428 protein-coding genes, 1 tRNA gene, 1 other RNA gene, 2 pseudogenes and 1 riboswitch (2 of these 433 only partly in view) are annotated in these 461,373 nt (G+C 53.8%); of the genes and pseudogenes, 212 read left to right on the top strand and 220 right to left on the bottom strand.

Features of this window, described 5'->3' with window-relative positions; genetic code table 11:
- From lepA to rpoE, 6 genes are all read right to left on the bottom strand, one after another.
- On the bottom strand, positions 1–1,707 hold the 5' portion of the coding sequence (gene lepA / locus HUF19_RS05365) for a translation elongation factor 4 (RefSeq protein ID WP_225691527.1). It extends 93 nt beyond the left edge of the window; 1,707 of the gene's 1,800 nt are visible here — the first part of the coding sequence; its start codon is at positions 1,705–1,707; its stop codon lies beyond the left edge, outside the window.
- Positions 1,708–1,860: 153 nt separating this feature from the next.
- Complete coding sequence (locus HUF19_RS05360) at positions 1,861–3,249, bottom strand: DegQ family serine endoprotease (RefSeq protein ID WP_260998825.1); 1,389 nt, start codon at positions 3,247–3,249, stop codon at positions 1,861–1,863.
- A gap of 13 nt (positions 3,250–3,262) precedes the next feature.
- Entirely contained in the window at positions 3,263–3,709 is a 447-nt protein-coding gene (locus HUF19_RS05355; RefSeq protein ID WP_260998824.1) for a SoxR reducing system RseC family protein, read from the bottom strand.
- Positions 3,710–3,716: 7 nt separating this feature from the next.
- Positions 3,717–4,799 carry a MucB/RseB C-terminal domain-containing protein gene (locus tag HUF19_RS05350; protein WP_260998823.1) on the bottom strand — a complete coding sequence of 361 codons (1,083 nt, stop codon included), beginning with the start codon at positions 4,797–4,799 and terminating at the stop codon, positions 3,717–3,719.
- The gene (locus HUF19_RS05345; protein ID WP_260998822.1) at positions 4,796–5,371 is read right to left on the bottom strand and encodes a sigma-E factor negative regulatory protein; all 576 of its coding nucleotides are present in this window, start codon (positions 5,369–5,371) and stop codon (positions 4,796–4,798) included. Before HUF19_RS05345 ends, HUF19_RS05350 begins: the two co-directional genes overlap by 4 nt.
- An 18-nt stretch (positions 5,372–5,389) precedes the next feature.
- Positions 5,390–5,989, bottom strand: coding sequence for an RNA polymerase sigma factor RpoE (gene rpoE / locus HUF19_RS05340; RefSeq protein WP_145469163.1), 600 nt, complete (start codon positions 5,987–5,989; stop codon positions 5,390–5,392).
- A gap of 271 nt (positions 5,990–6,260) precedes the next feature.
- Here rpoE and nadB point away from each other — a divergent pair, with 271 nt between their 5' ends.
- Positions 6,261–7,868: an L-aspartate oxidase gene (gene nadB, locus HUF19_RS05335; protein WP_260998821.1), complete on the top strand. Its 1,608-nt coding sequence runs from the start codon at positions 6,261–6,263 to the stop codon at positions 7,866–7,868.
- A gap of 41 nt (positions 7,869–7,909) precedes the next feature.
- Here nadB and HUF19_RS05330 read toward each other — a convergent pair whose 3' ends face one another.
- Together HUF19_RS05330 and HUF19_RS05325 are read right to left on the bottom strand one after the other, a co-directional pair.
- Positions 7,910–8,302: a hypothetical protein gene (locus HUF19_RS05330; RefSeq protein WP_260998820.1), complete on the bottom strand. Its 393-nt coding sequence runs from the start codon at positions 8,300–8,302 to the stop codon at positions 7,910–7,912.
- Complete coding sequence (locus tag HUF19_RS05325) at positions 8,286–8,540, bottom strand: FAD assembly factor SdhE (protein ID WP_145469160.1); 255 nt, start codon at positions 8,538–8,540, stop codon at positions 8,286–8,288. Before HUF19_RS05325 ends, HUF19_RS05330 begins: the two co-directional genes overlap by 17 nt.
- Positions 8,541–8,772: 232 nt before the next feature.
- Here HUF19_RS05325 and ygfZ point away from each other — a divergent pair, with 232 nt between their 5' ends.
- Positions 8,773–9,783, top strand: coding sequence for a CAF17-like 4Fe-4S cluster assembly/insertion protein YgfZ (gene ygfZ, locus HUF19_RS05320; protein ID WP_260998819.1), 1,011 nt, complete (start codon positions 8,773–8,775; stop codon positions 9,781–9,783).
- 37 nt (positions 9,784–9,820) lie between these two features.
- Complete coding sequence (locus HUF19_RS05315) at positions 9,821–10,657, top strand: HDOD domain-containing protein (protein ID WP_145469158.1); 837 nt, start codon at positions 9,821–9,823, stop codon at positions 10,655–10,657.
- Positions 10,658–10,664: 7 nt separating this feature from the next.
- On the opposite strand, the gene HUF19_RS05310 is transcribed toward HUF19_RS05315, so the two are convergent.
- Positions 10,665–11,789, bottom strand: a complete 1,125-nt coding sequence (locus HUF19_RS05310) for an enoyl-CoA hydratase/isomerase family protein (RefSeq protein WP_260998818.1) — start codon at positions 11,787–11,789, stop codon at positions 10,665–10,667.
- Positions 11,790–11,954: 165 nt separating this feature from the next.
- On the opposite strand from HUF19_RS05310, the gene HUF19_RS05305 reads away from it, so the two are divergent.
- Positions 11,955–12,629 carry a hypothetical protein gene (locus tag HUF19_RS05305; RefSeq protein ID WP_260998817.1) on the top strand — a complete coding sequence of 225 codons (675 nt, stop codon included), beginning with the start codon at positions 11,955–11,957 and terminating at the stop codon, positions 12,627–12,629.
- Between the two features lie 38 nt (positions 12,630–12,667).
- Positions 12,668–13,642, top strand: a complete 975-nt coding sequence (locus HUF19_RS05300) for an alpha/beta fold hydrolase (RefSeq protein ID WP_260998816.1) — start codon at positions 12,668–12,670, stop codon at positions 13,640–13,642.
- 247 nt (positions 13,643–13,889) lie between these two features.
- On the opposite strand, the gene HUF19_RS05295 is transcribed toward HUF19_RS05300, so the two are convergent.
- Both HUF19_RS05295 and HUF19_RS05290 read right to left on the bottom strand, forming a co-directional pair.
- Positions 13,890–14,642, bottom strand: a complete 753-nt coding sequence (locus HUF19_RS05295; protein WP_260998815.1) for an SDR family oxidoreductase — start codon at positions 14,640–14,642, stop codon at positions 13,890–13,892.
- A gap of 121 nt (positions 14,643–14,763) precedes the next feature.
- Entirely contained in the window at positions 14,764–15,798 is a 1,035-nt protein-coding gene (locus HUF19_RS05290; protein ID WP_260998814.1) for a metallophosphoesterase, read from the bottom strand.
- A gap of 266 nt (positions 15,799–16,064) precedes the next feature.
- On the opposite strand from HUF19_RS05290, the gene HUF19_RS05285 reads away from it, so the two are divergent.
- Complete coding sequence (locus tag HUF19_RS05285) at positions 16,065–16,574, top strand: DUF4442 domain-containing protein (protein ID WP_145469149.1); 510 nt, start codon at positions 16,065–16,067, stop codon at positions 16,572–16,574.
- Positions 16,575–16,644: 70 nt separating this feature from the next.
- Here HUF19_RS05285 and HUF19_RS05280 read toward each other — a convergent pair whose 3' ends face one another.
- The 10 genes from HUF19_RS05280 to HUF19_RS05230 form a co-directional block, all read right to left on the bottom strand.
- Positions 16,645–17,964, bottom strand: coding sequence for a tetratricopeptide repeat protein (locus HUF19_RS05280; protein WP_260998813.1), 1,320 nt, complete (start codon positions 17,962–17,964; stop codon positions 16,645–16,647).
- A 12-nt stretch (positions 17,965–17,976) separates the two neighbouring features.
- Complete coding sequence (locus HUF19_RS05275) at positions 17,977–18,603, bottom strand: energy transducer TonB (RefSeq protein WP_145469145.1); 627 nt, start codon at positions 18,601–18,603, stop codon at positions 17,977–17,979.
- 2 nt (positions 18,604–18,605) lie between these two features.
- Positions 18,606–19,016 carry an ExbD/TolR family protein gene (locus HUF19_RS05270; RefSeq protein WP_145469144.1) on the bottom strand — a complete coding sequence of 137 codons (411 nt, stop codon included), beginning with the start codon at positions 19,014–19,016 and terminating at the stop codon, positions 18,606–18,608.
- Positions 19,017–19,030: 14 nt separating this feature from the next.
- Positions 19,031–19,555 carry a MotA/TolQ/ExbB proton channel family protein gene (locus HUF19_RS05265; protein ID WP_225691511.1) on the bottom strand — a complete coding sequence of 175 codons (525 nt, stop codon included), beginning with the start codon at positions 19,553–19,555 and terminating at the stop codon, positions 19,031–19,033.
- 3 nt (positions 19,556–19,558) lie between these two features.
- Positions 19,559–20,941, bottom strand: coding sequence for a MotA/TolQ/ExbB proton channel family protein (locus HUF19_RS05260; RefSeq protein ID WP_260998812.1), 1,383 nt, complete (start codon positions 20,939–20,941; stop codon positions 19,559–19,561).
- A complete protein-coding gene (locus tag HUF19_RS05255) occupies positions 20,941–21,723 on the bottom strand; it encodes a DUF3450 domain-containing protein (protein ID WP_260998811.1) in 783 nt (260 codons plus the stop codon). Before HUF19_RS05255 ends, HUF19_RS05260 begins: the two co-directional genes overlap by 1 nt.
- Positions 21,724–21,986: 263 nt before the next feature.
- Positions 21,987–23,414, bottom strand: a complete 1,428-nt coding sequence (locus HUF19_RS05250; RefSeq protein WP_260998810.1) for a beta-helix domain-containing protein — start codon at positions 23,412–23,414, stop codon at positions 21,987–21,989.
- 83 nt (positions 23,415–23,497) lie between these two features.
- Positions 23,498–26,503, bottom strand: coding sequence for a TonB-dependent receptor (locus HUF19_RS05245; protein WP_260998809.1), 3,006 nt, complete (start codon positions 26,501–26,503; stop codon positions 23,498–23,500).
- Positions 26,504–26,702: 199 nt separating this feature from the next.
- Positions 26,703–28,604, bottom strand: coding sequence for a GAF and HD-GYP domain-containing protein (locus HUF19_RS18345; protein WP_270049438.1), 1,902 nt, complete (start codon positions 28,602–28,604; stop codon positions 26,703–26,705).
- Positions 28,605–28,687: 83 nt separating this feature from the next.
- Positions 28,688–29,665: a LysR family transcriptional regulator gene (locus HUF19_RS05230; RefSeq protein WP_260998808.1), complete on the bottom strand. Its 978-nt coding sequence runs from the start codon at positions 29,663–29,665 to the stop codon at positions 28,688–28,690.
- A gap of 173 nt (positions 29,666–29,838) precedes the next feature.
- Here HUF19_RS05230 and HUF19_RS05225 point away from each other — a divergent pair, with 173 nt between their 5' ends.
- Positions 29,839–30,471, top strand: a complete 633-nt coding sequence (locus HUF19_RS05225) for a leucine-rich repeat domain-containing protein (protein ID WP_260998807.1) — start codon at positions 29,839–29,841, stop codon at positions 30,469–30,471.
- A 60-nt stretch (positions 30,472–30,531) separates the two neighbouring features.
- Here the strand turns inward: HUF19_RS05225 and HUF19_RS05220 are convergent, their stop codons facing one another.
- From HUF19_RS05220 to HUF19_RS05185, 8 genes are all read right to left on the bottom strand, one after another.
- A complete protein-coding gene (locus HUF19_RS05220; protein ID WP_260998806.1) occupies positions 30,532–34,077 on the bottom strand; it encodes an FG-GAP-like repeat-containing protein in 3,546 nt (1,181 codons plus the stop codon).
- A gap of 1 nt (position 34,078) precedes the next feature.
- A complete protein-coding gene (locus HUF19_RS05215) occupies positions 34,079–35,170 on the bottom strand; it encodes a hypothetical protein (RefSeq protein ID WP_260998805.1) in 1,092 nt (363 codons plus the stop codon).
- Positions 35,171–35,247: 77 nt separating this feature from the next.
- A complete protein-coding gene (locus HUF19_RS05210; RefSeq protein ID WP_260998804.1) occupies positions 35,248–35,712 on the bottom strand; it encodes a DUF6160 family protein in 465 nt (154 codons plus the stop codon).
- Between the two features lies 1 nt (position 35,713).
- A complete protein-coding gene (locus HUF19_RS05205; RefSeq protein ID WP_260998803.1) occupies positions 35,714–37,054 on the bottom strand; it encodes a hypothetical protein in 1,341 nt (446 codons plus the stop codon).
- 68 nt (positions 37,055–37,122) lie between these two features.
- Positions 37,123–44,655, bottom strand: a complete 7,533-nt coding sequence (locus HUF19_RS05200; RefSeq protein ID WP_260998802.1) for a lectin-like protein — start codon at positions 44,653–44,655, stop codon at positions 37,123–37,125.
- Positions 44,656–44,680: 25 nt separating this feature from the next.
- Positions 44,681–46,138: a DUF6160 family protein gene (locus HUF19_RS05195; RefSeq protein WP_260998801.1), complete on the bottom strand. Its 1,458-nt coding sequence runs from the start codon at positions 46,136–46,138 to the stop codon at positions 44,681–44,683.
- 2 nt (positions 46,139–46,140) lie between these two features.
- Positions 46,141–47,271 carry a DUF6160 family protein gene (locus tag HUF19_RS05190; RefSeq protein WP_260998800.1) on the bottom strand — a complete coding sequence of 377 codons (1,131 nt, stop codon included), beginning with the start codon at positions 47,269–47,271 and terminating at the stop codon, positions 46,141–46,143.
- A gap of 363 nt (positions 47,272–47,634) precedes the next feature.
- Positions 47,635–48,687, bottom strand: a complete 1,053-nt coding sequence (locus HUF19_RS05185; protein WP_260998799.1) for a DUF2333 family protein — start codon at positions 48,685–48,687, stop codon at positions 47,635–47,637.
- 150 nt (positions 48,688–48,837) lie between these two features.
- Between HUF19_RS05185 and HUF19_RS18340 the strand changes: the two genes are divergently transcribed.
- Together HUF19_RS18340 and ccoG are read left to right on the top strand one after the other, a co-directional pair.
- Entirely contained in the window at positions 48,838–50,301 is a 1,464-nt protein-coding gene (locus HUF19_RS18340; RefSeq protein WP_270049437.1) for a sigma-54 interaction domain-containing protein, read from the top strand.
- 156 nt (positions 50,302–50,457) lie between these two features.
- On the top strand, positions 50,458–51,855 hold the full coding sequence (ccoG, locus tag HUF19_RS05165) for a cytochrome c oxidase accessory protein CcoG (protein ID WP_260998798.1): 1,398 nt from the start codon (positions 50,458–50,460) through the stop codon (positions 51,853–51,855).
- 93 nt (positions 51,856–51,948) lie between these two features.
- On the opposite strand, the gene HUF19_RS05160 is transcribed toward ccoG, so the two are convergent.
- Positions 51,949–53,382, bottom strand: coding sequence for an OmpP1/FadL family transporter (locus HUF19_RS05160; RefSeq protein ID WP_260998797.1), 1,434 nt, complete (start codon positions 53,380–53,382; stop codon positions 51,949–51,951).
- A 344-nt stretch (positions 53,383–53,726) separates the two neighbouring features.
- Between HUF19_RS05160 and tsaA the strand changes: the two genes are divergently transcribed.
- Positions 53,727–54,467 (top strand): tRNA (N6-threonylcarbamoyladenosine(37)-N6)-methyltransferase TrmO, encoded by a 741-nt coding sequence (gene tsaA / locus HUF19_RS05155; RefSeq protein ID WP_260998796.1) that lies wholly within the window; start codon positions 53,727–53,729, stop codon positions 54,465–54,467.
- A 26-nt stretch (positions 54,468–54,493) separates the two neighbouring features.
- On the opposite strand, the gene tmpT is transcribed toward tsaA, so the two are convergent.
- The 4 genes from tmpT to HUF19_RS05135 all read right to left on the bottom strand — a co-directional run bounded on the left by tmpT (position 54,494) and on the right by HUF19_RS05135 (position 57,400).
- Entirely contained in the window at positions 54,494–55,168 is a 675-nt protein-coding gene (gene tmpT / locus HUF19_RS05150; RefSeq protein ID WP_260998795.1) for a thiopurine S-methyltransferase, read from the bottom strand.
- A gap of 110 nt (positions 55,169–55,278) precedes the next feature.
- A complete protein-coding gene (locus HUF19_RS05145; RefSeq protein ID WP_260998794.1) occupies positions 55,279–55,635 on the bottom strand; it encodes a VOC family protein in 357 nt (118 codons plus the stop codon).
- 117 nt (positions 55,636–55,752) lie between these two features.
- Entirely contained in the window at positions 55,753–56,322 is a 570-nt protein-coding gene (locus HUF19_RS05140; protein WP_260998793.1) for a PhnA domain-containing protein, read from the bottom strand.
- A 232-nt stretch (positions 56,323–56,554) separates the two neighbouring features.
- Entirely contained in the window at positions 56,555–57,400 is an 846-nt protein-coding gene (locus HUF19_RS05135) for a metal-dependent hydrolase (protein WP_260998792.1), read from the bottom strand.
- Positions 57,401–57,697: 297 nt separating this feature from the next.
- On the opposite strand from HUF19_RS05135, the gene HUF19_RS05130 reads away from it, so the two are divergent.
- Both HUF19_RS05130 and HUF19_RS05125 read left to right on the top strand, forming a co-directional pair.
- Positions 57,698–58,714 carry a helix-turn-helix domain-containing protein gene (locus HUF19_RS05130; protein WP_260998791.1) on the top strand — a complete coding sequence of 339 codons (1,017 nt, stop codon included), beginning with the start codon at positions 57,698–57,700 and terminating at the stop codon, positions 58,712–58,714.
- Between the two features lie 132 nt (positions 58,715–58,846).
- A complete protein-coding gene (locus HUF19_RS05125) occupies positions 58,847–60,343 on the top strand; it encodes an RsmB/NOP family class I SAM-dependent RNA methyltransferase (protein ID WP_260998790.1) in 1,497 nt (498 codons plus the stop codon).
- Between the two features lie 148 nt (positions 60,344–60,491).
- On the opposite strand, the gene HUF19_RS05120 is transcribed toward HUF19_RS05125, so the two are convergent.
- The 3 genes from HUF19_RS05120 to HUF19_RS05110 all read right to left on the bottom strand — a co-directional run bounded on the left by HUF19_RS05120 (position 60,492) and on the right by HUF19_RS05110 (position 64,550).
- The gene (locus HUF19_RS05120) at positions 60,492–62,627 is read right to left on the bottom strand and encodes a helix-turn-helix transcriptional regulator (RefSeq protein ID WP_260998789.1); all 2,136 of its coding nucleotides are present in this window, start codon (positions 62,625–62,627) and stop codon (positions 60,492–60,494) included.
- Between the two features lie 694 nt (positions 62,628–63,321).
- Positions 63,322–63,759, bottom strand: coding sequence for a gamma-glutamylcyclotransferase family protein (locus HUF19_RS05115; RefSeq protein ID WP_260998788.1), 438 nt, complete (start codon positions 63,757–63,759; stop codon positions 63,322–63,324).
- 149 nt (positions 63,760–63,908) lie between these two features.
- The gene (locus HUF19_RS05110; protein WP_260998787.1) at positions 63,909–64,550 is read right to left on the bottom strand and encodes a chalcone isomerase family protein; all 642 of its coding nucleotides are present in this window, start codon (positions 64,548–64,550) and stop codon (positions 63,909–63,911) included.
- A gap of 337 nt (positions 64,551–64,887) precedes the next feature.
- On the opposite strand from HUF19_RS05110, the gene HUF19_RS05105 reads away from it, so the two are divergent.
- Positions 64,888–66,225 carry a metallophosphoesterase gene (locus HUF19_RS05105; RefSeq protein WP_260998786.1) on the top strand — a complete coding sequence of 446 codons (1,338 nt, stop codon included), beginning with the start codon at positions 64,888–64,890 and terminating at the stop codon, positions 66,223–66,225.
- A gap of 26 nt (positions 66,226–66,251) precedes the next feature.
- Here the strand turns inward: HUF19_RS05105 and HUF19_RS05100 are convergent, their stop codons facing one another.
- From HUF19_RS05100 to HUF19_RS05080, 5 genes are all read right to left on the bottom strand, one after another.
- A complete protein-coding gene (locus HUF19_RS05100) occupies positions 66,252–66,860 on the bottom strand; it encodes a hypothetical protein (RefSeq protein ID WP_260998785.1) in 609 nt (202 codons plus the stop codon).
- A 43-nt stretch (positions 66,861–66,903) separates the two neighbouring features.
- Positions 66,904–67,395: a hypothetical protein gene (locus HUF19_RS05095; RefSeq protein ID WP_260998784.1), complete on the bottom strand. Its 492-nt coding sequence runs from the start codon at positions 67,393–67,395 to the stop codon at positions 66,904–66,906.
- A gap of 2 nt (positions 67,396–67,397) precedes the next feature.
- Positions 67,398–67,961: a hypothetical protein gene (locus tag HUF19_RS05090; protein ID WP_260998783.1), complete on the bottom strand. Its 564-nt coding sequence runs from the start codon at positions 67,959–67,961 to the stop codon at positions 67,398–67,400.
- Positions 67,948–69,327, bottom strand: a complete 1,380-nt coding sequence (locus HUF19_RS05085) for a peptidoglycan recognition protein family protein (protein ID WP_260998782.1) — start codon at positions 69,325–69,327, stop codon at positions 67,948–67,950. The genes HUF19_RS05090 and HUF19_RS05085 overlap by 14 nt, the downstream gene beginning before the upstream one ends.
- A gap of 144 nt (positions 69,328–69,471) precedes the next feature.
- Positions 69,472–70,635: a type III PLP-dependent enzyme gene (locus HUF19_RS05080; RefSeq protein ID WP_260998781.1), complete on the bottom strand. Its 1,164-nt coding sequence runs from the start codon at positions 70,633–70,635 to the stop codon at positions 69,472–69,474.
- A 382-nt stretch (positions 70,636–71,017) separates the two neighbouring features.
- Between HUF19_RS05080 and HUF19_RS05075 the strand changes: the two genes are divergently transcribed.
- The 4 genes from HUF19_RS05075 to HUF19_RS05060 all read left to right on the top strand — a co-directional run bounded on the left by HUF19_RS05075 (position 71,018) and on the right by HUF19_RS05060 (position 76,263).
- Positions 71,018–72,862, top strand: coding sequence for an ABC transporter ATP-binding protein (locus HUF19_RS05075; protein ID WP_260999467.1), 1,845 nt, complete (start codon positions 71,018–71,020; stop codon positions 72,860–72,862).
- A 1,086-nt stretch (positions 72,863–73,948) separates the two neighbouring features.
- The gene (rnk, locus tag HUF19_RS05070; protein WP_260998780.1) at positions 73,949–74,362 is read left to right on the top strand and encodes a nucleoside diphosphate kinase regulator; all 414 of its coding nucleotides are present in this window, start codon (positions 73,949–73,951) and stop codon (positions 74,360–74,362) included.
- A 205-nt stretch (positions 74,363–74,567) separates the two neighbouring features.
- Positions 74,568–75,185 (top strand): hypothetical protein, encoded by a 618-nt coding sequence (locus HUF19_RS05065; RefSeq protein WP_260998779.1) that lies wholly within the window; start codon positions 74,568–74,570, stop codon positions 75,183–75,185.
- Positions 75,178–76,263 carry a rhomboid family intramembrane serine protease gene (locus tag HUF19_RS05060; RefSeq protein WP_260998778.1) on the top strand — a complete coding sequence of 362 codons (1,086 nt, stop codon included), beginning with the start codon at positions 75,178–75,180 and terminating at the stop codon, positions 76,261–76,263. The genes HUF19_RS05065 and HUF19_RS05060 overlap by 8 nt, the downstream gene beginning before the upstream one ends.
- Before the next feature lie 45 nt (positions 76,264–76,308).
- On the opposite strand, the gene HUF19_RS05055 is transcribed toward HUF19_RS05060, so the two are convergent.
- The 5 genes from HUF19_RS05055 to hemH all read right to left on the bottom strand — a co-directional run bounded on the left by HUF19_RS05055 (position 76,309) and on the right by hemH (position 81,539).
- Positions 76,309–78,057 (bottom strand): ATP-binding response regulator, encoded by a 1,749-nt coding sequence (locus HUF19_RS05055; protein ID WP_260998777.1) that lies wholly within the window; start codon positions 78,055–78,057, stop codon positions 76,309–76,311.
- A gap of 46 nt (positions 78,058–78,103) precedes the next feature.
- Positions 78,104–78,724, bottom strand: a complete 621-nt coding sequence (locus tag HUF19_RS05050; protein WP_260998776.1) for a response regulator — start codon at positions 78,722–78,724, stop codon at positions 78,104–78,106.
- Between the two features lie 197 nt (positions 78,725–78,921).
- The gene (locus HUF19_RS05045) at positions 78,922–79,740 is read right to left on the bottom strand and encodes a crotonase/enoyl-CoA hydratase family protein (RefSeq protein WP_260998775.1); all 819 of its coding nucleotides are present in this window, start codon (positions 79,738–79,740) and stop codon (positions 78,922–78,924) included.
- Positions 79,741–79,965: 225 nt separating this feature from the next.
- Positions 79,966–80,445 carry a LabA-like NYN domain-containing protein gene (locus tag HUF19_RS05040; protein ID WP_260998774.1) on the bottom strand — a complete coding sequence of 160 codons (480 nt, stop codon included), beginning with the start codon at positions 80,443–80,445 and terminating at the stop codon, positions 79,966–79,968.
- A gap of 98 nt (positions 80,446–80,543) precedes the next feature.
- Entirely contained in the window at positions 80,544–81,539 is a 996-nt protein-coding gene (gene hemH, locus HUF19_RS05035) for a ferrochelatase (RefSeq protein ID WP_260998773.1), read from the bottom strand.
- A gap of 195 nt (positions 81,540–81,734) precedes the next feature.
- On the opposite strand from hemH, the gene HUF19_RS05030 reads away from it, so the two are divergent.
- Positions 81,735–82,208 carry a methyltransferase family protein gene (locus HUF19_RS05030; RefSeq protein ID WP_260998772.1) on the top strand — a complete coding sequence of 158 codons (474 nt, stop codon included), beginning with the start codon at positions 81,735–81,737 and terminating at the stop codon, positions 82,206–82,208.
- A gap of 45 nt (positions 82,209–82,253) precedes the next feature.
- Here the strand turns inward: HUF19_RS05030 and HUF19_RS05025 are convergent, their stop codons facing one another.
- Positions 82,254–82,937 (bottom strand): NAD(P)-dependent oxidoreductase, encoded by a 684-nt coding sequence (locus HUF19_RS05025; protein ID WP_260998771.1) that lies wholly within the window; start codon positions 82,935–82,937, stop codon positions 82,254–82,256.
- A 122-nt stretch (positions 82,938–83,059) separates the two neighbouring features.
- On the opposite strand from HUF19_RS05025, the gene HUF19_RS05020 reads away from it, so the two are divergent.
- Complete coding sequence (locus HUF19_RS05020; RefSeq protein WP_260998770.1) at positions 83,060–83,974, top strand: LysR family transcriptional regulator; 915 nt, start codon at positions 83,060–83,062, stop codon at positions 83,972–83,974.
- A gap of 424 nt (positions 83,975–84,398) precedes the next feature.
- On the opposite strand, the gene sph is transcribed toward HUF19_RS05020, so the two are convergent.
- The 8 genes from sph to rsmI form a co-directional block, all read right to left on the bottom strand.
- Positions 84,399–85,979 (bottom strand): sphingomyelin phosphodiesterase, encoded by a 1,581-nt coding sequence (gene sph, locus HUF19_RS05015; protein ID WP_260998769.1) that lies wholly within the window; start codon positions 85,977–85,979, stop codon positions 84,399–84,401.
- A gap of 254 nt (positions 85,980–86,233) precedes the next feature.
- A complete protein-coding gene (locus HUF19_RS05010) occupies positions 86,234–86,638 on the bottom strand; it encodes a DUF1801 domain-containing protein (RefSeq protein WP_260998768.1) in 405 nt (134 codons plus the stop codon).
- A gap of 44 nt (positions 86,639–86,682) precedes the next feature.
- On the bottom strand, positions 86,683–87,462 hold the full coding sequence (locus tag HUF19_RS05005; protein WP_260998767.1) for a nucleotidyltransferase domain-containing protein: 780 nt from the start codon (positions 87,460–87,462) through the stop codon (positions 86,683–86,685).
- A gap of 78 nt (positions 87,463–87,540) precedes the next feature.
- A complete protein-coding gene (locus HUF19_RS05000; protein ID WP_260998766.1) occupies positions 87,541–88,125 on the bottom strand; it encodes a DUF6151 family protein in 585 nt (194 codons plus the stop codon).
- A 185-nt stretch (positions 88,126–88,310) separates the two neighbouring features.
- Positions 88,311–88,775 (bottom strand): GNAT family N-acetyltransferase, encoded by a 465-nt coding sequence (locus HUF19_RS04995; protein WP_260998765.1) that lies wholly within the window; start codon positions 88,773–88,775, stop codon positions 88,311–88,313.
- Between the two features lie 75 nt (positions 88,776–88,850).
- Positions 88,851–88,937: a zinc ribbon domain-containing protein gene (locus tag HUF19_RS18405; RefSeq protein ID WP_366516556.1), complete on the bottom strand. Its 87-nt coding sequence runs from the start codon at positions 88,935–88,937 to the stop codon at positions 88,851–88,853.
- A 563-nt stretch (positions 88,938–89,500) separates the two neighbouring features.
- An RNA gene (rnpB, locus tag HUF19_RS04990) (RNase P RNA component class A) lies at positions 89,501–89,865 on the bottom strand.
- A gap of 547 nt (positions 89,866–90,412) precedes the next feature.
- Positions 90,413–91,273, bottom strand: a complete 861-nt coding sequence (gene rsmI, locus HUF19_RS04985; protein ID WP_260998764.1) for a 16S rRNA (cytidine(1402)-2'-O)-methyltransferase — start codon at positions 91,271–91,273, stop codon at positions 90,413–90,415.
- Here rsmI and HUF19_RS04980 point away from each other — a divergent pair.
- The gene (locus tag HUF19_RS04980) at positions 91,272–93,071 is read left to right on the top strand and encodes a penicillin-binding protein activator (protein ID WP_260998763.1); all 1,800 of its coding nucleotides are present in this window, start codon (positions 91,272–91,274) and stop codon (positions 93,069–93,071) included. The two genes, rsmI and HUF19_RS04980, sit on opposite strands and share 2 nt — an antisense overlap.
- A gap of 36 nt (positions 93,072–93,107) precedes the next feature.
- Positions 93,108–93,563: a YraN family protein gene (locus HUF19_RS04975; protein WP_260998762.1), complete on the top strand. Its 456-nt coding sequence runs from the start codon at positions 93,108–93,110 to the stop codon at positions 93,561–93,563.
- Between the two features lie 27 nt (positions 93,564–93,590).
- Here the strand turns inward: HUF19_RS04975 and HUF19_RS04970 are convergent, their stop codons facing one another.
- Positions 93,591–95,714, bottom strand: coding sequence for a TonB-dependent receptor (locus tag HUF19_RS04970; RefSeq protein ID WP_260998761.1), 2,124 nt, complete (start codon positions 95,712–95,714; stop codon positions 93,591–93,593).
- 228 nt (positions 95,715–95,942) lie between these two features.
- Here HUF19_RS04970 and HUF19_RS04965 point away from each other — a divergent pair, with 228 nt between their 5' ends.
- The 3 genes from HUF19_RS04965 to HUF19_RS04955 all read left to right on the top strand — a co-directional run bounded on the left by HUF19_RS04965 (position 95,943) and on the right by HUF19_RS04955 (position 97,982).
- A complete protein-coding gene (locus HUF19_RS04965) occupies positions 95,943–96,386 on the top strand; it encodes a BlaI/MecI/CopY family transcriptional regulator (RefSeq protein WP_260998760.1) in 444 nt (147 codons plus the stop codon).
- Positions 96,376–97,326 (top strand): M56 family metallopeptidase, encoded by a 951-nt coding sequence (locus tag HUF19_RS04960; RefSeq protein ID WP_260998759.1) that lies wholly within the window; start codon positions 96,376–96,378, stop codon positions 97,324–97,326. The genes HUF19_RS04965 and HUF19_RS04960 overlap by 11 nt, the downstream gene beginning before the upstream one ends.
- Before the next feature lie 71 nt (positions 97,327–97,397).
- Positions 97,398–97,982, top strand: a complete 585-nt coding sequence (locus HUF19_RS04955) for a phosphoheptose isomerase (protein ID WP_436317750.1) — start codon at positions 97,398–97,400, stop codon at positions 97,980–97,982.
- Between the two features lie 102 nt (positions 97,983–98,084).
- Here the strand turns inward: HUF19_RS04955 and HUF19_RS04950 are convergent, their stop codons facing one another.
- From HUF19_RS04950 to hemA, 10 genes are all read right to left on the bottom strand, one after another.
- On the bottom strand, positions 98,085–102,122 hold the full coding sequence (locus HUF19_RS04950; protein WP_260998758.1) for an Ig-like domain-containing protein: 4,038 nt from the start codon (positions 102,120–102,122) through the stop codon (positions 98,085–98,087).
- Between the two features lie 73 nt (positions 102,123–102,195).
- On the bottom strand, positions 102,196–102,774 hold the full coding sequence (locus HUF19_RS04945) for a phage tail protein (protein WP_260998757.1): 579 nt from the start codon (positions 102,772–102,774) through the stop codon (positions 102,196–102,198).
- A 15-nt stretch (positions 102,775–102,789) separates the two neighbouring features.
- Entirely contained in the window at positions 102,790–103,368 is a 579-nt protein-coding gene (locus HUF19_RS04940) for a phage tail protein (RefSeq protein ID WP_260998756.1), read from the bottom strand.
- Complete coding sequence (locus HUF19_RS04935) at positions 103,328–104,317, bottom strand: methionyl-tRNA formyltransferase (protein ID WP_260998755.1); 990 nt, start codon at positions 104,315–104,317, stop codon at positions 103,328–103,330. Before HUF19_RS04935 ends, HUF19_RS04940 begins: the two co-directional genes overlap by 41 nt.
- Positions 104,314–105,207 carry an SAM-dependent methyltransferase gene (locus HUF19_RS04930; protein ID WP_260998754.1) on the bottom strand — a complete coding sequence of 298 codons (894 nt, stop codon included), beginning with the start codon at positions 105,205–105,207 and terminating at the stop codon, positions 104,314–104,316. Before HUF19_RS04930 ends, HUF19_RS04935 begins: the two co-directional genes overlap by 4 nt.
- Positions 105,208–105,808: 601 nt before the next feature.
- Positions 105,809–107,092: an NAD(P)/FAD-dependent oxidoreductase gene (locus HUF19_RS04925; RefSeq protein ID WP_260998753.1), complete on the bottom strand. Its 1,284-nt coding sequence runs from the start codon at positions 107,090–107,092 to the stop codon at positions 105,809–105,811.
- Positions 107,093–107,291: 199 nt separating this feature from the next.
- Entirely contained in the window at positions 107,292–108,038 is a 747-nt protein-coding gene (locus tag HUF19_RS04920) for a HesA/MoeB/ThiF family protein (RefSeq protein ID WP_260998752.1), read from the bottom strand.
- A complete protein-coding gene (prmC, locus tag HUF19_RS04915) occupies positions 108,039–108,908 on the bottom strand; it encodes a peptide chain release factor N(5)-glutamine methyltransferase (protein ID WP_260998751.1) in 870 nt (289 codons plus the stop codon).
- The gene (gene prfA / locus HUF19_RS04910) at positions 108,908–109,993 is read right to left on the bottom strand and encodes a peptide chain release factor 1 (RefSeq protein WP_260998750.1); all 1,086 of its coding nucleotides are present in this window, start codon (positions 109,991–109,993) and stop codon (positions 108,908–108,910) included. The genes prmC and prfA overlap by 1 nt, the downstream gene beginning before the upstream one ends.
- 3 nt (positions 109,994–109,996) lie before the next feature.
- On the bottom strand, positions 109,997–111,283 hold the full coding sequence (hemA, locus tag HUF19_RS04905; RefSeq protein ID WP_260998749.1) for a glutamyl-tRNA reductase: 1,287 nt from the start codon (positions 111,281–111,283) through the stop codon (positions 109,997–109,999).
- Between the two features lie 261 nt (positions 111,284–111,544).
- Between hemA and HUF19_RS04900 the strand changes: the two genes are divergently transcribed.
- The 11 genes from HUF19_RS04900 (at position 111,545) to HUF19_RS04850 (ending at position 120,767) form a co-directional block, all read left to right on the top strand.
- Positions 111,545–113,401 carry a tetratricopeptide repeat protein gene (locus tag HUF19_RS04900; RefSeq protein ID WP_260998748.1) on the top strand — a complete coding sequence of 619 codons (1,857 nt, stop codon included), beginning with the start codon at positions 111,545–111,547 and terminating at the stop codon, positions 113,399–113,401.
- Between the two features lie 8 nt (positions 113,402–113,409).
- Positions 113,410–114,003 carry a lipoprotein insertase outer membrane protein LolB gene (gene lolB / locus HUF19_RS04895; RefSeq protein ID WP_260998747.1) on the top strand — a complete coding sequence of 198 codons (594 nt, stop codon included), beginning with the start codon at positions 113,410–113,412 and terminating at the stop codon, positions 114,001–114,003.
- Positions 113,996–114,865: a 4-(cytidine 5'-diphospho)-2-C-methyl-D-erythritol kinase gene (ispE, locus tag HUF19_RS04890; protein WP_260998746.1), complete on the top strand. Its 870-nt coding sequence runs from the start codon at positions 113,996–113,998 to the stop codon at positions 114,863–114,865. The genes lolB and ispE overlap by 8 nt, the downstream gene beginning before the upstream one ends.
- Positions 114,866–114,871: 6 nt before the next feature.
- Positions 114,872–114,946 (top strand) — tRNA-Gln (locus tag HUF19_RS04885).
- Positions 114,947–114,993: 47 nt separating this feature from the next.
- On the top strand, positions 114,994–115,935 hold the full coding sequence (locus HUF19_RS04880; protein WP_145469550.1) for a ribose-phosphate pyrophosphokinase: 942 nt from the start codon (positions 114,994–114,996) through the stop codon (positions 115,933–115,935).
- 92 nt (positions 115,936–116,027) lie between these two features.
- On the top strand, positions 116,028–116,654 hold the full coding sequence (locus HUF19_RS04875) for a 50S ribosomal protein L25/general stress protein Ctc (protein ID WP_260998745.1): 627 nt from the start codon (positions 116,028–116,030) through the stop codon (positions 116,652–116,654).
- A 78-nt stretch (positions 116,655–116,732) separates the two neighbouring features.
- A complete protein-coding gene (pth, locus tag HUF19_RS04870) occupies positions 116,733–117,320 on the top strand; it encodes an aminoacyl-tRNA hydrolase (RefSeq protein ID WP_260998744.1) in 588 nt (195 codons plus the stop codon).
- 57 nt (positions 117,321–117,377) lie between these two features.
- A complete protein-coding gene (gene ychF, locus HUF19_RS04865; RefSeq protein WP_260998743.1) occupies positions 117,378–118,469 on the top strand; it encodes a redox-regulated ATPase YchF in 1,092 nt (363 codons plus the stop codon).
- A 170-nt stretch (positions 118,470–118,639) separates the two neighbouring features.
- Positions 118,640–119,836, top strand: coding sequence for a multidrug effflux MFS transporter (locus HUF19_RS04860; protein WP_260998742.1), 1,197 nt, complete (start codon positions 118,640–118,642; stop codon positions 119,834–119,836).
- A 70-nt stretch (positions 119,837–119,906) separates the two neighbouring features.
- Positions 119,907–120,500 carry a TetR/AcrR family transcriptional regulator gene (locus HUF19_RS04855; protein WP_260998741.1) on the top strand — a complete coding sequence of 198 codons (594 nt, stop codon included), beginning with the start codon at positions 119,907–119,909 and terminating at the stop codon, positions 120,498–120,500.
- Positions 120,501–120,602: 102 nt separating this feature from the next.
- Positions 120,603–120,767 carry a hypothetical protein gene (locus tag HUF19_RS04850; protein ID WP_186435952.1) on the top strand — a complete coding sequence of 55 codons (165 nt, stop codon included), beginning with the start codon at positions 120,603–120,605 and terminating at the stop codon, positions 120,765–120,767.
- Positions 120,768–120,793: 26 nt separating this feature from the next.
- Here the strand turns inward: HUF19_RS04850 and HUF19_RS04845 are convergent, their stop codons facing one another.
- Positions 120,794–121,390, bottom strand: a complete 597-nt coding sequence (locus HUF19_RS04845) for a hypothetical protein (RefSeq protein WP_145469557.1) — start codon at positions 121,388–121,390, stop codon at positions 120,794–120,796.
- Positions 121,391–121,655: 265 nt separating this feature from the next.
- On the opposite strand from HUF19_RS04845, the gene HUF19_RS04840 reads away from it, so the two are divergent.
- Positions 121,656–122,603 (top strand): hypothetical protein, encoded by a 948-nt coding sequence (locus HUF19_RS04840; RefSeq protein ID WP_225692330.1) that lies wholly within the window; start codon positions 121,656–121,658, stop codon positions 122,601–122,603.
- An 81-nt stretch (positions 122,604–122,684) separates the two neighbouring features.
- Here HUF19_RS04840 and HUF19_RS04835 read toward each other — a convergent pair whose 3' ends face one another.
- Positions 122,685–123,029 (bottom strand): DUF1820 family protein, encoded by a 345-nt coding sequence (locus HUF19_RS04835; RefSeq protein ID WP_260998740.1) that lies wholly within the window; start codon positions 123,027–123,029, stop codon positions 122,685–122,687.
- Positions 123,030–123,210: 181 nt separating this feature from the next.
- Between HUF19_RS04835 and miaB the strand changes: the two genes are divergently transcribed.
- From miaB to lnt, 5 genes are all read left to right on the top strand, one after another.
- Complete coding sequence (gene miaB, locus HUF19_RS04830) at positions 123,211–124,560, top strand: tRNA (N6-isopentenyl adenosine(37)-C2)-methylthiotransferase MiaB (RefSeq protein ID WP_145469560.1); 1,350 nt, start codon at positions 123,211–123,213, stop codon at positions 124,558–124,560.
- 71 nt (positions 124,561–124,631) lie between these two features.
- Positions 124,632–125,741: a PhoH family protein gene (locus HUF19_RS04825; RefSeq protein ID WP_436317749.1), complete on the top strand. Its 1,110-nt coding sequence runs from the start codon at positions 124,632–124,634 to the stop codon at positions 125,739–125,741.
- Positions 125,738–126,217: an rRNA maturation RNase YbeY gene (ybeY, locus tag HUF19_RS04820; protein ID WP_225692328.1), complete on the top strand. Its 480-nt coding sequence runs from the start codon at positions 125,738–125,740 to the stop codon at positions 126,215–126,217. The genes HUF19_RS04825 and ybeY overlap by 4 nt, the downstream gene beginning before the upstream one ends.
- A complete protein-coding gene (locus HUF19_RS04815) occupies positions 126,214–127,056 on the top strand; it encodes a CorC family transporter (protein WP_260998739.1) in 843 nt (280 codons plus the stop codon). The genes ybeY and HUF19_RS04815 overlap by 4 nt, the downstream gene beginning before the upstream one ends.
- Before the next feature lie 43 nt (positions 127,057–127,099).
- Positions 127,100–128,644, top strand: a complete 1,545-nt coding sequence (lnt, locus tag HUF19_RS04810) for an apolipoprotein N-acyltransferase (RefSeq protein ID WP_260998738.1) — start codon at positions 127,100–127,102, stop codon at positions 128,642–128,644.
- On the opposite strand, the gene HUF19_RS04805 is transcribed toward lnt, so the two are convergent.
- A complete protein-coding gene (locus HUF19_RS04805) occupies positions 128,585–129,388 on the bottom strand; it encodes a FadR/GntR family transcriptional regulator (protein ID WP_260998737.1) in 804 nt (267 codons plus the stop codon). The genes lnt and HUF19_RS04805 overlap by 60 nt on opposite strands.
- A gap of 315 nt (positions 129,389–129,703) precedes the next feature.
- Between HUF19_RS04805 and HUF19_RS04800 the strand changes: the two genes are divergently transcribed.
- Positions 129,704–130,069 carry a DUF6164 family protein gene (locus HUF19_RS04800; RefSeq protein WP_225692325.1) on the top strand — a complete coding sequence of 122 codons (366 nt, stop codon included), beginning with the start codon at positions 129,704–129,706 and terminating at the stop codon, positions 130,067–130,069.
- A gap of 10 nt (positions 130,070–130,079) precedes the next feature.
- On the opposite strand, the gene mutT is transcribed toward HUF19_RS04800, so the two are convergent.
- From mutT to mraZ, 20 genes are all read right to left on the bottom strand, one after another.
- Entirely contained in the window at positions 130,080–130,490 is a 411-nt protein-coding gene (mutT, locus tag HUF19_RS04795; protein WP_260998736.1) for an 8-oxo-dGTP diphosphatase MutT, read from the bottom strand.
- Entirely contained in the window at positions 130,490–131,707 is a 1,218-nt protein-coding gene (gene argJ / locus HUF19_RS04790) for a bifunctional glutamate N-acetyltransferase/amino-acid acetyltransferase ArgJ (RefSeq protein WP_260998735.1), read from the bottom strand. Before argJ ends, mutT begins: the two co-directional genes overlap by 1 nt.
- A 28-nt stretch (positions 131,708–131,735) precedes the next feature.
- Complete coding sequence (secA, locus tag HUF19_RS04785) at positions 131,736–134,471, bottom strand: preprotein translocase subunit SecA (protein ID WP_260998734.1); 2,736 nt, start codon at positions 134,469–134,471, stop codon at positions 131,736–131,738.
- Between the two features lie 99 nt (positions 134,472–134,570).
- On the bottom strand, positions 134,571–135,497 hold the full coding sequence (locus HUF19_RS04780) for a M23 family metallopeptidase (RefSeq protein ID WP_260998733.1): 927 nt from the start codon (positions 135,495–135,497) through the stop codon (positions 134,571–134,573).
- Between the two features lie 162 nt (positions 135,498–135,659).
- Positions 135,660–136,568, bottom strand: coding sequence for a UDP-3-O-acyl-N-acetylglucosamine deacetylase (gene lpxC / locus HUF19_RS04775; protein ID WP_145469571.1), 909 nt, complete (start codon positions 136,566–136,568; stop codon positions 135,660–135,662).
- Positions 136,569–136,660: 92 nt separating this feature from the next.
- Positions 136,661–137,824: a cell division protein FtsZ gene (ftsZ, locus tag HUF19_RS04770; protein ID WP_225692350.1), complete on the bottom strand. Its 1,164-nt coding sequence runs from the start codon at positions 137,822–137,824 to the stop codon at positions 136,661–136,663.
- A 61-nt stretch (positions 137,825–137,885) separates the two neighbouring features.
- Positions 137,886–139,121, bottom strand: a complete 1,236-nt coding sequence (gene ftsA / locus HUF19_RS04765; RefSeq protein ID WP_260999465.1) for a cell division protein FtsA — start codon at positions 139,119–139,121, stop codon at positions 137,886–137,888.
- The gene (locus HUF19_RS04760) at positions 139,121–139,807 is read right to left on the bottom strand and encodes a cell division protein FtsQ/DivIB (protein ID WP_260998732.1); all 687 of its coding nucleotides are present in this window, start codon (positions 139,805–139,807) and stop codon (positions 139,121–139,123) included. Before HUF19_RS04760 ends, ftsA begins: the two co-directional genes overlap by 1 nt.
- 64 nt (positions 139,808–139,871) lie before the next feature.
- A complete protein-coding gene (locus HUF19_RS04755; protein ID WP_260998731.1) occupies positions 139,872–140,798 on the bottom strand; it encodes a D-alanine--D-alanine ligase in 927 nt (308 codons plus the stop codon).
- Positions 140,795–142,204, bottom strand: a complete 1,410-nt coding sequence (gene murC / locus HUF19_RS04750; protein WP_260999464.1) for a UDP-N-acetylmuramate--L-alanine ligase — start codon at positions 142,202–142,204, stop codon at positions 140,795–140,797. The genes HUF19_RS04755 and murC overlap by 4 nt, the downstream gene beginning before the upstream one ends.
- A gap of 34 nt (positions 142,205–142,238) precedes the next feature.
- Complete coding sequence (gene murG, locus HUF19_RS04745) at positions 142,239–143,321, bottom strand: undecaprenyldiphospho-muramoylpentapeptide beta-N-acetylglucosaminyltransferase (RefSeq protein ID WP_260998730.1); 1,083 nt, start codon at positions 143,319–143,321, stop codon at positions 142,239–142,241.
- Complete coding sequence (gene ftsW, locus HUF19_RS04740; protein WP_260998729.1) at positions 143,318–144,478, bottom strand: putative lipid II flippase FtsW; 1,161 nt, start codon at positions 144,476–144,478, stop codon at positions 143,318–143,320. Before ftsW ends, murG begins: the two co-directional genes overlap by 4 nt.
- Positions 144,475–145,848, bottom strand: coding sequence for a UDP-N-acetylmuramoyl-L-alanine--D-glutamate ligase (murD, locus tag HUF19_RS04735; protein ID WP_260998728.1), 1,374 nt, complete (start codon positions 145,846–145,848; stop codon positions 144,475–144,477). Before murD ends, ftsW begins: the two co-directional genes overlap by 4 nt.
- 13 nt (positions 145,849–145,861) lie before the next feature.
- The gene (gene mraY, locus HUF19_RS04730; protein ID WP_145469578.1) at positions 145,862–146,944 is read right to left on the bottom strand and encodes a phospho-N-acetylmuramoyl-pentapeptide-transferase; all 1,083 of its coding nucleotides are present in this window, start codon (positions 146,942–146,944) and stop codon (positions 145,862–145,864) included.
- A gap of 2 nt (positions 146,945–146,946) precedes the next feature.
- Positions 146,947–148,332, bottom strand: a complete 1,386-nt coding sequence (locus HUF19_RS04725) for a UDP-N-acetylmuramoyl-tripeptide--D-alanyl-D-alanine ligase (RefSeq protein ID WP_260998727.1) — start codon at positions 148,330–148,332, stop codon at positions 146,947–146,949.
- Positions 148,322–149,818, bottom strand: a complete 1,497-nt coding sequence (locus tag HUF19_RS04720; RefSeq protein WP_260998726.1) for a UDP-N-acetylmuramoyl-L-alanyl-D-glutamate--2,6-diaminopimelate ligase — start codon at positions 149,816–149,818, stop codon at positions 148,322–148,324. The genes HUF19_RS04725 and HUF19_RS04720 overlap by 11 nt, the downstream gene beginning before the upstream one ends.
- Positions 149,815–151,539 (bottom strand): peptidoglycan D,D-transpeptidase FtsI family protein, encoded by a 1,725-nt coding sequence (locus tag HUF19_RS04715; RefSeq protein WP_260998725.1) that lies wholly within the window; start codon positions 151,537–151,539, stop codon positions 149,815–149,817. Before HUF19_RS04715 ends, HUF19_RS04720 begins: the two co-directional genes overlap by 4 nt.
- Positions 151,536–151,790, bottom strand: a complete 255-nt coding sequence (ftsL, locus tag HUF19_RS04710) for a cell division protein FtsL (RefSeq protein ID WP_260998724.1) — start codon at positions 151,788–151,790, stop codon at positions 151,536–151,538. Before ftsL ends, HUF19_RS04715 begins: the two co-directional genes overlap by 4 nt.
- Positions 151,787–152,722 (bottom strand): 16S rRNA (cytosine(1402)-N(4))-methyltransferase RsmH, encoded by a 936-nt coding sequence (rsmH, locus tag HUF19_RS04705; RefSeq protein WP_260998723.1) that lies wholly within the window; start codon positions 152,720–152,722, stop codon positions 151,787–151,789. The genes ftsL and rsmH overlap by 4 nt, the downstream gene beginning before the upstream one ends.
- Positions 152,719–153,174 carry a division/cell wall cluster transcriptional repressor MraZ gene (gene mraZ, locus HUF19_RS04700; RefSeq protein WP_260998722.1) on the bottom strand — a complete coding sequence of 152 codons (456 nt, stop codon included), beginning with the start codon at positions 153,172–153,174 and terminating at the stop codon, positions 152,719–152,721. The genes rsmH and mraZ overlap by 4 nt, the downstream gene beginning before the upstream one ends.
- 511 nt (positions 153,175–153,685) lie before the next feature.
- Between mraZ and efpL the strand changes: the two genes are divergently transcribed.
- The 3 genes from efpL (at position 153,686) to HUF19_RS04685 (ending at position 155,821) form a co-directional block, all read left to right on the top strand.
- Positions 153,686–154,252, top strand: coding sequence for an elongation factor P-like protein EfpL (efpL, locus tag HUF19_RS04695; protein ID WP_145469585.1), 567 nt, complete (start codon positions 153,686–153,688; stop codon positions 154,250–154,252).
- Between the two features lie 125 nt (positions 154,253–154,377).
- A complete protein-coding gene (locus HUF19_RS04690) occupies positions 154,378–155,190 on the top strand; it encodes an ion transporter (RefSeq protein ID WP_260998721.1) in 813 nt (270 codons plus the stop codon).
- A 10-nt stretch (positions 155,191–155,200) separates the two neighbouring features.
- A complete protein-coding gene (locus HUF19_RS04685; protein ID WP_260998720.1) occupies positions 155,201–155,821 on the top strand; it encodes a DUF502 domain-containing protein in 621 nt (206 codons plus the stop codon).
- Here HUF19_RS04685 and HUF19_RS04680 read toward each other — a convergent pair.
- Both HUF19_RS04680 and bioA read right to left on the bottom strand, forming a co-directional pair.
- Positions 155,818–156,318: a hypothetical protein gene (locus HUF19_RS04680; protein ID WP_260998719.1), complete on the bottom strand. Its 501-nt coding sequence runs from the start codon at positions 156,316–156,318 to the stop codon at positions 155,818–155,820. The genes HUF19_RS04685 and HUF19_RS04680 overlap by 4 nt on opposite strands.
- 76 nt (positions 156,319–156,394) lie before the next feature.
- Entirely contained in the window at positions 156,395–157,720 is a 1,326-nt protein-coding gene (bioA, locus tag HUF19_RS04675; protein WP_260998718.1) for an adenosylmethionine--8-amino-7-oxononanoate transaminase, read from the bottom strand.
- A 272-nt stretch (positions 157,721–157,992) separates the two neighbouring features.
- On the opposite strand from bioA, the gene bioF reads away from it, so the two are divergent.
- From bioF to HUF19_RS04650, 5 genes are all read left to right on the top strand, one after another.
- On the top strand, positions 157,993–159,183 hold the full coding sequence (gene bioF / locus HUF19_RS04670) for an 8-amino-7-oxononanoate synthase (RefSeq protein WP_260998717.1): 1,191 nt from the start codon (positions 157,993–157,995) through the stop codon (positions 159,181–159,183).
- Entirely contained in the window at positions 159,180–159,980 is an 801-nt protein-coding gene (locus tag HUF19_RS04665; protein ID WP_260998716.1) for an alpha/beta fold hydrolase, read from the top strand. Before bioF ends, HUF19_RS04665 begins: the two co-directional genes overlap by 4 nt.
- Complete coding sequence (bioC, locus tag HUF19_RS04660; protein WP_260998715.1) at positions 159,977–160,807, top strand: malonyl-ACP O-methyltransferase BioC; 831 nt, start codon at positions 159,977–159,979, stop codon at positions 160,805–160,807. The genes HUF19_RS04665 and bioC overlap by 4 nt, the downstream gene beginning before the upstream one ends.
- Positions 160,808–160,824: 17 nt before the next feature.
- Complete coding sequence (gene bioD / locus HUF19_RS04655; RefSeq protein WP_260998714.1) at positions 160,825–161,544, top strand: dethiobiotin synthase; 720 nt, start codon at positions 160,825–160,827, stop codon at positions 161,542–161,544.
- Positions 161,545–161,642: 98 nt separating this feature from the next.
- The gene (locus HUF19_RS04650) at positions 161,643–162,689 is read left to right on the top strand and encodes a cyclic nucleotide-binding domain-containing protein (protein WP_260998713.1); all 1,047 of its coding nucleotides are present in this window, start codon (positions 161,643–161,645) and stop codon (positions 162,687–162,689) included.
- 21 nt (positions 162,690–162,710) lie between these two features.
- On the opposite strand, the gene HUF19_RS04645 is transcribed toward HUF19_RS04650, so the two are convergent.
- On the bottom strand, positions 162,711–163,592 hold the full coding sequence (locus HUF19_RS04645) for a TIGR02285 family protein (RefSeq protein ID WP_260998712.1): 882 nt from the start codon (positions 163,590–163,592) through the stop codon (positions 162,711–162,713).
- 494 nt (positions 163,593–164,086) lie between these two features.
- On the bottom strand, positions 164,087–164,689 hold the full coding sequence (locus HUF19_RS04640; RefSeq protein ID WP_145469595.1) for a peroxiredoxin: 603 nt from the start codon (positions 164,687–164,689) through the stop codon (positions 164,087–164,089).
- A 194-nt stretch (positions 164,690–164,883) separates the two neighbouring features.
- Between HUF19_RS04640 and HUF19_RS04635 the strand changes: the two genes are divergently transcribed.
- The gene (locus tag HUF19_RS04635) at positions 164,884–165,672 is read left to right on the top strand and encodes an energy transducer TonB (protein WP_260998711.1); all 789 of its coding nucleotides are present in this window, start codon (positions 164,884–164,886) and stop codon (positions 165,670–165,672) included.
- A 91-nt stretch (positions 165,673–165,763) separates the two neighbouring features.
- On the opposite strand, the gene HUF19_RS04630 is transcribed toward HUF19_RS04635, so the two are convergent.
- Both HUF19_RS04630 and upp read right to left on the bottom strand, forming a co-directional pair.
- A complete protein-coding gene (locus HUF19_RS04630) occupies positions 165,764–167,062 on the bottom strand; it encodes a uracil-xanthine permease family protein (RefSeq protein ID WP_225692301.1) in 1,299 nt (432 codons plus the stop codon).
- 20 nt (positions 167,063–167,082) lie between these two features.
- Entirely contained in the window at positions 167,083–167,709 is a 627-nt protein-coding gene (upp, locus tag HUF19_RS04625) for a uracil phosphoribosyltransferase (protein ID WP_260977501.1), read from the bottom strand.
- 124 nt (positions 167,710–167,833) lie between these two features.
- Here upp and HUF19_RS04620 point away from each other — a divergent pair, with 124 nt between their 5' ends.
- From HUF19_RS04620 to HUF19_RS04550, 15 genes are all read left to right on the top strand, one after another.
- Positions 167,834–168,112 carry a peptidylprolyl isomerase gene (locus tag HUF19_RS04620; RefSeq protein WP_145469599.1) on the top strand — a complete coding sequence of 93 codons (279 nt, stop codon included), beginning with the start codon at positions 167,834–167,836 and terminating at the stop codon, positions 168,110–168,112.
- 121 nt (positions 168,113–168,233) lie between these two features.
- Positions 168,234–169,136: a 30S ribosomal protein S6--L-glutamate ligase gene (gene rimK / locus HUF19_RS04615; RefSeq protein WP_260998710.1), complete on the top strand. Its 903-nt coding sequence runs from the start codon at positions 168,234–168,236 to the stop codon at positions 169,134–169,136.
- A gap of 38 nt (positions 169,137–169,174) precedes the next feature.
- A complete protein-coding gene (locus tag HUF19_RS04610) occupies positions 169,175–170,200 on the top strand; it encodes a succinylglutamate desuccinylase/aspartoacylase family protein (RefSeq protein WP_260998709.1) in 1,026 nt (341 codons plus the stop codon).
- A 160-nt stretch (positions 170,201–170,360) separates the two neighbouring features.
- Positions 170,361–170,517, top strand: a riboswitch (FMN riboswitch).
- An 88-nt stretch (positions 170,518–170,605) separates the two neighbouring features.
- Positions 170,606–171,076 (top strand): 6,7-dimethyl-8-ribityllumazine synthase, encoded by a 471-nt coding sequence (locus HUF19_RS04605; RefSeq protein WP_260998708.1) that lies wholly within the window; start codon positions 170,606–170,608, stop codon positions 171,074–171,076.
- Positions 171,077–171,216: 140 nt separating this feature from the next.
- Positions 171,217–171,615: a VOC family protein gene (locus tag HUF19_RS04600; RefSeq protein ID WP_260998707.1), complete on the top strand. Its 399-nt coding sequence runs from the start codon at positions 171,217–171,219 to the stop codon at positions 171,613–171,615.
- Between the two features lie 168 nt (positions 171,616–171,783).
- A complete protein-coding gene (locus HUF19_RS04595) occupies positions 171,784–172,359 on the top strand; it encodes a lysophospholipid acyltransferase family protein (protein ID WP_260998706.1) in 576 nt (191 codons plus the stop codon).
- 315 nt (positions 172,360–172,674) lie between these two features.
- Positions 172,675–173,433, top strand: coding sequence for a hypothetical protein (locus HUF19_RS04590; protein WP_260998705.1), 759 nt, complete (start codon positions 172,675–172,677; stop codon positions 173,431–173,433).
- Between the two features lie 210 nt (positions 173,434–173,643).
- Positions 173,644–174,444: a TatD family hydrolase gene (locus HUF19_RS04585; protein WP_260998704.1), complete on the top strand. Its 801-nt coding sequence runs from the start codon at positions 173,644–173,646 to the stop codon at positions 174,442–174,444.
- A complete protein-coding gene (locus HUF19_RS04580; RefSeq protein ID WP_260998703.1) occupies positions 174,444–174,776 on the top strand; it encodes a hypothetical protein in 333 nt (110 codons plus the stop codon). Before HUF19_RS04585 ends, HUF19_RS04580 begins: the two co-directional genes overlap by 1 nt.
- A 183-nt stretch (positions 174,777–174,959) precedes the next feature.
- Complete coding sequence (locus HUF19_RS04575; protein WP_260998702.1) at positions 174,960–175,559, top strand: pentapeptide repeat-containing protein; 600 nt, start codon at positions 174,960–174,962, stop codon at positions 175,557–175,559.
- 315 nt (positions 175,560–175,874) lie between these two features.
- A complete protein-coding gene (locus HUF19_RS04570) occupies positions 175,875–176,498 on the top strand; it encodes a DUF998 domain-containing protein (RefSeq protein WP_260998701.1) in 624 nt (207 codons plus the stop codon).
- 770 nt (positions 176,499–177,268) lie between these two features.
- Positions 177,269–177,874 carry a hypothetical protein gene (locus HUF19_RS04565; RefSeq protein WP_260998700.1) on the top strand — a complete coding sequence of 202 codons (606 nt, stop codon included), beginning with the start codon at positions 177,269–177,271 and terminating at the stop codon, positions 177,872–177,874.
- A gap of 131 nt (positions 177,875–178,005) precedes the next feature.
- Positions 178,006–178,431, top strand: a complete 426-nt coding sequence (locus HUF19_RS04560; RefSeq protein WP_260998699.1) for a DUF1761 domain-containing protein — start codon at positions 178,006–178,008, stop codon at positions 178,429–178,431.
- Positions 178,432–178,493: 62 nt separating this feature from the next.
- A complete protein-coding gene (locus HUF19_RS04555; RefSeq protein WP_260998698.1) occupies positions 178,494–178,877 on the top strand; it encodes a hypothetical protein in 384 nt (127 codons plus the stop codon).
- A complete protein-coding gene (locus HUF19_RS04550; RefSeq protein ID WP_260998697.1) occupies positions 178,874–179,185 on the top strand; it encodes a DUF3601 domain-containing protein in 312 nt (103 codons plus the stop codon). Before HUF19_RS04555 ends, HUF19_RS04550 begins: the two co-directional genes overlap by 4 nt.
- Positions 179,186–179,250: 65 nt before the next feature.
- Here the strand turns inward: HUF19_RS04550 and HUF19_RS04545 are convergent, their stop codons facing one another.
- Together HUF19_RS04545 and HUF19_RS04540 are read right to left on the bottom strand one after the other, a co-directional pair.
- Positions 179,251–179,859 carry an NADPH-dependent FMN reductase gene (locus HUF19_RS04545; RefSeq protein ID WP_260998696.1) on the bottom strand — a complete coding sequence of 203 codons (609 nt, stop codon included), beginning with the start codon at positions 179,857–179,859 and terminating at the stop codon, positions 179,251–179,253.
- 58 nt (positions 179,860–179,917) lie between these two features.
- On the bottom strand, positions 179,918–180,529 hold the full coding sequence (locus HUF19_RS04540) for a glutathione S-transferase family protein (protein ID WP_260998695.1): 612 nt from the start codon (positions 180,527–180,529) through the stop codon (positions 179,918–179,920).
- 127 nt (positions 180,530–180,656) lie between these two features.
- Between HUF19_RS04540 and HUF19_RS04535 the strand changes: the two genes are divergently transcribed.
- On the top strand, positions 180,657–181,238 hold the full coding sequence (locus HUF19_RS04535) for a TetR/AcrR family transcriptional regulator (RefSeq protein ID WP_260998694.1): 582 nt from the start codon (positions 180,657–180,659) through the stop codon (positions 181,236–181,238).
- A gap of 140 nt (positions 181,239–181,378) precedes the next feature.
- On the opposite strand, the gene HUF19_RS04530 is transcribed toward HUF19_RS04535, so the two are convergent.
- Entirely contained in the window at positions 181,379–183,265 is a 1,887-nt protein-coding gene (locus tag HUF19_RS04530) for a DEAD/DEAH box helicase (protein WP_145465983.1), read from the bottom strand.
- Positions 183,266–183,626: 361 nt separating this feature from the next.
- Between HUF19_RS04530 and HUF19_RS04525 the strand changes: the two genes are divergently transcribed.
- Positions 183,627–185,711, top strand: coding sequence for a sensor histidine kinase (locus HUF19_RS04525; protein ID WP_260998693.1), 2,085 nt, complete (start codon positions 183,627–183,629; stop codon positions 185,709–185,711).
- Positions 185,712–185,806: 95 nt separating this feature from the next.
- Positions 185,807–186,088, top strand: a complete 282-nt coding sequence (gene ppnP, locus HUF19_RS04520; protein WP_145465985.1) for a pyrimidine/purine nucleoside phosphorylase — start codon at positions 185,807–185,809, stop codon at positions 186,086–186,088.
- Positions 186,089–186,139: 51 nt separating this feature from the next.
- Here the strand turns inward: ppnP and HUF19_RS04515 are convergent, their stop codons facing one another.
- Together HUF19_RS04515 and HUF19_RS04510 are read right to left on the bottom strand one after the other, a co-directional pair.
- Entirely contained in the window at positions 186,140–188,794 is a 2,655-nt protein-coding gene (locus HUF19_RS04515; protein ID WP_260998692.1) for a putative bifunctional diguanylate cyclase/phosphodiesterase, read from the bottom strand.
- A 26-nt stretch (positions 188,795–188,820) separates the two neighbouring features.
- Positions 188,821–189,474 (bottom strand): flagellar brake protein, encoded by a 654-nt coding sequence (locus HUF19_RS04510; RefSeq protein ID WP_260998691.1) that lies wholly within the window; start codon positions 189,472–189,474, stop codon positions 188,821–188,823.
- A gap of 178 nt (positions 189,475–189,652) precedes the next feature.
- Between HUF19_RS04510 and HUF19_RS04505 the strand changes: the two genes are divergently transcribed.
- Both HUF19_RS04505 and HUF19_RS04500 read left to right on the top strand, forming a co-directional pair.
- Positions 189,653–189,910: a DUF3820 family protein gene (locus tag HUF19_RS04505; protein WP_145465988.1), complete on the top strand. Its 258-nt coding sequence runs from the start codon at positions 189,653–189,655 to the stop codon at positions 189,908–189,910.
- 11 nt (positions 189,911–189,921) lie between these two features.
- On the top strand, positions 189,922–190,626 hold the full coding sequence (locus HUF19_RS04500) for a glutamine amidotransferase-related protein (protein WP_260998690.1): 705 nt from the start codon (positions 189,922–189,924) through the stop codon (positions 190,624–190,626).
- Between the two features lie 51 nt (positions 190,627–190,677).
- Here the strand turns inward: HUF19_RS04500 and HUF19_RS04495 are convergent, their stop codons facing one another.
- From HUF19_RS04495 to HUF19_RS04480, 4 genes are all read right to left on the bottom strand, one after another.
- Positions 190,678–190,911: a GNAT family N-acetyltransferase gene (locus tag HUF19_RS04495; RefSeq protein ID WP_260998689.1), complete on the bottom strand. Its 234-nt coding sequence runs from the start codon at positions 190,909–190,911 to the stop codon at positions 190,678–190,680.
- A gap of 48 nt (positions 190,912–190,959) precedes the next feature.
- Entirely contained in the window at positions 190,960–191,310 is a 351-nt protein-coding gene (locus HUF19_RS04490; protein ID WP_260998688.1) for a DUF3301 domain-containing protein, read from the bottom strand.
- A 158-nt stretch (positions 191,311–191,468) separates the two neighbouring features.
- Positions 191,469–194,516, bottom strand: coding sequence for an efflux RND transporter permease subunit (locus HUF19_RS04485; protein WP_260998687.1), 3,048 nt, complete (start codon positions 194,514–194,516; stop codon positions 191,469–191,471).
- 11 nt (positions 194,517–194,527) lie between these two features.
- Positions 194,528–195,658: an efflux RND transporter periplasmic adaptor subunit gene (locus HUF19_RS04480; protein ID WP_260998686.1), complete on the bottom strand. Its 1,131-nt coding sequence runs from the start codon at positions 195,656–195,658 to the stop codon at positions 194,528–194,530.
- Between the two features lie 259 nt (positions 195,659–195,917).
- Here HUF19_RS04480 and HUF19_RS04475 point away from each other — a divergent pair, with 259 nt between their 5' ends.
- The 7 genes from HUF19_RS04475 to HUF19_RS04445 all read left to right on the top strand — a co-directional run bounded on the left by HUF19_RS04475 (position 195,918) and on the right by HUF19_RS04445 (position 206,810).
- On the top strand, positions 195,918–196,934 hold the full coding sequence (locus tag HUF19_RS04475; RefSeq protein ID WP_260998685.1) for a helix-turn-helix transcriptional regulator: 1,017 nt from the start codon (positions 195,918–195,920) through the stop codon (positions 196,932–196,934).
- A gap of 32 nt (positions 196,935–196,966) precedes the next feature.
- A complete protein-coding gene (locus tag HUF19_RS04470; RefSeq protein WP_260998684.1) occupies positions 196,967–197,635 on the top strand; it encodes a TetR/AcrR family transcriptional regulator in 669 nt (222 codons plus the stop codon).
- A 285-nt stretch (positions 197,636–197,920) separates the two neighbouring features.
- Positions 197,921–199,015, top strand: a complete 1,095-nt coding sequence (gcvT, locus tag HUF19_RS04465) for a glycine cleavage system aminomethyltransferase GcvT (RefSeq protein WP_260998683.1) — start codon at positions 197,921–197,923, stop codon at positions 199,013–199,015.
- Between the two features lie 49 nt (positions 199,016–199,064).
- Positions 199,065–199,448 (top strand): glycine cleavage system protein GcvH, encoded by a 384-nt coding sequence (gcvH, locus tag HUF19_RS04460; RefSeq protein WP_260998682.1) that lies wholly within the window; start codon positions 199,065–199,067, stop codon positions 199,446–199,448.
- 105 nt (positions 199,449–199,553) lie between these two features.
- Positions 199,554–202,469 carry an aminomethyl-transferring glycine dehydrogenase gene (gcvP, locus tag HUF19_RS04455; protein ID WP_260998681.1) on the top strand — a complete coding sequence of 972 codons (2,916 nt, stop codon included), beginning with the start codon at positions 199,554–199,556 and terminating at the stop codon, positions 202,467–202,469.
- Between the two features lie 304 nt (positions 202,470–202,773).
- Entirely contained in the window at positions 202,774–203,571 is a 798-nt protein-coding gene (locus tag HUF19_RS04450; RefSeq protein ID WP_260998680.1) for a hypothetical protein, read from the top strand.
- Positions 203,568–206,810 carry a DEAD/DEAH box helicase gene (locus tag HUF19_RS04445; RefSeq protein ID WP_260998679.1) on the top strand — a complete coding sequence of 1,081 codons (3,243 nt, stop codon included), beginning with the start codon at positions 203,568–203,570 and terminating at the stop codon, positions 206,808–206,810. Before HUF19_RS04450 ends, HUF19_RS04445 begins: the two co-directional genes overlap by 4 nt.
- Positions 206,811–206,960: 150 nt before the next feature.
- Here HUF19_RS04445 and HUF19_RS04440 read toward each other — a convergent pair whose 3' ends face one another.
- On the bottom strand, positions 206,961–207,344 hold the full coding sequence (locus HUF19_RS04440) for a hypothetical protein (RefSeq protein ID WP_260998678.1): 384 nt from the start codon (positions 207,342–207,344) through the stop codon (positions 206,961–206,963).
- The gene (locus tag HUF19_RS04435) at positions 207,341–207,958 is read right to left on the bottom strand and encodes an HD domain-containing protein (protein ID WP_260998677.1); all 618 of its coding nucleotides are present in this window, start codon (positions 207,956–207,958) and stop codon (positions 207,341–207,343) included. The genes HUF19_RS04440 and HUF19_RS04435 overlap by 4 nt, the downstream gene beginning before the upstream one ends.
- Positions 207,959–208,127: 169 nt before the next feature.
- Here HUF19_RS04435 and HUF19_RS04430 point away from each other — a divergent pair, with 169 nt between their 5' ends.
- The 3 genes from HUF19_RS04430 (at position 208,128) to HUF19_RS04420 (ending at position 212,075) form a co-directional block, all read left to right on the top strand.
- Entirely contained in the window at positions 208,128–208,736 is a 609-nt protein-coding gene (locus HUF19_RS04430; RefSeq protein WP_260998676.1) for a TetR/AcrR family transcriptional regulator, read from the top strand.
- A gap of 391 nt (positions 208,737–209,127) precedes the next feature.
- Positions 209,128–211,086, top strand: a complete 1,959-nt coding sequence (locus HUF19_RS04425; RefSeq protein ID WP_260998675.1) for a metallophosphoesterase family protein — start codon at positions 209,128–209,130, stop codon at positions 211,084–211,086.
- A gap of 431 nt (positions 211,087–211,517) precedes the next feature.
- A complete protein-coding gene (locus tag HUF19_RS04420; protein ID WP_260998674.1) occupies positions 211,518–212,075 on the top strand; it encodes a GNAT family N-acetyltransferase in 558 nt (185 codons plus the stop codon).
- Between the two features lie 40 nt (positions 212,076–212,115).
- Here the strand turns inward: HUF19_RS04420 and HUF19_RS04415 are convergent, their stop codons facing one another.
- A complete protein-coding gene (locus HUF19_RS04415; protein ID WP_260998673.1) occupies positions 212,116–213,531 on the bottom strand; it encodes a DUF1566 domain-containing protein in 1,416 nt (471 codons plus the stop codon).
- A 128-nt stretch (positions 213,532–213,659) separates the two neighbouring features.
- Here HUF19_RS04415 and HUF19_RS04410 point away from each other — a divergent pair, with 128 nt between their 5' ends.
- Positions 213,660–214,091, top strand: coding sequence for a BLUF domain-containing protein (locus HUF19_RS04410; RefSeq protein ID WP_260998672.1), 432 nt, complete (start codon positions 213,660–213,662; stop codon positions 214,089–214,091).
- 44 nt (positions 214,092–214,135) lie between these two features.
- Here the strand turns inward: HUF19_RS04410 and HUF19_RS04405 are convergent.
- A pseudogene (locus HUF19_RS04405) lies at positions 214,136–216,757 on the bottom strand (cation-translocating P-type ATPase); the annotation flags it as partial.
- A gap of 272 nt (positions 216,758–217,029) precedes the next feature.
- Entirely contained in the window at positions 217,030–218,025 is a 996-nt protein-coding gene (gap, locus tag HUF19_RS04400) for a type I glyceraldehyde-3-phosphate dehydrogenase (protein WP_260998670.1), read from the bottom strand.
- 652 nt (positions 218,026–218,677) lie between these two features.
- On the opposite strand from gap, the gene mqo reads away from it, so the two are divergent.
- The gene (gene mqo / locus HUF19_RS04395; RefSeq protein WP_260998669.1) at positions 218,678–220,156 is read left to right on the top strand and encodes a malate dehydrogenase (quinone); all 1,479 of its coding nucleotides are present in this window, start codon (positions 218,678–218,680) and stop codon (positions 220,154–220,156) included.
- Positions 220,157–220,276: 120 nt separating this feature from the next.
- Here mqo and HUF19_RS04390 read toward each other — a convergent pair whose 3' ends face one another.
- Genes HUF19_RS04390 through HUF19_RS04380 form a run of 3 tightly spaced genes read right to left on the bottom strand, consistent with a single transcriptional unit; the run spans position 220,277 to position 223,666 of the window.
- Positions 220,277–221,578 (bottom strand): sodium ion-translocating decarboxylase subunit beta, encoded by a 1,302-nt coding sequence (locus HUF19_RS04390; protein WP_260998668.1) that lies wholly within the window; start codon positions 221,576–221,578, stop codon positions 220,277–220,279.
- A gap of 9 nt (positions 221,579–221,587) precedes the next feature.
- The gene (gene oadA, locus HUF19_RS04385) at positions 221,588–223,360 is read right to left on the bottom strand and encodes a sodium-extruding oxaloacetate decarboxylase subunit alpha (RefSeq protein ID WP_260998667.1); all 1,773 of its coding nucleotides are present in this window, start codon (positions 223,358–223,360) and stop codon (positions 221,588–221,590) included.
- Positions 223,361–223,420: 60 nt separating this feature from the next.
- The gene (locus tag HUF19_RS04380) at positions 223,421–223,666 is read right to left on the bottom strand and encodes an OadG family protein (protein ID WP_145466031.1); all 246 of its coding nucleotides are present in this window, start codon (positions 223,664–223,666) and stop codon (positions 223,421–223,423) included.
- Positions 223,667–223,976: 310 nt separating this feature from the next.
- Between HUF19_RS04380 and HUF19_RS04375 the strand changes: the two genes are divergently transcribed.
- Entirely contained in the window at positions 223,977–225,026 is a 1,050-nt protein-coding gene (locus HUF19_RS04375; protein ID WP_260998666.1) for a tRNA dihydrouridine synthase, read from the top strand.
- A gap of 33 nt (positions 225,027–225,059) precedes the next feature.
- The gene (locus HUF19_RS04370; RefSeq protein WP_260998665.1) at positions 225,060–225,467 is read left to right on the top strand and encodes a GFA family protein; all 408 of its coding nucleotides are present in this window, start codon (positions 225,060–225,062) and stop codon (positions 225,465–225,467) included.
- A 134-nt stretch (positions 225,468–225,601) separates the two neighbouring features.
- Here the strand turns inward: HUF19_RS04370 and HUF19_RS04365 are convergent, their stop codons facing one another.
- A complete protein-coding gene (locus tag HUF19_RS04365) occupies positions 225,602–226,315 on the bottom strand; it encodes a spondin domain-containing protein (protein ID WP_260998664.1) in 714 nt (237 codons plus the stop codon).
- A 650-nt stretch (positions 226,316–226,965) separates the two neighbouring features.
- Between HUF19_RS04365 and HUF19_RS04360 the strand changes: the two genes are divergently transcribed.
- The 3 genes from HUF19_RS04360 to HUF19_RS04350 all read left to right on the top strand — a co-directional run bounded on the left by HUF19_RS04360 (position 226,966) and on the right by HUF19_RS04350 (position 228,089).
- Positions 226,966–227,289: a hypothetical protein gene (locus tag HUF19_RS04360; protein ID WP_260998663.1), complete on the top strand. Its 324-nt coding sequence runs from the start codon at positions 226,966–226,968 to the stop codon at positions 227,287–227,289.
- A 74-nt stretch (positions 227,290–227,363) separates the two neighbouring features.
- Positions 227,364–227,792 (top strand): hypothetical protein, encoded by a 429-nt coding sequence (locus HUF19_RS04355; protein WP_260998662.1) that lies wholly within the window; start codon positions 227,364–227,366, stop codon positions 227,790–227,792.
- Positions 227,793–227,834: 42 nt separating this feature from the next.
- Positions 227,835–228,089 carry a hypothetical protein gene (locus HUF19_RS04350; protein WP_260998661.1) on the top strand — a complete coding sequence of 85 codons (255 nt, stop codon included), beginning with the start codon at positions 227,835–227,837 and terminating at the stop codon, positions 228,087–228,089.
- A gap of 122 nt (positions 228,090–228,211) precedes the next feature.
- Here HUF19_RS04350 and HUF19_RS04345 read toward each other — a convergent pair whose 3' ends face one another.
- The 4 genes from HUF19_RS04345 to HUF19_RS04330 form a co-directional block, all read right to left on the bottom strand.
- Positions 228,212–229,393: a thiolase family protein gene (locus tag HUF19_RS04345; protein ID WP_260998660.1), complete on the bottom strand. Its 1,182-nt coding sequence runs from the start codon at positions 229,391–229,393 to the stop codon at positions 228,212–228,214.
- A 137-nt stretch (positions 229,394–229,530) separates the two neighbouring features.
- Positions 229,531–230,679, bottom strand: coding sequence for an acyl-CoA dehydrogenase family protein (locus HUF19_RS04340; protein ID WP_260998659.1), 1,149 nt, complete (start codon positions 230,677–230,679; stop codon positions 229,531–229,533).
- A 7-nt stretch (positions 230,680–230,686) separates the two neighbouring features.
- Entirely contained in the window at positions 230,687–231,448 is a 762-nt protein-coding gene (locus HUF19_RS04335; RefSeq protein WP_260998658.1) for an SDR family NAD(P)-dependent oxidoreductase, read from the bottom strand.
- A 280-nt stretch (positions 231,449–231,728) separates the two neighbouring features.
- Positions 231,729–233,117, bottom strand: coding sequence for a DsbA family protein (locus HUF19_RS04330; RefSeq protein WP_260998657.1), 1,389 nt, complete (start codon positions 233,115–233,117; stop codon positions 231,729–231,731).
- A 106-nt stretch (positions 233,118–233,223) separates the two neighbouring features.
- Here HUF19_RS04330 and HUF19_RS04325 point away from each other — a divergent pair, with 106 nt between their 5' ends.
- From HUF19_RS04325 to HUF19_RS04305, 5 genes are all read left to right on the top strand, one after another.
- Positions 233,224–233,550, top strand: coding sequence for a hypothetical protein (locus HUF19_RS04325; protein ID WP_145469641.1), 327 nt, complete (start codon positions 233,224–233,226; stop codon positions 233,548–233,550).
- Positions 233,551–233,567: 17 nt separating this feature from the next.
- The gene (locus HUF19_RS04320; protein WP_260998656.1) at positions 233,568–234,782 is read left to right on the top strand and encodes a cation:proton antiporter; all 1,215 of its coding nucleotides are present in this window, start codon (positions 233,568–233,570) and stop codon (positions 234,780–234,782) included.
- 227 nt (positions 234,783–235,009) lie between these two features.
- Entirely contained in the window at positions 235,010–235,984 is a 975-nt protein-coding gene (locus HUF19_RS04315) for an HlyD family secretion protein (protein ID WP_260998655.1), read from the top strand.
- A gap of 81 nt (positions 235,985–236,065) precedes the next feature.
- Complete coding sequence (gene rbbA, locus HUF19_RS04310; RefSeq protein WP_260998654.1) at positions 236,066–238,831, top strand: ribosome-associated ATPase/putative transporter RbbA; 2,766 nt, start codon at positions 236,066–236,068, stop codon at positions 238,829–238,831.
- 2 nt (positions 238,832–238,833) lie between these two features.
- Positions 238,834–239,958: an ABC transporter permease gene (locus tag HUF19_RS04305; protein WP_366516537.1), complete on the top strand. Its 1,125-nt coding sequence runs from the start codon at positions 238,834–238,836 to the stop codon at positions 239,956–239,958.
- Between the two features lie 20 nt (positions 239,959–239,978).
- On the opposite strand, the gene HUF19_RS18445 is transcribed toward HUF19_RS04305, so the two are convergent.
- Positions 239,979–240,368: a VF530 family protein gene (locus tag HUF19_RS18445; protein WP_436317746.1), complete on the bottom strand. Its 390-nt coding sequence runs from the start codon at positions 240,366–240,368 to the stop codon at positions 239,979–239,981.
- Positions 240,369–240,496: 128 nt separating this feature from the next.
- Between HUF19_RS18445 and HUF19_RS04295 the strand changes: the two genes are divergently transcribed.
- Entirely contained in the window at positions 240,497–241,084 is a 588-nt protein-coding gene (locus HUF19_RS04295) for a class I SAM-dependent methyltransferase (RefSeq protein WP_260998653.1), read from the top strand.
- Between the two features lie 46 nt (positions 241,085–241,130).
- Here the strand turns inward: HUF19_RS04295 and HUF19_RS04290 are convergent, their stop codons facing one another.
- Positions 241,131–242,252: a putative solute-binding protein gene (locus tag HUF19_RS04290; protein WP_260998652.1), complete on the bottom strand. Its 1,122-nt coding sequence runs from the start codon at positions 242,250–242,252 to the stop codon at positions 241,131–241,133.
- Between the two features lie 301 nt (positions 242,253–242,553).
- Between HUF19_RS04290 and HUF19_RS04285 the strand changes: the two genes are divergently transcribed.
- Positions 242,554–244,371 carry a 5'-nucleotidase C-terminal domain-containing protein gene (locus tag HUF19_RS04285; RefSeq protein WP_260998651.1) on the top strand — a complete coding sequence of 606 codons (1,818 nt, stop codon included), beginning with the start codon at positions 242,554–242,556 and terminating at the stop codon, positions 244,369–244,371.
- Between the two features lie 739 nt (positions 244,372–245,110).
- Here HUF19_RS04285 and HUF19_RS04280 read toward each other — a convergent pair.
- Positions 245,111–246,394 (bottom strand): glycosyltransferase, encoded by a 1,284-nt coding sequence (locus HUF19_RS04280; protein ID WP_260998650.1) that lies wholly within the window; start codon positions 246,392–246,394, stop codon positions 245,111–245,113.
- Positions 246,395–246,445: 51 nt separating this feature from the next.
- Complete coding sequence (locus HUF19_RS04275; protein WP_260998649.1) at positions 246,446–246,934, bottom strand: HPP family protein; 489 nt, start codon at positions 246,932–246,934, stop codon at positions 246,446–246,448.
- Positions 246,935–247,059: 125 nt separating this feature from the next.
- On the opposite strand from HUF19_RS04275, the gene HUF19_RS04270 reads away from it, so the two are divergent.
- Positions 247,060–247,671 carry a TetR/AcrR family transcriptional regulator gene (locus tag HUF19_RS04270; protein WP_260998648.1) on the top strand — a complete coding sequence of 204 codons (612 nt, stop codon included), beginning with the start codon at positions 247,060–247,062 and terminating at the stop codon, positions 247,669–247,671.
- Positions 247,672–247,675: 4 nt separating this feature from the next.
- Here the strand turns inward: HUF19_RS04270 and HUF19_RS04265 are convergent, their stop codons facing one another.
- Positions 247,676–248,245: a hypothetical protein gene (locus HUF19_RS04265; protein ID WP_260998647.1), complete on the bottom strand. Its 570-nt coding sequence runs from the start codon at positions 248,243–248,245 to the stop codon at positions 247,676–247,678.
- Positions 248,242–248,724 carry a hypothetical protein gene (locus HUF19_RS04260; protein ID WP_260998646.1) on the bottom strand — a complete coding sequence of 161 codons (483 nt, stop codon included), beginning with the start codon at positions 248,722–248,724 and terminating at the stop codon, positions 248,242–248,244. Before HUF19_RS04260 ends, HUF19_RS04265 begins: the two co-directional genes overlap by 4 nt.
- A gap of 168 nt (positions 248,725–248,892) precedes the next feature.
- On the opposite strand from HUF19_RS04260, the gene HUF19_RS04255 reads away from it, so the two are divergent.
- The 5 genes from HUF19_RS04255 (at position 248,893) to HUF19_RS04235 (ending at position 251,899) form a co-directional block, all read left to right on the top strand.
- Positions 248,893–249,705, top strand: a complete 813-nt coding sequence (locus HUF19_RS04255; protein ID WP_260998645.1) for a hypothetical protein — start codon at positions 248,893–248,895, stop codon at positions 249,703–249,705.
- Between the two features lie 58 nt (positions 249,706–249,763).
- Complete coding sequence (locus HUF19_RS04250; RefSeq protein WP_225692256.1) at positions 249,764–250,162, top strand: GFA family protein; 399 nt, start codon at positions 249,764–249,766, stop codon at positions 250,160–250,162.
- Between the two features lie 138 nt (positions 250,163–250,300).
- On the top strand, positions 250,301–250,864 hold the full coding sequence (locus HUF19_RS04245) for a hypothetical protein (RefSeq protein ID WP_260998644.1): 564 nt from the start codon (positions 250,301–250,303) through the stop codon (positions 250,862–250,864).
- Between the two features lie 126 nt (positions 250,865–250,990).
- Positions 250,991–251,197, top strand: a complete 207-nt coding sequence (locus tag HUF19_RS04240) for a DUF2798 domain-containing protein (RefSeq protein WP_260998643.1) — start codon at positions 250,991–250,993, stop codon at positions 251,195–251,197.
- 126 nt (positions 251,198–251,323) lie between these two features.
- Positions 251,324–251,899 carry a nucleoside 2-deoxyribosyltransferase gene (locus HUF19_RS04235; RefSeq protein ID WP_260998642.1) on the top strand — a complete coding sequence of 192 codons (576 nt, stop codon included), beginning with the start codon at positions 251,324–251,326 and terminating at the stop codon, positions 251,897–251,899.
- 117 nt (positions 251,900–252,016) lie between these two features.
- On the opposite strand, the gene groL is transcribed toward HUF19_RS04235, so the two are convergent.
- The 3 genes from groL to HUF19_RS04220 all read right to left on the bottom strand — a co-directional run bounded on the left by groL (position 252,017) and on the right by HUF19_RS04220 (position 254,645).
- A complete protein-coding gene (gene groL, locus HUF19_RS04230; RefSeq protein WP_260998641.1) occupies positions 252,017–253,657 on the bottom strand; it encodes a chaperonin GroEL in 1,641 nt (546 codons plus the stop codon).
- A gap of 55 nt (positions 253,658–253,712) precedes the next feature.
- Positions 253,713–254,006, bottom strand: a complete 294-nt coding sequence (locus HUF19_RS04225) for a co-chaperone GroES (protein ID WP_145469665.1) — start codon at positions 254,004–254,006, stop codon at positions 253,713–253,715.
- 159 nt (positions 254,007–254,165) lie between these two features.
- On the bottom strand, positions 254,166–254,645 hold the full coding sequence (locus HUF19_RS04220; RefSeq protein ID WP_260998640.1) for an FxsA family protein: 480 nt from the start codon (positions 254,643–254,645) through the stop codon (positions 254,166–254,168).
- Positions 254,646–254,898: 253 nt separating this feature from the next.
- Between HUF19_RS04220 and HUF19_RS04215 the strand changes: the two genes are divergently transcribed.
- On the top strand, positions 254,899–255,390 hold the full coding sequence (locus HUF19_RS04215; protein WP_260998639.1) for a GNAT family N-acetyltransferase: 492 nt from the start codon (positions 254,899–254,901) through the stop codon (positions 255,388–255,390).
- Between the two features lie 347 nt (positions 255,391–255,737).
- On the opposite strand, the gene HUF19_RS04210 is transcribed toward HUF19_RS04215, so the two are convergent.
- Both HUF19_RS04210 and rpe read right to left on the bottom strand, forming a co-directional pair.
- On the bottom strand, positions 255,738–256,433 hold the full coding sequence (locus tag HUF19_RS04210; protein WP_260998638.1) for a phosphoglycolate phosphatase: 696 nt from the start codon (positions 256,431–256,433) through the stop codon (positions 255,738–255,740).
- A gap of 3 nt (positions 256,434–256,436) precedes the next feature.
- Positions 256,437–257,111, bottom strand: coding sequence for a ribulose-phosphate 3-epimerase (gene rpe, locus HUF19_RS04205; RefSeq protein WP_260998637.1), 675 nt, complete (start codon positions 257,109–257,111; stop codon positions 256,437–256,439).
- Positions 257,112–257,264: 153 nt separating this feature from the next.
- Here rpe and HUF19_RS04200 point away from each other — a divergent pair, with 153 nt between their 5' ends.
- From HUF19_RS04200 to HUF19_RS04190, 3 genes are all read left to right on the top strand, one after another.
- Entirely contained in the window at positions 257,265–258,626 is a 1,362-nt protein-coding gene (locus tag HUF19_RS04200; RefSeq protein ID WP_260998636.1) for an alpha/beta hydrolase family protein, read from the top strand.
- A gap of 80 nt (positions 258,627–258,706) precedes the next feature.
- On the top strand, positions 258,707–259,306 hold the full coding sequence (locus tag HUF19_RS04195; RefSeq protein WP_145469671.1) for a hypothetical protein: 600 nt from the start codon (positions 258,707–258,709) through the stop codon (positions 259,304–259,306).
- Between the two features lie 37 nt (positions 259,307–259,343).
- The gene (locus tag HUF19_RS04190; protein ID WP_260998635.1) at positions 259,344–260,081 is read left to right on the top strand and encodes an oxygen-binding di-iron domain-containing protein; all 738 of its coding nucleotides are present in this window, start codon (positions 259,344–259,346) and stop codon (positions 260,079–260,081) included.
- Positions 260,082–260,189: 108 nt separating this feature from the next.
- On the opposite strand, the gene ampE is transcribed toward HUF19_RS04190, so the two are convergent.
- Both ampE and ampD read right to left on the bottom strand, forming a co-directional pair.
- The gene (gene ampE, locus HUF19_RS04185; RefSeq protein WP_260998634.1) at positions 260,190–261,065 is read right to left on the bottom strand and encodes a regulatory signaling modulator protein AmpE; all 876 of its coding nucleotides are present in this window, start codon (positions 261,063–261,065) and stop codon (positions 260,190–260,192) included.
- Positions 261,066–261,084: 19 nt separating this feature from the next.
- The gene (gene ampD, locus HUF19_RS04180) at positions 261,085–261,642 is read right to left on the bottom strand and encodes a 1,6-anhydro-N-acetylmuramyl-L-alanine amidase AmpD (RefSeq protein ID WP_260998633.1); all 558 of its coding nucleotides are present in this window, start codon (positions 261,640–261,642) and stop codon (positions 261,085–261,087) included.
- Positions 261,643–261,823: 181 nt separating this feature from the next.
- On the opposite strand from ampD, the gene HUF19_RS04175 reads away from it, so the two are divergent.
- The 9 genes and pseudogenes from HUF19_RS04175 (at position 261,824) to yacG (ending at position 270,429) form a co-directional block, all read left to right on the top strand.
- On the top strand, positions 261,824–263,206 hold the full coding sequence (locus tag HUF19_RS04175) for an alanine/glycine:cation symporter family protein (protein WP_260998632.1): 1,383 nt from the start codon (positions 261,824–261,826) through the stop codon (positions 263,204–263,206).
- Entirely contained in the window at positions 263,181–264,044 is an 864-nt protein-coding gene (gene nadC, locus HUF19_RS04170; RefSeq protein WP_260998631.1) for a carboxylating nicotinate-nucleotide diphosphorylase, read from the top strand. Before HUF19_RS04175 ends, nadC begins: the two co-directional genes overlap by 26 nt.
- Positions 264,045–264,078: 34 nt before the next feature.
- Positions 264,079–264,723, top strand: coding sequence for a hypothetical protein (locus tag HUF19_RS04165; protein ID WP_260998630.1), 645 nt, complete (start codon positions 264,079–264,081; stop codon positions 264,721–264,723).
- 210 nt (positions 264,724–264,933) lie between these two features.
- Positions 264,934–265,039, top strand: a pseudogene (locus HUF19_RS04160) (pilin); the annotation flags it as partial.
- A gap of 668 nt (positions 265,040–265,707) precedes the next feature.
- Complete coding sequence (gene pilB, locus HUF19_RS04155; protein ID WP_260998629.1) at positions 265,708–267,405, top strand: type IV-A pilus assembly ATPase PilB; 1,698 nt, start codon at positions 265,708–265,710, stop codon at positions 267,403–267,405.
- Positions 267,406–267,452: 47 nt separating this feature from the next.
- Positions 267,453–268,679, top strand: a complete 1,227-nt coding sequence (locus HUF19_RS04150; protein ID WP_260998628.1) for a type II secretion system F family protein — start codon at positions 267,453–267,455, stop codon at positions 268,677–268,679.
- The gene (locus HUF19_RS04145; protein ID WP_260998627.1) at positions 268,679–269,557 is read left to right on the top strand and encodes a prepilin peptidase; all 879 of its coding nucleotides are present in this window, start codon (positions 268,679–268,681) and stop codon (positions 269,555–269,557) included. Before HUF19_RS04150 ends, HUF19_RS04145 begins: the two co-directional genes overlap by 1 nt.
- A gap of 16 nt (positions 269,558–269,573) precedes the next feature.
- Positions 269,574–270,170 carry a dephospho-CoA kinase gene (coaE, locus tag HUF19_RS04140; RefSeq protein ID WP_260998626.1) on the top strand — a complete coding sequence of 199 codons (597 nt, stop codon included), beginning with the start codon at positions 269,574–269,576 and terminating at the stop codon, positions 270,168–270,170.
- Positions 270,171–270,228: 58 nt separating this feature from the next.
- Entirely contained in the window at positions 270,229–270,429 is a 201-nt protein-coding gene (yacG, locus tag HUF19_RS04135; RefSeq protein ID WP_145469683.1) for a DNA gyrase inhibitor YacG, read from the top strand.
- Between the two features lie 56 nt (positions 270,430–270,485).
- Here yacG and HUF19_RS04130 read toward each other — a convergent pair whose 3' ends face one another.
- The gene (locus HUF19_RS04130; RefSeq protein WP_260998625.1) at positions 270,486–271,442 is read right to left on the bottom strand and encodes a DUF808 domain-containing protein; all 957 of its coding nucleotides are present in this window, start codon (positions 271,440–271,442) and stop codon (positions 270,486–270,488) included.
- 18 nt (positions 271,443–271,460) lie between these two features.
- Positions 271,461–271,997, bottom strand: a complete 537-nt coding sequence (locus HUF19_RS04125; RefSeq protein ID WP_260998624.1) for a PadR family transcriptional regulator — start codon at positions 271,995–271,997, stop codon at positions 271,461–271,463.
- Between the two features lie 150 nt (positions 271,998–272,147).
- Here HUF19_RS04125 and HUF19_RS04120 point away from each other — a divergent pair, with 150 nt between their 5' ends.
- Entirely contained in the window at positions 272,148–273,836 is a 1,689-nt protein-coding gene (locus tag HUF19_RS04120) for a phytoene desaturase family protein (RefSeq protein WP_260998623.1), read from the top strand.
- A gap of 152 nt (positions 273,837–273,988) precedes the next feature.
- Here HUF19_RS04120 and HUF19_RS04115 read toward each other — a convergent pair whose 3' ends face one another.
- The 3 genes from HUF19_RS04115 to HUF19_RS04105 all read right to left on the bottom strand — a co-directional run bounded on the left by HUF19_RS04115 (position 273,989) and on the right by HUF19_RS04105 (position 277,251).
- The gene (locus HUF19_RS04115; RefSeq protein ID WP_260998622.1) at positions 273,989–274,414 is read right to left on the bottom strand and encodes a copper chaperone PCu(A)C; all 426 of its coding nucleotides are present in this window, start codon (positions 274,412–274,414) and stop codon (positions 273,989–273,991) included.
- 84 nt (positions 274,415–274,498) lie between these two features.
- Positions 274,499–276,487 (bottom strand): bifunctional diguanylate cyclase/phosphodiesterase, encoded by a 1,989-nt coding sequence (locus HUF19_RS04110; RefSeq protein WP_260998621.1) that lies wholly within the window; start codon positions 276,485–276,487, stop codon positions 274,499–274,501.
- 2 nt (positions 276,488–276,489) lie between these two features.
- Complete coding sequence (locus tag HUF19_RS04105; RefSeq protein ID WP_260998620.1) at positions 276,490–277,251, bottom strand: transglutaminase-like cysteine peptidase; 762 nt, start codon at positions 277,249–277,251, stop codon at positions 276,490–276,492.
- A 70-nt stretch (positions 277,252–277,321) separates the two neighbouring features.
- Between HUF19_RS04105 and HUF19_RS04100 the strand changes: the two genes are divergently transcribed.
- The 9 genes from HUF19_RS04100 to HUF19_RS04060 all read left to right on the top strand — a co-directional run bounded on the left by HUF19_RS04100 (position 277,322) and on the right by HUF19_RS04060 (position 288,604).
- Positions 277,322–278,923: a diguanylate cyclase gene (locus HUF19_RS04100; RefSeq protein WP_260998619.1), complete on the top strand. Its 1,602-nt coding sequence runs from the start codon at positions 277,322–277,324 to the stop codon at positions 278,921–278,923.
- 135 nt (positions 278,924–279,058) lie between these two features.
- Entirely contained in the window at positions 279,059–279,508 is a 450-nt protein-coding gene (gene aroQ, locus HUF19_RS04095; protein ID WP_260998618.1) for a type II 3-dehydroquinate dehydratase, read from the top strand.
- Between the two features lies 1 nt (position 279,509).
- Positions 279,510–280,400 carry a 50S ribosomal protein L11 methyltransferase gene (gene prmA, locus HUF19_RS04090; RefSeq protein ID WP_260998617.1) on the top strand — a complete coding sequence of 297 codons (891 nt, stop codon included), beginning with the start codon at positions 279,510–279,512 and terminating at the stop codon, positions 280,398–280,400.
- Between the two features lie 9 nt (positions 280,401–280,409).
- On the top strand, positions 280,410–281,681 hold the full coding sequence (locus HUF19_RS04085; protein WP_260998616.1) for a DUF3426 domain-containing protein: 1,272 nt from the start codon (positions 280,410–280,412) through the stop codon (positions 281,679–281,681).
- Between the two features lie 147 nt (positions 281,682–281,828).
- Positions 281,829–282,818 (top strand): tRNA dihydrouridine synthase DusB, encoded by a 990-nt coding sequence (dusB, locus tag HUF19_RS04080; protein WP_260998615.1) that lies wholly within the window; start codon positions 281,829–281,831, stop codon positions 282,816–282,818.
- Positions 282,815–283,147, top strand: coding sequence for a DNA-binding transcriptional regulator Fis (gene fis, locus HUF19_RS04075; RefSeq protein ID WP_145469694.1), 333 nt, complete (start codon positions 282,815–282,817; stop codon positions 283,145–283,147). Before dusB ends, fis begins: the two co-directional genes overlap by 4 nt.
- Before the next feature lie 70 nt (positions 283,148–283,217).
- Positions 283,218–284,849, top strand: a complete 1,632-nt coding sequence (gene purH, locus HUF19_RS04070) for a bifunctional phosphoribosylaminoimidazolecarboxamide formyltransferase/IMP cyclohydrolase (RefSeq protein ID WP_260998614.1) — start codon at positions 283,218–283,220, stop codon at positions 284,847–284,849.
- 94 nt (positions 284,850–284,943) lie between these two features.
- Positions 284,944–286,236, top strand: coding sequence for a phosphoribosylamine--glycine ligase (purD, locus tag HUF19_RS04065; protein ID WP_260998613.1), 1,293 nt, complete (start codon positions 284,944–284,946; stop codon positions 286,234–286,236).
- Positions 286,237–286,261: 25 nt separating this feature from the next.
- Positions 286,262–288,604 (top strand): 7TM-DISM domain-containing protein, encoded by a 2,343-nt coding sequence (locus tag HUF19_RS04060; RefSeq protein WP_260998612.1) that lies wholly within the window; start codon positions 286,262–286,264, stop codon positions 288,602–288,604.
- Here HUF19_RS04060 and HUF19_RS04055 read toward each other — a convergent pair.
- Entirely contained in the window at positions 288,601–290,076 is a 1,476-nt protein-coding gene (locus HUF19_RS04055) for an AAA family ATPase (RefSeq protein WP_260998611.1), read from the bottom strand. The two genes, HUF19_RS04060 and HUF19_RS04055, sit on opposite strands and share 4 nt — an antisense overlap.
- 142 nt (positions 290,077–290,218) lie before the next feature.
- Between HUF19_RS04055 and coq7 the strand changes: the two genes are divergently transcribed.
- Positions 290,219–290,869: a 2-polyprenyl-3-methyl-6-methoxy-1,4-benzoquinone monooxygenase gene (gene coq7, locus HUF19_RS04050; RefSeq protein ID WP_145469699.1), complete on the top strand. Its 651-nt coding sequence runs from the start codon at positions 290,219–290,221 to the stop codon at positions 290,867–290,869.
- Positions 290,870–291,036: 167 nt separating this feature from the next.
- Entirely contained in the window at positions 291,037–291,279 is a 243-nt protein-coding gene (locus tag HUF19_RS04045) for a hypothetical protein (protein WP_145469700.1), read from the top strand.
- 78 nt (positions 291,280–291,357) lie between these two features.
- Here the strand turns inward: HUF19_RS04045 and ilvN are convergent, their stop codons facing one another.
- Together ilvN and HUF19_RS04035 are read right to left on the bottom strand one after the other, a co-directional pair.
- Positions 291,358–291,849: an acetolactate synthase small subunit gene (gene ilvN, locus HUF19_RS04040; protein WP_145469701.1), complete on the bottom strand. Its 492-nt coding sequence runs from the start codon at positions 291,847–291,849 to the stop codon at positions 291,358–291,360.
- Positions 291,850–291,851: 2 nt separating this feature from the next.
- The gene (locus HUF19_RS04035; RefSeq protein WP_260998610.1) at positions 291,852–293,576 is read right to left on the bottom strand and encodes an acetolactate synthase 3 large subunit; all 1,725 of its coding nucleotides are present in this window, start codon (positions 293,574–293,576) and stop codon (positions 291,852–291,854) included.
- A gap of 633 nt (positions 293,577–294,209) precedes the next feature.
- On the opposite strand from HUF19_RS04035, the gene HUF19_RS04030 reads away from it, so the two are divergent.
- On the top strand, positions 294,210–294,677 hold the full coding sequence (locus HUF19_RS04030) for a DUF4124 domain-containing protein (protein WP_260998609.1): 468 nt from the start codon (positions 294,210–294,212) through the stop codon (positions 294,675–294,677).
- Positions 294,678–294,684: 7 nt separating this feature from the next.
- Here HUF19_RS04030 and pgeF read toward each other — a convergent pair whose 3' ends face one another.
- The gene (gene pgeF, locus HUF19_RS04025; protein WP_260998608.1) at positions 294,685–295,416 is read right to left on the bottom strand and encodes a peptidoglycan editing factor PgeF; all 732 of its coding nucleotides are present in this window, start codon (positions 295,414–295,416) and stop codon (positions 294,685–294,687) included.
- Positions 295,403–296,356 (bottom strand): 23S rRNA pseudouridine(1911/1915/1917) synthase RluD, encoded by a 954-nt coding sequence (gene rluD, locus HUF19_RS04020; RefSeq protein WP_260998607.1) that lies wholly within the window; start codon positions 296,354–296,356, stop codon positions 295,403–295,405. The genes pgeF and rluD overlap by 14 nt, the downstream gene beginning before the upstream one ends.
- Before the next feature lie 159 nt (positions 296,357–296,515).
- On the opposite strand from rluD, the gene HUF19_RS04015 reads away from it, so the two are divergent.
- Complete coding sequence (locus tag HUF19_RS04015) at positions 296,516–297,337, top strand: outer membrane protein assembly factor BamD (protein ID WP_260998606.1); 822 nt, start codon at positions 296,516–296,518, stop codon at positions 297,335–297,337.
- A 59-nt stretch (positions 297,338–297,396) separates the two neighbouring features.
- Here the strand turns inward: HUF19_RS04015 and HUF19_RS04010 are convergent, their stop codons facing one another.
- A complete protein-coding gene (locus HUF19_RS04010) occupies positions 297,397–299,019 on the bottom strand; it encodes an NAD+ synthase (RefSeq protein ID WP_260998605.1) in 1,623 nt (540 codons plus the stop codon).
- 115 nt (positions 299,020–299,134) lie between these two features.
- Between HUF19_RS04010 and HUF19_RS04005 the strand changes: the two genes are divergently transcribed.
- The 10 genes from HUF19_RS04005 to HUF19_RS18335 all read left to right on the top strand — a co-directional run bounded on the left by HUF19_RS04005 (position 299,135) and on the right by HUF19_RS18335 (position 309,110).
- Positions 299,135–300,661 carry a sensor histidine kinase gene (locus HUF19_RS04005; RefSeq protein WP_260998604.1) on the top strand — a complete coding sequence of 509 codons (1,527 nt, stop codon included), beginning with the start codon at positions 299,135–299,137 and terminating at the stop codon, positions 300,659–300,661.
- A gap of 31 nt (positions 300,662–300,692) precedes the next feature.
- The gene (locus HUF19_RS04000) at positions 300,693–302,036 is read left to right on the top strand and encodes a sigma-54-dependent transcriptional regulator (protein WP_260998603.1); all 1,344 of its coding nucleotides are present in this window, start codon (positions 300,693–300,695) and stop codon (positions 302,034–302,036) included.
- A gap of 166 nt (positions 302,037–302,202) precedes the next feature.
- Positions 302,203–302,763, top strand: a complete 561-nt coding sequence (locus tag HUF19_RS03995) for a GspH/FimT family pseudopilin (protein ID WP_260998602.1) — start codon at positions 302,203–302,205, stop codon at positions 302,761–302,763.
- A 116-nt stretch (positions 302,764–302,879) separates the two neighbouring features.
- Positions 302,880–303,452, top strand: coding sequence for a pilus assembly PilX family protein (locus HUF19_RS03990; protein WP_260998601.1), 573 nt, complete (start codon positions 302,880–302,882; stop codon positions 303,450–303,452).
- Positions 303,453–303,462: 10 nt separating this feature from the next.
- Positions 303,463–303,849: a hypothetical protein gene (locus tag HUF19_RS03985; protein ID WP_260998600.1), complete on the top strand. Its 387-nt coding sequence runs from the start codon at positions 303,463–303,465 to the stop codon at positions 303,847–303,849.
- A gap of 1 nt (position 303,850) precedes the next feature.
- A complete protein-coding gene (locus tag HUF19_RS03980) occupies positions 303,851–306,835 on the top strand; it encodes a PilC/PilY family type IV pilus protein (protein WP_260998599.1) in 2,985 nt (994 codons plus the stop codon).
- Positions 306,832–307,308 (top strand): GspH/FimT family pseudopilin, encoded by a 477-nt coding sequence (locus HUF19_RS03975; protein WP_260998598.1) that lies wholly within the window; start codon positions 306,832–306,834, stop codon positions 307,306–307,308. The genes HUF19_RS03980 and HUF19_RS03975 overlap by 4 nt, the downstream gene beginning before the upstream one ends.
- Positions 307,302–307,877: a prepilin-type N-terminal cleavage/methylation domain-containing protein gene (locus tag HUF19_RS03970; protein ID WP_260998597.1), complete on the top strand. Its 576-nt coding sequence runs from the start codon at positions 307,302–307,304 to the stop codon at positions 307,875–307,877. The genes HUF19_RS03975 and HUF19_RS03970 overlap by 7 nt, the downstream gene beginning before the upstream one ends.
- Positions 307,874–308,677: a PilW family protein gene (locus HUF19_RS03965; protein ID WP_494546319.1), complete on the top strand. Its 804-nt coding sequence runs from the start codon at positions 307,874–307,876 to the stop codon at positions 308,675–308,677. Before HUF19_RS03970 ends, HUF19_RS03965 begins: the two co-directional genes overlap by 4 nt.
- Positions 308,670–309,110 carry a type IV pilin protein gene (locus HUF19_RS18335; RefSeq protein ID WP_436317745.1) on the top strand — a complete coding sequence of 147 codons (441 nt, stop codon included), beginning with the start codon at positions 308,670–308,672 and terminating at the stop codon, positions 309,108–309,110. The genes HUF19_RS03965 and HUF19_RS18335 overlap by 8 nt, the downstream gene beginning before the upstream one ends.
- On the opposite strand, the gene ispH is transcribed toward HUF19_RS18335, so the two are convergent.
- The 12 genes from ispH to rplU form a co-directional block, all read right to left on the bottom strand.
- Positions 309,107–310,051, bottom strand: coding sequence for a 4-hydroxy-3-methylbut-2-enyl diphosphate reductase (gene ispH / locus HUF19_RS03955; RefSeq protein WP_260998595.1), 945 nt, complete (start codon positions 310,049–310,051; stop codon positions 309,107–309,109). The two genes, HUF19_RS18335 and ispH, sit on opposite strands and share 4 nt — an antisense overlap.
- A complete protein-coding gene (gene fkpB / locus HUF19_RS03950; RefSeq protein ID WP_260998594.1) occupies positions 310,041–310,484 on the bottom strand; it encodes an FKBP-type peptidyl-prolyl cis-trans isomerase in 444 nt (147 codons plus the stop codon). Before fkpB ends, ispH begins: the two co-directional genes overlap by 11 nt.
- A 26-nt stretch (positions 310,485–310,510) precedes the next feature.
- Positions 310,511–311,017 (bottom strand): signal peptidase II, encoded by a 507-nt coding sequence (gene lspA / locus HUF19_RS03945; protein ID WP_260998593.1) that lies wholly within the window; start codon positions 311,015–311,017, stop codon positions 310,511–310,513.
- Positions 311,018–313,909, bottom strand: a complete 2,892-nt coding sequence (ileS, locus tag HUF19_RS03940) for an isoleucine--tRNA ligase (protein WP_260998592.1) — start codon at positions 313,907–313,909, stop codon at positions 311,018–311,020.
- 34 nt (positions 313,910–313,943) lie between these two features.
- Positions 313,944–314,897 carry a bifunctional riboflavin kinase/FAD synthetase gene (ribF, locus tag HUF19_RS03935; RefSeq protein ID WP_260998591.1) on the bottom strand — a complete coding sequence of 318 codons (954 nt, stop codon included), beginning with the start codon at positions 314,895–314,897 and terminating at the stop codon, positions 313,944–313,946.
- A gap of 86 nt (positions 314,898–314,983) precedes the next feature.
- A complete protein-coding gene (murJ, locus tag HUF19_RS03930) occupies positions 314,984–316,567 on the bottom strand; it encodes a murein biosynthesis integral membrane protein MurJ (RefSeq protein WP_260998590.1) in 1,584 nt (527 codons plus the stop codon).
- 168 nt (positions 316,568–316,735) lie between these two features.
- Positions 316,736–317,002 (bottom strand): 30S ribosomal protein S20, encoded by a 267-nt coding sequence (rpsT, locus tag HUF19_RS03925; protein WP_145469723.1) that lies wholly within the window; start codon positions 317,000–317,002, stop codon positions 316,736–316,738.
- Between the two features lie 116 nt (positions 317,003–317,118).
- Positions 317,119–317,958 carry a 3-deoxy-8-phosphooctulonate synthase gene (gene kdsA, locus HUF19_RS03920; RefSeq protein ID WP_145469724.1) on the bottom strand — a complete coding sequence of 280 codons (840 nt, stop codon included), beginning with the start codon at positions 317,956–317,958 and terminating at the stop codon, positions 317,119–317,121.
- 59 nt (positions 317,959–318,017) lie between these two features.
- Positions 318,018–319,157, bottom strand: a complete 1,140-nt coding sequence (gene proB / locus HUF19_RS03915; protein ID WP_260998589.1) for a glutamate 5-kinase — start codon at positions 319,155–319,157, stop codon at positions 318,018–318,020.
- A 57-nt stretch (positions 319,158–319,214) separates the two neighbouring features.
- Positions 319,215–320,408: an Obg family GTPase CgtA gene (gene cgtA / locus HUF19_RS03910; RefSeq protein ID WP_260998588.1), complete on the bottom strand. Its 1,194-nt coding sequence runs from the start codon at positions 320,406–320,408 to the stop codon at positions 319,215–319,217.
- Between the two features lie 87 nt (positions 320,409–320,495).
- Positions 320,496–320,756, bottom strand: coding sequence for a 50S ribosomal protein L27 (gene rpmA / locus HUF19_RS03905; RefSeq protein WP_145469726.1), 261 nt, complete (start codon positions 320,754–320,756; stop codon positions 320,496–320,498).
- Between the two features lie 87 nt (positions 320,757–320,843).
- On the bottom strand, positions 320,844–321,155 hold the full coding sequence (gene rplU, locus HUF19_RS03900; RefSeq protein ID WP_145469727.1) for a 50S ribosomal protein L21: 312 nt from the start codon (positions 321,153–321,155) through the stop codon (positions 320,844–320,846).
- A gap of 399 nt (positions 321,156–321,554) precedes the next feature.
- Between rplU and ispB the strand changes: the two genes are divergently transcribed.
- The 4 genes from ispB to trxC all read left to right on the top strand — a co-directional run bounded on the left by ispB (position 321,555) and on the right by trxC (position 325,699).
- Positions 321,555–322,523, top strand: coding sequence for an octaprenyl diphosphate synthase (gene ispB, locus HUF19_RS03895; protein ID WP_260998587.1), 969 nt, complete (start codon positions 321,555–321,557; stop codon positions 322,521–322,523).
- 27 nt (positions 322,524–322,550) lie between these two features.
- A complete protein-coding gene (gene dsbD, locus HUF19_RS03890) occupies positions 322,551–324,344 on the top strand; it encodes a protein-disulfide reductase DsbD (RefSeq protein ID WP_260998586.1) in 1,794 nt (597 codons plus the stop codon).
- A 195-nt stretch (positions 324,345–324,539) separates the two neighbouring features.
- On the top strand, positions 324,540–324,902 hold the full coding sequence (locus HUF19_RS03885) for a GreA/GreB family elongation factor (protein ID WP_260998585.1): 363 nt from the start codon (positions 324,540–324,542) through the stop codon (positions 324,900–324,902).
- 359 nt (positions 324,903–325,261) lie between these two features.
- Positions 325,262–325,699 carry a thioredoxin TrxC gene (gene trxC, locus HUF19_RS03880; RefSeq protein ID WP_260998584.1) on the top strand — a complete coding sequence of 146 codons (438 nt, stop codon included), beginning with the start codon at positions 325,262–325,264 and terminating at the stop codon, positions 325,697–325,699.
- Here the strand turns inward: trxC and HUF19_RS03875 are convergent.
- Positions 325,693–326,853 carry a response regulator gene (locus HUF19_RS03875; RefSeq protein WP_260998583.1) on the bottom strand — a complete coding sequence of 387 codons (1,161 nt, stop codon included), beginning with the start codon at positions 326,851–326,853 and terminating at the stop codon, positions 325,693–325,695. The genes trxC and HUF19_RS03875 overlap by 7 nt on opposite strands.
- Positions 326,854–326,997: 144 nt before the next feature.
- On the opposite strand from HUF19_RS03875, the gene HUF19_RS03870 reads away from it, so the two are divergent.
- Positions 326,998–327,237 carry an HP1242/YdcH family protein gene (locus tag HUF19_RS03870; RefSeq protein ID WP_260998582.1) on the top strand — a complete coding sequence of 80 codons (240 nt, stop codon included), beginning with the start codon at positions 326,998–327,000 and terminating at the stop codon, positions 327,235–327,237.
- Between the two features lie 64 nt (positions 327,238–327,301).
- On the opposite strand, the gene HUF19_RS03865 is transcribed toward HUF19_RS03870, so the two are convergent.
- The 6 genes from HUF19_RS03865 to HUF19_RS03840 form a co-directional block, all read right to left on the bottom strand.
- Positions 327,302–327,976 (bottom strand): TorF family putative porin, encoded by a 675-nt coding sequence (locus HUF19_RS03865; RefSeq protein ID WP_260998581.1) that lies wholly within the window; start codon positions 327,974–327,976, stop codon positions 327,302–327,304.
- A gap of 130 nt (positions 327,977–328,106) precedes the next feature.
- The gene (lipA, locus tag HUF19_RS03860) at positions 328,107–329,069 is read right to left on the bottom strand and encodes a lipoyl synthase (RefSeq protein ID WP_260998580.1); all 963 of its coding nucleotides are present in this window, start codon (positions 329,067–329,069) and stop codon (positions 328,107–328,109) included.
- Position 329,070: 1 nt separating this feature from the next.
- Complete coding sequence (gene lipB / locus HUF19_RS03855; RefSeq protein WP_260998579.1) at positions 329,071–329,706, bottom strand: lipoyl(octanoyl) transferase LipB; 636 nt, start codon at positions 329,704–329,706, stop codon at positions 329,071–329,073.
- A complete protein-coding gene (locus HUF19_RS03850; RefSeq protein ID WP_225692204.1) occupies positions 329,706–329,978 on the bottom strand; it encodes a YbeD family protein in 273 nt (90 codons plus the stop codon). Before HUF19_RS03850 ends, lipB begins: the two co-directional genes overlap by 1 nt.
- A gap of 161 nt (positions 329,979–330,139) precedes the next feature.
- Positions 330,140–331,291: a D-alanyl-D-alanine carboxypeptidase family protein gene (locus tag HUF19_RS03845; protein WP_260998578.1), complete on the bottom strand. Its 1,152-nt coding sequence runs from the start codon at positions 331,289–331,291 to the stop codon at positions 330,140–330,142.
- A gap of 272 nt (positions 331,292–331,563) precedes the next feature.
- Positions 331,564–332,655, bottom strand: coding sequence for a hypothetical protein (locus HUF19_RS03840; RefSeq protein ID WP_260998577.1), 1,092 nt, complete (start codon positions 332,653–332,655; stop codon positions 331,564–331,566).
- Positions 332,656–332,776: 121 nt separating this feature from the next.
- On the opposite strand from HUF19_RS03840, the gene HUF19_RS03835 reads away from it, so the two are divergent.
- Complete coding sequence (locus HUF19_RS03835; RefSeq protein ID WP_260998576.1) at positions 332,777–333,058, top strand: hypothetical protein; 282 nt, start codon at positions 332,777–332,779, stop codon at positions 333,056–333,058.
- Between the two features lie 31 nt (positions 333,059–333,089).
- On the opposite strand, the gene HUF19_RS03830 is transcribed toward HUF19_RS03835, so the two are convergent.
- Positions 333,090–333,551, bottom strand: a complete 462-nt coding sequence (locus HUF19_RS03830) for a YchJ family protein (RefSeq protein WP_260998575.1) — start codon at positions 333,549–333,551, stop codon at positions 333,090–333,092.
- The gene (locus HUF19_RS03825; protein WP_260998574.1) at positions 333,548–334,576 is read right to left on the bottom strand and encodes a DUF3549 family protein; all 1,029 of its coding nucleotides are present in this window, start codon (positions 334,574–334,576) and stop codon (positions 333,548–333,550) included. Before HUF19_RS03825 ends, HUF19_RS03830 begins: the two co-directional genes overlap by 4 nt.
- A 156-nt stretch (positions 334,577–334,732) precedes the next feature.
- Here HUF19_RS03825 and HUF19_RS03820 point away from each other — a divergent pair, with 156 nt between their 5' ends.
- Positions 334,733–334,972, top strand: a complete 240-nt coding sequence (locus tag HUF19_RS03820; RefSeq protein WP_260998573.1) for a hypothetical protein — start codon at positions 334,733–334,735, stop codon at positions 334,970–334,972.
- 7 nt (positions 334,973–334,979) lie between these two features.
- Here the strand turns inward: HUF19_RS03820 and HUF19_RS03815 are convergent, their stop codons facing one another.
- Complete coding sequence (locus HUF19_RS03815) at positions 334,980–335,600, bottom strand: DedA family protein (RefSeq protein WP_260998572.1); 621 nt, start codon at positions 335,598–335,600, stop codon at positions 334,980–334,982.
- 99 nt (positions 335,601–335,699) lie between these two features.
- On the opposite strand from HUF19_RS03815, the gene HUF19_RS03810 reads away from it, so the two are divergent.
- On the top strand, positions 335,700–336,554 hold the full coding sequence (locus HUF19_RS03810) for a class I SAM-dependent methyltransferase (protein ID WP_260998571.1): 855 nt from the start codon (positions 335,700–335,702) through the stop codon (positions 336,552–336,554).
- A 46-nt stretch (positions 336,555–336,600) separates the two neighbouring features.
- On the opposite strand, the gene HUF19_RS03805 is transcribed toward HUF19_RS03810, so the two are convergent.
- The gene (locus tag HUF19_RS03805; protein WP_260998570.1) at positions 336,601–337,587 is read right to left on the bottom strand and encodes a GGDEF domain-containing protein; all 987 of its coding nucleotides are present in this window, start codon (positions 337,585–337,587) and stop codon (positions 336,601–336,603) included.
- On the bottom strand, positions 337,577–338,509 hold the full coding sequence (locus tag HUF19_RS03800; RefSeq protein WP_260998569.1) for a GGDEF domain-containing protein: 933 nt from the start codon (positions 338,507–338,509) through the stop codon (positions 337,577–337,579). Before HUF19_RS03800 ends, HUF19_RS03805 begins: the two co-directional genes overlap by 11 nt.
- A gap of 117 nt (positions 338,510–338,626) precedes the next feature.
- Between HUF19_RS03800 and HUF19_RS03795 the strand changes: the two genes are divergently transcribed.
- From HUF19_RS03795 to HUF19_RS18330, 8 genes are read left to right on the top strand one after another with little or no spacing between them, the layout of a single operon-like run.
- Positions 338,627–339,883 (top strand): glutamate-5-semialdehyde dehydrogenase, encoded by a 1,257-nt coding sequence (locus HUF19_RS03795; protein WP_260998568.1) that lies wholly within the window; start codon positions 338,627–338,629, stop codon positions 339,881–339,883.
- Positions 339,864–340,553 carry a nicotinate-nucleotide adenylyltransferase gene (gene nadD, locus HUF19_RS03790; protein ID WP_260998567.1) on the top strand — a complete coding sequence of 230 codons (690 nt, stop codon included), beginning with the start codon at positions 339,864–339,866 and terminating at the stop codon, positions 340,551–340,553. The genes HUF19_RS03795 and nadD overlap by 20 nt, the downstream gene beginning before the upstream one ends.
- A gap of 6 nt (positions 340,554–340,559) precedes the next feature.
- The gene (rsfS, locus tag HUF19_RS03785; protein WP_260998566.1) at positions 340,560–340,910 is read left to right on the top strand and encodes a ribosome silencing factor; all 351 of its coding nucleotides are present in this window, start codon (positions 340,560–340,562) and stop codon (positions 340,908–340,910) included.
- Complete coding sequence (gene rlmH / locus HUF19_RS03780; protein ID WP_145469751.1) at positions 340,907–341,374, top strand: 23S rRNA (pseudouridine(1915)-N(3))-methyltransferase RlmH; 468 nt, start codon at positions 340,907–340,909, stop codon at positions 341,372–341,374. Before rsfS ends, rlmH begins: the two co-directional genes overlap by 4 nt.
- 7 nt (positions 341,375–341,381) lie before the next feature.
- Positions 341,382–343,235: a penicillin-binding protein 2 gene (gene mrdA / locus HUF19_RS03775; RefSeq protein ID WP_260998565.1), complete on the top strand. Its 1,854-nt coding sequence runs from the start codon at positions 341,382–341,384 to the stop codon at positions 343,233–343,235.
- Positions 343,235–344,377, top strand: coding sequence for a rod shape-determining protein RodA (rodA, locus tag HUF19_RS03770; RefSeq protein WP_436317743.1), 1,143 nt, complete (start codon positions 343,235–343,237; stop codon positions 344,375–344,377). The genes mrdA and rodA overlap by 1 nt, the downstream gene beginning before the upstream one ends.
- An 11-nt stretch (positions 344,378–344,388) precedes the next feature.
- Entirely contained in the window at positions 344,389–345,363 is a 975-nt protein-coding gene (gene mltB / locus HUF19_RS03765; RefSeq protein ID WP_260998564.1) for a lytic murein transglycosylase B, read from the top strand.
- The gene (locus tag HUF19_RS18330) at positions 345,360–346,133 is read left to right on the top strand and encodes a septal ring lytic transglycosylase RlpA family protein (RefSeq protein WP_270049436.1); all 774 of its coding nucleotides are present in this window, start codon (positions 345,360–345,362) and stop codon (positions 346,131–346,133) included. The genes mltB and HUF19_RS18330 overlap by 4 nt, the downstream gene beginning before the upstream one ends.
- 102 nt (positions 346,134–346,235) lie before the next feature.
- Here the strand turns inward: HUF19_RS18330 and ccoM are convergent, their stop codons facing one another.
- Positions 346,236–346,355: a cytochrome c oxidase subunit CcoM gene (gene ccoM / locus HUF19_RS18385; protein WP_286716578.1), complete on the bottom strand. Its 120-nt coding sequence runs from the start codon at positions 346,353–346,355 to the stop codon at positions 346,236–346,238.
- A gap of 361 nt (positions 346,356–346,716) precedes the next feature.
- Between ccoM and HUF19_RS03750 the strand changes: the two genes are divergently transcribed.
- Together HUF19_RS03750 and HUF19_RS03745 are read left to right on the top strand one after the other, a co-directional pair.
- Positions 346,717–348,120, top strand: a complete 1,404-nt coding sequence (locus tag HUF19_RS03750; protein WP_260998563.1) for a tetratricopeptide repeat protein — start codon at positions 346,717–346,719, stop codon at positions 348,118–348,120.
- Between the two features lie 11 nt (positions 348,121–348,131).
- Positions 348,132–349,754 (top strand): FecR family protein, encoded by a 1,623-nt coding sequence (locus HUF19_RS03745; RefSeq protein ID WP_260998562.1) that lies wholly within the window; start codon positions 348,132–348,134, stop codon positions 349,752–349,754.
- A 20-nt stretch (positions 349,755–349,774) separates the two neighbouring features.
- Here the strand turns inward: HUF19_RS03745 and HUF19_RS03740 are convergent, their stop codons facing one another.
- From HUF19_RS03740 to HUF19_RS03705, 8 genes are all read right to left on the bottom strand, one after another.
- On the bottom strand, positions 349,775–351,988 hold the full coding sequence (locus HUF19_RS03740; protein ID WP_260998561.1) for a CHASE2 domain-containing protein: 2,214 nt from the start codon (positions 351,986–351,988) through the stop codon (positions 349,775–349,777).
- Positions 351,989–352,062: 74 nt separating this feature from the next.
- On the bottom strand, positions 352,063–352,365 hold the full coding sequence (locus HUF19_RS03735; RefSeq protein ID WP_260998560.1) for a hypothetical protein: 303 nt from the start codon (positions 352,363–352,365) through the stop codon (positions 352,063–352,065).
- A gap of 61 nt (positions 352,366–352,426) precedes the next feature.
- Entirely contained in the window at positions 352,427–353,584 is a 1,158-nt protein-coding gene (locus tag HUF19_RS03730) for a glycosyltransferase family 4 protein (RefSeq protein ID WP_260998559.1), read from the bottom strand.
- Positions 353,585–353,661: 77 nt separating this feature from the next.
- Positions 353,662–354,360 carry a helix-turn-helix domain-containing protein gene (locus tag HUF19_RS03725; RefSeq protein WP_260998558.1) on the bottom strand — a complete coding sequence of 233 codons (699 nt, stop codon included), beginning with the start codon at positions 354,358–354,360 and terminating at the stop codon, positions 353,662–353,664.
- A 220-nt stretch (positions 354,361–354,580) separates the two neighbouring features.
- Positions 354,581–355,015 carry a CBS domain-containing protein gene (locus tag HUF19_RS03720; protein WP_260998557.1) on the bottom strand — a complete coding sequence of 145 codons (435 nt, stop codon included), beginning with the start codon at positions 355,013–355,015 and terminating at the stop codon, positions 354,581–354,583.
- 81 nt (positions 355,016–355,096) lie between these two features.
- Entirely contained in the window at positions 355,097–355,348 is a 252-nt protein-coding gene (locus HUF19_RS03715) for a DUF4404 family protein (RefSeq protein WP_260998556.1), read from the bottom strand.
- Positions 355,349–355,443: 95 nt separating this feature from the next.
- Positions 355,444–355,974, bottom strand: coding sequence for a hypothetical protein (locus HUF19_RS03710; protein WP_260998555.1), 531 nt, complete (start codon positions 355,972–355,974; stop codon positions 355,444–355,446).
- Positions 355,975–356,160: 186 nt separating this feature from the next.
- Positions 356,161–356,361 (bottom strand): DUF2788 domain-containing protein, encoded by a 201-nt coding sequence (locus HUF19_RS03705; protein WP_260977339.1) that lies wholly within the window; start codon positions 356,359–356,361, stop codon positions 356,161–356,163.
- 166 nt (positions 356,362–356,527) lie between these two features.
- Here HUF19_RS03705 and HUF19_RS03700 point away from each other — a divergent pair, with 166 nt between their 5' ends.
- Positions 356,528–357,544, top strand: a complete 1,017-nt coding sequence (locus HUF19_RS03700; RefSeq protein WP_260998554.1) for a putative solute-binding protein — start codon at positions 356,528–356,530, stop codon at positions 357,542–357,544.
- A 4-nt stretch (positions 357,545–357,548) separates the two neighbouring features.
- Here HUF19_RS03700 and HUF19_RS03695 read toward each other — a convergent pair whose 3' ends face one another.
- A complete protein-coding gene (locus HUF19_RS03695; protein ID WP_260998553.1) occupies positions 357,549–359,033 on the bottom strand; it encodes an AbgT family transporter in 1,485 nt (494 codons plus the stop codon).
- Positions 359,034–359,111: 78 nt separating this feature from the next.
- Here HUF19_RS03695 and HUF19_RS03690 point away from each other — a divergent pair, with 78 nt between their 5' ends.
- Both HUF19_RS03690 and HUF19_RS03685 read left to right on the top strand, forming a co-directional pair.
- Positions 359,112–360,242 carry an NAD(P)/FAD-dependent oxidoreductase gene (locus HUF19_RS03690; RefSeq protein WP_260998552.1) on the top strand — a complete coding sequence of 377 codons (1,131 nt, stop codon included), beginning with the start codon at positions 359,112–359,114 and terminating at the stop codon, positions 360,240–360,242.
- Positions 360,243–360,491: 249 nt separating this feature from the next.
- A complete protein-coding gene (locus tag HUF19_RS03685) occupies positions 360,492–360,743 on the top strand; it encodes a hypothetical protein (RefSeq protein WP_260998551.1) in 252 nt (83 codons plus the stop codon).
- Between the two features lie 36 nt (positions 360,744–360,779).
- Here HUF19_RS03685 and HUF19_RS03680 read toward each other — a convergent pair whose 3' ends face one another.
- Positions 360,780–361,490: a TetR/AcrR family transcriptional regulator gene (locus HUF19_RS03680; RefSeq protein WP_260998550.1), complete on the bottom strand. Its 711-nt coding sequence runs from the start codon at positions 361,488–361,490 to the stop codon at positions 360,780–360,782.
- 202 nt (positions 361,491–361,692) lie between these two features.
- On the opposite strand from HUF19_RS03680, the gene HUF19_RS03675 reads away from it, so the two are divergent.
- From HUF19_RS03675 to HUF19_RS03665, 3 genes are all read left to right on the top strand, one after another.
- On the top strand, positions 361,693–362,394 hold the full coding sequence (locus HUF19_RS03675; RefSeq protein WP_260998549.1) for a hypothetical protein: 702 nt from the start codon (positions 361,693–361,695) through the stop codon (positions 362,392–362,394).
- Between the two features lie 119 nt (positions 362,395–362,513).
- Positions 362,514–362,981, top strand: a complete 468-nt coding sequence (locus tag HUF19_RS03670; protein ID WP_260998548.1) for a hypothetical protein — start codon at positions 362,514–362,516, stop codon at positions 362,979–362,981.
- Positions 362,982–363,063: 82 nt separating this feature from the next.
- Positions 363,064–363,810 carry a DUF481 domain-containing protein gene (locus HUF19_RS03665; protein WP_260998547.1) on the top strand — a complete coding sequence of 249 codons (747 nt, stop codon included), beginning with the start codon at positions 363,064–363,066 and terminating at the stop codon, positions 363,808–363,810.
- A 30-nt stretch (positions 363,811–363,840) separates the two neighbouring features.
- On the opposite strand, the gene HUF19_RS03660 is transcribed toward HUF19_RS03665, so the two are convergent.
- Positions 363,841–364,293: a flavodoxin domain-containing protein gene (locus HUF19_RS03660; RefSeq protein ID WP_260998546.1), complete on the bottom strand. Its 453-nt coding sequence runs from the start codon at positions 364,291–364,293 to the stop codon at positions 363,841–363,843.
- Positions 364,294–364,375: 82 nt separating this feature from the next.
- Complete coding sequence (locus tag HUF19_RS03655) at positions 364,376–364,768, bottom strand: hypothetical protein (RefSeq protein ID WP_260998545.1); 393 nt, start codon at positions 364,766–364,768, stop codon at positions 364,376–364,378.
- Positions 364,769–364,861: 93 nt separating this feature from the next.
- Here HUF19_RS03655 and HUF19_RS03650 point away from each other — a divergent pair, with 93 nt between their 5' ends.
- The 4 genes from HUF19_RS03650 to HUF19_RS03635 all read left to right on the top strand — a co-directional run bounded on the left by HUF19_RS03650 (position 364,862) and on the right by HUF19_RS03635 (position 368,827).
- A complete protein-coding gene (locus HUF19_RS03650; protein ID WP_260998544.1) occupies positions 364,862–365,737 on the top strand; it encodes a DUF6685 family protein in 876 nt (291 codons plus the stop codon).
- 153 nt (positions 365,738–365,890) lie between these two features.
- On the top strand, positions 365,891–366,919 hold the full coding sequence (locus HUF19_RS03645) for an AraC family transcriptional regulator (RefSeq protein ID WP_260998543.1): 1,029 nt from the start codon (positions 365,891–365,893) through the stop codon (positions 366,917–366,919).
- 155 nt (positions 366,920–367,074) lie between these two features.
- Complete coding sequence (locus HUF19_RS03640) at positions 367,075–368,289, top strand: glycosyltransferase family 4 protein (protein WP_260998542.1); 1,215 nt, start codon at positions 367,075–367,077, stop codon at positions 368,287–368,289.
- The gene (locus HUF19_RS03635; protein ID WP_260998541.1) at positions 368,243–368,827 is read left to right on the top strand and encodes a phosphatase PAP2 family protein; all 585 of its coding nucleotides are present in this window, start codon (positions 368,243–368,245) and stop codon (positions 368,825–368,827) included. Before HUF19_RS03640 ends, HUF19_RS03635 begins: the two co-directional genes overlap by 47 nt.
- Positions 368,828–368,847: 20 nt before the next feature.
- On the opposite strand, the gene dinB is transcribed toward HUF19_RS03635, so the two are convergent.
- Positions 368,848–369,966, bottom strand: coding sequence for a DNA polymerase IV (gene dinB, locus HUF19_RS03630; RefSeq protein WP_260998540.1), 1,119 nt, complete (start codon positions 369,964–369,966; stop codon positions 368,848–368,850).
- Positions 369,967–370,175: 209 nt separating this feature from the next.
- On the opposite strand from dinB, the gene HUF19_RS03625 reads away from it, so the two are divergent.
- Genes HUF19_RS03625 through HUF19_RS03600 form a run of 6 tightly spaced genes read left to right on the top strand, consistent with a single transcriptional unit; the run spans position 370,176 to position 373,221 of the window.
- Positions 370,176–370,535, top strand: coding sequence for a HopJ type III effector protein (locus tag HUF19_RS03625; RefSeq protein ID WP_260998539.1), 360 nt, complete (start codon positions 370,176–370,178; stop codon positions 370,533–370,535).
- Between the two features lies 1 nt (position 370,536).
- Entirely contained in the window at positions 370,537–371,229 is a 693-nt protein-coding gene (gene minC, locus HUF19_RS03620; RefSeq protein WP_260998538.1) for a septum site-determining protein MinC, read from the top strand.
- A 42-nt stretch (positions 371,230–371,271) separates the two neighbouring features.
- Positions 371,272–372,078 carry a septum site-determining protein MinD gene (minD, locus tag HUF19_RS03615; RefSeq protein WP_260998537.1) on the top strand — a complete coding sequence of 269 codons (807 nt, stop codon included), beginning with the start codon at positions 371,272–371,274 and terminating at the stop codon, positions 372,076–372,078.
- A gap of 1 nt (position 372,079) precedes the next feature.
- The gene (gene minE, locus HUF19_RS03610) at positions 372,080–372,334 is read left to right on the top strand and encodes a cell division topological specificity factor MinE (protein ID WP_260998536.1); all 255 of its coding nucleotides are present in this window, start codon (positions 372,080–372,082) and stop codon (positions 372,332–372,334) included.
- The gene (locus HUF19_RS03605; protein ID WP_260998535.1) at positions 372,331–372,873 is read left to right on the top strand and encodes a paraquat-inducible protein A; all 543 of its coding nucleotides are present in this window, start codon (positions 372,331–372,333) and stop codon (positions 372,871–372,873) included. The genes minE and HUF19_RS03605 overlap by 4 nt, the downstream gene beginning before the upstream one ends.
- Positions 372,874–372,906: 33 nt before the next feature.
- Positions 372,907–373,221, top strand: coding sequence for a peptidylprolyl isomerase (locus HUF19_RS03600; RefSeq protein ID WP_260998534.1), 315 nt, complete (start codon positions 372,907–372,909; stop codon positions 373,219–373,221).
- Positions 373,222–373,971: 750 nt separating this feature from the next.
- Here HUF19_RS03600 and HUF19_RS03595 read toward each other — a convergent pair.
- The 4 genes from HUF19_RS03595 to HUF19_RS03580 form a co-directional block, all read right to left on the bottom strand.
- The gene (locus HUF19_RS03595; RefSeq protein WP_260998533.1) at positions 373,972–375,123 is read right to left on the bottom strand and encodes an ABC transporter substrate-binding protein; all 1,152 of its coding nucleotides are present in this window, start codon (positions 375,121–375,123) and stop codon (positions 373,972–373,974) included.
- Between the two features lie 262 nt (positions 375,124–375,385).
- Complete coding sequence (locus HUF19_RS03590) at positions 375,386–375,844, bottom strand: hypothetical protein (RefSeq protein WP_260998532.1); 459 nt, start codon at positions 375,842–375,844, stop codon at positions 375,386–375,388.
- A 23-nt stretch (positions 375,845–375,867) separates the two neighbouring features.
- Positions 375,868–376,953: a peptidase M42 gene (locus tag HUF19_RS03585; protein WP_260998531.1), complete on the bottom strand. Its 1,086-nt coding sequence runs from the start codon at positions 376,951–376,953 to the stop codon at positions 375,868–375,870.
- A 109-nt stretch (positions 376,954–377,062) separates the two neighbouring features.
- The gene (locus HUF19_RS03580) at positions 377,063–377,239 is read right to left on the bottom strand and encodes a PA3496 family putative envelope integrity protein (protein WP_186435965.1); all 177 of its coding nucleotides are present in this window, start codon (positions 377,237–377,239) and stop codon (positions 377,063–377,065) included.
- A gap of 392 nt (positions 377,240–377,631) precedes the next feature.
- Between HUF19_RS03580 and HUF19_RS03575 the strand changes: the two genes are divergently transcribed.
- The 4 genes from HUF19_RS03575 to HUF19_RS03560 all read left to right on the top strand — a co-directional run bounded on the left by HUF19_RS03575 (position 377,632) and on the right by HUF19_RS03560 (position 382,731).
- A complete protein-coding gene (locus tag HUF19_RS03575; RefSeq protein WP_145469787.1) occupies positions 377,632–378,246 on the top strand; it encodes a TMEM165/GDT1 family protein in 615 nt (204 codons plus the stop codon).
- 152 nt (positions 378,247–378,398) lie between these two features.
- Positions 378,399–379,049 (top strand): 2OG-Fe(II) oxygenase, encoded by a 651-nt coding sequence (locus tag HUF19_RS03570; protein ID WP_230332677.1) that lies wholly within the window; start codon positions 378,399–378,401, stop codon positions 379,047–379,049.
- A gap of 134 nt (positions 379,050–379,183) precedes the next feature.
- The gene (locus HUF19_RS03565; RefSeq protein WP_260998530.1) at positions 379,184–380,917 is read left to right on the top strand and encodes an ABC transporter substrate binding protein; all 1,734 of its coding nucleotides are present in this window, start codon (positions 379,184–379,186) and stop codon (positions 380,915–380,917) included.
- 185 nt (positions 380,918–381,102) lie between these two features.
- Positions 381,103–382,731 carry a methyl-accepting chemotaxis protein gene (locus tag HUF19_RS03560; protein WP_260998529.1) on the top strand — a complete coding sequence of 543 codons (1,629 nt, stop codon included), beginning with the start codon at positions 381,103–381,105 and terminating at the stop codon, positions 382,729–382,731.
- Between the two features lie 73 nt (positions 382,732–382,804).
- On the opposite strand, the gene HUF19_RS03555 is transcribed toward HUF19_RS03560, so the two are convergent.
- The 6 genes from HUF19_RS03555 to dtd form a co-directional block, all read right to left on the bottom strand.
- Positions 382,805–385,951, bottom strand: a complete 3,147-nt coding sequence (locus HUF19_RS03555; RefSeq protein ID WP_260998528.1) for an efflux RND transporter permease subunit — start codon at positions 385,949–385,951, stop codon at positions 382,805–382,807.
- The gene (locus HUF19_RS03550) at positions 385,932–387,563 is read right to left on the bottom strand and encodes an efflux RND transporter periplasmic adaptor subunit (RefSeq protein ID WP_260998527.1); all 1,632 of its coding nucleotides are present in this window, start codon (positions 387,561–387,563) and stop codon (positions 385,932–385,934) included. The genes HUF19_RS03555 and HUF19_RS03550 overlap by 20 nt, the downstream gene beginning before the upstream one ends.
- A gap of 5 nt (positions 387,564–387,568) precedes the next feature.
- Positions 387,569–388,975, bottom strand: a complete 1,407-nt coding sequence (locus HUF19_RS03545) for a TolC family protein (protein ID WP_260998526.1) — start codon at positions 388,973–388,975, stop codon at positions 387,569–387,571.
- A gap of 86 nt (positions 388,976–389,061) precedes the next feature.
- Positions 389,062–389,532, bottom strand: coding sequence for a hypothetical protein (locus HUF19_RS03540; RefSeq protein WP_260998525.1), 471 nt, complete (start codon positions 389,530–389,532; stop codon positions 389,062–389,064).
- A gap of 19 nt (positions 389,533–389,551) precedes the next feature.
- On the bottom strand, positions 389,552–389,926 hold the full coding sequence (locus tag HUF19_RS03535) for a SirB2 family protein (RefSeq protein WP_260998524.1): 375 nt from the start codon (positions 389,924–389,926) through the stop codon (positions 389,552–389,554).
- Between the two features lie 151 nt (positions 389,927–390,077).
- Positions 390,078–390,512, bottom strand: coding sequence for a D-aminoacyl-tRNA deacylase (gene dtd / locus HUF19_RS03530; RefSeq protein ID WP_260998523.1), 435 nt, complete (start codon positions 390,510–390,512; stop codon positions 390,078–390,080).
- A gap of 294 nt (positions 390,513–390,806) precedes the next feature.
- On the opposite strand from dtd, the gene HUF19_RS03525 reads away from it, so the two are divergent.
- The 3 genes from HUF19_RS03525 to ntrC all read left to right on the top strand — a co-directional run bounded on the left by HUF19_RS03525 (position 390,807) and on the right by ntrC (position 394,141).
- Positions 390,807–391,337 (top strand): DUF4124 domain-containing protein, encoded by a 531-nt coding sequence (locus tag HUF19_RS03525; RefSeq protein ID WP_260998522.1) that lies wholly within the window; start codon positions 390,807–390,809, stop codon positions 391,335–391,337.
- Between the two features lie 294 nt (positions 391,338–391,631).
- Positions 391,632–392,708, top strand: a complete 1,077-nt coding sequence (gene glnL / locus HUF19_RS03520; protein WP_270049435.1) for a nitrogen regulation protein NR(II) — start codon at positions 391,632–391,634, stop codon at positions 392,706–392,708.
- A 2-nt stretch (positions 392,709–392,710) separates the two neighbouring features.
- Entirely contained in the window at positions 392,711–394,141 is a 1,431-nt protein-coding gene (gene ntrC / locus HUF19_RS03515; RefSeq protein ID WP_260998521.1) for a nitrogen regulation protein NR(I), read from the top strand.
- A 20-nt stretch (positions 394,142–394,161) separates the two neighbouring features.
- Here the strand turns inward: ntrC and HUF19_RS03510 are convergent, their stop codons facing one another.
- The 16 genes from HUF19_RS03510 to HUF19_RS03435 form a co-directional block, all read right to left on the bottom strand.
- On the bottom strand, positions 394,162–397,779 hold the full coding sequence (locus HUF19_RS03510) for a DUF6701 domain-containing protein (protein WP_260998520.1): 3,618 nt from the start codon (positions 397,777–397,779) through the stop codon (positions 394,162–394,164).
- Positions 397,780–398,027: 248 nt separating this feature from the next.
- Positions 398,028–398,468, bottom strand: coding sequence for a hypothetical protein (locus HUF19_RS03505; protein WP_260998519.1), 441 nt, complete (start codon positions 398,466–398,468; stop codon positions 398,028–398,030).
- Positions 398,458–399,282 carry a PulJ/GspJ family protein gene (locus tag HUF19_RS03500; RefSeq protein WP_260998518.1) on the bottom strand — a complete coding sequence of 275 codons (825 nt, stop codon included), beginning with the start codon at positions 399,280–399,282 and terminating at the stop codon, positions 398,458–398,460. The genes HUF19_RS03505 and HUF19_RS03500 overlap by 11 nt, the downstream gene beginning before the upstream one ends.
- Positions 399,282–399,764, bottom strand: coding sequence for a type IV pilus modification PilV family protein (locus HUF19_RS03495; protein WP_260998517.1), 483 nt, complete (start codon positions 399,762–399,764; stop codon positions 399,282–399,284). The genes HUF19_RS03500 and HUF19_RS03495 overlap by 1 nt, the downstream gene beginning before the upstream one ends.
- A gap of 76 nt (positions 399,765–399,840) precedes the next feature.
- Complete coding sequence (locus HUF19_RS03490) at positions 399,841–400,305, bottom strand: prepilin-type N-terminal cleavage/methylation domain-containing protein (protein ID WP_260998516.1); 465 nt, start codon at positions 400,303–400,305, stop codon at positions 399,841–399,843.
- 12 nt (positions 400,306–400,317) lie between these two features.
- Positions 400,318–400,773, bottom strand: a complete 456-nt coding sequence (locus HUF19_RS03485; RefSeq protein ID WP_260998515.1) for a type II secretion system protein — start codon at positions 400,771–400,773, stop codon at positions 400,318–400,320.
- Positions 400,774–400,790: 17 nt separating this feature from the next.
- Positions 400,791–401,408 (bottom strand): hypothetical protein, encoded by a 618-nt coding sequence (locus tag HUF19_RS03480; protein WP_260998514.1) that lies wholly within the window; start codon positions 401,406–401,408, stop codon positions 400,791–400,793.
- Between the two features lie 96 nt (positions 401,409–401,504).
- Positions 401,505–402,731 (bottom strand): type II secretion system F family protein, encoded by a 1,227-nt coding sequence (locus tag HUF19_RS03475; RefSeq protein WP_260998513.1) that lies wholly within the window; start codon positions 402,729–402,731, stop codon positions 401,505–401,507.
- Positions 402,724–404,445, bottom strand: a complete 1,722-nt coding sequence (locus HUF19_RS03470) for a GspE/PulE family protein (RefSeq protein ID WP_260998512.1) — start codon at positions 404,443–404,445, stop codon at positions 402,724–402,726. Before HUF19_RS03470 ends, HUF19_RS03475 begins: the two co-directional genes overlap by 8 nt.
- 3 nt (positions 404,446–404,448) lie before the next feature.
- A complete protein-coding gene (locus HUF19_RS03465) occupies positions 404,449–405,435 on the bottom strand; it encodes a tetratricopeptide repeat protein (RefSeq protein WP_260998511.1) in 987 nt (328 codons plus the stop codon).
- Positions 405,432–406,343 (bottom strand): ExeA family protein, encoded by a 912-nt coding sequence (locus HUF19_RS03460; RefSeq protein ID WP_260998510.1) that lies wholly within the window; start codon positions 406,341–406,343, stop codon positions 405,432–405,434. Before HUF19_RS03460 ends, HUF19_RS03465 begins: the two co-directional genes overlap by 4 nt.
- Entirely contained in the window at positions 406,344–407,975 is a 1,632-nt protein-coding gene (gene mshL, locus HUF19_RS03455) for a pilus (MSHA type) biogenesis protein MshL (RefSeq protein WP_260998509.1), read from the bottom strand.
- 9 nt (positions 407,976–407,984) lie between these two features.
- The gene (locus HUF19_RS03450; protein WP_260998508.1) at positions 407,985–408,338 is read right to left on the bottom strand and encodes a hypothetical protein; all 354 of its coding nucleotides are present in this window, start codon (positions 408,336–408,338) and stop codon (positions 407,985–407,987) included.
- Positions 408,331–409,008, bottom strand: a complete 678-nt coding sequence (locus HUF19_RS03445) for a type II secretion system protein GspM (protein ID WP_260998507.1) — start codon at positions 409,006–409,008, stop codon at positions 408,331–408,333. Before HUF19_RS03445 ends, HUF19_RS03450 begins: the two co-directional genes overlap by 8 nt.
- On the bottom strand, positions 409,005–409,691 hold the full coding sequence (locus HUF19_RS03440) for a hypothetical protein (protein ID WP_260998506.1): 687 nt from the start codon (positions 409,689–409,691) through the stop codon (positions 409,005–409,007). Before HUF19_RS03440 ends, HUF19_RS03445 begins: the two co-directional genes overlap by 4 nt.
- Positions 409,691–410,653: a hypothetical protein gene (locus HUF19_RS03435; protein ID WP_260998505.1), complete on the bottom strand. Its 963-nt coding sequence runs from the start codon at positions 410,651–410,653 to the stop codon at positions 409,691–409,693. The genes HUF19_RS03440 and HUF19_RS03435 overlap by 1 nt, the downstream gene beginning before the upstream one ends.
- Positions 410,654–410,770: 117 nt before the next feature.
- Here HUF19_RS03435 and trmL point away from each other — a divergent pair, with 117 nt between their 5' ends.
- Together trmL and HUF19_RS03425 are read left to right on the top strand one after the other, a co-directional pair.
- Entirely contained in the window at positions 410,771–411,235 is a 465-nt protein-coding gene (gene trmL / locus HUF19_RS03430; RefSeq protein ID WP_260998504.1) for a tRNA (uridine(34)/cytosine(34)/5-carboxymethylaminomethyluridine(34)-2'-O)-methyltransferase TrmL, read from the top strand.
- 15 nt (positions 411,236–411,250) lie between these two features.
- Entirely contained in the window at positions 411,251–412,339 is a 1,089-nt protein-coding gene (locus HUF19_RS03425; RefSeq protein WP_260998503.1) for a PQQ-dependent sugar dehydrogenase, read from the top strand.
- Positions 412,340–412,436: 97 nt separating this feature from the next.
- Here the strand turns inward: HUF19_RS03425 and secB are convergent, their stop codons facing one another.
- Positions 412,437–412,910 carry a protein-export chaperone SecB gene (gene secB, locus HUF19_RS03420; protein ID WP_260998502.1) on the bottom strand — a complete coding sequence of 158 codons (474 nt, stop codon included), beginning with the start codon at positions 412,908–412,910 and terminating at the stop codon, positions 412,437–412,439.
- 39 nt (positions 412,911–412,949) lie between these two features.
- Positions 412,950–413,363: a rhodanese-like domain-containing protein gene (locus tag HUF19_RS03415; RefSeq protein WP_260998501.1), complete on the bottom strand. Its 414-nt coding sequence runs from the start codon at positions 413,361–413,363 to the stop codon at positions 412,950–412,952.
- A 535-nt stretch (positions 413,364–413,898) separates the two neighbouring features.
- On the opposite strand from HUF19_RS03415, the gene gpmI reads away from it, so the two are divergent.
- The 7 genes from gpmI to HUF19_RS03380 all read left to right on the top strand — a co-directional run bounded on the left by gpmI (position 413,899) and on the right by HUF19_RS03380 (position 421,811).
- Entirely contained in the window at positions 413,899–415,443 is a 1,545-nt protein-coding gene (gpmI, locus tag HUF19_RS03410) for a 2,3-bisphosphoglycerate-independent phosphoglycerate mutase (RefSeq protein WP_260998500.1), read from the top strand.
- A gap of 1 nt (position 415,444) precedes the next feature.
- Positions 415,445–416,569, top strand: a complete 1,125-nt coding sequence (locus HUF19_RS03405; protein WP_260998499.1) for a murein hydrolase activator EnvC family protein — start codon at positions 415,445–415,447, stop codon at positions 416,567–416,569.
- 81 nt (positions 416,570–416,650) lie between these two features.
- Positions 416,651–418,009 carry a S41 family peptidase gene (locus HUF19_RS03400; RefSeq protein ID WP_260998498.1) on the top strand — a complete coding sequence of 453 codons (1,359 nt, stop codon included), beginning with the start codon at positions 416,651–416,653 and terminating at the stop codon, positions 418,007–418,009.
- Positions 418,010–418,018: 9 nt separating this feature from the next.
- On the top strand, positions 418,019–418,888 hold the full coding sequence (locus tag HUF19_RS03395) for a divergent polysaccharide deacetylase family protein (RefSeq protein WP_260999459.1): 870 nt from the start codon (positions 418,019–418,021) through the stop codon (positions 418,886–418,888).
- Positions 418,889–419,055: 167 nt separating this feature from the next.
- Entirely contained in the window at positions 419,056–419,352 is a 297-nt protein-coding gene (locus HUF19_RS03390; RefSeq protein ID WP_260998497.1) for a c-type cytochrome, read from the top strand.
- 2 nt (positions 419,353–419,354) lie between these two features.
- Positions 419,355–420,776 carry a D-arabinono-1,4-lactone oxidase gene (locus HUF19_RS03385; RefSeq protein WP_260998496.1) on the top strand — a complete coding sequence of 474 codons (1,422 nt, stop codon included), beginning with the start codon at positions 419,355–419,357 and terminating at the stop codon, positions 420,774–420,776.
- 300 nt (positions 420,777–421,076) lie between these two features.
- On the top strand, positions 421,077–421,811 hold the full coding sequence (locus tag HUF19_RS03380; protein WP_260998495.1) for a substrate-binding periplasmic protein: 735 nt from the start codon (positions 421,077–421,079) through the stop codon (positions 421,809–421,811).
- 15 nt (positions 421,812–421,826) lie between these two features.
- On the opposite strand, the gene HUF19_RS03375 is transcribed toward HUF19_RS03380, so the two are convergent.
- From HUF19_RS03375 to HUF19_RS03365, 3 genes are all read right to left on the bottom strand, one after another.
- Positions 421,827–422,558: a tRNA-uridine aminocarboxypropyltransferase gene (locus HUF19_RS03375; RefSeq protein WP_260998494.1), complete on the bottom strand. Its 732-nt coding sequence runs from the start codon at positions 422,556–422,558 to the stop codon at positions 421,827–421,829.
- Positions 422,559–422,631: 73 nt separating this feature from the next.
- Complete coding sequence (locus HUF19_RS03370; RefSeq protein WP_260998493.1) at positions 422,632–423,411, bottom strand: TIGR01458 family HAD-type hydrolase; 780 nt, start codon at positions 423,409–423,411, stop codon at positions 422,632–422,634.
- A gap of 85 nt (positions 423,412–423,496) precedes the next feature.
- Positions 423,497–424,741, bottom strand: coding sequence for a cytochrome-c peroxidase (locus HUF19_RS03365; protein ID WP_260998492.1), 1,245 nt, complete (start codon positions 424,739–424,741; stop codon positions 423,497–423,499).
- Positions 424,742–424,968: 227 nt separating this feature from the next.
- Here HUF19_RS03365 and HUF19_RS03360 point away from each other — a divergent pair, with 227 nt between their 5' ends.
- Genes HUF19_RS03360 through HUF19_RS03340 form a run of 5 tightly spaced genes read left to right on the top strand, consistent with a single transcriptional unit; the run spans position 424,969 to position 431,517 of the window.
- On the top strand, positions 424,969–426,453 hold the full coding sequence (locus HUF19_RS03360; protein WP_260998491.1) for an imelysin family protein: 1,485 nt from the start codon (positions 424,969–424,971) through the stop codon (positions 426,451–426,453).
- Positions 426,443–427,984 (top strand): di-heme oxidoreductase family protein, encoded by a 1,542-nt coding sequence (locus HUF19_RS03355; protein WP_260998490.1) that lies wholly within the window; start codon positions 426,443–426,445, stop codon positions 427,982–427,984. Before HUF19_RS03360 ends, HUF19_RS03355 begins: the two co-directional genes overlap by 11 nt.
- Positions 427,985–427,995: 11 nt before the next feature.
- Positions 427,996–429,210: a DUF1513 domain-containing protein gene (locus HUF19_RS03350; protein ID WP_260998489.1), complete on the top strand. Its 1,215-nt coding sequence runs from the start codon at positions 427,996–427,998 to the stop codon at positions 429,208–429,210.
- 7 nt (positions 429,211–429,217) lie between these two features.
- Positions 429,218–430,300, top strand: coding sequence for an imelysin family protein (locus tag HUF19_RS03345; RefSeq protein ID WP_260998488.1), 1,083 nt, complete (start codon positions 429,218–429,220; stop codon positions 430,298–430,300).
- Positions 430,301–430,332: 32 nt separating this feature from the next.
- Positions 430,333–431,517, top strand: a complete 1,185-nt coding sequence (locus HUF19_RS03340; protein ID WP_260998487.1) for an OprO/OprP family phosphate-selective porin — start codon at positions 430,333–430,335, stop codon at positions 431,515–431,517.
- 109 nt (positions 431,518–431,626) lie between these two features.
- Here HUF19_RS03340 and HUF19_RS03335 read toward each other — a convergent pair whose 3' ends face one another.
- Together HUF19_RS03335 and HUF19_RS03330 are read right to left on the bottom strand one after the other, a co-directional pair.
- The gene (locus HUF19_RS03335) at positions 431,627–432,592 is read right to left on the bottom strand and encodes a magnesium transporter CorA family protein (protein WP_260998486.1); all 966 of its coding nucleotides are present in this window, start codon (positions 432,590–432,592) and stop codon (positions 431,627–431,629) included.
- A gap of 95 nt (positions 432,593–432,687) precedes the next feature.
- The gene (locus tag HUF19_RS03330; protein ID WP_260998485.1) at positions 432,688–435,144 is read right to left on the bottom strand and encodes a DNA polymerase II; all 2,457 of its coding nucleotides are present in this window, start codon (positions 435,142–435,144) and stop codon (positions 432,688–432,690) included.
- Between the two features lie 82 nt (positions 435,145–435,226).
- Between HUF19_RS03330 and HUF19_RS03325 the strand changes: the two genes are divergently transcribed.
- Complete coding sequence (locus HUF19_RS03325; protein ID WP_260998484.1) at positions 435,227–435,541, top strand: pentapeptide repeat-containing protein; 315 nt, start codon at positions 435,227–435,229, stop codon at positions 435,539–435,541.
- Positions 435,542–435,702: 161 nt separating this feature from the next.
- The gene (locus tag HUF19_RS03320) at positions 435,703–436,497 is read left to right on the top strand and encodes a Crp/Fnr family transcriptional regulator (RefSeq protein ID WP_260998483.1); all 795 of its coding nucleotides are present in this window, start codon (positions 435,703–435,705) and stop codon (positions 436,495–436,497) included.
- 288 nt (positions 436,498–436,785) lie between these two features.
- Here the strand turns inward: HUF19_RS03320 and HUF19_RS03315 are convergent, their stop codons facing one another.
- Positions 436,786–437,550 carry an ATP-binding cassette domain-containing protein gene (locus HUF19_RS03315; RefSeq protein WP_260998482.1) on the bottom strand — a complete coding sequence of 255 codons (765 nt, stop codon included), beginning with the start codon at positions 437,548–437,550 and terminating at the stop codon, positions 436,786–436,788.
- Positions 437,544–438,581, bottom strand: coding sequence for a FecCD family ABC transporter permease (locus tag HUF19_RS03310; RefSeq protein WP_260998481.1), 1,038 nt, complete (start codon positions 438,579–438,581; stop codon positions 437,544–437,546). The genes HUF19_RS03315 and HUF19_RS03310 overlap by 7 nt, the downstream gene beginning before the upstream one ends.
- On the opposite strand from HUF19_RS03310, the gene HUF19_RS03305 reads away from it, so the two are divergent.
- A complete protein-coding gene (locus tag HUF19_RS03305) occupies positions 438,572–438,889 on the top strand; it encodes a Rieske (2Fe-2S) protein (RefSeq protein WP_260998480.1) in 318 nt (105 codons plus the stop codon). The genes HUF19_RS03310 and HUF19_RS03305 overlap by 10 nt on opposite strands.
- A gap of 15 nt (positions 438,890–438,904) precedes the next feature.
- Here the strand turns inward: HUF19_RS03305 and HUF19_RS03300 are convergent, their stop codons facing one another.
- From HUF19_RS03300 to HUF19_RS03290, 3 genes are read right to left on the bottom strand one after another with little or no spacing between them, the layout of a single operon-like run.
- The gene (locus HUF19_RS03300) at positions 438,905–439,105 is read right to left on the bottom strand and encodes a hypothetical protein (protein ID WP_260998479.1); all 201 of its coding nucleotides are present in this window, start codon (positions 439,103–439,105) and stop codon (positions 438,905–438,907) included.
- Positions 439,106–439,151: 46 nt separating this feature from the next.
- Positions 439,152–439,922 carry a DNA/RNA nuclease SfsA gene (gene sfsA / locus HUF19_RS03295; RefSeq protein ID WP_260998478.1) on the bottom strand — a complete coding sequence of 257 codons (771 nt, stop codon included), beginning with the start codon at positions 439,920–439,922 and terminating at the stop codon, positions 439,152–439,154.
- Positions 439,922–441,121 carry a pyridoxal phosphate-dependent aminotransferase gene (locus HUF19_RS03290; RefSeq protein ID WP_260998477.1) on the bottom strand — a complete coding sequence of 400 codons (1,200 nt, stop codon included), beginning with the start codon at positions 441,119–441,121 and terminating at the stop codon, positions 439,922–439,924. The genes sfsA and HUF19_RS03290 overlap by 1 nt, the downstream gene beginning before the upstream one ends.
- A gap of 253 nt (positions 441,122–441,374) precedes the next feature.
- Here HUF19_RS03290 and dksA point away from each other — a divergent pair, with 253 nt between their 5' ends.
- The 16 genes from dksA (at position 441,375) to mtnC (ending at position 459,721) form a co-directional block, all read left to right on the top strand.
- The gene (gene dksA, locus HUF19_RS03285) at positions 441,375–441,809 is read left to right on the top strand and encodes an RNA polymerase-binding protein DksA (protein WP_260998476.1); all 435 of its coding nucleotides are present in this window, start codon (positions 441,375–441,377) and stop codon (positions 441,807–441,809) included.
- Between the two features lie 66 nt (positions 441,810–441,875).
- Positions 441,876–442,802 carry a tRNA glutamyl-Q(34) synthetase GluQRS gene (gene gluQRS, locus HUF19_RS03280; RefSeq protein WP_260998475.1) on the top strand — a complete coding sequence of 309 codons (927 nt, stop codon included), beginning with the start codon at positions 441,876–441,878 and terminating at the stop codon, positions 442,800–442,802.
- Positions 442,783–443,025, top strand: coding sequence for a hypothetical protein (locus HUF19_RS03275; RefSeq protein WP_260999528.1), 243 nt, complete (start codon positions 442,783–442,785; stop codon positions 443,023–443,025). The genes gluQRS and HUF19_RS03275 overlap by 20 nt, the downstream gene beginning before the upstream one ends.
- On the top strand, positions 443,015–445,945 hold the full coding sequence (locus HUF19_RS03270) for a sensor histidine kinase (protein WP_270049434.1): 2,931 nt from the start codon (positions 443,015–443,017) through the stop codon (positions 445,943–445,945). Before HUF19_RS03275 ends, HUF19_RS03270 begins: the two co-directional genes overlap by 11 nt.
- Complete coding sequence (locus tag HUF19_RS03265) at positions 445,942–447,339, top strand: sigma-54-dependent transcriptional regulator (protein ID WP_260998473.1); 1,398 nt, start codon at positions 445,942–445,944, stop codon at positions 447,337–447,339. The genes HUF19_RS03270 and HUF19_RS03265 overlap by 4 nt, the downstream gene beginning before the upstream one ends.
- 1,621 nt (positions 447,340–448,960) lie before the next feature.
- Entirely contained in the window at positions 448,961–450,334 is a 1,374-nt protein-coding gene (gene pcnB / locus HUF19_RS03260) for a polynucleotide adenylyltransferase PcnB (protein ID WP_225692344.1), read from the top strand.
- An 18-nt stretch (positions 450,335–450,352) separates the two neighbouring features.
- Positions 450,353–450,847, top strand: a complete 495-nt coding sequence (gene folK / locus HUF19_RS03255) for a 2-amino-4-hydroxy-6-hydroxymethyldihydropteridine diphosphokinase (RefSeq protein WP_230332638.1) — start codon at positions 450,353–450,355, stop codon at positions 450,845–450,847.
- Between the two features lie 88 nt (positions 450,848–450,935).
- On the top strand, positions 450,936–451,745 hold the full coding sequence (gene panB / locus HUF19_RS03250) for a 3-methyl-2-oxobutanoate hydroxymethyltransferase (RefSeq protein WP_230332637.1): 810 nt from the start codon (positions 450,936–450,938) through the stop codon (positions 451,743–451,745).
- Entirely contained in the window at positions 451,742–452,602 is an 861-nt protein-coding gene (gene panC, locus HUF19_RS03245; protein WP_260998472.1) for a pantoate--beta-alanine ligase, read from the top strand. The genes panB and panC overlap by 4 nt, the downstream gene beginning before the upstream one ends.
- Positions 452,603–452,712: 110 nt before the next feature.
- On the top strand, positions 452,713–453,093 hold the full coding sequence (gene panD, locus HUF19_RS03240; protein ID WP_145469848.1) for an aspartate 1-decarboxylase: 381 nt from the start codon (positions 452,713–452,715) through the stop codon (positions 453,091–453,093).
- A 157-nt stretch (positions 453,094–453,250) separates the two neighbouring features.
- The gene (pgi, locus tag HUF19_RS03235) at positions 453,251–454,909 is read left to right on the top strand and encodes a glucose-6-phosphate isomerase (RefSeq protein ID WP_260998471.1); all 1,659 of its coding nucleotides are present in this window, start codon (positions 453,251–453,253) and stop codon (positions 454,907–454,909) included.
- Positions 454,910–455,087: 178 nt separating this feature from the next.
- Entirely contained in the window at positions 455,088–456,704 is a 1,617-nt protein-coding gene (locus HUF19_RS03230; RefSeq protein WP_260998470.1) for a methyl-accepting chemotaxis protein, read from the top strand.
- Positions 456,705–456,796: 92 nt separating this feature from the next.
- On the top strand, positions 456,797–457,813 hold the full coding sequence (gene mtnA / locus HUF19_RS03225; RefSeq protein WP_145469851.1) for an S-methyl-5-thioribose-1-phosphate isomerase: 1,017 nt from the start codon (positions 456,797–456,799) through the stop codon (positions 457,811–457,813).
- Positions 457,814–457,822: 9 nt separating this feature from the next.
- A complete protein-coding gene (locus tag HUF19_RS03220; RefSeq protein ID WP_260998469.1) occupies positions 457,823–458,446 on the top strand; it encodes a methylthioribulose 1-phosphate dehydratase in 624 nt (207 codons plus the stop codon).
- Between the two features lie 9 nt (positions 458,447–458,455).
- The gene (locus HUF19_RS03215; RefSeq protein ID WP_260998468.1) at positions 458,456–459,001 is read left to right on the top strand and encodes a 1,2-dihydroxy-3-keto-5-methylthiopentene dioxygenase; all 546 of its coding nucleotides are present in this window, start codon (positions 458,456–458,458) and stop codon (positions 458,999–459,001) included.
- A gap of 12 nt (positions 459,002–459,013) precedes the next feature.
- Entirely contained in the window at positions 459,014–459,721 is a 708-nt protein-coding gene (mtnC, locus tag HUF19_RS03210) for an acireductone synthase (protein ID WP_260998467.1), read from the top strand.
- A 56-nt stretch (positions 459,722–459,777) separates the two neighbouring features.
- Here mtnC and HUF19_RS03205 read toward each other — a convergent pair whose 3' ends face one another.
- Entirely contained in the window at positions 459,778–460,224 is a 447-nt protein-coding gene (locus tag HUF19_RS03205; protein WP_260998466.1) for an acyl-CoA thioesterase, read from the bottom strand.
- 255 nt (positions 460,225–460,479) lie between these two features.
- Positions 460,480–461,373: the 3' portion of an adenylosuccinate synthase gene (locus HUF19_RS03200; RefSeq protein ID WP_260998465.1), read on the bottom strand. 399 nt of this gene lie beyond the right edge of the window; the window shows 894 of its 1,293 coding nt (coding positions 400–1,293); its start codon lies off the right edge, out of view; the stop codon is at positions 460,480–460,482.

The following is a 461,373-nucleotide window of genomic DNA, read 5'->3' as shown; positions in this document are numbered from 1 at the left end:
CTGCAGCAGTTTTTTCTTACGGCTGACGTCACCACCATAACATTTGGCGGTTACGTTCTTACGCAGCGCTTTTACCGTGGTCCGGGCAACCACCTGATTACCCATGGCCGCCTGAATCGCTACATCGAACATCTGCCGCGGAATCAGCTCTTTCATTTTTTCGGTCAGCGACGCACCACGACGACGAACGTTATCACGGTGCATAATCACCGCCAGCGCATCCACGCGTTCACCGTTAACCAGTACATCCAGACGCACCAGCGGCGCTTCCTGGAAACGGGTAAAGTTATAATCGAGTGAGGCAAAACCACGGCTGGCCGATTTCAGACGGTCAAAGAAATCCATCACCACTTCGGCCAGCGGAATTTCATATTTCAGCGCCACCTGCGTGCCGGTGTACTGCATATCCACCTGCACACCACGTTTTTCGATACACAGGGTAATCACGTTACCCAGATATTCCTGTGGCACCAGAATATTACATTCGGCAATCGGCTCGCGCATTTCATCAATAACGCCAGGATCAGGCAGCTTTGATGGGTTATCCACCATCAGCACTTCGCCTTTTTTATTCACCACCTCGTAAATTACCGTCGGTGCAGTGGTAATAAGGTCGAGGTCGTATTCGCGCTCCAGACGCTCCTGAATAATTTCCATATGCAGCATGCCAAGGAAACCACAGCGGAAACCAAAGCCCAGTGCATCGGAATTTTCCGGCTCATAAAACAGCGACGCATCGTTCAGCGACAGTTTTTCCAGCGCATCGCGGAAGGCTTCAAAATCGTCGGAAGATACCGGGAACAGACCGGCATACACCTGCGGCTTCACTTTCTGGAAACCCGGTAATGCATCGACATCAGGGAATTTCGCGCTGACGATGGTATCGCCCACCGGCGCACCGTGAATATCTTTGATGCTGCCGACCATATAACCCACTTCACCGGTACCCAGTTCACCGGTCGGAGTCATTTTCGGCGTAAAGATACCAATGCCGTCCACCAGGTGGTCACGGCCGGTGGACTTCATGCGGATTTTGTCGCCTTTCTTGATGCTGCCGTTTTTCACCCGGATCAGGGAGACAACGCCCAGATAAGAATCGAACCAGGAGTCGATGATCAGCGCCTGCAACGGGGCATCCGGGTCACCTTCCGGCGGCGGGATATTAGCCACCAGATCTTCCAGCACATCTTCGATGTTCAGGCCGCTTTTGGCGCTGCAACGCACGGCATCGGTCGCATCCAGGCCGATAATCTCTTCGATTTCCTGTGCGACTTTATCCGGATCGGCCTGCGGCAGATCCATCTTGTTCAGAACCGGGCGAACTTCCAGCCCCTGCTCAATGGCGGTATAGCAGTTGGCGACCGACTGGGCTTCAACACCCTGAGCAGCATCCACCACCAGCAGCGCCCCTTCACAGGCCGACAGCGAACGGCTGACTTCATAGCTGAAGTCCACGTGTCCCGGAGTATCAATAAAGTTCAGCTGGTAAACCTCACCATTGCGGGCTTTATAGTCCAGCGTCACGCTCTGGGCTTTGATGGTAATGCCACGCTCACGCTCAATATCCATCGAATCCAGTACCTGCGCCTGCATTTCCCGGTCGGAAAGGCCGCCACATACCTGAATAAAACGATCTGAAAGAGTGGATTTGCCGTGGTCGATATGGGCAATGATGGAAAAGTTACGAATGTGGTCCAGCTGGCTCACAGAATACAACCCGGTTGTTAATTGAAATGGTGGGCGATTTTACTTGAAAGGCGGGGCAAAGGCTATTTTGTACGCAATCTGACACAGCTTATGTTGGCCGACAGCCATAAACGACAAAGCCCGGCCAGTGCCGGGCTTTGTCTGTTGCTGCAATTACTCGGTAATCCGCAGCGGGATAAACATCGCCGCGCCGCGGCGCACAATGCGCATCGGCACACTGCGGTTGGCCGGCAACTTGGCAACGACCTTATTAAAGTCATCCATATTACGCACCGGTTCACCGGCAATCATGGTAATAACGTCACCGTTGACCAGGCCAGCAAAGGCCGCCGGACCACGTTTCACATCACGCACCACAACGCCATCACCGACGCTTTTACGCTGCGCATCAGACAACTCGCTGACCACCACACCCAGACGGTTACTGGTGCTTTCTTTCGGACTGGCATTATTCAGCGCCAGCTCGGCGCCATCACCATCCGGCAGTACACCAATGGTCACGTTGATTTTCTTACGCTTACCGTTGCGCACCACGTCCAGCTTCACGCTGCTGCCCGGCTTCACCCGGCCAACCTGATGCGGCAGATCGGACGACAGGTAAATCGACTTGCCGTTGAAGTGGGTAATGATGTCGCCATTTTTCAGGCCTGCCGCTTCCGCCGGACTGCCAGGCACAATCTGTGCGACCAGCGCACCGGCTGCTTTTTCCAGACCAAAGGATTCTGCCAGATCTTTGCTGACCTCCTGAATCACCACACCCAGCCAGCCGCGGCTGACTTTGCCTTTTTCTTTCAGCTGATCGGCAACATCCATGGCCACATTGATAGGAATGGCAAAGGACACGCCCATAAAACCACCGGAGCGGGTGTAGATCTGGGAGTTAATACCCACAACCTTGCCATCCAGATTAAACAGCGGACCGCCGGAGTTACCCGGGTTAATGGCCACGTCAGTCTGGATAAAAGGCACATAGTTTTCGTTCGGCAGGCTGCGGCCTTTGGCACTGACAATGCCGGCGGTCACCGAGTAATCAAAACCAAAAGGTGAACCAATAGCGACAACCCATTCGCCCACTTCCAGCGCATCGGAATCGCCCAGTTCTACGATTGGCAGATTCTTGGCTTCAACTTTCAGCAATGCCAGATCAGAGCTTTCATCGGCACCAATCAGTTTGGCTTCCAGCTCACGGCGATCATTAAGACGCACAACAATTTCGTCAGCATCCTTGATCACATGATTATTCGTCAGGATGTAGCCATCTTTGGAAACGATAAAACCGGAGCCGAGCGATGCGCGCTCCTGTTCACCGCCACGAGGGCCCTGCCCCGGCGCACCGAAGAAGTGGCGGAAAATTTCCGGCACATCTTCCGGCAGACCATAACGCTGCTGAAAGCCGTTATTCTGCATATGTTGCACAGTACTGATATTGACCACGGCCGGCGAAGTTTCCTTCACTAGGTCACGGAAATCGGGTAACTCCGCCCGGGCCACAGAGGCCAGTAACAGCAGAGGCAGCACTAACATACGGATCATCTGTGTCATGGTTTTTCCTTGCTCAAACGTGTTCTGAGTGGATCATAGGGATACGTTCACAACCAGGCTGCAAAGCCGGCTGCCATTGCGACTCGTAGCGTGCCGCCAGCCTGCGTGCCAGAGCAAAACCGCCCGCCAGCCCGGCGAGTGCAGCCACACCGGCCCAGCCATCACCGCCGCTCAGCTGGCCGATAACCGCGCCGCCAATCAGGCCCAGTAAGGGCAAGCCATACATAGCCAGTGCACTCAGTGCCAGACTACCGTCGGGCAGCGTCAGCACCACCTGCTGACCTGGTTTTAATTTCTGTTCAGTACTCACCCAGAGGCGCATCGGCCGACCGAGCTTACTCAGGCTGTGCTGGCCACAACCAGAACGGGCATTACAGCTGTTGCAGGCGCTGCGCTGTACGGCTTCAACCCAGATACCGCCATCGCCCTGCTCTATAACTTCAACGATTTCCTGACTCATCGTCTGCTTATTCCTCTGCCGCGGAAAGCGCGCTGTTTACGCTGTCGGTATTCTGTTCTGCCAGTGTTGCGGGAATGACCGATGTCGCGATACGGATCATAGTATCGGCCGGTAATTCACCGACTACCGTCACCCGTAAGCGCCCCGGACTGTCACCATCATCCGCGCTGGCGGAATGATCACGATAGCGCACAACCGCTGCTGTTGCGCCCCAGCGGCTGGTCATTTCCGGCAGATGCTCCTGGCTGACCGGATCAATAAACAGGGTAAACGCCGCCAGACCATCGCTGTACATCAGGCGTACCGGCAGTTTGCTCATGGCCTTAACTGACTCATTATTCTGTTCAGCCGCCATTTGCGGCTGCGGCGATCCGGCCTGAATCACTGCCGTAATATGAAAACCAGACGGAACCCAACCAGGTAACCAGCCAATACCGGCCGTACTGATCTGCTCATGGTCGGGGGAAACAGGGTAAAGAGTCAGTTTATGTCCCTGATCATCAGGCTCAAAGGCGCTTGCCGGGATGTCAGCCCCAATTTCAATCTGGGCAAACTGGAAACGCTCCAGCACCTGTTGCTGATGATTCAGCAGATCAGAGCGCAGCAGCAGACCGGTAACCTGATCAAGCCAGAGCTGATAACCATAGCGGTCGGCATCCACAGGCGTTACCTGCAGCCGCTGAGCAAAGCGGCCGGCAATGCGTTCAACGCCACCTAAAGTAAAGTGGTACTGGCCATCAACATCCATTACCCGGGAAAAACCGTGCAATGGATTGCTGAGTTCGCTGTTCAGGCGTGGAGAGTGATCGCCGGGATGAATGCAGACGATGTCATGGCCATGACGCACCATTTTGCGCGGCAGGCCGGTAAGGTGCTGCAGTTTTTCCTGCTCCACACCATCAATGACTGCGTGGGTGATGGCGAGGGTTTGCCATTGCTGGCCGTCGCCATACATAAGCACACCACGGTAATTCTGTTGCTGAAAGGCCTGGGTCATGCGTTCCAGCCAGCCCCGGGCGCCTTCCTCAGCCTGCGTGCTAAGCACGAGCAGACTGAAACTCAGGGTAAGCAGTAGTCTGCCTGCCCTCATTTGCTGCCCTCAGCAGGTTGCTGGAAATCCACCACACGGGCAAAAGGAATAGCCGCGCGGCTACCGGTCATGGTGGCCTGTTCGGTATGCTGCAGCACGTACTCCTGCAGTTTACGCTGGGCAGCTTCAAGCTGTGCCGCATCCGCTTCGGACAGTGCCTGTACCGGTGCGGAAGCCAGCTGCACCGGCGCTGGCGCCTGCGTTTGCTGTTCGGCGACCAGTGCCACAGGATCGGCCGTATTCATACGTACGCCAACCAGCACTGCCAGCGTCACCGATGCAGCAACGGCAGTGGAGGCCAGCCAGCGGAAGCGGTGGCTGCTGGCGGCGACCGGCTGTGGACGGCTCACTTCATCCATCGGCTCGCCATCCAGCGCCTGCATAATGCCACGTGACAGATCAACAGCCGCGGCAGGCTCACCGCGCATCAGTGAACCAATCATCTGATAACGCTGCCAGGTACCGCGCAGTTCATCGTCCTGCTCGAGCTGATTAAGTAAACGGCGGACTTCCAGTTCGTCGGTTTCACCGTCCATCAGGGCGGATAAGGATTCGTTCATGCGTTCATTCATCGGTTGCTATCCTCCCGGTCAGGCAATGGCGCTGGCGGTATCGGCCAGCAGTGGCTGCATTTTGCGGTCAATGGCTTCACGGGCGCGGAAGATACGCGACCGTACGGTGCCGATCGGACATTCCATCACCTCGGCAATTTCTTCATAGCTCATACCTTCAAGCTCACGCAGGGTTACCGCCATACGCAGCTCCTCCGGCAGGGCTTCGATGGCGTCAAACACCACTTTCTGCAACTGATCGCGCTGCAGCAGACCATCCGGAGTTTCGATATCTTTCATGTTAGCTTCGTCAGCAAAAAACTCGGCATCATCCAGATCAATATCGCGGGTCGGTGTTTTACGCCCACGGCTGACCAGATAATTTTTTGCCGTATTCACTGCGATGCGGTACATCCAGGTATAAAACTGACTTTCACCACGAAAGCCGGGCAGCGCCCGGTAGGCCTTGATAAAGGCTTCCTGAGTAACGTCCTGAGCTTCAGCAAAGTCGGGCACAAAGCGTCCGACCAGCGCCAGAATGCGGTGCTGATATTTGATGACCAGCAGATCGAACGCGCGCCGGTCGCCCTTCTGTACGCGGGCAACCAGTTGCCGATCTGTAGATTGTTGATCTGTCATGCTTTTTTCCGCTGTCGTGCGCTGTGTCTCTACAGCCATTGCTAAGCTCATCTACCCAGCCTCCTGTATGCCAGTGTGTCGACCTGGTTCTGGGAGGATAGAGGGGATTTGTTCGGATTAGTTCCGCCAGAGTGTATCATGGCTGGCAAATGTGGCCGATGACGGACGGAAAGTTCTTCCCCGTACAGCGTCCGTTATGGCCCGTCCGGCACTGGCATAAGCCACCGCGGCGGCATTATAGTGCCCACCACTTTGATACGTACAATAAAGCATGAGCCAATCTTTCTCTTTCGATGTTCTTATTATTGGCAGCGGTGCCGCCGGCCTGACGCTGGGTCTGTCGCTGCCTGATCACATCAATGCCGCCATCATCAGCAAAGACAGCCTGGATGCCGGCTCCACCCGCTGGGCCCAGGGCGGCGTGGCGGCGGTGCTGGATGAAGACGACAGTGTTGAAGCCCACGTGCAGGACACCCTGATCGCCGGTGCCGGTCTGTGTCATGAACCCAGCGTGCGTTTTACCGTGGAAAACTCCACCGCAGCCATCCAGTGGCTGATTGATATCGGCGTGCCTTTTACCCAGGACAGTCCGGATCATTTTCACCTGACCCGCGAAGGTGGCCACAGCGCACGGCGCATCATTCACGCCGCCGATGCGACCGGCCATGCCATCTCCGATACGCTGCTGGCACGGGCGAAAGAAAAGCCCAACCTCAAGCTGCTGCAGAACTACATCGCCATTGATCTGATCACCCGCGAAAAACTCGGCAGCGGCGGTCATGGCTGTATCGGTGCCTATTTCCTCAATAACGATACCGGCGATGTCGACGTCATTACCGCCCGCTCGGTGGTGCTTGCCACCGGTGGCGCCAGCAAGGTGTATCTGTACACCAGTAATCCGGACGGCGCTTCCGGCGATGGCATCGCCATGGCCTGGCGCGCCGGTTGCCGCGTCGCCAATATGGAATTCAATCAGTTCCACCCGACCTGCCTGTATCACCCGCAGGCCAAATCCTTCCTGATTACCGAAGCGGTGCGCGGTGAAGGTGGCAAGCTGTTGCTGCCCAACGGCCAGCGCTTTATGCAGCGCTTCGATAAACGCGCCGAACTGGCACCACGGGATATCGTCGCCCGCGCCATCGACCATGAGATGAAGCGCATCGGTGCTGACTGCCTGTTCCTCGATATCAGCCACAAACCGGCTGACTTTATCAAAGAGCACTTCCCTACTATTTATGAACGCTGTCTGGAACTGGGTATCGACATTACCCGCCAGCCGATTCCGGTGGTACCGGCGGCGCACTACACCTGTGGTGGCGTGGTAACCGATATCCATGGCCGCACCGATATCGAAAACCTGTATGCCATCGGCGAAACCGCCAGCACCGGTCTGCACGGGGCCAACCGCCTGGCCAGCAATTCGCTGCTTGAGTGCCTGGTGTTTGCCCGCTCCGCCGCGGCGCATATTGCCGCCAATATCGACCGTAACGAACCGGCCCCCAAGGCGCCGGCCTGGGATGCCAGCCAGGTGACTGATTCCGATGAAGACGTGGTAATTGCCCATAACTGGGACGAGTTACGACGCTTTATGTGGGACTACGTTGGCATTGTACGCACCACCAAACGTCTGGTGCGCGCCAAGCACCGGGTGCAGATGCTGCGGCAGGAGATTCAGGAGTTTTACAGCAACTACCGGGTAAGTAATGACTTACTTGAGCTGCGCAATCTGGTGGATGTGGCCGACGTGATCATCCGCTCGGCACTGCTGCGCAAAGAAAGCCGCGGCCTGCATTTCAGCCGTGACTATCCGCAACCGCTGCCACGCGCCTTCGATACCGTGCTGACGCCTAAATATCTGAAAGAACTGGGCGAACTCTGAGCTGGCTCTGCCCGGATCTGAACCCGCTCAAACCCGGAGCATCAGTGCAGATCGTTATATAACGCCGCCGTCAGGCGGCGGTAATCCTCCGCACTGCTCAGGCTGTCAGGCCGGATCATCAGCCGCTGCCAGGGCCAGAACGACCACTCCAGTATCAGCACATCCGCCCGCCTTACACTGCCACTGCGCCAGCGCACCGGCAGCCTGCGACCACGATACTCAAACCACCAGCCACGGCTGTCATAACCGAGTTTACGCACCACAGGTTGGCGCCAGCCCCAGGCTGTCAGAACCAACAGGAAAAATGCCGCACATAACCACCACAAAAACGGCAGCAGCCAGACAAGAATCAGCAGGGAAAACAACAGAAAGACGCCATCGAGCCAGCGTTGACGGCGCGATGACTGCAGTACCCACTCAGCGGTTGCGGGCATGCTCCCGCACCAGTTCAATAATGCGAGCCAGATCGGCATTATCCGGAACCTGATGCTCCATAAACCAGGTAAACAGGTCCGGATCTTCACATTCCAGCAGCTGACGGTAGCGGGCCTGATCGTCCGCGCTCAGGCCGGTAAAAGCTTCTTCGGCAAAAGGAACCAGTAATACGTCCAGCTCCAGCATGCCCCGGCGGCTATGCCAGCGGACGCGTTTTGCTTCAATTTCGTCAGACACTCGGAACTCCCAGATAAACAATAAAAGTAAACAACAGAAGGTAAACGGCAGCAGTCGCAGGGTGCGGCCACGCCGGTGATAAAACCGCAGTATATCAAAGCTGGCAGCGGATACCGCTATCCCGACGGTGGTATAAGCCCGATAGCCACACAATCTGCAACGTTAAGAGTATGACCAATTTGCAGTAAACTGCGGCCATATTGTTATCACCGACACAAGACCCGTATTCATTATGTCTGAAGCATCCATCGTACTTCCCGGCCAAATTGACCCGCAGGGGTTCATCCCGGAGCAACCTGCCACACAGGGGCTGACCTGGCTTTCCGCCTTTGCCCTGCTGGAAATCAGCGGCCCGGACAGTGAACGCTTTCTGCAGGGACAATTAACCTGCGATATGACCAGCCTTAAAGCAGACCGCTGGACTCTGGGCGCTTGCTGTACTGCCAAAGGCCGCATGGTGGCGAACTTTGTGATTGCCCGCCATGGCGACAGCGTCTGGCTGCGCCTGCCTCGGGCTCAGGTCAGCGCGCTACGCCAGCATCTGGCACGCTACGCGGTGTTTTTTAAGGTTGCCATGACAGAACATCTGGACGACTGGCTGGTTACTGCCGACGTACCTGCCGATGTGCCTGCCAAGCTGTCTGCGTACGACGACAACCCTGACAGCCTGAGCGATGGCCGCCTGCTGCAGCACGACAGCAGTGATAACAGCCTGACCCTGCACTGGCCGGATGGCCGCGTTGAATACTGGCTGCCAGCAGAAAAAGCCAACGCCCAACTCCAACAGGCCCCGGAACTTATTGCCGAGCAGCAATGGTGGCTGGGCGACATTGCCGAAGGCATTGTCTGGGTCGAAGAAGCCAGCCGCGAAGCCTGGGTGCCACAGTTTATCGACTGGCATATCCATGAGGGCATCAGCTTCCGCAAAGGTTGCTATACCGGTCAGGAGATCGTGGCGCGTCTGCAGTATCTGGGCAAAAGCAAAAAGAATCTGGTCGCCGTCAGCACAACGCAGGATGAAGTTATCGGCATCATGACACCGCTACAGGACAGTAACGGTAAGACGCTGGGCGACATTGCCGCCTGGTGCGGCCGCCTTGGCCTGGCGGTAATGAACAGTGACTGGCCGGAAAGCGGCATAAAAGCCGGGGAAATTCCCGTCACTCTCGCCCGTCTTTCCTATACTGAAGGCACAACTGAGCAGAATAACAGCGACGCTGATCCTGCCATCACAGACAACTGATCCGGCCACAGGGCCGGAGCGCTTAAGAGGCCGGCCCATGAGCAACCTGGCACAACAGGTAAAAGACGATATCGTAGCCCAGATCAAGAAGGACGAACTGGTGCTGCCCACCCTGCCCGAGATTGCTTTACGTGTACGCGAAGTGGCAGAAGATGCCAACGCCACCATTCCCCAGCTGAGTCAGATCATCGCTCAGGACCCGGCGCTCAGTGCGCGCATTATCAAGGTAACCAACAGCCCGTTAATTCGCGCCAACAGCCCGGTCACCGACCTTGGCACCGCTATTTCGCGCCTGGGTATCGATTTCACCAGTAATCTGGCCATCGGCCTGGCCATGGAGCAGATGTTTCAGGCCACCCACGACATTATTGATAAACGCATGCGCGAATGCTGGGCACGGGCCATGGAGATCGCCTCATCGGCTCAGGTGCTGGCACGGCATTTCACTAAATTGCAGCCCGATCAGGCCATGCTCGCCGGACTAGTACATCAGATCGGTATGCTGCCGATTCTGGCTTATGCCGAAAATCACAGCGACCTGCTCAACGACAGCTTCTCACTGGATCTGGTACTGGAAAAACTGCATCCGTCTCTGGGCAGCTATATTTTGCGCAGCTGGGAGTTTTCACCGGATCTGGTCAATGTACCGAAAGAATATCTGAATCTGCAGCATCAGGCCGACAGTGCGGATTACTGCGACCTGATCCAGGTTGCCACGCTGCAAAGCTACGACGGCAGCGATCACCCGCTGGCACGGATCAAGCGCAGTGAGCTGGGTTCCTATCAGCGCCTGGGACTGGATGCCGACGATGAAGTTACCCAATGGCAGGAACTGACTGAAGAAGCCGAAGCCACGCAAAACGCGCTGCGCTGAGTGCCAACTAAATACCGGCCAGCGGGTGCTTATCCTGCGGCCAGGGAGATTCCAGCAACGCCTCAATCCAGCTGGCCGGCACATCATCCACATGAGCGTGCTGCCAGCGCGGGCTGAAATCTTTATCCACCACCATGGCGCGAATGCCTTCGGCAAAGTCCGGATGCCGCACCGACTGATAGGCCAGCACCAGCTCCCACTGCACCACCTCTTTTAAACTCATCTGCTTGCCGCGGTGCAACTGCTCCATAATCAGATGTGCCGTTGCCGGACAACCAGCTTTAAAGTTATTCAGTCCCTGCTGCAGCCAGGCGTTGTCTGTGCTGTGCGCCGCAAAACGCGCGGCTATTTTGCTCAGATCGTCGCAGGCAAACAGCTCATTCAGTTCGGCCCGCACCGACTGCAGCTGGCTGGCCGGCATCTCCGCCGCTGCTGAGCCTTCAAGCTGCTGCAACAGAGAGCGCACGCAATAATGGTTTTCGGCCTGGTTATCGCTCCAGTTTTGCTGACGCAGCTGCGCCAGAACCTCATCCAGCTGGGCGTGCTGCAGGCAATAGTGAGTCAGTTTCAGGTCTTTGCAATCAACGGCATTCATATGGCTGCCGGACAGCCCCATCCAGTGACCCGCCGGATATGGCAAACGTGACAGATACCAGGTGGCAGCAACATCCGGGAACAGACCGATGCGGACTTCCGGCCAGGCCAGCTTCAGTGTCTCAGTACCAACGCGGTGATTAGCGCCGATAAACAGCCCTAAGCCACCGCCCATGACAAAGCCATTTCCCCAGGCAATCAGCGGCTTGGAAAACAGGTGAACACGGTAGTTTTTGCCATATTCGCCGCTGAAAAAATTGTCGGCATAACGGCAATGCTCATCGCCTTCGGCCTGCATGCTGTCATACAGCTGACGGATATCGCCACCGGCACAGAAGGCTTTATCACCGGCACCACGCATCAGTACCGCCACCAGCTTGTCGCTCTTTTCCCAGCGCTTCAGCTGCTTGTCGATCAGATTCACCATGGTCAGATCGACAGCATTCATGGCTTTTGGGGCATTCAGGGTCAGAACACCAATCTTATGGCCAGAACGGGTCGTCAGGGTGTCAAACAAAACCGGGGATTCAACAGTCAAAACAGTCTCCTTGAATGTTCCCAGGGCCTGCTCATCTTTATTAAACAGGCTCTGATAATGCTCAGTCAGCGCAGAACCGGCAGACAATCCGGCTGCCGTACGCGCATCATACAGGAGTGTTACACTCACACGGAAAGCAACCGTACGCCAGAGTGAACACCCAGCATGACGCCGTTACTGAGTCTGATCATAATTGCCGCCATTATCGGCCTGTTACTGCTGCTGATGCTAGTCGACCGAGGTAGCAGAGGCAGTGAATTATCGGCTCTGGCTGATCAGCTGAAACTGGCTTACCGGCCTTATGCCTCACTCAGCCAGCGTATCCGCGACGCGCACTTTCAGCTGCTGGATATTGGCCAGTTCCGCCATTTCCGTCATCTGCTTGAAGGGCAACTGGAGAACGATGACAGCCGCTACCTTAATCTGTTTGATTACAGCCTGATCGGGGCCGGAGGTGCGTCGACTCAGACCGTTATTCTGTTGCCCTGCCCGCTGCCCGAGGCCAGTGCCTTCAGCATCTGTCGCAAGCGCTGGTTGCAGGAAGATGTGTTTTCCGAAAGCCAGCACAAGAAGCTCGCCTCATTAACGGCACAGCAAAAACCCCTGCTGCTGCGCCAGTGGCAGCTGCACAGCCAGAATGGCGAACGCCTGTGGGCCTTACTGAAACCAGAGGTCTGCGACTGGCTTTTGGCGCATCCTCACCTTCACATTGAATGGGCAGATGGCATCCTGCTGCTTTGCCGGCCTCACCATGTTCTGCCGCCAGCCCAGATCGAAGACGCCCTGCAGCACGCCCTGCAACTGATCAAACGTCTGCAGGACAGTGCCAGAACGGTCTGAACCAGCGTCTTTCAATAATAAAATTACAGGTATTTTTTATGCGGCCTATCTCAGCCATGTTTCAGACGTCCACCCGCTTGCTTATCGGCGCCACGACCTTCGCAGCATTAATGTTGAGCGGCTGCTCGGCCAGTCAGCAGGAAGTGATTTATGACAAAGCCATTAACCTGGCCCGCAGCAGCGCCGACCTGACCCTGAAACAGGCCGATACCGGCGATGTGGAAATGCGTTATCTGGAACGTCAGGGCACAGGGCCAACCGTCTTATTGCTGCATGGTTTTTCTGCCAACAAAGATACCTGGCTGAAATTTGCCGCTGAAATGCCACAGGATTATCACCTGGTTATTCCCGACCTGGCCGGTCACGGTGACACCCCGGCACCATCAACTCAGGATTATAATTTAATCCGCCAGGCTGAACGCCTGCATAAGCTGATGGCTGCGACGGGCGCTGAACAATTCCATATTGCCGGTAACTCCATGGGCGGTGCCATCAGTGCCATTTATGCCACCCGCTATCCGCAACAGATTCTCAGCCTGACCTTAATTGATGCTGCCGGTGTTGATGCGCCAGAGCAAAGCGAATATATGCAGGCGCTGGCCGAAGGCAAAAATCCGTTAATCGCTACCGACGAAGAAAGTTTTGAATACCGCTGGAATTTCGTCATGAGTGAACCACCACTATTGCCATGGCCGCTGCGTCCGGTGGTTGTGCGTAAAACCATCGCCCGCGAAGGTATTAACCGCGAAATATTCAGCGATATGCTCGCTACCCGCGAAGAGCTGGCAGCCAGCCAGTTTGAACAACAGCTGAGCGAAAAAGTCACCATGCCAACGCTGATTATCTGGGGAGAGGAAGACCGCGTACTGGATGTATCAGCCGCACAGGTATTCAAAGAAAAGCTGCCACAGGCACAGGTAAAAATTTATCCGGGAATTGGTCATTTACCGATGGTCGAAATTCCGGCTGAAACGGCAGAGTTATACAGCCGTTTTATTGCCGTTACGGAGTAATCCGGGCAAGAATTTTTTGCGCTAAAAGAGGCCTGATTTAATCGGGCCTCTGCTTATCCTTAATGACATTCTTTCATCCGCAGCAATAACAATACAGCAGATCTCCGGAGTCGCTTTCCTGTTGTTTTAATCTGAAGAATGCCTGGGTATTTCCTGACGGAAAGCGGCGCTGTCAGAGCTTACTTACTGCGAAGAGCAAAGCCCTGACAATATACTGAGCAGCTCTGACAACATACGATAACGACGTTTATTCGTCCGCCCAGGACAGTACCTGCCCGGTTACGGCACCGCCATCAATAACGAATTCACTGCCGGTAGAATAGGTGGCTTCGGTCAACATAAAGCGTGCCATGCGTGCGACCTCAAGCGCCTCTCCAAAACGGGGAATGGGTTGCGCCTGAGCAATATTATCGGGCAAGCCATCGGTCATGGCAGTGCGTATTGGCCCCGGGTGCAATGACAGCACGCGGATATTATATGGCGCCAGGTCCAGCGCCGCGGCCTTGGTCAGTCCGCGTACGCCCCATTTACTGGCAACATAACCGGCAAGACCGCCATACCCCTGCAAACCCGCCGTGGATGAGGTATTGATAATGGCCCCGCCCCCCGCTTTTTTCAGCGCCGGTGTGACGCAATGAATGCCGAGAAACACACCGTACAAATTGATATCGGTTACGCGCTTAAACTCTTGTGGCGAACTGTTTTCTGCACCACTGAAACCCACGACTCCGGCATTATTGAATAGTGCGTTCAGGCCGCCGAATTCTGCTTCGGCAAAAGCGATTGCCTGCTCCCAGTCGGTAACGCTGACCACATCCAGATGGCGGTAACGCACCCGTGCACCCAGTTCCTCAGCCAGAGCATTTCCTGCATCGTCCTGCACATCGGCAATCAATACCTGAGCACCTTCACCTGCTAACAGTCTGGCGGTAGCGGCACCAATGCCACTGGCGCCACCTGTGATCAGTATTTTCAGATCCTGCGTTGCGATTACATCCATAATGATTCTCCATGTTAAATCTGCAGCCGGCATTTGCCGGATTATGATCAAAGCATAGGCAAAAAAAATCCGCTGCTATACCAATAGCAGCGGATTATGCGTTATTGCACTAACGCCCGGTTTATTGGCGGGTCAGGGTTTTATCAAAGGCACGGGTCACTTCACCGCTGACTTTATCAACGGTATAGGACGTAGCGCGGAACTCATCGCCGGCGATCTCGATATAAAAGAAGCCCAGAATATTATCCTGTTGCCAGTAAGCGGCGTTGCGCTCGGTATCTTTGAATTCACGACTCTTAGCACCGGCGCCGGATACCATATGCAGGGTTTTACCGCACTTATCAGCAGGTTTGAGGAATTGCAGCTCATGGTCGTGGCCAGCAATCATCACATCCACTTTGTTACAGACGTGATCTTTAAGCATGTCGTAATACACCACGCCGGCGCCCGGGAAGCCGTCATACATACCGGCATTACCGTGTTTACCGTTAGACAGGAATGGATGGTGGGCGAAAGCGATTTTCCACGGTGCGGAAGCGTTATTCAGCTCACGGTCAATCCATTCTGCCTGAGTCTTTTTGTACGGCAGCTGCCAGTATTCAGCATCAGCATCGCCCACGGCGGCCAGCGGGTTGGAATCGAGGGAGAAGAAGTTAATCAGAGGCTGCTCTTCGTTTAACGGCGCGGAGAAGGTGTAGTAACGCGCCGGCATCTGCCACTTATTGCTTGGGCGGTTCTGCTGGTAGTGATAATCCACCTGAATATCACCTTTATCGTTATCCAGACCGTCACCACCGAATAACCAGGAGTTATCGTGGTTGCCCAGCGTCATGTAGAACGGGAAGTCGAGGTTTTTATACGGATCTTCAAATTTGGTCTGAAACTGGATGTCCGATACCGAATCCACGCCGGCTTCATAAATGTTATCGCCCAGTCCGATGGCGAAATCACAACCACGCTCGGCACACACAGACTCCAGCGCCGCAGCCACTTTGTACTGACCATCAGCACCGGTACCCATATCGCCAATGGCGATAAAACGCACGGTCTTGTTGACGGTACCCACATCCGGCAGCGAATCCGGGGTTTCCGACATGGCCAGTGCCTGAGCGGCGACCACAGAGCCCAACAACGCGGGAAGCATTATTTTTTTCATAGGTATCTCCTTTATCAGCGATGAGAACAACATTGTGAGAACCGCCATAGCATAATGGCACCATGTTACAGCTTTGTTTTTGTTTTATGGCATCGCAGATAACAGCACAAAGGTACCAGTACAGAAAGGACAGTACCGGCCAGAGCCTCAGGAACAGGCCATAATACCGGAACCGGATAGCCGCACAGCGTCATTTCGGCCATATTCAACACAGGCCAGCCACTCTACACTGCGCGCCTTTATAACCAATACCGAAGAACCCAGCTATGGCAAACACAGATAAAGCAAACCGCCCTAACCGACTCAGCACTGTGGTCAGTAAAGTGAATAAACTGCCGGTCGCCTGGCGCGCCAAGGCACTGTCACTGGTGATGGGCCGGGTGATTCCTTTCGCTGGCACCGCCGGCACCCGCGTAGAAAAACTGACCCCGCAGGAATGCGTGATCGTTATGCGCAACAAGAAGAAGGTGCAGAACCATATCGGCAGTGTGCACGCCGCCGCCATGGGTCTGCTGGCCGAGTCGGCCACTGGCTTTATGACCGGCATGAGCGTACCCGATGACCGCATCATTGTTATCCGCTCCATGCAGCTGGAATACCTCAAACGTGCCAGCGGCGATATGAAAGCGGTGGCAAGCTTCAGCGATGAGCAGCTCGACTATGTGAAGAACACCGAAAAAGGCGATATCGAAGTGCCGGTTGTAATCACCGATGGCAGCGGTACCGAAACCGTTAAAGCCACCATGGTGTGGGCGTGGACGCCGAAGAAGAAGTAAGTTGTTGCCGATAAAACAACGTATATAAAAACAGGGGCATAAGCCCCTGTTTTTTTAACACCGTCTGATGTTAAGTATTGGCAGCCATATATTCACGGCGCTTTTGTTCGCCGTCGATATAACGTAACCACTGGTCAGCCATTTTTTCTGCTTCGGCAAACTTCTGCGCTTGTTCAAAGCTGTCGCGTGCGTACGCCAGATCATCCAGATTAAACAGAATCAGACCTTTCAGAATATAGGCCGAAGAAGGCTGCTGCAGCTTACCCAGCTTCAGCGCTTTATCGACGTTATTCAGTGCCAGCTTCCATTCCTGACGTTCGGTATGAATCTGCGCCAGCTTGTAGAAATCTTTACCGGCCTGCGAAGCTTCGGCTGCTTTGGCCATGACCACGATGGCTTTGTCGTATTCTTTCGCCAGCATCCAGGCATCACCCAGCAAAGACAGATTTTTAGCACTGGTTTCAATCTTTTTGTCTTTCATGCCATCTTCAAGAATGGCAGCGGCTTTATACGGAATTTCCTGCCCTAATAAAGCCTGCGCCAGATTCACCAGCTCGCTTTCTTTGCTCAGCAAACCCTGCTCGTGTGCGGTTTCCAGCGCCGCCAGTTCTTTCAGCGGCTGGCCAAGTTCGCTGTAAACAGCCGCCAGTTGCACCCAGTACTGGGCTTTAGGGTACAGGGTCGACAGATCCTGCAGACAGCGCGCCAGATTTTTGAAATCTTTGTTCTGGTAGTACACCGCACGCTCCAGCAGCAGCCAGTTTTCTTTTGGCTGGTTGCCTTGCTCTTTGGTCATGGCGATGGCTTTTTTCACATCCGGCAGCGCCTGCTGATATTTCTCCAGCTGGAACTGCATCTGTGCGCGCAGAATAAAAGCTTCAGCATTCGGTTTTTCAACCATTGCGAACCATTTATTCAGTTCAGCCAGTGCATTTTTATAATCTTCCTGAATCAGGTAGAGCTTAGCCAGACTGTACAGTGTGGTTTGCTCCAGACTTTCCGGAATATTTTTGGTGGCAACGACGTTTTTATAGGCACCAATAGCGTTCGTGTAATCTTCCTGATTAAAGTACACATAGGCGAACATATTGTGTGTCATCGCCTGTTCGTAACTGTTGCGTTTGATTTTCTCAACCGCATTCAGCGCCTCAATGGCTTCGGCATATTTCTTTTCATCAGACAACGCACGTGCAGCATCCAGCTTTTTATAGATATGCGGGCGTAAAGTCTGAGCACGGCGTACACGTTTCTTTTCTGCAGAAGAAGATTGCGCTTCTGCCTGCTGATCCTTGCTCTGCGACCAGGCAGCCGCTGGCGCAAGCATGCTTGCGCCATAGGCCAGTACCGCAGTCATCAGCACAGCAACGGGTTGTTTCATAGCATTCGTCATAAAGGACTCCTGTTATCTGCCACTCTTATCCAGTTCAAAACGGATAATGTTGCGTACGCCTTTTACCTCAACGGCTTTACCGTTTTCGATTTTCGGCTTGTATTTGAATTTGGTAACCGCCGCCATCGCTTCACGGTCAAAAATACCCGGCGGATCGGCTTCAATAACATGCGGCTCGGTCACCGTACCCAGCGTGGTTACGGTGAATTCCACCACCACATAACCTTCAATACCTTTCTGCGCGGCACGGCGCGGATAATTAGGTGCAACTTTTACGATCGGTAAAAATTCACCATCACCACTGCCGCCACCGAGTCCGGCATCAACGTTAAGATCGGCGCCAAGATCAAATCCACCGATATCAAAACCATCGGTATTTGCCTGTGCCATGTCCGGGCGCGGCATATCCGGTTTTGGTGGTTCGGCCGGCGGCGTTGGTGGCTTCTGTGGCTTGCGCTCTTTGGTGCGGACTTCGTCGTCTGGCTTATCCATCACGAAGCTCTGAATGCGGCCAAAGTCCTGTTCGTTCAGCACCGATCCTCCGGTGCTGATCAGGCTCTGCATCATCCAGAACACCGCAAAGGTAGCGACGGCTGCAACCGCCAGCGCAGCGCCGAAGCGTAGCAAGCTGGATTGCATGATCAGCGCTCCTCAGTCGCCAGTGATACATCATAAACACCGGCCTGACGGGCAGCGTCCATTACCGCTACCAGCTGACGGGTTTTGGCTTCCTCATCGGCCTGAATAACGACAGTACCCTGCGGATTCTCAGCGTGCATGCGTTCGATATTGGCGCGTACCTGGCTTTCATCAACTTTGCGTTTGTTAATCCAGATTTCACCCATGTCGTTAATGGCAATCAGGATATTGGCACGCGGTTTGGACTGCGCTGTGCTGGCATCCGGACGGTTGACTTCGATACCGGATTCTTTAACGAACGAGGCCGTTACGATAAAGAAAATCAGCATAATAAATACCACGTCCAGCATCGGCGTAATGTCGATTTCGCCTTCTTCTGCCTGCGGGGTTAAATTCGAAAAACCACGTCTCATACTATTAATTCCAATTAGTGGTCAAAAGTTAACTGGTCTTCAAGGCGAATTTTTTCGCGCTTGATAAAACGTTCGAGCAGTGACTGGGCAAATACCCCGGTCAGTGCGCCGACCATCCCGGCCATGGTTGGAATGGTGGCTTTGGAAATACCGGAGGCCATGGCTTTCGGACTGCCGTTCCCCAGAAATGCCATCACATCAAATACTTCAATCATGCCCGTTACCGTTCCCAGTAAGCCGAACAGTGGCGCCAGTCCAATCACCATTTTGATGGTGCTCATATTGGCGCTTAAATTAATGTTCAGCTGGCTGATCAGATCCTGACGGATCTGATGCGCATGCCAGGAGCGGCGCTCACTGCGCGCTTCCCATTCCTGTACCGCGGCGGCCAGAGCCGGGCGGTACGAGAACATAAAATAAGCGGCGCGTTCGAGTACCAGTAACCAGAGGATAAAAATCAGTCCGAAGATGGCGTAGAGGACGTCGCCTCCACGCTCCATAAACAGATATACCGGTTCGTACAATTCACCGAACATCATGGGTTACGCCGCTGTTGCCTGAGGTTTGGTCTGCTGTTCGGACTGACGCGCCAGAATACCGGTGGCGCGTTCTTCCAGAATCATCATCAGTTCACGTGAACGGTTGTTGGTTAAGGTATGCAGGAACACACAAGGAATTGCCGCTACCAGACCCAGAACCGTTGTTACCAGTGCCTGAGAAATACCACCTGCCATCAGTTTCGGATCACCGGTACCGAACAGCGACATGGTTTCGAATACATCGATCATACCGGTCACCGTACCCAGCAGACCCAGCAATGGCGCAACCACGGAAATAATTTTGATCCAGCCAATGGCACGGGTTAAACGTGGAATTTCCGCGGCGATTGCTTCACCCAGATGCAGTTCCAGGGTTTCGGTATCAGCATTTTTATTGGCATTAAATACAGCCATTACACGACCCAGAGCGTTATTTTCGTTTGGCGTGTCGTTATCCATCTGTGCACGGATTTTTCCGGCTTCGCTGTACAGTACAACCATGCGCCACAGAGCCAGGGCAATACCAATAGCACCCAGAACAATAATGATGTAACCAACCACACCACCCTGATCAACACGGTCACCCAGCTCTGGTGACTGACCCATGATTTTCAGCAGCTGACCACGGGAAGGATCGATCCAGAAACCGGTCAGTTCAGTGCCATTGGCAGAAGCCAGTTCGGCAGCAGGATCGGTATAACGGCTGCCAGGCTGCTTATCCAGCTCGACCAGACGACCGGCTTCCAGATCCCAGTTCAGGTATTTATCAGCAGAGACAACGTTAAAGCCGCCAACACGAATAACCTGCTCTTCCGTTGTATCACCGCTTGGCAGTACCACTTGCGCGTTGTAAGTGGATACACGGCCGCTGTAGGTCATTTCACGCTGCATTTCGAACCACAGACGTTCCAGTTCTTCAATGGATGGCAGCTTGGAAGAAGAACCTGCGGTTTTAATCAGATCGGTCAGGAACTGCTCTCGACCCGGTAATTCAGAACTGATAACAGAACCTTCAAATACCGCTTTGGTATCGCCGGCCACCTGCTGCAGTACACCGAATAATTCTTTCAGACTGCCCAGACGGTTATTCAGACGCTCCTGAGCTTCTGCCACTGCAGTTTCGTTCTGCTGAAATTCTTTTTCTTTCTGTGCGCTCAGCTGCTCGAGACGGGTGCGCTCATTCTGCGCATCGGCAACCATTTTTTCCTGCTCAGCTTTTGACTGATTAAAACGTGCCAGACGCTGTTTGAATTCTTTATCGTCACGGGCCTGACCCTGTTTAACCAGATTCAGCAGAGAATCAACACTGACCGGCTCCGCCGCCTGAACATGAGTATTCAGACCCAGCACCAGAGCGGCACTTAAAAACAAAGATTGCAGTTTCATTATTTAGTCTCCTGCTGTGCTGAAACGGGTGCGGCGACAGGCACTTTAATCAGATCCGGTGCAGCCTGTTCACGGGCGATACGGATACCGGCCATCAGCTTGCTTTTAAAGGATGCGTCCAGTGGCTCCCACTGATTAGCCGCGGTGTTCCATACACCCAGCTCCTGACCGTCCAGTGACTGATACATCAGGGAAATACGGCCCACGCGCAGGAAATCCACTTCACGGCTCTGGCCGTTGTTATCCAGCGTGCCACGGTACGATTCGATGGTGCGGCCATAATCGACTTCGGCCTGATAGGCTTCTGTTACTTTGCGGTATTTCTCGGCAACGGTTACGTCCGAACGGCCCATCATATTTTTCAGGTTGGCAACGCGCTTGCTGCGCTCTTCGGCCAGAAACGGTACATCGGCGGCCACAAACTGGTCGATGGCATCAATCATACGCAGCATAAGCGGCGTGATCTGACGCTCAACCAGCGTGACGTTTTTAATGCTGGCTTCAATACTGGCCAGCTCATCCTGCTGGGCTTTCAGCTGCTTATTCAGCTGTGCTACGTAAACATTGAGGCCGTCAATTTCTTTGACCAGACCACGGTATTCACGCTCCTGAGCGCGGATACTGTTATCAACAGAATCAATTTTCTGCTGCGATTGCTGTGCTTTGTTGGCGCGGTTAACGCCCTGATCCAGAGCACCGTCTACCGTGGCGGCAGAAGCACCCATTACCACGCCTGCGCTGAGCATGGCGGCCGCCAGAAGGTTGCGAGTTCGCAGTTGCATCGGCATATGTGTATTACCTGTTTTGTTCTCAATTCGTCTGCGTGACGCAGACTCCCCAAATTCAGAGCGCAAGATACTGCAGTTCTGTGACAGTTCTATTACATGACAGAAAGGCTGCATTTTTATGACAGGGTGTCATTTATTGCGGGAGCGACTGCATACAAGGAGCCGAGAAAAACAGGACGGAGAGTAAAGCAGGTACAGGAAATTAAATAAAAACGGCGCCCGAAGGCGCCGTCAGTTTTTAGCATGCGTTTTATTTATTACTCAGCAGCTACTGCAACCGCAGGGTTAGCCTGAGTGGCAACGCCATCCAGAGAGCCCGGAATAATCCAGCCAGCCCACCAGGCATTTGCAGCAGTGGTACCCGGAGCAACGGCACCTGCGTAGTTGGTGTTGTCGAAGGCAAAACCAGAACCGTTATCCGCAGGTTCCCACGCACTGACAGTAACAGAACTGGAAGTCAGTGCCACGGCGTCAGTCATAGTCAGCGACTGGTTACCAACGGTGCCAGCTTCTGTCGTGGTGCTACCGGTACGGTAGAAGTTTGTGCAGCTGCCAACCACGTTAGTGAAAGAAACATCGGATGGTACAGTACCAGCTTCAGTACCGGTCACAGCGCTGTCGATGCGTGCACAGGTGCCCCAGTTCATGGCAACGCTATTGTACAAACGTACATTAACGGCACCGCGCAGACGCATTGCAGGCTCGCCACCAACATTGGAAACAGGACCACCGATCAGGGTAATGTTAGCCAGAGCGCCTTCTGTCTGTGGAACGAATTCAGCATCAGAAGAGTTAGCTTCGATACCACGCGGATCATTGGTACCACTAGGGTTTGCTTTGGTTGCATCCTTACGCACGATCGCGTACTGCACATTACCCTTCCAGCCGGTATCAAAGTCGATATCGTCATCATCGTTACCGGTCAGAACCGCGTATTTAACGTTTACAGTACCACCGAACCATTCGATACCATCATCCAGGTTATTGTGAACCTGAATGTACTCAATGCTGGTGCCATGACCAACACCCATCAGGGTCAGACCGTTTACTTCGTTATTAGGACCTGCAACCTTTCCGGCTTCAGCAATACGAACGTACTTCAGTACACCGCTGTTATCCGCCGGCTCATTACCACCGTAGAAACCAACAGCAACACCACCTTCACCCTGTACGTTACAAACAGTACCTTCACCGTAACAGGCACCGGTATTACCAGCACCGTACTGAGGAGCAAAGCCCTGGATGATTACACCACCCCATTCGCCCAGACCATCAAAGTTTTCGTCAGCAGCAGAGCTGAAAGTGATCGGGTTAGCAGCTGTACCTTCAGCCATAATTTTGGAGCCACGGGTTACGATCAGAACACCATCATCCAGACCCTGTACATGGGTGCCCGGCTCAACAGTCAGAATAGCGCCATCAGCTTTGAGGCCGGCTACGTCAGCAGCCGTAATACCTACGTTACCACGACCTACTTTTACCAGACCGTCCAGCAGCCAGGTTTTGTCAGCGGTCAGGGTATAGTCCTCATCAATAGTACCTGTCAGAGTACAGACATCGCCTTCGCAGCTTACAAAGCTTTTTGCGACAGGATCAGAACCATTGCTTTTGTTGTCATCGCCACCACAACCAACAAGTGCAGCGGATACAATGGCTAATGCCAGGTAGTTCTTTTTAAGTTCCATTTCTTTTCCTCAATTGCTAATGCAGAGTCAATTATTCAACCGGGAATAAGTATTCCCGGGTTATATTTCAATAAGATTACAAATCAGAAAATATATTCGACAGAGGCGGAATATTTACGCCCTTCAAAATAGCTTTCGATTTCATCATCACCGCGTGAAAAGCTTACTTTCGAATCATTCAGATTACTGGCTTTGGCTTTTACCGAAAGCTGTTCGTTGACGTCATAGTTATAAGTGAGGTCAATAGTTACCCGCGCATCCTCAACTTCTTCGGACAACTGGCCCCGACTGGTTGCATATATGCGATCATCAAAATAATTCAGCAATAAAGTGACAGACTGACCTGTGGGTAAATGATCAAATCCAACCTGAAGATTTCCCAGATATTCTGATTGCCCCTGAAGCTTACGCTTTGTCGTTCCTTCCAGACGCTCGGCATCTGTTCCGCTCAGATCGACTTCAGAATCAACCCACGCAGCATTACCTCCCAGGAAAGAACTCCAGACATCGCCACTGAATGTATTCACACGAAAATCAATCTCTACCCCCTGAAGTGTGGCACCCGGAGCATTGGCAAAGGTGTAACCTTCAGCCGCATTACCATCACCGTCGACGACAGAACGCTCAATAGGGTCACTTACATCTTTATAGAAAAATGCCAGGGAAATACTTTCATCATCCGAAAAATAATATTCACCGCGTAAATCTGCATTCATAATTTCTGAAATAATCAGATTAGGGTTGCCTACCAAAAGATCATCGGTTTCCGGATCGTATTGCGCGGATTGAGAGCGCTCGGTAATACCCGGCTTAGAAATAGTCTGAGACAGACTGGCACGAATCTGAGCTTCATCATTCATACGCCAAACAGCAGACAAAGCGGGCAGAAACTTACTTTCGTCCAATTTACTGTTGCTTGAATCCTGGTTCGGATATTTTATTTCCTGAGAAAATGATTCAAGGCGACCACCAGCCAGTACCGATACAGATCCCAGATCAAGTTCCGCAGAAACATAATAGGCAAGTGTCTCATCGGTAGCTTCATAGTCATCGGTGTCCGTTGTACTACCGAGGAATACAACATAACGGTCAGCGATATTCTCAGCAGTCAGGATCTCTTCGAGTGTCAGGGATGTATCCACTGCCGGGTCCGTAATGGCACGGTTAGAATAACGCGCCAGATCCACTTCACGATCTTTTACGTTGTACATCAGACCGGTTTTAAGGCGGAAAAGAATATCATCCAGCATAATATCTGACTGATAATCCACACCGAGATCATAAACATTCTCTGTCAGATCAGAATACCGGCGTTCAACAGATCCCAGTAAGCGCAAAGGCTGATTGGTATTCAGACCACGACCATACTGATAACTGCGACGATCCGGCTCATAGCGTGAACTTTGAGCAAAACCGATGCGCCATGATAACTCGTCATCTCCCAGTAAACTGAAGTTGTGCAGACCCGAGAATTGCTGGCCAAGATACTGGCGCTCAACCCACTGCAGAGTGGTCGATGCAATCTCCTGGTTTTTTCCGTCATCTTCTACCGTTTGAGTACGGATCGTATTATCGGTTTTACGCAACAGAACAGACTTACTTTCATAGCTGCTGTTGCCGTATTCCAGGCCGTAAACAAAATAACCGGTTAAATCAACTTTACGCTTGGTACGTTCATAGCTCCCCACGGTGCCAAGATCATTAATTCTTGCGTCATGGCGTGCTTCAATTTCATCTTTATATTGCAGTGCAAAATAGCTGCCGTTTGCACCGTAATCAGTCTCATTAAAATCACTTACTGACAAAGAGAAGCCACGGTCTGGACGCGCTTCAACCTGATCAACATTGTAATTATTTTCAAATGACTGCCCCAGCTTAACCTGCTCACTTTCCGGAAGACAGTTGGACTGCGCACAACCAAAACGGGGATTATCCAGGCCGCCGTTGGTCAGGTTCTCGGCAAATGAGGGCTGCTCACGGGTACCATCGTCTATACCTAACCAGTCAGTACTGCCACCTTCATAGCCATTAATATCACTGAAGGTGGTACGATCATTAATAGCCAGAGACGCAGAAATTTTAACCGCTGAATCAGTCGGCATTTCTTTTGTCTTCATGCGGATGGCACCGCCGGTAGAATCTCCAGGAAGGTCTGGAGTGAAGGTTTTCTGAATTTCAATTCCACCCAGAACACTGGACGGGAAAAGATCCAGCGGAACATCGCGGCGCATAGGATCGGTACTTGGCATCAGGCTGCCATTCAGGGTGGAAGAAATGTACCGGCCCTGCATACCACGTACAACCGCAAACTGTCCGCCCACAACCGATACACCGGCAACACGCTTTAATGCAGAGGCGGCAGAGGAATCACCAAAGCGTGCCATCTGTTCTGTACCAATGGCATTCAGAACAGCCGACGAGTCACGCTGCTGTGCCGTTGCGGTAGACGGAATATAAGATCCAACCGCAACCACTTCTTCAATCATGCCGTCACCCGACATGCTCATAGTCATGTTGATGCCGGTATTAACGTTGGACATAACGCGTACAGAAGATACATCGCGCTTGCCATAATTCGGGTGTGCAATATTCAGCGCATATTCACCGCGCGGTAATTCAAAACTGAAAAAGCCATCGGCATCAGTCATCATGGCCATTTCGGTACCGGCAACAGAAATACGTGCTCCGCTGACCGGGCCACCGGTTTCATCAGATTGCAGATAACCGGAAATCTGGCCAACAGCAGGCGCTTCTTCCTGACCCGGTGTGTAGATATTAATTTCCGGCATCGGCTCGCCGCCGACCATGTCAACCTGAACTTCAGCATTCTGGTTACTGCCTGCGGTAGCAAAATCAAATTCGCCTAACCACTCACCGTATTTGGAAAGCTCAACTTTGTGATCGCCTTTTTTAATATCAAAAACGACAAAGCCCGATGCTCCGACCAGTTTTTTCTGGCCGTCTACGCTGACGGCAAGATCACGTACCGCGCTGCCATCTTCGGTGATATATAAAACAGCTTCACCAGCCATCAGCTGAGAAACGAATAAAGACGATGCCGCTGCAAGCAACACACGAGTTGGTTTCATTACGCCCCCTACGAGGAATACAGGAATTAACAGGCGGCGCCGTAAACGAGTGACAGAATGGCAGTCAATTAACTGTTGTCGTCCGTGATACTCTTCTGACTCAAGCTGGAATCAGCAGCCGCACCTTAAGTGCGGTGCAGTATGTTGCGGTTATATGACATTTCGATTACAAAGCGCCGAAAGCCGGCAGGGGCAGGAATCAGATGGATTTAAGGCCGGGTAATATCTGCAGCAGTGGCAGGCGGCTGAACAGGCGCACCAGAGACGCATCTATTTTCTGATTACCGGCATCGGCATGCAGAATATCGAGCGCCCGCTCAACCGGCATTGCGGCTTTGTAGGGACGGTCGGAAGCGGTTAAGGCATCAAAAATATCGCACACCGCCATCATTTTTGCGCCGACGGGTATATCGGCAGAACTCAGACCATGGGGATAGCCCGTGCCATCCAGTTTTTCGTGGTGTGCTCCGGCAATTTGCGGAATACGCTCAAGCTCCGGCGTCCAGGGAATGGTGGCGAGAAAGCGGATGGTATGGCTGACGTGGCTTTCGATTTCGCGCCGCTCTTCTTCCGTCAGACTGCCGCGGCGCACGGCAAGCGCGAGAAAATCCTGATCTTCCAGCAAGGGCCGCTCACAACCATCAATATCGGCGTAAACTTCACCGCGTAATAATTGCAGATGCCCGAAGGTACCTTCATCGAGAATACTGGGCTCGTTGGCAAGTTCAACGGCCTGCTGCATGGCATCCAGTTTTTGCAACGCCTGTTCTTCGGCCTGTTGCAGTTGCTGTTCATATTCAGTATTTAGCCGCCGCTCTCGTGCAGCGACTAATTTTTGCTGCAGAAAATGATTGCGCACCCGCTCTTTCTGCAGGGCTATACGGTAATGAAAACGCACCCAGGCTTCCGGGCTGAGTTTTTTGGCTTTTACCAGTACATGCTCACGCACACCGACTTTGCCAAAATCATGCAGCAGTGCGGCGTAACGTAATTCGCGCAGCTCTTCGCTGCGAAACCGGATGGCCTGATATTCGCGGCCGGTTTCACTGTGCGCCGCCTCGGCCAGAGCAATGGTGAGTTCGGCAACCCGGAAGGAATGACCCGAAGTGGTTGGGTCACGTTGTTCAATGGCATGTACAGATGCACTGACAAAACCTTCAAACAGGGTATTAATACGCTCAATCAGCAGGTTATTTTCAATCGCGATACCGGCCTGGCTGGCCATGGTCTCGAGCAGGGTTACCAGACGCTCATCGAACGGCAGGGTTTCACGCTCGGCAATTTCTGCATTATTCAAGCGTATCTTCGGACTGCGTTTACGGTTTATAAACTGGATAACGCCGACAATTTTTCCATCGTGGGTACGCATTGGAATCACCAGCATCGAACGGGTGCGGTAACCCAGTTTCTGGTCGTAGGCTTTATTAAAAGTAAAAGGCGAACCAGCCGGCAAATGGTAGACATCATCAAAATTCAGGATATCACCGGACAATGCCGCATAACCCGCCAGCGACGACCGGTTAAGCGTGAAGTGCTGTTCCTCTGAATGGAACTCAACCGAATCATTCTGGCTGAGTTTAAATACCAGCTGCCGCTCGCCGTGTTCTCCGGGTTCGATCAGAAAGATGGACGCAGCATCACAGTTAGCAAAACGCCTGGCTTCCTGCAGAATACGCACCAGCAGGCGCGCATGGTCCTGCTCGGCAGACAGTGCCAGACCGATATCCATCAGCCGTTCAAACTGATTTTCCTGATGTTCAAGCTGGCGGGTAAGAAGCTGCGACTGCTGTTGCTGCTGCACGATACGCAGCGCCTGTTGCAGGGCATTGCGCAGAAAAGGCAGAGGAAAATTAACCGGCAACAGTATATCAGCACCCAGCGTATGATAATCGATACCGCTGTGCTGATCATATTCCAGCAGGCGAATCTGGCCTTGCGGAGCCTGCAGGCAAAGCGCCTGCTGCGTTTTGGGATAAAGCCCGATATCGGCACTGGCCGCAGCGGCAGCTAACACACAGCCTGCATCCAGCAGCGCCTGCACGGCGGCTCTGGCCTCCTGTGGCAGGGAGTCCGGGAAAAACAGCGTTGGCGTCGTGTTCATTCGGGTATCCATCCGCACAGGTCACAACAGTCTCAGCTATCAGGATAGACCCGGACAGCTGAACCTGCGGATGACATAAGCATTCAGGGTTTGCGTTCTTCATTCCGCAGCAGTTTGGCAAACGCCGTGATCTGCTCTTCGGTGGTCGGCAAAGCATCCAGCACCCGTTCCAGCCGCTGGGCTTCTTCCACCATAAAATCAATAAACACCCGCACCTTGCGCGGCAAATACTGGCGCGACGGATAGGCCAGAGAAATCGGTCGTGGACGTAAATGCCAGTCAGTAAACAGAGGCACCAGCTGACCATTAAGAAACTGCTCACCGGCCAGCAGATAATGCACATCACCAATACCTGCCCCCTGAACCAGACTGCCCAGAGCAGCAACCACTGAGTTTGTTGAGATTGTCGGTTCAACTTTTACTTCAACAACCTCGCCACTCACTGCATGCGTAAGCTCGTAACTCTGCGGCTGGCTGCCCTCACCGATTTTGACACAGCGCATCTGTGTCAGATCGTTGGGGTGCAATGGCCGGCCTACACGGGCCAGATAAGAAGGCGCAGCACAGAGCACCGAATCGGACTCTGCCAGTGTACGGGCAATCAGAGAGGAGTCGGGCAGGTCGCCCAGATAAACGCCAAGATCAAAGCCTTCCTGAATCAGGTTGACCGGACGATCGGTATGAATAATTTCCAGCCGCACATCAGGATAGCGTGCCTGGTAGCGGGCAAAGTAATGCCCCATGACCCCACTGCCCGCCATCATTGGCACGGCAATGCGCAGCAAGCCCTGCGGGTTACCCTCACGATCAGAAATCATCTCATGCGCTTCGAGAATTTCATGCACCAGGTGCCGGCATCGACTGTAATAAGCACTGCCGACTTCGGTCATACTCAGCTGGCGCGTAGTACGCTGCAGTAAGCGTGCGCCAAGGCTTGCCTCAAGGTCAGCAACCATGCGGCTGACCCGCGATTTGGGCATTCCCAGCGCCTTCCCGGCGGCAGTAAAACTACCCTCATCCACTACCCGGATAAACACAGTCAGTTGATTCAGATCCAGCATGTGGATATTACGCTCCCTTTACATCAAACACAGGCTCAGAAACCGCCAGAGCGGATAATTTTACTTACAGATCAACAAGTTACAAAATCGGCTGTTTTTCATACGAATCTAGAGTGTCAGCAGTTGCTGTGGTACGATGGTATCCATTAAAAAAATAATAAAACAGGCTTACCATGAATACGTCCTGGACCCGATCAGCACTGGCTGTAACACTCAGCACCCTGCTCGCCGCATGTAACAGCGGTGGAGGCAGTAGCAGCAACGCTTCAAGCGAGGTCAGCAAGCCGGATAACAATACTCCCCAACCCTTAGTCCGTAGTGAGATCCGGCTGGACAACATCGCCGATCCTGCACTGCGTACCTGCGTTGAAAGGCTGAATATCAACTATACCGATCAGTTACAGCTGCTGAACTGTCCTTCTGAAGGCATTCAGTCTCTGGACGGCATTGAGCAGTTTGATCACACCATCGTTATCAACCTGATGGATAATCAGATCAGTGATTTATCGCCACTGGCTGCTCTGGACAGTATGCAGTCGCTGGAGATCAGCAACAATAGCCTGACAGACCTGTCTCCTCTGGGACAGCACAAGGCACTGCGTATTCTGAGTGCCAGTAATAATCGCCTCAGCAATATAGATACGCTGAAACAGGTGAACACTTTGCAGCGCTTATATGTGCAGAATAACGCGATCAGCGATCTTAACATCATCAGCGACCTGTCAGGTCTGGTCAGTCTGCGCGCCGACCAGAACCCTGCACCACTGCCACACTCAATTCCACCGGGCATTTCCTACCGGATCTGATAGTCAGCACCAAATAAAAAAGAGCGCCATGGCGCTCTTTTTTATTATCACCGGCGTCTCTCAGGGCGCCGCTATCTGTAAAAACTGATTAGCACTGACATCATTCAGAACCGTCTCCGTACCGCCGGGCCAGCGAATACGGATTTCATCGATGGATGACGCACCAGCCAGACCAAAATGTAACTCCGGCGCATTGGTAGAAATAAAGTTATTCTCCAGACGCATTTCACGATATTGAGTTTTCCCCGCCGCAGTCAGCCAGACCTTGCTGCCAATCGCGGCACTATTGCTTCCGGAAGACTGCAGAGACAACGAGATAAAGTTGTCGTTTGCATTTGTCTGACCACGAACACGGTTTTCATAATAATCCGGTTGTCCGACATTGTTCACAATCAAAATATCGATATCACCATCCCGGTCAAAGTCAGTACAGCTGATACCACGACCCTGTTTACGGTTCGCAACCAGAGATTCCAAAGCCTTCTCGGTAAAGGTACCGTCCTGATTGTTAATAAAAAGACGTGCCTTGGTATTAACAAATTCTTCCCACGACTTACCACCATGATTCAGTAATCCCGCGGCAACATAGAGCCGCTCAAGATCCGGCCGGATATCGTCAAAATTATTACGGCCATTTATATGCTGATTGATATCCAGAAAAAAGTCCGGCAGGGAGTCGACATAATCTTTTACCTGCGCACTGAAGTCGGCAAAGCTCGGATAATCCTCTTTGCTAATGGATGAAAATCCGGTGATTCCCATCGGCGCCAGCAGGGTAAAAAGATACTGTTCATCAGGATAAATCTCAGACTCCGCCATACCGTAGCCATTTACCTGATATATATCGAGCCAGCCGTCATTATTAAAGTCTTTCATACAGGTGCCCCATGCCCAACCGCCATCGCGGACACCTGCAGCATCAGTCACATCGCTGAATACAATAGCATCACCGGGAACAGAATCATTACGGTATAAACGATTGCCGGTACTTCCCCAATTGCCTTCGGTGGTTGGCTCTGCTCCGGACATAACTTCAGCATCGTAAATACTGCTGATAAACCAGTCCAGGTCGCCATCATTATCAAAGTCTCCCAGCGCAGCTCCCATACCATTTTCATCATTGATAACACCATCATTAGTTACATCTGTAAATGAATGGTCTGCTTTTCCCTGAAAAATACGGGTACGGAGAAAATCAGCGGTACTGGCTAAGTCCACAATATGATCGCCATTAAAATCGGCAAAGGCAGGTGTGAAGGTAAAGTCACGGTCACCGATTTTTCCGGAGAATCCCCAACTGGAAGGAGCTGCAGTAAAGTAGCCTGTACCGTCATTCAGCCAGAGATGCGTCTCTTCAACGGCTTCGGGAATATCCCAATGAGCCAGAAAAACATCCAGATCACCGTCACCATCTATATCGTAAAATGCTGAAGACAGGGTTTTTCTCAGCACATGAAAGCCGGAATCTTCCTGACGGATAAAACGCCCCTGCCCATTGTTAAACCATATTGATGGTGTTTCCGTCAGCATATTACCGACAAATAAATCCGGCCAGCCATCACCATTCAGATCCGCCATTGCCAGAGCCGGAGCATCATTAATACCATTCAGGCCGTAGTTATCTGCTGCTTCGGAAAAGTATCCATTATTGTTAATCAGTACCACTGGCCCATGCTCGTTACCGATATCAAGAATGACATCGGCATCACAGTCACCATCGATGTCAGCAGCAGCTACCGATCCGGTATTCACCAGAGAGTTAAAACTCGTCAGAAACTCTCCCCAGGCTGAAGAGGTAAAGCGTCGATGGTAACTCAACCCGGTTGCCAGTTCGGTCCGTTTAAAAAAGCTCTGCGTCCCTTCGAGTACCGGGTCTGCGATATTTGTCTGAGTACAGCTAACCGACTGATAAGCAGGCACATCACCTAAATCAGGCGTGTTACCACGCGGGTCTGTAACATCCCCCGGCTGAGGTTCCGGCAACATGAAGTCGTTATCAAACGCCAGACGAAGCTCTGGTATCAGCCTCATACCATCCGGCGAGGGTTCTGAGAAATCCGGTAACCATTTTGATACGCACAACACATCGGTAAGGCAGGGGTCGGTCAGGCTGTGAAGAAATGCACCAAGATCTGCAATGGCCTCATCGTTGAGCGGTGTGAAGTTAACCTTATGCTGGGTTGAACTATAGATAAACTGGTCAAAATAAGAGTCGATAGCTTCTTCGGTATTTTCTTCAGCATTAGCATAAGTTACGCCCAGCCCATCCAGCTGAGGCAAGCCGCTTAACGAGAAGTCATAGTCATTTAATGCCTGCTGCGGGCTGATATGCCAACGAATCGCGGTTTCCAGATCAGGCAAACTGCCTGCATGCATATACGGATGTGTCAGCCCGACATTCAATAAAGAAGGCGTGCGGAAACGATGAAGATCAGACCTGGTACGGGTCACGTTGTAACGCCCGAAATCTTTCTGTGCTACATTTTTACCACGTCCGACCTGCGGTGTTGCAAAGGCGTAATATTCTTCGTCGGAAAAGTGCTCACCTGTGTGGCAACGGTTACATCCACCACCACCTAAACCTACCGGTTTAAAAAAGGTCACTGCACCCCGTTTCTGCTCTGCTGTTAAAGCGGAATCATTACCTTCCAGGAAACGGAAAAAAGGATTATCCACTGCAATCTGTGAACGCTGATATTCGGCTAAAGCCAGTGCAATATTATCGTAGCTGACCAGTGTATCCGCCGAACTTACATAATCGTCAAAAACATCACGGAATTTCTGCTCCCACTGAGGGTATGAACGTACCTTATCGGCGACCGCACGACGAATGCCATAGCGTGACTCTGCGGCTTCTGACGAGAAGCCCTTCATTTCTTCTGTCGAAGTAACCGGAAAACGCGCCTGGGCTGCTGTCAGGTTACTTCCGGCATCCGGATCCGGTCCTTTAAACTGGCTGTCCGGTGTTCGTATCGGTGTACCCGCACCATTATCCGATGCGATAGCAACCCGTCTGTAGCCTGAACCATCAAATTCAACAGACTCAACCCGACCATCCCAGAACATCGCCACGTCATAAAAGGCAATATTAAATGTCGTTGGACTGTTGCGCCCAACATTTGGTCCACCGTTCGCTTTAGGATCGAGGTAGTAATTACCGTCATGGCGTCTGCCCGGGCCAATCACATCTTCCTCATGAGCACCAACACCCACCGGCAGCGATAACTGATCGGTACCAGCCAGACGTGGATCGTGACAGCTGGCACAGGCAACATCTCCATTGATACTCAGAGACTTGGAAAAGAAAAGCTCCCGGCCCAGCACAGCCAGAGGATCGTTATGCGCCGGTAATGAACGCTCACGCAGACGTGACGGCTCAAGATGGCTGACTAAAGCCCGCAGCTCGCGGGTTAAATCATCATCGGCATCACCGCCTGAATCACCGCCTGAATCACCGCCTGAATCACCGCCTGAATCACCGCCTGAATCACCGCCTGAATCACCGCCTGAATCACCGGCAGCAGTACTGCCTGAACCTCCCCCGCAAGCACTTATTAATAGCATAAACAACAGGCTGATTAATGTACGATACAGTGTTTTATTCATATCATTGATAAGTCTGAGACCAGGAAGGTTGTGGATTATTATAATTTTCCATACCACTGTACTGCCCATGCTTCGGATGACCAGGGAGATAGTTATTCGGGTGGTCACCTTTTTGCGTCTCCGCCAGAAGACCACCGTCCCCGCCCATATTCAGCCAGAAACCAGGCATGGTCGCTGCTGGTGTAAAACCACCATCCCTGACCGGCGTCCAGTTAATTGAACGGGTTCCCGCACTTAAAAAGAAAGCTTCAGAGTGGTTCAGATAATTGGATTGCACCGGAAAAAGCTGTGCATGGGGAGATTGCCCCATCAGGGATTCAGGACCATTTACCAGCAAGCCTGCTGCACCCGATACACTGATCACATTCGTTGTTTTGGCATCAATCCAGCCAATGGTACGGACACCACCCAGCTGTGTTTCCAGCTGAATTTCACCAGCATCAATAAAACCAAGCTTCGCATCTACGGTAATGGTAGGGCGGATAAAGCCCGAAATAACATCAATCGCATTGCCCTGGTAGCCATAAGAGTCTTCCGCCCCTAAACGGAAGCCAACAATTTTTCCGGTGTCCTGATCGAAAGCGAATTCAAAATAAGGGTTTTGCTGAACAAACGGAGTCAGCTCATAAATTCCGTCACCATCATCATCCCGAACCTGACCCATCGTCACATCACGTAATTTAATATCAACACCGGAGTCAGGTTTAAAACCCGAAGGGAAAACACTGGTATTGAAAAAGGATTCTTCACCCACGTTGTGAGTAAGGCCTGATGACAGATAATTATCAGCCCCCAAACCGACAGATCCACAAGGGTTCGCGGTACAGGCCCAGTTAATATTATCGTTATAAGAGACTGGTGGATTATTGTTATAACAAACCTTATCACCGCCGGCACCGCCGGTACAGTTAGTACCTTCCGGACGCCAGTAACGGCCAAGGGCAATCTCCTCAATATTGGCGTTAATTTCGATTTTTGCTCCCATCGTCAGACGCAGCATATCCAGTGCACTGCCGTCTGCCTGTGTCATCGCCTGCTCTTTAACCTCAAAAATTGCCTGACCATAGGTTGCTGAAAGGTCAGCCTCATTCATGGGGGCCATACCTGCGACTGCCGTCGACCCGAAAGCAAGAAAGCTCAATAACTGTGTGATTTTTATTATTTTCATAATCAGTTAACCGGGAAAATATTAATTTTAGTCTGTGCAGGCATCGACAGCTCACCATCCATTTCGATGCCCATAATAAACTGATGACTGGCGCCAACGGTTCTGCCCGGACCGACGTAAATGCCTTCCGTCTTCAGTTCATCGAAGATAACCTCTTCAGGCATAGTCCATTGCAACGCACTCTTATTCTGCGTTGGTCCGAAATCGTTAATCAAATCAAGCTTGAGACCCTTAATCTCAATCGCACCGGTCAGCTCATCAACCACCAGCCAGTATTCGGTAGGATCTACATAAGATGCATCAGTATTGTTATAACTGATGCGGGTGCCAGTGCCAAACTCAGCCCTGGCGCTTAACGTAATACCTGTCTGACCAGTCTGATCCGATAAGGCTTCATCATCCAGCAGAGCCATCTCAGAGTGAGCACACAGTGCGTAAAACAACATCAGAAAAGAGTATTTTTTCATATCATAGATCCTGAGTTGTAATAACCATGCGCTGAATTTCCAGACCGCGAATTTCAATAACATTCTGATTCGGGATATAAGGCAACGGATTATCAGGGTTATTCTGATTAAAGATCTCTACCTGTTCATTATAAATAACGGTTTTAGGAACAAAAGCACGATGAGCAACCCCGGAGGCAATATAAGCAACAGCACCGGATCGTTCTCTCAGATAAATATCTTCATAGCCGGTAATGATCTCTTCATCGTTTTCGTCCCCAAAGCCAAGTGACTGAATAAAAATATTCCCCTGAGCAGCCTGCCCTACATCCTGAGGCAGCTGAGCCACTTCAATACGCATCTGTGTTTTTGCCGGCTCAAAGTTGTTTTGTCCCCAGGTGTAGCGTGCTTCCTGCTGGAACTGAACCGTACTGATTGTCAGCGGCTGATCTACCGTACCGAGTGGCAGGTACATATCAACGCCCTTGAGCGATAAGGCACTGGCTGCAGCATTATTAAGGTTGGTATTCAGAATAATTTCATCCGCACGCAGCCCCGTCGTCATTGCCATCGCCAGACCCTTGGTGGCATGAATGGGCTCACCGTTGATATAACTGGTTACAGGTGCTTCATTCTGATTATCATGCGCCCAGATATGGGTTTCTGTGCCGTAAAGACGCACACCTTTCAGATCAACATAAGAAAGAAACTGCTCATCCGGGCTAAGCAGGCGGTTGCTGTCATTGACAGAATCCACCCGCATATGTAGGTCAAATTTGGACGTTGCCTGATCTAACTCTGCTTCGAAAAGCGCCAGCTCGGCGGCATGGGTATCGGCCAGGGTAAAATAGTTACCAACATTTACCGATCCGTTACTGAAGAACCCCTGTGGAGCATCACGATAGCTGCTGAACGCATTTCCTCCGGCAGAAAATGTATTCGCATAGGTTCTCTGACCTTCGGCAAAACGGAAGAAACTGCGTTCGTTCTGATCAAGATCGGCCGCCGGAAAACCGGTATATAAAGCAGTAAAGCTTTTATACCCGGTCGTCCCATCAGTAAAAGTTGCAAGATGGCTCTCAGTAATTTCGCGTAAATCCCCCAAAAACAGCGGATTTTCATAAGTACCAAAGAAACCACCGGTATCAGGACCACCCAGCTGATCTTTTGTTACCCCTGAGCGGTTAAAACGCAGCTCACTGAAAATCAGATAATCCGGGTCAACACCTTCAGTGAGCTGCAACTTCAGCTTAAAGTCATCCGGCATTCCGTAATTTCCGGAATAAATAGCAACATTTTCAAAGGTTGCACCGATACCCTCCCCGGTGACCTCACTCATTTGTGAGTCGTCAAGGGATTGCATGGCAGCTCCGGCTTCAGAAAAAAGAAGAGAAGACGCGACAAAAATTACTGGAATACTATTTTTTTCCATCATTGATTTCTCCAGTTCCATCGGCGGTCTGCTGCTGTACATGAGCCACCATTAGCATAAGAGTCCATACCAGATCCAAAGGCATAACTACAAACTGCACGGCCATTAATATTGAACTCTTGGAAATTAGAATTCACAGGGAACGTTGCATTCAGCGTCGCATTTGTTAGTGTGCACTGACGCATATATGGTTCATCATCATCACCGCCATTAAAGGCTTCATAAGCATCATCAACCAATTCAAAACAGTAACTCTGTGTTGGACTAGTTTCAGAGAGTTTCTTATTGATCAATCTATTGTTATCCGGATTCCAAGTCCACAGCGCTTCTGGCCCACCACAATTCGACAATGAGGCCTGACGTAAACATGAACCATCATTCTGACGAAGCTCACGCCATAAAGGCACAGCCGTAAAGGTCAATTGTTTCGTAAAGGTTTCCGGATACGTTGATCCATCTCCACCTTCAAGCTTCAGCTCCAATGTGAAGTTTGTATTGGTAATAACAAAGGGAACAACAAAGCTACCTGATACTGTCAGCGGAGCAGAAGGATCATGCGATGCGAATCCATAATCAACGTTACCGGTACGAGCCGTGAACAGGCTGTTTGTGTCTGTTTGGGTTACGACACCATCAAACCAACTGTTATCTGTAATACTCCAGGTGTACCGGATCTTTTTATGATCGATATCCAGTGTATTTTTTGCCGGAAGAGTAAAGCTGAAGTTTACTACACGACGAGTTGGAGAATGCTCGGTATTCGTCGTGAGGTAACTTGGTACCGCAGGAGTAACGCCTGGCTCATAAACAGTATCGCCACCATTCGACAACGTAATAGAGTAATTATTTTCAATACGGTCTTTGGTATTTAATACCGTCACCGAATCATCAGTGCGGTTAATCGCACTGTCTTTATTGGCATTATTTAATGCTCCCATACCGACGACGCGCGGGATATTCGGGTCCTGCAGAGTCACCTGAACATTCAGGCTGGCGGTCGGCTCCAGAGTATCAATGGTATTCAGTGTCAGTTGTGCAGTATTGCTGCCACCATCAGAGAAGCTGATGGTTCCGGTTTCGGCTGAGCCGGATGCAAAGTCGATGTAATCGGCATTGGTTTTACCTACTGCCTTGCCCTGAACGTCAACAACATAATCGAAGCTGAAAGCGGTATTGATATTATTTGAACGGGCGATATCAAATATTACAGACTGCCCCTCGTTCACACTGGTCTGAGTACTGGAGATAGTCACCAGCGCTGGGCGGGTTACATCCACAATTGTCAGATCAGTCAGTGCACGGGTGATATCCTCACCGCTAACCGCCGCCAACTGCAGCTGCAGTAACTCATCATTTTCCTGTACATCATCATTCGTAACGGCGACCTGAATAGTACGCAGCTCCGTTGCTGCGGTACCAGGCGATGCCAGCGAAAGAGCAGGCCAGTTAAGCGATGTTGTGAAGCTGGCGTCAGCAGCATCTGCCGTTGACGCCGGCGAAGCGGTTATCAGCAGATCGGCAGCCGGAGCATAAATGGCCGTATTATAGCGCCGTACCGTTACCTCACACACCAGATCTTCCGCTGTCGCACGCAGTTCTGATGGAACCTCTGTACTGGTGTTAGGTTCTTTACAGGTGAATGCATCGGCTGTGAACTCAAACTGTCCCGGAGCATAGTCACGGACAATTAATGCGCCATTATTATTTGCAGACAGCAAAGGATCTTTGCCAACCTCTCCAGAAACACTGGTCAGAGTAAATTCGATTTTACGGTCTGCAGTACCAATCGCGGCACGATTCAGCGCACGCACTTCGAAACACTGCTGTTCGTCACTGTAAGGAGAACCTGGATTGCTGGCAAAGATCACCGTTCCGGAAGAAGAAGCAGGGACAATATCAGCGGTATTTACAAATTCGTAATCGATACCCGGTTGGGCAGAGCCGCCAATGCTGTAGCCAACCGTCACCGCACCATCGCCTCCGGACTTCCGTACAATACAGACCGCACGTGCAACACTGTCGTTCTCGAGAATCAGAGGATCGGCCGGTAACTGCAGTTCAAAGTTACCGAACGGGTTAGGTGTAACGTCATTAAGGCGCAGATTGTAGCTGGCCGGAACACCGGCTTCGAGGCCAGTGGTAGCACTGACGTCCAGATCAAAGACTGCCAGTTCCGTACCTTCACGTTCGGCATCATCGTTACTGTCCAGCAACAGGGTCACGGTTTGTGTTCCGCGGGTATCAGCCGGCCAATTAACTGCAGCACGATCAACAGCAACGGCACCTGAACCGGCGAAAGCGATATCGGCAACGCCGCTCAGGGTATTTTCTGCGCCAAGAGTTACAAGGCTGGAGGCCGCGTTAAATACCACATCTGCCGTTATGGGATTGCGGCTGCCACGCACACGCTCAACCGTTAAAACAACGGAAGAACTGTCTTCATTTACTTCGCTGCCAGCAAGGGTAAATTGCAGCTTCCCGGCCGGAGGCGCCGGCAGAATCGCAGCGCGCTCCGCTGCCGACAGCAGGCGGTTAAAGATCTGTACGTCATCCATCAGGCCAGTAAAAGATACTGGCGCGCCAGGCACATAACCGATAAATAAATCGTCATTGTTGCCTACCGACGTTTCTCCGGCAGCAAAATTAACACTGGCCTCAGGGCGCAGAATATTATCAATATAAACATCGATACCGTCGCTGCGCTTGCTGTACACCACATTCAGCCACTGGCGGTCTTCCAGAACGGATGTATTACCATTTTGGTTGGCATTAACGGTTGTTGTATTGGTGATATGAAGCTGGTCAGCCCCCGGATGCAGAAACAGTGCAGGCTGACGTCCACTTGTACCCTTCTGCAGAATTCCTCGCCAGTCAGAACCATTGCCATTTGCTTCGATGCTGATACGGAAAGCAACGGTATATTCATTTACCGGAATATCCAGGCCATTAACGCCGTCTGAATCCAGGCCCGGAACAATCATGCGCTGAGTACCACTAAGCGACAGCGCACCGGCGATCACCGGGGGCATTGGGTTGAGGCTGTTATTCAGGGCATTGTGATTATTACCGCTGATATCTTTCTGCGGTACACCAAGATCATTGAAATCATAATGCGCCAGAATCGGTGCTTTTACCCGAACAGTAACAAAGGCTTCTGATGTTGCAGCCTGAGCAGTGCCTTGCGGAATATCTGTCGCATTTACGCGGAAAACAAGAATCGCATCCTGCTGCAGCAAGACTGGCGTGCTGTACTCCGCCGTCAGTTGTGCAGTGCCTGCCGCTCCGGTGGTCAGAACTTCATTACTGATAACAACATCGGAGTTGCTGACATCACTGAAACGGCTGTCAGAAATCAGAGTCCAGCTGGCCGAGGCAATACCCACACCTTCGTCATCCGCCAGTTGAGCAGAAAGAACTATGCCAGAGGTATTTTCTGCAACCACGGTCTGCGTCGCACTGGTATCGATAATGGCCGGGAAGTTGGTTTCTTCGCCATTAATAGTCCAGTTGCCTTCTTCAATCCGGTCCTGAGCATTGATCCAGATCTGATCAACACCGGCAATTTCCAGCGCCAGTTTCAGCTTGGCGTTTTCAACAGCATTGGTCGGCGCTGCATAATACCAATCCGCTCCGAGCGTATTACAGGCAGTAAAGCCATCGCTCCAGCGCAGGCTGGAAGAAGCCGTAGTTTCAACCAGGCGCCATTCATAACCATTGGTACAGGCATAACCACGACTTAGCGGCTGCGAATTAGTATAGGTACACTGATCAGCGTACCAGGTACCGCCCTGCTGGGCTTTACGGTCGTAATAAGCGCAGTCGCGGTCTTCGTCCAACAATGAAACAACACCCCAGTCACTGTACGACATAAATGAGCGCCAGTTGCCCTCTACGCCCTGATCACTGAGGTTAATCCACAGGTCTTCATTAGCCGCTGCGGCAATACCGGCAAGTACGGCCTGACTATCACTGGCAGAGACAGAACCATAGCCCTGCGGTGCCATAAATTCAGAGCCCGTCACTTCGCGCTGACAACGGCTGAAGCCACGGGACCAGATATCTTTACTGCTTGTCGCTGTCCAGATGATATTACCGCTGCTGTTAATAGTACGGCAGGCAAAACGGGCAGCTTCTGTTGAGCAGCGTGCAGCATACCATTCACCGGTCTGATGATTGATTTTGGCGCAATCACGGTTACCGATATTGGATGGCTCTGTAGCAGCCCACCAGGTGAAGCGCAGACGGTTAGCAATCCACTGAGATTCGAGAGCAGTATCAGACAAGTTGATCCAGACAGGTTGTCCGCTCATTTGCGCCTGCAGTTCAGCCAGCTCATTCGGTGTACGCGGTACTGCGTACAGGCTGTTTTCGTTGTCTTCACAAATCTGGAAGCCACGGTTCCAGCGGTCGTTACCGGAAATAACCCAGGCGCCATTAAAGCAGGCAACGCCATACTCCAGATTACAGTCAGCGTCGGTAATTGAGCCATCCGGGTGCAGCAGAGAACAATCGGCATTATTGAAGTTATTGAATGTCGCTTTCTGCCAGCTGCGTAATTCCAGACGGTTAGCAAACCAGTTCCCCTGTGCGGCACTCACACGGTTGCTGCGGTAATAATTGATCCAGGTATTCTTAACCTGAGCCTTAATGCTGCGAATCGCTGCATCGAGCGCCAGATCTTCCGCTGCGGTAACCGGCGCAGCAAAGAAATAGTTGTCACCATGCTGTTCTTTACACAGCTGATTACCACGATCATAAGACCAGTAGTCTTCACCAACCTGAGGCGTAATTTGCAGAGTACCGCCGACCAGCTCACCTTTAGCAGTCGCAACTTTCCAGCTGGCGCCATCAAAGCAGGCATAGTGTGCGGCTTCGCTGGTACAGTTAAATGTACGCCATGGATTATTCTGTCCGGCAGCAACAGAAGCCTTAAAAGCACAATCAGCAACAGGTTGCTGTCCCGGGTAAGCATTCAGCCAGTTACTGTAAGGCAGATTTTTCTCGAAGGTTTCACCTGAAGACGCAGCGCTGACTTCATCTTCTTCGGCACCGTCCGTCATGTTCAGCCAAACAAATGCAATCGCAGAACCGCGCTGCTTGGCAGCCAGCAAGCGGGCAAAGTCCAGCTGAATGGCATCGTTTTTATTCAGCGGTGCAGAAAAAACAAACCCAGAACCATATTCATAAAAACACTGGCGATGACCTTCATCAAAACGGGTAACTCTGCCCTGTGAACGGGTTACTTTCCAGGTACTTCCATCGGTACAGGCCCAGGGTGCTTCAGTGGCTGCGTTGCAATCAAGGTCTGCCCAGCGACCATCAGCATACTGGGCAACACAGTCTTCACCTTTAACCGCTGCGGTTTCAGCCGCAGCAAGAATACCGCCATTATCAGGCTGATTCGCCTGCCATTCTGGCCAGCTGGGATTTCCTGTGATATTCGCAGCATTGGTAATCCAGTCGTTTTCCGCGATGGAATCGGTAGCATTCAGCCAGGCAACCGTACCCGCCGGAATAACCGCCAAAGCCTGCAGGTTTTCGTTATAAGTTGTTGGTGCAGCAAATACCCAGCCACTGCCGAGTGATTTACAGGCTTGTGAAGCAACTGAGAAATCCTGCAGCGAACCGCTGTTGACCGACAACTGCCACTGATTACCATTGCGGCAAAGGTACTGATTCATCTGCGAACCACAGGCAACATCGGCCCATTGTCCACTGCTGTTCAGCGTCGCACAGTTTTCTGCTTTACCACCATTAGGCTCATTACTTCCCCAAGCAGGAATTAACAGATCCAGCTCATTCCAGACCCAGGTGTTATAGTCCTCAAGGCGGTTACCATTAATCCAGACATCACCGCTGACACCCTGTTTTTCAGCGAAATATTTAATTGCCTGCATCTGACGAAAATCTTTAGGTGCAGAAAATAAATACCCCGGATTCAGGGCCTGACAGGCACGCTGCCCTTCAAGCAAATCATTCAGTGCATAAGAAGTTTCAGTAAAGTACCAGCGGCCGCCGGAAAAACAGGCAACCGGGCGACTCTCACTGCAGTCACGGGCATTCCAAAGAGTGGTGTCGACAGAAGCTGAAACACAACGTAAATCCGTATTATTAACCGGTTCATTATCGGCCCAGTTATTCAGGTTACGGTTTATTTTCCAGACACCTTCTGCATCACGGTCTGTGGCATTAATCCATACCGTTCCGCTAGTGGTGACTGCGGTCAGTTCAGCACGCTGAGATAAACGCTCTGGCGCAAAAAACTTGTACTTACTGCCGAAGTCGTTCTGACAAATCAGATTATAAAATTCGATATCCTGATCAAACGCATAGGTTGATGTTGTAATCTGCCAGTTACCATCAACACCATCATAAGGATCATAACAGGCAACTCGGCGCTGCTGCGAACAGCTCACATCGTTCCAGAAGCCACCGGCGCCAGCATCCTGCTCTGCACAATCCTCACCACTACCAGCATTATTAGGCTCACCGGACTTCCAGAATGGAGCCACCACATCCAGATTTTTATTAAATTTCCAGACGTTTTCGTATTTTTTATCCTGCAGGTTAATCCAGATGGTTCCGACACCGGCCTGCGAGGCGATCGTCTGCAGTGTCAGGCTATCCTGCACCGATAAAGGTGCTGCAAACTGATAGTTACCGGCTTCGCCATTATCGGTAATTCCGGTACAGGCCTGCATCGGATTGGCCATACTTTCAACATCTGTACCGCCATTAAATGAAACTGCGGTTGCAGAAATCGCCCAGTTATAGCCGTTGAAACAGGCTACACGCTTAGTGTCACCACAGTTGGTATCATCCCAAAGGCCACCATCGTTTACATAAAGCTGAGCGCAATCACCGGTATTATTAGGTTCAGGCTTTGCACCCGGATCAAAGAAACCACCATCCGTTACCTTCCAGTAATTCGGTGCCCCGGTATTAATATCAACCGCCTGCTCAAAAGTTACGGTATTGGCGCCGGTTTCATAGTCAGGAAAGGGGCCGGAACGGACGTTATTGTCACCATCAACAACGGCGTACCAGATCGGTGAGCCGAGGTCCCCCCCACGATTATACGGACTTTCGCTGACGCGCTGGTTAAATACCCAACGTCCTTCCTGATCACGGTCCTGCAGATTAATCCATATCGGATAAGGATTACCGGTGGAATCTGCTGCAGCTTTCAGCGCGGCGTTCTGCGCAGCAGTTACCGGCGCAGCAAATTCATAGCCGTCAAAACAGTTGCGTCCCGCACGCTCAAACGGTTGCAGGGCAAGACCGCCAAACACCTTCCAGTCAGTACCGTTATAGCAGGCAGTACGGTTAGTAGATGAGCAGGCAGCATCGTTCCAGCGGCCATCACTGAGCATAACGGCGCAATCTTCATTGCCGCTGTTATTTGGTTCACCAGCGTTCCAGTTACTGTAAACAGAACTGCCGCTTTCCCACACCATTTCCGGAGGAATCGGTGTTTCTGCGTGAGCATACGCTGATAAAAATGCAGCAAACAGTATGATATTTTTTGTCATAATTATGTTCATACCCGGTAATGTCTTAAGGGGCCGGAATAGGCTCAATCCGGAAGTAACTGCCCGGTTGAATACTCAGATTATTCATTACAAGACGGCCGCTCTGGCCCTGATAATTCTCGCCTGTACCAACCCGGATCTGATTTATACTGGCGTCGAGACTGCTATCTATTACACCGATATGCAGGCCTTTGGTTGTCTGATCTATGGTTTGTGATACCGATACATTCTGCAGTACAACCTTGGCTGTCAGACTAGGCGCTGAAGGGTCAAAGGGGTTATCAATAGGTGAATCTTTAATGGTCAGATCAAATTCGGTCGTTCCCGACATAGCCAGATCCATGCGCAAACCCTGACTTCCCTGACCCGGCAAAGTATAAAGCCCCAGGTCAATGCTGCCGCCATTCAGGTTAAGGTTTTCAATGCCATAAGCGCCCATACTGACGGATTCTGATGAGCCATCACCACTGCTGAGTGTCAGACCACCAATGATAAAGTCGAGATCATTAACATCGGTGATACGGGCCTCAATACCGGTGGCAAAGCCGTTATCTACAAAGTCGAGGGTGTAGCTGAGTTCACCGTTGGTGCGGAATGCTGAATTACGGAAATTAACCCGCTCACCACCGGTACGGTAAAACGCAGTGCCGATTGCCAGATCACTGGCGATTTTACCCTTAATTCCATCAACACCAGCGGCATCGTTAGCCGCAATGGTTATATAGCCCTGGGTGACATTAATATCGCCATAACCGACATCACCGAAATTTGCGACACCAAACAGACTGTTACCCAGATCATCCAGCAGAGTAATATTATTCAGTTCAAAACTTCCTTCGGTCGTACCGAATTCAATTTTCAGATTATCGCTGTCTCCGGTCAGAAAAACTTCACTGATAAACTGTGTATTTCCCTGAGCAGGTGTAAAGCTGATATCAGAAGAAAACGTGACTGCATCTTCAGTAAAGGAATAAGTCAGCCCACTACCGGCTTCCATAATGGTGCGTAAACCAATTTTTGAACCAGCAGGATCATTGACCAGAATGGTTTCCAGATAACTGTTACCGACAAAATTCCAGTCCATCATTTTCACAGAGGAGAATACCGAACGACCACTGAGTGAGATTTCTCCCAAAGCCAGGCTCAGCGTATTGATATCCGTAGATTTAATTCTGACATCACCAGTATCAGTAACATCAATGGTGGTTTTGATCGTATCACTGACTACGCCGCCAAGCCCATCAGGACGGGTGGCATACAGAGCCAGCGAAGAAACTCCGAGATAATCGCTGCCCTGACCATCACGATCCGTCTCGGTATAGCGAATTTCACCGGTTGATAATACGAGTCCATCAGCAGAGCTGGGGGTTGTTTCAATAGTAATACCCGACTGACCGGATACCGCCGCCATACTCTCTTCCGTCATTGGCTGCATGGCAGAAACAACAGGGGCAAAACATAAAACCGGGAGTAAATAGCGCATAATTAATGCCCCTCAACCTGGAGATAGCTGTTCTGAGTCAGATTCACCTGCATATCCAGAGTCCCGATACTTGCAGGAACAGCACCAACGCCAACTTTATCGCTGCGCTGCAGGGTAATGTTTTCCACCAGCAGGTTACCGCTTACACCATCAGTTGCCGTTGCCGCGTCAAAGTCGAATACCAGTCCACGCTCACCATCTACATTCATACGCATGCCTTTAACATCAAAGTTGGTTGGCATGCTGACCTGAGCAGACATCTCAAATACATTCAGATTCGGATAATTGTCATCCACCTCACCAGCGATATACACCAGTTCAAAGGAAGAGCCAGCGGCGATACGGGAGTCAAATTCAATACCGATTTCTCCGGCCTGCTCAGCATTTTTAATTAACAGATAGCCACCACTGACCATCTGAATATTGCGGAATGCCAGACTGTTAAGAACATCGTCACCGATGCGGGCGTTATAAATATTGATATTGCCGCCATTGATGGTTGGCATGCCAATGCGTAAGCCGTCGGTCTCCAGATCGAAAGTAATATTTTCCAGAGTCAGTCCACCCAGATTCGGATCCCGTGGATCACTGAAATCAATCGTCGATGTAAAGCGCGCGCCCTCATCTTCGTAATAGGTATCCATACGCATAGACTTAGGGATTAATAAATCGAGGGTAAAGCCACTGCCGATACGACCTCCTGCATACATCCGTGTTACCAGAGCATCGCCATCCGCAATCTGAAAATTGCCCTGACCCAGACCACCTAAAGACTGGCCATTGATGGCCAGAGAGCCCACTTCCAGTTCAATTGGCAGATCACGGTTAGTAAACACCACAGCCTTACGGCCATTAATTTCTTTGATTTCAAGATCAATCTGCACCGGACGGTTAACCGGCGTATACATGCGGATCGGCGACATAGAGATAGTACCCACGGTGCCATCTGCACCCAGGCCGTCATCGTCGATATAAGAAATGGAATCAATACGCGCGTCGTATTCCGACGTATAACGCAACCCCTGAGCCTGACCTGTCACTTCCGACAGCGAGCTTTCATCCAGCGCTTCAAGCGCCAGAGCAGGTGTACCGGCCATCATGGTGGCCAGGATGAGACAGCATTTTGATGCCATCTGACTCTCCCTAATTTTTTATTGTTGTTATACGTACGGACTAGCGGTGATACGAACGTGCAAGATATCAGAATCAAAACTGGCGTGCTACTTAGGTGTCAAACGATCGTTCCACAACGAGGGTGAAAAACCTGAAAATGCATTGATTTTCAACGACTTAGAAATCAACTAAACATTATGTAAAGTTCACTGAAATGGACCGGATTACGTCACCCGGCGGGAGCTTGCCCAGCAGCGTCCGAACAGAAAATTAAGACAGGTCAGATACAGCCAGATAATGGCCTGAGAGAAGAACAGTAATGGGATAAAAGAAGGCGGAAAGAAGAGAAGCTCCGGACGGAATAATCCGTCCGGAAAAGATCATCAGCCCTGTGATAACAGCTCGCGCAGGTCGAGAATCGCCGCATTGGCGCGGGAAATGTAAGACGCCATCACCAATGAATGATTGGCAAACAAGCCAAAGCCACTGCCGTTAAGAATCATCGGCGCCCACAGCGGCTCCTGAGTAGCTTCCAGCTCACGGATAATCTGCCGCAGGCTGACCAGTGCATTTTTCTTATCCAGCACGTCACGGAAATCCACTTCAATCGCACGCAGGATATGAGACAGTGCCCAGGCCGTACCGCGCGCTTCATAAAACACATCATCCAGCTGCGTCCAGGGGGTTTTCACTTCCTGATCATAATCCGCCGGCGTTGACTGACTGGCAGCACTGTCACCGGCCAGATCGGTATTCAGACGACGTTTGCCCACAGAGGCACTCAGGCGCTGCGACAGGCTGCCCAGGCGGGTTTCCACATCAAACAGCCACTGGCGCAGGTTATCGGCACGGGCATAAAACTGTGCCGTCGGTTCTTTCGGATCAGCCAGACGGTGCAGGTAGTTATCCAGCGCTTTCAGGCCGCGCTCGTATTCCGCTTCAGAAGAAGGAACTGCCCAGCTGTTATTGTCAAAATGCAGCTGTGGCTCCGCCACCGACAGGTCTTTATCTTCAGTAGACTGGCTCTGCGAACGACTGAAATCTTTACGCAGCGCACGGGTAAAATCCCGCACCTGAATCAGCACGCCGTATTCCCAGTTAGGGATATTGTCAAGCCACAGGCCCGGCGGGAAAACATCATTGCTCAGATAGCCGCCCTGTTTGTTCAGCAGGGTCGCCGTCACTTCCATCAGCGTTGCGGTGGTCGTGAAACCAACCACCGGCTCAACACCCATCGCCTCGGCACGCTGCATAGCGCGTTCACGCACCGGGAACATATCCGGTTCAGAGCTCCACAGAAATCCCAGAACAATGCATACCAGCAGATACACCACCAGCCCCAACAGTACCGCGCTGCGCACTACACCACCATCAGTCCACCAGTCCTGCAGACGCTCACGCATATCCAGAATTTTGTTCTGCAACTGCCCCTTCATATCTTCCTTTCCTTTGTCTGTATCGCAAAAAACAGCAGCAAGCCTACCCGCCGCCGCCCGTTCGGACAAGCTGCACACAGCTGATATACTGCGGCAACTCAATAAGTCTGTACCGCGTTGGCGGTTCACCCTGTCAGCAGAGGCCCGGCTATGTCCGCCAGTCAGAATCCACCAGCCCAGAGCCACAGCGCTCTCAGCCACAGCGAGCTGAGTCACCGCTATCAGCGTATTCTTGAGGCGATGTCTGAAGGCGTCTATGGCCTCAATGCCGCCGGCCACGCGACTTTTGTAAACCCGGCGGCCGAGCGTCTGACCGGCTGGAGCCAGGCCGAAATCGAAGGCCAGAGTATCCACCGCTTTCATCATCACAGCCATGTGGATGGCCGCCATTATCCGCAGGAAGATTGCCCGATTTACCAGACCCTGCAGACCGGCGTCACCGCCTACAGCGATCAGGAAGTTTTCTGGCGCAAAGACGGCAGCTGGTTTCCGGTGGAATATTCCAGCACCGCCATCATCGACAATGGCGTTATTACCGGCGCGGTGGTGGTGTTCAAAGACATCAGTGAACGTCTGCAACATCAGCGCTCGCTGCAGGCTGCCCTCGATCAGGTTGGCCAGCTGCAACGCCAGCTGCAGGCCGAAAACCAGTATCTGCAGCAAGAGCTGCGTGATCAGCAGGGAGAATCGGAACTGCTCGGCCAGAGCGATGGCATGCTGCAGCTGCAGCACAGCATCCGTCAGGTGGCCCCGACCCCCAGCTGCGTGCTGATTCTGGGCGAAAGCGGCAGCGGTAAAGAGCTGGTCGCCCGCAGCCTGCATCAGCAAAGCCCGCGCGCGGCCAAACCCATGGTACGGGTGAACTGCGGTGCCATGGCCGAAAACCTGCTCGAGAGTGAGCTGTTCGGCCACGAACGTGGTGCCTTTACCGGTGCCCACCAGCGCCGCATCGGCCGTTTTGAACAGGCCGACGGCAGCACCCTGTTTCTCGATGAAATCGGTGAGCTGTCCGCTGCCGCCCAGGTCAAGCTCCTGCGCGTGCTGCAGGAGGGTGAAATCCAGCGCCTGGGCAGCCAGCACACCATTAAAGTCGATGTCCGCATCATTGCCGCCACTCACCGCGATCTGGCCGCCATGGTACAGAGTGGTCAGTTCCGCTCCGATCTGTATTTCCGCCTCAATGTTTTCCCCCTGCATGTTCCGCCGCTGCGTGAACGCCAGGCTGATATCCCGCTGCTGGCCACCCACCTGCTGCAGCGGCTGGCCAGCCGTCTTAACCGCAAGGCGCCGGCCCTGCAACCGGCACAACTGCGCCAGCTGATGAATCATCCCTGGCCGGGTAACGTGCGCGAGCTGGCCAACGTGCTTGAGCACGGCCTGATTCTCAGCAGCGATCAGCTGCAGCTGCCGTTATTGCAGGGCATGAGCAGCCTGCAGGACCACAATGGTCAGGAGACAAAACCACTCCCGCTGCAGGAAGCCGAGAAGCAGCATATCCTGCGCGCCCTGAACTATTGTGGCGGTATGATCGGCGGCGACAAGGGCGCCGCCAGGCTGCTTGGCCTGCCGGTTTCCACTCTGCGCTCACGCATGAAAAAGCTGGGCCTGCTGTAACAAGAAACGATATATCGCATAAAACCAAATACCAACGCGATATATCGCCCCTGCCTCTACAGGAAAGAGCAGAACCCCAGTATTTATGCGCCCTGAATAACTGGTACGCCGGTTGCCATAGGAGCCTGTCAAAGATTTTCACAGGTTCTGATGGTTATGATCCCCCGCATTTCCCTGCTCTCCGCTTTGTTCACCGCTGCCCGCCGCCGCCACGACAACCGCATCCCCCTGCATGTGATTGACGAGCCGCCGCACCGGGTACGTCTGGCCAACGGCCTGTTCCGCAACTGGCGCCGGGCTGTTGGCTGGCCTTTGCTGACGTTGTTTTTTCTCACGCCCTGGCTCAGCTGGCAGGGTAAACCCGCCGTGTTTTTTGACCTCAACGCCCAGCAGTTCCATATCGGTGGCTGGCTGTTGTGGTCAGAAGATCTGTTGCTGCTCAGCGGTCTGCTGATCGGCAGTGCCTTTGCCCTGTTTTTTGTTGCCATGTACGCCGGCCGCCTGTGGTGCGGCTTCAGCTGTCCGCAGACGGTGTGGACCTTTATGTTTATCTGGCTGGAAGAAAAAATCGAAGGCTCACGCCAGATGCGCCGCAAGCTCGATCAGGGTAAAGGGACCCGCCAGCAGAAAGTTCGCCGGGCACTGAAGTTTGTTGCCTGGGTACTGCTCAGCCTGGCCACCGCCATCACCATGATTGCCTATTTCTACCCGCTGGCGCAGTGGTGGAGTGATGTAATCCGCGGCGATATCAGCAGCGTTGCTATGTTCTGGCTGATCCTGATCAGCAGCCTCACCTTCCTGAATGCGGGATGGTTACGCGAATCGGTCTGCACCCATATGTGCCCCTACTCCCGCTTTCAGTCAGTGATGTTCGATAACCAGACCCGCACCGTGCGCTACGATACCGACCGGGGCGAGCCCCGCGGTAAACACAACCCGGAGAATAAAGCCGCCGGTGACTGTGTTGATTGCGGCCTCTGTGTGCAGGTTTGCCCGACCAATATTGATATCCGTGACGGTCTGCAGATTGCCTGTATCGACTGCGGTGCCTGCATCGACGCCTGCGATAAAGTGATGCTGCAGATTGGCCGCGCCACCGGCCTTATTACTTACCAGCCGGAGGAGCAGCTGAGTCCGCTGCAGCGCTGGCGTCTGTGGGGTTATGGAGCACTTGCAGTCAGCGCCTTTGCCGTCATTCTGGTCACCACACTGCTGCAACCACCGCTGAGTGCCAGTCTGGAGCGCGACCGCCTGACACTGTACCAGCTGACGCCGGACGACACCCTGATCAACCGCTACACCCTGAAGCTACATAACCGCAGCCAAGACGCTATGCAGCTGACGGTTTATGACCAGCAACAGGTGGTATTGCAAACGACCCTCAGCGCCGGTCAGCGCGCCGCTCACAGTCTGGATATCGAACGCACCACCGATACCCCAAGTCAGGCACTGGAGCTGCGCATTGAAGATCAGCGCAGCGGCTACCTGCAGGAGCTGCCGGCGCGCTTTACCAACCCCAGAGTGCGTACTGCCAGCCTTGCAGCAAACAATTAAGCGCCTGATCAACGCCCACAAAAAAGCCCGTATGGAGTTCCATACGGGCTTTTTCTTCAGGCATTTGTTAAGACAGCTTAACAGCCTCGTTTATTACATGCGGTAGTTCGCCTGGAACGACAGACCCAGTGCATTCACATCGAACTCACCTTTCAGGTTGTCTGCGCCTTTCTGATCATCGTCCAGATCGTAGTTGTACTCGTCGATCTTGGATTTATCGATAAACAGGTACGCCACGGCCGCATCAAAGCTCCAGCTGTCGTTCAGGTTGTAGGTGGTACCTGCAGTCAGCCACTGACGGTCGTTATCCGGTACACGCGCAGTACGGTGCTCGTCTTTAACCGGAGAAGCGTCAAAGGCGTAACCGGTACGCAGGGTCCAGTCCTGATTCAGGCTGTACTCAGCACCCACCGAGTAAGACCAGGTGTCATGCCATTTCTCAACGATATGACCGATGTAGTTTTCACCCAGACCACTCAGGTCATCGATGATGCCGGACTTGGTGGCAATCACGTCGAAGTATTTGAACGAAGACCAGTCAGTCCAGGTCGCACCCGCCAGCAGCTGCAGACGGTCATCAAACTGATGGGCAATGCTGAAAGTCGCAGAGCGCGGGCCGGTCAGAGGTACACGGGAGTCCTGCTTATCAACTTTACCGGTATTACCATCAACCGGGTAAGCACCCGGCGGAATAGGGCCAGTTGCACCATCGGGATCGGCATAACCCAAAACGCCCTCGGACTGCTTAAACTCAGACTTACCTTCCAGATCAAAGTCGATCTCAGAGCGGTAAGCAAAGCCCAGGGTGGTTGCCTGGCTGGCATCCCACATTACGCCGAAGTTCCAGCCATAACCGATATCATCGCCTTTTACTTCAAACTTGTTTTCGTAGCCTTTGTACTGAGGGTCGGTAGCACCAGGGGCGCCGAAAGGCACCAGGTCCAGTTCTTTGCTCAGCAGGCCCTGAGCGTAAACGATATCGATACCCACACCGAACGACAGGGTGTCGCTCAGCTGATAAGAGAAGGTTGGCTGAATATCGATGGCAGACAGCTGGGTCTCATCGGCAAAACCGCCGGCCAGAGAGCCGCTTTTGTAATCGGTTGCGGTACCGAATGGGGCGAAAATACCCAGACCAACCGCGGCTTTATCGTCCAGTTTGTGCACAATGTAGCCAAACGGAATGACTTTATCCGGCATAAAATCGCCACCGTCGTTATACACACCGGCTTCAGCAGTATCGCTGGTCACCATACCAGTCGGGTTGGTGCGCACACCGTCAAAGCTGCCTTCCAGCTGCAGATAGGTAAAACCAAAGCTGGCCTGGGAGCGCTCAAGACGACTCATACCGGCCGGGTTAAAGAACACCACAGAAGCATCGTTAGCAACCGCTGCGCTACCGGCAAAGGCACGGCCGGCGCCACTGGCGCTTTGCTCATTAATTTTAAAACCGGAAGCCTGAACACCGGCGCTGAACAGGGAAGCTGCCGCTACGGCAACCGCCAGAACGGATGGTTTATTGAACATCTGAACACCTTGCTGAAACGCTATGTGAACCGCCCGGTCAGGAGGACCCCACAGGCGGAATAACCGACGGATTTATTACTGTTCGTCGAATGCGGCGGCAGTATGCCAGCACAAAAACGGCCAATTTGTATCAGATGGTAATCATTAGGTAACTTATTGAAACAAATTAGGCTTCAAATGACTTTTTTGAACACCGGTGTTCAGTATTGAAAAGTCACCCACGGAACCTGTTCCTCGTTGCAGGGTCGGCGCAACGCCAGCACAAGCTCTGCACAAAACCAACACGGGGTCGTATGCGCGAACCGACCACAGGTATACTGCCGCTTTTGCCGGAATGATCCGCTATGACTCCCGCAGCCATAAATTCTGCAATCAGCCCTACCAGCGTGCAGCCAGTTGCTATTGCACGTACACCGTTTGCTGAAAAGTTTGCCATTCCACGCCAGCCACAACTGGCGCCTGCTGCACGGGCGGTAATTGAGCTGCTGCCACCTTACAATCAGCCGGAAGCACTGCTTGGTCTGGAACAGGTCAGTCATATCTGGCTGCTGTTCCAGTTTCATCAGGCACCGGCCGACGATCCTGCGGCACCGCGGCTGCGGGTACGGCCACCGCGTCTGGGTGGTAATGAAAAATTAGGTGTATTTGCCACGCGCAGTACCCACCGCCCTAATGGCATTGGCCAGTCGGTGGTCAGGCTGGAAAAAGTGGAAGGTACACGACTCTGGGTATCCGGTGTCGATCTGCTCGACGGCACGCCGATCATCGATATCAAACCCTATGTGCCCTACGCCGACAGCATTGAAGGCGCCCACAATGGCATCGCCAGTGAGGCACCGGCCACCGTCAGCGTCAGCTGGCAGCCAGACGCATTGGCGGCAGCACAGCAACAGGCACAAAGACTGGGGGAAGACGTGGCAGCACTGATTGAACAGTGCCTGGCTCAGGACCCCAAACCGGCCTATCAGCAGCCCGATCCGGAGCGTCGTTATGGTGTGCGGTTCTGGGATATTAATGTGATCTGGCACTACCCGCAAAGCGGCGGGATTTGTGTTCTGGCGGTTGAGACTGGCGGAGCCGTATAAGCTCCGCCACAGCCCGGCATCCGCACTCAGCGTAAAAAATACAGCCGCTGCTTAAAGGATGTCAGGCCACGGGCCTTAAAGCGTGGCTCCTGCTCAATCAGCTCCCTCTCTTCCGTCAATGTCAGCGTATACAACGCATCGTAGTGAGCATGTACTTCGGCGTCACTGAGCGCAAAGGGCGGGCCATCCATCAGATTCTGATCATAATCGAGGGTTACCAGCATCTGCGGTGCACCGTTACTGAGTGCATGCAGATGCTGACTGTATTGCCGGCGCATACTTTCCGGTAACGCCACCAGCGCCGCACGGTCATACACCGCATCAATATCGCCACCCAGTTCACGCTGCAGCAATTCCCGGCTGACGTTAAAGAAATCACCGGCAATCAGCAATACGCCCTCGCCACGATAAAACACCTGCTCGCCTTCACGGTTTTTTTCAATGGCTATATCCAGTTCTGCGGTCAACTGAGCGGCCAGTTCATCCAGCGCAATTTCACTCAGCTCAATACCAACAACGCAGTAGCCAGCTTCGCGCAACCAGAACAGATCCAGGGTTTTCCCACACAGAGGCAACAACACTTTGCTGCCTGCGGCCAGATGCATATCCGGCCAGTATTTCAGCAGCACTTTATTCACCTCATCGAGGTGAAAACCAATCTCTTTTTTTGACCATTTGTCGTGCCAGAATTCGCTGTGCATAAATACCCCATCTGCCAATCTCAACACGCCGGTAATACGGCGCAAAGGTTGTTTATAACCGATCAGACATGCTTATTCCAATCCGACTCTGGTCGCCTCTGCCGGTCTGCTTATTCCGCTGCTTTATCCGACCAGACCGCCAGCTCATTGCCACCGGGCTCAGAAAAATGGAAACGCCGGCCACCGGGAAAGCTGAATACCGCCTTTGTTATTTGCCCGCCAGCCGCTTCCACCCGCGCCAGACAGTTTTCCAGCTGCGCAGAATAAAGCACCAATAATGCACCGGCGGCCGGCGCTTTTTCAGAGTCCAGATAAAAACCACCATCCAGTCCGGCTTCGGCTGCAAAAAAAGCACAGTATTCCGGGCCGTAGTCCTGAAACGCCCAGCCAAAAACCTGCTGAAAAAAGGCTTTACTGGCCGCCAGATCGCGGCTGGAAAATTCGACGTAATTTAATTTTTCCTGCATACATACTCCCTGTATCAGATACTGTCTGACTGTGCGTAAAGTCCATCACCATAGCCTGAATAACGGCCACAAAAAAGCCGGAATAAATCCGGCTTTTGAGACGATCCATTTCGTAACTCAGGCTTTTTTGGTGTAAGCACTGATAATCACAATACGCGTACCGTTTACCCGGCCTTCAATATGCTCCGGGTTATCGGTCAGGCCGATACCACGCACCATGGTGCCGCGCTTGGCAGTAAAGTTAGCGCCTTTTACATCCAGGTCTTTGATCAGGGTGACGTTATCACCGGCCTGCAATACAGCACCGTTGCTGTCGCGGGTTGGTTCACGGTCATCATCGGCTGCTGCGGCACTGGTTTCTGCCCACTTGCGGGTGTCTTCTTCCATATACATCACATCCAGCAGATCCTGCGCCCACGGCTCGGCCGACAGACGCTTCAGCATACGGTAAGCCAGCACCTGTACCGCCGGCACCTGGCTCCACATGCTGTCATTCAGGCAACGCCAGTGGTTAGCATCCGGCTCACCGCCTTCAACCTGGGTTTTGCAGGTCGCGCAGAGAACAACACCGCTATCAACAGTCAGCTGGCTGTGCGGCGGCACCAGAAAAGGGGAAAGATCGTTGGCAGAAGTACACAGCTCACACTGATTAGCCGCGCGCTGCAGCAGACTTTGTTCGATGGACATAAGCATTACCCTTAAATTAAGGCGGGCTATTATGCACAAAAACACCCTTTTTGTCGCCTGTGTCAAAAACTGTAAAGCCGGTTCAGGCTCTTTGCTGAGCCTGTAGCCCTGCTCCGCTTTTCACAACAGCACGGCCCGTATACGAAAAAGCCTGAATATCCGCAGCGGATATTCAGGCTTTCGTTACCCTCTGCAGACTGAACGGCAAAGGCCAGGCCGCTCAGGATAAACGTCAGTTCATCTGCAGAGCAGCAATATCTGGGAAGCGTTCCTGCCAGCCGTCGATCAGGTCATGCTGGTCAATATCCCACGGATGGAAGCCATCCTGAAAGAACAGACGCATCGACTTCAGGTTGTCACGCAGAATGCCTTTTTTACCCCAGAAGAATTTTGTCGCGTCAATCCACTCACGCAGGCTGGGGAAATGACGGTCGGCTTTCAGCATCAGGAACTGGTAATACGCCAGACGAGAGAACAGGCCGATAATGGAAATAAACATCACGCGTTTGCGCAGTTTTTCGTTATTCACTTTCAGGCGGTAAATATCAAAGGCCACTGCCTTGTGCTCGATTTCTTCCACCGCGTGCCAGATCAGCATCTGGCGGATCGTCGGATCAACGTCATCAAGAATTTCCGGGTTTTTCAGCAGAAACTCGGCCATGGAGGCGGTGAAATGCTCCATCGCGACCGTGAGTGCCAGCTGGCGGCCACGGCCCAGTGTGCGCTTGAGCATGGCGATGCGTTTCTGCAACCGGCCGGTAATTTCGTGCATCGGAAAGCCCATCTGGTCGATGGTATTGTTCAGACCTTCATGGGAATGGCCATGATGCGCTTCCTGACCAATAAAACCGCGGATCTGTGCCAGCAATACCGGGTCTTTGATTTCGTTCTGATAATTACGCACCGAGTGAATAAAAAAGCGCTCACCATCCGGAAATAACGCCGACAGTGAGTAAAAGAACGTGCTGACCAGTGAGTTATCTTTAAAGGTATATTTACGCATCGGGGCGGCGGTATCGAACGCCATACGCCGTGGTTTAATCTCTACCGACTGCGATTTATTGTTGTGCTCAGTCATGGTGTTACTCCAGGGATAAACATATTACTGCCGGCAACCAGAGCCTGTAACGCGACGAATCGGGGGAGGCTGCCAACAGGTTCTTGCTGTAACCGGATACAGCGTCGTTGTCAGTTAAAACCGGTTAACAGTGGCCAGATAAGACATTCTGACATGCTCCGCACTATGACATACTCCGGCTGCTGCCCCCCGGTGATAAGCTTGCAGTCTCCAGTGCAAAAAGCGCAAAACGCAGTCCGGGTGTATTACGCAGCAACCGTAACAAGCCAATAACAACGAACAGGCATAACACCAGGTATGAAGACCATCGGCACCGGCGCCTACAGTATTTCCTCAGACTATCTGATTCTGCTGACCGAACTGGCCTTTGAGCGCGGTATTTCCGCTGCCGACCTGCTGATCGATTCAGGCCTGCCGGAACAGATTCTGTTTCAGCCCGGTGTGCCCGTTGGCCATGAATCCTGCCTGAAGGTTATTGAACGCTTCTGCCGCCTGACCAATGACCTCGGCATCGCGCTGGAATACGGCAAGCGCATGACCCTGTCCAAGCACGGCGCTCTGGGCTACGCCGCGCAGTACAGTGCCACCATGGGCGATGCGGCGTTAAAAGTGATGCGCTATGTTGAAACCCGCGCCCAGATTTTCGAAATCGCCCGCGCCAGCAGCGAACATCACCGCCACCTCACCATTACCCCGCGTTTTGATAATCCGGTTGCCGGCCCCTTTATCACCCTGGCCTTTCTCAGCAGCGTTGAAACCATCTGCCGCACCCTGGTCGGCAACTACGGACGCGACGCTGAAAGCTGCATTCATCTCACCTGCCCCGCCAGCCTCACCGGACAAAGCACCCTGCCGCATTGCAGCGTGATCGGAGAGCAACGCGATAACAGCCTGACCTGGCCGGCCGATGCGCTGGAGCACCCGCTGCCCTTTTTTAACCCGGAGCTGGAAACCCTGGCCGAGCAACAACTGCAGACTGCCCTCACCAGCCTGACCCAAAGCAGTTCAGTGACGGGCAAAGTACGGGAAATCCTTAACGACCGGCTGCAGGATATGCCCACCGTTGAGCATGTCGCCTCCATGCTCTGTATGTCAGCCGCCACTCTTAACCGCAAACTCAAGGCCGACAGCAGCAGTTTTCAGCAGCTGAAAGACGATGTCCGTTACCGCCACGCCCAGCGTCTGTTAAAGCAGGAAGACCTGGCCATCGACCTGATCGCCGAGCAACTGGGCTACAGCGACGCCAGTAACTTCGCCAAGGCCTTCAAAGCCTGGTCCGGCGTATCACCCTCGCAATACCGGCAAAGTGCCTGAATCCGGGGAGTTGCGGCAACCGATAGTCAAAAAGAATCAAAATCCTCTCGTCTATAAACTCTTTTAACTGGTCACACTCCCGGCTTTTCCGTATCTAAGGCCCCTTTCGCTCCGCAACGGCAGATACTCTCTATGCGCAAATCTCATGGCCCGGCCAAAAATTCCGGCTCCACCTTCGGAAAAAGCAAACAACGCCCGGCCAAAAGCCAGAGTTCGCGCCCGCCGCAAAAACAACGCCAGAGCCGCGCCGCTTCAGGTTCAGCTAACGGCCGCCGCGGCAGCGGTGACGAAGCCCGTATTATCCAGCTCTGGTCACAATGGCAGTCACAGGCGGTAAAACCGCCGCTTGACCGCTGGCTGCGTGGCCAGCTGCGCGCACCGCGCCAGGCCGACAGCGCCGACAACAGCCGCACCCTGAGCGAAGCCATGTTCAGCGCCCTGCGCTTTCAGCAACTGGCCTGTGCACTGGAAGATATGCTGAATGAACGCAACGGCGTCAGTGCCAGCCATGCCGCGGAGCACGACTGGCAAAGCTGGGATGAGCAATGGCAGCCGGCCGCCGCCGACACCATGCACCCCAGCGCGTTCTGGTACTGGATTCAGCTGCGCAGCCTGCAGCCCTGGAATTTCGTACGCATGGTGCGCCAGGACGAACAACGCGCCCACCTGTTCGCCAATATTGAACATCAGGTAAAAGCCAAACCGTTATCCCCGCTTGCCCTGCTCTGGCACGGCGTGCGTCCGTCCTTTCTGCCGCTGCTGCAACAGCGCGCCAAACGCAGCCAGTGGTCAGACAGCGACCTGCAGCGTTTCCTGCAGATGCAGAATGGCTTCCCGCCGCTGTGGTTACGCATCAACGACCTGCGCCTGAACGAATTAGCGGCCGATTCACGGGACCTGAAAGCCCTGCAGCTGCGCCTGCAGGAAGAAGGCGTCAGCGCCCAGCTGCGTGACGACCACCTCTGCGCCAGCGGTGGCCGCGGCGTCAACAGCAGCGAGCTGTACCGTAACGGCGTGATCGAAATTCAGGATCTGGCCAGCCAGCAGATTGCCGCCGCACTGGCTGCCCGCCCCGGCGATAAAATCTGGGATGCCTGTGCCGGTGCCGGCGGCAAAACCCTCGCTCTGGCAGCGAAGATGAACAACAAAGGCGCCGTCGTCGCCACCGACCTGCACCAGCACAAACTGGACGAATTAAAACGCCGCGCCAGCCGCGCCGGTGCGCGCAATGTGCGGACGTTTTTGTGGGATGCCGCAGCACCACTGCGTCTGCCACAGGAAATTGCCCGCCAGCAGGGTTTCGACAAAGTTCTGGTCGACGCCCCCTGCAGCTCCGCCGGCACCTGGCGCCGCAACCCCGATGCGCGCTGGCGTTTTAACAGCGCCGACAGCAACGAACTGCAACAGATTCAGCGCAATATTCTGACCCAGGCCGCCCCGGCCGTACGCCCCGACGGCATACTGGTATACGCCACCTGCAGCTGGCAGGTAAGCGAAAATGAAGACATCGTCAGCGCCTTCCTGCAGGCCAACCCGGCCTTCAGCCTGCAAAGCCAGCAAATGCTCGGCGCACCGGAAGATGACTGTGACTGTATGTTTGTAGCGGTAATGAAGAAGGCAGGCAGCTGAGCGGTTTTATAGCCGGAGTGACGGGGTGTCACTCCGGCTGAAGCTTAATTGGTTAGTGTTTTAATCTGTGATGTTGTAGCGATTGGGGTGGAGGGCTTAGCGCCTCATAACCGGAGCAGCTTTGCTGCATCCGGGTGCTTTGACTTGTTCAGTGCTTTTCTCCGAAGTAGGTTTCTTCGCACCTCACTGTAAGATTACTTTTCATATGCCCATCATGATCTTGTTCTTTTATGATCAGCCCCATGTCTCGGAGCTTGCTAGTTCGCCGACCTACAAGCTGATGCGTTTTATCGATGAGAGCAGATATTTCACCAGCTCTCATTCGTTTAGATTCGTCATGAAGAATACTTACGATTTCCAACTCAACTGGTTCAAGCATGATTTCTTTATCCAGTTTCTCAACTTCATCTTTGAAATCTTCCGCTAAATTAGTGATTCCACATATACCTTCAGCACACTCTGGACACTTCCATTTATAGAGCTCCAAGCTGGCCTTGATCTCCATGGGGTGGCAAGCTCCACAATAATTGCACTTAATTGTCTGATTTCTCGAAAGAAACTGATGAATTGCTCTCGTATATTCGAAACACCTTTGCTGAAAATAATGTCTAAACTCTCTACCCTCAGGGTACCCCCAAACCATTCTTTCACTTTCGCACAAACCTAAGAACAGAGCGTAAGCAATAACACCATTTCCATTTTTGTCTCTCATATTTTTATAGCGAGATACAAAAAAGTTTTGTTCCAAAGATGCAAGCACTTCTTCAAGACCAGGAATCACAGTAAAATGACTTGTAGGCGGCGTACCTTTAATATTAATAAAATATCCACCACCAACATCTCCACTAGATATTTTTCGCCTAACTTCCTTAGCCTCATTAATCAAGTACCTTAACAACTCATTTTGGTTGTGCCTATCAAGCTTATTCTCGAATGGTTCTAAGGCGTATCGATTCATTCGATCGAAGTATTTCTCTATAGTTCCTTCATAATATTTTTTGGAAGCAAGCCTAATCGAAGCGTTTGTAATTTTCTGAGATTTTGAAATTCTATCCAAATAGAGTGTATGGAGAAGATGGCCAATTATTCTAGGCACATTAAATGACGCCTGAAAAATCAGCCTCATCATTTCAATACGCTCAATCTCCGAGCTAAAATCAAAATAATCATTCATACTTACTTCAAAAGCATCAAAGCGGGCAACAAGAAGTCTTTCTGCATAACTTGCTGCCGATCTTTCCATTTCTTGAACCTCGGATGCTTCATACAAATCAGAAAAATCCAAACTAATTGTATCCGCTTTCCCAGGATCAATTTTACCGTAGTAGACTCGTCCAGGGTAGGCTGCAACCTTCAGCTTAATAGTCTCATTACTTGAATTGTTTAACGGTGACAGAACAACATCAACAAACAATCTCTGATCGACGAAGTTAAGCTCTGAAAAATCATCAAAAAAAACAACGAGCCTTAAAAGGCCAGCCTCTGATATTAGCGTTTGTATTTCTTCAATAATCTCCCCAAAAGGAAAAGATTTTAAAACTACATCAGAATATTCGTTATAAATCTCAGTATCATCCAAAGTCTTATCGAAGTCGACTGACGACTCATTCAACTCTGCGTTCATTTCTGCTTGAGTCAAGGATGCTTTACCCCCAACCCGAGCCGAATCAGATTTTTGATAAGAGTTCTCTTGTTGCTTTTTAACTCGAATCTGTTGACTAATCCTTTGAAGAATTGGAATCTCATGCTGCTCAAGCCTGGATGACCTGACACGTTCAGATATACTACTCAAACAGTGCATAAGCTCATCGTACTGTTTTTTCTTGCCCCTCCATCGATCCAATAAAGTAAGCTTTTCTGAGTTAGCTCTTATTTCTTTCAGAAGCTCAGATATAACTCGACCTAGCATTGCCTTTCTTAATAGGTGAGTGCGATAAGCAACTATCGAAATCCCCATAGACTCCAGTTCAACAACAGGCGAAGTATTCGAATCTAAGACTTCTATCAATGATTTTACGTCTATATATACCGATATTATTTCGCTTTTTCCACGCAATGAAGATTGAGCCTTAGCAAAAACAGTACTCTTCCCTGTGCCTTTCCTACCCAGTAAGAACGTCGTATTACTAGACAAGACAGAGTTAAGAACTGCGTTACCAGGCAGTGCATCCACATAGAGTTTTTCAATAGGCTTGGCACCAATATCGCTCTCGAAATCTCGAAGTTCAGCTCTTCTATACTGCCGAAGAGACTCTGAAATTTTTGAAAACTTATCTAAATCCATATTGATCCTCGGCATCCTTTAGCACTGAAAATTGTATTAGTGTACGTGCGTATTTATCTTGGGCCACGCCTTTAAGAAAGCCTGTGTAACTCACTGGCTCTTCTAAGAAATCTTTCATAACTTGAAAATCCCTTCCAGAAAGACGCGCACGCCTGTTAATTCATGTTTACTGTGCAGCTAACTTTACACCCCGCTTGTAAACCCCTCTTGTAAATCTGAGGGCAAGCTATTGATTTATTTGACGATTAAGTTACTACCCTCTGACCAAACGGGCAAGCGCGAATATAAAGCTGTCCGATTTCGTTACAAACGGTGATTGATAGCGGGCAACTGACCTGCTGCGGTAAGAAACTAACAGGAAAGTCACTCTCTGTGTGAAAAGCGGCAGTGCGGTGATGGTTTTCTGCGCCTCTGGGGCCGCCGAAGAAACCGCAGATATGTCTGATCTGTCCGCAGGGATGCGGACAAGTGGCTCCGGCCATGGATGGCCGATGAGGCGCGCGGCCAGTAAATATCAAGGTTTCAAGGGTAACGGCCCAGAAAGCGCAAAGCTGGGGTCGGCCCGCCGGCAAGGGGATAAGTTCCCCTGGGAGGCAACAGGCCAGGATGTTAAAAACACTGTTTTTTGTTATCGCCGGTGGGCAGTGCCCACCCTACCCGATGATTAAAAAACCGTTAAGCCGTGAAGCGTTTTTCAGTAACCCGCCAGCGGCTCCAACCCCGCCACAGAACGGTTATAGCGATACACCCAGGCGCGTCTTGTCAGCGCCCGCTGACCATTCTCCGCCATAACCTGCACCGGGCAGCGCACGCGCTGATACTCATGCGGTTGCGGAAAAGCCGGGCTGCATTCTTCATAGGCATCCAGTAGTGGCAACAGGCTCTGTGGCTGGCGTAAGGCGTACAGGTCGCCATTGATCCAGTCACCGCGCGGATCACAGATCAGCCCCGGATAATGAGCCACACGATACAGCCGGCCCCGGATCTGTGCCGGCCCGCACCAGCGTGCCTGCTGCTGCAGGGCGCGGCGCAGTTGCCGTAATGCCTGTTTATCGGCGGCGGCAGGCCACTTCGATTCATCCGCCAGCCAGTGCTGTTGCAGAGTACCGTAGACAAATAACCAGTCGTTCATGGCTGAACTCTCAGAATTTTGCGTGCAGTGTAAAACAGGAAGAAGAAAGAGAGGAGCAGCAGCGACGGATTGTGTCGCTGCATGCAGGCCGTTTTATGCCGGTATTATGTTTTGAATGGTATTGCTTATGTACGGCTGTTTATGTGCAGCTATTCATGCGCAATCAGGGCATTTTCGGTACCCAGAATTTCTGCTTTAAAGGTTTCGCTGAACGGCTTGGCGCCAATCCAGATTCCCAGAAACGCATCAAACAAACGTTTGCTGGCAATCACACCGCGTACTTCATTTTTAACGATAATGCGGGTGCCAACACCGGGTACGTATTCGACGTGGGTTTCGTCACCGCTTTTCATGCTGACATCGAACATCTCAATGACTTCGTCAATCGGTGCACCTAATGCCTCGGCTTCTTCGTTGCTGAGGTTCAATGCATCGTACAGCGCCTTGGCAACACGACGGCCGCTGGCACGCGGCAGCAGCGTGTGGAATACCATACGTTTGTAGCCCTCATCATTAATCACGGCCTGTTCAGAGCGTCCCGGGTTCTGCATATACAGCAAACCCACATACATATCGACCACGTAATAATATTTACGCACCGAGGCGCCATTCAGTGTCATCTGCGGAAACTCACCGGTCGCTTCAATCACATCGGGAAATTCGGTATCGGCAATGGTCCGCGCCTGAGCCTGTACTGACAGCATTAATATCAGTACAGAAAAACAGGAAGCAACAGCCATGCGGGCCTGGCAGTTAAAAAGGCGGGAAAAAGCAGCTGAGAATATTTTCATACGACACTCCTTATCATTATTAGCGCCCGATTATGTCCTGTAAGGAAAACCCACAGATCACAACAGGCAACACTGGCGACATCCTTTACCAGCATTTCTGCCCTGCACTTTAACCACTCCGGAGTATGACCGCAAGAGCACGCTTGTAAGCCTTTAGCCTGAAGAGCAGAAAGATATCCGCCCGGAATTCTCCTTCTTATTCCTGATAAAAAACCGATTAACACCCTGCCAACAACCAAAACCCCAATTACCCTGAGCCAAACAGACCCCCACTGTCATCCATTCTCTGCGTTACCCATGCTACAACAGCGGAAAATGGTCTTAACCGGAGAATGAAATGACACTGCGACTGCAATTCAGGCAGAAAAAACTGCGCGCTTTTGTACTGATATCCACGGCTTCAGCACTGCTGGCGGCCTGTCAGAACAACCCCATAGCGACCGCTCCTGTGGTCACTAATGATATGCCTGTAAATCAGCTGGCCGATAAAGAATCTGCGGTCAGCAACCAGCAAGCCGTTGCCTTTCTTGCCTTTGGTGACAGCGGTTACCATTACGATTATCCAAAACAGTCGAGCTTAAATAACCCGCAAACCCGCGAGCAATTTTTGCTCAGCGAACGCGCTGCCTGGAAAAAGAAAGGCCTGCCGCCCGCAGATTTTGTCGCACCGCCAATGCATCGTCTCAGTGGCACAGATTATGTCGTTGAGCGCACCGGACTGAATGCTGTAGCACAGGCGATGACTCAGTATTGCCGGAGCAGGCGCTGTGATTTTTCACTGATGCTGGGCGACAATATTTATCCGGCCGGTGGCGATGGCAGTGAGCGTGACGAACAGCGTTTTCTCGATATTCTCGACCTGCCTTTCCGCCAACTGGTCAGCAGCCATGATGATTTCCGTATTTACGGCGTACTGGGCAACCATGACTGGCAAACGTCCCGCGCCGGTCGCGATGCACAGATTGCCTGGGCCAGCCGTGACGAAAATAAAATGGTCTTACCACAACCCGGGTTTTATTCTTTTAATCGCGGTGATGCCGAGTTCTTTGTTATTGATACCAATTTATTGCTGGCCGGAACAACGGTTTTAAAAGACAAGCTCAACCCTGACGGCAGCGAAAAAAAGCACAACAGTCTGGAACACTATGCTGACTGGCAGAAACCACAGGGACAGGAAAAGCAGCAGTTAGACTGGCTGGAAAATGCCCTGAAGCAGTCTTCAGCACGCTGGAAAATTGTTGCCGGACATCATCCGCTCTGGTCATCCGGTGGCAGTAAGTTTGAAGAGGCCCGCGCCCTGCGCCCGTTATTAATGCCGATGCTGTGCGAGTTTGCCGATCTGTATCTGGCCGGGCATGAGCATGATCTGGAAGCGCATCAGGATGACTGCCAGCAATATAACGGTGCAAACGGAAAAGAATTAAAACCACTGCCGATTATTGTTTCAGGTGCCGCGGCAAAGCAGCGGCCAATTCATACGCCGTTTCAGGCCTATCAGAAAAAAACCTACGCTGAATATCAGGAGCTGTGGATGCAGGGCATGGTTTGGGGATTTGCGCATATCACACTTGATGATGATATTCAGGTAAGGATGATCACCACCCCCAATGATGAAAGTGGTGCCACCACAGAACAGGTTATGCTGACCTTTCCACAACGCAGCCAGCAACATTAACGGTATTCAATCGGTCGGACTGCGTCTTAAAAACGCAGCTCGGCACCGATTAACGCGCTGGTTTTATCATCATAATTATGAATAAACAGATTGAGTGTGTCATAACCAACATGCAGCTGGCTGGCAAATCCTTCGCTTCCGCCCCCCAGCGCTGCTCCGAGGCGATAGCGGCTGAGCGACTGTACGGCAATGCTGCGGTATTCTCCGGACAATCTGTCCAGCTTGCCGGCAACGCTCACCAGGCGGTTGTTTAAAGCCTGGCATTGATTAACCTGATCCTGATACTGAGTATTCAGCTGGCTGTAACGGTCACCCAGCTGCGTCTGATCCGCCACCAGTATGCGATATTTTTCCAGCTGCTGGGTCAGATCAGCATTCTGCTGCTGCAGTGCAGCAATATCGGCACTGGCTTTACGGCTGTCGTCCTGATTTTTCTGCAACAGCGCGGTGTAATTCACACAGCCGGTAATATTCTGGGTTTGCTGTACTTTAGCGGCAGGCAGAATATAAACCGTCTGACCATTAATGGTCTGCTGACTGAGATTTGCCGGTGTGATCAGCATTTCACAGGTAGTCTCTTCTGCCTGTACACTTTGCCCGGCAAAAACAGCGAGAACGCTGCTCAGTAAAGCCATCCTTGTTAAAACCATCCTTGTTAAAGCCAGCATATTGCCTCCGTCAGAGTTGTGAGGTTGCTTCCAGTTGTTTAAGTTTGGCCAGCGCATCCAGCACGCGTTGGTTTTCGTCCTGCAATGCATTGCGCTGCTCAGTATGAGCATTAACCTGACGGTTAATGTCTTCCTGCTGTTGCTGCAATGCCGCATCGCCACTGGCAAGATCCTGCTGGCGCTGCAATAACGCCTGACGTTGCTGCTCAAGTTCAGCCGATTGTTTTTCCAGCTCCTGATTACGCTGCTTCAGTTGCTCGCTGGCGTCTTTTAATCCGCTCAGCTGCTCCTGCAGGGCAGAACGTTCACTATCCAGTTTTTTTAATTTTTCCCGCGCCCGTGACACCTGCCAGAGATTCATCAACAGCAACGCTGCGCCACCGGTAAAAACATACCAGCGCACACTTTTCGGCAGTATCAGACAGGCGCCAAGCAATAAAACAAAGCCGATCACAGTATCCAGATGTTCGGCGAGCCATAAACCAATATGCAGTTTGTCCATGTTCAGGCTCCTTTATCCGTGCGGTTTTTGCGGGATTTTTCCAGTGCCTCAATAATTTTATGCAACGGACCAGTGCCCAGACCAATGGCAGTACCGGTCAGACATTCTCCCAGCCAGCCGGGAAGATAACGGCTGGAAAAATAGCCATCATAGGCGGCACCGCCAATCTGACTGTTCAGCTGTTCGATTAAGGCAAATAAATTAATGCCCAACAGCAGCGCCAGCAATATACCGATAATAATGGCGAGAATTTTACTGACGGCTTTAATGGTGAGCGAACGCAGCGTCGCCGCCGATAAAGCTTCCACTCCCTCAAGCCCCGGATAATCGGTGCGCAGATAATCGTTAACCGCTTTACTGACCTCCGCCTGTACACGTCCGGCCTGACGTAATGCATCCAGTTGTTCGCTGAGACGTTGCGCGCTGCGGTTCCAGTAACTCTGATAGCCCAGCCGCACTTCAAAAAAATCGTACAGGGCTTTCAGAATTTCCAGCAGGCGCTCCAGCAATAAAGAAAAAAACAACGCGCTGCAAAGCATAATTAATGCAGAATCAAAGCTGTCCATGCTGACCTCCTGCGGCGCTTGTGTTCAGGGCATAAATATAGGGTTTCTGGCGGAAGGCCTGCAGCCCGGCCTGAGCGGTAGCGGATGTTTGCCAGGCGTTGCAATAAGCCCCGGTACGGCTGAGTAATTCGGCAAAAGGAAACTGATTTCCCGGACACACAGTATCAGCACCTTCCAGTGCACGGTGCGGAACTACCGCCTGTGTCAGCGCGCCGGGCATTTGCGGATACAGATTCAGCCACAGGGCAATTACCCGGGCTCCGGCATCCAGCTGTGCAGCGGTTGGTTTCAGTGGGCCATAGCGGCCATCGCTGTTGGCAAAGCGGTCGTGTGGCTGATTATGAAAATTACCGTGAAAGGCAATGCCCAGCGTGCGGTCGTTGTGGCCCCTGGCATGATTACCCGCGCGGTCCCAACGGCAGAACGGACGGATACTGCCATCAGGCATAATCACGCAGTGATAACCGGTAAGCCATTTTTTCTGCCCGATAAATTCATCCACAATGGCATTAAAACCCAGCGCCGAATTCATCGCCGTGTGGTGCACAACAATCTGCTCCGGCTCACCACTGCGGCGGTGAACCTGCTCCAGACTCTGCGGATTAACGCCGCCGGCATAGTGAATATCCGGGCCGGGTAAAACACTGCCAACGCGCTCGTCGCTGGCCAGATGAATAACTTCCGGCGTCTGCGCTGAAGGCTGGCAGCGCGCCTCTTCACCCGGATCAATTACTTCCTGTAGCGCCTGCTTTTCACTGTCGGTTAAACGGCGGGTGGTTAAAAACAGCATCAGCATATGCACCGGCTGGCTGCCACCGCCAATCAATAAACCCGACAACAGAGTATCCAGCGATTGCAGCATAATGACGTGCCAGTTGCCCTGCTCCCACAGGGTTGGAATATCCATAATCGCTTGTCCGGTAAACATCGCCAACAGATGCAGATCAAAAATGCCGGCGAGAATAATGCCCAGCCCCAAAGGCGCGAGGCGCATAAATAAATTGAGCGCTGCACTTTCGCTGGATATTACCGGAATGGGAACAACGCTGATGGCTGCGTGCTGCTCGAAGGCGGCATGATCGTTATCAACACCAGGAGGGATACTGTCAGCAGAACTCTCTGCAGCTTTTAATACTGCAACCTCCGGCGCATGGCCGGCCTGCAAATGCTGCTGAATGGCTGCAGCCTGTTGCTGTGCGGTTTTCAGTGCCGCCAGTCTGGCTGCTTCAGCATCGCGTTCAAGAAAGAATTTATTGGCACGTTCTTTAACGTGTTTGAGAAGTTCGGTGAAGCGTTCGACCAATAAGGCAGCACCGGCGGCCACGGTCAGACCGTTGATAAGCAATTCCAGAGGTACGGCTTGCATACATCCTCCCTGTGTATGAGATCGTTACCGACAAGATACCTTTTTAGTACCTGTCTGACCAACTGCAGGGAGGCGTATATCCATAAAAAAACCGCCAGCCGGTTGCCCGGCTGACGGTTTTTTAACAGCGAGCCATCAGCTCACTCAGATGCAGAAAGAAGCCAGCGGCGGGAAGCCGTTGAATTCCACAGCACTGTAAGTGGTGGTGTATGCACCGGTTGAGAACCAGTACAGACGATCACCGGATGCCAGATTCAGTGGCAGCTCGTATTTGTAGTCTTCGTACAGAATATCGGCGCTGTCACAGGTTGGGCCGGCCAGAACCACTTCTTCGAGTTCGCCTTTTTTCTCCACAAACAGCGGATATTTGATGGACTCGTCCATGGTTTCGATCAGGCCACCGAATTTACCCACATCGGTAAATACCCAGCGGTGCAGACCGTAACGGTCTTTACGGCTGACCAGTACCACTTCGCTGACCAGAATACCGGCGTTGGCCACCAGTGAACGGCCCGGCTCCAGAATGATTTCCGGCAGTTCTTCACCGAAATCCTCATGCAGGAAACGGGTAATTTCTTCTGCGTAGGTTTTCAGATCGTTGGTACGGCTGATGTAGTTGGCCGGGAAGCCACCACCCAGGTTAATCATTTTCAGTTCGATGCCGTCTTCTTCGCGCAGACGCTCGAAAATTACCTTCACTTTGGCAATCGCCGAGTCCCAGGCACCGATATCACGCTGCTGAGAACCTACGTGGAAAGAGATACCGTAAGGCACCAGACCCAGATCACGCGCCAGCAGGCACAGGTCCATCGCCATATCGGTCTGACAACCGAATTTACGCGACAGTGGCCAGTCGGCAGTTTGCGAACCTTCAGTCAGGATACGCACAAATACACGTGCACCCGGAGCAGCCTTGGCGATATTACGCAGGTCAGCTTCAGAGTCGGTGGCAAACAGATTCACACCCTTCTCATAGAAGTAGCGGATATCCCGGGCTTTCTTGATCGTGTTGCCATAGCTTACACGGTCACCTGTCACACCCTGTGCCAGAACTTTATCCAGCTCGTAGCGCGAAGCCACGTCAAAACAGCAGCCACGGTCACGCAGAATGCCCAGCAGTTCAGGCATCGGGTTGGCTTTAATGGCGTAATACGTTTTCGCATAAGGAAAACTGCTGATCAGATCATCCAGCTGACGCTCAAAAATACGTTTATCGACAACCAGACAAGGGGTTTCCTGTTTGTCGGCAAATTCTTTCAGGCGAGTAAAGCTCTCGGCATCGTAGTAGTCTTCAGGTTGAACAACCATTGGGCTCGCTACCTCCTTATCCGGGTAGTGATGTGAATGAAAAAAAGTTGCGCAAAGATAGGCTTATCTGCGCGGTAGTACAGTGATTTTTCTTTGTCCTAACGATCACCTTTTCGAATCGTAACACGTCCGGCGATCAGAATCTTTGCTCAAAGGGATGCAAGTTCACCGCAATCTGCCTGCTATGTGTCTGAATCGTCCTGACAAAGCGCTACAGCCGCGTTAGTACTGCGGCAGAGTAAAACACCGGGTTTACCCCAACAACCTCTCTCAGAGCGTTATTCCGTCGCCCGAACAGTGAAATCAATTTTCAGCGCTTACATTCATAAGCCTGCTCCGCTAAGGTGTCGGGCTGTTCCACTCCTGCCTTTATATGACCAGTATGCTCAGACTCTTTGAACGTTTTGTGAACCCCTTTCCTCCGGAACACCCGCAGCAGCCACCTGCCGGAATTTTTGCTTTCTGCCGCCATTACACCCGTGGCCTGGAAGTGCCGCTGGTGTTTATGTCGCTGCTGACGGCTCTGCTGGCGGTGCTGGAAGTCATGATGTTCGGCTTTATGGGCAATCTGGTTGACTGGCTGAGCCAGCGCACACCCGACACCCTGCTCGCCGAAGAAGGCAGCCGTCTGCTGCTGATGTCGCTGATGGTCGTACTGGTAATGCCTTTAGTCGTCTTTTTCCACACCTTGCTGGTGCATCAGACGTTATTGGGTAATTACCCGATGAAAATCCGCTGGCTGACCCATCGCTATCTGTTAAAGCAAAGCCTCGGTTTTTATCAGGATGAATTTGCCGGCCGCCTCGCCACCAAGGTGATGCAAACCGCTCTGGCGGTGCGCGAAACCGTGATGAAACTGATGGATCTGGCGGTTTATATTCTGGTGTATTTCACCTCAGTACTGGTCATGGTGGCACTGGCCGACTGGCGCCTTATGCTGCCAATGCTGGCCTGGCTGGCGCTGTATATTTGTGCCCAGCTGTACTTTGTACCCAAGCTGAAACGCATTGCCACCGAACAGGCCGACGCCCGCTCCACCATGACCGGACGTGTGGTCGACAGTTACACCAATATTCAGACGGTAAAACTGTTCTCACATACCGACCGTGAAACGGATTATGCACGCGACTCGATGGAAGGCTTTATGGATACCGTGTACCGCCAGATGCGTCTGGTCACGGGTCTGAATGTGACCGTTAACGTCATTAATTACCTGCTGGCGTTTACCATTGCCGCCATCGCCGTCTGGCTGTGGATGGACAGCGCCATCAGTATCGGCGCCATTGCCATTGCGATCTCGCTGGCGCTGCGCATCAACGGTATGGCGCAGTGGATTATGTGGGAAGTCAGTGCCCTGTTTGAAAATATCGGCACCGTTGCCGACGGCATGAAAACGCTGTCCAAAACCCCGCAGGTGCAGGATAGCGCTGATGCCAAAGCGCTGAACGTAAAGCAGGGCGAAATCCGTCTGGAACAGGCCTGTTTCCATTATCAGGGGCATGAAGACAACCAGAATAAAGAGGTATTCGAGGCACTGAATATCCATATCAAAGCCGGTGAAAAAGTGGGATTGGTCGGACGCTCCGGTGCCGGAAAATCGACACTGGTTAATCTGCTGCTGCGTTTTTACGACCTGAATTCCGGCCGTATTCTGATTGACGGTCAGGATATTAAAGACGTGACTCAGGATTCACTGCGCAAACATATCGGCATGGTGACTCAGGATACCTCGCTGCTGCACCGCAGCGTGCGTGACAATATTCTCTACGGACGCCCGGATGCCAGCGAAGCCGAACTGCTGGAAGCGTCGCGCAAGGCCGAAGCGCACGAATTTATTCAGGAACTGCACGATCCGGAAGGCAACACAGGCTACGACGCCCAGGTCGGTGAGCGCGGGGTAAAACTGTCCGGTGGCCAGCGCCAGCGTATCGCCATTGCCCGGGTATTATTAAAAGACGCACCGATTCTGATTCTGGACGAAGCCACCTCCGCGCTGGACTCGGAAGTCGAAGCCGCCATTCAGGAGAGTCTGTACCGGTTAATGGAAAATAAAACCGTGATTGCTATTGCTCACCGGTTATCGACCATTGCCGCGATGGATCGTCTGATCGTACTGGATCAGGGCCGTATTGCTGAACAGGGCACACATCAGGAACTGATTGCCAAAGGTGGAATTTACGCGCAATTGTGGGCGCACCAGACCGGCGGTTTTATTGGTGAAGACTGAGACGATTGAATGTTGTGATGAAGCCGGTCTTTGCGCCCACTCTGGGCTCATTTCAGACAAACCGGACCGGCGGTTTTATTGACGAAGACTAAAAGCCGCATTAAGCCCACTGCTGTCCCGCAGTTTTTAATCAGCACCGTAACTGACAAGAACAGCATTTTTTAACATCAAGGCCTGCTGCCTCCCAGGGGAACTTATCCCCTTGCCGGCGGGGCTTTATACCTGACCGCCATGGATGGCGGAAATGCATGTTTTGCAGGAGCAAAAACAGGCCCAGCTTCGCGCTTTCTGGGCCGTCACCCTTGAAACCTTGATATTTACTGGCCGCGTGCCTCATCGGCCATCCATGGCCGGAGCCACTTGTCCGCATCCCTGCGGACAGACCAGACATATCAGCGGTTTCTGCGGCGGCCCCAGAGGCGCAGAAAACCATCACCGCAATGCCGCTTTTCAGAGCAAACAGATGATCTGAAATTTCATGTCGTGAACTCTTTTTCCGTTGAAATACGGCTGAGCGGATTATTAAAACCGGCGATCGTGCGGCGCCAGACAACCAGATGATTCTGCGGCCTTCAGAGCAAAACCCTGCCCCGGAACGATACAAATTATTGGTGTTTTAAAGTGTCGTTCCGGGGCGAATTGTTTTGCGTGCCGCATAATCATTGCAGTTGGCTGGATGAAGCCGGACGCGCCGAAAAGAGAGGATCGTAAGGAGATACCTCTCCTTACTGGGGGCCAGGGGCTTGCCCCGGAAAAGCGTTTCAGGTTGAAACACTGTAATCGATTAATGCCACAGTTTGGAGTGACGTAGTGACACTCCAAACTGCGGGACAGTAGTGCTTATTAAGCCGGTCTTTGCGCCAACTCTGGGCCCATTTCAGACAAACCGGACCAGTTGTTTCACTGACAGAAAGTAAGACAAAACATAAGAACCGCTGTATTTATACGGTGGCCGTTTATGACCCCTTGCTTTATTACTAACAGAATTGTAACTTCAACTTTATTCCCGTTATTCATAATTCGCTCCTAAGCTTTGCTTAGGGGCGTTTTTTTCATGCGGGCTTTACTTACATGCAGGTCAGTTTTATGAGCAGCAAACCGAACATTATTATCTCCAGCCTTGATCTGGAGCGCCTGGAACGTTTATTGGATTCTCTGCCAGGCAAAGCGTTTCCGGGGATGGATGAACTGGAAGCCGAACTGGAGCGGGCGCAGATTGTGGCGCCGCGTGACGTTCCGGCAACGGTGGTTACCATGAATTCCACCGTGCGTTTTCAGGTGAAAAACACTCAGGAAGAGTTCTGCCTGACACTGGTGTACCCAAAAGATATGGATACTACCGGCGGTACCATCTCTATTCTTGCACCAGTCGGCAGCGCCCTGCTCGGCCTGTCGGTTGGCGATGAAATCGAATGGCCCAGCCCTAACGGCAAGCCAATGCAGGTACGTATCGAAGAAATTCTGTACCAGCCGGAAAGTTCCGGGGAATTCCACCGTTGATTCCGCCTGCCGGATAGCGTGCTATCCGGCGTTTATTCTTCATATAGATGGCGCAGATAAAATGCGCCTTCTGCTATAAGAATCTGCCCGTGTCGCGCCTTCCTGACCCGGCTTCGTTAATATCTTTATTATTTTCACAGAAGTGCAGTATGGCAAGCGCCATTCTGTCGTTATAATGCCGCTCTGAATTCATACAGGGAGGCGCATGCCAATGAAAGTTTTATCCGTACTCAGTCGGCCGGTGAAAGAAAAACTGGCACATGCGGACCACAGGGATCTTACCAGCTCCGGCTTCTGGATCGGTCATTTATTAATGATTGCGGCCACTATTGCCGGTGTCTATCTGGCCGCTCAGGCCGGTTTGCAGCAAGCCATCCTGTTTGATGATATCACCAGCAAAGAAACCAACTACTATCTGCGTCAGTCCTTATACGACGAAGTCAACACCAATGTCGAAATTCTGCGCAAATACAATGAAGAGTATTTTTCCCGCGGAATTTCTGTGCAGGAACTGAAGCAGAACAACCCGAAAATCAGCCGTTATGTGTGGGAGACGATGAAATACTCGCCCAACACACTGGAAACCCCGAGCTATTTCCTCAGCGAGATTCAGAACTTCTACCGTAATGTGGATGATCTGATTGAGAAGCGCGAAAAGTTCACCTATGGGCCAACCTACGCGACCAAGCTGCTGGTTGAACAGCTCGATAACATGGAAAAAAACGTCTTGCCTAAGTTAGCAGCAAACAGCAATAAACTGGCAGACGAACTGATGGTCTATAACGTTGACGTCCGCGAAGAGAAGGATATTGCCAGTGAGTAATAAATATTGCCCGCGTTGCAGCAATTCTCTGCTGACGCCAATGGCCTATGAAGGTGAAGAGCTGGATGTCTGCCGTAAATGCGGCGGTATGTGGTTTGAAAAAAACGAGCTGAATTCTCTGTTATCGGCCTTTGATAATGGTGACGATGCCGTCCAGTTTGAAGAACAGCTGGGCAAGCGTCTGGGACAAACCGACGCCGACTGCCCACAATGTAATGCCAAGCTGTACAACTACCATCTGCTTGAATCTTTTCAGGTGGAGGTCGATATCTGTCATAAGTGTGATGGCACCTGGATTGACCACGACGAACTGGAAGAAGTTAAGCACTCACCACGCCTGCGTGATGTATTAAACAATATCAACCAGAAAACCAGCTGGAAAACCTGGTTGTTCCAGTTTTTGTCACAAATGCCGGTGGAATATAACGTTAAACCGCATCGTACCCCGGTGGTGACCTGGGCACTGATTATTATTAACTGCCTGATCTACTTCTCTTACGCCTTCGACGAAGAAATGACCATGCAGGTGTTTGAGCTGTTTGCCAGCACGCCATCGGGTTTTGCCCACGGCGAACATCTGTGGACACCATTAACAGCAACCTTTCTGCACGGCAGCCTGATGCACCTGCTTGGCAATATGTACTTCCTCTGGCTGACCGGTGACAACCTCGAGGATGCGCTTGGTCGCTGGCGCTTCCTTGGCTTGTATCTGATCTGTGGTCTGGGGGCCAGTGCCTTCAGTATCGGCATGAACTGGAACAGCACCATTCCAAGTGTCGGCGCCAGCGGTGCAATTGCCGGTCTGTTTGGTATGTATATGATCTGGTTCCGCCATGCCAGCCTGACCTTTATGATTCTGGTCTGGCAGAAAAAGCTGTCCGCAGCATGGTACTTCCTGATCTGGTTAGGCATTAACCTGTTTGGTATGGCCGTTGGTGGCGGTGGTATCGATTACTGGGCACACGTCGGTGGTTTTATTATCGGTGTTGTTATTGCACTGATACTGAAAAATTACGTGATGAACCGTAATCCGGTGATTGCTATGCTGGCGAAACCACACGCTCAGCTACTGCGCTGATACCTTTTAAGCGGGTCACTGACCCGCTTATTACATACTTCCGAATTAATTATTATGGCTCACGCCGGAATACAGATGATGCTGAATCGCACTGCGTAAATGTGCAGGCTGAATCGGTTTTTGCAGCAATGCCAGGCCATGACTTTCAATACGCTGCAGTGCTTCAGGCGCCGTTGATCCGGTGATGATAATGGCCGGAAACTCCACCCTGAAATGCCGCCTCAGCACCATAACAGCATCAACGCCATCACATTCATCCTGCAGGCTGAAGTCGGCAAGAATCAGATTGGGCAGACAATCCGCCCGCTTAATTTCAGCGATCGCTTCTGCTGCTGAACCGGCAATGTCCACCCCGAAGTTCCACTGGCGTAACAGCACAGCCATTGCACTGCGTATCTGCAGATCATCATCAATCACCAGTATTTTCTGTCCTCCCTGTTGCCAGATCAGTTGTTTTTCGGCCGCAGGATTAACAATTTTATGCGGATCTCCGCAGGGAACTGTCAGACTGAAAACACTGCCTTTGCCGACGACAGAACTCAGGGTAAGAGGATAATCCTGTAATTCGCACAAACGACGTACAATGGCCAGACCAAAGCCCAGCCCCTTCTCTTCTCCCTGACGGGCATTCTGCAACTGCTGGAATTCGACAAACGCTCTGTCCTGGCTTTCCCTCGGAATACCCGAACCAGTATCCCAGACCTGAAGCAAAATGTGCTCTCCGCGCTTACGGGCAGCAATCAGAACCCCTCCGCTATAGGTATAGCGCAGTGCATTACTGATTAAATTACGCATAATCCGCTCAAGCAGAATCCGGTCTGAATACACCGTGTATTCGCCACTGTGAAAGCGTAATTGCAGGCCTTTTTCGCCAGCATTTCCTTTATATTCGTCATACAGGTTCTGCAGAAACCGGCCAATATTAAAATGAACCGGTTCTGGCTGTATCACATTGGCATCCAGACGCGACATATCAAACAAAGCATCAAACATTTTTCGTAATGTGTGCAGTGATAAATCAATACGCTCAAATATTTGCCGCCGTTTTTCTCCGGTCTCGTCCTTCAGAGCATCAATCAGCAGAAACAGCGCATGCAGCGGCTGGCGCAGATCATGGCTTGCAGTTGCCAGAATACGTGACTTGGCGTAAACCGCCTCCTGAGCTTCTGCATTTTTTAGTTGCAGCTCCCGCGCCAGCGCTTCGCTTTCGTAATGCAGCCGCATTTCCGAACGCACAATCGCATTCAGGCTTCTGGCAAAATTATAAGATGCCAATAAAGTAAACAGCATCATCGCAGCCAGGACGATATACGGCAACGACCCTACCAGCAGCAGGCGTAAGATTAACGCCGCCATGATGGGTACTCCGTAAAAATAATAAAATGGTAACCAGTGGGTGCCTGCTGAAATTGAACCCACGCTGAGTGTTACTGCCAGGGTAATCAGAAAAATCTGATGAGGGTTATCGCTTTCCGGAAAAAAAGTGAATATAGCAAATGCCCACAGCAACCCCAGATATGCTGAGAGTAGCAACAGACGATTTCGCCATGTTTCTGCATATTTATACTCAACGTTTCGCTTTCGATAGGCATGAATAACAGCCAGGCGGCTGAAAATTCCCAGAATGATCAGCAAGAACCATCCTGACAACAGAATGATATCGGTCTGCTGCCACATAACAACCACAACCGCGAGAGGAACAACCGTTGTCATTAATGCCCACTCACGCATTTTAGTAAAGTAAGGCTCTACCGCAGCGAAGGTAATTCGCTGCTCTATATCAGTGACATTCACATTATTATTCCTGATTAGCGGCGAATTATATCTGCAGAAAGATCTGTCAGATCAGGCCTTCCTGCTGCGCGATATGAACGCAATCTGTGCGGTTAGCCGCATTCAGTTCAATAAATAAGGAACTGACATGGGCTTTAATGGTGTGTTCGGTGAGAAACAGAGTCTGCGCTATCTGCCGGTTTGAATAACCCAAAGCAAGGAATTTCAGCACCTGCAGCTGGCGTTTGGTCAGCTGACTGCTGGTCTGACGACGTGGTGGAATGGCCTCTATACGGCTTAGAATACTGTCCGGAACAAAAAAACCGCCCTTGAGAACCTGCTGCAAACCGGCCAGCATATCCGCACTGCCAGCGCTTTTTGGAATAAATCCAAGAGCTCCGGCTTCCAGTGCAGCTTTAATAGCTCTTGGGTTTTCCTCTCCGGACATAATAACCAGAGGAGTCCATATTCCCTGCTCACGCATCCGTTGGATAATTGAAATACCGTTCATTCCCGGCATAACCAGATCGACCAGAATCAACTCATAAGACGAGTCGGCCTCCAATAGGGCAATCGCATCTTCAGCGCTGTTAGCCGCACTTATATCGGTATTTTCAGTTATTTTTTCCAGAACATGTCGTATTCCATCAATAAATAACTGATGGTCGTCGACAATTAATATTTTCATGCATCATTGCCATAGCTCATTCCCTACTGTGCATAATGAAGCGTACAGGCAGCGAATAGTTCATCCTGTTGGTTCTACTGCCGGTATATTGCCTAAGGCAATGCCAGAGATATAAGGCTCAGGCACGGCATCTCACACACCGTGCCTGAAACGGACGCAGTAAGTCAAGTTAATGACTTATTTGTCACGGTCATAAGTCAAAGGAAAGACGTACGGTCTTTAAAAGGTTTTGGCTCTTTATCTTTACCGGCCAGACCATTGGCCATGGCAATACGCTGATTTTTACGTCCCAGTAAACGTGCCTGCACCCAACGCTCCCAGCGCAGTGCTTTCCAGGTATCGGCTTTCCAGGATTTTTTGAATAAATATTTGGTGGCGGCAATGGCATCCGGCGATTTGCTGGCAATCACTTCTGCCAGTGCCTGAGCATCAGCCAGCGGATCGGCCGACAGCTTGCTGAGCAGACCATATTCATAGCCTTCCTGCGCGCTGAACTGACGGCCGGTCATGGTCAGTTCCTGGGCGATATCCACGCGGGTTAAACGTGACAGCGTCACCATACCGCTCATATCAGGAATCAGGCCCCACTTCATTTCCATAATGGATAAATTGGCATCCGGTGTAGCGATACGGTAATCGCAGGCCAGCGCAATCTGCATACCGCCGCCGAAGCAGTTACCGTGAATGGCACAGATCACCGGCACCGGCAGGTCACGCCAGCAATGGGCAATCTGCTGGGCGATATTCTGTTTGGTCCAGGGCCATTTTAAAAAGACTTTAGGCACCATCATCGGATCTTTGCTCAGCGCTTTAAAATCCAGACCGGCACAGAAAGAGTCACCTTTGGCGGCCAGAATAACGGCGCGCACGCTGCGGTTTTTACGCAGTTTTTTCGCGCAGGCGATCATCTCTTTAAACATCGGCATATCCAGCCCGTTGAGTTTTTCCGGGCGGTTCATATACACGTAAGCAATATGATCTTTGATTTCGCAGAGAATACGGTCGGTGCTGCTCATAAGGTTTCCAGATGGTTTATACGGTTGAGGCCGTCTCCGGCCGCTGTTGTTACAGCCCGGTTAACGGCAAAGCATCAAAAAGTGTGGTGATGATTTCACAGATAATGACGACCAGCCATGATCAATCTGAACAGATCAGAAACCCAAAAGCGCAGCGCTCAGCAAATAAGGCGCGACAGGCAGCCAAATGCCGGAATAAGGCAGCCCCACATCGGAAAATAAAACTCAGCGTCGCAGCAGCAGCGACTCATCAATAGCAATAAAGCGGTCGGCGGCTTTAATCAGCGCCTGGGCGGTTAACGCCTCAACACCAAAAGCCCAGGCCTGGGCACCGCTGCGTTTAACCCGCTCCAGTGCCAGATCAAAGTCGCCATCACCGGAGGCCAGCACCACGATATCGGCTTCAGGCGCGGCATCCAGTAAATCAATGGTGATGCCCACATCCCAATCGCCTTTGGCCGAGCCATCGCGGCGCTGAATAAAAGGCTTAAGCCGTACCTCAAAACCGATATTGTGCAGAATACGCTGAAAATTCATCTGCGCCGCATCACCACGGTCGATGGCATAGGCCACCGCGCGCACTACTTCGCGCCCACCGGTCAGCTGATCCCAGAAGGCCTGATAATTAAAATGGCAGCCGAAGGTCTGGCGCGTGGTGTAATAAATATTCTGCACATCGACAAACAGGGCAATGCGTTCTTTCATAAATTCACCACAGGAGATAAGCACCGATAAAAAGAAAAAGCGGCCCAGTAAATCAGGCCGCTGCAAGAGCCGAGAAGCGCGGGGAGGCGCACGCTGAATTACCAGCCCTGAGTATTGTCCTTCACCAGCTGCGCCATCATACCGATATGATCGGCACGGTCATTCAGACAGGGAATATAGTGATACTCGCGGCCGCCGTTATGCAGGAAGGTTTCGCGGTTTTCCACATCCAGCTCTTCCAGGGTTTCCAGACAGTCGGCAGCAAAAGCCGGGCTGATCACATCCACCCGGCCAACACCGGCTTTACCCCAGTCGGTGAGGGTAAAATCGGTATAAGGCTTCACCCACTCTTCCCGGCCAAAACGCGACTGAAACGAGCACAGCCACTGTTCTTCGTTTAATCCAAGCTCGGCAGCCAGCGCCAGTGCAGTTGCCCGACACTGTGACGGATACGGATCACCACGGTCTTCATAACGCTGCGGAATACCGTGAAACGACATCAGTAAACGGTCGCCCTGACCGTGCTCAGCCCAGTATTCGCGCACCGAATCAGCCAACGCTTTGATGTACGCCGGGTGCTGATGGTATTCGTTGACCCAGCGGGTTTCCGGCAGATGCGGACAAGGCTTCAGCGCCTTAGCCAGACGATCAAACACCGCCGCCGTGGTGCTGGAAGAAAACTGCGGGTACAGCGGCAACACCAGCATTTTATCGACGCCGGCGGCGCGCAGTTCACGCCCGGCCTGCTCCATCGACGGCTGACCGTAGGTCATCGCCAGTACCACCGGAATATCGCAACCATACTGTGCCTTTAAGGCCTCTTTAAGAGCCTGCTGCTGGGCACGGGAAATGGTCATCAGCGGTGAACCATGCTCGCCCCAGACCGAGGCATAGGCCTTGGCTACCCGGCCCGGACGGATACGCAGAATCACACCATGCAGAATCAGCCACCACAGCGGCCGCGGCACATCGACCACGCGCTTATCCCAGAGAAACTCAGCCAGATATTCACGCACCGCTTTGGGTGTCGGCGCTTCGGGAGTACCAAGATTGGCGAGCAGCACGCCAAAGGGCGGGCGTTGAGGCGAATTCACGGACACTATCTCCTGCCTTGTATAAGTTTTGCCTAAGTTTATCGGAACCGTGGCAGAGGGTCATCCGTGATTATCTGATCGGGGTAATGAAAGCCGGTGCTGGATGAAATTCAGATCTGTATACAGGGGAAATAACTCTGTCATGATGCCAGGGCCTGCCGATTGCGCGCAGCAACCTCATGATGGAGTACAGCGATGAAATTTCTGCAGTTAAAAATACCGCCACTGCTGCTGACTGGCCTGACCGCCTTGCTGATGTTATTGCCAGTGATGTTGCGTACCGGCCATATCAGTGGCTGGCATGGCCTGCGCTCTCCGCTATTGGTTATAACGCTGGCCCTGTTTTTCGCCGGCGCCGTCTTCTGCCTGGCCGGAGTTGCCAGCTTCCGCCGCGCCCGCACCACCGTGAATCCGATGCGCCCGCAACAGGCCAGCACACTGGTGCAGACCGGCGTTTATCGCCTGAGCCGTAACCCCATGTATACAGGCTTCGTACTGCTGCTTGGCGCGTTGGCGATGGTGCTGGGTAATTACCTGAGCGCACTGTGCATTCCGCTGTTTATCTCTTATATGAATCACTTTCAGATTGAGGCCGAAGAAAAAGCCCTGAGCGAATTATTCGGCGACGAATACCGCGCTTACTGTCAGCGGGTAAGGCGCTGGCTTTGATTCAGCCAGGCCTGTTAATACAAGACCTGTTAATAACAGAACTGCTCAGGCACCGGCTGCCAACGCTGACACGCTACGGCAACCAACAATGGCCGGTGCTTTATGTATAAGCTCATCGTTGCTGATTGCGGCCACCATAAACAGCGCAAAGTCGGTACGCCGGGTCAGATTACTGGCCAGTACGGCATCGCCCACATGTTCGCTCCAGCGCGGTAACCCCTCCGGCTCGCCCTCTTCCAGATCGCTGCCACGCACCACTGTCCAGCGTTTTTTACTGTTAAACACCCGGCGGCAGGCCTCTTCCTGGTCACTCAGATCCGCCAGCCATAACCAGCGTGCCAGCCGCCCGAACAGTGCGACGAATAAACGCAGCTGCCAGGAATAACGGTCTTTACCGTCGCGCGAAATATGCCAGCCGCAGGAAAACACCAGGCGTGCCTCCGCCGGGGCAAAATCCAGCACCGCCTGCGCCGTGTTGGTGGCATAGCCCTGCACGCCCCAGGGCGCCAGCACCGTCAGCACTGCATCACAATCGGCGACCGCCGCACGGATAACCTCGCGCTCATCCGTACGCCCGGGAAAAATACGGATCTGTCCGGCAAAACGGCTGAGCTTAGCGACACTTTGCGGGCGGCAAACGCCCACCACTTCATAACCCCGTGCCAGCGCGTGTTCGGTCATATACTGGCCAAGTTTGCCCGAGATACCAACGATGCAGATTTTCTTCATAGCCTGAGCCCTCATTTCAGTCTGCCCAGCTTATCCATACACAAAACGCATAGAAATCCGCTAAAGTTGCATCGTTAATATGCACATCTGCATAGGTACAATGAATTTAAGGAGGAAAGGATATGGACTGGGGCTCGGTAAACTTCGACTGGAACCACGCCCGCGCGTTTTTAATCAGCGCCGAGCAAGGCTCGCTGTCGGCCGCGGCACGTCTGCTCAATACCAGCCAGCCCACCCTCAGCCGTCAAGTCGCGGCACTGGAACAGGAACTCGGCATCACCCTGTTTGAGCGGGTCGGTAAAGGACTGCAGCTGACCGACAGCGGCGCTGCCCTGCTTGAGCACCTGCGCCCCATGGCTGAAGCCGCCAACCGCTTTGCTTTAACGGCCGCCGGGCAGTCACAACTGACCGAAGGCCCGGTCTGTATTGCCGCCAGCGAAATTGACGCCATATTCCGCCTGCCCGCCGTAATCGACGCTATCCGCCAGCGCGAACCCGGCATCCAGCTGGAAATTGTGGTCTCCAACAACATCAGCGATTTACAGCGGCGTGAAGCCGATATTGCCATCCGCAGCTTCCGCCCCGAACAGCCCGATTTAATCGTCAGGAAACTCGCCGACGAACCTATCTGGCTGTACGGCAGCCACGAGTACCTTAACAATCTGGATGCGGTTAACAAGGCTGCCGGCAAGAGCAAAACAAGCATTGACCCACATATTCAGATTATCGGTTTTGAACGCAACGACAGACTGATGAATATTCTTAACCAGCATGGCTGGCAGCTGAGCCAGAAGAATTTTCCCATCGTCACCACCTTTCAGATGCTGCAATGGCAACTGGTCAAACAAGGCAATGGCCTTGGCTTTTTTCCGCAACAGATTGGCGATGCCGAACCCACATTCCGCCGCGCCTTCAGCGAACGCGGCGCACCGGTAACCGTACCGTTATGGCTGGTCTGCCACCGGGAATTGCGCACCAATCCGCGAGTTAAGCGGGTATTTGATTTGTTGGCGGAGATGCTGACGGAAGGGAATTAATAGCGCTGTTTAACCGGCGGGCAGCATTTCAGCACCGCCGGCTCAACGGGTCATTCCAAGAAAGTGGCCCTGTTTATTAAGACCGAATTAATGACAGTGATAAGGCTGTGACCCGGCATGGCAGCACTGCCCTGCCGGACTGTCTTTCCGGCAACCGCCGCTGTGAGCGAAAGCGGCTGATGTAAAAATCACAAGTGACAATGCCAATATTATTTTTTTCATGATGAGATTCCGTTTTAGTATTTTTTATCAAAAAACCTCCCTGTCAGGCCAGAAGAGTACGATCTCTCCCAGCCATCAATCAGTAAAGCCACTCCTTTGCTCTACAGGCCAGACTGAATGTCATTGAGTTTTCAGTCAATGGCACAAATAAAAAAATGGCGTGCCGAAGCACGCCATTTCCCATCAGACCGAAGCCTGATAATTACTGCACGTAGCGCAGTTTTGACGTCCAGTCCTGCTTCTGACCCACACCCATCTCGACGGTGAAGGTTTCGTTAGCGCCCACCGAACCTGACCACATATACAGATGATCGGTCCAGGAACCTGACGGCCAGCGCTGCAGATAATAATCTTTGCCGCTCACCGTATCACGATCAACAAAGACCACCTGATCGCCGTTTTTCAGACAGTCGCCATCGTCATTCAGAATACGGATACGTAATTTATTGGAGGCATTATCCTGTTTGGTAAAGTAGGCATAATTACCGCCACCACCGCCAAGCCACCAGTTCCAGTAAGAACCGACACGCAAATTACCCTGTACCTGCACAAAGTCGTTGCTGCGGATACAGAAAGCACGGTTTTTCGGATACCAGTTATCCAGATTAAAGCTGGCTGCCGCATCGCTGGCACTGCCATTCACCTTAATCCAGCCGTCGTTATCGCTGGCGTTAATTTTGATATAAGCGCCATTGGCCTGATTACGGAACTTCACGGCGGAATAAGGCTGATTCACAAAGCGGTAGCTTTCGGTGCGGGTGTTGTCATCGGCATAGGAGAAACCGGCAATCGGATAATGATCGGACAGCTCCTGATACTGATAATTTTTGTTTTCCCAGCGTGGCGAGGTCACGTCCAGCGACTGGTTATGCCAGTAGGTTGGCTGCGCATGATCACGGGAAACAAAAATATAATCGAGGTATTCGCTGGGCAGGTCCGGATAGTTATAGGCGGCAATACCGTTGGATTCCGGGTCCCAGGAGGTATCAAATCCGGCATAGGCATCCGGTGCATTCACATGCAGGGTTTCCAGCATATCCGGGTATTCGGCGCTGTTTTTAATTACGTTAAAATCGCCACCGATAAACAGTACCTGATCGGCCGGGATATTTTTGCTGGCAATAAACTGCTGCATTTCGGTGAACTGACTTTTGCGCACGGCAGCCGGATCGGAACAGGCGCCGTCTTCAGCCTGAGCATGGGTGCCAATCACATGATAGTCATGGCCGTTTTTATCCAGACGGATATACACAAAGCCTTTATTAGCCAGCCAGTCCGCTCCGCAACCCTCTTTGTAGACGTACTGAATTTGTTCCTCAATCGGCCAGCGGCTGACAATGGCCACACCACCATCTTCCGGAGCGGTATTACTGTATGCCCCCAGCGTCTGATTCCAGCCGCTCTTGGTGCGGCCCAGTACCGGAGTCTGATGCGGATACTGACTTTTCAGGCCGTCCAGCAGGGTTTGCGCCGGCCCATTATCAAAAATTTCATTAAGAATAATGGCGTCGTGTCCATGAATAACGTCCGATTGCAGAATCAGTTCCGCACGGGTTTGTTGCGACCAGTCGGAAATAGCACCGGTCAACATATACACGTTGTAGGCCAGCAGCTTTAAATCATCCGCATACGCCAGGTTGCTGACAGAGGTTTCGGGTGCAGGAATGGGCGCCGTAGCTTCCTGAGTAGCGGTTGGCGTATCAGACATGGCCTGACCGCTCATAGCGGCTATCAGTAAAGAAGCGGCCAGCAGTGGTTTGAATGCAGCATTTTTCAGAGTCATATTGATCTCAGCTTTATTATGTTTATCAGATTGAGATTCCTTTCCCCGGACGGCCATTCTAGAGAGCAACGGCCTCAGTAAAAATGGTCCTATCGTGCCAATTCATATAAGCATCTCAGGTAAACATGAAATCTGGGGCCGAGGCCTGCTATCCGGGCGCAGCCAGCCCCGGCTCAGGGCAAAGAAAAAGCCCATACAAACTGACATTTGTATGGGCTTTCTGATTTTTTGAAAGCGCAACGGAACTGAGTCTGTCAGGCTCCCAGCAATGGCAAATGCCTGCGCTTTTTATAAGTCAGCGTAAGTTCAATACAATGGCGCAGCGCAGACTCAGGCAGCGCTGCGGAAAGGTCTAATACAATGGCCCTGTTGCCCTGAAACGCCAGTACATCGCCATACAGAACCCGGAAGGTATCAACCAGTTTGGTGTTGCAGTTAAAAAACACATAGCAGTTATGCGGAGTATCAGGCTTCCAGTCGATCCGGATCGGACTGCCGCTTTTAACACTGTAGCTGGGCTCACCCCATTTCAGAGATTCTTCAACAGCACCTGACTGCAGATGTTCAGCGGTCTGAAAAATCAGGCTCCGCAACGAGGAAAGCTGATGACGGGCAGAGTCCGGGTACTGGTCGAAACGGGTTTTTACGTTCTTATCCATTCAAAATTCCGGTTTCAGAAAAATAAGGGGCCATTCCGGATGCTTTATAAAACCAGACTCGCGTGAAATAAAGCATTCAGCTCATCCATTACCGACTGCTCTTTCCTTGTACTGTCAGCAAAGGATTCCAGACGTTCTAATTCAGATTCGATAAACTGATTCAGCTCAGGAATAGGCGGAGCAAGCTCCTTTTCCAGACTGATCTTCTTGCGCACCAGCAGTGCAGAAATCTGCTCATTCAGTTTTCTGTCGCCGGCAATCATCTGGCGCAGAGTCTCAAATTCAATGGGGGCAGGCTTGCGATATTTCTCCAGCCACATAATGGACAGCAACGGACGCAATACATAAAAGTATTTTTTAATCGGCACCAGATCATCACGCAGATAACCCCGGTAGTTCGTTTTCGCCATGCTGCGGTAGTGGTAAATCCCTTTTTCAACGCAGTAGACCGTACTCAACAGCTCACGCGACCTGCGCGCAAAATCACCGCGATCAAGGTAAACAATGGGCGACTGCAGCCACTCGACAAAGGCCGGATTCGAGCGTGAAAACAGCTTTAAGGCTTTGCGGATATCCCAGCCGTTGATGTCGATCTCATCGACAATCGGATACTCGATAACATCACGCTTATCTTCCAGGTCCACCGCCACATACCAGTCTTTAGGATGCGCATAGATAAAACGCACATCGTAATCACTGTTCGGTGACTCGAATCCCCAGGCACGGCTACCCGATTCAACCGCGTAAAGAACGCGGACGCCATGCTCTTTCTCGGCGTTTTCAATGCGGGCAAGGATCTCTTTTTTAACAGCGGGTTTAATCATAGCGATGTCTGGTTAACCGGGTAATCACCGTCACTACAGGGTTTATAGCCCATGACGCTGTTAATACATAACACCTTATCACAGGGTATTTTTTAAATTATTTAACTCTTCGCCACTGAGTATAACGGGTGACACAACAGGTTCACCAGACTCAGTAAAAAGCGGAGAATTACGATACTTACCACCGATACGCATGGATAAAATAATCCACAAAAATCTTACAATCATACCGGGGAGTCCTTTTTGCTTCGGCTTCGGTTCTCCTATAGCAGAATCCACATTGACTATTGCGATATTCTTGCCAAAATCTTCGGCCATTTTTGCACGATTCAGCACCGAATGAATAAGGCCGATAAATGAAACCTTAGGATCAGGCAGCGTATTACCAAGGGGAGTGTTACAGCAGGCGGCATACCAGCGGATCATCCCCTGATCGCTAAGCCGCACAGCCGCGAGATGCTCCTTACCTTGTGAAAAAACCACACGGGGCTGTGCCAACTGCACAATTTCAGTCCCTCCCTGTGCATCCAGAACATCACCTGCCCGGCCTAAAAATTTCGCAAAAGCCTGACAGTCGGCACAGTAACATACCACCCGACTACAGGTTCCGGCTCCCCGAACATGACCACTAAGAGCCCCGCATTGACACTGAATTTTGTGCATATTTTTACTCGTTACTGAAAAATGCTATCTGGATAGCTTTTATGATGCATGTTTAGGACTTGTTAACACTAATTAAAGTTAAATCTTATTTCTGGTGATCATTCTGATACTCAGGCATTCAGTGCCTGTCGGTTTTACTTTGGGGTGCGTTAAAGCGGAGAAAAGTCACAGGTCATTTTCATGCATTACAGGACGATCCGGTAATATCCACCATACTCCCCATCCTTAGTCCCATTGTGTGTGACCTGCCAGCCCAATTTCTGGGCCACTCTCTTGCTTGCCACATTATCGTCAGCAATAAAAACCTGAACGGACTCTGTGTCGATCTCAGCCGACAACCTTTCAAGCGCCAGTCTGGAGGCCCTTACCACTATGCCATTACCCCAGAACTCCGATCTGATGAAATAGCCGAAGTCCAAAACACCTTCGATCTCTTTAATACCGCAGAATCCGATGAACTCATCAGTATCAGATTGGGCAATAGCAAAACGTGACGGGTTATCAAGCGCATTCTCAAACCACGAATCCGCCTCATCTTCTGTTAAAGCCCGGCGGGGCCCAAGAAACCTCATAACCCGGGAATCCTGAAGCATGGCCATAACCGCTGTTTTATCCTGACGTTGAAGATCTCTTAGTTTTACCGGAATCATAATGCTGGTTTCACCATGCCGCGACAAGCTAAGCGGCTCAGTTAGTGTGCCTATAGGTTTATGAGAATTTCTATGCTAATTAACAAGTAAATCTATAATATTTGAGAACTCGCCAACAGAGCCTTTATACATTTCAACAAACTTACCGTTTTTACAGGTGATATTTATATACTTTTTACTATCGACATTGAAAATTTCGCGTTCCTCGTTGTTCGGGGTGAACGGATGATGTTAACCAGCTGCCTATTCTACTTCGATCGCGGATAACATCCGCTCCCACACCGACAGGGTCCGGCTTGCCACAAAAAGAAAAGCCCATACAAACTCGCATTTGTATGGGCTTTAAAATAAAAGGAGCCAGCTGATAAGCCCTGAGTTTCTGAATCGTCGTCGTGGGCAGTCACTGTCCCGGCAGAACCGGCTTAGGACCAAAGAAAAAGCCCCTGCAAACGTTAGCCTGCAGGGGCTTTTAAATAAGTGGAGTCAGCCGATAAGCCCTGAGCTTCTGAATCGTCGTCGTGGGCAGTCACTGTCCCGGCAGAACCGGCTTAGGACCAAAGAAAAAGCCCCGAAAATTTCTTTCCGGGGCTTTTAAATAGAAGGAGTCAGCCGATAAGCCCTGAGTTTCTGAATCGTCGTCGTGGGCAGTCACTGTCCCGGCAGAAGCCGGCGAAACGCTGGTAAAGAAAAACCCCGCTCAGTTTCCTGAGCGGGGTTTTCATAATAAAAGGAGTCAGCCGATAAGCCGGGTTCTGTCGTGGACAGTCATTCGTCTAGGCCTGCAATCACTCACAGGCTCAAGCAACCTACCCGTTCCCAGCGCGGGCCGCGCCTATAGGGAACCTATTTGGTCTTGCTTCGGGTGGAGTTTACCGTGCCACGAACTGTTACCAGTCGCGCGGTGCGCTCTTACCGCACCCTTTCACCCTTACCTGATCCCGCTTGCGCGGGCCATCGGCGGTTTGCTCTCTGTTGCACTGGTCGTAGGCTCGCGCCTCCCAGGCGTTACCTGGCACCCTGCCCTGTGAAGCCCGGACTTTCCTCCCCCCACACTGTTGCCAGTGCGGGCGACGACTGTCTGGCCGACTCCGGGCGCGGATTCTACAGGAATACAGAGTAAGTGCTATAAAAACTGAACCCGCCGGCCAGACTGTCTGGCGATAAACCAAAATTCGGACGGCAGTTCTACAGGAATACAGGTAAGTGCTATAAAAACCGAACCCACCGGCCAGACTGTCTGGCGCTAAACCAGTATTCGGGCGCGGGTTCCACAGGAACGAGAAGTAAATAACCAGACTGTCTGGCGCTAAGCCGGTATTCGGGCGCGGAATCTACAGGAAAGGAAAACAATAGCCAGACTGTCTGGCGCTAGACCGGTATTCGGGCGCAGGTTCCACAGGAACGAGCAGTAATAGCCAGACCGTCCGGCTCTAGACCGGTATTCGGGCGCCGGTTCTGCAGGAAAAGGAAATAACCAAACCTGTGGGAGCGGCATTTCTGCCGCGCTCTTAATCGTGACTGAAAGTCACTCCCACTACTGAAAGTCACTCCCACTACTGAAAGTCACTCCCACTGAATCAACCCTCACATTCAGTCAATTATCTGCGGCGCTGTGAAATACCCGCAGGCGCCTGTGTTTAAGCCTTCCCCTGCATCTCCAGCGCTTTCTGATACAGCTCTTTTTTATTCTCGCCGGTCAGGTCGGCAATAATAGCCGCTGCTTTTTTCGGTGGCAGTTCGGCCAGCAGCAGGCGGAATAGTTTGTTGCTGTCGACTTCGCTGGCCGGGGCCGGATCGGGGTTGCCGGCAATCATCACCACGAATTCACCTTTCTGCTGGTCGGCATCCGCCTGCAGCTGGCTGAGAATGTCTGGCAGTGTGCCGTGATAAAAAGTCTCGAAGGTTTTGGTTAATTCGCGGGCAACACAGGCTTGACGTTCTGCGCCAAAAACCTCAGCCATGACTTCCAGCGTATCGAGAATCCGGTGTTTGGATTCGTAGTACACCAGGGTGCGTGCTTCCTGTTCCTGAGCCAGTAATTTTTCGCGTTTGGCACCGCTTTTATGCGGCAGGAAGCCTTCAAAGGTAAAACGGTCGGTCGGCAGGCCTGCCGCGCTCAGGGCAGTAATAATGGCACTGACACCGGGAATCGGGCTGACATGCAGGCCGCGCGCGCGCAGCGCCTGCACCAAAGGATATCCCGGATCGGAAATTAACGGGGTGCCGGCATCGGATACCAGCGCCATGCTCTGGCCCTGTTCCAGATGGCGGGCAATCTGTTCTACGCGCTCACGTTCATTGTGTTCGTGCACCGATAACAGCGGCTTTCGCAGGCCGAGGTGCTGGAGTAATTTTGCGGTATGTCTGGTATCCTCGCAGGCAATTACATCAACGCTGGTCAGCACCTGCTTTGCACGCTCGGTGAGGTCAGCCAAATTACCAATGGGTGTCGCCACGACGTAAAACGTGCCGACCTGCATTCTGGGATCTGAAGTCATGCGGGGAAACTTACCTGATCGTTGGTTACGCGGATTATCGCTGCTGGTTGTCAGCGCGGGTCTGGGTTTAAGCGGTTGTTCTACCACACCGGGACAAACCGGGCTGGGCAACAGCCTTACCGAAAGCAGTAGTCAGAGTAATTCAGTATTAATGCAGCAGATTCGCGGCGAACTCGACGACGGCGAGTTTGGCAATGCTGCGCTGCAATTGCAACTGTTGCACGAGCGTGTGCTCACGCCACAGGAGCAGGTGGAATTTATGCTGCTGTCGGCGCAGATGCATCTGGGCAGCAACGAGCCGGAAATTGCCGGCGAATATCTCAACCAGCTTACCCAGCGTATGAATTACGCCACGCCGGAGCAGGAACTGCGCGCCAGCCTGTTAAAAGCCCGCTGGTACGAAAGCAATGGCGAATATCTGGCCGCCGCGCGCGAGCGTGATTTTTTATCCGGCGCATTAAATCCGGAGCAGCGCGAGCAGAATCATGAGCAAATCTGGCAGGATTTAATGGCCATGCCGGAAGTCGAGCTGCTGGAATGGGCAGAAAAAACCCCGGCTACCCAGTTTGGCGACTGGCTGCGGCTGGCGGCGATTTCCCGTAACTCACGCCTGACACTGGACGAACATCTGGCGGCGGTTACTACGTGGCGCGAACAGAATCCGGCTCACCCGGCAGCAATACAATTACCCGGCGGTCTGGCACTGCTGGCTGATCTGGCGGCTAACCGTCCGCACAGCGTCGCCCTGATGCTGCCGTTATCCGGCCCGCTGGAGAAAACCGGTGGCGCCATCCGCGATGGTTTTATGGCCGCTTACTACGAGTCTCTGGATAAAGGCTACGCCATTCCGCAGGTGCACCTGTACGACAGCCAGAAATACAGCGATATCGATATTGCCTACGCTCAGGCGCAGCTCGACGGTGCGCAGTGGGTGATCGGGCCGATCAACAAAATGCAGGTGCAGGCACTGCAACAGCGCGAAACCCTGCCGCTGCCAACCCTGGCCCTGAACTATGGTGACCGCAGCGAAGCCGAAACCCTGCCCGCCAACCTCTATCAGTTCGGCCTGGCCGCCGAAGACGAAGCCGTACAGATTGCCGAAAAAGCCTGGACCGATGGCCTGCGCCGCGCGCTGGTACTGGTACCACAGGGCAACTGGGGCGAGCGTATTTATGCCGCCTTTGAACAGCGCTGGCTGGAGCTGGGTGGTGAAATCGGCGAACAGCGTTTTTATCCGAACCGCCAGGACTACAACCCGGAAATCAAAGCGCTGCTGAACGTCGACGACAGCCAGAAGCGTTATCAGACCATGCGCCGTCTGTTACGTCAGAGCACCGAGTTTGAGCCGCGCCGCCGTCAGGATGTCGACTGGGTGTTTATGGTCGCCCTGCCGCAGCAGGCCCGCCAGATCAAACCAACGCTGGCATTTAACTTTGCCGGTGATCTGCCGGTATACGCCACTTCGCATGTGTATTCCGGCGAACCGAATCCAACCAAAGACCGCGACCTGAACGGCGTGCAGTTCTGCGACGTGCCCTGGTTGCTGGAAAGCAGTGAGCTGTACCGCACCGTAGAAAAAGTGATGCCGAATGGTCAGGGCGGCTATGCCCGCTTATACGCCATGGGCGTGGATGCCTTCCGTCTGCTGCCACGGTTAAAACAGCTGGAAGTATTCCCGCACAGCCAGATGTTTGGCAGCACCGGCGCACTGGCGCTGGATCACGAGCGCCGCATTCACCGCCGTACCGAATGTACCCAGTTCCGCTCTGGCCGGCCGCAGCGTTTAGCCAGACGCTGAGTACTCACACCGCATAACTCACGGGGCAAGGATGCCATGTGGTTTACCCGCAAAGACAAAAAACTGCAGGATTCAGAACAAACGGCAGAGACTTCCTCTGCCGCCGAAACCCGTGCTGCAGAAAAGCCTGCAACCCGTAAACCTGCAACACGCACAAAAGGCGCCGAGATTGAACAGGCCGCCGAACACTTCCTTAAGCGTCAGGGGCTGAAAGCCGTTACCCGCAATTACACCATCCGCGGCGGTGAAATCGACCTGATTATGCGTCACGGCAAGGTGCTGGTCTTTGTTGAGGTGCGTTACCGCGCCAGCCAAAGCCACGGCAGCGGCGCCGAAAGCATCACCCACCACAAGCAACAGCGCTTACTCAAAACCGCCCGGCACTATCTGCAGCAACACTATGGCGCGAACCTGCCGGACTGCCGCTTTGACGTGATGTCGGGCAGCGGTCAGCCGGTGCAGTTTGAGTGGCTGCAGAATGTGTTTGGCTAACCGCTCCTTAGCAGAAACAACGCTGTATCAGAACTGCCAGGCCGCCGCCAGACGCACAGTGCGCGGTTCAATCACATGGTAATGAATATCCTCCTGCTCGCTGCTTTCACCCGGCAGACGAGAGGCGTACCAGTAATCAATATCGTGATCGCGGCTGTCGAACAGGTTGAGTACATCGGCACTGAACACCCAGCTGTTCAGGCTGTAGCCGCTGCGCAGATTCACCACCGTGGTCGGGTCAGACATCACCGAGCCATCTTCCACCAGCGGCCGCTCACCAAAATAGCGCAGGCGCAGACTGCCAAACCAGCCCGCACCGCGCTGGCTGCTGATACCCGCCTGCAGCACATTGCGCACCGCACCGGGAATCTCATTCCCCCCGGCTGCATTGCCGCGTAATTCTGCTTTGGTCCAGGCGTATTCCAGATCCATATTCCAGCGCTCGTTCAGCTGATAATAGAGCGTCATTTCCAGCCCTTTACGCCGTGAAGCACGGCTGGCTTCGGTATTACCGGCATCGCCGACAAACAGCAGCTCGCTGTCGAGATCCAGCTGCCACAGCGCCAGCGAGGTACTCAGACGCCCGGCCATAACACCGCGCACACCGACCTCATAACCCAGCGAATCCACCAGCGGATCAACCGCCTCCACCGCACTGCCATCGGCCGGATCAACCTGAATGGTGGTGCCGCGGGCGTCGTTTGAATGCAGTCCCTGCCCCGCCGCCAGATAGCTTTCCCAGTCGCGGTTCAGGGCCACAATCACGCTGCCTTTTAAGGCGATATTGTTATCGCTGGCTTTGCCGCTATTGGCACTCAGGTCAACGCCGTTTTTGTTGCTGCCAACCCGGCTTTGTACATCAAAGCGGTAGTCGTCGTAGCGCACACCCAGCACGGTACGCACGCGCTCATTCCAGTACAGGGTGTTTTCGGCGTAGAGGCCGGTGCTGAGTTCGCCTACACGGTCACTGCGGACAGTTCCGATACGCTGACGTTCTTTACTGTGATACAGACCCACTTCGTCAATATCGTCATAACGCAGGTCGGCGCCGATACGGTTGCTCATCGCCAGACCGGCTATCTCTGAGTGCCAGAGGTAACTGAGCTGACCACCGTAAATCCAGCGCTTATCGACCTGCTCAAACTGATCGCCATTGACGGTATCGTCGAGGTAATAGGTGAAGTCCGACCACAGATTCATGTCGTAACGGATGGCATAAGCCGAAGCCTGAATACCGTCGCGTTGCCAGATGGCATTCAGGCTGTAGCGGCTGGATTCACCGCCCACGCTGTCGTTCAGCGAACCCAGTTCGTCGATCAGGCCGCTGTCGACCGCACGCTGCGGAATCTGGTCGGCGCTGTTCCATTGGTTGTCATAGCCCATAAAGGACAGACTCAGCTTGCCACCAGCCAGTGCGCGGCGATGCTTGAGCAGCACACTGCTTTTATCCAGATCTTCGCGGATATCGCTCCAGGGGCCATCGTAGGTATTGCGTTCCAGTGCATACAACCAGTCGCCCTGAGCATTGCTCAGACTGTCGAGCAGCAGCGCCCGGCGATACTGATCTTCGCCCAGACTCAGCTGCGCCAGCCCCTGAGCAAAAGTATCGGCGGTCTGCAGGGTGGCACTGCCCGCACCGCTGAAATCACCGACATCGGCGTAGTAACTGCCCTTCTGATAACTCAGCGAGCCAATGCTTTCCGGAATAATAAAATTAAGATCGGTATAACCCTGACCGTGGCCGTGGGTGCGCATATTGACCGGCATACCATCAACAAAGGTGGCGAAATCGGTGCCGTGATCGAGATTAAAGCCACGCAGAAAATACTGGTTCGCTTTGCCGCTGCCGCTGTGCTGGGTGACGACTAAGCCGGGCACCAGCTCCAGTACTTCACCGGTGCGCAGTAACGGCCTGCTGTTAATTTCTTCACCACTGACATAGCCCTGCGAGGCCGACATAGCCTCACCCAGCAGTTTTTCTCTGGCGGTCACGATCTGGTTATCCAGTTTGGCTGCCCTTTGATTTACTGCTGTATTTTCTGCTGCAGCAGCGCTTTTTAATGTACCGTCGTTTTCCGCCGCCTGTACTGTCTGTGTCAGTGCAAGCACAGGTAACCCCAATAGCAAAAGACCTGCGGGCTGAAATTTCATCTTTATCCTCATTGTCCACTTAAGCGGCGTAAGGCGGCTCTCAACAATTGCCGCCACCGGTCCTGTTAACGAAAATATCACCATCTGCTGACGAACTTATCAGCCGCAGCGAATACCGATAACACCTCGGTGTTAACCATCTGCGGCAGGTAAGGGCTGGAAATAACGGACGCGCACAAGCCGCGCCGGAACCTGTGCCCCCAAAAGAAAGAAACGGCCAAACGACTCATGAACCGCAGCACCGATTTAACCCGCTGGCTGAAACTGCCCACAGCCCGCTCACGCACCCCCACTCTGGGTAAGCGCGAGCTGGCCATTCTGGAAGTGCTCTGGCAACAGGGAGCGCAGTCTGTGCAGCAGGTGCACGCCAGCCTGCAGGAAGATATTTCGCTGAATACCGTGCAGAGCACACTGGAGCGTTTGCACCGCAAGGATTTGCTGCAACGCCACAAAGAAAGCCGGGCGTTTTTTTACAGCGCTGTGCTGCAGAAACCTGACCTGATCAGCAACCTGCTGCATGATATTGCCGCCGACCTCAGTGCCGATGATATGGCGCCGATGGTGTCAGGCTTTATGGATTATTTAGCGGATGTTGCCCCAGCCATGGGTGAGCGCCTGAACAAGGCACTGGCCGCAGAGCCTGATGCCAACGGCGCTGACTATGATTCCTGAACTGGCCGATATTCTGCTGGCCAGTGCGCTGAGCTTCAGCACTTCGTCATTGCTGGCATCATTGCTGTTTCCGCTGCTGCAGAAAACACAGCACAACAGCAGCCCGCTGCAGCAGTCACGCCTGCTGATGCTGTATGCCCTGTTGCCCCCGGCCGTCACCTTCTGGGTGGTGGTGCTGCTGATGAATCCGGAGCTGGCAGGAGTACTGCACAGCGCCCACTGCCATGGTGAACTGTGTGGTCCGCATGTACCGGATGTCAGCTCATCGTCCCTGACGGGGGCCATACTCGCAGGTGTTATCAGCGCTCTGCTGCTGGTTGCTTTATTACTGTTTAACCACCAGCTGCGGCGTGGACGTCAGCGTCTGGCAACGGTTGACCTGTTCAGCACGGCCGGCAACCCGTCCGGTAGTGGCGTCACAGCACCAGACTTCCGCCTGATTGATTCGCATCTGCCACTGGCCTGGTGTGCAGGTCTCTGGCGCCCCGCAATCTATATCTCTACCGCGCTGCAACAGCAGCTGAGTCCGCAACAGTCAGCCATGGTGCTGTTGCATGAGCACTGCCACCTTCTGCGCCGCGATAACCTGCGCAAATTCCTGCTGCAGTGGGCCAGCCTGCTGTGGCTGCCAGAACCACGCAAAGCCCTGCAAGAACAGTTTGCGCTGAGCTGTGAATTACAGTGCGACGCCTACGTCACCCGCCAGGGTTATGCACCTGAGGCGCTGGCCGCACTGCTGCAGCAACTGCAGCCACAGACCGATATGGCAGCTCAGGCCAGCGGCGAGCGTATACAGGCGCTGTTATATGACCCACGCTCCCCTGCAAAGCATGGCTTCAGCAGTGCCGATGGCTGGTTGCTGCTGGTGTTGCTGCTTTGCGCTCAGGTGGCGCTTTTCAGCCACTGGCTGCATCCGCTTCTGGATACATTATTTCTCTGAGAATCACTGTTATTTGGTTTTGTCTCATGGCTCATTTATGATGGCCCATCTGTTACTCCCGGAGCGTTATTGTGCAGGATCGGATCATCGGCCATTTTGGCGCCAGTATCGAAACCAAAACCCACGCAGCAGAAGAGCTGCCACCTTATATCGAGCGCGCGGCGCAGATTATGGTGAATGCCCTGCTCAGCGGCGGAAAAATTCTTACCTGTGGTAACGGCGGCTCCGCCGGTGATGCACAGCACTTTTCTTCCGAGCTGCTGAACCGCTTTGAGCGCGAGCGCCCGAGTCTGCCAGCCATTGCCCTGACCACCGACTCATCGACCGTAACCTCGATCGCCAACGATTACAGTTATAACGAGATTTTCTCCAAGCAGATCCGTGCTTTGGGCAATGCCGGCGACGTATTGCTGGCCATTTCCACCAGCGGTAACTCCGCTAACGTGGTGCAGGCGATTCAGGCCGCCCACGAGCGCGAGATGACCGTGGTTGCCTTAACCGGCAAGGACGGCGGCCATATGGCGTCACTTATTACCCGTGACGATGTCGAAGTGCGGGTACCGGCCAACGTTACGGCGCGGATTCAGGAGGTTCACCTGCTGGTGATTCACTGCCTGTGCGACCTGATTGACTGCTCACTGTTCGGCGAAGAATAACCCTACACAGCATTCTGGCCGCGACAAACGCGGCGCATAAAAAAACGGCCCGGACATTCACATGCCCGGGCCGTTTTTTTATTACTTACACCTGTGCCGCTATCAGGGAATCAGATGGCTGAAATCCAGCATCAGCATCTGCACATCACCGGAATACCGGCTCGCCTGAACAGTAAGGCGGGTATTGTTGGACAACGGATAACTGGCCCCGGCCTGCAGGCTCAGCTGAATTTCACTATCCAGATCCGCGTTAAAGCCTGCCGCAACATCAACGTCAATCTGCGAGAATCCTGCTCCCAGCATCCAGCGCCACTGCCCCTGTAATGGCTGACTGTACTGCGCCAGCAGACTGTGCGTTGTGTATTCAATAGCGGCGCTGTTCACCTCAGCAGCGCCCGGAATACCGTACTGATAACGCACCTGCCAGGCATCGTTCAGCTGCAGGCCGGCGGCAAAATGCCCGCCCAGCCCGCCGTCGTCGGTGACTTTATTGTTGCCATGCACCTCCGGACTAAGCCAGCTTCGGCCTACACCCCAGGCCAGTAACCAGTGCATATTATCCATCTCAGGTCCGCTGGCAGGTTGCGCACTGTCAGCCTGTGACAGCGGCGCCCAGAGCATGCAGGCCAGCAACAATGTCGGCACAGACACCCGTGCAGCCATTCGTCCGGCCACCGCCAGTGCCGCAGCAATCAGCAGCATCAACGGACTGAATGCACCGGTAGCCGTGGTGATGTCATCACCGGTATTAATGGATGGGTCTTCACCATCATTAACGTTGTCGTTATCAGAGTCCGGATCGAGATGATCGGCAATACCGTCCTTATCATAATCCGGCATCTCGCGGTCATCACGTACGCCATTACCGTTATTGTCGGTACCGAAGGTATCGCCATTTACGTCGTAGTCGACGCCATCATCAATACCGTCGGCATCGGCATCCAGACCGGTAAAGAAGCCCATTTGCGGATTTTCAACCACATCCGGAATGCCGTCGCCGTCATCATCTTCATCCAGATGATTCGGAATACCATCGCCATCAATATCCGGCAAAGAACCAAACGCACCAACCGCATTGTCGATAATATCCATCAGGCCATCACTATCCATATCGACTGTGTTGTCGATACGGCCGTCTTTATCAACGTCCAGCAGCAGCGGCAGACCACTGAGTGAGAAATCGGTCTGAATACCATCACTGCTCAGCTGCAGGAAGTTAAAGATGCCGTCGTTGTTATCGTCGATCAGGTCGCTACTGTCATCGAGTTCAATGCGATCATCATCGACCATCAGATTGCCATCGGCATCAGCCAAACCGTTTTCGATCAGATCACCGATACCATCGTTATCGGAATCCAGATCCTGACTGTTCAGCCGGCCATCGTTATCGGCATCGACCAGGGCGTTGGCCGCGCGATAACCTGCAATAGTCATCAGACTGTCTTCCGCGCCGTCGAGGTTATCGTCGGTTCGGCCATCATCGACATTGCCATCCTGATCGGCATCGGCATCAAAGAAATCGACAATACCGTCGCCGTCGGTGTCGGTCAGCACCAGACCCAGCTCAACCCGATCGGACAGACCGTCCTGATCGCTGTCGGTATCTTCACGGTCGATAATGCCATCACCATCACGATCAGTCGTTACATCGCCTTCAAGACTGTTCGGCAGACCATCGCCGTCATCGTCCTGGGCTTCCATAATCAGGGCTACCAGTGCTTCCAGCTCTGAAAATTCATTGACATCATCAGACTGAGAACGGGCAACTGCGCTGTTCAGAATCAGCAGGATACGGTTGAAGTCGTCATCCCCCGGTGAACTCAGGCCAGCCTGGCGATACTGAGTAAGCGTTAATCCGGTGGCATTAACAGGATTTCCGGCTGCTGAAGAAATGGTATTCAGGGCATACTGCTGCAGACTGATCACAGTATCTGTTGCGGCAGACGTATGCTGTTCGTTACGGCCCAGATTATCCGTGTAACTGACCTGCACCGTTATTACACGGCCAACATCAGCGGCTGCAATGGTATAGGAGGCAGAATTCCCTCCGACCGGAGAAGCATCGGCCAGCCACTGGTACACCAATGTTGCTGCATTTACACCATCGGCATCCTGCGGCAACGCTGACAGAATCTGTCCTTCTACCGCCAGCCCGGAAACCGACACAGAACCATCCGTATTGAGACTTTCATAATCTACCGACAGGCTGCCTGCGGTGTTGTTATTTCCGGCAGCATCCTGAGCTACTGCACCAGCAACATTCAGCGTTACCGTACCATTTGCCGTTGGTGTAATTAACGCGGTATAGACCGAAGCACTGGTTGCATTAAAGGCACTGACGGAAGCATTGCCGGCAACAATATCGCCAAGGGTAAAACCGGTAACATTTTCACTGAAGGTGAAGGTCGCGGTAAAGGCGGCATTGATAGTACCACTGGCACCACTGATAGTTACCGTCGGTGCCGTCGCATCATAAGTAACCGCCAACTGAGTTGCTGCCGTGTTGTTATTACCAACACCATCCTGGGCAACCGATCCTGCAACATCCACCGTTACTGAACCATCTGCTGTTGGCGTAATTAATGCGGTATAAACCGAGGCACTGGTCGCGCTGAAAACACTGACTGAGGCATTACCGGCAACAATATCGCCAAGGTTAAAACCGGTGACGGGTTCACTGAAGGTAAAAGTCGCGGTAAATGGCGCATTGATGGTGCCACTGGCACCGGATATAGCAACGGAAGGAATTGTCTGGTCATTATCAACAATGGTTATTGTCCGCTGCTGTACACCGGATTCAGTGCCATTACTGACAGTCGATATATCGACAATAATTGTTTCGTTAACTTCTTCGATTGCATCTTCGCTGATGCTCAGCGCTGACGTTTTTGTCGTATTTCCCGTGGTAATAATAAGACTGCTGATCTGGCTATAGTCAACACCACTGGTTGCTGTTCCGGAGTAGCTCAGGTTAACCGTAATATTCTGGTTAAAGGAATGGCTGGCCGTCGCCGTTAAGTTAACGCTCCCTACCGATTCTGCCGGACTTGTGCTGCTGGCTGACAGAGTAATAGTCGGATAGGCAGTCACTGTCAGCGTAGCGGTATAAGCGGACGCACTGTAGGCCGTACCATCATTAACATCAAAAGTGAAACTGGAGGATGAACCTGTTGTGTTCAGATATTTAAGGTAACCGGCATCAAGATTGGCTTTGCTGACCTGCGATCCATTTGTCAGTGCAGATTCGCCACCGTTGATTGTGTTGCTGCCATCGCTATCGACCCACAGACTACCCTGCACGGGAACCGTGACGATACGAACATGATCTAAAGGATCACCATCGGTGTCAGAGTAGGAAAAATTCGCCGTTGAAAAAGCATAAGATGTTCCCTGATAAATCGGACTCGCAGTGAAGCCTGCTGCTGTTGGAGCGTTATTGATAACAAATACCGAGCCGGTAAATGTATCCGGCAGATTGCTGGGGTAGCTTGGGTTATCGGTAAATGACCAGTTCGAAGTATTATAAATCTGGGATAAACAGTCTGACAGTGTTGAGTTACAAGATGCGGGACCGGTGTAATAGCCTTGTAAAATATTCAGCTGCGCAGTTTGCCCGCTAACAAGAGAAGTACCTAAAATAGTTGCTGCATCTCCATTACCAAGAGTGCTTTCGTCACCATAAAAAGCCAGAAAAACACCTGGTGCGGCCCGGGTTCCGGTATAGATATAAAGCTGATCACCATCAATCATATTAAAACCGGTATCGCTTTCCGCAACACTACCGGTGTTGACTGCGATACCAGAAGTACTCGGATCATCAGAGGCATTGGTAATTTTAATTACCGTCCCTCTGGCAAGCGTACTGCCGGTATTATTTGTCCAGGTTAAATTGCCTTCGCCGGTTGGCGTTGAAAAGGCGGCACCATCCCATTCTTCATCCGTAATGGTCAGAGTTGTTCCGTTCGGGCAGTCGTCAACCAATAAAAAGGTCAACCCGTCGTTGTATACGACAGAAGGGCTGACGTCGTAACCGTTGTATGCCAGAATTGCAACATCGCCCGGAGAGTCGATTGAGCTGTTCTGGGTTGCGGCTGAAGCAACTAACGGCAAAAAAAACAGTAAAAATAAAAATTGCTTCATACCAATCTCCATTCGTTATTCAGATTTCCCTAAGTGCAGAAAAACCGGACCGGTAAACCGGTCCGGTTTTTCATCAGTTGCGCGAAGGAAATATTCCTTGTGTGCAGATGATGTAGCTGATTGCCAGCGATGGCTGCATATTATTGAACGACTGGTTGCCACCCATTAAACCAGTTTCCACCTGCAGGCCTTCAACAGGTATCGGGCTACCTGAGTACATGGCATTGGCTGTCGGTGCACTGGCATAAGCATCACCGCCACTATTGGTAAGAACACCAGCTCCCGGACTGGCTTCATCGGCTTCACCAGTTTCAGTATTAACAGGCACCGCAACATGACCGGCACTTTGCACAATCACCGTATGGTTATGAGAAGGCAGGTTAAGACTGGTAAGGGTTACCGTTTCGGTACCAAAGTGCTGCCCAGCTGCACGCGGCGTCAGACCAGGACCAGCACCGGTACCCAACGCACAACGACCGCGCAGATCCGGTAAAGCAAATGTCGTCCGGCCATCGCCACCGTACATAGTGCCGATAATAGAAAACAACGAAGTATTACTTGAAATAGCAAGTAACTGGCCCGCACAAATCGACCAGGTACGTGGTGCCCAATTAGCGCCAAATTGAGTAACGGTTGCAATTGTTCCTTCCATTTTTATTCTCCTTAATTAGCTTCTGGATGGATAAATACCAAACATACAAATGATGGCGGGCAGTGCCAGAGAAGGCTGCATATTATTGAACTCCTTCCCTTCTCCGGTATTGGTCGCCACGACTTCAAGATCATTAACCGCCAGTGGACTGCCGGAATAAACAGCATTCATACTTGCGGAACTGGCATAAGTTTCTCCACCGCTGTTTGCCAGAACGCCGCTGCCAGGACTGGCTTCATCTGCATCTCCTACCGCTGTGTTAACCGGAATTTCGATATGCCCGGCGTGATCCACCCGCACCTGATGATTGTGTGATGGCATATTGGCAAGAGTTAGGGCTACTGTTTCTGAACCTGTCTGCGCACCGATTCTGCGATCTTTTAAACCCGGTCCATGGCCTGTTCCCATGGACGTACGACCTGCCAGGTTTGGCAAAGCAAAACTTGTGCGTCCATCACCACCAAAATTCGTACCGAGTAATGAAAACAGAGCATCATACTGACTGATCGCCAGTAATTGCCCCTGGCAGAAATCCCAGTTTCTGGGGGCAAAATTACCGGCAAAGTTCGTTATATTGGCTATTGTTCCTTCCATCCTGCTTCTCCCGTTTTGTTATTGGATAACTGTCAAAGCGTTGCCCGGCCTGAAGTTGATAACGCTCAGCAAAGCGCAGTCCACTGAAGATCCCTGCCGACAAATAAATAACATCAAGACGTAACACACCATCGTGACAGGCAACCAATAAACCTTCCGGCTCACCGATATGCACAATGGTTCCTGCCTCTAATCCGTACGATGGGTGGTTTACCGGAGTTGCCTCCAGCAGGTACAGCACCTCCTGATTAAAGCTGAAAGCCGCGCCACCCAGTTGCGGATTACAGGCACGGGCGAGATTAAAAATATCCAGACACCCGGACTGCTGCCAGTTAATACCTGCCGCATTACTATCAGGGCGCGTAGCGGGCTTATCTTTATCCTGCAAAACCCGTTGCGGCTGTGCTTTAAGATCCATACCGCCTGCTGATAACCATTGTGTAATGAATAGTGGCATTTTCTGCGACAGGTAAAGATTAACTCCCTGATGAGTATCGTAGGGATGGATGGATAATTTCTGCTGAAAAAGAATATCGCCACTATCAGCCTGTGCGGCGATCTGATGCAATGTAAGAAATGTTTCTCCGGCGCCTGAAGCTATTTGCCAGAATAAAGGATCAGCACCCCGCCACTCTGGTAAATTGCTGGCATGGATATTGAGTAATTTCCCTTTAAGTTCCTGCACCATAGAGGCCGGAAACAAGAAAGATAAATAGCAGGAAACGATGGCATCAGCCTGCAGCGTTTTCTGATGATCAATCAGAACCTGAGGCCGTTCCGGATCCATAACCAGCAGATTAATTCCCAGCATTGAGCATTGAGTCGCTAATTGTCGGCTGTCTTCTCCGGTAACATCATAAAGCCATACCGCCGCCAGCTGCTGGCGGGCATAAAGATCCTGAATTAATGGCAGGGCAAGACTGGTCTGAGTAGCAATAATCAGCTTCATACCGGCTCCACATACACCGGCAGAAAACCGGGAAGTCCCTGTTTACGATAATAAAAAAGAATACTGTCACCCGGTTTTATCAATAAATCTCCGGGCTGTGGATTGCGCGGTTCAAAACCGATACAGACACTCAGATCCGGCAGAGGGTGAGTGATACCGGATGCGTACTCCGCTAACGATAAATTCTGATAAACCTGAATTTCAGTGGTGAGCAACAGAATATGTTCAGCAGAGGTATCCAGATCTTCAGGGATCTTAACCTGAAGGCAGCGGATCAGCTCACTGCCATCATCCAGGCGGAGCAGATCCAGCTGCCGCAGAGTGTCACGACTCAGCTCCAGCACAGGACCGATATCAATCCGGCGTGTATTTTTTTCGCCCTCCGCTCTTGGCTCTGCCGGAAACTCATCTTCTGCCTGAGTAAGAACAGCACGGACACTGACTTTTTCCGGTAACAACAGTGCGTCTTCGGCCAGCAGAGGGGCAAAATGCTGACATATATTCAGATGCCCTTCCCGGCTCAGACCATGCTGCATGGCCTCCACCAGCAAAATATCCACACTGCCAGGTTCGGCGCGGTAGTCACAGGCATCCTGACATAATACCTGCACAACAGAATCAAGCTGAGTGGCTTCCACCAGAGCCTGCAAACTCTGAGCAGCAGCCGGATGAATATCAATCAGGGTAACTTCCAGCTTCTCCGGTAACTGTTGTTGTTCACGCAGGAAATACAGTACCGGCAGAAGAAGTGGTGCAAAGGGGCCACAAGCCGGATATACCAGATGACACTCACGCTCCGCATACTGAGGCAGAATATTACTGAGCGCCTGCCAGAAACTACCGACACGTACACTGTCCAACACCGTCCGGATCGCATAATCCGGTGACATGACTAATCCATTTTTATTAATAAATTGCCGCTGACGTAACGGCGCAGGAATATTCAGAGAGCAATAAAATCCTGCAAGCTCCTGAAAACACTGCTGAAATAAATTAATGTCAGAAGAATTACTGACAACCTGGCTAACACTATTTAATAAGACATTACTTATACGATCAGGCCAGTTTTTTTCCGACTCGCTACTGACAGACGTCAACGAGGTTCGTAATTTCTGATTAAGAGAGGCTAATAACGAAGGATGATATGAATACTGTTGCTCAGATACATAATCATCCGACAGAGAATTAGTCTGAAAATGTGGTTGCAGAGCTGCCGTATCCATAGCTGAACATCACCCGAAATCCTTGATATAACGCGCAGCATGATCTATGGACTTATAAAAATCAACTTCATCAGAAACATAAGAGCATATTAATATAAACAATATTTACTCGGATCTGACGAGCATATTAAAAATCATCCTTTTGGATATACACCCGTTTTTTTATTTATGCTAAGCCCCACAATTTATTGCGGGGCCATTAATTAACACATATATTAATATTTACAAAAAATGGCCTGCATTTAGAATGCAGGCATCATCATTTCCGTTAAGGTTCATCTTTCAACCGATTGATTCCTAACGCTTTTAATGTGTATTTTTCATAAATCGGTTCACTGGAGCCGGTTTTCATTTTGCGGATGAAGTATTTTTCAAAAGCAATTTTTGCCAGGTGTACCCACTTACCTTTTTTGAACCAGGTAACGTTACGTGGCGGAATCTGCGGTATGGCGACAAAGGCCGCGCCAGTGTCTCCCATATCCGCCAGACAGATTGCATTCCAGGTCCCGCGGGCATTAGCTTCACCTTTGCCATCCAGGTCAGCCGCCAGATTATGCGCAATCGCAGTCATCATGGATTCGATCATATAGCCGGTTTTCGGCGTACCAGTCGGAACCGGCGTCTCCTCTACAGGAGGAATGGCAACACACACACCCGCCGAGAAAATATTTTTAAAGGTCGGGTTACGCTGGAACTCATCGATAATGACAAAGCCCTTCGGATTCACCAGACCCTCCACCGCAGCCACCGGGTCAACCCCGGCAAAGGACGGCAACATCATGGAGTGCTTAAACGGCAGCTCATGCTGTTTTTTCAGTGAACCATCGTCATTCATCTCATCGACATACATCATGCCGTCGGCCACGCGGGTGACTTTGGCGTTGGTAATCCATTTGATATGGCGGTTACGCAACTCGCTTTCCAGCATCGATTTGGAATCCCCCACGCCGCCCAGCCCCAGATGACCAATATAAGGCTCACTGGTCACATAGGTCATAGGAATACGGTCACGGACTTTTTTGTTGCGCAGTTCTTTATCAAGAATAAAGGCGTACTCATAAGCCGGCCCAAAACAGGAAGCGCCCGGCATAGCACCGACAATCGCCGGGCCCGGTTCGGCAATCATGGCTTTAACATTGTCATAGCAGGTTTCAGCATGATCCAGCGAACACACCGATTGGGTAAAACCGCCATGTGGGCCAGCGCCCTCAACCGCGGCAAAATTCAGTTTCGGGCCAGTGCAGATCACCAGATAGTCATAGGCTTCAACATCACCATTGGCTAACGTCAGCTGGTTGGTTTCAGGATCGATGGTAACCACCGCCGAAGCGATGAATTCAATGCCTTTTTTCTCCAGATGAGGGCGGATAGGAAAACTGATTTCCGGCCGTTCGCGCCAGCCAACCGCAATCCAGGGGTTCGAAGGAACAAACTGAAAGTCTTCCCGTTCGTTGATAACCGTAACCTGGTGCTCTTTATTCAGGATTTCGCGGATTTCATACGCGCCTGCCATACCACCGGTACCGGCGCCCAATACGATAACTCTGGCCATAGTCTGCCCCATGCTTGTTATTGTCGAAGTGACAGATAAGGAGCAAAACAGGGGCCAAATATTACTACATAAGCATAAAGTAGAATTAATAGCGCAAAGCGATTGAATTCACAGAGAATTTCAACCGCCGCTGCAGGGAGCGACCAACGCAGAATGCGATGCAACAAACACAGGATGACAGATTTGTCGGAAGGAAGCGTCAGTTCTGACAGTCGGAGCAGGAAGGATTGCGGCTGATGCCCCAGCGCCGCCACTCGCCCTGTAAAGCATCGAAGGTCAGTAAACGGCCACTCAGGCTTTCGCCGATGCCCGCCAACACTTTCAGTGCTTCCAGTGCCTGCATGGCACCGATAATCCCGACCAGCGGTGACAACACGCCGCTTTCGGCACAGCTGAGCTGCTGATTATCCAGACTGGGGTACAAACAGCGGTAACAGGGGGCATCCGCCTGACGCGGGTCAAACAGCGTGATCTGACCATTCAGCCCAACCGCCGCACCCGAAACCCAGGGTACAGAGCGCGCGATACAGGCGCGATTGAGTTCATAGCGCACGCGGCTGTTATCAGTACAGTCCACCACCAGATCAACTCCAGCCAGGTGCATTGCAAGCCAGTCAGCATCGGCACGCACTGCGTGAGTGATCACCTGCACTTCCGGGTTTAACCGCTGCACTTCGGCGGCGGCGGACTCTGCTTTCAGCAGGCCAATATCAGCACTGCCGTGGGCGGTCTGGCGCTGCAGATTCGACAGTTCTACACGGTCATCATCGACCAGGCTGAGGCGGCCAACGCCGCTGGCCGCCAGATACTGCAGCACCGGGCAGCCAAGACCGCCGAGGCCGATAATCATCACATGGGCGTCGAGCAGCGCCTGCTGCCCGTCAATATCCAGCTGCGGTAACAGAATATGGCGCGAGTAACGCAGTAATTGCTGATCGTTCATCATTTATCCCATCACCTGCTGCGGCCAGCGGCCACCACTGATGCGCGGCTGGCCAGCAAGGTCACGACGATTACTCACCTCAGTGAAGCCACGGGCGCGCAATAACTCACACACCGCATCCGCCTGCTGATAACCATGCTCCAGCAACAGCCAGCCATTGGCGCGCAAGAAGCCCGGCGCACGGTCAATAATCAGCGCCAGATCACTCAGGCCATGGTTATCAGCCACCAGTGCTGAGCGTGGTTCAAAGCGCACATCGCCCTGCGCCAGATGCTCATCGTCTTCATCTATATAAGGAGGATTACTGACGATCAGATCGAAATCGCCACTGACGGCGCTGTACCAGTCGGACTGCATAAAACTGACGCGCGCAAGCTGATTGCGGACGGCGTTACTCTGCGCCAGCGCCACCGCATCGGCATTAAAATCAACACCGGACACCTGCCAGGACGGCTGCTCCGACGCCAGTGCCAAAGCAATCGCGCCGGTGCCTGTACCCAAATCGAGCACCCGGCTGTTGGCCGGCAAAGGGAGTTCCAGCGCCCATTCCACCAGGGTTTCGGTGTCAGCACGGGGAATTAAGGTAGAAGGGTTCACATTCAGATTAAGCGACCAGAAATCGCGCTCACCCAGCAGATAGGCCACCGGCTCTCCGGCCAGACGCTGCGCCAGCAAAGCATTCGCCGCCTGTTGCTGTTCTGCGCTTAATGGCCGGTCAGACCAGGTGTAAAGCCAGGTACGGCTCTGCTGCAGTACATGGGCCAGCAGCAATTCGGCATCCAGCCGGGCGCTGTCAGAGCCTTGTTCCAGCTGCGTCCGCGCCTCGGCTAACCAGGCTTCAATGCTCTGCACGGATGCCGGATCAGAGCTCATCAGCCGCCTGCCATCTCAGCCAGCAGATTGGCCTGATGCTCGCGGATCAACGGCTCAATCACCGGCGTCAGATCGCCCTGCACAATTTCGTCGAGCTTATACAGCGTCAGGTTGATGCGATGATCGGTAACCCGGCCCTGCGGATAGTTATAGGTACGGATACGCTCTGAGCGGTCGCCGGAACCAACCAGACTTTTACGCGTCGCCGCCTGCTCAGCCTGAGCGGCCTGACGCTGAGCGTCGCGCAACCGGGTCGCCAGCACCGCCAGCGCCTTGGCGCGGTTTTTATGCTGCGAACGCTCATCCTGACATTCCACTACCAGCCCGGTTGGCAGGTGCGTAACGCGGATGGCTGAGTCAGTTTTGTTAATGTGCTGACCACCGGCACCGGAGGCGCGGAAGGTGTCGATGCGCAGATCGTTCTTGTTGATGTCGATCTCTTCTTCACTCTCCACTTCCGGCATCACCGCCACGGTACAGGCCGAGGTATGAATACGGCCCTGACTTTCGGTCTCAGGTACCCGCTGCACCCGGTGCGCGCCGGATTCAAACTTCAGCTGTGAATACACATCGGTGCCGGAGATGCGGGTAATCACCTCTTTAAAGCCACCATGCTCACCTTCGCTGGCACTCATCAGTTCGGTACGCCAGCCACGGGTTTCGGCATAACGGGTGTACATACGGTACAGATCGCCGGCAAAGATCGCCGCTTCGTCACCGCCGGTACCGGCACGGATTTCGACAATCACGTTGCGGCCATCGTCCGGATCTTTCGGCAGCAGCAGAATTTCCAGCTCATGGGCCAGCTGCTGCAGACGCTCGCCGGCGGCCTGCTCTTCTTCCTCGCCCATGGCGCGCATATCCGGATCAGGATCGGCGGCCAGGGCTTTGGCCTCTGACAGATCGGCGCCGGCCTGCTCATAATCGCTGTAGGTCTGGGCGATCACTTCAAGATCAGCGTATTCCTTCGACAGCTTGCGGAAGCGATCCTGATCGTTGGCCGCATCCGGCTCAGACAGCAGGTGTCCGACCTCTTCATAACGGTCACGCAGGTGTTCGAGTTTATTCAGAATCGAGCTTTTCATGGTTTATTCGGTATCAGCAGAGGAGGATGGCGCCGCATGGCTGTTCAGGCTGAACAGTTCGCGGGTCCAGTCGAGCACTTCCAGACGGCCTTCAGCACCGGCTTTGCGCAGCGCAGTGGTCGGTGCATGCAGCACCTTATTACTGAAGGTATGGGCAAACTGGCGCAACACTTTTTCCGCGTCGGCACCGTTTTCAAGTTGTTTCAGCGCTTTGCTGAGCTGTTCTTCGCGCAGCATATCAATACTGCTGCGCAGATCGGTCAGGGTCTGCACCGCATCCAGCGCTTTCAGCTCGCGCATAAAATGATCGACGCCGGAGAGGATCAGCTCTTCGGCCTGACGTGCGGCATCTTCACGGGAGCGCACGTTTTCTTCGATGATGCTGCGCAGATCGTCTACCGAATACAGATAGACATCCGACAGCTCACCAACTTCTTCTTCGATATCGCGCGGTACAGCGATATCGACCATAAACATCGGCTTATGGCGGCGTTTTTTCAGCGCTTTCTCCACCATGCCCTTACCCAGAATCGGCAACGGGCTGGCGGTTGATGAAATCACGATATCAGCACGCGGCAGCACATTGGGAATGTCTTCCAGCAGCACCGCTTCGGCATGAAACTCCTGCGCCAGATTCTGCGCCCGCGCCAGAGTGCGGTTGGCAACAATAATATCGCGCACGCCGGCCTGATACAGATGACGGGCCACCAGTTCGATGGTTTCGCCGGCACCAATCAGCAGCGCGCGGCTGTTGGCCATATCGGCAAAGATATGCTGTGCCATACGCACCGCCGCAAAGGCGACCGACACCGGGTTTTCACCGATGGCGGTATCGGTACGTACGCGTTTGGCAATGGAAAAGGTCTGGCGGAACAGGCGACCGAGTTCAGAACCGACGGTGCCGGCTTCCTGCGCCACAGCAAAGGCCGATTTCATCTGGCCGAGAATCTGCGGCTCGCCCAGCACCAGCGAATCCAGACCGCTGGCAACACGCATAGTGTGCTGCACCGCCTGCTCGCTGGTCAGGCAATAGAGGGCCGAATCGAGATCGCGGCGGTCAATATGATGATGACGGACCAGCCAGTCGACGATCACCTCTTCGCGCAATTCATCGGCCGAGCAGTAAATTTCGGTACGGTTACAGGTCGACAGGATCACCACTTCAGACACAGGGTCCAGAGCCTGCACTTCGCCCAATACCGCCGGCATAGACGCCGGATCGAAGGCAACACGCTCGCGCACAGCAACCGGTGCTGTTTTATGGTTAATCCCCAGTGCCCAAATACCCATGTCGACTGACGCTGCTCCCGCTTTCAAACTGCTCCGCTGACGATCATCAGCGGCGGAGTGCCTGACCTGCAAAAACACAGAGCGTACTGCAACTAAGCAATCGCTTTGTGCGTCACAACAGGTGGCGGCTGTGCAAAAGCGGGGATTATAAACATCTGGCCGCGGCTTTGCCGCTGAAATCTTTGACTTAAATCGCTATCTGACCCTAAATAGCATGCGCTATCTCATAATGGCATCCGAATCATCAGGTCTTCTCTTTATATGTTTTTTTATATCCGTCAGTCCCGCCATACCTCTTCTGACCGCCCACCACTGCCGGTTTTCATACGCTCAGGTCGTTGGCTGGCGCCATTGCTTTCCGCACTGATTGTTCTCCCCGGCTGTGCCAGCTTCGGCACCTCACCGGCAGCAGATCAGCAACAAAGCGTTCCGGCCGATAACGCAGCGTCACAAAGCATTCACTACAAAAACAGCCCTGCGGCAGACGAACCAACGGAGCCGCATTACCGCCCGATTCCGGCAGCTACGCTCTATTCATTACTGGTTGCGGAGATGGCCGGCCAGCGCCAGCGCTTTGATATTTCGCTCTACAACTATATGGATCAGGCCCGTACCACCCGCGATCCGGCCATTGCCGAGCGTGCTGCCCGTATCGCCCAATACGTTGGCAGTGACACCCACGCCATTGAAGCCGTCGCTATCTGGCTGGAAGAAGAACCCGAAAACCCTGCCGCTCATCAGGCGGCTGCACAATTACTGATGGAACAGGGTCAGTTTGGTCTGGCACTGGAGCATCTGGAAAAATTACAGGAACTGGCCGGCATCAGTCAGTTCGACTACCTGGCCGCCAATGCCGGACAGCTACCGGAGGAACAGCAACTGGCTCTGCTGGCGAAGTTTCAGCTTCTCTCCAATAAATACCCGGAAAATGCTTCCGTCTGGTACGCTCGCGGCATTATGGAGCAGCACCTGCAACGTTATCCCGCCGCCCTGCAACATACAGAAGAAGCACTGAAACGCAATCCGGCCTATTTAAGTGCTGCCCTGCAGAAAGCACGCATACTGGTGTTACTGCAGCGTTCTGACGATGCTATCGATTGGCTTGAAGACATCCACGAAGACTACCCTGAGCATAAAGGCATTCAGGTTCTGCATGCCCGCATCCTGCTCGAGCAACGCAACATGGACAGCGCCCGTGACGCCTTTGTTAAATTGCACAAAAACTTCCCCGAAGATGCTGCCATTCTGCTGTCACTTGCCCTGCTGGAAGAAGAACTGGGCCAGCGTGAACAGGCCCGCGAACATCTGTACCAGCTGCTGACCAGACAATCCCACACCGACGAAGCCCACTTTTATCTGGGCAAAATGGCCCAGGAAGAAGAAGATTATGATGCAGCCATAGAGCAATACGCTCAGGTCAGCAGTGGCCGGGAGTTTCTCGCCGCTCACCTGAAAGCCTCTTATCTGCTGAATGATACCCAGGGCATCGATGCAGCCCGTGACTATCTGAATGACCTGCGCGGTGATTTTCCGCAACACTCGAGCGAGCTGGTACGCATCGAGGTTGACCTGCTGTCTGCTGCCGGTCAGCCGGAAGATGCCATGGTGCTCATCAGCCAGGCCCTGAGCGTTGCACCGGAAGACATCAACCTGCTTTATACCCGCGCGATGCTGGCGGAACGCCTGGATGACCTGAACCGTCTGGAGCAGGATCTGCGCACGGTTATCCGTCTCAGACCAGACCATGCCGAGGCACTGAATGCACTGGGCTACACCCTCGCCGACCGTACCGACCGCTGGGCCGAAGCCTTGCCGTTAATTGAGCGCGCACTGGAACTGACACCGGAAAATCCGGCAGTTATCGACAGCCTGGGCTGGATCTATTTCCGCATGGGCAATATCGAACGCGCCCGGCCACTGCTGAAAAAAGCCTTCGACATGATGAAAGATCATGAAATCGCTGCCCATTACGGTGAACTGTTATGGCTCAGTGGTGATCAGACCGAGGCGCGCGACATATGGCAGCAGGGGTTAGAACAGACCCCTGACAGCGAGATTATTCTGCGCACCCTGCAACGCCTGGACATTGATCCGGAAACCCTCGACCAGAACCGATAAGCTCCGTGATGACGATTTCAAGAATGCTGACCACCCTGCTGCTGCTGACACTGCTCAGCGGCTGCAGCAGCCTGCTGCCCAAACCTGATGGCGGCAAACAAAGCCTGCAGAGCAGCCTTAATAAACTGCAGACCTGGCAGGTGCGCGGTAAATTATCGGTGACTTCACCCGATGACAGCGTGACCGGCTACCTGACCTGGGAACAGGATAAACAAAGCTATGACCTGTTTATTTCCGGCCCCTTCGGCTCCGGCTCCTCGCGCCTGCAAGGCAACGCCCGCCAGGCCGAACTGACCCTGCCCGGCTGGGACAAACCACAGCGGGCACGCACGCCCGAGCAACTGATGCTGGCTCATATGGGCTGGAATTTCCCGGCCACCGATATCCGCTATTGGGTGAAAGGCCAGGCCAGCCCCAATGCCAAAGCAAGCAGCGAGTACGATGAACACGGCCTGCTTACGCATCTGCAACAGCATGGCTGGGATATCCGCTTCTCCCGCTACCAGCAGCACGGTGATTACTGGCTGCCCGGCCTGATTAAAATATCCGGCCACGACTTCCGTTTTGTATTTTCGATTAAAGAGTGGACTGTTAATGGCTGAACTGCCTGAACATAACAGCTGGCTGAGCGTACCGGCCCCGGCCAAACTGAATCTGATGCTGCACATCACCGGACGCCGGGATGACGGCTACCATAACCTGCAGACCCTGTTTCAGTTCGTTGACTATGGTGATGAGCTGCACTTTAAATTACGCAACGATGGCGAACTGACACTGACTCCTGCCATTGAAGGTGTCAGCTTCGAAGACAATCTCATCATCCGCGCCGCCCGTCTGTTGCAAAAAAAATCAGAAAAAAAATTGGGTGCTGATATCCGGCTGGATAAAAAACTGCCCATGGGGGGCGGTCTTGGCGGTGGAAGTTCTGATGCGGCAACCACACTTCTGGCGCTGAATACATTATGGGATCTGCAGCTTTCTCTGGATGAACTGGCAGCGATCGGACTCTCCCTCGGAGCCGACGTCCCAGTGTTTGTGCGGGGTGAAGCCGCTTTTGCCGAAGGTGTGGGTGAGATACTGACCCCCGTGCCAGAGCTTGCTGAACCCTGGTATCTGGTGGTGTGCCCGCAAGTCCATGTAAATACAGGAAAAATTTTTTCACATGAGGGGTTGACCCGCGATTCGGACCCCATTAATATTCGCACCGCGCTGAGGCAAGGGGGCAGAAATGACTGCCAGGCAATAGTCTCAATGTTGTATCCAGAAGTTGGTAACACATTGAATTTGCTAAATAAATTTTCCTTTGCTAAGATGACGGGCACTGGAGCTTGTATATTCTCAAGCTTCGGCTCTGAAACAGAAGCCATCAGTGTTTCTGCGCAGTTACCGGCCGAATATAAGGTCTTTGTGGCTAAGGGTGTTAACCAATCACCTGCACATAAGGTATTATTCGGACCGTCTTAAAGTTGCTGGGGTGTCGCCAAGTGGTAAGGCAACGGGTTTTGATCCCGTCATTCGTAGGTTCGAGTCCTACCACCTCAGCCAATTCTCTTTCCTTCCATCATTGAACAATTACATCAAAGGGGACAACTGTGTCTAAGTTGATGGTTTTTACCGGTAACGCTAACCCGGAGCTGGCTAAGCTCGTTGTTGAGCGTCTCGATATCCCCCTTGGCGAAGCCACTGTTGGCAAGTTCAGTGATGGTGAAATTACCATCGAAATCAATGAAAACGTGCGTGGTAAGGATGTATTCATCATCCAGCCTACCTGTGCACCAACCAATGATAACCTGATGGAAATCCTGCTGATGGCCGATGGCCTGCGCCGCGCATCAGCCAGCCGTATCACTGCGGTTGTTCCTTATTTCGGTTATGCCCGTCAGGATCGTCGCCCGCGTTCTGCCCGTGTACCTATCAGTGCCCGTGCTGTGGCCGATATGATGTCCACTGCCGGCATCGACCGCGTTCTGACCGTTGACCTGCACGCTGACCAGATCCAGGGCTTCTTCGATGTTCCTGTTGATAACGTCTACGGCTCTCCGGTACTGATTGATGATCTTGAGCGCCAGGCTTACGAAGACCTGATCGTTGTATCTCCTGACATCGGCGGTGTAGTTCGTGCCCGCGCAATCGCCAAGCAGCTGAACGTTGATCTGGCGATCATCGACAAACGTCGTCCGAAAGCCAACGTTTCTGAAGTGATGCATATTATCGGTGATGTTTCCGGCCGTACCTGTGTGCTGGTCGACGACATGGTCGATACCGCCGGCACTCTGTGCCACGCAGCCAAAGCTCTGAAAGAGTTCGGTGCGAAAAAAGTTGTAGCCTACTGTACACATCCTGTACTATCCGGCCCCGCTGTTGAGCGTCTGGCCAGTGCCGAGCTGGATGAGCTGGTTGTTACCGATACCATCCCGCTGTCTGAAGCTGCTAAATCCATTGGCCGCATCCGCCAACTGACCATTGCTGGTCTGCTGGCCGAAGCTGTACGCCGGGTAAATAACGAAGAATCCATCAGTGCGATGTTTCGTTAAGCCATAACAGCTTACTAAACGATTTTTTCGGGCCGTTTGAGCTGGTCGCAAGCTCAAACGGCTTTTTATGTCAAAACCATGAGGAAATACCCATGTCAGAATTTAATCTGTCAGCTGAACTTCGCGAAGATGCGGGGAAAGGTGCGAGCCGCCGCCTGCGTCGCGAAAACGCCGTACCAGCCATCGTTTACGGTGGTAAAGCCGGTGGTAACGATCGCAAGCCACAAGCCATCGTTCTGAAAGCTAACGAGCTGAACAAAGTACTGGAAAACGAAGCGTTCTACAGCAGCGTAATCACCCTGACTATCGGCGAAAAAGCCGAGCAGGTTGTTCTGAAAGATCTGCAGCGTCACCCATCCAAAAACCTGATCTGGCACGCTGACTTCCTGCGCGTAAGCAAGTCCACCAAGATCAAGGCTCACGTACCTCTGCACTTCATCAATGAAGAAAGCTGCGTAGGCGTGAAAACCGGTGGCGGTAAAATTGCTCACCAGCTGACCAGTCTGGACATCATCTGTAACGCTGGCGACCTGCCAGAGTTCATCGAAGTGGATCTGGCCAACGCTGAAGCTGGCACCGTTATCCACCTGTCCGATCTGAAACTGCCAAAAGGCGTTGAGTCTCTGGCTCTGTCTCACGGCCCAGAGCACGACACTTCTGTTGTTACTGTTATCGCTCCTAAAGGCGGCGACAGCGAAGAAGAAGCAGCTGCCGAGTAATTCCGGTTGCTGTAGCAAAAAAGCGGGGCTGGTCCCCGCTTTTTTATTGGTGATTCTTTATCATCGGATATCGACATCATGTCTGACCCTATTCAACTGATCGTAGGCCTGGGCAACCCCGGCGCCGAATACGAGCACACCCGCCACAATGCGGGCGCCTGGCTGGTTGAACGCCTGGCGCAGAACGAACGCATCAGCCTCAGTCCGGACAAAAAGTTCTCCGGTCGTGCCGGCAAAGGCCGCCTCGGCGGGCAGGATTGCTGGTTACTGATTCCCACTACGTTTATGAACCTCAGCGGACAGGCCGTCCAGGCGCTGGCCAACTTTTATAAGCTGAAACCGGAACAGATTCTGGTGGTTCATGATGAGCTGGACTTACCTGCCGGCACAGCCAAATTCAAGTTTGGCGGTGGTCACGGTGGCCAGAATGGCCTGCGCGATATCATCAGCAAGCTTGGCAACAACCAGAATTTTCATCGCCTGCGTATCGGTATCGGTCATCCCGGTGACAAATCTCAGGTAACCGGCCATGTACTGGGCCGCGCCAGCAAGAGCGACCAACAGGCCATTGATGCGGTAATCGATGAAGCCTTACGCGTTCTGCCCGATGCACTGGGCGGCGACCTTGCCAAAGCCATGAATCGACTTCATTCATTTAAAGGGTAAAATACCCGCCAAATTTTAACGCTGTTACGGCAGCAGTACGGATCACAGGATACTTTTATGGGCTTTAAATGCGGTATCGTTGGCTTACCCAACGTCGGCAAATCCACACTGTTCAATGCACTGACCAAATCGGGTATTGCCGCCGAGAACTTCCCGTTCTGTACCATTGAACCCAATTCCGGCGTGGTTGCCATGCCAGACAAGCGTCTGGACGAACTGGCAGCCATCGTTAAGCCTGAGCGTGTTGTGCCAACCTCCATGGAGTTTGTGGACATTGCCGGCCTGGTTGCCGGTGCCTCCAAAGGCGAAGGTCTGGGCAACCAGTTCCTCGCCAATATCCGTGAGACCGACGCCATCGCCCACGTTGTGCGCTGCTTCGAAGACGATAACGTGATCCACGTTGCCAACCGCGTCAGCCCGGCCGACGATATCGACATCATCAATACCGAGCTGGTACTGGCTGATCTGGAATCCTGTGAAAAGCAGCTGCAGCGCATTACCCGCGTTGCCAAAGGTGGCGATAAAGATGCCATTGCGCAGAAAGCACTGCTGGAACGTCTGATCCCGCATTTCGAGCAGGGCAAAACCGCCCGTATGCTGGAACTGAACGATGACGAGCGCAAGCTGGCGCGTACCTTCCACCTGCTGACCATCAAGCCAACCATGTACATCGCTAACGTGGCAGAAGACGGCTTCGAAAATAACCCTCACCTCGATGTGGTGCGTGGTATTGCCGAGTCAGAAGGCGCTTCTGTTGTTGTGGTCTGTAACAAGATCGAAGCCGAAATTTCCGAGCTGGACGATGAAGATAAGCTCGAATTCCTGCAGGAAATGGGCATGGAAGAACCGGGTCTGGATCGTGTGATCCGTTCCGGTTACGAGTTGCTGGGCCTGCAGACCTACTTCACCGCCGGTGTGAAAGAAGTCCGCGCCTGGACCATCAAAATCGGTGATACCGCACCACGCGCAGCTGCGGCAATTCACACCGACTTTGAACGTGGTTTTATCCGTGCCGAAGTGATTGGTTATAACGACTTTATCCAGTACAAAGGCGAAGCCGGTGCCAAAGAAGCCGGTAAATGGCGCCTGGAAGGCAAAGAGTACATCGTTAAAGACGGCGATGTAGTGCACTTCCGCTTTAACGTCTGATGTCTGACAACAGAGCCTTCTGCGGAAGGCTCTGTTGCTTTCTGTTCCTGCTGACCTGAACAATCCGTTCCAGAGATACCTCTCACTTCATACGGACTTTAGGTCTAGAATGCATTTTCTGCATTTACCTCTTCGCTGAGCGCCTGCCCGGCAACCCCATCGGTAACACTATGCCCGCATTAACACTGCCACTGCCGTTGCTGCTGGCTTTACTGACAGCCTTATCGCCACTGGCCATTGATATGTATCTTCCGGCGATGGAAGCCATGGCCGGCGATCTGCAAACCAGCATCCACCTGGTGGAGTTATCCGTCAGCAGTTACCTGCTGGGCTTTGCACTTGGCCAGCTCGGTGGCGGACCTCTGTCTGACCGCTACGGCCGCCGTCCCCTGATCATTACCGGCCTGATTATTTTTGCCCTCAGCAGCGCCGCGCTGATGCTGACAACTTCACTTGAGGCACTGCTTGCACTGCGCTTCCTGCAAGCCATCGGCGGTGGACTGGCAACGGTTAATTCCAGCGCCATCGTCCGTGACCGTTTTCAGGGGGCCGATGTCGCCAAAACCTTATCACTGGTGTCCATGATTATGATGCTGGCGCCATTGGTTGCGCCGATGCTCGGTGCCCTGACCTTGTCCTTTGCCGGCTGGCGTACCATTTTTCAGACACTGACCATCTACGCCGTGCTGGTGCTGATCATTCTCGTCTGGCAGCTGGAAGAAAGTCACCCGCCACACAAACGTCAGCAACGTCTGCCGGTGCGTGACTACCTGCGGGTCATCAGACACGCGCGCGCACGCCGCTTTATTCTGGCTCAGGCACTGGCATCCACCGGTATGTTTGTTTTTATTACCGCCTCGCCTTACCTGTATCTGGATTACTTTGAGCAGGATGCCGAGCACTTTCCCTGGCTGTTTGGCGCCAACGTGTTAACCATGATGGCAATGAACCGCCTGAATATACTGCTGCTGCGCCGTTTTGACAGCAAAGTAATCCTGCACACAGGACTCCGCCTGCAACTCAGCAGCGCCCTGCTGTTGCTGCTGTTATTCGCTTTTTCCCCACAACAGGCAACGCTGCATTATGTGTTACCGCTGATGATGCTGTTTGTTGGCTCTCTGGGCCTGATCTCAGCCAATGCCACGGCAACCATCCTGCATTATTTCCGCGATATCAGTGCAACAGCCACGGCCCTGACCGGCGTCAGTGTTTTCTGCAGTGGCGCTTTGTTTGGCCTGATCTGGGGCCACCTGCATAACGGCACACCACTGCCGATGATGGCGGTCATGCTGTGCACGGCACTGCTGGCCAACCTGGCACTGTGCCGTATTCCGGCAGAGCAGAATGACGCGGTCAGCACATCCTGATTATGAGAACAACAGACTGGTGCACCAGTGAGACAAATCTGACTTGTCTGCGCGCCGGAAGAGGAACAGAATGAACATTCAGTCCGAAACACGAAAGAACATGGATAAACGCCAGCAAATTCTGGAAGCCACTGCTGATCTGATCGCAGAACAGGGCTTGCATTCATGCCCTATGGCTATGGTCGCAAAGCATGCATGCTGCGGCGCTGGTACCATTTACCGTTATTTCGAGACTAAAGAAGAATTAGTGCAGCAGTTATTTCTGCATCTGACCGAAGTGATGGCGAGCCACTGTATGGCCGGCTATGACGAAAGTGCCTGTATCAAGAAGAGATTTTACAGCTTCTGGGGAAATTTTTACCGCTACATGCATGAGCATCCCAGAGACCGTGCTCTTATGGAACAGCTGTCAGCTTCGCCCGCCATCAGTGAGCTGCAACGGGAGAAAGCGCTGGAGCCGATGAACAAAGCGCTGATCCGGCTGTTGGCCGAAGGCAAAAGCCAGATGCTGATCAAAGATCTGCCGAATGAAATCATCACTACCATGACGTTCGGTAGTCTGACCATGATGGCCAAGAAACAACAGCTGTCACCGCAGATGTTTCCACAGGCGGTGAAAGCCGAAGATTTGCTGAATCTGTGCTGGGACGCCATCAAAGCGTAACCACAGGATGAACAAAACAGGCCCACAAGGCCTTTTTTTAAACGCCAGACCCTGAATGAACGTTCACTCTCGTTGATTCAAATCTAACTAAGGAGACATATCATGTCGAACAGCTTACCTCAGGCGTCAGAATCAACCACCACGATGCCAGCCAGTGCCGCAATGACACCAGCAGTACGTAACAGCGGCAGTGATTTTTATTCCATGCTGACTCAGCTGACTCTGACCCAGAAGCGCAACCGCGCCACCGCACGACAGAGCGCCTGAGTACCACGATCCGGGCGAGCCATCAGTTAATGAATGATGGCATCTTCGCCCAGATCGGCCTCCGCAAAAGACGCCGGTAATACACACAGACGATTCACCATCAGCAGACTGTGGTCCGGAATCAGCAGCTGGTCGTTATCCATCAGCGCATCCAGCAGCACACAGGTTGCATCAATCGAATCCAGTCCGACGATAATCGCCAGGGCAAAGCCATATTTAGTATTGAGCGCCACCAGATCCCCAACTTCCAGCTCTTCCCGCTCGGTAATAATATCGTCACCTACCAGCTCATCGGTCGGCCACGGCGTTTTAAAACGTGCCAGTGCAACCAGCTGCACGATCCCCTGAATCACTCCATCGCTGATATCTACCTCAATGTCCCCCTCTTCTTCCGGTTCCATAAGGCGATCAAGCAGACTCATAAACAGATCGGAGTCTTCTTCTGACCAACGAAGGTCGACAGGATGATGGCTGCTGCGATTGGAACGGAAACTGACTTCGGTGGGAAATTCTGCCGGATCTTCACCGGCTGTGCCGGCAGGCATTAACAGGCTTACGGCTTCGAAACCGCTCTGGTCCTGATCACTGATACGCCAAAACAAGGGTTGCATCTCTGCATTCATAGGGATCACTCCGTATTCACCATGATTAAATGGAGCCTGCGTGGCAATGAGTCTGACGGACCTCCCTTATGCTTGGCTATATCCGTTATATAGCAGGGCTGCATGATAGTGACAAGACGCAGCCGTACAATAACGCCGGGCAGTGATGACAAATGCTGTATTTACCCTTTGGCACCGATTACGCCGTAAACGTTCAGTCAGCGTGAAAAATGGTGTTAACATCAGGATCTAATAACAAACACTGACAGAACCCCGGGGAATTACCATGTATCCACTGTTTACCCGCACCCTGCTCACCGGCTGCGGTTTGTTACTGCTGTCCGGCTGCGCCACGCCAATCGCTAACTTTGATGCCATCAGTCTCGATGCCAAGCGCGACGCAGCCATGGCCGACGAATCTGCATCACGCACCATTCAGCACGCACAATCCAAAATTGAGCTGGGTAAAAGCGAAAACCTGCGTTTTTACGCCCCCCGTCATCTTGAGCAGGCGCAGAAGCAACTGCTGGAAGCTCAGGAAATGCTGACCAGTGGAGAGCCTGACGGCGTCGTGAAGACGGTAGCCATGACCTCATTGAAAACCGTCGAGGCCGGCCTGAATGTTAAAAAAGACATTCTTAAACAGCTGAAGCCGACCCTGGATCACCGTCAGGTACTGAAAGACATCAAGGCCGATCAGTACTTCCCGGCCGACTATCTGGCCATTGAAGACGAGCTGGTAAAACTGATTGACCTGATGGAAGACCATCAGACCATCAAAGCCGATGCCAGACAGAAACTGCTGTTAGCCGAGATGCACCGCGTTGAGGTGGCTACGATTGAATACATTCAGCTGCAGCCGGTAAAAGACCATCTGGAGCGAATCAAAAACAAAGGTGGCGCTTCTGTTGCCCCGATCAGCTGGGATACCGCGCAGAAATCCCTGCTGCAGGCTCAGGCTTTAATCAGCAAGACACCGCGTGCCAAGGGTGCCATCGCCAAGGCGACTGTTGCTGCGACTAAAGCAGCTCAGCATGCCGAGGTGATCACCAATCTGAGTAACGAGATTCTGGATGCCAGCAAAGATGACGCCGAAGCCATCGCCCTGCGCATGGAACGCTGGCTGTACCGCATCAGCGTCGCGCTCAAACATGAAGACATCCGTCACCTGCCGCTGGATCAACAGGCCGGCGAATATGCGGCGTCGATTGAAGCCCTGATGCGTAACCGTTAATCCGGCCGCATTAACTCTGGCCACTGGCCACAAAAAAGCCCGGAAACCCGGGCTTTTTTCTGCACTATTGCCGCTCAGATTTTACTCGTCTTCGTCACGCGGTGGCAGAAAACGGGTCGGAAAGTGCGAAATATTCGAACCTTCACCCTTACTGATTTTCGGGCTGCCTTCTTTTTCCACCTCATCAATGCGCACGATGGTATGCATCGGGATAAAGGTGCGTTTTACATCGGCAAAGGTGGCTTTCAGCTTCTCGGCATCCGGATCAACCACCAGAGAAGAACGCTCACCAAAGAGCAGCTGCTCCACCTCAATAAAACCATGCAGATCGCTCTGATAGATGTAGCGGGCGTAAATTTCGACCACATCGCCCTGCTGCTGATACACAATACGGTAAGTCGGTTCCTGCTTGTCTTTACTGCTCATGGTGCCTGCTTGTCGACCTTAAATGCCGGTTAAAGCACCGGACAAAGAAAAAGAGAGCAATTGTAACACGGGCGGGCAAGACAGGATGCAGACAGCCGACGGATACTGGTGACTAACTGAGCAGGGACAGTATAATGTCGCCCCTTTTGTATAAACCGCTGACGAGGCCGGAAACTCCCTCATGACTGACCAGGTGAAAAAGCTGTACATCAAGACCCACGGTTGCCAGATGAATGAGTACGATTCATCACGCATGGCCGACATGCTGGGCGAAAGTCATAAGATGGAGCTGACCGATAACCCGGAAGAAGCGGACGTTATTCTGCTCAATACCTGCTCGATCCGTGAAAAAGCTCAGGAAAAAGTATTCCATGAACTGGGCCGCTGGAAAGGCCTGAAAACCAAGAATCCGGATCTGAAAATCGGCGTCGGCGGTTGCGTCGCCTCACAGGAAGGCGATGCCATCATCAAGCGTGCTCCGTTCGTGGATATGGTGTTCGGTCCGCAGACCCTGCACCGTCTGCCGGATATGGTAAACAAGGCCAGCAATGCCATTCAGGTGGTGGACGTTACCTTCCCTGAAATCGAAAAATTCGATCATCTGCCGACCCCGAAAGTAGAAGGCTGTTCTGCCTTTGTCTCCATCATGGAAGGCTGTTCCAAATACTGTACTTTCTGTGTCGTACCATACACCCGCGGCGAAGAAGTCAGCCGTCCGCTGGCCGATGTACTGAAAGAAGTTCAGGCGCTGGCCGATCAGGGCGTACGTGAAGTTAACCTGCTGGGTCAGAACGTTAACGCTTACCGCGGTGACACCAGCGATGGCGAAGTGGCCGATCTGGCGGAGCTGATTACTCTGGTGGCCGATATCGACGGCATCGACCGTATCCGTTTCACCACCTCACACCCACTGGAATTCAGTGACAGCCTGATCAACGTGTACGCCGAAGTGCCGGAACTGGTCAGCCACCTGCATCTGCCGGTACAGAGCGGCTCCAACCGCATTCTGGCGGCCATGAAACGTGGCCATGAAATCGATATGTACATCGATAAAATCGAACGTATCAAAGCACTGCGCCCGGACATTTCGATTTCTTCAGACTTTATCGTCGGCTTCCCGGGTGAAACCGCCGAAGATTTCGAAGACACCATGAACCTGATCAACCGTATCGGCTTCGACACCTCCTTCAGCTTCATTTACAGTGCGCGTCCGGGAACACCGGCCGCCAATCTGGAAGATGACACCCCGGAAGAGCTGAAGAAACAGCGTCTGCAGATTCTGCAGGCCCGTATCGTGCAGCATGCGCAGCAGATCAGCCGCCGCATGGTTGGCCGTGAAGAAACCATTCTGGTTACCGGCGTATCACGTAAAGATCCGGGCGAATTACAGGGCCGTACCGAAAACAACCGGGTGGTGAACTTCAAGGCCGACGATCACAGCCTGATCGGCAAATTCGTTAAAGTCAGCATCGAAGATGCGTACCCGAACAGTTTGCGTGGCATCCTGCTCAATCCAGAGTTAGCCTACTAACCTCATTCGTGATTTATGTGGCCAGGCCAGAGCCGGGCCACATAAACAAAAGCCCACAGAGAGAGTTCTCATTGACCCGCAAAGATACTGAGCAACCAGAATCCATTGAACCTGTCCAGTCTGCCGAGGCTGAAGCAGCCACACCAAACCGCCACAGCACCAGCTTTGCACTGGAACCGGATGATGCACAGCGTCTGGCCAATCTGTGCGGCCATTTTGACAGCCATATCGAGCAGATTGCCGACCACTTCGAGCTGGAAATCTACAACCGCGGTAATAAATTCACCATCGAAGGCAAGGTAAAACTGGCACAGCGCGCCGCCCTGCTGATTCAGCGTCTGTACCGCGAAACCGCCAATGGCACGCCAATCACACCGGATCTGATCCATCTGCTGCTGCAGGAAGACGGCAGCGAACAGGCAGCCGGACGCAAAGCCAAATCCGATTACGACAGCCGCACCATTAAAACGCCACAGGCCATCATCAAGCCGCGCGGTCCGCACCAGCTCGATTACCTGCAGCGCGTGCGTGAGTTTGATATCAACTTCGGCGTGGGCCCGGCCGGTACCGGTAAAACCTTCCTCGCCGTTGCCGCCGCCGTCGAAGCGCTGCAGCGTGACGAAGTGAAGCGCATCCTGCTGGTGCGCCCGGCTGTTGAAGCCGGTGAAAAACTCGGCTTCCTGCCCGGCGATCTGGCGCAGAAAATCGATCCTTATCTGCGCCCGCTGTACGACGCACTCTACGAAATGCTGGGCTTTGAACAGGTTGCCCGCCTGCTTGAACGCAATGTGATTGAAATTGCACCGCTGGCCTATATGCGTGGCCGTACCCTCAGCCACTCGTTTGTGATCCTCGACGAATCGCAAAACACCACCAAAGAACAGATGAAGATGTTCCTCACCCGTGTTGGCTTTGGTTCCAAAGCGGTGATCACCGGTGACGTTACTCAGGTCGACCTGCCACGTGGCGTCTACTCCGGCCTGAAACACGGTCTGGAAGTGCTCGATGGCGTTCCCGGCATCGGCATTACCCGCTTTACCAACGCCGACGTGGTTCGCCATCCGCTGGTACAGCGCATCGTCGATGCCTATGACCGCTTCGACGAAAAAGAAAAACAGGCCGACGAAGAACGTAAGGCCGCCCGTCTGGCTGCACAGCAGAACGACGAGGATGCGGTATGAACCTGTTGCTTGATGTGCAGCTTGCCGACGAACTGGAAGGCTATCAGGCCTGGCTGCCCGGCGAAGAGCAGCTGCAACTCTGGGCCAGCGCCGCGCTGAGCGGCCGCACCGATTTCGCCGAGCCGGAACTGACGATTCGTCTGGTCGCAGAAGAAGAAAGCCAGGAACTGAACAACGAGTACCGTGGCAAAGACAAACCCACCAATGTGCTGTCCTTCCCTTTTGAAGCGCCACCGCAGGTGCCGATCGAGCTGTTGGGCGATCTGATCATCTGCGCTCAGGTGGTACAGCAGGAAAGCGAAGAACAGCGTAAAGCCGCCGAAGCCCACTGGGCCCACATGGTTGTGCATGGCTGCTTGCATTTGCTGGGGTACGACCATATAAAGGACGACGAAGCAGAAGTTATGGAAGACCTGGAACGCCAGATTATGGCCGGACTGGGATTCCCTGATCCTTATCCAGATGAGGCACCATGAGCGAAGACCGATCGGGCCAGCATCGTAGCTGGCTGGAAAGACTGACTGATTTATTCTCCGACGACCCGCAAAGCCGTCAGGACATCAAGGTTATTGTGCGCGAGGCTGCCGAGCGCAGCATTGTCGATAACGAAACCCTCAATATTCTCGAAGGCGCTCTGCAGGTATCTGAAATGCAGGTGCGGGACATTATGATTCCGCGCTCGCAGATGACTTCCATCAACGTCAACGATTCGCTCAAAGATTATCTGCCGCAGATCATCGAATCTGCGCATTCACGTTTCCCGGTGATGGGTGAAGGCCAGGACGAAGTGCTGGGCATTATGCTGGCCAAAGACCTGCTGCCATTAATCCTTAACGAAAATCGTGAAGAATTCCGCCTGAAAGAGGTGTTACGCCCAACAACCTTCGTTCCGGAAAGCAAACGCCTGAACGTGCTGCTGCGTGAATTCCGTGCAACCCGCAACCATATGGCCATTGTGGTCGATGAATTTGGTGGCGTTGCCGGTCTGGTCACCATTGAAGACGTACTTGAGCAGATTGTCGGCGACATCGAAGACGAACACGACTTCGATGAAGAAGACAGCATGATCAAAGAAGTGGAAGACGGCATCACCATGGTCAAAGCCCTGACCCCGGTGGACGACTTCAACGAACACTTCAGCGCACGCTTCCCGGACGATGAATTCGATACCATCGGCGGTATTGTGGTCCATCACTTTGGCCGGGTACCGGAATGCAATGAAAGCATCCGTATCGACCAGTGGCAGTTCAAAGTGGTTAACGGTACCAGCCGACAGATCAACCTGCTGGAAGTAACGCCCATCGACGCCGGCTGAGCCGGCGCATTAACCCTCACTCATCTCATAATCAGGTAAAGCTATGGCAGGCTGGGCTGCGCGGGCGTTGTTATTGTTGGCGGGTGCAGTGTTTCCACTCGCTCTGGCTCCTCTCTTCTGGTGGCCGCTTGGCCTGTTAAGCATTGCCGTGTTCGTGCATTTTCTGTTGCAGACAGACAATGCTCGTTCTGCCTTTGCCACGGCCTGGTGGTTCAGTCTGGGAAAATTCTCGGTCGGTATTTCCTGGATTTACGTCAGCATGCATGACCACGGCGGAACACCTGCAGTACTCGCCGTGCTGATGATCGGCCTGTTTGCCGCCTTTCTCGCCACCTTCCCCGGTTTCTGGTTTGCCCTGCGCCAGCGCTTTCTCGGCCAGAGTCTGGCCTGGCTGACGATTCCGGTATTCTGGTTTCTGCACGAATGGTTCCGCAGCTGGTTTATGACCGGCTTCCCTTGGCTGTTTGCCGGTGATGCCCACCTCGGCAGCTGGCTGTCCGGCTGGGCACCGGTATTCGGCAGCTATGGTTTATCGTTTATCTGTGTACTGACCGTAACCGCGCTCTACCGCTTCTGGCAGACACGTCAGCCGGCATTCCTCGCCGTGCTGCTGCTATGGCCGGCCGGCCTGTTGTTACAGCAACAGGACTGGACCCATAAAACCGGTGAGCTGACCGTCAGCGCGGTACAGGGCAATATTCCGCAGGATCAGAAGTGGCTGCGCGAGTCCATCAGCCCGACCATCAACGCTTACTTCCAGCAAACCAGCGAACACTGGGACAGCGATCTGGTTTTATGGCCGGAAACTGCGATGACGCTGCTGCTCGATCAGTTCCAGCCTTATATGGATGATATGGCGATTGAAGCACAGGAAACCGGCACTACAGTGATCACCGGCATTCCCTACCGCTATCCCCGCGGCCACGAACTGGCCGGACAGTTCCATAACAGCGTGATCGCCTTTGGTAATGGCGAAGGCATCTATCACAAACAGAATCTGGTGCCGTTCGGAGAATATGTGCCCTTACAGGCGCTGATCCGCGGGCTGATTCCGTTTTTTGATCTGGATATGTCCAGCTTCCTGCACGGGCCTGCCAATCAACCCCTGCTGAAAGTCGGTAAGCATTCAGAAAGCACAGAAGAGCTGTATCTGATTGCCCCCTATATCTGCTACGAAATTGCCTATCCACAGCTGGTCAGCCGTATGGCACAGGATGCCGATTTTCTGATTACCGTCAGCAACGATGCCTGGTTCGGCGACTCTCTGGGGCCGAAACAGCATATGGCGCTGGCGCAGATGCGCGCGCTGGAAACCGGACGCTGGCTGCTGCGTTCGACCAATACCGGCATTACCGCACTGGTCGATAACAAAGGCCGGATGATGTCACGTTTGCCTTATGAACAAAGGGCGACCCTGACCGGAACCGCAGAAATGCGTCAGGGCAAAACGCCTTATATGATCTGGGAGTTGTGGCCGCTGTATATCCTGAGCCTGCTGATTATCAGCGCAGCCCTGTGGCTGCGCCGTTCAGGCAGAACCCGTGAGATGGCGCAGGCTGATGATATTGCGCCCATTGTGGAGCGGTGAACGCAATAATCTCGGCTGCTCCGGGATGTTATTCAGGTGCTCACGTAACGGTTTAGTCAGGGTATCGATGTACTGTTGATACTGCTGAATCATCTCTTCCAGCCGGTAATCCCCCTGCTGGGTGCGCATCAGCATCTGCACCTGATGATCCAGATGAGCACGCACATCAATCTGTTCAAACAGTTTCTGGGTCAGCAAGCTGCGGATGCGGCGGGAGCTGGTTGATGAGGCCTGCAGTACCAGATTGCCGGTTGCTGTCATAATAGTGTCGATCATCTCCACTTCCAGATCAGCCAGTTCACCCATCGGCACTCCCTCGTTCAGCCCCTGATACATACGCTGTACCAGCTGCGGAATAACCGCATCCTCCGGGCTTCCTCCGGAGCGCTCACGTTTCTCCAGCGCCAGGCGAATAGCCGTCGGAATCGCGCGGTTAAATAATTCCAGACCGGCCAGCAACAGTTCACCGCCCAGCTCCAGCTCCGGTATGCGGTACAGGTTATCAAGAAAATCCAGCCCCATATCGCGGCGCACATCACCCACGCGGATACCTGAGCCCTGCACGCTGCGCACAGCATTCATACGCCCCAAAGTACGCAAAGCCATGCGCAAAGATGTACGGTCAACGTCGAGATATTCAGCCAGCTGGCGTTCAGGCGGCAGCTTTTCGCCCGCCTGCAGATCGCCGGTAAAAATAAGGGCGATCAGCAGATCAGCAATCTGATCCGGTAGGGTTTTGCTCATTATTCTTATACTTATTTTGATCGGTTGGTGAGTCTGTCACAGCTCCGCGGAGCTGACCGGCTCAGTCTGGCTAAAATCCGGCAGCGGTGCAATAGCCAGCACATCAAGTAACTGACCAGATCTTTACTTGCGCATCTGCAGATCCTGAACTAGCATTGGATTATCCAATTTGAGAATTGCACACTCTCAGAGCTTCAGCCGCCACCTACGGGTCTGGCGGCTTTTTTATGCCCGCCATTCCGCTGCCTGATTTAGCCGGAAGTTATGCTGTGACTTTGGGTACAATAGGCACAAATTTCAAAACTGAAGATCACTATGGCCAAGCTGCTGTTCCGCCTCAATGGCGTTAATGAAGATGAAGCCGAGGATGTCCGCACCCTGCTGCAGGATGCTGACATAGAATTTTATGAAACCGATGATGGCCGCTGGCGTATTTCTGTGGCCGCTATCTGGCTGCGTCATAATGAAGACTACGAACAGGCGCGCAGCTTACTCGATCAGTATCAGCAGGAACGGCTGCAGCGCGTCCGCGATGAATATGAGCAACAACAGCAGCAAGGAAATACCCAGAGCATGCTGCAGCGCTGGCTGGAGCAACCCGCTGAGCTGATCATGACGCTGATTGCGGTACTTCTGGTTCTGGGCCTGACCCTGTGGCCGTTTCTGTCACTGGGTCAGTGATAAGAACCTGTCAGCCCAGACGGGCGCAAACAACATCGAGAATTGGCTGGTTAGCCGCGGGGAATTCAAACTCTGTCAGGCGGGTAAAAGGCAGCCAGCGAACTTCCTGACCTTCTGCTCCGTGAGCCAGCAAGGCGGAGTTCATATCCGCCTCAACCCAGTACACATCCAGCAGCACGCTTTTATCCGGATAATCGAAAGGGATCTGCAGCAGCGGCGACATAGATTGCTCAGTCACACTCAGTGCAACTTCTTCATCCAGCTCGCGCACCAGAGCCGCGGTGACACTTTCACCGGCTTCTACTTTTCCGCCGGGAAACTCCCACAACCCGCCCTGATGTTTATCATCCGGGCGACGGGCAATCAGGATGTCGTGGTCATTAACGACCACGACAGCTACAGCTACATGCACCGTCTTCATCAGGAGCGGTAGTTGGCGTTGATGGTTACGTACTCGTGCGAGAAGTCACAGGTCCACAGCTCTTCGCGGAAGTCTCCGCGCGCAAGCTCAATACGGACACGGAACTCGGTCAGGGCAAAAACAGCAGCGCCGGCTTCTTCGGTGTAAGACTCACAGCGGCCACCGTTTTCGACGATCTGCACGTCATCGATAAAGATCTGCACTTTTTCCAGATCAAAATCCTGCACACCGGAACGACCGACCGCAGCCAGAATACGACCCCAGTTAGCATCGGATGCAAACATCGCGGTTTTAACCAGCGGCGAGTGCGCCACGGTATAAGCTACGTCCAGCGCTTCTTTCTGGCTGGCGGCACCACCGACTTCGATGGTCACAAACTTGGTGGCCCCTTCACCGTCACGAACAATAGCCTGAGCCAGAATCTGGAAGGCTTCTTTCAGCTTGGCAAAGACCAGTTGTGCTTCCGGGCTGGCAACATCATTGATCTGCACACCAGAACGGCCGGTTGCCATCAGCATGCAGGAATCGTTGGTTGAGGTATCACCATCAATGGTCACGCGGTTAAACGAACAATCAGCCAGCTCTTTACACCAGGACTGCAACAGCGCCTGGGAGATACCGGCATCGGTCGCGATATAACCCAACATGGTGGCCATGTTTGGCATGATCATACCGGCACCTTTCGACATACCGGTGATGGTGACGGTTTTACCGTTAACCTCAAACTGGGTGCTGTAGCCCTTTGGCAGGGTGTCAGTGGTCATGATGCCTTTGGCTGCACGGGCCCAGTTATCAGCACTGAGATTGTCCAGCGCCGCCGGAATACCACGTTCAAATGCGGCCATGTTCAGCGGCTCACCAATCACACCAGTCGAAAACGGCAGAATCTGCGCAGGCTGAACAGAGGTGGCCGCTGCCAGCATTTCACAACTGCGGACCGCATTGGCGTAGCCCTGTGGACCCGTACCCGCGTTGGCATTACCGGTATTGATCAACAGGTAACGCGGAGCGGTATCGGCCAGATGCGTTTTGCTGATCTGCACCGGCGCCGCACAGAATGCGTTGGTGGTAAATACGCCGGCAACGGTTGTTCCCTCGGCCAGCTCAATGACCACCATGTCGTCACGGTTGGCATAGCGCACATGCGCCTGAGCCACACCAAGACGAACACCATCTACCGCTTTAAAGTCTTCAAAAACTGTGAAGTTAACTGCCATTTTTTTGCTTACGCCTTCCGACTTTTGCTTACGACAACGTGCCGTGACAATGTTTGTATTTTTTACCTGAACCGCACGGGCATGGCTCGTTACGGCCGACTTTCTTTTCATCGCGAACAAAAGGCTGCGCCTGTTCGTCACCACTATCAACCTCTGGCTGACCACCTGACAGAGACTCAGCCGTTTCATGCTGATATTGCGCACGCTGTACCTGGGCTTCCACCGCCGCACGGCGCTGTTCTTCCATCGCCCGGACTTCTTCTTCCTGACGCACTTTTACGTGGGACAGAATACGGATGGTTTCGTGCTTGATATTACGCAGCAACTCCTGGAACAGACCAAAAGACTCACGCTTGTATTCCTGCTTCGGATTTTTCTGACCATAACCACGCAGGTGAATACCCTGACGCAGGTGATCCATGGTCGCCAGATGCTCCTTCCACAGGTTATCGAGAATCTGCAGCATCACCTGCTTCTCGAACATGCGGATTGGCTCGGCACCAACGGTCGCTTCTTTTTCCTCATAGGCTTTCTGAATTGCATCCAGAATACGCTCACGCAGAGTTTCTTCGTACAGTTTGTCTTCGTTATCCAGCCATTGCTGAACCGGCAGATCGACGTCGAACTCGGCTTTCAGGTGGCTTTCAAGGCCAGCAATATCCCACTGCTCTTCCAGACTTTGTGGTGCGATATAACCATCGATGGCTTCATTCACAACGTCTTTACGGATATTGGTGATGATTTCAGAAATATCTTCCATCGCCATAATATCGTTACGCTGGTTGTAAACCACACGACGCTGATCGTTAGCCACATCATCGTATTCAAGCAGCTGTTTACGGATATCGAAGTTACGGCCTTCTACTTTGCGCTGAGCTTTCTCAACAGCATTGGTCACCATCTTATGCTCGATGGATTCACCGTCTTTCATACCCAGCGCCTGCATCATGGCGCGCATACGCTCAGACATGAAAATCCGCATCAGGTTATCTTCCAGCGACAGGAAGAAACGTGTGGAACCTGCATCCCCCTGACGACCGGCACGGCCACGCAGCTGATTATCGATACGGCGGGATTCATGACGCTCGGTACCGATAATGTGCAGACCACCGGCTTCCAGCACTGCATCATGACGTTTCTGCCAGTCGGCTTTAATCGCTGCGATCTGACTGTCGGTCGGATTTTCCAGAGCCGCGACTTCAGCTTCCCAGTTACCGCCCAGCATAATGTCGGTACCACGACCGGCCATGTTGGTGGCGATGGTCACCGCCCCCGGGCTACCGGCTTCGGCAATAATCTGTGCTTCGCGCGCGTTTTCTTTGGCGTTCAGAACGTTATGTGCGACCTTCGCCTGCGTCAGCAGATGCGAAATATATTCTGATGATTCAATAGACGCAGTACCCACCAGAACAGGACGTCCCTGTGCGGTTACTTCGCGGATCTCTTCAATTACGGCATCAAATTTTTCTTTCTGAGTGGCGTAAATAACGTCGTTATAGTCGATGCGGCGCACGGCTTTATTGGTTGGAATAACCACCACATCCAAACCGTAAATCTGATGAAACTCGAAGGCTTCGGTATCGGCCGTACCGGTCATACCGGCTAGTTTTTCATACAGACGGAAGTAGTTCTGGAAAGTGGTCGAAGCCAGGGTCTGACTTTCGTTCTGAATATTCACACCTTCTTTCGCTTCAACCGCCTGATGCAGACCTTCGCTCCAGCGACGGCCTGGCATAGTACGGCCGGTGTGCTCATCAACGATGACCACCTGGCCGCCCTGCACGATATAGTCGACGTTTTTCTGGTAAACCGCATGCGCCTTCAGAGCGGAATGCACATGATGCAGCAGGTTAAGGTTATTCGCTGCGTACAGACTTTCGCCTTCTTTCAGAATGCCTTCGTTGGTCAGCAGTTCTTCAACAAACTCATGACCTTCTTCAGTCATCTCAATAGAGCGCTGTTTTTCATCCACGAAGTAATGACCCGAAGCCGCCTCATTGCCTTCATCGGCAGCCTGACCACGTTCCAGCTTAGGAATCAGCTTATTGATTTTACGGTACAGCTCAGAGCTGTCTTCCGCCGGACCAGAAATAATCAGCGGCGTACGGGCCTCATCGATCAGGATGGAATCCACCTCATCGACAATGGCGAAATACAGTTCACGCTGCGCTTTATCGGCCAGAGAGAAGGCCATGTTGTCGCGCAGATAATCGAAACCAAACTCGTTGTTAGTACCGTAAACAATATCGGCTTTGTACTGCTCACGCTTTTCCAGCGGATTCTGGCCGGGAACAACGATACCGACACTCATACCCAGGAATTCGTACAACGGACGCATCCACTCGGCGTCGCGACGGGCCAGATAGTCGTTCACGGTTACCACATGAACGCTTTTGCCGGTCAGCGCATTCAGATAAGTAGGCAGAGTAGCAACCAGGGTTTTACCTTCACCGGTACGCATTTCGGCAATACGGCCTTCATGCAGGGTGATACCACCGATCAGCTGCACATCGAAATGGCGCATGCCCATCACACGGCTACCGGCTTCGCGACAGACGGCAAAAGCTTCAGGTAACAACGAATCCAGTGATGCGCCATCGCTTAAACGCTGGCGGAATTCCGCTGTTTTTGCTTTAAGCTGCTCATCAGAGAGGGATTTTACAGAATCTTCAAAGGCATTGATCTGGGATACCAGTTTGCCCATGCGCTTGAGTTCGCGGCTGTTTTTACTGCCAAATACTTTACGAAAAAGGTTACCAATCATGGAATTATCATTATCCGGGAAACAAAATAAGGCGCTGGGCCAAAGTGCTAAAGGCTACTTATAACCCAGAATGATGACAAGCGTGTTGAAACAGAAAGATTACTGAGGAGTGCGGTGGATGTACGCCGCCGGGTCGACGGTGCGACCGTTTTTATACACTTCGAAGTGGACGTGGGGACCAGTAGAACGACCGGTACTTCCCATCAATGCAACAACATCACCTTTGCGGACGATATCGCCAAGAGCAACTTTCAGCTCTTTACAGTGTGCATAGCGGGTTTTGTAACCGTTGCCATGATTCACCTCAATCAGGTTACCATAGCCATAACGCGGGCCGGACCAGGTCACAACGCCGGAGGCAACGGCAACGATGTCAGCGCCCATTTTACCGGCAAAATCGACCCCGCCATGCCAGGCAAGACGACCGGTGAACGGATCGGTACGTTTACCATAGCGGGATGACATCCACCCCCTGGTAATCGGACGTCCGGCAACAAAGGTATCGGCACTGAGTTTGTTGGCCGACATAAGGTCGTCCAGCACTTCGAGCTGCTGCTCACGGCTGTCGATACGCTCAGCCAGTTCATTCAGCACTTCGTTGATTTCAGGAACCTGATAGGCTTCTCCAAGCGTGCCCGGACCACCAACGGCCGGTTGCATACTGAAATCGAATTCTTCGGAATTAAGATCGGAAACATCCACCAGACGCTCACCAAGAGCATCCAGACGAAGTAACTTGGCCTGCAGTTCGGCCAGACGCAGAGTCAGTGCTTCAAGCTCCTGATCGGTCTGTTTGCGGATCTGCTGCAGCTCCTGACGCTGCATATTGAGGTCACGCTCCCAGGCTTTGGCAGCGTTAAGATCGAGAATACCTTCGTCAGCCAATCGTTCTGCCAGCCAATAGCCAGCTACGCCCATTGCAAAAGGCAGTGCGAACAGAAAGCCAAACATCACTGTACGTGCAGAGGCACTCAGTGTGTAGGTTCTTGATTCACCATGGCGACGACCAACAATAATGATATTCATAGTTAAGCTATTTACTTCCTAATCGGCTGTGTACGATTCTGGCACTGACTTCCTGCCTGCCTGACCCGCCTTAACGGATCACCAGCCACTCACAAAACAAAGGCCATAAATCAATTATGGCCTTTGTGTGAGGATACTCAAACGTATTACTGTTTCAATAAGTTAACCAGCAGCGGCCGGGCGCATGTAAGAAATTGGCGAGCTTTCCTCAGCAAATTCGACAAACTCCCACGCGTCTTCCTGCAGCAGAAGCTCACGCAGCAACTTGTTGTTCAGGCCGTGACCTGACTTATAGCCGATAAACTCACCAATCAGACTGTGCCCGAGCAGGTACAGATCACCTACAGCATCCAGTATTTTGTGCTTCACAAACTCATCATCGTAACGCAGTCCGTCTTCATTCAGCACACGGTACTCATCAACGACAATGGCGTTTTTAACACTGCCGCCCAGCGCCAGATTTTTGGAACGCATGTATTCCAGATCTTTGGTGAAACCAAAGGTTCGGGCACGGCTGACTTCTTTTACATAAGACGTTGAAGAGAAGTCCAGACTTGCTTTCTGAACACTCTGCTTGAACACCGGATGATCGAAATCGATCTCAAAGCTGACCTTAAAGCCATCGTAAGGCACAAAAGAAGCTACTTTATCGCCTTCACGCACTTCAACACGACGTTTGATGCGGATAAAACGCTTGGCAACATTCTGCTCAGCAATACCTGCGGACTGCACCAGAAATACAAACGGGCCTGAACTGCCGTCCATAATAGGTACTTCCTGAGCACTGAGCTCGACGATAGCATTGTCGATACCCAAGCCAGCCATCGCAGATAACAGGTGTTCAACCGTATCAACGCGGGCATGATCTTTAACCAGCGTGGTGGACAGCGTAGTTTCGCCAACATTCAGGGCGTGTGCCGGGATATCCACAACCGGATCAAGATCGATACGTCGGAACACAATCCCGGTATCAACAGGTGCCGGTTTCAGCGTGAGATACACCTTCTCACCTGAATGAAGGCCAACCCCAGTCGCCCGGATAGCGTTTTTTAACGTTCGTTGTGGAATCATCTGAACAATCCTGCCATTACTGAGCAAATTTCATACAAAAAGACTAGCCCGGCATTATAACAACAAATAAAGAATGCGCTAGTGCGCATTCTTTAATCAGCCTGACGACGCAAAAACGCCGGAATGTCGAGATAATCCATATCAGGACGGGCTGCGACATCCAACTGCTTAGCGGCGTTACCTGCCTGACGCTTCACGGTTGGCTGATCCAGCTGGCTGTAATCTGTCGTACCATCAGCCTTACGGGCATTGACGGTGTTATCGACCACTTTAGTTGGCTTTGGTTCCTCAACCGCATCGCGGCGACCCAAACCAGTGGCAACAACTGTAACACGCAGCTCATCCGACAGATCCGGATCGATCACGGTGCCAACAACAACAGTTGCATGCTCAGAGGCAAACTCTTCGATTACGCTGCCGACTTCACTGAACTCACCCAGAGACAGATCAAAACCAGCGGTTACATTAACCAGAATGCCACGCGCGCCCTGCAGATCGACATCTTCCAGCAGCGGACTGCCAATTGCGCGTTCTGCTGCTTCACGAGCACGGTTTTCACCACTGGCAACACCCGTTCCCATCATCGCCTGACCCATTTCGGACATCACAGTGCGGACGTCTGCAAAGTCGACGTTGATCATACCCGGACGGGTAATCAGATCAGCGATCCCCTGAACAGCTCCCTGCAATACATTATTAGCTTCTTTAAAAGCATCAAGCAGAGAAGTGTTTTTTCCCAGAACAGAAAGTAACTTTTCGTTCGGAATGGTAATCAGGGAGTCCACATGCTCAGCCAGTTGCTTCAGCCCCTGGTCAGCAATCAACATGCGCTTCTTCCCTTCAAACGGGAATGGCTTGGTAACCACTGCGACAGTGAGAATACCTAATTCTTTCGCCACCTCAGCAACAACCGGAGCACCACCGGTACCCGTACCACCGCCCATACCGGCAGTGATAAATACCATATCGGCACCTTTCAGTGCTTCAGCGATACGTTCACGATCCTCCAGAGCAGCCTGACGGCCTACTTCCGGATTCGCGCCTGCACCCAATCCTTTGGTCAGACCGTTACCCAGTTGAATAATGGAGCGGGAACTCACATTACGCAGTGCCTGTGAGTCGGTGTTGGCACAAATAAAGTCCACACCTTCAATGTTGCCTGCGACCATATGCTGAACCGCATTGCCACCGCCACCACCAACACCAACGACTTTAATAACCGCCGATTGTTGTAAATCATCTGCCAGTTCGAACATATCCCCTTCTCTTTGCTGAGACATAGCGTTATCTCCTTAGCGCGCTGAATAATATTTAATCTTAAAAGTTGACTTTAATCCAATCTTTTATTTTGGAATAAATGCCATCGGGACGATCTTCATCCCGGTTATTATTTGTTTTATTCCTCTGTTGTTTTGCGGCATACAAAAGCAGCCCAACAGAGGTCGAATAAATCGGGTTATTAATAACGTCGGTCAGCCCTGATACACCGTAAGGTTTGGCCAGACGAACAGGCATATGGAAAATCTCTTCCGCCAGATCCACAACACCTTCCATCTTTGACGTGCCGCCTGTCAGTACAATGCCCGCAGCGACCATATCTTCGAAACCACTGCGGCGCAATTCTGCCTGAATCAGGGTAAACAATTCGTCATAGCGTGGCTCAACAACCTCTGCCAATGCCTGACGGGATAAGTCACGTGGCGGGCGTTCACCAACACTCGGCACCTTGATCGTTTCATCCGCTTTGGCTAATTGTGTCAGCGCACAGGCATATTTTATTTTGATTTTTTCGGCATGCTGGGTCGGCGTGCGCAACGCCATGGCAATATCGTTGGTAACCTGGTCACCGGCAATCGGTATCACAGCCGTATGGCGGATTGCACCTTCGGTAAAAATAGCGATATCCGTTGTACCACCACCGATATCCACCAGGCAGACGCCCAACTCGCGTTCATCATCTGTTAAAACGGCATAACTGGAAGCCAGCTGCTCAAGAATGATCGCATCGGTTTGCAAACCACAGCGCTGCACACAACGCTCTATATTCTGTGCTGCATTAACAGCACCGGTTACCAGGTGAACCTTAGCTTCAAGGCGGACGCCAGACATACCGACAGGTTCTTTAATGCCTTCCTGATTATCGACCACAAATTCCTGCGGCAAAACATGCAGGATGCGCTGATCCTGAGGAATGGCCACAGCCTGAGCCGCATCGATCACGCGGTCGACATCCATTGGCGTCACTTCACGGTCGCGCACTGCCACAATGCCGTGCGAGTTCATCGAGTGAATATGACTGCCAGCAATACCGGCATAAACAGAATGGATGGTACAGCCTGCCATTAATTCAGCTTCTTCCACCGCGCGCCGGATCGACTGCACCGTGGATTCGATATTAACCACCACGCCTTTTTTCAGACCACGGCTCGGATGGGAACCCAGACCAACCACTTCGATATTTCCGTCAGCCCCCAGCTCGCCAACAATAGCGACAATTTTAGAGGTGCCAATATCCAGGCCAACCAGCATGTTTTTTTGTTGTACCTGACTCATCATCCCATCTCCTGCACTGCGCGCCAGCCAATGGCCGCACCTTTTCCATAACGTAAATCAACACTCGCAACCGCCGACTCTGGCAATTGCGCAATCAATAATTCCAGACGCTGAACGCGCTCTTCAAAATACTGCCGTCCAAAGCGAACCTGCCAGCCATTGCTCAGCTCCACATCGACAGCACCAACCGCCGAAACCGTTAAGCGATTAATGCCAATATTCAGATGACCCAGCGATTGCTGTATACGGCGAAAATGACGTACTGCTGCTTCAGCATAATTGCGGTCGCCATCAATCTGAGCCAGATGAGCGCCATCAAGATGAGCAGGAATTTCGCTTAACCGCCCATTAGCACTCAGCAACTGATCACCGTTCCAGATGGCCATAGGCACATCTTCATACAAACTCACTTCCAGCGTATTCGGCCAGCGCTTGCGTACTGTCACCTGCATAATCAGCGGCAGCGCGGAAATCTGCTGGTAAACACGCTGCAGATCTAGTGAGAAGAAGCTTTCATCTTTTGCCCAAACGATTTTCCCGGCAATATCTTCTGCTTGCCAGACCGACAGACGTCCCTGTACATCAATGCTGGTAATTGGCCAGCTGTGGTAACTCCAGCGCACACCGGCAACAACAGCAGCAAGAAATACAGGCAGCAATAACCACTGCCAGGCGATTGCCGGCATCGTTATCCGCCATTGTCTTGGCTGTCTGACCTCCCGTGGGGTCGCGCCGCGTGGAGCTGCTTTTTTAGCCACGAACCCTGCCTCTGGCTTCCGTTAATAAATGCACAACCAGTTCAGGAAAACTCATCCCGACCGCAGCGGCCGCCATCGGCACCAGACTGTGATCAGTCATACCCGGACTGGTATTTGCCTCCAGTAACCAGAACCGACCGTTCTGATCCTGCATCACATCAATACGTCCCCAACCCTGGCCACCGATAACGTCAAATGCCTTCAGAGCCAGCTGCTGTAATTCCTGTTCTTTTTCTGCAGACAGACCACAGGGCAATAAATACTGAGTGTCGTTTGCCTGATACTTGGCGTCGTAGTCATAAAACGCATGGCTGGTTTTTAACTGAATAGCCGGTAACGCCTTACCATCCACAATAGCAACCGTAAACTCTGCGCCTTTCACCCAGGACTCAGCCAAAACCAGTCCGTCATATTCACGGGCGAAATTAAAACTGTCCTGCAACTCTTCCGCAGTGTGGACTTTACGCATACCGATACTGGAACCTTCACGTGCCGGCTTTACGATGGCATCAGCATTCAGTTCGGCAATCAGCTGGCTCCAGTCACTGTCCTCGTTCAGCAAAAATGCTTTGGGTGTCGGCAAACCTGCAGCCTGCCAGATTAATTTGGTGCGCCATTTATCCATTGCCAGAGCAGATGCCATTACACCACTGCCGGTATAGGGCTTATCCAGCCACTCCAGCACGCCCTGAATAGTACCGTCTTCACCGCCACGACCATGCAATGCAATAAAGGCGACATCAAAATCGACGTTGGTTAATTGCTCAATGGCATGCGCCTGAACATCAATAGCAATCACATCGGCACCGCTTTGCTGCAGTGCAGAATATACAGCCTGACCACTTTTCAGTGATACCGCACGCTCCGCGGATGTTCCGCCCATTAAAACCGCGATTTTTCCTAATGCGGCAACGTTCATACTTTTACCTCTGCCAGCCATGCCGGTAACTGCTGGGTTAATGTCACTGCCAGATTTCCGATATCACCCGCTCCCTGAGTCAGTAACAGGTCACCTGGCTTTAATACGCCTTTCAATGGTGCTTCCAGAGATTCATCACGGCCAATAAAAATTGGGTCCACCATACCGCGCTGACGAATACTGCCACACAAGGCACGACCATCAGCACCGGCAATGGGTTTTTCTCCTGCCGGATAGACATCCATTAACAGCAGCACATCGGCCCCGGATAAAACACGGGTAAAATCTTCGTACAGATCGCGGGTACGGCTGTAACGGTGTGGCTGAAATACCATCACCAGACGACGCTCTGGAAAACCTTTGCGGATAGCATCAATGGTAACTTCGAGTTCACGTGGGTGATGACCATAATCATCAACCAGCATCACCTCACCATCACCCAGCGGGAATTCGCCACACACGGTGAAACGCCGACCGACACCGGCAAATTTTTCCAGCGCAGCCACAATCGCTGCATCATCAACACCTTCATCGTCTGCGACCGCAATAGCCGCCATGGCATTCAGTACATTGTGCGTACCTGGCATACGCAGGCTGATATTCAGAGGGGCGCGGCCCGCCGGACGCTGCACAGTAAAGTGCGTGAATAATCCATCCTGACGCAAATCGGTTGCCCGGTAATCGGCATCCTCAGAAAAACCATAAGTCACAATCTGGCGGCTGATTCGTGGTAATAACTCACGCACCACATCGTCATCAATACACACCACCGCCAGACCATAGAAAGGCAGATTATGCAGAAACTCGACAAAGGTATTTTTCAGCTGCTCAAAATCGCCGCCATAAGTCGCCATATGGTCAGCATCAATATTGGTAACAATAGAAACCATCGGCTGCAGGTGCAGGAAAGAGGCATCACTTTCATCGGCCTCGGCGACTAAATAACGGCTGGCTCCCAAACGGGCATTGGTACCGGCGCTGTTTAATTTGCCACCGATAACAAACGTCGGGTCCAGACCGGCTTCAGCCAGTACTGATGTCACCATACTGGTGGTTGTGGTTTTACCATGGGTTCCGGCTACCGCAATTCCGTGACGGAAACGCATCAGCTCGGCCAGCATTTCAGCACGACGGACAACGGGAATACGTGCCTCAACAGCAGCACGGATTTCCGGATTTTCATGATCAATGGCGGTTGAAACAACCAGCACATCGGCATGCGCCACATTGCTCTCCTGGTGACCAATATAAATGGTAGCACCCAGTGCCTGCAGTCGTTCGGTCACCGCCGATTGACGTAAATCTGAACCGGAAATCTGATAGCCCTGATTCAGCAACACTTCGGCGATACCACACATGCCGGCACCGCCAATACCAACAAAATGCATGCAGCGGATGCGGCGCATTTCCGGTATTAAATGATTCAGCGGTGTATTGGTTTTATCTGTCACGGGCAAACCTCTTAATCTGTTCTGCAACCTGTGCGGTTGCATTGGCAATGGCCTGGCTGCGAGCCTTGTTGGCCATTTCCAGTAATAATGTTCTGTTCGCGGAGAAATGCTGCCACCGGGCAGCAAGCCATTCCGCAGTTAATTCATTCTGCTGACAGATCAGGCCCGCACCGGCTTTCGTCAGGTACTCTGCGTTTGCAGTCTGATGATCATCCACCGCAAAAGGGAAAGGTACAAAAATCGCTGCACATCCCGCGGCAGCCACTTCAGATACGGTCAGTGCACCGGCACGGCAAATCAGTAAATCGGCATTGCCATAAGCGGCAGCCATATCATCAATAAAGGCAATAACCTCAGCCTGTACTCCGGCTTGTTCATAAGCGCTCTGCATTTCTGCCAGATTACTTTTACCCACCTGGTGACGTAACTGCGGGCGCTGATTTTCAGGCAGTAATTGCATCGCCGCAAGAACCGTACGATTCAGCGCAGCAGCACCAAGACTGCCACCAACGACCAGCACTTTAAGCGGACCATCGGTTGTCATACGCTCCGCAGGCTGCGGCAAATTCAGTACGCTTTCGCGCACCGGATTCCCGGTAACCTGCGCACCTGCAAGAGCTCCCGGAAATGCCTGCATAACATGCTGACTGATACGGCTTAATAAACGGTTGGTCATGCCAGCGAAAGCATTCTGCTCATGAATCAGCAGAGGCACCGCACTCAGACGGGCAGCAACACCACCCGGGCCCGTGGCATAACCACCAAAGCCAAGGGCTGCAACCGGCTTCACCTGTTTGATAATTTTCCGTGCCTGAAAAATTGCCTTAGCAATACGTAACGGCGCAGTTAATAAACCCAGTTTGCCTTTGCCACGCAGGCCACTGATATTGATGCAGTGCAGCGGGTAGCCATTGGCGGGCACCAGATCTTTTTCGATACCGGATGCTGTTCCCAGCCAATGAATGGTAAAGCCTTCCTGTTTCAGTTTTTCAGCGACTGCCAGCGCAGGAAAAACATGTCCGCCAGTACCGCCTGCCATTAATAAAACATTACGCGAAGATGCCTGACTCATGCAGCACCTCCCGCAGCAGCACTTTCATTCTGATTATCCTGATCATTTTCATGAGCAATACGCATCACAATACCGACCATGATGCAGCACACCAGCAGGCTGCTGCCGCCATAACTGAAGAAAGGCAATGTCAGCCCTTTAGTGGGTAACAGACCAATATTCACACCCAGATTAATCACAACCTGCAATCCCAGTAACGAAGCAATACCAATGGCCACATAAGCACCATATAACTGTCCCTGCTGCTGGGCTTTCCATGACACCCGCCAGATCTGGGCAATAACAACCGCTAACAACGTCAGGGCGGCAACACCACCAATCAAACCGGTTTCTTCCGCCCAGATAGCAAAAACAAAATCCGTATGAGCTTCCGGCAGATAAAATAATTTCTGCACACTTTCACCCAGACCTACGCCAAACCAGTCTCCGCGACCAAAAGCAATCAGCGACTGAGTCAGCTGGTAACCGGTGCCGTACACATGCTCGGGCGCCCACGGATCGAGATAAGCCATCAGACGCTCAACCCGGTAGCTTTCGGAAGTCAGCACCACGACACTGATAATTAAGGTGGCGATTAACAGCAGGAAAAACTGCCCGGCTTTTACACCACCTAAAAACAACTGAATAAGCACAGCGCCCATCAATACAACAACGGCACCGAAGTCCGGTTCCAGTAACAGCAGGAAAACCATTCCGGCCAGAATCCCCAGCGGTTTAAGGAAACCAGACCACTGCTGCTGAACCTCATCCTGACGACGGACCAGATAACCGGAAACGTAAAAAACCGCCGCCAGTTTAGCCAGTTCTGAAGCCTGAATTTTAATAATGCCCAGATTAAGCCAGCGCTGACTGCCGTTCACTTCGTGGCCGATTCCCGGTACAAACACCAGAATCAGACCCGCTACCGCCAGCAGCAGAAACATCACATCGACCTTGCTCCACCAGCTCAGCGGAATCTGGCTGATGGCATACACCACGGCAACGCCCAGCAGCAAATACACAGCATGGCGAACCGCAAAATATGCGGCATTACCGGTATAAAACTCCGCAATTCCGGTAGATGCCGATGCCACCATTAACCAGCCCAGACACATCAGCGCCAGCCAGGGATAAAACATGCTCTGCCGGCTTTGCCAGAGGAAGCGTTCAACATTCATAACGCCACCTCGTTGCTGATTTCCGTTTTTACCAGCTGCGCAAAATACTCGCCGCGGGCGACATAGTTTTTAAACTGATCAAAACTGGCACAGGCCGGAGACAGCAAAATAACGTCACCAGCAGCGGCTACGGTGCAGGCACGGGTAAAAGCTTCGGCTAAAGTAACCTGCTGTGATACCGGGCAAGCATCAGAAACGGCAGCCGCAATGGTTCCCGCATCGGCACCAAAAGTAAGAACTTCCGCGGCGTATTGCTCACAGGCAGAAGCCAGCGGGCTGAAATCCTGCCCTTTTCCTTCACCACCGGCCAGCAGCCAGATTTTTCCGGCAATTTCCGGCCCCAGACCATAAAGCGCGGCCAGGGTAGAACCGACGTTGGTTCCTTTGGAATCGTTGTAAAAATCAACACCTGCCTTATTACCCAGCCACTGACACCGATGATCCAGACCAGCAAATTCACGCAGCGCCGGTAATACGGCAGTAATATCTACCGACAGCAGTTTGATCAGTGCCAGCGCTGCCATTACATTTGCCAGATTATGCTGGCCTTTAATTTTCAGCTCGCTGGCAGCGATAATTTTTTCAGTACCGAACATGATCCAGCTTTCGCCATCGATTCGCTCAAGGCCAAACTGACCAATATCTGCTTTATTCAGACCAAAACTCAGGCGTGGCATTTTATCGGAGACCAGCGGCTGACTGAGCGCATCGTCACGATTCACCACAACGCCACGGCACTGCTGAAAAATACGGTGTTTGGCCTGATGGTAATCCGCCATGCCCTGATAGCGGTCCATATGGTCTTCGCTCATATTGAGCACCACCGCAGCTGAAGCTGCCAGATTTTCGGTGGTTTCCAGCTGAAAACTCGACAGCTCCAGTACATAGATATCGGTTTCAGCATCGCTGCCCAGCAGATCCAGAGCAGGAACACCAATATTACCGCCAACCGCTACGCGCTTACCGGCTGCTGCCAGTAATTCTCCCACCAGAGTGGTGACTGTGCTTTTACCATTGGAGCCGGTTATCGCAATTAATGGCTTGTTGCAGGCATCGGCAAATAGCTGAATATCACCAGCAATCCGTGCACCAGCCTGACGGGCTGCAACAATAGCAGGATGAGAAACCGCAATGCCGGGACTGACGATTAATTCGTCGTACTGACTGAGAACATCGGCCTGTAATTCACCGCTATAAATAATCGCCTGCGGAAACTCGCTGCGTACCGCATCCAGACCTGGTGGCACATCGCGGCTGTCACACAAATCAAACGCCCAGCCGCGGCTCTGGCAATAGCGGGCAGCAGAGAGCCCGGTCATGCCAAGACCGACGATCAGTCGTTTGTAATCTGTGGAAATCAACTGCGACATAAATTCAGATTCCTCAGCGAATCTTCAGCGTGGCTAAACCGATCAGCACCAGAATAATGGTGATGATCCAGAAACGAACAATAACGCGCGGCTCCGGCCAGCCTTTTAATTCATAGTGATGATGCAGCGGCGCCATACGGAAAATACGCTTGCCAGTCATTTTGAATGAGGCAACCTGCAGGATCACCGATACAGTTTCCGCGACGAAAATACCGCCCATAATAAACAGGACGATTTCCTGGCGAACGATCACCGCAACCACACCTAACGCCGCACCCAATGCCAGAGAACCCACATCGCCCATAAAAACCTGAGCCGGATAAGTGTTGAACCATAGGAATCCGATACCGGCACCGACGATTGCGGCACAGAAAATCACCAGTTCACCGGCACCGGCGATATAAGGAATATGCAGATAACTGGCAAAATTCACGTTACCGGCCAGATAAGCACAGATACCTAAAGCGCCACCGACCATCACTGTTGGCATAATCGCCAGACCATCCAGACCATCGGTCAGGTTGACCGCATTACTGGAGCCAACAATTACAAAGTAGGTCAGCAGAATAAACAGCAGGCCCAACTGCGGCATCACATCTTTCAGGAAAGGAACCACCAGCTGAGTTTCCTGCGGACTTTGCGCACTGTAGAAAAGATAAGCGGCGGCAATTAAGGCGAACACCGACTGCCAGAAATATTTCCAGCGCCCCGGTAAACCACGGGAGTTTTTCTCCACCACTTTACGGTAATCATCCACCCAGCCAATAGCGCCAAAAACCAGCGTAACCAGCAGGACAACCCAGACAAAACGGTTTTCCAGGTTACCCCACAGCAGTGTACTGACGGCAATCGACAGCAGAATCAGCACACCGCCCATGGTCGGAGTACCGGCTTTGCTCAAGTGAGATTTAGGTCCTAATTCACGGATTGCCTGACCAATCTGGTATTCACGCAATTTGCGGATCACCACAGGGCCAAGGAGTAATGACACCATCAGGGCAGTAATTACCGCCAGAATAGCGCGCAGAGTTAAATAATTAACCACCCCGAACCCGGAGTGATACTGCGCTAACCAGTCTCCCAGCCATAACAACATGATCAGTTTTCCTCTGTGTTTTTCTGCAGCGCCTGAACCACCTGATCCATACCAGCGCTGCGCGACCCTTTCACCAGAATGACATCCTGATCAGTGGTCTGTTGTTGTAAATACCGCACCAATTCTTCTTTGGTTGCGAACCAGTGCGCTCCGGCCCCGAATGCTTCAACCGTTTTCCGGCTGCGCTCGCCCGTCGCCAATAAATGCTGAATTCCCTGCGTTTTGGCGTACAGACCAATATCCGCATGAGCAGCCAATTCGCTTTCACCAAGTTCGGCCATATCACCCAATACCAGCCAGCTCTGTGCCGCGTGTTTTAACACGTCGATAGCTGCTTTGATTGACGCAGGGTTGGCGTTATAAGCGTCATTTAAAATCCGCTGACCGGCTTGCCCATCTAGCCAGTGCAAACGACCGGAAACCGTGGTTGCCTGTTGCAGTCCCTGAATAATTTCAGCAGCACTCAGCCCAAGCGCGTAAGCGGCGGCACTCACCGCCAGCGCATTACGCACATTGTGTTCACCCAGTAATGGCAGGCGAACTGCATATTCTTCACCATCCAGATGCAGTACAAAATGACTGCCCTGAAGATCACAGCGCAAAGCACTGGCACGCACATCTGCTGCGGCAGAAAAGCCAAAACTGAGCAATTTAACCGCTGCTGCACGCTCTGCCCATTCGGCATAAAATACATCATCAGCATTTAATACCGCGCAGCCACCCGGCTGGATAAAATCGAGCAACTCACCTTTGGTCTGCACAATTCCCTGCAGACTGCCGAAGCCTTCCAGGTGGGCTTCTGCCGCATTGGTAATAATGCCAACCTGAGGTTTTACCCATTGTGCGGTGTAAGCAATTTCACCGGCGCCACTGGCACCCAGTTCAATAACTGCCGCTTCATGTTCTGGCTGTAAGGCCAGCAGTGTCAGCGGCGCACCGATATGGTTATTCAGGTTGCCCTGTGTCATCCATGTACGGTAGCGCTGTGCCAGTACACTACTCATTAATTGTTTCACACTGGTTTTACCGGCACTGCCGGTAACAGCAACCACCGGCCCGCGAAACTGACTGCGGTTCCAGCCGGCAATCTGCCCAAGCGCAATCAGACAATCCGTTACCCGGATCAAGGGCAAACGATCAGCCAGATCGGAATCTACGTCCTGATCTATCAGCGCAGCAACCGCGCCCTGCTCTGCAGCCTGCGCAATAAAATGATGGCCATTAAAATGTTCGCCACTTAATGGTACGTACAGATCACCGGCTTTAATCTTACGGGTGTCGGTACTCACACCATGAATCATGTCAGCGTTCAGCTCTGCCGCCGCTCCACCCTGCAGCTGTCCGTGTACGATTTTAACTAACCCTGACAGCGACAAATTACTCAGCATGATCATCTCCACCCTGCAACCGTCCGGCCTTGCGATAGCCAGCCTGAGTTAATACCGAAGCATCGCTGTAAGGTAGTTTCACGCCCTGTACTTCCTGATAATTCTCATGGCCTTTGCCGGCGATAAGTACAATACCGGCAGCAGTTGTCATATCCAGAGCCTGCGTGATGGCACGGCTGCGATCATGTTCACAATAAAAATCGCCGGTATTTTCCGCACTGAGCGCGTCGGCAAAAATCTGCTGCGGATCTTCACTGCGCGGATTGTCGTCTGTCAGCCAGACCACGTCCGCATGCGCGGCAGCTACCTGAGCCATCAGCGCGCGCTTGCTGCGGTCACGATCACCACCACAGCCAAATACAGCGGTAATTTTTTTATTCCAGGGCTTAAGTGCCTGCAGTACATTCAGCAGTGCATCCGGCGTATGGGCGAAATCGATAACCGCCAGTGGCGCATCATCTTTTACATACAACTCCATACGTCCGGCCACCGGCTCCAGTTTTTGAGCAGCCGCGAGCAGCTGTTTAAAATCAAAACCCTGCAGTGCCAGAGCAGCAATTGCGGCCGTTGCATTGGCCAGATTAAATTCACCGATTAATGGCAACACCAGCAAGCCGCTGCCCCACGGAGTATCCAGCCAGGCCTGCATTCCACGGGCCTGCATCTGTACTGCGGAATAACGCACCAGCGCCTGCTCACTCTGGCCATAGGTAATGATATCGGCAGTCACTGCTGTATCAGTTGCCAGCCGGCGACCGTAGACGTCATCAATATTAATTAATGCCGCTTCAATATCATGGCCAACGAACAACTGACGTTTGGCAGCAAAGTAATCGTCCATGCTGCCGTGATAGTCCAGATGATCCTGGGTGAGGTTGGTCAGTACAGCGACACGGAAGTTCAATCCGCTCACACGCTGCTGTGTCAGACCATGGGATGAGACTTCCAGCGCAGCAAAATCAACATCCTTTTCCTGCATGGTCTGCAGATGTCGTAAAATCACGGATAAATCGGCAGTGGTATTGCGGCTGGTCTGAAGGTCCGGCCATACACCATTACCTAAAGTGCCCAAAACACCACAAGACACTGCGCAAAAACCAGCCAGCTGTGCCATATATTGCGTCACAGAACTTTTGCCGTTAGTGCCGGTTACCGCTGTCAGTTTCATATCCGCAACGGACGCATAACGGCGATGCAACCAGGTGCTTAACGATGCGGAAATTTCACTGCATAAAAACACCGGCACAGCAGGAAAATGTGGACTCTGTTCGCAACGAAAGCCCAGATCGCCTTCAGCCAGAACCGCAACTGCACCCTGTTCAATAGCTGCAGAAATATGCTCTTCGCCATGGCCGGTTAAGCCGCGACGGGCAATAAATACATCACCAGGCTGCACATCGCGGCTATCGACAGCAACCTGTGCGAATTCACGGTCCCACTCTGGCGGAATAAATAATTCAGGAGCAACCATCTGACTTAATTTCATGCCGGACCTCCTGCCATATGCAGCGCCGGTACACTGCCATCATCCGGAGCAACCTGACGCAGACGTAAGGCTTGTTGCATAATGCGTGAGAACACCGGAGCCGCCACTTCACCACCGTAATATTCTTTGCCCTGAGGTGAGTCGATGACGACAACCAGTACCAGATCCGGGGAGGAAATCGGCGCTATTCCGGAAAATACCGCGGTGTATTCTGAATCTTCGTAACCCTGCTGTCCCACTTTATGCGCAGTACCGGTTTTACCACCAACACGATAACCGGCAACCCGGGCACGACTGCCGGTTCCCCTTTTCGAGGTGACCGTTTCAAGCATATCCAGAACCTGACGGGCAACTTTCGCCGGCATTACCCGCTGACATTCCGTCTGTGGCTGATTATTCATTAATAAACGCACCGGGTTAATACAACCGCCCTGAGTAAAACTGGTGTAGGCGTGAGCAAGCTGTAAAGGCGAAACCGATAAACCATAACCGTAAGAAACCGTCGCCAGACGCAGAGCATCCATTTGCTCCGGATAAGGCAGACTGCCTACCGCTTCACCGGGGAAACCCAGCACCGTTGCCTGACCAATACCGGCTTTACTGAAAAATTCCCAGATACCCTCAGCACCTACCTGATGAGCCAGATAGGTAACGCCGACGTTACTGGACTTGGTAATAACGCCGGTAATATCCAGCACGCCGTAATTACGGTGATCGCGGATGGTTTTATTTTTAACCCGGACAAAACCCGGTGCAGTATTGATTTCGCTGCCAGGAAAATAACGGCCGGAGTTTAATGCGGCAGCTACCGTAAAGGGTTTAATGGTTGAGCCCGGCTCAATAAGATCGGCAATCGCCCGGTTACGCATATTTTCCGCACGCAGACTGGAGCGGTTATTCGGGTTATAAGATGGCTGATTCACCAGAGCCAGCACATCACCACTGCGCGCATCCACCAGCACTGCACTGCCGGATTTAGCATGGTGCTGCGATACGGCTGCTTTTAGTTCACGGTAGGCCAGATACTGCAGGCGTAAATCCAGTGTTAATGCCAGATCACCACCGGGCTTTGGCACCGCATTGACTTTTAATTGTTTAATTACATTGCCGTACAGGTCTTTAACCACCTGACGCGAGCCTTCACTGCCTTGCAGAAATTCATCAAAAGCCAGTTCCAGACCTTCCTGCCCTTTTCCATCAACATCAACGATACCGACCGTATGAGCAGTTACTTCAGCGGCCGGATAAAAACGGCGGAAATCATCGTCACCATAAATACCGGCGATACGGCGCTTTAATACCAGCTGCGCCACTTCCGGTTGCACCTGACGTTTAAGATATAAAAAAGAGCGACCCTGAGAGGCCGCCCGTTCAACTTTACGCACCAGCTCTCTGGTGCTCAGACCAAGATCAGAAGCGACAGCCGGTAATTGCTGAACATTAACCTGCTGCGGATTCAGCCACAGCGTGACCACCGGAGTACTGACTGCAAGTGGTTTGCCATAACGGTCGGTTATCATGCCACGCATTGCCGGCTGAACTTCTTCACGCACCGTACGCTTTTCACCCTGCTCAAACAGGAAAGGCTGATCCACGGTATGCAACATAACCAGACGCACCAGAACCGCCGCCAGCAGACAGCCAAACACCACCAGCACCAGCGTAAAACGCCAGCGGGTAATGCCGCTTAATGTTGTCTCTTGGTTCGGTTGCGCATTCATCGTGAAAGCACCTGTACCTTGCCTGGCTCTGTCATATTCAGTTGTTTACGCGCCTGCTGATCGATCCGGCCATGCGCGGTTAATGTACTTTTTTCCAGCAGCAAACGGGTATGTTCCTGCAGTAACTGCGCCCGCAATGCATCTTCCTGTTGCCATACCTGCAGCAAAGTCCGGTGCCAGTGCACCACCCCAACCTGAGCCAGAGCAGAAACCAGAACCACACCCCACAAAATGGCAACGCCTGCGTTCACGCTAACCGCTCGGCAATGCGTAATACCGCGCTGCGGGCACGGGCATTAATCCGGATTTCATCATTACCGGGCATAATGGCCTTACCCATTTTTTTCATAGTGCGGCCAAGCATCTCGTCCGGTACCGGAATGCCCGGAGGTAAATCACGGCCTTTTTCCTGAGCACGGATAAAGCGCTTCACCATGCGGTCTTCCAGCGAATGGAAGCTGATCACCGCCAGGCGACCATGCGGCAGCAGCAGATCAACGCTGTCAGCCAAAACCTTTTCCAGATCACCCAACTCGTTATTCACCGCGATGCGGATGGCCTGAAAAGCGCGGGTTGCCGGGTGCTTGTGTTTTTCCCAGGCCGGATTGGCTTCTTTAATAAGCTCGGCCAGCTCACGGGTACGGGTGATAGGCGCTTCAGCACGGGCGTTGATAATGGCGCGCGCCATGCGTTTGGCGAAACGCTCTTCTCCGTATTCTTTTAATACGCGGGCGATTTCTTCTTCAGAAGTCTGCGCACACCATTCGGCAGCACTGAGGCCGGCATCCGGATTCATACGCATATCCAGCGGGCCGTCTTTCATAAAGCTGAAGCCACGTTCGGCATCATCCAGCTGCGGCGAAGATACGCCCAGATCCAGCAGAATGCCGTTGATTTTGTCGATACCCAGAGCGTTAAGCTCAGCTTTCATATCGGCAAAGCTGGCCTGCACAATCTGAAAACGGCTGTCTTCCTGCTCCAGCTCTTTACCGGTCTGAATCGCCAGCGGGTCTTTATCAAAACCAATCAGCCGGCCTTCAGGAGCCAGCTTACTCAGCAGCAGACGACTGTGACCGCCACGGCCAAAGGTTCCGTCCACATAAATACCCGCCGGATCATTCAGGCAGCCGTCGACCGTCTCCTGCAGCAGTACGGTGGTGTGAGCAAACTCACTCAGGTTCATAACGACAGACTCTGTAGTTCTTCGGGTAATTGTTCAGGCTGACCGACCATATCGAGGTATTCATCACGGCGGCCTTCCCACAGCGACTTACTCCACAGCTCCAGTTTTTTTCCCTGCCCCATCAGCACGCTCTCTTTTTCCAGCGAGGCATATTCGCGCAACGGTTGTGGCAACAGGATGCGACCGGCGCTATCCAGCTCCAGATCAGTCGCATGACCAATCAGTAAACGCTGAATACGGCGGGCAACCGGGTTAAAGCTGGGCAAGGCCTCAATTTTGGCCTGGATCAGTTCCCATTCGTTTACGGGGTAAATCAGGAGGCAACGTTCTTCGGTATCAATGGTGGCCACCAAACGGGCGCCACAGAGCTCGGCCAGCGTTTCCCGATACTTAGTCGGGATCGCCAGACGCCCTTTAGCATCCAGATTGATCGTGTGCAGCCCCCGGAACATACGTCCTTCCTGTTGGTTTGGGTGTGATTCCTTTGCTGATGTAAGTAGTTACCAACACCAAAAAGTTCCACTATTACCCACTATTTTCCACTTTACGACACTATAGGAAGGCAAATAGCCTTTTGCAAGCCACTTCGGGATGTGGATATCTGCATTTTTGCTTTATCTCACAAGGACTTAGATGACCTTAACGGCAACGTGGGAAAATGTGGGGAACAAATATTAAACAGGACCCTGAGCCTGCGACGCGAAGTTAAAGTAACTTCTGAGGTTAGTGCTCACTCACATGGAGGTTTATATAACTTAGCTATAATAAGTAAGCACTAACCAATCGAATGAGCATTAAAGTCGGAGGCAGGTAAATGATGACGAAACCCGCAGCAGGAAACCAGTACTTCCTGCTCAGAATTATGCCGCTTGTACGCAAAAAAAATCTTCAGCCGGAATAGTCAAGGCGGTAACATCGGCTCCCTTTACATCATCCTGCAAGCACTGCCACAAGGACTCCTGCATGCCAAGAGCGAACGAACTGAAGAAAGGCGGCGTCGTCGAATTCAAGAATCAGACCTGCCTGATCAAAAACATCGAAGTGCAGAACCCGCATTCGCGCGGTGGTGCCACTCTCTACAAAATCCGCTTTCAGACCGTTCCCGGCCGGCAGAAGCTGGAAGAAAGCTTTAAAGGTGACGATCAGCTGCAGGCCATTGAACTGCTGCGTCGCCAGATTGTGTTCTCTTACCGTGAAGAAGACACCTACTACTTTATGGACGAAGAAAGCTTTGACCAGTATCCGATCGATGCCGAAACCCTGGACACCGATGCGCTCTATATCAGCGAATCACTGAAAGGCACCATGGGCCTGCTGGTCGATGGCCAGCTGATTGCCATTGAGCTGCCATCATCGGTAGAAATGACCGTAATCGAAACCAGCCCCGGCATTAAAGGCGGCAGCGCCAGTGCCCGTACCAAACCGGCCCGTTTTGCCACTGGCCTGGTTATTCAGGTGCCGGAATATCTGGAACAGGGGGAAACCGTCAAGATCAATACCGCCGAGAACCGTTTTATCTCCCGCGCCTGATTACCTGACGATATCTGAGGCTGACGCAATGTATAGTTGCGTCAGCCCATCTTGGCGAAGTACGGCGGCTGTGACAGACTCCGCATCGTCCTATCACCAGCAGTCATCCGACTACAGTCCCGACCATGAATATTCAGCAATTACAGGCCGCTTCGCAGGCCGTCCGTGACAACAAAGCCTTTGAACTCTTTGTTGTAGCCATCATTATTATTTCAGCCCTTCTGATCGGTGCCAAAACCTACAGCATTCCCGACCCTCTGATGGTGGTGCTGAACTGGCTGGATACCGGCATTACGGTGATTTTCCTGATCGAAATCGTTATCCGCTTTATGGCGGCGCCGGAGAAAAAACGCTTCTTCCATAATGGCTGGAACCTGTTTGATACCCTTGTGGTGGTGATCAGTCTGATTCCGGTCGATCACAGCGATATGGCGCTGATTGGTCGTCTGGTACGGATTTTCCGTGTGCTGCGGATGGTGTCCATCATTCCGGAATTGCGCATGTTGCTGAACTCGCTGCTGCGCGCCCTGCCGCAACTGGGCTATGTGCTGCTGCTGATGTTTATTATCTATTACATCTATGCCGCCATCGGTACCACCTTCTTTGAACCCATCAACGATGTGCTCTGGGGTGATATTTCGATCTCCATGCTGACCCTGTTCCGGGTGATGACCTTTGAAGACTGGACCGATGTGATGTACGAAACCATGGCGGTCTACCCGCTGTCGTGGATTTTTTATCTGAGCTTTATTTTCCTCACCACCTTTGCCTTTCTTAATATGGTCATCGGTATTGTGGTAAACGTACTGGAAGATGAACATGCACAGGAAAAAGCCGAGCAGGATGCCGCCGACGGCAAAGCTACCCTTGACGATCTGGCGGCAGAAATCCGCGAACTGAAAGCCCTGCTGCAACAGCAGCAACCACCAAAATCCTGACGGAGTTTTTATGAAACGCTATCTGCTGCAACCGCTGATCAAAGGCTCCATGGTGGTACTGCCTTTACTGGTAACCGTCTGGCTGTTGTGGTCGGCGCTGATGTGGCTCAATGGCCTGGGACTGGATCTGCTTGCCAGCCTGCATATTCCCAGCCTATTCCCGGGTATGGGTTTGCTGCTGATGCTGCTGGCTTTGCTGTCGGTCGGATTATTGTTCCAGTTCAACCCGGTCAGCTGGCTGTATCAGTATGTCGAAGATGCCCTGCTGCGCTTTCCGCTGGTCAAAACCCTGTACGGCGCAGTGAAAGATTTTGCTGCGATGTTTGATCAGGAAAAACACAACAATCAGCAGGCTGTGCTGGTTGATATGCCCGGCGATGCACAATTACTGGGGTTTATTACCGCAACCAAAATTCCACCCGCAGTGCAGAACGCCGGCGATAAAGAAGAACTGGTCGCAGTCTACCTGCCCATGAGCTACATGGTCGGCGGTTATACCCTGTTTGTGCCCCGCGCCCGCCTGACCATGCTCGATTGGTCGTTTGAAGATGCCATGCGTTTTGCCTTAACAGCGGGCGTATCTCAGAGTCAGGCCCGCAAAAAAGAACCCACCAGCGGATCTGGAGCCTAATGCCTGATTTCACACACCTGGCGTGTCAGCGCCAGGAAGGCTCCCAATGCCAGCAATAAAAAAGAACAGGCAACCAGGATTGCCACCGGGTAATACAGGTTGCCGGCCAGATCGAGCTGGCTGTATTTAATAATCATAATCAGCGCTTCCAGCACCAGTGCGATACACACGGTGCCGACAAAACGGGTGATGGTGCGGCGGATATTCTGGAAAATATTTTCCCCGGCTTCTTCCGCCGCGTATTCCTTACCAACCCCCAGCCCCAGCTCATACATTGCCAGCGCGATAACAAGCGTATTAATTGCCTTGATCACCAGCGTGACCATATCACCATCACCGCTGAACAGACCGTTAAAAAACGTCGAAAATGACAGCCCCACCAATAATAAAGCCAGCAGATGAAACACTCCGGAAAATAATAAAGCGACGCCGGTTTTGTATTGATGAAGCAAAGGCTGGTCAGTGTTTTTTGATGGATTCAGTAACGAATTCAGCATAAGTCGGTCCCGTGACAGCGTGATAAAATACGTCAGTCTGAGACTCTCTCCTCCCGGCGCGGTTCCTTCTTTTTTGTTATGGCACCTGCACACGCAGTGCAGACAGCATGGCCGCGGTTAAATGCGCCAAGTCATTATCATCCATAACAAAAGGCGGCATCACATACAGCAGATTACCAAATGGCCGCACCCAGATACCGCGTTCCACACAGGCTGGCTGCAGTTGCGCCATGCTCACCGGCCGCTGCATTTCGATCACGCCAATAGCACCCAACACACGGACATCAGCAACTCCCGGTAACTGACGTGCCGGCATTAATCCCGACAGCAGTCCCTGCTCCAGACACGCGACCTGCGCCGCCCAGTCGTTTTCCAGCAGCAAATCGATACTTTCACAGGCCACCCGGCAAGCCAGCGGATTACCCATAAACGTCGGGCCGTGCATAAAACAGCCGGCCTCACCGCGACTGATGGTTTCCGCAACCTGTGAGGTAGTAAGCGTTGCCGCCAGTGTCATATAACCACCGGTCAGGGCTTTGCCAAGGCAGAGAATATCCGGTGTGATTCCGGCCCATTCACAGGCAAACAAACGGCCGGTGCGACCAAAACCGGTGGCAATTTCATCGGCAATCAGCAGCACGTCGTATTCATCACACAGGCGCCGCGCCTCGCGCAGGTACTGCGGGTGATAGAAGCGCATGCCTCCGGCCCCCTGCACCACCGGCTCAACAATCAGGGCGGCTATGTCGGCATGATGCTTTTGTAACACCTGCTCCAGTGCGCTGCAGTCGGCGGCATCCCAGTCGTCATAAAAACCCGTCTGCGGCGGCGGAACAAAATATTGCTGCGGCAGAATACCGGCAAACAACTGGTGCATCCCACGGGTTGGATCACATACCGACATCGCCCCCAAAGTATCGCCGTGATAGCCGCGTTGCAGGGCCAGAATCTTATGTTTACCGCTCAGCCCGCGGGCCTGCTGATACTGCAGCGCCATTTTCAGCGCCACCTCCACCGCCACCGAGCCAGAATCCGCCAGAAACACCTTATCCAGCCCCGCCGGCGTCAGCGCCACCAGACGGCGTGCCAACTCAATGGCCGGACTGTGCGTCAGACCGCCAAACATCACATGACTCATCTGCTCAGCCTGCTCCAGCAGCGCAGCATTCAGACGCGGATGGTTATAGCCGTGTACCGCACACCACCAGGACGCCATGCCATCGATCAGCTCGCGGCCATCCGCCAGCTGCAGCCTGACGCCCTTCGCTGCAACCACCGGCCACACCTGCGCCGGCTCCGCCATAGAACTGTATGGATGCCAGAGGTGTTCACGGTCAAAAGCCAGATCGGGCTGCGATTGCAGCACGGAAGAAGCTGAGTGAGAAACAGAGGAAAAATGCATAGCAACTCCTGACAGTGGAAGAGACCCAGGCCGAAGCAGACCCGGCTCCGGACCGTTCCGCAGTAAACTTGTAAACCATTTTTAAATTGACTGGTTAACTATCAGCATTATGATCAGCCGCAACTCCCCTGTCGAGTCGGCAACTGAAGCAGGCGAGTCGGCAACAGCAACAGGCGAGCCGGCAACTGAAGCAGGCGAGTCGGCAACAGCAACAGGCGAGCCGGCAACAGCGACAGGCTTTAACCCATTCAGAAAAGGCACCCTCAGGCAGCATGAGCTGGAACCAGCGTATTCAACAGGCCCTGCATGAACGCCAGCAACAGCAGCTGTGGCGCCAGCGCGCTCTGCTGGGCGATGTGCAGCAGACACACACCCTGCGCAACGGCCAGCCGGTGCTGAACTTCTGCGCCAATGATTATCTTGGTCTGGCCGCCTGTGGTGCTGATGATCTGGCCCATGCCGCACAGCGCTGGGCGATGGGAAGTGGTGCTTCACATCTGGTATGTGGCCACAGCAGCGCCCACCATGAGCTGGAGCAGGCACTGGCCGCGCACTGTGGCTATGAGCGGGCGCTGTTATTCTCAACCGGCTTTATGGCAAACCTCGGTACTATTGCCGCCCTCGCTGGTCGCAGCGACGAAGTACTGCAGGACAAGCTCAACCACGCTTCACTGCTGGATGGCGCCTTGCTCAGCCGCGCCAGACTCAGCCGTTACCGCCATGCCGATTACCACCATCTGCAACAGCTGCTGGGCGTGCCGGCCAACGGCGAACGTCTGATCGTCAGCGACAGTATCTTCAGCATGGACGGCGATCTGGCCGACGTCCGCCGCCTGAGCGAACTGAGCAGCGAACACAACGCCCTGTTAATGATCGACGACGCCCACGGCTTTGGCGTACTGGGCAGCACACCCAATACCGAGCCCGCTGCAGGCCAGGGAGTCCGGGCGCATTTTGGCCTCAGTCCGCAACAGCTGCCGCTGTACGTCGGCACTCTGGGCAAAGCGCTGGGCGGTTTTGGTGCTTTTGTGGCCGGCAGTGCTGACCTTATCGATTACCTGATCCAGTTTGCCCGGCCTTACATCTACACCACCGCGCTGCCACCGGCGCTGGCCGAAGCCATGCTGGCCAACCTGAAACGCCTGCAGCAGGGCGACCGTCAGCGGCAACTGCAGGCCAATATCCGCTATTTCCGCCGTCGGGCCGCCAGTCTGGGTTTATCGCTTATGCCGTCAGAATCAGCCATTCAGCCGCTGCTGATCGGTGACAGCGGTAGCGCCCTGCAACTTTCTGAGCAGCTGCTGCAACGCGGGTTGTGGGTCAGTGCCATCCGCCCACCCACCGTACCTGCCGGCAGCGCCCGCCTGCGCATAACCCTGAGTGCTGCACACCGTCAGAGCGATATCGACTTTCTGTTAAACGCCCTGGCCGAATTACTGCCGGTTCAGGAGGCCAGTGCATGAACCAGCCTGTTTCCCCATGGCGCCTGTTACAGGCAGAAAATCCCGGCCCCGACTGGTTCTGGCTGCCGGGCTGGAGCTTTGCCCCGGAAGTCTTTGCCCCGCTCTATAACCAGCTGCCGGGTCAGCACTATGGCTTTGATTATTCCGCAACAGGGGTTGCAGACAACAGTGACTTCAACACATGCGCTCAGGCTCTGATCAATCAGGCTCCCGTCAGTCCGCAACGTCCGGCAATCTGGGTCGGCTGGTCACTCGGCGGAGCGCTGGCCTGCACGGCGCTGTCTGTTTCTGCAGCGGCATCAGCAACGCAAAAAACGCTCAATACCACCCTGATTACGCTGGCCACCAGCGCTGCTTTCTGCCGTTTACAGGCGGAGGATGAATTTGGTCTGGATGCCGACCTGCTGGAGCAGTTCAGCCAGAATATGCAACAACAGCCGGAGAAAACCCGGCGCCGCTTTCTCGCACTCTGCACTCAGGGCGCCGCTGACGCACGGCCACTCAGTCGCCTGCTTGCCAGCCACCAGCTGAATGATCCGGCTACCCTGCTGCCGGGTCTCGACTGGCTGCGCAGCTATCGTCTTAACCCTGCCAGCGGCAGCCGCCTGCGGGTCAGGCAGGAACAACACTGGCTCGGCAGCCACGATGCGCTCAATGCCGGCGGACTCAATCCGGTGTATTACAGCCCCGGCCACAGTCATGCTTTTTTTCTCGAACCTGAAGGACAGGCCGCCCTGTTAACCCGGCTGCAGGCCTTGTGCTGCCAGCTCAAACCGGTCAGCGGAGCACAGGTATGAACGCTGAATGTCTTTCTCTGCAGACGCCCGTCGACAGCACGATAACGCTGCGGCGTGATAAACGTCTGGTGGCACAGCAGTTCAGCCGCGCCGCCCACTCGTACGATCAGGCTGCAGGCATTCAGCTGCAGGTGCGCAATCAATTGCTCAGCCGTCTGCAGCGCGTAAACGGGCCGCTGTTTGGTCACTGGCTGGATATTGGCTGTGGCACCGGCCAGACCCTGCCACGCCTGCACCAGCTGGGCGCACAACAGGTTTACGGCCTTGATCTGGCCAGCGGCATGATCCGCAGTGCGCGGCGCTTTGCCAGTCCTGCCATAGCCCTGTTACAGGCCGATGCCGACCAGATTCCTCTGGCCGATGCCAGTTGCGATGGGCTGTTTTCCAGCCTGATGCTGCAATGGAGCGAGCAGCCGCACAGCACCCTGCGGGAATGGGCGCGGGTACTGAAACCCGGCGGCACACTGGCTCTGGCAACGCTGCTGCCCGGTACTCAGCAGGAGCTGTTACAGGCCTGGCGCAGTATCGACGATAAACCTCATGTAAATAATTTCATCAGCGCCGCTGACCTGCAGCAGGCGCTGTTGCAGGCCGGGTTGCGCAGCGTCAGCCGGCAGCAGAGTCTGTTGCAGGAACATTACGACTCACTCACCAGCCTGCTGCGCAACCTCAAAGCCATTGGCGCCACCAATGTGAACCCCGGCCGGAAAAGCGGCCTGGGCGGCGGCCGGGCATTGCAGCAGCTGGATAACGCTTATCCGCGTGAGCGCAATGGCCTGCTGCCGCTGAGCTATCAGGTGCAGTGGCTGCTGCTGCGTAAAGAGTAAAATGGGAACAGAGCCAAATGACACAGCGCCTCTTTATTACCGGCACCGATACTGACGCCGGCAAAACCCTGATCAGTGCCGCCTATCTGCTGAAAGCACAACAGCAGGGTTTAACCTGCCTGGGCCTGAAACCCGTCGCCGCCGGTTGTGAACGTAAGCCTTCCTCTTCTCTGATGCGCAACAGCGATGCCCTGCTGCACCAGCAGTACAGCCAGCCGGCACAGGATTACAACATCCACAATCCCATCGCTCTGCAGGCAGCGATTGCACCTCATATTGCCGCGCAACAGGAGCAGTGCACACTTACCGTGGACAGTCTGATGCAGGCCTGCCAGCCCGCCCTGCGTCAGCAGCCGGATCTGCTGTTATGCGAAGGCGCCGGTGGCTGGTTGGTACCATTAAATAACGCAGAAACCCTCGCCGATTTTGCCTGTGCACTGGGCGCCCCGGTGATTCTGGTGGTGGGTATGAAGCTGGGCTGTATTAACCACGCACTGCTCAGTGCCCGCGCTATACAGCAATCCGGCTTAGCGCTGGCCGGCTGGGTGGCCAACCAGCTGCCACCGCGTATGGCCGCGGCAGAGGAAAATCTGCAATTCCTGCAACACTGGTTCAACCAGCAGAATGTTCCCTGTCTGGGGGTTATTCCGCCTATCGACGCTCTGAATTGCACAGATAAGCAACAATTACAGGGCGTTTCTGCGCGTCTGCATTGGCCGCCGGGCCTGAAATTGTGAATAACAGGCACAGCAAAAAACGGCAGGCTTTGTGATAGTGTGCAAAAATACATTCATCGTGTGTTATTTCATTCGTCATTGGTCAGGCCAGAAACACCATGGAAGATTCCATCAATCCATCTGCAAGCGCGCCGGATACGGCCCTTACAACAGAGCAGATTCAGCGCTTTATTCCTTTTGATGAGCTGTCTGCCCATGCTGTCAGCGAGCTGTTGCCACATTTCCGTGCCTATTCGCTGGCCGATAAAAAGATTCTGTTTAAACGTGGTGAAGAAGACGACGAATGTCACTTTCTGCTTGAAGGAACGGTCGACCTGGCCGATGACCAGTTCCGTATTACCCAGATTAAAGGCGACGATGATGAAAACTTTCTCGCCCTGGATGCCAGCCATCCGATTCACCGCCATGCGGCCATCACACAATCGCCCTGCCAGTTATTTGCCATCAAGCGTCAGTATCTGGAGCTGATCACCACCTGGTCGGAGTTACGCCAGGCCTATGATCAGGAAGAAGACACTGAACACGACTGGCTGGAAAGCCTGCTCACTTCCGATCTGTTTAACCGTGTACCACCGGCCAATATCCAGAAGCTGCTGACCCGTTTTAACGAACGTGAAGTGTCACTCGGTGAAGAAATCATCCACGAGGGCGAAGAAGGCCACGAGTGCTATGTGATCAAAAGCGGCAAGGCCATTGTCAGCCGTAAAGTAAATAACAAACAGGAAACCCTCGCCGCTCTTGGCAGCGGAGATCTGTTTGGTGAAGACGCACTGGTCAGTAATCTGCCGCGTAATGCCAGCATTACCATGAGCAGCAATGGCGTGTTGATGGTATTAACCAAAGAAGACTTCGACACCCTGCTGAAAACGCCAGTGGTTGAATACGTCAGCGAAAACCAGCTCAGCGCCCTGATCGATGAAGGTGACACCGGCACCGTGGTGCTCGATGTGCGCCTGCCACAGGAAGTCGCGGCCAGCCCGATTCACCGCGCAACAACCATACCACTGGCACAGCTGCGCAGCCGTCTGAATGAATTATCCAAAGCCTTTGTTTATGTCATTACCGGTGAAGGCCGGGCAGAAGCCGCGGCCTATATCCTCACCGAAGCCGGTTATCAGGCGCGGGTACTGAAGCGCAGCGAATAACGCAGCGCCTGCCAGACCGTTTCAGGGCCTGGTTACCGGTGCAATCATTTCTTCATACGCTTTCATATAACGCGGCAGCGTATTGCGGTCGAGCCAAACCGCCATACGCTGACGGTTGGTTTCGGTATTTTTCTGCTCAGCTACCCAGCGGTTTACCGCCATAATCACCCGCTCTCCCCAGAGGGTTTTCGGACAGGCAACATAGCCTTTGGCAAACTGTGGTAACTCGCGGATCGACAGGGCCACCAGCTCATGCGCCTCCGGTGCCTGAATCGTGTCGACCATATAGCGGTTAATCCAGGGATATTCGATGATGTAATCGATACGTCCCGACTGCAGCATGCGGTACAGGCTCAGCGGCCCATGCAAACTGGAGAGCACCGTCGCCCGCTGATACACATTGCCGGCACTCAGCAGGTTATCGAGAAACACATAATAGGAACGGTCAGCTACCAGCCCCAAACGCAAATTGGTCCGCGCCAGCATATCTGCTGCTGCAATGGTCATCTGCGGCGCAAACAACGCCTTGTAATCTTCCAGCCGCACCATAAACGCCAGCGATGGAAACAACGCCGGTGAATCACTGAACAGCGTATATTTGGCCCGCTCCGGCGTATACAGCGCCCCCGGATGACAGATATTTTCGCCGGCACGGATCAGCTGCCAGGCACGGGCCGGGGTCATCTCCTCACGCACATGCCGATACTGTGGCATCGCTTCAATAACCAGATCCAGATAAGTATCAGCGATGCCCTTGCCCGCCATTGGCCCCTCACTGATATGCAACGGCGGATATGGCATCACAATCCAGCGCAGCGGCGGACGCTCATCTGCGACAGGCGTTTCCTGCGCCTGCATCGATGACATCAGGGCCAGCAAGCCCAGTGCTAACAGCCAACGCATACAAAGCTCCGCTATTTGCCGATAACCAGAATCTAAGCGTAGACCAGCGCAACAGGCATGGATGCAGGCGCTATATATGGCAGGCTTACCATCAACATTGTGCAGCAATGGCCCGCAGGATACCCGCCACGGATGGCGGGCATAGCATCAACGCCGGGAGCTTTGATCAACATTGCGCAGCAATGGCCCGCAGGGTGGCGGCCATGGATGACCGCCATCAAAGCGCAGCAGGAGCATAGCTTAACGCGCTTCTGCGCGGCCCGAAGGCTGATTGTTCTGAATACTGGCCACGGATTGTGGGCATAGCATCAACGCCGGGAGCGTTGATCAACATTGCGCAGCAATGGCCCGCAGGGTGGCGGCCATGGATGGCCGCCATCAAAGCGCAGCAGGAGCATAGCTTAACGCGCTTCAGCGCGGCCCGAAGGGTGCCCGCCACGGATGGCGGGCATAAAAAAACCCGCACAAGGCGGGTTTTTTCAGAAGGGCAAAACTTACAGTTTGCCGGCTTCTTCTGCCAGATACTTGGCAACACCTTCAGGAGATGCGTCCATACCTTTGTCGCCTTTGTTCCAGCCAGCCGGGCAAACTTCGCCGTGCGCTTCGTGGAATTGCAGAGCTTCAACCAGACGCACCAGCTCATCGATGTTACGGCCCAGTGGCAGGTCGTTGATGTTGGCAGCACGTACCACACCTTCTTTATCGATCAGGAAAGCACCACGCAGCGCAACGCCACCGGCAGTTTCTACGTCGTATGCTTTACAGATACCGTGGTCAACGTCAGCCGCCATGGTGTACTTAACTTCGCCGATACCACCTTTGGCAACCGGCGTGTTACGCCATGCGTTGTGGGTAAAGTGAGAGTCGATAGACACAGAAATCACTTCCACGCCCAGTTCTTCGAACTTGGCCATACGGTGATCCAGAGCGATCAGCTCAGATGGGCACACGAAGGTGAAATCCAGTGGATAGAAGAACACCAGAGCGTATTTGCCTTTGGTTGCTTCTGCGAAGTTGTATGAATCAACGATGGTACCGTTGCCCAGTACAGCCGGAACGGTAAAGTCAGGTGCTTTTTTACCTACCAGTACGCTCATGTTTCTTACTCCCTGTGAGTTCTGAAATTTATCGGTATTATCCGGACAACACCTGCGGCGCAGCCGGAGCATAAAGAGCTGGTATCATACAACGCGCTCCCGGCTAAGCATACCGCCGCCGCCAGAGAATCAGGGCGATGATTAATTTTGCCAATCATAGCCATAGCAATTGTCTATAACACGGGTAAGTGATTGTGGCAGAAGGGTTTTTCAGCAAACTCCCGGCACAGAAACGGCGACACTACCAGCGCTTGCTGCTGGCTGTGGCTATCTCGTTGCTGCTGCATGCCCTGCTGCTGTCGGCGCCTTTCTCTGTACGGCTGACACCGGCACAGACCCAACCCGTAATTAATGCCGAACTGCGCCAGCCAGAGGTAACCGCTCAGACCTTGCAGGATGATGCCGCAGCTCAGGTTCAGACGGCTGAGGTTCATACAGCCCAGGTTCAGGAGACAGCTCAAAGCCAAAGCGCGGCTCTCAAGCAAAATGCAGTGCTAAAGCAAAACGCGGCGGTGAAACAAAACACAGCTCCGGAGCAGATTCAGAAGCAGCCTCAGGCAAAAACAGAAACTGCCAAACAACAAACCCAGAAGCCAATACCTGAGCCGCAATCCGCACCACAACCAACGCAGCAGTCAACCGCACAGACAGCGCAACAACCGAGCCAGAAGCAAAGCGGACTGGTCACTGAGAAAGAAGATTTATCAGCCGATCCGCTGGAGCGCAGCTACCAGCAGCAACTGCTCGCGCATCTGCGCGAACGGGTAATTGCACCGGCGCAATTCAGTGGCAGCGTAAGGCTGGAGCTGACCTTAAGTTACCGTCAGGTGGCCACCAACGTGCGGGTTATCCGCTCCAGCGGTGACCCGATCATGGACGACTGGGCCGTCAAAGCCGCACTGGCCGCTAACCCCTACCCCAGAGTGCCGGATGAATTACCAGCGTCGTATACCTTCCGTCCGACCATCCGCACCCTGCAATAACGCAGCGGTATGCCCTGAACACAGCCCATAAAAAATGGCCGCAAAGGCGGCCATTTTTCTGCGGATAATGCAGATAAAAAGAAACGACAGCTTATTTACTGTGTTCCAGAATATCTTCCACAATTTCCTGCTCTTCATGCAGGTCTTCAGCGTCGGCTTTTTCATGCGGCAACAGCAGGTTCAGCACAATCGCCACCACACCACACAGGCTGACGCCCTGCAGGTGGAACTCGGAAGAACCAATTGCCATACCACCAATACCGAATACCAGCGTGGTCGCCACTATCACCAGATTGCGCTGCGCGCTCATATCGACTTTGGCTTTGATCAGGATGTTCATGCCGACACCGGCAATAGAGCCGAACAGCAGAATCATAATACCGCCCATCACCGGCGTCGGAATGGTCTGCAGCAGCACACCAAACTTGGCCACGAATGCCAGCACAATGGCAAACACCGCCGCCCAGGTCATTACTACCGGGTTAAAGGCTTTGGTCAGCATCACCGCACCGGTCACTTCGGAGTAGGTAGTATTTGGCGGGCCGCCAAACAGAGACGCCGCAGAAGTCGCCAGACCATCGCCCAGCAGAGTGCGGTGCAGACCAGGCTTCTGCACGTAGTTTTTACCGGTCACACTGCCGATGGCCAGAACGTCACCAACGTGTTCAATCGCCGGCGCAATGGCCACCGGAATCATAAACAGAATGGCCGCCAGCTGAAATTCCGGCGTCACAAACTGCGGTAACTTAACCCAGGGGCTGGCATCCACAGCTGTCAGATCGACCATGCCGGTAAACGCCGCGATGGTGTAACCCACCGCCACACCGGCCAGAATCGGCACCAGACGGAAAATACCTTTCGCCAGAGTAGCCACCAGCAAGGTGGTAATCAGGGCAGGCATCGATACCCACATGGCATCGGCATAGGGGAAGAGTTCTGCTGACGCATCACCGGCCTTACCCATCGCCATATTCACCGCGATAGGAGCTAAGCCCAGACCAATCACCATAATGATCGGACCGGTAACCACCGGCGGCAGTAAACGATGCAGGAAACCCGGGCCACGCAATGCCACCAGAGCCGACAGCGCGACATAAACCATACCGGCGCAGAACAGCGCACCCATGGTAGCCGCCATGCCCCAGGTTTTTACGCTGAACAGAATCGGCGCAATAAAGGCAAACGATGAGGCCAGAAAAACCGGCACTGAACGCTTGGTGGTGAACTGAAAAATCAGCGTACCGATACCGGCGGTAAACAGCGCCACACTCGGATCGAGGCCGGTAATCAACGGCACCAGCACCAGTGCGCCGAAGGCCACAAACAGCATTTGCATGCCCGCCAGCACCATACGCCAGCCGCGATACAGATCTTCTGTATTGTCCCGCATAGAAACTCCCCTGATTTTAATTATTTCGTGCCGAAGATCTTGTCACCGGCATCGCCCAGACCAGGGATAATGTACCCCTGCTCATTCAGATGGCTGTCCACCGATGCGGTATAAATATCCACATCCGGGTGCGCATCCTGAACCTTTTTAATACCTTCCGGTGCGGCTACCAGCACCAGCGCGCGGATGCTGGTACAACCGGCTTGTTTTAACAGATCAATGGTTGCCACCATCGAACCGCCAGTCGCCAGCATAGGGTCAACAATCAGTGACATACGCTGGTCGATATCACCGGCCAGCTTGTCGAAGTAGCTCACCGGCTCCAGGGTTTCTTCATCGCGGTACAGGCCGACAACGCTGATCTTGGCACTGGGCACCAGCTCCAGCACGCCGTCCAGCATGCCCAGACCGGCACGCAGAATCGGTACAACGGTGATTTTTTTGCCGCGAATCCGCTCCGCTTCAACCGGACCACACCAGCCATCGAGGGTGTAGGTTTCCAGTTCCATATCTTTGGTTGCTTCGTAGGTCAGCAGGTTGCCGACTTCAGCCGCCAATTGGCGGAAGGTGCGGGTGCTCATTGATTTGGATCGCATCAAACCAATTTTATGCTGCACCAGGGGGTGGCGGATCTCATGTACGCTCATGCATGCCTCATTCTGTCTTTCGGGTACAATAACGGGCGCAATTTTCGCACAGCACCTGATCCTGCGCGACGCAAAATTTAACCGAATGGTCAGATTGGCCTGATAGACTGAATCCGAGGTAAGTATGCCCCGCGCCTGTGCCCGCCATATTCTGGTAAAAACCAAAGAAGAAGCCGACAAACTGAAGCAATTGCTCGATAAAGGAGCGGACTTCAGCAAACTGGCCAAACAACACTCCATTTGCCCGAGCAAGAAAAACGGTGGCAGCCTGGGTGAGTTCAACAAAGGCGATATGGTCAAAGCCTTTGACGATGTGGTGTTCAAAGGGCCGCTGTTAAAAGTACAGGGGCCGGTTAAAACCCGCTTTGGCTACCATCTGATCGAGACTATTTACCGTAACTGAGGCAGTGGCAATGCCCGCCCCTGCCTCTGCCCTGTCTGTAACTATCTTTTTCTGCCTATGATGACATTTGCCATCCGTCAGCGCAGACTAAGCGCTTTATTTTCAGCTTCCGGAAGCCGCTATGCGTATCGCCATTCTTTCCCGTAATCCCAATCTTTATTCGACCCGTCGTCTGAAAGAAGCGGGGGAGCAACGTGGGCATGAGGTCGATATTATCGACACCCTGCACTGCTATATGGACATCACCAGTAACAAGCCGACGGTGCGTTACAAAGGTGACGCCCTGCCGCAGTACGATGCGGTGATTCCGCGCATCGGCGCCTCCGTCACCTTCTACGGTACGGCGGTGGTGCGCCAGTTTGAAATGATGGGCACCTATTCCATTAACGAATCCGTCGCCATCAGCCGCTCGCGCGATAAGCTGCGTTCGCTGCAATTACTGTCACGTAAAGGTATCGGCCTGCCGCGTACCGGCTTTGCCCACCGTCCGGATAACGTTGACGACCTGATCAAAAACGTCGGCGGCGCGCCGCTGGTGATCAAATTGCTGGAAGGCACCCAGGGCATCGGCGTGGTACTGGCCGATACCAAAAAAGCCGCGGAAAGCATTATCGAAGCCTTTATGGGCCTGAACGCCAACATTCTGGTGCAGGAATTTATTAAAGAAGCCGGCGGTGCCGACATCCGCTGTTTAGTGGTTGGCGGTAAAGTTGTCGCGGCGATGAAGCGTCAGGCCGCCGAAGGTGAATTCCGCTCCAACCTGCACCGTGGCGGCAGTGCCGAAATCGTACGCTTATCGGCAGCTGAGCGCAGAACCGCCATCGACGCCGCCAAGGCCATGGGCCTGAATATGTGCGGTGTGGATATTCTGCGCTCCAACAATGGTCCGGTGGTGATGGAAGTAAACTCCTCTCCGGGTCTCGAAGGCATTGAAACCGCCACCGGTAAAGACGTTGCCGGTATGGTGTTCCAGTTTCTGGAAAAATCAGCCCGCGGCAGTACCAAAACCCGCGGTCAGGGTTAATGCCCGCGCCGGGTTTATAAAAAACGATCAGGGAAAGCATGCCAAAGCGAAGTATTGAAATTGCCGGGGTCAGTATCGCTCCCGGCGAAAGCCAGAAAATCGAATTACCGGTCGGGCGTTTATACACCGACAATTCCGTCTCTATGCCGGTGTTTGTTAAACGAGGCAAACGCCCCGGCCCGACCTTATTTATCAGCGCCGCTATTCATGGCGACGAGCTGAATGGCATCGAGATCATTCAGCGGCTGATTAATTCGCGCAAACTCAACAGCCTGCGCGGTACGTTAATCGCAGTACCGGTGGTGAATGTATACGGCGTAATAAACCACAGCCGTTATCTGCCCGACCGCCGCGATTTAAACCGCTCTTTTCCCGGCAGTAAAAAAGGCTCGCTGGCGGCGCGTATGGCGAACATGTTTCTCGAAGAAATCGTCAGCAAATGCGATTACGGCATCGACTTTCATACCGGCGCCATTCACCGTTCGAACCTGCCGCAGATCCGCGCCAACCTCGACGATGAAGAAACCGCCGCCATGGCCAGCGCCTTTGGTGTTCCGGTACTGCTGAATTCCAACCTGCGCGATGGCTCGCTGCGTGAAGCCGCCGCCGACCACGGCGTGCGTATTCTGCTGTACGAAGCCGGCGAAGCCCTGCGTTACGACGAGCTGTGCATCCGTGCCGGTGAACGCGGCACCATTAATGTGATGCGCTATCTCGGTATGCTGCCGCGCAGCCGGGCGAAAAAATCCCATGTGCTGGAGCCGGTCACGGCACGCACCAGCGCCTGGGAACGCGCTACCGACAGCGGCTTTGTGCAGCACAATAAAGAACTCGGTGACCGCGTTCAGAAGCAGGAATTACTCGCCACCATCCGCGACCCGTACGGCACCGTACTGGACGAAGTCCGCTCGCGTTACGAAGGCATTATTATCGGCAAAACCAATATCCCGCTGGTGCAGGAAGGCGAAGCCATGTACCACGTGGCCTATTTCCATCAGCCTGATGATGTGGTCGAAGGTATCGAACAGCTGCAGGATCTGCTGCCGGACGAAGCCCTGAGCTGATGCCCGGCCTGCCTGTTCTGGTGCAGTAAAAACAGCACGGGCGCAACTAAGTATCCGGTGCCATCGGGCATCCGACGCAACAATGCGTTGCGCCCGCTGCCTTTGACTCTTTCTGCCAAACTCCCTATATTGCCGCCGCGGTCTCAGCCTGCTGAGAGCGCATCGTTCTCGGGGCGGGGTGAAATTCCCCACCGGCGGTAACAGCGTTTTTAAGCTGAAGCCCGCGAGCGCTTGCCGGCGGTTTAACCATCAGCAAGGTCAGCAGATCCGGTGTAACTCCGGAGCCGACGGTATAGTCCGGATAAGAGAGAGCGTGTCAGACAGCACAGAGGCCCGCCTCTGTCCGTGCTTTTGTCTGCCCGTTCGCCCTGATTCTAATCAGCATTTAAAGAAGAATCAGAGCCAATGAACAACACTTTTAATCCTCAGCAACAACGCATCGCCTTTATTCACGCTTCCTGGCACACCGACATCGTGCTCAAGTGTCTGGATGGTTTTAAAGACGAACTCGCCAGCCGTGGTTACGACATCAGCAATATTGATGTGATTGCCGCTCCCGGCGCCTACGAAATTCCCCTGCAGGCTAAACTGCTGGCCAAGAGCGGACGCTACAGCGCCATTGCCGCCAGCGCTCTGGTGGTCGACGGTGGTATTTACCGCCACGACTTCGTTGCCGCCGCCGTCTGTAACGGCCTGATGCAGGTGCAGCTGGAAACCGAAGTACCGGTACTGACCGCGGTACTGACCCCGCACAATTTTCACGAGCACGACGAGCATAAAAACTACTATGCCCGTCACTTTGTGGTGAAAGGGCAGGAACTGGCTAACGCCGCCGATCAGGCCATGCGTTTAACCGCCAGTGCCAAAGCCGTTTAATCAGATACTAAGCCACTCCCGGCGGCCGTTCTGCATCTGCAGCGGCCGCTAGCCAGCCAGAAAGCGATTCCGGTTGTGGATTTTTTCTGCCGCAAAAATCTGCTAACAATAGCGCTCTCATCCATAACAAGAGCACAGCCATGAGCCGTCAGATTTTTGTGAATCTCGCCGTCAGCGACATCCAGCGTTCGCGCCAGTTTTTTACCGCCCTGGGTTTCAGCATTAACGAGCAATTCAGTAATGAAGTGGCTGTCTGCGTGGTCATTGCCGACAACATCTTCGCCATGCTGCTGAAGCCGGAATTCTATTCGCAGTTCACCTCCAAGAGTCTGTGCGATGCCCAGACCAGCAGCGAAGTATTACTGTGCCTGAGCTGCAGCAGCCGCACCGAAGTCGATACCATCGGCCAGGCGGCCGAAGATAACGGTGGACGCATTGCCCGCCCGGGACAGGATCAGGGACCCATGTACGGCCTGGCCTTTGAAGATCCCGACGGCCACACCTGGGAGCTGATGTATATGGAAATGCCGAACAGCTGAGCTTCTGCACCCGCCAAAAGGCGGTTTAGCGCGGCAACTTGATGTAAAGCAGTGGCACCTCTGTACCATTGCTATATGATTGCCGCATTTTCCGGGCCTGGATATCCTCCGGGCTGTCGCGCTTACGCCGTCCGTCATCCAGGCCCTTATTACCAGAAAAGGGCCGCTATGCACCGTACCATGTTCGATACCCCCATCCTGAAAACCCTGCTGCGCTGGGGCTCCATTGCTTTTCTGAAGCTGGCCGGCTGGAAAAGCGTGGGCAGCATTCCACCTGACTTAAAAAAATGCGTGATGATTGCCGCACCGCACACCAGCAACTGGGATCTGCCCTTTATGCTGATGATCGCTTTTGTCTTCCGGGTAAAAATTTACTGGATGGGTAAAGAGCAGATTTTCAAACCACCCTTCCGCGGCCTGATGATGTGGATGGGCGGTATTCCTGTTGATCGTTCAAAAGCCAACAACATGGTGCAGGCCTCGGTCGATGCCATTAACAGCAACGAACAGCTGTTTCTGATCGTGCCGCCGGAAGGCACCCGCTCAAAGGTAACCTACTGGAAAACCGGGTTTTATCATATTGCCCATAACGCCGGCGTGCCGGTGCTGATGGGCTTTCTCGATTACCCGAACAAAACCGGCGGCATTGCTGGTGTATTCCACACCACAGGCGATATCGACGCCGATATGCAGGCTATTCAGGCAGTCTACGCGCCGATGAGCGGCAAAAAAGCCGGACAGTAATTGACCGTCCAGCAGCAAAGCGCAGTGCATTCCGCCTGCGCTTTTTTTATGCCCGACAGCCGTAAAACCCGCACAAAATCTGTGTTTTTATTCCCATCGGACCCCTGCCCGTCACAGGACAAAAACCAACACAGATCCTTATCCTGACCCGCTGAGCCCAACACCCTGACAAAATTCGTCACACTTTAAGCTCAATGTGACAAAAATTGTCACTTTACGTAATTTTCTTCCGCCAAATGCCGTTAGTATTTCCCTGCGGCCGCTGTTCGTGCCGATCATTTTCACACGTATACCTATAAACGCAGGAAGAACGCCATGACTGCCACACTGAATTCAGAACTGTCCCGTGCGACCACTCAACCACGCCAGAGCTATGCCCCGGCTTATCCTCACGGCCAGATAGAGCAGCTTTTCTGGGATATTTTCTGGGTGCAGGGCAGCATCCGCGTTGGTCCCGGCATGAGCATGAACCGTAATATGGTGATTATCCGCAACCGCCATGAGCTGACCCTGATTAACCCGGTACGCCTCAACGAAACCGAAGAGCGCAAACTGGAAAAGCTGGGCCGTGTGACCCATGTATTCCGCCTCGGCGATTTTCATGGTCTGGATGATCAGTACTACGTCGACAAATATCAGGCGCGCTTCTGGTGTCAGCCTGGCCAGAGCACCTACAAAAACCCACGCGCAAACGTGCACCTTAAAACCGGTCTGGCCATGCCTTTCCCGCACGCTGAGTTATTTATCTTCGATAACGCCCAATACCCGGAAGCAGCGTTGCTGTTAACCAAGCACAAGTGTCTGCTGACCACCGATTCCCTGCAATATCTGGATAACTGGAATTACACCAGCCTGTTCAGCCGTCTGGCCTTGCGCGTTATGGGTTTTAAACCGGGGCTGAATATCGGCAAGCCGTGGCTGAAACGTGTAACCCCGAAAGGCCAGACTATGGAGGCGGATTTTAACCGCCTGATGAATCTGGATTTTGACCATCTGCTCGCCGCCCACGGTTCACCCTTAATGAACGATGCCAAAGCGGCCATCGGCGAACAGCTGCGTCGTTTGTTTAATTAAGGCACCTCTGAATAACCAGAGAGCGCTCATCCGGCCGTCCGGACTGAGCGCTCCCTGACAACGGCTCAACCATCCTCTCCCCGCCGTCAGCCGGCAGCGCTTCCCACAGACACAGAAATTCCTCTCTGCACGCGGTATAATGGCCGTTTTTCATACTCCGGAACGCCAAGCCTTCGCACCGGAGGTCTGCAGAGATCAGAAAGAACCCTTATGAGTAAAAAGCGTCGTGACATTCCGGCCTATGGCCTGCCCATTATCGAAACCCACTTTCACCTCGATTATCTGAAAGAAGGCAGCGCCGACGATATTCTCAGCGCCGCCCGCACCATTGGCGTAGAGCGCTTTATGACCATCAGTGTTGAGCCGGACAATATGCCCAAGGCGCTGGCACTGGCAGAAGCCCACGCCGACCTGTACGCCACCCTGGGCGTGCACCCGCACGAAGCCGCGCTGTTTGATGACGCCGCCGAAGGCTATATCCGCACCCATGCGATCCACGACAAAGTCGTCGCCGTGGGTGAAATTGGTCTCGATTATTACTACGACCACTGCGACCGGACCGTTCAGCGCCAGGTATTTGCCCGCCAGCTGCAACTGGCAGCAGAAAGTGAGTTACCGGTGGTGATTCATACCCGCGAAGCCGACGAAGATACCATGGCCATACTGCGCGAATACGCCCCACAGATGAAACGTAAAGGCGTGGTACACAGTTTTACCTCCGGCATGGAACTGGCACAGCTGGCGGTTGAACTGGGCTTTTGTCTCGGAATTAACGGCATCGTTACCTTTAATAAAGCCGACAACGTGCGCGAAGTGGTTGCCGCCACCCCGCTGAGCAATTTATTGCTGGAAACCGACGCACCTTTCCTCACGCCGATTCCATTCCGCGGTATGGAAAATGCTCCGAAATACCTGCCTTTTATTGCCGAAAAAATTGCTGAGGTAAAAGGCCTGAGCGTTGAAGAAGTGTTAACCCAGACCTACCAGAACTCCCTGCGCGAATTCTTTTGATGTTCAGCTGCCTGCCCGATTGCCAGCTCAGTGAACTCGGCGCCAGCGACTGGCTCTGGTTGCTGGCCTTCGGCGTGCTGGTTTACAGCGCATCACGCCTGTGGGCGCACTGGGCGTTCAGCTATGAAAAATATCCGATAACCAGTTTGCGCTGGCATGCGCCGCGCTTTTTCTATATCGCCTTTGTTACCGCGATGCTCACCGTCGTTCCCGCCTATACCTTTTTCGGTGAAGACTTCGGTTACTGGTATTCGCGCATATTGTATTTCCCCACCATTATCATCGCCTACGCCGCATGGCTGCTGGTTGATGTGAATAAACCATCGGAATAACCGCTCGGCGTTGCTCTGATTTTTAACGCAATAACAAGCCCGCAAGCGCTGATAATAGTCACTGCTGCTGCAACAGGGTATTCACTGCGGCATGCAGTAACAGCCGTGCAGTAACAGCCTTTCTGCATTACCATCAGGGCTGTTAGCCGGACAACCGAAGACAAAACAACCGCGGAGAATGTCGTGAGCAGCCTGACCAGCACCAGCCAGTATTTTGAAGAACAGTTCAGCAATCTGGAGCTGTGTGACGAACAGATAAACAACAGCGAATTTGAAGAATGTGAATTCAGCGATTGCGATTTCTCCCACAGCGTATTTAAAAGCTGTAAGTTTATTAACTGCCGCTTTACCCGCTGCAATCTGAGCCTGATTAAAATTCCGCAAAGCCGCTTTACAGAAGTCACCTTCCGCGAATGCAAAATGGTTGGTATCGACTGGACCCGCGCTCAATGGTCCGGCTACCAGTTTCACCCTGAACTGAAGTTTTACCACTGCATACTGAACGACTCCTCCTTCCTCGGGCTGAACCTGCACGAAGTGGTTATGGAAGAATGCAAAGCCCACGATGTTGACCTGCGCGAAACCCAGCTGAACAATGCCCGCCTTACCTACTGCGACTTTACCCACAGCCTGTTTGGCCGCACCAATTTAAGCGGTGCAGACCTGAGTGAATCGGTTAATTTTAATATCGATGTACTGGATAATAATCTGACTAATGCGACCTTCAGCCGCTATGAAGCGTTAAATCTGCTGGAGAGTCTGGGGATTAATCTGGTGGATTAATCTGCAGCAATATTGCACACAATGACACAACAAATACCGCTGCCGACGAAGAGCACACAATGCAGACTAATATGCAGATAAAGCGGACACGGTCCTGTAAACATATCCTGACAACAGGCAGGAACTTCAGTACAGCCAAACGTACAATGCTGAATCCGACCAGCAACAGAATTCCACAAGCTCCGGGCAACATTGACTAACGAATCAACAGCATACAGTATGACCGCGGTAAAAATACGCTGGCAGCGGTGTTAAGCGGTATACCCCAAAGCAGCCGGTACAATATAGCCAGCATGACGGGCATACTCATGCAACATGAGCGACAACAGAAGGATATTTAACTTGCCGGACTTTATTGCTTACGCAGGAATCATTGCCTCCATCTGGATCATAGCTGGTGTATATATCGCCTCCCTCTTCTATCCCAACTACAGTCATTCCCGACAGTTCTGCAGTGAGCTGGGAGCGGCAGGTAGTGCAACCCAGAAACTCTCACCACTTATCAATAACTACCCCTTAGGTTTCCTGTTCATTCTCTGCGGTTATTACCTGATCAGCACCTATACAGAGAACACCGCGACCGTTGCTATCGGTATTATGGTTATAATTCATGGGTTAAGTACCTGGATTTGTGGCTTTTTCCCCATGGATGCAGACCCATATACAACGACACCAACCATACCTTGCCAGGTTCATTCATGGTCAGGGGTGGTTATGTTGTTATCATTTATTATTGCTCCGGCAATTGCTGTATTTTCGGATACCTACCCGACAGCCATCCGGGTCTTCTCATTCATCTGCCTGCTCGGTTGCTTCTATTTTTCATACCAGCTGAGCGTATCTTTTAAAGAAAGAACCAACCCGGGCACTCACCAGCGGCTGAGCTACGGCTTCCAGATTCTCTGGCTGTTTGTTTATTCAGCTTTCATGATCGCATGAACATTAAAACCCTGACTCACTACTGCGCTCTGCATAGTAGTGCCTGCCGCCTAAGAGGATATTAGACGGCTGTCTCTGCAGTCGTTTTTGTTGGTGTTAGAAGGCGTTGCGTTCTGAGTTGCCGCCTTATGATCAGGTGATCTCAGATATTGTCGCCTTTTGCCAGTTGTAACCAGTTTTATCAATTATTGAACTCATCCCAAAACTTCAGTACTCTCGGATCACAGCAGGGATGCGTCAGATCGTTCATACAACAGAGCCAGCACTTACAATCAAAACGACCGTCCTCCCCGCTTACAACCCCGAATGATAAAACCACGCGATTCCTGCCCGGCGTTTATAAGGATGGGCGGCAGCGTGACTGAACTACAAGCATCACCTGAACGATTTTTACTGCCGGAAAGCACTGAAAATCACCAAAGCAAAATAATGTACGAACAACCAGTATATTTTACTGTTTACGAAATTTGATTCGCGTTTACGCACCATTAGCAAAACGCGCATGCGCGGACTGACTCCTTCGGTCCAGAAAGAAGGCAAGAAAATCAATCACTTAGGATTCTGCGAAAAGTGATAACGCGCAAAATGTAAAGAACGGTTCAGGATAAAAGCGCGCATGCGCGTTTACATCCTGACAAGAAAGAAAATAACGATGATTTTTACTGCCCGGACAGTGGGCCAGACTGAGAATCTGAATAAGGGCTTAGGTATGTTAATGGCATGCCTATAAATAAACTGCTAGCTTCATTTTCATAGTTATAATGAAACCAATGAATAAAGAAAATAGATTAAACATTATCAGCATTGTGATCGCAGCTTGTGCTTTCTTTCTTACTTTGCTTCAAGCCTATTCGACAAATTATCACAATAGAATAAGCTCTCTCCCCTTAGTGCAAACCGGTGTCGATGTATTCGAAGATGGTAAGATTACTCTTTATTTCGAAAATGCTGGAAATGGTCCCGCAATAGTTACTAATTTCGAAGTCGCAGGAAAGAAAGCAGTTTCAGTTAGACCTATGGTTTCAGAGTTTGTAAAGATAAATAATTTAAACCCTGAAGAGTTTGAACTGTTAACAACGGAATTCCCTGGAAGGTTGATCATTAAAGCTGGAAGTAAGCTTGAAATTGCGACCTTTTACCTTAAGGATAAAAAATCAGAATCATATGAGGCCGTTTCTTTTGTCATTAATAAATTACCTGTCACTCTTTGTTATATATCACTTTATCAAGATGAACTATATGTAACATCGGATCAAGAGTTTGTACGCGATGACTCATGTGCATACGATGGCGCTACGAAAATTCTTGGCAAATGGATAAAGTTTAAAATGCCTTTTAGTACAGGTGTAGACCAGAGTAAGATATTTGCCAATTGAGCCAACAATATTTTTGAGAGTGATTCGCAACGCTTGAAATTCTCACTATGCATTGCGTTTAGTGTGACATGGGGAGTTTTAGCATAGCGTTGCTCACAGCTTAACAGGGCGTTAACCCCCCGAGAACCCATATGAACCTTATCGACGCACTACAAAACCTGAATTATATCGCGGTCGCAATTGCCGCAATCGCCAGCTATATACTGGGTTTTGTCTGGTATCACTGGGCCGTTTTCGGTAAAGCCTGGGCAAACGCTTTAGGGCTGAGCAGAGAAGAAGCGGACAACACCGAAGGTCTTGGCGGAGCTTTTGCCATCTCTCTGGTGTCAGGATTAAGCAAAGCCCTGCTGATCGCGTTGCTGCTATCAGCTCTGAATATATCCGGCGTTCTGAGCGGGGCGTTTTTTGGTGCAGCGGTTGCCATTGTATTTACGGCCACATCACTGGGTTACTACAATGGCTTTGCCCGCACATCCGTAAAACTGACGTTCATCAACTCAGCGCACAGCGTGGCGGAATTGGCTCTGATCGGTGCAATCATTGCGGCATTTAACTGATGTATTCAGTCGGAAATACCGCAGACAGACTATTCCGTCTTTTACCGCAGGATCTCACAACAATGAACGTCATCGATTCTGAAAAACAGGCGTGGTTTCTGTTGGAGCACGAAGGCAACCTCTATTTCGATGTGAACTGCAGCATGGGTGCATTTGGTTATAGCTATATGATCAGACTGAATGACCTGGAACAGATCCGGTATCAAATGGCTGGACGTGAGTATCTGCATAAACTGGCGGACGATATTCATGGCTCTGTTCCGCTTGCTGAAAATGCCTCGTCAATGTATCAGGGCCGTCATGTCTCAAAGAATTTTTCGCAGATGGCAACGTCAGCGATTAAGACCTGGCATGAAAATGGTAAAAAACGCGACGATAAAATAGGCAATCAGAGCGAAGCAGATAAGTCTGTTGCACTATCTCAACACGAGCCTTCTTACCTATGACTTTCGGCCCGAAACCTGCCGGTACCTGGACCGGCCATAAAGCAGCGAACTGCGGTGATAATCATAATTTTCTGCGCGCCGGTAAGCGTTATGAGGTTATTCAGGCGTTTGCCGATTACGATCAGCATCTGCATGCCGTTGGGGAAGGCTGGGTATTTCTGGGTTATTCCTTTCTGCCGTACGACGACGGTATGTCATTTTTCGTATCGTTCGACGGCGAACAGGAGTGGCATATCCGCCTGCAGTGGCGCCCGGAAGAGCAGGGCAAGCTGCTGGACAATTTAGAGCAGTATATCCGGGCTCTTTAGTCCGTGCGCTGCAGCCCGTGTGCTGCAGATCCGCACGTGGTCACCGGGCAGCTGGCCGTTATTGGTTACGACATACCGTTAGAAAAATCCGCCAGCCCTGCACACAATCTGTCGCGAACCGGTTTCAGGGCTTCGGTGTAGGTTATTAACTGGTCGAGTGCATAGCGGGTACGCTTTTCCAGATAAACATCACTCATACGCCCTTCCTGCCCCACCCAGAGGTCATTCGCATCACGCAGCAGCAAATGCTCAGGCAGATATAACAGGCGCGAGTTTTTGTAGCCGCTGTGGCGTAACTCGGCAATCACAAAGGCACCGCCGGCCGAAGCGGATACACCAACCAGCAATACCGGTTTATGCGCCAGTTCTTTCATCCCACACCAGAGCAGAAAATTTTTCAGTCCGGCCGGAGCCATGCCGTGCCATTCCGGCACAATAAACACAAAGGCATCGGCGGCTGCGGCACGGGCTTTTACCTCGGCGACGCTCTGCTCTTCTGTGCTGCCGGTAGCCAGTGGTTCACCATCCCAGAGTGGTAACTTACTCTGATACAGATCGATCAGACTCGCTTTACCGGCCAGAAAGTGCTGATTCATATAATCGGCAATACGGCGACTTTGTGAATTGGCACGATGGCTGGCCACCAGCAGGCAGATATTCAGATCAGAATTCATAACATCCTCCATGTTTAATCATCACCTGCCGCACAGCGCGTACGGCAGGCACAGGGTGTTATGCAGTATAGGACGGACGCGCCTTCATTTGCGCATGCCAGCGCTGAATAGCCGGATACTCGTCTGTAATACGCAGCTGAATCACCTTGCCGAACTCCAGTGTACAAAGAGCGGTAATATCCGCCACAGAGAAGTGATCACCCGCCACAAATTCATGCTTTTGCAGTTGCTGCTCCAGAATAGGTAAAAACGCAGCGGCCAGTTTACCGGCTTCTTCGCCCCAGGCGGCAACCGGTGTCATACGGTCTTTAAAAAAGCCGGTCGTATGCTGGAAGCAATGACCAATCGGCATTAGTAAGGCATTGTCGAGGCGGCGATCCCACATCTCAATCAGCGCTTTCTCTTTGGCATCACGTCCCATCAGGTTCGGTTCCGGCTGAATTTCTTCCAGATAGCGGTATATGGCTGCGGTTTCTGCAATGCAGGTGCCATCATCAAGTTCCAGCACCGGCACCTTCGCCAGGCTGTTGCGCTCGCGGAATTCCGGCTTCAGGTTCTCACCGCCAGCCAGATCAATATCAATCACCTCAACAGCGGTAATGCCTTTTTCTGCCAATGCCATACGGCTGCGACGTGGATTGGGTGCCATATTGGCGCTGTACAGTTTCATACGGATTCCTTGTTTTTCAGAATGATCATTCTGGATTACACTAGCCAATATCAGAATGATCAGTCAAGAAAGAATTCGCTTAGCTGCCTGATCCTGCCGGCAATCTTCAGAACATACAGGTAATTTAATGGCCAGAACCAAGTCATTCGATCCCGCTCAGGTACTGCATCAGGCCATGCTGTTGTTCTGGCGCGAAGGATTCCGCCAGTTATCAATGGAAAATCTGGTGCAACAACTCGGGGTTAACCGCTACAGCCTGTATCAGACTTTTGGCAATAAACAGGATTTTTTCCATCAGGCGCTGGTGCTCTATACCGATAATATTTTTAACCGCATGCTGCGGCCATTGCAGGAAAATCAGGGAAAAGCCGCCATCATTGCTTACTTCCGACTGCTGCAACGGCAATTACAGAACGATCAGGCCAGTGCCGGCTGTATGCTGCTGAATGCCAGCCTGAGTGCGGGGCAATTACACGAAGAAAGTCTGAACCTGATTAAAAACGGCCTGCGCCGGCAGGAAGAAAGCCTGAAGAAAGCCCTGCAGCAGGCGCTGGCCAATAACGAATTAAACCGTCCGCGTGATCCGCTGACCGCCTCACGTTTTCTCGCCAGTCAGGTACATGCCATGGTGCTGTTACGTCAGAATGCCGGGAAAAAGCGCGTGCACGATGTGCTGGAATTTATGATTGCCGAACTCGAAGCCTGGTAAGCAGAGAACCCTTATAGCCGCTGCAGCATAATGGCGGTTATTGCCGTCGCGTTTTTATTAACAGGAATTCTGTGCAGCAGACATAAAAAAACCGGCCAGTGGCCGGTTTTTTTATTAACGTTGCGCAGTCTTAATTAATATTAAGCTTCGCGACGCTTACGTGGAGCACGGGTACCCGGTGCCGGAGCACCGTTATCGCGTGGCTTGCCACGGTGTGGTTTCTTGGCGAAACCGTCTTTCTGGCCTTCGGTACGACGCGGAGCACGGCGTGGAGCACCAGCGCCACCCTGCGGTACTTCAGACTCTTTGTAGACTTTAATTTCCAGCGGACGACCACAAACACGTGCTTTACGCAGTTTGCCCATGGTCGGGGCCGGCATACCTTCCGGTAAATCGATTACGGCGAAATTATCAAAAATTTCGATATGGCCGATGTAATCACTGTCGAGGTCCGCTTCGTTAGCAACCGCGCCAACCAGGTTACCCGGCTTCAGGCCGTCGTCATAACCAATGCCAACCATATAACGGGTCATTTCCACTTCCGGATGACCTTTTAATGGCTTCGGACGCTCTTCCGGCAGTGCCTTGCTGCGCGGGCCACGCTCGCGTGAATCACCACGGGAATCACGGTCACGGGACGGACGCTCACTGCGGCTTTCGTTACGCAGTTCACGCTCACGGGCATCGGCCATACGGGCATCAGTCTGCTCATTAATAAACAGTGATTTTTCACCCTGCAGCAGAGCGGCCAGTGCGGCAGCAACGTCCAGTGCATCGACCGGGTTCTGACTGAGAATGGTCTCAATCATTTCGCGGTACTGGTTATTACGCTCTGGGTGAATGGCGTCCAGAATCTGTGCCTGGAAGCGTTCACGGCGTTTTTCGTTAACCATTTTGGCGGTCGGCAGTGGCATTTCTTCAATGCTCTGACGGGTCGCTTTTTCGATGTCACGCAGCATGCGTTTTTCACGGCCACGAACAAACACAATGGCTTCACCATTACGGCCCGCACGACCGGTACGGCCAATACGGTGAACGTAGGATTCGGTATCCTGCGGAATATCGTAGTTGATTACGTGGCTGATACGTTCAACGTCCAGACCACGGGCAGCAACGTCGGTCGCTACAATAATATCGAGCTGACCGGCTTTCAGTTTTTCTACCGCTTTTTCACGCAGCGCCTGTGGAATGTCACCGTTTAATGGTGAACATTTAAAGCCGTTGGCCTGCATAAAATCAGCGACTTCTTCCGTTGCCTGTTTGGTGCGGACGAACACCATCATGGCGTCAAATTCTTCGGTTTCGGCAATACGCAGCAGGGCATCATTTTTATGAGCACCGGCAACAAACCAGTAACGCTGACGAATTTTATCGTTGGTGGTGGTTTTGGTCTGAATTTTTACTTCAACCGGATCTTTCAGGTGAGTTTCAGCAACGCGCTGAATTTCACGCGGCATAGTCGCGGAGAACAGAGCCACCTGGCGGGTACGCGGCGTGTGTTCCAGAATCCAGTTCACGTCGTCGATAAAGCCCATGCGCAGCATTTCGTCGGCTTCGTCCAGAACCACGGCTTTAATATCAGCCAGGTTCAGGGTGCCGCGACGCAGGTGATCCATCACACGGCCCGGAGTACCTACAACCCACTGCGGACCACGCTTCAGTTCACGCAGCTGGCTGCCGTAATCGGAACCACCATAAATAGCAGTAACACCAATACCCGGAATGTATTTGCTGTAGGTTTTGATGGCTTCAGCCACCTGTTGTGCCAGCTCACGGGTTGGCGCCAGACACAGAACCTGTGGCGAATTAAAATCAGCCTGGGTGCGGCTCAGCAGCGGCAGTGCGAAGGCAGCGGTTTTACCGGTACCGGTCTGGGCCATACCCAGAACGTCTTTGCCTTCCAGCAGTGGGGGAATACTTTCGGCCTGAATCGGAGACGGAGCTTCGTAGCCCAGCTCTTCCAGAGTACGAAGAATAGAAAAAGGTAAGCCCAGGCTCGCAAAGCCTGTAGGAGTAGAATCGGTCATATTGTACCTGTGTAGTAGAGGAAGGGCTTGGCCGTTCTGGTTCGCACTCTACTGCTCACACGGCTAGGCCCGACTCGTCGGTTTTCTTAAGGGGGGCGTACTATATAGGAAAGGCCGGTTGATCGCCTTAATTATTTTATACAGATGTAACAATTGTCTGGTTGTAACAAGCAGCGGGGCTCGGTCGGAGGCCGGAGGTCGGGTTGAATGGTGCGATACGTGCCAACCATCTCTCTGCAGAGATTAATCGCTGGCAGAAACCAGCGGCGCGCATACTATTGTGAGTAATGTCAGAATTGACGCTACGCAAGCCTCACTGTTACTGCTAGTCTGGCTAAAGCTTGATATCAAGATGTAAAACATGAATATCAAAAACCGTATTCTTCTGTGCGTCATCATTCTGCAGATCGCGGGCTTTACCGCCCTGCTGCTGCACTACAACAGCCGTGCCAGCAATTCTGTTCTGGAATTTAACCGCCAGCAGATTATGACGGCTGTCACCGCCAGCGTTCATCATCTCGATGCCACCGCAGCACAGATGGAACGTACGGCACTCGGACTGGCACGCAGCGGTGAACATCATCATCAGCAACATCACCGCTCCAATCCGGCGGAGGTGCGTACTGCCCTGCAGAAATTACTGGTGCGAACCTTTCAGTCATTCAATCAGGCACTCGGTGGCGGCATCTGGTTTGAGCCTTACACTATCGATCCGGATGCCCGTTATTTTGGTCCTTACGCCTACCACAACGGTCAGGATGTGATGGCCACCTGGGATCTGAGTGACGAGCGCTACGATTACCCCAGCCAGCCCTGGTACAGGCTGGCGATTCCGGCCGACTGGCCACGCGATCAACAACGTAACGCCGACCTGTTCTGGAGCCCGCCCTACTTTGACAGCGCCGGCACCGAAGCGCTGATCATGACCGTTGATGCACTGATGTACGACAACCAGCAAAAGCTGATTGGTATCGCCACCGTCGACTGGGCGATGGAGGAACTGCGTCAGCAGATTCGTGAACTGCATCTGACGCCCGGCACCCGCCCGTTCCTTTTACACCAGAGCAGCGCTCAGTATCTGGTTGGCCCGCAGCATGACAGCGCACTGCACACCGTCGTCAGTAATCAGCAACTGCTGGCCCTGAAAGCCAACGATGCTACCGAGCTGCAGGAACAGAATGGCGAATACCTGTTTGCCGCGCGCAGTCAGACCGGGCTGGTAATGGGGGTACGCATTCCCCACGCTGATCTGGCGCTGGCGGTACAGGAGCGGCTGGCCGATGGCATGACCATTAATATCGGCATCGCCGTGTTATTTGTGTCGATTATGGCGCTGGTTCTGGAGGTGCTGTTCCGTCCGTTCGAGCAGATTCTGCAGCGCCTGCAAAGCACCGTGGCCTACAACCGCGAAGCCAGTCAGCCATCATTCCGGCCGCTGCAGTACGATGCCGAAAATGAGTTCACCCCGATCGTTAACGCCTTTAACACCTTGGTCGGTCAGGTTGATCAGTTCACCCGCCGCCTGTCCGACAGCAACAGTAAACTGCAGGCCGAGCAACAGCGGGCGGAAGAACTGAACGCCACCCTCGAATCCAAAGTGGAAGAACGTACGCGTGAACTGGAACAGAAAAACGCCGAAGCCAACGAATCGCTGCGCAAGCTGAAGCTGACACAGCAACAGCTGGTGAACCTGGAAAAACACGCCGCGCTGGGCGAAGTGGTTGCCGGCCTGGCACACGAAATCAATACCCCGCTGGGCATCAGTGTTACCGCAGTCAGTGCGCTGGAGGATCAGCTGCAGGAGGTGGCTCAGTTATTCCGCAGTAACCAGCTGCACAAAGCCGAATTCGATGATTTTATTCAGTTTGCAGAGGAAGGGGTTCAGATTACTGCCGATAACCTGCGCCGCGCCGCCGATCTGATTGCCCGTTTCAAGCAGGTAGCCGTCGATCAGTCGAGTGAGCAGCGCCGTGAGTTTGAGCTGGGAGACTATCTGCAGAGCATCGTCGTATCTCTGCGGCCGAATTATAAATACCGGCCGATTGATGTACGGGTGGAATGCCCGCAGCGTATTTTTATCAGCGGCTACCCGGGTGCCGTGGCACAGATATTCACCAATCTGATGATGAACTCCCTGACCCACGCTTTTGATGACAGCAGCTCAGAGCGTGGCCAGATCCATATAGAAGCGCAGCAGCGCGATCAGCTGGTAGAAATCACCTTCAGCGACAACGGCAAAGGGATGGATGAACATACCCTGAGCCATCTGTTCGATCCGTTCTTTACCACCAAGCGCAATCAGGGTGGCAGCGGTATTGGTGCTTACATCATTCAGGATCTGGTCAGCCACCAGCTGCATGGCTCGCTCGAAGTCAGCAGCGCCCCCGGTCAGGGCACCCGTTTTGTGATCCGCTTTCCTTTAACACGGCCGGCCGGCGACCAATAACAGGTCCGCCTTCGCCTGGCCCAGCGCAGGCGCCGATTGCCGCCCGGCAGCGGATGCGTATAATCGCCACTCCAATTCACGAGGAGTGCTTAACTGTGCTGAAAGTAAACGAATATTTTGATGGCAAGGTAAAGTCTATTGCCCTGCAAACCGCGACTCTGCCAGCTACCGTTGGCGCTATGGAAGCCGGTGAATACGAATTTGGCACCAGCCAGAAAGAAGTGATGACTGTGGTTTCCGGCAGCATGGACGTACTGCTGCCAGGCGCCAGCGAATGGCAGACCTTCGCTCAGGGCGAATCTTTCGAAGTGCCGGCCAACGTTAAATTCCAGGTGAAAATGGCGACTCAGACCGCCTATTTCTGCACCTACGAATAAGCGTTGCCACGGAACCGGCCTGCACGGCAGACCGGTTCCGCGCTCACATTATTACTTTAACAACAACGCCAATTCCGTCAGCGGCAATGGCCGGCTGAAGTAAAATCCCTGATAGGTTTCGCAACCATTCGCACGCAGAAATTCCAGCTGCGGCGCCGTTTCCACCCCTTCTGCCAGAATCTGCAAACCCAGCCCGCGTGCCATATTAATAATGGTACTGGTGATCACCCGCCCTTCTTCTTCACGCTCAACACTGTTAATAAAACTGCGGTCAATTTTCAGTTTATCGACCCGGTAACGGTGCAGATAGGCAAGCGACGAATAGCCGGTGCCGAAATCATCCACCGCCAGCATCACGCCCAGTGCTTTCAGCCCGGCAATGGTCGACAGCACCTGCGCGGTCGGCTCCAGCAAAGCCCCTTCGGTGATTTCCAGTTCCAGCCAGCTGGGATCAAGCTGATAGATATCCAGCAAGGCTTTCAGACGCTCCACCAGCCCACCGGCAACAAAGGTCGGCTGGGTAATATTGACCGCCAGAATCAGCGGAGCGATCCCCTGTTGCTGCCAGACAGCAAGCTGCCGGCAGGCTTTATTCAGCACCCAGCTGTCCAGCTCCGGCATCAGACCATTGTCTTCTGCCACCGGTAAAAAGCGTCCCGGCTGAATCATGCCTTCCTGCTCATGCTGCCAGCGGATTAAGGCTTCAACACCGGTCACCCGGCCGCTGCGAATACAGACCTGTGGCTGATAATGCAGCTGCAGCTCGTCATCACGCTGTAACGCATGACGCAGCTCATTCCCCAGCTCCAGCCGGTCCGTCGCCGCCTGAGTCAGGTCATTGGTATAAAACTGATAATGGTTACGGCCCTTACTCTTGGCCTGATACATCGCCACATCGGCATTACTGATCAGCTGGGTAACATCACGGCCATGATCCGGAAACAACGTGATCCCCAGGCTGGCACCAATAAACAGTTCGCGGCCGATACCCACATCAAAAGCACTGCCGAACAACTGCTGAATAATCTCCGCCACGCGTCTGACCTGATCGTCACTGACGATATTTTCCAGCACCACTACAAACTCATCACCGCCCTGGCGTACCACGGTATCGCTGTCGCGCAGGCGTTCACGCAGACGGCGGGCACACTCCTGCAGCAGACGGTCACCGGCCGGATGGCCAAGGCTGTCATTGATGTGTTTGAAGTGATCCAGATCGATGGTGATCACGGCGACTTTACGCCGCTTCTGGCTTGCCAGCTCCAGCGCGCGCTGCAGTTTAATCAGCAGCGAACTGCGGTTCGGCAGGCCCGTCAGGGAATCGTGATGAGCCAGATAATCCAGCTGCTGCTCCGATTCTTTCTGCCGGGTGATATCGGCAAATACCGCCACATAATGGCTGATATTCTGCTGCTCATCACGCACCGTGGTCACCGTCAGCGACTGTGGAAAGACTTCGCCATTCTTGCGCCGGTTCCATATTTCACCACGCCAGAAGCCACGGCTCTGTACTTCGCTGCGGATATCCTGCAGCACATTACGCTGACGCCGCTCCGGACTGAACATCGCCACCGAACGTCCGCGCACCTCATCTTCGGCATAACCGGTAATGGTGGTAAAGGCCGGATTGATCGCTTCAATCAGACCCGCCGGGTCGGTAATTACTACGCCTTCCATAGTGGATTCAAACACCCGCGCGGCCTGCTGCAGCCGCTGCTCACGGGCATGAGCCTCAGTAATATCCTGCACCGTGCCTACCCGCGCCACAGCTTTGCCTTCGGCGTTAACAATAATTTCGCCCAGACCATGGATCATTTTGACCCGCCCGGAGGGCGTACAGATGCGGTAAGTCATATCCGAGGGCTGCAACCTCTGCAGACTGTGCTGCAACGTCGTAATGACCCGCTCTTTATCATCCGGATGCAGATAGGCAATGTAGGTTTCAAGGCTTACCTGACTAACCTCAGGACTGAGTTCAAATATCTCGCCGGCCTGCGGCGTAAAAGTGATGCGGTTATTCAGTACATCGTCATACCAGCTGCCAATTCTGGCCAGACGCTCGGTCTGCAACAGTGAGCGTTCACGTTGTTCCAGGTGGGTCATCAGGGCAAGGCGGTCGGCAATCAGAAAACACAGACGGGTAAATCCCGACAGCAGCGAACGTTCGTGCTCATCAGGAACGGCAATGTCATCGCTCAGGCCCAGCAACATACAACCGGACACAGCATGATGATCACCAACCGGCAGCAACAGTACCTGATCGCAGGCCATGGCCTGCAGCACCAGCTGCTCGTCCGGGCCACGGGCAACAGCCGCCGATAATAACCGCGGCTGCTGACGCTCAAGCAGACCACACCAGTCATCACGCTGCAGCGCCAGACGCTGCAGGCGCTGCGTGCTGCTGTCATCCTGAGCGCTGAGAATGCACAGCGGCTGTGCATGAGCCCCTTGCGGACACAACAGCAAAACAACCTGCTCAGCCTGCAGCGCCGTGGCCAGCGGTTGCAGGCAGGCCTGCAGATCATGCAGCAGGGTATCGGCACGGCTGAACATAAAGCGCTGCAAACTGTTTTCCAGCAGGGACTGCAATTGCAAACCCAGAGGCGAGACAGGCAACGATGGGGTCAACGCGCGGCCTTTCAGCAGATCCTGCCAGACCTGACTCCAGTGATCCTGCCCGTCAGCAGGGGATGTCATACCAGTCATGCAACAACTCCAGAACTGGAAAACGGCTATTGCCGGTGAATATTGGAAAGCACGTAAGCGTGCAGTGTAATGCGGTCCGAATCACTCATAGTCTGAAACTGCAGCCCAACCCCGACGCCGCCGGTTTCTTTCGTAATCGCACGGACAATGGCGTCGAGTTTAATAATGCGTTCAATGCCACTGACCGCCACCTGCGCGGTCAGCTGAATCGTTTCACCAACCTCAACCGGCAGCATTTTGGCCTCCAGCCGCGCCCCGCCGAGACTCAGGTCTTTAATCATGGCTGAACATTTCTGCGAAAAATTCTCGCCGTAATGCACGGATGCAATCAGCGATACCTTGGCGCGTACCGAGCTGCGCACCTCACCCAGCACCATAGATCCCGGCATGGCCAGATGCAGATGCGGATAAGGGGCACGGGAAATATGAATAATTTCCGTACGGAAGGCACAGGCGCAATTCATTTGCGTGGCAAACAGACGCACCGCCAGCGACGCCCCAAGCTTCAGAACCATGGGCGAACCATTAACAAGCGGCGTGGTAACGATGATGCTTTGTCCGGCGCGATAGCCGATAAGAACTGACCGGTCCCGTTCGCTGGTATAGCCTTCAAAGTCCAGCTGCAGCGGCTGGCCCGGCATCAGCCGCAGGTCCTCAAATCGTGTGTGTTTTTCTTCCATGCCCGGTGCATCTGGCCTAAGTGATAACTGAGACTTTAGTGTAGACCAGAAAAATGCCTGACAAAGTGTCCAAGCGTTTTGCAGCACTTGCAGGCTGCGCGACCACCGCTCATCATGTCGATGGTCACACCACAAACTGATGGGAATGGCCCCTTTTAACAGCATTCAGAGGTATTCCGTGTTCGACAAATCCGACCTGCTCCGCCTGGTAACCATGACCATGCCCTTTGGCAAATATCAGGGGCGGGTGCTGATCGATATTCCCGAAGAATACCTGTTGTGGCTGAATAACAAGGGTATGCCGGCCGGCCAGCTGGGCATGCTGCTGGCATTAGCACTGGAAATTAAAATCAACGGTCTGGAAGATATTCTCAAGCCGTTACGCGGCCAGTCAGCGACTGTACTGGTCAACCCTGCTTCCGACACTCTGCACTGACGACACTCGCTATGAAAACGCTGGGCCTGCTGGAAACCGATACCCTTTACCCCGATTTGCTGGACGAATACCGTTCGTACGGCAATATGTTCACGCAGTTTTTTTCCCGTCTGGGCATTCCTCTCGAATACCGTTTTTATCAGGTACAACAAGGGGAATTACCGCAGGATATTAAAGAATGCGACGCTTACCTGATTACCGGCTCCAAAGCCGGTGTCTATGACGACCTGCCGTGGATTGCACCACTGCAGGACTGGATCAGGCAGGCCTACGCCCAGCACAGCAAAATGATTGGAATCTGTTTTGGTCACCAGCTGCTGGCGCATACCCTCGGCGGTTATGCTGCGCGCAGCGATAAAGGCTGGGGCATCGGCGTGCATACCACCCGCATTGAACAGCGTCCGAGCTGGCTCAACGATGACCTGTCGCATTTACGCCTGATTTACAGCCACCGCGATCAGGTGCTGACCCTGCCACCGGAAGCACGGCGTCTGGCCAGCAGTGAATTCTGCGAAAATGCGGCGTTTTATATCGACCAGCGGGTGCTGACCTTTCAGGGACATCCGGAATTTACGGTGGATTACACCCAGAAATTATTGCCGCGGCGGGAAAACTGTATCGGCCCGGAGCTGTTCCGCGAAGGAATGAATACCCTCGCCCAACCTACCGATGCCGATACCGTTGGCCGCTGGCTGGCAGAGTTTATCCGCCTTTAAATTTATTCGCCGTTAAAAAAGCCTGAAAATATCTGCTGGCCAGAACGGCCATCAGAGAAACTTACGCACATACCAGCAGCTGGCCTGAATGTCATAATCCTGACCCTTTGCCCAGGCCAGCCCTTCTTTTACCAGCTCTTCAGCCAGACCTTTACCGCGCAGACGGAAAGGCACATAGGTGTGGGTAAAATCAATCTGCTTGCCTTCAACCACGTAATCCAGCACACATTCGTGGCCGTCCTGCTCAATCACAAAACGCTGCTGTTCTGCCTGATGAATCACCATGATTACCCTCCCAATCTGTCAAAAATTTCGCGCAGCACTAACAACTACTCAGTGAATACGATGCGCCTGTAATTCCAGCTTTGCCACCCGCCGGCCAATCAACGTCAGCAGGCCCTGATAACGTTCATCGCCGGTAGAAGAAAATTCAAAACGGTAAGTCCTTACCAACCGCCAGCCGCCGGACTGGCTGCGGCCCTCTCCTTTTACCAGCTGCAAAGATGGAATGCGGCGGATGCGTATCCGCTCCAGCACCAGAGTATCATCCAGCAGCTGCACATCTTCCTGCTGACAGTGACGGCGCACCGACTGCAATGCCAGAAGCCGCGCCTGCTGTTGCCGGTTCCAGAAAAGATACGCCAGCGCTACGCAGGCAAAAAAGAAAATCCAGCCAAGCATCATAATGTCCGCCTTTAATTCCGCCCTTGCGGACATAAATTACCGATGGGCTGAATATGGAGGCAAAGCGGGCAAATTAAAAGCCCGGATCAGCGACATAAAAAAGGCGGAAACCACAATCAATGGTTTCCGCCTTACTCAGCGACATCAATTCCCGGAAATTAAGCCTCAGGCTCCTCCGGCATTTTGCCCAGAAAACGGTACAGCACCGGCACTACTATCAGGGTCAGCAGGGTCGAAACCAGCAAGCCACCGATAATGGCCCAGCCCATCGGTGACCACATGCTGGAGCCGGATAAGGTCAGCGGCAATAAACCGCCAATGGTGGTCAGCGTGGTTAATACAATGGGCACAAAACGGGTTCGCGCAGCAGCAGCAATGGCTGCCAGTTGCTCCATGCCTTCGCGTCGCATCTGGTTAGCGTAATCCACCAGAATAATGGAGTTATTCACCACAATCCCCACCAGCGAGGTCAGGCCGATAAAGGCGGTAAAACTGAAGGTATAGCCGGTAATAAACAACGCCAGTAAAGCACCGATTAAGGCAAAGGGAATGGCGGCAAAAACAATTAATGGCTGCACAAAAGAACGGAACTGCAGCACCAGCACGGCAAAAATCCCGAACACCGCCAGAATTAATGCCCGCGCCATACCGCCAAAAGCTTCTTTACGGTTGGCCTGCTCACCGCCGATGGTAAAATGCACACCTTCCGGCCAGGCATATTGCTGCAGTTGTTCAACCACGGCGTTGGTCACGGCTTCGGTGGTAAAACCCGGTAACACATCCGAGGTTACCCGTGCCATACGCTCGGTATCAAAATGCTGGAAGCGGGCAATGCTGGTTTCCAGTTCCAGACTGGCAACCTGCAAAAGCGGCACTAGTTTTCCCTGCGCGGTGGTGATCTGAATATCGTCAAAGGTCGCCAGTTCCGGACGCGGATATTCCGATAAACGCAGCACTAAATTGTATTCTTCACCGTCATCATCGCGGTACACACCCATAGGTAAACCCACCAGTGCGGTACGGATGGTACGGTCAATGGTGCTGAGCGGAATACCCAGCATGGCGGCTTTATCGCGATTAATCTGCACATGCAGATCCACCTTATATTTGCCGACCGGATTATCCACACCAACGACGCCCGGGGTCTGTTCCATAATGCTGGCGACATCCAGCGATACCCGCTGAATCTGTTTCAGTTCTTCACCCATAATGCGGATTTCAACCGGCGCCTCGACCGGAGGTCCCTGCATAAATTCCTTAACCGTAATCTGTGCACCGGCAATCCGGCTCAACTCATCACGTAAGGCGGAAACCAAAGGTTCGACCTGTGCCAGTTCATGGGCACTTAAGGTGACAAATAATTGCGCAAAATTCACCGTCTGCCGTGACGGCATAATGTTGTAATAAATCCGCGGATTACCGCGGCCAACGTTCTGCGCAATATCCACCACTAAAGGCTGCTTACGTACCAGCGCTTCAACCCGTTGCGCCATGGCTTCGGTCTGTTCAAAGCCGCTGCCTTCCGGCATATCAATATTCACCAGAATCATTGGTTTTTCGGCTTTCGGAAACAGGCTGACACCGATTAACGGAAACAGCGACAACGAACCGATTAATAACGCCAGCGAAATGCCCAGCACCCGCTTAGGTTTGGCCAGCGCGCGGTTCAGCCAGCGCAGATAAAAACCATCGGCGATTGCTTCCAGTTTTTTCTGGCTACGGGTGGTAGTTTTTGCAGCTTTACCTAATTTACTCGCCAGCAACGGCGTTAAAGTCAGGGCAATTAATAACGATGCAAACAGGGTTAATACCACGGTAACCGGCATAGCGCGCATAAAAGTGCCGGAGCCATTCTGCATTAATAACATGGGTAAAAAAGACAGCACGGTGGTCAGCGTACCCGAAGCCACCGCCCAGGCGACCTGTGAACTGCCCTTAACCGCGGCTTCGGTCGGACTGTCGCCATCGCGTAAATGACGGGCAACGTTTTCCACCACCACAATGGCGTTATCCACCAGCAAACCCAGCGCAATCACCAGACCGACGATGGACATCTGCTGCAGACCAAAGCCGGCTAAATCGACCCAGCCAATGGCAATAAAAATCGATAATGGAATCGCCGCGACCACAACCAGCGCCGGACGCAGGCCCAGCACGATCAGTGACAATACAGCGACCAGAATCAGGCCCTGATTTAAATTATCAAAAAAACCGTCGATCTGACGCTCGACACTGAGCGACTGATCCATGACGCTTTTTAACGCAATATGCTGTGGCAGACGCTTATCAGTGTAGGCATCCAGCACCTTCTGAATGCCCTCGCGTACCTGAAAAATCTGGCTGCCTTTACGCTGCACCACAGAAATAAATACCGCTTTTTCGCCATTTAAACGCGCACGGTAACTGGGCAGACTTTCGGTTAACGAAATCTGCGCAATATCACGCAGATAAATCAGACGCTGGCCCTGACCGCGCACGGCGGTATCGCCGATAGCATCCAGCGATTCATAATCGCCACTGGTACGCACGGTAAAACGCCGCTCACCGGCATTGGCGTGACCGCCGGGTAAATTCTGTGCGGCACTGGCAACCGCCGCCTGAATTTCATCCAGACTGATGCCCAGGCCATTTACCTTGCGCTGGTCGACCTGAATCTGCACTTCCAGTGTTGGCAGTGCGGCAATATCCACCCGCTTAACACCGCTGACCCGCTCCAGTTTTTGTTCCAGAGTTTCGGCGTGCTTTTTTAATTCCGGATAATCCGCCTGCTCTGATACCAGCGCTAATTGCAGAATACTGACATCCGCGGGGGATATTTTGTCGATATCCAGATCGACAATGCTGGCCGGCAGCTGATCGCGTACCTGTGATACAGCGCCAACCACATCATCGTATTTATCGTCCGGGTCGGTACCGTATAAAAATTCCACGCGGATAACCGCCAGACCATCTTCCAGACTGGTTTTAATTTCGCGCAGATCATCCAGTTCGTTCAGCGCCGCTTCCAGCGGATCAACCACCAGCTTTTCCATATCCAGCGGCGTCGTGCCCGGATTCACCACTTTGATTACGGCGGCAGAAAAATCGAATTGCGGGTCTTCTGAGCGCGGCATGGTAAAAAATGACACCACGCCAAGCAGCACCAGCAATAAAAACATCACCCAGGTGAACTGGTGATTGCGGATAGCGAGTTGAGGTAATTGCATAACCCGCTCCTTTATTCGGCAACGTCTGGTGCGATCGTGGCGGATTCCACCACCACATTGTTCACCGGCATCACCGCCCGGCCATCACTCAGATAGGGCGCACCGGCCACCACCACGTCTTCGCCATCCTGCAGGCCGCCGGTAATCACCAGCTGATCATGATCCAGCGCCAGCAATGGCAAACGACGCAGCTGCGCCTGATAGTCACCGTCGTTGTTCTGCACCACAAACACTTCCACTTCGGCCTGTGCTCCCTGACTGGCGCTCTGACCTGCGGAATGCTTGTTATAGGTTCGGACCATGGCGCCGACCGGCAGCAACACTGCCGGGCGGGTCTGTGCCGGCATAATCACCGCATGGCCAACAAAACCGGCCAGCAAGGGCTGCTCAGGTTTAGCGGTAACGCGCAACTCAATCTCAAAGGTCTGACTGGCGTCGGCACGCCCGGCCAGCTCGCTCAGCTCTGCCTGAAATACTGCCCCCGGATAAGCATCAAAGGTTACTTCGGCGTGGTCCTGCAGACGTAAACGTACGATGTCTTTGTCGGTCACGCCGGCACGCAGCACCCAGCCACTGGTGCGGGCGGCAAACAGAAACACCGGTTTGCCATTGCTGACCATTTCATTGGCTTCTACCGAACGCTTCAGCACCCGGCCATCCGCCGGTGCACGGATAACCGCATGGCGCTGATTAAAACGCGCAACGGTCAGATCGGAGCGGGCGACATCCACCTGGGTTTCGGCGCTCTGTAACTGTTCGACCGACAACGCATCCAGCCCCTGTAATGACTGAAAACGCGCCAGATTACGCTCGGCATTAGCCAGCACCGATTCGGCCTTGGCCACCTGCGCGTCGATTTCTTCCAGATCAAGGGCCGCCAGTACCTGCCCGGCTTTTACCCACTGCCCTTCATCCACGGCTACGCGGCGTACCAGGCCGTTGATTTTAAACGCCAGATTCTGTTCAGACTTATTTTCCAGCACACCACTGATACGCAGCGGCCGGGCATATTCCTGCCATTGCACACTGACGGTTTCGACCGGTAAGGCCGGTTGTGCCAGCAACGGAGCTGCCAGTATTAACGTGAGACAGGCAAAGAGAGAACGGCCAGCAAAGCCGCCGGATAAACGCAAAAAAAACATAGGGCGCTCCTGTTTGTAATTATGCAGACCCATTGATCACGAAAGACACGTCGGGGGATGCACATCACCGACATGTTTACAGTGAAAACATACTATGACGACAATGTGAGCATCGTCAACACAGAGCCATTGTCCTGATCGGATAATAAATGGGTGATTACAGGCCAATTCTGGGTGTATGTCTGCCAGATAACACATTGTTAAACGCTCGTTTTGCCGTACAGTTCTGCACTCTCACCACATAAAAAAAAGACACACCATGGGCCCTTTAAACTGTACTGCTAACTCACTGCATATTTTGCTGCGCCTGTTGGCCAGCAAAGGCATTAAAAATCAGCAACTGCCGCCAATGGATTTGCCGGCCGATGCATTGTTCAACAGCCGCAGCCGCATTGCGGTCAGCCAGATCCTCAGACTGCTCGACTGGGCACAGGAACAGCTGCCGCAGGAAAATCTGGCACTCGATTACGGTCTGGCACTGGCGCTGCACCAGAAAGCGCCGTTTGACACTCTGGCGCAGGCTTGTATGCAGCTGCGTGAAGATAACCTGCTGACCCAGCTGTTTACCCTGCAACAGCATAACGATGGCGAAACCTGCCATATTGAGCTGCACTGGCGCGTACATACCGCGCTGGGCGGTCAGCCTCCGGCGCAGGCGCTGGATGTGCTGGTTGCCTGGCTGCACGCCACCTGTTTGCCATTTATCTCCACCGCGCAGCACGAAATTCAGCTGCATCTGCCACAAAGTATTGAGCAGCCACAGCGCTATGCTGCCTATGCGCCGCTGAGCATTTATGGTGATGCACCTTATCTGGCGATACAGCTGCCTTGTCGTCTGCTGCACAGTGCTGCCGATCCACGTCAGCAGCCGCAGTTAGAACGCGAACAGCCTCCGCACCCAAGTCTGCTGATCACCAGTAAAGCGGCCAATCTGCTGCGCTCTGAACTGCCGGAACCGCCATCACTGGAGCAATTGTCACGGGCGCTGGGACTGAGCGAACGGACCTGCAAACGGCGCCTGCAGGACTGCGGCACACACTACCAGAAACTGCTGTCCGAGCTGCGCCTGATTCAGGCCCGCGACTGGCTGCAACGACGGGTTTATAACGTTACCCAACTGTCCGCTGAGCTGGGTTATTCCAGTGTTGCCAACTTTTCCAAAGCGTTTAAAAAATGGTGCGGCTCGTCTCCCAGCCAGATGTATCAGGTGCAGAAAGACAGCTCCGCCAATAGCGTGCCACAGGTGAATAAACAGCTGAGTGAAGTTGACGCTTAAGGCGTAACTGGTTTGAATAGCGGGAATCTTTTATGGATCTGCCGATGACCAGCGTCGCCTCAAACCAGAACAACGCTACCACCAGCTACCACCACGGTAATCTGCGTGAGGCTTTGCTGAACGCAGCGGTCGACAGCATCCGTGAACAGGGCGCCGAAAATCTCAGTCTGCGCGCCCTGGCACGGGTAGTCGGCGTATCCCAGACCGCTCCCTACCGCCACTTTGACGACAAGAACGGCCTGCTGGTTGAACTGGCACGCCAGACCTTCGATGAACTCAGCGTCGTCACCAGTGCCTGCATTGAGCCTTCACTCAGCTGTGCCGACAACCTGCTGCGCGCCGGCGAAGCTTACCTGCGTTACGCCATCGCCAATCCGGAAAAGTACCGTCTTATTTTCGGCAGCAGCATCACCAACCGTGAACAATATCCGCAATTACGCACCTCAGCACACAGCGCCTTTAATGTGTTATTGCAGCTGATGGCGGAAGGGGCGCAGCGCGGCGAATTCCTGCCCACAGAACCGATGATTCTGGCCAATAACTGCTGGTCGTCGATTCACGGCTTTGCCCTGCTGACCATCGACGGCGTATTCGCCCGCAAAGAACAACCGCTGGGCTTTGACGACATGCTGCGCACGCACTTACAGCTGACTCTGCGGGCCATCAGTACTCAGCCTCAAACCATACCTTTTTCTGACTGAACAGTCAGATTTCCACCATTTAAGGCAACAGCACCACCCCAGCGTCCATGCGGCCCGCAGGCTGAAACAGGCCAATATTCACAAAATGGAACCATAGTCCAGCTATTTACAGATTGGAGGGTGCCTAAGTCCGTTTTAGGCGCTATACTGCCGCCCTTTTTTACGATCTGAAACAAAGCATTCGTCCGCCCTCAGGGCAGACAAAGCACCCGCCGCGACAACACTGGCGGAACAGAATAAAGACAGCAAACGATCACATCACGACTGACTACAGCAGGACATAACATGGCCAAGCAAACCGCTCTGTACGCCAAGCACCTCGAAGCCAACGGCAAAATCGTCGACTTTGGCGGCTGGGATATGCCCATCCATTACGGCTCGCAGATTCAGGAACACAAAGCTGTGCGCGAGCAGGCCGGTATGTTCGACGTATCGCATATGACCATCGTTGATGTGCGCGGCCCGGATGCCACCGCCTATCTGCAGAAACTGCTGGCCAACGATGTCGCCAAGCTGAAAGAAAGCGGCAAAGCCCTGTACTCCGGCATGCTGAATAACGAAGGCGGCGTGATCGACGACTTAATCGTCTACAAAATGGATGGCTGGTACCGCACCGTGGTGAACTGCTCCACCCGCGAAAAGGATCTGGAGTGGATGTCACGTCAGAGCAAAGGCTTTGAAGTCAGCCTCACCGAACGTCCTGAGCTGGCGATGGTCGCCATCCAGGGGCCGAAAGCCATTGAGCTGGTAAAACAGGTTAAACCGGAAGCCGCCGAACTGATCGACAGCCTGATGATTTTTCAGGGTAAAGGCAAAGGCGAATGGTTCTACGCGCGCACCGGTTACACCGGTGAAGACGGTCTGGAAATTATGGTGCCGGAAGCCGAAGTAGCGGCATTCTGGCAGCAGCTGCTGGATGCCGGTGTTGCTCCGGCCGGTCTGGGCGCACGTGACACCCTGCGTCTGGAAGCCGGTATGAATCTGTACGGCAACGATATGGACGAAAGCATTTCGCCACTGCAGGCCGGCATGGGCTGGACCATTGCCTGGGAACCAGCAGAGCGTGATTTTATCGGCCGTGCCGCACTGGAAGCCGAAAAAGCTGAGCGCGCAGCCAACCCACAGCAGGCGCTGAAGCAGGTTGGCCTGGTACTGGAAGAGCGCGGTGTAATGCGTTCGCACCAGAAGGTTGTGGTTGAAGGCGTTGGTGAGGGTGAAATCACCTCCGGCACCTTCTCCCCAAGCCTGGAGTATTCTATTGCCATGGCGCGTGTACCGGTTGGCACCGCAGACAAGTGTCTGGTGGAAATGCGTGGTAAATTAGTGCCCGCACGCGTGGTTAAGCTGCCTTTCGTCCGTAACGGCAAGCAGCAGTTCTGATTCCTTAACGAATTCGTTTTACGCTTTTTATTTTTGAGTGGAGATCAACATGAGCAATATCCCAGCCGAACTGAAATACGTGACTTCCCATGAGTGGATCCGTCTCGAAGCCGACGGCACCGTAACCATCGGTATTACCGATTTTGCCCAGGCTCAGCTGGGTGATGTGGTATTCGTTGAACTGCCGGAAGTCGGCGCCGAAGTGGAAGCCGAGCAGGACATCGCCGTGGTTGAATCGGTAAAAGCCGCGTCCGACATCTACGCGCCACTGGCCGGTAAAATCATCGCCGTGAACGACGCGCTGGTTGATGCACCGGAAATGGCCAACGAAGATCCGTACGGCAATGCCTGGTTCTTCAAAATGGAACTGGCTAACGCCGACGACCTGAACAACCTGCTCGACGCCGAAGCCTACGCAGCCGCCTGCGAATAAGACGCTTCTGTCCACCTGCGGCCCGGCCGCAGGCGGACTGCCGTTAACACCGCCAGCGGCAGGTTCTCACCAAGCGCATCCGTTTTAACTTTTTTGAGTTCTCCCATGACCACACTGTCTCTTAAAGATCTGGAACAACGCGATAATTTTATCGGCCGTCATATTGCCTCCAATGGCGCAGGCCCGGACAGCAACGAAGAAGCCGCTCTGCTGGCTGCCGTTGGTGCCGACTCGCTGGAAGCCCTGAGCGCCGAAATCGTCCCCGCTGATATTCTGCGTGCGCCTTTCCTTGATATTGCCGACGGCAAAACGGAATACGATGCGCTGAATTATTTAAAAGCGCTGGCCGCCCAAAATAAGATCTTTAAAAGCTACATCGGTCTGGGTTACCACGACACCATTATTCCGCCGGTGATTCTGCGCAATGTGCTGGAAAATCCGGGCTGGTACACCGCCTACACCCCTTACCAGCCGGAAATTGCCCAGGGCCGTCTCGAAGCCCTGCTCAACTTCCAGCAAATGGTGATCGACTTTACCGGTATGGAACTGGCCAACGCCTCCCTGCTGGACGAAGGCACCGCCGCTGCCGAAGCCATGGCCATGGCCAAGCGCTCGGTAAAGAAAAACAAATCCAACACCTTCTATATCGATGAAAACTGCCTGCCGCAGACCATCGACGTGGTCAAAACCCGCGCCGAAGCCTTTGGCTGGGACGTACTGGTTGGCCCGGCGGATGCCGCTGCCGACGCCGATGTATTCGGTGCCCTGTTCCAGTATCCGGGTAAAAACGGTGATGTGCGTGACTTCACCGATGTGATTACCGCCCTGCACGCCAAAGACGCACTGGCCGCCGTGGCCACCGACCTGATGGCGCTGGTGATGCTGAAAGCACCGGGCGAAATGGGTGCCGACATCGTGCTGGGTAACGCCCAGCACTTCGGCGTGCCGATGGGCTTTGGTGGCCCGCACGCGGCGTTCTTTGCCACCCGCGATGCGTACAAGCGTAATATTCCCGGCCGTATTATCGGTGTATCCATTGACGCTCAGGGCAAGCCTGCGCTGCGTATGGCACTGCAGACCCGTGAACAGCATATCCGCCGTGAGAAGGCCAACTCCAACATCTGTACTGCGCAGGTGCTGCTGGCCAACCTGAGTTCCTTCTACGCCGTCTACCACGGCCCACAAGGTCTGAAGACCATTGCCGGCCGAATTCACCGCTTAACCGATATTCTGGCAGCAGGCCTGCAGGCTAAAGGCATTGAGCTGGTCAACAACCACTGGTTCGACACCCTGACCTTTAACGCCAGCGACAAAGCCGCACTACTGGCCCGTGCCGAAGCGCGTGAAGTGAACCTGCGCGACGACGCCGCTCTGGGTATGGCCGCAAACACTCTGGGTGTCAGCCTGCACGAGAAAACTTCTGCAGCCGATGTACAGGAACTGTTCGATATTATTCTCGGCGAAGGTCACGGTCTGGATGTATACGCACTGGATGCGCAGATTGTTGCCAGCGGTTCCAACAGCATCGACGCCGGTCAGGCACGTAACACCGAATTCCTGACCCACCCGACCTTCAACCGCTACCATACCGAGCATGAAATGCTGCGTTATATGAAGCGTCTGGAGTCGAAAGACCTGGCCATGAACCACAGCATGATCACGCTGGGTTCCTGCACCATGAAACTGAACGCCACCACCGAAATGATTCCGGTTACCTGGCCTGAGTTCTCCAATATTCACCCGTTCGCGCCTAAGTCACAGACTGTTGGCTACGAGCAGATGATTGCCGAGCTGGACGACTACCTCAAAGCCGTTACCGGTTTTGACGCCATCTGTATGCAACCGAACTCCGGTGCGCAGGGCGAATACGCCGGTCTGCTGGCGATCAAGAAATACCACGAGAGCCGTGGCGAAGGTCACCGTAACGTCTGTTTGATTCCGCGCTCTGCCCACGGTACTAACCCGGCGTCGGCGCAAATGGCCTCGATGCGCGTTGTGGTCACCAACTGCGATGACGAAGGTAACGTCGACTTTGACGACCTGAAGAAAAAAGCCGAAGAAATCGGCGACCAGCTGTCGTGCCTGATGCTGACCTACCCGTCGACCCACGGTATTTACGAGCAGGGCGTGCGTGAAATCTGCGATCTGGTACACAGCCTCGGCGGCCAGGTGTATATGGACGGCGCCAACCTGAACGCACAGGTGGGCATTACCCAGCCGGCCTTTATCGGTGCCGACGTATCGCACATGAACCTGCACAAAACCTTCGCCATTCCACACGGCGGCGGCGGCCCGGGCATGGGCCCTATCGGTGTTGCCAAACATCTGGCGCCATTCGTGGCCAACCACGCGGTACGCCCGCTGGAGAACGAAGCCAAAGGCAATGGCGCGGTATCGGCTGCGCCTTACGGCTCCGCCAGCATTCTCACCATCAGCTGGATGTACATCACCCTGATGGGCGGCAAAGGTCTGCGTCGTGCGACCCAAAACGCACTGCTGAAAGCCAACTACCTGGCCAAGCGCTTATCGGCTCACTACCCGATTCTGTACTCCGGCCAGAACGGCCGTGTGGCGCACGAATGTATTGTTGACCTGCGTCCGCTGAAAGCCGAAAGCGGCATTACCGAAGTAGATATCGCCAAGCGCTTAATGGACTACGGTTTCCACGCGCCGACCATGTCGTTCCCGGTTGCAGGCACCTTTATGATCGAGCCGACCGAATCGGAATCCAAAGCCGAAATCGACCGCTTTGCTGACGCCATGATCAGCATCAAAGGCGAAATCGACGCGGTACTGCGCGGCGAACTGGATGCGGAAAACAACCCGCTGAAAAACGCCCCGCACACCGCACCGGTAATTGCCGGCGAATGGGATCGTCCATACAGCCGCGAACTGGCCGCTTACCCGGTTAAAGAACTCGGTGCCCATAAATTCTGGCCAACCGTTGGCCGTATTGATGATGTGTACGGCGACCGCAACCTGATTTGTTCTTGCCCGGCGATTGAGAATTACGAGGACTGAATGTTTTCGTAGTTTTCTCGTTCCCACGCTTCGGCGTGGGAACGCAGCGGCTTAAGCAAGTGCTTACTAAAGACGTACCAAGTGTAAGTAATGTCACTCGCGTTGCTCCATATTCTTTGTTAGTACAAAAAAACTGGACTATAGCGATGAAAAGGTTAAAGAATGCATCACGCTCCTCTAGCCGCTATAACCTTCGGTGTAATCAAATTCGTAGTTATGCCATAAGTTCAATCGGAAATGAGACCGAACTGGAAGTTCTGATGCCTTCGATTATGGACAAAGCCTTTTATGGAGAATTGGTTTGATGCCTATGCCTACACCGACGCTTGCTTATGATGCTGGCACCCAGCCTGTAATTGCTCATGGTTTGTCTTATCAAGACGAGCAAGTGAGCGAGATGTTAGCTGGCCCCGTAAAGGATATTTTGCAAGATACCGCAGGCAATGATGAGCTCCAGGAGTTACTTGGCAGTGTCGTGAGCACTGAATTTGAGCAAGAAGGTTTACGCCAAGCACTGACAGATGAAACTGTGCCAGATAACTGGCGAGTGGGCGAAGCTATTGCCGAAGCCTTTGTGGTGGACAAAGGCAATTGTGTGTTTCCGTGGCCAACAGGACGTGATCTTAAAAATCCGAACGCAAGCCCAGCAGGGTGCGATTTGACCGGGTTTCAGCCTGTAAACGATGCTGAGTATCCTTACCGTTTTGCGTTTGGTGAAGTAAAAACGTCTGAAGAGAACAAAACACCGCCAAGCGTTATGACCAGCTTGGGTAACCAATTGTCTGGGCTACGAGATAATCGCCAAGTAAAAGATGCTCTCTTACGTTATTTAGGTCTTCATGCGGTGCAAGCACCTTGGGAGCCGATGTTTAAAAGCGCTGCCAAACGCTATTTTAGCTCGAATACAACGGACGTTGCTGTTTATGGTATTTTGGTGCGCGATATTGCCCCAAGCGCTTCTGATATTGCTGGCCGAGCAAAAGCACTGGCGGCCGATTGTCCAGTGCAAACTGATATTGAAATGTACGCTTTATACCTTCCCCTTAACATGATTGGTACGCTGTCTGCTCGTGCTCAAGCGGCTATGCAGGAGGCGTCATGACGCTTTCACAAGAGCACTTACTGCAGGTAGATCAGCATTGGGCTGTTCAGTCCATTCACGACGAACGGCGTGTTGCTGCTATGGAAATGGCTGAGCGGCGCTTGGTTGATGTGGCGCTGAGTAATCTACTTGAACATGCGGCAACTGAATTTGACAGCGACTTGTTAGAGCAAGTAGCGACGGCGTATGAGTTGGCCGCGATCGAAGGCATTGGCGCTTTGTTGCACCCCGTAGCCAATCAAGACAATAAAAATATTCGTGAGCTTGCACAAGCTGGCGCGTTTCGGGCGTTCGGGCTTTATCGTGTATTACCCGTACCTAGTGACAATGAGGCGCGCTTGTTTCATGTTTTGCATGTGTCGGGTTTAGCCTACTGCGCAGATCGCTGGACTGACTTGCGTCGATGGTTTCAAGAGCAACACAGTACAGTAGCAGTACCCAGTGTGGCAGGTGTCACTTGGGATAAGCGTTTGCTATACCGAATTTTTGATTGTTGGTTACGGCTGCTACGTAAAAACCGCTGGGACGACTTAGATCAGATTTCAGAGATTGTGCTTGGCTTACGAAACGATCAAGCAAACTACGAAAAAGCGTTACTAGAACAAAGCCAAGGTGCAGAGGCGCAAAGCATAGCCATGCGATTAGTAGCGCTTTATCACTGGGCAAAAGCAACTGAGCGTTTAGCTGTGTACATGCTGCAAGGCGAACCGGTAGCGATAGATGCGCAATTAGATCAGCATTTTGAAGCGGCGCAAAAAGCGGCTCAAGCCTCGAAAGACCCGCAACTCGAAATGATCTTACGCTGGCTACATGTCGCAAGCCGAAAAATGGTCGCAGGCTCGTTATGGTGGGTGGCTCATACGGTTAACTCCCGTGTGACTCGCTTTGTTTCCCATGTAACAAAGCACAAGAGCTTCTTTGAGCTATTACCGCCGCAACGAGCTGCGCTTCAAGAGCAAGGTTTACTCGACCAAGCCAGCAGAGCGGTAATTGTTGATTTGCCTACATCAGGCGGTAAAACAGCGCTGGCGCAATTCCGTATGTTGCAAGCACTTAACCAATTTGATCGGGATGATGGTTGGGTGGCCTATGTTGCGCCAACTCGTGCTTTGGTTGCTCAAATTACCCGTCGATTACGTGAAGATTTTGGCCCATTAGGCATTCAAGTTGAGCCGTTAACTGGCGCGATTGAAGTAGATGCTTTTGAAGAAGCTCTTTTGGGTGAAGCACGTGCTTTTCAGGTTTTGGTTGCTACACCTGAGAAACTTCAGTTGGTGATGAGGAACAAAAAAGTCGCTCGTCCATTGGCCTTGGTTGTGATGGATGAAGCTCACAATATTGAAGATGAATCGCGTGGATTGCGGATTGAACTTCTGCTTGCAACGATTAAGCAAGAATCACCTCGGGCAAACTTTTTACTATTGATGCCATTTGTTCCGAATGCTAACGATTTAGCTCAATGGCTAGCTGCTGATCGCGGCCGAAGCATCAGCTTAGGTACTTCAGCGTGGCAACCGAACGAGAGAATTGTTGGCTTATTCGATATCCACAAAGGTGAAAAACGTGGTGATTGGAATTTAAGTTTTGAAACGTTGACGACCACTCAACGTACGATTCATCTTAAAGGAATCCACAATGTAGATGGTAACCGACCTCTGCAAAAACTGACTTACTCTAGCGCTAAAGGGCTTGCAACACAGGCTGTTGCTATGGCTAAGGTGTTCTCTAAGCGTGGTACCAGTATTGCGGTGGCGCAGACGATTCCAGATGCCTGGAGTATTGCTCGTAAAGTTGCAGAAGAGCTTGAACCTTTGGTCCAGGTGCATGAAGACATTAAACTGGTTCAGCGTTTTCTTGCTGCTGAGATTAGCGAGGACTTCGAGCTAATTGATATGCTGTCAAAAGGTGTCGTTGTGCATCATGCTGGTTTACCTGCTGAGGCGCTTTCATTAATCGAGTGGCTTACAGAAGCCGGCCATATTCGGGTGATGTGTGCAACGACAACCATTGCACAAGGGCTTAACTTCCCTGTTTCATCTGTTTTTCTTGCGACGAGAAAATTACCTTACGGCAATGAAATGTCGCATCGGGCATTTTGGAACCTCGCGGGTCGTGCTGGGCGTATCGGCCATGATAGCGTCGGCGTTATCGGTATTGCTGCGGGCAAAGAACCGAATGAGATCCGAAAATATGTTAGTGATGCAACCGCATCGTTAGTTTCCCGCTTGGAAGGAATGCTAGATGATCTTCAAGCTGCGGGGGAATTAGCAAACTTATCTTTGGTTATGCAGCAAGAACAATGGGCTGACTTCAGAAGCTATATCGCTCATTTGTGGAATGAAAAACGTAATTTGGACGCTGTAATTGGTGAAGCAGAACAATTATTGCGAAATACCTATGGCTTTGGTTCTCTTCGCGCTAAGGCTGATCAGGCTTCGCAAGAAAAAGCCGACGCGCTTCTTGAAGCCACCAAAGGATATGTTAGAACGTTAGCTGAGCATCCAGAAAATGCTTCGCTTGCTGATGTTACCGGTTTCTCTCCTGAGGGTGTTCGTTCAACTTTATTGGATTTGAATAACCTTGAAAATAAATTAACGCTTTCGGATTGGGAGCCTTCGAGCCTATTTGGTGATAAATCAAAGTCTGTGTTGCCAAGCTTAATGGGGATTATGCTTAAGGTTCCGCAGTTACAAGAGAGCCTGCGAGAGATCAGTAAAGGTCAGGGCAATAGTCATCGTAAACTTGCTGATATTACCCAGGCTTGGGTAACAGGCAGCTCCATTGAGTCTATAGCGAAGACTTACTTTGAAGGTGATAGCCTTACAGATCAAATCTCTAAAGCTTGTAGAGCGGTGTATAGAGACTTGGCTAACAATGGCGCTTGGGGGTTGTCGGCATTAAGTAAAATGCCAACTTCAGGGCTTGATTTTGAAGCCATGACAGACGAAGAAAAGCGTAGATTAAATAACCTCCCAGCTATGCTTTACCATGGTGTGAAAACCGAAGAAGGTGTGTTGATGCGCATGAACAGCGTTCCACGAAGCATTGCTGAACGTGCCGGTGAAGACTTTAAGGCTCGAACTGAAGCCGGTGCGGAAAATATTCTGTCGCCTCGAAAAGCCAGTGAATATTTGAAATCTTTGAAACCGGATGATTGGACCCGTTTGAAGCCAGAGAACTCATCACTCTCTGGTGAGGATTATCAGAAGATATGGAAGCGCCTTTCAGGAGATGCATAACTTAAACTGAGCGAGCAATGTGCTTGTCGAGTTACAAGCGTTGTGCAATCAAGCGCTAGCGGACACACACTCTAAACTCCATTGATTTCCAGTCTGATAACAGGCATGGACTCTTTTATCGTTCCCACGCTCTGCGTGGGAGCCAGATGCTCAGCCTTCCGCCCGTCGCCACAGATTAAACACCGCATTTTCTGCCGAGCCCATAGCCATAATAAACGTCTGAAAATCGATTCCGGCAAAGTGCTTTTCCAGCACGAGCAGTATCTGGTCTTCCCCTTTAATGCCCTGCGGTAAATACACCGGCTTCTCTTCATTGCTCAGGTAAAAACACCACCAGACATCTTCCCGCCACGGGCCCTGGTCGGTGGTGATAATGTCGATCTGGTCTATGGCGCTGAAAGCAATATCCAGCTCGATGCCATTGCCCTGGGTGATATGCATGCCGCGGTCAGTAAATTTCACATCAGGCTCTCTCACAACGTTACCATTAACCGCACGCTGCCAGCCGTCGCTGATTTTTTTAAAAAGGCTCATAACCACTCCTCCAGCTCCCAGTGAATATTGGCGCGGGCAACCTGCTCACTGTGTTGTCTGAAATACGGGCTGGAGAAGATCCATTCGCGCCCTGACAGCTCATGCAGAAAACGGCGACGGCCAAAGCGGTAAACAAAGTCGGGCAGAAAGTATTCTTTGCGGCACTGGCTGGCATAAGCACGGTAAGCCGCAGGTTCGGCGGCCAGTATCGACAGGTCGATATCCATAAACAGTTGCACATCACCGTCGGCCTGATACTGATGAGTGCGGGTTGCCAGAATCAGTTGTTCGGCTTTGGCGATCACCGCTTCAGGAACCGCCAGCGGCTGCAGATATTCGCGCGCCAGAGCCGCACTCAGCTCTTCGTTATTGCCTTTGTTCTGCTGAATCAGATCGTGAAACCAGATGGCAAAGAAGAACGCCGGCCAGTCTGCTATCGCCGCGCGCTGTTGCTCCGCCAGCTCCAGCATCTGCCGGATATGGCCAATGCCGTGGTAGAAGCGCTGCGCGCCGCTGTAGCTGCTCTGCAGCAGGTTAAACACCTGCTGGCAGGCCTGACTGCCGGCCCCCCACTGCTGCGCCTGTTGCTGCCATTGCTCGCTGAGTTGTTGCATCGCTGTTCTCCTTACCATTCTTTCTGGCGTGTTCTCTCTGGCGCTTTCTCTCTGCCAGTCACACCCTATAAATTGGTTGGTCAACCAACTTAAGTCAAAGATAGGTTATCCACTTCCCTGTCGTCAAGTATTTTGGTTGAATAACCAAAATACTTATCCGGGACCCACCATGGCCAGACCTTCCAATACCGGGCACCGCCGCCAGGAAATCGTCAACGGCCTGATGCAGGCTATGGCCGACAAGGGCTACGAAAAGGCCTCCATTCAGAGCATTGCCAAAGCGGCGGGCTTATCGCCGGGGCTGATTCATTACCACTTCAAGACCAAGCAGGAGATTCTGATTGCGCTGATTCATCAGATCAGCGAGCAGGCCGCGCAGCGTTTTACCCTGCTGGCAGACGCCGCCGGGAATGCCCAACAACAGCTGGATGCCTATATCGACGCCGCACTGGCGTTAGGTGATGGCAGCAACCCTGAGGCGGTAACCGCCTGGGTCATTATTGGCGCAGAGGCTGTGCGTATTGAGGAAGTGCGCGCGCTGTATCAGCAGATTATCCGCCAGCACAGCCAGCAGCTCAGCGAATTATTACAGCAGGCGGCGGCAGAGAATGGCATGACGCTCAGCCCGTCACAAACGGCCGATATCAGCGCCTTTGTGATCGCCAGTATCGAGGGCAGTTACCAGCTGGCCACCACAGCCCCGGCAGCGAACCCGGGTTATGCGGCCCGTTTACTGAAACAGGCGCTCACAGGTATGTTGCAGGCAAATAATTCATAAGCCGAACACACTCAGCGCACGGATGCACCAATATACGCCTGAAGTTATATTGCAGTAATATGCATTGCGGCGCTTTTTTGCAAAAAAACGGCGGAAAATACTGTTCCGGAATTTTGCATCTTTTTTATTAATATCATCATCAACCCTTAACAATCAGGTGATTTCCGATAAAAAACCGGCGGCTAATGACCGGATTAAAATACTACCCGCCCGCTCAATAAAAAAACTATCTTCTTAGAAATAATAGCAAGTCATCAACGAAGCCATTCTGAAACCATTTGAAACCTGAAGAAAACATTACTTCGCTGAGATTTTTTTTATATTAAAACTGTCACGCCATATTAATAAACAAGCCTCTCAATGCGTCCTTCAATTAAGAAGGAGTCCACCTGTGAAATCACCCCACTTACTTATCCCGCTGGCACTGATAGGCAGCAGCCTGCTGGCCGGCTGTAATGACGACTCATCCAATAAACCGGATACCCCCGCCGTCGTGGTCGATGAAAAACACTATCAACCTTTTACTATTGGCCTGTTGCCCGATACTCAGGGCGGCAGCGATGCTTCCGGCCAGGCGCATGTGGCACTGCATCCGCTGCGCGAAGTGTTAAAGCATCAGTCAGCGGCAGGCGCTGATATGGTTATTGCGTTAGGTGACCTGACTGATAAAGGATCGGCAGTTGAATGGCAGGAATGGACATCCGTTGCCAAAACCTATCGTGATCAGGGCATGGAGTTTTTACCGGTTATGGGTAATCACGAAATGAACTACAGCTACACCCACGCCTGGGTGAAAACAATGCGGGATTACATTCCTGAAGATGCCGTTCATATGCCAGGTTATGAATGGATTAATTATTATGTCGTGCGCGAAAATGTTCTGATCATCGGCCTTGCCTATTACAACCTGCCGATTGCCATTGACTGGATTGAAGAAACATTAGAAAAAACCGCCGGACAAGTTGATCACGTGGTCGTTGCCAGCCACGATGGTCTGATTGGTGCAAAATACGGCCTCACCCGCGAACAGATTGTTGAAGGCACCAAGGACGATGACTGGGTATATGGTGTTGCCGATCAGATCCGTGCGCTGTTTTCACAACATGATGTTATTTATGTACAAGGGCATGAGCATCAATATCAGCGCTCATTAATTGCCAAAGATACAGCGCAAACCACCTTTCCGTCCGGCTCAACACCTTCTGGTGGTAATTACCGGATGAACACTTACACGCAGATCATGGCGGGTAATGCATCCTATAAAGGCTACGAATTCCGCTATGGCGAACGTGAACTGGTGCAGATGATTATTGCGCAGAAAAATGCGACCAAAAGCGGTGGTTCAACCCACTTTGACGTAAATTCCGGGCTGCTGAATTTTGATAACGACCGGGTTAATTATCAGGGATATTTTGCCGAACATACCGCCACCAGCAATAACAGCGATCAGGCCTTTAACGCCGACTGGCAATTGCATGATCAGTTTACCCGCACCGGCAACCGCTGTGAAACCGTGGTGTATCCGAACAGCATTCCTGATGGCACCCGCTCGGTCATGGTTTTCCAGCCAGATTACATCACAGATATTTGTCTGGCAGAAGATGGCTCTGTCGCACGCCTCGCCGGTGGTGTGAATAACACCTTTAACCGTACCGATACCCGTGGCCGGGATATGGAATATATGCCCGGTTTTTCACGCGCAGAAACGCTGACCGATCTTACCCGTCTGGCGTATCAGTGGATGTATCAGGTTCATGAAAGCTGGACCCCTAACCTGAACAGTGAACAGCGGATTATTCCTAATACCGTTGATAATGTGCTGGATATCCCGGAAACGACTATTGATCTGAAAGAGCATGTCACCCTGAGCTGGACACCGGCAACCACTGATACCCTGTCGGATATCCTGATTGTCAGCGGTACGCAAAACCAGACCGGCGTTTATCAGGGCGATTATGGTGAAACCAAAGATATCAGCACCGACACTGGCCTGCCCGGTTCGACCACCGATGCATCATCCGCTAAAGCACCGGTTGTTCTGCCAGCGACGGCAACCCGCAGCTGGAATATCAGCGATGCCGTTGCCGATGCTTACGCGATTGAATTTAAAGGTGCAGAAAATCTGACCGCTGATAATGCTCAGCTTGCCAGCCTGAAAGCCAGCCAATGGCAACCACTGACCAGCGGCAATTGTGTAACCGCTGGCCGTTGGCTGAAAAGCTACCTGCAAACGCCACCGGTCCGCCCTGCTGAATGTGCCAACCAACCACTGGTAGGCTACGATGCCGGCGAAAATACCTGGTGGACGGTTCTGAACCGGGATGCTGAAGTGGCATTAATAGCTCTCTGATACCTGTATTTTTCACAATACAGAAACAGACCTCAGCGGCCCGCCGCTGAGGTCTTTTTTTTAAATTCGTTTCCATACCCCGCGTAACTCGTTCCCATGCTCCGCGTAACTCGTTCCCATGCTCCGCGTGGGAATGCAATTCCGTAAAGGCTACCACGCAGAGCGTGGGAGCCAGGTGATGCTCCGCGTGGGAGCCAGGTGATAATGCTGAACTCGTTCCCATGCTCCGCGTGGGAATGCGATGCCGTAAAGACTACCACGCAGAGCGTGGGAGCCAGAAGCCAGGTGTGATGCTCAGCGTGGGAGCCAGGTGAGTGCGTGGGAGCCACGATGATGTATTTTTCGCTGTATTATCTGACACCTGTTTTATACGCTGGCAAAAAATATCCCATCCGCTAACATGGCCGATTGTTTAATCACTGCGCTGTTTTATGTCTTCGTTACGTCCCGCTCTCATAACCGATATTCCGGAAATTCTGCGCATTCAGGCGCTGTGCTACACCAGCATCGAGCCTGAGAGAGCCGAATCTTTTATTAATAAATTACAGCAGGCACCCGGCTGTGCTTTTGTTGTTGAAGATAAAAACGACATTATTAAAGATGCGGGCAACAATAGTGATGCAGAGATAAAAGAAAACGGAAAATTACTGGCCTATTTATTTGCCCTGCCAATCCGCACAGAACAGCCACCAGCGCTGGATGCCGATGATTTTATCGTGCCACCGGAGGCTGATTGTTTGTATCTGCATGATTTAGCCATTGATCCCTCCGCGCGCGGCCTGGGTTTAAGTTCACCACTGCTGGAGGCATTTTTTAATACTGCCAGAGCGCGGTGTTTTACCCAGACCAGCCTGATTGCCATTCAGAATTCGGTGCCGTTCTGGCAGCGTTATGGTTTTCATAACCGCCATCCGCTGTCACAGGACGCTGAGTTACAGGCCAGAATCAGCGTTTATGGTGAAGCTGCTTATCTGACCTGCGCGCTTTGATAGTACCAATACCGGATTCAACCGGATTTATGCTTCGGCTTTAAGGGTCGGTTTGCGGTTCGGTTTGCGGATCGGTTTGCACCTCAAGGTGACACTCGGAACAGGATTCCTGCAGCCAGACATCATCCGTCTGCTGACCCTTGTCAGACACCGGCCGATCATTATCTGCACCGGGAAATGCAACCCCATACAACGCCTGCAGCACAGAGAAATCCATAAACATATCCGAGCGGTTACTGCTGACCGAGCGCCGGTTTTGCGAGCGTATGGAATATTCCTCACCTCTTACCACCAGCGGCAGCCAGTGCGCCTGCTGAGCATCAGAGATAACTCTGTTGCGCTGCAGATCAAAAATCTGGGCCTGCCCCTGTTCATCCTGAACCCAGTAAATATTGCTGCCGGCAAACGGCAGACTGAGCGGAAACGCCCAGCCGCCATTATCATGATTAATCAGGCTGTGTAATTCATTCACCGTTGGCAGACGCCACTGATCCTGGCCACAGAAATGCTGCTGTGATAATGCATGCAGACGCTGCTGCAGCGCATTCAGCGTCAGCGCGGTGGAAGATTCTTCACTGACCAGCCAGCGCTGCCCTAATTGCAGGTAATCAACACAGCCCCAGGCCTGCTCCTGATACGGCCGGTGCTGCCAGCGCAGCGGGGTGCCCCAGCGGTCGAGGCGCACCATACGTTGCTGCTCGGATAAATCACCATGGCCAAAATCCGGCAACTGATGCAGCAAGGCAAAACTGTCGGCCAGCGCCTGCTGATGACGCAGCTGAAAAGCGATACGGTGTACCGGGCTGCGCGCCAGCACCTGTGCCAGTTGCCAGCTGCTCTTATAGTGCGCCAGCAGCGGCGTGGCGGCATGATCAGCCGTTGTTTCCGCACCGTCACTGATACCCTCCAGCAAGACCGCATGCAGAATATTGTGCAGCGGCTCCAGCTGCGGATTGGCCGGTTCGGCCCGGCTGCCATTGCTGAGTGCCGCACGGGCAGTGCTCAGAGCACTGAGCTGTAAATGCCCCAGCTCATCCGGACGCCCGCGTAAACGATAAGCGCCCGACCAGGCCTCAGCCCAGAGTCCGGCCGGCGCATCCTGTAATGGCCGCGGTAAGCGGAACTTACCATCCGCAGCAACGCTTACGGCCTCACCCAGAGATTCATCATCAAACAGCCACTGCACCCGAAAACCAGACCAGTCGACCGTTGTTGCCGCCAGTGCCAGCTGCCCTTCGACCAGTGCGCGCTCATGCAGCTGCGGAATCGGCGGCAGGGCCGACATACCAAAACGCGGAGCCAGTGGTGCAGAAAGTTTGCCGCTATCGGGCGGCGAAGCTGTACTGCCACCAGACCGGGAGCCATCGTCACAGCCTGCCAGCAGCGCAAGCAACACACCGATGTACACAAAAAACGGCAACGGAAAACTACAAAAATAAGAATTGCGCTTAGTCATAGAAAAACAACGACTTACAGAAAGCGCGCATTATGGCACGAATAAAAACCCGGATTGCAGAACTGCTGCACGCTTGCACGCCGACTGAGCCGTTCTATCGTTATCAGATCACTCTGCGGAGCCATGCCATGAACCTTGTCCGTCTGATTTACGCCAGCCGTAAAACCGAATTCTGGAATGATCTTGAGCTGGGACGTCTGCTGGAAAATGCCCAGCGCTACAACAAAGCGCATCACATCACCGGCATTCTTTACTTTAACCGCAAATACTTTCTGCAGTGCATCGAAGGGCAACGGGAGATCGTGTCTTCCCTGTATAACGAAATTGTGCAGGACCGGCGCCATTGCGATGTGCAGATCCTGGCTTTCGACGAGATTGATGAACGGGACATGGAGCACTGGCATATGTCTTATCTGCCCGACAGTCAGATTACCCAGAGCATGGTGCTGAAATATACCAACAGCACCGATTTTGATCCCTTCAGCATGACCGCCCGTGGCGCACTGAGTTTTATGCGGAATGCCTGTCATCTGTTACGTGCCAGCCAGCAATCGGCATAAGCCCGGACTGACAAACCCACATAAAACCGGGTAGCCGCAGCCGTTCAACCCCGGCCGCGTCTGATCCAGCCTTCCAGCTGCAGTATCAGCAACAGTACGATGCCACAGCCCGCAGCCACCAGCAGCGCTGCGACATCCGGCGCGCTGCTGTTAAAGGTACGCTGAAACAGCGGCAGCCAGTTAAATAAAGACTGCATCACAATCAGCGCCGCAATGGCCGCCCAGATCACCGGCGTACCTTTAAAACCCTGTAAGCTGATGGCCTGCCCCGGCGGGTAACGCACCGCAAACAGATAGAATAATTCCATCGCCACCAGCGCATTTACCGCCACGGTACTGGCAAAAGCTTCGCTGCCAGAGTGCGCCATCCCCCAGTGCCAGGCGGCAAAAATACCGGCCAGAAACAGCAACGACACCTTCAATACCTGCCAGGCAAGACGCCGGCTGAGCAGAGGCTCAAAGCGGGCACGGGGTGGCTGCTGCATCATGCCGGGTAAGGCCGGCTCAAACGCCAGGGTCATAGCCAGAATCACCGAGCTGATCATATTCACCCACAGAATCTGCAGCGCTGAAATCGGCAGGGTATGCCCCAGCAACAGCGCCACCACCAGACTGATGGATTCACCGCCGTTAATCGGCAGCATAAAGGCAATGCCTTTTTTCAGGTTCTGATAAACCGTGCGGCCTTCCTTAACCGCGGCCACCAGGCTGGCAAAATTGTCGTCCAGCAACACCACTGCCGAGGCTTCACGCGCCGCCTGTGAGCCTTTGTGTCCCATGGCAATACCCACGTCGGCGGCTTTAAGTGCCGGCGCATCGTTCACGCCATCGCCGGTCATCGCCACCACAGCGCCGCCCTGACCATCAGCGCGCTGATTACCACTGTCAGCGCCACTGCCAGCACTGCTCTGCAGCGCCTGCACCAGCCGCAGCTTATGTTCCGGGCTGGTGCGGGCATAAACATTCACCCGCCCGACGCAATCCTGCAGCGCCTGATCATCCAGCTCGTCCAGTTGTTTGCCGGTCAGTACCTCAGCGCTGTTACTCAGCCCCAGCCGGGCGGCAATGGCACTGGCAGTCAGCGCGTGATCGCCGGTGATCATTTTCACCGCAATACCGGCGGCATGGCATTCCGCCACCGCGGCGATGGCTTCGGCGCGCGGCGGGTCCATTAAACCGACCAGACCGATCAGCTGCAGCTCATTCAGGTCGGACATTTCCAGCTCGCTGCCGCTGTATTCTTTGCAGGCCAGGGCCAGTACCCGCTGGCCATCGGCGGCCAGCCGCTCAATCATCTCAAGCCAGTATCCGGTTTGCAGAGCCACGCTGTTACCGGCGTCATCCAGCTGCTGGCGGCAACGCTGCAGCAGTGCTTCCGGCGCGCCTTTTACCCACAGCACATGCCGCCCCTGATGGTTGTGATTCAGCGTCGCCATCAGGCGGTATTCGGCATCAAAGGGAATTTCGTCACGCCGTGGCCAGTGCTGCGCCAGACGCACCGGGTCACCATCCAGCCGGTGGACCAGCACCTGCAACGCGGCCTCCATCGGGTCGCCGTGAATTTTTACCGTACCTTCGGCGGCCTGCAGACTGGCATCGTTACACAGGGCCGCCGCCAGCATCAGCGGTGTCTGCAGCGCTTCCGGTAAGGGTTCATCCAGTCCGCCATCGAGGGCGTAGCCATCACCGCGCACCTGGCGGTAATGAACGCCACAGGCCAGGGCCGCCACCATCATTTCGTTGCGTGTCAGGGTGCCGGTTTTATCCGAGCAGATCACCGACACCGCACCAATGGTTTCAATCGCCGGCATGCGCCGTACCACGGCCTGACGTTTGGCCATACGCCGCACCCCCACGGCCAGGGTAATCGACAGAATGGCGGGTAACCCTTCCGGAATAGCCGCCACCGTTAAGCCGACAACGGCAATAAATAAATCGGCAAATGGCAGCCCGCTGAGCCAGTGGCCAAGCAGCAGAATCAGTAAGCCACCGGCCAGTACCAGCGTTGCCATCAGCCGCGCAAAGCGATCCATCTGTGCCAGCAGCGGGGTTTGTAAGCCGGTTGTTTGCTGCAATAAGCCTGAAATGCGGCCGATTTCTGAACGGCTGCCGGTGGCCACCACCACACCGCGGCCGGTACCACGCACCACCAGCGTGCCGGAAAAGGCCATATTGGTCTGATCCCCCAGCGCACTGGCGGCGGCCAGAGCCTCTGGCTGTTTTTCCACCGCCAGCGATTCACCGGTCAGAATGGCCTCATCCAGACTCAGGCTGTGGCAACGTTCCAGACGGATATCCGCCGGTACCCGGTCGCCGGGTTCAAGCAGCACCGTATCGCCGGGCACCAGATCGGCGGCGGCAATGCGCTGGCTGTGACCATCGCGGATCACACTGGCCGCTGGTGCCAGCATATGGCGGATAGCCGCCAGCGCCTGCTCTGCACGGCCCTCCTGCACCAGCCCGATCAGCGCCTGGGAAATCACCACCGCCAGAATCACCACACTGTCGAGGGTATGGCCAAGCAGCGCGGTAATTACCACCGCCGACAGCAGCACCAGAATCAGCAGGTTACTGATCTGTGCCCATAAGCGCTGCCACCACGAACGTCCGCGCGCCTGCGGCAAGCTGTTGCTGCCCTGTTGCTGTAACCGTGTTGCGGCTTCGCTGCTGCTAAGGCCCTCTTCCGGTGCCTGCAGCCGGGCGCGGATCTCGGCCACAGCAAGCTGGCTGGCCGCCATAGAGGTGGGGTCATCAACAAGCCGATCGGCGGTTTTGCGGTCGCGGGCAAGAGTCATAGCTTCGTCCTGAAATCTGGCTGTTCAGTGTGCCGTTTCTGCAGGAAGTAGGGGTTGCGGCGGGTCAAGAATATGGCAGGCAAGTTACGCCAGCGGCGGCTACCGGCCTGAACCGACCAGCAACCACCGCGGCAGTGGATAACTCAGGCGCGGCTCATCGCCAGCGCAGTGTCCAGCATACGGTGGGCAAAGCCCCATTCATTATCGTACCAGGCCATCACATGCAGCAGATGGCCCTGTGCATGGGTATGGTTGGCATCAAAGATGGAGGACGCCGGATTGCCGTTAAAGTCGACCGACACCAGCGCACGGTCGTTATAATCCAGTACGCTGCTGGCCGCTGCGGCAGCACGCATCACCGCGTTCACTTCATCGCGCGACGGCGTGTCGTGTACGCGCAGCACCAGATCCACCAGCGACACATTAGCGGTCGGCACACGCACCGCCATACCGGCGATTTTGCCATCCAGCCCCGGCAGTACCAGACCAATGGCTTTGGCCGCACCGGTACGGGTCGGGATCATCGACAACGCCGCCGCACGGGCGCGATACAGATCATCATGCCCCAGATCGAGCAGGTGCTGATCGTTGGTGTAGGCATGGATGGTGGTCATGCTGCCTTCTTCAATGCCGAACTGCTCGTGCAGTACCCGCGCCACCGGTGCCAGACAGTTGGTGGTACAGGAGGCGTTGGAAACAATACGGTCGCTGGCCTGCAGCACGTTATCGTTAACGCCGAACACCACCGTGGCATCGACATCTTCTGCCGGCGCTGAAATCAGTACTTTGCCGGCACCGGCATCCAGATGCGCCATGGATTTCACCGCACTGGTCATACGCCCTGAGCATTCCAGCACGATGTCGATATCCAGCTCGCCCCAGGGCAGCTTCAGTGGCTCGGCTTCACGCAACAGCATGATGGCGTCATCCCCCAGTACCAGCAGACCGTCTTCGAGACGGATATCGGCGTTAAAGTGCCCATGTACTGAATCAAACTCCAGCAAGTGCGCACAGGTTTCGGCATCGCCCAGATCGTTGATCGCCACCACCTGTATCTGCTCGCGGAAACCCGACTGATACAGCGCCCGTAAAACATTGCGGCCAATACGGCCAAACCCGTTAATTGCTATCCGCAGCATAGTGACTCCGCACTGATGAATGTTTTATCAGTGTAGTTGCTGCGGCGTGAATGCCCGCTTGATCTGGCACAAAAGAACAACCTGTTGCAGGATCAATGGTTTGACCATACAGGCCGTTTCCGGTATTTTTCGCGGCCTTAACGTCGCTGTGTTTGTGGTAAGACCGAAGTCTTCCGGAAACTGACATTCCTGCTGAAACACCTTGCCCGCGCGCGGCAACAGAGCGGTTTCAGCCAGTCAGCGGAAGCCGGCCCCGGCACAGCCACTTCTTACTTAACCATCCGTTGTTTTACTGCCCCGCTCCTCCGGTGGTAATGCCAGACTCTGCTATGGCCGGATTGGTAACTGATTTTTGTGTATGACGACGGCCTGCTACCAGTCCCCTGAAGGGACTGAAAGTCACGGAAAAAACCCGTGTTGTGGTTGAAAGTTCGCCTCCCGGCGACTGCAATATACATTAGTAGTAGCTGTCTCATTAGCGGTTGTAAGCCGTAAGGGCGCTGTGTATAAAGCGTCGATTTATCCTTCCCCGCTGCCCCGGCCACAAGCCCCGGCAGAATTCAGGCCAGAAGGCTATCAGCCAATGTCCATGGGGACGCCAGTTGTCTGGCATGCACGCAGATTTTGATTTTCTGATTTAAAGGCGAAATCCATGACTATACAAAAAGTCGATGTGCTCCTCGTCGGAGGCGGGGTCATGAGTGCTACCCTGGGAACCCTGCTTACCAAGCTGGACCCATCACTCAAAATCACTATGGTCGAACGTCTGGACCATGTTGCTCACGAAAGTACCGACGGCTGGAACAACGCCGGTACCGGTCACGCAGGCTACTGCGAACTCAATTACACCGCCGAAGATGCCCAGGGCAACGTCGCCATTGACCGCGCACTGGTGATCAACGCCAACTTCGAAGTGTCGCTGCAGCTGTGGGCGCACATGGTGGAAAACGGCGTACTGCCGGAACCTACCCAGTTCATCAACCCGACACCGCATATGAGCTTTGTCTGGGGCGAAGATAACGTTGCCTTCCTGCGCCAGCGTCACGCCAAAATGAGCGCTCACCATCTGTTTAAAGAGATGGAATACAGCGAAGACCCGGCGGTGCTGCGTGAGTGGATGCCACTGGTGATGGAAGGACGTGACCCGTCCGAAAAAGTGGCGGCTACCCGCGTGCTGCACGGTGCCGATGTCGACTTCGGCTCGCTGACCCGCAATCTGGTAAAACGCCTGCAGGAAAAAGAAAGCTTCAGCCTGCTGCTGAACCACGAAGTGGATGATTTTGACCACTCCCACGACGGCAGCTGGTTTGTCCGCGTGAATGACCGCAAGAGCGGTAAGTCTTCGACCATTAATGCCAAATTCGTCTTCCTCGGTGCCGGCGGTGGCGCACTGCCATTGCTGCAGGCATCCGGTATCGACGAAGCCAACGGTTATGGCGGCTTCCCGGTTTCCGGCCAGTGGCTGGTGTGTAAAGACCCGGCCATCGTCAGCCAGCACCACGCCAAGGTATATGGTAAAGCCGCTATCGGTGCGCCCCCGATGTCGGTACCGCATCTGGATACCCGTATCATCAATGGCGAGCCTGCCCTGCTGTTCGGACCTTATGCCGGTTTTACCACCAAGTTCCTGAAAGCAGGCTCCAAGCTCGACCTGCTGAAATCGGTCAGCATCAGCAACCTGTTGCCGATGATGTCGGTTGGCATTAACAACATGGATCTGACCAAATACCTGATCAGCGAAGTGATGCAGTCACACGAAGACCGCGTAGCCACCCTGCGTGGTTACTTCCCGAGCTGCAAAGATGAAGACTGGACCCTGGCCGAAGCCGGTCAGCGGGTACAGGTCATCAAGAAAGATGCAGAAGGCCGCGGTAAGCTGGAATTCGGTACCGAACTGGTGGCTGCCAAAGACGGCAGCTTAGCCGCTCTGCTGGGTGCCTCTCCGGGTGCATCGGTATCGGTACAGGCGATGATCGAAGTACTGGAACGCTGCTTTAAAGACAAAATGCAGAGTGAGTGGAAAGCCCGGTTAAAAGAGATTATTCCGTCCTATGGCGAAGATCTGAAAACCAACGAAGCCCTGCTTAACAGCATCCGCGAACATACGCTAAGCACGCTGAAGCTGAAGTAATTTCAGCTTCAGCAGCGGTGCTGAAACTGCATAAAAAAGCGATATAAAAAACGGCGTCTGTATTTCTACAGACGCCGTTTTTTTATGGGCTGTGATGTGCGGGCAAGCCCGCAACAGCACTTAACCGAAGTAGGAAATCATCACCCCGGCAGCCACCGCCGAACCGATAACACCAGCCACGTTCGGGCCCATTGCGTGCATCAGCAGGAAGTTCTGCGGGTTAGATTCCAGACCCACTTTGTTGGATACGCGGGCCGCCATCGGCACTGCCGATACACCAGCGGAACCAATCAGCGGGTTGATCGGCTCTTTGCTCAGCTTGTTCATCAGCTTGGCCATCAGAACACCAGCCGCAGTACCCACACAGAAAGCCACCAGACCCAGTGCAATAATGGCCAGCGTGCTGCCATTCAGGAAAGCGTCTGCGCTCATTTTGTAACCCACCGACAGACCGAGGAAGATGGTCACGATGTTGATCAGGGCGTTCTGCGCGGTATCGCTCAGACGCTCAACCACACCGGATTCTTTCATCAGGTTACCGAAGCAGAACATACCCAGCAGCGGCGCTGCAGAAGGCAGCAACAGAGCAACCAGAACCAGAACCGCAATCGGGAAAACGATCTTCTCGGCTTTGGTTACGGTGCGCAGCTGGCTCATGGCAATCTTACGCTCGTTTTCAGTGGTCAGCGCACGCATGATCGGTGGCTGAATCAGCGGCACCAGAGCCATGTAAGAGTAAGCCGCTACCGCAATCGCACCCAGCAGTTCAGGCGCCAGCTTGGAGGCAATAAAGATGGACGTCGGACCGTCCGCACCACCGATAATGCCAATCGCCGCGGCCTGCTGCATGGTGAAGTCCATCAGGCCGATATCGGTCATCCACACGGCACCGAACAGCGTACCGAAAATACCAAACTGAGCGGCAGCGCCGAGCAGCAGGGTTTTCGGGTTGGCCAGCAGCGGGCCGAAGTCGGTCATCGCGCCCACACCCATAAAGATCAGCAGCGGAGCAATACCACTGGCAATAGTGACCTTATAAAAGGTGTACAGCATGCCGTGTTCGAAACCGGCCGCCGCACCCATGCTCAACGCTTTGTTGTATTCGGCCACACCCGCGTGGTGATAAGCCTCCAGCATCGCGCCAACATCGGCATTGGCCGCCAGGCCAAACAGCTCGCGGAATTGCGCCAGCAGCGCGGCATCACCACCACGGATAGCGGCTTCAGCTGCTGACCAGCCCATACCCGCACCCGGAATGTTGACCATCAGCGTACCAACGGCAATCGGCAGCAGCAGCAAAGGCTCAAAGCCTTTTTTGATCGCCAGGAATAACATAGCGAAGCCGACCAGCATCATAATGATCTGGCCCGGTTCGATATGGTAAAGACCTGTATCGTGCCACAGGTTAATCAGACTATGCATGACAGCTCCTTACCCGATTGTGTACAGAGTGTCGCCCACTTTGACAGCTGAACCTTCTTTGGCATTAACGCTGCCAATGGTGCCTGCCTTGGGTGCACGGATTTCGGTTTCCATTTTCATGGCTTCAAGAATGATCACCAGATCACCTTCTGCAACCTGATCACCAGGCTGAACCATCACTTTGAAAATGTTACCCGCCAGTGGCGAAGCCACCGGATCACCGCCACCAGCTGCAACCGGAGCAGCACCAGCGGCTGGTGCAGCACCACCCAGTGAAGTTGGTGCGCCGTTAACCGCCGCCAGCTGAGTGACATCACCGCCCTCATCGACTTTAACAACGTATTCGTTGCCATCGACGGTAATGGTGAAGGTATCTTCAGCGTCGCCTTTCGGAGCCGGTTCAAAGGCATCCGGGTTGCCACGGTTGGCCAGGAACTTAGGCGCAACCTGCGGGAACATGGCGAAGGTCAGGGCGTCGTCGATCTTGTCAGCAGCCAGCTTGAAGCCTTTTTCGGCGGCCAGCTTTTCAACGTCGGCAATCACTTTGTCCAGCTCGTTTTCGAGCAGGTCTGCCGGACGGCAGGTGATCACTTCAGCACCATCCAGAACTCGGGCCTGCAGTTCGGCGTTCATTGGCGCAGGGGCTGCACCGTATTCGCCTTTCAGGATGCCCTGGGTTTCTTTCGAGATAGACTTATAACGCTCGCCGCTCAGTACGTTCAGTACCGCCTGGGTACCCACGATCTGAGAGGTAGGAGTAACCAGTGGGATAAAGCCCAGATCTTCACGCACACGCGGGATCTCTTTCAGTACTTCATCGAACTTGTCAGAAGCACCCTGCTCGCGCAGCTGGTTTTCCATGTTGGTCAGCATGCCGCCAGGAACCTGAGCCACCAGAATGCGGCTGTCAGTGCCTTTCAGGGCGCCTTCAAACTTGGCGTACTTCTTACGTACGTTACGGAAGTAAGCAGCAATTTCTTCCAGCAGCAGCAGATCCAGACCGGTATCGCGCTCGGTGCCTGCCAGTGCAGCAACCACAGACTCAGTAGCGGTGTGGCCGTAAGTCATGGACATAGAAGAAATAGCGGTATCCACACGGTCAATACCGGCTTCTACGGCTTTCAGAATGGTCATATCCGACAGACCAGCGGTCGCGTGAGCGTGCAGCTGAACTTCAAGGTCGGTTTGTGCTTTTAAGCGGGAAACCAGTTCAAAAGCCGCATAAGGAGTCAGCACACCGGCCATATCTTTAATGGCGATAGAGTCTGCACCCATATCTTCGATCTGCTTGGCCAGGCTTACCCAGGCTTCCAGTGTGTGTACCGGACTGGTGGTGTAAGACAGAGTGGCCTGCGCGTGTTTGCCCTGTTTTTTAACCGCTTTCAACGCGGTTTCCAGGTTGCGCGGATCGTTCATGGCGTCGAACACTCGGAATACATCAACACCGTTGGTGGCTGCGCGTTCAACAAATTTTTCAACTACGTCATCGGCGTAGTGGCGGTAGCCCAGCAGATTCTGACCACGCAGCAGCATCTGATGCTTGGTGTTCGGCATGGCTTTTTTGAATTCGCGGATACGATCCCACGGATCTTCACCGAGGAAACGAATGCAGGAGTCGAACGTAGCGCCGCCCCAGGATTCGAGAGACCAGTAACCAACCTGATCAAGTTTTGCAGCGATTGGCAGCATGTCATCAATGCGCATGCGGGTAGCCAGAATGGACTGATGGGCGTCGCGCAGAACGACGTCGGTAATTCCTAAAGCTTTCTTAGAATCGGACATGGGTGATGGCCTTTTCTTCCTTTAACGTTGTAAACGTTTGGGTTGTTATTATACCGCTCGCTACTTTTGGCGCGCGCGATGCTCTTTTACCGCTGCTGACAGTACTTTCAGCAATTGCGGGTCCACTCCCTGAGGCTTAGCGGCACGCACGGGGGCGGCGACAACTTCCTGCTCAGGGGCGAGTTTATTTACCAGCTTGGACATGAATCCGGTCACGAACACCAGCATCGTCAGAAAGACGAATACCACGCCCATACCGAAAATCATCAGCTCCAAACCCTGTGATACGAGACTAGGCTCTGACATCAGGGGCTCCTTTGAATGATTGGTTCTGTGCTCCCCACCCCTCGGCCCGGTTGAAAAATAACCTTCCGGGCTGGGCGGCAAAACCGACGTAGATTACTGAAAAGGCCATACCAGCGCAACCTGATCACCGCCAATCCTGACCCGTGTCATGGCTTGATACCATGCCTGACGATGGCTTAACCGACGCCAGAAACCATGCGGCCCGGACTGACCATACGGTCAGGAAAACAACCTGTCCGACACTGCACTTTGCTGGAGCTGCCACATTGCCGCCGCTATAATGCCCGCCCGATCACCAAGACCCGCCACCATGTTCACAGGCCAGCTGCCTTTTAATAACCATCCGCACCGCCCTTATATTGCCCTCGCACCGATGGAAGGGCTGATGGACCACCACCTGCGCGACCTGTTAACCCGCGTCGGCGGCATCGACCACTGCGTGACCGAATTTATCCGCGTGACCCAGCAGGTCTACCCGGCCAAGGTGTTCCGCCGTTATTGCCCGGAATTGCTCAATGGTGGCAAAACCCCCGCAGGCACACCGGTGCATGTGCAGTTATTAGGCTCCGACCCGGAATTAATGGCCGCCAACGCACGCAAAGCCGCCATGCTCGGTGCCCCGGCCATCGATCTGAATTTTGGCTGCCCGGCCAAAACCGTGAATAAAAGCCAGGGCGGTGCCGTACTGCTGCAATACCCGGATTTACTCGCGCGCATTACCAGCGCCGTACGCGCGGCCGTGCCCTCGCATATTCCGGTCAGCGCGAAAATGCGCCTCGGTTTTGCCGATAAAGAACTGGCACTCGACAACGCCCGTGCCTTGGCCTCCGGTGGTATACAGTGGCTGACCGTTCACGCCCGCACCAAAACCGAAGGCTATAAACCACCGGCCTACTGGGACTGGATTGCACGGATAAAAGAAGTAACCGACATCCCGGTGATTGCCAACGGTGAGATCTGGACGCCACAGCAGGCGCGTCAGTGCATGGCCGAAAGCCATTCCGACCTGATTATGATTGGCCGTGGTTTAGTCGCCGTGCCCGATTTAGCGCTGCAGATTAAAGCTGACCACGGCTTGCTTGCGCACAGTGCCCACGGCTGGCAACAGCATCTGGAGATGATGCAGGCATTAATTCCCTGCCTCGCGCACCTGCCGGAAAAAGCCCAGACCGACCGTTTAAAACAGTGGCTGCATTATTTCTCGCTGCAATCGCTGGAAATCCGCGCCGTGTTTGAGAAGGTAAAACGCCAGCGCAGCCTGCAGGACTTTTTCAACAGCCTGGCCGAAACCAGCGCTGACGTTGCCGCTAATCCTCCAAACGCCTCCGACTACAAGGCTTACCAGCATCAGGGATTCTGATAGTCTGGTCAGCAGCTATTAAGGAGGATAACCATGACCACATCTTATAAAGGCTCTTGCCTTTGCGGCGCCGTGCAATTTACCGTAACCGGCGACTTTCAGAGCTTTTTCCTGTGCCACTGCCAGCACTGCCAGAAAGACACCGGCTCGGCCCATGCCGCCAACCTGTTTTCCACCAGTGCCACACTGAACTGGGATCGCGGCGCAGAACAGGTAAAGGTGTTTAACCTGCCCAACAGCCGCCATTGCAAAAGCTTCTGCCGCGAATGTGGCTCTGCCCTGCCCACCCAACAGATGGATGGCCAGTTACTGGTGGTGCCGGCCGGCAGTCTGGATAACAGCCTGAGCATGCGCCCCAATGCGCATTTATTTATGGCCAGTAAGGCCGACTGGGATCACGACTTAGAGAGTGTGGCCAAACTGGATGGTTTGCCGGGGTGATGGGCAACATTACCGGTACGACCTTTCAGGCGCGAACTGCTGACGCAAGTATTCAGACGTAACGCCGGATATAAAAACAAACGCCGGATTGCAGGAGCGGATTTTATCCGCGACCTGAATCAGCAAGTCCGTTTTTATTCCTCGCGCTGCAACTGCATGGTCGCGACATATAAACCGCTGCTGCGGTGTACGCCGTTATTAAAATCGGTATCGCTGACATCGCTGCTCAGCAGGCGGATAATGCCGTCGCCACCGTCACTGTCGGCACTGGTAAAGGCAACCCCCAGATCGGTGCCGGCGTCGTACAGTGCCAGATTAAATGTCGCCGATTCCAGCCACTCACCGCCCTCGCGCAGATTCACATCGCGCAGGCCGACAAACCAGTCCGGACTCGGTGCGATCATGCTGATGATCGACAACAGCGGAAATTGTTCGCTGGCGCGGAAGCGCAACACCGTTTCCCCCGGACTGCCCACACCACCACCGGCCAGCAGAATATTCTGCACATAGCCCTGGGTTTTACGCTCCTGTAACTCAGCCCGGAACAGCGAAGTACCACCGGTTTCAGCAACCTGCTCAATACCCGTTGTTGATGGCTGATCCAGCGGTCGCCAGATCACCGTTTGCTCATTATGAGTCGCGCCGACCAAAGGCGAAAAATGCGGATTGGATGGGAAACCCTGAGGAAAATCCTCTGCATTCCACAATGTGGTAAAGGTCAGCTTGTACTGCACCTCCCCCTGCCCCTGCGGGTCATTGGACGATGAGCCGGAGTCATTGCCGCCACAACCCGACAGAGCCAGCGTAGAGACAATCAGAGAACATGAGAGCGCGAAAAGACGGTTCATAGCATTATCCTTTTTTGAGATAACCCGGTAGTCGTATGACGGGGCGGTTTCTTACAGGGCAGAGGTGGATTAGTAGTGCCTGCTGCTTTGTTGGTTCTGGAAAGAATCGCGCTCTGAGTTGCAGCCGCTGCGCGGGCCGGATTTTTGGGCTGCCGCCGGAGCCCATGATCAGGCGATGACAAATATTGTCGCCACTTGCCACTTGCAAGCAGTTTTATCAATTATTGAACCAAATTCAGAAACTCAGTACTCTTGAGCTACAGCAGGGATGCCGCTATATCGTAAATAAACACAGTTCAAACGATCGCCCTCCCGCTAATAATCCCGGATATAACACCACGCCACTCCTGCCATGCGTTTATAAGGATGGGTGGCAATACAGGAAGAAAATGCCATGGCAGCAATTGAAGCTCGGGGTATGGATGATGGGGAAAGCGAATGCTCAGCTCCAAAGCTTTGGCGATCTTATTTTTCCAAAATCGTTGGTGCCTTTGTAAAAAATATTACGCGCTATCTTTTTGTGCTATAGGTGTCGCTCCCATAACCAATGAGGAAGTTAGTCATATGAAGAATTACATCAGGGTATATGGGGAGGATCTGATCCATTTCCCCTGCGAAACCCGGGACTTATCGGTGTGCAGGTTAAAATAATGAATACAAAAGAAGATTATAAGATCCAGATTCTGAAGAAAATATTAAATCATCTGGAAGACCCTGTTACCTTAACTAAAAACAGCAAAACCCAATCTGTTGCATTTTTAGCAATAGCACTAATTACTCTCAGTGTGCCATTGATGTTCTTTGGTTTTACAGAAAAGAAGGAATACCTAATGCTTCTACTTGTCTGGATTTCGGGAGTATCGACTGGAACATTAGTTATTCTGCGATCCGGAATGAGTCAGTGGGATACACTTAAGAATTATATCGACCAAGATAAAATGAGAGCCGACCTAGAAAGCATGAATAACAAATAACAACATACTCAATTTACATTCGCAGAAAACCGACCCAATTATCATGAGCGTAAAATACAGGAATGTTTACATCGATGAAAAAGAGAGAATTTATTGGTTTAATGACAATACTGGGCGGAATCCCTGGATTCGGAGCATTGATAACAATAGCAGTGGGTAATACAAGTTCCTCATACATCACATTTTTAGTTATGACTGAATTATTATTCAGAGGAGTGTGCGGAACGATCGGCGGCATACTACTATGGCAAGGCAAGAGAATAGGATACATCTTTAGCTTGACCTGCTGGTCATATATGGTAATAGTGACATCTTACACTATATTTTCCGGAGATTTATTTAAAAATTTAGAGTTCAGCTCTGACAATAAATTCTTCTGGTCAACACTGGGAAAAAGCGCTGGAAAAATATCCTGGGGAATCCCTTTTATTTTTATTTTAACCCGAGATCTAATAAGAACCAGAGAAAAAGAAAAACCCGGAGCGTTTAATCCTATCAGCTAACAAATACGTCAAAATTAAATTTTCTACTAAAAGGAATTTACTATGAAAAAAACATGCATCATAGCGGCCATTACATCTGTTTTTTTAGTTGGATGTTCAGCATCAGGGTCTGACCCATTTTATGAGAGCTGTCTTTCATTAGGCATGGAAGAACAAATGCAGGGAATGGACGAATCAGATAGGAAATCAGTAAGATTCGGAGTTGAAAAGGCTTGTGACATGTTGTCTGAAGAGTGCAAGGAAAACCCCGAGGGGGTAGTGTGTGTCGCTTCTAAGGAGAAATTTAATTCGCAATAAAAAGTGGAAACACAGAAAGCATGATCTTTCCCCGCATTTAAAAACGCTAAGTCCTTACTGTCAAAAACCAAAGCCGCTGCCAAACTGACAGCGGCTTTTGAATAAACGCCTTCTCTTCTCCCCTACAGAATCTCGACAGCCACTGCCGTGGCTTCGCCACCACCAATGCAAAGAGAAGCCACGCCTTTTGTCAGGCCACGCTGTTTCAGTGCATTGATCAGGGTAACCACGATACGCGAACCAGAAGAGCCAATCGGATGGCCTAGTGCGCAGGCACCGCCATTGACGTTGACTTTATTCTCATCCAGACCCAATTCCTGAATCGCCAGCAGGCTGACGACGGCGAAGGCTTCGTTAATCTCGAATAAATCCACCTCAGCGCTGCTCCAGCCAGCTTTTTCCAGTACCTTTTTTATTGCACCGATAGGCGCCAGGGTAAATTCCGCCGGTAATTGCGCATGGGTTGCATGGGCAACGATGCGTGCCAGTGGTTGCAGGTTTTTCTGTTGCGCGTAGGCGCTGCTGGTCAGTACCAGCGCCGAAGCACCATCGCTGATGGAGCTGGCGTTGGCAGCCGTTATGGTGCCGTCTTTTTTGAACGCCGGTTTCAGCGTCGGGATTTTTTCCGGGCGGGCGTTACCCGGCTGCTCATCAACGTCGATCAGGGTATCGCCGTTACGACCAGATACCAATACCGCAGCAATTTCCTGTTCAAAATAGCCGTTTTTAATCGCCGCCAACGATTGATTAAGTGAGCGGATGGCGAAGTTATCCATGGCTTCGCGGCTGATGCCATATTCATCGGCACTGCGCTGAGCAAACACGCCCATCAGGCCGCCTTCGTAGGCGTCTTCGAGGCCATCAAAAAACATGGAATCAATAACCTGGCCGTGCCCCATGCGCATACCAGCACGCGCTTTGGGTAATAAATACGGTGCCTGACTCATATTTTCCATACCACCGGCAATCATCACGTTATTAGTGCCCGCTTTGATCTGATCGTGGGCCAGAATAATTGCCTGCATACCGGAGCCGCACATTTTATTCACGGTCGAGCAGCCCGAGCTGTCGGGAATTCCCGCCGCACGTGACGCCTGACGCGCTGGTGCCTGCCCCAATCCGGCCGGTAACACACAGCCCATAATCACTTCGTTAATCTCATCCGGGCTCAGGCCCGCACGCTCTATCGCAGCGGAAATAGCCACCGCGCCTAATTGCGGTGACGGTACACTGCTTAATTCGCCCAGCATACCGCCCATTGGGGTACGGGCTGCCCCACAAATAACGACGTCATTATTGTGCATAGTTTGCTCCGGATGTTTCGCGGCTGACGATCCCTGGATAAATATTATTGTCGGATAGTCAGCCGCTTTCGTTTATATATCGGGTTTGTCTGAATTGCTGTCCTGCGCTGTCGCTTTATCAGCTGCTGTTTGGGCTGCTATTTGCCTAACAGGGTACGGGCAATGACTTCTTTCATAATTTCTGACGCGCCGCCGTAAATACGCTGCACACGGGCATCGGTAAAGGCGCGGGAAATCGGATACTCCGAGGTGTAGCCATAACCACCAAATAATTGCAGGCAACCATCGGCTACGCGGAACTGCATTTCGGTGGCGCTGTATTTCGCCATCGAGGCGGTGGCAGTATCCAGCTCACCGGCACTGTATTGGCCAATGCACTGGTCAATAAAAGCCTGATTAACGCGGTATTCGGTTTCCATTTCGGCGATGCGGAAACGGGTATTCTGCAGCTGGCTGAGTTTCTGGCCGAATAATTCACGCTCGGTGGTGTAGGCGACGGTTAAATCCAGTGCGCCACGGGCGGCGGCACAGGCCAGCGCACCAATCACCAGACGCTCGCGCGGCAATTCGCGCATCAGGTAAACAAAACCCATGCCTTCTTCACCCAGTAACGCCGATGCCGGCAGGCGGATATTGTCGAAAAATAATTCTGACGTATCGCCGCAATGCTGACCGATTTTTTCCATATTGCGGCCGTGGCTGAAGCCTGGCAGCGTTGTGTCGACCAGAAATAAACTGATGCCTTTGGCACCGGCAGACGGATCGGTTTTCGCCGCCACGATCACCAGTCCGGCGTGCTGGCCGTTGGTAATAAAGGTTTTTGAACCATTAAGAATATAATGCTCGCCGTCCTTTTTGGCCGACGCGCGCATGGCCTGTAAATCGCTGCCCGCGCCGGGTTCGGTCATGGCGATAGCACCTACGATTTCACCGCTGGCCATTTTCGGCAACCACTGCTGTTTTTGCTGCTCGCTGCCAATATGCTGCAGATACGGCGCCACAATATCGGAATGCACCATCACATTAGTCGCCAGTGCGCCAAAGCCCATACGCGCCAGCTCGGCACCGACCACGACGGAATAATCGAACGGCACACCGCAACCGCCAAATTCTTCCGGCATATCCACACACAACAGCCCGGCGATGCCTAACGTGCGCCAGATTTGTGCCGGTACAATGCCGTCTTTTTCCCACTGCTCATAATGCGGAGCAACTTCAACTTCGAGCAGGCGCGCTACGTTATCGCGGAACAGTGCGCGTTCCTGAGGTTCTTTAATAAAGCTCATGCTGTTCTCACTTCGGTGCCATGCGCAGAGCGCAATCCAGACGGATGACTTCGCCGTTCAGAATCGGATTTTTAACCATCTGATTCACCATCATGCCGAATTCTTCCGGACGACCAAGACGTTGTGGAAATGGCAGTGTCGCCGCCAGACTGTCCTGCACTTCCTGCGGCATACCGGCCATCATCGGCGTCATAAACAGGCCGGGGGCAATGGTATTGACGCGAATACCGCTGCGCGCTAATTCACGTGCCGATTGCAGTGTCATTGCCACCACGCCACCTTTGGACGCGCTGTAAGCCGCCTGACCAATCTGGCCTTCGTAGGCGGCCACCGACGCGGTGCAGATAATAATGCCGCGCTCGCCGTCGGTATTGGCTTCGCGCTCCATCATCTCGGCCGCGGCCAGACGCATAATATTAAAAGTCCCCACCAGATTGACCTGAATAACGCGGTTAAACGCATCCAGCGCCATTGGCCCTTCGCGGCCAACAATTTTTGCCGCCGGAGCAATACCGGCACAGTTGACGGCAATACCACACAGACCATGAGCTTCGCGTGCGGTTTTAAAAGCGGCCTCGGCACTCTCCGCCGACGACACATCACAGCGCACAAAAATACCGCCGACTTCTTTGGCCAGTGCTTCGCCCCGCTCTTCCTGCAAATCGAAAATCGCTACCCGGCAACCTTCGGCGGCCAGTGCGCGTACCGTGCCTTCGCCCAAGCCTGACGCGCCGCCGGTGACAATGGCGGCTACATTATTAAATTCCATGACATGCCTCTTGTTATTAGTTGTTATTAATTTTCCTGACTGGAATACCCGTTAACGGGTTATACGATGAATAAACAGCGGAGTTCAGTGTGACGCAGCTTGGCAGAGCAAACCATGACAAGATTGCGCAGGAAATTTGGCAAAAAAAAGCAGGAAAAGGTTGGCCCGGCGCCATAGTCGCTGCGCGGGCTGGCTTTTGCGATTAATTCAAAGCCAATGCCTGGCTCGGCTTAGTAGCCAGCCCGCGTAGCAGCTATAAGATACCAATCGATAACGAAGGCTACTCAACCGCCCCAGCATCCCTTAACGCCCGCTCTATCACAAACATCCTGTCCTGCCCCCACACCGCCAGCTCGCCATAACGCATACTGGGCACGCCCCATAACCCATAGCTGATCATTTCCTGACGGTTGGCTTCAGCCCAGTCCTGCCAGTGTGTACGCCAGTCATCACGTTGCAGAATGGCTTTGGCGTCAGGCCAGTTAAGGCCGGCGCGCTGCACGATAAAACGCATGCCGGAGTCGGTTTCGGCCAGTACACCTTCGCTGTTAACCGCGCGGGAAAAACTCAGTAAATAGTCGGCGGCTTTGCCCTGCTGCTGCGCCCAGGCGAACAGGCTGTAACAGCGCTCCACTCCGGCGCCGAGCGGGTCGGCGACATAGCCGTACGCAATTCCGCGCTTGCGTGCTTCGCGCTGGGTGTCGGCGAAGATGTACCATTTTTTCAGCGCCGGTACTTTCAGCCCGCGCATCAGCATGGGCAATACCGGTTTAATCATTAATGGCTTTCGGTAGTGCTGTGCCAGTTGCAGCATCTGTTCCAGCCCCAGATGGCTGTAGGGGCTGCGCGCGGAAAAATACAGCACCAGCGGTTTGTTTTCTGCAGGAGGAATATCAGCAACAGGATGGCAGCAGAAGTCACGCCAGGTACGGTCAAATTCCATCAATGTGCTATCGGCCTTTTGTAAGCCCAGATCACGCAGACGCTGCTGCAGATGATCGAGACGATCCAGCCCCCAGTACCATTCACCTTCGTAATACAGCGTCGCGCTGAGGTAATGCCCCAGTTGCTGCTGGCGCTGCTCATTGCGGCGCAGATGTTCGTTCAGATCGTGGTTGAGCAGCGGATAACTGTCCAGCACCCGCGTATCGTCGTACCAGTAAGCGCGGAATACCTTTTCTACCGCCTGCCAGTCGGGCTGACCGCGACGCTCCAGCAATAACAGCTGCGCACTGGCCTGTAAGCGGCGCATGGCGCGCTGCTGGCTTTGCTGTTGGCGGCGTTGTTGCAGGCGCTGTTGTTGCGAATCCGGCAATTCCTGTGATGGATAATCCAGCCCATACAGCCCGGCCAGATAACCGGCGTCCTTAAAGGCGTTGCTGTGCCACAACGCCGGCTCGGGGTACATATCGTCCTGCAGCTCCAGCACGGTAAAGCAGCGTGCGCTGACGCCATAATGCTGCTGAAAGGCGTTGAGCACCTGCACCAACAGATAGCTGTAAGGGTCGTCGATACGCAAAAAGACCTGTATTTCATGCGGGCGATTACCCAGCTGGCGCTGAAATTCACGCCAACGGCGGCGCATAGCCAGTAAACCGGGCTGACTGAGCAGGCGCGCGGCCTGTGCCTGCAGGCGGGCGCGAAGGAAAAGCGGCGCTATTCGTGTCATTGGGATTCTTATTGTTATTCGATGCTTTATACTAAACCTCCGTGTCAGACATGTCAGGCCTGTTTCCTGACTCCTTGTACGACTATCAGTGCGCTAAAGCGAGCCTATGAATAAACGCCCGAGCAAACGCGATTTACGCGATCAACTGAATCAGGAAGTCGATGACTTTCTGCGTCAGGGTGGCGAAGTAAAAGAGGTAGCCCGTGGCGAAACCGGGCTGCAGAATGGCCGCTATAACGATCACTCTCTGGCCTTTGATAAGCCAAAAGAAGAACGCACTCCGCTCACCGATGTATTAAAAACCATCGACCAGCGGCGCGAAGCCAGCCGTAAGCACAGCAAACCGGCCGCCGAGAAAAAACACCGCCGCCCGCGTAAAAAAGTCATTTACGATGATTTTGGCGAACCATTGCGTATTATCTGGGAAGAATAAACGGAAAGGATTTTTCCATGCTGGCTGAACCTCTTGCCCTGTTAATTGCCGCTGCAGTGTTTGCCTATGCGTTATTTTCCCGCAAAACCGAACAGGTCGCGCTGACCGCGCCGATGATGTTTACCGCTCTGGGGATTTTGCTCGGGCCGGCCTGGCTTGACTGGGTAACCGCAGAAATCGACGGTAAAGGCCTGATGGTGCTGGCAGAGTTTACTCTGGCGCTGATTCTGTTTGTTGATGCCAGCCAGATTGAACGCGCCCATCTGGTCAGATTTGAAGTATTACCTATCCGCCTGCTGGCGATTGGCCTGCCATTAACCATGGCCGCCGGTACGCTCGTAGCTTATCCGTTATTCAGTGGTGGCTGGTTACTGGCCGCCTTACTCGCCATTATGCTCACCCCCACCGATGCGGCACTGGCCCAGTCTATTTTTAATAAAAAAGACATTGATGAGTCGCTGCGCCATTCCATTACAGTGGAAAGCGGCCTGAACGATGGCATTGCGTTGCCGGTTTTATTATTTGTTATGGCGCTGCTGGCATCCAACACAGCAACGGATGTCGATCATCTGCACTGGCTGTTATTTATCAGCAAACAGTTTGTTATTGGCATTATCTGCGGTATTGCAACCGGGCGGATCGGTGGACTGCTGACCGAAACCGCCGCCCGGCGTCAGTGGATGACGGCTTCATTCCAGCGCTTATCAGCCCCGGCACTGGCTCTTCTGGCATACAGCGGGGCTGAGATTCTTGGTGGTAACGGCTTTATTGCGGTGTTTCTCGCCGGGCTTTTTCTGCAGTCACATCACACTCTGGTACTGCAGCGTCTGAAAGAATTTGGTGAAGCCGAAGGCCAACTGCTGAGCCTGACCATGTTCTTCCTGTTTGGCCTGATTTTTGTGCCCGATGCCCTGCCACATATTACGCTTAACAGCTGGATTTACGCCCTGCTGAGCCTGACCCTTATCCGCATGATTCCGGTATTTATCAGCCTAAGCGGCAGCGGCCTGCCATTACGGGCGCGGATGTTTCTCGCCTGGTTTGGCCCGCGCGGTATTGCCAGTATTCTGTATCTGCTATTGGTCAGCGAGCAGCTCGGGTTCGGCAGCAGCAATCCGGATCACGCCGAACTCTTCGCCACTACGGTACTGACCGTGCTGCTCAGTATTTTTATTCACGGCATTTCGGCGCGCTTTTTTACGCGTCTTAGTGTGGATAACAAACCGACATAGCTAACACTCTGTCCTGAAAATGCAACGACCCTGCGCTACAACAGCTCCAGGGCGCATAAACGCTGAGGTCAGCCTCAGGACATGAAATAACGGCCACTTTGTCAGCTGGCTGAAATTTGCCTGATATCAATAGCCTTATGGCCCGGATTGAGTACCCTTGGCAGCACAGCATTTATTCTGCCTCCCTGTTTGTTTTATCCCTTTTTCTGTCTTAAGGAGTTTGTGCCATGGAAACGAAAAAAATTCTCTCTGCCGCTGCCGTTATTCTCGCTGCGGCCGGCACACTGGCCTGGACTTTATTTAACCCATCATCACTGCCCGAAGGCGTGGTTGAAACCAACGGCCGGCTGGAAGCCGAACAGGTGGAAGTGGCCACCAAAACCGCTGGCCGGGTAGCCGAAGTTCTGGTCAGTGAGGGTCAGCTGGTCGCCGCTGGTGATTTGCTGGTACGCATGGATAACCAGCAACTGCTGGCGAAAAAGCGCGAAGCCGAAGCACAGATTGCCCAGACTGAACTGGCCGCCGAGGAAGCCGCTGCTGCCGTAGCCCAACGCCAGAGTCAGTTAAAACTGGCTAACGCCGAATTAAAACGCGCACAGACTCTGTTTAAACAAAAAGTTGCCCCGCAGGACAAACTGGATCAGGCCGAAGCCCAGCAGGAATCAGCAAGCGCGGCCCTGCGTCTGGCTCAGGCTACCGAAAAACGCACCCAGGCCAGCATCGAAGCGGCACGCGCCGGTCTGCAGGAATTACAGAGCCTGCTCGACGACACACAGATTTACGCACCGCGTAACGGCCGTGTGCAGTATGTATTGGCACAACCGGGCGAAGTTCTGGCCGCTGGCGGCCGGGTGATTACCCTGCTGGATATTTCCGATGTGTATATGACCATCTTTTTACCGGCCACTCAGGTTGGAAAGCTGGGCATTAATGACGAAGCACGACTGGTACTCGACCCGATTCCGGAATATGTGGTGCCGGCGCGGGTGTCGTTTATTGCCGGTGATGCGCAATTTACCCCGAAATCGGTAGAAACCAGCGAAGAGCGCAATAACCTGATGTTCCGGGTAAAACTCAGCATTGATCCGCAGTTACTGAAACTGCACGAAGAAAAAGTAAAAACCGGCGTGCGCGGCAGTGCCTATGTGCGTACCGACAGCAGTCTGGAATGGCCGAAAAATCTGGCCGTACAACTGCCCTGATATTCATATCCGCCAACAATCGTCTGTAACAGCAAAGACTGCTTCAGACCCTGACCTATGAATACAGGTATGGATACAGATATGGATCAGCAAGCGTTCAAAAGCATTGTCAGCGCACGCGGCTTAAAACACCTTTATGGTAAGAACCAGGCGCTGGCACCGCTGGATATTGATATTCCCGCCGGGGTAATGGCGGGTTTTATCGGCCCTGATGGCGTGGGTAAATCCACACTGCTGTCATTAATTACCGGCGTCAGCCAATTGCAGCAGGGGCAGCTGACGGTACTCGGGGGCGATATTAATAACCGCCGCCACCGCAATGCCAGCCTGCCACGCATTGCCTATATGCCACAGGGTTTGGGCAAAAACCTCTACCCCACGTTAAGCGTGGCGGAAAACCTGGATTTTTTCGGACATTTATTTGGTCAGGATAAAGCCGAGCGTAACCGCCGTATTCAGCGTTTAACCCAAGCCACCGGTCTGGCACCTTTTCTCGAACGCCCGGCAGGCAAATTGTCCGGCGGCATGAAGCAAAAACTCGGTCTGTGCTGCGCATTAATTCACGACCCCGATTTATTGGTACTGGATGAGCCCACTACCGGCGTTGATCCGTTATCACGTATGCAATTCTGGCAGCTGATTCAGGAAATCCGCCGTGAGCGGCCGCAGATGAGCGTACTGGTCGCCACCGCTTATATGGAAGAAGCGCAGCAGTTTGACTGGCTGGCCGCCATGGACGATGGTCAGATTATTGCCACCGGCACACCACAGGAATTACTGCATAAAACCGGCTGCGATACGCTGGAAAAAGCCTTTATTGCCCTTTTACCGGAAGAAAAACGTGCCGGTCATCATGAGGTGGTGGTGCCCCCGGCGGTGCAGCACGACGGTCCGCCGGCGATTGAAGCACGGCATTTAACCCGGCGTTTTGGCGATTTTATTGCAGTGAATGATGTTTCCTTCCGCATCCAGCGCGGCGAGATATTCGGCTTTTTAGGTTCCAATGGCTGTGGCAAAACCACTACCATGAAAATGCTGACGGGGCTTTTACCCTTCTCATCCGGTGAAGCGCGTTTATTCGGTCAGCTGCCGCAGGCCAACGATATGGAAACGCGGAAAAAAGTCGGCTATATGTCGCAGAGCTTTTCGCTGTACAGCGAAATCAGCGTACGCCAGAACCTCGAACTGCATGCCAAACTCTATGCGCTGGAAGAGCAACAGGGATCGGCGCGTATTGCCGATGTACTGGAAGAATTCGGCCTTAATGAAGTACAGAACAGCCTGCCGGAAAGTCTGCCTTTAGGTATCCGCCAGCGTCTGCAACTGGCGGTTGCGGTATTGCATCAGCCGGATATTTTAATTCTGGATGAGCCAACCTCCGGCGTTGACCCCGTAGCGCGTGATCAGTTCTGGAGTCATTTAATCCGCCTGTCGCGTGAACAGGGCGTGACCATCTTTATTTCCACCCATTTTATGAACGAAGCCGAGCGCTGCGACCGTATTTCACTGATGCATGCAGGCAAAGTGCTGGCGGTGGGAGAACCCGCCGAACTGGCGCAACAGCGTGGCAGTGCGTCACTGGAAATTGCCTTTGTTGATTACCTGCGCGAAGCCGCAGGCCTGACAGACAGCCCGGCTAACAGTGACGTTTCAGTGGAGACACTGGCGGGGAATCCGGATATTCCCGAACAGGACATGTGCCAGAAGCCTGTACGCCAGGCCTTCAGTCTGCGCCGTTGGTGGGCCTATGCCTGGCGTGAAACGCTGGAAATTCAGCGCGATCCTATCCGCCTGCTGTTTGCCTTATTCGGCCCGCTGTTACTGATGCTGACCTTTGGTTATGGCATTTCTTTTGATGTCGATAATTTAAAATACGCGGTCATCGATCAGGACCAGTCACGGGAAAGCCGTATGCTGCTCGAAGGACTATCCGGTTCGCGTTATTTCGACGAGCAACCCGCACCACTGGATTTTGCTGATGGTATGCAGCAATTGCGCAGTGGCAAACTGAGCATGCTGGTTGAAATCCCGCCGGATTTTGGCCGCCATTTATTACTCGGCTGGCAGCCGGAAATTGGTGTATTGATTGACGGCGCCATGCCCTTTAAAGCGGAAACCAGCGCCGGTTATATTGACGGCCTGATGCTGCAGGAATTACAGGCGATGGCCGCCGCCAGTCCGCAGGCATCCGGGCTCAGTTTACCGATGTCGGTCAGCACCCGCTTTCACTTTAACCAGTCCTTTAAAAGTGTATTTGCCATTGTGCCCGGCGTGGTCATGCTGATGCTGGCGCTGATTCCGGCGATGATGACTGCACTGGGTATTGTGCGGGAAAAAGAAACCGGCTCTATTGCCAATTTCCGTTCTACCCCGGTCACCCGGCTGGAGTTTTTGCTTGGCAAACAGGCGCCTTATATTGCCATTGCCTTTTTAAGCTATATCACCCTGCTGTTAATGGCCGTGCTGCTGTTTCAGGTGCCAGTGCGCGGTTCACTGTTGACACTAAGCAGTGGCGCATTGCTGTATGTGTGGGCGACCACAGGTTTCGGTATGGTGATTTCATCTTTTACCCGTACTCAGGTTGCCGCCTTATTTGCCGCCGCGGTACTCAGCATTTTACCGGCGGTGAATTTCTCCGGTTTATTAACCCCGGTATCGTCATTAACCGGTGCCAGCCAATGGCTGGGGCTGGGTTTCCCGTCGGCCTGGTTTCAGCAGATCAGCATGGGCAGCTTTACCAAAGCCCTGACCTTCTCCCAGCTGTGGCATAACCATCTGGCACTGGCTGGCTTTGTGCTGCTCTTTACCCTGCTGGCCTGGCTCGGCCTGAATAAACAGGAGCGTTAATTATGCGTGTAAAAAATATCGCTCAGCTGGGCATCAAAGAGTTATTCAGCCTGAAAGCCGACCCGGTACTGTTGCTGCTGATTATTTATATTTTTTCGGTGGCGGTTTATACCGTGGCAACCGGGGTCAATTTTGAGGTTAAAAACGCCTCGGTCGCGGTGGTTGATGATGATAACTCTGCGTTATCGCGGCAAATTACTGCCAGCCTGCTGGCACCGGAATTTCAGCCTGCGGTGCGCATTGCAGCCTCCCGTATGAACGAAGTGCTGGAAAATGGCGAATTTGTCTTTGTGCTGGTGTTTCCACCGGATTTTGAGCGTGATCTGCTGCAGGGTAAACAGCCTGAAGTACAGTTAAATGTGGATGCTTCCGCCATGACCCAGGCCGGTAACGGCGCCGTGTATATTCAGCAGATTATTCTCGCCGAGGCCATTCATGCTTTGGCTCCGACGCTGAACTTTGCCGACCAGCTGCCGGTTAAAATCAGCGTGCGTAAGCTGTTTAACCCGAATTCCAGCTCAGCCTGGTTTAACTCGGTAATGCAGGTGATTAACAGTGTGACCATGCTCGGTATTATTCTTACCGGTGCAGCCCTGATCCGTGAACGCGAACACGGCACCATCGAACATTTGCTGGTGATGCCGGTCACTCCGGCAGAAATTATGCTGGCCAAAATCTGGGCCAATGGCCTGGTGATTTTAATCGCGACCCTGCTGTCACTCTGGCTGGTTGTGAATAAGCTTTTGGCGGTGCCCATTCATGGCTCGGTGACTTTATTTGCCCTGGCCTCGGCGCTGTACCTGTTTTCGGTAACATCACTGGGCATTATGCTCGGCACCCTCACCCGCTCCATGGCACAGTTCGGCCTGCTGATTATTCCGGTGGTGGTGATTATGTATCTGCTGTCGGGCGGTACGACACCGCAGGAAAGTATGCCGGATGCGCTGCGCTGGATTATGCAGCTGTCGCCTTCCACTCATTTTGTGGCACTGGCGCAGGATATTCTCTATCGCGGGGCGGGCATTGAGAGTGTGTGGCCATTACTGCTGATATTACTGGCCATTGGTGCGGTCTTTTTCAGCGTGGCACTGGCACGCTTCCGCAAAGCCATTGTCAGTATGGGCTGATGCGTTCAGCCCAACCGGATTTATTCGCCGCGGGCTTTTTTCCAGGGGTCCGGAGCTCCGGGTTTACGGGGTTTGGCGGCGGCGCTTTTTTGCTTCTGCGCCGCTTTGCTTAAGCCATCACCGGCTGCCATGGTTTTGAGCCGCCCGCGAATGGCTTCGACCTCAAGACCATCTTTAAAACCGATAAACACCGCCTCCACCTGTGCTCTGGCCCAGGGGGTGCGGCGCAGAAAGGTAAGACTGGAGCGGATGCTGGGGGTGGAGCGGAAACAGTTGATACGCACCAGATCGCTGAGCGTTGCCCAGCCGTACTGATCCACCAGCTGATTAAGCAGATTTTCCAGCGTAACACCCTGCAGATGGTCGGTTTTACGTGGTGCAGATGGAGTAGCAGGCGGGGTATCGGTCATGATTTTCTCTTCCGGGTTCGTACTTAAGGCGCGACCTTAGCAGATGAACAGACAGGCGCATAGGCCGCAAACTGGCGCTACAGACAAACACAGCGATACGAACACAAATACATACACAGGAAATACTGATGGACCTCTGGCAGGACGTAGCCCCAACAATTGATTTCAGTTTAGCCATTGATCTGCCACGTTTCTCGCAGGGGCTGGCGGATTCTGCGCGCATTCTCGATATGGGGTGTGGCTATGGCCGTATTACCGAACAGCTGCAGCGGGCGGGTTATCGCAATCTTTATGGTGTGGATGCATCCGCAGCAATGATCAGCCGTGGCAGGGAGGAATTCCCACAGCTGCAGCTGTTACACAGTGATGATCCACTGGCTCAATTTCCGGCGGATCACTTCGATGCCATTCTGGCCTGTGCCGTTTTAACCTGCATCCCCTGCCAACAGGAGCGCAGCACGCTGATCCGGCAACTCTGGCAGTGGCTTAAACCGGGAGGCTGCTTATATCTGGCTGAATTCTGCCATGCTAATGGCGTAAGATTTATGTCCGGATTTGGTATCGATATGTGGCACAGCCGCCCTGCGGAGCTGCGCGCACTGCTCACTGGATTCAGTATTGAGGAGGATGAAATCCGCACAGAAAAAACACTGTCCGGTCAGTCAGCACTGAGCTGCCATCTGTTTGCCCGTAAGCAAGCGTCTTTTTACCCCTGAACAACCAGAGACTACCCGGATTCAGGCAGCCTCCGGGCAGCAGAAACTACTCGACCGGCTGCGCACATTCCGAATGCGAAGGCTCAAATTTACAGCGGATTTTACGCTGCAGCGTCAGCATATCACCGTCGTAATAATCACGGTCACGCAGGGCAATCCGCGCCTGCTGCATCATCAGCTGGTATTCGGCTTTGTCTTCCGCTGAAATATCAATCCACAGATTATCCGGCACATCACCGGTCTGACGTTCTACTTCTTTTTCAATAGCGGCAAAGCGGCTGTAAAAATTCTCACGCACCAGCTGGGCAATTTCAGTCGGGAATTTATCTTTACGGCCAATTAACTGCAGCGTTAACTGCGAGAACGGATAATTCACAATGCCGCCTTTATCGCCGATACCGCGGTACAACTCCATAATGTTGTAGGCCACCAAAGGCGCCGGCAATACATCCACAGCGCGGTTATTAAACTTACTGCCGGCACTGACTACGCTGGTCGGCACCGGATTGGCACCCAGCTGCAGAATCATTTCCGCCTGCACCAGATCGTAATCCATCACCGCCACGCGCTTGCCTGCCGCTTTCGCCAGCGTGCTGATCTGCTTATCGTTGACGAAAATATAAGCCGCACCCATAGGGGCAAAACCCATCACCACAAACTGGCCTTCTTCCATACGCGGTGCATTTTTCGGATTGACCAGTACTTTCATCAGCATATTCATATGCCTGGATGACGGAATCGCACCAATGGCATCAATGGTGCCGGTAAATTTATTAAATAAACGCGCGCGGATACCGGTAAATAAAGCAGCATCGCACTGACCGGCTTTCAGATCATCGGCCAGCACCCCTTCATTGGTGTAGGCCTCCATATTAATAACCACTCCCATATCCAGCATCCGTGCCTGCTGATCCAGTGCAGCCGCATAAATAGGCCCGGAGCGGCCCAGAATATCCCAGACGCAAACCGTTCGTGGCGGAATATTGCCATCAACCAGTGTATTGCCATACAGCTGCTTAATCGCATCAATGCGTTCATGTTCGGTCAGCGCCGGATTCATCGCTTTTTTGTGCAGGGCCTCTGCAGATACAGCGGAACCGGTGGTGGATTGTGCGGCATACGCGCTGCCGGTCAGCAACACGAGGGAAAACAGCAGAGATCGGATCATGAGAGGGCCTGCGTTTTGAATTGTTATTATTGTGCTACCTGGCAGTACTTATCCGGCCAGACACGGCATGCACGATAGTAGCCTGATGCTGCGGTCAGCAGCAGGTGAAAAAAAGCAACGATAGGCATGTTTTTGGCCGGATCGGCCATGCTCTGCCAGCACGACTGGCCAAAGGCCAGCCTGACAATAACTGACAAAATACATAGCAAGATCATAAAACTGACACCAAACCGTCATGCCAGAGCCTTAGCCTCTCACGCCTGTACAGACATCAACCAACAGTAACCCCGTGAGATCTGCCATGAAACCGTTAAGCCGTATTATTGCCCTCAGCAGTCTGGGTCTGGTGACCTTGTTGAGCGGTTGTCAGGATGACGACAATAAAGACTCAGCCAAAGCCATCGACCTGACGATCCTGCACACCAACGATCACCATTCTTACTTTGAAGGCCAGACCTACGACCTGAAGCTGGACTACAACACCAGCACCAGCGCGCCGGAAAATGTACGGCTTAACCTGGGCGGCTTTGCCCGTATCGCCAGCGCCATCGGTGAATACCGTGATGACAATACCCTGGTACTGAACAGCGGTGAATTAAACGGCACCCTGTATTTCAGCCTGTTTAAGGGCGAAGTGGATTTTAAAGTCTTCAATGCCATTGGTCTGGATGCCTACGAACTGGGCAACCACGAATTTGATGAAGGCGAAAACCGTCTGGCCGAGCTGATTGAGATGGCCGAATTCCCGGTGATCAGCGGTAATATTCACCCGACCAGCAGCAGCCCGTTGTACGGTTCAGACATTCAGCCGTACGTGATTAAAGAAGTGGATGGCGAACTGGTTGCTATTCTCGGTGTATTAAAAGTTGAGAAAACCCGTGAATCATCACTGGTTACCGACGCCGTTGAATTTGATGAAGAAATTGCCTCGGTAAAAGAGCATGTCAGCAGCCTGCAGCAGAAAGGCGTGAATAAAATTATCGTGCTGAGCCATCTGGGTTACGACTTTGACCAGATTCTCGCCGCCAATGTTACCGATGTGGATATTATTATCGGTGGCGATACCCATGATGTTCTCGATTCCAGCGGCGAACTGAGCAGTATGGGGATTGATGTTCACGGTACCTATCCGACCGTAATTATGAACCCGGCCGGTAAACCGGTTTATATTGCCCAGGCCTGGGAATATGCCAAGGGCCTTGGCCGTATGAATGTTTCCTTTGATAAACAGGGCGAAATTACCACCATCAACGGTAATTTAGAATTACTGGTTGGCGCACCTTATCAGGTAAAAAATGACAGCAATGCCTGGGTGGATGCCAGTGCAGAACAGCAAACACAAATTAAAGCCGCGATTCAGAATCTGAAAACCATACGCGAAATAGCTCCGGACAGCCGTATCGAAGATATTCTTGCACCTTATAAAACCGAACTTGAAACCTTTAAAAATTCATCACTGGGCACAGTGACCAACACTATGCCGTTTACCCGCATTCCACAGCCATTTAATCATGGTGACACGCCATCGGGCAGTTACGCAGCACAGGTGGTAGCGGATGCGTTTATGCAGTATCTGCCGAAAGCTGATGTTGCGATTCAGAATGCCGGCGGTGTACGTGCAGAAATGGCCAACGGTAATTTCACCGTAGCCGATGCTTACACCATTCTGCCGTTTTCCAATACCGTGGTTACCATTGACATGAGCGGTGCCGATATTGTGAAAGTGCTGAACGAAGGTCTGGATTATGCACAGGGTGTTTCCGGTTCAACCGGTGCTTTCCCGTATTCATCCAACCTGCGCTATGACGTAACTCTGGGGGCTGCGGCCGGAACCGGTATTCACAATGTCGAAGTGCGCAACCGTGCCACAGGCGTGTGGAGCAATATTGATATGGCTGCGACTTACACCGTTGCTACCAACTCGTTTACCGCACTGGGTAAAGATGGCTATAACACCTTTGCCGATGTACGCGCGGCTAATCCGGCGGCTTTCGAAGAATCCGATGTGGCCTACGCGGTACCGTTAATTGAATATTTCCGCGATTTTTTAACCGACAATATTTTACCACCACTGGATGCGGCCAATTACTGCATTAAATCGGTCAACGTTGCGCCTTAGCCTCTCCCCTAAGAAGATTATCTGCAGCCTGATCACACGTATTAAAAAAATTGTGATCACCGGCCCGGCATTATGCCCGGCCGGTTTTTTTATATCTGCAACTGACTTTACTGAATGCCACAGCTGTCCCACAGTTTTTAATCAGCAGCATAAGTAGCAAAAACATTGTTTTTAACATCAAGGCCTGCTGCCTCCCAGGGGAACTTATCCCCTTGCCGGCGGGCCGACCCCAGCTTCGCGCTTTCTGGGCCGTCACCCTTGAAACCTTGATATTTACTGGCCGCGCGCCTCATCGGCCATCCATGGCCGGAGCCACTTGTCCGCATCCCTGCGTACAGACCAGACATACCAGCGGTTTCTGCGGCGGCCCCAGAGGCGCAGAAAACCGTCACCGCAATGCCGTTTTTCAAATCAAACGCATTCTTTTAAATATCATGTCTCAAACACGGTTTCCTATGAAATACGGCTGAGCGGATTACTGTAACCGGCGATCGTGCGGCGCCAGTCAAGCAGATGATTCTGCGGCCTTCAGAGCAAAACCCTGCCCCGGAACGATACAAATGCTTGCTGTTTTAAAGCGTCGTTCCGGGGCGAATTGTTTTGCGTGCCGCATAATCATTGCAGTTGGCTGGATGAAGCCGGACGCGCCGAAAAGAGAGGATCGTAAGGAGATACCTCTCCTTGCAGGGGGGCCAGGGGCTTGCCCCGGAAAGGCGTTTCAGATTGAAAAGCAGTAGTGTTACTGAATGCGGTTTTTCGCTTCGATCCACTGCGCCATATACTGCGTGCTTTTTAAGCTGTGATGGCGCAGCATCATGCCGTAAAAATGCTGCTGACGGTGGGCCTGAATATTCTTACCGATAGCGGCCAGACGCTGCTGTAAACGCGGCGCATGTTCAGCAAAAGAAAAACGTGAACTGATCAGATTAAGTCCGTTTTTCTGTAGCCGCAGCCACTGCGTTTCATCCTGATACAACGCCACCGCCTGCTGAATAAAGTCCTCAGCGCTATTGGCAACCAGTGCCGCTGCAGAGCCCGGAGCATACATACCTTCAGCACCAATGGCGGTCGTCACCGCTGGCGTACCGCATTCGGCGGCATCAATTAATTTGCCTTTTAGTCCGGCACCAAAGCGTAATGGTGCCAGCATCACCCGCGCCGAGCGCACTACCTGTTGTGCATCATCAGCCCAGCCTTTAACCAGAAAACCCTGGCGGGCATTATGCAGCTGGGTGGCTTTAGGCGGCGGATAAGCGCCATAAATATGCAGCTCAGCCTGAGGAAGTTGCTGGCGGATCGCCGGCCATAACGATTCTTTTAAATAGCGCACGGCATCCCAGTTAGGTTCATGGCGAAAGTTACCGATGCTGATAAAATGCTGACGCCGGGAAAAATCCGGCACAGTCTGTGCCGTGTTTTTTTCAGCCTGCATAAACGGCAGATACAACAACTGAGTGGCCGGCACATTAAATTGTGACTGCAGCCAGTCCATTTCAAATTCAGAAATCATCAGGCTCAGATCACAACGCAGAATGGCAGCGATTTCGCGCACGGCCAGCTCACTGTGCATAAATTCTGCCGGTGGCTGAATCACCGGCTGTTGCGGGTCGGCTTTAATCATCGCTGCGCGCGCATAACGCAGACAGTGCAGGTCTTCGGTATCGAGAAGACGTAACGCCTCAGGGCAGTATTTTTCCACCCGCCAGCCGAACTGTTCTTCCATCATAAAGCGGTCAAACATCACCGCATCAGGTTTAAGCCGTTGAATAAAGTCATCGAACGACGAACTGTTCAGCGCCAGCTTATGTGGCTGAATATTCAGCGCCGGTAAATCGGCGGCATGTTCACTGAACTCGGCCGGTGAACCATAGTGCACGGCATAACCATCTTGCTGCAGCGCCTGAATCAGCTGCAGCATACGGCTGCCCGCCGCCGAGGAATTGGGTTCGGGCCAGACATAGCCAATCACCAGCAGTGTTTTCGCCGGCGCGGTCGTTTCGGGGGAAGTATTGAAATCAGTCATCGGCGGATTATAGCGGCCGCAATGCCCCGACCGCCATCGCAGATAAAAAGGTTAAAACCAGCGCAACGGATACGCACGACGGTTGATCATACGGTGGTAGATCACGCCGAACAGTACAATCAGCACGGCTCCGCTAAGCACCGGAGTCAGTAAAAAATCCCACTCAGGAACCGTCAGCATAACCAGCAATGGATTCGCTCCGGCCGGCGGATGCAGAGTATTGGTCAGCACCATCAGGCTGACTCCAAGCCCAGTCGCCAGCCCCAGTGTCAGCGGGCTGACCTCTGCATAATGCAGCATCAGCAAGCCGATCAGAGCGGTCAGCAGATGGCCACCGATAATATTGCGCGGCTGTGCCAGCGGACTGTCGGGCAAGGCAAACAGAATCACCATGGTGGCACCAAAAGGCGCCATGATCAGCAGGCTGTGCTGCCAGTGCTGCAGTAATGCCAGGCTGCTGATACAGAGCATTGCCCCGGCGCCGGCCAGTAAAGCTGCCCTGAGCGAGGTTATGGATGGGTGGCGTAAAAGATGAAGCATAGTGTCTCCTGTGATAACGGCTGTAGCGTTAAGCTCAAACAAATAGACCGATCGGTCTACCTTAAACACAAGGTAGACAAATCGGTATACCTTTGTCAATATCGGCATATCAGCGGAGCCTTACCATGACCGATTCTTCACCGACACCATCAGCAGTCAATGCTGTACCCGCCAAGCAGCAACAGCTGATACAGACCGCCTTTGCTTTGTTTTACCGTGACAGCATTCATGGCGTTGGCATTAATCAGATTCTGCAGGAAGCCGGTATTGCGAAAAAAACCCTGTACCACCACTTCGCCAGTAAAGATGAACTGGTACTGGCGGTGCTGGCCTATCGCGATGAGGTATTTTTTAACTGGCTTGAACAACGTATCCGCAACGCCAGCAGCACAGAAGATACGGTGCAGCACTGGTTTTCCGCTCTGGATGACTGGTTTCATAACCGTGTGGCCGAGTTACAGGAATTCCGCGGTTGTTTTTTTATGCACAGCGCTGCCGAATTTACCGACCCTGCCCATCCGGTTCATCAGCACTGTGCGCAGCATAAAACCCGCCTTGTCAGCATGCTGAGCAAACACCTGGGGCAATGGCTGGATAGCAGAAAAGCAAAAAAGCTGGCGGATGATTTATGTCTGTTAAAAGAAGGGGCGATTGTCTGCGCGCAGGTGCAGGGCAATAAAAAAGCCGCCCGGCAGGCGGCTTTAATAGCTCAGGGCTTACTGATAACAGCCCATTAACGATTTATTCCGCTGCGGGCATTTGCCGCTGTGGCCGCTCCAGTACTTCGCGATACCAGATCGGCCAGCCGCGACTGGCACGGATTAATAATTTAATGCCGTTGTTCAGTTCCTGCAGCTGAGCAGCCGACAGGTAATACAGCGTTTCACCCTGCGCATTGATGCCGTCTTTCTGTGGCTGAACACGGATGTCCGGCACGTGGAAGTCGCGCAGCCATTGCGGTGGCTTATTTTCTTCCAGCACCTCAAAGTGAACATCGCTAATACTGCAGTCGGCAACCGTTACCGTACCGGTCGGCCGCTTATTGCATTGTTCCAGCTGCGCCTGCAACGCGGCACGCTCCCGGTTGCATACACTCAATGCCGAGCTGCATTCCTGCAGCTGGCTGGCACTGCTCTGCTGATCCAGCTTTAACTGATCACGCTCGCTGCTGACCTGCTGCAGCTGATGTTTCAGGTCATTCACCCGGTACTCTTCTGCCGCCATTAACTGCTTGTGCGTACTGGTCAGCATCACGCACCCCGGCAGGAAAAACGGCAGCGCCGCAATAAACAGACTCTTGCCCGGTTTCATTGGCTGCCCTCCCATACCAGAAAACCATCAATATCTTCGGCCAGTAATTCATCCAGTTGCTGCTGACTGCGTTCTGACCCCTGCTGCTTAAGCGCCCTGAGTAAACTCAGACGGTCATTAATACGCTGATTAATCACCAGCAGCTGATCACGCCCTGCCTTTAAGCGGTTAAAGGATTCGATCTGTTCGTTCAGCTCACGGGTACGCTGGGTGATGGTGTTATTCAGACCTTCGACTTTGCCCTCAGCCTGATCGGCCTGCCGCTTTGCCGCATCACGCTGTGCTTCAGCCTGAATACGCTGGTTATTCAGTAAGGCATTGGCCGTCTTCAGACCATCCTGCTCACTGCGGCAGTTACGAAGCTCGTCCTGTATCGCGCTGAGCTCCTGCTGCAAAGGACATTCCGCTGGGTTAAACACCTGATAAACCAGTGCAGAACCAAGGGCGGCAATAATGGCGAGGTAGAGATAATCTTTCATCGCGCTTCCCTGTTAGATTATTGTTATTCCTGTACCGACTCTGCCACAGAATATACGGCGGTAAAACTACTCATTCGCCACGCCCGACATTGTTGTTAAACTGCATTTTAAATACCGGGCACCTCTGTCCGCGTTATTCACCACCAGCTCAGGCATCGTGAGGTTATTGTGCTGTTACTCGCCAAAATTCTGGTTACTTTCTTAACCGTTGTGCTGCTGGCCAAAGTGGCCGAACGTATGAGCCCGCGCCATGCCGGACTACTGGCCGGTTTTCCGCTCGGGACAGCGATTGCACTGTATTTTTTCGGCTGGCAGCAGGGACCGCAGTTTGCCGCCGACAGCGCGGTATTTACCCTGTCCGGCCTGACCTCTGCTATTTGTCTGGCCTATGGTTACTGGCAGGTAGCTAAACGTAAACCTGGCATGCAATGGTTACCGCTGGCGGTGCTCAGTGGCTTTGCCTGCTTTTTTGCCGCCAGTCTGATTCTGCAGCAATTACCGGCCAACCGCTGGCTGAGTCTGGCGGTGGTGGTTGCCGCCATCTTTTTATTCCGCACGCTGTTTAAAGATATTGCCGAACAGCAGATTGACCGCAGTCAGCCACCGGCCAATAAGCTGGCCGAATTATTATCCGGTAAGGCTGCGACTCTGCTGTTCCGTGCCAGTATTGCCACAGCATCAATACTGCTGATTACCGGCCTTGCCGATCTGCTTGGCCCGACCCTCGCCGGCTTGCTGGCGGCTTTTCCGGTGAGTTTTTTCCCGCTGATGCTGATCCTGCACATCAGCTACGGCGCCGGGGTGCTTAACGCCACCATCAAACATTATCCCGATGGTATCGGCGCATTAGTGGTTTATGCGCTGGCAGTCAGTTACCTGTATCCACTGCTTGGCCTGCACTGGGGAACGGCCGCCTCGCTGCTGTGTTCGGTAGGCTACTTACTGGTTTACTCACACCTGAGAAATAAATCCCGCGCCTGAGAAATCCTCCCGCGCGCGAAGAAATAACGTCAGTCTGAAAAAGCAGAAGGAGCAGCGAATGAAAGGGAGTTGTCTGTGTGGCACGGTCAGCTACGAAATGGATGAACTGGCCATGCCCATTATGCATTGCCATTGTGATACCTGTCGTAAAGCTCAGGGCGCAGCCTTTGTGCCCACCGCCGGTGTTAAGCGTGAACACTTCCGCTGGCTGAGTGGTGAAGACAAACTCAGCTGCTATGAATCTTCCCCGGGCAAAAACCGCTGGTTCTGCTCACGCTGCGGCAGTCATTTAATGGCCGAACGTCCGGCGATGCCGCTGGTGATTGTGCGTGTAGCCACCCTTGATGAAGATCCGGGTGCACGGCCACAGGCGCATATCTGGCAGGAACACGACAAACCCTGGCTTAACTGGGAAGGAATTGATGGTTTCGCCCAATGGCCGCCCGGTAAAAACTGATAGGTTTAGCACAACAGACTGTGGCGCCGCAAACGGTGGCCACCTCAGACAAAGTGCCGGACTCCTGCTACAATGGCGGCCTTTACACGATCATTGATCAGGGCCTGCCGTGCCGGCCCTTAGTCCGGAATCCAGAACATGAAAGAATTTACCACCCCAACTCAGTTTCAGGATCTTGCCCAGCTGCTTTCTGACGATGGTATTGCCACGTCCGGCACCTGGTATCATGGCACCGCCTCCGGTCTGGTTGCTGCTATTCAGAGCGAGGGCCTGAAAGGCTCCGGCGACGCTGAGATAATGGCGCGTCAGCTGAAAACCCTGAGCACTATTGGTCACACCACCAGCGAACATAAAGACCCGGTGTTTTTAACCCAGAGTAAAGAACTGGCGTATTTCTGGGCCTGCCAGAAAACCCACACCCGCAATCTGTACCTGCAGGGCAATGAAGAGGCCGTTATCTTTGCAGTGAACCTGCCTGAAGCATTGCAGGCACAGGTAACGACCGATGCCGGTGGAGCAGCCCTGGTGATGGAGCCGGGTAACCTGTATGTAGCCTGGCTGCGCGAGCTGTACGAAAACAACGGCAAAACACTGGCCGAGATTGATCCGTTCAAGTGTGACCGTATGGATTACCTGAACAAACTCGGTCTGGCTTATCTGGCTGCCGATGTAGAACCGCAATATCTGACCCTGTTGAAATAACGGCGCTAACCGCTGTTGTCTGCGCCGGAATATTCTGTTCCGGCGCAACGACTTTTTCTGCTCCCCCGCCAGGCGTAGCCTGCGCTGCTTCTTTCTGTTTAATCCATTATTCGCGAGGCTGTGACCATGAAACAGCGCATTGCATTTACCCTGATGATGTCTTTTGTCTTATCGGTGCTGATGACCTGCTGGATTACCTTTATCAACCTGGGTTTTACCGATGAGTTTTTCCTGCGCTGGTTTAAAGCCTGGGTACTTGCCTGGCCGGCGGCAGCGTTAATCGCATTTTTTACGGGCCCGACCATTCAGAAATTATCGATGCGGTTTAAATAAGCCGCCTGGCATTACTTACGGGAAATCATCCCAACCAAACGTTATCTGCTTTGGCCGGCAACGGATTTACGCCAGGGCCTGTTAACATTAATTAAACAATTTGTTTATCAGCGCCGAAGTATGACCATGCCAGCATCTCATATCCGTACGATCTATCTTGCCGGGCCGGAAGTCTTCTGTCCGGCCGCCAGTGAACTGGGCGCACGTAAAAAAGCCCTGTGTGAAGGCTACGGCTTTCGTGGTTTATTCCCCCTTGATGGTGAGTTGCAGCAAACCAGCAGTGCCCGTGAACTGGGCTTTGCCATCAGTGCGGCCAACGAACAACTGATTCGCCATGCCGATCTGGTGATCGCCAACCTGACGCCGTTCCGCGGTGCCAGCGCCGATGTGGGTACGGTGTATGAACTGGGACTGGCACGTGGTCTGGGCAAAGTGATACACGGCTACAGCAACGACCCGGCATCCTTTGCCGAGCGCACCTTTGCGTTATTTGGTCAGGGTGAATATGGCGGTTCTGAATTACACGATCGTGATGGCTTAAGCATTGAGCAATTTGATCTGCACGACAATCTGATGATCGAAGGCGGTATAGCCCTGAGCGGCGGAATATTCCTGACACATCAGGCAGCAGAGGCGGAAAAATACAGCGATTTAACCGCGTTTGAAGCCATTTTAAGCGCACTGCAAAAGCAGTCTCGCTGAGCTGTACAGCAATCAGCGAAAACAGCCCATAAAAAAACCGGCCCTTATGAGGCCGGTTTTTATTGCAGTACCCTTGGTGTGGGCGCTGTTCTTACAGACAGCCGGGCTGGCGTCAGATCACATCATGCCGCCCATGCCACCCATTCCGCCCATGCCACCCATATCTGGCATTGCTGGCGCTTCTTTCGGAATTTCTGCAACCATGGCTTCGGTGGTGATCATCAGACCAGCAACAGAAGCAGCAGCCTGCAGAGAAGTACGGGTTACTTTGGCAGGATCCAGAATACCCATCTCGATCATGTCGCCGTATTCACCGCTGGCGGCGTTAAAGCCGAAGGCACCGGAACCGGCTTTTACTTTATCAACCACAACGGAACCTTCGGCACCGGCGTTGGCAGCGATCTGACGGATCGGAGCTTCCATTGCACGCAGTGCCAGAGCGATACCGACGTTCTGATCTTCGTTGTCACCTTTCACGTCAACCTTGGTCAGAGCGCGAACCAGTGCAACACCACCACCGGCAACCACGCCTTCTTCTACTGCAGCGCGGGTAGCGTGCAGAGCGTCGTCTACGCGGTCTTTTTTCTCTTTCATTTCAACTTCAGAACCGGCGCCTACTTTGATAACGGCTACGCCGCCAGCCAGCTTGGCCACACGTTCCTGCAGCTTTTCTTTGTCGTAGTCAGAGGTGGAGGCTTCCATCTCAGCACGGATCTGTTCAACGCGGGCTTTTACGTCGCCTTCGCTGCCAGCGCCATCAACGATCACGGTGTTTTCTTTGCTGATTACTACTTTCTTGGCAGTACCCAGCATATCGATGGTGGTGGTTTCCAGAGACATACCCACTTCTTCAGAAATCACCTGAGCACCGGTCAGAACCGCGATGTCCTGCAGCATGGCTTTACGACGGTCGCCGAAGCCAGGCGCTTTAACCGCAGCGACTTTGAACGTACCGCGCAGGTTGTTCACAACCAGAGTCGCCAGCGCCTGACCTTCAACGTCTTCAGCCACGATCAGCAGCGGACGGCCGGATTTAGCCACGTTTTCCAGAATCGGGATCAGTTCCTGCAGGTTGTCGATTTTCTTGTCGACCAGCAGGATCACCGGGTGCTCCAGTTCAGCAACCATTTTTTCCTGATTGTTGATGAAGTAAGGAGACAGGAAGCCGCGGTCGAACTGCATACCTTCAACCACTTCCAGTTCGTCGTTCAGGCCTTTGCCTTCTTCAACGGTGATAACGCCTTCTTTACCCACTTTGGCCATCGCTTCGGCGATGATGGTGCCAACAGATTCGTCAGAGTTGGCAGAAATAGTACCAACCTGAGCAATGGCTTTAGAGTCGGTGCAAGGCTGAGCCTGTTCTTTCAGGGCTTCAACAACAGCGGCGGTGGCTTTGTCGATACCGCGCTTAAGATCCATCGGGTTCATGCCCGCAGCAACGGCTTTCAGACCTTCGTTAACAATGGCCTGAGCCAGAACGGTTGCAGTCGTGGTACCGTCACCGGCCTGATCGTTAGCCTGGGACGCCACTTCTTTAACCATCTGCGCGCCCATGTTTTCGAACTTGTCTTCCAGTTCGATTTCTTTGGCGACAGATACACCGTCTTTGGTGATGGTCGGAGCGCCGAAAGACTTTTCCAGTACCACGTTACGGCCTTTAGGGCCCAGAGTTACTTTTACCGCGTTAGCCAGTACGTTAACGCCAGCCAGCATTTTTACGCGGGCGTCATTGCCAAATTTAACTTCTTTAGCAGCCATGTTTGTTTCCTTTAAATTCAGTGAGTTTCGATACTAACGGTTGAAGCAGAAACGCTTAGGCTTCGAGAACACCGTAAATTTCGCTTTCGTTCAGAATCAGCAGCTCTTCACCATCGATCTTGATGGTGTTGGAGCCGGAGTATTTGCCGAACACAACGGTATCGCCAACTTTCACAGACATAGGCTGAACTTCGCCATTGTTGGAAATACGACCCGTACCGACAGCAAGCACTTCACCCTGGCTCGGCTTTTCAGCAGCAGCGCCCGGCAGCAGGATACCGCCAGCGGTGGTTTGCTCTTCTTCCTTGCGACGAACAACGACGCGATCGTGTAAAGGACGGATTTTCATTTGAGGTTTTCTCCAATGTTTAAAGCAATGTTTGCTGATAACCGGGGTCGGACGGTACAGACCATGCCTGCTTCGCCCTTATCCCCAAACTGTATTTTCGTTGTGTTTCGCTTATTGGGGGTGGCGCACAACCTTTTCAACACCCCCGCTTAAAAATTTTCAGTCTTCGCGGCGATATTCGCCGTCGATAATGGTCGGACGGTTCTGATTCGGGTGAATACGGCCCGGCTGTTCGCTTTCACCATAAACATCACGCGGGCCACGACCTGCGCCCATACCGCCCATCATCTGAGGTTTGAGCAGTTTCAGTACCGAACCGGCAAAATGGCCGCGTACACCGGGCAACAACAGGGTAAAGCCGATAGCATCGGTGACAAATCCCGGAGTAATCAGCAAGGCACCGGCCAGTGCCAGCAAAAAGCCTTCCGCCAGTTCCTGTGCCGGTAACTGCCCTTCCTGCAGACGCTGACCGGCACGCATCAGCGTCGCCAGGCCCTGAGCCCGCAGCAGGGTAACGCCGATAATGGCGGTGAGGAAAATAAGCGCCAGCGTCCACAGCACGCCGATATGGGAGCCAACTTTGATCAGCACAGCCAGTTCAATCATCGGCACCAGAATAAAGATAAATAACAAAGGCACAGGCAACTCCGGGAGGTCAGTGCTTGAATGGCCGCCGGGTCTGTTGGCTGACTGTGCAGCATAAGATGGCGGGTGGTAACAGCTATATGGGAGCAAGGACAGAGATTACAAGGCAAAGGGGCTGGCGGAGCGTCATAAAATGTCAACACTGCCGGTCATTCGGCACAGTACAGGATACGGCCCTTTACGCCACAGGCATGAACTCCTAAAGTACCGCGCTACTGAGTAGCTTATTAAATCCGGAATGGCTGTTGTGTCTGAACAATCTGAACAAATCGTTATTGCTGATCTGAACAATCCCCTCCATGCCAATGCCATGATCGAGGTGCTGAACCACTATGCCAACGGCATTATGGGGGGCGGTGAAAAACTGTCTGACTTTACCCGTGCTAATCTGGCAGCCGAGCTGGCCAGGCGCCCGAATGTGCACGTGGTGCTGGCCTTTATTGATGATGAACCAGCGGGGCTGGTGATTTCCATCGAAGGTTTTTCAACCTTTTCCTGCAAACCGTTGCTGAATGTGCACGACGTGGCCGTGGTGGAAAAATTTCAGGGCCGCGGCCTGTCCAAGCGCATCATGAACAAAACCGAAGAAATCGCCCGCGAACTCGGCTGCTGCAAGCTGACGCTGGAAGTGCTGGAAGGTAATAAGGTGGCGCAGAACGCATACCGCTCACTGGGCTATGCCAGCTATGAACTGGATGCGGCCATGGGTAAAGCGATGTTCTGGCAGAAATATCTGTAAGCCGCTTTTCGCGTAAATAAAGAAAGCAGACAGGCACAGACAACAGCGGCGGCATAACCGCCGCTGTTAGGGCCTGTCGACACTAATTAAACAGGCCTGTTATTGGCTAAAAACTCCTCAGACAAGGCACTGAGAGTGTGGCCTAACGGGTTAAGCGAACGAACAGCAACGCAGGATGAGGGGTTTTTAGCCATAACCCTTCGGGCTGAGGCCAGTTTTCCTCATTAACTTCGTCGTTCGTCATTCATTTAGCCCGCTAATATCACTCCTCTCTCCTTGTTCTGAGAAAAGCTGGCTCTCAGCAGGCCGGATTTACTTAGTGTCGACAGGCCCTAGTATCAATAGTATCAGCCGAGTAACTGCAGCAGATTATCCACCACCCAGTCAGGCCGGGCGCTGTGAATATCTTCGCCGTGGTTATAGCCGTAAGTGACGGCAACACTGGCAATACCCGCCGCTTTTGCCGCCTGAATATCGTTACGCGAATCACCGATCATCAGTGCCTGTTGCGGTGTCACATTCTGCGTCTGGCAGGCATGTAACAAAGGCATAGCTGATGGTTTTTTCTCGGCCAGATCATCGCCGCACAGCACCTGAACGAAGTAATCTTCCCAGCCCAGTGATTGCAGCAATGGCAGGGTAAATAAGCGCGGTTTATTGGTAATCAGTACCTTAGGAATCAACACCTGCTGCAGCCATTCACTGACGCCCGGATAAGCACCGGTGGCATGATGCAGGGTATTCAGATACGCCTGATCAAACAATGCCCGTGCCGGCTGTACATGCTCTTCGGCCAGCGCCACGGCGGCCTGTTCATCACCCTCGCAGAGGGCACGGCGGATCAGCATATCCGCACCATTACCGATCCAGTGGCTGACCTTTTCGCTACCGGCAACGGCGCGGCCAAGACCTGCCAGCATGGCATCGGTCGCGGCCGCCAGATCGGGCACACTGTCGATCAGTGTGCCATCCAGATCCAGCAGCAATAACTGCGGGCCACCAGCGGCCGTAAAGTGCGCACTCAGCGCAGCATTCCAGCGCATCCGTTACTTCGCCGCAGCAGCGATTTCTGCACGCATCTGATCGATCACGGTTTTGTAGTCCGGCGCATTAAAAATGGCAGAACCGGCGACAAACATATCGGCACCGGCAGCGGTGATTTCGCGGATATTATCGGCCTTAACACCACCGTCGATTTCCAGACGGATATCCAGACCCGAGGCATCAATTTTGGCGCGCGCTTCACGCAGTTTATCCAGTGTGGCCGGAATAAAAGACTGACCACCAAAGCCCGGGTTAACCGACATCAGCAGCACCACATCCAGCTTGTCCATCACATAATCCATATAGTGCAGCGGAGTTGCCGGGTTAAACACCAGACCCGCCTTACAGCCCGCCGATTTGATCAGCTGCAGGCTGCGGTCGATATGCTCAGACGCTTCCGGGTGGAAAGTGATATAGCTTGCACCGGCTTCAATAAAATCGCCGATCAGACGATCCACCGGCTTTACCATCAGGTGCACATCAATCGGTGCATTGATGCCATGATTGCGCAGCGCTTTACACACCATCGGGCCGATGGTCAGGTTCGGTACGTAGTGGTTATCCATCACGTCGAAATGCACCACGTCGGCTCCGGCGGCCAGTACGTTTTCAACTTCTTCACCCAGACGGGCAAAGTCGGCAGACAGAATGGACGGTGCAATCAGGAAGTCTTTCATCAGCGGTTCCGGCAAAGAGAAATTCAGCGCGCATTGTAAGGTCTGAGCGCGGCGAACACTACCGCCAGCAACACCCTGTCAGCCACAGCCAGAAAACAGGAACGGCTTTTGCTGTAAGCCTGAAAAGCGTCAGTTTTTAAGGATTTTACGCCCATGACGGCTCTCTCAGGGTTGCTGAAAAACCTGTTCAAAGCCTTGCCTGCTCTGCTGTTGCTGGGTAGCTGCGTGCTTTATGCCGCAGACGGTGACAGTACCGGCGGCAACGGCAACAATGACAACAGCGGCAATGAGAGCGGTCAGCCAGTGCCGGCCAGTGACGCCGCATTGCCAGCGGCGGCAACAGAAAGCACAGCAGAAACGAACAGCGACAACCCACCCGCTGAAGACCAGAACCAGCCGGTTAAACAGTTACCGCGTGTGGTGCCGAATACCGATGCCAGCCGCCATTATGGTCTGCTGCAATATCTGCGACTGCACAGCCGTGAATCGGAGCTGGTCAGACTGGTGGCCGCCGAAAGTGAATTTTACGGCCTGCTGTTAACCGAAACCCGTGGCCAGCCTCAGGGCGGCGTGCTGATTCTGCACGACAATGGCCAGCACGGGCACTGGCCGGAAATCGTCGCCCCACTGCGTGAAGCCCTGCCCGCTTATGGCTGGACCACCCTGAGCATCGAACTGCCCGAGCAACCCACGGCACAGCCTCCGGCACGCACCAGTACGGCGGAATACACTGCCGCCACCACGCCAGATGCCACAGAAACTCCTGAGGCAGCACCCGCAGACACTGGCGCGGCAGCTGAAGCCGCACCGCCGGCAGAAACACCCGCCGCGGACAGCGTCGACAACAATGGCATCAGCGCGGTCGAGAAAACCACCAGCGACGGGCAGGACAATGCCTTTAATGCCGCCGAACCTGCCTTACCCAGACTGAGCGAACTTCCGCCATTGCCTCCCGGCGAACCGGAGCCGGCACCACCTGCAGCCGAACAAGCAGATATCAATGAACGCTACCGCGAGCAGATGCAGGACCGTATCCGGCAAGGCATCAGCTTTCTCAATCAGCGCGGTCAGCTCAATATTGTGGTGATTGCCTGTGGTAACAGCGCTAACTGGGCAGCTGATTTTTTACTGGCACGCAGCCAAAACGGCTCAGCGACTAAACCTGCCGGTAATACCGCGAATCAGGATAAGGCGCAGGAGCGAGGGCTGGCGCTGATTCTGATTGATGCCCTGGATAACCCGCTGTCTGCCGTACCGCTGAATCAGCAACTGGGGCAGCTGGATCTGCCGTTACTCGATCTGATCAGCGAACAGAGCATCAGCCCCGCCTACGCCAATCAGCAGCGCGCCGGCAACATGCGGCATAAACAACGCCGGCAATATCAGCAGATCGAAATTCCGGCATTTGATCTGAATTACGACGACAGCAACCTGATCGTGCGCCGTGTGCGTGGCTGGCTGAAAACCAACGCTGCAGGTACCGAATTGCCCAACCGCAAGGTCTCCGCCAACTGAACAGCGGAGATCAGCGAAAAACTATCTATACTTTTTGAATTCGCGCTCAGATACCAGAGCCCCTGCCGGACACACTGATTATGGCTACACCCATTTTTGTTACTGCCGCCAGCATTGCCGCCGAATTGCATCAGGCCATGCTGGAAGCCAAAGGACTGGCCCTGACCGCCAAGAATGCCCGCGCGCTGGCCGTCCGTGCCGGATCAAAAACCGTAGGTTTTAAAGCAATTACGCATTTTATTGATGAGCTGGCGTCCGACATTATCCGCCAGTCGCAATATATCAACGGCGTCTCTGAGCATTTATCCCATAACGCCGTCGCTCTGTGGCGCGCCAGTACCGCCGCCGACAAATTTGGCTGGGTCGCCGACCAGCACAGCCAGAACCTAGGTTCGCTGACCGTTTCGATGCAGAACTGCTACAAACAGCGCGAGACGCTGTCGCAAACCCTCAGCCGTGGTCTGCGTGAACTGGAGCAACAGCTGGAAGAAGGCGATAAACACATCCGCACCGCCAACCTGATTGCCACCTCCAGCAAAGTAGAAGCCGCCTCAGCCGGCGATTTCCGCAATCAGCTGGAAGTTATTGCGCAGAATATTACCGATACCGCCGATAAAATCCGTGCCCATCTGAGTCAGGCACGGCGCTTGCTCGGCCAGCGGCAAAAACACACACAATAATCCTTAACGGACGATATACAGAATAAGGAACAGAATTATGCTGGCAACCACGCTGTATGAAGACGGTGATCACCGCTGGATTATGTTCGGCCGTGATCCGAATAAAGCGGAAGGTATTATCGATACCAACCAGTATCTGATCCAGAGTGGCGACCAGACCATTCTGCTCGATCCGGGCGGTATCGAATTATTCGCACCGATGCTGTCTGCGGTATTAAAATTCGTACCCGCCGAACAGATCACACATTTATTTGCCTCGCATCAGGACCCTGACATTATCTCATCACTGGGTTTATGGGATCAGGCATTACCCAATGCCAAGCTTTATTCGCCCTGGTTGTGGGAAAGTTTTATCCGTCATTTCGGTATGGAAAAAATCGAGTACTGCTCCATTCCGGATGAAGGTATGACGCTGAACCTGGGGCGTATTCAGTTACAGTTTATTCCTGCCCATTACCTGCATTCATCGGGCAATTTTCATGTTTACGACCCGAAAGCCAAAATATTAATGAGTGGCGATGTTGGTGCCGCAATGGAATCAACCGACGCACCACTGTGGGTCGACAATATGAATACGCATACACCGAAGATGCGTAAATTCCATCAGCGCTGGATGCCATCAAACGAAGCCAAGCTGGACTGGATACGCCGCGCACGGCAACTGGATATTCAGATTATGGCGCCGCAACATGGCCGTCTGTTTCAGCCACCGCACGTGCATGAATTTCTGAACTGGTTTGAAGAATTGCCGGTCGGCATTGCCATTAAAAGCTGAACAGAACGTCCAAAAGAGAACACAGAAAATCTGATGTGCACAAACAATAAAACAGCCCTGAGGATGTAACATCCTCAGGGCTGTTTTATTTTCACGCCGTGCGGCGGTTTACAGTAACCAGCCGCCGACCGTTGCCGCAGCAATCATCACCATCCAGATAGAGACACTGCGCAAATGCAGCTGATGCCATTCATCCAGCTCCTGCGCCGCTGCTTCGCCATCGTCAGCCACGCTGTGCCATTTTCTCTGCTCACCGTTATGGGATAACGCACTGCTGGCCACCGAAAACAGCACATCCGCCCCACTCGCTTTCAGTTGCCATAAATAACTCTGCCAGACCGGCAGGGCACGCATAAAGTTACCCGCCAGTCCGTAAGTAAGTCCTAACAGACGCACCGGAATCCATTCCAGCCAGTGCAGATAACGCCAGGCTTTCTGATCGCAATCACTGGCGCGCGCGTACTGCACACTGAACCAGGCCAGCAACACCCCGGCAACATCGGCAATCATGTACCAGAACACCATCAGGAAAAAATATTCGAACCAGCGATGCAACAGCGCCTTAATTACCTGCTCGTTCATCTGCCCGGTATCTTCCGTCACGCTGACTTCCGGCACCGCGAGAAATTTTTCCGCACAGTGATAAGCGCCCTGAGTATCGCCCTGCTGCAAATCTTCACGATACTCCTGCAGGTGCCGCTCAATACCAATGTGTGACAGCACATACAGCAACAACAGTATTTCCAGCGCAAAGCTGATTAAGCCCCAGGCATACTGCTCCAGATACCAGAAGCCAGAGGCAAGCAGCAATGCCGGCAGCACCACGATCAGGGCGTATTTTACGTGGCGCGGAATCCGTGGAAAAAAACTGCGCGGCAACCACAGGCTGAGCCAGCGCGCAAAGGTGCGGCTGCGGGTGCTGCGCTGCGGCAAGGGTAATTGCGATTGCAGCACCAGCGCGATAAAAACGATCAGAAATTTCATAACAATCCCTCAAGATTCCTCAGTTTCCCGACTGTGCCAGGGTGTGCTGCAGATATTGCCAGTCAAAAGCCGGGCCCGGATCGGTTTTCCGCCCCGGCGCAATATGCTCATGGCCGGTAATGCGCATCCCTATCGCCGGATAAGCCTGTTGCAGCGCCCGGATAACCGCAATCAGCGTAGCGTATTGCACCGCACTGTAGGCTTCGCTGTCCGTGCCTTCCAGCTCAATACCTACAGAATAGTCGTTGCAGTCTTCCCTGCCGTTATAAACTGAACGGCCGGCATGCCATGCCCTGTCATTAAAATTCACAAACTGGGTTACCGCCCCGTCACGCTCTATCAGTAAATGGCTGGACACCTGCAGCGCAGCGATTTCGGTAAAGTACGGATGTTCATCCACCGGTAGCGCATTCTGAAAAAAAAGCTGCACATAACCGCCGCCAAACTGCCCTGGTGGCAGACTGATGTTATGAATAACCACCAGGTTAACTTCACCCTCATTACCCGGCGGGCGCGGGCCAAAGTTCGGCGACGGACACCAGTGGGCTATATCCAGCCGGCCATCAATGATGTGCATATCTGTGCTCTTCCCCTGAATATCTGAGGCTCATGGTCTGTAGTGCTGAGCACTGCATTGTGCAGAGCGGGTGAACAAAGTCGACACCTTAGCCGGTTTTAAGGTCGCCGTCAGTTTGGCAGCTTCAGCCACAACCTTTATAGTGGCCACTGACATAAAATGACAATAAAGAGAGAGCCGCATGCTGGAGTTTATTAAGACGATAAATGGCTGGGCCTGGGGTGCGCCCATGCTGTTTCTGATCAGTATCACCGGCCTGTATCTGACCATCGGCCTGAAAGCCTACCCTATCCGTAATATCAAACGCGGTTTTGTTTATCTCTGGGTGAACCGCGAAGGCAAGGGTCAGGGCGAAATCTCCGGATTTAACGCCCTGATGACCTCGCTGTCAGCCACCATAGGCACCGGTAATATCGCCGGTGTTGCCACCGCGATTGCTTCCGGTGGGCCGGGAGCACTGTTCTGGATGTGGCTGATCGCCCTGCTGGGTATGGCCACTAAATACGCCGAAGCCGTGCTCGCTGTTCATTACCGCGAGCGCAATGAGAAAGGCCAGTATGTTGGCGGCCCGATGTACTACATCCGTAATGGCCTTGGCCCGAAATTCCGCTGGATGGCTCTGCTGTTTGCTTTCTTCGGCATGCTGGCGGGCTTCGGTATTGGTAATGGCGTCCAGGCCAATTCCGTGGCCGACGCTCTGCATGGTGGCTTTGGTATTCCTGAGTGGGTAACCGGCGTTGCCATTGCCGTTCTGGTTGGTCTGGTGCTGCTGGGCGGTATCCGCCGTATCTCCGAAGTGGCCGGTAAGCTCGTTCCTTTTATGGCGATTGCCTACATTCTCGGCGGCCTGGTGCTGCTGGTGATCTTCGCTGATCGCGTTCCGCAGGCCGTTGAACTGATTATCCATCACGCCTTTAACCCGACCGCTGCAGTGGGTGGCTTTGCCGGGGCAGCCGTCTGGGCTGCCATCCGCTTTGGTGTGGCCCGCGGCGTCTTCTCGAACGAAGCCGGTCTGGGCAGTGCGCCGATTGCCCACGCCGCCGCCCAGACTGACAATCCGGTGCGTCAGGGCAGCATTGCCATGCTGGGTACCTTTATCGACACCATCATTATCTGCACCATCACCGGGCTGGTGATTGTCGCCTCCGGTGCCTGGCAGCTGTGCCCGCCGGACGTGGCCGAGTGTATCCCCGGCAAAGGCTTAAGTGGCGCCAACCTCACATCTGCGGCTTTTGCCCTCGGCCTGCCCGGCGTTGGTAACTATATTGTGACCCTCGGGCTGGCGATTTTTGCCTTCACCACCATTATTGGCTGGTCTTTTTATGGAGAGAAATGCACAGAGTACCTGTTCGGTGTAAAATCCGTGCCCATTTTCCGGATCATCTGGGTTTTGGCCATTCCGATCGGTGCAACGCGTGAACTCGACGTCGCCTGGCTGATTGCCGATACCCTCAACGCAATGATGGCGCTGCCCAACCTGGTTGCCCTGTTACTGCTGAGTCCGGTCGTCTTCAAGCTGACAAAGAGTTTCTTAAACCATGGATCTGAGCCTGCATCAAAATGATATCGCCACCATCGTTGCCCGTGCGCTGCAAGAAGATGTGGGCAGCGGCGATATTACCGCCCGCCTGATCCCGGCAACTCAGCAAGCCAAAGCGCGCATCATTTCCCGTGAGCGCGCCATTGTTGCCGGACGCGCCTGGGTGGATGAAGTATTTCGCCAGCTTGATCCGGCCGTCAGCGTGATCTGGCGTGTATCCGAAGGCCAGTGGGTGCGCCCCAACCAGACATTGTTTGAACTGCAGGGCAGTGCCCGCTCGCTGCTGACCGGCGAGCGCTGCGCCCTGAACTTTCTGCAAAGCCTGTCCGGCACAGCCACCCTGTGCCGCTTCTATGCCGACAAAGTAACCGGCACTGGCGTGAAATTGCTCGATACCCGCAAAACCATCCCTGGTCTGCGAATCGCGCAGAAGTACGCCGTCAGCGTCGGCGGCTGCTTTAACCATCGTATTGGCCTGTACGATGCTTTCCTTATTAAGGAAAACCACATCATGGCCGCCGGCGGCATCCGCGCAGCGGTCAGCCAGGCACACGATATTGCCCCCGGCAAACCAGTCGAAGTAGAAGTGGAAACCATGCAGCAGCTGGATGAAGCCATCGACGCCGGTGCCGACATCATCATGCTCGACAACTTCAATCCTGAACAAATGCGCGTTGCCGTTGTCCATGCCAGACAGAAAAGTCAGGGCCGCCCTAACGGTGTGGTAAAACTGGAAGCCTCCGGTGGCATTACCGATACCAGTCTGCGTGCCTATGCCGAAACCGGCGTGGATTACATTTCCATTGGCGCCCTGACCAAAGACTGCAAAGCGATTGACCTGTCGATGCGACTGGTAAATTAACAATCGCCATAAAAAAGATTTCAAAGGCATATTAATGAATATTACTTCGTACAACCGCTACCAGGCTTTTGCCGTTCACCTGGCGGTCAGTTTTGTTATTTTTCTTGTTCTGTTGTTGCTGGTGTTTTACGTCTGGTATCCGGGTATTTTCTTTGAGTCAGAAAAAGGCTGGAAAGCCATTGCACTAATCGCAGGTGTCGATCTGGTTCTCGGCCCGCTTTGCACCCTGATTGTTTTTAACCCGGCGAAAAAAAGCCTGAAAATGGATCTGGCGATTATTGCGTTATTACAGGCCGGCGCACTGATTGCCGGCAGTTACCTGATACATGAACGCCGGCCGGTGGCTTTAATCAGCATTTATCCTGCCAGTGGCTTTCAGACTCTCTACGCCTCGGGAGTAACACAGGAAGTGTTGGGCACAGTTAAACAGGCTGCCACTCCGCTCTTTTATTACAGCAACGAAAGTGTCGGATTATCCGGCACGCTGGAAGCGCAAAACATCAAGCCATTGACTAAAGAGTGGATTCTGGAGAATTTCCAGCCCATTAGTGATACAGATCACACTTTCGGCATTTCGCTGGACAAGGGACTGAAAGACAACGTACAGCTTAAATTTGATCAAAACGGTGTTTTTTGGGAACTGGCGCACACTCATAAAAAAACAAACGTCCAAAAGTGACGCAGAGCGTCACTTTTGGAATGCATCATTTTGTTAATAGCTGAACTATTCGCGTTTTATTGGGCTTGCGCAGCGCCAATAAGCTTGGCACACTCTTCGCACCATCCAGCATGAATGGCTCTGACCCGGAGATGTGCTGCAAGGCCGACTATGAGCCCGAGCACAAACGAGTCAAGAATTAAAAAATCTCAAATCGAGTGGAGAATCCCCATGTTAAAACAAGTTCAAAAAGGTTTTACCCTGATTGAATTGATGATCGTTATTGCGATTATCGGTATTCTGGCTTCCGTGGCTCTGCCTGCGTACCGCGAGTACATCATCAACACCCAGATGTCGACTGTTTTCGCCTCTGTAGCTAACGTTCAGCGCGCATTTGATACCAACCTGTCCCGTCACGGTGAAGCCTGGTTGGATACAGCGGCCCCTGCAGCTGCACAACCAGCCGTAGGTCAGGCTCCAGTATGTCCAGTGGCCGATCCTTGCTGGCAGGTTAACTACGGCCTGCGTGCTGCACCAGACACAAACACTATTGATGGTGTAAGTCTGGTAGATATCGTTGCAGGTGCTGCCCCTGTTGCTAATACGTGCGCAGGCTTTCTTTTAGCCAACATGCCTGCTGGCGTCGTTACCCCTACCGCAGCTATCCGCATCACATTCGATGGCTCTATCGATATCGATGTACAGGGTGATATTATCCTGACTCCGATTCTGACTGGCAACTCCACCAATCTGAACTGGCACGTTTCTGCTGATCCTGCTGGCACTCTGGCTGGTGCTGCGGACCTTGCGGGTGTTGCCTGTAAGTGGATGCACGAAAACATCAACTCTGACTACATCTGATAGTTAGCCTGTTGATAAAAACCCCGCTCCGGCGGGGTTTTTTATTGCCTCTGCCCCTCCTCTTGCCACGCCCAATCTCTGGCTTATCCCCACGCCCTCTGGTATGTTCTGATACAAAAAGCACAATGCCTTTGGGGAATCTCTATGGCCGTTTTGACCGGCTTACCACGCCGTATCGTTGAGCAGAATCTGGTGAACAGCCAGCAGGCTCAGGAAATCATCAATAAGGCAAAGCAGGACAAAATCAGTTTTGTTGCCGCCGCCGTTGCATCGGGTTACATAAAATCACGTGCCATTGCACTGCTGGCTTCTGAAGAGTTCGGCCTCCCCCTGCTGGATCTCAGTGCCTTTGATTTTGAGCTGATGCCCAAAGAACTGGTCAGCCGTGAACTGATCGAAAAGCACCGGGTTCTGCCATTGTTTCAGCGCGGAAACCGTCTGTTTGTCGCGCAAAGCGACCCATCCGCCATGCTGGCGATCGACGAAATCAAGTTTAATACCGGCATGACCGTCGAGGCGGTACTGGCTGAAGAAGATAAACTCGGCAGTGCTGTCGATAAATTCCTGGCCGCTAACGACAACAGCTTTGGTGATCTGGACGGTGATCTCGACGATGTGGATCTGGAAGACCCGGACGCCCGGGATAAAGCCCAAGAAGCCGAGAAGGATTCCTCCGGCGACGACGCTCCGATCGTACGTTTTGTTAATAAAATGCTGCTCGATGCGATTAAAGGCGGCGCTTCCGATATTCACTTTGAGCCTTACGAAAAGCGCTACCGGGTACGTTACCGTACCGATGGCATGCTGCATGAAGTTGCCAGCCCGCCAGTCAACCTTGCCGGCAAGATTGCTGCGCGCTTAAAGGTGATGTCACAGATGGATATCTCTGAGCGGCGCGTTCCCCAGGATGGCCGTATCAAGATGAAGCTGTCCAAAACCAAGGCCATCGATTTCCGCGTCAATACCCTGCCAACCCTGTGGGGTGAAAAGATCGTACTGCGTATTCTCGATCCTTCTTCAGCCAAGCTGGGGATTGATATGCTCGGTTATGAAGCCGATCAGAAAGCCCTGTATCTGGATGCCCTGGCCAAGCCGCAGGGCATGATTCTGGTTACCGGCCCGACCGGTTCCGGTAAAACGGTATCCCTGTATACCGGTCTGAATATCCTTAACGTGGAAGGCACCAATATTTCCACCGCGGAAGACCCGGTAGAAATTAACCTCGAAGGTATTAACCAGGTAAACGTAAACGCCCGTGTCGGTCTCGACTTCGCAGCAGCTCTGCGCTCCTTCCTGCGTCAGGACCCGGATGTGGTAATGGTGGGGGAAATCCGGGATCTGGATACCGCCTCTATCGCCATCAAAGCGGCCCAGACCGGTCACTTAGTGCTTTCCACCCTGCACACCAACAGTGCTGCCGAAACCCTGACCCGTCTGGCCAATATGGGTGTGCCATCGTTCAATATTGCCACCTCGGTCAGTCTGATTATCGCCCAGCGTCTGGCGCGGCGTTTATGCGCAAGCTGCAAAGCCCCGGCAGAGATTCCTAAAGAGCTGCTGCTGGAGGCCGGATTCACCGAAGAACAGCTGCAAACCGCTGAGATTTATAAGCCGGTTGGCTGTGAGCAATGTAAAGGCGGTTATAAAGGCCGTGTCGGTATTTATGAAGTAGTTAGAATAACCGATGCTATCTCCCGTATTATCATGGAGGGCGGCAACTCGATTGAGATTTCTGATGCAGCGCGCAAAGAGGGTTTTAACGATTTGCGTACATCGGCGCTGCAAAAGGTCGCCCAAGGGGTTACCAGCCTGGAAGAAGCCAACCGGGTAACCACCGACTAAGTTTTACGGCAGCCCTGTGCTGCCCATAGCATGGATACAACAGCACAATGGCTAAGCAAATAAAGAACAGCGCCTTTGCCTGGGAAGGCATCAATCGCCGCGGCCAGACAATTAAGGGCGAAATGAGCGGCCAGAATGCCGCAATGGTCAAGGCGCAGCTGCGTAAGCAGGGTGTTAACCCGCTGAAGGTACGCAAAGTTGCGCAACCTTTACTGGGAATGGGTGGGCTGGGCAAGAAAAAGATTAAATCGTCCGATATCACCTTTTTTACCCGGCAGATGGCGACCATGATCAAAGCCGGTGTTCCTCTGGTGCAGTCCTTTGATATCGTCGCCGATGGTATTGATAACCCATCGATGAAAGAGCTGATTCTGGGCCTGCGCGATACCGTATCTGCGGGTAATGACTTTGCCTCTGCACTGAAGCAGCACCCTGAGTACTTTGATGAGCTTACCTGCAATCTGGTCGAGTCCGGCGAACAGGCCGGTGCCCTTGAAGCCATGCTGGAAAAAGTGGCTAACTACAAAGAAAAAACCGAGATTCTGAAGGCCAAAATCAAAAAGGCGATGACCTACCCCCTTGCCACACTCGCTGTGGCTTTTGTGGTAACCGCTATCCTGTTGATTAAAGTAGTACCCACCTTTGACTCTATGTTCCGCAGCTTTGGTTCGCAGCTGCCGGCACCAACACAGTTTGTGGTTTATCTGTCTGAACAGGCTCAGGCCTATTACCTGCATGTACTGGGCCTTCTGGCCGTTGCCGGTGCTTTTTTCTCACAGGCAATGAAACGCTCACCGGCTTTCCGCAATAACTTTGAGCGCCTCACCCTTAAGCTTCCCGTGTTCGGCGATCTTATCCGCAAGGCGGCGGTTGCCCGTTATGCCCGGGTTCTGTCGACGACCTTTGCTGCCGGTGTGCCCTTAGTAGAAGCGTTGGAGTCGGTTGCCGGTGCGGTAGGCAATGTTGTTTACCGCGAAGCCGTACTGAAAATCCGCGATGAAGTATCCTCTGGCCAGCAGATGCACTTTGCGATGCGTTCCACCGGTGTGTTTCCCAATATGGTGGTACAGATGACCAGTATCGGTGAGGAATCCGGTGCCCTTGATGCCATGCTGGATAAAGCCGCCACTTATTTCGAAGATGAAGTGGATAACGCCGTCGACAATATGACAGCCCTGCTTGAGCCGATGATTATGGCGTTCCTCGGTGTGGTAATCGGTGGTCTGATTATCGCCATGTACCTGCCAATCTTCGAGATGGGTAAAGCGATCTGATGAAGCTGCTGCAACTGCTGGCCGACAACCTTGTCTGGCTGGCTATTTTTATCGCGCTGTTCAGCCTGCTGATCGGCAGTTTCCTCAATGTGGTTATCCTGCGCTTTCCGGTCATGATGTTCCGCAGCTGGAAGCAGGATTGCCTGGAAATGGACAGTAGCCTGCCAAAGCACCCGGCCATTGACGATCTGAGTAAGCCCTTCAACCTGCTAAAGCCTGACTCACACTGCCCCAAATGTCAGGTTCCGGTGAAAGCCTGGCAGAATATTCCGCTGCTGAGCTGGGTCTTACTGCGCGGTAAGTGTGCCGGTTGCGGCACCCCTATAGGCCTGCGTTATCCGGCGGTTGAGATCGCCACCGCCATCCTCAGTACGGCGTTATTACTGGTGTACCCCTGGGGTTGGCAGCTGGCAGCTATGCTGGTGTTCACCTGGCTGTTAATCAGCATGTCGGTGATTGATATCGACCATCAGATTCTGCCCGACACCATGACATTAAGCCTTCTGTGGCTGGGGCTGTTGGTTAACAGTCAGGGATTATTCACCGATCTGGAAAGTGCGGTATACGGCGCCGCTGCAGGCTATATGGCGCTGTGGAGTGTGTTCTGGATCTTCAAGCTGGTGACTGGCAAAGAGGGAATGGGCTACGGCGACTTTAAGCTGCTGGCTGCACTCGGAGCCTGGCTCGGCGTACAAAGTCTGCCGCTGATTATTCTGCTCTCTTCCGTGGTGGGTGCCATGGTGGGTATTGCCGGCATTATCATTCTCGGACGGGACAAAAACCTTCCGATTCCTTTTGGCCCCTATCTGGCCGCTGCGGGTTGGATTGCCGCCCTCTGGGGCAATGATATCAGCCAGTGGTATCTGGGCCGTTTCTGACAGGTAATAATCAGCAATGTGGGTTTTGGGTTTAACCGGTGGAATTGGCAGTGGCAAAACCGCTGCCAGTGACTTTTTTGCCAGCAAAGGCATTACCGTGGTGGACGCCGACATCGTCGCCCGCGAAGTAGTTGAGCCAGGTCAGCCGGCCTGGCAGGCAATCAAACAGCACTTCGGCGAACAGGCACTGCTGGCTGACGGTAGTCTTAATCGTGCCTGGCTGCGTGACAAAGTTTTCTCCGAGCCGGAGGAACGGAAGTGGCTGGAATCCCAGACCCACCCGCGCATCCGTGACAGCATTATCCGCCAGTTGCAGCAAGCAACCTCTGCCTATGCCATTCTGGTGTCACCCCTGTTGTTCGAATCGGGTCAGGCATTATTAACACAACATACACTGCTGATTGACGTGCCGGTCGATATTCAGATTGCACGGGCGACTTCCCGCGACCAGAATAACGCCGATCAGATCCGCCGTATCATCGCCGCACAAATGCCGCGCGATGAACGCCGTGCACGCGCCGATGATATTGCCGATAACAGCCAGGGGCTGGCTGAGCTGCACCAGCAACTGGAACTGTTACACAACAGCTACCTGTTGCGTGCCGCCTCATAATAAAATAGCCAGCAACAGCGCCTGACTGACATGCGATGAGCAAACCTGCGAGAACCCCATGAAAGTAAACTGCCCGACCTGTAAAAAAGACGTGGAATGGATTGCGGAAAATAAATACCGTCCATTCTGCTGCGAACGCTGCAAACTGATTGATCTGGGCGAATGGGCCAGCGAAGGTCATGCCATTCCCGGCAAACCGGCCGATGAAGTACTGATGTCGGAAGAATGGCAGCAGGAACAGAATAAGCCGTACAACTGATTATCCTGCGGCCGGCTTAGCAAAGCACGGCCGCTGGACAAGGGAAAATACCAACTTTACTGAACAGCCGCAGCGTTTTTCCCGCGCAGTTTCTCCCACACAGCCATTACACCCACCAGCACCGCTCCGGCCAGTAAGCCCACCAGCAGATTAAATACCAGCGGCAGTAATGCACCACTAATGTCCGCCAGCCATGGCAGCGTTGTGCCCCAGCTGTGAATCGCCCAACCGGATGCGGAATGCGCCAGATGCTCAAGCTGTGGTACGCCGTGCATCAGGATACCGCCGCCCACCAGAAACATCGCCAGCGTACCGACCACCGATAAGGTTTTCATCAGCCAGGGAGCCAGAACCAACAGTCCGCGACCGATGCCCTGTAGCATGCTGTTGCTGCGTTCACTGAGATACAGACCGGCATCATCCATCTTCACAATCGCCGCCACCAGGCCATAAACGCCAAAGGTAAACAGCAGGGCTAAGGCCGAGACAACCAGCACCTGAGTGGTAAAACTGGCCTGCGCAACCGAGCCCAGGGTAATCACAATAATTTCTGCCGAAAGAATAAAATCGGTGCGTATCGCGCCTTTGATTTTGCCCTGCTCAAACGCCAGTAAATCTTCAGAACCATTGAGCAACGCCTGCTGTAATTGCTGTTTGCCAGCTTCCGCCTCTTTGCGGTGTAAAATGCTGTGCAGCAGTTTTTCAACGCCTTCAAAACACAGATAAGCGCCGCCCAGCATCAGCAGAATCATCACCGCCCAGGGCGCAAATGCACTGATCAGCAGTGCCGCCGGCACCAGAATCAGCTTGTTCTTCAATGAGCCTTTGGTAACCGCCCACACCACCGGCAACTCACGCTCGGCACGAATACCGGAAACCTGCTGCGCATTGAGCGCCAGATCATCCCCCAGCACGCCACTGGTTTTCTTCGCCGCGACTTTCGACAGCACAGCCACGTCATCCAGTACCGTGGCAATATCGTCCAGCAGCGCTAATAAACTTGCACCCGCCATTGTTATTCCTTTTTCAATTTATTGGTGATTCAGAAAAGCGTCGACTTCGTCCGCCCAGTCGAGCCAGGCCTGCACTGACAGAATGCCGCGACGCAAAGTAAGGTATGGAAAGCGGTAACGCTGCCGCTCAGCTTCAGGCAACGCCAGATAATGCTGTTCAATCGACAACAGCGCTGCCCGGTTCTGCTCATACAGTTTGCGGTGATGGGCAATATCCGCCCGGATATTGTCCGCTTCACGCAAATGGCCGCCATACAAACGCACCAGCAGACTGTCATTGACCTTCTGCGGCTTGCTGGTTTCAGCCAGCCAGTCAAGCAAGGCATTATGGCCAGTCGGTGTCAGCTCATACACCTTGCGGTCAGGCTTTCCCTGTTGCGGCTCGGTGCGCAGCGTCAGCCAGCCGGCTTCGTGCATCCATTTAAGCTGTTGGTAAATCTGCTGATGACTGGCATTCCAGAAATAGCCCATATGCTCACGGAAACGCTTCAGCAGGTCATAGCCTGACCCCGACTCGGTTTCCAGCAACACCAGAATGGCGTGTTTCAGCGACACTGCGTTCTCCTTAATTTTCGCCGTCATTCTACCTGTCCGGGCTTGCATCGCCTATGCGGGCGGGATAATCTGACAAACATATGCAATTTTTTGCATAACTGGATTGCAATAACAATAACAAAACACCCGCCCCATACGGAGGAGCACCCCATGAGCAAGGTCAAAGTAAGAACCGGCACCCGCTTCCGCGCCAATCGCGCCGACAGCCATTACGATGTGATTGTGATTGGCTCCGGCATGGGCGGCCTGACAACCGCCGCTTTTCTGTCTTTGCTGGGCCAGAAGGTCGCGGTACTTGAACAGCATTACACCGCCGGAGGCTTTACCCATGCTTATGACCGTGAAGGTTTTGAATGGGATGTCGGCGTGCATTACATCGGTGAAGTTCATAAGCCCTCTACCCTGCGCCGGGTATTTGATGTGGTCAGCGAAGGACGTCTGCAGTGGGCGGAAATGGAACCTGAATACGACCGCATTATTCTCGGCAAAGAAGAGTATGGTTTTGTTGCCGGCCGGGATAACTTTGCCGCCATGCTGAAAGAACGCTTCCCGGAGGAAGCGCAGGCGATTGATCGTTACATCGAACTGATCCGTGAAATGAGCCGCAAGACCCCGCGTTTTTTTGCCGGCCAGGCGATGCCACCGTTACTGGCACGGGCCTATAACCTCATTCGTCCGCTGCTTCTGCCGAAAGAATTTTTCCAGACCACCCGTGAGGTGCTGGAAAATCTCACCTGCAACCAGCAATTAATTTCGGTACTGACCGGCCAATGGGGCGATTACGGTCAGACACCTACCGACGCCGCCTTCATTATGCACGCTTTAATTGCCAAGCATTATCTGGCCGGTGGCGCCTATCCGGTGGGCGGCGCTTCGGCTATTGCCCGCACTATTATTCCGACTATCCAGAAATCCGGCGGCGAAGTCTTTACCTACGCCGATGTCGACGAAATCATCGTGCGTAATAACCGCGCCTGTGGCGTGCGCCTGGCCAATGGCACCGAGCTGACGGCCACTCGCGTGGTCAGCAACGCCGGCTTCTGGAATACCACCCAGCGCCTGCTGCCCGCCGATGTGCGGAAAAAACTGGGCACCGAACGCTGGGCCAAACAGGTGCAGCGTTCAAGCGCTCATTATTGTATTTATGCCGGCTTTGAAGGGACCGCCGAAGAACTGGGTTTAAACACCACCAACCTGTGGATTTACCCAAGCGCTGATCACGAAGGTAATCTGCAGCGCTACTATGACGATCCGGAGCAGGAATTTCCGGTGGTTTATATTTCCTTCCCATCGGCCAAAGACCCTGACTGGAACAACCGCTTTCCGGGTAAATCCACCGTCGAAATTGTCACCGTCGCCAAACACGAATGGTTCAGCCAGTGGAGCGGCAGCACCTGGAATCAGCGTGGCGAAGAGTACGAAAATATCAAAGCCCGCGTCAGCGAACGTCTGCTGGAAAAACTCTACCAGCGGCTGCCGCAATTACGCGACAAACTGGTATTTCAGGAATTATCCACACCGTTGTCGAGCGACTGGTTCCAGAAAAGCACAGCCGGTGAAATCTATGGCCTTGATCACTTTGTCGATCGTTTTAAAAAGCCGTTTCTGCATCCGGTTACACCGATTAAAAATCTCTATATGACCGGCGCCGATGTGATGACTGCGGGGGTTGGCGGTGCCTTAATGGCGGGCATGATGACCGCCTGTGCGATGCAGGGACGTAAAGCCGGAGAGGTATTAAAACTGCTGAAAGAATGGCAGCCACCTCAGCAAGATGAAACGGAAACCGCCAAAGAAACAACCGACAAGAAAAACGCCGGGCAAACTGAAACAGCCTGAGCTGGCAGTGTTTTAACGACACTTTCTCGTTCCCAGGCTCCGCGGGAATGCAACGGCGTCAGCAAAGACTCCCACGCAGAGCGTGGGAGCCAGATACTGCGAGTACTTCTCGTTCCAGGCTCCGCGTGGGAATGCAAAGTAAGGCGGGAAATTTATTGAAGACTGCGTAACCCAGCGCTGGCGGTCTGACACTCACCATCATCGAAACACAGGGTTAATGGCAGCGGTTCCGTCAAAGGTAACTGCAGCTTAAACAACATTAAATGCAAACCACCGGGCTGCAGGCTCACCGTTTCGCCCGCCGGAATCGTCAGCAACTCCAGCTGACGCATACGCATCACGCCGTTATCATGCAAGTGGGTGTGTATTTCAATAATTCCCGCCCAGTCTGCACTGACACTGACCAGTGTTTTATCGGTGGCTGACGTATTAGTGAGCGTCATAAATGCCGCGCTCATATAGCGCCCGGGAATCGGTTCGCGTACATAGGCGCCGCTCACATCCAGCGGTTGAGACAACGCTATTACAGAGCCCGTGAGTCCCAACAGCAATACCAAAACAGCAGTCATATTACGCATAATAATTTCTCCGCACGACAGCGTATAAACTGGGCGCATTGTACTGGTTACAGCCTATGGATACAGAGGCAAAATGTCGCAGTATCAGACATCGTCGGCCGGTAATTGCCAGGCATGAGCATCAGCCAGTGCCGCCAGCGGCCTGCTGAAAAAATAACCGCTCATACCGTCCACGCCGGTCTGGCGCAGCACCGCAACATCGTCGGCTTCTTCAATACCTTCACCAAGAATCAGCAGATCCAGATTATGGGCAATCTGCACCATCGACTGGATAAAGAAGCGGTGATCCTGCGCCTGATGCAGGCCACGGTTAAAGCTGCCATCTATACGGATGTAATCCAGCGGCAACCGCTGCAGATACGCAAAGGCCATGCTGCCGGTACCTACCTGATCGACGCCAAGAGTGACGCCAAATGGTTTCAGCTGTATAGCCAGCCGCGCCAGCGCACTTTCGATACCCGCCAGAGAAGATTCCGGAACCTCCAGTGCAATATGCGTGGCCAGCTGCGGGGCTGCGCGGAATAACTCACTCAGACGCTGATGAAACTGCTCATCCAGAACCGAAGCCGGGGAAATATTAATACAATAACGAATACTTTCCTGCGGGGCATGCTGCTCCAGTAAAGCCAGCACCTGAGCGACAATAGTGGCATCGTAACGCGCTGCCAGCTGATGCTGCTCAACCATTGGCCAGAAGCGTGCTGCCGACAGCGTTTCTCCCTGCCAGACGATGCGGCTGAATACCTCAAACTGCAGTAAGCGGCGATTGCGGTTACTGATCACCGGCAGAAACTGTAATTGCAGCGCTCCCGCCTCCAGAACACCGGTCAATAACTCGCGCCATTCACCGGCCGTCCACTCCTGAACCCCACTGCTGTTATCACTGCGGTACAACTGCGCGCGGCCTTCCGGTGAGCGCTGCGCCTGACGCAAGGCCGCATCGGCACGACTTAACGCCTGTACCGGGTCATCCTGAATCCCCTGCAGAAACACGCCGCCCAGATGAAACACCAGATCTTTACGGCGTGACAGCACACTGGTCACCAGCTGACTGTACATCTGCTGCAGCAAAGTATCGCCCTGCGCCTGATCGGCACAGGGAATATAGAGCGCGAAATCGCTGCCGGAGCGGCGACCACTGAAGGCCGCCGGAAATTCCTGCAAACAACGCAGCAATTCCGCCCCCAGCAGATGCAGCACATCATCCACACTCTGGCGCCCCTGCGCCTGATTGAGCTCAGCCAGATTCTGCAGCTGCAACAGCATCAGCACACCACTGTGTTCCTCACCGCGCTGCAGAATATGTTGCAGACGCTGATCAAAACCGCGGCGGTTGAGCAAGCCGCTGACACTGTCATTAAAAGACTCTGCCCGCAGCTGCTCGGTCATAGCCGACTGCTCGGTAAAAATACTTTGCAGCTTCTGCACCATTTTATTCATCGCCAGCACCATGCGCCGCAGCTCGCGTGGGCGCGGAATTTCGGTCTGAACCTGCCACTGCCGTTCACAGATGGCCAGCGCCTGACGCTCAACCCGCGCCAGCGGCCGGAATAACCAGCCCAGCAGAATCTGCAACAGCACCAGACTGACCACCAATACCCACGCAAACCAGATCAGTTCAGCACGAACCATGGCCCACAGATCGCGGTAGGCAAAATCACTGTGGCTGATAATGCGTACGGTACCCAGGCGCTGCCACTGGCGGGTAACATCCGCTTCTGCCGGAATCATGTCCAGCCCGACCCAGTGCATAAACCAGCGCGGTGCGGGCAAATCACCCGCCGTATCCCGGCTGCGGCGGTAGATAGGTTCATTATCGACACGCTGCAATTCGATCTCTGCAAAAAAACCGCGGTCAAACAGTACATCCATCAGACGGGTTAACTGCACTTCGTCATCAGCCGCGACCTGCGACATCGACAGAGCCAGCGAGGTTGCTGCATCGTAAGCACGGGCATTGAGCTGCTGCTGGAAGTAATCACGGCCATTCATCACCATTACCAGCAGGTTTCCTGCCAGCAGGATAATCACCAGCAAACCGGTAAGCAGGGAGAATTGTTGTCGCAATGTCATTGTTATAAGTCCATTCCCAGTTGGTTCATGCGGATACGTAAATCCGTCCATAAATCGAGCTTATTCGGATTGCCCATGCGAATCCCCTGCCCTTTCATCCGTTCCAGCCACATACCATCGCCATTAAAACTGTAAACCGGCGACAGGTCACCGCGCTCACTGGCCGGCGCAATAACATTGATCAGATTATCCAATACCAGAGGCACCGCATCCGGTGTGGGAAAATAGGTTAACACCATATGCGCCTGATTCAGACGAATCGCTTTGACGTAAGTGATGCGCAGTTTACTGGTGTCGACTCCAAGCTGGCGCAATGAGTAATATTTGGCGATCACATAGTCTTCGCAATCGCCACCATCACTGCCCAGCGCTTCATAGGGCGTGGCCCAGTAATCATCTTTGCCCCAGTGCTTTTCATCACTGACAAAGCGCAGCTCGCGGTTAAAAAACGCGTTCACGCCTTTGAGTTTGTCGGACTCACTGGCATCCGCCAGCCCATCCAGCGCCTGGCGCCAGGCGTCGATCCGCGCAGCACCTTTGGCATCATATTGTTGCTGCGCCATACCTGTCAGCGATTCCGGTACCCAGTGTTTGGTGTCGGCATACAGACCTTCCTGCCCGGCAAAATGCCAGCACAGCCAAATCAGCAGTAACCACAACGGCCAGCGGACAGGTACCGGAGGCCGGCGGCAGTGAAACACAGCAGTGGAAAAATCCATGCGCAGAAAGGCAACCAGAAGATAACAATTGTTACCGTTAAGCATAGACAGACAACATGAGTCCGGTACAAAAACTGCTATTCTTAGAACACCTGTAGCTAAGAAGTAACATCAGATGACGGATAACCTGACGCCTGCTGCCCGTTTAAAACAACACTTCTCCTTCCGGGTAATCAATCAGGTTCGTCAGGTTATTGATCTCTGGCGCCAGTTGCCGGCTCAGCACTGGAGTGCCGAGCGCATGATGGATTTCACCCTCGCTGTGGAAAAGCTGGTGCGTTTCTCACAGCGATTTGAAGCCGCCCGCCATGAAAAACTGGCGCGTCAGCTATTATCCACACTGGCTCATATCGCCGTTGGCCACAGCCCGGACAGTGCCCAGCTGGAAAGTCTTAACCAGACCATTATCGCGCTCAGTAAAACGGCACTGCGTCATACCGATGATAAGGCCGCCGAAACACTGATTCCGGAAAAGAAACCGGTTTATATCGCCCTCAGCAATACCGACCACGCCCTGACCATGGCCGAGCAGATGCAATACTTTGGTTTGCGGCCAGAGCTGCAGCGTACCGCCCACGACTTCAGTCAGGCGCTGGAGCGGCGCCATCCGGCAGCCGTGGTACTGGATCTCGATTTTGCCGGCCCCGGCCAGGGACTGGAGCTGGCGCAGAGTCTGCAACAGAGCCGTGAAAATCCGCTGCCGGTGCTGTTCACCTATCGTGAAACACCACCGACGCTGGAGCAGCGTCTGGCCACACTGCGCAACGGTGGTCTGGGCATTTACGAAGAAATGGACGTACAGTCGGTTATCGGCCATCTGGAAAACCTGCTCGACAGCACGCCCGATGTGCCGTTCAAGATTCTGATCATTGACGACTCCCGCGCCCAGGCGACCCATACCGCCAACGTACTGAATAAAGCGGGCATGGTCACTCAGGTCGCTAATGACCCTTTGCTGGTGCTTGATGTGCTCAGCGGATTTACACCGGATCTGATCCTGATGGATATGTATATGCCCGGCTGTAATGGCATGGAGCTGGCCAAAGTTATCCGCCAGCAACGCGAATACATTAATCTGCCCATCATTTACCTGTCCGGCGAAGAAGACCGCGAACGCCAGCTGGCTGCGATGGCCGAAGGCGGCGATGACTTTTTAACCAAACCCGTCGATCCCGGACACCTGCTCACCACCCTGCGTAACCGTGTCAGCCGTGCCCGTCAGCTGCAGAACCTGATCGCCTGCGACAGCCTCACTGGCCTGCTGAATCACACCCACCTGCTCGGCGCCCTGCAGGATGCGATGCGCAAAAATGAAGATGTGCCCATCAGTTTTGTGATGGTCGACATTGATCACTTTAAACAGGTCAATGACCGCTATGGCCATCCGGCCGGCGATCTGGTGATCCGCAATCTGTCACTGTTTCTGCGCCAGAGCCTGCGCAAGTCCGATCCGATCGGCCGTTATGGCGGTGAAGAGTTTGCCATCATCCTGATCGACGCCACCGCTCAGCAAGCCCGTCAGATTATGGACGATATCCGCCTCAACTTTGCCAACCTGATTCATGACGGCCAGTCACTGCGCGTTACCTTCTCCTGCGGTATCGCCGAATGGAGTGGCCAGAGCATCAGCGAACTGGTCGCGACCAGCGATCAGGCGTTGTATCGCGCCAAACATAATGGTCGCAATCAGGTGCAAACCGCCGAACAGGGCGAATAACCAGGCTATCCCCGCCAGAACTGGACGCTCGCCGGGTTTTTCGGCAAACTCGCGGGCTTTCGGGTCATATTGGCCGGGCTGTGTGTTGCAGCCCGCCGCCTGTCCCCTTACTTCTTTATCTTCAGGGTAATCATCATGGCAAGCATTCTGGTATTGCAGGGACCGAATCTGAATCTGCTGGGCAGCCGTGAGCCACATATTTACGGCCATACCACCCTCGCCGATATTGAACAGCAGCTGAGCCAGAAGGCCAGCGCCGCAGGTTTTACCCTGGAACAATTCCAGAGCAACGCCGAGCATGAGCTGATCAACCGCATCCATGCCGCACGCGCCGATGGTACGGCCTTTATCCTGATTAATCCGGCTGCCTTTACCCACACCAGTGTCGCCCTGCGCGATGCACTGGCTGGTGTTGCCATTCCTTTTATCGAAATTCACATTTCCAATGTCCATGCACGCGAAGCCTTCCGCCATCATTCCTATCTGTCGGATATCGCCGTCGGAGTGATTGCCGGACTCGGTGTGCAGGGCTACGACCTGGCGTTGCAGGCGGCCATCAGCCGTTTAAACGCGGAGAACGCATAATATGTCCTGGATTCAGATCCGTATTCACGCCACTCAGGCCGAAGTTGAAGCGGTTGAAAATGCATTACTGGCCGCCGGTGCCTTATCCGTTACCCTGCAGGATGACGCCGACCAGCCGATTCTTGAGCCCGAACTGGGTACCACGCCCATCTGGGACAAAACCCAGATCATCGGCCTGTTTGATGCCAATCAGGACAGCGATGCCCTGCTGGAGCAGATTGCCCTGATGTACGCCGCCGAAGGTGGCAGCGGACTGCCGCAGCACAAACTCGAACTGGTGGAAGACAAAGACTGGGTCCGCGCCTGGATGGACGATTATCATCCGATGCCATTCGGCAAGCGCCTGTGGGTCTGCCCAAGCTGGCGTGAACCACCTGAGGCAGATGCCGTTAATCTGATGCTTGATCCGGGTCTGGCCTTTGGCACCGGCACACACCCGACCACCGCGCTGTGCCTGAAGTACCTCGACGGCGCGGTGGAAGGCAATGAACTGGTGGTCGACTATGGCTGTGGCAGCGGTATTCTGGGGATTGCCGCCCTGCTGCTTGGTGCTAAACATATGATTGGCGTCGATATCGACCCACAGGCACTGACCGCCACCCGCGACAACGCCGAGCGTAATGGTATTGATGCCAGCCAGTATGAAATCTACCTGCCGGAAGCCACGCCGGCGGTACAGGCCGATATGACAGTAGCCAATATTCTCGCCGGCCCGTTAATGAGTCTGGCGCCGCATATGGCCGAGCTGACCCGCAGCGGCGGCAAACTGGCACTGTCCGGTCTGCTGGCCGAACAGGCGGAAGAGGTATCAGCCTGTTATTCTCAGTGGTTTATCATGAACCCGGCGGAACAAATGGGTGATTGGGTTATTCTTACAGGGATTAAACGTTAAGGATCTGTCATGGCTGTTCACGTCACCCGCTGCCCACATTGTCAGACCAGCTTTCGCGTACGCGATGAGCATCTGAATGCTGCCCGTGGCATGGTACGTTGCGGCTCCTGCCTGCAGGTCTTTAAAGCGGCTGAGCACTTTATTCAGGAAGGCAGTGTGGCCGCAGCTCCCAAAGCGGAACCGGCAAAAGCACCGGCCGCGGTCAAACCTGCCGCGCCTGCTCCAGCGCCCAGCCAGCCTGCCGCCGAAGACGACGACGATGATACCGGCCTGATCTACGACGATATGGACGATGATCCGATCACCGACACCCTTGCCGATGATCCGTTTGCCGACTTTAACCTGCGTGCTCCTGAGCATCAGAAGCGTCCGAAACCCCGCATCGAGCTGGAAATGGACGACTCCATTTTCAGTCTGCGCAACGTCAGCAGCGACACCCTCGACTTTACCGATGCGGATGACGAAGACGAAGGTAAAATTCAGGACGATGAATCCTGGGCCAACGCCCTGCTGAACGACGATGACGACAGCATCCGGCAGATGAAAGAAGAGAAAGTTACCTCTTCACGCCTGAAACTGAGCGGTAACGACGAATTCAACTTTGACCTGCCACCGCCGGAAGAAGACGATTTTCACGGTTTTCTCGACGACGATGACGAACTTGAGCAACAGAAAAGCCGTGATGATTTCACTCTCGGCGGTGATGATGGCCTGCAAACCGAAACTCTGGAAATCAGCCTGCCGGTCAGCAGCATTGCCGGACTGCAGGAAGAACCCCTGCAGCTGGCCAAAAAGCGCCGCCGCAAACTTCCCTGGGGCTGGCTGACGGGTATTGTGCTGATGCTGATCGCCGCCGCTGCGCAAACACTGTATTTCCAGTTCGATAACTGGGCCAGAAGTCCGCAGTGGCGTCCTTATTACGCTCAGATCTGTGGTGTACTGGATTGCCGCCTGCCGAAAATTCAGAACATCCGCGAGATGACAACTCAGCATCTGGTTGTGCGGGCACACCCTGACCTGCAGCGTGCGCTCGTCGTCGACACTCTGCTGCTGAACAAAGCCGCTTACGAGCAGCCCTTCCCGGATCTCACCCTGGTGTTCCGCGACCTGAACGATAATATCGTTGCCAGCCGCCAGTTTACCCCGGCCCAGTATCTGTCCGGAGAACTCGCCGGACAACACGATATGCCCAGCCAGACACCGATTCATATCGCTCTGGAAATTGTCGATCCTGGCCCGGAAGCCGTCAGCTATGCCATTCAGATTGTAGGCAATCAATAATTCCCGGCGGTCAAGCGGCCGCCATCAGAATTTTTCACACTATTCATACAAAAGCAGCCAACTCCCCCTTTATTCAACAGGGGGTTATGAGTATCATACCGCGACTTTTTCGCAGCACATTTTTTGATCAGATTTCAGCGGTTTCGCATGCCTTCGATCGGCCCTTACACACTACCCAATCCAGTAGTTCTGGCGCCAATGGCAGGGGTAACTGACCGTCCGTTCCGCCAGCTCTGTCGTCAGCTGGGGGCCGGTCTGGTCGTCGGCGAAATGGTGTCATCCAGCCCGGATGTACGCCATACGCGTAAATCACAGCTGCGTCTGGATCACACCGGCGAACCGGAACCGATTGCGGTACAGATCGTCGGCGGAGACCCGGAAATCATGGCTCAGGGCGCCATATTTAATGTTGCCAACGGCGCCCAGATCATCGACATCAATATGGGCTGTCCGGCCAAGAAGGTCTGTAACAAGGCTGCCGGTTCAGCATTGCTGAAAGATGAAGCTCTGGTGAAGGACATATTACAGGCGGTTGTTGGTGCAGTTGATGTGCCGGTCAGCCTGAAAATCCGCACTGGCTGGGATCCGGACAACCGCAATGGCGTGCGCATTGCCCGCATCGCCGAAGACGCCGGCATTGTCTCGCTGGCGGTACATGGGCGCACACGTGCCTGTGGTTACAGAAATACCGTCGAATACGACACCATCCGCGCGATCAAACAAAGCGTTGGAATACCGGTGTTTGCCAACGGCGATATCACCAGCGCCCGCAAAGCCTTCGAGGTAATGCAGTACACCGGCGCCGACGGCGTGCTGATTGGCCGCGCCGCTCAGGGTCAACCCTGGATTTTCCGCGAAGTGGCCCACTATCTGGCCACCGGCGAAGAGCTTCCTGCCCCACAACTGCAGGAAGTCGAACAGATTTTATTAAGCCACCTGGAAGCGCTGTACGAGTTTTACGGCGATTTTCTGGGCGTACGGATCGCCCGCAAGCACGTCAGCTGGTACCTCCAGTATCAGAACGGCGACAGCGATTTCCGTACCCGCTTTAACCGGCTGGAAAGCTGTACCGAGCAACAACAGGCGGTGCAGCAGTTTTTTAAGGATACGATCCGGAAGAAGGAATTGGCAGCATGAACACCGATACATTGAACAGCGAAGTAATCGAAAGAAGGAAGGTTGAGACAGTGACCGATTCAGCAGACTTGCAGCAATATCTGCGCACCCCGTTAGAAGCGACACAAACCCTGCGCGACAGTGTGGAAAAAGCACTGCAAAACTACTTTGACCATCTTGATGGTCAGGCCGTGGTCGATATCTACGACATGGTGTTGTCCGAAGTGGAAGCCCCACTGCTGGAAACCGTCATGAAGTACACCCGCGATAACCAGACCAAAGCATCTGTTGTGCTCGGCCTGAACCGCGGCACACTGCGTAAGAAACTGAAGCAGTACGGCATGCTTTAAGACTTATCCTGAATACTCAGCGGCTTTGTGGCCGCTTTTTCTTTTTTTAAAACATAGAAAACCTGACCATATGAGCAACTTTATTCCTGCCAACGAGATCCCCGCGGACATCACCCCTGTACGCCGAGCCCTGATCAGCGTGTCGGATAAAACCGGAATCGTCGAATTCGCCCAGGCCCTGCAGGCGGCCGGCGTTGAAATTCTGTCCACCGGCGGTACTTACAAGCTGCTGATCGACCACCAGATTCCGGCGGTTGAAGTATCGGATTACACCGGTTTCCCGGAAATGATGGACGGCCGGGTTAAAACCCTGCATCCGAAAATTCACGGTGGTGTTCTGGGCCGTCGTGGTCAGGACGATGATGTGATGACCGAACACGGCATCAACCCGATTGATCTGGTGGTGGTTAACCTCTACCCATTCGCTGCGACCGTGGCCAAGCCTGACTGCCATCTGGCGCTGGCGATTGAAAACATCGATATCGGCGGCCCAACCATGGTGCGCTCCGCCGCGAAAAACCACGCTTACGTCGGTATCGTGGTAAACAGCAGCGACTACAGCAAGGTGCTGGAAGACCTGCAGGCACATAACGGCCTGACCTACAAAACCCGTTTTGGTTTGGCGCTGAAAGCCTTCGAACACACCGCCGCCTACGACGGTATGATCGCCAACTATCTGGGCACCATCGACCAGAACGCGGAAGTACTGAGCACGGATAACCGTCTGGCCTTCCCGCAGACCTTCAACAGCCAGTTCATCAAAGCGCAGGACATGCGTTACGGCGAGAACCCGCATCAGAATGCGGCCTTCTATGTTGAAGCCAACCCGGCCGAAGCCTCTATCGCCACCGCCAGACAACTGCAGGGCAAAGAACTGTCGTACAACAACGTGGCCGACACCGATGCTGCGCTGGAGTGTGTGAAGTCTTTCGTTAAGCCTGCCTGTGTCATCGTTAAGCACGCTAACCCTTGTGGTGTGTCTGTGGTTCCGGAAGAAGACGGCGGCATCCGTAAAGCCTACGACCTGGCTTACGCCACCGACAGCGAATCCGCCTTCGGCGGCATCATCGCCTTTAACCGCGAGCTGGATGCCGATACGGCCAAAGCCATCGTTGACCGTCAGTTTGTCGAAGTCATCATTGCGCCTAAAGTGAGCGCCGAAGCCGCCGCTGTAGTAGCTGCCAAGCAGAACGTGCGCCTGCTCGAATGTGGCCAGTGGCCAGCAGAACGTGCCGCCGGCCTGGATTACAAGCGCGTTAATGGTGGCCTGCTGGTGCAGGACCGCGATAACGGCATGATCTCCGCCGATGAACTGAAAGTCGTGACCAAGCGTGCTCCGACCGAAGCCGAACTGCACGATCTGATTTTCGCCTGGAAAGTCGCCAAGTTCGTTAAATCCAACGCCATTGTTTACGCCAAAAACCGTCAGACCGTGGGCGTGGGCGCCGGTCAGATGAGCCGTGTAAACTCAGCCCGCATCGCGGCGATCAAGGCCGAACATGCCGGTCTGGTGGTTGAAGGTGCAGTGATGGCATCCGATGCCTTCTTCCCGTTCCGCGACGGTATCGACAACGCCGCGGCTAATGGCATCAAAGCCATTATCCAGCCGGGTGGTTCGATCCGTGATGAAGAAGTAATTGCCGCAGCCGATGAAGCCGGCATTGCGATGGTATTCACAGGAATGCGTCACTTCCGCCATTAAGTGGGTCAGACGTCCGACGACACAGATCGGACGTCTAAAACTGATTACGTCCGACGCCTGACTGCAGACGTCAGACTACAGCGAGATAAACAATATGAAAGTTCTGGTAATAGGTTCTGGTGGTCGTGAACATGCCCTGGCCTGGAAGGCTCTGCAATCACCGCTGGTTGAAAAAGTATTCGTTGCGCCGGGCAACGCCGGCACCGCGCGTGAAGCCGGTATGGAAAACGTCGCCCTCGACGTGATGGATTTTGATGGTCTGCAGAAGTTTGCCGAAGACAACGCCATCGGTCTGACCATCGTCGGTCCGGAAGCTCCGCTGGTTGGCGGTATCGTTAATCAGTTCAGCGCCGCCGGTCTGAAGATTTTCGGCCCAAGCAAAGGCGCTGCGCAGCTGGAAGGCTCCAAAGCCTTCACCAAAGACTTCCTGGCCCGTCAGCAGATTCCGACCGCCGATTACCAGAACTTCACCGAAGTTGAACCGGCGCTGGCTTACCTGCGTGAGAAAGGTGCTCCTATCGTGGTTAAGGCCGATGGTCTGGCCGCTGGTAAAGGCGTGATTGTCGCCGAAACCCTGGAGCAGGCAGAAGAAGCCGTCAAAGACATGCTGTCCGGTAACGCCTTTGGTGACGCTGGCTGCCGTGTTGTTATCGAAGAATTCCTCGCCGGCGAAGAAGCCTCATTCATTGTGATGGTCGATGGCAAAAACGTACTGCCAATGGCTACCAGTCAGGATCACAAACGCGTTGGCGACAAAGATACCGGCCCGAACACCGGCGGTATGGGTGCTTATTCTCCGGCGCCAGTCGTTACTCAGGAAATCCATGACCGCGTGATGCGCGAAGTGATTATGCCAACGGTTAACGGTATGGCCGCCGAAGGCAATGATTACACCGGTTTCCTCTACGCCGGTCTGATGATTGACGAGTCTGGTGCGCCGAAAGTCATCGAATACAACTGCCGCTTCGGTGATCCGGAAACCCAGCCAATCATGCTGCGTATGCAGTCGGATATCGTTGCCCACTGTCTGGCCGCGCTGGAAGGCAAACTGGATAGCGAAACCGCGCAATGGGATCCGCGCCCATCTCTGGGTGTGGTACTGGCCGCTGCCGGTTACCCGGCTGACTACCCGAAAGGTGATGTCATCAGCCTGCCGGACAACGACGGCGCTGACCGCAAAGTCTTCCATGCCGGTACCAAGCTCGACGACGCTGGCAACACCGTCACCGCCGGTGGCCGTGTACTTTGTGCCACTGCACTGGGTAACAGCGTGGGCGAAGCTCAGGCTCAGGCCTATGATCTGATCAAACAGATCAGCTGGAAAGGCATGTTCTGCCGCTCTGATATCGGTTATCGTGCCATTGCGCGCGAGCAGGCCGATAACTAAGCAGAAACTAACGGAGACAGCAGGGATGAGGCAGTACAGAGGACGTAAGCATCTGATTGTCACCCTGCTGTTTTTATTTTTTCTGCCGCTGAAACTCTGGGCCAGCAGCCCGGTGCTGCTGCCCAATGCCTCGTTTGATTATCCGATCACGCCTTATATTTCAGTTTACGAAGACCCCGGCCGCAGCCTCGACATCAATGCCATGCTCAGCCGTGAGCAGCAACTGCGCTTTACCCCAAGCCATGCCCGCCGTCTGAAGTTCGGCATAAGCGATTCCAATTACTGGCTGCGCTTCAGCCTGAGCAACCCTTACGCCCATGAGCGCGAAGTAGTCTTTACTCTGTCCGGCAGCGATATTGATGACTTCGGCTTCTATGACATCAGCAATGCCCAGAATTATCGTCTGATCGGCCCGGATGACCCGGCGCGCAGCCTGCGCGGTGGATTTTTGCAGGCTTTCCCGGTTGTTCTTACCGTACCGGCCCAAAGCACCCGCAGCTATATGGTGCGCATCCATTCCTATGGCCTCCTGAATACCAACGTCAGCCTGCTGAGCCTCGACCATTTCCTCAATAATGAGCAGGAATTTTTCATGCTGCAGGGCATGAGTATTGGCTGGATTCTGGCCACGCTGGCCTGGTTTATTTTTGTTGTGCGCAGTCAGCGGATTCTGCTCGCAGCCGCTGGCGCCGCTTATTGCCTTACCATGATCATCTATCAGCCGGCCTGGATGGGACAGTTCTCCCTGCTGCTGAATATCAGCCCTCTGATTGCTGACCGCTTCGCTGAGCTGGCACTGGCAGCCTCCGCGACCTGCCAGACTCTGGCCGTGCTGGCACTGGGCTGGCATGGCAACCGTGCCGCCCTGTACCGCCGGGTGCTGTTGCTGACAGCCCTGATTCATCTGCCGGTCGCGTTACTGACCCTGTGGCTGGCACCGGAGGCCACTCTGTTGGTGGTTACCTGCATGATCGTGATCAACGAATTTCTGGTCGCCCTGATTCTGACCCGCGGACGCTCGCAGCATCAACAGGCTCAGCGCTGGCTGCTGGCTGGCCATCTGCTGGTTGGTTTTGGTGTGCTGCTGGCCATCCTGACCAGCCACAACCTGTTATCACTGGATCTGCTTACCAGCTGGGCACCGGTCATTCTGCCTTTTATCGTTATTACCAGTCTGGTACTGGCGATTATGAGCATCAAACTGCAGCAGAATCCATCGCAGCATCAGGCCGGAGCAGAACTGCGTATGACGCCAGCCCTGCTGTCGCAGATCAGCCACGAACTGCGTACCCCGATCAACGGTGTGATAGGTATGACAGAACTGCTCGGGGAAACACCACTCAGTGCCAACCAGCGTGATTTCTCGGACACCATTGCCCTTGCCGGTCGTGATCTGTTGCATGTCGCCAATGAAATCTCCGATCTGGCCCGCATTCAGAACAGCCAGCTGGAGCTGGAACAGCGTCCATTTAATATTACTCAGTTACTGAATCAGGCGCTCGGCCACTTCCAGCAGGAAGCCAGCCGCAAACAGGTCGAGCTGGTGCTCGATATGACCGATGATCTGCCGGAATACTTTGTCGGCGATCGCAACCGCCTGCAGACTCTGCTGCACAACATTCTGATGCGTGCTCTGGCCTATACCGAATACGGTGAACTGACACTGCAGGCATCTTTCTATCAGACCAGCTCAGCGCATGGCCTGCGTCTGCAGATCCAGCTGAGCAGCACCATTGTGAAGCAGGATGAGCTGAAGAGTGCCTTCGCAGTTCTGCAGCATCACCTGCCCCTGACCGAAAACCACAACGCCAAAGCCTGGAACCTGCTGGTCACCCGCCACCTGCTGCAAAAGATGTCGGCAACCCTCGAAGTTGAGAGCATGACCAGCCAGGGCGCCTCACTGACCCTGTATTTGCCACTGGAAGCCGAAAGTGGCCCGGCACCTGAACTGCAGCAGGATGACAGCCTGATCGGCTTGCGTATTCTGATTGTCGATGACAATGCATCGCTGCGGAACGTAATTGAAAAGCAGGTCCGGCGCTGGGGCATGCGCCCGGAGAGTACTTATAGTGGTAAGGAAGCACTCGCCATGCTGCGCAGCCAGATCAGTATCGGCCAACCCTATGACTTCATCATTATCGATCACGATATGCCGATTATGGATGGCCTGCAGTTGGCAGAGCGCATCCGCGCCGATAAAGACATCAGTCACAAACCGGCACGCCTGATGCTGACCGGATTAAGCATCAGCAACGTGCGTGACGATGCGCTGGCCGTTGGTATTCAGCAGTTGCTGGCCAAGCCAGCCAGTGGCGAGCGCCTGCGCAACGCCCTGCTGACCCTGAAACACCAGCACGAAAGCCGTTAATCGGCCGCGACTGCGCGGCTCGCCGCCCACTGTCTTAACGCCTGCATAGGTTCCGCCATCACCACTGACAACGGCCGGGTACGGCGGATTTCCTGCAGCAGGCTATCCGTGCTGAGACCGGGGCCGGAATGCTCACTGCTGGCGGCATGCCAGGCCGATACCACCGCCTGCTCCAGCTCGGCACCGGAAAAACCCTCACTCTCTTCGGCCAGTGCCGCCAGATCAAAACGCTGCGGGTCCAGCCCGCGCTTGTGCATATGCAGGCGCAGAATGTCAGCACGAATCTCAGGCTTGGGCAGATCAACAAAAAACAGTTCATCCAAACGGCCCTTACGCAGCAACTCCGGTGGCAGCGCATGAATATTGTTCGCCGTCGCCACCACAAATACCTGCGCATCATGCTCTGCCAGCCAGGTCAGCAAGGTGCCGAGAATACGCTGACTGACGCCGGCATCGTTGCTGTCCTGCCCCAGTCCTTTCTCAATCTCGTCAATCCAGACCACACAGGGCGACATGGTTTCGGCCAACTTCAGCGCTTCGCGCAGATTGCGTTCGGTTTCACCGAAAAACTTGTTGTACAGGGTGCCGAAATCCAGACGCAGCAGGGGTAAGCCCCAGGAACCGGCCACCGCCTTCGCCGCCAGACTCTTACCGCTGCCCTGCACACCGAACAGCAGTAAACCGCGCGGCCGCAGTTTACGCTCGGCGGTCATAAAGGCCTGCTGGCGCTGCGCCAGCCAGGTTTTCATCACCTCCAGACCGGCAACATCGCTGAAACGCGCGGTGTCGTATTCAAAACTCATCACACCGTCCATATCCAGCAACGCCATCTTGGCGCGACTGACTGCCGGCACATCATCCTGAGTAATAGCGCCGTCATCGACAATGGCACCGCGCACCAGACGACGGGCATCGGAGAAAGTAAGCCCCTTCAGATTGGCGACCAGCTGCTGCAGGGTGTCGTTATCACTGCGCACTTTACGGCCACTGAGCTTGGCGTAACGCTGGGCTTCTTCTTTCACCAGCGCCAGCAACTGGCTGTCATCCGGTAACTGCAGGCTGAAGCTGGCGGCCAGACGCTGTAACTCCGGCGGCGCCTGCAGGCGGTGGCTGAGCAACACCACGGTTTTGCCGTAACGCTCATGCTGCAGGGCAATGTCTTTCAGCAGACGCACGACCAAAGGCTCTTCGAGAAAAGGATGCAGGTCGCAGAAGATGAACAGTCCGCCCTGCTCGCGCTCACGCACGATGCGCAGGGCATCGGCAGGCTGTGTGGTTTCGCTGGCGCCAATATCTTCACCGAACCCGAGGCGGCGCAGGCCATCGCTCAGCGTCCATTGCTGCAGCGCCAGACCGCGGCGGATGGCCAGCCGGGTCAGCATCTCCAGCGCCCGCGCTTCCTCATGGGATTCCAGCAGCAACAGCGGCACCTGGCGGTCGAGCAACAGGCTTAAATCGTGTAAATCCTGCATCGCAGTCTCCTTATTCTATGCGCGATTCTAACCACTCCATGGCCGGCTGTCCGCCCTGTTCTGGCCGAAACTCACTTGATATGGGTCATGCGCCGGACGCCGTTATGCCGTAAAATGGCCGGAAATTCCGGAGGTATGAGTTATGAATGCCAACTCCCGTCGCTACTCGCTGTTCGACAAACTGATTCAGAACGCCGATCAGGCATTACGCACACTGGTGCCCGGTGCTGCACAGGAAGAACGCCCGTCCCCGGCGCAGCAGCGCCCGTATCACGAGCTGAACGAGGCCGAACAGAAACACGCCGCCGGGCTGATGCGTATTAACCATACCGGTGAAGTCTGCGCCCAGGCGCTGTATCAGGGTCAGGCGTTAACCGCCAAGTTGCCTGAGGTACGGGAAGCCATGGAAGAAGCCGCCCGCGAAGAAATTGATCATCTGGTGTGGTGCGAAGACCGCATCAAAGATCTGGGCAGCCATACCAGCCGTCTGAATCCGCTGTTTTACGGCCTGTCATTCGGCATCGGCGCTCTGGCCGGAAAAATCTCCGACAAAGTCAGTCTGGGTTTTGTCGCCGCCACCGAAGAACAGGTGTGCAAGCATCTGAGCCAGCATATGACCAGCCTGCCGGTGCAGGACGAAAAGAGCAAAGCGGTGCTGCTGCAGATGCTGGAAGACGAAGCCAAGCACGCCACTGTTGCCCTCGAAGCCGGCGGCCATAAATTCCCGCTGCCGGTCAAACTGGCGATGACTGCGGTATCGAAAGTGATGACCAAATCCGTTTATCGCTTCTGATAAAACCCCAGCCTGTATAATCATGCCTCCGCATCGCGCACTGACCTGCACCAAAGCAGGTCAGATGCGGAACGAATAACTCCCGTCATCAATAGATAGAATCGCTGTTTAGCAGGCAAAATGCCGCTGGTCTTTTACTCTGAATAAAGATGAGTAAGGAGCATCCCATGAGCCGATTCAGCGTTATCGAATTTATCCGCCGTATTTATCGCCTGCCACAGGATTATCCGGAACTGAACTGGACCCGCACCGAACTGTACCGGCGCCGGTTAGAGCAGGTAAAAAATGGCTGGATTATTACCGGCCTGATTATGCTCGCCAGCGGCAGTACCGCCGTGGTTTGTGTACTGGGCGCATTCGCCACCTTTTTATCGCTGGCGTTTCTTGAGCCGGATAATCCACCGCTCTGACCGTTCTATTGGCAGCGTAAATCGCAGGTATAAAAAAACCCTCCGGCGGAGGGTTCTTTTATGGCTTCTGATTCTGAATTACAGGCTCAGAATTTTCTCGCCGCGGGAAATACCGGACACACCGGTACGTACCGTTTCCAGAACACAGCCAGCACCGATTGCTTCAATAAAAGCTTCCAGTTTGTCGCTGGTTCCGGTCAGCTGGATGGTATACACGCTGGCAGACACATCCACGATCTGACCACGGAAGATGTCGGCAGTACGTTTGATTTCCGCACGCTGCGCACCCACCGCTTTTACTTTGATCAGCATCAGCTCGCGTTCAATGTGCGGGCCTTCAGACAAATCCACCAGTTTCACCACTTCAATCAGCTTGTTCAGCTGCTTGGTGATCTGTTCGATCTTGCGATCATCACCGGTGGTGGTCATGGTCAGGCGTGACAGGGTGTTGTCTTCTGTCGGCGCCACCGTCAGGGTTTCAATGTTGTAACCACGCTGGGCGAACAGACCAACAACGCGTGACAAAGCACCCGGTTCGTTTTCCAGCAGAATCGAAATAATGTGTCTCATGTTCAGGTCCGCTCCGTCTTGCTCAGCCACATATCACGCATGGAGCCAGCCGGCACCTGCATCGGATACACGTGTTCTTCCGGGTCGACGGCAACGTCGAGGAAGACCAGACGGTCATTGTATTTATTGAAGGTGTCTTCCAGTGCCTGTGGCAGCTCATCGCGGCCGGTCACGCGGATACCCACGTGGCCATAGGCTTCCACCAGTTTGATGAAGTCCGGCAGGGACTCCATGTACGAGTGGGAGTGACGACCTTCGTAGTTCATGTCCTGCCACTGACGAACCATGCCCAGAGAGCCGTTGTTCAGACACAGGATTTTTACCGGAATGCCGTACTGCAGACAGGTCGACAGTTCCTGGATATTCATCTGGATAGAGCCTTCACCGGTCACACATACAACCATTTCTTCCGGGAAGTTCATCTTGATGCCCATCGCCGCCGGGAAACCAAAGCCCATGGTTCCCAGACCACCGGAGTTGATCCAGCGGTTTGGCTTATCAAACTTGTAGTACTGCGCAGCAAACATCTGGTGCTGACCAACGTCAGAAGTCACGTAAGCGTCACCCTTGGTGGCCGCCCAGATCGCTTCGATCACTTCCTGCGGCTTCATCAGCTGCGAGTCGTTTTTCTCATAACGCATCGCATGACGCTGGCGCCATTCGTTGATCTGTTTCCACCAGGACGCAATGGCTTCGGCATCCGGTACTTCGTTGCTTTCATCCAGCAGCGCCATCATTTCATCCAGCACGTTGCCAACCGGGCCAACGATAGGTACATCAACGATGATGGTCTTGGAGATTGAAGACGGATCAATGTCGATATGAATGATCTTGGCATCCGGACAGAACTTGCTGGTCGCGTTGGTTACACGGTCATCGAAGCGCGCGCCAATAGCCAGAACCACATCAGCGTGGTGCATGGTCATGTTCGCTTCATAGGTACCGTGCATACCCAGCATGCCAACAAAACGCTCGCCGGTACCCGGGTAAGAACCCAGACCCATCAGCGTGTTGGTGCAAGGGAAATCCAGACGATCAACCAGTGCACGCAGCTTGTCGGAGCTGCCATCGATAATGACGCCACCACCAGCATAAATAACCGGACGTTTGGCTTTCAGCAGCAGCTCAACGGCCTTTTTGATCTGGCCGGAGTGACCACGCTGCGGTGGCGTGTAAGAACGCAATTTGACCTTCTTCGGATAAACGTATTCGTAACGCTCATTCGGCATGGTCATGTCTTTCGGGATGTCGATAACAACCGGACCCGGACGGCCAGTGCTGGCAATGTGGAAGGCTTTAGCCACCAGCTCAGGGATATCTTCCGGACGGCGCACACTGAAGCTGTGCTTAACAATAGGACGCGACACACCCAGCATGTCAGTTTCCTGGAAGGCATCGTCGCCCACCAGATGGCTCATCACCTGACCAGAAATGACGACCATAGGAATCGAGTCGGTAAACGCCGTGGCAATACCGGTGATGGTATTGGTGGCACCCGGACCAGAGGTGACCATGACCACACCTGGCTTACCGGTTGCACGCGCATAACCATCAGCCATATGAGCAGCCGCCTGCTCATGACGGACCAGGACGTGCTTGACTGCGCTCTGCTTGTACAACGCATCATAAACGTGCAGCAGCGAGCCGCCCGGGTAACCGTAAATATATTCGACGCCTGATTCATGCAGTGCACGAACCAACATTTCTCCGCCGGAAAGTAATTCCACCGTACTATCCTCTTCACAAGCCCGCAGGGGCGTGGGTAACTGAAATAACTTGCGATTAGAGCCCGAACACAAGGGCTCTCTCAGGCTGGATGACAAACTTGTAGTTTCTCATCAGAGTCCCGTTGCCTGGTCGAGGACACCGGGTCTGAAACTGGGTCGGAGATAACCGCACCAGAGGCTGTCATTGTCAGCGAGCGGGGCACTGGGTGGAGGCGCAGGCCGGCTGACAAAAGCGCGGTAATTCTAGCATTCCCGGTATTATTGTCTAGCAAAAAACCGCCCTAAATCCTTGACAAATCATACGGTTTTAATAATGTCCGGAGCAGGTCAGAGAAATTATTCTTTTCCTCAGGGCCTGTTGCCACTAAGTGAATCTGGTCTGCTGAGAACCAGTTTTTTTCAGAGCAAGGAGAGAGGAGTGATATTAGCGAGTTAAATGAATAACGAACGACGACGCTAATGGGGAAAACTGGCCTCAGCCCGAAGGGTTATGGCTAAAAATTCCTAATCCTGCGTTGCTGTTCGCTCGCTTAACCCGTTAGGCCACACTCTCAGCGCCTTGTCTGAGGAATTTTTAGCCGATAACAGGCCTGTTTAATTAGTGGTAACAGGCCCTAACAACGGATGTGTTTTATGCGTTTTTTTACTGCTTTTTTTGCTCTGCTGCTTGCCACTGCAAGCCTGACGGTTCAGGCCGACAAAATGTACCGCTGGGTGGATGAAAATGGTCAGACCCATTTTTCCAACCTGCCTCCCGCTGACAAGGCTAAAAATGCTGAAGAATATAAGGTCCGCGTCAGCAAACCCGCGGACAAAGTCGATGGCTATCAAATCAGCACCGATAAAGTAAAAGAAACGACGACAGAAGCCAGTGAAAGCAGCGAACCAAAGGTGAGTAAAGCCGAAGCGGAGGCCGCCTGTGCCAAAGCACGAAAACACAAAGAAACGGTCAGTACCAATTACAGTACCCGTTTCAAGCAGGAAGACGGCGAATACCGCCCGTTAACTGACGATCAGCGGGCAAAGCAGATCAAACTGGCGGACGAGCAGATTGCCAAATACTGCAACATGACCTTTTCCAACAAGACCCGTAATCAGTAAGGCAGGATTAAGTCTGTATCCAGATCAGGCTGGCCATACGGCCAGTCTGACTCTGGCGACGATAGGAATAAAAGCGTTCATCGCTGAAGGTACAGAATCCTCCGCCGGCAACCCCGGCCACTCCCGCCCGCAATAACTGCAGCCGCGCCAGCGCATAAATATCCGCCATCAGCCGGTCACCACGCCCGGCACGGAAACAATGGTCCGGCGCCCAGGCAAAGGCTTTACGTACCTCAGGCCCGACCTCGAAGGCGTCGGGGCCAATCGCTGGCCCCAGATACACCCGCACCTGAGAAGGATCAGGGAAGGTCGCCAGCGTATTCAGCAGAATCCCGGCCGCCAGTCCGCGCCAACCGGCATGGGCAGCGGCCACCTGCGAGCCATCAGCAGCACAGAACAATACCGGCAAACAATCGGCGGTAAGAATGGCACAGGCCAGTCCGGCACGGTCACTGAACTGCGCGTCCGCCTCAGGCACCACAGATTCACCACAGGCTTTAATCACCGTTGTGCCATGTACCTGAGATAACCACTGAATGCCCTGCACACCCGGCAGTTGTTGCCACAGGCACTGGCGGTTAAGCCGCACCCGGGCCGCATCATCAGCAACGTGCAGAGCCAGGTTGTTATGTTCGTAAGGAGGTAAAGAAACACCACCCTCGCGGGTGGTAATCGCGGCACCAATACCCGCGGGCAGATCCCAGTCGGGTATCAGCAGACCGGACTCAGCGCTCGGCATCGGCTTCGAGCACATCGAGCAGGTGAATAAAATCCTGCGGCAGATCCACTTCCCACTCCATCCAGTCGTCGGTATCCGGATGAACCAGACCCAGCTTGCGCGCATGCAGAGCCTGGCGGCCAAAGTGCAGCAGCGTATCGCGCAGTTCCGGGCCGATGCCTTTGGTCAGACGGGTACGCGCCGCATAGGTGGAGTCGCCCACCAGCGGATAACCGATATGCGCCATATGCACCCGGATCTGGTGCGTACGGCCGGTTTCCAGCTTGAGGCGGATATAGGTGTGGGTCGGAAATTTTTTCAGCACGCGATAGTGGGTGACGGCTTCTTTCCCCATAGGATTCACCGCCATTTTGGTGCGCTGAGTACCATGACGGCCAATCGGCTGGTCAACTTTGCCGCCGCCGGTCATCACGCCCTGCACTACCGCTTCGTATTCACGCCCCATGGAGCGGTCCTGCAGCTGACCGACCAGATTATTCTGCGCCTGCAGGGTTTTGGCGACCACCATCAGACCGGTGGTGTCCTTATCCAGACGGTGCACGATACCGGCACGGGGGATATTCTCCAGCTGCGGGCAATGATGCAACAAGCCGTTCAGCAGAGTGCCATCCTGATTACCGGCGGCCGGGTGAACCACCAGGTCCGCAGGTTTGTTGATGACAATGATGTGATCATCTTCATAAATGATGTTGAGCGGGATATCTTCCGCCTGCCAGTTCCCCTCAGGCGCCAGCTCGGCTTCCAGAATCAGGGTTTCGCCGCCAGTGAGCTTATCGCGGCCGCGCCAGGGCTTACCGTCAACCGTCAGCTGGCCGTCTTTGATCCACTGCTGCAGGCGCGAACGGGAATAGTCGGGAAATAACTGGGCAGCGACCTGATCAAGACGCTTGTTTCCCATGTCGAAGGGAACTTCTACCCTGTTTGAAATCTGATTGGACATAAACTCTCTGAGATTAGCTGTATGGCTGCCGCGACGATCGGCTGTATCCCGCTGACAGCCTGTTGCTGTCAGTTGGGGCTATGCGGGGACTGTGTTTTAATACGGCACATTCGTAAACCGGCACATTGCCAAGTATATCGACAATCAGGAATGCACTCCATGAACTCCCGTTCGCTGTTGGTTATTTTTACCCTGCTACTCTGCGCCTGCTCAGGAAATCCCGACAAACCTCAGGAACTGACTGAGCGTGAGTACTACGAACAGGCGCGCGAGTCGCTGGATAACAATAACTTTCTGTCGGCCACCGAAAAGCTGCGCCAGCTGGAATCCCGCTATCCGTTCGGACGTTACGCCGAACAGGCACAGCTGGAGCTGATTTACGCCCAGTACATGATGTCCGATCTGGAAGCGGTACTGGCCACCACCGAGCGTTTTATCCGCCTGCATCCGCTGCATGAGCAGGTCGATTACGCCTATTACATGCGCGGCCTGGCCACTTATGAAATGGGCTTTGCCTTTGCCGAGCGTTATTTTGACAGCGAAATCGCCCAGCGTGACCCAACCCCCATGCAGGATGCTTTCAATCATTTCTCCGACCTGCTGATCCGCTTCCCCGACAGCCCTTATACCGCCGATGCTCGGGCGCGCATGGTGTACCTGCAGCAACGTATGGCCTCCCATGAAATCGGAGTGGCACAATACTATATGAAGCGCCACGCCTATCTGGCGGCTGCCAACCGTTGTGAGAACGTTCTGCTGCGTTTCCAGAAAACCCCGGCCGTTGCCGACGCACTGGCGATTCAGGTTGAAGCCTACCGCCTGCTGGGCCTGAATAAAGAGTCAGAACAGGCACTGGCACTGCTGAAGCTGAACTACCCGCAGCATCCGCAATTAAAAGACGGTGAATTTGAAGACAGCGGCCTGGCGATGGTTGACCGCCGTTCGTTCTGGAATATCATCAGTTTTGGTTTGCTGGACTGAGCAGACAGCGACAAATATACAGACACAAAAAAGCCCGCGATTGCGGGCTTTTTTGTGGATTAAATTCCGGCTTTCCAGCCGTTGGTCACCGGATAACGGCGGTCACGGCCAAAGCCACGCTGAGTTACGCGCACGCCAATGGGTGCCTGACGACGCTTGTATTCATTAACGTCGACCAGACGCAGCACGCGCAGCACGTCGTCACGGGTAAAGCCGGCACTGATGATCGCTTCGGCACTCATATCACGTTCGATATAACGTTCAAGAATGGCATCCAGCACCGGATACGGCGGCAGGCTGTCTTCGTCTTTCTGATCCGGCGCCAGTTCCGCCGATGGCGGACGGTCAATCACACGCTGTGGAATCACCGGGGACAGCGAATTACGGTATTCCGCCAGGGCGAATACCTTGGTTTTGTAGACGTCTTTTAAAGCGCCATAGCCACCAGCCATATCGCCGTACAGGGTGGCGTAACCCACCGCCATTTCGCTTTTATTGCCGGTGGTCAGCACCATGTAACCGCTTTTGTTCGACATCGCCATCAGCAGCACACCGCGACAACGTGACTGCAGGTTTTCTTCGGTGGTATCCACCGGCAGACCGGCAAACTCACCGGCAAGGGCCGCCATAAATTCACGATACATAGGCTCGATAGAGATCGACTGGTAGCGCACGCCCATGGTGTCGGCCTGTTCTGCCGCGTCTTCCTTACTCATGCCGGAGGTATAGGTAAACGGCATCATCACCGCCTGCACCCGCTCGGCACCTAACGCATCCACCGCAATGGCCAGTGTGAGTGCGGAGTCGATACCGCCGGACAGCCCCAGCAAAACCCCTTTGAAACGGTTTTTATTGACGTAATCGCGCACACCGAGCACCAGTGCCTGATACAGACTGGCCAGTTCACTGTCCGGCTCTGCAGACTGCGCTGAAACCGCCTGCAGCTGACCCGAGTGATAATTCACCAGCGCCATTGATTCACTAAACGATGGCATCTGCAGTACGCGTTCGCCATCGGCGGCAACCGCAAAGGAACCGCCATCGAACACCAGTTCATCCTGTCCACCGACCTGATTCACATACAGCAGCGCTACATTCTGACTGCGGGCATGTTGCTGCAGCAGGGTCAGGCGTTCACCATGCTTACCCAGATGGAAAGGCGAAGCGTTCAGGTTGAGAATCAGTTCCGCACCGGCTGCAACACTCTGCTCCACCGGCCCCTGATGCCAGACGTCTTCGCAGACGGTCAGACCAATACGATGGCCCAGCAGATCAATAACACAGGGCTGATCACCAGTGGCAAAATAACGCTGCTCATCAAATACCTGATAATTCGGCAGACATTGCTTGGCATAACGTCCGAGACATTCACCCTGATACCAGACACCGGCACAGTTATAGAGTTTGCCCTGCTCGCGCCACGGAAAGCCCACAGCGATGGCGATATTATGACTGGCCGCAGCCACCTGCTGCAGCGCCTCTTCAACGCGTAATTGCAAACTCGGACGCAGTAATAAATCTTCTGGCGGGTAACCTGTTAATGCCAGTTCGCTGAAGACCACCAGCTGCGCACCCTGCTGTTGTGCCTGTTGCGCCGACTCAGCAATACGCTGACTGTTGCCGGAAATATCTCCGACCAGAAAGTTGTGCTGTGCCAATGCGATGGTAAGTGACTGTGACATACTCTCGGGTTACCCTGACGAATTTGCGCGTATTGTCGAAAAATTACCGGGCCGAAGCAATCATCAGTGCACTGGCCGGCACTTTTCGCCCGATATTTATAGTTAAGGAGCCTCTGTGGCACGCTGGTTTAAATCTGCCGAACTGGTTGTACGCGGTAACCATCTGCTGCGTTTCTACGGTTATTACTCCCTGTTTCTCTCGCTGTTACTGATCATCACCGACGCCATCGACCTGCAGAACGTGATTATTGGCGGAAAACAGCCACATATATTCCTGATAGCGTCATCTGCTTATGTTCTGGTGGCTTCAGCGTTTGCCGCCATTGCCAGCCGCGAACCGGACCCGCAACTTGCCACCAGTTATGTGTTTGCTGAAATCGCCATCCTGGCAGCCCTGATGCATGCCTCCGGCGGTCTGGATACCGGCTTTTCCAGCCTGATTCTGATTCCGGTCATGATATCGAACCTGCTGGCTCCGGGCGTGCTTGGCTACGGGGTGGCCGCCTGGACCACCATCGCCGTGTTTTATACCCAGCATCTCTGGCCAGGCAACTACAACACCCAGGAAATTGTAAACTCCGGTTTGTATGGCTTTTTGTGCTTTATTCTTGCCTGGTTAACCCAGACTCTGTCACGCCGGTTAAACAGTGCCTTAACGCTGGCCTCCGATCAGGCAACCCGAATCAAACGTTTACAGCGCTTCAGCCAGCAGGCGCTGCTGGAACTGCCCAATGCTGTTATTGCCTGCGATACCAACGACCGTATTCTGTTTTATAACCAACAGGCACGGCAGTGGTTCAGCCTCGCAGAAGGGGCGTCGCTGCCCCCGGCATTACTGAAAGCGGAAGCCGATCAGGTTATTGAAGTTCGTAACGAAAAACTGATATTCCGCCGTGTGGCGCTGAACGGTTCTGAGCCTGGTGATTACCTCATTTATGTTGAAGAAGCCGCACGCATTGCCGCCGAAGCGCAGCAGTTCAAACTGGCCTCTTTGGGACGCCTGACGGCCTCTATTGCCCATGAGATACGCAACCCGCTCAGCGCCCTGCGCCAGGCATCGCAACTGCTGGCAGAAACGCCCTATCTGCAGCAGGGTGAGCAACAACTGACGCATATTATTGAACAGCACTGCATGCGCATTAACCGCACCATCGAGGATATTCTGCAGCTGTCTCGCCGCAATCAGGCCGTAGCAGAAACCCTGCGCCTCGCCCCATGGCTGCAGCATTTTCACGATCAGTTCCGCAACTTAACCAATGGCCAGAACTTTCATTTCAGTGTGCACTGTAACGACAGTTTACTGGTGCAGTTCGATCCGGATCATCTGCAGCAGATTCTGCATAACCTGTGTGCCAATGGTCTGCGTTACGCCGTTAAATCCAGCCACGACAACGCACGCCTTGCCCTTATCGCCCAAACCTTAAATGACCGTCAGGTACAGCTGGATATTATTGATAATGGCAGCGGCGTACCGGCGGAACAACGCACCCATCTGTTTGAACCCTTTTACACCACTGAACATAATGGCACCGGACTCGGACTCTATTTATGCCGCGAACTGTGCGAGGCAAATCAGGCCCATATCCAGTATCATCCGATACCCAACGGAACCTGCTTCCGCATCATAATGCGGGCCTCCTGAGCCCTGTGCACCACAGAACGGACACTGTTTTATGAATAAATTTGCCGCCCTGATTATTGATGACGAACCCGACATCCGCGCTCTGATTGCGCTGACGCTGAAGCGTATGGAGCTCGACTGTTATCAGGCAGGAAGCGTGAGCGAAGCACTGACGTTATTGCAGGAGCGTCCCTACCACTTCTGCATCACCGATATGAAACTGCCGGATGGTAATGGTCTGGATCTTATTGAACTGTGCAACACCCGCCATCCGGATATGCCAGTCGCCATGATTACCGCATACGGCAATATGGAACTGGCCGTAAACGCGCTGAAAGCCGGGGCTTTTGATGTCGTCGCCAAGCCACTGGATACCGAGCGCCTCCGTGAACTGGTCAAAGCCGCACTGCAGCTGACCAAAGTGCCGGCCAATATCGAAAACCTGCCTTCTGCCGACGGCTTGCTGGGCCAGTCAGCCAGCATGCGGGCGCTGAAAGAAAAAATCTTCAAGGTGGCCCGCACTCAGGCACCGGTCTTTATTTTCGGCGAGTCCGGCACAGGCAAAGAACTGGTTGCCCGCTTAATTCATCATCAGAGTGCGCGCATGGATCAGCCGTTCGTTGCGGTAAACTGCGGAGCCATTCCGCGGGATCTGATGGAAACCGAATTTTTCGGCCATACCAAAGGCAGCTTTACCGGCGCCAACAGCGAAAAATCCGGTTTTTTCCGCGCGGCTAATGGCGGCACCCTGTTCCTTGATGAAGTCGCCGAACTGCCTCTGGATATGCAGGCCAAACTGCTGCGCGTTATTCAGGAAAAAGCCGTGCGCAGCGTCGGTGCTGAATTTGAAACCCCTGTCGATGTGCGCGTTCTTTGTGCCAGTCATAAAGATCTTGGCCTGCAGGTTCAGGCTGAAGAGTTCCGTCAGGACCTGTATTTCCGCCTGAATGTGATTCAGATAAATGTGCCGCGTCTGGCCGATCGCGCTGAAGATATTCCGCTGCTGATCCGGCATTTTATCCGCAAATATTCTCAGGAATGGGGGATGCCGGAAATTATGCTGGAAGACAGCGCTCAGCAGGCCTTGCTGAGCTACCACTACCCGGGGAACGTACGTGAGCTGGAAAATATCCTGCAACGCGCCGTCACCCTAGCCGAAGGTGACAGCATCAGCCTCAGCGACCTGAGCCTGAGCAAACCCATTGACGAAGAGCCGGACGACAGCAATCCGCGCATTGAAACCAATAACCTCGAAGCCTACCTTGAGAATATTGAACGCCGCGCGATCACCCAGGCACTGGAAGCCACACGCTGGAACAAAACCGCCGCCGCCGAAAAACTCGGTATCAGCTTCCGCGCGCTGCGTTACCGCTGTAAAAAACTGGAAATTGATTAAGAACGGAGCAGCCGGATGTTCTTAAGTCAGACCGGAGACTGAACAACCCTGCAGAATTTCAGCCTCAGGTCTGAGTGACAACAGGGCAGCGGACACTAGAGTATTGAAGTGACACCACGGAAAGGTGTCGCTTATCCCCACCTCCCGAACGGATTCTGGAGTCTGTATGCACACACCTCTGCAAAACACCGGTTTTACCCTGATCGAAATATTGGTCACCTGCAGTATTCTCGGCCTGTTACTTGGTGTTGGCTTACCTGCAACGCATCGTCTGATGCAGCACGTTGACGCCGAACGGGACATCAGCGAGCTGGCACTGGCCCTGAGCGAAGCCAGAAATCATGCTCTCTATTACCGTAATCGCGTCACCCTCTGTCCTCTGAATAATGCCCTGCACTGCAGTTCCGACTGGAACATGCCGCTGACTCTTTTTATGGACAGCAACAATAACCGTGTCCTTGATCCGGGCGAACCCGTTCTGCGCGAGCTGCCGGCCAGCACATCAGGACAAAAGCTGCGAACCTTCAGCGGCAACGTTATCAGCTTTGACGCCAAAGGCTATGCGGGTATCGACAACGGCTCTCTGGGCTATTGCGCAAAAGCATCTGCCGTCACCGGCGCGGCCTTCATTATTTCCCGCAACGGGCGCATACGGGCAGGTACAGACAGAGATAACGACGGCCTGCCGGAAACGGCCAATGGCCGTAATGTAGCCTGCCCTGCCTGATTATTAATGGCAGAAAACCGCTGACTCCGGATACCAATCCGCTGGTCGGAAGAAGCTCGCCTTCTGATTCCTGGCAGGTAATCTGACACTACATTATCGTCTTCAGAGAATGCTCCATGTCGCGAACTTCCCAGCAATGGACTCAGAAATCCGAGCAGAGTGGCTCCGCGCTGATCTTCAGCCTGGTCATCATGGCTGTCATCACCGTCGTTGCCATGGTGTCAATGCAGCGCACAACCCTGCAGGCGCGGATGATTGCCAACCTGCAGCACCAGCAAACGGTCTTTAACGCAGCGTTTTCAGAGCTTAGTTCATTTCTGGGCAGCATCGACGAACCTGCAGAATATGACGATGCCGCAGATACCCTGGGCATTCTGATCATGCAGGAGAACAACAATGTCGCCCAGGGCCAGCCATACGGACTGATACGCTACAACCCCTATGATGCCGGTGTGATCCAGCCTCCTGCCACCGCCAAAATCATTGGCGGCAGCACTATCCGTGTGCGGATGCTGCGCGATCCGGAAATGACCAAATTCGACGCCCAGTCGAACGAAGGTAACAGCGCCGGCGGCACCAAATTCAAATATTACATGGCTGCTGCCAGCAGCTCGTCAACCCTGAACCAAACCATGACAGCATCTCAGGAAGCCGGCTTTTATCTCGAAGCTGTCAGCCCGAATCAGTGAGGAAGTGATCATGATCAAACATTTATACACTCTGGCAGCCTGTCTTATCTGTACTTTTGCAGCGACCATAAACGCTGCTGAATTAATCGACGGTGCCGAATACCGGGTAGCTGCCAGTCAGGCAACCAATCTGACCCGTACCAGCATCACGGCCAGGCTATGTGCAGACTGCCCGCACGATTTGCTGCGCATCAAAGATACAACCTCATTTTATGAAATAAACACCCCTCTGACGTATGAAGAGGCGCTGGAAGTCTTCCTGCGTAAAAACTATGAGGTGCTTTCACTGGTTGTGAAAAACTCTGACAAATCTGTTGTGTCTGTCAGTTTCGGTGGCTTTGATGAATTAGCCGCCGACCCGAATAACCCCGCTAATCAGTCACAGGTGGAGAAATAATATGAAACTCTATTGGCTGTCTTTAATAAGCTTTGGTCTCTTCACCAATCCGGTTCTGGCGGATGACACCGAGATTTATCTGGGTAACCCTAACCGGGTTAACCCGAACGTGGTCTTTATTTTTGATACATCCGGCAGTATGGGCTGGGATACCGATTCCGGTGAAACACGAATCTCTCTGGTTAAAAAAGCCGCCGTTGAAACCATTAAAGAAACCGGTGGCATCAACCTCGCGCTGATGCGCTTTAATCCCTATATAAAAACGTATGAATGCGAAGAAGAAGATAGTAATGATTATTGCTATCAGGGCGGACGAATGAGCATCAATACCCTTGATATCGATGCCACAGGTTCACGCCAGCAACTGATCGATATTATTAATAATTATCCGGCAGGTGGCGGCACGCCGATGTCAGAGTCTCTGTATGAAGCCGCCCTCTATCTGCGCGGTGAATCGGTGAAATTCGGCAAAGCAAAACTTTGGTCAAACAGATGGGATCGTTGGTATACGGAATACCTGAGCGATTCGGCCACTTATAATGCCTCCACCGGTAAATATATTTCACCGATCACTGACTCCTGTCAGAAAAACCATATTGTGGTCTTTACCGATGGCGCCGCATCTCAGGACTCCGAAGCTAACTATGACATCAAAACCTGGTTGAAAACACTCCCCAGTGCCGACTACCCAAGAGGCATCAGCCCCTATTGTTCGAGAGATGGCGGCTGCTCTGAAGAACTGGCTTATTTTCTTTATAATGCTGATCACAGCCCGCTGCCCGGAACTCAGCAAATCCATGTCCATACTATCGGTGGTTTTATCGAGGGCGATGCGCAGACACGTCTGAATGTTATGGCAAACGTTGGTGGTGGTATCTCAGCCAATGCGAAGAACTATGAACAGCTGAAAACTGCGTTGACCAAGATTTTTGACGATATTTCAAAATCGGCTGATACCTTCTCTGCACCCGCGGTTGCGGTTAACGCTTTTAACAGCCTTGAGTTGCTGGATCAGCTGTACTTCTCTGTATTTAAGCCGAACGCCTCCGTCAACTGGCAGGGTAATATCAAACGCTTCCGCTTAGCGGGAGATGGTCAGTTTGTCGATGTCAAAAACAACCCTGCTCTGGATGCCACCACCGGTTTTTTCACTAAAAACGCGCAAAGCTTCTGGACAAAAGATGAAGATGCGCCTGACGGTGACAACGTAACCAAAGGCGGGGCAGCAAGCCGTCTGACCCTTGACCGTATGGTTGTTTCAAATATTGCGTCCAACCGACTGGCCAGCGATTCCCGCAATCGCATTACGGAAAGCAATGCCTCCAACCTGTCACAGTCGTTATTTAAAGTGTCTTATTCCAGCGAGCAATTTTCCGATTTACTGAAATGGGCCCGTGGACTGGATGTCAAAGGGGAAGACCCAAGCGCCCCCCGTCGCGCAATGGAAGATCCGCTGCACAGCAAGCCTGTTATTCTGAACTACGGATCTCTGAAAGATGCCGATGGCGATGTAATTCCTGACAGTACATTGTTTATCGGTACCAACTCGGGCTATCTGCACGCCTTTGATACCAACGTTGACAACCCGAAAGAGCGTTTTGCTTTTATTCCGAAAGATTTGCTGCCCAACGTGGCCAAATATTATGAAGGTGGTGGTTCCAAAATTTATGGTCTTGATGGCCCGATCAGCGCGTACCACACAGACACTAACCGTAACCGTATTATCGACGCTGGTCGTGGCGAAAAGGCATACCTTTATGTAGGTATGCGTCGCGGCGGCCGTAATTATTATGCCCTGGATGTCACCGACCGTGATGCACCACAACTGGCCTGGCAGATTACCGGTGGCAGCGGTGATTACGCGCAGCTGGGACAATCCTGGTCCAAAATGCAGGCGATTCCTGTTCTCTGGAACGGTACACCACGCAATGTTCTGCTGTTCGGCGGTGGCTATGACCCAGCTGAGGATACTAACGTAGAACGTCTGGCGCATAATCAGGGCAATGCGATTTATATGGCCGATCCGACGACTGGCAAACGCCTGTGGTGGGCCTCAGCAAAGAGTGGCGCAGACCTGCGTCTGAGCGATATGACCAGTGGCATTGTTGGCGACATCATTCCTATCGACAACAATCGTGATGGCTATGTTGACCTGCTGTATGCCGCAGATCTTGGTGGCCGTATCTGGCGCATTGACCTGATGAATCTGGGGTCTTCAACTGAAGTCAATACTCAGGGCGGCGTACTGGCTGATTTAGGGGCTAACAACACGACGCTTAATCATGTGCGTTTCTACACCACTCCCGATGTGACCTACATGAATCGCGTTCTGCAGATCGGTGAAGATTCACTTACCGGTGAGCCGGTCTATGAAAAGGTTCCGCGTTATCAGATTGCCATCGGTTCAGGCTACCGTGCTCATCCGCTTGATCAGGATACCGTTGACCGTTTCTATGTCATTAACGACCTGAGTACCGAGGCCAGCCCTCCTGCGCAATACAATACAAGTTATCTGCGCGACCTTGCCAACTACAGCAGATACGATTCGGAAAGCTTTGATAAAAAGCTGAAGGGTCTGTACTTCACACTGCCGGACAGTGGCGAAAAAATTGTCGCCACAGCGGTAACCTCAAACGGCCGGACTTATTTTTCCTCCTATCGCCCGAATAACGGCAGTACATCCGGTTGTAATGCCGATACCGGTTTTGGCCGTCTGTACATGTTAACGACACCGGAAAATCAGGAAACCACGATTCCTGGTCAACCCCAGCCGAGCACGCCTAAGCCAACAATTGATATCATCGACGAAATCGATAACCCGATGAACGACCCAAAAATCATCATCGTTCCACCGGAAGATGATGAAGATGAAGATGACAAGAAAAAATGTGGTGAAATTATCACAGATGGTAGTTCGGTCATCTCTATCTGTGAGGAGGGTGGTAGAATCGTGCACAAGACGTACTGGCGGGATCTGAGTAAATGAGAGAGCAATCTGGCGTAACCCTGATTGAACTGATGATAACAGTTGCCATTCTGGGCATTATTCTCGGCGTGGGAATTCCAGCCATGAATACCACCTTTGTGAATGGCAATGCAGACCGCTACAGCCGCGATCTGCTGCGGGATATCAGTTATGCCAGAGACTATGCCATTAATCATTCGCGTGGGGTCTCCATGATCCCGATTAATAACAGCTGGAGTACCGGCTGGCAGGTTCTTGATGGCGCGCAGGTACTGCTGCAGACCGGATCTGCTGCAGTCCCCCTCTCCCAACCGGGAGAGATTACCTCCGGAACTTATTCGACAGTGACTCCATTACAATTTGACAGTCAGGGACGCTTAGCCAGCGTTGCCGGCCAGTTTGTTGTCAATGTCCCTAACTGCACAGGAGCGCGGATACGCACAATATCCCTGACCTTCCTCGGCCAGGTTTTTGTACAGGAGGCACAATGCTGAACCCGACAAAAGGCTTCAGTCTGCTTGAAGCGCTGGTCGCTCTGGCGATTACCTCAATTGCCCTGACAGGGCTCGGATCGCTGCAGATCGAAGCAAATAAATCCGCAACCGATGCCGGTGGGAAATCACAGGGGATCTGGATTCTGGAGGATCTGGCTAACCGTATGCGCTTCAATAACACTGCGATTGCCAGCTACGATACTGCGGCAAACCCGATAAACTGCGGCAATGCCCCCAAAGTATGCGCTTCGTACAACACAGGTGTCGCACGCCTGACAGCTGATCCGACCTGCACCACAGCGGAACTTGCCGCTTTCGATCTCTGGGAGCTGCAATGCGGCGTTGGCGCGGCCGTACCGGGTAGTCTTACGACCCGGGGCAGCAGTGTTGACTTCATGCCTAACCCGCAGTTATCCGTCACCGTCATTGGTCAGCAGGTAACTGCCACCGTCTCCTGGGAATCGACCACCGAGCGCCAGGATGCCAACGGCAATCGCATTTATGCCAGCAATAGTCCGGTTACGACGGTTACCCGCCGTGCCAGCGCCACCTCGGTATTTGTCCCATGAAGCTATACAAGCAAAAAGGGGTCACCCTGATAGAGCTGATGATCGGGATCTCGATCGGTCTGGTGATCACCTACTTCGTCATGAGTATCATGATGACAGCCAACAGAAGCAGTATTCAGTCAGAAGGCCAGTCTCAGGCGCAGGAAGCAGGCCGTTTTACCGCCAGCTGGCTGACAACCGAAATCCGCAGAGCCGGATACACGCCGGATGTTCAGGAACCCAGAACCCAGCCCTTTGCCAACCTGTGCGGTGGCGGCGGAGCAATGCCTCCGGCAGCCGGAGGAGCCTGTACCTTTGAAACCACTGGGGTCAGCGACAGAATTGCTGTGCGTCGCTGGTATACCGCCCTTTCCGGGGTCGCTCGCGATGCTCAGGACTGTACCGGAGTCAATCTGGCGCTTGGCGAAAATACTCCGCTGGTCGATGTATACTGGGTAGAACTGGATACCGGAGGTGGTGTCGGAGATGAATTCGACGACGTATTACGCTGTGTAACCTACGATGAAACCACAGGAAATCCGGTGGCCCCGTCACAGATTCTGGTCGCCGGAATGGAGGGGTTGCAGGCGCTGTATGGCGAGCGTATCGGTAATATCGTACGCTATGTAGCCGCCGATCAGGTTACCAACTGGAATCTGGTGTTTGCCGTTAAAATCGCGGTACTGACCAAGTCTTTTACAGATCAGAGCCAGCGTGCAGCGGTACGCAGCTATGTGTTACTTGACGGCAATCCATACACCTTTAATGATAGTAATGCCCGTCAAATACAAACAACCACGGTGTTTTTAGCTAATGATTAAAAAACAAATGCATAAATCTCAGGGTTTCACCCTGATGGAATTAATGATTGTCGTCGCTATTATAGGCATCCTGGCGAGTATCGGCCTACCGATCTACAGCAACCATGTAATGAACAGCGAAAGAATCAGCGTCGGTAATGAAGAACTCAACCCGATTTTGGCCGCACAGGAAGAGTTCAGACGGGATAACCTGACTTACACATTGAACCTCACCGACCTCGGGCTGCCCAACAATCCTTATACCCCCCCAGGTGGACGTTTCATCATCTCTGCTGTTCCCTGCAATGTTAACGGAGCCGTATTACCTATTACGCAGTGCGTGGAATTACAGGCAATTGGTCAGAATGAGCAAGCCAATGACGGGGATGTGATTTTCAATACGCTCGGCACACGTAACCATATTATGCCCGGCGGAATTATTCAGGAATTTTAAATTTCCTGTAACCGCAACTCTTTCGGCAACGAAAACACCACATTTTCCGGGCGGCCCTGCATTTCCTGCGGGGCTTCTCCGCCCAGAGCAACCAGCTTGTTAACCACTTCGCGCACCAGTACTTCCGGAGCTGATGCTCCTGCGGTAATACCAACGACCTTCACATCTTCCAGCCACTGCGGTTGGATTTCTGCGGCATTATCAATCAGGTAAGCTTTAGCGCCCATACGCTCACCCAGCTCACGTAAGCGGTTGGAATTGGAGCTGTTCGGAGAACCGACCACCAATAACAAATCACAATCGGCGGCCAGATTTTTCACTGCATCCTGGCGGTTTTGCGTGGCGTAACAGATATCATCTTTACGCGGGCCCTGAATATTGGGGAACTTTACCCGCAGAGCATCAATTACCCGGGCGGTGTCATCCATAGATAACGTCGTCTGCGTTACATATGACAATCTGTCCGGATTATTTACCGCCAGTGCTGCCACATCGTCTTCGTCTTCGACCAGATAAATATGGCCACCCTGAGCGTAATCATACTGCCCCATGGTGCCCTCAACTTCCGGATGACCTTTATGGCCAATCAGAATGCACTCACTGCCATCGGCGCTATAGCGACTGACTTCGAGATGCACTTTGGTGACTAATGGGCAGGTCGCATCAAATACGCGTAAGCCACGATCTTCTGCGGTTTTTCGTACCGCCTGAGATACACCATGGGCAGAAAAAATAACAATGCAGTTATCCGGCACCTCATCCAGTTCATCGACAAAAATAGCGCCACGCTCGCGCAGGCCATTCACCACAAACTTGTTATGCACCACTTCATGACGCACATAAATCGGCGGTTCAAATAAGTCGAGAGCACGATTAACGATGTCGATAGCTCGATCAACGCCGGCACAAAAGCCACGCGGATTAGCGAGTTTAATCTGCATCCTGAACCTCAAGAATCTGTACTTCAAACTGCAGGGTTTTGCCCGCCAGCGGGTGGTTGAAATCAACCGTTACCCAATCGCCTTCCACTTTGCTGATAACGCCCGGCAGTTCTGCTCCCTGAGCGTCAGCAAAAGAGACCATTAAGCCCGGTGCAACCGGCATATCAACAGGAAAGCTGTTGCGCTTCATTTCCTGCATATTCTGCGGATTCGGCTGGCCAAAGGCTTTTTCCGGCGGCACGCTGAAGGTCTTATGATCGCCGGTTGCCAGTCCCAGTAAATACTCCTCGAAACCTGGCAGCAAATTGCCATCGCCCAATACAAAGCTAACCGGACTACGGTCAAAGGTTGAATCAACAATCTGCTCATCGCTGATTTTCAGCGCAAAATGCATGGTGATTTTACTGTCTGCTGCAATGATTCCGACGGACATAATAACTACTCAATAAAAACAAGATTTCAGGAAGCCTGACGACGTTCCTGCCAGGACTCGCGCACAACATCCAATGCCATCATCACAGCACCGACGGTAATTGCCGAGTCAGCCAGATTAAAAGCCGGAAAATACGAACGATCCCAATGTACGGAAATAAAATCGATCACATGACCATACACCAGACGATCAAATAAATTGCCCAGAGCACCGCCTAAAATCAGCGCCAGCGCAACCGGCATCCAGATTTGTGTTCGCGGCAAACGTTTCAGCCAGACAATCAGCATGACACTCACGCCAAGTGAAACAGCGGTAAAAAACCAGCGTTGCCAGCCAGACTCATCAGCGAGAAAACTGAAGGCCGCCCCACGGTTATACAGCAGGGTAAAATCCAGTACAGGTAATAAATATACCGGGCGGCCATACGTCAGCATCATTTCGGCCAGCTGTTTGGTAGCGATATCCAGTACGAATACCGCCAGTGCCAACCAAAGCCAGATTAATGCTGAACGGGATTGTTGAGTGTTCGGCATTTATGCAAAACGACGGACTTCACCATCGCCCTCCACGTTTTCCACACAACGGCCACACAAGGTCGGGTGCTGAACATTCTGACCAATATCGTCGCTGTGATGCCAGCAGCGTTCGCACTTTTCATGCTGCGATGCTTTAACCTGTACACGCAAACCTGTCAGTTCGGTTTCAACACCGGCTGCAGCATTGAAATCCAATACCTGAACACCGGAAGTAATGAGCACAAAACGCAGCTCATCACCCAGTTTTTCCAGCTGAGCTTTCAGTTCTGGCTGAGCATAGAGTTCTACTTCAGCACTCAAACTGGCACCGATCACTTTATCGGTACGGGCTTTTTCCAGTACGCCGTTCACTGCAATTTTGGCAGCGATAATATCGGCCCAGAACGCATCATCAAAGGTGCTGGCGCCGGTATCCGGGAAAGCGTTGTACCATTCGGCCAGCATAACCGACTCCTCACGCTCACCGGCCAGGCAGCTCCAGATTTCTTCTGCAGTAAATGACAGAACCGGAGCAATCCAGCGGCTCATTGCTTCCAGCACGTGGTACAGAGCCGTCTGCGCACTGCGGCGTGGCAGACCATCGGCTTTGCAGGTGTACTGACGGTCTTTAATCACGTCCAGATAAAAACCACCGAGCTCGCTGACGCAGAAATTCATCAGTGTTTTGGTCAGGCCTTTAAAATCATAGTTGTGATAAAAACCGATCACTTTGTCCTGCAGCTGACGGGTGTAATCCACCATCCAGGCATCCAGCGGCAGCAGCTCGTTACCGGCAACCATGTCGGTCTGCGGGTTAAAACCATTAATATTGGCCAGCAGGAAACGACAGGTATTACGCACGCGGCGATAGGCATCGGCATTGCGTTTCAGAATTTCTTTGGAAACCGTCATCTCACCGCTGTAATCGGTATCGGCAACCCACCAGCGCAGAATATCACCACCCAGCTCGTTGATAACTTCCTGCGGTTCCACTGTATTGCCCAGCGATTTCGACATCTTGCGGCCTTCACCATCCACAGTAAAACCATGGGTAAGCACAGTTTTATATGGCGCTTCACCGTACACGGCGACACTGGTCAGCAAAGAACTCTGGAACCAGCCACGATGTTGATCCGAACCTTCCAGATACATTTCTGCCGGGAATTTCAGACCATCACGCTCACGCAATACAGCGGTATGCGTAACACCGGAATCGAACCATACATCCAGCGTATCAGTGACTTTTACATAGTCTTCTGCGTCAGCACCTAACAGCTCAGCAGCTTCGAGTTCGAACCAGGCATCAATGCCTTGCTGTTCCACTTTCAGAGCCACTTTTTCGATTAATGCTGCAGAATCCGGATGCAGTGCGCTGGTCTCTTTATGCACAAACAACGCAATCGGCACGCCCCAGGTACGCTGACGGGAAATACACCAGTCAGGACGATCGGTCATCATGCTTTCGATACGGGCTTTCCCCCAGCCCGGACGCCACTCAACGGTATTTTCCACTTCGTGCATCGCCTGAGTCAGCAGCCCTGCCTGATTCATGCTGATAAACCACTGCGGTGTGGCGCGGAAAATAATCGGCGTTTTATGGCGCCAGCAATGCGGATAGCTGTGGGTAATTTTCGCTTTTTTCAGCAAAGCACCTTTTTCAGCCAGCAAACCCAGGACACGGAAATTACCTTTATCTGCGGTGCTCAGGCCGGTAAGCTCCAAGCGATCCAGTTCGTCATTAGCGATAAAATTGCCTTGAGCATCAACAAGTAGTTCATGAGAGCCAATGCCATACATGCTAGCAACAACGAAGTCATCGACACCGTGCATTGGTGCCGTATGAACACAGCCAGTACCTGAATCTGCAGTAACATGCTCACCAGAAATAACAGGGACCCGCTTCACAGAACCATTCTGATCCAACATAAATGGATGCTTAACATATGCACATGCAGGCCACTCTTTTGATGACCGAGAAAACGCTTCACCAAGAACGGTAGCAACAACTTCAATCTCATCTAAAGCTAAACCATAACGATTGATAGCGTCATCTACCAAGTCCGAAGCTAGGATCAAATACTCGTTTTGCTGTTTCAGCAGTAACAGTGAATAATCCAGAATAGGGTTGACGGAGACTGCCTCATTCGCAGGTAAAGTCCACGGAGTGGTGGTCCAAATAACGAGTGAAACGGGACATCCATCACTAGGAGTAAGCCCAAACGCTTCTTTAATCGCATGTCGGTCACAAAATTCAAACTTAACGTCGATGGCGATGGACTGTTTGTCCTGATATTCCACCTCGGCTTCAGCCAGCGCAGAACCACAGTCAGAACACCAGTTAACCGGCTTAAAACCTTTGTGCAGGTGACCGTTATCGATGATTTTACCCAGCGTACGGATGATGTTGGCTTCGAATTTAAAATCCATGGTCAGGTACGGGTTTTCCCAGTCACCCAGAACCATCAGGCGTTTAAAATCGGCGCGCTGGCCATCAACCTGCTCGGCCGCATACTCACGGCAGTGCTTGCGGAATTCGCTGGCGCTGACATTCACGCCAACTTTGCCGACTTTTTCTTCCACTTTTAATTCAATCGGCAGACCGTGACAGTCCCAGCCCGGAACATAAGGCGAGTCTTTGCCGCTGAGCGTCTGTGATTTTACAATCACGTCTTTCAGAATTTTATTCACCGCATGACCGATATGAATCTTGCCGTTCGCGTACGGCGGGCCATCATGCAGAATAAACTGATCACGTCCGGCACGGGCTTCACGAATTTTCTGGTACAGGCCAATCTGCTCCCAACGGGCGAGCATTTCCGGTTCACGCTGTGCCAGATTTCCGCGCATCGGGAAGTCGGTATCGGGCAAATTCAGCGTCGCTTTATATTGGCTTTCCACTTTATCGTTCATAGCTGCGTCACTTTTCTGAAAGTCTGAATTCGGTTCAAAATCGGGATGAATCGGGCAAAGCGGCAAAATAATGTCTGGCCGCTGTTTTATCGGCCGCAATGGCCTGCTTTAGTTCATCCAGACCAGAAAATTTCTGTTCTTCGCGGATTTTATGTAAAAACTCCACCGCTAAATGGCGGTGGTAGAGATCGCCCTGAAAATCCAGCAGGTGTACTTCCAGCGAAGGTTCAGGCTCTCCGCTGATGGTGGGCTTCACACCACAATTGGCCACGCCCTGATATTTCTGCCCTGTCGCCTCATCAATAGCGCACACCGCAAACACACCACTGAGCGGTAATTTACTGCGCCGCACCATCACATTGGCCGTTGGAGTATCCAGCATACGGCCCAGCTGACGGCCAAAGGCGACCCGGCCCGACATGCGGTACGGGTGCCCGAGCAGATGCGCGACACGCGCCAGATTATTCGCGGCCAGCTCACTGCGTACCCGGGTGCTGCTGACCCGCTCGCCATCCACCTCAAAGGTGGAAGTATCCTGCACACGGAAACCATGCTCCTGCCCGGCAGCAGCCAGTGCCTGATAATCGCCGCTGCGGTCACAACCAAAGCGGAAATCATCACCAACAATCAGGTGTTTAACGCCTAAGGCAGAAATCAGAATATCGCGGATAAAGGCATCCGCCGGCATAGAGCGCAGCGTCTGGTTAAACGGCAGGCAAAGTACATAATCCACGCCCTGAGCGGCGAGATCCTGCAGCTTCTCACGCAGGTTAGCCAGACGTGGTGGTGCCACCTGAGGCGCAAAAAACTCCTTCGGCTGGGGCTCAAACAACATCACCAGCGTTGGCACCGAGTGTTGCTGCGCGACCGCTTTAAGCGCACGCAGAATCCCCTGATGGCCAAGATGCAGGCCATCGAAATTACCGATCGTAACCGCACAACCGCTGAAGTCTTCCGGAATGTTATGAAGCCCACGCAATAAGCGCATCTACAACCACTACCCGCCGAATACAAAGGGCCGGATTATAGCCAAATGACTGCTCAGGGAACAGCCATTTGGCCAGCCGTGTCATTTCAGAAAACTTCGCCACGCAGGTGACGCAAACGCAGGCCTGCTGCAATCAGCAAAGAAAAATACAGAGCAATGCCGGAGACAACGATCAGCGCCATCCAGCCGGCACGCAGTGAAGGCGACCATTCCAGCCAGCTCTGCGCCGGCCCCATCAACCACCACATGAGTGCCGCCAGTGCGCCATTGGCCAGTGCTAACTTACCGGCAAAAGACCACCACCCGGCCTGCGGCTGATAGACCCCCTGCTTACGCAGGCCGCGGTACAGCATATAGACGTTAAAATAGGCCGACAGCGAGGTCGCCAGCGCCAGACCCGCATGAGCGAACGGGAAAACCAGAATCAGGTTCAGCACCATATTCACCACCATCGCCTGAATACCGATTTTTACCGGGGTTTTCGTATCCTGACGGGCGTAATAGCCCGGCGCCAGCACCTTAATCATCATAAAGGCCAGCAAACCACTGCCGTAAGCCTGCAGGCTCAGGCTCATCATGCCGACATCGTAGGCCGTCACTTCCCCATGGAAGAAGATGGTCGACATCAGCGGCGTCGCCAGCAGCACCAGCGCCAGCGCGGCCGGCAGGGCAATCAGAAATACCATACGTACCGCCCAGTCGAGGGTACGGGAAAAGCTGTCTTTTTCATCCGCGGCATGACGGCCCGACAACGCCGGCAGAATCACCACGCCGATAGCGATAGCAAAAACACCCAGCGGCAGGTTGTTCAGGCGGTCGGAGTAATACAGCCAGCTCACCGAGCCGCTTTCCAGAAAAGACGCCAGCAGAGTATCCAGCAGCAGATTGATCTGACTGACCGATACACCAAACAGCGCCGGCACCATCAGACTGCCGATACGCTTAACGCCTTCATCTTTGGGCTGATATTGCGGGCGCACCAGCAGCCCCAGCCGCGCCACAAACGGCAGCTGAAATACCAGCTGCACCAGACCGGCCAGACACACGCCCCAGGCCAGCGCAAACAACGGCTCTTCAAACCAGTCGGTCATCACCAGCGTGGCGAAAATCATGCACAGATTCAGCAACACTGGCGTAAAGGCCGGTACCGCGAAACGGCCGTAACTGTTCAGCACACTGGAAGCAAAGGCCGTGAGTGAAATAAACAACAGATAAGGGAAAGTGATACGCAGCAGATCGGCGGTTAAGGCAAATTTTTCCGGATCACTGCGAAAGCCCGGCGCAAAAATCCAGGGCAGATAATCCGCAAACAACAGCGCCAGCAGTGTCACCGCCAGCAGCGCAGTTCCCAGCACACCGGAAGTACGGGCAATCAGCAGCTGCACTTCTTCCAGCGGCCGCAGGCGGCGGTATTCGCTCAGCACCGGCACAAAAGCGACAGAGAAAGCCCCTTCGGCAAACAGACGGCGGAAGAAATTAGGAATTTTGAACGCAACAAAAAAAGCATCGGCGCGGGCACCAAAATACTGCGCCACCACCACATCACGGATCAGCCCCAGCACCCTACTGAGCAGCGTCATCAGACTGACAATCGACGACGAACGCAGCAGGCCCAGACCTTTACCGGCTGGCTTCTGTTCGGCGGGAGTAGGGTCTTGCGGTTGCGTCATACGAGTCTCCATTTACCTGCGCGTATCATACGCAGCTACACCGGAAAGTCTGCAGGAAAGCCTGCAGGAAAGTCAGCCAGCGCCTGACACTATCCGCGCAGCAAACGACAGAAACAAAAAAACCCGCAAAAGCGGGTTTTTCGTCCGAACCGGAACGTTAATCAGAGATTAACCTTTCAGTGCGAAAACCTTAGCATTCAGACGACTCTTGATACGTCCAGCAGTATTCTTGTGCAGAATACCTTTGTTCACCATTTTGTCGATGTAAGGTTGAGTCTTAGTAAACGCAGCCTGGGCTTGGTCATAGTCGTTAGTCGCAACAGCAGCGTGTACTTTCTTAATGTAAGTACGCACCATTGAGCGCAGAGCTACAGTACGAGCACGACGTTTGATAGCCTGACGGGCGCGTTTACGAGAACCAGCGGAATTTGCCACAGTCGGCTCCTCAAAATTGGTTTATCAATCAAATCTAAGAGGGCCGGGATTATCCAGACATCCCGCCCCAGTGTCAACAAGGGTACCGCTTAAAAAGCAGTCCCTTCCCTTAATGATCAGTCGATGATCACTTTTGCAAAAGACTTCACCAGCGAATCCACGGCTTTCATCTGCTCCAGATACACTTCCAGCTTGTCCAGCGGTAAGGCACAAGGGCCGTCACACTTGGCTTCAGCCGGATTCGGATGCGCCTCCAGAAACAGACCAGCAATCCCCAGAGCCATACCGGAACGTGCCAGCTGGAACGCCTGCTGACGGCGTCCATCGGCAGAATCGGCACGACCACCAGGGCGCTGCAACGCGTGCGTGGCGTCGAAAATAACCGGCGCCATGGTCTTCATATCGTCCATACCCAGCATATCCACCACCAGGTTGTTATAACCGAAGCTGGAACCACGCTCACATAACATGACGCGCTCATTACCGGCTTCAGCAAACTTCTTGATGATATGGCGCATTTCATGCGGCGCCAGGAACTGCGGCTTCTTCACGTTGATGGCCGCACCGGTTTTGGCCATAGCCACCACCAGATCGGTCTGACGCGCAAGAAACGCAGGCAGCTGGATAACATCCACCACTTCAGCCACAGGTGCGGCCTGATAAGGTTCGTGTACATCGGTGATCAGCGGTACGTTAAAGGTCTTTTTGATTTCTTCAAAAATCTTCAGACCTTCTTCCATGCCCGGACCACGGTAGGAATTGATCGAGGAGCGGTTAGCCTTGTCAAAAGATGCTTTGAACACATACGGAATGCCCAGCTTTTCCGTTACTTTTACGTAGTGTTCACAGATCTGCATTGCCAGGTCACGGCTTTCCAGCACGTTCATGCCGCCAAACAAAGTGAAAGGCGCGTCATTACTGACGTTAATACCGGCTACGTTTACGGCCTCGATCATGTTATTCCTCTGCTTATTCTTACTTTTGCTTAACGCACAGCCCAAGTGCTGCGCCAAAGTTACAAGACTACCAGATTATCGCGGTGAATAATCTCCGGCTCGGCAATATAACCCAGAGCCTGCTCCAGCTGCGCGGTCGGTGTGCGCACAATTTTCTGCGCGTCAGACTGGTTGTAATTAACCAGACCTTTAGCCACCAGATTGCCCTGCTCGTCTTTGCAGGCCACCACCTGGCCACGTTCAAATTTACCACCAACCGCCACCACACCAATCGGCAGCAGACTGCGACCACCTTCGCGCAGGGCTTTAATCGCCCCGGCATCCAGCACCAGCTCACCATGGGTCTGTAAATGCCCGGCAATCCACTGCTTACGCGCCGCCACCGGCTCTTTATCAGCCAGTAACATAGTGCCCAGCACTTCACCGGCCCGCAGACGGGTTATGACGTTATCAATGCGGCCACCAACAATCACAGTGTCCGCCCCGGAACGCGCCGCCAGTTTGGCCGCACGGATCTTGGTGATCATGCCACCACGCCCCAAGACACCGCCGCCACCAGCCATCGCCATATACTGCGGATCGGAGGCACGGCCTTCGGCGATCAGCTCAGCTTCCGGATTGGAACGCGGATCAGCGGTAAACAGGCCCAGCTGATCGGTCAGAATCACCAGCACATCGGCTTCCACCAGATTGGCAACCAGCGCACCAAGGGTATCGTTATCGCCGAATTTGATTTCGTCGGTAACCACGGTGTCGTTCTCATTGATCACCGGCACCACACCCAGACTGAGCAACGTGCGCAACGTACTGCGGGCATTCAGGTAACGCTTACGGTCACTGAGATCGTCGTGCGTCAGCAGAACCTGTGCGGTAGCGCGCTTGTGACCGGCAAAAGCCGTCTCATAGGCCTGCACCAGCCCCATCTGCCCGACCGCCGCAGCAGCCTGCAGCTTATGCACTTCGTCCGGACGCTTGCTCCAGCCCAGACGCGTCATGCCTTCTGCCACCGAACCCGACGACACCAGCACCACTTCGTGACCCTGCTGCAGCAATGCGGCAATCTGGTCCACCCAGCTCTGCATACCTTCACGATTCAGACCACGGCCATCATTGGTCAGCAGCGCGCTGCCGATTTTAATGACCCAGCGCTTCTGTTGCGCCAGTTTCTGCCGGGTTTCCTGCCACTCCACAGCCGTCATTGCTTTCTGCCTGTTGCTCTCTGCGACTGCTCTTTCGAGCGTTATGGTTAGCCGCGATTATTCGCGGGTATAAATAACTTCTACGTCGTAATCGTCATCATCATCGTCGTCATCCTGATCCAGCTCGCGCTGCTGACGACGGCGCTCGTGCAGATACTCGATATGCTCACGCGCTTCGGCCTCAACCTGTGCACGCTCTGCCTGTAACTGCTCGGCAAATTCTTCATCTTCCTGGGCACGCAAACGACGCTGCTCAATGTATTCCATGATGTCGCAGCTGATTTTAAACGTACCCTCGCGATTAATCGCGGCAATACGGTATACCGGCCCCTGCCACTGCAGACGGTCGATAACGTCCTGACAACGCGCTTCGCGTTCTTCTTCCGGCACCAGATCCAGCTTATTCAGCACCAGCCAGCGGTCACGCTGCGCCAGACCAGGAGAAAACTGCTCCAGCTCGTTGCTGATGGCCTGCACGTTTTCCGCCGGATCGGAATCATCAAAGGGCGCCATATCAACGATATGCAGCAACAGATGAGTACGCACCAGATGCTTGAGGAAACGCGTTCCCAGACCAGCACCATCGGAGGCACCAGGGATCAGACCCGGAATGTCCGCCACCACAAAGCTGCGGTGCGCTTCGACAGATACCACACCCAGATTCGGCACCAGCGTGGTAAACGGATAATCCGCCACCTTTGGCTTGGCTGCAGAAACGGCACGGATAAAGGTCGATTTACCGGCATTCGGCAAACCCAGCAAACCGACATCAGCGAGCACTTTCAGCTCCAGCTTGAGGTTGCGTGATTCGCCCGGCTGACCCGGCTTGGTTTGGGTCGGCGCCTGGTTGGTACTGGATTTGTAACGGGTATTGCCCAGACCATGGAAGCCGCCACGGGAAACCATCAGCAGCTGACCATGTTCGGTCAGGTCGCCCAGCGTTTCACCGGTATCTTCATCAATCGCCGTCGTTCCGACCGGAACTTTCAGATAGAGGTCAGCACCTTTATAACCGGTACAGTTACGGCTGGAACCGTTCTTACCGTTTTCGGCCTGATAATGACGCGTGTAACGGTAATCGATCAGGGTGTTCATGGCGTCATCGGCTTCCAGAAAAACCGAACCACCATCACCGCCATCACCACCGTCCGGGCCACCTTTAGGGATGAACTTTTCGCGACGGAAGCTCATACAGCCATTGCCGCCCTTGCCCGCCTGAACGGTAATTCGCGCCTCGTCGACGAATTTCATGCCTTATATCCTCTTGAATGCAAACAAAAACGCCCTGACTTCAAAGTTAACTTTGCAGCCAGGGCGCTCGGGTAAGTCGTGCAGCGATTAAGCGGCTGGAACGATACTTACAAACTTACGGTTTTCCGGACCTTTTACCTCGAAGGTAACAACGCCGTCTGCAGTAGCAAACAGAGTGTGGTCACGGCCAACTTTAACATTGGTACCAGCGTGGAAACGGGTGCCACGCTGACGAACGATGATGCTGCCTGCTTTTGCAGCCTGGCCACCAAACAGTTTGACACCAAGGCGTTTACTCTCGGAATCACGACCGTTACGGGTAGAACCACCAGCCTTTTTGTGAGCCATTGCTTTTCTCCTGTTTTGGGGTCACTGCAACACTGCGGATGCGGCGGTTTGGCAAACCGGCACGGACCCCGGACTTAATTCAGATAATTAGCCAGCGATGCTGGTGATTTTCAGTTCAGTGAACCACTGACGGTGGCCCATTTGCTTCATGTGGTGCTTACGACGCTTGAACTTCAGGATCTTCACTTTCTTGTGACGACCATGAGCAACGACTTCAGCAGTCACTTTAGCGCCTGCAACAACAGGAGCACCGATCTTAACGTCATCGCCGTTACCGATCAGCAAAACTTTTTCCAGAGCAACGGATTCGCCGGTAGCGATTTCCAGTTTCTCAACTTTCAGGGTCTGGCCTTCTTCAACACGGTACTGTTTACCGCCAGTTACTACTACAGCGTACATACTGTAATCTCCACATGAGCCCATAAACGGGCACTTACTTGGCTGCTACTTTCACGACCTGCTTCTACTGGCAACGCTCTGGTTTCCATATGGCAGGGAGCAGAATTTCGGGGCGCGAGACTATACCCCAGCCTGCAAACAGACGCAAGACGCATTCCCGAAGGAAACACAACAACCGGGAAAGAGCGGCCTGATCACTCTGCAGGAGGCGACGGATTCAGGAGCAAACACGGCTTTCAGCGGCAAAAACACCTTTTACAGGGCCAAAAACGGACTTTTTCACCCACTATCGTTGTCAGGCCTTCGGCTAGATAGCTACACTGCACGCCTTCAGCCGCTCCGGTACTGCCTGCAAGCTCCGCCGGAGTCGAGCGCCGTTTTTTATAAGGCCCTTAATTCATGCAGATACAAGATATTCTCGCTGTCGTCGGCGACGAATTTCAGGCGGTGGATCGCCTGATCCATACCCAACTGGCATCGCGCGTTCCTTTGGTTGAAAAGATCGCCGATTACATCGTCAGCAGCGGTGGCAAGCGTATCCGCCCGCTGCTGGTACTGATGACCGCCAAGGCCTTTGGCCGCAGCGATGATAACGCGGTTAAACTGGCGACCGTCATCGAGTTCCTGCATACCGCCACCCTGTTGCACGATGACGTGGTTGATACCTCCGACATGCGCCGCGGCAACCCGACCGCCAATGCCAAATGGGGCAACGCTCCCAGCGTACTGGTCGGTGACTTCCTGTACAGCCGTGCCTTTACCATGATGGTTGAACTGGGTTCACTGCCGGTCATGAACATTCTGTCCAACGCCACCTGTGTGATTGCCGAGGGTGAAGTTCTGCAGCTCACCAACGTAAAGAATCCGGACACCAGCGAAGCGCAGTACATGGATGTTATCCACGGCAAAACGGCGATGCTGTTTGAAGCCTCAACCCATGCAGCCGCCGCTCTGCTGCAATGCACTCCCGAACAAAGCCATGCCATGCAGGAGTATGGTAAAGAACTGGGTATGGCCTTCCAGCTGATTGACGATGTTCTGGATTACGAAGGCGATGCCGAAGCCATGGGTAAAAACGTCGGCGACGATCTGGCCGAAGGCAAGCCAACCCTGCCGCTGATTCACGCCATGGCACATGGTAACGAACAACAGCGCAGCCTGATCCGCTCAGCGATCCGCAAAGGCGGTCTTGACGATATGGCCGACGTACTGAATGCCGTGCGCGAACTGGGCTCGCTGGAATACACCCGCCAGAAAGCCTACGACTGCGCCGACCGCGCTCAGTCGCATCTGCAACTTTTGCCGGATTCAGAGGCCAAAGAGGCCCTGCGTGCACTGGCGTTTCTGGCGGTGAAGCGCAATACCTGATTTACAGACATGACCCGGAGGTTATCTGTGGCGAAGTGGTTACTCTTGTGTATTTCCCTGTTCTGGCTGCCGGCGCAGGCTGGCTTGCTGGACAGCCTGACCGGTAACGACGAGCCGGATTTCCTGCCGGTCGAACAGGCCTTTCCGCTGACCACTCTTATCGATAACGGCCAGCTGTACGCCAGCTGGCATTCCGCCGATGGCTATTACCTCTACAAGCACCGCATCTTTATCCAGCAGGGTGAGCTGAAGGCCGACCCGGTGTACTACTCACATGCGGGTAAAGAGAAAGAAGACGAAGCCTTTGGTCTGGTCACTGCGTTTTATGGTGAGCTGGATACGCGCTTTGACCTGAGCCGGTTTCAGCCCGGCGAACTGGTATTGCATCATCAGGGCTGTGCCGACGCCGGCCTGTGCTATCCGCCACAACGTTATTACCTGACCATCTCGCAAGCCGATATTGATGCAGCCGCAAACACTCTGGCCACCGCGAACAGCAACAACACGGTGACAGATACCGCTGGCAGCACCAGCTCACAGAGCAATACCGACAGCTGGTTCAGCAACCGCTCCTGGGGCGCAGTGGTCGGGCTGTTTTTCCTGCTCGGTCTTGGTCTGACATTTACCCCCTGCGTGCTGCCGATGGTGCCCATCCTGACCACGGTTGTTCTCGGCCAGAAGAACACCTCCGCCAGCCGTGGCTTTATCCTCTCATCCATCTACGTGCTCGGCATGGCCCTGACCTATGCCGCCGCCGGTCTGACCGTCGGCCTGCTCGGTGCCGGAGCCAATATTCAGGCCTGGATGCAAACCCCCTGGGTACTGATTCTGTTTGCCGTGCTCTTTGTGCTGCTGGCACTGGCCATGTTTGGCCTGTATGAGTTGCAACTGCCATCGGGTCTGCGTAACCGTCTGAACCAGCTGAATCAGAACCAGAAAGGCGGCCAGTGGCTGAGCGTCTTTATCATGGGCATTCTCTCTGCTCTGGTGGTATCCCCTTGTGTATCTGCGCCACTGGCGGGTGCACTGGTTTATCTGAGCACCACCGGCGACGCCATCTTGGGAGGCAGCGCATTGCTGGCGCTTGGCCTAGGCATGGGCGCACCGCTGATTGTGCTCGGCACCACCGGCGCGTCATTCCTGCCCAAAGCCGGCGGCTGGATGAACCAGATCAAAGCCTTCTTCGGCATTCTGCTGCTGGGCGTTGCCATCTGGCTGCTGAGCCGTATCCTGCCCGAAAACATCAGCCTGCTGCTGTGGGCACTGCTGGCCCTGTTTTACGGCATCAGCCTCGGCGCACTGGAACCGGCCGCCAGCGGTATACAGCGGCTGGTCAAAGGTCTGGCCTGGGTATTTTTACTCTACGGCATCATCGCCTTTGTCGGCGTATTGCAGGGCAACAGCAATCCATTACAACCACTGAGTGGCAGCCAGCAATTCATCGGCAGCAACAGCACCCCGGCGCACTCGTCGGCGTTTTTCCGCAGCAGCTCTGTAGCCGAGATCGAAAAACAGATTGCGGCCAGCCAGCAACCGGTGATGCTCGATCTGTACGCCGACTGGTGCATCAGCTGCAAAGTAATGGAGGAAGAAATCTTTGCCCAGCCCGATGTACAGCAGATGATGAAGAACGTCCTCTGGCTGCAGCTCGACGTCACCGATAACAGCGCCGAGCAGATTGCCTTTATGCAGAAACACGCCATATTCGGCCCGCCAACCATTCTGTTTTTCAGTCAGCAGCAGGAAATGCCAGCCGCCCGTATTGTCGGAGAGCTTGGCAAAGACCGCTTTGTTGCCCATATCCGGAAACACCTGCCCTGAATGCATTCAGCAAGCCTCCGCAGCAGGCTTGCCTTTTATTTTCTCCGGGCTATGATCGCCTCACAGCTATTGAGAAATAACGTTATATGAAACACCTCCTTCCCCTGTCGCAGGCCAGAACCTTCCAGAACTGAGCCGGAGAGCACCTCACTCTCCGGCGCAACATAACGTTTGTTATCAGTTATGGAGAGAAACATGATTTCCTGTATTCCCAACCCGGTGCGGCAATTAGGCCAGCGCCTGCAACAGCATTTACTGACCACGGATGCCTTCAGCTACCGCAGCCCTTTACAGCTGCTGAAAGCCTATAGCGATGTGCGGCAAAGCAGCCCGGAAAACCAGCGCGCTATCCGCCTGAATTCTCTGGTGGTGCTGCAATCCGCTGAACGCTTTTCGGTGGTTCTGACGTCTCCGGCCGATGCCAACCCTGGCAAGTACCGCATTTCCATTCTTTCGCCACTGGGAGCAGCCCTGAGCGGCCTGCAACCCGGCGACAGCTGTACGGTGAATGTTATGGGCATCCGCTCTGCATTTACCGTTATTCAGGTCATCAACTGACCATCCGGAAATGGAGGACATCGCCTTGAAGCCCTTAACTTGTCGCGTGCCCGGGGCCTGTTAACACTCATTAAATAGACCCTGCAGCACAAACAGCTCTTCAGTTACCCGCAAGCTGCCACTGTCCCTGCGGCAGACAGAGCAGCAGCGCTGAACGGAGATATTGCAATGGCAAAACAAGAGAAGAAACAGCCGGCCAAAACGCTGAAAGAAAAACGCCGCGATAAACGCGCGAAGAAGCAAAACCCGGCATAAATAAACGCAGGGGGCCAATATACAAAAGACAGACCAGCCCCCTGCCCTTGAAACTTCATTCCCGAAGACGCATATAGATGGCATGTTTTCGCGGAGATTCCATCATGCATTACACCTGCCCATCCTGTGCGGCCATTAACCGTATCCCTGAAGATCAGCAGCAAAAGCTGCAGGCCCAGTGCGGGCGCTGCAAACAGCCTTTATTCAACGGTCATCCGGTGGAACTGGACGACAGCAATTTCCAGCGCTTTCTGCTGAAAAATGATCTGCCGGTGGTGGTCGATTTCTGGGCCAGCTGGTGCGGCCCCTGTCAGATGATGGCGCCGGTATTTACCCAGCTGTGCGGGCAGATGCAGCAACAGCTGCGCTTCGCCAAGGTCAACACCGAACAGGCACAGCAAACCAGTGCACAACTCGGCATCCGCAGTATTCCGACGCTGATTGTTTATCATCAGGGAAAGGAAATTGATCGTCTGGCAGGCGCGTTGCCGGCGCCACAACTACAGCAATGGCTGCAGGCAGCGCTGAGCAAGATTCACTGAACAGAATAAGCAGCCGTACCGGTGCGGTCAGCCGCCGGACGCTGTCCGGCAATATCGGCCAGCGCCTGCAGCACCGGCTGCAGCGGGCCTGTCACATCGGCACTGCTGCGGTATAACTGCTCCAGCTGACTGATGTGATTGCGCACCAGCTGCATCAGATGCCGCTCCTGATCCGGATCGAGATTGAGCAGCAACAGTTCTTCTGATAACTCCAGCTCCAGTTCCTGCACGGTTTCACGGGCACTGTTCAGTCCCTGATCCTGACGCTGCTGCAGGTGCTGTAAGGCGTATTCCACATCATCCAGAGCATCCAGCAGCGTCTGTTGCTGCTGCAGCTTGTGTTCGGTCGAAAGCGATTGCAAACGCGCATGAACACCGCTCATCAGTACACACAGGTGGTCTTTAATCCGGCCATAACGGGCTTTTTCCTGCCAGGGGACATTTTTGATCAGCACTGAGGCATTGCCAAAGTTCACGATCATGCGCTTTTCCAGCTCAATGATCCGTGCGCCCTCGCGGCAGCTCAGCAATAACTCCGACTCCAGTGGGCGCACCTGCTCAGCATGGGAGACAAAACAGAACTCAGGCCCCGTCCAGCAGGCTAAAACAGCATTCAGACCAAAGTTTTTCAGGCTGGCAATCAGCACAGAGGCCAGTTGTTCGCGGCTCTTACAGCCCATAACCTGTTCGATAAACCGGCTGATTTCTCCCTGCTCAGCGGAATGCGTCATCGCCTCAAATGCCGCCTGACGGGCCTCATCAGCCGACGACTGCAGAATTTCCCGCTGCTCTTTACTGAGCAGAGCGCGTTCAACCTTGGCGCGCATCTCGTCGATGTTGAAAGGCTTGCAGATAAAATCATCGGCGCCCGCCGCATAACCCTGCAGACGCTGCTCCAGATCACTCTGACCTGAGACAAACAGAATCGGCGTATGGCGTGTTGCTTCACGGGAACGCAGCATACGGCAAATTTCATAGCCATCACGCCCCGGCATCTGAATATCCAGCAAGATGCAGTCCGTCTCCGGACGCAGGTTATTCAGGAATCCCTCCGGGTCGGTAAATGCCTGTACATCATAGTTATCCAGAGCACGTTCAAGCAGCCTGATCATACTGATTTCATCATCAAGCAGCGCCACGTTGTTACAACTCATATCCCTCTCCCTGAGGCCGTCAGATATTTGATCTGTATCAACTATAGCAAAGCCCCTGTAAACAACAGGGATTGGCCTGATCTGTATCAAGAGGCTTTCTGTCAGAGCAGGCAATCTGAAAGCATCTTCAAAGGAGGCCCGATAATGACAATTGAACACCACGACCTGCACCGAGAGTTCCCGGATATGAGCGATCAGATCCGCACACTGAAAATGAAAGACCGCCATTTCGCCCGCCTGTTTGACGAGTATCATGAAGTGGACCGGGAAGTACGCAAAATTGAAGAAGCTGTTGAGGCAGCCTCAGATGAGCGTCTGGAGGGCCTGAAAATGCGCCGCCTGCATCTGAAGGATGACCTCTATGCGATGCTGAAAAGCGCCTGAGCATTTCTGCCAGACACAAAAAAGCCCGGATTTCCGGGCTTTTTTGTGGATAACGCGTCACTTATCAGAAGTTTTTGCGCACACCAATAACGAAATTCAGATCAGAATCGTCTTTATCGTTATTGTCGCCATAAGGGGTTTCATCGCTGATAAAGTCGGCGGCGACAAACAGATCAATCTTATGGAATTCGGGGAAATCACGGGCCAGTTCAACCCGGGCAGTCAGCGCTTTATCGTCAGCGTCATCCACCATCCACATACCAACGGCTACGTCCAGATAGAGGCGCTGAGGCAGGTGTTTTTCGAAAGTGACTTCCGGATACCAGTACTGAGCCTTTACGCCACGGTGCATATTGACAGACAGACCTTTGGCCGGGCTGGTACCCAGTTTGAATTCGGTCTCTTCACGACCCACATCAAACAGCGTGTTGTAAGTGCGCACACCCATATCGAGGTTAAATCCATCGAACTGGTTGTTATAGCCAAAATACACGTCCATCTCGACTGGCAGACCTTCTGCACCGTCCGGCTTATCAACATTGGAGAACCAGGCACCCGCATAGGCATTACCGTTTTTCACATCCGCACCGCCCTGCAAAGCCGGGCCGTCATCGGTCATGGTCAGACCACGGAACAGGTAATTTGAGACAAAAGCGGCGTTATACGTCACGGTGGCAGCAGATGCCGCAGACGAGAGTGCCAAAAAAGCCGGAATAGCCAGCAGGGTCGAACGTTTCATAGGGTTCCCTCAATGGATTAAACAGGAACCCTATGTCTATCACAGAGCGGTTACATAATCACCGCCCAAGGTTTCACAATCCAATAACGTTCACAGAAAGAGCCGCTACAGAATCACGGCCCACACCATTTTACAGTCCGCCAACGTCTTCGCCCTGCGCCTGCAGATCCGCATGATAAGACGAGCGTACCAGCGGGCCGCTGGTCACACGCAGGAAACCCAGACTCTTGGCGATATCACCCAGCTCTTTAAACTCTTCCGGAGTTGCAAAGCGCTTAACCGGTGAGTGATTTTTACTCGGCTGCAGATATTGCCCCAGCGTGATGTGATCAATGTTATGCGCGCGCATATCTTTCATCACCTCAATGACTTCTTCGTTGGTTTCCCCCAGCCCCAGCATCAGGCCGGATTTAGTCACCACCTCAGGACGGCGGGCCTTATATTCTTTCAGCAGCGTCAGCGACCACTGGTAATCAGAACCCGGACGGCATTCTTTGTACAAACGCGGCACGGTTTCCAGATTGTGGTTAAACACATCCGGTGGCGTTTCGCTGAGAATATCGAGGGCAATTTCCATACGGCCACGGAAGTCCGGCACCAGGGTTTCGACCTGAATCGAAGGACTGTGCTCGCGGGTCAGACGGATGCAATCGGCAAAATGCTGGGCGCCGCCATCACGCAGATCGTCACGGTCAACCGAGGTTATCACTACGTATTTCAGGCCCATATCGGCAATGGCAGTAGCCAGATTGATCGGCTCATCCACATCCAGCGGATTCGGACGGCCATGACCCACATCGCAGAACGGACAGCGGCGGGTACAGATATCACCCATGATCATGAAAGTTGCCGTACCGCCACCAAAACACTCACCGATGTTCGGGCAGCTGGCCTCTTCACACACGGTGTGCAGCTTGTGCTTGCGCAGCTTCTGTTTGATTTCGTTGATCTTCGGCGAAGCCGGAATGCGCACACGAATCCAGTCGGGTTTACGCGGTAACTCTTCGGTAGGAATGACCTTAATCGGAATACGGGCGACTTTTTCTGCGCCGCGCAATTTCTCGCCTTGAACCACTTTCGCCTTATCTGTCATGTCACGCTCCGGGCGCTTCGCTGCCGGCATTCAGCTCAGCCAGCAACTGTTGTTGTAAGGAAGCAATCACCGCCTCAATGTTCAGCGGCAGATCAGTTTCATCACGCATCTGGGTCATCTGCATGCCGGCATAGCCGCAGGGATTGATACGCTGAAAGGGCTCCAGATCCATATCGATATTCAGAGCCAGACCATGAAAGGAGCGGCCATTTTTAATACGCAGCCCGAGTGAGGCAATCTTGCGCCCACCGACATACACACCGGGGGCATCTTCACGCGGAGCAGAATCAATCTGCCACTCGCTGAGTGTAGCCACGATGGCACGCTCAATCGCCGATACCAGTGCCCGCGGACCCCAGCCAAGGCGTTTGATATCCACCATCAGATAGACCACCAGCTGACCCGGCCCATGATAGGTAACCTGTCCGCCACGGTCACTCTGCACCACCGGGATATCGCCCGGCATAAGCACATGCTCGGCTTTACCGGCCTGTCCCTGAGTAAATACCCGCTCATGCTGCAGAAACCAGAGTTCGTCTGGCGTCTGCTCGTCGCGCGCGGCGGTAAAGGCCAGCATATCGTCATACACGCGGGTGTATTCCTGCAGACCCAGCTCACGGACAAGCACAGCCGTCATCAGATCACCATATGGATATAGTCATGGGCCAGCAGGTCTTTGTGCAAAGCCTGCAGCTGTTCGATCCCTGTGGCCGTGATGTACACGGTCAGGGCACGGAAACGGCCATTGGAACTGTTGCGGATCTGAATGCGCTCAACATCGCATTCAGGCGCATGAATACGCACAATCTCCAGCACGACCTCAACATAGTCATCCTTACCATGTCCGAGAATTTTTACCGGATAGTTAGCGCAGGGGAATTCAATTTTTGGAGCTTCAGGCTGACTCACGTTTATGGCCTCTCTGTACATCAGAGCCTTATATGGTTGTAACCCATACGGAATTCAAGCGCCATCGGACTTTGGCCGAAGACGCCACATTATTCAGCGGCCAGAAACACAAAAGCCAGCCTGAGCCAAAACCCAGACTGGCACGTATTGGCCGCGTTCAATCAGGCAAACAGGCGGGCGAAGAACAGTTTGATACTGCCCCACAGACGACCGAAGAAACCAGCTTCTTCGACATCCGACAGCGCAATTAACGGACGCTCAGCCTGTACTTCACCTTCCATACTGACAGTCAGGGTTCCGACTACCTGGCCTTTCACGATGGGGGCTTCAAGAAATTCATCAGTCAGGATATTCACTTCCAGCTCACCTTTCATGCCACGTGGCAGTGTCAGGTAAAGCTCTTTTTCCAGACCAATATCCGCGGTTTCGGTTTTACCCAGCCACACCGGATTGCTTTGCAATACTTCTTCTGCGTTATAGACCTTACGGGTTTCGTAATAGCGGAAACCGTAAGCCAGCAGTTTCTGGGTTTCACGGGCACGGGCTTCTTCGCTGCGGGTTCCCATAACAACGGCAATCAGACGGGTGTTATCACGCACGGCAGAAGCCGCAAGACAGAAACCGGCTTCATCGGTATGACCGGTTTTCAGGCCATCAACGGAAGGGTCACGCCACAGCAGCTTATTGCGGTTTGGCTGACGGATATTGTTGTATTCGTAATATTTTTCGGCGTACAGCTTGTAGTAATGCGGATGGTCTTTAACGATGTGCAGCGCCAGCTTGGCAATATCACCAGCGGTCGACAAATGTCCTTCCGCCGGCCAACCGGTGGCATTTTCAAAGTGGGTATTGGTCATACCAAAGCGTTCAGCGTACTGATTCATCCAGCCGGCAAAGGCTTCTTCTGAGCCGGCAAAATATTCAGCAACCGCAACAGATGCATCATTACCTGACTGTACGATAATGCCGCGCAGCAGATCGATCAGTGCGACTTCGGTACCTTCGCGCACAAACATTTTCGAGCCGCCTTTACGCCAGGCTTTAACGCTGATCGGTACCTGAGTCTGCTCTGTAACATTACCCAGCTCCAGTTCATGCACAGCGATGTAGCTGGTCATCATTTTGGTCAGACTGGCCGGAGGCAGACGCTCATCCGCGTTATGTTCAACCAGAATGCGGCCACTGTCGGCATCCATCAGCACATAGGCGCTGGCGTCCAGATCCGGTGCTTTAGGCACAATTACTTCCGCCTGCACAGTGGAAGCCGTGATGGCAGAAATCATTACAGAAACTATCAATAGCAAATAACGCATAACAAATATTTAACCGTTGGGTAAACACGGGCGCGCATTGTAACACGCTGAACATTTTTTGCAGGGGGCAGAAAACGAAATCCTGACGACTGTTCCTCGCTCCCCCACCGATGTCCGTTTGCCCCTGTCAGATGAATTGGCGGGCCATAACTGAACCGGAGTCCGACCATGACTGACCGTAAAAACCTGTGTCTGGTTCCCTCGTCAGTGGCGAAAAAACGATATAAAAAAACCCGGCCAAAAAGCCGGGTTTTTATTTTTGCTGTGGAGACTTAATCCCCCGCCTGGCGCACCAGAGAAACTTCGCGGGTCGGATGCAGCGTAACAAATGGGCCGCTGTCAGCCAGTGTCTGATAGCTGTGACGCAGACGGAATGATTTATCCAGGCGGCGCAGACACAGTGTCAGACGCACGGTCAGCCAACGGTAATCGGCCTTGTCCTGAGTATGAACAACCACCGATGCATCGTTATCCAGGATAGCCTGACAGATTGGTTGCAGACCATCGGCAATATCACGGTCACGGCTGGCAATTTGCTCGGCCGACACCGGGTAACTGGCCAATGGCGCAGTATCTTCTTTTGCTTCTTCCCACAGCTCAGAAACTTCATTACTGCCGGCACTGGCTTTTACCGCAGGCTTAGGCGCCACAGCTTTAACCACGGCGACAACAGGAGCAGCTTTGGCAGCGGGTTTAGCATCAGCTTTAGATTTAGCAGTATTGGCCTTTTCTGCATCAGCCAGACGTTTTGCAGCAGCGGCTTTTTCCGCTTTTTCCGCTTCAGCACGACGCTGACGCTCTTCTTCCTGACGACGCAAACGATCCTGTTCGGCTTTTTTCTTTTCTGCCGCAGCCAGACGTTTTTCTTCTTCCGCCTTACGCTTACGCTCGGCTTCTACCTTGGCTTTTTCTTTTTCTGCGGCTTCAGCCAGTTGCTTCTGACGCGCCAGCTCTTCTTTGCTCGGGCCTTTTTCTTCGGCACGGGCAACCACGTTAGGCGCCCCTTTATAAAGCTTATCCAGTTTATCCTGGCTTTCTTCCAGTCCCGGCGTCAGGGCTGCAACCAGCCAGACTTTATCCAGATAACCCTGAGCCTTGTCGTATTCTTTGGCAGCAATCGCTTTGTTTGCCAGCGCTACATAGGCCTCGCCCCACTGATAGGCCAGTGGCACAACACGGAAATCGTAGGGAGCCTGCTCACGGAAAGCGTCGATACGCTCCAGCGCGTTATTGCCCGCCGGGCTGGATAAACGCTGTGCAGCAATATCGGCTTTGATGCTGCTCAGCAGCTGATCCAGGTTCTGGGTAGCGGCCTGGGAATTCATCGCCAGCAGTAGAGCAGTTAGGGTAATCAGTCGTTTCATAATGAGCAGCTTTATTTTGTTATCGTTTTGTCGGACACAACTAGGCTGGTAAGATGCAAAGAATCGCCCTCTGATGTCAAGTTCCATCTGTCATTCACCTGTAATACGCGGAGAAAAAACCATGTGGCTACGCCTCGGTTCACTGTTATTTGCCGTTCCCGGCATTATTTTGCTGACACTGTACGGAATCGAAATGTCGGCCGTGACTGAATGCAGCCAAAGCGGTGGTTTTTACGACTTCATCAATGCCCGCTGTGCCGATCAGCCGCAACCGCAGAGCAGTTACTATCAGCGCCACGGCACGCTGGTCAATCTGATGATGCTGCTGTCTGTGCTTGGCACCTTTGCCATGGTCTGGGGCATGTTGTTAAAAGGCATGACCCGTCCGCAGCAACCATCCTGACAGGCCTTTTATCCGGCGCCCGGTCTAAGGGTCAGGCGCCGCAGCACTTCTTGTATTTTTTCTCGCTGCCACAAGGGCAAAGGTCGTTACGTCCCGGCTGCAGCGGCTGAAAGTCAGCCTTACCATCGACATAGCGCCAATGACCATCCGCAGCTAAAGCAAAAGCGGAGACTTCGCTCAGACAGAACCAGTCTTTGCCTTCACAAAAACGCGCACTGAAACTGACCGTCGCTCTGTCGCCATCCTGCTGTGAATCATGCACCGTTAAGCCAAACCAGCGGGTATCGTTATCCAGCGGTAATTCTGCCGGGCGGGTACGGCTGTCCCAGCTTTCGAGCAGATACTCCTGCATACCAAAGACAAAAGCGCTGTAGCGTGAGCGCATCAGGGCTTCAGCGGTTGCAGCAGGCTGCCCCTGATGCAACCGCTGGCAGCAGTCACCATACAGACGGCCGCTGCCACAGGGGCAAAGAGCTTCTGCCTTGCTGCTCATTGCAGACGTCCACTGTCACCCTGACGCGCCAGCGACAGTAACTGCCCTATCGCCTGCGCCAGCGATTCGCTGCGCTGTGGTGAGCGGAATACTTCCATAAAGCGTTCACGCATCCCCGGCAACGCCAGCAGGTCGGCGACCAGCGCATTAAAGGCATTTATGCCCTGTTCGTTAACCGCCAGACATTCGAGATAAGCCAGCAGCAATCCGCCCTGCAGATCACGCCAGCAACGGCTGCCCAGCGCCGCCAGCAACTCCACTGAACGGCTGTGCGGATGTTGCAGCAGCAACTGCAGCAACAGCACGCGCTGATCGGCATTAACGCTGTGCGATAACGCACGGGCAAAGGCCGCCAGATCAGCCACCTCAGCACCGCCCGCGACAACCTGTGACAGGCTGTCATTGATCGCGGAAGTCAGTGCCTGACCCGGCGCAGCATTTTCCAGGAAACCCAGCACCACATTACGCGGCACCGCGGGTAAATTTGGCAGCGCCTTGCACAGCAGGGTTTCGTTCTGCTCTTCCGCCAGACGCGCAACCACTTCGGCCAGCCCCTGCAGACCGAGCTGCTGCCAGTTATCCCAGCCGATATCACCGCTCAGGTAAGCACGTGCGGTTGCATAGTATTGGGTAGTCTCCTGCCCCAGAGCCTGCAGCGCCAGTGCATGAAAGTAGGCCATACGGTTGGCATCCGGTTTGTAGCTGCAGGGCGCATCGCCGTGCTTCTGATCCGGATACTGGGCAACCCGCAGCCAGTGTTGCAGGAAGGCATCGCGCGGACCCGGCTGCAGAATGTTCTGCTCATCCAGCGGCAACTTAACAAACCAGATATTGTGCTGCCCCGGCTCATCGGGATTCCAGCTGAGAATGCCCAGCCAGGCATGTTTCAGATAGGGCACCGGATAGGGTTTCTGCATCTGCTCAAAGGCTTTGAAGTCCGCCAGAGGCACTTCTTCGATGCGTCGCCCAAGATCAAATACGCGCATCTGCGCGCCGCTTTTGGCTACCAGTTCAGCAATGGTCACAACTTAGCTCCACAACAATGGGCTGATGGCGATCAGCCCACAGAAAATTCAACGGCGGGCAGTTTACCAGTTTTTGTCCCGCAGCCGGGTATATCCGCACCAATTCCGATAAACTGACGTTTTACCCCGCATAGCCTAAGGGCCACAGGAGTTGTTATGGGTCTTATTTTCGCCATTATGGCAGGCATGATTATTGGTGGAGCCGTGGTGGCATACCGGCTGAGTAAACGCTGGCAGCAACAGGTGAAAGAGGCAGAAAAAAGTCTGCAGGAGATTGCCGATCAGCATCAGCAGGAAGTGGCTGCTGCGCGCGAACTGAAACAAAAAGTCGCCGACCTGCAATTTCAGCTTAATCAGGCGCGTAACGAAGTACGGGCGCTACAGGATAAGCAATAAGCTCAGTTCAGGGGCCTTTACGGCGCTGTAACACTCGGCTTATCAACAGCGCGACCAGCGTTGCCAGCCCCAATCCCAGCAGTAATTGCCAGGGTTGCAGTACGGTCAGGGCCGCCTGACCAAACCAGTAAACCGGCAGCAGATAAAACGCCGCCCAGGCGGCTGAAGACCAGCTATTTACCCACCAGAAACGCCGTACCGGCATGCCACAAGCGCCGGCTACCCCCGGCACCAGAGGCCGCAACGGGCCGATAAAGCGCCCAAGAGCAATGCTCCACACACCATAACGGGCAAAAAAGTGCTCAGCCGAAGGCAGCCAGTCAGGGTGACGGCGGAAGATATTCCAGTGCGCAAGCCGCGGTCCATACCAGCGGCCAATATGAAAACTCAGACCGTCGCCACACAGCGCTCCCGCCGCTCCGGCAAGCCACCACCAAACAACGGGCAACCCCTGCTCCGCCGCCAGAATGGTCAGCCCCACCAGCAATGCCACACCGGGAATAAATAACCCGACCACCAGCAGCGACTCTGCCAGCGCCAGAACAAAGACCGCTGGCAACAGCAGCCAGCCATGCTGCTCAATAATGCCGGGGACGTCTGCAAAAAAACCGGATAGTGCCGACTCCATCACAACCGCCCGGGCTGTTGCCGGTTGACCACGCGTGGACGCAGCAGGGTATTCCCCTGTATTCTCGTGTGCGTACACAACAACAATAAAAGACAGCTCATGACCTCTTCCACTTCCGCCACCGATACCTCCCGCATCAGCATCAGCGCTCACTATACCGGCTACATCTGGTACAAGCACGGCCTCTCCGCCCCCGGGTTTATTACCGGTATGGGACGTGTCGCCAATGCCGCACTCAGCCCGGTTAATGCCTTTTTACGCCTGGTGGCCGGGGCTGATATCGATACCTTTTTACTGCAGCGGCACTCTGTTATTGATCATCAGGTCGAGCGCCTGATCGAAGAAGAAGGCGTGGAGCAGATTGTTGAAATCGCCGCCGGTCTTTCGCCGCGCGGTTATCGCTTTAAACAGAAATATCCGCAGCTGACTTATATCGAAGCCGACCTTCCCGGTATGGCCAGCCGTAAACAGGCACTGCTGGCGGAGATTGGCCAGACCAGCGGTCACAGTGTCCGGGCCTGCAATATTCTGCAGCAGGAAGGGGATGATTCTATTGCCGCACTGCTGGCCAGCCTTGATCCGGCGAAGAAAACCGCCATCGTTACCGAAGGCCTGGTGAATTATTTTGATCTGGTCACCATCCGCAGTGTCTGGACCCGGATGGCGGAGGGGCTGAAAGGATTTCCGGCCGGATTTTACGTCACCGATTTATACCCGGATTTTGCCGACCATCCGTCATACCGCTACGTAAAATTCGCGCAGAAACTGGTGGGATTTTTTACCCGCGGCCAGTGGCCACTGCACTATCCGTCGGATGCCGCAATTAAAAAAGGGTTTCAACAGGATGGTTTCAACGAGGTACGGGTACACGACCCGGCAGAGTTCTACGGCAAACTGAACCTGCCACAATCAAAAACAAAAACGCTGGTGCGGATTATCCGCGCCAGCGTTTAGTTCCAGAGCAGCTCTGAGTCATTCAGAGCTGCTCTGACCGCTTTATTTAATCGGCAAAGGCCGCCAGCTGCAGGCTGGCACGTTTTTGTTTCTTCAGTTTTGCCGATAAACGTTTTTCCAGATCCTTACTGTCCTCTCCCATCTGCAAGCCAACCGCGGCGGCACTGATAGAAATTTCCGCAAAGGGTTTCCATGCCTGTTGCTGCAAGGTGCGCTTAACCCGCTCCATCAGCACAATGGCACCATCTTCCGGACAGTTCGGTAACACCAGGACAAACAAATCATCGGCCAGGCGGAATATTTCGTCTCCGGCACGGATCTGGCGCTGTGTGCGTTCAACAAAGCGCGGCAGAAACTGCGACATAACCCGGTTACCGTGGATATCAATCAGCTGACGGTAATCATCGATCACCAGACCAATCAGACTGACACTGTGACGGGTCGATTCACTGCGGGCAATCTCGCGGGTCAGGGCATGAAAAAAGTGACGGCGGTTATAGGCACCGGAGGTCTGATCGGTCAGTGCCAGACGTTTCAGCGACCAGCCTTTTAACAGCGTTAAATAGGCAAAGCACCAGGCCGAGCCGAGCAGCAATGAATAATTGGTGCCGGTGCGCAGCGCCAGCATAAAGCCATGATCCAGCCACAACAGCAGGGTCATCAAAACCGCGACCACCACATTAAATACCGTGGCCGGATACAGTGGCAGGCAAAAGTAACTGAACAGCGGCAGAGCATATAAATAATGCGTCATCAGCTGTGGATACTGTGGCAGCTGATACAGCGCCAGCGCAGCCAGGGTAAAAATCAGCGGATAATTAATCCAGGAGAAGATGTCACGGTCGCGATTGATATAAATAAAGATCGCACTGAACACAAACGCCGGGATGGCAATAGCATTACTCAACACCAGCGGGTACAACCCCTGCCGGTACTGATCGTACATCAGAATACCAATGGCGACCGAAGCCAGCAGATACACCACCGCCTGCAGTCTGGGTAATAATTCGTCCTGCGATAAATCAGCCAGCATGTAACGCCTCCATAACCCGGCGGATCAGACTGTGAGCATCGTCATCCGGTTGATAGGCTTCCACATGCACCGGCAATTCTTTCAGTGCAGCGAATTTCTTATCGGCCATACAATCCAGCAACTGAGCTTTCAGCTCTTCAGAATCCTGTGGATCACTGTGCGGCATAACAATCACAAAGTCATCGGTATTCAGGCGGTAACAGGCATCGTATTTGCGCAGACACTTACGCAGTTTATTGCCGAGATAACTCAGGCGCTGCTCATAGTCTTCCACTTTCAGGCTGTGCCAGGCTTCCGGTGTTGCCACGGCCATTAACATCAGACTGCTGCGCTGACGGTCAGCACGGGTCATTTCTTTATTCAGATCCAGATACAACTGGTGCTCGTTATACACCTGAGTCAGCGGATCAGTATTCACAATCTCGGTCAGAGCACGGTTATTGCGTTCATTAATCAGGGCGTACATCACCGAAAAGGTGTAACAGGCCGCGTAGGTAAACAACATCTGCAGGCGGCTGTAATTATCAAAGTCTTCCAGTACCAGTAATACCAGCACCGCGCTGTACGCAAGGGTAATGTAACTGGCCAGGCGGAAGGGAAACAAAAAGTAGGTATACACCGGTACAAAATAAATCCAGTGCGCGACCTGTGCACTCTGATGCATGCCAAACAGGGTAAACACCGATAACAGCCCCACCAGCACCCACTCAGGGTAAGGGGATGAGCGCTTTTTACGGCGCACTAACAGATAGCCGGCATACACCACCAGCGCCAGCGAAAAACCGGCAGCAATCATGGCAAACTGTTTTTTATCTTCGAGCAGATCCAGGGCGGCAATAATGCTCAGCCCCAACGCCGCCAGCAGGCAATAAAGGACTTTAACCTGCAGCACGACCAGGCTGTGAAACTGCGTTTTTTCCATAACCGAGAGAATCCGTAGCTGAAATTACTGCACCGCAGAGGCTGCGGACGCTTTCATTGTAGTTGTTGGTGTATACTAGCGCACTTTCTCCCGCTACAGACTGTTCAGGTGTGATCGATGGATGTAATCGAATACATGCAGACCCTGGGTCAGAACGCCCGCCAGGCCTCCCGTGCCATGGCCCGCGCGTCGACTCAGGACAAAAATAAAGCGCTGCTGGCCATTGCCGATGCCATTACCGCCCAGCGCGATGCCATCAAAGCCGCCAACCAGCGTGATATGCAACGCGGCCGCGACAACGGCCTTGAAGCCGCCCTGCTCGATCGTCTGGAACTGACCGACGAGCGTATCGATACCATGATCGAAGGCCTGCATCAGGTGGCCACTCTGGCCGATCCGGTCGGCGAAATCACCGATCTGAAATACCGCCCAAGCGGCATTCAGGTGGGCAAGATGCGCGTGCCCCTGGGCGTTATCGGCATCATTTATGAAAGCCGTCCGAACGTCACCATTGAGGCCGCCAGCCTGTGTCTGAAATCCGGCAACGCCGCCATTCTGCGTGGTGGTTCCGAAGCCATTGAAGCCAACCGCACACTGGCCGCCATTATCAGCGCCGGACTGGAAGAAGCCGGCCTGCCGGCCAGTGCCGTGCAGGTGGTGGAAACCACCGACCGTGCCGCGGTCGGCGCGTTAATCACCATGCCGGAGTACGTGGACGTTATCGTACCGCGCGGCGGCAAAGGCCTGATTGAGCGTATCAGCCGTGACGCCAAGGTGATTGTGATCAAGCATCTGGATGGTATCTGCCATGTGTATATCGACGAATTCGCCGATAAAACCAAGGCCATCAATATCGCCATCAACGCCAAGACACACCGCTACGGCACCTGTAACACCATGGAAACCCTGCTGGTGCATCAGGCCGTGGCCGCCGATATCCTGCCGGAACTGGCAGAAGCCTATGAAGCTCTTGGCGTGGAACTGCGTGGCTGTGAGCGTACCCGTGAACTGCTGACCGATATTCATGCCGCCACCGAAGAAGACTGGCATACCGAATATCTGGCGCCGGTACTGGCGGTGAAAATCGTCGACGATATGGACAGCGCCATCGACCATATCAACCACTATGGCTCACACCATACCGACACCATCGTCAGCGAAAATTACACACTGGCACGCCGCTTCCTGACCGAAGTTGACTCCAGCTCGGTGATGGTCAACGCCTCCACCCGCTTTGCCGATGGTTTTGAATACGGTCTGGGCGCCGAGATCGGTATCTCCACCGATAAAATCCATGCCCGCGGCCCGGTCGGCCTCGACGGTCTGACCTCACAAAAGTACGTAGTGCTGGGCAATGGCGAAGTCCGTAAATAATCCGCCCGCCATGCAACCAATCGCCGGGCAATCGTCCGGCAGTCGCCGTAAACGCTGGGCGCTGCTGGGCGGTACCTTTGATCCGGTTCATATCGGTCATCTGCGTATCGCCGTGCAATTGCGCGATCTCGGCTTCGAGAAAGTCCTGCTGATTCCCAACCGTATTCCGCCACACCGGCCGCAGCCACAGGCCAGTGCTGAACAGCGTCTGGCAATGCTGCTGCTTGCCTGCCGCAATCTGGATGGGATTGAGCCGAGCAACATCGAGCTTGAGCGTGACGACCTGAGCTACAGCGCCATCACCGTCGCTGCCCTGCGCGCCGCCTACCCCAGCGTCGGTTTTACCTGGGTCATGGGACAGGATGCCTGGCAGGGATTCGAACACTGGCATCAGCCGCAATCACTGCTGGATGAAGCCAATCTGCTGGTCATCAGCCGTCCCGGATTGCGCAACGTCAGCCACTGGCAGGAACAACAATTAGAGCAACGTGAGTGCTCACTGACCGATTTACTGGCCGCTGAAGCCGGTCATATCTGTCTTCATCACTGGCCGGAGCTGGATATATCCGCCTCCGACTTGCGCCGGGCTATCAAGCAGGGCGACAATGTGACCTTTCTGACACCGGACGCGGTGCTGGATTACATAACCCAACAACAACTCTATCGATAGAACTGAATGCAAACTGAGCAAATCAAATCTCTGGTGATCGACGCTTTGGAAGACCTGAAAGCGCAAAATATCACCGTTCTCGACGTCCGCGGCCGTACTTCGGTAACCGACTGGATGATCATCGCAACCGGTACTTCTAACCGTCACGTCACCGCTGTCGCTGGTAACGTGGAGGAAAAAGCCAAGCACGCCGGCCTGCGCCCTAACGGTACGGAAGGTCGTGCCGCCGCTGATTGGGTTCTGATCGACCTGATTGATGTGGTGGTACACGTTATGACCGACCAGTCCCGCCACTTCTACGATCTGGAGCGTCTCTGGGGAGAACCCGGCGCAGAGACCGGACAATCTGAGGCATGAAACTGCGCCTTCTGGCGGTAGGTCATAAGATGCCGGCATGGGTGGAACAGGGCTTTGCGGAATACGCCAAGCGCCTGCCCGCCGACTGCAGCATCGAACTGGTGGAAATTCCGCCGGGACACCGCGCCAAAAACACCAGCAAAGAAAAAGCCATGCAGCAGGAAGCTGACGCTCTGCGTAAAGCAATCCGTCCGCAGGATCACGTCGTGGCGCTGGATGTAAAAGGCAGCAACTGGTCGACCGAGCAGTTGTCACAGCAGCTGGAAGGCTGGCGCATGCAGGGCGGCGATGTGGCTCTGCTGGTCGGTGGCCCCGATGGCATGACCGCCGAGGTACTGGCTCTGGCCAGACAGCGCTGGTCGCTGTCGGCGCTGACCCTGCCTCACCCGCTGGTGCGTGTACTGCTGGCCGAACAGCTGTACCGTGCGTGGAGCATCCTGCAGGGCCACCCTTACCATAAGTGAGTCGTTTATGTGGGAGCATTCATTCAGGGATAAATCGGCAGAACGGAGGCTGTTCCGCTCCCGCGCATTAACACTGGCCATCTTTATTTTCCTGATGCTGTGCATACTGGCCTGGCGCATGGCCTATCTGCAGATCAATCTCTACGAAAAATACAAAGACCTGTCGGAAAACAACCGTATTCAGCTGCGTCCTATCGCACCTAACCGCGGTCTGATTTACGACCGCAACGGCATTCTGCTGGCCGAAAACATCCCCTCTTACAGTCTGACCCTGGTACCGGAACGGGTACGCGATATGGAGCAGACCATCGCTTTCCTCGATCAGCTGATCGGTATCAGCGAACGTGACCGCGAGCAGTTTGAAAAACGTCAGGGCTTCCGCCGCCGGCCGTTCGAACCTGTTGTTTTACGTCACCAGCTGAGCGAAGACGATATCGCCAAGGTCATGGTCAACCGCTTTTATCTGCCCGGCGTCGACGTTGAAGCCCAGCTGGTGCGGCATTACCCGCAAGGTGAAACCTTTGCTCATGTACTAGGTTATGTTGGCCGGATCAACCAGCAGGAGCAGGCTACCCTCGACACCGACCCGGAAACCAAGCGCCGTTACAGCGCGACCCAGTTTATCGGTAAGCTCGGCGTAGAGCGCCGTTACGAGCAGGACCTGCACGGTGAAGTGGGTTATCAGAAGGTAGAAACCAACGCCCGCGGACGGGTAATCCAGATTATTGAGCGCAAAGACCCGGTACCCGGCCAGGACATTACCCTGCACCTCGACAGCCGTTTGCAAAAACTGGCGCAAAAAGAAATGAAAGGTATGCGTGGCGCCCTCGTTGCAATCGAGGTGGCAACCGGCGGTATTGTCAGCCTGTATTCCAACCCGAGTTTCAACCCGAACTTATTTGTTACCGGTATTTCGCACAAAGATTATTCCGAACTGCGCGACAACCCAGACCTGCCACTGTTTGACCGGGCGATCCGCGGTCAGTACCCACCGGCCTCCACCCTGAAACCTTTCGTTGGCTTAGCGGCCCTGAACTCCGGCATTACCAGCTGGAATGAAGCCATTGATGATCCGGGCTGGTATCAGCTGGAAAATGACGAGCGCCTGTACCGCGACTGGAAGCGCATCGGCCATGGCAAAGTCAATCTGGAGCGTGCCATCGTCGAATCCTGCGACACCTATTTCTACGATGTCGCCGTGCGTGCCGGTATCGACAATATTTCGCCGTTTCTTGCCCAGTTCGGCTTTGGCCGCAACATGACGCTGGATATCAGCAACGCCCTGCCGGGTCTGTTGCCCGACCGCGAATGGAAACGGGCCAAGAGAAAATCTTTCTGGTACGCCGGTGATACCGTCAACCTCGGTATTGGTCAGGGCTTTATGCTGGTAACACCCATGCAGCTGGCCACTGCCACCGCAGTTCTGGCTAATCGCGGCACCTGGCAGGTACCGCGTCTGATTCTGGCGCACAACGATATCGAGGATGAAATTCCGCATGGCGATATCGCCGATATTCAGTTGAAAAACCCGCAGGACTGGGAGCAGATGTATCACGCCATGGAACAGGTGATCAACGGTACCCACGGTACTGCACGACGCCTGCGGAGCAAGCTGCGCTACCCGATTGCCGGTAAAACCGGGACGGCACAGGTCGTGGGGATCAAACAGGATGAAGAATACGACTCCGAATCCCTGCGCGAACGCTGGCGTGATCACGCGCTCTTTATTGCTTTTGCACCGGTAGAAAACCCGGAGATTGCCATTGCCGTGGTGATCGAAAATGGTGAATCTGCTGGCCGTACTGCAGGCCCGATCGCGCAAAGCATTATTAACGAATACCTCGGAGGCGCAGAAGGCTAGTGGCTAATACCGATTTCAGCCGCACCATGGGCGGCCACCACCAGCATGGGTTTGATCGCAGCCGCGCCTGGTTTGAGCGCATGCACATTGACCTGATTCTGTTCCTGCTGATTCTGCTGCTGGCCGGCTGCGGCTTGCTGATCCTGTACAGCGGCAGCGGTCAGGATATGACCATGGTCAAACGTCAGGGGCTGCATTTTCTGATCGGTTTTATCGTCCTGATTGTCACAGCCCAGTTTCCGCCGCGCTTTTACCAGACAGTGGCTCCCTGGGCTTTTGCCATCGGTGTTATCGCCCTCATCGGCGTACTGGTCATGGGCGTTGGTGCGAAAGGCGCGCAACGCTGGCTGGAGTTACCCGGCTTACCACGCTTTCAGCCTTCCGAGCTGGTTAAGCTGGCCCTGCCGTTAACCGTCGCCTGGTATATGTCAACCCGGCCGGTACCGCCACGCCTTTTCGATTTATTTAAAGCGATGATCATTATCGGTCTGCCGACGATTCTGATTCTGAAACAGCCCGATCTCGGTACCTCTATTCTGATCAGCGCGTCCGGTATTCTGGTTTTATTTTTTGCCGGCATGTCCTGGGCATTAATACTGTCAATGATCGGCATTGTCGCAGCATGTGCACCACTGATGTGGTTTTTTGTAATGCGTGAATATCAGAAACAACGCGTTCTGACTTTCCTCAATCCGGAAAGCGATCCACTCGGTTCCGGCTGGAATATTATTCAGTCAAAAACAGCTATCGGTTCCGGCGGTATCGACGGTAAAGGTTTTTTGCAGGGTACCCAGTCACAGCTTGAGTTTTTGCCGGAAAGCCATACCGATTTTATTATCGCCGTACTGGCAGAAGAGCTCGGCCTGATTGGCGTACTGGCGCTGCTGACACTGTATTTTCTGATTATTATGCGTTGCCTGTATCTTTCGTCTCGCTGTGAAACTTTATTCGGCCGTTTGTTGTCCGGTAGTCTGGCCGTTACGTTTTTTATCTATGTATTCGTAAACATAGGTATGGTCAGTGGCATATTACCAGTGGTCGGCGTACCCTTACCGCTGGTGAGCTACGGTGGCACCTCAGTAGTCAGCCTGCTGACCGCGTTCGGTTTAATTATGTCCATGTACACCCACCGGCAGAATTAGGATACAGATTTATGCGTTTTTTCCGTGACACCCTGAGTAAATTAAGCAGCGCTTTATTGTTATGCGCCACCCTGCCCGTTTCCGCAGCTTACGATCAGCACCCGCGCAGTGAAGAATTTATTGCCGAAGCCAGCAAAGAATACAAAATTGATCCGGCCGAGATCCGCACCTGGCTGAACCATGCCGAAAAACTTGATTCCGTTCTTGAAGCCATTGCCCGTCCTGCCGAAAAAGTTAAAGAGTGGGACGAATATCAGGATATTTTCCTGACGAAAAAGCGCATCAGTGCCGGTAAAGCTTTTATTCAGGAACACGCAGACTTACTGCAACAGGCCGAACAAAAATTTGGTGTTGATAAGCACATTATTGCCGCCATCATCGGTGTAGAAACGTTTTATGGAACCCGCCAGGGAAATTATCGCGTACTCGATTCCCTCGCCACACTGGCGTTTGACTATCCGCAACGGCCACTGTTCTGGCGCGAATTAAAAGCATTCTTTGCTCTCGCCCGCGATGAAAAAATCGACCCGGCCACCGTCAAAGGTTCTTATGCCGGCGCCATGGGTTATGGCCAGTTTATTCCGACCAGCTTCCTGCACTATGCCGTCGACGCTGACAACGATGGTAAGCGCGATCTGTGGGGCAATCCTGCCGACGCAATTTTCAGCGTTGCCAACTACTTCAAACGCCACGGCTGGCGCAGCGGTGAGGCCGTTACCCAGCGGGTGCGTGTCAGTGGTAAAGAGTACGAAGAAATCGTCAACGACAGCCTGAAACCGAAATGGACAGTCGCAGAATTAAAAGCACTGGGCGTTGAGCCAACCGTTAAAATCGCCGATGACCGTTCGGCCAACCTGATCCGTCTGCAGGGAAAAGTCGGCGCTGAATTCTGGCTGGGCGAGCACAACTTCTATGTCATCACCCGCTACAATCACAGCCGTATGTATGCCATGGCCGTCTACCAGCTGAGTGAGGCGCTGCGTTGAGAGCGGTTACCTTTCTGCTGGCACTGACTCTGGTGCTGGCAGGCTGTGCTACCTCGCGCTATCAGCACGCCAGCGACTTCACGCCGGCAACCATCGCTGATATTCATACCCTGCCGGAACCGCAACCCAAAGCAGAACCGCGCAGCAGCATGGGCAATCCGCGCAGCTATCAGGTATTCGGCAAAGAATATCAGGTGATGGACAAGGCCGATAACTACAAAGAGCGCGGCATTGCTTCCTGGTATGGCATGAAATTTCATGGCCACCGTACGTCCAACGGTGAAATTTATGATGTTTACCAATTCACCGCCGCACACAAAACCCTGCCGCTGCCCAGCTATGTCCGTGTTACCCGGGTTGATAATGGCAAATCCATTATCGTACGGGTAAACGACCGTGGTCCCTTCCACGAAGGCCGTATCATCGACCTGTCCTATGCCGCCGCCGTCCGCCTTGGCATCAATAAAATGGGCACGGCCGTCGTTGATGTTGAAGTTGTCACCCCACCCCATGCCCACAGCGTACGCTGGGTACAGGTCAGCGCACTGTCAGATGCCGCAGCAGCACAGCGGTTGCAGGCCAGCCTGCAGCGTTCACTGGTACCTATGACCTGGCCGGTCAGTATCAGTACTCAGGATGGTGGAGCCGGCTTGCATAAAGTGCGGATAGGGCCAGTGCCGGAGGGGGATGATCTGCAGGCGGTGCTGGACCGGCTTAATCAGCTGAATATCCGCCAGCCACTGCTGCTGGCTGCTCATCAGCTGAACTGATCACAATAAAAAGACAAAAAAAGGGGCCATGACGATCAACATCAGGCCCAGAGGCAAGGTACTCAGCGCAGAAACAGTAAAACTAAAGCGTGTCGCTCCGGCTTATTCGCCAGTGCCGTGTTTTTCGATATCTTTCTTCACAGCCCAGTAAACACCGCCAAAGAAGGCGCAGGTCAGGGCAACGATAATCAGGCCGGAAAATACAACTTCATCCATAAACATAATGCTCACCTCTCAGTTAAGCCTTGCAGTTCGGGGCGGCAATGACTGCGTTGACTGCTTCATTGCGCTTGGTATGAAGTCACTTTAGCAAGGGGGCGGAAGGCAGAATTGATGTACATCAACGAAAAAATCACCCTGTAACGGGGTTGATGCAGAGCTTGATGCACATCAAATAACCACACAATTATCATGACTAATGGTGTGAACCTTGCTACTTAAATAAGAAGAAGATCAATAAAAATCCCGCTTTCTGCGGAGCTTTACCTGTTCTCTTTGTCGCCACGGACGCAGAGCACTTATTGGTATTTATCGTCAGGCAGTGCACACTAAGCAAACCGGCGACCATAAAGGACTCGACAAGGTGAAAGGACCCTTAACACAAGCTGCCTCACTGCTGTTGTGCGGATCATTGCTCTCCTCCCCCATGCTGCAGGCCGCTGAGCAGTCTGCAGCGGCTTTACCAGCCCCCCAAACAGCACCGGACGATGCCAATGACGAGTCCGTTCTGCCAACGCTGGCCGCCACCAATCAGCAACTGTCCCAGCTGGTTCAGCATCAGGACTACCAAAGTGCTTATCAACTGGCGCAGCCACTGCTCAGCCTTTACGAAGGCGACCCGGCCTTTGATTTTTACTACGCTTTCAGCGCCGCCCAGCTTGGTTACTTTAACGAGGCACTGTTCAGCTTCGAACGGCTTAGCAGCAACTACCCTGCTGTTGCCCGCTACCGTCTGGAGTTAGCACGCGCTTACTACTACCTCGGTAACTACGATGCCGCCGAACAGGAATTCCGTATTGTCATGGGTGCCAACCCACCCGCTCAGGTACGGGAAACCATTGACCAGTTCCTGCAGCGCATTCAGGAGCAGCGGCAAAGCGTGATGCCAGCCTGGGGCGGATTTGTATCCCTCAGCGGCGGCCATGATTCCAACTACAACACTGCCACCGACCTCAATGAGATCGACCTGCTTGATGGTCTGCTGACCGCCCGTCTGAGCAGCGATCAGCGCGCCAAAAGCAGTGGCTATTACCAACTGCGTGCTCAGGGCAGTTATATCAGCCCGCTGACCAGACGCAGTGCGGTTGATCTGCAGCTCGGTGCCAGCCGCAAAGACAACAGTGCCGACGACCTGTTTGATCTCGACAATGTCTACGTCAGCGGCGGCCTGCGTCTGCTCCGTGGCCGTCATAACCTGCGCTTCGGCGGCCGTTACAGCTATTACTGGCTGGGTCAGGAAGACCTGCTGTCCGATATATCGGCCAGTGTCGGATGGAATTACCAGCTGAACAGCGCCTGGCAAAGCCAAACCGCACTGACGCTGAGCCGTCAGGACAACAGACTTAATGATGATCTCGATCTGCTGCAGGCCGAACTGCAGGCCGGAGCAATGTTCTCCGACGGTTCTTTTTCCAGCCAGTTTGCTCTGGTGCTGGCCAGCGATGATGGTGAACAGAACTATCAGGCCCGGGATACACTGGGTCTGAACCTCAGTGTGCAACAGTTACTGAGCATTCACAGCAGTCTGTACGCCAACCTGATCCTGCGTGACTACCAGTTCCAGGGCGCATTTCCTGAGGAAAACCTGCTTGCCGGTGGCGAAACCCGCACCGAACAAATGACCCAGCTGGTTGTGGGCTATGGTTATACCCTGACACCTGACCTGACGCTTTATGCTCAGGCCAGCCAGGTAAGCTACACCAGCAATCTTCCCGTATACGAATACGACCGCACGCTGTTCGAAGCGGGCATCAACTGGACATTCTGATGGAGGCCACCATGCAGCGGATTAAATGCTCAGCCTGCCTGCTGCAGGCAATCATGATTCTGGCCATGCTGTTAGCGCTGAACCCGGCACGGGCCGCCGGACTGGCCGGCCATATCATTATGGTAAAAGGGGATGTGACCGCACAGGCTGCCGACGGCAGCAGCCGCAACCTCAAACGCCGCGATGAGGTGTATCCCAGCGATACCATCCGTACCGGCAATGGCAGCCGCGTACAGATCCGCTTTATCGATAACGCCCTGCTCGCCTTACAGGAAAACAGCCAGCTCAGTATTCATGCCTACCAGCAACAGAATGCCGATGGTAGCGGCGGCAAAGTGCTGATGGAACTGGTTGAAGGTGGCTTCCGCACCCTGACCGGCAGCATCGGCAAAGGTAATAAAGAGGCTTACAAGGTCGACACTCCGGTCGCCAGCATCGGCATCCGCGGCACGCTGTACAGCGTCATGCTGGCAAAAGGCCAGCTTCTCGCCGGCGTCTGGAAAGGCGGTATCAGCCTGTCCTCCGGCCAGGGGAGCTTCAACCTTGGTCAGGATGCCGACTTTAACTTCGGTATGCTGGGCGCTCAGGGCTTTCAGGGCATGTTAGCTGTGCCGCAGGAACTGGACAGCAGCCCGGAAATATCAGCCGGAGAGCTGAGCAGCGCAGGCAGCGGCCATCCACAAGACGATCTCACGCCTCCGGCCGACACGGTATTTGCCGGCTATCCGCTGAATACCTCCATGCTGGATAATGCTGTCCCCAATCCCTTCGATCAGGATGCCGGCAGTGGCAGCGAAGAAGCACTGAACGACGGTGGCAACCTGATTAAGAACTCTCCGGATCTGCGCCTGACCCCGGAAGAATTCAACGCTTATAAAGCAAGCACCACCCTCGGCAGCATGATCGTTAACGGTAAAGCTGTTGCCGTATCCGCCTTCCGTGATGACCGCGGCGAGCTGGTGTTTGTTTCCATCGACAGCAATAACAGCACCGATATTACCCGCTACAGCGGCATCACTGATTCGACACAGCTGCCTTCAGAGCTGACGGGGCTGGCCGGCGTGGAATGGGGTATCTGGAACGGCGCTGCGGACCTGCCGGTCAGCCAGCAACTGGATGAAAACTCACTGACCGTCACCCCGGTTATCTCTCCGGTGATGTGGGTGGTGGCAGAGCCTGCGCTGCAGAGCAATATCCCGACCGACGGCATCGTCTCGTTCAGCGGCACTCAGGCTCTGGGCGTCGACAGCGACGGCAACAAGCTGCTCTACGCCGATGGCAGCTTCAGGCTTGATTTCGCCAGTGGCGACATAACCAGTGGCTTTCTCAATGCCAGCTATGAGGATGGCAGCGGCCAGAGTATTGGTGGCAACTTCTGGAGTGCCGATTTCACCGGCAGCATACGGGCCAGCGGCAGTAATCAGAACGGCGCTCTGGCAGAGATGAAATTCGGCTCAGGATTTCACGGTGAAGGAGGCCCCGAGCTGGATACCATTGCCAGTTCATTCAACGGCATTCTGGTCGCGCCTTCCGGCGAAGTATTTACCGGCAGCTTCAATCTGGTGGATACCAACGGCAACAGCGCCGCGGGTATTGTAGCCTGGCCGCAGGTGCCGGATACCGGTCAGTTCTGAGCTGCTGATGGCCTTCCGTTTTACTTCTCGGTATGACGGAAGACGCCATCCCAATCTTCCGCCAGCTCCTGCTGACGCAGGTGTTCGATACGTTCGCTGTACACCTGATACAACCGCCGCGGCTGGCACTGCCAGAGTTCGCTGAAAATCTGCTGAGCTTCATCCCAGCGGCGGGCAAAATAATGCTCCGTTGCCTGCTGCTGCAGGCTCAGCTCCTGCTGTGTTGCGTCATCAATCTCATTAGCCAGTCCCAGTGGCTCATACACCCGGATGGGTTCGTTTTTACCTTTCACCTGAATACGGTCGATATAGCGGTACACAAACTCCGGCGCCTGCGCCTGAGTCTGCTCACCAACAAGAATCGGCACGCCATAAAACTTGGTAATACTCTCCAGCCTTGAACCCAGATTCACCGCATCCCCAAGCACCGTATAAGCCCGGCGGTATGAAGAACCCATGTCGCCGACGTTCATCGGCCCGGTGTTAATCCCAATACCGATTTCAATCGCCGGCCAGCCACGGGCACTGAACTCATCACGCAGCGAAGCGGTAACACGCTGCATACAGAGCGCCGCCTGTACCGCATGGGAGGCGTGCTGCTGGTCATCCAGCGGTGCCCCCCAGAACGCCATCACCATATCGCCAACGTATTTATCGATGGTGCCTTCATTATCAAAAATCACTTTGGTGATGGGCGTGAAATAGCTGTTAAGCAGTGCTTTAAGATCAGCCGCAGACAGCTTTTCTGAGATATTGGTAAAGCTGCGGATATCGCTGAACAGTACGGTCAGCTCTTTGCTTTCGCCGGCAAACTGGTAGGCCGACGGGTCATTCATCATGCGCTCAATATGGGCCGGCGGCACATACTGGTCGAACATCCCCTTCAGCTGACGGCGACTGACGTTTTCACTGACAAAGCCATAACCCAGGTTCAGCAGCGTCAGACTGCTGACCAGCAACAACACGGCCGCCAGTGGCAGATCGAGATGCTGATAAGTCCACAGATAAAAATTGCCACTGATGACCAGCAGCAGTGTCAGGCCGCTGAGCAGCATAGACCCCAGAGGCCCAAGCCGTGGCAGCCAGAACGACAGCAGCATGCCGAACAGCAGCAACTGCGCCAGCAGGGCCCCGGCTTCCCATTCCGGGCGGTAGGGAAAGTCATCGTTGAGCAGTGCCTCGATGACATTGGCATGTACTTCTACCCCCGGATACTGAGTGCCGACCGGCGTGGCCCGCAGGTCAGACAGTCCCAGAGCGGAAGTACCGATCAGGACAATAGCTCCCTCCAGAACCCCGGTGCCGGTGTGGCCGTTAAGCACATCCGTGGCGGACAGATACGGAAAGGTCCGCTTCGGGCCTTTGTACGGCACAATAACCCGCCCGGCTGCATCGGTACGTGCCAGCTGAGCGCCAACCCCGGCATAACGCAGCACATCCACTTCCCCGAGGGCGACCGTTTCCAGCTGCAGCTGCCGGTCGAACAGATAAGCCATCACCGTCGCCAGCGCCAGAGACGGATAAAGGTCATTGCCATAGCGGATAATCAATGGCGCCCGGCGAATTGCACCGTCAGCATCGGCAAAGGTTGTGACAAACCCGGCTCCGGCAGCAGCCTCCTGTAATTGCGGTAAGTTGGCGGCATAGCCGGGTTTGGCAATAATCACCGAACGCTTAGCAGCCTCTGCCGGCAGCCGGTAGACCGGAGCAGGTAAACGCCCGACGCTGACACTGGCCTCATCGAGAAAGAAAAAGCCCAGCACCGTATCGGTCGCCGGCAGTTCCCGCGCAAAGTGGCTGTCAGCATCCACCCGGGCACGCCATTCCCGGGGCGGTTGCCAATCTGCACCGCTCTGTGTCATATGCTCGCGGATATCATCCACCGGATTTCGCTCCGGCTCGGAAAACACCACGTCAAATGCCACCACAACGGCACCAGACTGTGCCAGTGCCGCAACCAGATCGGCCAGTTTATGACGGCTCCAGGGCCAGCGGCCTTCTTCGGCCAGGGATTTTTCGTCGATATCAACGATGATAACCGGCTGCTCGCCACGACCGGGCGGTTGCCAGTCGAGCGCAGCATTAAAACGCAGGTCATAGAGCAGAAAATCGAGACGGTTCAGCCAGTGGCCGGAGCTTTGTCCGGGCTGCAGGCTCAGCAGAATAAAATAAGCCGTCAGTACGATGCCCAGTAGAATGGGCAGACGCTTGCGAGACAATGATCTCCAGCGCATAGAGTTCCTCAGAAACGTCCCTGCATTGGGCGAACACTAGCACAGCCGCACTTTAATGTCGCACCGGCCGCGGCTCAGGCCATGACCACCTGACCGCGGTATACACGCTGGGTGCGCTTACTGACCCGTTCAGAATCATCCATCAACCGCTGGCTGCCACGGTAAACATGGCTGACTTCATGCAACTCCGGTGGTTCCTGGGTTGGCAGAAATTCTTCAATCAGGGCCAGCAAATCACGGCTGACGCCGCTCTGCACCAGAACACGCAGGTCATGCTCAAGGGAAGGTGAATCAAAGTGAATCACACATCCCTGCTCGTCTTTCGCCAGTCGTTTGATCTTTTGCAGCAAAGCGATGTTATGACGGTTGAACTCCATGCTGTCATCTCCGGTTAATAGCTACTATCAGAAGTCTCAGTTAACCGGAGTACTGCAACCCTCATACCATAGTTTGAATCTGCTCAGCTTTATTCGGCACGCCACTGCTGGCATGACGCAGGGCCAGTGCCGTGAAGTGCTCAGCAACACTTTGCCAGCTGGCGCACTCGGCCTGAAGACGAGCCGCAATTCCCATGGCATGAAGATCGCCATCAATAAGACGCGATGTCGCAGCAATAAACGCCTCATCCGTATCGTCCGCCGCCAGCTCACCATTAACTCCGGGCTGTACATGCATCTGCGCGGCGGCCATATTAAACGCCACCACCGGCAGACCACTGGCCATCGCCTCCAGCGTTACCAGGCCAAAAGTCTCTGTCTGGCTGGGGAATATAAAGGCATCGGCTGAAGCAAAATAACGCGCCAGAGTTTCACCGGTCTGCACCCCGGCAAAGATAATCTGCGGATATTCACGTTCCAGCTCGGCGCGCATCGGACCATCACCCACCATAACCAGACGGGCATTACTGCCCTTCGCCCTTAATGCCTGCCAACTGCTGATAGCCAGTGGAATGTTTTTTTCGGCAGCAATACGGCCGACGTACAGCAGCACAGGCTCAGAACCAACCTGCCACTGCTGACGCAGCGCACTGCTGCGCCGGCGCGGATGAAACAGCTGGCAATCCACCCCGTGCGGCAGCACCGAGACATTGCGGAAACCTTCGCTGCTCAATGCGTTTGCGATTTCACCCGCTGGTACCAGCGTGGCCGCCGTACGGTTATGAAAGCGCCGCAGCCAGGCCAGGGTCAGTGTTTTAATCCAGCCAAGGCCGTAATAGCTGCTGTAGCGATGGAAATTGGTGTGGAAGGCACTGATCACCGGAATACCCTGCTTACGTGCCTGGCGCAGGGCAGAATTGCCCAGCGGGCCTTCGGTCGCAATGTACACCAGATCGGGCTGGAAACTTTGCCAGGCTCTGGCCACCCGACGCCGGGCTGGTAATCCAAGCTGCAGATCCGGATACATCGGGATAGTCAGGCCACGACACCAGACCTCTTCGGTCTCCGGCAGCCAGTCACTGCGTGGAGCTGTGCGGATAATCTGAATACAGAATTGTGCAGGGTTCAGTGCACTGAGGAGCTGGCGCAGGGAATTGGCAACGCCGTTAACGTCCGGAACATAGGTTTCCGTAACAATCGAAATGCGGATCTGGGCCATGGTTAAGCGGCACTCTGGTGATTATTCCACCAGTGTGACGCTTAACCCATGACAGTTTTATGAAGAGAGAACGAGTGTCAGCACTCGCCGGCAAGCTTGGACAAACGATAACGCAGCTGACGCGGAGTCAGACCCAGCACTTTCGCAGCCATGGTCTTATTACCGCTGCATTTGGCGATTGCCGACTGAATATCACTGAGTTCATCGGCCTGTACCCGCTGGTAAGGACGGGCGTACAGTGTTTTGAAATTCGGTACCACCTGAGTGGCCAGCATATGGGCGATCTGCGCACCGAGAAAATTCACCAGCGCCAGATCGATATGCTCTGCCCGCGCACCACGCAGATCCATCACCAGAACCGCCAGCACCGACTGACGCAGCACCAGTGGTACCAGCAGACAACGATCCTGTTGGCTCAGCGTATCGATAAAAGGCTCGAAGGACTCCGGGCGCTCACTGCCATCCTTAATCACCAGCCATTCACGCGACTCAAACTGGCGGCACAGGGCGTGCTGCACGGCAAAGCTGTAGACGCCATTACTGACCCCGGTCGAACAATACTGGGCTTTAAAGCGACTGGGAGAATCCGGTAAAGCGATAGAAACATTGTTCAGGCCGCTGTTTTCCGCCACCAGCAACAACAGTTGCTGAATGCTGTCTTCATCGTGATAACGGCTGGCAATAATTTCGGTCACGCTGTTCAGCCAGGCCGCAGGCATGGATGAAACGGGCATAACGGGCTGACGGTAATCCTGAATATCGGCGATTTTGTACATAGGCTGCTCCTCCTGATAAACAGCCTTTCGCAAACTCCGTACCATATTTTTATTTTGTTCAGGATGCGCATTAAAACGCGGTTTATCGCCACAAGAGCGTGAGCAAACAAGGAAAAAGCGCTGAAAAATGCGCTATTTGTAAACAATGGAATATAGATATGTTCCAAGGCGGTGCACCTCCGGGATTTTATCCGGAGGCGGCTGAAAGCCAATGGCGGTATCAGGCAACGCCCGGATCGTCGGTTGGCAGATATTCTTTCTGCAACCAGCGGGCAAAACCACGGCAGGCATCCTGACTGGTAAGAATACCGGCCAGACGGTCGTTACGCATAATCAGCACGGCATTAACGCCCTGCTCGGCCATGCCCATCAGTACCACATCCAGACGGGTATGCAGATCAACCTGTTTAATTTGCCGGCGGCACATATCGCCGACACTCAGATCACCCATATCGCTTGCGGTATGGCCCGGCTGCTGGGCCAGCTTAAGGTCTTCGATAGTCAGTAAGCCAACCACTTCATGTTCTGCCATCACCGGCAGATGATGACAGTTGTGGGACTTCATCAGTTCTGCGGCTTCGGCCAGTGGCAGACTTTCTTCCACATGAACCGGAAACGCCGTCATGATTTCTGCAATGGTAGGCATATGGCGCATATCTGTTCCCTCAAAACGAATTCAGCAGACCCATCCAGCGTACCGGCGCCGGCGTATAACGTACAGCTCAGGATAGGCCAGTCAGACGCCAATGCGTCCCAGCGTATCGACTATCTGCTGCAGAATGCCTGACAGGGTCGGGTGCTCCTGCTCAAAGCGGATCGCCTGTTCCTGCACACGCTCACCAATATCGGCAGCCTCGCTGTTATCCATGGCATTAATGTCACGGGCAATGCTGTGCAGCAATTCCAGACTGCTGTCGTCCAGCTGTGGATTCTGCTGCAGGGTTTCGTGCAGCTGTTGCAGTTGTTGTTTGAGATCTTGTTGAGGCATAAAGCAACTTCCTTGGGTTAAAGCCTGTTCATACTGTTGTTGTCAGTCTAACAACTGCAGCGACTCAGGTGCTAATCCAAATCAAGAAAGTCTGTTCAGTAAAGCGCATGGAAACAGAACGACATACCGCAGGCTTCAGCCATCGCCTTCATCGGCTTACGGTTAGCGTTGTCACCCACATACAGCAAAGATGAATGATTCAGATCCAGAGTAGCGGCCTCAGGCAGAATCAGACGCAGCGAATGGAGAATCGCGCTGTGGCTGGTCGACACCGGCACCCAGATTTGCGCCTTACCTGACATCAGCTTCAGCAACTGCAACAGACGCGCGGCATTGGTGCCGATCTGGTCGCGGGGATTCACATAGAAAAGATAAACCGGAAGTTGTTCTGGCAGGGACTGGCGGGCCAGCAGATGCCAGACAAGGGGCATGGCATCTTCAATCAGCTCGCTGAGTTGTGGTGTATAACCCACTAAGCCAAGTGAGGCGGAATCAGATGGCAGATTAACGATATAAACGCTGGCGTCTGTCCGTCCACTGAGTGCCGGAGGTACCCGCTGAATACCGGGACCGCCCTGCTCCACAGGTAAAAGCGCCATCCCCTGTGCTGCGCTGCATGCAACCATAACCACTCCCTGTTGTTATTATTGCCGGAGCAGATGCTGCTAGCAGATAAGCAGAATCTGTCCTTTATACTTTTAAGGTATAGACAAACAACAAGGCTGGCGCTACCAACAGACAGACATTACCGCAGGAATTCACACCAGGTTCTTAAAAATGCTGATGTTTTGGCTGTATGGCAGAGACTGAAATCAGAGATCCAGCACTTCAACCAGCACGGTTTTAATAATAAAACCGACCATTCCCAGTCCCAGACCGATCAGCAGAATCATCATGCCAAACTTACCGGCATTGGAGCGCTTACCCAGATCGTAAATAATGAAAAACATAAAGCCGATCAACAGCGTGATGCCAATATTCATGGCCCAGGTTTCAAACAACTCAGCATTCATTCCGCGCGACCTTCCGGTGTACAGCTAAAAAGTGCGCGTATGGTACTCAGAGCAGGCCTCCTGCACCAGCCCACATGGCAATGCTGCGCCTGACTTGCTCCCCGGTTTCAGATGGTTATGATGGGCGGGCAGATGACCTGCATAATAATAACCAAAGGTCCTGATTATGTTTTCTAACACCTCACGCCACCTGTTAATCTTTTTTGCTGTTCTGTTGTGCAGCCTGTCTTCCGCCCATGCAGATACCGTCAAACGTACTTTCTGTGTATTCGATCCGGTCGGTGCCAAAGGGCCAATTTTCGATGCGATGCGCGACTACCAGACCAGCGCTCTGTCCTGGGGCACTGAACTTGAGTTAAAGGCTTACACCAACGAAGCCGTGGTGCTGGCCGATTTTAATGCCGGCCATTGCGATGCTATGGGCGTAACCGGCACCCGCGTTCGTCCCTACAACACCTTTACCGCCAGCATCGAAGCATTGGGTGGTATCCGCGACTATCAGCAATTACAGGATTTAATCGGAATGCTCGCCAAACCTCAGGCCAGCAAATATATGCTGCAGGGTGATTATGAAGTGGCCGGCATTATGCCTGGCGGCGCGGTGTATATTTATGTGCGTGACAAAGCCATCAACTCCGTTGAAGCTGCCGCCGGTAAACGCATCGCTACCCTCGATTACGACAAAGCCTCAGTAAAAGTGGTCGAACACGTGGGCGCCACCATGGTGCCGTCCAGTGTTGCCACGTTTGCACCGCGTTTTAATAATGGCGATGTTGACGTTGCCTATGCACCGGCCATCGCTTATCAGCCGTTCGAAATGTACAAAGGACTGGGGGAAAACGGCGGTATTTATCGATTCAGCATGGCGCAGATGAACTTTCAGTTGCTGATTCACAGCAAACGTTTCCCGCCACAGTTTGCGCAGCAGAGCCGGGAATTTGCCTTCCGTAATTTTGATAAAGCGATGGAACATATCCGCGTCGCGGAGGCCGGAATCCCGGAGAACTACTGGATCGACCTGCCGCAGAAAATGATGGATGAATATCAGGAAATGCTGCGTCAGATCCGCCTGCAGCTGACCGCCGAGGAAGTCTACGACCCGCGCATGATGAAGCTGATGTTCCGTCTGCGCTGCCGCGCCAACCCCGGCCATTATGAATGTGCCGAAAAAGCCGAAGGCTAGTGTCTTAAGCGGCTGGCCCCAGCGGCCAGCCGAGTAACAGCCAGGTCCCCAGCAATAACGTCCAGCCTGCCAGCATCATCAGCGAAAACGGCATCATCATCGCCATCAGGGTGCCGACACCGGCATCGCTGCGGTATTTCTGCACCAGCGCCAGCACTAACGGAAAATATGGCATCAGCGGGGTAATAATATTGGTGCTGGAATCACCAATCCGGTAAGCCGCCTGACTCACCTCCGGCGCAATGCCGGTCAGCATAAGCATAGGAACCAGCACCGGTGCCAGCAGCGTCCACTTGGCCGAAGCACTGCCCAGCAACAGGTTAATCCCTGCCGTCAGTACAATCAGCAGCACGACCGTCAGCACCATCGGCAACTGCAAGGCCTGCAACAGCGAGGCGCCTTCCACCGCCACCAGCAGCCCCATCTGACTCCAGCCAAAAGCGGCAACAAACTGTGCAGCAAAAAACATCAGCACCAGATAAGGCGCCAGAGCGCGGAAGGTGTCTTCCATATCGCTGACTATCACCCGGCTGTTACGGTAACGGCCACTGAGACGACCATAACACCAGCCGGCCAGGCCGAATAACAGCCCCACCAGCAGACTGATGTTGTGCATAAAAGGTGACTGCAGAAAGCTGCCGGAGCCACGCAGTATGCCCTGCTCCGGAACCGCCATCAGCAGCAACCCGGCCAGCAGCAACAGCATCAGCCCGGCCGCCAGCAATGCAGCCAGACTATCGCCTTCTGTGACATCAGGTTCATCCGCCGGGGTTTGTGTCTGCAGCAGAGGTTCCACCCAGCGGTGCAGCACAAAGCTGATCAGCAGCGTCAGCATCAGCGTGGATACCACCATAAAATAATAGTTGGCCACCATACTGACCTCAGTATCCGGCGTCAGGATGCGTGCGCTTTCGGTGCTGATACCGGCAAGAATCGCATCCACTGGCCCGACCAGCAGATTCGCGCTGTAGCCACCAGAAACGGCAGCAAAGGATGCCGCAATACCCGCCAACGGCGAACGTCCGGCCAGCTGAAACAGCACCGCACTGAGCGGGATCACCACCACATAACCGGCATCAAAAGCGAGACTGGACAGAATCCCCAGCAACACCACGCCCAGCGTCAGACCAACACCGGGCAAATACTGCATCGCCTGGCGCAGCCACTGACCGAGTAAGCCGCTGCGCTCAGCCAGCCCCAGGCCAAGCATCACCACCAGCACCGGTCCGACCGGGGCAAACTGGGTAAAGTTGGTGACCGCAGAATCCAGCAACCAGACCACCCCACTTTCACTCAGCAATGAACGGGGTTCAATCAGTGCACCACTGACCGGATGCTGACTCTGCCAGCCCAGCCATACTGCCAGGGCAGAAAACACCACGACCAGAAGCCACAGCGCCATAAACAGGATAACCGGTGCCGGCAGGCGATTACCCCAGAGTTCAATCGCCGCCGCCATACGCGTCCATAAAGGCGTCTTATTCATCATTGATATCCTTTACAATTCTGCCTGACTTCAGATTCTGTATTCTGCCTTATCTGACCACAGCAGGGTGACTTTTGGCCTATGACAGACTTCGATTACTGCATTATCGGCGGCGGCGTTATCGGCCTGGCCTGTGCCCGTGAACTCAGCGTTAAAGGGTCTGTCCTGCTGCTGGAAAAAAATGACCGCTTTGGCGCCGAAACCAGCAGCCGTAACAGCGAAGTTATCCATGCCGGGCTGTATTACGCCCCCGGTTCATTGAAAGAGCGCCTGTGCATCGAAGGCAAACAACGACTGTATCAGTTCTGCAGTGGGTTTGATGTGCCCCATCAGGCCGTTGGCAAGCTGATCATTGCCCCTGAAAGTGGTCAGGCGCAACTGATGCAGCTGCTGCACAAAGGCCGGCAGCTGGGTATTCCTCTGCAGCTACTGGATCAGCAACAACTGCTGGAGACAGAACCTCAGGTGCGCGGTTTTGCGGCACTCCACTCGCCTACCACGGGCATTATCGACAGTCATATTTATATGGAACGCCTTGCCCAGCAGGCTGAGCAGCAGGGAGCATTATTGCTCAGGCACTCACAGGTAATCTCTGCCAGCGAGCGTGATTATGGCTGGCAGATCAGGGTCGCCAGCCAGGACAATATAACCGACATACACTGCGCAGCCCTGATTAATGCCGCAGGTTTACAGGCTCAGGCTCTGGCTGAATCACTGGCACTCGACAGAACCGCCATTCCGCCGCTTCACCTCTGCCGCGGCCATTACTTCAGTTACAGCGGTAAAAATCCGTTCCGCCACCTGATTTACCCACTGCCCGAAAAAAATCTGGCTGGTCTCGGCATTCATGCCACTCTCGATCTTGGTGGCCAACTGCGCTTCGGGCCCGATACTGAGTATCTGCCCGCGGGCAGTGCAGCGGATTACCGTGTAGACCCGGCCCTCGCACCGGCCTTCGCCAGCGCCATTCAGCGCTACTTTCCCGGCCTGAACGCACAACAGCTGCAACCGGATTACGCCGGTATTCGCCCTAAATTGCATACAAAGCATGAGACGGCAGCCGACTTTGTTATCCACCGCCCCAGTAACCGCCCACCCGCCGTACATTTGTTCGGCATCGAAAGTCCGGGGCTGACGGCATCCCTTGCGATTGGCACTTTTGTAACAGAAATGTTACAAAAGCAGGCCGATGAAGCACATAACACGCGTTGAATCTTGCCGCGCTCTGCAGCAATTCATCTAAAAAATCATAGAGTTATACGATCTGAAACGGTTAGCTGTGCAGATTGTGCATTTATGTTACAGCCAAACTACACTGTAATCAGACAAGCCTGTGGTGATGCACAATCGGCTTACGAATGCTCACCATAACTCCCTGATACGACACAAGCATGAGACAACGAGCTGCTAATCTGAAGAACAGTCGTTAAGAATAACGGTTCGAATGAACAGGGGAACCTTATGAGTCAAGCGCTGCCTGTGAAGCAAGCAGAGATCAGCTATGGCGAAGTCAGTACGATTTTGTCTGAAAAAGTGATGATTCCAATTAACTGTGATCACTGCCAGCAGGACACCGACATCAGTATCGAAACACTGAAAAACAAGCACGGAATACTGTGTGAGCACTGCAGCAGTGTCCGTACTTTCAGCACCACAGAAATGCGCCTGATGCGCATGTTGCTGGCACAGGCCGGCTATCACTTTGCACTGTAAAAATGCTTTGCCCTGCTTCTGAGCAGGGCTCCGGCCTCAGCCAGCTAACAGACTTGGTAACAGCAAAGACAAATGACGGCGCAGGACAGCTGACAGTTCCGTCAGATCCGGCTCTTCTTCATTCTTCAGTAAGGCGCTGTATTCCAGAGAGTGGAATAAGCCCAACAGTATTTCGGCATCCGCTTCCGGCACCGGAGAGTTGGCCACATTGCGGAAAAACTCCGCTGCTTTGTCAAACAGTGCTTTGCGGTGCATCTGGGCCAGCTTACGGATACTCTCGTTCACAATGGCTTCATAGCGGAAAGCCTGCTCAACAATCAGCATGTCACGCTGACCGATGATCTGCTCCTGCATATACACAGTGAGTTGCTCGACCATGAAATCCAACAGCGCCTTCTGACCTTCCGCACTGCTGATATCTGTGCCGGCCATGCTGGCCATCGGCTGATAAAACTGGTGAGTAAATTCGTTAACCACTTCCAGCGCCTTCTCCGTATACAGGGTGAAGGTGTCGATAATCAGTTCCTGAATATCTTTGAAGTAATACGTGGTGGCAGCCAGTGGAACACCGGCTTCTTTCGCCACAGCACGGTGGCGGATTCCGCGCACCCCTTCATTAATAACAATACGCAGCGATGCTTCCAGAATAATCCGGCGGCGTTGTTCACTTTTGGCCCGGCTGGCTTTACGTCCCTGGTACTGCAGGGGCTTGCTCTTATTTATTGCCGTTTCAGCAACCAATGCCATGTTCATCTCCCCGAATGTTTCACAGATATCGCCATTATTATGCGGATTGTCCGACGAAAGAAAAATGGCAAATATAGGCACCTGAGTACCACTTGAGCGTATTTCATACTTTAGGATGGCTGAGTTTGTCCGCAGCAAAGCTGTACTTTGGTACAGAAATTAGGTTCTATACGCGCCATAATAATAAAATAAGGACCTCAGTATGCTCAGCAGACTCACCTTTCGGCAAACCACTTTGCAGACCCTGACACTTTTGCTGCTATTGAGCTGTGCAACAGCCCAGGCAGACGATCAGGCCAAACTCGCATTCCTGCAGCAACAGTTCGATAACAGCTCAGATCACTCACGCCTGTGGCAGCAAGGCTGGCTCGGTTTATTCGGTGGCGTCGCGGCACTGAATGGCATTGCCTACACCCAGACCGAAGGCGAGCACAATAAATACGACCGCGCTGTTGGCTTCACCACCAGCTTTCTTGGCGCCGCGGATATGCTGCTTAATCCGATGAAGACCCATCGCTTCGCAGACGATCTGAAAGCTATGCCGGAACCGGATGACAGCACCCGTCAGGCAAAACTCGCCCGGGCCGAACAGTGGCTTAATGCCGCCGCCGAACGCGAAGCTTACGAGCAAAGTCTGCTGAACCATGTGTTGGCAGGCCTGGTCAATGGTCTGGCCGGACTGGCCGTTGCCTACGATGACAAACGTCCCGCAGATGGCTGGATGACCTTCGCTAGCGGCATGATCGCCTCCGAAGTAAAAATTTACACCGCTCCGCAGACCATGACGGCTGCCCGTGAACAGTACCGTAATGGCAATCTGGAGGCCGTAACGGCAAAGTCTGACGCACCTTACTGGCAGGTTGCCGCTTTCGGCCCTGTTTTAAGCGCTACCTACCACTTCTGATTCATGGATTACCGGGCGCCAGGCCGCGTCATTACTGGCGGCCGGCTTTAATCCCCCGAGCGGCAACACACGCTGGCACAGCTTCTGCATTCTCCGTTTAACGCCGGAGAATATGATTTATGCTTAACGCCCTCAGCAGCTACCTGCAACAACAGTCCCCTCTGATACCCGAGCACACGCCGACCGACAGCGTCGCAGCGGGTAAAGTCGGAACCAGCCCTGCAGTTTCTGCCGACAAAGACACTGACAACAGAAGTAATCCGTATTCTCCATCCCAGCGTGCGCTGATGGTCAGCGCGGTAGCCAGTGACTTTGATGTGCGCTCGCTGCCCGCTGGAGAAGTCGGTGAATTTCAGAACCGCCTGCAACAGTACGGCCTGATCGCCGGGCGTGACCTCAACGCCTTTGCCCTGATCAATACCGCCCGTGCCGAACTGGATGACAGTGCCGAGCTGGACACCGTAGCCATTCTCGATGAAGCCCGCCAGCAGTTTGGTGAGCGCGGCACAGCCTACTCTGAGCGTCAGCAGATTAACCGCCTGCATACTCTGATTCAGAACCTGGCTTCCGCCCGTCTGCCGCAGTAAGAACACCACCTGCGGCAGACATAACATGCAGTTCAGTCCTGCCTTCCCTATAATGTCCGACTTTTTATTTCAGGAGTCCGACATGCGCTTTCCGCTGCTCGCTGTTTTAAGCCTGCTCAGTTTCACCGCTCAGGCGATTACCAACGTTGAAGAAAAGCGCGCTGGCGACGACCTGTTGGGCTGGTCCGGCAAAGCGGAGGTCGGTTTTGACGCGGAATCCGGCAACAACGAAAAACGGAAGTGGAATCTGGGCCTGAACGGCAACTGGCAGGATGACAACAAGCGCTTTTTCACCTGGGGCAACCGCAGCTACGAATCCAGTAACGGTGAACGCACCGACGACGATACCTTTATCCACAGCCGCCTGGTGCTGAACCGTCGTGATACCTGGTCGGAAGAGTTCTATGCCCAGTACGAACGTGATCCCTTCGCGGCGCTGGCACACCGTGCCCTGATCGGCGCCGGTATGCGTTACCAGCATGCGTTTGATGAACAGACCCGCCTGCATCAGGGTATTGGTTTGTTTCATGAGGAAGTACGGGAGCGGGTGCTCGACGAAGATAACAGCAGCCAGCTTACCCGCCTGAGCCTGTATACCCATATTCAGTGGAAACTGGCTTACAGCAAGCTGCAGAGCACGCTGTATTTTCAGCCATCGGTCGACGAGCCTTCAGACCAGCGCGCGTTATGGCAGCTGGCTGTCACTTTACCCCTGGGCACTCATACCGACCTGAAATGGCAATGGCAGAGCCGCTGGGATACCCGTCCGCCGGAAGGTACCGAATATCACAACCACCAGACTCAGCTGAAACTGGTGGTGCGTTTCTGAGTAACACTCAGCCTTCTGCCAGTCTTGCGGTCAGAGGGCTTTTTCCATCCACTCGCTCAGCCAGAACAGGGCATCTTCATCCGGAGTCACGGTTTCGGTAGCGTCAATGGTGACCCGCGGCACTGGTGCACTGCCCTGCAGTTCAAAGAATCGTTCTTCGAACAGAGCACCGGCACCACAGAAGGTGGCATCGTAAGAACTGTCACCGAGACTGATAACACCAAACGGCTTGCCATTCTGCAGCGGGAACTGCTCTTCGAGTTCGACATAGAAAGGGGCGATAGCGGCGGGTAAATCACCACGACCGGTGGTTGAGGTGCAGATCAGAACGGCGTCACACTGACTGGCATTTAATGCACTGACGCTGGGTTTTTCATCCAGAACAACCTGATGGCCGGCCTGCTCCAGCTGCTGCTTTACCGCTTTGGCAACAATCAGCGCCGTACCCGTTACACTGCCAACAGCAAGATAAATAACTGACATAAAACCTCCGCGAAAAGCGGCGATTATACGCCATCGTCAGCGCCGGGACACTGCGCCAGCACGGCGGCCAGGCTGCTGACATTCAATAGCCGGAAGGCAGCTGCAGGCGCTGGGACTCCTGCTCAATATCGTTAAGCAATGAGCGGAAGCGGTTTTCCAGATCACGGTGTGTCCAGACACTTAGCGTACCGTGTGCACGGGATAGCTGCAGGGTTTCTTCAAACACCGTACGGATCGATTCAGACAGCTCAACGGCCGTCATTGTATGCAGTAACAACGGCAGGGCAACGCTCCATTCCAGCTGTTGTTCATTCAGGTTCTGACAAACAAACCAGTCATTCAGCAGCTCACTGAACAGCGGCAAGGGCTCCCGCTGTGCGCGGGTTTCACTCAGCCCCGCATCCTCCAGCGCACGGTTTACCCGGGCCAGAACCTGCAGAGGTGATGGTGCAGAGGGTTCGGCGGACATAGCCATATCTCCCATTCATGCTTTACTTGTAATAGTGCCTGTTTAATGAGTGTTGACAGGCTCTCATTTCATTCAGCATAGACCGACTTAATCTGACCCATGGATAATTCCGGAAAGCCCACGCCACAAGCATTCGATATTGAAAGTTTTTTCAATAATCTTATTCAGCGTCTGTTCCCTGTCTGGTACGCAACCCAGGCCGCCAGGGAGATCAGTCTGGCTCCGCTGGGCACCATCAATCCCAACAGCTTCCTCAGCCATCGCTGGCTCAGTCTGCAGGCCGTCGTTCAGTCTCTGCGTGAATCTCTGCAGCCTCAGGGGAACGACTGGCAGGCATTAATTGATCTTCTGGAAAAACTTCTGATCGAAAAAGAGTATAAAAGATCCCTCTCGATCACCGCCATCGATGGTGTGGAGTTCAGTCATCAGGAACAGGACTGGCCAAATCTGCACGCCTATGCCGAACATAACTGCAGTGACATCATGCCGGAAAGCGCCGATGACTTTGAGCAGGCACTGCACGATGTATTCCCGGATTCCGCCAAACCTCACCGGGTGGTTTACCGCGAATGGGACGGCCGCTATTACTGGGTGAATAAAGAAGAGCCACGCCTGTTTGCAGCGACCCTGCTCTATGCTCAGCAAAAACAGCGCGATGCTTCCATTCATGCACTGATTAATGTGGAAAGTCTGAATACCAAAGTGCTGGATCGTCTGCGCAACGATTACTGGCTGCTGCTGATGCAACGCGACAGCGCCTACACAATGCATGATCTGCTCAGCCGCGCTGAGTTGCCTGTGGTGCTGGCTGAATTTGAGTGGCGGCGCAGTGATCTGGTTTTTCTGATTGCGCGTAAAAATAACCGCAAAATAAACCGCATTCTGCTGAATCTGATGAACAACCGCTCTACGCAGCAGATTACTGAATTTGGCCGTTTTCTGACGCGCCAGCATTTTCCCTTCCGTAACCATTGACCGGATTGCTGCGCAGCACAGAAAAGTGCTATGAAATTCAGCACTTTACTGCCGTCAAAGTAGAATATTGCCGCGCTGTTCGCTGTGCATAACTCTTGATTTACCGCTAAAGCCTGTCATCCTATCGCCCAATATAACAATAACGGTATTCACATGATCCGAGGTACTTGGAGCCTGACCGAACCTCTGGTTCCGGTAAACATTCCGGCAACCATGATCCGTGTCGGCGCAGAAAAAGGGATAACCAGTGATGTCCTGCTGCAGAACACCGGCATCAGCCCCGAGCAGTTATCCGACCCGTCGGCGCGCCTGACCTATCAGCAGATGCTGTTACTGGCGGGCAATCTGATGCGTGATTATCCTGAAGAAACGCTGGGCCTGGATCTGGGTAAAGCCATTAATATCAACCAGTTTGGTATGCTGGGCTATGCCATTCTCAGCTGTGCCGATCTGCGCAGTGCGTTGCGTCTGGGCCTGAAGTATCACTCACTGGTTGACCCGGCGTTTACTTTTGAAGTGGTCGATCAGGGCGATACCACCGCGGTACGCCTGACATCCCATATTCCGTTTGAACACATGTATCGCCTGATGTGTGATGTGTTCATTGCCATCTTTGCCACCCTTGCCCGTTTTCTTACCGGCAAAGATATCGATGCCCGTGAAGTACACCTGAATCACCCAATGCCGGGCTATGCCGACGAATATCAGCGTCTGTTTAACTGTCCGGTACTGTTCGATCAGCCCCGCACCGAATTTATTATCGACAGCGTGCTGCTCGATACCCCGCTGGCGATGGCCGACAGCGCCACAGCTGCGATGGCCGAGAGCCAGTGCGAGGAAATTCTCGCGCGTATGGGGCCGAAAGAAGGCATCGTCGCCAAGGTGCGCCGCATCCTGCTCAGTAACCCCGGCACCTTTCCGCCGGTGGATGTGGTCGCCAGCCATCTGGCTACCTCAACCCGTACCCTGAGCCGCAGTCTGCAGGATGTTGGCACTTCCTATCAGCGTATTCTGGATGAAGTACGCAAAGAGATGGCCATCGAATATCTGCGTAACTCCAGCCTGCCGATTGAAGAAATCGCGGCGCTGGTCGGTTACAGCGACCCATCCAACTTCCGTAAAGCATTCCGCCGCTGGACCCAGCACGCGCCGTCTTACTACCGCGAAGAACGCGGCCTCTGACTTCTGCGGCCAGAGTTTCTGGCCGTCATTTCCTCCTTATTTTCCCGTCACAGCCTCAGGCGCCCGGACTTCACCAGACCGTCACAGGATTGAAACATAACTGTCACATTGCGCCCGCAAAGTGACAGTCATACTCAATCTGTCAGCGATGACCTATGACTTTGACCGCGAGTTCTTCCACGCTGCAACGCGTGACCATTGTGACCGAGACCTTCGCACCGGAAATCAACGGTGTCGCCAATACGCTCGGTCATCTGGTTCAAGGGCTGATATCACGCGGTATCGAGGTTCAGGTGATACGCCCGCGTCAGAACCGCAACGACCTGTCCGCCAGCCAGGGCAAACTGCACAGCATTACCCTGCCCGGCCTGCCAATTCCCGGTTACAACGCCCTGCGTTTTGGTTTTCCGCTGATTGGCCGCATCCGTAAAGCCATTAACCGTTTTGCCCCGCAGGCGGTGTATGTTGCCACCGAAGGGCCTATGGGCTGGGCTGCGGTCAGTGCCGCCCGCGCCAGTGGCATTACCGTACTGAGCGGCTTCCACACCAATTTTCATCAGTACATTGAGCACTACCGCCTCGGTGCGCTGGAAGGCCTGGCTTACCGTTACCTGCGCTACTTCCATAACCGTACCAGCGGCACTCTGGTGCCGACCCGCATTCAGCGCGATGAACTGGATGCACACGGTTTTCACAATGTGCGGGTGATGGCACGTGGAGTAGACAGCCAGTTATTCAGCCCGCAAAAACGCAGTGCTGAACTGCGCAAACAATGGGGTGTACGCGAAGACGATCTGGTGCTGCTGTACGTCGGCCGCATTGCCGGTGAAAAGAATATGGATCTGGCGCTGGCCACATACCGCCGCCTGCTGGCTGCCGATGAGCGGGTGAAACTGGTGCTGGTCGGTGATGGTCCGGCACTGGCCGGCATCCGTGAACATTACCCGGCCGTTATCTGCTGTGGCATGCAACGCGGTGAAGACCTCGCCCGCCATTACGCCAGCGGCGATGTTTTTCTGTTTCCGAGTAAAACCGACACCTTCGGCAACGTGGTTACCGAAGCCATGGCCAGCGGCTTAGCCGTGGTCAGCTTCGACTATGCCGCCGCGCATGAGCATATCCACAACGGTCAGAACGGCATGCTCGCGCCTTTCGGCGATGATCAGAGTTATATCCGCTGTGCCGAAACCTTACTCGACAGCCCGAATTTACTCCGGCGACTGCGCCAGCAGGCTTGCCTGCATGCGCGCAGCATCAGCTGGAACAGCATTGTTGATGATTTTATTCAGCGTCTGAACGGCGCCACTGCGGAGGTAATCCAGCATGGAACTGAGCAAAACAATACAGCCAAAAGCCGCGCTACTGTTTAACAAAGCAGACCGCTTCGAGCTGACTCTGTGTCAGCGCCTTAACCGTATGGGTCAGTACACTTCGGTACGCCTGTTTTTCAAAAGCATCAGCCGCCTGGGTGATGGGGTGTTCTGGTACAGTCTGGCGCTGGCGCTGATTCTGTTGCAGGGCGTCGAGGGGCTGGCGGCCGTTGGCCATATGACGGTGACAGGACTGATCTGTGTAGCGATTTACAGCCAGCTGAAAAACCGCCTGGTGCGTCAGCGGCCGTTTATTTCATGGGACGATATCCGCGCCCACACCGCACCACTGGATCTGTACAGCTTTCCATCCGGTCACACCATGAACGCGGTGAACTTTGCCGTGCTGTTCAGCGTGTTCTTCCCGGCGCTGTTCTGGCTGGTTGTGCCTTTCGCCCTGCTGGTTGCTCTGTCGCGGGTGATTCTCGGCATGCACTACCCGACCGATGTACTGGTCGGTGCCTGTCTCGGCCTTTTAATCAGCTATCTATCACTGCTGATCTGGCCTGTAGGGATGTTTGCCGGCGTGATGATGTAACCCCCCATCGGGCCAGCCAATCAGAACAGCGTCAGCTGATTGCGGTCTATCTCCGGCGTGCGGCCGCCAATACCAAGCAGACGCACCGCCTTGTTTTCCCGCTGCAACGCCAGCTTCAGCAAACGGGCAAAGCCCTGCTCTGATGCCTGCTCGTGACTGTCGGCCAGCGTTGTCTGGGTAAAATCGGCAAATTTCACTTTCACAAAGGGCGCCAGCGCCGCTGCCGGCCAGCCTGCTCTCTCTACCCGTTCATGCCAGCGTTCCAGCAATTGCGGCAACTGTGCCAGGCAGTGTTCTTCGCCAGCCAGGTCGGTGGCAAAGGTACATTCGACGCTGACCGATTTACGCGGCCGCTCCAGATTCAGCAGACGATGATCAATGCCGCGGGAACGTTCGTACAATACCGCGCCCATGCGGCCGAAGGTACGCACCAACTCGGTCAGCTCCCAGCGGCGGATATCGGCGCAGGTCTGCAGTTTGTAGAGCGCGAGTTTCTTCTCCATCGCCGGGCCAATACCGGGGATTTTTCCGACCGGCAACGCCGCGACAAACTCATCGACCTGATGGGGTTTTACCGCCCACTGGCCATCGGGCTTGTTCCAGTCGGAGGCAATTTTAGCGAGGAATTTATTCGGCGCGATACCGGCGGAGACGGTAATACCGAGTTCGTTACGAACCCGATCACGGATTTCCCGTGCGACCTCGGTGGCATTCAGGTGGCTGGCTATTTCCAGATAAGCTTCATCAACTGACACCTGCTCCAGCTGCAAGGCATAATCCTGCAGAATCACCATCAGTTGCTTTGATACTTCGCGGTACAGCGCCATACGACCCGGCAGCAACAGCAGCTGCGGACAGAGTTTTTTCGCCTGTGCCGTTGCCATCGCCGAACGCACGCCAAAAGTCCGCGCCGGATAATTGCAGGTGGCGATCACCCCGCGGCGGTCTGATTCACCACCAATGGCAATGGGCAGCTCACGCAATGCCGGATTTTCGCGCATTTCTACCGCGGCAAAAAAACAGTCACAGTCGATATGAATCACTTTCCGTTGGGCACTGGCAGCCGCTTCTGTTTCTGCCAGCGCAGGCATTTCCGCTGAAACGACGGAAGCCTGTGAACTATGAACGCTGTGAGACATCGTATCACTCCGGGTTTGATAAACAGCGATGACCAGCCAATCTGGCACAAGGTTTAAAGTACTGTATATTCAACCAGTACAATAATCAATCGCCATGACATCACCCGGCGCTGGTGTTAGCCTTGGCGACCTGTCATTAACTGCCCGGCGAGTCGCTCAAAAATCGTACAGAGCATTATTCTTGCCGCCTATTTACAGGTAATTCCCGCGTGAACGATTTTTCTCAGGCGCAAGCCGACTTTATTGCCGCACTCAACAGCAACGATCATTTGTTTGCCAGCACTCTGGCGTTTATCGGGCAGTGGTTTGATTTCACCCCCAGCGCGTTCAACAACGGTGGCGTGCAGAACAGCGCTGAGCAGAATCAGGGCAGCTGCAAAGTATTTGCCCTCGCGCAATTACTGCAACTGAGCAAAGAGCAGGCTCTGCGCTGCTTTGGCGAACATTACCGTGATGTGCTGGCCACGCCGGATGTCGATAATCACCATAACCTGCGCCGTGTGCTGCGCGACGGTTTAGCCGACATCACCTTCGACCGATTCCCGCTGACTGCTAAAGCGCAGGCCTGATATGGACAGTGCTGTCAGTCTCAAAGCCGGTCTGGTGCCGCTGACCACATTGCATTTCAGCAGCAATGATCTTGCCGATATCCGCGCCCAGCTGGAGAAAAAGCAGGCCGAAGCGCCGGCATTGTTCCGCCATCTACCCTGCGTACTGGATTTATCCTCATTAGATCCCAACCTGCTGACGCTGGCGGATTTACAACAGCTCTGCCGTGATTGTGGTCTGCTGCCGGTTGCGGTACGCAACGCCGGCAATGAGTGGCAGGCTCAGGCCGAAGCGCTGCACCTGGCCGATCTGGGTAAAGGGACCAGCCGCGCGGCAGCACGCCAGCAGGACACGCCGGCCACGGATTCAGGCAATGAAACACCGCCACCTGCACGTGCGGTCAAAATTCATACCGGTAATATCCGCTCCGGTCAGCAGCTGTATAACGATGGTGATCTGATTATTTTTGGCATGGTCAGCGCCGGCGCTGAGGTACTGGCAACCGGTGATATTCATATCTACGGCACCCTGCGAGGACGTGCTCTGGCCGGCGTCAAAGGCGATGAGTCGGCCATTATTGCCTGTCAGCAGTTCGATCCGGAACTGGTTGCAATTGCCGGTCAGTACCGTCTGTTTGAAGAACAGCAGGAGCAACGCCAGCAGCCTGTCGCAGTCGGCCTGCAGGATGGCACCTTGAACATCACCAGCGTTTGATAAATACTGCCCCACACATTGAATTTTCAGGGAAATACGGCTTTGGCAAAGATCATCGTTGTCACCTCCGGTAAAGGCGGAGTCGGTAAAACCACCACCAGTGCAGCCTTCTCCACCGCTCTGGCCATGAAAGGCCACAAAACCGTCGTCATCGACTTCGATGTTGGCTTACGCAATCTGGATCTGGTCATGGGCTGTGAACGCCGCGTGGTCTACGATTTTGTTAACGTCGTACAGGGTGAAGCATCACTGAAACAGGCGCTGATCAAAGACAAACGTCTGCCGAACCTGTTTGTCCTGCCGGCCTCACAAACCCGTGATAAAGACGCACTGAATCCCGAAGGTGTGGAAAAAGTGCTGAACGAACTCAGCGCTGATTTTGACTACATCGTCTGCGATTCCCCTGCCGGTATCGAGCACGGCGCGCATATGGCGCTGTATTACGCCGAGGAAGCCATCATCGTCACCAACCCGGAAGTCTCTTCCGTACGCGACTCTGACCGCATTATCGGTATTCTGCAGAGCAAATCACGCCTCGCCGAACAGGGCAAAAGCGTTAAAGAACATCTGCTGCTGACCCGTTACAACCCGGAGCGCGTAGAGCGCGGTGAAATGCTGTCGGTACAGGACGTTGAAGAAATTCTCGCCATCCCGCTGCTGGGCGTAATCCCGGAATCGGAAGCGGTATTGAAAGCCTCTAACCAGGGTGTACCCGTTGTGCACGACAGCGAGAGCGACGCTGGCCAGGCCTACGATGATGCTGTAGCCCGTTATCTGGGCGAAGACCGTCCGCATCGTTTTCTTGAGAAGCAGCGAAAAGGCTTCCTGAAGCGTGTATTCGGAGGGTGATATGAGCTTAATAGACTACTTCCGCAAGGAGCAGAAAAGCAGCGCCAGTGTCGCTAAAGAGCGTTTACAGATTCTGGTAGCCCACGACCGCCTGCGTAATAACGGCCCGGAATATCTGCCACAACTGCAACAGGAAATCATGGCGGTTATCCGTAAATACGTCGCCATCGGTGAAGACGACGTATCGGTTCATCTTGAACAACAGGGCACCACATCGGTGCTGGAGCTGAACGTTACCCTGCCGGATCGTAAATGATCCGCCTGCTTGTGCAACGCTGGTCAGAAGCTGGTCTTCTGCAGCGTTGCGGCCTGCTCTTCGCCCTCTGCAGTTACGCCTTACTCTGGCCCGGTGTGACCGAGCCCATTATGACCCTGAGCGCGCAGGTCAGTATGTTTGGCCTTAAAGCCCAGCTGTTTCACGAAACCCGCTCAATCTGGCAGACCGTTCTCAAATTGCATGAGCTGGGTTACACCCCGGTTGCCATTCTGATTGTCAGCTTCAGTGTGATTATTCCGCTGCTGAAACTGACACTGATCATCAGCACCTGGCTGCTGCCTTCAGCACTGCGCTGGCGTCTGGTCGGCATATTGGGTAAATGGTCGATGGCCGATGTCTTTGTCGTCGCTATTCTGGTGGCATTTTTTACCGCCAAAGCCACCGCCGAATTATCCGCTGAGCTGTTACCCGGTTTTTACTGGTTTACCGCCTTCTGCCTGTGCTCTGTTATCTCCGGGCAAATGCTGACCCTGCACGCCGACCAAAGCCAGCGCGCAGGAACGCCTGAGCTGAACTAAGCTTATCCGCAGACAGTTGATTCCGGAGACGCTATGACCACCCTCGCCCTGCACCATATTTTGCTGAAAAGCCCGTTACTGGCGGCTGATGTTTTACAGGAGCTGCAGCTTGGTGCTGACTTCAGCGAACTGGCCGAAGAATATTCTGCCTGTCCCTCAGCACATCATCAGGGCTTTGCCGGTTACCATGACAGCGACCAGCTGCCCACCGAACTGCTGCGCGCCCTGAATGAGCATGACAGCGAGTCACCCTACGTCGGTCCGGTCAGAACCGCCTTTGGTTACCATATTCTGAAAGCCGTGGCGAAACCGGAACGCACCCTGCTGATTGACGAAGCCGGGCAATAATTAGGCTGAAAACAAAAAACGAGCCGGATGACTCACTGCTGTCCCACAGTTTTTAATCAGCACCATAGCTGACAAAAACAGCATTTTTTAACATCCAGGCCCAATGCCTCACAGGGGAACTTATCCCCTTGCCGGCGGGCCGACCCCAGCTTCGCGCTTTCTGGGCCGTCACCCTTGAAACCTTGATATTTACTGGCCGCGCGCCTCATCGGCCATCCATGGCCGGAGCCGCTTGTCCGCATCCCTGCGGACAGACCAGATATATCAGCGGTTTCTGCGGCGGCCCCAGAGGCGCAGAAAACCATCACTGCAATGCCGCTTTTCAGATCAAACGTATTCTTTTAAATATCATGTCTCAAACACGGTTTCCTCTGGAATACGGCTGAGCGGATTACTAAAACCGGCGATCGTGCGGCGCCAGACAACCAGATGATTCTGCGGCCTTCAGAGCAAAACCCTGCCCCGGAACGATACAAATGTTTGGTGTTTTAAAGCGTCGTTCCGGGGCGAATTGTTTTGCGTGCCGCATAATCATTGCAGTTGGCTGGATGAAGCCGGACGCGCCGAAAAGAGAGGATCGTAAGGAGATACCTCTCCTTACAGGGGGCCAGGGGCTTGCCCCGGAAAGGCGTTCAGATTGAAAAATAGTAGTCGATGAATGCTGCAGTTTGGAGTGACACAATGTCACTCCAAACTGTGGGACGGCAGTGGCCCTATGGCTCGTTTTTTTGTTCTCTGCCCCGGCGGCCTTTACTCCGACAGCAACGAGTAATCCCAGTCAGCTTTCGCCATCGGCGCTTTGGTTTTAATTAATCCCATCGCATTAAACGCATCCTGTACCCGCTCATTCAGCACTTCCAGGCGATGTGGAAATTGCGGGTTACTGAAGAAATCAACATTGCCCTGCTTATCGACAAACTGCGCGTCGTAATACAGGTTTTCAATATCCGGTTGGGCGTTTTTATCACCCAGTAAAATATCTGCAGAGGCTTCCAGTAATTGCAGTTTCTGCGGATTGGACAGGTCACGCATCAGTTCCTGCAGCTGAGCTGAAGTGCTCATCAGCGTTTGCACAAAGCTCTGCACTTCCGCTTTATTTTTTTCAAAATAATCGGCACGCACCACATAAACATCGGCAATAATCCGGCGTGCAAACATAGTAGAAATTATCATCCGCGCACCGGGAATCGAACCGTTACTGCCGGTGCCGACCCGCCGGCCGGAGGTCAGCCCGTAAGCGTCAGAAATAATCATAAATGAGGCGTCGATTTCCGCCAGCTTCAGTGCTTCCGGTGGCGAGTTGGGCGATAACGTAAGATCCGGCATCCATTTCAGATTCACATCACTCATCTTCAGGCCGGCCTGGGTCAGCAAGGTGGTCATAAAATCCACATGCGGGCCATAAGCCTGAATAGCGATGGTTTTTCCTTTTAACTCACCAACGCGGACTATGCCGTTTTTAGCAACCAGGGTGTCGCCACCACGCGACCAGGTAAGCTGATATATAACCACCGGACGGGTACGCGGATCTTTATTAATCAGATCCAGAGCCTGATTGCACATACCGATGGTACAGCGCAGATAAGGGGAAGCTCCGGATAAATAATCCTGCAACTGTTTATCAAAGTTATCCTGCAAGACAAATTCGTAATTCAATCCGGCTCTGGCCATGGCGCTGCCAGGCTGGGTGCGGGTATTCATACCGTTGGCCAGAATGCTGATCATATCCCCGCCCCAGGTGATCATTGGCACCCGCAGTGGCTGGGTATTCTTTACCGGGCCCACTGCCGTATTAATACGCGCGGCCAGTGGTTCAGGCTCAATAAACTCGGGCTCCGCAAAGACACCCCGCGCAAACAGCAGGGCCAGAACGGCAGCAGAGAACAGCAATATTGAACGCACGATGGTATTTCCTATTGGTTGATGAACAGACAATGCTTACCGGGCTTTAGCAAACATAATGCCATCACCATTAACACGCCTCACATCAGCGCAAATTCGTGAGCAACTGCACAATTAAAAAGCAAACAGGAAAATAAAGGAGAAATATCCGTAAATAAAAGCACCAGTATGATGCTGTTATTTTTTACCGCGCACAGCAATAAGGCATGATTAATAATCTGACAAGGCAGAATAGGATTGCGGAAATGCGGCTGAAAAACCGCTATTCCGCCTGCATCAAAAACAGGCGCAGCGCCTGACTCGCATTCTGGCAATGATAGATCGTGGTTTTAAGCTGATATTCCCGGCACAGAATTTCACAACGACGACCGGGAACACTGAGCAAAAAATGACACTGATCCTGACCAAAACCTGCGCCTGAATTGATTAACCGAAAACAACCATGCTGCAGCATATTGCCTTCGGTATCGTAATCAATGCCGTCGTATTCCAGCACACTGTTCAGCTCCACGGCATCGGTCTCAGCAGCGCTCAGCGCCAGCACAACAAAGGCCCGGGGGGCCGATAAAAAATCCCGTGCCCGCTCATACACCAGAATATGCGGATCGGCTGCCGTGGCCGTTGCGTAAAAAAACGCATAAGCACCTCCCGGCCCGCTGATGGAATCATCAGCCGGGGGGGGTAAATCGCTTAACAGCCGCAGCTCAACAGAGTCGTTCATATATCCTTTACCGGTTAATGGCCTCAGGCCATCGGATCATAGGTCCAGAACGGGTAACGCAGACCGGCCATGGCACAGAGTACACGTAAAAATGCATCACAGGCTTCAACGCCCGCACTTTCGTCCATGGTGTGATAGCCCGTGGTCGGAATCTGCAATGTGGTGCCATCTACCAGACCGTTAGAAGCCGCAATAATACGCCCCATCTCGGTACTGCCCATGGATTTGGCAGCAATACCCTGACGGGCGTTTTCCTCGTTCTGACGGCGGATATAGTCGTCTTTAAAGCTGTAACGGATGCCCAGTCTTTTGCATTTTTCCGCCAGCCGGTTGGTTAACTCCACATTAAAGGAAGCGTTGGCATCGCAATGACGTAACACCAGCAACTGCTCATTAGCCGCCGGGACATCCGGATACGGGCTGGTATCCACCACCACCAGCTGGTTGGTTGAACCACCAAAGCGGCGGAACCATTCAAGCAGATAACGCCAGCTGCGTCCGGCTTCTTCCTGTGCGGTAAAAAAGGCGGTGCCCTGAAATCCCAGCTCAAATAAATACACCAGCATGGCGGCGGTCAGTACGTTATCGAGCTGGCCCAGATAACGGCCATTTTCGATACGCAGCTGATCGCGGAAAGCCACCGGCGTCCCCGCCACCAGATGTTCCATACCGGACAGCTCAAAAATCAGGTTATTGCGGTGCGGACAGATATAGGTCCGCTCGATTTTGCCACGCCCACGGTAAGCGCCGGACCAGGGCTCATAGGCAAACACCCCGACATCGCCGAAACGGTCGACGATCATTTTCATCAGTTCTTCCGACACCGAGTTACCCAGCAGATCGGAACGTCCGCCGGAGACAAAGGCCGCGTACTGAAATTCGTTCGGGCCGGTACAGACCAGACCGTGACGGTCGATGTGGGCCGAAAACATCAGGCTCATCGGATCTTTGCCCTGCGCGACCAGCACGCCTTCGTACCAGGTTACCTGCGCCCCGCGCTCTTCCAGTTCGCGCTGCAATACGCGGAAAAAGGAATGCTCCGCGCCGACCACCGAAGGGCTGCGCAGCAGACTTTTTAAAATATCGAGAAAGGCGGTACGGTCGCTCATGGATACCCCGCAGAGCTGCTACAGATTGAAAAGCCGATGAAAGCACGGTTAGAAAAAGGGGTGCAAGAGAAGTTACACCCCGGAGGAAGGAAATCGGCGCGTTGCGCGCTCAGTCCTGATAATCGATATCGAAGCCCAGCAAATCGCGCAGACGTGCCTGCTCCAGAATACGCTCGGCGCGACGACGTTTTTTATCGTAATCGACACTGCGTCCTTTGGGCTTGCTGCGGGATTGTGGCTGGTCGTCGAGATCGTCAAAATCTTCGTAGTCTTGTGGCTGACTCATACCCACCTCAGATGTTCAGATACTGCCCACCCCTTACCGGCAAAGGCACCGGGGCGAAAACGGCGGCATAATTTCACCAGTTCCGGCTGTGGTAAATTGAAAAAAATTATTCTTCTGGATCAGTTTTTTTTGTTGTTTTGACAAAGAACACCATAACGTCTTACGGGGTGACTTATGCCGCCTAAGCCGTTATAATCGCCGCGCTCTTGGGGGAGTAATCTGCCCTGACCCATAAAGTCAGCGGCGCCCGTGTCAACATAATTGAGCCTCATGCTCATGGCACCGGCGACCATCTCACGATGGTTTGATGAGACCTGAGACAAACAGCAGGATGACCAGGGCGGCATCGTGCCGTTTGTCTTTGGTTAACGATCTCCGCCCGGACTATAAACATGACTGATACCCTGATTAGCCTGCCGGCTCTGAACGACACCTTCGCTCACTCAGCCTTCCTGACCTCTTCCGTTGCTGTTGCCATTGCCGAAATCGGCGATAAAACCCAGCTTTTGTCTCTGCTGCTGGCAGCCCGTTTCCGCAACAAGAGTGCAATTGTGCTCGGCATTCTGCTGGCCACCCTGCTGAACCACGCGGCGTCGGCCTGGCTTGGCGCCTGGCTTGGCAATTCCCTGACCGAATGGCTGAACGGCAGTACCGGCCGCCTGCTGCTGGCCGCCGGCTTTGCTGCCATGGCCATCTGGGTGCTGGTGCCGGACAAAGAAGACGACAGCACTGACACCCATCAGGCCTGGGGCGCCTTTCTGGCCACCACAGTGCTGTTTTTCCTGGCTGAAATCGGCGACAAAACCCAGGTAGCCACCGTGTTGCTGGCCGCCGAGTTTAACTCGGTGCTTTGGGTAACCCTGGGTACGACCTGCGGAATGCTGCTGGCCAACGTACCGGTGGTGATTTATGGCGAGCGTCTGATGCGTCGTATGCCGCTGCATCTGGCCCGCTACGCCACCAGCCTGCTGTTTGCCATACTCGCGCTGTGGACATTGCTCAGCTGAGCCGCTGTGCTGTCAGGGCCGTACCCGGTGCGGCCGCTGGCACTAATCTCCAGCAATAAACGGGATCGAAACGATCTGTATTTTTTGTTTTTACTGCCGCCGGGCTTTGGGTAAAACGCCTGTCCCTTTGTGTTTTGCTCCGGAGTACGTCCTTGCAGTTTGCTGAAGCCAGCCATGATGATCTGTTTGAAAGCATTGCCGCCGATCTGCAGACCCAGGGCTATGCCATCACCCATGATGCACTGCCTCTGCTGATGTCTTCCGGCCTGCTGAACCGCGTGGTGAGACTGCAGCATGATGATTTCAGTGCCGCAGGCACTGGTCGCCAGCAACAGCATCAGCTCAACCAGTTTGTCCGCCGCGACAAAATCCGCTGGCTCAGCAATGACGATCCGGCCGAAGCCGCGTGGCTGGATTATATGGCCGAACTGCAGCGCTATATGAACCGCCGCCTGTATCTTGGCCTGTTCAGCTACGAAGGCCATTTTGCGCATTACCAGCCCGGTGATTTTTACAAAAAGCATATGGATGCCTTCAAAGGACAGGCTAACCGCGTACTGACTACCGTGCTCTATCTGAACCCTAACTGGGAAGTTCAGGATGGTGGTGAACTGGTGATCTATCAGGCTGAAAACCATGAGCAGGAACTGCTGCGCGTCAGTCCGCGTTTCGGCACACTGGTCACCTTCCTCAGCGAAGACTATCCACACGAAGTGCTGCCCGCCAAACGCGACCGCTACAGCATTGCCGGCTGGTTCCGTCTGAACAGCTCAACCACTGTCCGGGCCGACCCTCCGCGCTGAGCTTCCGCGTATTCGCTATACGATTAAAGAGCAACAGAAAGGCAAGAAAAAATACGCTATGCTCTGATTTCGGAGATGAGGAACCTCTGCGGTATAGCCACGGACATCCGGCTGCAAAATTAGCGGGAGCAACCGTGCTGATCAGGCATATTTTATTCATTATTTTTATTACTATCATTTACAGCCCGATATTACGGGCCGATACTCCGCGCGCGCAATTTTCTGATCAACCTCATATATTGATTATCCATTCGTACCATCTGCAGTTTCCCTGGACCCGCCTGCTTAACGATAAACTACTCAGCAATTTTGAGGCACTGCTGCCCGGCGAACAGATTCACATCGAATTTATGGACGAACGGCGCTATAGCGACAACCCGCAGATCCGTGCCGAATTACTGCGCCTGTACGATCTGAAATACGCAGAACAACCGCCCGATGTCGTTATGGTCAGCGATGATGCGGCACTGAATCTGGTGCTCACTGCTGATCTGCCCTGGCTGAAAAATGCACCACTGGTATTTTTAGGCATTAATGTCCCCGAAGGCCACGATCTCAGCCGCCACCCGCAACATACCGGAGTACTGGAAGGTATGGCGATTGAAGAAAATATCGGATTTATCCGCACGCTGTTGCCAGCCACCCGCGAAATTCTGTTAATTGCCGACCGTTCAGGGCTGGGCGCCCTGATGGGTAACGAAGCACGCCAGCTGATCCGCAACCAGCGCTTTCACGACATAAAATTATCGGTTTACGACGATTTTACCTTTGCTGAACTCGAACAACGTCTGGCGGCTTTGCCCGCTGACAGTGCCGTGTTATTCCTCGCGATTCATAACGACCGTAATGGCGACTATTTTTCTTACGCCAAACATTTGCCTGTGCTGAGCGCAAAAACACCGGTACCCATCTTCGGTATGTGGGGCGATCTGATGATGGGCCAGGGCAGCATTGGTGGCATGATGCACAACGCCAGCAGTCAGGCGGAAATGGCTGCACAGATGGTGCGTAAAATTCTGAGTGGAGTTCCTGCCGCGGATATTCCGGTATTACCCAAAACCCGCTTTACGCCACAATTAGATGAGCGCCAGCGCCTGCGTTTTAATATTCCGCTGAGCAATCTGCCCAGCGGAACCGAGCTGCATTTCCGGCCACAAAGTTTTCTCGCAACCCATGCCGTACTGATCAGTGTCAGCCTGAGTATTATTGCACTGCTGTCGCTGATTATTCTGGTGCTTAGCCTGAATATCCGCCGCCGTCAGCACGCCGAGCAACAATGGCAAAGCCTGCGTCTGACACTTGAACAGCGGGTATCACAACGCACCAATACCCTTAACCGTCAGAACCAGCAGCTGACCGAGCTCAGTCAGCAACTGGCCTTACAGGCCAACACCGATATTCTTACTGGTATAAGTAACCGCCGTCATGGTGATGAGCAGCTTCATAAAGCAATGAAAAACGCTTTGCAGCAAAAAATCCCGCTGAGTCTGGCCCTGATCGATGTGGATTATTTTAAGCGTATTAATGACCAGTTCGGGCATGAACGTGGCGATCAGATATTAATTGAACTGGCCGATTTACTGACTAAGCATATCCGCCCCCAGGATCTGCTTGTTCGCTGGGGCGGCGAAGAGTTTATGCTGTTGCTGAGTAACTGCACAGCAGAGCAGGCGACAGCGCTGTGTGAACGTCTGCGCCAACAGGCACGCAGCATCCGGGTTAGTGGTGACAATACCCTCAGCATCAGCATAGGAATCAGCAGCAGCACCAACGCCGACAATACCGCACAGCTGCTGCACCAGGCCGATAAAAATCTCTACGCGGCCAAGGCCGGAGGCCGAAACCGGGTTATCTGCGATAGTGATTAAACAACGCAGGCATGCTGAAAAGTTCACATAATGCGCCATCCTTCCGAACCCGTTGTTACTGACATGGTAGATAACTAACCCTGATCTACACTTCTCTGTAATAACGGCCAGAAATTCCGCCGGATAGCTGAGCCATTTCGCATCAGGGCCTGTTCTCATTAAACAGGGCCTAACAGGAGAACATTATGAACTGGTCCGACCTGGGTCTTGCTAAAAAACTGACATTACCCATTGCCGTTCTGGCGATTTTACTCGCCACACTGTCCGTTATTCAGATCTCGAATCTGAACACAATTACTGCCGAATACAGTCATATTAATGAGCAATATCTTCCGGCGCTGGAACTGACACTGAACGCTGACCGCGATTTATATCAGGCACAAATTGCTGAACGTTCTATCGCTCTTGGCCTGAGCAGCGATATATATCAGAAAATGCATAAAGAAAATCTCGATCAGGTTGCCACCCGCCTGAAAAAAATTCAGACACTGGATATTTCTGACGAGGCGAAAAACCTGGATAAAACCTTTATGGCCTCTTTCGAACTCTGGCGACCGAAAAGCGAAGCGATGGTTCAGCAGGTTATCAGCGGCAAACTCAGTACCCGTCAGGCAACGGAGATGAGTACCGGCTCACTGGATAATGAATTTGAAGGCATCCGCGAAACGCTGAACGTTCTCGGTGAAAAGCTTGGTGACGAAGCCAAATCCTTACAGCAAAAAGCCGAGCAGGCAAAGAGTGCCGCACTGCGCAGCATTTTTATTCTGGTCGGTGTGGCCCTGCTGATTGCATTGCTGGTTGCCGTCTATTTCCCACGACTGATTACCCGTCCGGTTAACGAGCTGGCCAGAGTGCTTGGCCAGATGGCCGATGGTAAAGGTGATCTGAGTAAACGCATGCCGGATCTCGGGCGCGATGAAATTGGTTTACTCAGCCATAACTTCAACCGTTTTCTTGGTGGCATGCAGCAAATGATCGGCACCATTCAACAGGTCGCGCTGGATGTTGCATCCACCACCAATACCCTGCAAAAAGGCGCCGGCGACAGCCAGCGTATCAGCGACGAATACGCCGGTTCGATGGAGCTGGTTGCCACTGCCAATCATGAGATGGGACTGGCGATTCAGGAAGTATCATCCAACACCCAGCAGGTATCTGAAGAAGCCAAGGCAGCAGACCAGTCGGCGCGGGCGGTCTCAACACAATTCCGTCAGGCCATGGAAGAGATTCAGGCACTGGCCGAAAATGTTGATAATTCAGGTGCCGTTATTCAGGAACTGGTCGCCGAAACCACCAATATCGCCTCGGTACTGGATGTGATTAAAGGCATTGCCGAGCAAACCAATCTGCTGGCACTGAACGCAGCCATTGAGGCCGCCCGTGCCGGTGAGCAAGGCCGGGGGTTTGCCGTGGTGGCCGATGAAGTACGGACTCTGGCCAGCAAAACCCAGCAGTCGACCGGCGATATTAATGTCATGATTGAGAAACTGCGCAGTGGCGTTAACCGTGCCGTCAGCAGTATGAAAGAGAGTCAGGAAAAAGCGGTCAGCACCGTCGAATATGCCGGCAAATCGGAAGAAAATATCCGCAATATTTCCGGCTCACTGCTCAGTATCAGTGACCGTATTCTGCAGGTTGCTTCCGCAATTGAAGAACAGACATCCGTTATCAATAACATTAATGAAAACCTCAGCAATGCCAAGCATCTGAGTGATCAGGGGATGCAGAGTGCCAGCAGTATCCGCCAGGCCGTTGACGGGCTGAACCATCAGGCATCCAGTCTGCGTGATGAGGTGTCCAGTTTTTCACTTTAACCCGCGTAAAACGGAAATAATAAAAGCCGGATGCTGTAGCAGCAGCCGGCTTTTATTTTATCGCGTTGATTAATTATGCGGTTTCACGCTTACGCCAGAGAAAATACAACACCGGAATCACCACCAGCGTCAGCAACAGAGCGCTGGCAGTACCACCGACCATAGGTGCAGCAATACGGCTCATAATTTCTGAGCCTGTGCCCTCTCCCAGCATGACCGGCAATAAGCCCACGGCAATAGTGGCTACCGTCATCGCTACCGGGCGCAGACGTAAACCGGCGCCATTGATAACCGCCTGACGTAACTCGCTTTCTGTAATTTTGCGCTGCTGCTCCTGCGCCAAAGCCAGAGCAGCCTGATATGACTGATTTAAATACACCAGCATAATCACACCGATTTCTACGGCGACACCGGCAAGAGCAATAAAGCCCACGCCCACAGCCACAGAAAAATTAAAGCCCAGCGCCCACATCAGCCACAAGCTACCCACCAATGCCAGAGGCAAGGTCAGTAAAATCATGGCGACCTCCGTCAAACGGTTAAAACTCAGGTACAGTAGCAGCGCAATAATGGCGATGGTTAACGGCACCACATACTGCAGTTTTTCTTTCGCGCGCTGCATATATTCATACTGCCCCGACCAGCGCAGCGAATAACCTGCCGGCAGCGTCAGTTCGCCGCTGTCCAGCGCCTGCTGTACCCGGCTCTGGGCAGAATCAACATAGTGGCCAACATCCACACCGTCGATATCAACAAACAGCCAGCCATTAATGCGGGCATTTTCGCTTTTAATGGCTGCAGGCCCGGCTTCACTGCGGATATCAACCACATCACCCAGCGTCACCAGCTGGCCATTCGGCGCGACAAAAAACAGCTGTTTTAAAGCTTCTGGGGAGTCGCGGTAGGCCTGTGGATAACGCAGATTGACGCCGTAACGCTCCAGCCCTTCGACGGTTTCAATAATATTTTTGCCGCCAATGGTGGTGGTAATAATCTGCTGCAGCTGCGCCACACTCAGACCATAACGCGCGGCCTGCTCACGGCGGATATCCAGCGTTAAATAACGGCCACCTGCGACCCGCTCAGCATAGGCCGATACCGTACCCGGTACCGTTTTAATAATGCCTTCAAGCTGCTGACCTATTGCCTGAATCTGCTGCAGATCCGGCCCCGCAATTTTTAACCCGACCGGGGTTTTAATACCGGTCGCCAGCATATCAATACGGGTTTTGATCGGCATAACCCAGGCATTACTCAGCCCCGGAAACTGCACTTTATTTTCCAGCTCCGCACGGATATCGGCGGTGGAAATTCCCTCGCGCCACTGATCTCTCGGCTTCAGCTGAATAAAGGTTTCGATCATGGTTAACGGCGCCGGGTCGGTCGCCGTTTCCGCACGGCCAATCTTGCCCAGCACCGTTTCCACTTCCGGCACACTGCGGATTAATTTATCGGTCTGCTGCAATAACTGCCGCGCTTCACCAATGGATAAACCAGGATAGGTGGTCGGCATATACATTAAATCGCCTTCATCCAGTGGCGGCATAAATTCGCTGCCGATATTTTTCAGCGGATAAAGGCTGGAAAGCGCCACCAGCAGCACCAGTACCAGCAGTGTTTTCGGACGCGCAAGAACCCGTTGCAACAGCGGCAGATACAGTGCCTGCAAAGCGCGGTTAAGCGGGTTTTTATGCTCAGGCTGAATCTGGCCGCGAACAAAATACCCCATTAATACCGGTACCAGGGTAATGGCCAGAATGGCCGCCGCGCCCATGGCATAGGTTTTGGTAAAGGCCAGCGGAGCAAACATCCGCCCTTCCTGCGCTTCGAGGGCAAACACCGGCAGAAAACTCAGGGTGATAATCAGCAGACTGAAAAACAGCGCCGGGCCAACTTCCTGCGCCGAGCGGCTGATCAGTGCCCAGCGTTCACTGCGTTCGGCGGCTGGCTTTTGTTCTTCGGCTTCCAGATGTTTATGCAGGTTCTCTATCATCACAATGGCACCATCGACCATGGCACCAATGGCAATGGCGATACCGCCAAGGGACATAATATTGGCGTTAATTCCCTGCCATTTCATCAGCACAAAGGCGGCCAGAATACCCACCGGCAAACTCAGTACAATGACCAGCGACGAACGCAGATGAAATAAAAACAACGCACAGACAATGGCAACCACAACGAACTCTTCGCTGAGTTTTTGCCATAAATTATCGATAGCGTTATCGATCAGGCGGGTACGGTCATACACTGTGGTAATTTCGATACCGGCCGGCAGCGAACTTTTTAAACTCTCAAGGCGCTGTTTAACGCCGGCAATGGTCGACTTGGCATTTTCGCCAAAGCGCATTACCACAATGCCGCCCACCACTTCGCCATCGCCGTTCAGTTCGGCAATACCGCGACGCATCTGCGGACCGGTGCTGATAGTGGCAACATCTTTCAGCAATAACGGCACGCCGGCACTGTCGATACCCAACGGAATATTTTCCAGATCAGTAATGCTGCGTATAAAGCCGGTCGCACGCAGCATTGTTTCCGCTTCAGCCATTTCAATCACCGAGGCTCCGCTTTCCTGATTCGATAACTGCAGCGCACTCACCACCAGCGACAGCGGGATTTTATATGCTGCCAGCGCCACCGGATCGAGCTGAATCTGGTATTGCTTCACCATGCCACCTAATGGCGCAATTTCGGCAACACCCGGCAGACTCTGTAATTCGAATTTTAAAAACCAGTCCTGATAAGCGCGCAGATCCGCCAATGAATGCTGACCAGAAGGGTCACTCAGGGCATAAATAAATACCCAGCCGACACCGGTCGCATCCGGGCCTAACTGCGGCCGCGCAGCCTCAGGCAGACTGGGCGCAATCTGGCTTAAATATTCCAGCACACGCGAGCGCGCCCAGTACAGATCGGTGTCGTCATTAAAAATAACGTACACATAGGAATCGCCGAAAAAGGAAAAACCGCGCACGGTTTCTGCACCCGGCACCGACATTAATGCTGAGGTCAGCGGATAAGTCACCTGCTCCTGCACCACCTCCGGTGCCTGGCCGGGGTAACTGGTTTTAACAATCACCTGCACGTCGGATAAATCGGGAATCGCATCCACCGGTGTACGCGATAAGGCGTAAAAACCGCCACCAACCAGCATCAGACTGAGCAGCAGCACCAGCAGGCGGTTGCGTACCGACCAATCAATGATGGCTGTGATCATGCATCACCTCCGCTGGCTGGTTATCGTTTTCCATCTGCTCATGATTCATTTGCGAATGATCCATATTCGAATGATCCATGTTCGAATGATCCATATTCGAGTGATCCATATTCGAGTGATCCATATTCGAGTGATCCATATTCGAGTGATCCATATTCGAGTGATCCATGTTCGAATGATCCATGTTCGAGTGATCCATGTTCGAGTGATCCATCTGCGAATGATCCATCTGTGAATGATCCATCTGCGAATGATCCATGTTCGAGTGATCCATATTCGAATGATCCATGTTCGAATGATCCATGTTCGAATGATCCATCTGCGAATGATCCATCTGTGAATGATCCATCTGCGAATGATCCATGTTCGAGTGATCCATGTTCGAGTGATCCATGTTCGAATGATCCATTTCATCGTCAAAGCGGCTCAGGTCGGCACCGATGGCCGATTCAGAATCCAGCATAAACTGCGCACTGGTCACCACCTGCTGGCCTTCTTTCAGGCCGCGCAGAATTTCGACGTTATCCTGTCCGCTGCGGCCAACCATAACCGCCTGAGAACGGAAGCGGCCATCACCCAACGCCAGTACAACCCGTGGCTGCACGCCGTCATCAATCAGGGCATTACGCGGCACCTGCAGCACCGGTTCACTCTGTTTCTGCAGTTGTGCCTGAGCAAAATCACCCGGGCGCCAGTGACCGCTCTGATTATCCAGCTGCAGGCGTATTGTCTGGCTGCGCAGCTCGCTGTTCAGCAGAGGATACACACTGTCGACGTCAAGCTCGGCCGACAGCCCGTCACGCCGTTGCAGCACAACCCGGTCACCAGCGCTGAGCCAGCCGGCCAGCGACCCCGGTAAACGCACATCCACCCACAGGCGGCTGAGATCCGCGATCCGTAATAACGCCTGCTCCGGCATTACCCGGGCACCCGGTGTCAGACTCAGCTGGGTAATCACACCATCCTGCGGCGCCACGATCGCCACCTGCTGGCGCACCTTGCGTTCACGGCGCAGCTGCTGCAGCCAGCCGGCATCCACACCCAGTGCTAACAGACGGCTCTCCGCCGCGCGGATCAGCGCCGGCTGACGGGCTTCCAGTGCACCCAAAAGTTCTTCCTGCGCGCTGATAATGCGCGGGCTGTAAAACTCAAACAGCGTCTGTCCGGCGCTGACCCGCTCGCCCACGGCAAACACCTGCTGGCGGCTGATCCAGCCTTCGCTGCGCACCTGAATCTGCTGTTCGTACTGCGGATTCACCTGAATTTCTGCCAGCGCCAGCGCCTGCTGCACCAGCGGCACCCGCTCTGCTGCAGCGCTCTGTACGCCCAGATTCTGCACCACCGCAGGACTGATACGAATGGTGCCCGGCGCATCTTCAGCGCCGCTGTTGTCATCGGCGTAGACCGGCACCAGCTCCATACCCATTGGTGACAGACCGGGTTCCGGGCGACGGTAGTTAGGGTCCATCGGCGCAACCCAGTACAGCGGCTGCGGTTCAGCGTCGGTCGGTGTTGCTGCCACTTCTGTTTGCTGTACCGACATCAGGCCGGCGCCGAGGCCGGTACCTACTGCCAGAGCCAGTAATAACGGCCATTGTTGTTTCATTGTCATAACGTTTATTCCTGTTCAGTGCCGTGGCCGAATTTCATGCTCAGCTGCGCCGCAGAGGCGGGTTCTGCAGGGGCGGCAGGTGGCAGTTCAGAAAATCCGGGGGCATAAAATTCAAGGCGGATTGCGGTTTTGTGCAGTTCACGCAAAAGGTTAAGGCGTTCGATATCGCCATTGAGACGCTCCATCAGCGCACGGATGACATCGTTAAAGTCATTCCGGTCCTGGCCGTAGCTGCTCTCCACGGCCTGCTGCTGACGGCTGATCTGTGGCAGCAACGTCTGATCGTAAAATTCCAGCCGCTGGCGCTGCAGCTGATACTGAGCCCATTCGTTGCGCACTGCGCTGAGCAGCTGGCGTAACAACAGTTGCTGGCGGGTCTGCTCGGCTTCGCGGCGGCGTACGCTGGCGGCCACTTTGCGCTCGTTGCGCTCGCCGTTAAACAACGGCAGGTCGACGCTGACACCCACGGAAACAAAATCCGCACGGTCGTTCCCCATCGCATCATCACCGCGATAGCCATAACTGGCCTGAATACCCCATTGTGCCTTGTTCTCCTGACGCGCCAGTTCGATATCGGCGGCGGCACTGGCAACGCGGTTTTCTGCCTGCGCCAACAGCGGGTGCTGCATAAGCAGTGCTGCCAGCGCCTGATCGTCGGCCATGATGCCGGCCAGCACCTCTGACGGTTCAAACGCCGGGGCATCCGACAGTGTCAGGGCACTCGCCGCCTCATTATCCGGCAGCCATTCATTCAGCCGCTGACGCGCAGCCTGATACTGCTGCTGCAGATTCAGCAGGCGCTCACGGATACGCTGGGTTTCCAGCTCAACGCGCAGCAAATCCTGTTGCTGCGGCCCGCTGTCGGCATTCAGTCCGCTGGCATTACGGTAACGGCGGTTCAGCACCGCAGCCTGCTGCTGCAAATGCTGCAGATGACCAGCGGTCAGCTGTTCCGCCGCCTGCGCACGGGCGGCTTCGAGCCACAGCAGTGACACTTCACGACGCAGCTCGCGGGCCCGCAGCGCCTGATTTTCGCGGCTGAGGCCGGCCATCAGACTTTGCTTCTGTGCCTGCAGGCCGAGGCTGTCACCGCGCGGCAGCATCTGGCTGATCCCCAGCTGGATCTGGGTCATGGGTTCCTGCTCAAACGACCAGGAGTCGGTAGGTAGATTCTGCGCATTCAGCGCGATTTTCGGATTAGGCCAGTAACGACTGGCGGCGCTGTCCTGGCGATAGGCCTGTTCCAGCTGACGCTGGCTGCGCAGTGCCGGGTCCGACTGCAACGCGTAACTGCGCGTCTGCTCCAGACTCAGGTCCGGCTCTGCGGCCTGCATACTGAGCGCTGGCCAGCACAGCAGCGCAAACATAATGGCCTGCGCGGCGGGGTGGCGGCCGGTAAAAAACGACATCATGGAAATACTCCACTTTCAGCAAATCAAAAAAACACACAGATCAGCGGCGGTTGTCGCCAATATCCATGCGGTTCTGTAGCGATGATTCAGCTGAAAATGGGGGGACGTTGCGGCAGGGCCAGCACCACGGCCGCAGCCGGGCGTGGGTCATAGCGGGAAAAACTCTGCTGTTTGCTGCGTATGGCACGCGGCATATCCAGCGTCATGGCAAAAGAAGAACAGGCACCGGCACAGCAGGGGCAGGATGCATCACAGTCGGTCATCGTGACGCTACTATGTTCACCGGCGCTGTGCATATTGCTGTTGTATGAGACGTGCTGAGCACCGCTCATATCATCCATAGCCATCATGCTGTGACAGGCAGGCATATCAGCAGGCATCTGAGAATCGCCGCCCGCCTTCATCTGTACCAGCTCATTCTGCGCTGTCATTTGCCAGAGCATCAGCGCCTGGCTGTTGGCACTCAGCACCACTGCAAACACCAACGACAGTACCAGCAGCCCATAAAAAGGGCCGCGCAGCCGGCGGTTGATGGATGAGAGGCTCAGTGTCTGCAAGTTTCTGTCCTGTTATTGATCAGAAATACGAAAACCAGGATACAACATTATGCGTTTTTGCTACGCCAAGAACATAGGCATAACTCAATAACGCCATAAAAAAGGCACTGCGGCTGGCGCGCTTGATCGCGGCGGTGCCAAAACCGATGTACAGCAACAAGCCAATGACTTTAGCGGTCAGCCAGGCATCGGTCAGCGGGTACTGGGCAATGCGGATACACAGCATAATGGCAAACACCAGCAGCAGGGTATCGAGCACATGAGGCAGTATTTTCAGCAGTTTGTTCCGGCGCCAGACCGGTGCGAAATAAAACAGCATAAAGCGGCCGGCAAACAGCAGGACGGTTAAATAGGCAAAGCCCGCATGTGAGTGTTTCAGTACAGAGTAATCCACGATGTTCTCCGCTATACACGCCGTTGTTAACTACAGCTCAGCACAAGCTGACAACGGTCGGATAAAAATGGGTCGCGAGCATAGCAAGAAGTGCGCGCCGATTCACCCGCCAACACAAAGAGCACGCCAAGCTGGCCTGTGTGGAGACATGTCAGACTTCGAGCCAGAAGGTCACCGGGCCATCGTTGGTCAGAGATACTTTCATGTCCGCACCAAAGCGACCGCTGGCGGTGGTTACCTGCAACGCCGCCTGCTGCAGAAAATAGCGGTATAACTCATCGGCCAGCTCCGGCGCTGCTGCGCGGGAAAAACCCGGGCGGGTGCCTTTGCCGGTATCAGCCGCCAGCGTGAACTGCGACACCACCAGCAACTCATAACCGCAATCAAGCAGGCTGCGGTTCATGCGCCCCTGCTCATCGGCAAAAATACGGTAGTTCAGTACTTTATTCAGCAGCTTATCGGCGCTGGCCGGCGTATCATCGCGCTGCACACCCAGTAATAACAGAATGCCGTCGCCAATGGCTCCTGTGGTTTCGCCATCCACCACCACGCTGGCATTGCTGACGCGCTGAATCAATCCGATCATAGATACTCTGCCCAGAACACAAAAGCGCAGAGAATAACCGCTCAGCACACAGGCGCAAGCCTCTGGTCATATACCGCCAAAGATAGCCATCCGGCTGGCGGATTCGTCTGCCATAACGGATCATCAGCCGATAAATGCTGTCTCAGTGATAACCGGGTCGCGCCCGCGGCTCCGCCTTGCTGATATAACCTCCGGGCGGCAATATAGCAGATACGGAAACAGCCCAACGGGTGTACGCTGGAGTTCTGCGGCCATACTTCTTCCGGACAACCGACTTAAATATGCAGGATTATCATGACTAAAAAGACACTGATGTCACTCATTCTCTTACTAACAGCCTGCACCAGTCTGGCGACCGAGGTGTACATCAGCCGCGATGCCAACGGCAACGTTATCTTCAGTGATAAGCCGGGGAAAAACTCTGAAAAGCACGCGGTGAAAGAGCTGCCTTCCATTCCGGCCTATGTCGCCCCTCCCACTGCTCACCAGCCAGCGAAGGTGAATGAACCCAGCTTTAACTACACCAGCCTGACCATTATCACGCCAACCAATGGCCAGGATATTCCCACCGGCTTTGCCGGTAATGTCGAGGTCTCCGGCGTCCTCAGCCCGGCTCTGCGTGAAGCTGACACCCTCTATCTGCTGGATAACGGCGAAGTGTTGCGACAGGGACGACAAACGGCCTTTCAGCTCACCAATCTCAGCCGTGGCGAACACGCCCTGCAACTGGTCGTGCGTGATAAAGCCGGCAACACCATTACCAGCAGCAATGTGGTAACCATCTATGTGCAGCGCGCTTCGGTACTGAACCGTTCAGGTCGCTGACACAAGGCACCAATTTCGCGCACCAAAATAATCAAAGGCACTGTTTTTGTGCGCGAAAATCTCCTGTATGTTCCCTCATGTTCGACTTAGCAACATGAACCGCCCACTCTGGCGCTAATATTGTGCACCCAGGTAATAACCTTTTATATATGGCTCAGTTTTTGCTGAAAGCCATGTGCACAATGTTTCAGCGGCCTGACAGATGGCCACGACTGCCCTCTGGTATTCCTGCAGATGGAGTGGTCTGACCCACGCCTGACACGGCGTTAATACAGGCAGCAAACGGAGATAAGCATGCTGGCCAGCCCGATCATCAATCAACGTCTACTGGAGCACCTCAATACCGGGGTTCTGCTGCTGGATGCCGACCTGACGGTTCTTTATATGAACCCGGCGGCCGAAGCCCTGCTGGAAATGAGCGGCAAACGCTGTCTCGGCGTACCCTTTTTTGAACTCGCCATCGAATCTGAAGAGGCGACCAGCGCACTGGAACAGGCCATTATTACCGGCCACTCCTACACCAAACGTGAAGCCACTATTCAGCTGCACAATCAGCAACAGATGACTCTGGATTACAGCGTCAGCCCGGTGTCCCATCCGGAAAGCCGCCTGCCATCGCTGCTGATCGAACTGCAGGGCCGTGACCGGCTGATGCGTATCAGCCGTGAAGAACAGCTGATCGCCAAACAGGAAACCACCCGCTCGCTGGTGCGCGGTCTGGCCCACGAAATCAAGAATCCTCTCGGTGGTATCCGCGGCGCGGCGCAATTGCTGGAGCGTGAACTGCCTTCGGCCGACCTGAAGGAATACACCAACATTATTATTGAAGAGGCCGACCGCCTGCGTGACCTGGTCGACCGTCTGCTTGGCCCGCGTCAGATTCCGAAACAGGAACAGGTTAATATTCACGAAGTGCTGGAACGAGTCTGCCAGCTGATTGATGTTGAATCTGGCGGACGCATCAATATCGAACGCGATTACGATCCATCCATTCCGGAGCTTGAGGCCGACAAAGGTCAGCTGATTCAGGCGCTGCTGAATATCTGCCGCAACGCCATGCAGGCAATGCTCGAAGCCCAGCCACCACTGGCACAGCCACAGCTGAGTTTGCGCACCCGCACCGTGCGCCAGTTTACCATTGGCCATCAGCGTCACCGTCTGGTCGCACAAATCGACATCAGCGACAACGGCCCGGGCATCCCCGAAGAATTACGTGAAAATCTTTTCTACCCGATGGTCAGCGGCCGCGCCGACGGCACCGGACTGGGATTATCGATCTCACAATCCATTATCAATCAGAAGAACGGCATCATTGAATTTGTCAGTGACGCCAGTAAAACCGTCTTCTCTATTTATTTACCTCTGGAATAACTATGAGCACTGTCTGGATTATCGACGACGACAAATCAATCCGCTGGGTTCTGGAAAAAGCTCTGGAACAGGCCAATATCACCACCCGCGTGTTTGAACAGGCGGAACCGGCACTGGCAGCATTAAAGCGCGAACATCCGGATGCCATTATTTCCGATATCCGTATGCCCGGCATGGATGGTCTGGCGTTATTACGCCATGCGCACGAAGCTCACCCGGATTTACCGGTGATTATTATGACCGCCCATTCCGACCTGGAAAGCGCGGTATCGTCCTATCAGCAGGGTGCGTTTGAATATTTACCCAAGCCATTCGACGTGGATGAAGCCGTTAGTCTGATTCACCGTGCGATTGCCCACTTCGCCGAATTAAACGCCAATGCGCCACAGAGCGCGGAAGAAACCGAAGAGCATGAAATTATTGGCGAAGCGCCGGCTATGCAGGAAGTTTTCCGTGCTATCGGCCGCTTGTCGCAATCCAATATTACCGTATTAATTAACGGTGAATCCGGTACCGGTAAAGAACTGGTTGCCCATGCCCTGCACAAACACAGCCCGCGTTCAGCGCAGCCATTTATTGCCCTGAATATGGCGGCTATTCCCAAAGACCTGATCGAGTCAGAATTATTCGGCCACGAAAAAGGCTCCTTCACCGGTGCCGGCGGTCAGCGCCGCGGTCGTTTTGAACAGGCCAATGGCGGTACGTTATTTCTCGACGAAATCGGTGATATGCCGGCCGATACCCAGACCCGTTTATTGCGTGTTCTGGCCGATGGTGAATTTTACCGCGTAGGTGGTACCACGCCGGTCAAAGTGAATGTACGGATTATTGCCGCAACTCACCAGAACCTTGAAGGTCTGGTTAAAGAAGGACGTTTCCGCGAGGATTTATTCCACCGTCTTAACGTTATCCGTATTCATCTGCCACGTCTGGCGGATCGCCGCGAAGATATTCCGAAATTATTGTCACACTTTTTAAAGCGTGCCGCCGAAGAGCTGGAAGTCGAAGCCAAAACCCTGCGCAGCGAAACCGAAGATTATTTAAGCTCGCTCGACTGGCCGGGCAACGTCCGTCAGCTGGAAAATACCTGCCGCTGGATTACCGTCATGGCGTCCGGCCGTGAAGTATTGATCAGTGACCTGCCACCGGAACTTTTGGAACAGCAGGGCAGCATTCATACCTCCGGCAACTGGGAGCAGACGCTGCGCTACTGGGCAGACCAGCAACTGGCCAATGGTGTTACCAATCTGCTGGATACCGCCGTACCGGTGTTTGAACGCATTATGATTGAAACGGCACTCAAGCATACCGCCGGGCGCCGCCGTGATGCCGCCAACCTGCTGGGCTGGGGACGTAATACGCTGACCCGTAAAATCAAAGAACTGAATATGGATGGCCACGGTTCTGATGATGACGATGACAGCGACGAGTAAGTCCTTTTATAAGTCAGGCCTCAGGGCCTGACTTCACGCCAGTAAATCACCCGGTCATGACCACGGTAAATACCAAAGGTGGCCATCGCCTCAGGCTCGTCCAGCGAGCCGTTATTATCAAAATCATCCTGCAGCCATACAGGCACAGAAAAACTAACCGTCGCCGTACCGGTATCCGGTGTGCCGCTGTGTAAAACCGGAGCCTGCAGTAACACCGCATCCGTATTGCGGCCACTGGCCAATGTCCGGCTGTTACCCAGCACACTGGTCAGGGTTGACGGTAACACGCTGGCATTAATGATGCTGTTATAATTCCAGCAGCTGTCGTCGTTATTTTGCCAGAAGCGGCCATCAGAAAAATATTCCGTTCGCGCTGGCATCTGTAAAGGTTGCGTCTCCGGACCATAACTGTCTTCCAGCCATAAGCGCCCATAACGCAGCTCAAAAGCGGCGGCCGGATTCAACGCCAGAGGTGCACTGATATCGGTATTATCGGCATCGGCAAAACGGCTCAGGATTAACGTAATATCCGGTGAAAATGGATTGATTTTCGCCCTCGTTTCTTTCGTATAGGTAAAACTATCCTGCAAAACGTTGAGGGTGTAATTCAGAACACCGGCGTCGGCACTGACCGCCAGATTACCGCTTTGCAGTACGGTGCTGAGTGTGATTGGCAACCCGTCATTTGCCAAGGCACTATTGTCTTCTGCCGGAACCATAAACTGGGCATTACCAGCCAGCAACTTCATAAATCCGCTTTGCGTGTAATTAAGAGTCGTGACATTGGCAGCATTCTGCGCTTCGAGTCTGAGCACCGGCGCAAGCTCCCAGCGAATATCCTGGCCGCTGTAAGCAAATGGAGCACTGACAGAACAGAACGGCTTCAGCTGTCCACCACTCTGTTCGCTGACGGCAAAATGATGCGGATAAAAACGGCCGATTGCCGTACTGACTGCGGCAGGCAGGGTCACGCCATGATAATTACTGCCCGCTGTTAAACGGATATTAAATACTCCGACTTCAGAGACATTCGCGGCCAGAATATTTTTATTATCCACAGCAGCATTGTGATTATATTGTGCCGGTGTGAGTACGGCATTAACTCCACCGGATGGGGCAACCAGCTCCGTACTCAGAGCCATATCTGTCAGTGCAAAACCGGGGGTTGGCGTGTTATCGCAAAAATCAGTATCGGCAGCACTCTGCCAGCCGACGGCAGAAATATTCAGATTAAAATTATCGCCGGCTTTAGCAAAGGCCGGACAACCGGCATAGTTTGCAGCACTGGCCGGGTTGCATTCGCCGGCATTGGCATCGGTCTGAATACAGAAACCGGCCGGATAACTGACAAAGCGGTCGTTACCACTCATAACCAGCCCGGCTTCACTGCCACTGCCCTCATAGCGGACATTCAGCTGCATCAGCCCTGCATCCGCATAATTTATCTGCAGCGGGGTCTGGCCATTGGCATCAAAATTCAGTGTGAGTGTCACCGGTGATGCGGAAATATCAGCGATGTTATTGCCATTAACCGTTACCGGCCAGGACACTACCCGGGAAGAATTACCAGGGTCGATATATTGTGAATTAAGCACAACATCGCGACTGACATTAGCAAACCCCGGTACGCAGGCCTGTGTCGAGTCATCTTTTTTAACGGCTTTCAGCAGTACATCACTGGTGCCCAGCCCTGCAGGAAAATCCGGAATATCCAGCACAAAACCAGAGTCTGCAAAGGTCATGCTGCAGTTGGTCGATAATGCGCCACCGTCACGCGAGCAAAGATTAGACGTAAACGCCTGCGATACCGGAACCGACGACAACACCTGCAGATTCACACTGCCTGCAATGTTCTGACGCAAAGCCAGCGTCGCCGAACCACCACTGAAAGTTTGTACATTTCCTCCCTGCCAGCCGGAAGGCGCCAGTGTCACCGTGACCGGATCAGTATACAGACTGGAACAGCTGGCATTGGCACAGGCACGAATAAGTACTTCCTGCGGCGAACAGGTCAGGCCACTGCTGGCGTAATCCATTTCGAAATGATGAACAATCGGCCCGATCGGATTAATCGTATTGGCGCAGACCCGTAACCGATCTATCTCATGATTATTACTGGAGGCGCCGGTAGAGCCGGTCAGTGACAACAGTAAATTCTGTGGAATAGCCGCCTGCCCATTAATATTGGCAATATTTACCGGCGCCACCAGCGTGGCATAACCTGAGCCGGTATCGCGCTGTACGCTGACAAGCGATTGTCCGGCAACACGGGAATCAATAACAAAACGATAACGGTGAGCCGGGCCACCCGCAGAGGATGTTGGCCGTTGATCCACCCCCGGAGATAAGCTGTTGGTGCCTGTCAGATAACGATAGCCACTGCTGCCACTGCCCGAACCACGGATGGTTACGCTGTCGGATCTGGCGCCCGGCCCCCCAATCCGGCCTTCGGTCGGATTGGAAAAGTTTCCGTACTCATCCAAACCAATTCCCAGCCAACCGCCGGCAAAGCCAGGATCACCATTGTCCCGTTGCGCATAACCCAGTGAGCCACCAAAGCTGCCGGACTGCGGGGTAATCGTGGCATCAGAGAAGACCACCGAGATACCGTCAGCACCGGTACCAAAAAAGGAAGTTGACCAGGCGTAATGGGTGAATTCAATCACCACAATATTATTGGCCGCAGGGAATAAACGCTGCAGTGTCGAAGCCGTGGATTGATAGGTAACATCCTGTGTCAGGCGCAAACGGTTATTTACCAGCGAGGGCGTAAAGCTGCCGGACACCGCTGAAGTAACCCAGTCATTACCCGCTGACGAGCGGTTAAAATCATCGGTAAAACAGGTCAGTGGCGCGCTGTCGGCTTTAATACGCAGATCGTCCAGGTGGAAGTAATCATTACCGCCACTGTTGCCCCCGGTCTGACGGAAGCGGAACTGAAAATTGCTGCTCAGCGCACTGGCAGGCAGGGTAAAAGAACTGTTTCCGGTATCGCCGGTCAGGCCATTTCCCAGAATGGTTTGCAGTACAATCCAGCTGCCATTATCAGTGCGGTATTCAGCCACCAGATCTTCACCGGGATCCGGATCTTCACTGAAAGCATCGTCTCCGCGCCGCCACCAGTATTCAACAGTCACTTCTGAATAAAAGCTTAAATCCAGGGTTTTCAGCTGCACACCGACAATACCGCTGTTGGTATTTAATGAACGAGTCGGGCTTCTGGAAGTGGCACTGGAAATTCCGGCATTGCCTCCAGCAGACGTTACGGACCAATCAGCCCCCAGACTGCTGCGCTCAAAATCATCGCAAAAAATAACAAAATCATCGCCACAGTAACCGCGACTCTCGGTCAGTTTGACGTCATCAACATGCCAATAATCATTATCAGGGCCATTACCACGATCAAGCTGAAAACGGATACGCAAACCGGTGTACATTGCAGCCGCCGGTAATTCGTATTCAGCCAGTCCGGATTCTCCAGCCGTACCATTACCAGCAAAACGGTCCAGCTCTACCCAGGTTGTATTATTCAATAAGATATAAATGATCAGATCTTCATTACCATCCGGATCTTCACTGAAACTGTCATCGCCGCGCCGCCACCAGAACGATAATGTCGCACCGTTTTTTCCCGTCATATCAAATACTGGTGTATCAACGCTAACGGTATCCCAGCGTAAAAATAAACTGCGTGATTGGGAATTTGCTGTCGCATTACTGATCCCGGCATTGCTGCCGCTGCTGACGGCCCAGTTTGGACCAAGTGTGTTACGTTCAAAATCATCGCTGAAAATAATATCGCCGGGAGCTGCGAAAGCAGCGATATTGCTCAATAGAAGCCACAACAGAAAACAGTTAGATAAGAGTAAACGGAGCGCAATACGCATTATTTAACCCTCACTTCGGTTGTACGCCGGGCGTTATCAGTGCCGCTGCCACAACTGCCTGTTGAGGTAAGTGTAAAATACAGTTCACTGCTGACCGTAAGCGACTGACATTCAACGCGGACGCTGCAGCCTCTTAAGCCATAAGAAGAAGATAACGATGAAAAGTCGCGGGCATAAAAAGGTGAAATACTGCAGTTTTTCCCGGTACTGCCATCCGGCGGCAATAATAAATTCAGACTAAGCTGCAGCCCCGATTCAGCCGCATAAAAAGCCCGCTGCGATTGCAGCTGCAAACTGCTGCCTTCACTGCTGCTTTGCTGCAGCTGTGACATCGCCGCAATCACCAGTGCCAGAACAACCACCACAAAGATAGCAACTGGCAAACCAAATCCGGACTGACGGCCGACAGAGCGTTTACTCAGCATGTTTTCAGGGAACATTGCGTATCTGTACCTCCTGAGTCTGCTGCAACTGATCCGCGCTGGCCGGGCTTTCCAGAACATAAGAAAAGGTAACCAAACCATTACGCTGCAAGGTCTGCGGCTGATAGCTGAAATTCAGCGAATTATTCTGCAGGGGAAAGGCCAGAACATCGCGCCCGTCAGCCTGCGACGAAGGCAAAAAATCAGCTAAAGCATTAACATTGGCAATAAAGCCATAATCCCGGAAATGATAGAGAAAATTTCCCTGTTGGCAGATCGCCTGCGGCGAGCCGACCAGATAAAAACGCCGGAGCGGCGAATCGGCTGAAAATTCATGGGCGGAGGATAAACTGACAACAACCTCGGCGTTACCGGCAGGCAAAACCGCCGTCGCCTGAGTCAGTGCACCTCTTGCCGCCGGCTGATACAGCTCATTCTGATTAACAGGATAAATCACCGCATAGCCACTGTGGTTCTGAGACGCCGATACCGGCACCACAGAGAAACTGCTGACCGGTGTATTAAGGGCAAGATCGGTATAAACCGAGGCAGCTGTTACCGGAATATATTCGACACAACGGCCATCGGCCGTGACCCGGATACTGCCCGGCAGCGCCGGACGTAACTGACGGCTGATTTTCTCACTGATAATCGCCGCCGTGGCAGCCAACTGCTGACGTGCACCACTGTCGAGTAACATGCGGCCGCTTTCACTGACAAAGCGCACAGACACAATGGCAATAATGCTGCCCACGACCAGGGCAATCAGTAATTCAATCAGGGTAAAACCGCACGAAAGGCGTTGATAGTATGAGCTGCGCAGGCCTGACATCAGAAATTGCCTTTGTAAGCCGTAAAGTGGCTTGCCTGACCATTGGGAGCGAGAATAGCCAGGTCAATGCGTTTCGCACCGCCCGGATTAACACCAACGGAATCATCGCAATGCACTTCAACACTGACCTGATAACCGCTGTACAGTGCAGCCAGATCCTGATCCATTAATGCCGGACTTTCATTAAGACCATTGTAATCATCCACATCATCGTATTGTTCGCGGTTTTCGCCATCGTCGGTGATGCGGCATACGCCGGTATAAGGCGGAACGCCGGCGGGACCCGTGTTTTCATCAAACTGGCGGGCCAGTATTTCATCCAGATAAATCTGTGCCAGGCTGGTGACCCTGCTTTGTAACAAAGCATCTGCACTACGGCCTGACAACAACGAAAATGCCCGCAGACTGGCTACCAGAGCAATACTGATAATAACCATCATGATCACCAGCTCGACCAGGGTCAGTCCATGCTGCCTGTTCATAATATTGCGCCTGAAATATCAGAGCCTGCCACTGCCTGGCAGACGAGAATCATAAATACCTTTTAAGTCTAGCCGATCAGGGCTGACACGTTGCCGGATATGCAAAACCCGTTGCAGCCAGACACAGGGAGTGATTACTGTCGGAAGAAAAAATAAACTGATAATTTCTGCCCACTGCCGCATCGCTGGCAAAGGTAAAGGTGCTGACCTGGCCATTACTGAATACTGAGCCATCCAAAGTAAGGTTTGCGTTATGCCGGGGGGATTTTCGTTCGCTGAACACATCGGCGCCCTGACGAAGTCCGAACAGCCAGTGTTTGTTATCCTGCCCCACGCTGAGCACGACCGGAGAATTACCGGTATTGGCCAGTGCGCGTTGCTGAGCAAGCAGAGTAATCGCCTGCAACTGATCACGGGCGGTAAGAGCGGAAAAACTATCAGGGCGGGAAAAAAGACTGCCGCCTATCGCACTCAGAACCCCCAGCAGAACCAGCACCATCACCAGTTCTACCAGGGTGAAGCCCGACAGGCGTGTTTTCATAGCAGCAGCGGGTTAACAGCCACTGGTGGTAACGGCAACCACAGGAGAAGCCGAGGTTGTGGCGGCGGTATAAACAACCTGGCAACTCGCACGCAGTGAATAAGTTACCGACACGGTTGTGCTGACGGCTTCAACATAATCGACCTCGCCATCATCAAACTGTGTTTGTGTACCGGAAGAAACCTGAGCGGCAACCTTAATACCCGTTACGCTCGGGTAGCCATTCAGCATATCGATAGACGTACCTTCCAGGGTAACGGCGGTATTGGCTGTCGAACCATTAGCCAGTTGCTGTGCGTGGGCTATATTCGCCGCTGAACGTAATGCACCAGCCAGAGCATTAACACTGGCTGTACGCGCATCACCACCAAAATCTGCAAAACGGGGCAAAGCAAAAGCCGACAGTACGCCGAGAATTACAATTACCATGATCAGTTCGATCAGTGTAAAACCTGCTTGCTTCTTCATATTCCGACTCCTGCTGCTTATCGGATAAACCATGTGACCCGGCCATTAGCCGCGTTATATTCAATGTAAAACGCCTTCCCTTGATCATGCCCGCCGATATCCTGACCGACGGTTTTTCCGTGGTTATCTGCCGTTACCTGAGTGTAGCGGCAGACACCGGAAATCCAGCTCGCGCGATAGCTGCCTGCCACCGCAAATTCATACCCGGTATATAACGCCGGGGCCGTATCCTGCAGTAATGCCTGCCATAACCTCATACAGCGGGCAGTGGCTGCGATGGTATTTTCAGGGGCCAGACCGGTATTCTGTCCGGAAACATTACCGCCGGCAGATGCCACATCCAGTGGCCAGCCTGATGCTGATACCAGAATATCCTGACGGCCAAAAACACTTAGCGGAGCTACAGTTTCTGGCTGCCCATTCAGATACCAGCGTTCATGTACCGCCAGTACTGCTGACTTAAGGCTGCTGCCCTGCGCCACCACTTCAGCCTTACGGGCCTCGTTCAGCAGATCCAGATAGCGCGGTAACAGCAGCGCCAGCATGGCAGCAAGCAGAGCGATGGCCGCTGCAAATTCCAGCTTGGTGTAAGCACGGGTCCAGCAAAAGCGGATACCATCCATAAGCCTACTCAAACCTTAGCTCAGTGATTTTTTTTTGCCGTTTGTATTTACGAAATTAAACACAAATCTGTCTTTAGCTGGTGAATTACTGAGCCTGATCAAAGATTGCTAACGCCCTGTCGCCACACGGCTGAGATCCCAGATTGGCAAAAACACGCCCAGCGCCAGAATCAGTACCATGATGCCGAGAAATACCAGCAGAATGGGCTCAATTGCGTCGGCCAGACGCTTCAGGTCATAGTCAATTTCCTGTTCATAGAAATCGGCAACCTCATCCAGCAAACGGTCAACAGAACCGGTTTCTTCGCCAACCGACATCATCTGTAAAACCAGCGGGGTAAACAGCCCGGTGGCAATGGCGGTATTGGTCAGACGATCTCCGCGCTCAATGCCGTGCTGCATACTTTTGACCGCAACACCAATAAAGCGGTTACCGACACTGTCAGCGACAATAGAGAGCCCCTGCAGGATAGGAACGCCTGCAGCCATCAGCATGGCAAACGAACGCGAAAAACGCGCCAGAGCAATGCGCTCGAAAATACTGCCTAATAAGGGAATTTTCAGTTTCTTTTCATCCCAGAACAGCGCACCTTCAGCTGTTTTTATGTAGCGCCGGAAAGCGAAAAATGCGAGTCCCATAAACACCGTCAACAGCATCCAGTAATCCTGCATAAACTGTGAGGTCCCCATAAGCACACGGGTAGCCCAGGGCAACTGCGCGCCCAGGTTATTAAAAACACTGCTGAAACTGGGAATAACAAACATGGTGATAACAATCAGTGCAATGCTGATACTGCCAACCACCATCGTCGGGTAACGCAATGCCGTTTTAATCCGCTTACGTGTTTCACGTTCCATTTCCAGATGCGCCACCAGCTTCAGTAGTGCATCGGATAAATTACCGGTGGTTTCACCGATATGAACCATGCTGATAAAAATCGGGGAAAAATATTGTGGATACTGGCGGAATGCGGTTACCAGATCAGAGCCTGATATCAGTGAATGGCTGATGCCATTCAGGGTATTTTTTACCGCCGGATTCACCGACGATTCGGCCAGACCGGTAAGCGCCCGGATAATAGGCACACCGGCCTTAGTCAAAGAATATAATTGCCGGGTGAACAGGATAAGTTCATCGGGGCTGATACGTTCTCTGCCCCATAAGGTGATATTAAAGCCAGCCGACTCTTTAACTTCTTCCGCCTCATCCAGCGCCAGTACAATAATCTGTTGTTGCTGTAACTGCTCCAGCGCCGACTGACTGCTGCCTGCGGCAATCACACCCGTCACTGCCTGGCCACGCTGATCACGGCCGCGGTAGGTAAACTCAGTCAAGGGACAGCTCCTCCTCCAGAGTCGCCGACACCCGGAATACCTCTTCCAGCGAGGTCACACCTGCACGGGCATAATCCAGTGCGCACAGTGCCAGAGAGCGGAATCCAGGCTGAGCCAGCGCCTGCTCAGCAAATAACTGAGTGTCATCCCGACGCAATGAAGCAACCAGCTCCGGTGTCATTTCCAACAACTCGTAAATACCGATACGTCCCTGATAACCGGTATTGTGGCAATGGTGGCAACCACGTCCACTGAGATAATTCTGCTCACTGGCACCGCGTTCAAGCACATCAAGCCAGGATTTTTCCTGTGCATCCATCACGTGCGGCTGCTGACAGTGCTGACAGAGTTTCTTAACAAGACGCTGAGCTACAACCGCCCGCAATGAAGATGCCACCAGATAGCGGTCGACCCCCATATCCATTAACCGCGCAACGGTCGATACCGCATCGTTGGTGTGCAGCGTCGACAACACCATATGGCCCGTCATGGCTGCGCGCAGACCAATTTCGGCCGTTTCGTGATCGCGGATTTCCCCGACCAGTACGATATCCGGGTCCTGACGCAGTGCCGCCCGTAATACCGTCGAAAATTCCAGCCCGACTTTACTGTTAACCTGCACCTGATTAACCCTTGGCAAGCGGTATTCGATCGGATCTTCTGCGGTAATAATTTTCTTTTCCGGCTGATTCAGCAGACTGAGCGCAGCGTACAGCGTCGTGGTTTTACCGCTACCGGTCGGGCCAGTAACCAGAATAAGGCCGTGTGGGCGATGAATCAGATATTCAAAACGCTTCTGCAGTTTTGCCGGCATACCCAGAATTTCCATACTGAGAATTCCAGCGCTCTGATCGAGCAGACGCATCACCACCGATTCGCCAAACTGCACCGGCATGGTCGACACACGCACATCAATATTTTTATTCGATACGCGGATATTAAAGCGGCCGTCCTGCGGCAAACGTTTCTCTGAAATATCCAGGCCAGACATAATTTTCAGGCGGGATACCAGAGCCGATGCCACCCGTTTTTCTTTCATAACCTGTTCCTGCAATTCGCCATCAACACGCAGACGAATACGCAGCTGGCTTTCTTCAGGCTCAATATGAATATCCGATGCTTTAATCTGCACCGCATCTTCAAACAGGCTCTGCAGCAAGCGTACAACCGGAGCTTCATTAACATCAGATGACTGTGCCATCTGATCAATATCGAATTCACTGCCACGTAACTCGCCTTCCAGTTCGCCGGCGATACTCGCCATCTGCTCCTGACGGCGATAAACAGTATCCAGAATAGAAAGCAGTTCCTGCTCGCGGATAAAAGCCGGAAATACCGGCGTTTTCAGAATTCGTTGCAGATCGTCGATCACCATCAGATCGGTAGGATCTGCCATGCCAACCAGAAGACCACCGTTTTCTTCCGATAACACCAGGCAGCGATAACGCCGTGCATGGGTTTCCGGCAGTCGCTGAACAAGGTGATTATGAATACGGAAACGGGCCAGATCGATAAACGGATAATTAAAAAAGTCTGCCAGAGTACGCAGCAGTTCATCTTCTTTGACGAAACCCAGATCGGTAATGGCCCGGCCCAGCTTTTTGCCGGTTTTTTTCTGCTCCGCCAGAGCCTGATTCAGTTGTTCATCACTGATCAGGTTCTTCTCCAGCAGAAGATCCCCGACACGGACACGTTTACGGCTTGGCGTTTCCATAGATTACCTTAGATTTTTCAGTCGTTGCTCAACCCAGCGCTTCTGCTCCGGGGTCAGGCGATTCTGCTGATACAGATTTTCCAGCACACTGCGCGCCTGTTGATTACGTCCGGCCGAATGCAGCGCCTGCGCCAGTGCCAGCGGCCAGTTGACAATTTCAGGCTGCGCGAGAATCAACTGCTGATAAACACGTGCGGCATCGTCATAACGTCCGAACAGGTGTAAACCCGGTGCGGCTACGGCCAGCCAGTAAGGATGAAGAACGGAGGCGTGCGTGGCATACAACTGCAGAAATTTTTCCTGCTCCTTCTGTTCCAGATAAATACGCAATTTTATCGCCAGATAATCATCGCGAACTGTTAAGGCCAGCGCCTGATCAATATGCTCCAGCGCCGGTGAAAATTGCTTACGGCTCAGCTCATCCATTGCCTGCAGGTAGTATTCCTGTGCCTGCTGGTCGCTGCGCACAACCGACACATTACGATTTAACTCCGGTTCTTTTGCTGGCGCTTTTTGGCCGGAGGCTTCGGCTGGTGTTGATTGCTCTGGCAGCGTTCTTTCTGCAGGCATGGTTTTCTCGGTAAGCACCGGGGGAACTGAAGACACTGGTTGCTCAGACGACAAGGGCTTTTCCGGGTTTAAATCCGCCGTACTTTGTTTGCTATTTGCCGGCGCACTGTTTTTCAGCGAAATACTGGCAGAATCAGACTGAGCCTGACGGTCAATAAAGCCCGGTAAATCCGAAGAATTTTCCGGATTTCCGGAGAAATCATCCGATAAAAAAAAGATTCCCAGCGTTAACACTAACAATAACCAAAACAGTGGCTGATAGCGGCGGTAACGCGGATGTGCGGGAAAAACCGCAGAGGAGTACTCTGTCGCCGGGTTGAGGCCGGAAGCCGAATCGTCCAGTTGCAGAGACGGCGGCAACATAAGTCTGTCAGCGTCGCGCTTATCAATATCCTGCAGAACCTGATGCAACAGACTCATATCAGCACCAGAAGCACAGCCGCAAACAGAGTGGTAAAACGCAACCAGGACCAATCAGGAGGTGCCGGATAAGCACCTTCGGTATCAGCCACGGCACGGGCAACATGGTGTGACTCCAGCTGACGGCTGCCATTGCCGTACCCCACCAGCAATGTTTTGGCCGCAAGAATATTAACCAGTCGCGGAATACCACGGCTGGCCTGCCATAAATGCTTAAGTGCCGATGTCTGAAACAGTGGCATACCGCGGTAACCGGCGATGCTCAGACGCTGCTGCAGATAAACCGCTAAGGCTTCACTGTTATTCAGTGGGCCTAAATCAGCGCTGTAGGTAATGCGCTGCAACAACTGACGGAAGCGAGGCTTGGCCAGAGTGACATTCAGTTCTGGCTGACCGAACAACACAATCTGCACCAGTTTCTGACGCTCGGTTTCCAGATTAGAAATCAGCCGCAGCGCTTCCAGCGTGTCGTCCGGCATACACTGAGCTTCGTCAATAATCAGCGTCACTGGCTGCCCGGTCAGGGCAAACTGCAACAGTCGCTGCTGAATATCTTCCTGCACCTGAAGTTCGCTTTTATCGTCGCTGTTTAAGCCGAGTTCGCGCGCAATCGCCCGCCACAGCCCCTCAGCACTCAGCGCCGGATTGGGAATATACGCACTGCAGATATTGTCAGCCGCGAGGGAGTTGAGTAAACGCCGGCAGAGTAATGTCTTTCCGGTTCCCACTTCGCCGGTAATTTTAATAAAGCCTTCACCGGATGACAGCGCAAACAGCAACAACTCAAACGCCTGCTGCTGGCTGGGCAATTCAACATAAAATTCGGTGTTGGGAGTCAGACCAAAAGGAGACTGTTGCAGACCATAATATTGCTCGCAGGCACGACTAAGCCGGGTCATCTCCATCATTTACCTCCGGGCTGGCATCAGCCGCGAATAGCGCCTGTTAAGCTCATCTACCTGTTCACGGCTCAGCGCAGAATCAATTACTTTGGGCTGAATCAGAATAACCAGCTCACTCTGTACCATTTCTTCCCGGGTCTGACGGAAGAACCAGCCTAACAGGGGAATATTTCCCAACCAGGGAACGCTGGCATCGGTACGCACTTTACGGTTCTGCATCAGACCGCCAATCACCACCACCTGACCTGAGCGGGCACGGACAATCGAATCCGTTTCACGCACGGTGCTATAGGCAAGCGGCAGGGTGTAGTCATCGTTATTCAGCTGTACGGTTTTAATTTTTTCTTCCACTTCCGTCACCGTCGGGTGTACATGCAATGTCACTTCCTGATCGGAACCAATCTGTGGCGTCACATCAAGAGCAATACCGGAGAAAAATGGCGTTAATTCGATATCCGGGGTATTCGAACTGCCGGTGGTCGTGGAGGTGGTTGTATTGGTGACATTGGTCACAAAGAATTCGTCTGAGCCGACTTTGATTACTGCTTTCTGATTATTCACTGTAGCAATACGCGGGCTGGATAAAACTTTTACATCCCCCTGCGTACGCAATAACTGCAGGGCGCCAGTGAAATCACCTAACGCAAAATTGGCGGTAAAAATACCTTCTATCAGGTCGGTATTTTCCAGCGCAGCGGAACTCAGGCTGTTATCGGATGAATAGGTTGTGCCGCGGTAATTTTTTCCGCCAAATGCTGACCAGTTAATGCCTGACTGAAAACCATCACTCAGGGTTACTTCAACGATTTTCGCCTCGATTAATACTTGTTTCTGCACGCTTAATTCGGCTTTTTCCAGATAACTGGCAATATGATTGAGCGTCCCCGGCATGGCTTTTACCACCACAATACCGGCGTGAGCATCCACCACCACCTGCGCATCCGTTTCCTGGGCCAGCATCAGTTGCAGGGTATTTTTCAGCCCCTGCCAGAAATCGGTACTGGACTCGGTTCCCACCTCACTGCTGTTAATGGTCTGCGAGCTGCTGCCAGAGGTCGTGGTATTGGTCTGGGTACTGCTCTGGCGCGAGTCGGTCGATGTCACCTGACCGCTGCTGACATGCATACCGGAGCGGCCGGCGCGTTTTACGTTGAGATAATTAATCGGGAAAATCCGCGTCTGCTGCTGACGCGGTAAAATCTGTACGCCATAAGCGGACTGCACAAAATCAAAACCATAAATATCGCGTACCGCCTGCAATGTTTGCAGCAGGGTAACGTCTTTTAAATTCAGGCTGATTTCACCACTGACACCCGGGTGAACCACCAGGTTATAACCGGTTCCGTCAATCAGACTGTTGAAAAATGCGGTCGCCGGGGTGCGATCAGCCAATACATCAAAACGCTGTGGCGCAGCCTCTGGTGGCTGATCCAGTGGCGGCAATAATTGCTGCAGATCCAGACTGTCCGGCACAGACACATTTTCGGTTTGCAGCAGCAGCGCATTATCTGTCTCTTGCTCGCGCTGCTCTTTCGCAGCCGGCGCAGCACAACCACTTAACCCCGGCAGTAAAGATGCCAGAGTCAGCAGAGAGAATATGCGCCAAAAGGCAGAGCAACGTGCAATAACAGCTGACAAAATAAGCACCTATTCAGAAATACGTCGTGTATTAACAAGTAAAGACAGTTCGCGCCGTTTTTGCCGGATTTTCACCACGACTTTATCCGCAGAAATCGTCATAACCTGAGCCCCGTCAACAACATCGCCGCTTCGCACCAACTGGCCATTGATCACCGCACGGTTATCACCCTCGCGGATCAGGATCTGCTGCACCACTAAAGGAGTCTCAACCGTCTCCGTTCTGACCGGAGCCTGTTGCAGCCAGGGTGGTGGCTGCGTCGGGTCGGCGGCCAGCACCAGCGCCGGAGACTGCATGGCAAACACCGCCAGCAGTAACCGTAAGCGGTAAAAACCCTTTATCAGAACAACAGTATCAGCCACCCAGAACCTCCTCGCGCATGCTCAGGGTGTACACCTCAAGTGTCAGTTCCCCCTGCGGATGCTGCTCCACGGTAAAATCAAGCTCCTGCCAGAACAGCCGCCATGGCATGGCATCCAGTCGTTGCAGATACCTCAGCAGACCGTCGTAACTGGCGCTCAGAGTCAGGCGCAGTCCGTGACGGTAGAGCTGCACATCGGCAAACTCTTCGCCCAGACCGAGCCGTTCGCGCGGCAGATTCACCAGGCTTTTCAGCTGCAGACGTTTATCCTGCTTCAGCATCTGCTCCAGTAAAGGCACCATCTGCGCCGGTGACACCAGGGCATCCGTCAGTCTGGAGATACGCAGATTCATATCACCCTGCTGTACCTGCAGACGCGCCAGCTCATCGCGTAATGGTTGGTTGGGATCGTTAACCGCCTGTTGTTGCAGTTGTTGCAGCTGCCCTTCTGACTGGCGGATCTGTTGCTGCTGGCCGGAAATCGCCTGCTGCAGAATTTCACTGCGCTGCCAGACAGGCTCCAGCAGCAGTAGGGCAAACAATGCAACGACGACACTGTGCAGAATGATCTGCAGCAGAATCTGTTCGCGTGGTAACAGTTTGTTGTACGCCCTGATCAGTTTCTCTGCGGACGGGTGACGCCACCACGCTTGCTGATTACGCAGGCTCATAAGCCATCTCCGCTACCGGCCTGTGACTGCAGACGGGAAAGTTTTTTCTGCAACGGGGTAACAGCCGTTTCTTCATCCGGCGCCGGCGCTGCGGTGTCCAGTACAAAACTGAGCCAGCGCTGACCGCTGCGCCGTACATCAATCTGACTGAATGATTTACCGCTATAAGCGCTGCGCTGCAGCAACTCTGTGACATAGCGCGACAACTTTTCCGGCTCATCAACAAAACCTTCAAGCCTGACCTGCTGCCCGGCGTCGCTCACACGGAACCCCTGCAGCCATACCCCCCGCACCTGCTGTTCGCCCAGCTGAGCAATCAGCGGTGTAAAAGACTGGCTCTGCTGCAACTGCTCACGGCCGAGATAAAAGAGAATTTTCTGGCTGGCTGCCAACTGCATCCGCGCCTGTTCCAGCTGTTGCTGCAAGCCACTATCGGCCACCAGCGGCGGATGGCGGGCAATTTCTTCCTGCAGCTGGCTGCTCAGTAATTCAAAGCGCTGGTTTTCCTGCTGCTGTTGGTAGTGCAGCCATTGCAGATACCCCAAAAGCAGCAGCGTCAGCAGCAACATCAGCGCAGCACTGGCGGCCAGCTGCAGTAACAGACGGCGGATATTCTGCGGTAAAGCGGGAGGGCGGAACTCCTCGATATAAAAGTTAACCCGCTGCTGAATCTGCCAGGTCATCAGGCCACCTTCCCGGCGGCGGTTGCCGCCCTGCCCTGTTCAATTAACAGGGCATTGCCCAGAGCAATGGCGAGAGATGCAGTCAGATCTTCACCTCCCTGCTGGCGGGCAACGGAGTCCAGCAGCAGACTGCGGACCGGAATATTCACACTGCGCTCCAGCTCAGGTAACAGCTCACTGACATCCGCATTGTCCGGCACCAGAACCCAGATTTGTCCGACCATGCCCATCCCCAGCTGGCTGTCGAAATAATCCAGCGAGCGCTGAATATCCAGCGCCAGAGCATCAATACGACTGTCGCTTTCCAGGCTGAATCCCCCCTCAGCGACGGCATGTCCCCCCAGACTCTGAGTACCGGTATTCAGGCGGCGCGAAAGATAAAGACCGCCATCACGGTAGAGGTAAATCATGCCGTCTTCGGCATCCAGCCGCAGCACGCCAACGGCGGTTTCCGGAGCGACCTCCGCAACCAGATGCAACAGACTGAGCTCGGGAATGGTGATGCTGTGCAAAGCCAGCTCCTGCTGTTCACACCAGCGCACAAGATCTTTAACTCGGCGGTGATCAATAACCGCCGCAAAGGCCATTTCCAGTCGCCGGCGATAAGCATCCGCCGGCAGACGAAAGCCCTGAATAACTTTCTTCTCCGCGCCCTGTGGCAGCAGATCACGCATACGGAAACGCAGCGCATCCGCGAGTTCGTCATCACTCACCGCCGGTGCCTCAACCAGATGTAACTCATAGTCCAGCGCATCCAGTGACAATACGGTGCTGACACCCCGCAACTGCTGTGCGGCAATCCAGGTCGCCAGACCATCCAGCCCCTGATCGGTTTCCGCCGGACGGTAACATTCCCGCACCACCCCGGCTTCACGCAACACAGCAAAGCCCTTACCCTGATGCAGTTCGATGCCCAGACAGCGTGAATCCTGAAGACTTTTTTTCTGCCAGGGCCAGCGCATTGCCACCTCTTTAAAACAAAATAATCTAAAGAGAGTGTAGACCATGATTCTGGCGCAGGATGGCCAGCGGTCGGTATTCACACCTATAATGCGCGCCTGCTTTTAAGGCCAGGCACTATGTTTAATATCGTTCTGTTCGAACCCGAAATTCCGCCCAATACCGGCAATATCATCCGCCTGTGCGCCAACACCGGCTGCCGGCTGCATCTGATTGAACCCCTGGGCTTCAATATGGAAGAAAAGAGCCTGCGCCGCGCCGGACTGGACTACAGCGAATGGGCCAGCGTAAAAATCCACCCCAACTATGACGCCTTTCTCGCAGCCGAACAGCCACAGCGCCTGTTTGCCCTGACCACCAAGGGCCGCCGCACCCATTCCGACGTCGCCTTCAGCGCTGGCGACTACCTGATGTTTGGCCCGGAAACCCGTGGCTTACCGGAAGATGTGCGCATGAGTCTGCCGTTTGAACACTGGCTGCGATTACCGATGATGCCCGACAGCCGCAGTATGAACCTGTCCAATGCGGTGGCGGTGATGGTTTATGAAGCCTGGCGGCAACTTGGGTATACTGGCGGCTCCTGATCCGGGAGTACCGCCATGAAATTCCTGCTGCTGATCGCTACCCTTCTCACTCCGCTGCTGCATGCAGCAAGCACCCACGAAGTACTCACTGATAAGCTCAGCCGCCCCTGGGGTATGGCTTTTGTCGCTCCCGGCCAGCTGTTGATCAGTGAGCGCAGCGGCCAGCTTAAATTGTTCGACGCCGGACAACGGCAATTACACAGGGTACAGGGAGCACCAAAGGTATGGTCCGATGGTCAGGGAGGTCTGCTGGATGTTGCCGTGGCCGCCGACTATCAGCCGGGCGGCTGGATTTATTTCACCTGGAGTGCGCCCCTGCCAGAGGGGCGGGCCGCCACCGCTCTGGGGCGGGCCCGTCTTGATGTCAGCCAGCGCCCTCTGCACCTTACAGACTGGCAGACACTGCTGATCAGCCAGTCGGCAAGTAACAGTGGTCAGCATTTTGGCAGCCGCATTGCCTTCGATGAACAACACGTATTTTTCAGCATCGGCGACAGAGGCGAGCGTGACAACGGCCAGCGCCTGACGACCCACGCCGGAAAAATTCTGCGCCTGACCCGTAACGGCAATATCCCCGCCGACAATCCCTTTATCAATAAACCCGGAGCCCTGGCAGAGATCTGGAGTTACGGACACCGCAATCCGCAGGGCCTGGCCTACGATGCAGCTAACCAGCGTCTGTGGGCGATTGAGCATGGGCCGCGCGGCGGAGATGAAATCAATCTCATCATAAAAGGCCATAACTACGGCTGGCCGGTTGTATCGTGGGGCAAGGAATACTGGAACCCGATGTATGTCGGCGAAGCCCGCAGCCGCCCGGATATGACCGATCCGGTCAAGATGTACGACCCGTCAATCGCGCCCGGTTCATTGCTGTTTTATCAGGGAAAAGCCCACCCGCAATGGCAGGGCAACCTGTTAGCCGGGGCGCTTAAATTAACCCACCTGAATCGCATCACACTGGGCGGAACCCCGAGCCAGCCACAGGCCGTGGCAGAAGAACGGCTGCTGACCGACCTGAACGAACGCATGAGAGCACTGGCAACCGACAGCAGCGGCAAACTCTATATCGCTACCGACAGCGGCCGCCTGCTGCGCTATTAAAGCGGCCGCGTCCATAAACAACAAAGGCCGCACCCTGACGGGTTGCGGCCTTTATTTATGCTGCGCAGAATCATCTGCGCAAGGGAAGCCACTCAGCTCAGTGAGTGGTTTCCTGCTCGGCAGGTTCTGCCTGAGCCTGCTGAGCTTCCTGCTGCATACGCTGCTGGAACAGGGCATCGAAGTTAATCGGTGCCAGCATCAGTGCCGGGAAGCCACCTTTCACCACCAGGCTGTCGATGCTTTCACGCAGGTAAGGGAACAGGATGTTCGGGCACATAGCACCCAGCATCGGCTTCAGCTGCTGCTCAGGGATGTTCACCATGGCAAACAGTCCGGCCTGCACCAGCTCAACCAGAAAAGCGGTTTCGCCGTCATTGGTCGCAGTAACAGTGACCTTAACAGACACTTCGTAATGGTTATCGTCGAGCTTACGCGCACCGCTGTTCAGATCCAGTTTGATCTCCGGCTTCCACTCTTTGGTGAACGCCTGCGGTGAGTTTGGCGCTTCAAATGAAGCATCCTTAATGTAGATACGTTGCAGCGCAAACTGCGGCTGTTGATTGTCGGCCATGTCGTAATGTCCTTCTGATTATTATGCGCCGGAGCAGCCTCAGCTGCGTACCACCGGCAGGTTCTGATTGGTCCACTCCATCATGCCGCCACTCAGGCGCACAGCGTTGAAGCCCTTTTCGCGCAGCATCTTGCCTGCCACACCGACAGTCTGGCCGGTCTTGCACACCAGAATGATCGGCCGCTCTTTATGAGCATCCAGTTCATTCAGGCGGCTGGCCAGATTGCTGTACGGAATGTTCATGGCATTGGCCAGATGGCCAGCGCTGAAATCTTTCTTGTCGCGGATATCCAGCACGACAGCGTTTTCTTTATTGATCATTAACGTGGCCTGAGCAGTCGAAACCGTCTGGCCGCTGCGGCGGCTGTTGTCCCACAGCAGAGCAGCCAGAAACACACCCCAGATAGCCACCAGCTCAAGGTGGTTGCCCACAAATTCAAACAGACGATCCATAACTACTCATCATCAGTGGAAAAAAGAAGGCGGCAGTATAACGCCTGCCTGCCTGCGGAACCACCGGACTGTTTACCTCAGCAAAGAAGGCCAGAACACAACGCCTGCCACCTGCACAACCACCGGACTGTTTACCTCAGCAAAGAAGGCCAGAACACAACGCCTGCCACCTGCGCAACCACCGGACTGTTTACCTCAGCAAAGAAGGCCAGAACACAACGCCTGCCACCTGCACAACCACCGGACTGTTTACCTCAGCAAAGAAGGCCAGAACACAACGCCTGCCACCTGCACAACCACCGGACTGTTTACCTCAGCAAAGAAGGCCAGAACACAACGCCTGCCACCTGCGCAACCACCGGACTGTTTACCTCAGCAAAGAAGGCCAGAAAACAAGACCTGCCGCCGGCACTATCGCGGCAAGAGATAAAATCAATGGCTGAGCACGATTTTTGCCTGCTCAGCAGGGCGACGAACGCCGTGTTTTTTAGGTACAATGGCGGACTTTCGTGGCAACGTAACCGAGTCTGTTTTAATGAAATCGCGTCCTGTACCTACTGCTCTGATCATTCTCGATGGCTGGGGCTATCGTGAAGAAACCGCCAACAACGCCATTGCCAACGCCAATACCCCTACCTGGGACCGTCTGCTCAAGCAGTACCCTAACGTACTGATCCAGACCTCCGGCGAAGCCGTGGGCCTGCCCGACGGCCAGATGGGTAACTCCGAAGTGGGCCATATGAATCTGGGTGCCGGACGCATCGTTTACCAGAATTTCACCCGCATCAACAAAGCCATCAAAGACAACGAGCTGGCGCAGAACGAAGCGCTCTGTGCCGCCATCGACAAAGCCGTTGCCAAAGGCGGTGCCGTACACTTTACCGGTCTGCTGTCACCGGGCGGTGTGCACAGCCATGAAGACCATCTGGTGGCGCTGCTGGAAATGGCCAAAGCCCGTGGCGCTGAGCGCGCCTATGTGCACGCCATTCTTGATGGCCGCGATATGCCACCACGCTCTGCCGCACCTTCCATCAAAAAAATTGAAGACACCTTTGCCCGTCTGGGTAATGGCCAGATCGCAACGGTGATCGGCCGCTTCTTCTCAATGGACCGCGATAACCGCTGGGAACGGGTACAGGCCGGCTACGATGCCATGACGCTGGGCAGCGCCGAATTCCGCGCCGCCTCCGCCAGCGAAGCTCTGGCCAATGCTTATAGCCGTGACGAAAACGACGAGTTCGTGAAAGCCACCGTCATTGAAGGTGCCGACGGCCGTGTGCAGGATAACGATTCCGTTATCTTCTTTAATTTCCGCCCTGACCGCGCCCGCGAACTGACCCGCGCCTTTGTCTCCGGCGATGAGTTCAAAGGCTTTGCACGCGCTGCCCGTCCGCAGTTAGCCGACTTTGTCATGCTGACCGAATACGCCGCCGATATTAAAGCCAGCTGTGCCTTCCCGCCGGCCACGCTGAGCAACGGCATTGGCGAATACGTATCCAATCTGGGCCTGACCCAGCTGCGCATTGCCGAAACCGAAAAATACGCCCACGTTACCTTCTTCTTCTCCGGTGGCCGCGAAGAAGAATACGCCGGCGAAACCCGCATTCTGGTGAAATCCCCGGATGTAGCCACCTATGATCTGCAGCCTGAGATGAGCGCCCCGGAAGTGACCGACAAACTGGTCGCTGCCATTAAAAACCGCGAATTCGATCTGATCGTCTGCAACTACGCCAACGGCGATATGGTTGGTCATACCGGCGTTTACGACGCCGCGGTAAAAGCCGCCGAGTGCATCGATGAATGCATTAAGCGCGTGACCGATGCCCTGCTGGAAGTGGGTGGCGAATGCCTGATCACCGCCGACCACGGCAACGCTGAGCAGATGCTGGATGACAATGGCGAAGCCATGACCCAGCACACCACAGGTCCGGTTAACCTGATCTACGTGCACGACCGCGCCGAAGCCGTACAGCTGAATCCGGGTCGTCTGTGTGACGTGTCACCAACCCTGCTGAGCATGATGGGTCTGGAGCAGCCGGCAGAAATGGACGGCAACAGTCTGGTCAGCTACGGCAACTGATATGAAATCACTGTTGCTGAGCGGCTTCTGCCTGGCGCTGTTGTGTTTGCCGGCTCACGCCGACGACGAAGCGAAACTGGATGCGCTGAAAACCGAAATTGCCAAGCTCGAACAATGGCTGAACTCAGCAAAAGATGAGTACAGCCAGCTGAACGACGCGCTGCGTAAATCGGATAAAGACATTGCTGAGCTGAGCAAGCAGATCGAGCAGACCCGTGCCCGCCTGCAGGAGGAGAAAGACCGCCTAAAAAAGCTCAGACAGGAGCAGGGACAGCTCCGTCAGTTACAGGACAAACATCGCCTGCACCTCGCTGAGCAGCTGCGCGCCGCGCAGCGTATCGGCTCAGAAGGGCCGCTTAAGCTGCTGCTTAATCAGGACGATCCGCAACAGGCGCAGCGAATGCTGCGCTACTTCAGTTATTTCAATAACGCCCGCATTGAGCATATCAACCAGATTCTGGCCGAACTTGAACGGCTGGATAACCTCGCCGAGCTGATTGCACAGCAGGAACAGCAACTGCTGGAGACCGAGAAAAAGCTGCTGGGTAAAAACCGCGAAATCGCCGCACGTAAGCAGGAACAGCAACAGTTACTGGCTAAACTCGCCGGGCAGATGAAAACCGAACAACAGCGTCTGAGCCAGAAACAGGCCGACCGCAAGCGTCTGGAAGCCCTGCTTAACGAAGTACAGACCCTGCTGGTTAACAGCCCGCGTAAAGAAGATGCCCGGCCGATTACGGCGCTGAGAGGCAAACTGCCACGCCCGGTTGATGGCCGTGTACTGTATGCCTTCGGCAACCGTAACAACGACAGCATGACACGCTGGGAAGGCTGGGTGATGAGCGCCCCGGAAGGACTGCCGGTGCGTGCTATTCACCATGGCCGGGTGGTGTATTCCGACTGGCTGCGCGGTTTTGGTTTAATCACCATTATTGATCACGGCCAGGGCTATCTCAGTCTGTACGCCCATAATCAGACCCTGCTGCGCGATGTCGGCGCCTGGGTCAATCAGGGTGACAGTATTGCCACTATCGGTCGCAGTGGTGGCAATGCGGAACCGGGGCTGTATTTTGAGATCCGTTATAAAGGTAAACCACAGGACCCGGCCGCCTGGCTGAGACGCTGATGCCAGCGGCGCTGCGGCTGCCTTAACAGGTTCTGACTTTTGTGCCATTCTTCAACGCATTGACCTGAATTGAGTATTCCCATGTCGTTATTTGCTGTTCCGTCCCCGCGTCTTGTTTCCCGCTTTGCCTGTACTGCGGTCTGCGTGCTGTCGCTGGGCCTGACTCAGGTGAATGCCCAGCCTGCAGAAGACACTGCCGCAGCCAGTGATGCCGCCGAACAGGCAGCCCGCCTGCAAGGCCAGCTGCCATTACAGGAACTGCGTAATTTCACCGAGATTTTTGAGCGCATCCGCACCGCCTATGTTGAAGAGGTGGATGATAAAACCCTGCTCGAATATGCCATTAACGGCATGCTTACCTCCCTTGATCCGCATTCCGCGTACCTGCAGCCGGAGGCATTTTCGGATCTGCAGGAAAATACCTCAGGTAAATTCGGCGGTCTCGGCATTGAAGTCGGCCAGGAAGATGGCCTGATTCTGGTCGTTACCCCGATTGATGACACGCCCGCACAAAAAGCCGGTATCCGCGCCGGCGACTTAATTGTTTCGCTGGATGGCGAAGCGGTGATGGGCATGAGCCTGAACGATGCCGTTGAACGTATGCGCGGTGCTCCGGGTTCTGAGATTACCCTGGAAATCCGCCGTAAAAATGAAAAAGAACTGCTGACCTTTACCCTCGCCCGCGCCGAAATCAAAGTCGCCAGTGTGCGCACCGATATGCTCAGCGGTAACGTTGGTTATGTGCGCATTACCCAGTTTCAGGAACACACCGGCAGCGAGCTGGCCGCTGCCATTGAAGACTGGCGCGCTAAAGACAATCTGAACGGCATTATTCTCGATCTGCGCAATAATCCGGGTGGCGTTCTCGATGCCGCCGTTGACGTGGTCGACAGCTTTATCAGTCAGGGCCTGATTGTGTACACCAAGGGCCGCACAGCAAGCGCCGAAGTCAGTTATTCTGCCACCAACCACACGGCCGCCGGCGACGTACCTGTAGTGGTACTGATTAACGGCGGATCGGCTTCAGCATCAGAAATTGTCGCCGGTGCGCTGCAGGATCATCAGCGTGCTGTGATCGTCGGTACTCAGTCGTTTGGCAAAGGCTCGGTACAGAGTGTGCTGCCAATCACCGAAGAACGTGCCATTAAGCTCACCACCGCGCGTTATTTCACCCCCAATGGCCGCTCTATTCAGGCGCAGGGCATCAAGCCGGATATCTGGGTTGAACAAAGCGAAGTAACGCCTTACGAACAGCGCTTTTATAAAGAGGCCGATCTTCCCGGCCACCTGAGCAACCCGACCCGCAAAGACGGTAAAGCCAAGTCAGACAACGACAACAAAGATCCAAACAGCGAATTACTGAAAAAAGACTTCCAGCTGTATGAAGCCCACACCCTGCTGCGTGGCGTAACCATCCTCAGCCCTCGTCCGGAGGCCTGATTGCTGTCTGTGTTCCCGCGGCTGGCCATGGCCAGCCTGTTTACCCTGTTCAGTCTGATAGCTGCAGCTGCCTCCCCGACCGGTGATGCAGCACCCATTCAAAAGCGCGCCCCGGAAACTGCAGCAACAACAGCAGGCTATGCCGAGTTATTGCTTATCCTCGATGATATCGGTAACAACCAGCGGCTCGGGCAACGCGCCGTCGAACTGCCTGGCCCGCTGAATCTGGCCTTTCTGCCACACACGCCCCATGCCGCTCATCTCGCTGCAGCCGCTTTCAGCCGGCAACACGGCATTCTGCTGCACGCGCCGATGGCCAATGAAAAAGGCGCCCGCCTCGGTCCCGGCGCCCTGACCGGCGAGATGGATCAGGCCAGCCTGCAGCAGACATTAACCAGCAGTCTGGCGGCCATCCCCCATGTACAGGGGCTGAATAATCATATGGGCAGCCTGCTGACCCAAAAGCCCGATGCCATGCGCTGGGTGATGCAGGTCGCGCAGCAACAGGGACTGTTCTTTGTCGACAGCCTCACCAGTCCGAAAAGCGTAGCGCTGCAGCAGGCCAGAGCCGCTGGCATTCCCGCTCTGGAGCGCGATGTGTTTCTCGATAATGACACCCGTCCAGAGGCGCTGGAGCGTCAGTTCCGTCAGGCGGTGCAGCTGGCCAAACGCCGTGGTTATGCGGTTCTGATTGGCCACCCTTATCCCGAGACGCTGGATTTTCTTGCCCGCGAGTTGCCCAACCTGAACGCCCGGCAGGTACGCCTCAGCCGTATTGACCACTTTTTGCAGCAGCGCTTATGGCTGCCTCTGCAACCCCCGGCGCTGGCACCGTCACGCTACCTGCTGCGCACCTCCGGAGCCAGCCTGCAGCCCTGAAATCAGATCTGAACGGATGCTGCAAAAGCGCCGTTATATCGGGTCAGGACACAAATGATCATGACTGACCGTAAAAGACTGTAAATAGCCGTGTTTTGGTACGCCCCGATACTTGTACGGTCGTTTTGTTTTGGATACTCTGAACGGGATTTTATGAGGGGCAAATAATGATAAAAAAATTCAGCGCAGGTCTGCTTCTGGTAATCGCCAGCAGTGCCAATGCCACCGATGACTACAGCAAAGAACTGTACGAACTCTACTGTACCGCCTGTCACGCTGTCGCCGCCTCCGGCGCACCACAATCTTTTACTTCGGAATGGGAAGACCGGCTCGACAAGGGCATCACCACCCTGGTCAACAACGCTATTAATGGTATCGGCAATATGCCGCCCATGGGCACCTGTGCAGAATGCAGCGCCGAAGATCTGGAAGACATCATTCTTTATATGGCACAGGAGCAATAGCCGTGAATTTCGACCGTATTCAACTTAACCGCCGTAATCTGTTAAAAGCCGCCGGTGCCGGCCTGGTTGCCGCCGGTACTGCTGGCTGCAGTTCCAGCGTCAAACCCCAGGAAAGCCCGGGTATCATTGGTAAAGATGGCAAGCGGGTGCTGCCGTGGAGCAACTGGTCCGGAAACCAGTCCTGCCAGCCGAATGAGCGCCTGGTACCGCGCAACGAAGATGAATTACTGAACATTCTGCGCAATGCCACCCAGCCAATCCGCAGCGTTGGCTCCGGCCACAGTTTCAGCGCGCTGGTGCCAACCAATCAGACCCTGCTGTCGCTGGCGCGTCTGCGCGGTGTCGAGAACATCGACAGCGACGCGATGGAAGCCGATGTCTGGGCCGGTACCCGCCTGTCGCAGATCGGCGACAAGCTGTGGGAGCACGGTTTATCCACCATCAATATGTCCGACATCGACACCCAGGCCTTTGGCGGCGCGCTGGCGACCTCGACCCATGGTACAGGTAAAGACCTTGGCACCCTGTCGACCCACGTTAAAACCCTGCGCATTGCCAATGCCGCCGGCGATATTCTGGAGTGCAGTGCCAGCCAGAACGCCGATCTGTTCAATGCTGCCCGTAACAACCTGGGCGCACTGGGTGTGGTAACCAAAGCCCGTATTAATGCCGATAAAGCCTACTATCTGAAAGAACACAGCTGGATGATGTCGGAAGACGAAGGTCTGGAACGTGCCGAAGAATTACGCGATGCTCACCGCCATTACGAAATGTATGCGCTGCCACACAGTGACTACATGCTCGGTATCGCCATCGATAAAATTGATCCGTCTGAAATTCCGGCCGATCAGCCTGAGCCAAGCGGCGATGCGTATGAAGCCTTCCGCATGATGTCGAACCTGATCGACTATATGCCGTTCGCCCGCAGCTGGCTGGTGAACTTTGGTGCCGGTGGCGTCGAACCGGAAACCCGCTACGGCAGATCACATGATATTTTCGGTAATCTGCGTGATATCCGTTTTAACGAAATGGAATACACCGTGCCGGCTGAAGTGGGCCCGCAATGTCTGCGTGAAATTCTGCAGACCATTAAAAAGCAGAATATTCCGGTGATTTTCCCGATCGAAGCCCGCTACATTAAAGGCGACGATGTCTGGCTGAGCCCGTTTTATAAGCGCGATGGCTTTGCCATCAGCTGCCATAACTTCCACGACAAAGACTATAAAAAGTACTTTGCCGCAATCGAGCCGATTTTCTGGAAGTACGACGGCCGTCCGCACTGGGGTAAAATTCATACGCTGAAAGCCGCTGAATTTGCCGCCCGTTATGAGCGCTTTAATGACTTCCTGCGCGTACGCAAAGAAATGGACCCACAAGGACTGTTTCTGAATGACCATCTGCGTTCAACGCTGGGCGTCAGCTGAACTTAACTGCAGTAAATAATCGCGCGATAAACAATAAAGCCGGCAACCGCCGGCTTTATTGTTTATGCAGGGAAATACGCCGCTACGGATTAACACTCTCTGCTGACACCCTATGTACAGACTGTTGCCGCTGGCTACTTCTTATCGCCGCCACTCTTCTGGTAAGCTTGGCCGATGAAATTCATGCTATTCCGTTTATTATCAAAAAGCTTTTTTCCGGCATTCGGAATATTATTCCCCGCCGCGCTTTTATTCGCCCTGCCGCCATCAACACCCGCGGCCGGAGAAAATCCGGAGATAGTGCGTAGCACGCCGCTGGTTGTGACCTCGACAGTTAAACCCTGGGGGTTTTCTGATTCTGACAAAGCCAATAAAGGCATTCTGATCGATTTTCAGAATACTCTGTTTGCCCGCGCCAATATTGAATTCAACAACCTGCTGGAACCTTATCCGCGGGTAATTCAGGATATTGAAAAAGGCGACGCTGACATCGCTGTTATGTTTGTCAGCCCACAGGCTGAACGCATTGCCCACTCGCTGGGATTTGTCCTCAACGAACGCATCGTTATCGTGGTAAAAGCCGGCAGTAAAGAATACCGCTCACTGGATGATTTCAGCGGGCAGATTATTGGGCAGGTGCGTGGTTCGAAATACGGCCAGGCCTTTGATACCCATCCCGGTATTACCCGCGTGGCGCTGACGGATGTTGAGCAAGGGCTGAAAATGCTGCTGGCCGGACGTCTGGATGCGATGGCCAGCACCGAACATTCGCTGCTGTTTGCCATGTACAGCGCAGGGATAAACAGCAAAGATATCCAGCTGGCGTTGCCATTATTTACCGCCCGCGCCGACCTCTATGTCGCCCGCCATGCATTACAGGCGGAATGGGTAAAACCGTTACAGCAGACACTGGCAGCGATGCGCCGTGATGGCAGCCTGAACAAAGCGTTATATCAGAATAAATACTGGCCGTATGACAGCTATTGCTTCAACGGCGGTGACTGCCTCAGCGGCAAACAGGCCGGTAGCAACTGAATACACTCCGGCCCTTCAGCGGCCATCGTATTCCGCACCAAACAACGTGCTCATCTGCCGTTGTGGTTTCTCATTGATATTGGCTTTACCGGCTAAATAACGCTCACGGAAAACCGCAAAATAGTCTGCCAGTGCCTGCGCAGCCGCGTGGTCTTCGGCCAGTTTTAATACCTCCACACCCACCTCAGCCGTGCATAACTGATGCAGGTGTGCGGCTTCGCGCAGCTGATATTCTGAGCCTTTTTCCGGCTGAATGCCGAGCACCGGCAGAGTCTGCAGATAGGGGCTGCGGAACATTTTTTTTGCTTCACGCCAGGTGCCGTCGAGCATCACAAACAGCGGAATTTTGTCCTGCTGCACGGCTGGCAACTGCGCCGGAGAGTGAATACAGCGTTCAGGCTCCGCATACTGATGCGGAAATACCACAATGGGGGCATAACGCTCATCCTGCAGCAGCGCCAGCAGTTCCGGATCATGCACGGTACGCTGCCACTGATAAGCGTAATTATCGGCCACCACATCGGCAATCAGCCGCCCGGTATTGCTCGGTTTAAAGACTTCACCGTGATACATGATAAAAACAAACGCGCTGCGGCTGCTGACCTCCGGCCGCTCGGCACAGATGCAATTGCTGACGCCCAGCAGACACTGCGGACAACGCACGGTTTTGCTGCCACGCGCCAGGAAAGCACGGCGGGATTTCGCCAGTTCCTGCAGGCGCAGATCAGCGACAGAGTTACGATGCATTGGCGTTGTTACCCACAGGTGAATAAAGAAAAGGCGCGCATTCTACCCTGCACAGGGGCTAACGCGAAGACGGCTATAAGCTGCGCCAGAGCTCTGGTAAAGCAGCGACAGAATCCAGCAGGTATTGCGGCTGCAATCCGGCACTGTCGGCGTCTTCATCACCCGGCCGGTATTTGCCGGTACGCACCAGTGCGCCATGAATGCCACAGGCCTGAGCGCCCAGCACATCACCGAGGCGGTCATCACCGATCATCAGGGTTTGCGCTGCCGTAACATTCAGTGCCGCTAAGGCCTGCTGAAAAAATGAGGCCGCCGGCTTGCCCATCACCAGCGCCTCACGCCCAGTCGCGTATTCCAGCGCTTTCACAAAGGGACCGACATCCAGCTGCAGCCCATCGGCGGCAGCGAAATAGCGCGTCATACCTAACGCCAGCAAGGGAATATCAGGATCAGCCATCAGCACCCGGAACGCCTGATTCAGCACCTCAAAGGTAAAACCCGTCCCCATATCACCGATTACCAGCGCCTCGGCCTCCTCACCGCCGTTCAGTTCAAACATGCCGAATTCGCTGTACACCGCCTGCGGTAACAGCACATGCAGACGCTGCTTGCGCTGTTGCTGCAGCCACAGCCGCGCGGCAATCGGCGGGGTCAGAACATCGGCTTCGTGCGCAGCAATACCGGCGGCCTGCAGATCGGCCGCAATACGGCTGGCGGGTTTGGAGGTGGTATTGGTTAAAAACCGGTAAGGAATGCCCTGCTGCTGCACCCAACTCAGGGTTTGCGCAGCACCGGGCAGTGCTGCGCCTTTAAATAACAGCACACCATCGATATCAAAGAGAACCGCCTGCATAACGCTTCCTCCGCCTGTCGCTCAATCCGGTCACAGACAGCCTACAACAGCTGGCGCAGAATTGCGTTTATCTGCTCAGTGGTTCTCAGTCACACAAGCCATCGTCCGGTAACAAAGGCTCATAGCGGGCGTCGGTCAGGGTGCGCAGGAAACAGACCAGTGCGGTGACTTCTGTCTCCGATAAAGTCCGTGCCTGCTGCAAATCGTCGTTACTCATGTTGGCGCTGATTTCCGGCTCGGCCCAGGGCAGCCCGGTTTCCGGATTTTCCGCAAAATCCGACCCGGTCTTAAAGTGATCGTAAAACTGTACCACCGTCGCCAGATCGGCAAACACGCCGTTATGCATATAGGGGCCGGTGACCGCGACGTTACGCAGTGTCGGAACTTTAAATTTACCGCGCTGCATCTCATCCGTGACGTCCGGATTCGCCAGCAGGCCATCATCGCTGTCGCTTACTCCGCTCAGCGCACGGGCAGCGGCATTCACCGGTACGCCAATGTTGTGGTACTCGTAATTACTGAAGGTTTCCCCGCGCATCCCCTTGGCTTTTAACTGATGACAGGCGCCACAGTTAGTGAACTGACTGAAAAACAGTGACTTGCCCAGCGTGGCTTTATCCAGCGCATCGTAAACATAGCGATTAGCATCCCCCACTGGCAGTAACGAGCGGTCGTATTTCGAATCGAAAGGGGCAAAGGTATTACTGCGCTCAAAAGCCGCAATGGCATCGGTCATTGCTGCATAGGCGGCATCAGCATCAGCGGTCAGATCCAGTCCATACAACTGACTGAAAGCCTCAGCGTAGTCATTATTTTCCAGCAACCGGTTAACCACGGCTGTTTTGTTTTCCATGCCCATTTCTATCGGGTTCAGTGGTGGCCCGGCAGCCTGCTGTGCCAGACCACTGGCGCGGCCATCGTGAAACTGACCACCAATATAACCGCTGTATTCTTTCAGGCTGCCCGGCACGGTTTCCGCTGCGCGGGTATGGCTGCCCTGACTGAACGCCGGACTGAAGCGCGCATAGGCTGCAGTCGGAGCATTGCGATCACCAAACGACGTGCCGTTATCGCCACGGGAAACCGGGCTCACCTTGCCGTCTGCGCCACTGCGGTTATCAACAAAACCATGCTCGGGGTTGTGGCAGGTCGCACAGGACTGAGTGCGGTTGGCAGACAAACGGGTGTCATGAAACAGGCTTTCACCCAACGCTTCTTTGCTGGCAAAGGCCGGACTGTCAGAGCCGCCACTGCTGCCACCGCAGCCGCTAACGGCCACTACAGCCACCGCCAGAGCGACATACAACGGAAAAAACAACCCTTTATTCATAACCCAATCCGCCTGACAGCAACAATTCAGGCGGCAATGCTACTACACAGAGTGTGGATATAAAATACGAATCAACAACATTAACCTATGCAGTTGCAAACTATTTGCATTTGCACTAGATTGCGCATCCTGACACTTTTTTACAGATGTACGACAGCCAGTCCAGCCTGCATTACCCGGCTTACAACTGTCACCGCCATTCATTTCTGCCCAAACAGGATCCGATCATGAAACTGACACAGCTTGCAGCCTGTATCACCACCGCCACACTGCTGACCGCTTGCGGTGGATCATCCAGCGACTCAGACTCCTCCGTTATCAACCTGCCGAATGTGCAGAAGGTTCTGAATACCAATGCCGATATCGCCCTGGCCGTTTACAGTGATGCCGTCGATACCGCCATCGACCTGAAAACTGCACTGGCAACCTTCCGTGCAGATCCGACTGAAGCCAACCTGGAAGCAGCGAAGAAAGCCTGGCTGGTTGCGCGCGAACCTTACGGCCAGAGCGAAGTTTATCGTTTCCGTAACAGCCCGATTGACTCAACAGACTACAGCAGCGAAAACGGCCCGGAAGGCGATATCAACGCCTGGCCATTGGGTGAAGCCCTGATCGATTACGTCAAAACCAACAGCAGCGACTTTGGTACCGACCAGATTGGTGTGACCGCCAACAGCGCCGGCATTAACGGCAACGGCGCCATTGATGCGACCCACGCCACCAACAACGATGCTGACAACATCATTGGCAACACCAATGTGATCATTAACGCTGATTTGCTGGCCAATACCGCCACCGCCGATGATGAGCACGATGTGATTGCCGGCTACCACGCCATCGAATTTATGCTGTGGGGTCAGGATCTGAACACCACCGGCAACACGACTGACGGTACAGACCGTGACAGCGCCGTGAAATCTTATGTGTTTAACCACGGTGGCCAGCGTCCGCTGAGCGATTTCGTTCCGGGTTTTGATGGCACAACCACAGACTACAACGCCAATACCCTCTCCCATCGTCGTCACCAGTTTATGGCCGTTGCGGTGGATAAACTGATTGCCGATCTCGAAGCCGTACGCGATGGCTGGAAAGCCGGTGCGGCTTACCGCACCGCCTTCACCACGGTGACCAGCGAAGCACAGGCCAAACAAAAACTGGCAGAAATTCTGACCGGTATGGGCACGCTGTCCGAAGGCGAACTGGCCGGTGAGCGTATGCAGATTGCCTTCAGCGCCAACTCTCAGGAAGACGAACACAGCTGCTTCTCCGATAACACCCACCGTGATATCTGGCTGGATGCAGAAGGCGTAGCCAACAGTTACTACGGTGCTTATGCCGGTTACGACAGCACACTGGACGGTACCGACAACGTCACCACCCGTGCCATTACCAATGGCTATGGTATCGACGATTACCTGCGCGATGCCGGTAAAGCAGAACTGGCCACCCGTGTCGAAACAGCGCTGACCACCACCGCAACCCACTACACGGCCATTGATGCTAAGGCCCGTGCCGGCGAACCCTTTGACGTGCTGATTATGGCCGCCAATCAGACCGCCAATAACCCGGTCTATAAAACCATCACTGCGCTCAATACTCAGTCGGCACTGATTGCAGAAATTGCCACCACCCTCGGCATCAGTGGTTCTGTTGTTGATCCTGACGCATCCGCCTGTGATACAAAGGACCCGCTGGTATCCTGTGACGAATAATCACCCGCCAATGAACGCATTATCGATACTCAGCCAGCCGGGTTTTACCCGGCTGGCTTTTGTCTTTTCTGCCGTACTGAGCCTGAGTGCCTGCCAGCCTGATGTAGCATCAGAAAATGCAGAAGCGGGGCCAGTTATACCCGCATTAAGCGACAGTGAACGCCTGCCCGGTGGCACGGGCAGCAGTGCCATCATGCCCTTTGCCAGCTACGAAAAACCCGTCACCAATTTACCCGTCAGTGCCAAAGCCGACTTTTTTGCTGGTAAAGCACTGGCGCACCAACCCTGGGTAAAGGCGCCGACCGCCACCACCGCACGCGATGGTCTGGGCCCGCTGTATAACGCCCGCACCTGCCTGGCCTGCCACATTAACGGCGGCCGTGGTTCGGTTCCGGCCGATAACAACAGCCCGCTGTTTAATGCCTTCCTGCGGCTGAGTCTGCCGGGGTCTGATCCGGTTGCCGGTGTCATTCCCGAACCTGTGTATGGCGATCAGCTGCAAAGCCAGTCAACCGCACTGTCCCATCAGCTGCGCAGCAGTCAGAACGATCTGGCCAGAACCGATGAAGTCGCACCGGAAGCCTACGTTTATCTCAATTGGCAGACCCGCTGGTTTACTTACCCCGACGGCCAGCAGATTGAATTGCGCTGGCCCGAAGCCGATATCCGCAAGCTGGGTTATGGTCCGCTGCACGAGCACACACTGTTCAGTCTCAGGGTCGCGCCGCCGATTCATGGCATGGGTTTGCTGGAGTTAATTGCTCAGGCCGATATTGATGCTTTGGCCGATGAACACGACCGCAATCAGGACGGTATTTCCGGCCGGGTCAATCAGGTCTGGGATGTCGAGCAACACAAAACCGTCCCCGGTCGTTTTGGCCTGAAAGCCAACCGCCCAACCATGGCGATGGTGGTCGCCGGTGCCTTTGCCAACGACGTTGGCATCAGTAACCCACTGTTTCCGGCTCAGCCCTGCACCGACGCGCAAACCATCTGTTTGCAGCAAGCTACTGGCAATGATGAGCAGGGCAATGATCAACAGGGAACGGAGCTGCCGCAAAAACTGCTGCAGCTGGTGATCAATTTCAACCGCAATCTGGCAGTGCCACAACGCCGGGATGCCGATCATGCAGACGTTATTGCCGGGCGCTCACTGTTTTATCGGAGCGGCTGTGCGGGCTGCCATCAGCCATCCTTTGTCACCGGCGAAAGCCGCGAATTCCCTCATCTGAGTAAGCAGATTATCTGGCCATACAGTGATCTGCTGTTGCACGACATGGGCGAAGAACTGGCCGACCAGCGCCCGGACTACGCCGCCGATGGCCGCGAATGGCGGACGCCACCACTGTGGGGACTGGGCCTGAGCCAACAGATCAATGGCAGCACCACTCTGCTGCACGATGGCCGCGCCCGCTCAGTCGAAGAAGCCATTGTCTGGCACGGCGGTGAAGCCCTTGGTGCACGCCAGGCCTTTGTTAATCTGCCGGCCGATGAGCGCAAGGCTCTGATCCGCTTTGTCCAATCGCTGTAAGTGGAATGAATATGAAATCCAGATCTTCAGCTTCAACGGCGACTGACCTGCATAAACAGGGTCAGCAACGCCGCCAGACCTTAAAAACACTGCTGGCTCTGGGCCTTGCACCGGCAACCGCCGGCTTGCTCAGCGCCTGCAATAAAGCACCCGACTCATCCTCCGCAGCGCAGGAATTCTGGGTCTCCGCTCAGGGCCGTGATGCCAGCCAGTTCGGCCTGGGCTGGGTGCAGCCCGCGGCAGGCTCTGCAGGCCAGAGCGCCCATGCCGCAGTCAGTGGTTTCCGCGGCCATGGCGCAGTACAGCATCCATTGCGCCCGGATTCCGTGCTGATGGTCTCGCGCCAGCCCGGCACCGAGTGCGTGGAGGTTAATCTGCTCAGTGGCGACATAACGGCCCGTTTTGCCTGTCAGCCCGGACGCCATCTGCACGGTCATGCCTGCTTCAGCGCCGATGGCCGGCAGCTGTTTACCACAGAGTCTGATTTTGTCTCCGGCCGGGGAAAAATCGTGGTACGCGATGCCAGCACCTATCAATGGCTGGGGGAGTTCGACAGCCACGGTATTGGTCCGCACGAATTAAAAATGATGCCCGATGGAAAAACACTGGTCGTCGCCAACGGCGGTCTGCGCACCCACCCGGACAGCGGACGTAAAATTCTTAACCTCGACACCATGCGTTCCAGCCTGAGCTACCTGCGCGCCAGCGATGGTGTATTGCTCGACGAACAGACCCTGACCGAAGCCAAAGCCAGCATCCGCCATCTGGATATTGCCGCCGACGGCACCGTCGCCGTGGCCACTCAGGTGCAGCGGGCCGCGATGGCAGACAACCATATTGTCGCCCCCGGAGCCGTGCACACACCGGGTAAAACACTGCAGCCGCTGCCAGCCCCTGTGCCGCTGCTCAGTCAGTTTAACGACTACATGGGCAGTGTTGCCGTGCATAACGGCGAGCGCATTGCCGGTTTCAGCAGCCCGCGTGGCAATCTGGTCGCTTTCTGGCATCTCGACCGCTATGAACTGCTCGGCTATCACGCCTTTCACGATGTCTGCGGCCTGACCGTAAGCCATGATCAGCGCTGTTTTGTATTGTCCAATTCCGCCGGCCAGCTGCGCCGTATCGATGCAAAAACCCTGCAGGAACAGCCCGGTCTGCGGCTGCAGATTCCTGCAATGCACTGGGACAATCACATGATTTCTTTAACCCTGAACACCATCAGTTGAGCAACCCATGAATTTTTTATTGTTTCGTTCACTCCTGTTTTCTGCTGCCGGATTGTTATTAACCGCCTGCGGTGGAGAACGCGTTAATGATCCGGTCACCGTCACGCAATCATCACTGGATAAGGCGCTGCAGGAACTGACCGACAACAGCATTATTCCGGCGGTTAATGATTTCGCCAGCCAAAGCGCTGCATTAACCAATCAGGCTGAAGCGTTCTGCAGCGCTCCGGATGCCGCCGGACTGACGGCTGTGCAACAACAATGGCGAACACTGGCCGACAGCTGGTATCGCTTATTGCCGTTAAATTTCGGCCCGGCCGACGACGACCTGGTATTTCCGCCATACATTTATATCGACTCCCTGCGCCAGCGCGGTAATAACTACAGCGCCACGGTAAGAAGTGAAATCAATACCCTGCTGGGCAACACTACAGAATTAAACAGCAGCTACTTTGATAACCGTAATTTTCAGTACGTGGGATTATTGGCACTGGAAATTGCTGTATTTGAACGCGCTGCCGATGCCAGCACAAACGCCGCCGATATTGTTGCGGAATATCAGGCCCAGCCGCGCAAATGCGGCATTCTCACCGGCCTCAGCAACGCCCTGCAGGTGAAAGCCGATTACATCCACAATGGCTGGACGCTGAATCACAAAGCCACCGGCAAACCTTACCGTGAGTTATTTCTCAGTAATCAACTGGATGATGGCACCCCCGCCCTGACCCAGCTGCTGACCAGCGCGCAGGAATTTCTCGATTATTTACAACAACGCAATGTTGCCACCGTTGCCGCACAAAGCAGTGGTTACAACTGGCCGTTAATGGCCACCGCTATCGACAGCATTGAAGAAATTTTACAGGGCAACAGCGCCAGCACCCTGAGCCTGTTCTCACTGATGACGGCCGCCGGTTACGACGCGGCGGTCAGTGCTGTGCGCTCGAATATTACAGCCGCACGGGACAACATCAGCAATCAGGATGCCCTGTTATTTAAATCCTCGGCGGCGCAGTTGGATGGCAATTTTAAACGTGAAATTCCGGACGGGCTGGAAGTTGATCTGGGCATCAACTTTACCGACGGCGATTAATTTTTTAATTATTTTATAAGGGCAGATAGTCAATGAAAGCCAACCTGAAAAAACACGCCGCCCTGTTAGCCGGTGCGGTATTACTGGCCAATACACAACTGGCTCAGGCTGATGATCAGCAAACCATTATCGAGCTGCAGAAACGTATCGAACAGCTTGAACAGAGCATGAACGAACGCCTGAATGCGATGGCCGACAGCATGGACAGCGTGGCCGCTCAGCAATCTTCCGGGACAAATAAAAACGTGCATATCGGCGGTTATGGCGAAATGCATTACAACCATCTGGATGTCGATGGCACCGATACCCGCCAGATTGATTTACACCGTATGGTGCTGTTTTTTGGCTACGACTTCAGTGACCGCGCACGCTTTGTGTCTGAATTTGAAGTGGAACACACGCTGGTCAGCGATGGCGCCCGTGGCGCGGTAGAAATTGAACAGGCCTACGTTGAACTCGACCTGATGAGCAATATGCAGTTCCGCAGCGGTGTGATGCTGATGCCGGTAGGCATGATTAATGAAACCCACGAGCCACCGACATTTTACGGTGTTGAGCGACCGGTGATTGAAACCACCATTATCCCGACCACCTGGTATTCGGCCGGTATCAGCCTGACCCACCAGCTGGATAATGGCATCAGTTACGACCTGATGATTTCTGAAGGTCTGAAAACCGATGATCCAACCTACGACAGCAGTGCCGATCCGTTTGATCTGAAATCCGGTAAGCAGAAAGGTTCTTTTGCCGATGCCTTCGATCTGGCCGTAACCGGGCGCGTTGTTTATCGCGGCACCGCCGGTCTGGAACTGGCGGCTTACGCGCAGTATCAGCCGGATCTGGATCAGAGCGCAGAAATCTCTTATGCCGACGATGCGACACTGGTTGGCGCCCATATGATTTATCAGCTGGGTGATATCACCACCAAAGCGCTTTACGCACGCTGGGATCTGGGTGGCAATGCCGCCGATGCTGCCGGTAAAGCGCTGCAGGATGGTGGTTATGTTGAAGTGAATTACCGCCTGAACGAACAATGGGGATTTTTTGCCCGCCAGAGCGCCTGGTCACAGAAGGATGATATGAACGCCAGTCAGAGCGATGCCGGTGTTAATTATTATCCGGTTGAGGGCATTGTATTTAAAGCCGATATCCAGCAACAGAATCAAGACGCCGGTAACGCCGATGGCTTTAATCTGGGGATGGGTTATATGTTCTGATCGGGACTGCTATTTAAAGAGAGTTCTGAGACTTGTCATAAAAAAATGCCGGTGCGTTTCCACCCCGGCATTTTTTATGCCTGCCTGTTGCTGTGACGTGAAACCGGCCTCAGAGCCAGCGCATACGCCGGAACAGCCAGAGTAATCCAACCGCCAGAAATCCCATAAAACCGAGCAGGATAAAATAGCCATGCTGAAATTTAAGCTCAGGAATATACTCAAAGTTCATACCGTAAAGCCCGGCGAGAAAACTCAGTGGCACAAAGATCGCGGTAATTACCGTCAGTACGCGCATGGTACTGTTCAGCTGATGCGAGGTAATGGAAATATAACCATCCACCAGATCACCGCAAAGATCATAAAACATCTGAGTCAGACTGTGCAGACGCTCAAAACGATCGTGCAGATCGTTAATCACATGGCGCATGTTTTCATCGTCCGGGAAAAAGGCATATTCCCCGGTGCGTAACTCGTCGGTGATGTTTTTATGATAATTAAAGGTACGGCGTAACTTCACCAGCCGTGATTTATAATTCATCAGCTCACGCATATGCTCGTCACTGCCCGCTTCTGACAGTTCATCTTCGAGCTCACCCAGACGTTCTTCAAAGGCCAGAATATTATCCAGATAGATCCCGGCCGAGGTATGCATAATTTTCAATGCCAGCTGTGCCGGACTGCGCTGCAGATAAATACCGCCATTATCGGCCAGCAAACGATCGATACTCTGGGCGGCCTGCGGATGACGGGTCAGCAGAAAACGTTCGCCGACAAAAAACGACAGCGACTGACCGGTATAATTCAGCCCGGCATCAAAACCTGCAATACCACGGTAGAGAATAAAAATATGATCGGAAAACTCTTCCAGTTTCGGCGGGTGACGGTCACGCAGGGCGTCTTTGATGGCCAGCGGATGACAACCAAAGGTCTGTAATATATCGCGCTCCTGTTCGGCATCGGCCTGCTGACTGTCAACCCAGATACGGCTTTCAGGCTGCGTCCGCCAGAGCTCAATCAGCTCGGCTCCGCCACTGCTGATCTGCCCCTGTGCGTTAATTAATATTGTCCTGATCACAGGTTTCTCCTTGCCGATAGGGCGATACATAAACGTCAGAGACAAAGGTCGGGGAAAACCTCTGCTCAGTCAATGCTGTTACTGCTAATGCCTTGTCAGAACAAAGCCATCTGCTGTCCGGCCAGGGCGGTAAAATCATCGTCGATGTAATGAAAAATAGCATCCGCCGTGGGTTTCAGCTGTTTTTCCAGATAATGATGATAATCCGCCGCGGCACCTGCACTGCCATCCGGCCAGACCGGTTCCGGGCCGTTCACCGTCCAGCGATAGGTAATCCAGCCGCCACGCTCGGCAAAACGCGAAGGTAACCCTTTTAATGCCAGCCATTGCTCCAGCTTGGCCGCGGCCTGGGCATGGGGCGGAATATTTTTCTGATACGCGGGTAACGGCCGGCGCAGACGCCGGCGATAAGTCAGCAAATGATCCAGCTTGCCGGTTAACAGGCTCTGCACCTGTTCGCGCAGCCAGTCCTGATAAGGTTCCTGCAAAAAAATACGGCGGTATAATTCCGTCTGAAACTGGCGCGCCAGCGGTGTCCAGTCGGAACGGACCGCTTCCAGTCCTTTAAACACCAGTTCGCTTTCACCACTGCTATTTTTTATCAGACCGGCATAGCGCTTTTTGCTGCCGGTTTCTTCCCCGCGGATAGAGGGCATAAAAAAGCGCCGGTAATGGGTTTCGTATTCCATTTCCAGAAAACTTTCGATGCCAAATTCCTGCGGTAAACGTTCAGCCCACCACTGGTTCAGTTCGCGTACCAGGCGCTGACCAAGGCTGTCCGCTTCAGCATCGCTGACACTGCGCTTGAGCCAGACAAAGACCGAATCGGTATCGCCATAAATCACATCAAAGCCCTGCTCTTCAATCCAGGCTGAGCTCTGCTGAATAATCTGATGGCCGCGCAGGGTAATGGAACTGGCCAGACGGGTATCGTAAAACCGGCAACCGTCGGAGCCCAGTACGCCATAACAGGAAGCCATAATCACTTTAATCGCCTGACTCAGGGCTTTATTACCGGCTTTTTTCGCCTGCTCGCGTTTATCACCCAGTACCCGGATAAGTTCCGGCAGGATATGTTGCTCTTGATGAAACTGCGCGCCAAAAAAGCCAGGCACAATATCGCGGGCTTCGGTGCTTTTTTCCGCCAGACGCAGGCCTTCAGCCAGGCCCATCGGATCAATTTTAAAGGTGCGGATAATCGACGGGTACAGACTCTTAAAATCCAGTACCAGCACATGCTCAAATAATCCGGGGCGTGAATCCATCACATAACCACCGGGGCTTTTCTGCGCGTGATAACCTTCACCAATATTAGGCGCCACAAAACCTGCGCGGTGCAGGCGCGGCAGATACATATTTTCAAAGGCTGCAACCGAACCGCCCATACGGTCCATGCTGAGGCCAGTCATATGGGCACGTTCGATGGTAAAGTTCAGCAGGTCGGCCTTTTCAAAAATCCGCCAGACCAGTTCGCAGTCTTTCAGGTTATAAGCCGCCAAAGCGGCTTTATCATGAATAAATAAATATTCAATATCACCGCCGCGGTCATCGCTCTGCAGCAGCTTGCTGTCACCGAGAAAATACTGGGCAACATCATTCAGGGCAAAACTCTCAAACTGCCAGGTGGCATTACGCAGCAGGTCGATGCCGTCAAGCACGACACGGCCGGCAATATGCAGAAAAATCCGGTCGGGATTATTGGCACTGACCCGCCAGCTTAACTCGCTGCCGTCACGGCCAATAGTGAATGGAATGCTGTGCTCAACGCATTTGCGCCGTAAAAAATCAAAATCGAACTGAATAACGTTCCAGCCCATGATTACGTCCGGATCGTAGTCGGCTATTAATTGCAGAAAACGCCGCAGTAACGCCGCCTCATCGGCCACCAGCTCCAGTCCGTCATGCTTTTCCTGATCCTCACCAGCCTGATCCTCAACAGTCTGCCCTTCGTCAACCATCACCACCTGTTGCCAGTCATCGGCATAAAAGCCAATGGAAAACAGCCGGTCAGGCTCTCCGCGGCGCGGAAAAGAGGTTTCGATATCCAGTGATACGCAGCGGAAAGGTGGCAGTGCGGGAAACGCCGACTGTCCGGCCGGCAGCGCCCGCAAACGTCCGCTCTGCTCATGTGAAAACGGCCGTTGCTCATCTGCGACCAGTCTGTCGGGCAGCTGTGCTGCGCCATAAATAAAGCGTTCCATCAGATAACGGTCGGTCGGTCGGATATCCACCTCGCGGCAAATAATGCCCTGCTCAAGTAAAACATCGCGCCAGCGGTAGGTGTAAGACGAGGGCAGATAACAGGCACTGGCCGGCTGTGCGGCAAAACTGTGCAGCGGCACATCGGCGATGCGCACCGGCCAGTTGAGGGTGCGGGCAATATCGGCGGCCCGGGCAGCATGTTCACGGTCAATAAAACACACCGCCGGCTGGCGGATCTGCTGGCGCACAGGTCCGTGCGCGGTATGCCACCAGAACGTCAGCACAGTGTGCAGGCCGTCATTTTCCTGAAGGTCGGTCCAGCTGCTGGTCAGCAGAAAAGCGTTGTTCATAGGGCGATCTATACTTGAAAGAACGGAGTTTACCGTAATTAAGGAATAACCTATGCCTACTCCCATCATAAGTCAGGATCCCATGTACCAAATGCTGCGCAACGACGATGTGCAGGGCTTTAATAAAGCGCGGGAAAGCGGCAAAACCTGTGACCTGCGGGCCTGTGATCTGCGCGGCCTGGACCTGCGCAATATCAACCTGAAGGACATTGACCTGACCGACGCCTATTTCCGCGGCGCCGACCTGCGCGGCATTGATTTCCGCGGCTGCCGTATGGATGGTGTCAGCCTTGCCAACGCCAAAATCAGTGGCTGTTACTTTCCGCCCAGTATTCCGGCCGAAGAGATTCTGCTGTCGGTCAGCCACGGCACCCGGCTGCGCGACCAGGCACAATAAAGACATTACAGCGCCACCACTGCTGGCATTTATGTCAGTTATAAAGCACTGATTGATCTGATCGTACCTTTTGCGCAAATTCCGTTATGGCAGGTTCAAGCCTTCGGGGTTTTGCTGTACATTCCTGTGATCAATGACAGGATTGCCCGAAGAGGCAAAATGTGGGGGATAGCATGTTTCTGGTTGGCAAACCATCAGACACCATCGAACAGTTAATTAACCGGATTTCTCATCTGGTACGGCTGCTGCTCGAAGGGTTTGAACTGAGTAATACGCCCATCACACTGGAAAGCGTCGACGATCTTTACGAGCACTTCGACCGTGACCAGTTTTTTCTGATTCAGGATGGCATGCTGCACCTGAGTAAAAACGGCCAGAATCTGGTCAGTTTTGACGAAGGTGACCTGATTGGCATCATCCACTCCTTTGATCTGCCTTTACCGGTACTGCGTACCGATGAATACGTTGAACTGATCCCGATTGACCGCGACCGCTTCCTGCGCCACGTCTATTCCGACAAACGCCGCCAGCATTACTGGAGCCACTTTCTGGTGTGCCAGAATGCCCTGTTGCTGAACTATCTGGCTGACACCTTCAAAACCCAGGTAAGGCCAACCGCCGGCTTCCAGAACATTCAGCCCGGCGATGTCATTATCCAGCAGGGTGACCCGGCGGAGCATGTGTACACCATTATCAGTGGTGAAGCGGATGTCTTTGTTGATGGCGTCAAAGTCGGCGATATCGGCGAAGAAGAAGTCTTCGGTGCCATGGCGGTATTTACCGGCGAGCCACGCAGCGCTACTGTGATTGCCCGCACGCCGTGCACCATTATGGCTGTGCCACAGCATGACTTTATCCTGCTGATCGAAGCTCAGCCGAAAGCGGCGGTGAATCTGATTGAAAACCTGGCGCGCCGCATCACACTGATGAATCAGCAACTGATCGACAAAGAATAAACGCCGCACCCTGTGGGAAACAAAAAAGCCGTGACAGTTTTCTGCCACGGCTTTTTTGTGCTCTGAATATGCTCAGGAATGCCTCAAATATAAATGAGAATTATTATTGACAATGTTTTTGAGAATCATTATTGTTTACCCATCGACGTCAGAGATGGCGCCGGTGTTCAACACCTCATTTTGTTGTCGGGGTGGAGATCTCTCTCATCAAGCTAATCACGGTTGCTTTGCCCCTCTCTCTTTCAGAGTCGAGGGGCGTTTTTTTATCGGCTATCCGCGTCGGCTTATTCACACCCAGTGCAGGTAATCCCCCTCGAGCACCGTCTCAACGCGGAAGGTGTCACTGACCTGCTCCGCCGTTAATACCTCCCGCGCCGGCCCGTCCGCGACCAGACGACCACAACAGAGCAGCAGCACACGATCGGCATAGCGCCGCGCCAGATTCAGATCGTGCACCACCATCAGCACACTCTTACCCGTGGCCGTCAGCTGGCGGATATGGCTCATACACTGCTGCTGATGGCGCAGATCGAGCGCACTCAGAGGCTCATCCAGCAGCCACAGCTGACTGTCAGCCTGATTCACCTGAATCCAGCTGCGCGCCAGCTGACAACGCTGTTGCTCACCACCCGACAACAGACGTACATCGCGCCCGGCCAGATAAGCGATATCCCAGGCCTGTAACGCGTCCTGCACCTGAGTGCGCAGCGCCACCACCGAGTCACTGTGCGCCAGACCACCCAGCTGCACCACCTCACTCACCGACAGCGGAAAATTCATCGGACTCAGCTGTGGCACCAGGGTGACCCGTTGCGCCCAGTCACGACGCTGCCAGTTACAGGTATCCTGCTGACTAAACTGCAGCATGCCACGATCAGGCTGCAGCATACCGGCCAGCATATTCATCAGCGTCGATTTACCCGCGCCGTTGGGCCCCACCAGCATCACCAGCTCACCGCGAGCCAGCTGAAAACCGACATCATCCACAATGGCAGCGCCGGCGCGGCTTAAGCCCAGCCCGGAAGCCTGAATCAGAGTGTCAGGGCTCACCATGCCAACCTCTTCTTCTCGCGAATCATCAGCGCAATAAACAGTGGCGCGCCCAGCAATGTGGTAACGATACCGATCGGCAGTTCCGCCGGCGCCACAATCACCCGTGACAACATATCAGCCGCCACCAGCAAACAGCCGCCCAGCACCACCGCCAGCGGCAGTACCCGCTGGTGTGCAGCACCGGTTAACAGACGAGCAATATGCGGGCTGATCAGGCCAATAAAGCCGATCACACCACTGGCCGATACCGCCAGTGCCACACAGAGCGCAACCCAGATAACGACCTGCCACTGCAGACGACTGACCGAAACGCCCAGCGAGCGGGCTTCCACTTCGCCCAGCAACAGCGCATCCAGATTGCGTAAACGTTTGGGCCAGAAGATCACCGCGCCCAGCAGCACCGCGCTCATCGCCCCGACCCAACCCCAGTTGGCGCCGGATAAACTGCCCAGCGACCAGAAGGTAATCTGGCGCAGTGCATCGTCACTGGCCATATACGACAACAAACCAATCAAAGCTCCGGCCAGAACATTCACCGCAATCCCGGCCAGAATCAGAAAGCTCATGGCGTGCAGGGAATTACCCTGCAGGCCGAGGCGCAACACCAGCAGCAGCGCCACCACACCACCGGCAAAGGCGGCGATGGGCTGCGCCCAGTAAGGCAAGGCCAGACCCGCAGCCTGCAGCACCACAAACACGGCCGCCGCCACCGCCGCACCACCGGATACACCGATCAGCCCCGGATCGGCCAGTGGATTGCGCACCATGCCCTGAATCAGTACCCCGGCCCAGGCCAGCAGAGCCCCCACCAGAAAGGCCATCAGCACCCGTGGCAGGCGGATCTGCCAGAGAATGGTCTGGCCAACATCGGTATGCAGCAGCCAGTCCAGACTCTGGCTGCCACTGGCCAGGCCCAGCAGAATAAAGATCAGTGGTAGCAGCAGGCATAACAGCAGGATATGCTTGCGCCGCTTCAGGGCGGTGTTCATCGCAGGAATTAACTCAGGCTGCAGGAAAGAATATGCGGGCATTGTGCCACACAGACACAATTGCGGAAGGACAGAGTAAAGGTTTTGAACTCGAAGGCCAGTCGGTCTTTGTTGTGCACAAACAGGGACAGTTCTTCGTCTATCACAATCAGTGCCCGCATCTGGGCATTAATCTGGAATGGTTACCGGACCAGTTTCTCGACAGCGATGGTTGCCTGATTCAGTGCGCCATGCACGGTGCATTGTTTCTGATTGAAGATGGTCAGTGCATCGCCGGCCCCTGTCAGGGCCAGCGTTTAACCGCCGTTGCGCACGAAATCCGCGATGGACGGATCTGGGTCGATCTGTAACACCGCAAGCGGCCGTTACTTTTTCAGCTTATCGATACCGTCCTGCAGCACGTCCTTACCGCCTTCCAGAAGATCCGATCCACCGTCTTTCAGACGATCAATCAGCGCATCCGATTTAAACGGATTAGCGAACGGATCGCGGTCACGGATCAGATTGGAACCAATCCAGGCGCCCAGTAAAAGACCAATAATGAGAATAATAAGATTGCGTTTCATCGTACTTACCTTGTTTTTGTAATCAGTTGTGCCATTTGTTCCAGTATCAGCCAGCAATATCCACCGGCAAACACTGCCCCAGCTCCAGACCGCTGGCATTCGCATAAAACTGCGCCTGATAAGCCAGCACCTCAACGCCCTGTTCCATCACCTCAGCCAGTGCCGCAGCATACGCCGGATCAATGGCCCGCGCCGGGCGCACCCGGGTAATGCCCTCATGCGGTACACAGAATAACAGCAGGGTACGATACCCCTGCTGGCGCAACTCGGCCAGACGGCGCAGGTGCTTCAGGCCGCGAGCGGTCACCGCATCCGGAAAACTGCCCCAGCCATCACTGGCCTGCGGCTGATCAAGCCGGGGTAGGGGCTGAGGGTTATCGAGAAGAGTAACGCTCTTGACCTCAACATACACCTCGGGTTCTTGCAGCTGCTGTGGCTGCAGCAGAAAATCCAGCCGCCCGTCTTCAACTTTAGGTTCCGGCAGAATCTGATAATCCCCCGCCAGCTCAGCAATGCGCCCGGCGGCCAGAGCCTCGGCCACCAGCTGATTCGGGCGGGCGGTATTGATGCAGGCTTTATAACGCCCGGCGATTTCCACCCATTCCCAGCTGTAACGGTATTTGCGTTTGGCCGCCGCGCCGGATGGCAGGGAGTCCCACAACCACACGCGACTGCCGGGTTCGGCGCAGTGTTTCATCGAGCCGGTGTTCGGGCAGTGGGCGGTAATTTCCTCACCGCTGTCGAGCACGATATCGGCCAGAAAACGTTTATAGCGTTTGATTAAACGCCCGCCGACCAGCGGCGCATCGTAACGCATCAGCGTACTCCGCCAACGGCTGTCAGCCAGTTCTGCAGGCGGGCAACCGCTTCCTGTAAACGCTCAAGGCGGGTGGTAAAGGCAAAACGTACATGACTGCCGGCTTCGTGTTCGCCAAAGTCGACGCCCGGCGTAATGGCCACGCCGGTTTCACGCAGTACCTGCGAGCAGAAGCTCAGACTGTCGCTGGTAAAGCGGCTGGCATCGGCATAGATATAAAACGCACCGTCGGGTGCGACCGGCACGCCAAAACCCAGTTGCGGCAGAGCTTCAAGCAGATAGTCACGGCGTTCGGCCAGCTCCGCCCGGCGCTCCTCAAGAATCGCCATCGTCTCTGGCTCAAAGGCCGCCAGCGCAGCGTATTGCGCCGGTGTTGGTGGCGCCAGAAAGAGGTTCTGCGCCAGGGTATCCAGATCCGGCACCCAGGACTCCGGCACCACCGCCCAGCCCAGACGCCAGCCGGTCATACCAAAAAATTTGGAAAAGCTGTTCAGCACCACTGCATCATCCGCCACTGACAGGACCGTCTGCGGCGCACTGGTGTAATTCAGCCCCTGATAGATTTCATCCACCCAGAGTTCGCCCTGCTGTTCCCGTACAGCCGCCGCCAGTGCACTGAGTTCATCCGGCGACAACACGGTGCCGGTCGGGTTGGCCGGTGACGCCACCAGCGCCACTTTGGTATCTGCCGACCAGTGCTGACGAATATCGGCCGCCGTCAGCTGAAACTTCTGCGCCGCACCACAGGGCAGCAGCTGCCCGCGGCCTTCAAACACCCGGGCAAAGTGACGGTTACAGGGATACCCCGGATCGGCCAGCAACATCTTCTGCCCCGGATTCAACCGTGCCGCCGTTAACAGCAGTAAGGCGCCTGAGGCTCCCGGTGCCAGCACAATACGCTTCGGGCTGATGCTGACACCAAAACGGCTGTGGTAATAATCCGCCAGTTTCTGACGCAACCCGGGCAGGCCCAGCGCCGGGGTGTAGCCGGTTTTACCGGCATTCATCGCCTTGATGGCGGCATCAATCATCGGTTGTGGCGTCGGGAAGTCGGGCTCGCCGACCTCCAGATGAATAATGTCCTGCCCCTGCGCCTGCAGCGCCTGAGCTTCGGCCAGAATGGCCATTACCTGAAAGGGTTTGATATCCGCACAACGGCGGGCAGAAGCAGATGAGGCCTGAGCCTGTTCGGTAGACATAACAACTCAACTATCAATAAATACAGACGAAAACCGATAAAGAAGACAACAAAATAACCGGCCTATTGTGCCAGATGGCTGACCGGCAGCAACCAAAGCCAACAAAACCCTGCGGAAATAGTTGGCGCTTGGCAGGTTATCTGATAGTTTCCCCGCCTTATCATTTGGAGCCCGGGGAAGAGAAGTGTTATTTCCCGGGGCGCATGGACCCGATGTCCGGTTAAACCGGTTTACCAGGTGAGGCAGTAACGCAATGCCGCAAGATAAAAAAGAATTTGCCCTGTCCGATTTCACTCCTTACGAAATTGGCAAAGATGAAGAATACATGAGTGATGCTCAGCTGGCGCACTTTGAAACCATCCTGCGCAACTGGAAACAGGAGCTGATGGAAGAAGTGGACCGCACCAAAGAGCACATGCAAACCGAGCTGAACAACTACGCCGATCCTAACGATCGTGCCAGTCAGGAAGAAGAGTTCAACCTGGAACTGCGCACCCGTGACCGTGAGCGTAAGCTGATCAAGAAGATCGAGAAAACCATCGATCTGATCGGCAAAGGCGACTATGGCTACTGCAGCGCCTGTGGCGTGGAAATCGGTATCCGCCGTCTGGAAGCCCGTCCTACCGCCGATCTGTGCATCGACTGCAAGACGCTGGCGGAAATCAAAGAAAGACAGCTGGGCGTCTGATCCGGCTGAACGCGCGGCTGCCAATGGCATCCGCGCTTTCTTTTTCCTCCGATGACTGACCCTTTCATGTCAGACACTGCCGTCATGGCCAATCCCTCTTTATCTGTTCCCTATACCGGCCGCTTCGCGCCCTCTCCCACCGGACCCTTGCACTTCGGCTCACTGCTTGCCGCGCTGGCCAGCTATGTCGATGCCCGTGCTAATAACGGTCGCTGGCTGGTGCGTATCGAAGATCTCGACCCGCCCCGTGAAGACCCCTCTGCCGCCAGCGCCATTCTGCATATTCTCGACGCCTACGGCCTGCACTGGGATGGCGAGGTGCGTTACCAGAGTGAACGTCATGACGCCTACCAACAGGTACTGCAGCAGCTGATCAGTAACGACCTGGCCTTTCCCTGTCAGTGTTCGCGCAAACAGCTTGGCGGTTTGCCGCATCAGGGTAATTGCCACTGTCAGGCAACAACGGATATCGCCTGGCGTTTTCTCTGCCCGGCCGGTGAGCTGTGTTTTGATGATGGTTTACAGGGCCGCTGGTGCAGCGACCTGACACAGGAGATTGGCGATTTTGTTATCAAACGCCGCGATGGCCCCTGGTCCTATCAGCTGGCGGTGGTTACCGACGATATTGATCAGGGCATTACCCATATCGTGCGTGGTATCGACCTGATCGACTCCACCGCACGCCAGATCCTGCTCTACCAGGCACTGCAGCATCCCTTGCCCTGCTACAGCCATATCCCGGTAGCGCTGGAGGCTAATGGGCAGAAGCTGAGCAAACAGAATCTGGCACAGCCGCTGACCACAGAAAATATCAGCCAGACCCTGTGGCTGGCACTGAGCTGGCTCGGCCAGCAGCCCCCGCCGCCACTGCAGTCATGCTCGCCCGGCGAACTGCTGCAGTGGGCAGTTCAGCACTGGCAGCCACTGGCTCTGGCCGGCCAGCGCGAGCGCCCGGCACCACAGGGCTTTCAACGTGAAGCGTCTGCCGGCTGACAACTTTGTGGTACGCTTGCCGCTTTCATTTCGCGACGACGTGGTTATGTACGATTACCGCCTTGGATTGGCGCTGTTGGTGGGGATTTATCTGTTTTCCCCCATAATGATGGACTGGTGGCTCGATGATCGCGGCGCCTGGTATCGCCCCTTTGCTATCTGGCTGTTACTGATCGGCTTTTATATCTGGCTGAATCATAAGCGGGGTGACGATGAGCTTTAGTCTGGGTCAGCTGGGGCTGATCGTTTTAGGCTACCTCGGCGCACTGTTTACCACCGCTTATGCGGTTGAACGCGGCTGGGTTCCGCGCCGCTGGGTGCGTCACCCGCTGGTGTATATTTTCTCGCTTGGCGTGTATGCCAGCGCCTGGGCTTTTTATGGCTCGGTGGGCATGGCCAGCCAGTACGGCTATGGCTTCCTCGCCTATTACCTTGGCATCTCCGGCGCCTTTGTTATGTCGCCGATCCTGCTGCGCCCTATTATGCATATTGCCCGGATTTATCAGCTGGGATCATTGGCCGATCTGCTCGCTTTCCGTTACCGCTCGCGTCTGGCCGGTATGCTGGTGTCAGTATTTACCCTCGCCGTTGTGATTCCGATGCTGACGCTGCAGATCAGCGCCATCGCCGACACCCTGCATTTGCTCAACAGCGAGTGGCCGGCGACCACGCTGGCCTTCGGCTTTTGTGTCACCATGATTATCTTTGCCGTACTGTTCGGTGCGCGTCATGTTTCGCCGCGGGAAAAGCACGAAGGGCTGGTATTTGCCCTGGCCTTTGAATCACTGCTGAAACTGACCGCCATTCTGGTACTGGCCGGCGTGGCGTTGTTTGGTATTTTCGATCAGGTCGGCGGGCTGGAACAGTGGCTGATCGATAATCAGGACCGTCTGTCCAACCAGCAGATTACCCTGCAGGAAGGGCCGTGGCGTACGCTGTTGCTGGTGTTTTTTGCCGCGGCCATCGTTATGCCACATATGTTCCATGTGACCTTTACTGAAAACCTGAACAACGATGCACTGAAGCCCGCCAGCTGGGGCTTTCCGTTGTTTCTGCTGGCCATGAGCATGGCCGTACCGCCGATTCTGTGGGCCGGGGTCTACCTCAATGTGCAAACGCCGGCGGAGTACTTTGCCATTGGCATTGGCCTGAAACTGGAGTCGCCGTTTCTGGTGATACTGACCTTTGTCGGCGGTCTGGCCGCCGCCTCAGGCATCATGATTGTGATAACCCTGGCCACCGCCGCCATGTTCCTCAATCATCTGGTGCTGCCTTTCCACAAGCCCAGTCCGCGCCACGATTTTTATCGCTGGCTGCTGTGGATGCGGCGCTCGCTGATCGCCGGCATTCTGCTGCTGGCCTACGGTTTCTACCGCTCTGTCGGCGCCGATCTGGATCTTAACCGCCTGGGGATTCTTGCCTTTGTTGCCGCTCTGCAGTTTTTACCCGGCGTACTGGGGTTGCTGTACTGGCCCAAATCCAACCGCAAAGGTTTTTTATCAGGCCTGATCGCCGGTATTCTGGTGTGGACTTATGGCATGCTGCTGCCGTTTTCTGAACTGGCACTGGGCTGGCAAGTACCACTGCCGCTGGCCGCCGTGGATGAAAGCAACTGGCATCTGGCCGCACTGTCAGCTTTTGCCATCAACCTGTTGCTGTTTGTCTTGGTGAGTCTCAGCAGCAAGCAGAAGGCTTCGGAAATGTCCGCTGCCGAAGCCTGTTCCATTGATACCGTCTCACGCCCCAGCCGCCGCCCTTTGATTGCCGGTAACTCCAATGATGTGATTATGTCGCTGAGTAAACCGCTGGGACGCTACGTCGCCGAACGCGAGGTCTATCAGGCGCTGAGTGACCTCGATCTGCCCTCCTATGAAGACCGCCCCTACGCCCTGCGCCGTCTGCGCGCCAGACTGGAGGCCAATCTATCCGGCCTGATGGGACCGACGGTAGCGCACGATATCGTCAGCCGTTACCTGCCGTTTCAGGAAAATGCCGAACTCAGTGAAGATATCTACCAGATTGAGCAGCGTCTGGAAGGCTTCCATGACCGCCTCAGCGGTCTGGCCGGCGAGCTGGATAACCTGCGCCGTTATCACCGCCAGACACTGGAGCGCCTGCCGATGGGGGTATGCTCTCTGGCCGATGACGGTGAGATTCTGATGTGGAATCAGGCAATGACTGAGCTGACCCAGATCGATGCCGCTCAGGTCACCGGCTCACATCTCAGCCGTCTGCCACCACCGTGGAATACGCTGCTGCAGGATTTCGTTCTTAACGAACCCATGCACGAACACAAAAAGCGTGTCGATATCGGCGCCCGTCCGCGCTGGTACAGTCTGCATAAATCGGTAATCAAGCCCAGCGGCGGCCAGCCCGGCGGGATTGTCGTGCTGATGGAAGATCAGACTGAAACCCAATTGCTGGAAGACGAGCTGATGCACAGCGAGCGCTTGGCCTCTATTGGCCGTCTGGCGGCCGGTGTGGCACACGAGATCGGCAACCCCATTACCGGTATCGACTGTCTGGCGCAGACCATCCGCTATGAAACCGACAATCCTGAGCTGCTGGAAATGGCCAACCAGATTCAGGAGCAGACCAAGCGGGTTACCCGCATCGTGCAGTCGCTGATGAACTTTGCCCACGCCGGCCATCACTCCACCGAACATGAACCGGTCAATCTGGCACACATTATCGATGAAGCCATGCAGCTGCTGCGCCTGAGTAAACGCAGTCAGGACATCGCCTTTATCAACGAATGTGCCGCTGACGTTATGGTGCTTGGTGATGCCCAGCGTCTGGTGCAGGTATTCGTTAACCTGCTGAGTAATGCGCGGGATGCCAGCGAACCCGGACAAAACATCCGGGTTACTGCCGATACCGACGAGCATCAGGTGATAGTGCGCATTATCGACCAGGGTCACGGCATTCCAGCCGACAAAGTCGACCGCATTTTTGAACCTTTTTTCACCACCAAAGAAGTCGGTAAAGGCACCGGACTGGGACTGTCACTGGTGTATTCGATCATCGAAGAACATTACGGCCACATCGCTATTGAAAGTCCGGTCGCCGACGGCCGCGGCACTTGTGTTAAAGTCAGCCTGCCACGCTATCATCACACTGAAGAATCGGAACCCGTTGCATGAGTCACATCCTGGTTGTTGAAGACGAAGCCATTATCCGTCAGTCCGTGCGCCGCCTGTTGCAGCGCCACGACTACGAAGTTACCGATGTGGATTCCCTTGATGCCGCCAAAAATGAAGACCTGAGCCGCTACAGCCTGATCATCAGCGATCTGCGCCTGCCCGGCGGTATGGGCACCGAACTGGTCGAGCTGGCCGGAGACACTCCGGTCCTGATCATGACCAGCTACGCCAGCCTGCGCTCGGCGGTTGACGCCATGAAGATGGGGGCTGTGGATTACATCGCCAAACCTTTCGACCATGACGAAATGATTCAGGCGGTAAAACGCATCCTGAAAGAATCCAGCCTCAGTCATAAACCAACCAATACCGATCTGCGCAAGGAAGTCAGCAAAGAGTATCCGGTCAGCGGCATCATCGGCAGCTGCGAACCCATGCTGTTGCTGTTCAAAAAAATCAGCAAAGTCGCCCCCACCGACGCCACCGTCCTGATTCAGGGCGAATCCGGCACCGGTAAAGAGCTGGTCGCACGGGCGCTGCACAATCAGAGCCGGCGCCGCGATGCGGAAATGATCTCGGTAAACTGCGCTGCCATTCCGGAAACCCTGATCGAATCGGAATTGTTTGGCCATGAAAAAGGCGCCTTTACCGGCGCCAACGCCATGCGTCAGGGACTGGTCGAAGCCGCTGATGGCGGCACCCTGTTTCTTGATGAGATCGGTGAACTGCCACTCGAGGCTCAGGCACGCCTGCTGCGCGTACTGCAGGAAGGCGAAATCCGCCGCGTAGGCTCAGTACAAAGCAGAAAGGTCGATGTCCGCCTGGTAGCAGCAACCCACCGCAACCTGAAAGATCTGGCCAGTCGCGGCGAGTTCCGTGAAGACCTTTACTACCGTCTGAATGTGGTTGAACTGCATCTGCCGCCACTGCGCGAGCGGGGCGACGATGTGGTTGAAATTGCCAATGCCATGCTCACCCGCGCCTGCGAAAAAATGCAGCAACCGCCAATGCACTTTACCGCCGAAGCTACCCAGGCCATCCGCCAGTACAACTGGCCGGGTAACGTGCGCGAGCTGGAAAACGCAGTAGAGCGTGCCGTTATTCTTGCCGATGACGAAAGTATCGGCGCTGATCTGCTGGGGATCGATCTCTCACCGGACCGCTATGTCAGCCCGGCGATGCGTGAAAACCTGCTGCAGAATGAACAATACGGGCCAGTTGATGGTCAACCCCAGCAGGGCGATCTATCTTTGGACGACTACTTTGTGCACTTCGTGCTGGAAAACGAACACAACATGACCGAGACCGACCTGGCCCGTAAGCTGGGCATCTCACGTAAAAGTCTGTGGGAACGTCGCCAGCGACTGGGAATTCCGCGCAAGAAAAGCAGTAAGTAACAACCAGCCATTCTTCAGGCGATCCCTGACGGGAACGCCACGATACCGGGAAACCCCGCCGCATGCCGGGGAACCCCGCCGCATGCCGGGGAACCCCGCCGCATGCCGGGGAACCCCACGCAAAAGAAAGTAGTCAGTAACAATCACAGCCTCAGACAGGTTACTGAGGCCAGCCAGACCGCCAAAGTGTAACCGTTCGGTTACACCCACTCCTAAATATCAGTCATTTGCCGCCAAGCAGCGTAACACTTTAGTGGAACGCAATTTGAGCCACCACCAAAGAAAAATCATAACCCATTGATAAATAATGATTTTTTACAAACCATCAGAATTGGCACGGCATTAGCTATATAGTTAGCAAAGCAATAAAAAATGCGCCTCATAAAATAAAAATAAGAAAACGAGCGCGACAGGCCAGACAATAAAAATAAAAACGGCCACTGAGTTCAGAACAATAATAACAAGCCCCGACTCACTGAAAGACGATTGCTTTGCCCGCGACACAGCTGGCAAAGCAATCATCTCTCTTATCTGCAAGACCCAGTCAGCAATCCTTGCTTCCCGCAAACCACACCTCAAGCGTCATCCAGACCAAAGAACCTGTTGGCGACCACAACATTCTGTTACCACCAGCGCTGTGCTTTCGCCATCTGCGTGAATCAGGTTCTGCTGCAGGCTTAACAGAATATTTCGCACAACGGCCAACAGGCAGTACTTTGTTCTGACAGAAAAAGCGCCATCCCCGGTCAGACAGACACCGATCCGCCCCTCGTTACACAATGTTACCCACGAAACACTGACTGTTACCTCAGACCCCGTCCGCAGTAACACTTTAGTCGAACACAAGGGTAACAATTCCTCCGAAAAACAACTAAGCCATTGATTTAAAAGGATTTTTAAAAACTGGCACGGCTAGTGCTTTATACATAGCAGAACACTGAGGCGAACAATAAAAATAACAAACGTCCTGAGTGTAAAACCGGCGACTTATAAAAATAACAAAGCGCCGGGCAAAACGGTCTTCGATAACAACAACAATAAAAGACCGGTGTTATGAACACGCTGTTTTGAATGCACAGCTCTTTGCTGTGAAGAATAAGAAAAATAAAGGGCAGGAACCTGTCCATTCAAAACAGTCGGTTCGCCTGGTTGAAAAATAACAATAATAAAAGAGAAGACTCACAAAGCCGCTGATGCGGCTTTTTGTTTATCTGCTCCCCGGAAACACAGACTCAGCGGCCATTGCAGGCGGACGAGGCTATTCAGAGGTTCCTTAAATTCAGGTGAACCGTTACACTCGCCTGCTTATCTGCAAGATCAGGGCCTGTTAACACTAAGTGAACAGGGCCTGCTGAGAACCAGTTTTTCTCAGAACAAGGAGAGAGGAGTGATATTAGCGGGCTAAATGAATGACGAACGACGACGTTAATGGGGAACACTGGCCTCAGCCCGCAGGGTTATGGCTAAAATTCCCTCATACTGCGTTACTGTTCGTTCGCTTAACCCGTTAGGCCACACTCTCAGCGCCTTGCCTGAGGAAATTTTAGCCAATAACAGGCCTGTTTAATTAGTGTTAACAGGCCCTAAGACTTCTGAATCCGTGAAACGGCCAACCAATTTGATCAAATCTGTTATCCGCCTGTTCGGCAAAAAGAAACCACGTACCGATGTGCAGCTGACCATCGTGCCACGTGACGAGCACAGCATCAGTCGCAGCAACATCAGCGAAAATGCCCTCAAAGTACTGTACCGGCTGAACAAAGCCGGACACCAGGCATTGCTGGTTGGCGGTGGCGTTCGTGACACCCTGCTGGGCCTGCATCCAAAAGATTTCGACGTAGCAACCGACGCCACCCCTGAACAGGTTAATCAGCTGTTCCGTAATTCCCGTCTGATCGGCCGTCGTTTCAAGCTGGTGCACGTGGTCTTTGGCCGCGACGTAATTGAAGTAGCCACATTCCGCGCCCCGCCCACTGAGGAACACTCCAGTAAGATTGCCGCCAAGGGCGATCAGGGCATGATTCTGCGTGATAACGTTTACGGCAACAAAGACGAAGACGCCGTACGCCGCGATTTCACCATCAACGCTCTCTATTACGATATTGCCGACTACAGCGTGCATGCTTATGCCGGCGGTTGGGATGACCTGCAAAACCGTCGTCTGCGCCTGATCGGCGACCCGGAAACCCGTTACCGCGAAGATCCAGTGCGGATGCTGCGCGCCATCCGTTTTGCCGCCAAACTGGATTTCAGCATTGAGGCGCATACCGCCGAGCCAATCCCGGTGATGGCCCCATTGCTGGAACAGATTCCGGCCGCACGTTTATTTGAAGAGATTCTCAAACTGTTTCTGCACGGCAAGGCGCTGGATACCCTGCGCCTGCTGCGTGAGTATCAGCTGTTTGGCCCGCTGTTCCCGGCTACTGAGCAATGCCTGCGCGATGACCCGCAGGCACTGACCATGGCAGAGAACACCATGCGTAACACCGATGAGCGCATCCGTGCGGGTAAATCGGTAACACCTTACTTCTTCCTCGCAGCCCTGCTCTGGCCACCACTGGTGCGTATCCAGAAAGAATTCGAGGCCAAAGGCATGCCACCGCATCCGGCACTGCAGAAAGCAGCCGACCGGGTTCTGGCGCAGCAGATTCAGAGCACCGCCATTCCCAAGCGCTTTTCTATCCCGATGCGTGAAATCTGGGAGATGCAGTTACGTCTGGCCCGCACCCAGAGCCGCAAGGCTGAAGATCTGTTAACCCACCCGCGCTTCCGTGCCGCCTACGATTTTGTGCTGCTGCGCGAGCAGTCCGGTGAAAACCTGAATGGTATCGGTGGTTTCTGGACGCGCCTGCAGCAGGAGCATCCGGATCTGGTACAGAGCCGTCCGCCACGCGATTTCGAGCGCACAGGCGATGCTGACGGTCAGGGCGAGTACAAAAAACGCCGCCGCCGTTCACCGCGCAACCGCAATCGCCGTCCTCCCCAGGCGAACTGACGACGGCCGTTCATCCTTATGATTCGCTGCTTTATTGGCCTCGGTGCCAACCTTGACGATCCTGCCGCGCAGATCACTATCGCTCTGCGCGCGCTGGCTGCATTACCGCACAGCCGCCTGCTGCGTTGCTCCTCACTGTACGGCAGCAAACCATTAGGGCCGCAGGATCAGCCGGATTACGTGAATGCTGTTGCCGAACTGGAAACCAGCCTCGAACCGCTGGCCCTGCTGGATGCCCTGCAGGCTCAGGAGCGCGAACAGGGCCGCATCAAACGCCGCCACTGGGGTGAGCGCTGTATCGATCTCGATCTGCTGCTGTATGGCGATCTGACAATGCGCAGCGAACGCCTGAATATTCCCCATCACGAGATGCACAAACGCAGTTTTGTACTGCTGCCGCTGACTGAAATTGCCGCCGATCTGCACCTGCCCGATGGCCGCGCCATTGCTGAGCTGACGCCGGAATTCGGTGGCGATCTGCAACGCATCGGGCCACCGCCACAGGTTTGTTGACTGCTCTGACAGTTGACTTATAAGCGCCAATCCGCACCATACGCCCCAGATTTGTTTCTAAACGAAACGCTGTAACCGGAGAATGACCATGAGTCCCATCAGTATCCGCTCACTGCAGGCAATGAAAGCCGGGCAGGAAAAATTTTCGGTCCTGACCGCCTACGACGCGACCTTTGCCCAACTGGCAGCCGATGCCGGTGTCGAAGTGCTGCTGGTCGGCGACTCCCTCGGCAATGTGATTCAGGGCCAGGACAGCACACTGCCGGTCACGGTTGAACATATGGTTTATCACACTGAGGCTGTTGCCCGTGGTAACCGCCGCGCCAAGCGCCCGGCATTCATTATGACCGACCTGCCGTTTATGAGTTACGGCACGCTGGAACAGGGGCTGGAAAGCGCCCGTAAAGTGATGCAGGCCGGTGCGCATATGGTCAAGCTGGAAGGTGATGACTGGCTGATCCCGCTGGTTGAGTCTCTGGGCCGTCAGGGTGTGCCGGTGTGCGTACACCTCGGCCTGACACCGCAATCGGTCAACAAATTCGGCGGTTACCGCGTACAGGGCCGTGAAGACGATAAAGCCGAAGCTATGCTGGCCCACTGCATCGCGCTGGAAAAAGCCGGTACCGACCTGCTGCTGCTCGAATGTGTCCCCAGCGCCCTTGCTGCGCGTATCAGTGCCGCGGTATCCATTCCGGTGATTGGTATCGGCGCCGGTGCTGATACCGATGCGCAGGTTCTGGTGATGCACGATATGCTGGGCCTGAATTCCGGTTTTACTCCTAAGTTTGTGAAAAATTTCCTCACCGATGGCCGTAACGTGCAGCAGGCCTTTGCCGCCTATGTGGAAGAAGTGAAATCCGGCCAGTTCCCGGCCGCCGAACACGGATTCAGCGCATGATTACCGTTCATACCATCCGCGAGCTGCGTGAACATGTGCGCAATGCCCGCAACAGCGGCCGCCGTATCGGGTTTGTGCCAACCATGGGCAATCTGCACGAAGGCCATATCAGCCTGATCGAGCGCTCGCTGGCGGCAGACTGCTTTACCGTCTCATCCATTTTCGTTAACCCACTGCAGTTCAACGATAAGAGCGATCTGGCACGCTACCCGCGCACCCTGCCTGCCGATCAGGAAAAGCTCGCCGCCGCCGGCTGTGATCTGCTGTTTGCGCCCGATGTCGATGAAATGTACCCCAACGGCCAGGACGCACAGAGCATTGTGCATGTACCGGTCGTATCTGAGGGGCTGTGCGGCGGCAGTCGTCCTGGCCACTTTGACGGCGTATCGACGGTGGTCAGCAAACTGTTCAATCAGGTACTGCCGGATATGGCCTTTTTTGGTGAAAAAGATTTTCAGCAGGTAGCGGTAATCCGCAAAATGGTGAACGACCTGTGCATGCCGCTGGAAATCGTCCCGGTACCGACCAAACGCGCAGCTGATGGCCTCGCCTTAAGCTCCCGTAACGGTTATCTGAGCGCCGAAGAACGGGCGCTGGCCCCGGGCCTGTATCAGACCCTGAGCGAGATCGCTGACGACTTCAAAGCCGGAAAAGACCTTTCCGACAGCCTGAAAAATGCAGAAGAACGCCTGAATCAGCGGGGTTTCCGTACCGATTATCTGGAAATCCGCCGTACTTCAGACCTGGCTCCGGCAACACTGAATGACCACTCTGTAGTCGTTTTGGGCGCCGCTTTCCTTGGCTCAGCACGCTTAATTGATAATCTTCAGGTGACATTGAATCAGGCGAATGATTGAGGCATACTTCGCCGCCTTGTGCCCATATGGGTGATAAGTGAACAATTCCGGCGCTGCAGGACCTGCTCCCACAGTGAAGAATCGTCCGAATAGTAAAGAAAGGGTTTACCATGCAATCCATCATGCTCAAAGCCAAGCTTCATCAGGCTCGGGTTACGCACTCGGTGCTGAACTATGAAGGCTCTTGTGCCATTGACGGCAAATTGCTGGATCTCGCGGGTATGCGTGAGTTTGAACAGATCCAGATCTATAACATCAATAATGGCAAACGCTTCACCACCTATATTATTCGTGGCGAAGATGGTTCAGGTATCATTTCCGTAAATGGTGCTGCAGCGCATATGGCTGATGTGGGCGACCGCATTATTATCTGTGCTTACGCTAACTATGACGAAAAAGAGCTGGCCACGTTCAAGCCTAAGATGGTGTACCTGAACGCTGATAACAGCGTCAGCCATACCAGCTTCGATATTCCGGTCCAGGTAGCCTGAGCCCTGCTCACTGCCAGACCAATAAACGCCGCTTTATGCGGCGTTTTTTTATGGGCCTCTGTCAGCCCTGAGCGCAGGCTTTGCCCGTTGTTGTTGCCTTCCGTATACTCGCCGCATCTGACCTGTCGTTGTTATCCGACCCATTTAAGGAAAGTTCATGGCCGTAACAGGAAGCCTGACCCAGTCCGAAAGCTGGAAGTTGCTGCAGCAACATTATGCCGGACTCAAAGACCAGCATATGCGTGACTGGTTTGCCGCAGACCCATACCGCTTCGAACGTTTTCATCTGCAGGCTGCCGGCCTGAATCTGGATTACTCCAAAAACCGCATTACTGAAGAGACCATGCGTCTGCTGGTGCAGCTGGCCCACGAGCGCGAGTTGCCGCTGCATATCGACAGCATGTTCAGCGGCGAAGCCATTAACCGCAGTGAAAAGCGGCCGGCCCTGCACACCGCTTTACGCAATTTCAGCGACCGCCCGGTGCTGGTTAACGGCCAGGACATCATGCCGGAAATCAAAGATACCGTGCATCGTATGGAGGAGTTCTGCTGGAAGATCCGCCGTAATCAATGGCGCGGCTACACCAACAAAGCTTTTACCGATGTGGTCTCCATCGGCATCGGCGGTTCATTCCTTGGCCCCAAGCTGGCATCCGGCGCATTAAAACCCTACTGGGACAGCCGCCTGACCATTCACTATCTGGCCAATATCGATGGCTCCCATATCACCGAGATTCTGAAGCGCCTCGACCCGGCCACCACGCTGTTTATTATTCAGTCGAAGTCGTTCAGTACCCAGGAAACCCTGAAGAATGCCATGGCCTGTCGCCAGTGGTTCCTGGATAACGGCGGTAACGAAAGTGACCTGGCCAAACACTTTACCGCGGTGTCATCCAATGTTGAGAAAGCCGTTGAGTTTGGTATCGCCGAAGAGAATATTTTCCCGATGTGGGACTGGGTCGGCGGCCGCTATTCGCTCTGGTCGGCCATTGGTTTACCGCTGGCACTGGCAATCGGCATCGACAACTTCCGCGATCTGCTGCGCGGCGCTTTCGAAATGGACGAGCATTTCCGCACCGCACCGCTGGAGCAGAATATGCCGGTCATCATGGCATTGCTCGGCGTCTGGTATGTAAACTTCTTCGGTGTGAACTCCCACGCCATCCTGCCGTACGACCACTATCTGCGTACCCTGCCGGCTCACCTGCAGCAGCTCGATATGGAAAGTAACGGCAAGTCGGTCACCGCCGATGGTTATCAGGTCGACTACCAGACCGGCCCGATCATCTGGGGTGGCGTCGGCACCAACGGCCAGCATGCATTTCACCAGCTGCTGCATCAGGGCACCCACTTCTCGCCCTGTGACTTCATCATGCCGATGTGCAGCCACAATCCGATCGATAACTTCCACGCCATGCTGGTCTCCAACTGTCTGAGCCAGAGTCAGGCGCTGCTGCAGGGTAAATCGGAAGAAGAAGCCATCGAAGAACTGATTGCCGCCGGCATGAGCAAGGCCGAAGCCATCGTACTGGCGCCGCAGAAGGTCATTCCCGGTAACCGTCCGAGTAATACCCTGTACTATCCGAAATCCAAGCCACAGACCATTGGCGCACTGATCGCTCTGTACGAGCATAAGGTCGCAGCGCAGGGCATGCTCTGGGGCGTAAACTCCTTCGACCAGTGGGGCGTGGAACTGGGTAAACAGCTTGGTAATAAAGTACTGGAAGCGCTGGAATCACAGCGTATTCCGCAACATTTTGACGGATCTACCAACGGCCTGGTACGCGCTTACCAGCAAATGCAGGATATGCTCTGATCCTGTCTGATGCCGGAGTATGAGCAACAGCCTCATACTCCGGCATGACTATAACCATTGAGTTTTTGTGACTTCAGTTATTCCTTAAAGGACATTCTGACTATCTGGTCACCCTCCTTGTCGCATCCCGCCCTGTCAGCTATTCCTAATCCTGAGCTTTCAATCAGGATGATGCTGCATGATGCTGTTTAACGGACTATCCCTGCGCTACAAAATTTTTGCTATTGCCCTGACCGGTGCCGCCGGTTTTCTCATCTATCTGGGCTATTCCCTGCTCGCGCAGCAGAGAATGGACGCCAGCCTGATGCATATGAAGCAGGTAACCTTCCCACTGACCGAAAAAATCGACCACAGTGGCCTGCTGTTATTTAAAGTCCGCAACGAGCTGGCGAATGCTGTTGCCGATCTGGATGAAGACCGCATTGATGAAGCCCGCCGCTATCATCAGGACATGCTGACCACACTGGATGCTATCCGTGAGCTGCTGCCAGACAACCCTCAGATTACGCAACTCAGCAACGCCTACAATGAGTACTGGCAAAGCGCCAGCCTGATGGCCGGAGGCATGATTCAGGGCTCAATAGAGCTGGCACAACTGGCGCAACGGGCGCAGCAGGCAAACCAGACTTACGATGCCTTCAGTAACATGTTGGAGCAGTTACGCCAGCAGAACTATCAGAACTTCTCAGCCGAAATTCAGGCCACCAGCGACGAGAGCACACGCACACTGAAAGTCGGCCTGATGATCGCGCTGATTATGATCGCCATGCTGCAATTTACCGCCTGGTACATCTCCAGTCTGATCACCCGGCTGGTTAACCGGATCGTATATTCACTGGGCGCTATGGCGACCGGCCAGGGCGACCTGACCGTGCGTCTGCAGACCAGTGCCAGAGACGAAATAGGTAAGCTGGTGACCAACTTCAACGGCTTTATCAGCCACCTGCAGCTGCTGGTTCGGGTAATGGCTAACTTAAGCCTTGGTGTGTCCGCCGGTTCTGAAAAGGTGCTGACCATCGCCACCGCCACCCGCCGTGGCATCCAGCACCAGCAGGATGAGATTGAACAGGTAGCCACAGCAGTCAACCAGATGTCCGCCACCGCCTCCGAAGTTGCCGAGAGCGCCGAATCCGCCGCCGATGCCACCCGCAAAGCCAGCGAAGAAACCAGCGCCTCGCAAAAAGTGATGGAAGCCAATATCCGCGCCATTACCGAGCTGGTGCAGGATGTACAGCGCGCCCGTGACGTTATCCAGACGCTGGCGAAAGAAAGCGAACAGATCGGCAATGCCTCCAAAACCATTCAGGGCATTGCCGAACAAACCAACCTGCTGGCGCTGAACGCCGCCATTGAAGCCGCCCGCGCCGGGGAACAGGGGCGTGGTTTTGCCGTGGTCGCCGATGAAGTTCGTGCACTGGCTGCCCGCACCGAAGAAACCACCAGCGATATCCAGAGTGTTACCGAACGACTCAACCGCAATATGAAAGAAGCCGTTCAGGTGATGGAGCTCAGTCAGGGCAACGCCCAGAAAGCAGTGGAACAGTCACGTCAGGCCGAAAACTCACTCAACAGCATTATGCAGCACGTTGCCACCATCAATAATATGAACGCTCAGGTTGCCACCGCTGCGGAAGAACAAAGCCAGGTGGCGGCCGAAATCAGCGCCAATATCGTGCGTATCAATGAGGTGTCCGAGAATACCGTACGCGAGGCCAGCAACACCGCCAGCGCCTCCGAACAGCTGGCCGAGCAGGCCGAACAACTGCGCAGCATCGTAAACGAGTTTAAAGTTTAGGATCAGATGCTATTCCGCTAGAATAGCCGCCTTATTTTAAGTGCGTGGCAGCGTGTTACCGCTGCCCGCACCTTGTTATCAGGACGGCCATCATGTCTGCACATTCTGCATCCGCACACGCTTCTTTTCATGCCATCGAATGGCGCCAGCAAAGCCTGCATCTGCTTGATCAGCGCGTACTGCCGCACGAACACCGTGTACTCGAATACACCACCGCCGCCGAAGTTGCCGATGCCATCCGCGCCATGGTCGTGCGCGGCGCCCCGGCCATTGGTATTGCCGCGGCCTATGGCTATGCCCTTGATGCGCTGGCCGGCCGCGATCTGCAGCAGGCTTACCATGTGCTGGCAGAATCCCGTCCGACTGCCGTTAACCTGTTCTGGGCACTGGAGCGCATGGCCGCGCTGAACACCGCCGATGCGCACACCCTGGTGGCCGAAGCCCGCAAGATTCACGAAGAAGATATCGCCGCCAACCTCGCCATGGGCGAGTTCGGTGCCTCGGTGCTGCCGGAAAATGCCGTGATCTACACCCACTGCAACACCGGCGCACTGGCCACCGGTGGCCACGGTACTGCTCTGGGCATTATCCGCAGCGGTTACGCCGAAGGTAAGGTTACTCAGGTATACGCCGGGGAAACCCGCCCGTGGTTACAGGGCGCGCGTCTGACCGCCTGGGAACTGATGCAGGATCAGATTCCTGTCTCTCTGGTATGCGACGGCGCCGCCGCGCAGCTGTTCCGTCAGGGCAACGTCGACTGGGTGATTGTCGGCGCCGACCGTATTACCGCTAACGGCGATGTAGCCAATAAAATCGGCACTTACAGTCTGGCGGTACTGGCCAAACACCATGGGGTAAAAGTGATGGTTGCCGCCCCGACCACCACCTTCGACTTAACCCTCGAAAGCGGTGAAGATATTCCGATCGAGCAGCGGCCGCAGGAAGAAGTCACCAGTCTCTTTGGTCAGCCGATTGCACCGGCCGGCTGTCAGGCCATTAACCCGTCATTTGATGTTACCCCGGCTGGCCTGATCGATGTCATCGCCACCGAAAAGGGCCTGATTATGCAACCCGACCGCGACAGCGTTGCGCTGTTGCTGGCACGCTGAGGAATGGCCATGTTTAATCAGCAGGATTTTGCCCGCGCCGCCCAGGCACTGTGCGATTATGGCCGCATCCTCTACAGCCGTGGCTGGTCACCGGCCACCAGTTCCAACTATTCCGTACGCCTGAATGAGCAGTGCTGCGCACTGACCAGTTCCGGTAAGCACAAAGGCGAGCTGACCCCGGCGGATATTCTGGTGGTCGACTGGAATGGCCACGCTCTAACTCCGGGCAAGCCTTCCGCCGAAACCCTGCTGCATACTCAGCTGTACGAACGTGATCTGGCTATTGGTGCCGTGCTGCATACCCACTCGCCGGTGGCGGTGGTGCTGTCGCAGATCTGGCCACAGGATCAGCTGCAGCTTAACGGCTGGGAGCTGCAGAAAGCCTTCGCCGGGGAAACCACCCACGAAGACACCATAAGCTTTCCGCTGTTTGCCAACGATCAGGATATCGCCCGCCTGGCCGCTCTGGTCGAACAGCATATGAGCGCTCAGGGTCAGGGCCACGCCTACCTGATACGCGGTCACGGCGTGTACACCTGGGGCAAAGATCTGGCGGAATGTTTCCGTCATCTGGAAGCGCTGGAAAACCTGTTAGGCTACCAGCTCGAATTGCTGAAACTCCGTCAACTCTAAGGGACTGCCATGAGCATTATCCGCATCTATACCGACCACGACACAACGAATCTGTTGTTTACCAGTGATAACAGCAGCAAGATTCAGGCGCGACTGGCAGAGATTGGCGTACGCTTCGAACAGTGGCAGACCGGCAGCGACCTGAGCGCCGGCGCCCAAGCGGAAGAAGTCATCAGCGCCTACCGCAAAGACATCGACCGCCTGATGCAGGAAGACGGCTATCAGACCGTGGATGTGGTCAGCCTCAGCGCCGACCATCCGCAGAAAGCCGAGCTGCGCCAGAAGTTTCTCAGCGAACACACCCACAGCGAAGACGAAGTGCGTTTCTTCGTCGCCGGCGAAGGTCTGTTCACCCTGCATGCCGACAACAAAGTGTTTGAAGTCCTGTGCCAGAAAGGCGACCTGATCAGTGTACCGGCCAACACCCCGCACTGGTTTGATATGGGCCCGAATCCGGGCTTTATTGCCATCCGTCTGTTCAACAACCCTGACGGCTGGGTCGCCAACTTTACCGGCAGCGACATTGCCGAACGCTTTAACCGCCTGGAAAACTGAGCCGCCACCCTGATGACCGTAAAACTGATTCTGACCGATATTGAAGGCACCACGTCCTCCATCTCTTTTGTCAAAGACGTGCTCTTTCCGTACGCCGCACAGCACTTACCGGATTACGTGCGCAGCCATCTGCAGGATGCTCAGGTGCAGCAGCAACTGGCACAGACCGCGCAGCTGGCTGCCGCCGAAGGTATCGACGTTGACGCCACTGACCATGAAGCGCTGATTGCGCTGTTGCTGCAATGGATCGCCGCCGACCGCAAAGTCACACCGCTGAAAGCCCTGCAGGGACTGATCTGGGAAGCCGGCTACAAAAACCGCGACTACGCCGCGCATATGTATGCCGATGCCACCGAATACCTGCAGCGCTGGCATGCCAGCGGCATTCCGCTGTATGTCTATTCATCCGGCTCAGTACAGGCGCAGAAGCTGTTTTTCGGTTATTCACAGGACGGTGATCTGCTGCCATTGTTCAGTGGTCATTTCGATACTCTGGTCGGTGCTAAACGGGAGGCCGCTTCTTACCGGAATATCCTCACCGAACTGCAGAAGCAGCACGATATTCAGGCGGCGGATGTGCTGTTTCTGTCAGATATCATTGAAGAACTGGATGCCGCCCGTGAAGCCGGACTGCAGACCTGCTGGCTGGTGCGTGATGCTGCCCTGCCACAGAACCCCACTCATACCGCCGTCAGCAGCTTTGCCGACATAGTGCTGTGAAACTCAGCAGCGACAATAAAAACGGCAGGATAATCCTGCCGTTTTTATTGGGCCTGTCAGCTCGATGCCTTTTCCGCTAAATACGGCTCCAGTTTCAGAATACTTTCCACCAGCCCCTCCGGTATGTCGCACGGCCGCCCGGCCTTGTAGTCAAAGAACACCAGCAGACTCTCACCTTTCGCCACCAGACGTGATGTCTCATGGCTCCAGACCGCATACTCCTGCGCAATGCGTCCACTCTCCAGACGCTGACTGCGGATACCCACACTCAGGGTGTCCGGGTATTTCACTGGTGCCAGAAATTTAGCATTGGTCGACGCCAGGATAGGTCCGCGGGCGTAGTTGTTCATGTAATCGAGAATTTTCAGGTTGTCGAAATACTGCACCCGCGCACTCTCAAAATAGCGGAAGAACTGAGCGTTATTCACGTGCTGGAAAGCATCCATCTCGCCCCAGGCCACCGGTATTTCAATCACGACCGGGTAATCATACAAATCCTGCATTGCGTTTTCCTGTTGTTAAAGTGGTGAGAACCGGCCTCTGTGTGCCGGCTTTCTGACGACAAGCAATGTCATAAAAGTCAGAAATGACAACTTAGCAATACCCATGCCTTTATTGCCTCAGCGTCATCATGGATATTTAAAACAGGTTATTAGTGAATCCGGCTCACCACTTTCAGGCGCAGCCTGTCCTGAACAGCAGGCATAAAAAAACCCCGCAGCCTGAACTGCGGGGTTTCTTTATTTCAGACGCCGGGATTACAGCTCGAAGCTGTGGCGCAGAACAATGGTTTCTACACGGTCAGGACCGGTGGAGATAATATCGATCGGAGCGTTGATCGCCTGCTCGACAAAACGCACGTAAGCACGGGCATTTTCCGGCAGATCATCGATGCTCTTGGCACCAAAAGTCGACTCGCTCCAGCCTGGCAGTTCCTGATAGACCGGCTTGATCTTATCGAACTGATCAGCACTGGCCGGTACATTCACGGCATTGCCATCGGCATCTTCGTAGCCAACACAGACTTTGATGGTCTCCAGACCGTCCAGTACGTCGAGCTTGGTCAGACAGATGGTGTTGATGGAGTTTACGCGGATCGCGTGTTTCACCAGCATCGCATCGAACCAGCCACAACGGCGGTCACGGCCGGTGGTGGTGCCTTTTTCTTTACCGACAGTCGCCAGATGTACACCCACGTCGTCGAACAGTTCAGTCGGGAACGGGCCAGAACCTACACGGGTGGTGTAAGCCTTGGTGATACCCAGAATCTGATCCAGATAGAGCGGGCCTACGCCGGAACCGGTCGCTACGCCACCGGCGGTGGTGTTGGACGAGGTTACGAACGGATAGGTACCGTGGTCGATATCCAGCAGTGTGCCCTGCGCACCTTCGAACATGATGTCGCCACCACTTTCGCGGATTTCGTGCACCAGATTCACCGCATCAACAACAACGTCTTTGATCTGTGCTGCCCAGTCCATACAGGACGCCAGGGTTTCTTCGTAGCTGACTTCGTCAACGCCGTAGTAATTTTTCAGCGAGAAGTTATGGTATTCCATCACTTCTTTCAGTTTGTCGGCGAACTCCGGCTGATACAGATCGCCAACGCGCAGGCCGCGACGGGATACTTTATCTTCGTAAGCCGGGCCGAT

Origin of the sequence: Thalassolituus hydrocarboniclasticus (genome assembly GCF_025345565.1) — a bacterium.
Taxonomy (GTDB): Bacteria; Pseudomonadota; Gammaproteobacteria; order Pseudomonadales; family Oceanobacteraceae; genus Venatoribacter; species Venatoribacter hydrocarboniclasticus.
The sequence above is the reverse complement of the archived record's forward strand: the minus strand, read 5'-3'. Positions and strand labels throughout refer to the sequence as shown.

What these genes read in the sequence shown, in the direction of transcription:
- HUF19_RS05360 (WP_260998825.1), bottom strand. Translation starts at nt 3,249, where the DNA reads ATGACACAGATGATCCGTATGTTAGTGCTGCCTCTGCTGTTACTGGCC.
- HUF19_RS05355 (WP_260998824.1), bottom strand. Translation starts at nt 3,709, where the DNA reads ATGAGTCAGGAAATCGTTGAAGTTATAGAGCAGGGCGATGGCGGTATC.
- HUF19_RS05350 (WP_260998823.1), bottom strand. Translation starts at nt 4,799, where the DNA reads ATGAGGGCAGGCAGACTACTGCTTACCCTGAGTTTCAGTCTGCTCGTG.
- HUF19_RS05345 (WP_260998822.1), bottom strand. Translation starts at nt 5,371, where the DNA reads ATGAATGAACGCATGAACGAATCCTTATCCGCCCTGATGGACGGTGAA.
- rpoE (WP_145469163.1), bottom strand. Translation starts at nt 5,989, where the DNA reads ATGACAGATCAACAATCTACAGATCGGCAACTGGTTGCCCGCGTACAG.
- nadB (WP_260998821.1), top strand. Translation starts at nt 6,261, where the DNA reads ATGAGCCAATCTTTCTCTTTCGATGTTCTTATTATTGGCAGCGGTGCC.
- HUF19_RS05330 (WP_260998820.1), bottom strand. Translation starts at nt 8,302, where the DNA reads ATGCCCGCAACCGCTGAGTGGGTACTGCAGTCATCGCGCCGTCAACGC.
- ygfZ (WP_260998819.1), top strand. Translation starts at nt 8,773, where the DNA reads ATGTCTGAAGCATCCATCGTACTTCCCGGCCAAATTGACCCGCAGGGG.
- HUF19_RS05315 (WP_145469158.1), top strand. Translation starts at nt 9,821, where the DNA reads ATGAGCAACCTGGCACAACAGGTAAAAGACGATATCGTAGCCCAGATC.
- HUF19_RS05305 (WP_260998817.1), top strand. Translation starts at nt 11,955, where the DNA reads ATGACGCCGTTACTGAGTCTGATCATAATTGCCGCCATTATCGGCCTG.
- HUF19_RS05300 (WP_260998816.1), top strand. Translation starts at nt 12,668, where the DNA reads ATGCGGCCTATCTCAGCCATGTTTCAGACGTCCACCCGCTTGCTTATC.
- HUF19_RS05295 (WP_260998815.1), bottom strand. Translation starts at nt 14,642, where the DNA reads ATGGATGTAATCGCAACGCAGGATCTGAAAATACTGATCACAGGTGGC.
- HUF19_RS05290 (WP_260998814.1), bottom strand. Translation starts at nt 15,798, where the DNA reads ATGAAAAAAATAATGCTTCCCGCGTTGTTGGGCTCTGTGGTCGCCGCT.
- HUF19_RS05285 (WP_145469149.1), top strand. Translation starts at nt 16,065, where the DNA reads ATGGCAAACACAGATAAAGCAAACCGCCCTAACCGACTCAGCACTGTG.
- HUF19_RS05280 (WP_260998813.1), bottom strand. Translation starts at nt 17,964, where the DNA reads ATGACGAATGCTATGAAACAACCCGTTGCTGTGCTGATGACTGCGGTA.
- HUF19_RS05275 (WP_145469145.1), bottom strand. Translation starts at nt 18,603, where the DNA reads ATGCAATCCAGCTTGCTACGCTTCGGCGCTGCGCTGGCGGTTGCAGCC.
- HUF19_RS05270 (WP_145469144.1), bottom strand. Translation starts at nt 19,016, where the DNA reads ATGAGACGTGGTTTTTCGAATTTAACCCCGCAGGCAGAAGAAGGCGAA.
- HUF19_RS05265 (WP_225691511.1), bottom strand. Translation starts at nt 19,555, where the DNA reads ATGATGTTCGGTGAATTGTACGAACCGGTATATCTGTTTATGGAGCGT.
- HUF19_RS05260 (WP_260998812.1), bottom strand. Translation starts at nt 20,941, where the DNA reads ATGAAACTGCAATCTTTGTTTTTAAGTGCCGCTCTGGTGCTGGGTCTG.
- HUF19_RS05255 (WP_260998811.1), bottom strand. Translation starts at nt 21,723, where the DNA reads ATGCAACTGCGAACTCGCAACCTTCTGGCGGCCGCCATGCTCAGCGCA.
- HUF19_RS05250 (WP_260998810.1), bottom strand. Translation starts at nt 23,414, where the DNA reads ATGGAACTTAAAAAGAACTACCTGGCATTAGCCATTGTATCCGCTGCA.
- HUF19_RS05245 (WP_260998809.1), bottom strand. Translation starts at nt 26,503, where the DNA reads ATGAAACCAACTCGTGTGTTGCTTGCAGCGGCATCGTCTTTATTCGTT.
- HUF19_RS18345 (WP_270049438.1), bottom strand. Translation starts at nt 28,604, where the DNA reads ATGAACACGACGCCAACGCTGTTTTTCCCGGACTCCCTGCCACAGGAG.
- HUF19_RS05230 (WP_260998808.1), bottom strand. Translation starts at nt 29,665, where the DNA reads ATGCTGGATCTGAATCAACTGACTGTGTTTATCCGGGTAGTGGATGAG.
- HUF19_RS05225 (WP_260998807.1), top strand. Translation starts at nt 29,839, where the DNA reads ATGAATACGTCCTGGACCCGATCAGCACTGGCTGTAACACTCAGCACC.
- HUF19_RS05220 (WP_260998806.1), bottom strand. Translation starts at nt 34,077, where the DNA reads ATGAATAAAACACTGTATCGTACATTAATCAGCCTGTTGTTTATGCTA.
- HUF19_RS05215 (WP_260998805.1), bottom strand. Translation starts at nt 35,170, where the DNA reads ATGAATGAGGCTGACCTTTCAGCAACCTATGGTCAGGCAATTTTTGAG.
- HUF19_RS05210 (WP_260998804.1), bottom strand. Translation starts at nt 35,712, where the DNA reads ATGAAAAAATACTCTTTTCTGATGTTGTTTTACGCACTGTGTGCTCAC.
- HUF19_RS05205 (WP_260998803.1), bottom strand. Translation starts at nt 37,054, where the DNA reads ATGCAATCCCTTGACGACTCACAAATGAGTGAGGTCACCGGGGAGGGT.
- HUF19_RS05200 (WP_260998802.1), bottom strand. Translation starts at nt 44,655, where the DNA reads ATGACAAAAAATATCATACTGTTTGCTGCATTTTTATCAGCGTATGCT.
- HUF19_RS05195 (WP_260998801.1), bottom strand. Translation starts at nt 46,138, where the DNA reads ATGCGCTATTTACTCCCGGTTTTATGTTTTGCCCCTGTTGTTTCTGCC.
- HUF19_RS05190 (WP_260998800.1), bottom strand. Translation starts at nt 47,271, where the DNA reads ATGGCATCAAAATGCTGTCTCATCCTGGCCACCATGATGGCCGGTACA.
- HUF19_RS05185 (WP_260998799.1), bottom strand. Translation starts at nt 48,687, where the DNA reads ATGAAGGGGCAGTTGCAGAACAAAATTCTGGATATGCGTGAGCGTCTG.
- HUF19_RS18340 (WP_270049437.1), top strand. Translation starts at nt 48,838, where the DNA reads ATGTCCGCCAGTCAGAATCCACCAGCCCAGAGCCACAGCGCTCTCAGC.
- ccoG (WP_260998798.1), top strand. Translation starts at nt 50,458, where the DNA reads ATGATCCCCCGCATTTCCCTGCTCTCCGCTTTGTTCACCGCTGCCCGC.
- HUF19_RS05160 (WP_260998797.1), bottom strand. Translation starts at nt 53,382, where the DNA reads ATGTTCAATAAACCATCCGTTCTGGCGGTTGCCGTAGCGGCAGCTTCC.
- tsaA (WP_260998796.1), top strand. Translation starts at nt 53,727, where the DNA reads ATGACTCCCGCAGCCATAAATTCTGCAATCAGCCCTACCAGCGTGCAG.
- tmpT (WP_260998795.1), bottom strand. Translation starts at nt 55,168, where the DNA reads ATGCACAGCGAATTCTGGCACGACAAATGGTCAAAAAAAGAGATTGGT.
- HUF19_RS05145 (WP_260998794.1), bottom strand. Translation starts at nt 55,635, where the DNA reads ATGCAGGAAAAATTAAATTACGTCGAATTTTCCAGCCGCGATCTGGCG.
- HUF19_RS05140 (WP_260998793.1), bottom strand. Translation starts at nt 56,322, where the DNA reads ATGTCCATCGAACAAAGTCTGCTGCAGCGCGCGGCTAATCAGTGTGAG.
- HUF19_RS05135 (WP_260998792.1), bottom strand. Translation starts at nt 57,400, where the DNA reads ATGACTGAGCACAACAATAAATCGCAGTCGGTAGAGATTAAACCACGG.
- HUF19_RS05130 (WP_260998791.1), top strand. Translation starts at nt 57,698, where the DNA reads ATGAAGACCATCGGCACCGGCGCCTACAGTATTTCCTCAGACTATCTG.
- HUF19_RS05125 (WP_260998790.1), top strand. Translation starts at nt 58,847, where the DNA reads ATGCGCAAATCTCATGGCCCGGCCAAAAATTCCGGCTCCACCTTCGGA.
- HUF19_RS05120 (WP_260998789.1), bottom strand. Translation starts at nt 62,627, where the DNA reads ATGGATTTAGATAAGTTTTCAAAAATTTCAGAGTCTCTTCGGCAGTAT.
- HUF19_RS05115 (WP_260998788.1), bottom strand. Translation starts at nt 63,759, where the DNA reads ATGAACGACTGGTTATTTGTCTACGGTACTCTGCAACAGCACTGGCTG.
- HUF19_RS05110 (WP_260998787.1), bottom strand. Translation starts at nt 64,550, where the DNA reads ATGAAAATATTCTCAGCTGCTTTTTCCCGCCTTTTTAACTGCCAGGCC.
- HUF19_RS05105 (WP_260998786.1), top strand. Translation starts at nt 64,888, where the DNA reads ATGACACTGCGACTGCAATTCAGGCAGAAAAAACTGCGCGCTTTTGTA.
- HUF19_RS05100 (WP_260998785.1), bottom strand. Translation starts at nt 66,860, where the DNA reads ATGGCTTTACTGAGCAGCGTTCTCGCTGTTTTTGCCGGGCAAAGTGTA.
- HUF19_RS05095 (WP_260998784.1), bottom strand. Translation starts at nt 67,395, where the DNA reads ATGGACAAACTGCATATTGGTTTATGGCTCGCCGAACATCTGGATACT.
- HUF19_RS05090 (WP_260998783.1), bottom strand. Translation starts at nt 67,961, where the DNA reads ATGGACAGCTTTGATTCTGCATTAATTATGCTTTGCAGCGCGTTGTTT.
- HUF19_RS05085 (WP_260998782.1), bottom strand. Translation starts at nt 69,327, where the DNA reads ATGCAAGCCGTACCTCTGGAATTGCTTATCAACGGTCTGACCGTGGCC.
- HUF19_RS05080 (WP_260998781.1), bottom strand. Translation starts at nt 70,635, where the DNA reads ATGGTTGTTCAACCTGAAGACTACTACGATGCCGAGAGCTTTACTCGC.
- HUF19_RS05075 (WP_260999467.1), top strand. Translation starts at nt 71,018, where the DNA reads ATGCTCAGACTCTTTGAACGTTTTGTGAACCCCTTTCCTCCGGAACAC.
- rnk (WP_260998780.1), top strand. Translation starts at nt 73,949, where the DNA reads ATGAGCAGCAAACCGAACATTATTATCTCCAGCCTTGATCTGGAGCGC.
- HUF19_RS05065 (WP_260998779.1), top strand. Translation starts at nt 74,568, where the DNA reads ATGCCAATGAAAGTTTTATCCGTACTCAGTCGGCCGGTGAAAGAAAAA.
- HUF19_RS05050 (WP_260998776.1), bottom strand. Translation starts at nt 78,724, where the DNA reads ATGAAAATATTAATTGTCGACGACCATCAGTTATTTATTGATGGAATA.
- HUF19_RS05045 (WP_260998775.1), bottom strand. Translation starts at nt 79,740, where the DNA reads ATGAGCAGCACCGACCGTATTCTCTGCGAAATCAAAGATCATATTGCT.
- HUF19_RS05040 (WP_260998774.1), bottom strand. Translation starts at nt 80,445, where the DNA reads ATGAAAGAACGCATTGCCCTGTTTGTCGATGTGCAGAATATTTATTAC.
- HUF19_RS05030 (WP_260998772.1), top strand. Translation starts at nt 81,735, where the DNA reads ATGAAATTTCTGCAGTTAAAAATACCGCCACTGCTGCTGACTGGCCTG.
- HUF19_RS05025 (WP_260998771.1), bottom strand. Translation starts at nt 82,937, where the DNA reads ATGAAGAAAATCTGCATCGTTGGTATCTCGGGCAAACTTGGCCAGTAT.
- HUF19_RS05020 (WP_260998770.1), top strand. Translation starts at nt 83,060, where the DNA reads ATGGACTGGGGCTCGGTAAACTTCGACTGGAACCACGCCCGCGCGTTT.
- sph (WP_260998769.1), bottom strand. Translation starts at nt 85,979, where the DNA reads ATGACTCTGAAAAATGCTGCATTCAAACCACTGCTGGCCGCTTCTTTA.
- HUF19_RS05010 (WP_260998768.1), bottom strand. Translation starts at nt 86,638, where the DNA reads ATGGATAAGAACGTAAAAACCCGTTTCGACCAGTACCCGGACTCTGCC.
- HUF19_RS05005 (WP_260998767.1), bottom strand. Translation starts at nt 87,462, where the DNA reads ATGATTAAACCCGCTGTTAAAAAAGAGATCCTTGCCCGCATTGAAAAC.
- HUF19_RS05000 (WP_260998766.1), bottom strand. Translation starts at nt 88,125, where the DNA reads ATGCACAAAATTCAGTGTCAATGCGGGGCTCTTAGTGGTCATGTTCGG.
- HUF19_RS04995 (WP_260998765.1), bottom strand. Translation starts at nt 88,775, where the DNA reads ATGATTCCGGTAAAACTAAGAGATCTTCAACGTCAGGATAAAACAGCG.
- HUF19_RS04980 (WP_260998763.1), top strand. Translation starts at nt 91,272, where the DNA reads ATGCGGGGAAACTTACCTGATCGTTGGTTACGCGGATTATCGCTGCTG.
- rsmI (WP_260998764.1), bottom strand. Translation starts at nt 91,273, where the DNA reads ATGACTTCAGATCCCAGAATGCAGGTCGGCACGTTTTACGTCGTGGCG.
- HUF19_RS04975 (WP_260998762.1), top strand. Translation starts at nt 93,108, where the DNA reads ATGTGGTTTACCCGCAAAGACAAAAAACTGCAGGATTCAGAACAAACG.
- HUF19_RS04970 (WP_260998761.1), bottom strand. Translation starts at nt 95,714, where the DNA reads ATGAAATTTCAGCCCGCAGGTCTTTTGCTATTGGGGTTACCTGTGCTT.
- HUF19_RS04965 (WP_260998760.1), top strand. Translation starts at nt 95,943, where the DNA reads ATGAACCGCAGCACCGATTTAACCCGCTGGCTGAAACTGCCCACAGCC.
- HUF19_RS04960 (WP_260998759.1), top strand. Translation starts at nt 96,376, where the DNA reads ATGATTCCTGAACTGGCCGATATTCTGCTGGCCAGTGCGCTGAGCTTC.
- HUF19_RS04950 (WP_260998758.1), bottom strand. Translation starts at nt 102,122, where the DNA reads ATGAAGCAATTTTTATTTTTACTGTTTTTTTTGCCGTTAGTTGCTTCA.
- HUF19_RS04945 (WP_260998757.1), bottom strand. Translation starts at nt 102,774, where the DNA reads ATGGAAGGAACAATTGCAACCGTTACTCAATTTGGCGCTAATTGGGCA.
- HUF19_RS04940 (WP_260998756.1), bottom strand. Translation starts at nt 103,368, where the DNA reads ATGGAAGGAACAATAGCCAATATAACGAACTTTGCCGGTAATTTTGCC.
- HUF19_RS04935 (WP_260998755.1), bottom strand. Translation starts at nt 104,317, where the DNA reads ATGAAGCTGATTATTGCTACTCAGACCAGTCTTGCCCTGCCATTAATT.
- HUF19_RS04930 (WP_260998754.1), bottom strand. Translation starts at nt 105,207, where the DNA reads ATGTCACCGGATTATGCGATCCGGACGGTGTTGGACAGTGTACGTGTC.
- HUF19_RS04925 (WP_260998753.1), bottom strand. Translation starts at nt 107,092, where the DNA reads ATGGCCAGAGTTATCGTATTGGGCGCCGGTACCGGTGGTATGGCAGGC.
- HUF19_RS04920 (WP_260998752.1), bottom strand. Translation starts at nt 108,038, where the DNA reads ATGATGAACGATCAGCAATTACTGCGTTACTCGCGCCATATTCTGTTA.
- prmC (WP_260998751.1), bottom strand. Translation starts at nt 108,908, where the DNA reads ATGAGCTCTGATCCGGCATCCGTGCAGAGCATTGAAGCCTGGTTAGCC.
- prfA (WP_260998750.1), bottom strand. Translation starts at nt 109,993, where the DNA reads ATGAAAAGCTCGATTCTGAATAAACTCGAACACCTGCGTGACCGTTAT.
- hemA (WP_260998749.1), bottom strand. Translation starts at nt 111,283, where the DNA reads ATGGGTATTTGGGCACTGGGGATTAACCATAAAACAGCACCGGTTGCT.
- HUF19_RS04900 (WP_260998748.1), top strand. Translation starts at nt 111,545, where the DNA reads ATGTTTTTTTATATCCGTCAGTCCCGCCATACCTCTTCTGACCGCCCA.
- lolB (WP_260998747.1), top strand. Translation starts at nt 113,410, where the DNA reads ATGACGATTTCAAGAATGCTGACCACCCTGCTGCTGCTGACACTGCTC.
- ispE (WP_260998746.1), top strand. Translation starts at nt 113,996, where the DNA reads ATGGCTGAACTGCCTGAACATAACAGCTGGCTGAGCGTACCGGCCCCG.
- HUF19_RS04875 (WP_260998745.1), top strand. Translation starts at nt 116,028, where the DNA reads ATGTCAGAATTTAATCTGTCAGCTGAACTTCGCGAAGATGCGGGGAAA.
- pth (WP_260998744.1), top strand. Translation starts at nt 116,733, where the DNA reads ATGTCTGACCCTATTCAACTGATCGTAGGCCTGGGCAACCCCGGCGCC.
- ychF (WP_260998743.1), top strand. Translation starts at nt 117,378, where the DNA reads ATGGGCTTTAAATGCGGTATCGTTGGCTTACCCAACGTCGGCAAATCC.
- HUF19_RS04860 (WP_260998742.1), top strand. Translation starts at nt 118,640, where the DNA reads ATGCCCGCATTAACACTGCCACTGCCGTTGCTGCTGGCTTTACTGACA.
- HUF19_RS04855 (WP_260998741.1), top strand. Translation starts at nt 119,907, where the DNA reads ATGAACATTCAGTCCGAAACACGAAAGAACATGGATAAACGCCAGCAA.
- HUF19_RS04850 (WP_186435952.1), top strand. Translation starts at nt 120,603, where the DNA reads ATGTCGAACAGCTTACCTCAGGCGTCAGAATCAACCACCACGATGCCA.
- HUF19_RS04845 (WP_145469557.1), bottom strand. Translation starts at nt 121,390, where the DNA reads ATGAATGCAGAGATGCAACCCTTGTTTTGGCGTATCAGTGATCAGGAC.
- HUF19_RS04840 (WP_225692330.1), top strand. Translation starts at nt 121,656, where the DNA reads ATGTATCCACTGTTTACCCGCACCCTGCTCACCGGCTGCGGTTTGTTA.
- HUF19_RS04835 (WP_260998740.1), bottom strand. Translation starts at nt 123,029, where the DNA reads ATGAGCAGTAAAGACAAGCAGGAACCGACTTACCGTATTGTGTATCAG.
- miaB (WP_145469560.1), top strand. Translation starts at nt 123,211, where the DNA reads ATGACTGACCAGGTGAAAAAGCTGTACATCAAGACCCACGGTTGCCAG.
- ybeY (WP_225692328.1), top strand. Translation starts at nt 125,738, where the DNA reads ATGAACCTGTTGCTTGATGTGCAGCTTGCCGACGAACTGGAAGGCTAT.
- HUF19_RS04815 (WP_260998739.1), top strand. Translation starts at nt 126,214, where the DNA reads ATGAGCGAAGACCGATCGGGCCAGCATCGTAGCTGGCTGGAAAGACTG.
- lnt (WP_260998738.1), top strand. Translation starts at nt 127,100, where the DNA reads ATGGCAGGCTGGGCTGCGCGGGCGTTGTTATTGTTGGCGGGTGCAGTG.
- HUF19_RS04805 (WP_260998737.1), bottom strand. Translation starts at nt 129,388, where the DNA reads ATGAGCAAAACCCTACCGGATCAGATTGCTGATCTGCTGATCGCCCTT.
- HUF19_RS04800 (WP_225692325.1), top strand. Translation starts at nt 129,704, where the DNA reads ATGGCCAAGCTGCTGTTCCGCCTCAATGGCGTTAATGAAGATGAAGCC.
- mutT (WP_260998736.1), bottom strand. Translation starts at nt 130,490, where the DNA reads ATGAAGACGGTGCATGTAGCTGTAGCTGTCGTGGTCGTTAATGACCAC.
- argJ (WP_260998735.1), bottom strand. Translation starts at nt 131,707, where the DNA reads ATGGCAGTTAACTTCACAGTTTTTGAAGACTTTAAAGCGGTAGATGGT.
- secA (WP_260998734.1), bottom strand. Translation starts at nt 134,471, where the DNA reads ATGATTGGTAACCTTTTTCGTAAAGTATTTGGCAGTAAAAACAGCCGC.
- HUF19_RS04780 (WP_260998733.1), bottom strand. Translation starts at nt 135,497, where the DNA reads ATGAATATCATTATTGTTGGTCGTCGCCATGGTGAATCAAGAACCTAC.
- lpxC (WP_145469571.1), bottom strand. Translation starts at nt 136,568, where the DNA reads ATGATTCCACAACGAACGTTAAAAAACGCTATCCGGGCGACTGGGGTT.
- ftsZ (WP_225692350.1), bottom strand. Translation starts at nt 137,824, where the DNA reads ATGTTCGAACTGGCAGATGATTTACAACAATCGGCGGTTATTAAAGTC.
- ftsA (WP_260999465.1), bottom strand. Translation starts at nt 139,121, where the DNA reads ATGAGTCAGGTACAACAAAAAAACATGCTGGTTGGCCTGGATATTGGC.
- HUF19_RS04760 (WP_260998732.1), bottom strand. Translation starts at nt 139,807, where the DNA reads ATGCCGGCAATCGCCTGGCAGTGGTTATTGCTGCCTGTATTTCTTGCT.
- HUF19_RS04755 (WP_260998731.1), bottom strand. Translation starts at nt 140,798, where the DNA reads ATGAACGTTGCCGCATTAGGAAAAATCGCGGTTTTAATGGGCGGAACA.
- murC (WP_260999464.1), bottom strand. Translation starts at nt 142,204, where the DNA reads ATGCGCCGCATCCGCTGCATGCATTTTGTTGGTATTGGCGGTGCCGGC.
- murG (WP_260998730.1), bottom strand. Translation starts at nt 143,321, where the DNA reads ATGAGTCAGGCATCTTCGCGTAATGTTTTATTAATGGCAGGCGGTACT.
- ftsW (WP_260998729.1), bottom strand. Translation starts at nt 144,478, where the DNA reads ATGAATGTTGAACGCTTCCTCTGGCAAAGCCGGCAGAGCATGTTTTAT.
- murD (WP_260998728.1), bottom strand. Translation starts at nt 145,848, where the DNA reads ATGTCGCAGTTGATTTCCACAGATTACAAACGACTGATCGTCGGTCTT.
- mraY (WP_145469578.1), bottom strand. Translation starts at nt 146,944, where the DNA reads ATGTTGTTATGGCTGGGAGACTGGTTAGCGCAGTATCACTCCGGGTTC.
- HUF19_RS04725 (WP_260998727.1), bottom strand. Translation starts at nt 148,332, where the DNA reads ATGCTGAGTAATTTGTCGCTGTCAGGGTTAGTTAAAATCGTACACGGA.
- HUF19_RS04720 (WP_260998726.1), bottom strand. Translation starts at nt 149,818, where the DNA reads ATGAAATTAAGTCAGATGGTTGCTCCTGAATTATTTATTCCGCCAGAG.
- HUF19_RS04715 (WP_260998725.1), bottom strand. Translation starts at nt 151,539, where the DNA reads ATGAATGCGCAACCGAACCAAGAGACAACATTAAGCGGCATTACCCGC.
- rsmH (WP_260998723.1), bottom strand. Translation starts at nt 152,722, where the DNA reads ATGAACCTGAGTGAGTTTGCTCACACCACCGTACTGCTGCAGGAGACG.
- mraZ (WP_260998722.1), bottom strand. Translation starts at nt 153,174, where the DNA reads ATGTTCCGGGGGCTGCACACGATCAATCTGGATGCTAAAGGGCGTCTG.
- efpL (WP_145469585.1), top strand. Translation starts at nt 153,686, where the DNA reads ATGCCAAGAGCGAACGAACTGAAGAAAGGCGGCGTCGTCGAATTCAAG.
- HUF19_RS04690 (WP_260998721.1), top strand. Translation starts at nt 154,378, where the DNA reads ATGAATATTCAGCAATTACAGGCCGCTTCGCAGGCCGTCCGTGACAAC.
- HUF19_RS04685 (WP_260998720.1), top strand. Translation starts at nt 155,201, where the DNA reads ATGAAACGCTATCTGCTGCAACCGCTGATCAAAGGCTCCATGGTGGTA.
- HUF19_RS04680 (WP_260998719.1), bottom strand. Translation starts at nt 156,318, where the DNA reads ATGCTGAATTCGTTACTGAATCCATCAAAAAACACTGACCAGCCTTTG.
- bioA (WP_260998718.1), bottom strand. Translation starts at nt 157,720, where the DNA reads ATGCATTTTTCCTCTGTTTCTCACTCAGCTTCTTCCGTGCTGCAATCG.
- bioF (WP_260998717.1), top strand. Translation starts at nt 157,993, where the DNA reads ATGAGCTGGAACCAGCGTATTCAACAGGCCCTGCATGAACGCCAGCAA.
- HUF19_RS04665 (WP_260998716.1), top strand. Translation starts at nt 159,180, where the DNA reads ATGAACCAGCCTGTTTCCCCATGGCGCCTGTTACAGGCAGAAAATCCC.
- bioC (WP_260998715.1), top strand. Translation starts at nt 159,977, where the DNA reads ATGAACGCTGAATGTCTTTCTCTGCAGACGCCCGTCGACAGCACGATA.
- bioD (WP_260998714.1), top strand. Translation starts at nt 160,825, where the DNA reads ATGACACAGCGCCTCTTTATTACCGGCACCGATACTGACGCCGGCAAA.
- HUF19_RS04650 (WP_260998713.1), top strand. Translation starts at nt 161,643, where the DNA reads ATGGAAGATTCCATCAATCCATCTGCAAGCGCGCCGGATACGGCCCTT.
- HUF19_RS04645 (WP_260998712.1), bottom strand. Translation starts at nt 163,592, where the DNA reads ATGCGTTGGCTGTTAGCACTGGGCTTGCTGGCCCTGATGTCATCGATG.
- HUF19_RS04640 (WP_145469595.1), bottom strand. Translation starts at nt 164,689, where the DNA reads ATGAGCGTACTGGTAGGTAAAAAAGCACCTGACTTTACCGTTCCGGCT.
- HUF19_RS04630 (WP_225692301.1), bottom strand. Translation starts at nt 167,062, where the DNA reads ATGCGGGACAATACAGAAGATCTGTATCGCGGCTGGCGTATGGTGCTG.
- upp (WP_260977501.1), bottom strand. Translation starts at nt 167,709, where the DNA reads ATGAGCGTACATGAGATCCGCCACCCCCTGGTGCAGCATAAAATTGGT.
- HUF19_RS04620 (WP_145469599.1), top strand. Translation starts at nt 167,834, where the DNA reads ATGCCCCGCGCCTGTGCCCGCCATATTCTGGTAAAAACCAAAGAAGAA.
- rimK (WP_260998710.1), top strand. Translation starts at nt 168,234, where the DNA reads ATGCGTATCGCCATTCTTTCCCGTAATCCCAATCTTTATTCGACCCGT.
- HUF19_RS04610 (WP_260998709.1), top strand. Translation starts at nt 169,175, where the DNA reads ATGCCAAAGCGAAGTATTGAAATTGCCGGGGTCAGTATCGCTCCCGGC.
- HUF19_RS04605 (WP_260998708.1), top strand. Translation starts at nt 170,606, where the DNA reads ATGAACAACACTTTTAATCCTCAGCAACAACGCATCGCCTTTATTCAC.
- HUF19_RS04600 (WP_260998707.1), top strand. Translation starts at nt 171,217, where the DNA reads ATGAGCCGTCAGATTTTTGTGAATCTCGCCGTCAGCGACATCCAGCGT.
- HUF19_RS04595 (WP_260998706.1), top strand. Translation starts at nt 171,784, where the DNA reads ATGCACCGTACCATGTTCGATACCCCCATCCTGAAAACCCTGCTGCGC.
- HUF19_RS04590 (WP_260998705.1), top strand. Translation starts at nt 172,675, where the DNA reads ATGACTGCCACACTGAATTCAGAACTGTCCCGTGCGACCACTCAACCA.
- HUF19_RS04585 (WP_260998704.1), top strand. Translation starts at nt 173,644, where the DNA reads ATGAGTAAAAAGCGTCGTGACATTCCGGCCTATGGCCTGCCCATTATC.
- HUF19_RS04580 (WP_260998703.1), top strand. Translation starts at nt 174,444, where the DNA reads ATGTTCAGCTGCCTGCCCGATTGCCAGCTCAGTGAACTCGGCGCCAGC.
- HUF19_RS04570 (WP_260998701.1), top strand. Translation starts at nt 175,875, where the DNA reads ATGAGCGACAACAGAAGGATATTTAACTTGCCGGACTTTATTGCTTAC.
- HUF19_RS04565 (WP_260998700.1), top strand. Translation starts at nt 177,269, where the DNA reads ATGAATAAAGAAAATAGATTAAACATTATCAGCATTGTGATCGCAGCT.
- HUF19_RS04560 (WP_260998699.1), top strand. Translation starts at nt 178,006, where the DNA reads ATGAACCTTATCGACGCACTACAAAACCTGAATTATATCGCGGTCGCA.
- HUF19_RS04555 (WP_260998698.1), top strand. Translation starts at nt 178,494, where the DNA reads ATGAACGTCATCGATTCTGAAAAACAGGCGTGGTTTCTGTTGGAGCAC.
- HUF19_RS04550 (WP_260998697.1), top strand. Translation starts at nt 178,874, where the DNA reads ATGACTTTCGGCCCGAAACCTGCCGGTACCTGGACCGGCCATAAAGCA.
- HUF19_RS04545 (WP_260998696.1), bottom strand. Translation starts at nt 179,859, where the DNA reads ATGAATTCTGATCTGAATATCTGCCTGCTGGTGGCCAGCCATCGTGCC.
- HUF19_RS04540 (WP_260998695.1), bottom strand. Translation starts at nt 180,529, where the DNA reads ATGAAACTGTACAGCGCCAATATGGCACCCAATCCACGTCGCAGCCGT.
- HUF19_RS04535 (WP_260998694.1), top strand. Translation starts at nt 180,657, where the DNA reads ATGGCCAGAACCAAGTCATTCGATCCCGCTCAGGTACTGCATCAGGCC.
- HUF19_RS04530 (WP_145465983.1), bottom strand. Translation starts at nt 183,265, where the DNA reads ATGACCGATTCTACTCCTACAGGCTTTGCGAGCCTGGGCTTACCTTTT.
- HUF19_RS04525 (WP_260998693.1), top strand. Translation starts at nt 183,627, where the DNA reads ATGAATATCAAAAACCGTATTCTTCTGTGCGTCATCATTCTGCAGATC.
- HUF19_RS04515 (WP_260998692.1), bottom strand. Translation starts at nt 188,794, where the DNA reads ATGACTGGTATGACATCCCCTGCTGACGGGCAGGATCACTGGAGTCAG.
- HUF19_RS04510 (WP_260998691.1), bottom strand. Translation starts at nt 189,474, where the DNA reads ATGGAAGAAAAACACACACGATTTGAGGACCTGCGGCTGATGCCGGGC.
- HUF19_RS04500 (WP_260998690.1), top strand. Translation starts at nt 189,922, where the DNA reads ATGAAAACGCTGGGCCTGCTGGAAACCGATACCCTTTACCCCGATTTG.
- HUF19_RS04495 (WP_260998689.1), bottom strand. Translation starts at nt 190,911, where the DNA reads ATGGTGATTCATCAGGCAGAACAGCAGCGTTTTGTGATTGAGCAGGAC.
- HUF19_RS04490 (WP_260998688.1), bottom strand. Translation starts at nt 191,310, where the DNA reads ATGATGCTTGGCTGGATTTTCTTTTTTGCCTGCGTAGCGCTGGCGTAT.
- HUF19_RS04485 (WP_260998687.1), bottom strand. Translation starts at nt 194,516, where the DNA reads ATGCAATTACCTCAACTCGCTATCCGCAATCACCAGTTCACCTGGGTG.
- HUF19_RS04480 (WP_260998686.1), bottom strand. Translation starts at nt 195,658, where the DNA reads ATGTTTTTTTTGCGTTTATCCGGCGGCTTTGCTGGCCGTTCTCTCTTT.
- HUF19_RS04475 (WP_260998685.1), top strand. Translation starts at nt 195,918, where the DNA reads ATGGGCCCTTTAAACTGTACTGCTAACTCACTGCATATTTTGCTGCGC.
- HUF19_RS04470 (WP_260998684.1), top strand. Translation starts at nt 196,967, where the DNA reads ATGGATCTGCCGATGACCAGCGTCGCCTCAAACCAGAACAACGCTACC.
- gcvT (WP_260998683.1), top strand. Translation starts at nt 197,921, where the DNA reads ATGGCCAAGCAAACCGCTCTGTACGCCAAGCACCTCGAAGCCAACGGC.
- gcvH (WP_260998682.1), top strand. Translation starts at nt 199,065, where the DNA reads ATGAGCAATATCCCAGCCGAACTGAAATACGTGACTTCCCATGAGTGG.
- gcvP (WP_260998681.1), top strand. Translation starts at nt 199,554, where the DNA reads ATGACCACACTGTCTCTTAAAGATCTGGAACAACGCGATAATTTTATC.
- HUF19_RS04450 (WP_260998680.1), top strand. Translation starts at nt 202,774, where the DNA reads ATGCCTATGCCTACACCGACGCTTGCTTATGATGCTGGCACCCAGCCT.
- HUF19_RS04445 (WP_260998679.1), top strand. Translation starts at nt 203,568, where the DNA reads ATGACGCTTTCACAAGAGCACTTACTGCAGGTAGATCAGCATTGGGCT.
- HUF19_RS04440 (WP_260998678.1), bottom strand. Translation starts at nt 207,344, where the DNA reads ATGAGCCTTTTTAAAAAAATCAGCGACGGCTGGCAGCGTGCGGTTAAT.
- HUF19_RS04435 (WP_260998677.1), bottom strand. Translation starts at nt 207,958, where the DNA reads ATGCAACAACTCAGCGAGCAATGGCAGCAACAGGCGCAGCAGTGGGGG.
- HUF19_RS04430 (WP_260998676.1), top strand. Translation starts at nt 208,128, where the DNA reads ATGGCCAGACCTTCCAATACCGGGCACCGCCGCCAGGAAATCGTCAAC.
- HUF19_RS04420 (WP_260998674.1), top strand. Translation starts at nt 211,518, where the DNA reads ATGTCTTCGTTACGTCCCGCTCTCATAACCGATATTCCGGAAATTCTG.
- HUF19_RS04415 (WP_260998673.1), bottom strand. Translation starts at nt 213,531, where the DNA reads ATGACTAAGCGCAATTCTTATTTTTGTAGTTTTCCGTTGCCGTTTTTT.
- HUF19_RS04410 (WP_260998672.1), top strand. Translation starts at nt 213,660, where the DNA reads ATGAACCTTGTCCGTCTGATTTACGCCAGCCGTAAAACCGAATTCTGG.
- gap (WP_260998670.1), bottom strand. Translation starts at nt 218,025, where the DNA reads ATGCTGCGGATAGCAATTAACGGGTTTGGCCGTATTGGCCGCAATGTT.
- mqo (WP_260998669.1), top strand. Translation starts at nt 218,678, where the DNA reads ATGACTATACAAAAAGTCGATGTGCTCCTCGTCGGAGGCGGGGTCATG.
- HUF19_RS04390 (WP_260998668.1), bottom strand. Translation starts at nt 221,578, where the DNA reads ATGCATAGTCTGATTAACCTGTGGCACGATACAGGTCTTTACCATATC.
- oadA (WP_260998667.1), bottom strand. Translation starts at nt 223,360, where the DNA reads ATGTCCGATTCTAAGAAAGCTTTAGGAATTACCGACGTCGTTCTGCGC.
- HUF19_RS04380 (WP_145466031.1), bottom strand. Translation starts at nt 223,666, where the DNA reads ATGTCAGAGCCTAGTCTCGTATCACAGGGTTTGGAGCTGATGATTTTC.
- HUF19_RS04375 (WP_260998666.1), top strand. Translation starts at nt 223,977, where the DNA reads ATGTTCACAGGCCAGCTGCCTTTTAATAACCATCCGCACCGCCCTTAT.
- HUF19_RS04370 (WP_260998665.1), top strand. Translation starts at nt 225,060, where the DNA reads ATGACCACATCTTATAAAGGCTCTTGCCTTTGCGGCGCCGTGCAATTT.
- HUF19_RS04365 (WP_260998664.1), bottom strand. Translation starts at nt 226,315, where the DNA reads ATGAACCGTCTTTTCGCGCTCTCATGTTCTCTGATTGTCTCTACGCTG.
- HUF19_RS04360 (WP_260998663.1), top strand. Translation starts at nt 226,966, where the DNA reads ATGAATACAAAAGAAGATTATAAGATCCAGATTCTGAAGAAAATATTA.
- HUF19_RS04355 (WP_260998662.1), top strand. Translation starts at nt 227,364, where the DNA reads ATGAAAAAGAGAGAATTTATTGGTTTAATGACAATACTGGGCGGAATC.
- HUF19_RS04350 (WP_260998661.1), top strand. Translation starts at nt 227,835, where the DNA reads ATGAAAAAAACATGCATCATAGCGGCCATTACATCTGTTTTTTTAGTT.
- HUF19_RS04345 (WP_260998660.1), bottom strand. Translation starts at nt 229,393, where the DNA reads ATGCACAATAATGACGTCGTTATTTGTGGGGCAGCCCGTACCCCAATG.
- HUF19_RS04340 (WP_260998659.1), bottom strand. Translation starts at nt 230,679, where the DNA reads ATGAGCTTTATTAAAGAACCTCAGGAACGCGCACTGTTCCGCGATAAC.
- HUF19_RS04335 (WP_260998658.1), bottom strand. Translation starts at nt 231,448, where the DNA reads ATGGAATTTAATAATGTAGCCGCCATTGTCACCGGCGGCGCGTCAGGC.
- HUF19_RS04330 (WP_260998657.1), bottom strand. Translation starts at nt 233,117, where the DNA reads ATGACACGAATAGCGCCGCTTTTCCTTCGCGCCCGCCTGCAGGCACAG.
- HUF19_RS04325 (WP_145469641.1), top strand. Translation starts at nt 233,224, where the DNA reads ATGAATAAACGCCCGAGCAAACGCGATTTACGCGATCAACTGAATCAG.
- HUF19_RS04320 (WP_260998656.1), top strand. Translation starts at nt 233,568, where the DNA reads ATGCTGGCTGAACCTCTTGCCCTGTTAATTGCCGCTGCAGTGTTTGCC.
- HUF19_RS04315 (WP_260998655.1), top strand. Translation starts at nt 235,010, where the DNA reads ATGGAAACGAAAAAAATTCTCTCTGCCGCTGCCGTTATTCTCGCTGCG.
- rbbA (WP_260998654.1), top strand. Translation starts at nt 236,066, where the DNA reads ATGGATCAGCAAGCGTTCAAAAGCATTGTCAGCGCACGCGGCTTAAAA.
- HUF19_RS04305 (WP_366516537.1), top strand. Translation starts at nt 238,834, where the DNA reads ATGCGTGTAAAAAATATCGCTCAGCTGGGCATCAAAGAGTTATTCAGC.
- HUF19_RS18445 (WP_436317746.1), bottom strand. Translation starts at nt 240,368, where the DNA reads ATGACCGATACCCCGCCTGCTACTCCATCTGCACCACGTAAAACCGAC.
- HUF19_RS04295 (WP_260998653.1), top strand. Translation starts at nt 240,497, where the DNA reads ATGGACCTCTGGCAGGACGTAGCCCCAACAATTGATTTCAGTTTAGCC.
- HUF19_RS04290 (WP_260998652.1), bottom strand. Translation starts at nt 242,252, where the DNA reads ATGATCCGATCTCTGCTGTTTTCCCTCGTGTTGCTGACCGGCAGCGCG.
- HUF19_RS04285 (WP_260998651.1), top strand. Translation starts at nt 242,554, where the DNA reads ATGAAACCGTTAAGCCGTATTATTGCCCTCAGCAGTCTGGGTCTGGTG.
- HUF19_RS04280 (WP_260998650.1), bottom strand. Translation starts at nt 246,394, where the DNA reads ATGACTGATTTCAATACTTCCCCCGAAACGACCGCGCCGGCGAAAACA.
- HUF19_RS04275 (WP_260998649.1), bottom strand. Translation starts at nt 246,934, where the DNA reads ATGCTTCATCTTTTACGCCACCCATCCATAACCTCGCTCAGGGCAGCT.
- HUF19_RS04270 (WP_260998648.1), top strand. Translation starts at nt 247,060, where the DNA reads ATGACCGATTCTTCACCGACACCATCAGCAGTCAATGCTGTACCCGCC.
- HUF19_RS04265 (WP_260998647.1), bottom strand. Translation starts at nt 248,245, where the DNA reads ATGAAACCGGGCAAGAGTCTGTTTATTGCGGCGCTGCCGTTTTTCCTG.
- HUF19_RS04260 (WP_260998646.1), bottom strand. Translation starts at nt 248,724, where the DNA reads ATGAAAGATTATCTCTACCTCGCCATTATTGCCGCCCTTGGTTCTGCA.
- HUF19_RS04250 (WP_225692256.1), top strand. Translation starts at nt 249,764, where the DNA reads ATGAAAGGGAGTTGTCTGTGTGGCACGGTCAGCTACGAAATGGATGAA.
- HUF19_RS04245 (WP_260998644.1), top strand. Translation starts at nt 250,301, where the DNA reads ATGAAAGAATTTACCACCCCAACTCAGTTTCAGGATCTTGCCCAGCTG.
- HUF19_RS04240 (WP_260998643.1), top strand. Translation starts at nt 250,991, where the DNA reads ATGAAACAGCGCATTGCATTTACCCTGATGATGTCTTTTGTCTTATCG.
- HUF19_RS04235 (WP_260998642.1), top strand. Translation starts at nt 251,324, where the DNA reads ATGCCAGCATCTCATATCCGTACGATCTATCTTGCCGGGCCGGAAGTC.
- groL (WP_260998641.1), bottom strand. Translation starts at nt 253,657, where the DNA reads ATGGCTGCTAAAGAAGTTAAATTTGGCAATGACGCCCGCGTAAAAATG.
- HUF19_RS04225 (WP_145469665.1), bottom strand. Translation starts at nt 254,006, where the DNA reads ATGAAAATCCGTCCTTTACACGATCGCGTCGTTGTTCGTCGCAAGGAA.
- HUF19_RS04210 (WP_260998638.1), bottom strand. Translation starts at nt 256,433, where the DNA reads ATGCGCTGGAATGCTGCGCTGAGTGCGCACTTTACGGCCGCTGGTGGC.
- rpe (WP_260998637.1), bottom strand. Translation starts at nt 257,111, where the DNA reads ATGAAAGACTTCCTGATTGCACCGTCCATTCTGTCTGCCGACTTTGCC.
- HUF19_RS04200 (WP_260998636.1), top strand. Translation starts at nt 257,265, where the DNA reads ATGACGGCTCTCTCAGGGTTGCTGAAAAACCTGTTCAAAGCCTTGCCT.
- HUF19_RS04195 (WP_145469671.1), top strand. Translation starts at nt 258,707, where the DNA reads ATGGCTACACCCATTTTTGTTACTGCCGCCAGCATTGCCGCCGAATTG.
- HUF19_RS04190 (WP_260998635.1), top strand. Translation starts at nt 259,344, where the DNA reads ATGCTGGCAACCACGCTGTATGAAGACGGTGATCACCGCTGGATTATG.
- ampE (WP_260998634.1), bottom strand. Translation starts at nt 261,065, where the DNA reads ATGAAATTTCTGATCGTTTTTATCGCGCTGGTGCTGCAATCGCAATTA.
- ampD (WP_260998633.1), bottom strand. Translation starts at nt 261,642, where the DNA reads ATGCACATCATTGATGGCCGGCTGGATATAGCCCACTGGTGTCCGTCG.
- HUF19_RS04175 (WP_260998632.1), top strand. Translation starts at nt 261,824, where the DNA reads ATGCTGGAGTTTATTAAGACGATAAATGGCTGGGCCTGGGGTGCGCCC.
- nadC (WP_260998631.1), top strand. Translation starts at nt 263,181, where the DNA reads ATGGATCTGAGCCTGCATCAAAATGATATCGCCACCATCGTTGCCCGT.
- HUF19_RS04165 (WP_260998630.1), top strand. Translation starts at nt 264,079, where the DNA reads ATGAATATTACTTCGTACAACCGCTACCAGGCTTTTGCCGTTCACCTG.
- pilB (WP_260998629.1), top strand. Translation starts at nt 265,708, where the DNA reads ATGGCCGTTTTGACCGGCTTACCACGCCGTATCGTTGAGCAGAATCTG.
- HUF19_RS04150 (WP_260998628.1), top strand. Translation starts at nt 267,453, where the DNA reads ATGGCTAAGCAAATAAAGAACAGCGCCTTTGCCTGGGAAGGCATCAAT.
- HUF19_RS04145 (WP_260998627.1), top strand. Translation starts at nt 268,679, where the DNA reads ATGAAGCTGCTGCAACTGCTGGCCGACAACCTTGTCTGGCTGGCTATT.
- coaE (WP_260998626.1), top strand. Translation starts at nt 269,574, where the DNA reads ATGTGGGTTTTGGGTTTAACCGGTGGAATTGGCAGTGGCAAAACCGCT.
- yacG (WP_145469683.1), top strand. Translation starts at nt 270,229, where the DNA reads ATGAAAGTAAACTGCCCGACCTGTAAAAAAGACGTGGAATGGATTGCG.
- HUF19_RS04130 (WP_260998625.1), bottom strand. Translation starts at nt 271,442, where the DNA reads ATGGCGGGTGCAAGTTTATTAGCGCTGCTGGACGATATTGCCACGGTA.
- HUF19_RS04120 (WP_260998623.1), top strand. Translation starts at nt 272,148, where the DNA reads ATGAGCAAGGTCAAAGTAAGAACCGGCACCCGCTTCCGCGCCAATCGC.
- HUF19_RS04115 (WP_260998622.1), bottom strand. Translation starts at nt 274,414, where the DNA reads ATGCGTAATATGACTGCTGTTTTGGTATTGCTGTTGGGACTCACGGGC.
- HUF19_RS04110 (WP_260998621.1), bottom strand. Translation starts at nt 276,487, where the DNA reads ATGACATTGCGACAACAATTCTCCCTGCTTACCGGTTTGCTGGTGATT.
- HUF19_RS04105 (WP_260998620.1), bottom strand. Translation starts at nt 277,251, where the DNA reads ATGCTTAACGGTAACAATTGTTATCTTCTGGTTGCCTTTCTGCGCATG.
- HUF19_RS04100 (WP_260998619.1), top strand. Translation starts at nt 277,322, where the DNA reads ATGACGGATAACCTGACGCCTGCTGCCCGTTTAAAACAACACTTCTCC.
- aroQ (WP_260998618.1), top strand. Translation starts at nt 279,059, where the DNA reads ATGGCAAGCATTCTGGTATTGCAGGGACCGAATCTGAATCTGCTGGGC.
- prmA (WP_260998617.1), top strand. Translation starts at nt 279,510, where the DNA reads ATGTCCTGGATTCAGATCCGTATTCACGCCACTCAGGCCGAAGTTGAA.
- HUF19_RS04085 (WP_260998616.1), top strand. Translation starts at nt 280,410, where the DNA reads ATGGCTGTTCACGTCACCCGCTGCCCACATTGTCAGACCAGCTTTCGC.
- dusB (WP_260998615.1), top strand. Translation starts at nt 281,829, where the DNA reads ATGCCTTCGATCGGCCCTTACACACTACCCAATCCAGTAGTTCTGGCG.
- fis (WP_145469694.1), top strand. Translation starts at nt 282,815, where the DNA reads ATGAACACCGATACATTGAACAGCGAAGTAATCGAAAGAAGGAAGGTT.
- purH (WP_260998614.1), top strand. Translation starts at nt 283,218, where the DNA reads ATGAGCAACTTTATTCCTGCCAACGAGATCCCCGCGGACATCACCCCT.
- purD (WP_260998613.1), top strand. Translation starts at nt 284,944, where the DNA reads ATGAAAGTTCTGGTAATAGGTTCTGGTGGTCGTGAACATGCCCTGGCC.
- HUF19_RS04060 (WP_260998612.1), top strand. Translation starts at nt 286,262, where the DNA reads ATGAGGCAGTACAGAGGACGTAAGCATCTGATTGTCACCCTGCTGTTT.
- HUF19_RS04055 (WP_260998611.1), bottom strand. Translation starts at nt 290,076, where the DNA reads ATGCAGGATTTACACGATTTAAGCCTGTTGCTCGACCGCCAGGTGCCG.
- coq7 (WP_145469699.1), top strand. Translation starts at nt 290,219, where the DNA reads ATGAATGCCAACTCCCGTCGCTACTCGCTGTTCGACAAACTGATTCAG.
- HUF19_RS04045 (WP_145469700.1), top strand. Translation starts at nt 291,037, where the DNA reads ATGAGCCGATTCAGCGTTATCGAATTTATCCGCCGTATTTATCGCCTG.
- ilvN (WP_145469701.1), bottom strand. Translation starts at nt 291,849, where the DNA reads ATGAGACACATTATTTCGATTCTGCTGGAAAACGAACCGGGTGCTTTG.
- HUF19_RS04030 (WP_260998609.1), top strand. Translation starts at nt 294,210, where the DNA reads ATGCGTTTTTTTACTGCTTTTTTTGCTCTGCTGCTTGCCACTGCAAGC.
- pgeF (WP_260998608.1), bottom strand. Translation starts at nt 295,416, where the DNA reads ATGCCGAGCGCTGAGTCCGGTCTGCTGATACCCGACTGGGATCTGCCC.
- rluD (WP_260998607.1), bottom strand. Translation starts at nt 296,356, where the DNA reads ATGTCCAATCAGATTTCAAACAGGGTAGAAGTTCCCTTCGACATGGGA.
- HUF19_RS04015 (WP_260998606.1), top strand. Translation starts at nt 296,516, where the DNA reads ATGAACTCCCGTTCGCTGTTGGTTATTTTTACCCTGCTACTCTGCGCC.
- HUF19_RS04010 (WP_260998605.1), bottom strand. Translation starts at nt 299,019, where the DNA reads ATGTCACAGTCACTTACCATCGCATTGGCACAGCACAACTTTCTGGTC.
- HUF19_RS04000 (WP_260998603.1), top strand. Translation starts at nt 300,693, where the DNA reads ATGAATAAATTTGCCGCCCTGATTATTGATGACGAACCCGACATCCGC.
- HUF19_RS03995 (WP_260998602.1), top strand. Translation starts at nt 302,203, where the DNA reads ATGCACACACCTCTGCAAAACACCGGTTTTACCCTGATCGAAATATTG.
- HUF19_RS03990 (WP_260998601.1), top strand. Translation starts at nt 302,880, where the DNA reads ATGTCGCGAACTTCCCAGCAATGGACTCAGAAATCCGAGCAGAGTGGC.
- HUF19_RS03985 (WP_260998600.1), top strand. Translation starts at nt 303,463, where the DNA reads ATGATCAAACATTTATACACTCTGGCAGCCTGTCTTATCTGTACTTTT.
- HUF19_RS03980 (WP_260998599.1), top strand. Translation starts at nt 303,851, where the DNA reads ATGAAACTCTATTGGCTGTCTTTAATAAGCTTTGGTCTCTTCACCAAT.
- HUF19_RS03975 (WP_260998598.1), top strand. Translation starts at nt 306,832, where the DNA reads ATGAGAGAGCAATCTGGCGTAACCCTGATTGAACTGATGATAACAGTT.
- HUF19_RS03970 (WP_260998597.1), top strand. Translation starts at nt 307,302, where the DNA reads ATGCTGAACCCGACAAAAGGCTTCAGTCTGCTTGAAGCGCTGGTCGCT.
- HUF19_RS03965 (WP_494546319.1), top strand. Translation starts at nt 307,874, where the DNA reads ATGAAGCTATACAAGCAAAAAGGGGTCACCCTGATAGAGCTGATGATC.
- HUF19_RS18335 (WP_436317745.1), top strand. Translation starts at nt 308,670, where the DNA reads ATGATTAAAAAACAAATGCATAAATCTCAGGGTTTCACCCTGATGGAA.
- ispH (WP_260998595.1), bottom strand. Translation starts at nt 310,051, where the DNA reads ATGCAGATTAAACTCGCTAATCCGCGTGGCTTTTGTGCCGGCGTTGAT.
- fkpB (WP_260998594.1), bottom strand. Translation starts at nt 310,484, where the DNA reads ATGTCCGTCGGAATCATTGCAGCAGACAGTAAAATCACCATGCATTTT.
- lspA (WP_260998593.1), bottom strand. Translation starts at nt 311,017, where the DNA reads ATGCCGAACACTCAACAATCCCGTTCAGCATTAATCTGGCTTTGGTTG.
- ileS (WP_260998592.1), bottom strand. Translation starts at nt 313,909, where the DNA reads ATGAACGATAAAGTGGAAAGCCAATATAAAGCGACGCTGAATTTGCCC.
- ribF (WP_260998591.1), bottom strand. Translation starts at nt 314,897, where the DNA reads ATGCGCTTATTGCGTGGGCTTCATAACATTCCGGAAGACTTCAGCGGT.
- murJ (WP_260998590.1), bottom strand. Translation starts at nt 316,567, where the DNA reads ATGACGCAACCGCAAGACCCTACTCCCGCCGAACAGAAGCCAGCCGGT.
- kdsA (WP_145469724.1), bottom strand. Translation starts at nt 317,958, where the DNA reads ATGATCGAGGCCGTAAACGTAGCCGGTATTAACGTCAGTAATGACGCG.
- proB (WP_260998589.1), bottom strand. Translation starts at nt 319,157, where the DNA reads ATGACGGCTGTGGAGTGGCAGGAAACCCGGCAGAAACTGGCGCAACAG.
- cgtA (WP_260998588.1), bottom strand. Translation starts at nt 320,408, where the DNA reads ATGAAATTCGTCGACGAGGCGCGAATTACCGTTCAGGCGGGCAAGGGC.
- rpmA (WP_145469726.1), bottom strand. Translation starts at nt 320,756, where the DNA reads ATGGCTCACAAAAAGGCTGGTGGTTCTACCCGTAACGGTCGTGATTCC.
- rplU (WP_145469727.1), bottom strand. Translation starts at nt 321,155, where the DNA reads ATGTACGCTGTAGTAGTAACTGGCGGTAAACAGTACCGTGTTGAAGAA.
- ispB (WP_260998587.1), top strand. Translation starts at nt 321,555, where the DNA reads ATGCAGATACAAGATATTCTCGCTGTCGTCGGCGACGAATTTCAGGCG.
- HUF19_RS03885 (WP_260998585.1), top strand. Translation starts at nt 324,540, where the DNA reads ATGATTTCCTGTATTCCCAACCCGGTGCGGCAATTAGGCCAGCGCCTG.
- trxC (WP_260998584.1), top strand. Translation starts at nt 325,262, where the DNA reads ATGCATTACACCTGCCCATCCTGTGCGGCCATTAACCGTATCCCTGAA.
- HUF19_RS03875 (WP_260998583.1), bottom strand. Translation starts at nt 326,853, where the DNA reads ATGAGTTGTAACAACGTGGCGCTGCTTGATGATGAAATCAGTATGATC.
- HUF19_RS03870 (WP_260998582.1), top strand. Translation starts at nt 326,998, where the DNA reads ATGACAATTGAACACCACGACCTGCACCGAGAGTTCCCGGATATGAGC.
- HUF19_RS03865 (WP_260998581.1), bottom strand. Translation starts at nt 327,976, where the DNA reads ATGAAACGTTCGACCCTGCTGGCTATTCCGGCTTTTTTGGCACTCTCG.
- lipA (WP_260998580.1), bottom strand. Translation starts at nt 329,069, where the DNA reads ATGACAGATAAGGCGAAAGTGGTTCAAGGCGAGAAATTGCGCGGCGCA.
- lipB (WP_260998579.1), bottom strand. Translation starts at nt 329,706, where the DNA reads ATGACGGCTGTGCTTGTCCGTGAGCTGGGTCTGCAGGAATACACCCGC.
- HUF19_RS03845 (WP_260998578.1), bottom strand. Translation starts at nt 331,291, where the DNA reads ATGCGTTATTTGCTATTGATAGTTTCTGTAATGATTTCTGCCATCACG.
- HUF19_RS03840 (WP_260998577.1), bottom strand. Translation starts at nt 332,655, where the DNA reads ATGAAACGACTGATTACCCTAACTGCTCTACTGCTGGCGATGAATTCC.
- HUF19_RS03835 (WP_260998576.1), top strand. Translation starts at nt 332,777, where the DNA reads ATGTGGCTACGCCTCGGTTCACTGTTATTTGCCGTTCCCGGCATTATT.
- HUF19_RS03830 (WP_260998575.1), bottom strand. Translation starts at nt 333,551, where the DNA reads ATGAGCAGCAAGGCAGAAGCTCTTTGCCCCTGTGGCAGCGGCCGTCTG.
- HUF19_RS03820 (WP_260998573.1), top strand. Translation starts at nt 334,733, where the DNA reads ATGGGTCTTATTTTCGCCATTATGGCAGGCATGATTATTGGTGGAGCC.
- HUF19_RS03815 (WP_260998572.1), bottom strand. Translation starts at nt 335,600, where the DNA reads ATGGAGTCGGCACTATCCGGTTTTTTTGCAGACGTCCCCGGCATTATT.
- HUF19_RS03810 (WP_260998571.1), top strand. Translation starts at nt 335,700, where the DNA reads ATGACCTCTTCCACTTCCGCCACCGATACCTCCCGCATCAGCATCAGC.
- HUF19_RS03805 (WP_260998570.1), bottom strand. Translation starts at nt 337,587, where the DNA reads ATGCTGGCTGATTTATCGCAGGACGAATTATTACCCAGACTGCAGGCG.
- HUF19_RS03800 (WP_260998569.1), bottom strand. Translation starts at nt 338,509, where the DNA reads ATGGAAAAAACGCAGTTTCACAGCCTGGTCGTGCTGCAGGTTAAAGTC.
- HUF19_RS03795 (WP_260998568.1), top strand. Translation starts at nt 338,627, where the DNA reads ATGGATGTAATCGAATACATGCAGACCCTGGGTCAGAACGCCCGCCAG.
- nadD (WP_260998567.1), top strand. Translation starts at nt 339,864, where the DNA reads ATGGCGAAGTCCGTAAATAATCCGCCCGCCATGCAACCAATCGCCGGG.
- rsfS (WP_260998566.1), top strand. Translation starts at nt 340,560, where the DNA reads ATGCAAACTGAGCAAATCAAATCTCTGGTGATCGACGCTTTGGAAGAC.
- rlmH (WP_145469751.1), top strand. Translation starts at nt 340,907, where the DNA reads ATGAAACTGCGCCTTCTGGCGGTAGGTCATAAGATGCCGGCATGGGTG.
- mrdA (WP_260998565.1), top strand. Translation starts at nt 341,382, where the DNA reads ATGTGGGAGCATTCATTCAGGGATAAATCGGCAGAACGGAGGCTGTTC.
- mltB (WP_260998564.1), top strand. Translation starts at nt 344,389, where the DNA reads ATGCGTTTTTTCCGTGACACCCTGAGTAAATTAAGCAGCGCTTTATTG.
- ccoM (WP_286716578.1), bottom strand. Translation starts at nt 346,355, where the DNA reads ATGTTTATGGATGAAGTTGTATTTTCCGGCCTGATTATCGTTGCCCTG.
- HUF19_RS03745 (WP_260998562.1), top strand. Translation starts at nt 348,132, where the DNA reads ATGCAGCGGATTAAATGCTCAGCCTGCCTGCTGCAGGCAATCATGATT.
- HUF19_RS03740 (WP_260998561.1), bottom strand. Translation starts at nt 351,988, where the DNA reads ATGCGCTGGAGATCATTGTCTCGCAAGCGTCTGCCCATTCTACTGGGC.
- HUF19_RS03735 (WP_260998560.1), bottom strand. Translation starts at nt 352,365, where the DNA reads ATGGAGTTCAACCGTCATAACATCGCTTTGCTGCAAAAGATCAAACGA.
- HUF19_RS03730 (WP_260998559.1), bottom strand. Translation starts at nt 353,584, where the DNA reads ATGGCCCAGATCCGCATTTCGATTGTTACGGAAACCTATGTTCCGGAC.
- HUF19_RS03725 (WP_260998558.1), bottom strand. Translation starts at nt 354,360, where the DNA reads ATGTACAAAATCGCCGATATTCAGGATTACCGTCAGCCCGTTATGCCC.
- HUF19_RS03720 (WP_260998557.1), bottom strand. Translation starts at nt 355,015, where the DNA reads ATGCGCCATATGCCTACCATTGCAGAAATCATGACGGCGTTTCCGGTT.
- HUF19_RS03715 (WP_260998556.1), bottom strand. Translation starts at nt 355,348, where the DNA reads ATGCCTCAACAAGATCTCAAACAACAACTGCAACAGCTGCACGAAACC.
- HUF19_RS03710 (WP_260998555.1), bottom strand. Translation starts at nt 355,974, where the DNA reads ATGGTTGCATGCAGCGCAGCACAGGGGATGGCGCTTTTACCTGTGGAG.
- HUF19_RS03705 (WP_260977339.1), bottom strand. Translation starts at nt 356,361, where the DNA reads ATGAATGCTGAGTTGTTTGAAACCTGGGCCATGAATATTGGCATCACG.
- HUF19_RS03700 (WP_260998554.1), top strand. Translation starts at nt 356,528, where the DNA reads ATGTTTTCTAACACCTCACGCCACCTGTTAATCTTTTTTGCTGTTCTG.
- HUF19_RS03695 (WP_260998553.1), bottom strand. Translation starts at nt 359,033, where the DNA reads ATGATGAATAAGACGCCTTTATGGACGCGTATGGCGGCGGCGATTGAA.
- HUF19_RS03690 (WP_260998552.1), top strand. Translation starts at nt 359,112, where the DNA reads ATGACAGACTTCGATTACTGCATTATCGGCGGCGGCGTTATCGGCCTG.
- HUF19_RS03685 (WP_260998551.1), top strand. Translation starts at nt 360,492, where the DNA reads ATGAGTCAAGCGCTGCCTGTGAAGCAAGCAGAGATCAGCTATGGCGAA.
- HUF19_RS03680 (WP_260998550.1), bottom strand. Translation starts at nt 361,490, where the DNA reads ATGGCATTGGTTGCTGAAACGGCAATAAATAAGAGCAAGCCCCTGCAG.
- HUF19_RS03675 (WP_260998549.1), top strand. Translation starts at nt 361,693, where the DNA reads ATGCTCAGCAGACTCACCTTTCGGCAAACCACTTTGCAGACCCTGACA.
- HUF19_RS03670 (WP_260998548.1), top strand. Translation starts at nt 362,514, where the DNA reads ATGCTTAACGCCCTCAGCAGCTACCTGCAACAACAGTCCCCTCTGATA.
- HUF19_RS03665 (WP_260998547.1), top strand. Translation starts at nt 363,064, where the DNA reads ATGCGCTTTCCGCTGCTCGCTGTTTTAAGCCTGCTCAGTTTCACCGCT.
- HUF19_RS03660 (WP_260998546.1), bottom strand. Translation starts at nt 364,293, where the DNA reads ATGTCAGTTATTTATCTTGCTGTTGGCAGTGTAACGGGTACGGCGCTG.
- HUF19_RS03655 (WP_260998545.1), bottom strand. Translation starts at nt 364,768, where the DNA reads ATGGCTATGTCCGCCGAACCCTCTGCACCATCACCTCTGCAGGTTCTG.
- HUF19_RS03650 (WP_260998544.1), top strand. Translation starts at nt 364,862, where the DNA reads ATGGATAATTCCGGAAAGCCCACGCCACAAGCATTCGATATTGAAAGT.
- HUF19_RS03645 (WP_260998543.1), top strand. Translation starts at nt 365,891, where the DNA reads ATGATCCGAGGTACTTGGAGCCTGACCGAACCTCTGGTTCCGGTAAAC.
- HUF19_RS03640 (WP_260998542.1), top strand. Translation starts at nt 367,075, where the DNA reads ATGACTTTGACCGCGAGTTCTTCCACGCTGCAACGCGTGACCATTGTG.
- HUF19_RS03635 (WP_260998541.1), top strand. Translation starts at nt 368,243, where the DNA reads ATGGAACTGAGCAAAACAATACAGCCAAAAGCCGCGCTACTGTTTAAC.
- dinB (WP_260998540.1), bottom strand. Translation starts at nt 369,966, where the DNA reads ATGTCTCACAGCGTTCATAGTTCACAGGCTTCCGTCGTTTCAGCGGAA.
- minC (WP_260998538.1), top strand. Translation starts at nt 370,537, where the DNA reads ATGGACAGTGCTGTCAGTCTCAAAGCCGGTCTGGTGCCGCTGACCACA.
- minE (WP_260998536.1), top strand. Translation starts at nt 372,080, where the DNA reads ATGAGCTTAATAGACTACTTCCGCAAGGAGCAGAAAAGCAGCGCCAGT.
- HUF19_RS03605 (WP_260998535.1), top strand. Translation starts at nt 372,331, where the DNA reads ATGATCCGCCTGCTTGTGCAACGCTGGTCAGAAGCTGGTCTTCTGCAG.
- HUF19_RS03600 (WP_260998534.1), top strand. Translation starts at nt 372,907, where the DNA reads ATGACCACCCTCGCCCTGCACCATATTTTGCTGAAAAGCCCGTTACTG.
- HUF19_RS03590 (WP_260998532.1), bottom strand. Translation starts at nt 375,844, where the DNA reads ATGAACGACTCTGTTGAGCTGCGGCTGTTAAGCGATTTACCCCCCCCG.
- HUF19_RS03585 (WP_260998531.1), bottom strand. Translation starts at nt 376,953, where the DNA reads ATGAGCGACCGTACCGCCTTTCTCGATATTTTAAAAAGTCTGCTGCGC.
- HUF19_RS03580 (WP_186435965.1), bottom strand. Translation starts at nt 377,239, where the DNA reads ATGAGTCAGCCACAAGACTACGAAGATTTTGACGATCTCGACGACCAG.
- HUF19_RS03575 (WP_145469787.1), top strand. Translation starts at nt 377,632, where the DNA reads ATGACTGATACCCTGATTAGCCTGCCGGCTCTGAACGACACCTTCGCT.
- HUF19_RS03560 (WP_260998529.1), top strand. Translation starts at nt 381,103, where the DNA reads ATGAACTGGTCCGACCTGGGTCTTGCTAAAAAACTGACATTACCCATT.
- HUF19_RS03555 (WP_260998528.1), bottom strand. Translation starts at nt 385,951, where the DNA reads ATGATCACAGCCATCATTGATTGGTCGGTACGCAACCGCCTGCTGGTG.
- HUF19_RS03550 (WP_260998527.1), bottom strand. Translation starts at nt 387,563, where the DNA reads ATGACAATGAAACAACAATGGCCGTTATTACTGGCTCTGGCAGTAGGT.
- HUF19_RS03545 (WP_260998526.1), bottom strand. Translation starts at nt 388,975, where the DNA reads ATGATGTCGTTTTTTACCGGCCGCCACCCCGCCGCGCAGGCCATTATG.
- dtd (WP_260998523.1), bottom strand. Translation starts at nt 390,512, where the DNA reads ATGATCGGATTGATTCAGCGCGTCAGCAATGCCAGCGTGGTGGTGGAT.
- HUF19_RS03525 (WP_260998522.1), top strand. Translation starts at nt 390,807, where the DNA reads ATGACTAAAAAGACACTGATGTCACTCATTCTCTTACTAACAGCCTGC.
- glnL (WP_270049435.1), top strand. Translation starts at nt 391,632, where the DNA reads ATGCTGGCCAGCCCGATCATCAATCAACGTCTACTGGAGCACCTCAAT.
- ntrC (WP_260998521.1), top strand. Translation starts at nt 392,711, where the DNA reads ATGAGCACTGTCTGGATTATCGACGACGACAAATCAATCCGCTGGGTT.
- HUF19_RS03510 (WP_260998520.1), bottom strand. Translation starts at nt 397,779, where the DNA reads ATGACGGGAAAAAACGGTGCGACATTATCGTTCTGGTGGCGGCGCGGC.
- HUF19_RS03505 (WP_260998519.1), bottom strand. Translation starts at nt 398,468, where the DNA reads ATGTTCCCTGAAAACATGCTGAGTAAACGCTCTGTCGGCCGTCAGTCC.
- HUF19_RS03500 (WP_260998518.1), bottom strand. Translation starts at nt 399,282, where the DNA reads ATGTCAGGCCTGCGCAGCTCATACTATCAACGCCTTTCGTGCGGTTTT.
- HUF19_RS03495 (WP_260998517.1), bottom strand. Translation starts at nt 399,764, where the DNA reads ATGAACAGGCAGCATGGACTGACCCTGGTCGAGCTGGTGATCATGATG.
- HUF19_RS03490 (WP_260998516.1), bottom strand. Translation starts at nt 400,305, where the DNA reads ATGAAAACACGCCTGTCGGGCTTCACCCTGGTAGAACTGGTGATGGTG.
- HUF19_RS03485 (WP_260998515.1), bottom strand. Translation starts at nt 400,773, where the DNA reads ATGAAGAAGCAAGCAGGTTTTACACTGATCGAACTGATCATGGTAATT.
- HUF19_RS03470 (WP_260998512.1), bottom strand. Translation starts at nt 404,445, where the DNA reads ATGGAAACGCCAAGCCGTAAACGTGTCCGTGTCGGGGATCTTCTGCTG.
- HUF19_RS03465 (WP_260998511.1), bottom strand. Translation starts at nt 405,435, where the DNA reads ATGAGTCTGTTGCATCAGGTTCTGCAGGATATTGATAAGCGCGACGCT.
- HUF19_RS03460 (WP_260998510.1), bottom strand. Translation starts at nt 406,343, where the DNA reads ATGATGGAGATGACCCGGCTTAGTCGTGCCTGCGAGCAATATTATGGT.
- HUF19_RS03445 (WP_260998507.1), bottom strand. Translation starts at nt 409,008, where the DNA reads ATGAGCCTGCGTAATCAGCAAGCGTGGTGGCGTCACCCGTCCGCAGAG.
- HUF19_RS03440 (WP_260998506.1), bottom strand. Translation starts at nt 409,691, where the DNA reads ATGACCTGGCAGATTCAGCAGCGGGTTAACTTTTATATCGAGGAGTTC.
- HUF19_RS03435 (WP_260998505.1), bottom strand. Translation starts at nt 410,653, where the DNA reads ATGCGCTGGCCCTGGCAGAAAAAAAGTCTTCAGGATTCACGCTGTCTG.
- trmL (WP_260998504.1), top strand. Translation starts at nt 410,771, where the DNA reads ATGTTTAATATCGTTCTGTTCGAACCCGAAATTCCGCCCAATACCGGC.
- HUF19_RS03425 (WP_260998503.1), top strand. Translation starts at nt 411,251, where the DNA reads ATGAAATTCCTGCTGCTGATCGCTACCCTTCTCACTCCGCTGCTGCAT.
- secB (WP_260998502.1), bottom strand. Translation starts at nt 412,910, where the DNA reads ATGGCCGACAATCAACAGCCGCAGTTTGCGCTGCAACGTATCTACATT.
- HUF19_RS03415 (WP_260998501.1), bottom strand. Translation starts at nt 413,363, where the DNA reads ATGGATCGTCTGTTTGAATTTGTGGGCAACCACCTTGAGCTGGTGGCT.
- gpmI (WP_260998500.1), top strand. Translation starts at nt 413,899, where the DNA reads ATGAAATCGCGTCCTGTACCTACTGCTCTGATCATTCTCGATGGCTGG.
- HUF19_RS03405 (WP_260998499.1), top strand. Translation starts at nt 415,445, where the DNA reads ATGAAATCACTGTTGCTGAGCGGCTTCTGCCTGGCGCTGTTGTGTTTG.
- HUF19_RS03400 (WP_260998498.1), top strand. Translation starts at nt 416,651, where the DNA reads ATGTCGTTATTTGCTGTTCCGTCCCCGCGTCTTGTTTCCCGCTTTGCC.
- HUF19_RS03390 (WP_260998497.1), top strand. Translation starts at nt 419,056, where the DNA reads ATGATAAAAAAATTCAGCGCAGGTCTGCTTCTGGTAATCGCCAGCAGT.
- HUF19_RS03375 (WP_260998494.1), bottom strand. Translation starts at nt 422,558, where the DNA reads ATGCATCGTAACTCTGTCGCTGATCTGCGCCTGCAGGAACTGGCGAAA.
- HUF19_RS03370 (WP_260998493.1), bottom strand. Translation starts at nt 423,411, where the DNA reads ATGCAGGCGGTTCTCTTTGATATCGATGGTGTGCTGTTATTTAAAGGC.
- HUF19_RS03365 (WP_260998492.1), bottom strand. Translation starts at nt 424,741, where the DNA reads ATGAATAAAGGGTTGTTTTTTCCGTTGTATGTCGCTCTGGCGGTGGCT.
- HUF19_RS03360 (WP_260998491.1), top strand. Translation starts at nt 424,969, where the DNA reads ATGAAACTGACACAGCTTGCAGCCTGTATCACCACCGCCACACTGCTG.
- HUF19_RS03350 (WP_260998489.1), top strand. Translation starts at nt 427,996, where the DNA reads ATGAAATCCAGATCTTCAGCTTCAACGGCGACTGACCTGCATAAACAG.
- HUF19_RS03345 (WP_260998488.1), top strand. Translation starts at nt 429,218, where the DNA reads ATGAATTTTTTATTGTTTCGTTCACTCCTGTTTTCTGCTGCCGGATTG.
- HUF19_RS03340 (WP_260998487.1), top strand. Translation starts at nt 430,333, where the DNA reads ATGAAAGCCAACCTGAAAAAACACGCCGCCCTGTTAGCCGGTGCGGTA.
- HUF19_RS03330 (WP_260998485.1), bottom strand. Translation starts at nt 435,144, where the DNA reads ATGAACAACGCTTTTCTGCTGACCAGCAGCTGGACCGACCTTCAGGAA.
- HUF19_RS03325 (WP_260998484.1), top strand. Translation starts at nt 435,227, where the DNA reads ATGTACCAAATGCTGCGCAACGACGATGTGCAGGGCTTTAATAAAGCG.
- HUF19_RS03315 (WP_260998482.1), bottom strand. Translation starts at nt 437,550, where the DNA reads ATGGTGAGCCCTGACACTCTGATTCAGGCTTCCGGGCTGGGCTTAAGC.
- HUF19_RS03305 (WP_260998480.1), top strand. Translation starts at nt 438,572, where the DNA reads ATGCGGGCATTGTGCCACACAGACACAATTGCGGAAGGACAGAGTAAA.
- HUF19_RS03310 (WP_260998481.1), bottom strand. Translation starts at nt 438,581, where the DNA reads ATGCCCGCATATTCTTTCCTGCAGCCTGAGTTAATTCCTGCGATGAAC.
- HUF19_RS03300 (WP_260998479.1), bottom strand. Translation starts at nt 439,105, where the DNA reads ATGAAACGCAATCTTATTATTCTCATTATTGGTCTTTTACTGGGCGCC.
- sfsA (WP_260998478.1), bottom strand. Translation starts at nt 439,922, where the DNA reads ATGCGTTACGATGCGCCGCTGGTCGGCGGGCGTTTAATCAAACGCTAT.
- HUF19_RS03290 (WP_260998477.1), bottom strand. Translation starts at nt 441,121, where the DNA reads ATGTCTACCGAACAGGCTCAGGCCTCATCTGCTTCTGCCCGCCGTTGT.
- dksA (WP_260998476.1), top strand. Translation starts at nt 441,375, where the DNA reads ATGCCGCAAGATAAAAAAGAATTTGCCCTGTCCGATTTCACTCCTTAC.
- gluQRS (WP_260998475.1), top strand. Translation starts at nt 441,876, where the DNA reads ATGTCAGACACTGCCGTCATGGCCAATCCCTCTTTATCTGTTCCCTAT.
- HUF19_RS03270 (WP_270049434.1), top strand. Translation starts at nt 443,015, where the DNA reads ATGAGCTTTAGTCTGGGTCAGCTGGGGCTGATCGTTTTAGGCTACCTC.
- HUF19_RS03265 (WP_260998473.1), top strand. Translation starts at nt 445,942, where the DNA reads ATGAGTCACATCCTGGTTGTTGAAGACGAAGCCATTATCCGTCAGTCC.
- folK (WP_230332638.1), top strand. Translation starts at nt 450,353, where the DNA reads ATGATTCGCTGCTTTATTGGCCTCGGTGCCAACCTTGACGATCCTGCC.
- panB (WP_230332637.1), top strand. Translation starts at nt 450,936, where the DNA reads ATGAGTCCCATCAGTATCCGCTCACTGCAGGCAATGAAAGCCGGGCAG.
- panC (WP_260998472.1), top strand. Translation starts at nt 451,742, where the DNA reads ATGATTACCGTTCATACCATCCGCGAGCTGCGTGAACATGTGCGCAAT.
- panD (WP_145469848.1), top strand. Translation starts at nt 452,713, where the DNA reads ATGCAATCCATCATGCTCAAAGCCAAGCTTCATCAGGCTCGGGTTACG.
- pgi (WP_260998471.1), top strand. Translation starts at nt 453,251, where the DNA reads ATGGCCGTAACAGGAAGCCTGACCCAGTCCGAAAGCTGGAAGTTGCTG.
- HUF19_RS03230 (WP_260998470.1), top strand. Translation starts at nt 455,088, where the DNA reads ATGATGCTGTTTAACGGACTATCCCTGCGCTACAAAATTTTTGCTATT.
- mtnA (WP_145469851.1), top strand. Translation starts at nt 456,797, where the DNA reads ATGTCTGCACATTCTGCATCCGCACACGCTTCTTTTCATGCCATCGAA.
- HUF19_RS03220 (WP_260998469.1), top strand. Translation starts at nt 457,823, where the DNA reads ATGTTTAATCAGCAGGATTTTGCCCGCGCCGCCCAGGCACTGTGCGAT.
- HUF19_RS03215 (WP_260998468.1), top strand. Translation starts at nt 458,456, where the DNA reads ATGAGCATTATCCGCATCTATACCGACCACGACACAACGAATCTGTTG.
- mtnC (WP_260998467.1), top strand. Translation starts at nt 459,014, where the DNA reads ATGACCGTAAAACTGATTCTGACCGATATTGAAGGCACCACGTCCTCC.
- HUF19_RS03205 (WP_260998466.1), bottom strand. Translation starts at nt 460,224, where the DNA reads ATGCAGGATTTGTATGATTACCCGGTCGTGATTGAAATACCGGTGGCC.